The organism is Xanthomonas vasicola pv. musacearum NCPPB 4379 (assembly GCF_000277895.2).
Taxonomy (GTDB): domain Bacteria; phylum Pseudomonadota; class Gammaproteobacteria; order Xanthomonadales; family Xanthomonadaceae; genus Xanthomonas; species Xanthomonas vasicola.
Window position 1 is genome coordinate 3,872,253 of sequence record NZ_CP034655.1, and the last position, 461,373, is coordinate 4,333,625.

The following is a 461,373-nucleotide window of genomic DNA, read 5'->3' on the forward strand; positions in this document are numbered from 1 at the left end:
ACCAGCGCGGCCGCCAGCAGACCGCGCCAGGCATGCAATTCCTGCGTGGCCAGCGCCTGCCAGCGTGGCGCCAGCGCACCGCCGTCGCGTTCCACCTCGCCCCACAACGGCCAGGTCCGCCACAAACCGAGCAAGGCGGCGCTGACTGCCACGCTCAACGCCAGCGCGGCAGCCAGGCTACCGCTGTCGCGCAGGGCCGTCAGCGGCCAACTGATCAGTGCGGCCAGCGCCAGCAGGCCCACACCCCAGATCGCCAGCAACGGTGGCAGCGCCTGCGCGACGGCGCGCGGTTGGCTCGGCACTGCGCGCGTGCCACGTGCCCACGACACCGCCAGCGCCAAGGCCGGCTGCGCCAGCCACAGGCTCAGCGCCGCAACCACGCCGCCAACGCCACCGAGCAAGCACAGCGCCACGCCGGCCGCGCCGGCCAGCGCTGCGGCGCGCGTCCGTGCGCCCCGCACAGGCTCAGTCATAGTCGCACTCGCCTGCGAGCACGATGGTTCTGGGCAGTTGCAGATAGAACCCGTGCTTGCCCAGCGCCTCGCGCACCGTCGCCACATCGGCCTGCGCCAGGCGGCGTTCGGGCGTCAACGCCACATCCAGTACGAATGAAAACGGCGCCAGCTGCGCATGCACGTCGGCAGGAAGACCGGAGAAGTCGTCACGCGTGGCGAGATAGACGAAGGTGTCCTGCTTGCGTTGGCTTTTATAGACGTATGCGTGCATGCGCGCGTGGTCGCGCTCGAAAGAGAGGTGTGTCGCGTCGATTGTGTCGCAATTGCAGCGATGGCGAAAGCGCGGCCTGCGCGAAAATCCCAGCCGTGTCAGCGACATGACTGTCACATTCAGTTGCGCCATCCACGGGGCGGGCGCATGCCATCGATATACTGAGCGCACTTTTTGCCAGCCAGACCATCGTGAGCCAAGCGCAGCATTCGTCCCAGATGGCCCCGGTTGCCGTCACCGCGTTCACTTCCACCACCGCGCTCGGCGCCGGGCTTGCGGCCCAGGCCGCCGCCTTGAGCGCCCGCCGCAGCGGCCTGCGTCGCAACGATTTCGGCCCGCAACCGCTGCTGCCCTGCTGGGTCGGCCGCGTCGATGGCGTGGAAGAAGTGGTACTGCCCGATGCCGTGCAAGAGTGGGAGTGCCGCAACAACCGCCTGGCCTGGCTGGCCCTGCAGCAGGACGGCATGGCGCAGGCCGTGCAGGCGGCCGCGCAGCGCTACGGCGCCGAGCGGGTGGCGGTGATCATCGGGACCTCCACCTCCAGCATCGGCGCCAGCGAAGAGGCGTATACGCGGCTGGTCGACGACGCCGACGGTGCGCGTTTCCCCGAGGATCTGAATCGCCCGATCGTGCACACCCCGCATTCGCTGGGCGACTTCGTGCAGCACGCCACCGGCTTGCGTGGCCCGTGCGTGACCGTGGCCACGGCGTGTTCGTCCAGCGCCAAGGTGTTCGCCCAGGCGGCGCGGCTGATGGATGCCGGGGTGATCGACGCGGCACTGGTCGGCGGCGTGGACACCTTGTGCGGCAGCATGCTGTTCGGCTTCAACTCGCTGCAAGTGGTGGCGCCGGAGATGTGCCAGCCATTCGATGCGCGCCGGGTCGGCCTGAGCCTGGGCGAGGCCGGCGGCTTTGCGCTGCTCGAACGCCCGGCGGCCGCACCGGAGGCGGCGCTGTGGCTGTACGGCTATGGCGAATCCAGCGACGCACACCATATGTCGGCGCCGCATCCGCAAGGCCTGGGCGCGCAGCTGGCGATGCGCGGTGCGCTCGAACGCGGTGGCCTGGAGCCCGCTGCGGTGGGCTATCTGAATCTGCACGGCACTGCCACGCCGGCCAACGACAGCGTCGAAGCTGCTGCCGTAGCCGCAATCTTCCCCGGCACCTTGCACGCCAGTTCGACCAAGGCCTGGACCGGCCACACATTGGGCGCGGCCGGCATCGTCGAATCGGTGATCGCCCTGCTCGCGCTGCGCGACGACGTGCTGCCCGGCACGCTCAACAGCGAGGTGCCCGACCCGGCCTGCGGCCCGCAGATCCGCTTCGACAACGCGCATGCCCGGATCGACTACGCCATGAATAATTCTTTCGGCTTTGGCGGCAACAACTGTTCGCTGCTGTTCGGACGGGCCCGCTGATGCTGACCGCGACCATCGAAGGCATCGGCTTCTGGACCCAGGGGCTACCCAACTGGGAGGCCGCCAGCGCGTTCGCGCGCGGCGGTGAGCTGCAGGAAACCCCCGCCCGCCCGGCGCCGCAATTGCTGGCCGCCAACGAACGCCGCCGTGCGCCGGACACCGTCGCGGTGTCGCTGGAAGCCGCGCTGGCCGCGTGCAGCGCCGCTGGTCGCGACCCGGCCAGCCTGCCGTCGATCTTTACCTCCACGTATGGCGATCTGGCCATCTCCGATTACATGTGCACCACCCTGGCCAGCGACCCATTGGCGATCTCGCCGACCAAGTTCCACAACTCGGTGCATAACGCCGCGGCCGGCTACTGGACCATCGGCGCCGGCGCGATGACCCCGGCCACCGCGATCAGCGCCAGCCTGGGCAGCTTCGCGCAGGGCCTGCTGGAAGCGCTGGTCCAACGCGCTGCCGGTGCGGAGGCCGTGCTGCTGGCGAGCTACGACGCCCGCTCGGTTGGGCCGTTGGGCCGGGTCGCGCCCAGCCAGGGCCTGCTTGGTAGCGCGCTGGTGCTGGGCGCGCCCGGCCAGGCCGGCAAGCCGCAGCTGCATGCACAATTGGAAGACGGCACGCCCTCGCGCGGCGATGGCGCGCTGTCGCGCCACATTGCCAGCAATGCGATGGCGCCGATGCTGCCGCTGTTCGACCTGTTGGCCGGCAGTGGTGACAGCGTGGCGCTGTATGCCGCCCCGGGCCGGGTACTGCGCGTGGAGATCCAGCGATGAGCCGGCAGCCGCTAAGCCGCGACGACACCGCCATTCTGGTGCCGGCCTTGAACGAGGTGCTGCGCATCCGCGAAGTGGTCACCGACGCGCTGACCTATTGCTCGCACGTCATCGTGATCGACGATGGCTCCGACGATGGCACCGCCGAGTGCATCGCCGGCATGCCAGTGACGCTGATCCGTCACCCGCAGCGCATGGGCAAGGGCGCCGCACTGCGCAGTGGTTTTGCCGAAGCACAGCGGCTTGGCATGCGCGCGGTGATGACCATGGACGGCGACGGCCAGCACAAGGCGGCCGATTTCCCGCGTCTGCTCGCCGCGGCCAACCGCCACCCGGGCTGCGTGATCATCGGTGCGCGCATGCGCAAGCGCGCCACCCAGCCCACCATCCGCCGCATCGGCAACGACTTCGGCGACTGGGGCATTGCCTGGGCCTGCGGCTTCCGCCTGGTCGACAGCCAAAGCGGCCAGCGGCTATATCCGGCTTCGGTGTTCACCCTGCCGAATGTGCCCGGCGAAGGCTTCGTGTTCGAAGCGCAGCTGCTGATTTCCGCCGCACGCCAGGCCGGCGCGCGCGTGGTCGCAGTGCCGATCGAAACCCGCTATGCCGGCACCTCGCCGGGCACATTTCGCAAGAGCCATTTTCGGCTGGTGCGCGATCTGTGGAATATCACCTCGCACGTGGTCGCACAGGTCTGGGCGTACGGCCATGTGTGGCGCGAATACCGCCGCGTGCGCGCCAACCCGGTGATCGTTGACGATGCCGACGGCGAATTTGCTACTGTGCCCGAGGTCACCAAGAGCAACCAGTCCCCATGAATGTACCGCGCGCCGATGTCGTGATCACCGGGGGTGGCCTGGCCGGCCTGAGCTTGGCGTTGCAGTTGAAGCAACGCGACCCCGCACTGGCAATCACCGTGCTGGAACGGCGCGCCCACCCGGTGCGCGAAGCCGCGTTCAAGGTTGGCGAATCCACGGTTGAAATCGGCGCGCATTATTTTGCCGACGTGCTTGGTCTGCGCGAGCATCTGGAAACGGAGCAGATTCGCAAGTTCGGGTTCCGCTTTTTCTTCTCCGACCAGCGCAGCGATATCGACCGTTGTACCGAACTGGGCGTGAGCAAGATCCTGCCCACGCCGTCCTGGCAGATTGATCGCGGCCGTTTCGAAAATTTTCTCGGCGAACGCGCGCGTGCGCAGGGCATCGCCTTTGTCGACAGTTGCAGTGTCAAGGGCGTTGACCTGTCCGACAACGACACCGACCACGCAGTGCGCTTCGAACGCGATGGCACGCCCGGCACGCTGAGCGCACGCTGGGTGGTGGACGCCAGCGGCCGCGCCGGCCTGCTCAAGCGCAAGCTCGGCCTGGCGCAGGACAACGATCACAACGCCAATGCGGTGTGGTGGCGGGTGGAAGGCCTGATCGACCCCAATGTCTGGTCGCAGAACAGCAGCTGGCTGCAGCGCTGCACGCCGCCGGACCGCTGGCGTTCGACCAATCACATGTGCGGGCCGGGCTACTGGTTCTGGCTGATTCCGCTGTCTTCGGGTGCGCATTCGCTGGGCATCGTCTGCGATGCAGACATGCATCCGCTGGAAGGCATGAACTCCCACGAGAAGGCGATGACCTGGCTGCGTACGCATCAGCCGCAGGTGGCCGCCACGCTCGACCAGGCCGATTACCGGCTGCAGGACTTTCTGTTCCTGCGCAACTTCTCGTATGGCTGCAAGCAGGTGTTCTCGCCGCAGCGCTGGGCACTGACCGGCGAAGCGGGCGTGTTCCTGGATCCGTTCTATTCGCCTGGCAGCGACTTCATCGCGATCTCCAACACCTATATCTGCGAATTGATCGGCCGCGACCGCGCCGGCAAATCGCTCAGCCCGTACGTGGAGCTGTACGAGCAGCTGTATTTCTCGTTCTACGAAAACACCTTGACCCTGTATCAGGACCAGTACGCGCTGTTCGGCGATGAGCAGGTGATGCCGGTCAAGGTGATCTGGGATTACACCTACTACTGGTCATTGCTGGCACCGCTGTTCTGCAGCGGGCGCATCGCCAATCTCAGTTTGCTCTCGCGCATGAAGAACGACTTTCTGTTCGCGCGCGACATGAATCTGGCAATGCAGCGGGTGCTGCACGACTGGGGCGAGCACAATCGCGCCCAGGCCATGCCGCCAGCCGACGGCCGCCTGCTCGACCAGTACTTGATCGACTGGTTCAACGCCCTCAATGGCGCCTTGCGCGACACGCTCGACGACGAAGCCTTTGCCGCGCGCCTGCACAACAATATCGCCCGCATGGCGGTATTGGCGCGGGAGATCCTGCACAAGGCGCAACAACGCCATCCGCTTCTGTCCGATCATGGACTGGACGCCCTGACCGCCAACGCCGTCGGCGACCCGGTGCTCACCGCACCATGGTATGCCGACGCGGCCTGAGGCACCCACGGCGCGGTGACGCAGGCGCCGTATTACGCTCTTTAATGCCGCAGCCGCCTGCCGGGCGTAGCCCTCGATCGGCCACTGCGGGTAATCGGGCAACCTGAGCACTGATATGGCCGATAGCTCCGGCCACAATCCGTCAACGTCGGTTCGGCCCAGCTAGCCAACGCATCCCCGCCGACGTCAGCATCCGTTGTTTGCGTACCGACGAGCAGCGCGCTGCGATTCACGCCCGGTCGATCCTTCAGGATCGCTGGCCGTGGACAGCAACGCCGTCAACGCGCCCGGTTCGCGGCAAGCGCTTCGCTCCCAACGTCATCCTTTCGCAGCGTTCAGTCGGCCATCACGGTGTGGCAGCCCACCTGGCCTGACACTCCGTCACGCGCGCTGTCTGTCGCCCTCCACGGCGACAGCCCCCTCCTCAGCGCGCCGGGCACCGATCACGGTCGCCTTTCCCTCGCCTGGCGCGCCCGCAGAGTGATGCGTACAGGTATGCGCCGCAATCGCTTCCGACGCACCGTCGGATTGGAGAAAACGTGAAGAAGGCCTACCTGTTGACGTTGCCGGCCGCGCTGGCGTGCCTGGCCGTGCCGCTCTACCTGCCGGCGCAAGACACGTCCGGCAAGGGCGCGGCAGTTCCGGCGAAAATGTCGCAAAGCTGCGACGCGCTGGCGGCCAAGCTTGCCTATGCCGATACCACCTTCAGCACGGTCGCCACGGTCGACGCCGGCCGTTTGCACAGCGGCGCACGCGCGATCGGCGAACACTGCCAAATCGTCGGCAAAATGCACCAACGCACCAGTCCAGTGGATCAGCAGACCTATGCGATCAACTTCGAGATGCGCTTGCCCAAGGCCTGGAATGGGCGCTTCTTCTACCAGGCCAATGACGGCCTGGACGGCAGCGTGGTCACCGCGACTGGCGACATCGGGGGCGGGGGCGAGCAGAACAGCGCACTGGGCATGGGTTTTGCGGTGATCAGTTCCGACGCCGGCCATGAGGGCGATCAGAATCCCTTGTTCGGCCTGGATCCCCAGGCGCGCCTGGACTATGGCTATCGCGCGGTGCTGACGGCGATGGCCAAGCAGGTCATCGCCGTCGCGTACGGCAAGGGACCCGATACCAGCTACTTCGGCGGATGTTCCAATGGCGGCCGCCACGCGATGGTGGCCGCCGCGCGCGATGCCGCCAACTATGACGGCATTCTGGCCGGCGACCCCGGCTTTCATCTCCCCAAGGCCGCACTGGCCGCGATGGCGACGGCGCAGCAATTGGCCGCGCTCAGCGACGGCCACGATGTCGCCAGCGGCCTGACGGCCGCCGAACGGCGCCTGGTGGGCGATGCCATCCTCGCGCGGTGCGATGCCCTGGATGGTGCGAAGGACAGCATGGTGCAGGATGTGGCGGCCTGTCAGAGAAATTTCGATCTGGGCCGCGATGTACCGACCTGCGGCAGCGCCGGCCGTACCGGCAGTTGCCTGACCGCAGCGCAAAAACAAGCCGTCGGCGCCATCTATGCCGGCGCGCGTGACGGTGCCGACGGGGCGTTGTACGCCAGCTTTCCCTACGACCCGGGCGTGTCCAGCGGCGATTGGGCCAACTGGCGGCAGTCGGCATCGCTGACCCTGGTGTCGGCATCGGTGGCGTTCGAGTTCATGAGCCCGCCCGCCGATCGCAGCGCCGAGCAGGATCTGGCCGGCTATGCGCTTGGCTTCAATTTCGCCCGCGACGCGGCGAAGATCTTTGCGACCTCCGGTGTCTACACCACCTCCGCATGGGACTACATGACGCCGCCGCACGAGACCGATCTATCGGCGCTGAAAGCACGCGGCGGCAAGCTGCTGATCTACCACGGCACCGGCGATGCGATCTTTTCCTTCGACGATACCGCGGCCTGGTATACGCAGCTGACGATCGCCAATGATGGCAAGGCCAGCGATTTCGCCCGGCTGTTCCCGGTGCCAGGCATGAGTCATTGCGCCGGCGGGCCGGCAACCGATCAATTCGACGCGTTGACGCCTTTGATCGCGTGGGTGGAACACGGCCAGGCACCCGCAGCGATCACCGCCGCTGCGCGCAGCGAGAACGGCGAGGTGCCCAGCCAATGGGGCAAGGGACGCACGCGGCCATTGTGTCCGTATCCGCAGGTGGCGCGCTACGTCGGTGGCAATGTCGACAGCGCTGCCAGCTTCAGTTGCCGCTGAGCATGGGCGGCGTGGTGCTCAGCCCATGCCGCCATTGACGCCGATGACCTGGCCATTGATGTAGCCGGCTGCTTCCGAGCACAGGAAGGCGACCAGCGCGGCCACTTCATCGGGTTTGCCGACGCGGCCGGCCGGCACCAATTGCTTGATCACCTCCGGCGCGAAACTGTCGCCGACCATCTCGCTTTCGATCACGCCCGGCGCGACGACATTCACCGCAATGCCGCGGCTGGCCATTTCGCGCGATAGCGACTTGCTGGCACCGTGCAACGCCGCCTTGGCGGCGGCGTAATTGGTCTGGCCGCGATTACCTAAAACGGCAGCAACCGACGACACGCTGACGATACGGCCCCAACGCGTGCGCGCCATCGGCAGCAGCAACGGCTGGGTGACGTGGAAGAAACCGTGCAGCGACACATCGATGACGCGGTGCCACTGCTCCACATTCATGCCCGCCATCGGCGCATCATCATGGATGCCGGCGTTGTTGACCACGATCTGGATCGGGCCGGATTCCAGCAAGCTCTCCAGCGCCGCCGAACTTGCCTGCGCGTCAGCCACATCGAAGGCCGCTGCCTGTGCGCTACCGCCATCGGCCACGATCGCCGCAACCACCGCTTCCGCACGGGCCAGATTGCGATTGGCATGCACGATCACATGCCGGCCCTGCGCAGCCAGGTGACGGCAGATCGCACCACCAAGATCGCCGCTACCGCCGGTGACAAGTGCGCGGCGTTTTGGAATGGATGTGCTCATGGAAGTCCAGATGAAGCCGCGGAAACGGCGGCGGAAAGAGCCTCATCCTAACCACTTGCGGCAAGCGCAGGAATAGATCGCCGGCATTGAGCGCCCACATTCGGTAGGAGCGCGCTGGCGCGCGATGAGGCTTTAGCGGTAACGCTTCATCGCGCGCAAGCGCGCTCCTACAGGGCCTTCGCAGCGCCCAGCATCACCGCAGCACGCCCCTCGGCAAGCAATTGCTCGCCATGGGTCAGGCGAAAACTGTATTGCTGGCTGTCCTCGCCCTGCATCAGCAGCTGTGCTTCGCAGTCGATCGCCCCAGGCAGGGTTTCCAGATAGCGAACGTGCAACTCCACGCCACGCAGCGCCACCAGCATGCCCGTGCGTACCGGTTTGCCGGATGCGCGTACCGGCTTGCCGGATGCGCGTCCCAGCAAACCGCCATGCACGGCCATGGCCTGTGCGCCGTATTCGCATAGATGCAGCGCACGCAGGCGCCCGTTGGACCGTAACGGATGCGCATCGCTGCGATGCGCGTGGCTGCGCAGCACGATGCGCTGCTCATCCCACTCGATGACTTCTTCCCACAGGCACATGCTGCCCTGGTGCGGAATCAGCCTGGCAATCGCGTCACGTCCCTGCATGCGGCTCTCCTTTTGCGGTGTGTTCCAGCGCCGGTTCGCGCGATACCAGCAAGGCCAGAATGAAATTGAACAACACGCCCAGCGCCACCGTGCTACCGATGGCACGCAAGACCGGAATGCTGGACGCGGCCAACAACGCGAACACCAGCAGTGTCATCAGGCTGCAGACGATCAACGCATGCAGCGTGCGTAGCTGGTCGGCGTGATCGTCGCCGGCGTGATCGAAGAACAGCGCGTAATCCAGACCCAGGCCGGCGGCCAGAATCAACGCGATCAGATGGAACAGATTGAGCTCCACGCCGGTGCCGCGCAGGATCGCCAGAATCAGCACGGTGGTTAGCGCCATCGGCAGCAGCACGCGCGCGATACGGCGCGGGCTACGCAGTGCGATCGCCACGGTCACCGCCAGCAACAAGGCGGCCAATACCAGCGCGCCAAGCACCCGTCCACGGTAAGCGGCCACCAGCGATTCGGAGGCGTCTTTCAGATCCAGCAATTGCGCGCCGCTGCCTTGCACGGCCGCCGCCAGAATGGCCGGATCGCGCAAACCGGTCAACGACACGAGCGCGGTGCTGCGATCGCCACGGCTCAGCAGCAAGCCACCAACCGAGGTCGCCAGCGGTGAGCCGGTCAGATCCTTCGGCAGCAGCGGTGCTGCGCGCTTGGCGGCGTCCAGATCCTGCAGGAACGGCGCAAACGCATCGCTGCGGAACGGCGTGGTGGCGACGGCAGCCTCGGTCAACGCACGCGCCTGCGCGGCATCAGGCAACGCCGCCTGCCGCGCATGCTGGGTCTTGGCGCTGGGCAGGTAGCGTGCCGCCATGTCGTAACCGAGCAACGCACCATCGCGCACCAATGCATCCAGGCGCGGGCGCAATTGCTCGCTGGCCTGCAACGCCGCCTCATCGTTCGCTGCCGGCAGCGCCAGCACGTAACGCACATCTGGCGCGCCCAGTTCCTGACGCAGATGCATGTCCTGCGCCAATGCCTTGGGCGGCACCGGGGTCAGCTTCGACAGATCGTTCTGCCAGAACTGCCCCGGCGCAAACACGATCACGGCAATGCTGACCACGGCCATCACCGCCAGGCTGATGCATGGCCGCGGCAAGCGCGCGACGCCCCGCCACAGCACGGCCAGCAGGCGCGAATCGGCATAGTCGCGCGGGGCCGGATCGATCAAGGCCGGCAGCATCCAGCGTGTGGTGACCGCGGCAGTAGCAAGGCCAGCGATGGTGAACACCGCCAACTGCCGCAAGCCATCCACGCCGGAAAACAGGAAGGTCACATAAGCAATGCAGGTGGACACCACGCCGGTGGCCAACGTCGGCCACAGATGCCGCGCGTTTTCGCGTGGATCCAGACCGGGGCGCTGATGACTGAACAGGTGAATCGGATAATCCTGCACCACGCCGATCAGCGTAAACCCGAACGCCACAGTGATGCCATGCACGCCGTCGAACAGCAGTGCGACAGCGCCCAAACCGGCCAAACCGGCACTGGCCAACGGCAACACGCCGAGCACCGGAATCCTCCAGCTGCGGTAGGCCACCAGCAGCAACAGCACCAGGCCCACCGTATCCAGCGTGCCGATCCACTGCGCCTCGCCTTGGGTGCGCGCGGTGATTTCCACGGCGAATGCGCCCGGCCCGGTCAGCGTCAGGCGCGTGGACGTGCCCTTGCTGACCTTCGCGAACGCCGCTTGCACGGCGTCGTAAGCCAGCTGCTGGCCGGTGGGGTCGAAGCCGGCCGCGCGTGTCTGCACGATCAACAGCGCCGAAGTGCCGGCACGATCGAACCACACGTCATTGCGCGTCTGCGGCATCGCTGCCGGCTGCAGGGTTTCGGCCAGGTGCAGGACCTCCATCGTGGGGTCGCGCGGCAGCAACGGCTCGACCATGGCCGCCGCCGGCGAGCCCAGATCCTGCACACGCGCCTGCAACGCGGTTTCCAGCGTCGGCGCGTCGAGCGGGGTCTTGTCGAAGCTGTCGCTGAGCAGATAGCGATACGGCAGCAAGCGGTTGGGGATCGCCTCCAACCCGGCGTTGCCACCGTTGCCGACCAGTTCGAACAGCTCCGGCTGTGCAGCCAGCGCTTTCTGCAGTTGCTGCGACTGCTCGGCCAAGGTGACGGGGTCGCCATTGGACAACGCCATCAGCAGCAGCCGCGATCCTGGGCCTTCGCCAAGTTCTTCGATCAATAGTTTTTGCGCCGGCGTGCGCGGGGCGGGCATGAATTTGCGCAGATCGCCGGTGACCTTGAGCGTCTCGCTCAACCAAAATCCGGCAACCCCCAGCAATGCCAGCCACAGCAGCGCCAGGCCGATGCGGCGGTTTGCGTTCAACTTAAGCGACATGGTGTACGTGTCCTGCTGCAGCGGCCGAACGCTCGCCGGCCGCACGCGCGGCATCGGGCGTTATCGGCAACGTGCGCGTTTCAGCTGCGAAGGGTGTGATGTGTTTAGAAACGACCGGCGCAACCATCCCGCGCGCGGTCACGCGCCCGAACCGTGGCAAAGCGTGGTCAGCGCGGCGGCATCGGCGACGCCGGCCGCTTCGCGCGCCGCAGTGCCCAGCAGCGTGCGCTGCACGTCGCCCTTGGCCGGCACGCTTTCGATACAGCGCAGTTCGTCCTTGCGTCCGTACAGACGCAATTCGCGCACCTGCTTGGCCACGGCGGCATCCTTGGGCTGCAGCGTCAGCTGCCAGGCCTGCGGCTGGCCCTGCCCGCTGACGCTGTAGTGCTGCTCCAGCAGCGCGCGGTCGCCAGACAGCAACGCACCAAAGCCGGACTTCAAGCCGGCCAGTTCGGGCACGCGGCTCAACGAGAAACGGCGTGGCGATTTGCCTTCGCGTTCCAGCACGCCTTCGTCGCCGGTCAGCGTGGTGGTTTCGTGGTACGGCGCACTCACTTCGCGCACCAATGTCTGCGCATCCGGGCGCCGGTAGTGGCCCTCCACGCGCAACGGCGTCTTCAGCAAGGCAGAGCCCCGCAGTTCGACGAATTCGGTGCTGACCGGTGCAGGGCGGGCCAGGCGCTGTAGCACCTGCCCGACGTCAAGCGTCTCAGGCGGTGCGGCGCATAGCGGTGCGGCGCTGAACAGCAGTATCAGCATCCACGGCAGGGTGCGGCACATCGGCATGGTGGGTGTTCCAGAAATCGTAGAAGTTGAACCAGTTGTACGGCGCGTAGCAGGTGTAATGTTCCAGCCTGGCAGCGTAATCGCGCATGAGCACCGCAAGCACGGGGGCGCGCTGACGACGCGGCACGTCCAGGCCTTCGCTGAAGGTTTCGAACGCCAGCTCGTAATGATTGCCGCCGTGATACAGGCCGAACGCCAGCACCACCGGCACCTTGAGCGCAGCGGCGATCAACCACGGCGAGGTTGGGAACATGGCATTGCGGCCGAGGAACATCGCCGGCAGCGCCGGGTCGCCCTCGCGTGGACGGTCGATCAGCAGCGCCACCAGCGCACCGGCGTCGGTGGCTTCCTTGATCGCCATGACGATCGAGGTTGCATCCATGCCGGCGTCGATGATGTTGGCGGCCAGCTGCGGGTTGAGCGCACCCAGCAGGTCGGTCATGGCGCGGTTGTGCGCCTTGTCCAGCACCACCTTGACCTGCACGTCCGGACGCTCGGTGGCCAGCACGCGCAGCGCATCGAAGCTACCCAGGTGCGAGCCGAAAATGAGCACGCCGCGGCCGCGATCCATTTGCGTGCGCAGTTGATCCAGGCCGCTGATATCTACGCGGAAGCGCTGCATCTGCCCGCACAGCATGTAGACCCGGTCCAGGATGGTCGAAGCAAAGGTGTGGATGTGCCGCGCCACATCGCGCAGCGTGGCCGGGCGGCCCAGCACCCGCGCCAGATAGGCACGCGAGGCGGCGCGCTCGGGCGCACGCACCAGCAGGAAGTACAGCGTGATCGGATACAGCAGCGCGCGGCCCACTGCACGCCCGCCGTGCCGTGCGATGCCGCGGATCAGCCACAACGCAAAGCGCCCACCACCTTCCGGACGCTGTTTCCAATGCTTGCTCATGCCGCTGCCTCCGCCACCAGTTCGCCGCTGACAAGCAATGTACCGTCGCGCTGCACACGAAAGCGCCAGCGCGGGCCATCGCCTTCCAGCGTGACCGAGGCGGTCTGGCCGGGCAGCAACGGCTGCACGAACTTCACCTGCGGCAGGCGCGCGGCTGCACGCGGGCCATGCAGCGCTTCCACCGCCTGCAGCACGTGGTCGAGCACGACCACGCCAGGCACCACGGGACGGCCCGGGAAATGTCCGGGCAGGCAGGGATGATCATGCGGCACAACGAAATCCATAAGCGCAGAACTCAGATCCTGGGTTGAAGCATTGCAGCCACGGCCTTGTGTGCCTGCTCGGTCAATTGTTGGCGATCCGGCGCATCCGGCCCGGTCACCGCGATCGGCGTACCGATCCGCACGCGGATGATGCCCGGGCGCACCCTGAACAGGCCATCGACCGGCAACACCTTGCCGCAACCGTCCAGTGCCACCGGAACCACCTGCACGCCAGCATCGATAGCGGCCTGCAGTAGCCCGGCCTTGAATGGCAATAATGCGCCGTTGCGGCTGCGGGTGCCTTCGGGAAACAGACACAACTGTTTGCCCTCGCGCAACAGCGCGGCGGCCTGACGTCGCACCAGCGCCCCTGCCCTGCGGCTGTCGCGGTCCAGAAACAGCATGCCGGTGGCGCGCGCATACCAGTTCACGAACGGCACCTTGCGCATTTCTTCCTTGAGCAAAAAGCGCAGCGACACCGGCAGGGCGTAGAACAGCGCGCAAATATCGATGATCGACTGGTGGTTGCTCACGAACAGATAGTTCTTGGACCAATCCACCCGCTCGCGCCCTTCCACGATGACGGTGGCGCCCGCACCGCGGAACAGCACCGGCGACCACATCCAGCTGCCCATGCGCAGCAGTCGGTCGGCATCGCGTGTGATCGCCAGCAATACCAACGCGTAGACGATCCCGCCAGCGGTAAAGGCCAGCGCGAACACCAATTGCGACAGGTTGAACACAGCCCACGCCAGGCGCGGCGGCATCCTTGCCAACGGCATCTTTGTCTTGTCCCCGAAAATATGCACGTACGTCGCTACCCCTGACCACGCACTCAGCGCAGCAGATCGCGCCAGAAATCCGGCCCGAGCCGCGCCATCTGACGCAAGAAGTCTGGCAGATTACGATAGGGACGCTGTGGAAACCAGCGGCCGCGCAATAGATATTCCCCAATGAAGAAGCCGCCAATCACGCCATAAGCGAGCAGATTGGCGAACAACGAGGCGCGTGCATCGCTGATCGGCAGCGGCGAGGCATAGCCCAACTGCGCCAGCACGCCGCTGGGTTCGGCGCACAGGCCGAGCACCAGATTGGCCAGGGTCAGGCCGCACAGCAGCAGTGCCCAGGCCAGCGTGAGACGGCGCGTATAACGACCTTGTTCGGGCGTGATCGGCATGCCGGCCTGGCCGTACAGGCCTTCGACAATACGGGTGATCAGCGGCGTGCGGCCGTGGCGCAGGCTGCGCCCGAAAAACCAGGCAACCCAAGCGGTGAACATCACCGGCGGTGCCGCCAGCACCAACATCGCATACGGCGAATGCCACAGCGCGCCCAGTCCGGCAAGCAGCAGCAGTGCCAGCGCCCAGGCCCAGACCCGGCGCGCAACCATCGGTTCGATCAAGACCATCAGCACCAGCAAACCACCGGCGATGACAGCCAGCTCCGGGCGGTGACTGGCATTGGCCCAATGCGCCAACGGCGAATACGCCACCGCCAGCAGAACGCCTAGCCCTAGCACCCACGCGGGTGCGTCGGGGGATTGCGCAGTCGGCAGATCAGACGGTCTTGTTGGCTTGGACATGCGCCGACAATGCGCGCAGCGACGCGAAGATGCGACGGTTCTCGTCGCTGTCCGAACGCAGCTGGAAGCCGTAGCGCTTGCTGATCGCCAGCGCCAGTTCCAGCGCATCGATCGAGTCCAACCCCAGCCCGGTGTTGAACAACGGCGCCTCCGGATCGATGTCGGCGGGTTGGACGTCTTCCAGGTTCAGACTTTCGATCAGGAGTTCGGCCAGTTCACGTTCGGCAGCGGTTTGCGAGGACATCCAGGATTTCCACAGGTCAGGGTCGGACAACAAAAGTAAGAACAAGCAACAGCAGCGCGGGCGACCATCGGAATGCGCGGGCGTCGCGTCGGCCGTAGTGTACGTTGCCTTCGCTGCCAATCCGCGCATCTGCCGCGCGGTCTGGCCGGCGCCTGCACGTGCTGACGGCGTTCTTCACACATACATCGGCGGTCCGCAAGCTGTCCTGGCGGCCGAGCAGGCTATCATGACTGCATGACGCTCGCCCGCTACAGGTTCGTTCCAGGATGACTTCCAACGCTGTTCGCCACACCCCGACCGCCATGCCGGCAGCCGGGCCGGCTCCCGGACCGGAGTGTCCGGATGTACTGATCGTCGGCGGCGGCCCGGCTGGCTGCACTGCGGCCATCGCACTTGCCGAGCTCGGCTGGTCGGTCTCCCTGCTCGAAAAGGAGCAGCACCCGCGCTTTCATATCGGCGAATCGTTGCTGCCGATGAACATGCCGATTCTCCAACGCCTGGGTGTGCTTGAAGATGTGCGCGCCGTCGGCGTGCTCAAGCGTGGCGCGGATTTTCCGAACGACAGCGGCGGCTACAACACGTTTCGTTTTTCGCAAGCGCTCGATGCCAAGGCCGATTTCGCCTTCCAGGTGCCGCGTGCGCAATTCGACCAGGTGTTGTTCCAGCGCGCGCGTGCGGTCGGCGTGGATGCACGCGAACGGGTCCACGTGGAGCAGGTGACGTTCGACGGCGAACAGCCCGTGCTGCAGGCACGCACGGCAGACGGCGGCGTGCAGCAGTTCCGTCCGCGCTATCTGCTCGATGCCAGCGGCCGCGACACCTTTTTGGGCACCCGCCTCAAGCTCAAACGTGCCAATGCCAAGCATCAATCGGCCGCGTTGTTCAGCCACTTCCGCGGCGTGACACGGCGCCCGGGCGAAGATGCCGGCAACATCAGCATCTACCGGCATGCGCATGGCTGGATGTGGCTGATTCCGCTGCCGGACGACATCATGAGCGTGGGCGCAGTCTGCTACCCCGAGTACATGAAAACCCGCAAGGGCGATAGCGAAGGCTTTTTGATGCGCACCCTGGCGCTCAATCCGGAGCTCAACGCGCGCATGCTCGGCGCCGAGCGCGTGGCACCGGTGCATGCCACCGGCAATTACGCTTACGAATGCACGCGCATGGCCGGGCCAGGCTGGTTGATGCTGGGCGATGCCTACACCTTCGTCGACCCGATGTTTTCTTCCGGCGTGTTTCTGGCCATGCACGGCGCCGAACGCGGCGCAGCCATGGTGGATGCCGCACTGCGCGCGCCGCAATCGGAAGCAAAACTGCAGCGCGCTTTACAACGCGAACTGACGCGTGGCGTGGATGAATTCAAGTGGTTCATCTACCGCTTCACCTCGCCCACCATGCGTGCCTTGTTCGCGCAGCCGCAAAATACCTGGCAGGTGGAACAGGCGGTGGTGGCGATGCTGGCTGGCGATGTGTTCGACAGCCCCAAAGTCCGCATCCGCCTGCGTGCCTTCCGTGCTCTGTACGCACTCACCACTTTTTCGATGATGCCGCGCGCCTGGCAGTCGTGGCGCCACCGCCGGCGCCAGGCCAAGCTCGGCTTCGACGGCGACACATTACAACGCGACACGCAACAACGAGACGCTCAATGACCGCTTCCCAGGCCCAGACCACGCACGCCGTGCGCCATCCCCGCCTGCAGGTCGACTATGTCGACCAGACCGACCCCGCCGTGTTGCTGGCCGACCCGCAGGTGTTGGCCGTGTTCGGCTTCGGCGATGCGGCGCCGCGCCTGCACGACCCGCGCTATTTGCGCGTGCCGTTGCAGCCCTATCAGGCCAGCGTGCTGGAAGTGTGGCGCACCGCTGCGCCGGTGCGCAGCGGCCGCGAGGGCAATATCGCCTGGTCCAGCGACGGGCACCTGCAATTCGGCGTGATCGAGATCGACGAGCAGGATGTCGATATGGAAGAAGCGGCCGCCAGGGCGTATGCGGAAATCACTGCCTTCGTCAGTGGTAGCCAGACGCCGCGGTTGCTGCGTATCTGGAATTACCTGGACGCCATCACCCTAGGCAGCGGCGACCGCGAACGTTACCGGCAGTTCTGCGTGGGCCGTGCACGCGGACTGGGCGCATTCGACACCGCGCAATTGCCGGCCGCCACCGCAGTGGGCCGTTGCGATGCCGAGCGCATCATCCAGATCTACTGGCTAGCAGCCGCCAATGCCGGCACGCCGCTGGAAAATCCACGCCAGGTCAGCGCTTACAACTACCCGCGCCAGTACGGCCCGCAGTCGCCGAGTTTTGCGCGCGCCATGCTGCCGCCGGCCGGCAGCGACATGCCGTTGCTGCTGTCGGGCACCGCTGCCGTGGTGGGCCACGCCTCAATGCACACCGGCCAGTTGCTGGCGCAGCTGGAAGAAACCTTCGCCAACTTCGACGCCCTGCTCGGCGCCGCGCGTCAGCATGCGCCTGCGCTACCCGCGCAGTTCGGTGCTGGCACCCGCCTGAAAGTCTATGTGCGCGAACACGACGACCTGCCCAAGGTTGCGCAGGCACTGGACGCACGCTTCGGCGATGCGGTCCCGCGCCTGCTGCTGCACGCGGTGATTTGCCGCGATGAGCTGGCGGTGGAGATCGATGGGGTGCATGGGTGAACATACTTGCCGCAGAGGATATCTGCGGCAGTCGGTCGAGCAGCAATGACTGAGCAGGCGGTGCGGAGCATTCCTGCTCCATGCGCCTGCAACAGAGCATCGAAGGCGTTAGACAGTCGCTGCCGAATGCTGGGACACCACTACGTTTTAAGCTGACTTCTCCAACACCGAATGAGCTGGCACGTTGAGGCAGCGCTCGATGCGCTGCGTCAAACACGCCTGCTTGCGCGTTTCGCGCTATGTCTGCAGCCTTTCATCGCCCAGCTGACCGTCACGTCACTAGCGCCTGACTAACGCACGCACGCGCTTGGTCATGCTCAGCCGTTAAGCAATCCAAGCACCACATCGCGCGGCAGTTTGCCGGTTTCGTTGCGCGGCAATGCCGCGACTTTGCGCAGGCGGCGCGGCAGGAACACTGGGTCAAAGCTGACACGGAGTGCGGTCAGTACCTGGGCTTCGTCCAGGGTCGGGGCGACCACCAGCGCGGCGATGCGTCCGACCGCCTGGCCGGGGTCGGGCGCGAGTTGCACGATGGTGCCGTCGACCACGCCGGGAATGGCGAGCAGGCGCCGGGTGAGATCGGCCAGCGATGCGCGCTTTCCGGCGATTTCCAGCAGATCGGCCTGACGGCCGCGCACCTGGAAGCGGCCGTCGTCGGCCACGTCCATCATGTCGGCCAGCAGCACTGGTTTGGCCAGATGCGGCGCGTGCACCAGCGTGCCTGCAGCCTGCGTTTCCAGGCGCACGCCGGGCAAAGGCGTCCACGCCGCTTCCAGTGCCGTGCGGCGCACGGCAAACACGCAGGTTTCGGTGGAGCCGAACATCTCGCGCACTTCACCACCGAAACGCGCTTCGGCCGCCGCGGCGATTTCGGGCGCCAACGGCGCGGTGGCCGACACGATGCCGGCCAGCGGCGGCAATGCGACACCGGATTCGACCAACGCACGCAGATGCACTGGCGTGGTCACCAACACGCGCGGCGCGGGAATATCGGCCAGCGCACGTGCCACATCGTCCGGAAAGAATGGGCGCCCGGCGTGCACCGCCAGCGTGGTCACCATCGGCAGCAGCACTGACAACTCCATGCCATACATGTGCTGCGGCGGCACCGTGGCGACCACGTGCGGCACGGCGTCGGTGTGCGCCCACAGGCTTTCCAGCGCGACCAGATCCTGACGCGTGCTCGTCAGAAAGCTGCCCCATGTCTTGGGATTGGGTTGCGGGCTGCCGGTGCTACCGGAAGTGAAACCGATCGCCACCAGTGCATCGTCGGCCAGTTGCGGAATCGGGCCCTCGGCCTGTGGCAATTCGGCTGGCAGCTGCCAATACAGAGGCGGCGCAAGTTCCAAATCCAGATCGCCCAGGCAGTACGCATCGGCGTGCCGCGCCTGCACTTCGCCCACCACCGCCGGTGCGCGCGACGACGGCAGCAGCGAGACCTGCCCGCGCAGCGCACATGCGTAAAACGCCACCATGAACCGGTAGCGGTCTTCGCACAGATTCACCGCATGGCTGCCCTCGGGCAGCTGCTGCGCCAGACCGTGCACATGTGCGATGAAGGTGGCCAGATTAACCGACTGCCCCGCGCGCCAGGCCAGCGGCCGGTCGAGCGCACCAACAGCCATCGGATGGGAAATAGCGGGAGCAGGCTGGCTGGACATGAAAACCGACGGTCGCAAAAGCGCGCTAGCTTGGCCGCCACCTGCGCTGCTGGCAAGTCGGGAGGTTCCTGTCTGCGCTAAGAGCAGCCAACAAAACGACTGCGCAGCCGCCAGGCGGGCGCGGCCGGTGCTCGGAATCGGCATGTCCCACGCGTATACGGCGGTTCCTCCGCGCCGTCTGCGCTCGCCTGACGACTGCTCGCTACGTTTGTTAGCCGCTCTAAATCGTGTTGATCGATGTGGAGGCGTGGCAGGTAGGCGACTGGCGCCATTGGTTGCCTGCGCAGCGGGCACACCTTCGCGGCGCTGCGATGCATAGATTCGTTTTCACTGTGGGTAATTGGCGTGACACCTTGCTGGTCGTGCGTTTTCCGGCATTTAGAGAAGATCTTTCCTCTTTTGCGTCTGTGCGTTCGCAGCAGCACGCGGTGCGCTTAGCATCGTCAGCACCGTGGAGTTGAAGTGTTCATTCTCTCGCTGTCGCAGCGCGCCTCGCTGATTGTGCCGATTGCTCTCACCTGCAGGCACAGGCCTTAATCAGCGCAAGAGATGGTCGCGCTCGCTCATGTCAAGCACGTGGTTTCTGCAGCACCGCACGCAGCCACGCACGCATGACCTGTGGCCCAAGCCCGCTGCGGAGGCGAACTGCTAGGCTTGCGCGCTCCCTTTGCGTCCAGCCGTGTCCGATGCCTAGCTTGTTGCCGTTGACCCTTCTGCTGCTGGCCACCGCTGTGCATGCGCAGTCTGCCGCCCCGCTCACCATCGAACAGGCGATGGCCGACCCGGACTGGATCGGGCCGTCGGTGGACCAGGCCTGGTGGCAATGGGACGGCAAACAGGTGCAATACCTGCTCAAGCGCGATGGCAGCCCGGTGCGCGACACCTATCGCCAGAGCACCGGCGGCGGCACCGCCGAACGTGTGGCCGACACGGCGCGCGCAGGCCTGGATGCGGCAAACCCCAGTTACGACGCGACCCGCCAGCGCATGCTGTTCGCACGTAATGGCGACATCTTCCTGCGCGATCTGCGCACCGGTGCGCTGACCCAGCTGACCCGCAGCAACGAGATCGAATCGTATCCGCAGTTCGCCAGCGATGGCGGTGCGATCTGGCGCGCGGGCAACAACTGGTACCACTGGCGCGCCGATGGCGGCACCGCGCAGGTGGCCGTGGTCAAGGCCGAGCGCGACCCCAACGCCCCCCCCAAGGCCGATGTACTGCGCGAACAGCAACTGGCCACGCTGGCCACCTTGCGCCGCGACAAGGAGCAACGCGACGCGCTGCGCACGCAGGAAGACGCCTGGCGCCGTGCCGACACCACGCGTGCGGCAGCGCCGGTGTATCTGGGCGATGAGGTGGAGATCGTCGACAGCGCATTGTCGCCGGACGGCCGCCATTTGCTGGTGGTCACCCAGGCCAAGAACGCCGACGAGGGCCAGGCCGGCAAGATGCCCAAATACGTGACCGAATCCGGTTACGAAGAATTCCAGGAAGTACGCACCCGCGTCGGCCGCAATGCACCGGCGGCGCACGCGCTGTGGCTGGTGGATGTCACCTCGGGCACGGCTAAAACGCTGTCTTTCGACCCACTGCCGGGCATTGCCACCGACCCACTGGCCGCATTGCGCAAGGCCGCCAAGCGCGAAGCCCTCAAGGGCAACCGCGCGGTCCGTGTGGAAAGCGATGGCGACGGTAGCGGGCCGGCAGTGCACTGGAGCGATGACGGCCGCAACGTGGCGGTGGAAATTCGTGCGGTGGACAACAAGGACCGCTGGATCGCCAGCGTGGACCTGGACAAGGCCAGGCTGCAGCCGCGTCACCGCCTGAGCGATAGCGCCTGGATCAGCTGGGACTTCAATGATTTCGGCTGGCTGCCCGACAACCGCACGCTATGGCTGCTGTCGGAAGAATCCGGCTATTCGCAGCTGTACACCGTGGAAGGCAACGGCAAACCGCGCCAGCGCACCCGCGGTCAATGGGAAGTGTCGATGCCGGTGCCCAGCGCCGATGGCAGCGGCATGTTCTTCATGTGCAACCAGAAATGGCCAGGCGATTACGAGGTCTGCAAGCTCGACCTGCGCAGCGATCAGCTCACCGAAGTCACCGCATTGAACGGCGTGGAAGGCTTCAGCCTGTCGCCGAACGGGCAGCAGTTGCTGGTGCGCTATTCCGGTAGCTATCTGCCGACGCAACTGGCGGTGGTGCCGGCCACCGGTAGCCAGGCCACCGTGCTCACCGACACGCGCACGCCCGCATTCAAGGCGCAGCCGTGGATTGCGCCGCAGTACGTGCAAGTTCCGTCCAAACACGGTGCCGGCACGGTGTGGGGCAAGTATTACGGGCCGACCAATCCAGAGCCGGGCAAGCAATATCCGATCGTGATGTTCGTGCACGGCGCCGGGTATCTGCAGAATGTCTCCGAGCGCTACACGCCGTATTTCCGTGAGCAGATGTTCCACAACCTGCTGGTGCAGCAGGGCTATATCGTGCTGGATCTGGACTACCGCGCCTCCGAAGGCTACGGCCGCGATTGGCGCACCGCGATCTATCGCAACATGGGCCACCCGGAGCTGGAAGATTATCTGGACGGGCTGGACTGGCTGGTCGCCACCAAGCAGGGCGATCGCGCACGCGCCGGCATCTATGGCGGCTCGTACGGCGGCTTCATGACCTACATGGCGCTGTTCCGCAGCCCGGGCACCTTCAAGGCCGGTGCGGCGCTGCGTCCGGTCGGTGACTGGATGCAGTACAACCACGAATACACCTCCAACATCCTCAACACGCCCGAGCTGGATCCGGAGGCCTATAAGAGCTCTTCGCCGATCAACTACGCCGAGGGCTTGCGCGACCATCTGCTGATCGCGCACGGCATGATCGACGACAACGTGTTCTTCAAGGACTCGGTCGACATGACCCAGAAGTTGATGGAGCTACATAAGGACAACTGGCAGATAGCGCCGTACCCGTTGGAACGCCACGGCTTTACGCGTGCCGATTCGTGGCTGGACGAGTACAAGCGCATCCTCAAGCTGTTCAATGAGCAAGTGAAGCCTTGAACCTGGTGAAACTGTTCGTGTCCGTTCGTAGATGGAAGCGAACGACACGCGCAGTGCTCGGGCCTTGCGCGTGTCCATGGCCACGGCTGCGCGATCACGGACAGCGTAAGCAGCAGCACGGCACGCAAGCCAACGCACGCGCTTGGTTGCCCTGCACTCACCTGGTGCTACGCAAGTGGCTCTAAGCTTGGTGCAGGACCGGTAACGCGCCATCGCCACGCGTGAGGCGCTGCATCGGTCCGCCGCATGACCGGTGCGCCGCCGGCATGGCGGCGCTTCCACTCACCACTGGCGCAGGGAAGGAACGCGATGGGCCTGTGGGACCGTTTGTTTGGACGCAAGAACGCTGCGGCAAACACGCCGCGCACAGAACCGACGGCAGCACCTGTCGCTGCCGGAGACGAGCCGGAGGCGGCGGCTGAAATCGACCCCGCACTGCAAGCAGCGCTGACCGCGTTTCAGCGGGGCGACCATGTGGGTGCCTATAACGCTGCGCAGGCGCAGCTTCACCTTGGCGCAGACGCGCAGCGCCCGTGCGCGCTGTCGTTGAGTGCATTGGACCGCTATCGCGAGGCCTACCCCTACTGGCTGGCGCTGTACGCGCTGGAGCCCACCGCCCACAACGCACTACAGCTGGCGACCACCTCGGTGATGTGCAACGAGATCGACCGTGGTGAGCAATGGTTGCTGACGTTCGACGATCTCAACGCGCAGGAGCGATCGACCTCGCCCGCCACCGCACGCACCAGCTTCCTCACCGCACTCAACCGTGCCGGCCACGGCGCGCATGCGCTGCCGCACCTGGAATGGTTGCGCGAAGCCTATGCCGGCATGTCGATTACCGACAGCCACTTCCTGTACGTGCGCGGGCTACCGTTTCTTGAAGCCTTTCTGGAGCGCAGCACACCGCTGTTGCGCGAATGCCTGCCAGCCGATGCAGTGCCTGCGTGGTACGCGCAACTGCAACCTGCGCTAGATCCCCCCGGCCAGGCGATGGTGGCTGCCCACATCGCATCGCTGCAATGAGCACCATGCAACCAACATCGGCAAAGCAGCGTGGCGGCTTCGTGACCTCGTTGGCGTGGGTCTCGTTGTTACTGGGGGTGGCCAGCGTGCTGGCCAATCTGGTGCAGATCGCAATCATCGCGCTGACGCCGGGTGCAGCATCGTTGGGACTGCCCGAAGGCATCACCCTGCCCCACTCCTGGCAATGGCTAATCGATCATGCGATGTCGCTCTCTGTCGCCGGCATGGTGCTCTCGGCTGCCTTCTCCTGGTTGAGTTGGGCACTGCTACAGCGGCGCGAGTGGGCAAGAGTCGGCTTCGTTGCGGTGCTGATGGTGACCGGGCTGCTTAATTTCGGCGGGCTGGCGTTGATCGGGCCGTTGTTCGACGGCGTACAAACGCTGTTGCCTGCCGATGTGCTGCAAAGCCCGGAGTGGCCACAAATGCAGGCGCGCCTGCAGGCGACCCGCCAGGCAGCGTTGCTATTGACCGGCCTGGGCGCCTTGGCGATCGGCTGCGTGCATGCAGCGCTGGCATGGCGGCTATGCACTCCCGCAGTATGTGCGGAGTTTGCGTCGTCGCGCTCGGACTAAGCGTTCGCTTAGGTTTGATCTACTCGTCGGACGGCTTCGACAGCGTGCAGTTAGGTGTCCGAAGACCTCTGAACTATGACTGGATTAATTTTGCGGAGGCTGAAAGCTTAGCCCCGAGTTCGCGGCAACGGTCCTGTACTTGGATGTAGATGCGTTTCGAGTGAACAGTCGCGGATAAATTTGGCGGAGCTATTGGAAGACATAAAGCTTGATGAGATGCGTCGCACGCTGTTTGCTAACCGCTGTTAAAAGCACCTGACGCACGAGTCGGTGACGCGTATCTCAACGTATTGCGGTGAGCCGCCAGCTCGCTCGCGATGCCTGTGCGAGCGAGCGCCGTGGACGCCGACCTGCGGCGCCTTGCCGGCTTTTTCGAACCGTTCATCGCCCTGCTCAGCGCAGGCGGTCCACAAGGAACGCCGCGCGCTCATCGCTCAGGCGCGCGAACGAAGACAGGAACCGCATAGCGCGCGATCTGGTGCGCTAGGTTGAATGCTGGCTGCGCCGTGACCGGAGGGGTCCGCGTCCGACGCAGCGTTAGGTCGATCTTCCACGGCAAGCCCAGATCGGCCAGCGCCTCGCCAAGCCGCGCCAGACCAATAAAGTCGAGTGTGCTGGAGGTTACGCACAGATCAATATCGGAATTGGGCCGGTTCGTTCCGCGTGCGCGCGATCCGTACAGGCATACCTCTTCCACCGTGACGCATTGGGCGAAGACCACGCCCATGCACTGCCAGTGCGCAGCGGCCCCGCCGCCTGGCGCCGGGGCGTCAACGTCGCTCATCGCGAAACGCCTTGAGGCGTGCGGCGAGCGATTCGAGCAGCGGCAGATGGCGCTGGACGATGGCGTAGGCAAGCTCGCGTGCAATGACGCCATGGTGCGACTTCGCCGCCAGCGCTCTGCACGCACACATCTCCATCCACAGCTCTCCGTCGCCGACGACACCTCGCGCGAAGGCCTCGCGGAATGTGTCCCGCGGTCCATGCAAATCGATCAGACCCTGCCAGCGCAGGTACTCGTTGAGCGCATGCCATGCCATGTCATAGCAGATCTCGAACACCTTGATGAGGCCTTGGTCGGCGAGGTTGCCCGCCCCGAAGCTCGCTTCACCGATCTGAGTGCGCGCCCACACGAGCGTGCACGCGAACTTGTCGGCACGCTGCTCCCAGCGTGCGGGACAATCGACTGGATCGGCCGCATCGACCGGTTCGGGCAATGCGCTGAGATCGGTCATAGCAGTTCGCGAGCAAGGCGCGAGCGCCAACCGGCCACGGCGGCCGTGTCAGCCCGTTCTACTTCCGGTGGAAAGACGCGACGCTTGTGCGCGAAATAGACCTCGCGCAGGTCCCCTTCTTCCGAGGCGTTGTAAGTCAGGAAGAAGGCGCGGCGGTGGGACCGGCTTCTATTGGGGCTGGACTGGTGAGGCAGAAACGCGCTGAACACGACCGCGTCGCCGGGCAACAGGTAGAGCGCCTCCCACGAAATGGAGCATGCATCCACCAACTGACCGTGCGAATGGGGAAGCAGGGTGCGAACTCGCAATCGACCTGCAGCGCTCCATTTTTCGCCGTTGTTTCGTCCACCGCGACCATTACAGAGACCGCCTCTTGCGTCAGCAGGCGCCAAGCAGGCGCGTCCTGATGCGGCGCGTAGCCCCCGCCGCCCGCCGGCTTGAGGTTGAGCTTTTCCTTGAATAGCACATACGGCCGCCCGAAGGCGGCAAAGACCGCGTCATGCATCGCCGGGTTGTCAAAAACTGCTGGCGCCTCGGGGCAATGCTCAAGAAACGCCTCGACCCGATTGAGAAGACGCGTGCCCCAGCGTCCGCGCTCGAAATACTTCATCCAGCGACCGGCGATTTCCGGTGCGGCTTCGAGGAAATCGGCCAGCACTCGCAATCGGTCGAGGGCCGCGCCCGAAAATGCCGGTCGCAGCACGATATAGCCGTGGCGCTGGAACGCCGAGGCATACTGGATGTGCTTCTTAAGGAAATGCACGGGGTTGCTCGCGAAGGTCGCTCGCCCCGAACGCAGCCGGGTAGCGGACGAGGTAGTAGTCATGCGCGTCCAGCAGAGGGCGCGCCAACAGCTCGCGAACCCCCTGCGCGAAGTACAGCGCCATGCTGCAACACCCGACGATCCCGGCGGCCGTGGCTGCAGCCACGCAGGCGGACGTGTGCTGCAGCAGCCATCCGACGCCGCCGAGCCCGACCGGCACGGCCGCTTGGCTCAACCACTTGCCCCAACTTGAGAGCCGTGCCCGGAACGCCGCCGGTGTCGCCGCGCTCCGATACGCCGCGCACCGTACGTTATGCAGCCCGGTCCCCACGCCGCACACGAACGAACCGACCGCCAGCGTCCCCGCAGATGAACATACTGCGTAGAGGCCAATGCCCGCGCCGATGAGCGCAACGCTGCCGACAGCCGCTGACAAGGATGAAACCGAACCACGCCGACGCGGCGTCAGGCGGCTGCCTGCCCATAGTCCGATGGCCATGGCGGCGCTGAACGCGCCCACATACCACGCGGGCTGCCGTTGCTCATGGAGAACGAGAACGGGCACTGTCAGGGAGACAAACGGAATGACGCACCCGTTGATGACCGCGCCGATCACGTTCCAGTCCCGCTCTGCCGGAATGCGAATCGACAGCCGCACCCCCGCAGTCACACTGGTGAACCAGCCATCGCGCACCCCACCCGGCAACGCCGCCTCGGGGGCACGGATCGAGGCGGTCAACAGCAGCGTAACCACGAGCATCGCCGCGTTGACCGCGAGGGCCAGCGACAATGGGATCCAAGTCGCGCCGAATCCGGCGAGCAGCGGCGCCAGCAGAAAGACGAGGGCCTGTGAGGCGGTAATCGCCGCAAAAGCCTCCCCAAGGCGTTCGCACTGCACTAGCGACGGAATGATGCTGCCGGACACGGCCGTCATCAGGCTCACGCCCAACGCAAGCGAGCCGACAATGAGCTCGGTGACCAGCGGGCGGTAGTGCCCATCCCACGTCGCAGCCCAAAGCGCGATCACGCCTGCAAGCGACCAAAGGTCCGCGGCGAGGGCACAGGCCTTGCGCGACCAGCGATCAGCCAGCGACGCGAAGATGGGGAGGCTGACCAGCCCACACAACGAAAAAATAAGCGCCAACCGCGTAAAGTCGGCCTTGGACCCGGTGCGTGCCAGCAGCCACCACGACAGACTCAGGAAGCTGCAGCGACCGCCGAGGATGGCGAGGAACTGCCCGGTCCGAAAGCGGACGAAGTCAGGCGAAGGCAAGCGCGTGTGCCTCAGGGCGCAATAGGTCGTGCGGCGCCTGCCCAATGTGCCATAAGGTGGCCTCAGTGGCCTCGACGAACGCCGGCTGATGACAGGTCATCAGGACTGTCCCTACGCGGGATGCATCATGGATCAGCTCGACGAGCGCGTCGGCGGTTATTTGGTCGAGTCCGTTAAACGGTTCGTCCAGCACGAGCAGTGGGCGCTCGATCAGCAACGCAGCCAGATGCATGAATTTCTTGCGGGTGCCGAGCGACGCCTCGCCGAACGTTGTGCCGAGGTAGGGTTCGACGTTGAGGCGGTGGACGAGGTGTGTAAATCGCGCGCCGCCCACGGCCTCGCCCTGTCCGTGCGCGCGCGCTACCAGGCGTGCGTACTCTTCTCCCGTCACGAAGGGGTAAAACGTAGCCGCATCTGGGACGAAGGCCAAGTTGCGGCGCGCGTCGATGAAATTGCGTTTCAAATCGTGTCCGGCAATGGAGATCCGGCCGCGATACGGAATGATGCCGCACACGGCGCCCAACAAGGTCGATTTGCCTGCACCATTAGGGCCTGCGATGACGTGACAGCCGGTCGGAAACGCGTGTGTCAGCTCATCAAAGATCTTCGTCCGCCCGTACGAGATCGTCAGTTCAGTCAAGGACAGTGGAAGCATGGTCATCGCGCTCATACGGACGCCACCCAGGAGGTGGCAACTACGATAGAAATGGAGAACAGCAATCCGGCGGCGATCGTGTGCCTGGGCCACGCGCGGTAGGCGACGTACTGGAACGCGCTGAGCAGCATCGCACAGACCGCCACCAGCGCTCCATAGCGCAGCCCGCTGCGGGCCGCAACCAGGGACAACAGAACGCCGACGAACAGTAACGCCGGACCTTCCACCGCCACGATCGCCTGGAGCACCCGCACCGGACGCGCGATCGGCAGCGGCGCGAGAACACCCGCATAAGCCCGTTGGTGCCCCGTCAGCGTGCCGAAACCGAGCCCGAGAACACCCGTCGCGAGTGCCGCATAGGCGGCGGCTAATCCGACCGCGCGGGAAGGTGTCCCGTCGGACTGGGCAACCAGCAGGGCAACAAATACCCCAAGCGCGGCGACCAGTGCCAGCGTAAGGCGGTAGGCCCCATGCCTACCGCGGTACAGGCCAATCCAATACAGGGCCGTCAGAGTGGTGCGCCGCCATGCGGCGAGTCCGCCTGTCGCGCAGCGCTTGGCTTGACGTGGCCGAAAATCGCGGGGCAACGGCGGGCAGCTCCCGAGCCAGGCGACGGCGGCGATGATAACGGTCGCCGCAAGCATCCTTGCGCCAGGTCTTGCGTCCCCGCACGCAAGAACGGCCGCGCCGACGCTGATCGCCGCAACGGCGTAACGCGCACGCAGTATCGCCAACTGCACGGTGAGTGCGATCGCGCTTACCGCCAGCATGGCCACGCCGCGTTCGACCATATTCATGGGGTATGGCGCGGTCCCTGCAGCAACCGCGAGCAGCACAGTCCAAGGGGTCGACACCGACGCAAGAAACAGCGCGTCGCGGAGCAACACCTGGAGCCGCCGCAGGGGCAGGCTGTTCATGATCGCGGCCGCCGCTACAGAGCCCACGGCACCACGCTGGAGCGCCGCCCAGAGCGCCAGCACGAGGACATACCCGACCGCGCTGGCCCCGGCCGCGGAGTTCCGGGCGAAGACCTGCTGTAGAGGGGCCAGCACGACCGCCTTGAAGGCGGGCAAGCCCGGCAGCGCAAGCAAGGCGATCACCAGCAGGACCTGCTTGTACCGCGTCACGCGCTCCTTGAGCTCGACGCGATAGTGGCGCAGGGCCAACCCCAGCAGATCAAAGGTGGACAGCGAGCGGCTATGCGGGCGCATAGGCCGCCGCCGCTTGAACACGTCCCACCACCGCCTCGGCCCGGACGAACGCCCGGTCCAGAATGTCGCGTCCGCGCGCGTCGAACATCGCGCAGTTCGTACGCATGGCTTGGCCCAAGGCATGGATGATGCGGATCACCCGCACCGTCGAGCGATGGTAAACCGGACACGCCTCCAGCTGCCCGGTGGCCTCGCGGTAAAGCAGCATCTCGACGGCAACGATATAGCTGTGAAACGCCAGGTAGATCGGGAAGCAGGTGCCGCCCATCACGAAGGGCAAGCCGGTTTCGACCTGCACGTCCTTGCGATCCTGTGCCATGTGGGGGTCAAGAGTGTCATCGACGAAAAGCAGCATATGCACGAGCTGGTGGACAAGCAGCTCGTGGAAATCCAGTTCGTCGAAATCGTCCTTGAAGTTGAAGTTCGCGACGCCGATGGTGTCTTCGGTGGTGCCGTTGGTGTATTCGCTCAGTTGGTTGACGACGATCAACCGGACACAGAAGTCCGCCATTTGGCGCAGCCGAGGTGCCTTGTCGGAGAGCGTCTGCAATGCCCGGTCGAAGTAGCCGTTCGCCAGCCGCTCGCGCAGCAACGACGAGTTCTCAGCAAAGAAACGCTTCTTCTGCTCCGCGAACCGAGGCGCGTAAGGCTTCAGGCCTTCGAAATCGACGAGTCGCGGGCCCACCCAATCGATCGCTGCCTCTATGATCGAGTGGGCCTGCAAAAATTGGTTGAAGCCGGCGACAGCCGTCGTATCGTCTAATCGTTGAGCGTGCAGTGCCCCTGCGCGACGCAGTAGCAGGCTTGTGACAACTTCCTCCCCAAACAGGTAGTACATGGCGTCAAGCAGCGGCGACAGTCAGCGCTAGCGGCTTCCGCAACCCATGTCGGGCCAGGATGCCGCGGGCAATATCGAGCTCGGCCAGCGTGTCGCTGAACAAGCCGAAATTGGAGTCGCGCTCGATGATAACGGCCGCCGGCCGGATGTGCCGACACACCTGATCGAACAGCTCCCACACTTCGCGCCAAACATCCGTGGCATGCGTGTCGACCATCATGCCGAACTTGCGTGACCCGCCGGCTAGATGCACCTCGATGATGCGGTCGAGCGGCAGCTGCTCCAAATAGGTCATCGGATCGAAGTGGTGGTTCGACGCGTTAATGTAGAGGTTGTTCACATCAAGGAGCAGGCCACAGCCTGTCGCCTCGCACAGCATGCGCAGGAAATCCGCCTCGGGGATGCTCGAACCCGGGATTGGATAGTAAGAAGTGATGTTCTCGACGAGAAACGGCCGGTCGCTGAACGCCTGAACTGCCCGGATCTTCGCAACGGTGCGCTCAAGGGCCTCGTTCGACAACTGCATCGGCATCAGATGCCCGAGCTCGACCCCGTCCTCGGCAGTGAGCGAGAGGTGGTCGCTGAACCACTCGTGGGGCGTGGCGGAAAGTGCGTGAGCAAGGTTTGCGCAATAGGTCTCCGGCATCTCATTAGACGAGCCAAGCGAGAGATCGAGTCCGTGCAGCGAAACCGGCAGGCGTGACATTAGTATCTCAAGCACGGATCGTCGTTCTGGATGAACACTTTCTCGGTCGTGACCTCGAGAATGTCCAGCGACCCCGTATTGGCGAGTAGCTCCTCACGGAGCTGACTCTTGTAGTTCACACCGACCATTGTCGACATGGTTCAGCCCTCGTGCATGGCGTCGGGGATGCAAGGCGCAAGGACGCCTGCGGTTAGCAACGACGCAACTAGCGTCGACAAATGAGGGTGCCGGTTGAGGAGTTCGGCATGCGAGTAGCGGCCGTCAAACAACCCGAGCGACTTTTCCACGGCAGAACCCAACTTGAGAGTCCCGACGCCGCCGCGCTTCCAGTTCTTGAAAAATAGAATGCGCTCCGGACCTTTGACGATCGCATCCAGTACCGCATTGCGCGTCATGCCGGAGGTGACGGCTTTCACGAGACCCGCGACGTTTACCATGAACCCGACGATCTGCGAAGCCGGATGCAGTAGCAGTAAGCCTCGCTCAGGCGATTCGTGAAGTGTGTAGCGGCTGGCGGTGGCCGCGGCGGCTGCAACTCCGTTGCGGGTGACGTCATATTCGACCAGCGTGACATGCGGATCGTCCGCCGGCAGCGCCTTAATGACGAAACGCCCGAAAGCCACCGACTCGAGCAGCGGATTCTTGGGTGTCTGCGCCTTGGTCGCGATGGACGCGAGATAATCATCCCAATAGCACGACAGCTCGTACTCAGAGAATAATCGCGACGTTACCGTTAGAGCGTCGAGGATATTGTCCAGACGCCGCTTGCGCAACATGAGTACCGAGGCCCGGAATACGGCGCCATGCGACTCCAAGAACACGTTCAAAGCCGCGTGGGTATCAGGTGCCAGCACTACGCCGAATTCGGCGGGGCAGCCCCCGCGAAGTACGTGTAGCGCAGCGTGCGGGTTTACCACTAGCCGAGCCAGCGCAGCCTGGACGGTCATATGCGTTACCATCTTCATCGTTTGCGCCAGAGGCGGCCTACGACGCGCGCAGGCCGCCGAGTCCCGCCTGATTACGGGCAGGTCACAGTATTGCAGAGGCAATCCACCGGAGCGGTGGCTTCCTCGATCACTTCGATTTCGAAAGCGACGTCGTTCTGCTGGCTGTTCATTTCACGCTCCATGTTCTCGTTGATAAAAAACGTCACCTCTTCAACTTATGCAAAGCGGCGCTCCTTGTGCTTGCGTGTGCTAGAAAATAAAAGCACCTAGCAATTCCTTTTTAGCACGCACCTGCGTCAGCCGCAAGACAACTCCAGCGATGCCGCGAGCGGCATCGACAAAAAGTGGGCGGTTGAGAATCGAATCCTCACAGGCATCCAGCCACGCTTGCGCGCAGGTCAGGTAGGCGGAGGTGATCTCGTCGGCGAGTGCGTCGCCGCTGGCGCTTCGTTCACGGGCACAGCGCGCGGCACCCAACAGCGCGCCTAGTCCGTACTGCGATCCGAGCGTCGTTGCCGACACCAAGGATCGCAGTTGAGCGATCTCGTGCCAGAGTGTGGTCGAGTCCGATTCATCGCCCGCGTCGAGCAGTAGGCGCAGCCGAACCAATCGATCGTGGACGGTGTCCGCCTTGAGATCGCGGGCCCGGATCGTTTGTGACACATGTGCGAGCGCATGCCAGTTCCCAACCGCGCGCGCCGCACGCGCAGTGGCGAGAACCATCGCCCAAGGGCTGGCCCACATGACCGACGGCGCTGCGACATCGCGATCGATGAGCCGGGCGAGTTGCGGGGAGCAGACGAATGCGTGCAGACGCGCCTCGATGAGTTCTGCCAAGGCCGGTGCGGGATCAAGTTCGAACGCGGCGGTTAGACCGATCAGCGTGCCTGCAGGCATTGGCCCAATCGTACGGGCGTCCGGCGCGGCGCGCAGGCGTGCGAGCAGCTCATCCTGCAGGCGGCTCCGGCCAGTCCTCATCCCGCACCCCACGGCAAACGCCAGTACGCCGGCGCACCCGTCGAGTCCTTCGACAGGCAGCGACGCGGCGATTGCGACGGCGTCCGATTCCGTGGCACGCCGGAACCGCGCTAAGGTCCGCTGTGCGGATACGACCCCGCTTGCCTCGGCCGCTGCGTAGGCCGCCGCCATTCCGCTGCGTCCTGTGAATGCGCCCCAGTGCATGCGGGTCAGCACCAGCGCACCCCCGCGGCTTGAGGTGGCGGTGATCCAGTCCGGCGCGTCTTCACCCGACAGCCGCATGTCGATGCAAGCGATGGCGCGCGCCAGCAGAGTGCACGGCGCACCTGGCGAACGCATTTCAGGCGATGTGAATGCTACCGCCCTAGCATTGCGCGCGCCGGCGGCAAACGCCTGCTCGGCCAGGGTCAACTGCGCAGCGACCGTAGCCGACGATAGACCGGTATCGAGCAGGGTGCGCACGCGTTCGACGCCGCTGACGCTCGCTGGACCGCTCGGTGCGCGACTGCGATCTGGACGATGTGACCGCTGGCTCTCAATGGGGGTGACGACGTGGCGCGGTATGACACCGCGGCACAGGCAGTCGCGCTCGTCCGCCGGATCCACACCAGGCACGGGCTTCAGCGCCGTGGCGAGAAACCTGTCTTCCGCATCCCCCGACAACACTGCGCACGGCGCTGTTGATTCCTCGAGGCACTTGACGTACTCGCTCGTGTTGCGCAGTACGATCCTGGTCTCCAGGTCATTGAGCCGTACGGTATCCGCAAACGAGAGAAGACCGGACCCGACCGACTGCAGTCGTGCAAACGCCCGCCCCATGCCGCGCAGAAACGGCGCGCAATAGCCGTACGGATTAATAGATGCGCCCGCGATTCGAGGCACGTTCGTCGACTGTGGAACTGGGCGTCGCTCGCGGCGCAAAGTGAGCGCTCCGGTTGGCGTCTCGGCGATCTGCCACGTCTGGTAGTAGTGCGCGCCTTGCTGGCCGCCGGCGAAGCCGCTGACATCCATGCCACCAAACGCCCCCAGCGCGAAGCGCGTCATGGGAAGGATCGCAGTCGCCGTGATTGGCGGATACTGCGGCTCTTGCCCGTCCCGGTCCGCTGCCGGCGTAAACAGGCATTCGAGGTCGACGAATACCGGTGAGGCCCTGCGGGCGACCACGTTGCCAGCGTGGCAATCGCGGCCCTCGAGCACAAACACTAACGCGGTCAGCCAACCGAGCCGCTCGTAGTACGCCTCAACCTCTTCGGCGTTCGCGCAGTCGCTTGGGTCGCAGTACTCCATCCAGCCGTACGCGCCGCAATCCAGGAACCAGGGCGCGTGGACGGTCGGGTCGCCCGGCTGGGCTAGTGCGGCAGCCATGTCGTAGAAGGCCTTGTCCACGCCGATAGAGCGCGGCTTGTAGACGACGTCCCACGTCCGAGAGTGCGCCGCATCACTTAGCTGGACCCACCCCACCCAGCCTGACCGATGGCGGTCCCCGAGCGGGACGACTCGGGTGATGACCTGCGGACGCCCCCCGGCACAGCACCTGGCGGCAAGTTCGTCCATGTCGGAGGTTAATCGCAGGCATAATGCCCGCACCTCCACCAGCAACGCGTCGCGCATCGCGCCCATGCGTTCGCCGAGCCGTGAATAGCGACGCGCGCGGTGGCGACGACCAATGCACGTTGCGCGCTGGTCAAATGCGACACACGAGCGTCAAGTCCGAGGCGTCCATCGAGCTTAAGGTGGTTGAACGCCGCCGCCCATCCACGAGCCCACAGCCGATGGAGCGGCCGGGTGTGGACCTCATCGACAAGGGTCATGACCGCGCCGGCGCCCCAGCGCAGCGGCGCTCCGTCTAGGAGTACCGATACGCGCTCTTGTAGGCATTCAATCTCGGCGCCGAATGCCTGCTCGGCAATACCGGCAAGCGGATCTTCATATGACGCCGGGGCCGGCGGGGCATCCCCCGGCCAATCCGCTTCGGGAACCACAGACCGCCACGCGAGATCGACCACAGATGCGTCGGTCGGAAACGGCGCAGGCTCGACCTGGCTCGCGCGCCGCGGCCATTCGATCTCATCGAGTTGGCGCAGCGCTTGAGTCAGTGAAGCGGACGCGTCAGACCCGGGCTCGACCGTCTCAGTCGGCACAGGCAAAAGACGCACGATAGAGCCTGCGTGGCTGGTCCGCGGGAAACGCGGTCCGGCCGTGAACCCAACGAAAATTGTCGATGAAAAGAACGTCACCGGACTCAAGTCGGAGCCGTACTTGGTTTGCCGGGCGATGGCACCAGTCCAGCAGTTCGGCCAAGACATTGAGGACTTCGCTGTCGGCTTGGATTTCCATCGCGATGCTGGGAAGCGCGCAGCCAAGACGGGGCCCGTCGATCAAGAGCGGGCGCTGGATCAACCCCATAGCACCGACCAACGTCAGCGCATCGCGAGCGAAGCAGGCCGGCGGGAGAGTGAACCGACGCCCGTCGAGATAGGTGCCCAGCGGTGCGAGCGTCGTGATCCCGCCGTCGGCGGATGGCACATCGCAGTACAGGCTGATCACCGGCGGCGGTGTTGCACGGTGCGCATCGTCGGAATGCATCGGCTGCCCGATCGAGGAGCTCGCGTAGTACTTCCGGTTCGGGGTCACCGCGATCGTGCTATATCCCGCCCCGAGGGAGTCCGGAAGCGCAAGGCCCAGAATCGAGACCTGCTGCGCCAGCGACGCCTCGAAATCCACTCCGGGCGTCTTCGCGACGCATGCCCCGTCATGGACAAGCGCCTCACGGATATTGCGTCGGACGTCGAGCAGCGAACTGACGGGGCCGAACACCGGCACGCTCGTCACGCTCGGGCATGCTTCGACGTAAGCGGCGTCGTTCGCCAGCAACGCGTAGCGGGCGAAGAATTCGCGATGCAACGCAGACACGTCAGTCAAAGTGCTTGACGATGACATATTCGTCGATCATCCCTGTCTTCAGACGAACCGCGTTCTTTCGGACGCCTTCCACCGAAAAACCGGCGGAAAGCGCGACTACAAGCATGCGTACGTTGTTGCTCATGACGACCGCTTCCAGTCGTTTGATCACGCCTTGCTTGCCGACTTGTTCCGTAAAGAGATCGAGGATTGCGCGCCCCGTACCCCCCCGGTAGCCGGAATGCACGGCGCCACTTAAGACCATCACGTGGGCTTTTCGTTGCAGCGCCACTACGTCGCCTTTGACATAACCTACTACGTGCCCTGCCGCGTTCCACAAGAGCAGCAGCATCGCGCCCGATACCGCGTGGATTCGGCGTATGGCGTCCTCGCACCGCGCGACGCTGGCCGCGCGCTCGCCAGGCTCGAAGAGCATGAAGCCTGTCTCGTCATCCAGCGCTTGCAGAAACGCCAGCCAGGCGGCCGCGTCTTCAAGTCTCGACGCGCGTAGGGAAATCGCCTTTCGCGCCAGCACCTGAGCAGGCGCTGTGACTTGTACTTTTGCATCCATGCCAACCACGTTCTATCTCGCCGCCGATCAGACGTCGCAAGAGCCTAACCCGCCCAGTCACCTCTTTTCAACGTTCGCGTGCGTCCGAGGCATGCCCAATCCCTGTGCTCTCCTTCCCGCATTATGATGTGTAGTCACGGCATTATATGATATGGATCGGATCCACCTTGAATCGCTCGGTTCGGATGTCCATTGCTTGCGGATGAATTCGTACGGTGTCAGACCCTTCAGGACTTTGAGCCTGTGACCGTAGTTGTAGGCGTCGATGAAGTTGGCCAGCCATTCGAGGAAAAGAGTGCACCATCAAAGGCTGGGTTCAAACATCTGTCGAGTCTCGCCTTTGCTTGGATGCAGCCAAAGGCTGATCAGTCGAGGTCACGGTGCCCTCGCCGCTCGCGGTCTACGCGGAGCACTGCATCGCCCTGCGACAAACTAGCGCGTTTGGCCCGCTGCACTGAGCGCTATGCAACGCTAGAATCGCGCCATGAACGAATTCGACCATGTACGCGATTTTCTGACCGACCTGCAGGACCGGATCTGCGCTGCTGTGGAAGATGCCGACGGGAAGGCGCGGTTCGCCGAGGATCTTTGGAAGCGCGAGGAGGGCGGTGGTGGCCGTACCCGCATCCTGCGCGACGGCGCCGTATTCGAGCAGGCCGGCATCGGCTTTTCCGATGTGTCCGGCACACGCTTGCCACCGTCGGCCAGTGCGCACCGGCCCGAGCTTGCCGGTGCCACCTGGCGTGCGTGCGGTGTGTCGCTGGTGTTTCATCCGCATAATCCGTACATCCCGACCACGCACATGAATGTGCGCTACTTCCGCGCCGAGCACGATGGCGAGGTGGTGGCCGCCTGGTTTGGTGGCGGCTTCGACCTGACTCCGTTCTATCCCTTCGATGAAGACGTGCAGCACTGGCACCGCGTTGCGCAGGCGCTGTGCGAGCCGTTTGGCGAAGAACGCTATGCCGCGCACAAGCGTTGGTGCGACGAATATTTTTTCCTGCGTCACCGCAACGAGACGCGCGGCGTGGGCGGGCTGTTTTTCGACGACCTGGGCAAGGAGTTCGAACGCGATTTCGCCTATCAGCAAGCAGTGGGCAATGGCTTCCTGGATGCCTACATGCCAATCGTGCAGCGTCGCAAGGCCACACCCTACGGCGAGCGCGAACGCGAGTTTCAGCTGTACCGCCGCGGGCGCTATGTGGAGTTCAATCTGGTCTACGACCGCGGCACCCTGTTTGGATTGCAGAGCGGTGGGCGCGCCGAGAGCATCCTGATGAGTTTGCCGCCGCGGGTGCGCTGGGAGTATGGCTTTACGCCAGAGCCAGGCAGTGCCGAAGCGCGCCTGGCCGATTACCTGGTCCCACGCGACTGGCTGGGTTGATCCCAACGCCGCTGTAAGGCGTGGCGTCCTTGCGGACGTCCACGCAGTAAGCGATGGCAATAGCGGACACGTTGCAGCGCGCGTCGCGAGCAAATGCGCTGCCTGCTGACGACTTGATCAACCGTGTCTCACCAATGCGCCACGTCGCCTAGCGCCAGCGCGACGCACGCACGGATCGCACGACGCCACGGCGCACTGCTCCTTGGCAGAAGGCACGCGCCGACCAGTGCAAGCATCGGCGCCGAGTGCCCGTCAACCTCGCGCAAGCCTACCGTCACAGCACCGCAGCCGATGCATCGGCTGCCAGCACGCCCCAACCGCTGCTGAAGCCAATCAGGCAGCGCGCAGTTGATGCGCGTTGTGGAAAGGCGGCCGAAAGGTCGCTTGCCTACCGTGGCACCCATCCTGTGCCGCTGTCGGTGTCTGCATGTCCTCTTCCGCTGGAGTGTCCTGGAGCGTTCTGTGCGATTTCGATGGGACCATCGGAGTGCAGGACGTGATCGACAGCTTGCTGGAGCGCTTTGGCCTGCCAGGATGGGAGGTGCTGGAGGCGCGCTGGCAAGCGGGATTGATCGGCTCGGCCGAGTGCATGCGTGGTCAGGTCGCACTGTTGGACATGAGCGCGCTGCAGTTGCAGCAGCACCTGGACGGATTGCAGATCGACCCGGCGTTTGCGCGCTTTGCCGCAGCAGTCGCCGCACGCGGCTTGCCGCTGCAGATCGTCAGCGACGGTCTGGATCATCCGATCCAACTGCTGCTGGCGCGCCATGCGCTCGAGCATTTGCCGGTGGTCGCCAACCGCCTGTGCATTACTGAGCATCCGCGGCAATGGACGTTGCAATCGCCCTATCAAGCGCAGGGTTGCAACGCCGGCACCTGCAAATGCGCGCAAATCCACCGCGCGCGCGAACGACCGCAGCAGCGCGTGCTGCTGATCGGCGACGGCACCTCGGATTTTTGCGGCGCGAGCCGCGCCGACTACGTCTTTGCAAAACATCGCCTGATCGACCACTGCCGGCTACGCGGCATCGCGCATAGCCCCATCGGCGATTTCAACGATGCATTGGTACTGCTGCCCGCTCTGCTGGACGGCAGCCTTGTCGCTGGGCGGACCGTTTTCACCAACGCCGCCGTGCCGTGCATCTGAGCAACACCTTTCCTGCCATTTCCCGATCAACGGACCCTGCAATGAATCTGCTGCGTACTCCTGAACTGGCGCTCGACAACGACGCCCAACTGCTCGCCGACGAGGCGCGCTACAGCTCCTTCGGCGACACCGTGCACTACGTCGACCCGCCGAAGATCTTTCATCGCTGCGCCGGCAGCTACATGTTCGATGCCGCCGAGGTGCCCTATCTGGACCTGCAGATGTGGTACTCGGCGTGCAACTTCGGCTATGCCAACCAACGGTTGAACAACGCCCTCAAGCACCAGATCGACACGCTCCCGCAGGTGGCCAGCCAGTACCTGCACCCGACCCGCATCCAGTTGGCCAAGACCATTGCGCAGGACGTCAAGGGCAAGTTCGGGCTGGACGGCCGCGTGCATTTCAACGTGGGCGGCGCGCAGGCGATCGAGGATTCGCTGAAGCTGGTGCGCAATGCACGCAACGGCAAGAGCCTGATGTTCGCGTTCGAGGGCGGCTACCACGGCCGCACGCTCGGCGCCTCGTCCATCACCTCCAGCTACCGCTACCGCCGCCGTTTTGGCCACTTCGGCGAACGCGCGATGTTCATTCCGTTTCCGTACCCGTTCCGGCGTCCCAAGGGCATGACCCCGGAAGAATATTCGGACCATTGTGTGCATCAGTTCGCGCGCCTGTTCGAGACCGAATACAACGGCGTGTGGGACCCCAAAGTCGGTCAGGCCGAATACGCCGCGTTCTATGTCGAGCCGATTCAAGGCACCGGCGGCTACGTGATTCCGCCGCCGAACTTCTTCCGCGATCTGAAGAAGGTGCTGGATCAGTACGGCATCTTGATGGTGGTCGATGAAATCCAGATGGGGTTCTGGCGCACCGGCAAGCTGTGGTCGATCGAGCACTTCGGCGTGACCCCGGACGTCCTGGTCTTCGGCAAGGCGCTGACCAACGGCCTCAATCCGCTTTCGGGTTTGTGGGCACGCGAGGAACTGATCAATCCCACTGTCTTTCCGCCCGGCTCCACCCACTCGACCTTCAACTCCAATCCCTTGGGCACCTCGCTGGGACTGGAAGTGATCCGCATGGGCTATGAGATGGACTACGCGCGCACCGTGCCGTTGAAGGGCGCGCATTTTCTTGCCGGCCTGCGCGATCTGCAGCAACGCCATCCGGAGATCGGCGATGTGGACGGCCTGGGGTTGGCGCTGCGCGCAGAGATTTGCCAGGCCGATGGCTTCACGCCCAACAGGGCGCTGCTCGATCGCATGGTCGACATCGGCCTGGCCGGCGACTTGCGCCATCAGGGCAAACCGATTGGCTTGGTGCTCGACGTCGGCGGTTGGTACAAAAACGTCATCACGCTGGCACCTTCGCTGGACATCACCTATGAAGAGATCGACTTGGCGATCTCCTTGCTCGATCAACTGCTGAGCAAGGCCAAGGCCAGCTGAGGCGAAGAGATCCCTCACGGAGGCCGCATGCAGTACTGCACCCAACTCGAACCCGAGGCGCTCTTGCGCGGCTTCATTGCTCATCCGCCGCACGGCTTCCAGGCCGAGCGGTTGGAGAGCGGACTGCCGCTGTTCCGCACCCACTTGAATCTGCTCACCACTGCCGACCAGGCGTTGCGCAACAAGGTCGCTGCCTTGCCTGGGTATCGGTATTGGCAGCGCTGGCTGCAGTGGCAGGCCTGTTTCATCGGCTCCACCGTCACCGAATACACCCCGCTGCCGATGACCGCGAGCATCGATGCGTTGGCCGACGAGGTGCTGGCTCAGGCGCATAGAGCGCCGCTGCTGATCGTGAAGGATCTGCCGTACGAATCACCGCTATTGGACCTGCAAAGCAATCAGCGCGCTGCCGCGTTCGCGCAAGCCTTAGCCGAACGTGGTTTCGTGCTGATGCAAGGCATGTCGCTGGCGTGGGTGCCGATCGATTTCGACAGCGAGGACGACTATCTCGCACGGCTGTCCTCTGGCCGGCGACGCAACATCCGTCGCAAGCTGCGCTCGCGCCAGGTGCTACGCGTGGAGACGCTGCCAACCGGCGCAGACTGCTTCGACGATGCATCGGTGTGCGCGCAGTTCTATGCGCTGTACCGCAATGTCTACGCCCAGAGCCAGATGCACTTCGACCTACTGGAGGCGCATTTCCTTTCCACGCTGCTGCGCGATGCGGCCAGCGGCGGCTGCGTGTTCGCCTACTATCACCAGGATGCGCTGATCGGATGGAACCTCTGCTACGAACACGCCGGCATGTTGGTGGACAAGTTCATCGGCTTTGCCTACCCGCAGGCGCGCGCGCACAACCTCTATGCGGTCAGTTGGATGCACAATCTTGCATACGCCCGCCGTGCCGGCCTGAGTCATTACGTGGCCGGTTGGGATGATCCGGAGGTCAAACGCGAACTCGGCGCGCACCTAAGTCCGATGCGGCACGCGGTGTATCCGCGCAATGCATTGCTGCGGATGCTGGTACGCCGGCACGTGCATCGCTTCGAGAGCCCGGTCGAGGATATGCCGCAGATCGAGGCGCTGGGATGACCACACCTCTGGTGCTGGACCTGGACGGCTCGGCCAACACAACGCCTTATGCCCGCATCGTGCCGCTGCAGCATTGGCAAGAGCGTGTGCGCCTTGGCTGCAGGCACGCGACGCTGCGTCAGTTCGCGCAGGAACTGCAGCCGGCCCTGGCGATCTCGCATGGAACCGTGTTGCTGGGCAGCGGCGACTTCCATCATCTGAGCTGGCCGTTGATTCAACGGGTAGCCGAGCGCAGTAGCCAACCGCTGCAAGTGGTGGTGCTGGACAACCATCCGGACAACATGCGTTACCCCTTCGGCGTGCATTGCGGCTCCTGGGTGCACGAGGTCGCCGCGCTGCCGCAGGTTGCGCGCATGCATATGGTGGGCATGTGTTCGAGCGATGTCAGCAGCAAGCATTGCCTGGAGCATCATCTGTCGCCGTTGCGCCAGGGCAAGCTGCATTACTGGTGCCTGGGCGTGGACACACGCTGGGCGCGCCTGCTCGGCTGTGCGGATGCCGTGCATTGTTTCGAGGAAACCGATGCGCTCCTGGCGGCCTTCGCTGCGCGCGCGGATGCCGCATTGCCCGTCTATCTCTCCATCGACAAAGACGTCTTTGCAGAACACGTGGTGCGCACCAACTGGGATCAGGGACGTTTCAACGTGACCGCACTGCTCCGCTTCATGGATGCGCTCACTGGTCCACTGCTTGGCAGCGACATCACCGGCGAGATTTCGCACTATCGCTACCGCAGCCGCTTCAAACGTCTGCTGTCGGCGCTCGACGGGCAGCGCCCGCCGGATCCAGCACAACTGCAGTTCTGGCAGGCCGGCCAGAATGCATTCAACCGCCGCCTGCTCGCCCTGCTCGACGCCTATCCCCGGCTGGCCGCCTCCTCGGCGTCGCCGGTGCGATCCACGCAGCGATAGCGGAACCACGCCTACCTGGCGTGCATCGCACTGCGGGCATGCTGCGCTGAAGATCCACATGCGTGCGCGTGCACCGGCAGTGCTTGGTCGTCTGCGAATCACGTTGGTCTGGGCCGTCGCCTGTGACGTCGATTTTCGCGCCGTTCCCGTGGCGATACGCCGGTCGCCCTGCGCGCATGTCCGCGCTGCACGAGCACGCTCGGCTGCGGAGGTGCGCAGACCACGGCGCGGGTGGCGGTCAGTCGCCGTCGGCGGCAAGCCGTGCTTCAGCGCGCGCCAGGCAGGCCACACCGGCCAGGATCAGCGCCGCACCCAGCAGATGCACCGCCGTCAGCGGTTCGCCCAGCCACCACGCCGACAGCACCAGCACGCCGACCACGTCCAAGTGCGAGGCAGCAAACGCCGGCCCGATCGGCGCCCGCTCCAGCAGCGTCATCCAGATAAAGAACGCCCCGACATAACCGAGCACCGCGCCGTAGAGAAACGGCTGCGCGAACAAGCGCTGCAGCCAGGCAAGGCTGAAATCCAGCGGCAGGGCGCGCGCACCGGCCAGCTTGAAGCACAGGTGCGCCACGCTGTCCACGCACAGCAGCAGCGGAAAGCCGATCCAATACAGCCGCCTCATCCAGCGGCTCCCACGATGGCCACGCCCAGGCCGATCAGACTCATGCCGGCCACCCGCAGCGGGGTCAGGCGTTCGCCGTACAGCAGCCGCCCGGCCAGCATCAGCGCCAGGATATTGATCGACCCGAGCAGCACCCCTTGCGACAGCGGCACCAACGAGAGGAACGCGATCCAGCCCATGAACTCGACCACGTAGCAAGCCAGCCCGGTCCACAGCCAGGGCCGCGCGAAGCGGGCACGCCAGCGCGTCAGCAAATCGCCCGCGATGGGCTCGAAGGCGGCCTGCTTGAATGCCAATTGCCCCAGCGTGTCGACCGCCACCGTCACCGCCCACAGCGTCACCGCCACCGGCGTCATGAGGCATCCAACGCCGGCTGCTGCCATGCCGTGGCCGGCTGAGGCTGCAGGTCGCCGCTGGCGACACGCTCGAAGAAACGCGCGCTGGCAGTGGTCAACAAGCCGCGTTGTCGGTCCAAGGTCAGCATGTGGTAGCTGTCCTCCATCAGCAGAAACTCGGTCGCACCGGAGACGCCGTCCAGCACCATCCGCGCGTTACGCAGGCTTGCCACATCGTCTTCGGCGGCGTGCGCCACCAGGCAGGGCGCGATCACTTTCGGCAGCCGTCGCCGCACCCGCGCCGATAACGCGCGCAATTCGGCCAGCGAGTGCCAGGGGTTGCCGGGCAGGCCAGCGACGCTGCTGTCTCCGCCTTGCATCGCCGCCGCGATGCGCGCGCGCAGGCGCTCGTCGCGCAACCCATACGGCGATTCCTCCAGGAACATGCGGCGGCGGCCGATGCCGAACAGCTTGAACGCAGGCAGCAGGAACGACAGGTGCCGGGTCCAGGGAATATTCCAGCCGTCGTAGCGGAAGGTGACACCGTAGACGCCGACCCCCGCCACCAGCTCCGGCCGTTCGATCGCCAGCTCCAGCGCCAGCAATGCCCCCATCGATAACCCCGCTACGAACACCTGGTCCACCTGCTTGGCCAGCGCCTCGGCCGCGTGTTCGACACTGCCATACCAATCGCGCCAGCCGGTGGCCAGCAAGTCGTCCATGTCGCCGCAGTGGCCGGCCAGCTGCACGCCATGCACGGTGAACCCGGCGCGGTTCAAGCCAATCCCAAGGCGGCGCATTTCCGCCGGGGTGCCGGTCAACCCGTGGACCAGCAGCACACCGCAGCAGCCGCCACTGAGGAAGAATTCGTTGTTGGGACGGATCATCGACATGCCCTCTGGTGTAGAGCGCACGATCCCATTCGAGGTTTTCCTGAAGCTTTCGTTGCCACCATGCCGTGGCCGCGACATTCAGTGCGCACTCACTGCAGCCGCGGCGGGAACCGGATCTCCACGCGCAATCCGCCGTGCGCGCCCTGGCAGAACACCACCCGCGCGTTATGACGCTGCGCGACGCCCTGCACGATTGCCAGGCCCAGCCCGCAACCGTCGCCGCGCATGCCCGGCACACGAAAGAACCGCTCGCCCAGGCGGCCTAACAGTGCGTCCGGGACGCCGGGGCCGTCGTCCTCCACGCTCAACACCACCGCATCTGCCAGCGCGGCCAGGCCCACGGTGACACTGCAGCCGCGGCCGGCGTACCGAAGTGCATTGTCGATCAGGTTATCCAGCAGTTCCTGCAGCCCCAACGGATCGCCGAACACCACCAGGGCGGCGTCTTCGCTGTCGGCCTGATAGCCCAGGTCCACGTCGGCGGCCAGCGCATCGGGCACGCGCGCGGCCACCGCCTCTGGAATCAACCGGTACAACAGCACCGGCACCATGGCCTCATCGCGATGGTGCGGCGACTGCGCGCGACTCAGTGCCAGCAGCTGGCTGGCCGCACGCGCCGCGCGCGCGGTCAATTGCTGGATTTGCAACAGGGCCGCGCGGGTCTGCTCTGGATCGGCGCCCATCGCACGCTCGGCATGCAATTGCAGCCCCGCCAGCGGAGTCCGCAACTGATGCGCGGCATCGGCGATGAAACGCTCATGCAACTGCACGGTATGGCGCACGCGCACGAACAGCGCGTCCAGGGTCAGGGTGAGCGGCAGGATTTCCTGCGGAACGTCCGGCCCGGTGACCGGAGCCAATGCCTGTTCGCGCGCGGCCAGGCGCTCGGTCAACGGACGCAACACCCGCAACCCATGATTGACGCCCAGCCACACCAGTGCCATCACCGCGATGATCAGCACCGTTTGCACCGGCAAGGTCAGCCACAGCACAGTGCGCGCAGTGCGCTGGCGGTCGATCAACGACTCGGCAATGGTTACCGTCAGCACGTCGCCGGCATCGTAGGGCGATGGCATCGCCACCGACGCCGCGCGCAGCCTGCGCACGCCGTCGTCGACCCAATACAGCGCCGGCGGTTTGCCCAGCGCCGGCTGGCGCATGCCGTGCAGCCCGGTATCGCCGTAACGCCACCCCTGGCGACGGCTGAGCACCGCGAAATAGTTCGCCCCGTCCGGGTCGTAGCGCAGCAGGAACTGCGCCTGCGACGACAGGCTGCGCCGTTCGGGCGACTGCCGCAGCAGCGCGGTGAGCGCCTGCAGGTCGTCGGCCAGATTCTTGTCGTGCACGCGATTGGCATAGCCCAGCGCCATGCGATAGGTCACCGCCGCATCGATCGCCAGCAGCACCAGCATTGGCACCGCCAGGAACAGCAGCAGGCGTCGGCGCAGGCTGGGCCGCGCCAGGGTCCGCTTAGCCCTCATCGTCGCCGTCCTGGCACTCCTGCAGCAGATACCCCAATCCACGGATGGTGCGGATACCCACGCCGCTGCCGTGCAGCTTGCGGCGGAGTCGGTGCATTGCGATATCCAAGCCGTTGTCGCTGATGTCTTCGTCCCAGCCGCACAGCGCTTCCACCAACTGGGCGCGATTGGTCACGCGATCGGCGCGCGTGGCCAGTGCACCGAGCAGCCCATATTCGCGCGCGGTCAACTCCAGCGCCTGCGTATCGATCCAGGCGCGGCGTCCGGTCAGGTCCAGGCGCAGGCGCCCCAGGCGCAACTCAGGCGTTCCCTTGCTGATGGCGCGCCGCAGCACCGAGCGCACCCGCGCCTGGAACTCTTCCAACGCGAACGGCTTGACCAGGTAATCGTCCGCGCCCAGATCCAGCACACGCACGCGTTCATGCAGGGCTTCGCGCGCGCTGATGACCAGTACCGGCGTGGTGGCGCCGCGCTCGCGCAAGCGCTGCAACACGCGCACGCCATCCATGTTGCCCAGCAGGCCCAAGTCCAGCACCAGCAACTGGTAGTCGGTGCTGCGTAGCGCCGCATCGGCCTGGCTGCCATCGTCGACGTGATCCACCACGTGGCCTGCTGGTGCAGCGTCGCGACCACAGCGTCGGCGATCGATGGTTCGTCCTCGGCAATCAGCACCCGCATGTCGGCCGCCTTGCAGATGTAGCTGGCAACGAAGCGACAGGCAGGCGATCGACAAATGCACTCGGCGGCACGATCTTTGAATCTGAATTAGTAATGTGGGCACCATACCGTCATCGCGGCAGCACGTCGCATGGCAGCGTGGTCCCAATTGAGCGGGCATTTATGCTGCGCAGCGGCACTTGCACAGGGCGCTCGGCAACTGTTGAATTGCTTATGCGGTGCTTTTCGTAAGTCCATACGTTCTGTTGCGCCTGCTCACACCAACGCATACGCAACATCGCAGCTAACGCTGCAACGGTGGCGCACAATCGGTAAGACGCAAATAAAAAGCCCCGCAGACCAGGGGGAGGTCGGCGGGGCCAGGGAACGGAAACTTGGGGAGGAGTTTCCGCTCCGAGATCTGCTCCAGGGGATGGGAGAGATCTGCCGACAGGCGTTGCGCCCGTCGAGGGATATAACACCACTTTTTACCTTGATGGATCGTGAAGATAACTGTTAAAAAAATGTAGAATTTAGCGCTTATTCATTCCATTAAATCTGCTGACGGATTATGTCCGCACAAATGATTGCTGATCTGCGCATTCAGCATATCAGCGCGATTCTCTGCGTCAATGCGCCTCGTCCCAGTTATCGCCAATGCCCGAATCCACCACCAGCGGCACGCGTAATTCAGCCGCGGAGGCCATGCGCGTGGTGACCTCGCTCAGCAGTGTGTCGACGAAATCGGTATCGGCTTCAAACACCAGTTCGTCGTGCACCTGCAGGATCATCTTGGCGCGTTGCGCGTGGCCGGCGATCCATCCATCCACGCTGACCATGGCGCGCTTGATGATGTCGGCCGCAGTGCCCTGCATCGGCGCGTTGATGGCAGCGCGCTCGGCGCCAGCACGCTGGCCCTGGCTGCCGGCATTGATGAAATCCAGATACAGCCGGCGGCCGAACACGGTTTCCACGTAGCCCTTGTCGCGCGCTTGCTGGCGGGTGGTTTCCATGAAGTCGCGCACGCCCGGATAGCGGCTGAAGTACAGCGCGATGTAGTCCTGCGCTTCGCCACGGCCGATGCCAAGCTGGCGGGCCAGACCGAACGCGCTCATGCCGTACATCAGGCCGAAGTTGATCGCCTTGGCGGCGCGGCGCTCGTCACCGCTGACGGTGTCGATGGTGCGGCCGAACACTTCGGCAGCAGTGGCGCGGTGCACGTCGGCGCCGGACTCGAATGCGCCCACCAGGCCGGGGTCGCCGGACAGGTGCGCCATGATGCGTAGCTCGATCTGCGAGTAGTCGCAGGCGATCAACTTGCGTCCGGCCGGTGCGACGAAAGCGCGCCGAATACGGCGGCCGTCTTCGGTGCGGATCGGGATGTTCTGCAGATTCGGGTCCGACGAGGACAGCCGCCCGGTGGCGGCGCCGGCCTGGTGGTAGCTGGTGTGCACGCGCCCGGACTGCGGGTGGATCATCTCCGGCAGCTTGTCGGTGTAGGTGCTGCGCAGCTTGGTCAGGCCACGGTATTCCAGGATCACCCGCGGCAACTCGTGCTGGTCGGCGATGGCTTCCAGCGCTTCTTCGTTGGTCGAGGGCTGGCCCTTGGGCGTCTTGACAACGGCGGGGAGCTTGAGCTCGTCGAACAGCAGGGCCTGCAGTTGCTTGGGCGAATCCAGGTTGAAGGTGCGCCCGGCCAGCTCGGTGGCTTTCTGCTGGGCGGCGAGCATGCGCTTGGACAGGTCCGCGCTCTGGCGGCGCAGTTCGGCCGCGTCCACGCACACGCCGTTGGCTTCGATGCGGGCCAGCACGTCCACCAGCGGCATTTCGATCTCGCGGTAGACCCGCTCCAGGCCGGGTTCGGCGGCCAGCTTGGGGCCGAGCACGTGGTGCAGGCGCAGGGTGATGTCGGCGTCTTCGGCGGCGTAGCGGGTGGCGTCTTCCAGGCTGATCTGGGCGAACGGGATCTGCTTGGCGCCCTTGCCGCAGACGTCTTCGTACTTGACGGTGTCGTAGCCGAGATAGCGCTTGGCCAGGCTGTCCATGTCGTGGCGGGCGCTGCCGGAATTGAGCACGAAGCTTTCCAGCAAGGTGTCGTGGGCGTAGCCGGCCAGTTCCACGCCATGCCGGCGCATCACGTGCAGGTCGTACTTGCCGTGCTGGCCGAGTTTGCGCACCGCCGGGTCGGTGAGCAACGGGACCAATTGCGCCAGCGCTTGGGTGCGGTCGAGCTGAACCGGCGCGCCGGGGAAGTTATGCCCGAACGGCAGGTACGCCGCTTTGCCGGGCTCGGCGGCCACACTCAGGCCGATCAAATCCGCCTGCAGCGGGTCCAAGCTGTCGGTTTCGGTATCGAAGGCAAACTGGCCGGCGGCACGCAGCTGCACGATCCAGCTGTCGAGTTGCTCCTGGGTGAGGATGGTCTCGTACTCGCCCGGCGCCGACAGCGCTGGATCCAGATCCACCGCGGCGTTGACCGGGCCGGACACGAAGCCGGTACCGCGCGCGCGGCCCGGCTCGGTGCGCGCAGTGGCGGCGGCAGCGCCCAGCGCCACCGGCTCGGACAACAGCCCGGCCTGCGCCGACGTGCCGCCCATCTCACGCAGCGCCTGGGTGAACCCGTAGCGCGCGTACAGCACCGCCAGCGTTTCCGTATTGGGCTCGCGCAGGTCCAGCGCGCGCGGGCCGCTGGCCAGGGTTACGTCGGTCTTGATGGTGACCAGCTCGCGGTTGAGCGGCAGGCGTGGCAACGCAGCGCGCAGGTTGTCGCCGATCTTTCCCTTTATCTTGTCGGCGTTGGCGATGACGCCGTCCAGCGAATCGTATTCGGCCAGCCATTTGGCAGCGGTCTTGGGGCCGCACTTTTCCACGCCGGGCACGTTGTCGACGGTGTCGCCCATCAGCGCCAACAGGTCGACGATCTGATCGGGCCGCACGCCGAACTTGGCGATCACCGCCTCGTCCGAATCCATGCGGCTGCCACTCATGGTGTTGACCAGTTCGATACCCGGGCGCACCAGCTGCGCGAAGTCCTTGTCGCCGGTGGAGATGGTGACGCTCAACCCATCGGCGGCGGCTTGCAGTGCAAGCGTGCCGATTACATCGTCGGCTTCCACGCCGTCGATGCGCAGGATGTCGATGCCCAGCGCATGCACGATGTCGCACATCGGCTGCACCTGCGCGCGCAGGTCGTCGGGCATGGACGGCCGATTGGCCTTGTAGTCTGCATACAAGTCATCACGGAAGGTCTTGCCGGGCGCATCCACCACGAAGGCGATGTAGGCCGGGCGCTCCTTCAAGGTGGCGCGCAGCATGTTGACCACGCCAAACAAGGCGCCGGTGGGCTCGCCCTGCGCATTGGTCAGCGGCGGAAGCGCGTGGAACGCGCGATACAGGTAACTGGACCCGTCGATCAAGACTAATCTGCTCATGACCCAATTCTACGCTGCACGCTCACGGCACACCGCACCAGCGCATACTGGCCGTCGATCAACACGGATACCGACAATGAAGAGAGCACGTCTTTTGCTGCTGCCGTTGCTGCTGCTGGGCGGCTGTGCCACCAGTGGCGCCGACCGCGCCGGTGGCGAGATTCCGGCTGGTGCTGATGTCACCAGCAAGACCATGGGCAACGGCGACAAGGTCGACGAATACCGCGTCAACGGTCAGCTGGAAATGGTGCGGGTCACGCCAACGCGCGGAGCGCCCTACTTCCTGTACGACCGCGACCACGACGGGCATACCGATGCGGAGAAGGACAAGGTCAACAAGGTGTATTGGAAGCTGTATAGCTGGTGATTGGGTATTGGGTGTTCAGTCCCGGCATTAGGTGGATCGGGTTGACCTTGAACCGCTCGGGTTCGGATATCCACTGTTCGCAGATAAATTCGTACGGTGTCAGACCTTCCAACGCTGTGAGCCTGCGACCGAAGTTGTAGGCGTCGATGAACATGGTCAGATGCCGTTGCAGTTGCGCCTGGTCCTCGTAGTGAAAGCGTTTGACCGTTGCTTCCTTGATGGTTCGATTCATCCCGCTCCACCTGTCCGTTGGTCCAGGGATGCGTGACCTGGGTCAAACGATGGTCGACGCCGTGCTCCTCGCAGACGCGAGTGAAGATGTGCCTGAAGGCATGGCGGTCGGTTCGGCGATTGGTGAACTGGATGCCGTTGTCTGTCAGCACCGTGTGCAAGGTGTAGGGCATTGTCTGGATCACATTTCGCAGGAATTGCGCAGCCACCAATGTGTTGGCTGCCGCGTGCAGTTCGGTGAGCACAAACTTGGACGTCCTATCGATGGCCACGAATAAATACAGCTTGCCCTGGGCTGTTTGTACTTCTGCAATGTCGATATGAAAGTAGCAAATCGGATAGCTTTTAAGCCGCTTCTTCGCGGCCTTGTCGCCCGTGATGTCGGGTAGCCGCGAAATGCCATGGCGCTGCAGGCAACGGTGTAACGATGAGCGCGTCAGATGGAGAATGCTTGGCTGCAGTGCGTAGAGACAGTCGTCCAGCGGCAGCAAGGTGTGCTTGCGGAAAGCGACAATCGCCGCCTTTTCCGCAACGGACAACACGGTGGAGCACGGCTGCGTCGGCCCGGTTGGCACATCGGCAACCGAGGTCCGCTTCTTCCACTTCGCCACCGTCTTTTGATGGATGCCGTAACGCTTGGAAAGCGCTCTCAGGCGCTCTTGCGTGACCCGCCGAAAAGTCTGTGCCAGTGCTGCATGGTGGCACTTGGAGATTGATTCGCCCCGGACACGTCCAGCATCGTGCCTAACGAACGAGAAAAATAATCTGACGATCTGGCCCAGCGCTCCATCTGCAGCCGAGTGAGACAAGGGCGGCCGGGATTGCTAGTGAGCGAAGTGGTGACCAACGGTTCCAGCGTATCTCGATCACGCAAGAACGACCATCGGCACGCCGTCGCATCCAGACGCTCACCTGCGCACCGCAACGCGAGCCATCTCACACTCAACGCTTGGCCGCCTCGCAGAGCTTGCGATTGAACCAGGTGGACTTGGCGATGGGCAGGTACGCATCCCAGTCGCTGGGCGGCAGCATCGTGCTCTCCTTGTCCAGCTCCGCTTGAAACGACTCCTCGTCGTGGCTGTGACCCGCCATGGTCTCGTCCAACGCCGCCAGGCACTCTTGCGGGCGGTGCAGGCGCAGCAGCGTGAGCGCGCGGTCGTTGGCGAAACGGTCGCGATCGAGCCAGTTGAGAAACTCGCCGCACTCACGCGCAAACGCCTGCATGCCGGCAAGTGCTTCGGTATAGCGCTTGCCGCGATAGTCGCTTAGGTACGCCTCACGTCTCCGGCTGCTGGCCGCGGAGGTGCAGCCGGCCGGCAACTGCAGATAGTCGCCTTCGAAACTGGCGCGCATGCCGCAGTAATCGCGGCAGCTGTCTTGGGTCAGTGCGGCGATGCTGAAGCCACCTGCCACCGGCTTGAAAGATAGTTCGCACGGCGCGTCGCTGTCATCGCTCACTTCTGCCTTGTCGCCTTGCAGCGTGCCCTCCAACGAACAGGTGTGCCCGTTGGCGCCCACCGCGAGAATCTCGAAGTGGCGCACCCCACCCTTGTCGCTGACCTGCAGGCTGCCCCAGCCTTGCTTGGTGCCGTATTCGCCAGGTGTCGGACCGGCCGCTACCGCGCCGAACGCCGACAGCCACACCAACAACAGTATCCCGCTCCATCCATATCGCCGTGCCATTGCTTCGTCCTGTGTTCGACCAAGCGACAAGTGTGCGGCATCGCAGTGATGCCAGCGAGTCAGGTGTTGACCATCAACCCCAGCAGATCCAGCGCGCCATGCGCCAAGATCGCCGGCCACAGCCGCCCGCGTCGGGCCACCCACTAACCCCGGATCAGCCCAATCATCACGATACTGATGGTGCCGACCGGCCCCTGGTACAGGTGATACGACGTGCGGATCGCCACGCTTCCATTCACCGCAACTGTAGGGGCCATGGCGTGGCTCCAGGGCGTGGATGAGGTAACCGCACACGAACACTTCCTCGAAGATCGGATTGATCAGCGAGATCGCGGGCACGACCGTGATCGACGAAAGCCCCAATTGCCTGCGACAGGCCTGCCACGACTGCTCGCTCGACAGCCTTCTTGAAATCAGGGTTGCGACGCAGCGTGGCATCAGCGCGGGCGCTCATACCTGATTCAGGCTTACGCCCAAATGCCTGTCTTGGCTATTGCCAGATGCCACTTTCTGCCTGCTTGCACAGCTGCAGCTATGTGGGCGCCGTGGTCTGTTTGCGTGATCGAGTGCCGCCTTCGTGAAAGAGGCGCGATGGGTTGGCGGTGCTGTTTTCGGTTGCTCAGGGGACAGGCCCCGAAGAGTGGGCCGCAGGCATTACCCCATATGAGCAGCACCCCGTATTACAGCGCCATCGTTCCGCAAGCGTCCTCGGCCATACAGGCGCATGCGCCGCTGGTGATCGATCTACTGGCCTACATCGAGCAGCACATCGGCGAGGCGGAGCCGGGCAACCGAGTCATTGCAGCAAGGGTTCGCGTTGTCGCGCGCATCGCTGTACCGCTTGTTTCAGTCGCACGGCGGCGTGACCAGCTACATCCGCGAACAGCGGCTAAGCACCGCTAACCGCTATCTGCAGGCCTACCCCGACTGCAGCCTGACCTGGTTGCTGTACGAAATGGGCTTTGCATCCGAGCGGCAGTTTCAACGCGCATTTCAGCAACGCTTCGGCATGCCGCCGATGCAGTGGCGCCGCCAGTGCCGTGCCGCGCCGCACACACCGACGCCACGACGTGGCCACTACATGCCGATGTGGCGCTTCATGCGCGAACTGAGCCAGAACACGCAACGCGCAAAAGTCCCTGTGCGCGCCGGGATGTTGCCGCTGCACAACGCTTCGCTCGTGCATACCGAAGCGCTGCGTCGTCTCGGCCAGCCGCTGCGTGCACGCGCGATTGAGCTGGAGTATGCGGATAGTTGAGCGTGGTGTGCGCGTTGTACGTGTGCTGCACATAGATGCGTGCAGCAAGTTCCATGGCCTGCGGTCGCTGGCGATCAGGGCTTGGAGTGATTGAAAAATCACTGCATAACCGCCAAACCGAGCGTGGTTGCTACCCGGCATCTGTACGATCCAGCGCTGGTGCTGCTGCGCGCCATGAGCATCAGCTTGATGAGCGCGCGTCTTGAGCCACACGCGGCGCTGTAGCGATCAGCCAACAGCGCGCAATGCCGCGTTGTCACAGCGCCGCGAATCAGCGAATCACTAGGACCGGAATCGAGCTGTGGGTCAGCACTTCCACCGTCTGGCTGCCGAGCAGCATGCGCTGCATGCCGCGGTGGCCGTGCGAGGTCATGATGATCAGATCGCTGTTGCAGTCCTTGGCGGTCTGTACGATGCCCTCGGCAGCGAAGCGATCCAGCACATGCCGTGACGTGGCCTTGATGTTGGCGGCGGCGGCCAGTTCCAGCGCCGGGCGCAGGATTTTTTCAGCAGCCGCTTCGCGCCCGGTGCGATATTCGGGGCTGGCCTCGTAGCCCACGCTCCAGCCCATGGCATCGTACATGCCCATCGCCCACGGCTCGGACACGGTGACGATATCCACTTTCGCACCGGTCGCCTTGGCCAGCTCCAGGCCTTGAAACAAGCCGCGATGCGACAGCTCGGATGCATCGATGGCGATCAGGATTCGTTTGTACATGATGACCTCCCGGATAGACCGGCGGCCCCGCCGGCGAGGTGAGATTGACAGCACGCGGCAACGCAGACCTTGATACAAATCAATCTTGCACGTGACTGACTGTAGCGCTTGAAGCGGCAACCCTGTCTTGGTGAGCGACCGTCACACTGGTGCCAATAGCGCGTTCAAAATTGCACTGTTCGCGTGTGCGCTGCATTGCGCAGCGGCCGCGCCCACCTGGTAGCAGCACTGTCGTTTTGCTAGCTCCTCTTCTTCGTTGCTTCAGTCGGTGGGCGCCTCATCGGCAGTGTGCCTGGGTTCACGTACGCGCGCAGGGTTGCCTACTGCGGTCGCGCCGGCCGGCACATCGCGCGTAACCACCGCACCAGCACCGATCACCGCATCGTCGCCGATGCTGACGCCCGGCAGGATGATTGCCCCACCACCAATCCACACATTGCGCCCGACGCGGATCGGCCGCCCGAACTCCAGCCCGCTGGCACGTCCGGCCGCATCGCGCGGATGGTCGGCGGCATAAAACTGCACCGCGGGGCCCACCTGCGTGCCATCGCCGATGTACACCTCGCAGATATCCAGAATCACGCAATTGAAGTTGAGAAACGCGCCCGCGCCCAGACGAATGTTGTAGCCGTAATCGCAATGAAACGGCGGCCGGATTACCGCGCCCGCGCCCACCTCGGCTAGCCGCTCGACCAGCAACGCATGCCGCTGCGCGGATGGCTGCGCGCAGGTGGCGTTGTAGCGTGCCATCCACTCCGCAGCCGCCGCCTGATCGGCCTGCAGTTGTGCATCGGCAGCGTTGTAGAGTTCGCCTGCCAGCATTTTTTGTTTTTCCGTCTGCATGCCGTTGCGGGCCCTATGCAATGAACTGCTAACAGGGTGGCATGGATGTTGGGCGGTACGCATCGAGCGATGCACCAATAACCCCGATTGCCGCTCAACGCGGCTTACACAACGTCGCGGTCAGGCCATTAGTTGGAGCGACTAGCGCGGTCACCAGCGGGGTGGAAACGGCCAATGCGGATGTCGAGCCCGGGCCTCACCCGCAAGGCGGCTGTGTCGCCATTCCGTTGCTTGCCGCATACGTTGTAACGCCGCTCTGCCAGCATCCATACTCCTGATCCTGCCCTTCCGGCACGACCACGTTCAAGGATGACGTCATGACACGATTTCTAGCCGCCTGCGTTGCGTTCTTGCTGTGGGCATGCCTCAGCACACCTGCACACGCAACCACCTCACTTTCTTTTGAAGAGAGTGGCTACTCCATCCTTTTCGAAATCGGGCACGACACCCGACCAGTGATCGCCAGTCTCGTTTCAATGCACCTGGCGACAGCGAGGGCATCTGGGTGCGCAGCGACTTCCAGGTCAAGACGTTCGACACCAAGCGCAGAATCCTCCGCCTGATTTACACAGGGCATGATAAGCGTGTGCCGCCATTTACCCTGGTCGTGCTCGCCAACAAATCGACACTGACCTTGAACGGCAAGCGGATCAACTCCAGCTTCAGTTGGGAGATGTAAGCGCGCGAGGGCAGCAACGGCGGCGACGGGTCGTCCACCTGCCGTCTGCTTCGCGCGATCTCGCTCGGCGCGTGTAGTGCAGCAGCGGTCGGCCCCGCTCACTACACGCCCAGCGCAACCACACGACTGCTCCGCCTGCTAACGAAAACGCAATCGCAGGCGAATACAAACCCGACTACACAACAGTCAGATTGGCGTAAGCCATCACCAGCCACTTGGCGCCGACTTCATCGAACTGCACCTGCACGCGCGCATGCGCGCCAGCGCCTTCGTAGTCCACGACCACGCCGCCGCCGAACTTGGGATGTTCGACGTTGGCGCCAAGCTTGATCGGTACCGCTTCCACCACACCATGCACCGGCCCGCCGCGTGTCGCGCCCAGGGAGGCAGTACGCGAGACCTGCACCTTGGGGCGCACTTCATTCAGCAGATCGCGCGGGATTTCGCGCAGAAAGCGCGACGGCACGTTGTAGTTGTCCTGGCCGTGGATGCGGCGCGATTCGGCGTAGCACAGCACCAGCTTCTGCCGCGCGCGGGTGATGCCCACATACGCCAGGCGCCGCTCTTCTTCCAGCCGCCCGCTCTCTTCCAACGAGCGCGCGCTCGGGAACAAGCCATCTTCCAACCCGACCAGAAACACAATCGGAAATTCCAGGCCCTTGGCCGAATGCAGCGTCATCAGCTGCACGCCTTCTTCGCCGGCCTGTGCCTGGCCTTCGCCGGCTTCGAGTGAGGCGTAAGCGAGGAAGGCGACCAGCTCGGTCATGCCCTGGCTGTCTTCATCGTCCGGGCGGGTAAAGCGCGAGGCGACCGACACCAGTTCGTCCAGGTTCTCGGTGCGCGATTCCGAATCCAGCCCACCGCGGCTTTCCTTGGCCCAATGCTCGCGCAGGCCCGAGCGCATCAGCACGTGGTCGATGCGTTCGGCCAGTTCCATCTCGCCGGTTTCGGCATGCAGTTGGCCGACCAGGCTGAGGAAGGTCGCCAAGGCATTGCGTGCCCGTGCGGCCAGCGTGTTCTGCTGCGTGCACAGCATCGCCGCTTCCCACAACGACAACGCATTGGCACGCGCCAACCGGCGCACCTCATCCAGCGTGCGATCGCCGATGCCGCGCGTGGGCGTGTTGACCGCACGCTCGAAGGCTGCATCGTCGCTGCGGTTGGTGAGTAGGCGCAGGTACGCCAATGCATCCTTGATTTCGGCACGTTCGAAGAAGCGCATGCCGCCATACACGCGGTACGGCAGCTGCTCGGAAATCAGCGCTTCTTCCAGCGCTCGCGATTGCACGTTGCTGCGGTAGAGCACGGCCACTTCGCCATAACTGCCGCCGTCGCGCACCCACTGCCGCGCACCCTCAACCACATAACGCGCCTCGTCGACTTCGTTGTAGGCCGCATACAGATCGATCGGGTCGCCATCGCCGGAATCGGTCCACAGCTGCTTGCCGATGCGGTCCGGGTTGTGCGCAATCACGGCATTGGCAGCGCCCAGGATATTGGCACTGGAACGGTAGTTCTGCTCCAGCCGCACGGTCTGCGCGCCGGGGAAATCCTTCAGGAAACGCTGGACGTTTTCAACCTTGGCACCGCGCCAGCCATAGATGGCCTGGTCGTCGTCGCCCACCACGAACACGTTGCCCGATTCGCCGGCCAGCACGCGCACGAAAGCATACTGGATGGCGTTGGTGTCTTGAAACTCGTCCACCAAAATTTCGCGGAAGCGTGCGCGGTAATGCGCCAGCAATGCAGGCGTGTCGCGCAGCAGCTCGTGCGCGCGCAGCAGCAATTCGGCGAAATCCAGCAGACCGGAGCGGTCGCAGCGTTCCTGATAGGCCGCGTACACCTGCCGGCGGACCTCGGTCCAATCGTCGTTGGGCTCGGGCTGGATGTGCTGCGGACGCCGGCCTTCGTCTTTCTGTTCGTTGATCCACCAGCTCATCTGCTTGGGCGGATACTTGCTCTCGTCCAGCTCCAGCGACTGCACCACGCGCTTGACCAACCGCAGCTGGTCATCGCTGTCCATGACCTGGAAGCCTTCCGGCAGCCGCGCATCCTGCCAATGCAGACGCAACAGGCGATGCGCCAGTCCATGGAAGGTGCCGATCCACATCCCGCGACTGCCGTTGCGCAGCTGCAGGTCGGTGCGGTGGCGCATTTCACCGGCGGCCTTGTTGGTGAAGGTCACCGCGAAGATGCCGTGGTTGGGCACGCCCTGAACTTCATTGAGCCAGGCAATACGATGGATCAGCACGCGCGTCTTGCCGGAGCCGGCGCCAGCCAGCACGAGGTAATGCCCCGGCGGTGCGGAAACGGCCTCGCGCTGGGCGGGGTTTAAATGATCGAGCAAATGAGAGACATCCACCAGCGTATTTTACCGGTTGTAGCGTCGCCGCGGCTGAGACTGCGATGAAGCGGTTGGGATTGTGGTGATTGATTGCCCAAGCCAAGCCCCTCTCCCTTCGCAGCAAGAAGGCACAGCTTGCGCACCGACGGTGCGCGTGCCTTTGAGCGGCCGCGCGCTGGCGCGGGCTGGGGCACGGAGCGGGGCTTGGGGTGAGGGTACGGGGGCGAAGCAACGGGCGTGTCACCTTCAGGCGCGTGGCGACGCGTTTGTCATTGCAGTGACTGACGCCTCTCTGCAGCGCCGTCATCCGCCCCTGCGGGCACCTTCTCCCCCATCAAGGAGGACAATGCCCCGGCGGGAGAAGGGAACTATCTTCGGCTCAATCTCGGGGCCAGGCCTATCGATCAACCCCCAGCACTCCCAGCACATCCCGCGCAATCCCAGCAGCCTGCTCGCGCAACTCCGGCACTGCCAGGCTTTCCCACAACGTGCCGATGCGCAGGCTGCCGATCACCCGCAGTTGCGGATTTGCAAGCCCTTCGGCGCAGATCAGGCTGCCATTGGCGGCAGTATCTACGCCGATTCCATGCGGCCCGGCCACGGCAATGCCCTGCCCCAGTAGTTGCTGCAGCAGCGGGTTGCGCATCGCCTGCACCCGCATTTCCACGCCGGTGGCATTGACCAGCGTCTGCACATCCAGCTGCAACGCATGCCCGGCACCGGCGGCCCCGGCGCTCACGCGCACGCAAGCGCCCACCTCGAAGGCCACATCTAGCCGTGCGCGATGCACCTGCAGCTGCCCGCGCGCCTGCATCGCCTGTAGCTGCGCATGCACCGGTGCGGCGATGCGATGCCGATGCACGTCCCAATAGCGCACCACATGCCGCAAAAAGCGGCGCTGGTCGGCAACCGACAGTGTCTGCCACAGCGCCTGGCTCAACGGCCGGATGCGCTCCATCACGCTCTGCCACGGCAGGCCCTGCGCAGCAGCGGCACGCGCGTGCTGGCGTAATGTGCGTATGCGCGCCCGCAGTGACATTGCCAGCAGTGGTTGCGGGTCGAACGCCGCCACGCCGCCATGCGCCTGCGGCAACGGCAACAGCCCATGTCGCGACACCACATGCACGGCCGCGCGATGCGCCTGCGCCGCCAACGTCACCGCCGTGTCGGCCATGCTCAAGCCTGAGCCGACGATGCACACCGCCGCGTCCTGCGGCAACGCTGCAACCGCCTCGCTGTCCCAGGCTTCAACACGTTGCGCGCGCGACAATCCCGTGGCACCGCGCAGCGGCAGCGGCCGCAGCGCATTGCCTACGGCTAGCACCACGGCGGTGGCCTGCAACACTTGTCCATCGTCCAGCTGCAAGAGCGCGCCACAGGCAGTGCGTTGCAGGGTCTGCACGTGTGCGGTGTGCACGCGCAGCGATGCCAGGCTGTGCGCACGCGCAGCTTGCAAACGGTCGCGCAGATACGGTGCGTAATGCCGGCGCCCCACGAACTGCTGCGGTAACCGCGCATCGTCCAGCTCGGGGCAACAGGCGTTCGCGCGCAGGTAATCAACGAAGTCGTTCGGCAATTCCGCCAGCGCACTCATGCGCGCAGCCGGCACATTGAGCAGGTGTTCGGCCCGCGCGGTGGAATACGCCACGCCTTCGCCCAGCACCGCATGCGGCTCGATAATGACGACCTGCAACGGCGCCACGGCCTGACGCAGCAGCTGCAGCGCGACCAGCACACCGGACGCCCCACCACCGACGATGGCGATCACTGCATCGCCGGGATCACGCGGTTCATTCATGGCGGCATTGTAGGCGATGCATCGCATGACCCCCCGTCGTTGGGCGCAGGATTGTTATGCCGCAGTGGCGCAGGCGCGGCGTGTGTCACCGCGTCCCACACGGCCAGCAGCCGAAGCGCTTACGATCGGGCGCTCAGCATCGGCGCGCGCCGTGGGGGGCCTGCAATATGTCCATCGCTCTGGTCCGGCTCATCCTCTACGTGCACAATGTCGCGGCGGTCAAGGCGTTCTACCAAACGCACTTCGCGCTATCCGTCATCGAGCAGATCGCCAGGAGTGGGTGGTGCTCGCAGCCAGCGGCATCGAGCTGGCGCTGCACCGGGTTGGCGAGGCTTACCGACAGCAGCCGGATACGCGTGCACCCGGCAGCGCAGTGACCGCGGCAAACACCGCCACCAACTGGTGCTCGCCATCACCACTGATCTGCTCGCGCATCTCCAGCAGCTGCAGCGTGCCGGCGTACCTGTTGGCGAACTCAAACGCTATGCCGGCTTTGCTTAGCAGATGTACGACGGCTGCGATCCGAAGGGCAAGGTCTTCCAGGTCATGCGTCTGGATTAGGATCAGCGAACAGAATGCCGCGAACAGTGGTCATTTGCTTGTAGATGGCATGCAGAGCCTGCAGCGCCCACGTGGCGCATGAGGCACCGAAGACTAACCGCGCCCGTCCAGCACTAAGCGCAGCCGTTTTATTAGCCGCTCTACGCGGCAAGCGCCCTACATCAATGCATCGGCCAACCGCGCAATGCCCTCGCGGCTGCGCCGCCAGGCCGGGCGGCGGCGCCACGTGTCCAGCTCTAATTGCCGCGCATTGGCCAGATAGTCCTGTTCGATATCGCGCAGCCGCTGCACCACGCCGGTGTCGTAGCAGAGCATGCCGATCTCGGCGTTGAGCGCGAACGAGCGGATGTCCAGATTGATCGAGCCCACCAACGCAATGTCCTCGTCCATGCTCAGATGCTTGGCATGCAAAAAGTGCGGGCGATACAGCGCAATCTTCACCCCACACCGCAGCAGCTCTTCGAAATAGGCTTCCTGCGCCCATGCAGCCAACCGCTGGTTGTTGCTCTCCGACAAAATCAGCTGCACATCCACGCCCGAGACGCCGGCAATGCGCAACGCGCTCAGCAAGGCCTCGTCGGGCACGAAGTACGGCGTCACCAGCACCACCTTGCGCCGTGCCAGATGGATCACCGCATTGATCGCATCGCGCGCATTTTCGAACGGATACGCCGGCCCGCTGGGCAGCAACTGCGTGGCGATATTGGCCTCGCACACCGGTGCATCCGGCCACACGTCCAGGCGCTCGCCGGTTTCGGTGAACCAGTCGCTGGCGAATACCGCTTCCAGATGATTGACCACCGGCCCGCGCACGCGCGCCACCAATTCGCGATTGGGCACGCCATCGATGAAGCCGGCCTCGGCCAGATTCTGCGAGCCGACAAACGCCATCTGGTTGTCGATCACCGCAATCTTGCGATGGTTACGCAGATCCATGCGGCCGCTGCGACGCCAGCGCAGACCGCCGGGCAATACCGCCAGCACCTGCACGCCGCCGTCCTGCAGGCGCTTGCGGTAGCGGCGCAGGCCGCGCTTGGCCCCCACCGCATCCAGCAGCACACGACAGCGCACGCCGCGCGCACTGGCGCGTTCCAGCGCCGCCACCACCGCCTCGCCCACTGCATCGTCGAACATCAGGTAATACAGCAGATGCACGCGTTTTGCGGCTGCGTCGATCGCTGCGATCAGGGCCTGCAACGACTGCGCGTAGTCGTCTAGCAATTCCACCGCATTGCCCAGCGTCGGCATGAAATCGCCTTCGCGCTCGATCAGCGGCACCACTTCGGCACTGCTGGTGTCGGCCTGCGGGGTCCAGCGCAGGGCGTGCAATGGCAGTTGCTGCTCGCGAATCACCTGCGAGGCACTGGCTTGCCGCTCCACCCGCAGCCGCGACAACCACGGATGGCCGAACAGCAGATACAGCGGCAGACCGACCACCGGCACAAAGCCGATCAGCAACAGCCAGCTACGTGCCGCACCAGGCGTGGTACGGGCGGGAATCCATAGCAGGGCGGCCAGGCGGATCGTCCAGTCCAGCGCCAGCAGCCAAGTGCCTGTCACCCAATCGGGCAGCATCAGTGATCCTTTCTCATCAGTAACCCGATTCTGACCTGGCCACGCATAAACGCAACGGTGTCGATGTCGATGCCGGCGTGCAATAGCGAAACGGCCCACCCTGCGCATCGGCCGGCTGCACGCGTTCGGCGCAGACCTGTCGCAACGTCTGCACGAATGCCGACTGCGCGCGGGTGGGATACCAATCGCTACGTGTGGTCATACCGATCTGCCGGCGCAACTGCGGCCCGGCGCTGCCGATCTCGGCGAGCCGTCCGGCGCGCCGCTCGAACAAAAATTGATCGCGCGACATCAAGGTCAGCCAGTCGTCTTCCAGCAGCAAGCCGCGCACGGTCAGCTCAGCGCCGCATTCGATGCGCAGCGGCTGCGGCTTTAGCTGATGGTCGCGGAATAGCTGTTCCCAGCACGCGCGCACCGGCGTGCCGGCGATGGTGCATGTGTCGGGGCAGCTGCAACGACAATTTCCATTCCAGCGGTGCGCATTATCTCAATGCCGACACCACGGCCTTCATGCAATTTCTTGAAGGCGATTTGTTCACTGATTTTCCGGACCTGCGCTCATCATTCCGCACGGCGGCGGCGCGGTGCCGTATCACTGGGCCGCTTCCGCGGCCTGGCCGATATGCTGGGCAAACCTGCGCTATCCACCCGCGTGATGCGCAATGTGTTTTTCGATACCTGTGTGTATCACCAACCGGGTATCGACCTACTGTTCGAGGTGATCGACATCGACAACATCCTGTTCGGCTCGAGATGGTTGGCGCGCGTGCGCGGCATCGACCCGCAGACCGGCCACTACTTCGACGACACCAAACGCTACATCGATGCGTTGGCGATTTCCGATGCCGACAAGCGCAAGGTGTTCGACGGCAAAGCACGGCGGGCGTATCCGAGATTGGACGCGCAGTTGCGGTCGCGTGGGCTGTGATGGCACTTTCTTCTCCCTCCGGGACATTGTCCCCCTTCATGGGGGAGAAGGTTGCGCCAACGCCGGATGAGGGGCGCCGCATAAATTTGCGAGTCTCTGCGATGACGAACGCGTCGCCACGCGCCTGCAAAGGTGACACGCCCGTTGCTTCGCCCCGTACCTTACCCCAACCCCGGCTTCGCGCCCCGGCCCGCACCAGCGGCGCGGGTGCTCCAAGACACGCACCCCTTCGGTACGCAAGCCGTGCCTTGTCGTCCCGGCGGGAGAAGGGCTCGATGCACGCTTGCCGCATTGGTATGCGCATCAACGCAGCAGACAACGACACTGCTCATTGCACGCACATACGCCAACGCTCACGCAGCAACTGCATCCAACCCCACAAACGCAAACACCCGCTTTTCGGCGGGTGTTTGCTTGAAAGCAGATCCAGCGATCAGTCGATCACTTGATCTTGCCTTCCTTGTACATCACGTGCTTACGCACGACCGGGTCGTATTTCATCATTTCCATCTTCCCCGGAGTGTTTTTCTTGTTCTTATCCGTGGTGTAAAAGTGGCCGGTAGCGGCCGAGGAAATCATACGAATCTTGTCACGCTTGCCTTTTGCCATGACTGCTTACTCCTCAGACCTTTTCGCCGCGCGCGCGCAGCTCTTTCAGAACGGCATCAATCCCGTTCTTGTCGATGGTGCGCAATGCATGCGCGGAGACACGGAGCTTCACCCAGCGGTTTTCGCTGGCGACCCAGAAACGACGCTCATGCAGGTTGGGCAGGAAGCGACGACGGGTTCTGTTGTTTGCGTGGGAGACGTTGTTACCCGTCTGCACACGCTTGCCGGACACTTGGCATACGCGGGACATTACGCACCTCGATAAATGAATTGCCACCCATAGCCTGGGGAGCGGCGGCCCCGACAGCGCCAAGGCTGTCACGCAACGTTGGGAATCAAGAACTTACGCTGGAACAAGCCGGCAACCCCATTGCGCTGGGTGCCGCCATCCGGAGCGATCCGGGCACAGCGAGCCGCGCATTATGCACGGCTTTCCTATGTGCCGCAAGCACTTAGCGGCAGCGCGGGAGGGACGGGATCGGCAGCTCAACAGCTCGCTTTCAGCATCCTTGGAACGAACCTAGGGTTGCATCATCCATACATGAAACTTGCTGGGGCTGTCCGAGAACCTAGACCGCCGCGACGACGCCATCGACGAAAAGTTCATGCCCAGCGACAAAGCGTCAGCGAGACGCATGATTCTGGGGAACCTGTCGCTGCAACCCACACAACGCGCCTGAAGCGAACGTCGGCGCAACGCTGCTTCGCTGCGCAGCGCCAACTACAGGCCGAGCGCAGGACCGGCTGCAGTGCCGCGCCGATGCAGCCAGCGATACAGCACCGGCAGCACCAGCAGGGTGAGCAGGGTGGAGGAGACGATGCCGCCGATCACCACCGTGGCCAACGGGCGCTGCACTTCGGCGCCGGCACCGACGTTGAAGGCCATCGGCACAAAGCCCAGCGCGGCGACCAGTGCAGTCATCAGCACCGGTCGCAGGCGCGACAACGCGCCTTCGCGCAATGCCTGCTCCAGCGGCATGCCTTCTGCACGCAAGCTGCGCACGAAGGCGATCATCACCAGGCCGTTGAGCACTGCCACGCCAGACAAGGCGATAAAGCCCACGCCGGCGGAAATCGACAATGCCAGTCCGCGCAGCGCCAACGCCACCACGCCGCCGGTCAGTGCCAACGGCACGCCGCTGAACACCACCAGCGCATCGCGCAGCGAACCGAACGACCAGTACAGCAGCGCGAAGATCAGCAGCAAGGTGCCTGGCACCACCCAGGCAAGGCGCTGGCTGGCGGAGATCAGTTGCTCGAAGGTGCCGCCGTAGCCGATCCAGTAGCCGGTGGGCAGTTTGACCTGCGCCTGCATGCGCTGCTGCACCTCGGCGACAAAACCGCCCAGATCGCGATCACGCACATTGGCGGTGATCACGATGCGGCGTTTACCGTCTTCGCGATTGATCTGGTTGGGGCCCAGCACGGTATCGATCTTGGCGACCTCGCGCAGCGGCACGGTGGCTGGTTCGCCACTGCGCCAACCTGCTGCGCGGCTGGACTCGTCCAGATCCGCACGTTCGCCATCGCCACGTAGCGGGATCGGCAGATCGGCCAGCGCGGTGGGGTCTTGGCGCAGCGCCTCCGGCAAACGCACCACGATGTCGAAGCGCCGGTCGCCTTCGAACAATTGTCCAGCTTCCTGCCCGCCCACTGCCGCCGCCACGGTGTCCTGCACCACACCGGGATTGAGCCCGTAGCCGGCCAGCGCGGCACGATCGGGCACCACCGCCAGCATCGGCAGGCCGGTGGCCTGTTCCAGACTCACATCGGCCGCGCCCGGCACTGCGCTGGCGATTTCCTGCACGCGCTGCCCGAGCTTGACCAACGTGTCCAGATCGTCGCCATAGACCTTGATCGCCACATCCGCACGCACGCCAGAAATCAGCTCGTTCATGCGCATCTGGATTGGCTGGGTGAACTCGTAATTGTTCCCGGGCAACTGCTTCACCGCCTCCTCAATCTCGGCCAGCAATTGCGCTTTGGGCTTGCGCGGATCCGGCCACTGCGCGCGCGGATGCATGATCAGGAACGTATCGGCAACGGATGGTGGCATCGGGTCGGTGGCCACTTCGGCGGTGCCGAGTTTGCCGAACACATGCGCCACTTCCGGAAACTGCTTGATGCGTTTTTCCAGGGTGGATTGCATGGTGATGGCCTGTTCCAGGCTGGTGCCGGGAATGCGCAAGGCATGCAGTGCAATATCGCCTTCATCCAGGTTCGGAATGAAATCGCTGCCCAAGCGCGTGGCCAACACCGCGCACAGCGCCACCGTCGCGAAGGCCGCAATGCCGACCCAGCGGCCGTGACGCAGCGCGCCATCGAGCAACGGTGCATACACCCGACGTGCCCAGCGCATCGCACGGTTTTCGTGCTCGGCCACCTTGCCGCCAAGCAGCAATGCAATCGCTGCAGGCACGAAGGTGAGCGACAGCAGCATCGCGCCGGCCAGTGCCAGCACTACGGTGATCGCCATCGGGTGAAACATCTTGCCTTCGATGCCGGTCAGCGCAAACACCGGCAGATACACCGCGGTGATGATGCCCAGGCCGAACAGGCTGGGGCGAATCACCTCGGCAGTGGCTTCGGCAGTGAGCTCGAAACGCTCATCGCACTCGAGCACGCGCCCAAGCCGAAGTTGCGCGTCGCCGAAGCGGCGCAGGCAGTTCTCCACGATGATCACCGCGCCATCGACGATCAAACCGAAGTCCAGCGCACCCAGACTCATCAGATTGCCGGACACACCACCGCGCACCATGCCAGTGAGCGTGAACAACATCGCCAACGGAATCACCGCAGCCGTGATCAACGCTGCGCGCACATTGCCCAGCAACAGGAACAACACCACGATCACCAGCAACGCGCCTTCGATCAGGTTCTTGGCGACGGTGACGATGGTGCGGTCTACCAAGGCAGTGCGGTCGTACACCGGCACCGCCTGCACGCCTGCGGGCAGGCTGGCGTTAGCCACCTCCAACCGTTGCGCTGCGGCCTGCGCCACCGTGCGGCTATTGGCGCCGACCAGCATGAACACCGTGCCGAGCACCACTTCGTTGCCGTCCTGGGTGGCCGCACCGGTGCGCAGTTCGCGGCCCTCGCCCACTTGCGCCACATCGCGCACGCGGATCGGCACACCGGCGCGTCGATCCAGCACGATCGCGCCAATCTGCGCGATGTCATCCACCTGCCCCGGCACCCGCACCAGAAACTGCTGGCCGTTGCGTTCGATATAGCCGGCGCCGATGTTGCGGTTATTGGCTTCGACCGCTTGCGCGACGTCGTCCAGGGTAAATCCCAACGCGACCATGCGCGCGGGGTCGGGCGTGATATGGATCTGCCGCGCATAGCCGCCGATGGTGTTGACCTCGGTCACGCCCGGCACATTGCGCAGCTGCGGGCGCACCACCCAATCCTGCAAGGTACGCAGATCGGTCGCTGTCCACGCACTGCCGTCGGGTTTGCGCGCGTTCGGTTGGGCTTCCACCGTGTACATGAAGATCTCGCCCAGGCCGGTGGCAATCGGCCCCAGCTGCGGCTCCAGATCGACCGACAATTGCGACTTGACCTGCTGCAAGCGCTCAGCCACCTGTTGCCGCGCGAAATACAGATCGGTGCCGTCGGCGAAGACTGCAATCACCTGCGATAAACCGTAGCGCGACAGCGAGCGCGTGGATTCCAGGCCCGGCAAACCTGCCAGCACCGTCTCCAGCGGAAACGTCACCCGCTGCTCGGATTCCAGCGGCGAATAGCCCGGCGCCGCAGTGTTGACCTGCACCTGCACGTTGGTGATATCGGGCGTTGCATCGATCGGCAAGCGCGAAAAACTCCACACACCAATCGCAATCAGCACGCCCGTCAATGCCAGCATCAACCAGCGCTGGGCGATCGCAAACCGGATGATGTTGGTCCGCATGACAAACACCTCCGCGCACACCTGGCACCGCACTGCGCCGAGCATCGCACTGGTCGTACCACCGACAGACAGCGCCGCTGCCCCACAGGAACGCGCCGCACCACACCAAACAAACACTCACCCTCGCGCCAGCACCCTCGTGGTTTTAGTTCTCGTTGCTGTTGTTGCTGTTGTTGCTGTTGTTGCTGTTGCTGTTGTTGTTTGCTTTCGGGGCCCCATACCGCAGCGGCAAGGCTGGCAGATACAACCCGCAGGGCGGCGCGCATGGATGCGCGACGTTTTTGTAAGGGGCAGGGACGTCCCTTACAAAAATTTCTGCCGGCCTTGCGAACCCGCAGCGCCGCAGGCGCGGAGGGCGCGAGGACGGGGTGTGCTTTCTTTTGGTTACTTTTCTTTGCACAAGCAAAGAAAAGTGACTCGTGCCCGACAGGGCGCGAAAGCCTTGGATCTGCCGTGCATTTCCGTATCCGACATTCGCTCACACTCAAAGACGCAATGACGTCGACCCAAACGCGATCAATGATCATGCGAAGCCCCCGACTTCTCGATATCAGCCTTCACCAGGTAACTCTGCTCCACCACCACCGCATCGCCTGCCGCCAAGCCCGATAACACTTCCACCTGCTGCGCATCGCGCGCGCCCAGCTTCACCGGCCGCACTTCGTAGACATCGCCCACCTGCACAAACACCACATTCCAGTCGCGAAACTGCTGCAACGCACCAACCGGCACCACCATCGCCGCCGGCTGCTGCGCCACCGTTACCCGTGCCTTCACTGCGGAACCCGGCCGCCACAAGCCATCGCTATTGCGCAACACCGCGCGCGCGACGGTGCTCTGGCTCGCGGTGGCGGTGCCCGGCAATACGCGTTCCAGGGTGGTCTGCGCCACCACGCCATCGCTGATGCGCGTCACCGTCACCGGTGCGCCGGCGGTGATGTGCCCGGCGTCGGCACCGAAGATATGCAGATCCACCCACAAGGTGGACAGGTCGGCGATTTCGAACAGCGCCTGGCCTTCGCCTGCATTGCTGCCCAGGCTGGCGTTGCGCGCAAGCACGACGCCACTGATCGGCGCGCTCACCGAGTAGGTGGTCATGCTCAGATTGCTCTCCACCGTGGCCAGCACCTGGCCTGCGCGCACCTGCTCGCCCACATTGACGCGCAGGCTGCGCACCGGGCCGGGAAAACGCGCGGTGGCTTGTGCCTGCGCACCTTCTGCAGGCGTCAGTAAGCCTTGCACTTCGTGCTGGTCGGCGATGCTGCCAGCGCTGACGGCGGCGACACGAATGCCCGCGTCCTGCGCAATCTTGGCCGCGATGGTGGTGCGCCCCTCGTAGCTGGGATAGCTCCAATGATGTGTCTTGCCCTGCACGGTGGCGCGCACTTCCACATCGAACGAATGCGGCTCGCTGACCGTGGTTTCGGCCAGCAGACTGCCGTCGTCGCGCGGCCGCAATTGATGGACTTCACTCACGCCGCCGAGCCGCTTCAGTTGCACTTCCACGCTGCCGGCGGTGGCCGGCAACGGTTTGCCATCGCGGTACAGCCATGCCTGGTAGGTGGGTGGTGTGCCGTCTTCGGCGATGACCAGCTCCACGCTGTCGCCGTCCTGGTTGAGCAGTCGCCCGCCATGGATGCCGGTCTTGGCTTCGTCGCCGTGTGCATCGGCGCCTGCTCCGCCTTCGGCGGCGTGCCCGGCGTGGTCATCGTGCGATGCTTCACTGCTGCGGCCGCAGCCGCTGAGCAACAGCGCCAGCAACAGCGGCGCGATCATGAAACGTGTCATCGAAGGTGATCCTGGTTGGCGCCGACGCGTTGCGTCGGGCGAACGAATGGAAGTTGGATGCGCTGGAAGCGCGGCAGGAATGGGCATCGTTTCGAGAGTGCTGGGTGCCGACATCACTGCGGATGCAGCGATTGCAACGAGGTCCTCGCACGCCGCACGAAAACGCGACACTGAAGTAACGTTCATGGCGTCACCTGCGCGGCAGGATCGCGCACGAATGGCTGCCCGGTCAGGCGCTGGATTTCGATCAACGCGGTCTGCGCTTCCAATGCGGCAGCCAGTTGCTGCTGACGCGCATCGCTGCGTTGCGCCTGCAGCTGCGCCCAGTCCAGATAACTGGTGGCACCGGCGCGATAGGCGCGTTCGGCAGCGGCATCGGCGCGTGCGAGTACAGGCAGCACATCGCTGCGCATGCGCGTCACGTCCAGCTGTGCTGCGCGGTAGCGACCATGCGCATCGGCAAGCGTTGTGTAGAGCGTCAGCGCCTGCGATTGACGTTCGATCTCCAGCAATGACAGCTCCGCTTCGGCTGCGCGAATCTCCGGCTGCGCGCGTGTAGCGCTACCCAATGCCAGCGAGACGCTGCCGAGCAACGCAGTGGCCTCGTTGCCTTCGAGCCGACGTACGCCCACCTGCCAGTCGAGATCCGGGCGCGCCTGGCTGCGTGCCAAGTGCACCCGTGCCTCGCGCACGCGCTGCTCGCCGTTCAAGCGTGCCAGTTCCGGCGTGGCGTCGAGCAGTTGCGCCAACACCTCGAACTCGGGAATCGCCGGCAGCTGCAGCGGGTCGCCAGTGATCGCACCGAAGTCCGGCGTGCGATCGCCCCACAACACTGCCAATTGGCGGCGTGCGGCGAGCAGTTCCTGCTGGGCGCGGTCGCGTTCGAGTTCTGCGCGCGCCTGCAGGGCTTGGGCTGTCAGCAGCACCGATTCGGGCGATGCGCCGGCCTGCAACCGCTGGCGCGCGGCACTGACGGTGCGTTGGCGCTGGACCAGCGTTTCCAGCGCGACCGCGTGCCGCTGCGTGGCCATGCCGATGGCCAGGTAGCGCCGCGCGACTTCGGCCAGCACATCCAGCCGGGCCAGCGCGCGTTGCGGTGCCAGTGCATCGATACGCGCCTGCGCCAGGGTGCGGCGGGCGTCGAGCTTGCCGCCGCGTTCCAGCACGCCGGCCAGGGTGACGGTGAGTTCGGCCTGGTCCAGCGCGCGGGTGGGGCCGGTGCCGAACACGTTTTCCAGTTCGGCGCCAATGCGCAACGGCGGACGCAGTGCGTCGCGCTCGGCGTCGGCGGTGAGGACCGCGCGTTGGCCGTCGGCCAGGCGCAGGTCGGGGTGCTGACGGGCAACGCGCGTAATGGCGTCGTCCAGGGTCAGCACGGGTTTGGGCGGCAGGTCTTGCGCGTTGGCGCACGACGCAACCGCGAAGACGGCAAGCGCCGTCAGTCGCAACCACATGAGGGTGTCTCCGGAATCGGGATCGATGGACAGGCCGGCAGCTGCCGGCGGTGCGTCAGGCCGCGATCGGAGGGCGCAACCCGGTCTCGCTTAGATGCGAGCGGTAATCGGTGACCAGCACGGGCGGCTGCCCGTGTGCGCGTGCAGGCAACGGGCCCCAGGCCAGCGCCGACAGCATGGCCGGGCTGTGTCCGTGGCAATAGCCGCTGTGCATCAAGGCATGTAGCAGGCCGGCGCCATCGCGCTCGCCGGCATCGCCCTCTTCGGCGCCGTCATGGCCGTGCGGTGCGGTGTCGTCCAGATGCGCTTGGTCGTGCGCGAGCGCATGCACATCGCCCAGCGCGCAGGCGACCGGTGCGACCAGCACGCCCATGACCAGCACCGCCAACGCCATCAGGCGTAGCAACGGGTGCAGCAGGCGGGCGCGATGGAGCAGCATGGGCGCAGCGTATAGGGGCCGGGGTGGTTACACAATTTCATGGGGGTGTCGCGTGGTTGTGCACTCGGACGCTCAGGTCAGATGCCTGGTGACCGAGCGCGCGGTGCCCTCACCGCTCGCGGGACACGCCGTAGACCCATCCATGGGGGCTCGATGGCGGCATCCATGCCGCCAAGGGTTCCGCAATCGGCGAGGACACCGCACCAGAGAGTGGATCGGCGGTTTTACAAACGCGGCTGGTGATGCGAAGGCAGTGAGGCTTCGCGCTTGGGCTGCAAGCTGGTCGCGCCTGAGTCATATAGCCAGCAAACTGGACCTGGCGCCTGCACTGACACACCGACCAACTTGACTGGTCCTTGCCCGCTCACCGTCGCGGGACTCTTGGCGGCATGGATGCCGCCAAGGAGCTTACAAGGACGTACTTGCAGCGTGTCCCGCGATGGTGAGCGGGCAAGGGCCCTGCAGCAAACGCGAAGAACTCAAGCTTAAGCGCGCGGTGCCTCACCGCTCGCGGGACACCCCGTAAACCCGTCCATGGGGCTCGATGGCGGCATCCATGCCGCAAGCGGCCCCGCAATCGGCAAGGACACCTCAGCAGACAGTTGGCTGGCGGTTCTGGGAAAGCACGAAACCACGCCGGACAGCTTGCTCACTGCTTTGTTGAAATTCTGCGCGCCGATCGTTTCGACCGGTCATTGTCCACTCGGCATCACGGCGCCGCGCGACGGGCCGGTTTGGTATCTGTCGGGCGCGCCTTGCTTTCGGCGATGAAGGCACGCACCTGCTGCTCCAGCACCGGCAGGGTGACCGAGCCCTGGCGCAGCACCACATCGTGGAAGGCCTTGATGTCGAAGCGATCGCCCAGCTCCTTTTCAGCCTCGGCGCGCAGCTTGACGATGGTGATCTCGCCCAGCTTGTAGCTCAGCGCCTGGCCGGGCCAGGAGATGTAGCGGTCCACTTCGGTGGTGACTTCGTGCTCGCTGAGCGCGGTGCGGTCGCGCAGATAGGCCAGTGCCTGCTCGCGGCTCCAGCCGTCATGGTGCACCCCGGTGTCGATCACCAACCGGCAGGCGCGCCACATCTCGTAGGTGAGCCGGCCGAACGCTTCGTACGGGGTTTCGTAGATGCCCATCTCCTGGCCGAGCTTTTCGGTGTACAGCGCCCAGCCTTCACCGTAGGCGGAAATGTAGTTCTCGCGCCGGAACGCCGGTTGCTCGCCCTGCTCCAGCGCCAGCGACCCCTGCAGCGAATGACCGGGCGAGGACTCGTGCAAGGTCAGCGCCGGCAGGTTGTACAGCGGCCGCGACGGCAGGTTGTAGGTATTGACCCAGTAGGTGGTGGCGCCACCGCGGCCAGCGGTCCAGAACGGGGCGATATCGTCGGGCACCGGCTTGATGGTGAAGCGCCCGCGCGGCAGCGTGCCGATGAACTTGCCGACCTGACCGTCCACGCGCTTGGAAATCCATGCGGCGCGATCGAGCAACTCCTGCGGGGTCTTGGCGTAGAACTGCGGGTCGGTGCGCAGGAAGGTCAGGAACTGCGCGAAGCTGCCCTTGAAACCCACCTGCTGGATGATGGCGTTCATCTGGGTCTGGATGCGCGCCACTTCGTCCAGGCCGATCTGGTGGATCTGCTCGGGACTCAACTCCAGCGTGGTGTATTCGCGAATCTGCTGGCGATAGAACGCCTTGCCGTCGGGCAATGCTTCGGCGGCAAGCGTGGTGCGCGCCTTGGGCATGTAGTCGTTGCGGAAAAAGGTCAACAGCTTGCTGTACGCCGGAAGGACGGCAGTGCGCAACGCCGCCCTGGCCTGTTCGCGCAATTGCGCTTGCTCGGCGGCGGGAATCTGCGCAGGCAGCTGCTTGAACGGCGCGTAGAAAGTCGATTCGGTGGGGTCTTTGACATCAGCCACGGTGGCGATGGACACATCGCGCCCGTCGAGCACGGCGCGCGGCACGCTGAATCCGCGTGCCAGGCCGGCGCGCATGTTGACCGTCTGCTGGTCGAAGTAACGCGGTACATCGTTGAGGCGCGCGATGTAGGCGCGGTACTCGGCCGCGGTCTTCATCGGCCGCTGCGCCATGAAGCCCAGATTCGACCAGAACGAGGTATCCGAATTGAACGGCATTTCGTACAGGCGCAGACGCACTTCGGCCGCCAGGTTCTCCACCTGCGGGCGGTAGATGGCGAAGTTGATCTGGTTGGCCGGCGAGAGCTGCTTCGGGTCGATGCCGTCGAGCTGCTTGAGTACGCCGTCCCATATCGCCAGACGCGCCTGCTGCGCGGCCGCGCTGACATCGGGCAGATGCGTGTTGTCGCCGGTGGTGTCGCTGTCTTCGTCGGCCTGACCGGTCTCGGCCTGGCGCCAGGCCCATTCTTTTTCATAGATGGCGCGGAAGCGCGCGTCGGCGGGTGCTTCGGCAGTGAGCGTGGCCGCAGCAGGCGGCGTGGCGGCGTACGCCGAGGTGGCGGCGAAGCCTGCGCCCAGCAGGGCGAGCGAGAGTGCGGCGGCGAGCGGAGAGGTCACGTGCGGAAAGCCTGATCTGGAGCGAACGCCCGATCATGGCAGCACCCGGGCACGCTGCCATGGGCCGGAAGTCCCAACGCGGGCTGTTGCCCTGGTCTGGCAGGCGTGTCAACGGCTGGCCTGATATGGCAGGGGCGCGTCGGTTAATGCCCCCATCCGCCAAAGTCCCTTCCCCTGCAGCGGGAAGGGACTTGCTGGGCGTGTCGAAGGCAACAGGCCACCTCGCGTCGGGCGGAGGAACTGACAGTCCCTGACGAGAGCGGCGTTGAACTCCTCCTTCGCGAGAGCTTGCCCTCTCGGGGAGAGGGTTGGAGTGCGGGCCACTTGAGATCGGCCGAACGCGGCTTCGGCTCAGGCCTTGCGCACCACCACCAGATGCCGCTCACCCTCCAGGCCGGGCACCTGCAGCGGGTGTACCTCGCTCATCGTCCAGCCTTCGGGCAATGCGGCGATTTCTTCGTGCGGATAGACACCCTTCATCGCCAGCAGGCTGCCGCCCGGGCGCAGCAGGTGGCCGCCGACGGCGATGATGCCGGCCAGCGTGTCCAGCGCGCGCGCGGTGAGGTGGTCGTAGGCCGCCGGCTCGTCCAGCGCTTCGGCGCGCGATTCGGCCACGCGGGCGTTGCGCAGCTCCAGATGGCGCAAGGCTTCGCGCATGAAGCGCGCCTTCTTGCCGTTGCTTTCCACCAGCGTTACCTGCAGCTGCGGGCGGGTGATCGCCAAGGGGATGCCGGGCAAGCCGGGGCCGGTGCCCAGGTCGGCCAGAGTGCCGCTGGCGATGTAGGGCTGCATGGCCAGCGAATCGAGCAGATGGCGGGTAACCATCTCGCGCGGGTCGCGCACGGCGGTGAGGTTGTAGGTCTTGTTCCAGCGCACCAGCAGGGCCAGGTAGCGCAGCAGCGGCGCGGCGAAGGCCGCATCCAGGGATTGGGACTGCAGGCCGCGTTCGAGCGCGGCAGAGACATCGGGGGCAAGTGCGGCATCGTTCATGGCGCGATTATCGCAGCTGGGCTGGCGGGCATGCGCGTACCGATGAAGGCGGTGCGGCGAGGGATGGCGTGGCTGCCTAGGCCCCTAGTCCACCTGCCGCGCGACGCCCGCACTTCCAGTGACCGCAGCTGCATGAATAGATCGGCAGGTGGGCTGCACTAGCTGACGCAAAAACTGACATGACGCGACCGCAGCATGGTTGCGTCCGCTCCCCTGCCTTGTTGTCCATGCCTGTGATCGACCCGTCTACCGCCTCACCCCTGCCTGACTCCGCTGCCACGCTCGCTCCACCGGATCCCAGCCGCCGGCGCATCCTCATCGCTGGCGCCACTCTGGCTGCAGCCGGGCTGCTTAGCCCCTTCGCACGCGCCAGCGGCAGTACCGACCCTTTCACCCTGGGCGTGGCGGCAGGCGACCCGCTGGCCGACGGCTTTGTGAGCTGGACGCGGCTGGCCCCCCGCCCGCTGGACCCGGACGGACGCGGCGGCCTGCGCGCAGCGGTGCCGATGCGTTGGCAGGTGGCAGCGACCCAAACATGCGCACCATCGTGCGCCAGGACGAGACCGTTGCCAGCCCCGTCTGGGGCCGACCATCACCGACGGGGTGCAGGGCGGCGATGTGCTGGATGGCCGCGCGATGCTGTGGAGCCGCGCCAATCGCCCGGCGCGGTTGCGGGTGGAATGGGACACCCGCCCAAGCCTGCGTCAGGCGCGGCGCGTGGAAGGCACGATCGCATCGGCGGCGCACGACTTCACCGCACGTGCGGACCTGAGCGGCCTACCACGCAACCAGGACATCTTCTATCGCGTGCGTTTCGAAGATGCCGACAGCGGTGTGTTGAGCGCGCCCGTCCACGGCCACCTGCGCAGTGCACCGCAGGTGCGTGGCGATGTCCGCTTTGTCTGGAGCGGAGACACGGTCGGCCAGGGCTTCGGCATCAATCCGGATATCGGCGGCATGCGTATCTACAACGCGATGCGCGAACGCAATCCGGATTTCTTCCTCCACAGCGGCGACACCATCTATGCCGACAACCCGATCCCGGCCGAACTGACGGTGGAAGACGTGGAGATCGATGGACGCAGCGGCGTGCTTACGGTGACCCTGCGCGACCTGGATGGCGTGGCGCAGTTTCGTCAGCCGATTCTGCCGCACGGTGTGGCGTAATCACGCACGGCGGCCGGCTTACACGCCCGCCAATGGATAGAACGCCAACGCGGCGCGACACTCCGGTGCAGCCCACCATTCGTGCAACTGCCATTGCGCGGCCTGGCCAAGCTCCGGATCGCACCACTGCAGGTGCAGCGCACCATCGAGCGTGAGTGCATACGCAAGCCGATGCAGGCCGAATGACAGGCCATGCCCATACGCCTTGAGCAAGGCTTCCTTGGCGCACCACAGCCGGAAGAACAACGCGTGCTGTGCGTCCGGCGCCAGCGCGGTGAGCAAGGCGATTTCGTCGGGATGGAAGAAGCGTTGCGCGATCTCCAGCACACGCGGACGCGCGCGGATGCGCTCCAGATCCACACCCAGCCGCACGCCCTCGCCCAGCCCCACCAGCAGATACTCGCCGCTATGGCTCCAGCCGGTGTCGCAGTTAGGCAGCGCCGGCTGCAGCGAGGGACGCCCGCGTGCATCGCGCTGCAATGGCACCAGCGCCGGGTCGATGCCCAGCGCCGGGCCAAGTAACTGACGCGCCTGCGGCTCGCCGCGTTCGCCGTGCCGGTGCGGGCGCAGCCACAGCTGCACCGGACCAACCCGCCAACTTGCGTGCGCTGTCACGCGCTGTGCACCAAGCCAAACACTTGGCCATCGCGCTCGACAGCTGCTTCACGCGCGGCTGCGTTGAATGGCGTCCATGCACCACTTCCGGTGCACGCGAACAAGGAGATCAGCAACATCGGCATCATCATCTGGTTGATCGTCGGCGGCATCGTGGGTTGGCTTGCCAGCATCATCATGCGTCGCGATGCGCAGCAAGGCATCATCCTCAATGTGGTGGTCGGCATTGTGGGTGCGCTGATCGCTGGTTTCCTGTTTGGCGGCGGCATCAATCAGGCCATCACGCTGTGGACCTTCGTGTGGTCGCTGGTGGGTGCGGTGATCCTGCTGGCCATCGTCAATCTGGTAACCCGTGGCCGCCTGCGCTAACGCATTGCGTTAGACAGATGTCGCGTTGTTCAACGCCCGGGCTCGCCCGGGCGTTCTCGTTTTAGACATCCACCGCAGCCCGATCGGCCGGATGGTGCACGCCGTCTTCCACCGGCACGGCAATGTTCAAGGCATATGGATTGACGCCTTCAAGGCAGCCGACGTTGTAGCCGTATTCGTTGGGGTTGGAGCGGCGCCGGTGATGCGTGTAAATGCCGCACACACCGCAGAAATAATGCGCTGCCGTCTGCGTGTTGAACTGATACAGCCGCAGCACGTCTTCGCCCTGCAGCACATGCAGGCCATCGAGCGGAACCGACGCGACAATGGCGCCACGCCGGCGGCACATCGAACAGTCGCAACGGCGCGGATCCAGCAGGCCGTGCGGTAGATCCAGATCGATTTGCACTGCACCGCAGTGGCAACTCAGACGATGCACCGGTCCCAGCGTGACATCGCCTACCTTGTGCGTGCTGCGACGCAGATGCCGACCACTCATGCGCCCGCCTCCGCCAGCCGTACCCATGCCGGCGCGTGGTCACTGGGGCGCTCCCACGTGCGCGGTTCGCGGTCGATGCCCGACTCCACGGCGCGCGTGCGCAAGGCATCGGACACCAGCGTCAGGTCGATGCGCAGGCCGAGATTGCGGCGGAAACCGGCCTGGCGGTAATCCCACCAACTGAACTGCTCCGCTGCTTGGGGATGCAGCCGGAATGCATCGTGCAGACCCAGCGCCAGCAGTTTTTCCAGCGCGGCGCGCTCGTCGGTCGAGGTGAGGATGTGGTGCTCGTTCCACACCGTCGCATCGTGCACGTCACGCGCATCCGGGGCGATGTTGAAGTCGCCCAGCACCACCAGCTGTGGATACGTTTGCAGCTGCTGCGCGATCCAGTCATGCGCTGCAGCCAGCCAGCGCAACTTGTAGGCGTACTTGTCGGTGCCCACGTCCTGGCCGTTGACCACATACAGATTGATGATGCGCACGCCATCGACCGTGGCGGCGATGACGCGCTGCTGTACGTCGTCGAAGCCGGGGATGCCCGTCTGCACGTCCAGCGCCGGCGAGCGCGATAGGATGGCGACGCCGTTGTAGGTTTTCTGCCCGCAAAACACGCTGCGGTAGCCCAGCTCTGCCAGCGCTGCGTCCGGAAACTTATGATCTTCCAGCTTGGTTTCCTGGATCCCCACCACGTCCGGCGCGAATGCGGTGAGCCACTGTTGCAGGTGCGGCAGACGCACGTTGAGCGAGTTGACGTTCCAGGAGGCAATCTTCATGGCGCGGACCGAGGTTCAAACCACCAATGGTACCGCGCCATGTGCCGGGCCTCAGGGCGTGGGCCATGCGTTCTAGAGCAGGGGACATCCGCGCCCGCGATGCCGTTATGAATATGGGCCGGGCGCGTGCAGCCCGCCCAGGCGCGTGCCCTCCGTGGTTCGGGTAGCCGTGCGGCTTGGCGCGCCGGGTTGGCGCCTACTCGCAGGTGGCACCGATGAGGGGCAATTGGTGCCCGTGAGCGAAGCATAACGTTGTCATCTGCAAGTGACGGTGGCTATCAGTTCAATAACTTACTGTGAATTAATTAGCTCGGCCGAAGTGGGTAAGCTAGCGCTACCTCTATGACACAGCGAACCATGCCGTCATCAGTTGCCGTCGCGTTGCCGCCGCATTCGCCTGCGTTCCCGAGCCTGAGCCTTAACGAGCGCGACATGCTCGACCGCCTGCGTCTGGCCGGTGTGCTCACCCGTGCCGACTTTAGCCGCGGCAGCGGGCTGACTGTGCAGACCGCAGTGCGGCTGATCGAAGGTCTGCAGGCGCGCGGCATGGTGCAGATGGGTGAGGCGGTGGCGCGTAGCGGGCGAGGAAAGCCGGGCATGGCGGTGTCGCTGAATCCGGCCTACGGGCACACGCTGGGTATTTCCATCGCCACCGATGTGCTGACCCTAGCATTGGTGGATTTTTCCGGAGCAGTGCTCGCCGTCAGCGAGGTCGCGCTGACCGACACCACCTTGTACGGCGTGCTCACCCAGCTGCAGGCGGCCGATGCGGCGTTGCTGGCACGCGTAGACGATGCCGGCCCACGCCTGGGCATCGGCGTAGCGATGACCGGGTTCTTCACCGGCGAGGATGCTTTCATCAATCCGCCCGAACCGCTGCGCGCCCTGGGCCAGATCGCACTGTGCCCGTGGCTGGCCGAGGCGTTCGGGCAACCGGTATGGATGGATAACGACGGCAGCGTTGCCGCCGCTGGCGAGGCAATGCTGGGCGTGGGCCAACGCCATCGCGATTTCGCGTATCTGTATTTGAGTTACGGACTGGGCGGCGGCTTGGTCATCGACGGCCAAGTCATGCGGGGGGCACGCGGCAATGCCGGCGAATTTGCCGGCATGTTGCCTGCGCAGAAGCTGGAACGCGCCACCCTGGAATTGCTGCGTGAACTGCTGGCCGAAGACGGCGTGATCTTTGCCGATGTGCGCAGATTGCTGGCCGCTTACGATCCGGCCTGGCCGGCGATCGAGCGCTGGATCGTCCGCAGCGCGCCGGGGCTGTCGTTGATCATTTCGGCCATCACGGCCGTGTGCGACCCCGAAGCCATCGTGTTTGGCGGACGCCTGCCATGCGATCTGGCGCGACGTCTGATCGCGGCGGTGCAGATCGACAATCTGCCACGGCGCGGCCAATCCCGCCCGATGCCGGTGCTGCTTCCGGCCGAAGCGCCTGCCGATGCCTGCGCGATTGGCGCGGCGACCTTGCCATTGCAGGCGCGTTACTTCCGCTGAGGCGGATGCTGCCTACGCGGCTAGCGCCCTTGCTGCGATGAGAGATACGCGCTCTGGTTAGCGGCAGCATCGCTGTCATTTCGTCGTTGCCGCAGGTGGCGGCAGCAATCGTCGAATAGCTCCACCGCCAGCGTGCGCGCTTGTTGCTGCTGCTGTTGAGCAAGCGCGTCCAACACTTCGTCCTCGGCCTGCAGTGGCGCAGTCGCCTCCAGCGCTCGCCCCGGCGGCTGGCGTGCGGCAAGTCGCCACGCCGCCGCATAGACCGGGTCGGGCGCATGCAGCAGCGGCGATTCTTGCGCCAAGGTATCGATGGCATCGCGGTGACCTGCCAATGCCAGCGCTTCCAGTTCGCTCACGATGACAGCCACCTCGCGCTCTGCATCCGGCGACAAGGTTGGCTGCGTGCGCGTAGGCGCTGCCGCCACAGCGCGCTGCATCAGGTCGGCCGCGCGTTGCGCCAGCAGATAGCGCTGGGCATCCACATCGCCGCGCGCGGCGGCGGTACGGAGCATCGCCTCGATCTGCAACGGCGTGCCCGCCACGCATCCGGCACGACCAGACAACCCTGCGGCACTCACCGCACCGCGCGCAATCTGCGCAGCCTGTTCGTGCTGACGTTCGCGGCAGGCACGTTGCTGCATCGCGTTGTCGAACAAGCTGGGCGATGCGCTGTTGGATGCCTGGCGTGATCGGGGGGCAATCGATGGGGCGCTCGGCGTCATGGTGCGATCCTGCACGCGCGGCGCTTGGGGTGCATGCGACGCGTGCAGCGACCACGCACTAAACGCCAGCACCAGCACCGCCACGATCGCCACAACCATGCCCCGCCATGGCCAGGCTGATCGGTCGCCAAGCCCATGCGCCGTTTGCAGTGGGCTTGTCATCAGCTAACCCGCCTCAACGCAACGCCGCTTCCAGCGCGGCGTGATCGAAGCGCACCGGGTTGGCCTGACGCAGCTGTTCCAATGCGTCGGCGGCCGCCTGGTCGCGCAATTGCACCTCGATCTGTCCACGTGCGCTGTCCAGGGTTGCCGGTCGCCGCGCATCGACACGGATCAGGTGGTAACCCTCCGGGCCACGCACTGGGGCCGACACCTGCCCCACTGCCAGATCCTGCACCGGCGCGACAAACGCATCCGCCACATTGCGCAGGAAAATCGGCGACAGTTCGCCGCCTTCGGCCGCAGTACTGCCATCGTCGGATTCGCGCATCGCCAGTTCGGCAAACGGTGTACCGGACTCCAGCTGTTGCTTCAGGCGCTGCGCCCGGGCTAGCGCCTGAGCATCGGTCAGGGGCGTACCACGCCGCGCCTCACCCTGCGGCTTCAACGCCACGAACAAATGACTCAAGTGCACTTCATCGTAATCGTGTGGGTGCGCATCGAATTGCGCTTTTATCTGCGAAGCATCGATACGCGCGCTTTCGCGTGCACGCGTCTGCACGGCCTTGGCCAGGATCGCATCGGTCGCCTGACGGATCCGTGCGGCCACGACCGGGTCGTCCTGCAAATGCACGCGCCGGGCCTGCTCCACCAGCAACAGGCGATCGGCGAATTCGCGCACAAACTCCGGGTCGGCCGCACTGGCCGGATTGAAATCCTGTGGCAGGCCGGCCAGCGCAAGCGCGCGGTACTCCTGCGCATCGAGCGATTGTTTGCCGATCTGCAGCACCGGTGCCTGGTTGCTGCGGACATCGGATGCGGCAGTGGCGGCCTGCGCCACTGCCACGCAGAAGATCAGGCTCGCCGCTAGCGCGGCAGGCAACACACGTGTGGAAACCATACGACAACCTCCGTTAGACAAGAACCGACGGCGGTCAGCGCCGCCGTCGGGTTCGGCCCGTGGGCCAACCAGATGCATGCGTTATTCGTGCTTGCCGCGCGCACGCAGATAAGCGATGGCGCCCTTCGGGTCATCGGTGGTGATCAGGCGGAAGTCCTCGTCGCGCGTGATGAAATCCAGACTGCCGCGATTGTCAGCCGTGTCGCGGCCGCCCGAGTAGGAGAAATACAGATCCGACAAGGCGTAGCAGCACGCGCCGCTGTTTTGATAGAACTTGCCGGCATACGGACCGTCGGGAATGGCCTGAAACACACCGACGCGATAGCCGCGCTCACGAATGAAGTCGGCATCGCTTTGCAACAAGCCACCGAGCTGCTTGACGTTGATTTCCATCGTCTGCTGGCCGTCGTTCATCCACGCCGAGATCGTCTGGCGCACGTTGATCTTGCCGAGCATGTTTGTGGTGAAGACCGGAATACCGACCATGCCGCTCCCGTCGGCACGGTAGGCAGCGCGGCTGGTGTACAGCGTTGCATTGACCTTGGCGGCAACATAGGTGCCGGACGCAACACCGAACGCGTCTTCGGCTGCCCTGCGGACGGCGCGTACCGTGGCCGCATCCTTGATGTCGAACACCATCGGTACGCGCAGGTTGTGCTGCCTGTAATAGGTGAACACCTCATCGACCCGCGGCACGTGATAGGCGGAGATGGTTCTGCGGTCTGGACTCAGCAGAAAAAGTGAACCGACCTGCGACCAGGGCGTCACCAGGATGGATGGGTTCACGCCCTGATTGGTGATCGGGTCGTATTTAACGCCTGGATGCTGCTGCCACACCGTGGTGGTACGGCCAAGGTTGTAGTCGTGCAACAGGACCGGCACACCGTCGCTGGTGAGCTTGACGTCCAACTCCACGCCATCCATGCACTGGTCATTAGCAGCCTGCAACGCGCCGCGCGAATTCTCCGGCATATCGCGGATTCCAGAATAGCTTCCCCACAGGCCGCGATGCGCCAGCACCGTCGTTTTATTGGCGCTATTGAACAGGATGGCATCCATTTTATTTGCGGTGGAGTCGTTACAGGCCGCCATCGCCAACTGTGGCAGGGCTGCCAATAGCGCAAGCGTTCCAACGAGCCTGCATGCACGGGCCAGCGGATGGGTCTTACAAGAAGTCGTCATGTCTCTCGTCTCCAGAAGGAAGGAAGGTGCAGCACTGATGACGAGGACCGATGGGTCGACACCATCGATGCATTCGCCGGACCGCGCCCTCACTCCACCGACCAAGGCAGTGAGCGAGGGCGAGCCGGCCGTGATCGGCGGTCGACTCGGCGGGAAATTTACTTACTTTCGATGACTTAATTTCTTCGACGAGATGGCGGTTTGCTACCGGTGCGCAGAGATGGCGCACCGAGCGAACGAATGTCGACGATGTGGCAGGCAAGGCCGCAGGTTTCGCCTGCTCCGGCGCGATGACCGCGAAGACGAGGTGCAGATGCGGCACCGGGCGCGGCTTGCCCGCAGCAACTCAACGGTGCTCGGTCACCAACAGATTCCGGACACGCAGGCCAGCAGCGCCCTGGCACCGTCTCGCGATTGCCGGGCCGTTTCGCCAAACATGCGGCAGCGTTGTCAAAAACGCAGAACGCCGGCACTGGGCCGGCGCTTGCGATCACACCAACAATGACGCTGGTCGATCAGTGACCGGACGCACTGCTGGCACCCAGGCCGGTTTCGGCACGGATCTGCTGCGCCTTGAACGCTGCGCGTTCGTTGGCGGCCTGCGGGCTGCGATCCAGCACCGAGAACAACCAAATGCCGACAAAGCCAATCGTCATCGAGAACAACGCCGGCGAGGTGTACGGGAACGGCGCCGAGCCGGCCGCATTGCCCAGCGTGTCCACCCACACCGATGGCGACAGGATCGTCAGCACCAGCGACGAGATCAGGCCCAGGAAACCACCGGCCACTGCGCCACGGGTGGTGCAGTTCTTCCACAACAACGACAGGATCAGCACCGGGAAGTTGGCCGAGGCGGCGATGGCGAATGCCAGCGACACCATGAAGGCCACGTTCTGCTTCTCGAACACGATGCCCAGCAGCACCGCGATCACGCCCAGCACCAGGGTGGTGGCACGCGAGACCTTGAGCTCGGAGCCAGGTGCCGGGTTGCCCTTCTTGATCACCGTGGCATACAGGTCATGCGACACCGCCGAGGCGCCGGACAGGGTCAGGCCCGCAACCACCGCCAGGATGGTGGCGAAGGCCACCGCCGAGATGAAGCCCATGAACACGTTGCCGCCCACTGCATTGCCGACCAGCACCGCCGCCATGTTGGCCGCACCCTTGCCGCCGTGGATGGTGCCGGTGGCAACATCGGCGAACTGCGGGTTGGTCAACACCAGTGCGATGGCACCGAAGCCAATGATGAAGATCAGGATGTAGAAGTAGCCGATCCAGGTGGTCGCCCACAGCACCGACTTGCGTGCCTGCTTGGCATCGGGAACGGTGAAGAAGCGCATCAGGATGTGCGGCAGGCCGGCGGTGCCGAACATCAGCGCCATACCGAAGGAAATCGCCGAAATCGGGTCCTTCACGAAGCCACCCGGGCCCATGATCGCCAGACCTGCTTTTGCCGCGTCCTCCGGCGATGCACCGCCGTTGGCCGCAATGGCGGTCTTCACCCGCACGCCCTCGGCAAACAGCGCCTCGAAGCTGAAGTTGAAGTGCCACATGATGGCCACGGCCATGAAGGTCACGCCGGTCAGCAGCAGCACGGCCTTGATGATCTGCACCCAGGTGGTTGCAGTCATGCCGCCGAACAGCACGTAGATCATCATCAGCACGCCGACCAGGGTCACCGCCACCCAGTAGTCCAGGCCGAACAGCAACTTGATCAACGCACCGGCGCCGACCATCTGTGCGATCAGATAGAACAGCACTACCACCAGCGTGCCCGACGCCGCAAAGCTACGGATCGCGGTCGGCGCGAAGCGGTAACCGGCCACGTCGGCGAAGGTGTACTTGCCGAGGTTGCGCAGGCGTTCTGCCATCAGGAAGGTCAAGATGGGCCAGCCGACCAGAAAGCCGATCGCATAGATCAGACCGTCGTAGCCGTTGGCCATCACCGCAGCGGTAATACCCAGGAACGAAGCCGCCGACATGAAGTCGCCGGCGATCGCCAGGCCATTCTGGAAGCCGGTGATGCCACCGCCGGCGGTATAGAAGTCAGCGGCCGACTTGGTCTTGGCCGCCGCCCACTTGGTGATCCACAAGGTGCCCAGCACGAAGAAGCCGAACATGCCGATTGCCACCCAGTTGGTGGGTTGCTTGTCGACCTGGCCCATGTCACCGCCGGCTGCCAGTGCGATGCCGGCAGGCAGCAGACCGGCAAGTATCAGAAGAAGGCGCGAATACTTGCTCATTTGCGGGCTTCCTCCAGGATCTGCGCGGTCAGCTGGTCGTAAGTACTGTTGGCGCGACGCACGTAGATAGCGGTAATGACGATGGTGAACATCATCACCCCGATCGCGATCGGAATGCCGATCGAGGTCACGCCGGCACCGATCGGCTTGGCGAGGAATTCCTTGTCGAACGCGATCAGGCCGATGTAGCCGTAATAGGCTAGCAACATCAGCACGGTGAGTGTCCAGCCCAGCGTATTTCGCTGACGCTTGAGTGCGTGGTACTTCGGATTGGCGTCGATCTTGGCGATCAACGCTTCATTCGAGACGGTCATGGTCTGTCTCCTGGTAGAGCGCTGGTAAAACGAAGGATGCGACGCCCGCTCCACCGCAATGGAGCAGGCCGCCGGTGGCAGCAACTTAGAAGCTGTACTTGGTGGTGAACTGCAGCCGCGAGATGTCGCCGCTGTCGCCGTTTTCGGCTTCGCGCCGGCCGTACATCAGCTCGGCGCCCACATCCACCTTCGGCAATGGCGAATAAAACACGTTGGCGCGGATGCTCTGCTGCGACTTGCTGGCCAGCCCGCCGGTGTTGGCCAGCGAGTGGTCGTAATCCGCGCGCGAATACATGATGGTGCTACGCAGCTTGGCGGTGTAGTCGTGGCGCCAGGCTACCCAGCCGGCAACTGTGCTGACGGTCTGGATATTGCCGTCGATATCGATCTCCACATCCGAGCCGTTGCCCAGGCCCAGATAGCGCCCCAGGCCTTCGCCGTAGCTGAGTTGGTAACGCAGATCGTTATTGGAGTTGATGATCCAGCGGCCGCCGCCGGCGATGGCGCCGCCGAAATCGGTGTCGTTGGTCAACGTGCTGCGGGTGCGGTACTGACGCGCAATGGCCGACAAACCGAACGTGCCCCAGGTGCCCTTCCAGTTGTAGCGCGCGGTCAGGTCCGGCATCGCGCCGTGGTCCGAGGCCAGGATGGTGTTGCCACCCTGATACGGCGTGGTCAGCGTCTCGGGGTTTTCGGCCGACACGCTGAAGGCGCCGCGGGTGTAACGAATCTGGGTCTGACGGCTGAACAACGCACCGTCGGTCGGCCCGACGATATCGGCCGCTTCCGGAAGAATCGTGGGATCGATGAAGTTGGACCAGGTCTGACCGGCCAGCCAGTTGTTCCAGCTCATGTAAGCGTGCCGCAAGGTGCCGCCGTAGAGATTGTTGACCTGGTTGGCCAGCGCATTGCCGAAGAAATCGATTTCGATGAAGCCGGTGAGCTTGTCGCCGTTTTCTGTGACGGTATCCACGCCCAGGTTGAAGCGCGAGAACTTGGCATGGAAGTCGGTGTCGGTGCTGGAGGCTTGCCCGCCGACCGGTGTCTGGGTCGGGATGTACAGGTAACGCCCAACCGCACCTTCAGGCAATGCGCCGTCGCTGGTGCGGGTGGTCATGAAGTCGGCCTTGATGAAACCACCGTAACGGAACGTTGTCCCCGGCAACGCGTTCGGTGTGATGCTGGTCAGCTGGATCGGCTTCTTGCCGGCAGGCACCACCGGTGCAGGCGGCGTCTGTGCCTGCAAGGTGCGCACTTCGCTAACCTGGGTCTGCGTCTGAGCGATCTGGCCCTGCTGCTGTTGCTGCGCAGAAACCAACAACTGGACTTGACGCTCGAGCTCGGCGATGCGCGCTTCCAGTGCCTTTTCATTGGACGTCTGTGCGAACGCCACGCCCGGCAAAATGGTGGCAACAAACAAGGCGGCCGCCAACGGATGGCGCACCAGCGGTGCAATACGGTGTTTCATGAAACCCTCTCTCCAATGAAGGCCTCGCGCTTGATGGCGATGCTGTGCGGAGCGTGAGGCAGTCCGCGCTTCGCGGACTATTCGCCTTTGGTCGTAGCTGCAACGCAGCATTCTGCTAGATGACCGATGGTCGCACTGCAGCCCGCAATGGATGTGCCCTGGTGCACCTCCCGAGGGTTACGACCATGGTCTAAGGCGTCGTTGGCCGACGGGACAGAATGGATGCGGCACACTGATCGTCTACCGAGGGCAGCTGCAACGCCCTCTTCCGACAAGTTCATCGCAAGTGAGGGTGCCATGGCAGATGTTTATCCCGTCGATCCCGCGTTCGCCGCCGATGCGCGCGTGACGCGCGAGCAGTACGCCGCGCTGTATCGCGAATCGATCGAACACCCCGAGCAGTTCTGGGGCAAGGCCGCGCAGCGGTTGGAATGGTTCAAGCAACCCACCCAGGTCAAGGACGTCAGCTATGCGCTGGACGACTTCCATATCCGCTGGTTCGGCGATGGCGAGCTCAATGCCAGCGTCAACTGCCTGGACCGCCAGCTGGCCACGCGCGGCGACAAGACCGCGCTGCTGTTCGAACCCGACAGCCCGGGCGCGGCGTCGTACCCGGTCACCTATCGCGAGTTGTACGAGCGCGTCTGCAAGCTGGGCAATGCGCTGCGTAACCTGGGCGTCAAGAAGGGCGACCGGGTCACCATCTATCTGCCGATGATTGTCGATGCGGCCGTGGCCATGCTCGCCTGCGCGCGCATCGGTGCGGTGCACTCGGTGGTGTTCGGCGGCTTTGCTGCCAACTCGATCGCCGACCGCGTGATCGATTGCCAGAGCAAGCTGATTATCACCGCCGACGAAGGCCTGCGCGGCGGCAAGAAGATTCCGCTCAAGGCCAATGTCGATGCAGCGCTGAAGATTCCCGGCACCGACACGGTCGAAACCGTGCTGGTGGTGCGCCACACCGGTGGTGCGGTGGAGATACAGGCACCGCGCGACCGCTGGTTTCATGATGTGGTCGACGGCCAGCCGGCCGAGTGCGAACCCGAGCGAATGAACGCCGAAGACCCGCTTTTCATCCTCTACACGTCCGGCTCCACCGGCAAACCCAAGGGCGTGCTGCACACCACCGCCGGCTATCTGTTGTTTGCCAGCTACACCCATGAAGTGGTGTTCGACCTGCGCGAGGACGACATCTACTGGTGCACTGCGGATGTGGGTTGGGTTACCGGCCACAGCTACATCGTCTACGGCCCGCTTGCCAATGGCGCCACCGCGGTGATGTTCGAAGGCGTACCCAATTACCCGAACGTGTCGCGCTTTTGGGAAGTGATCGACAAGCATCAGGTCACCATTTTCTACACCGCGCCCACCGCCATTCGCGCGCTGATGCGCGATGGCGCGGAACCGGTCAAGAAGACCTCGCGCAAGAGCCTGCGCCTGCTCGGCAGCGTCGGCGAGCCGATCAATCCGGAAGCCTGGCGCTGGTATTACGAAGTGGTCGGCGACAGCCGCTGCCCGATCGTTGACACCTGGTGGCAGACCGAAACCGGCGGCATTCTAATTTCGCCGCTGGCTGGCGCGGTCGACCTCAAGCCGGGCTCGGCCACCCTGCCGTTCTTTGGCGTGCAGCCGGCGCTGGTGGATGCCGAAGGCAAGATTCTGCAAGGCGCCACCGAAGGCAATCTGGTGTTGCTGGATTCGTGGCCGGGCCAGATGCGTAGCGTGTATGGCGACCACCAGCGTTTCATCGACACCTATTTCCGCACCTATCCGGGTAGCTATTTCACCGGCGACGGTTGCCGGCGCGATGCTGACGGCTATTACTGGATCACCGGCCGCGTGGACGATGTGATCAACGTCTCCGGCCACCGTATCGGCACCGCCGAAGTGGAAAGCGCACTGGTCTCGCACCCCAAGGTTGCCGAAGCGGCCGTGGTCGGCTTCCCGCACGACGTCAAGGGCCAGGGCATCTATGCCTATGTCACCCTGATCGCCGGCGAGACTCCGAGCGACGAACTGCATAAGGAACTGGTGAGCTGGGTGCGCAAGGAGATCGGCCCGATCGCCTCGCCGGATCACCTGCAGTGGGCCCCCGGCCTGCCCAAGACCCGCTCGGGCAAGATCATGCGCCGCATCCTGCGCAAGATCGCCGAGAACGCCCCGGACCAGCTGGGCGATACCTCGACCCTGGCTGATCCGTCGGTGGTGGATTCGCTGGTCAATGAGCGTCTGGCGCGCTGACACGCTGGGAATGGGGAATCGGGGAATAGGGAATCGGTAGAGCGGTTCCCTGGTTGGCGGACGTTAGATTGGGTATGGGGATTCGCAGAAGCGGGTTCCCTATCTCCCCAGCCTTCGCCGGCAGCTGCTGTCCTTCAACGCTGCCCCACTCAATTCGCTCCTCTGTTCTTTTATTCTCGTTTGCTGTCTGTGCCGTTCGTTGTCCTTGCTGTCCTTGCTGCTTGCTTGCCACTGCTGGTGTTGCTGTTGCCTTTGCGATTCCCGATCCCCACTCCCGATTCCCGGCTCCAAAATGACCACCCTGCTGATCGCTGATGACCATCCCCTGTTCCGTGAAGCCTTGCGCGGGGCGGTGCAACGCGTGATGCCGGGCGTGCAGTTGTTCGAGGCAGACACGGTGGATGCGTTGTACACGCTGGCCGATGCACAGCCGGATGCCGATCTGTTGCTGATGGATCTCAACATGCCGGGCGCGCAGGGGTTCAGTGCGTTGGTGCATATGCGCTCGCTGCATCCGCAGTTGCCGGTAGTGGTGGTGTCCGCACGCGAAGAACCCACCGTGATGCGGCGGGCGATCGACCATGGCGCATTCGGATTCATTCCCAAATCTGCAGATTCGGACACCATCGGTCGCGCATTGGCCACCGTGCTCGATGGCGAGCGCTGGATCCCGGCCGAAGCGCAAAACCTGCCACCCACCGACAGCGAAGAACGCGAGGTCGGCCAGCGTCTGCGCGATCTCACTCCGCAACAATTCCGCGTGCTGCAAATGCTGGGCGCCGGGCGCCTTAACAAGCAGATCGCCTACGATCTTGGCGTATCCGAAGCCACCATCAAGGCGCACGTCACCGCGATCCTGCGCAAGCTAGGCGTCACCAATCGCACCCAGGCCGTGCTGATGGCCGGCAAGCTCGCCATCGATGCCGACGGCATCGTGCTGCCGCCGCCGGAAGACGATTGACGCATGCCGCGCCCGCCGCCGGCTAAGCGTGTCATCAAATAGGGGGCGCTCGCTGCACGCGACAGACGATTGCCGCGATGGGTGTGGTCAGTAAGGCCGCATCGCGCGCGAGCGCGCTCCTACGTACCGGCCATGCGCGGCTGCAGCAATGAAGTGAACCTGTAGGAGCGTCCTCGGGCGCGACAGGCGTTATCAGCAACTCACGCATTGCCGCTATGCCATGCGCCTAATTCCCCGTTCGCGCTTTTCTCTACCGTCATCGTCTGGCGAGCTGCATGTTGGAAAGCGCTGACCGCAGCGCAATGACACCGACCTGCGCATGCGTGTGCACGATGGCGCCTTTCCTGAGAGGCAGTACGCGCACAGGTCTGCACGTCTGCGAGGACCCTGCCGTGAAATCTGCTCTGCCGCGCGCACGAAAGCACGTTCAAATCGCGCATCGGTACTAAGTTGGACTGCTTGAACTGGAAGGTCAGTGGGTCGATCTTTTTTAGAGCAGCTAACAAAACTACTGCGCAGCCGCCAGGCGGGCGCGGCCGGTGCTCGGAATCCTCATGTACCACTCGTACACTCCGGTTCCTGTGCGCCGCCCGCACCCGCCTGACGACTGCTCGCTACGTTTTGTTAGCCGCTCTTAGTTCGCCGTCCAAACACAGACTCAGGATGTCGCTGGGCGCCTGCTTGCGGATGGTCAGCTGGAAGTCCTTGATCGGGCCGTTCCAGTTCTTGCCGGTGGTGAGCACATAACGCAGGTTGGCCCACCCCAGACCGTACTTGCCTTCGCGGCGCTGCATGCTGGCTTTGCTGGCCGGTTCGATGCAGGTGTCTTTTGCGTAGGACTCCAGCAAATAGCTGCTGGCTGCGGGACGCCGGTTGACAAACTGGGCGTGTAGGTGTGGCGGATCTGCACGCTTCCTTTGGCAGGAAATGGCTGCTGCCAGACGAAGTACTCGTTGAGCGCGAAGCGCGGTTGCCCATCGCCATCGACCCAGCGCGCGGGCAGCGGCTTGCGTCCCTTCGGCGGCGTGGATGATTCGGTGAAGGCACAGACATCGTCCGGGGTTCAGCCGGTGGCGGCGAACGTCTTGGAGATATCGCTGCCGTCGTCCAGCAGCACCACCAGCTTGCGCGTGGTGGCGACCGGTTTGCCGTCGGCCCAGAGTTTGAAATCGGTCAGCGCATTGTGGTCGGCCATGCCGAAATACATCGGCGGCATCGGGAAGGCCACCGGCACGCTCAGGTCGCGCTCGCTGTGATTGGTGAACACGTAATCCACCTGCATGCATTCTTCGCTGAGCAGCAGCGCTTCGCGGTCCATGCTGATGTCGGGCTGATACAGCAGGCAGATGGTGCCGTTGTCGTCGCCGAAACTGCTGTCATTGGCCTGTGCGGCATTGCAGGCAAGCAGTGCCAGCACCCACAGCCGAACGGAAAACGCCATCGCGCGCGTTACATGATTCTTTAAAGGCCGGCACGCACCCACGTGCCGTGCTGCACAGCATGCCACGAGCGGGCACGGCTGGATGCTGGCCAGCAATCAGCGCTGCGTGGGCAGCGAGTGTGGCAATCACTCTCTGGCTTCTCTTTGTGTTTCTGTCGTGCTGACTTGATACCGCTGCGTGCATCTGCCGTGGATCAGCCTGCAGACGCCGTTGGTTTGAGCCGCGCTTGCGTTCGGCACTTCAATCAATTCGTGGATGCACAGACGCGCCGATGCCGCATTGCACGCTTGGCGCTTTACTGGATTGCGCAAACACCGATCCCAACGCAATGCATCAGTGACAAGCCCAAGTGCGCGGGCGTGATCGCATCCACAGCTGTATGCCGCGCGACATCGCAGTTGTCGATATCACCATTGACCATGCGTTGATGCTGGGCAAGGCTCGGGCACCCAGGACGCTGTTGGAGCTGGCATGGCACGACGTTTCCCTTGGCTCTGGATGGGCCTGCTGGTGACATGTGCATTGATTGCGGTGCTGGCGTGGCAGAACCGGCAGCTGCGCGTGCAGCAGCAATGGCTGCAGACGCGCATCAGCACACCGTATGAAGGCATGTACGTGCCGCGTATCGAAGTGACCGATGGCGATGGTCAGCGCCATGTGCTCGGCGCGCCGCAAGGGCCAGCGCAGGTGTTGTTCTTTTTCACCACCACCTGCCCGTACTGCCAGCGCTCGGCCCCAACCGTGCTGCGTGCGGCGCGGCAGCTGCAAGCCAACCTGCCGGGCCGGCCGCAGCTGCTAGGCGTGTGCCATTGCGACGCTGCGCAGGCTGCGCGCTATGCACATGTGCACGGTTTCGATTTTCCGGTGGTCACGTTGACCGATCGTCGCGCGCTGATGCTGTTTCGCGCGCGCAACGTGCCGCTACTGATGGCCATCGATGCAGAGGGGCGCGTGCGCCATTCCCATCTTGGCGTTTTCGATACCACGGAGCGGGTGCAGGAACTCGTCGCCGCCTTGCGCCACACGGACGCGCCAGCGGCTTTTGCAACGGTGAAGGAGTAATGCATGAAGAAGCGTTGGCTAACCTTACGCAGTGCGTTGATGGCGGCGACTTTTCTGGCAAGCACTGGATTCGGTGCCTTCCAGGTGATGGCGGTCGATAACGCACAGCCGAAAGTCGAATCATGTAGCGCGTGGGCCTGCAAAGCCGAGTGTCCGGAATTCGGCGGCGATCTGGGCCAGGGCAACGTCTGCTACTGCTGCGGTTAACTGTGATCGAAAGAGCGACTGCGTAGCTGCCAAACAGAAACGCTCCGTGCGTGGAATCGGCCTGTCGCACGCGTACACCCGGTTCTTCGCACTGTCCGTATTCCGCGGGCACTACGCGACGTATCGATGGTCGCTGTAAGGCCTGACGGCGAGGTCCCCCCGGGCCTCGCCGTTTAACGCTATCGCTGCGTGGCGCGACGCGCACGCACGCAAATGCGTAATCGCGCAAGTCGCGCAATCCCGCGTTGTTTTGTCGGGCGTTGTACACGCCGACTGGCAGGCTCAAACCGCCAGCGAACACGTCGTGACGCAATCCGGATACCCCTATGCGGGTGCGGGTCGGAGCACGCATCCACTGCCGGCCTTCATCCAAGGAGCATTCGATTCCACCCATTGATGATGGTTGGTAAGGTGCACGCGGATGCGCCGATGCGTTTTGGCCACACGTGCCATGACGTCTTCTTCATCCACGCGACCGAGGTCGGTGCAGCCGGCGATCTCCAGATCAAGCGGTACGCTCCATAGCCCGCGGCTTGCGTCGGCCACGATTACGAAGATCGACACGCCGTTGTCCGGATTGGCCCGATCACGCCGGCTGCGGAATTCGACAGAGCGATGCGTGTCTGTACAAAGGTCGGCAAGCCGGCACCGCCACAATGCTGCACTGCAGCGTGATCTGTTCATTGATGATTGCCATATTCATATGCGAACAGCCGGGCACCTGCTGGCTGGTGGATGTTGTGATGCTTAACCCCTGCTTTCCAGATTCCCAATACGCGTGCTGCGCTTCCGCCCTGCTTGCGGAGCGGCGCGCGTGAGGGGCGTGGTACGGCAGCGTCTCGGCAGCACCAACGTGCAGCTATCGGCGCTGGGCTTCGGCGCCGCGCCGATCGGCAACCTGTACACGGAAGTGGATGAGGCAGACGCACTGGCCGCGGTTGCAGGCGCGTTCGAGGCTGGCATCCGTCATTTCGATACTGCGCCCTACTACGGCTATGGACTGAGCGAAGCGCGCCTGGGCCGTGGCTTGGCTGGCGTCGCGCGCGCGGACTACACGCTGTCGACCAAGGTCGGCCGCTGCGTCTACGACGACACCCAGGCCGTTGTCGGCCGCGATGGTTTTGCCGTGGCCGGGCGGCGCGCCGAGTTCGATTACAGCGCCGACGGCGTGCGGCGTGCGTTCGCTTCCAGCCTGGAGCGCCTGGGCACCGACTACATCGACGTACTGCTGCTGCACGACATCGGTGCGCTGACCCACGGCGACAACCACGCTAACGTGCTGCGCCAGGCCTTGGAGGAGGCCTTGCCGGCGATGGTGGAGCTGAAGGCGGCCGGCGCGTGCGGGGCGATCGGGCTGGGCGTCAACGAGCAGGACGTGGCACTGGAGGTGTTGCCGCGTTTTCCGCTCGACTGCGTGATGCTGGCCGGCCGTTACACGCTGCTGGAACAGCACGGCGCGCGCGCTGCTGGAGCAGGCGCAGCAACGCAACGTGGCGATCCTGTCGGCCGGCCCGTACAGCTCCGGCCTGCTCAGCGACGCACGCGGCCCCGGCGCCACCTACAACTACGCCCCGGTCGATGCCACCACGCTGCAGCATGCGCAGCGGCTGTACGCGGCCTGCGCGGCGTTCGGGGTGGATATCGGTACGGCGGCCTTGCAGTTCCCGCTGGCGCATCCGGCGGTGACCACGGTGGTGGCCGGCATGCGTACCGTGGCCGAAGTGCAATCGGCGGCCACGCGGCTTGCGGCCGCGATTCCAGCCGAGCTGTGGCAACGCCTGCGCGACGATGGCCTGCTCGATGCGGACCTGCCCACGCCATGAGCCGGGTCGACGCGCATCTGCATTTCTGGCACCTGGCCCGTGGCGATTACCATTGGCTGACGCCCGAGCTGGCGCCGCTGTACCGCGACTTCGGCCCGGACGATGCCGACGCTGTGCTGGACGCTGCCGATGTCGAGCACGTGGTGGTGGTGCAGGCTGCCGCCACCGAAGCCGAGACCTGTTACCTGTTCGAGCTGGCCCGGGATGACGCGCGCATTGCTGGCGTGGTCGGTTGGGCGGACTTCGCCGCGCCCGATGCGGCTGCACGTATCGGCGCGCTGGTGCGTGCCGGCGGCGGCCTGCTCAAGGGCCTGCGCCCGATGGTGCAGGACATCGCCGACGTGCACTGGCTGGCCACTCCCGCGCTTGATGCCGCCTTCGATGCACTGCTGGCGCACGACTTGGCCTTCGACGCCTTGATCCGTGCCGCGCACGTACCGGCACTGCAGACGCGCTTGAAGCGCCATCCGGGCTTGCGCGTGGTGGTCGATCACGGCGGCAAGCCGCAGATTGCCGCCGGCGAATTTGTTGCCTGGGCCGCCGGCATGGCCGTTCTGGCGCAGCATCCCGATGTGCATTGCAAACTCTCCGGCCTGCTGACCGAAGCCGCGCGCGGCGCTGGCGTGGACGCGCTGGAGCCATATGTTGCGCATCTGTTCGCCCGCTTCGGCCCGCAGCGTTTGCTGTGGGGCAGCGACTGGCCAGTGCTGACATTGCGCGCCGATTACGCGCACTGGTTCGCGCTCGCACAGCAACTCGTCACCCGGCACGCCGCCGAGCACGCGGCAGCCATCTTCGGCGACAACGCACGCACGTTCTATCGTCTGCCACGGCCGGCGGCCCCCACCCACGGAACCTCATCGGTATGACTGTCTCGATCCCCACCACTCCCAACACCCGTCTGCAGGGCAAGCGTTGCCTGATCACCGCCGCCGGTGCCGGCATCGGCCGCGAAAGCGCGCTGGCCTGCGCGCGTGCCGGCGCACAGGTGATCGCCACCGACATCGACGCCGCTGCATTGCAAGCGCTGGCTGCCGAATCGGATGCGATCACTACGCAACTGCTCGACGTCACCGACGCTGCCGCGATTGCCGCAGTGATCCAGGCACACGGCCCGTTCGACGTGTTGTTCAACTGCGCCGGCTTCGTGCATCAGGGCAGCATTCTCGATTGCGAGGAACCGGCCTGGCGCCGCTCGTTCTCGATCAATGTCGATGCGATGTACTACACCTGCAAAGCGGTGTTGCCGGGCATGCTCGCGCGCGGCCGCGGCAGCATCATCAACATGTCTTCGGTTGCCTCCAGCATCAAGGGCGTGCCAAACCGCTTCGTGTACGGCGTGACCAAGGCCGCGGTGATCGGCCTGAGCAAGGCGATCGCCGCCGACTACGTGGCGCAGGGCGTGCGTTGCAACGCAATCTGCCCGGGCACCATCAAGACGCCGTCGCTGGGCGAGCGCGTCAAAGCCTTGGGCGGCGACGAACAAGCGGTATGGAAGAGCTTCACTGATCGCCAGCCGATGGGCCGCCTGGGCGACCCGCGCGAGATTGCGCAGTTGGTGGTGTACCTGGCTTCGGACGAATCGTCGTTCACCACCGGCCAGACCCACATCATCGATGGCGGCTGGTCCAACTGAGCACGGCAACGACGCACGCGGCCGCCCGCCACACACGTGGGCGCGGCGATTGCGTGATGCGATCTGCAGCGCGCGTCCGCTTCGATGTGAGCACAGTGTCCTTACCTACCCGATGCACGCGCGCTAGGTTTGCTAGCCGCTCCACTTCTCCTCTGCAAAGGAAGACCGCATGAAACTCGTACGCATTGGCGCCGAAGGCCATGAACGCCCTGGCCTGATCGACAGCGAAGGCCGCATCCGCGACCTCAGCGGTGTGATCGACGATGTGACCGGCGAGCACATCACCAACGCCGGCCTGGAAAAACTACGCGCACTGGACCTGACCACGCTGCCGTTGATCGAAGGCGAGGTACGCTACGGCGCAGCAGTCGGCCGTATCGGCAAATTCATCTGCGTGGGGTTGAACTACGCCGACCACGCCGCCGAATCGGGCATGGAAGTGCCCAAGATGCCGATTCTTTTCATGAAGGCCACCACTGCGGTGTGCGGCCCCAACGACACGGTGATCATCCCGCGCGGCTCGGTGAAGAGCGACTGGGAAGTGGAGCTGGGTGTGGTGATCGGCGATGTGGCGCGCGATGTGTCGGTGGACGAAGCGCTCAACCATGTGGCCGGCTACGCGGTGATCAACGATTTGTCCGAGCGCGAATTCCAGCTCGAACACGGCGGCCAGTGGGTCAAGGGCAAGAGCGCCGACACCTTCGGCCCGATCGGCCCGTGGCTGGTGACGCGCGACGAGATCGCCGACCCGCAGAACCTGTCGATGTGGCTGGAGGTCAACGGCCATCGCTACCAGAACGGCAGCACGCGCACGATGGTGTTCGGCGTGGCCGAACTGGTCAGCCACATCAGCCGCTACATGACGTTGATGCCGGGCGATGTGATCAGCACCGGTACCCCGCCGGGCGTGGGCCTGGGCCAGAAGCCGCCGGTGTACCTGAAGCCGGGCGATGTGATGGAACTGGAGATCGAAGGCCTGGGCCGTCAGCGTCAGCCGGTGGTGGCGCATCCGCGGGATGGGGGGTGAGGCAAACCTCACTTCGAAGGGGTGGGTGCGGCGAAGGCCCATGCAGTGCGAAGTGACACATCGCACAGTGCGGCTTAAATCTGCTCATGAAACCTGAGTGCTGCGTACAGATTGATCTGCAACAAGATGACCCTTGTTGCACTGACAAACTGGCCTGCATGACGCCACGCGGCCTAAGCCCCTCTTCCACCGGGGCGCCAAGGCGCGGCGTGCGCGCCATTGGCGCGCGTGCCTTGAAGCGCCCGTGCTGCTGGCGCGGGCCGGGGCGCGGAGCGGGGGTTGGGGCGAAGGTACGTCGCCACGTAGTCGCGCAACTCGACGTCATGACATTTGTTGTTTTGGTCTGACGTGTAGCCGCCTGTGCTAATGCGTCACAAACATGTTGCTTCTACCGAATTTGCTCCCGCGCTGAATGTCCAAACGGTGTAACGCTTCGATCGCAATACACAGTTGATCGTGCAGTCGATTCATTGGGCTGAGTTGCAAACGCATGAGTCACTGCAGCGCCTCAACACATCGGGCGCTACGCGGCCGCACCCTCACCCCTTTCCCGGTGGGAGAGGGCTCAAGTGCAGTTCCCGGATTTATTCATCGCTTCAGATTTCGTCATCGCTTGATTCCGGTCATTTTTCTTTCATCCGTCTTATTTCCCACTTTCCATCGCCAGGACTTTCATGAGCACCATCGTCGCCCTCGATACCCACGACGTCCGCTTCCCCACCTCGCGCGAGCTGGATGGGTCGGATGCGATGAATCCCGATCCCGATTACTCGGCGGCTTATGTCGTGCTGCGCACCGATGCGGCCGATGACCTGGCCGGTTACGGCCTGGTGTTCACCATCGGCCGCGGCAACGACGTGCAGACAGCTGCGGTGGCGGCACTGGCCGAGCATGTGGTCGGCCTGCGCGTGGAAGACGTCATCGCCGACCTCGGCGCGTTCGCGCGCCGGCTCACCAACGATTCGCAGCTGCGCTGGCTCGGCCCGGAAAAGGGCGTGATGCATATGGCCATCGGCGCGGTGATCAACGCCGCGTGGGACCTGGCCGCGCGCGCCGCAAAAAAGCCGCTGTGGCGCTTCATTGCCGAACTCACGCCCGAGCAGTTGGTCGACACCATCGACTTCCGCTACCTCACCGACGCACTCACCCGCGACGAAGCGCTAACCATCCTGCGCGATGCGCAACCGCAGCGCGCGCAACGTATCGCGCAGCTGCTCGAACAGGGCTACCCGGCCTACACCACTTCGCCCGGCTGGCTCGGTTACTCGGACGAGAAGCTGGTGCGGCTGGCGAAAGAAGCGGTGGCCGATGGCTTCCGCACCATCAAGCTCAAAGTTGGCGCCAATGTGCAGGACGACATCCGCCGTTGCCGCCTGGCCCGCGAAGCCATCGGTCCGGAGATTGCGATGGCGGTCGATGCCAATCAGCGCTGGGACGTGGGCCCGGCAATCGACTGGATGCGCCAGCTGGCCGAATTCAATATCGCCTGGATCGAAGAACCCACCAGCCCGGACGATGTGCTTGGCCACGCCGCCATCCGCCAGGGCATCACCCCGGTGCCGGTCTCCACCGGCGAGCACACCCAGAACCGCGTGGTGTTCAAGCAGCTGCTGCAGGCCGGCGCAGTGGATCTGATCCAAATCGACGCTGCACGCGTGGGCGGGGTCAACGAGAACCTCGCCATCTTGTTGCTGGCCGCAAAGTTCAACATCCGCGTGTTCCCGCACGCTGGCGGTGTTGGTCTGTGCGAGTTGGTGCAGCACCTGGCCATGGCCGACTTCGTGGCCATCACCGGCAAGATGGAAGACCGCGCCATCGAATTCGTCGACCACCTGCATCAACACTTCATGGACCCGGTGCGCATCCAGCACGGCCGCTATCTGGCACCGGAAGTGCCAGGTTTCTCTGCAGAAATGCATGCATCCTCGATTGCGGAATTCAGCTACCCCGCTGGACGCTTCTGGGTCGAAGACCTGGCAGCAGCGAAGGCATAATCCGGCGTCCTACACAGCGCACATCACATCCATTGTAGGAGCGGCTTCAGCCGCGACGGGCGTTCTCGATTGCCTGATCGCGCCTGAAGCCTTTTTTCTCGGGAATACCAGCGACCTTGAGCAGCGAATCGTTTTAGAACGGCTAATAAAACCTAGCGAGCGATCGTCCGGTGGCTGTGCACGGCGCAAAGCAACCGCAGGCCGCGCGTGTTTCATGTCGATTCCGAACATTGGCCATGCCCGCACCGCGGCTGCGCAGATGTCTTGTTAGCGGCTCCTGGTTAAAGCACGCGCGCACATCGGACTCAGAGCCTATCAGCGGCGAGCACGAAGACGCGGCACGTGGCATGGGACCCGAACGCCCCTGATAAATGTCTGCCGACACTGCGCACCTGGAGCGCACAATACGTAACGCTCGAGTGCGCAATCCACGCATCCACAACCCCAGGCAGAACAACCGCCGCTAGCGCTGCGCTTCAATCGCCTTACTCAGCGCAAAAATCCGTCCCGCCTCACGCCACTTCTCTCCTGGCGCACTGCCGGGCAGCGGCTTTTGAAACCGCCACATCAGCTCTTCCCATGCCTGGATGCGCGGGTCGGCCGCATCGCGCGCCGCTTTTGCGGTTGGTTCGTAGTTCTCGCTGACGTCCATCAGCATCACCAGCCGATCGCCGCTGCGAAAGATCTCCAGTTCCAGGATGCCGGTCTGCTGCAACGAGGCCACCACTTCCGGCCACACCTCGGTGGGCTGATGCCAGCGCTCGTATTCGGCAATCAGCGCCGCATCGTCGTGTAGATCCAGCACATAACAAAGACGCGGCATGCTCAGGCTCCTGCAATCACGCGCGCTGTGCGGCGTGCGCGCAACGCGAACAACAAAATCACAGCAAAGCAGGCGCCTGGCACCACCATCGCCCAGTGGATACCGGCCATATCGGACACCGCGCCCATCACCGCAGTGAGCAACGCGCCGCCAATGATCGACATCACCAACAAGGACGAGCCCAGCTTGCGGGCATCGTCATGCATGCCGTCTAGCCCCAACGCAAAAATGGTCGGGAACATCACCGACATAAATACGCTCGCCGCCACCAGCGCATACAACCCGGTCCAACCAGGCAGCGCGATGGCCACCGCACACAGGATCAGATTGATCACCGCAAACGTTGCCAGCAGCTTCGCAGGTCCCAGATAGCGCAACAGCGCGGTGCCGATGAAGCGGCCGGCCATGAACAGCACCAGCGAAATGGTCAAGTAAGTGGCCGCGGTTTTTTCCGGCGTGCCGGGTACGGCATCTTGCAGGTAGCGAATCAGATAACTCCAGATGCCGACCTGCGCGCCCACGTAAAAGAACTGCGCCACTACCGAAAACACGAACAACCGGTTACGCAGCAACTCGCTGAAGCGTGCGCGCTTGGGTGCCACGCCAGCGTCCGCATCCGGTGCGCCGGTGGGGAAGCGCACCAGCGCAATCAGGATCGCCCACAGCACCACCACCGCACCGATGACCAGGTATGGCATCTGCACCGCCGACGATTCGGTGGCGAAGAACGCCTCGCGCGCGGCTGGCGCCATCGCTGCAAGCTCGGCCGGGGTGTGCTCCACGCCGGAGAAGATGAAGTGCTGGCCGACCAGCACGCCGGTGATCGACCCCAGCGGGTTGAACGCCTGCGCCAGGTTCAAGCGCCGCGCTGCGCCATCGGCAGGACCGAGCACGGTGACCAGCGGGTTGGCAGTTGTTTCCAGGAAGGCCAGGCCGCTGGCGATGACGAACAACGCCAGCAGGAACAGCCAGTACGTGTGTACCTGCGCAGCCGGATAGAACAGGAGCGCGCCGCAGGCGTACAGCAGCAGGCCCAGCACCACCGCCGCCTTGTAGCTGTAGCGGCGCATGAACATCGCCGCCGGCATCGCGAACACGAAATAGCCCATGTAGAAGGCGCTCTGCACCAACCCGGCCTGTAGATCGGTCAGTTCGAAGGCCTTCTTGAACTGCTTGATCAAGATGTCGTTGAGGTTGTTGGCCATGCCCCATAAAAAGAACAGGCTGACGATCAACAACAGGGGAACCATGGCGGTACGCGCCAGGTTGCCGCGCGGTGACGCGGCAATGTCACTGTGATGCATGCGACCGTTCCCCTCCCAAGGCTGTGGCGCTTGCGTTGCAATCGAGCGAGCGTACTGCGCAGGCCAGCGCCATGCAAATATAAAATCTTTGTTTATATTTGCACTGACCCGCCCCACCTGACCCCGCGCCGCGTTGCCTGTACCCTGGCGCGCCGCACCTTGCCTGGACCTGCAAACGGATGAGCACCGAACCCGCCAAGTACCGCGCGCCGGCCCTGGACAAGGGCCTGGACATCCTGGAGCTGCTCGCCCGCCAGGCGCAGCCGATGAGCATGGGCGCGATCTCGCAGGGCATCGGCCGCTCGCGCGGGGAGATCTTCCGCATGCTGCAGGTGTTGGAAGAGCGTGGCTACCTCACCCGCGACGGCGAAGGCGATTACGTATTGACCAACCGTCTGTTCATGCTCGGCATGCAGCAGCCGCATGTGCAGAGCATCAGCGAAGCCGCGTTGCCGGTGATGCGGCGGTTGTCCGATGCGATCTACCAGCCGTGCCACCTGGTGGCGCCGTCCGGCGACCAGATCGTGGTGATTGCGCAGATGGATGTGCCCAGCGATCTGGGCCTGGTGGTACGCCCGGGGCATCGTCGCCCGTTGACGCATTCCAGCTCCGGGCTGGTGCTGTTCGCCTTCCAGCAGCCGGAGGTGCAGGCGCGCTGGCTGGACATGCTCGATGCCAGCGACGTGCCGTTCGAGCGCGCGCAGTTCCTGGCCGCCGCCGCACAGGCACGCCGCGATGGTTACGCCATGCAGCCCAGCGAAGCGGTAGTGGGCGTGGTCGATCTGACCGCACCAATCCTGCAACGCGGCAGCGCCAGCTACACGCTCACCGTGCCCTTCATCGAACGGCGCCCTGCCCTGGTAAGCCCGCAAGCGGCATTGCAGGCCCTGTGTGCGGCGACTGCCGAGATTTCCGGCGGGCTGCACTAGCCGCACGCAACCCAGCACCGCGCACTACCGGTACAGGGCATCGACGCGGCGCAAAGCGACGCGATGGCGCACCAGCGTGCACGCGACAGCGCAGCGCCGGCATGGACGCTGACGATGGACTCGGCCGACCTGGCACTCCTGCGCATGCCGGACTGGGCGCTCTATGACAGCCCCTGGGATTGGCAGGCCTTTTTGGCCAGCAGCTGCACAGGCCTTGCCGAGCGTCAGGTGCCTGCGTTGGTGATCGATCTGCGTGGCAACGAGGGCGGGCTGGATGTGGCAAGCGTGCTGCTTGGATATCTGGCCGCAGGCGAGGTCGCGGTGTCGCCGCTGCGCAAATTGGTGCGCTATCGCCGCTTGCCCGATGCGTTGGCGCCGTATGTGACCACCTGGGACCGCTCCTTCCGCGACTGGGGCGCGCGCGCTGTCGCCTATGACACGCGTTTCTACACGCTCGATTCCCCGCACCCTGCAGCGCAGCGCTACCTGCCACTGCACACGCCCCACTTCAACGGCCGGGTATTGGCGTTGATCAGCGCCGAGAACAGCTCGGCTACCTTCGACGTTGCACAGCAACTGCAGCGCAACGGCCTGGCCACGCTGGTCGGCCAGCCCACCGGCGGCAACCTGCGCGGCATCAACGGCAGTGCGTTTTTCTTTTTGCATCTTCCAAATTCGCAGATCGAAGTGGATCTACCGTTGGTCGCACAGCTTCCAACCAGCCCACAGCCAGGTCCCGGCGTGTTACCCGACGTGCCGGTAGACATCACCACGCAGGATCTGCAACACGGACGCGATGTGGAAATGAAGACGGTACGCGCCTTGCTGCGCGGCGATGGGACACCGCCGTGGACCACCATAAAGCGCCCGAATAGCCAAGGCTATAAAGATCAGACCGACCTTCGCGTGCAGTGCAAACGCACCGAACGCGGCAATGCGTTGGTACACTGCGCGCCCCTTGGGGAGTAGCCTGCTTTCGTCCATCGAAAGCGCCTGTATCAACATACTCGGCCAGTGCGCCGTGGTGCAGGCAGCCAGTTTCGGTTTGGCGAGACCAGCGGCATGCGTGCACGACGACGGTTGGCGCGGGCGCATGCCGTTGTGACCGTGCCCAACCCGAGAGTGTCGATGTCTCCTTTTTCCATCGTGTTGATCGGTTTTGCAATGTCCACCGACGCGTTTGCCGCAGCGATCGGCAAGGGCGCGGCAATGCGCAAACCACAGTGGCGCGATGCGCTGCGTGCCGGTTTGATTTTCGGCTGTATCGAAGCCATCACCCCGGTGATCGGCTGGCTGCTGGGCCGGGCCGCATCCAGTTATGTGTCTGCCTACGATCACTGGATTGCCTTCGTGCTGCTGGGTGCATTGGGCACGCATATGATGATCGCCGGCCTGCGCAATGGGCCGGACGACGACGCCGGTGCAGACGCCGAGACGCCGAAACGGCATGGATTGCTGGGCTTGGCCACCACCGGTTTTGCCACCAGCATCGATGCGATGGCGGTTGGCGTCAGCCTGGCGTTTCTCGATGTGCACATCGGCGTGGTAGCTGTCGTGGTGGGTCTGTGCACCTTCAGCATGGTCACTGCAGGCGTGATGCTGGGCCGCGCGCTCGGCAATCTGATCGGCAAGCGCGCCGAAATCTTGGGTGGATTGATTCTGGTGATCGTCGGCAGCGTGATTCTGTACGAACACCTGGGCGGGGCCGCGTAAGCATCATCTATCGTAGGAGCGCGCTGGCACGCGATGAAGCATTATCGGTAACGCTTCATCGCGCGCCAGCGCGCTCCTGCAATACATGGCCTTGCTCTACACGCGAGGTAAGCATTGCCATCTTCATGGGTTGCCGCATGCATCCCTGCATGTCGCAGTAATGCCAGCACAGTGCCCGTCAGCGTTTCTTCGCATCGTGATGCGCACTCAAAAATGCACGTAGCGATGCCGGCTTCACCGGCTTGGTCAGCAAGCGATAGTCGCGTTCGCGCGCGAGCTGCTTGAGTTCGTCACGGCCGTCGGCGGTAAGCAAGGCTCCGGCGATCGGTGCGGGTGCAGCGGCTTGCACGGCGTCGAGCGTATCCAGACCATCCATGCGGTCGTGGAGGTGGTAATCCACCAGCATCAGGTCCGGCTGTTCGCGCGCACGTTCCAGTGCCTGGTCCACGGTGCTGGCGGTGATCACTTCCACCTGCCAGCGGCCGAGCAGCGCGCGCATGCCATCGAGAATTTCGCGGTCGTTATCCACGCACAGCACGCGCAGGCCGGCCAGCGAATCCCCACTGGGCGATGCACGTGCAGCCGTCATCGGCAAGGGCGGTGGCACCGGAGCCGGCGCCACACGCGGCAACAGGATCGAGAACATGCTGCCGCGGCCGACCTGGCTGCGCGCGCTCAGGTCGTGGTCGAGCAGGCGCGAGATGCGTTGGCAAATCGACAGACCCAACCCCAGGCCCTGCTCGCCCCAATCGAAGGGCTGCTGATAGCGGCGGAATTCTTCGAAGATCTGCCGCATGTGGTGTTCGGGAATGCCCGGGCCGGTGTCCCACACCTGCAGCTCCACCTGCGGCCCGCGCCCGCGCATGCCCAGTACGATGCGGCCCTGGCGCGTGTAGCGCAGCGCATTGGCCAGGAAGTTCTGCATCACCCGGCGCAACAAGCGGCGGTCGCTGCGCACCCAGATCGGGCGCACATGGACCTGTAACTGAAGACCACGGCTGGCCGCCACCGGCGCGTATTGCGCAGCCAATTCATGCATCAGTGCGCTGGCGTCGAAATCTTCGACCGTGGGGCGTAATCCGCCGGCATCCAGACGCGAGACATCAAGCAGGCCATCAAGCAGTTCTTCGGCCGCACGTAGCGAGGCATCGACGCGCTCGGCCAGATGCCGCTGTTCTTGGTTGTTCTGATGACTCTCGCGCAAGGCCGAGGCGAACAAGCGCGCGGCATTGAGCGGCTGCAATACGTCGTGACTGATGGCAGCGAGAAAGCGTGTCTTGGATTGCTGCGCCAACTCGGCCTCGCGCGAGCGATCGGCCACGCGTTGCTCGAGATTTTCATTGGCATCCAGCAACGCACGTTCGGCGCGCTTGTAGTCGGTGATGTCGTTGTAGCTGGTGACGTAGCCACCGCCCGGCAGCGCCTGGCCGCGCATTTCGATCACCTTGCCGTCGCTGCGGGTACGCTCGAACACATGCGGCGAGCCGGCGCGCATATGCCGGATGCGGCGGTCGATCTGGTCTTCGATATCGCCCTCGCCCAGTTCGCCACGCTCGGCGTTGTAGCGGATCAGATCGGCGACCGGGCGGCCCACATACAACATGCCATCGGGATACCCGAACAGCTGCTGATAGCGCCGATTCCAGGCGGTCAGGCGCATGTCCGGGTCGACCACGCTGACCGCCGCGCTGATGTTCTCCAGCGTGGTGGACAGGATCTCGCGATTGAAGCGCAGTTCCTGGCCGGCTTCATCCAACACCGCCACCACTTCGCCCAGATCCATACCCGAACCACGCAACAGGCTGGTCAGCACCAGGCGTGCGGAGGCGGCGCCAATGGACGCGGCCAGCAGGCGTTCGGTGAATTGCACCCAGGCACGGTCGGCCACCACGGTGGGCTGCAGGTCGCGTTCCAGTAGCGCCGCTTGGTCGGCGAAGGCGCGATGCGCATGCCGCTCACCCACCACGCGCTCGGCCAGTGCCTGCAGATCGGCCACGCGCACATGCCCCGGCCAGTCGCCGGCCACTGCCGGGCGCTGCGCATACGGGTCCAGGAATGGCGCTGCACGCAGCCGCTCGTCCACGCCGGGACGCCAGCGCGCGGAGACCAGCATCATCGCGCCGACGTTGACCAACAACGACCAGAACGTGCCATGCGCAAGCGGGTCCCAGCCGCGCATGCCGAACAACTGCTGCGGTTGCAGCCAGGCGATACCGAACGGCCCATCTACCAGCCACTCCGGCTGCAGCCAACCGGCGCGCGTGGCCGCCGGCAACAACAGCGTGTAGATCCAGGTCATGAAGCCTAGCACCATGCCGGTCTCCACGCCCTTGCGGCTGGCCCCGCGCCAATACAGCCCGCCGATCACACCCGGCGCGAACTGCGCCACCGCGGCAAATGCCATCAACCCGTACGCGGCCAAGCTAGTGTCATTAGCGACGCTGCGGTGATAGCCGTAGGCAATCAGTGCCAGCAGCAGGATGGCGACACGACGAATCCACAACACCCGCGAGGCCACCGCCGCCCGCGCATCGGCGCTGCCACGGCGGCGCAGCAGCACCGGCATCACCAGGTCGTTGCTGACCATGGTGGCCAACGCGATGCTGGCCACGATCACCATGCCGGTGGCGGCCGAAAATCCGCCAACGTAGGCGACCAGTGCCAGCACCGTGTTGCCCTGGCTGAGCGGCAGTGCGAGCACCACTGCATCGTCCACCACTGCACTGCCCTTGCCGAACAGTGCGATGCCGGCCGAGGCGATCGGCATCACCATCGCCGAGATGATCACCAGATACGCGCCGAAAAACCAACGTGCGCGGCGGATGTCGCCCACGTCGCTGCATTCGACCACCGCCACATGGAATTGGCGCGGCAGGCAGATCACCGCCAGAAAACTCAGCAGCGTCTGCGAAATGAAGCCCACCGACGGCGTGTGTTCGAACAGCGTGCGCGCCGAATCGGCGATATGCAGTTGGTGGTCGCTCAACCACAGCCACGCGAACAAGCCAACCGACACGATAGCGACCAGCTTGATCACCGACTCCAGTGCGATTGCCAGCATCATGCCGCGGTGGTGTTCGGTGGCGTCCACCTGGCGGGTACCGAACAAGGTGGCGAACAAGGCCATCAGCAATGCCACATACAACGCCGGGTCGGCGAAGATGCCGCGCCCGGCGCTGCTATGCCCGGTCAACACCTCCAGGCTCATGGCCACCGCTTTGTACTGCAGCGCCAGGTACGGCACGATGCCGACCAGCGCAATCACCGCCACCAATGCGGCCAGCCGGCGCGAACGGCCATAGCGCGAGGAAATGAAATCGGCGATGGAGACAGTGTTTTCGGCACGGGCGATCAGCGCCAGACGCTCGATGATGCGCCAGCCGAACAGCAGCAATAACAGCGGGCCCAGATAGATCGGCAGGTAGCCGATGCCGTTGCGCACCGCCGAGCCCACTGCGCCGTAGAAGGTCCACGACGAGCAATACACCGCCAACGCCAGGCTATAGACCGCCGGCCGCAACCATGGCCGCTCCGGGTACAGCGGACGGCGGTCGCCCCACCACGCCACTCCGAACAGCAGGGCTGCGTAGCCAACGGAAACCAGCAGCAGGATCCAGCTCGAGACCAACATGTCCTCCTACACGGCGCAGCGCCAGGCCTGGAGTTTACGCAGTCGCGCACGTTGGCGTTGCGTGCGCCGCATCCGGCGCCGCGCAGCGGTCAGGCACATGGTTGCGACGGCGTTCGTGTCTCGCCCTGCCAGGCCGCTCACGGCGTTGGACGAGCGCGCTGGGGTCGCTTCGCTGGTCATCAGTCATCGCAGACACGCAACACACACCCGCGCCCACCGGATTGCCGGCATGTCGTTGGGCGGTTTCTCCCTGCCGGTGGGGTGACCCGAAGCCGTTCACACGCGCCAAGACAGCCAACACGCGCAGTGCAATCACAGCCGTCGGTGCTGCACGATCATGGCCGCAGCACACCGCAGCTGCTGAGCGATAGACGCCGCGCAACTATTGCAGCCGCGTCTGCCAGGACGCTTGATGTTAGCGCTATCACGACATACTGTCTGTCCACGTTGAATCGGACGAGGTGCCGAGACGTTTCTTGCGACGTCGGTTTGCATGGCACGGTTTGATTGCCACGCAACGCTGTCGTCCGCGCCATCCGCGTGATGCCAGTCATCGCTGCATTCCAAGCATGACAGTCAGCAACCGCAGTGCGCTTCGGTCACACGCGATGGAGCGCGGAGCAGCGAGCAGGCGTAACACATGTCACCGCGGTAAATCGGCCGCGCCCTTCTCGCACAACCGCAGTCGATACGTGCATCGCACCACATCCATCAGAACTCAGCACCGCATGCGTAGAGAGCCCATGTCCGTTCCAGCAAGAACACAGACCTCGTCAATTGCGCCGCTGCGCGCGCGCTCCCTACTGATCATCGCGATCGGCCTGTTCGCCGCCGGCGGTGCGTGGGCCTGTAACTCGCCGGTGTCGGTGTGCGAACGCGACAGTGCCGGCGCAGTTGCGCTGATCCGCTCGGAGGTGCCGGCCACGGTCGTGGTCGATGCATCGGCCGACCTCGCCGTGCGCTCGGTCGCCGATAATTTCGCGGCCGACCTGCAACGCGTCGCCGGCCGCAACAGTGGCGTGACCACCGACTTGGCTACCGTCCGCGGAACGGCCGTGATCGTTGGCACACTCGGCCAGAGCCCGTTCATCGATGCACTCATTGCCGGCGGGAAAATCGACAGGGGCGCTTTACTGCAGCGCTGGGAGGCGTACACCCAGATCGTCGTCGATCACCCCACGCCACAGATTGATCGCGCGCTTGTCATCGTCGGTGCCGACCGCCGTGGCGCGGTATTCGGCACCTATGATGTTTCAGAAAAGATCGGCGTGTCGCCCTGGTACTGGTTTGCCGACGTGGCAACAGCGCATCGCTCCAACCTGTTCATCACCCGCGGCAGCGTGTCGGATGCGCCGAAGGTGCGCTACCGCGGCTTCTTCATCAATGACGAAGATCCCGCCTTGAAGGGCTGGGCAACCAAGAAATTCGGCGGCGTCAATGCGAAGATGTATGCGTATGTCTTCGAGCTGGGGCTTCGCATGAAGGCCAATTATCTGTGGCCGGCGATGTGGGGCAAGGCGTTCAATGTCGATGATCCCGACAACATGGTGCTGGCCGATCAGATGGGCATCGTCATGGGCACCTCCCATCACGAGCCGATGATGCGCGCGCAGAAGGAATGGCATCTCAAGAGCATCCCCAACAGCGGCGGTGCCTGGGACTACACCAGCAATGCCGCCAATCTGCGCGCCTTCTGGAAGGGCGGTATTGCGCGGATGATGTCCAAAGGCGATGGTCAACGCTACGACAGCCTGGTGACCATTGGCATGCGCGGCGATGGCGACGAACCGATGGCCGAAAGCACGGCAAGCCATTTGCTGGAACAGGTCGTCGCAGACCAGCGCGCCATCATTGCCGAGGTGACGCAGGCACCGGCCACGCAGACGCCGCAGGTGTGGGCGCTCTACAAGGAAGTGCAGGACTACTACGACCACGGCATGCAGGTTCCCGACGATGTCACCCTGCTGTTTTCCGACGATAACTGGGGCCAGATTCGCCGTCTTCCGATCACTGACCTGCAACGCGCCGGCGGTTATGGCGTGTACTACCATTTCGATTATGTCGGTGTGCCGCGTAACTACAAATGGATCAATACCAACCAGATCGAAAAGATCTGGCAGCAGATGAATCTGGCCTATCAGCGTGGCGCACGGCAGCTCTGGGTGGTCAACGTCGGCGATATCAAGCCGATGGAATACCCACTGAGCTTTTTTTTGAGGATGGCCTGGAATCCGGAGGCGATGACGCCCGGTGCACTTGCGGCGTATCCGCAACAATGGGCACAGGCATCGTTCGGCACTCCGCATGCCGCGGGCATTGGCGCGTTGATGACTCGCTACAGCACGCTGGTTGCGCGTAGAAAGCCGGAATTGATCGACCAGGATACGTTCGCCCTCGGCGAGGGTGCACCGGCCAGGCTCGACGGCGGCGAGTTCGGCGCGATCGTCGCCGAATGGCAGGCGCTTGAACAGCGCATGCTTGGCGTCAAAACGAGCTTGCCGGCCGACCAGCACGATGCCTACTACCAGCTGATCGAATACCCGATCGCCGCAGTGGCCAATCTCTACCAGCTCTATTACGCGGCCGCGTGGAACAAGCGCCTTGCCGCACGCAACGATGCGCGTGCGAACTACTTCGCCGATATGGTCGAGACCACCTTTCAACGCGATCAGGCACTGACGCAGCGCTACCACACCATCAACGGTGGCAAATGGGACGGCATGATGAATCAGGTCCACATGAGTTATGTGACCTGGAATGACCCTACTCAGCAGTCGATGCCATTGATCAGCCGTGTGGGCGGCGACACGCCGCCCGACCGGATCGCCCGCTCCATCGCGTTCGCACCGCCTGCCGCGCAAACGCCAGGAGTGATCGCGATCGAGGCACCCATGTTCTCGCGGGTCACCGCCAACAAGGGCCTGCAGTGGACCACGATCCCCGCACTGGGACGCACGCAAGGCGCCGTGGTCGCACTGCCGCAGGGCAAGCCCGCCACCGCGGCCGAGGACCGTGTCGCTGTGGAGTACGACGTGGTCGTCACCACGCCGGGCACGGCGACGCTCGGCCTGTATCTTGCGCCGACGCTGGATACGTCCAATCGCGGGCCGCTCCGGCTCGGCGTATCCATCGACCATGGTCCGGTGACCACCGTCAGTTCGGACCTGCAGCCGACCGGCGGGGCGCAGAAGCTGCCCGCTGAAAAAGCCTGGGCAACCGCGGTGCAGAACAACGTGGTGTTCCTGTCGGCACAGATGGGCGTGCTGGCAAAGGGGCGGCACACGATCAAGGTCGTCAGGATCGACGACAACATCGTCCTGCAGAAGCTCGTGCTGAGCACCGTGCCGGTGCCTGCGTCCTATCTGGGACCGGCGCCGACACACTGACGCGAGGCTGGCTGGAGAGCGTCCAGGATGCTCTCCAGCCTTTTCGGGGTGACTATCGGTAACGTCGGGATGGATCTTGGCGTCCGCCGAGAGAGCCTCATCTCATCCCGGCAACCGCACCTCGACCCGATACACCTGCCCACTCACGATGTTGCGAATGCGCTGCTCCGGACAGGCCTCGCCATCCACCATCACTTCCATCGCAGTGCGGCCCGCCTCGCGCATCAGCGTGACGTTAAAGTCCGCACCACGGAACTGGCGCGTCGCACGCGCGTGCGGCCAGTGCGATGGCAGCTGCGGGCGAATCGCCAGCGCGTCGCCCTCGCCGACCAGCCCGAACAACCCTTCCAGCACGCAGCGATACACCCACGCCACCGTGCCGGTGTTGAACAACTGACTTGAGCGCCCGGCCGTGCGCGGATACTGATGCCACGCGCCGCGGTAGTAGTTCGGTAGCGACACCGGCAGATGGCCGCGTTGCAGCACATCCTTGCGGGTCGGCCCTGGCAGCAGCGCGCGCAGGATCTCCCAGGCGCGGTCGGCCTCGCCAATCTGGTACAGGCTGTACAAATAGAATGCCGCCGCGTGGTTGTAGACCGCACCGTTTTCCGCCGCGCCCGGCCACTTCTGTGTCAGCCGGCCCACGTCGTCGCGCATATGCGTGTACGCCGGCGCTAGCATCACGGGGCCATACGGGGTGTGCAGCTGCTCGCGCACTGCCTCCAGCAGTGCCGTACGTTGCTCTGCATTAGCGGTGCCGGCCAGCAGCGCGAAACTCTGCGGATTGAGATAGATGCGCCCCTCTACATCGTCGGCGATGCCGAAGCGCACGCCATCGTCGGTGATGCCGCGCGCATACCAGTTGCCGTCCCACAACTCGCGGTTGGCATCGGCGTTGATCGCTGCAACCGCCTCGCCGAATGTCTGCGCCTGCGCGCTGCGGCCCTGCGCGGTGCAAATCTCCGACCACAGGCGCACTGCATACGCGGTGGCGACCGTGAGCCAGCCGGACACCCCCTTGCCGCGCCAGCCGACCATATTCATCGGGTCGCACCAGTCGCCCTGCGCGATAAAACTCAAACCACGTGCATCGCGCGCATCCAGCAGCCATTGCATCGCTGCATCCAGGCGCTCGGCCACGCTCAGGCGCTGCCCGTCGTGGGTTTCCACGATCGCGTCCAGGATGCTGGCATCGCCGGTTTCGGCCAGATACGCGCTCAGGAAGATCGGCAACCACACGCAGTGGTCGGTATGCGGCACCTGGTTGATGTATTTCAGCTCGGCGCCTTCTACCAGCAGAATGCCGTCCGGCATCGCGCCACTGGGTTCCTGCTGCGACAAGGCATGCAGCACCGCCGCGCGCGCGGTGGCCGGCTGCAGATAGGCCATGCCCATATGGTCCTGCAGATAGTTGCGCGTCTGCGGATCGGTGGTCAGGCGATTGACGTCGCCGTGGTAGAACACCTGGCGCGGCAACCAGTGGTTGACCAGATTGTCCAGCGCCGCATCGGGTGTTGCGATCTGCACGCAGCCACGGCCGGCCTGCAGATAGTCCGCATACTCTCGTGCCGCTTGTGCAAAGCCGGCTTCCGACAAATAGCGCGCGCGCAGCGCGGCAATTTCGGCATCGTCCTTGGCCGGCCCGAATGCGAAGCGATACACGCTGGCGGCATCGGCGTCCAGCATCAGACGGTATTGCAACGCGGCGGCTGGCGTTTCGTAATGCGCATCGTGGTTGCCCAGCTGCTCGGCCTGCACCGCCGATGGCGCGTGCAAACCACCCTCGCCTTCGAATGCCGTCTGCTGCGCGTCCCAGGCCACCGGCGTCTGCTCGTGCAGCAGGAAGGTGCAGTCTTTGAAATCGCGCTGGCGGAAGTAATCGTCCACCTTTTGATACGGCGCCACGCTACGGCAGACGATGCCGCCCAGGGCCGGCTCATAACCGCCGGATTGATGCATCCACGACATGTAGCCAACCGGGAAGTACGCATACAGGCTCAGCCTGCGCGCGCGCCCGGAGACGTTGTGCACACGGCATTCCCACAGCTCCACCGCATCGTCGGTGGGCAGGGATACGCACAACTGCACCACGATGTCGTCGTGCCGCACACGCCAGCGCACATCGTGCTTGCCGGCAGAAAATTCGAACGCCTGCGGCTGCGCGCGCACCGGTTCGTGCGGCACCGAGTACACCGCGCCGGTGTCTTCATCCTTGAGATAGAAGAAGCGCCCGGGATGATGCGCGTAATACGGCTGCTCCGGCATCATGAAGTTGCGCGCTTCCAGCATCGGCGCGTGCGCGTATTTCGAGGGTTCCGGCTGCATGAACTGGCCGGTGGCATAGCCGCGGCAGGTCAGCTGCAGCATCATGCGACGGTTCCACAAGAAGCCGCCGGCATTGGGCATGGCGGTCGGGCTATAGAGCGCGTAACGCGCACCATCGGCGCTGGGCGCCATCAAGCTGGACAGCGCATCGGACGTAGCAATGGGGGTTGCAGACACGGTCAAGAGTGCTCCGGTTCGTCGCGCTTGCGCGCGGCCAGTTCGTGCTGGATGCGGCTCAACAAGCCATCGTCCAGTGGATAAAAACGCATGGTCCACGCAGCCAATAATGCGACCGCACCAGGAATCACCGTCAGCAGTAGCACGATGCCGGTCAACGACCCGGTGGACTGCGCAGTGTTGGCGACATACCCCATTGCGGCCAGCACCCAGGCGATGCCGGCAGAGGCCAGCGCGCCGCCGAGCTTTTGCGAGAACGTCGCAGCCGCAAACGTCATCGCCGTGGCACGGCGGCCGGTGCGCCATTCTGTGTAGTCCGCGCTATCGGCATACATCGAAAACGCCAATGGCGACTTCGGACCCAGCGCCAGGCCGATCAGTATGTTCAAGGCGAACACGGCCCATACCGCATCGGCAGGCACAAAGAACATTGCACAGCTCAATAAGCCAACGAGCACCATCAGCCCGCACATCAGCTGGCGCTTGTCCCAGCGCCGCGTCAGCATCGGCGTGATTGCCGCACCCACGCCCAAAGCCACCGAATAGCTGCCTAAAAACAAGCCCACCAGATCCGGGCGTTGCACGTAGTACTTGAGGTAGTACACGCCAGCACCGCCGCGCATGGTGATCGTGATCATGATGATCAACGACAGGACGAACAGCACGCACCACGGCTTGTTCTGCAACAGATCGGCGATGTCACGCCGGATCGGTGTGCGTTGTTGCGGCGGCGGTTGCACGCGCTCGCGCGTGGTCAGCGCCACGGTGACGAACAACAGCATCGCCACCGCGCCGTACAGCAACATCGTGCGCTGCCATCCCAGTGCATCGTTGCCTGCGCCGAACCAGCGCACCAAGTCCATCGTGAAGTAATTGACCAAGGTGGTGCCTGCAAACGCACCGATGAAACGCAGGCTGATCAGGCCGGTGCGCTGCTGGCTGTCGGCGGTGATCACGCCCGACAACGCCGAGTACGGAATGCTCACCACCGTGTACGCCAGCATCATCATCAGGAAGGTGATCGTGGCCCACCACATGCGCCCGTGTTGATCCAGATCCGGCGTGGTGTAGGCGAGCACACCGGTGGCTGCCATCGGCAACGCGCCCCACAACAGATACGGGCGGAACTTGCCGAGCCGGCTACGCGTGCGGTCGGCCAGTGCGCCCATCGCCGGGTCGGCGATCGCATCGGCGATCTTGGTCAACAGGATCATCGTACCGACGGCAGCAGCAGGCAGGTGCATGGTGTCGGTGTAGAAAATCAGCAAGAACGCAGAGATGTTGGCCCAATACAGATTCAGACCCAGATCGCCGGCGCCATAGCCCAGCTTTTCGCGCCAGCGCAGGCGCGCCGATGCAGGAGACGTTACGGGCGATGACGTCATCGACACACCTTGAAATGCGTTGTACCCGGCCGAGCACGCCGTTACGCTGGGTGCTCGCGCACCTGGCGAGGAGCGCCGACGCTACACCACGCGTCGGCTGCCGCCAATGTGAAATCCACTCGAATGCCGAATCGATCCAGAGATATAACCCGCCGTGATGGACACCGCCACACACGCCACGCCCGCGTCCGCTTCGCCGCTTGCCATCGTGGTGATGGGCGTGTCGGGCAGCGGCAAGACCACCATTGCGCAGGCACTTGCAGCGCATTACGGCTTTCGTTTTCTGGATGCCGACGACTATCACAGCGTGGCAGCACGCGCGCAGATGGCGGCCGGCCAACCGCTCACCGACGCGATGCGTCTGCCATGGGTGGAGCTGCTATCGGCGACGCTGCGCGATTGCGTACAGGCCGGCGAATCGGTGGTGCTGGCCTTCTCCGGTTTGCGCAGCGCGCATCGCCAATTACTGCGCAATAGCGGGGTGCCGATGCGCTTCGTATTCCTGCACGCAGCCCCGCAGGTGATCGCCGCCCGCTTAAGCACCCGCGCTGGCCACTTCATGCCACCCACGTTGCTCGACAGCCAGCTCCAGACGCTGGAGCTGCCGCTGGACGAAGCGGACGTGGTGTCGGTGGACGTGGATGCCAGCGTTCCTGCCGTGGTGCAGGATGCGATCGCCCAACTGGCAGCAATCGATCCCGCTGCAGTGCAGCATGCTTCACGCGCGTCGGAGCGCTTGTAAGTCGGTGCAGATGACTTGCATGAAGCGTGAGGTGATTTCCGCTTAGTGCAGTTGCTTGCGTGCGCGTCGTGCGTCGTGCGTCGTGCGTCGTGCGTCGTGCGTCGTGCGTCGTGCGTCGTGCGTCGTGCGTCGTGCGTCGTGCGTCGTGCGTCGTGCGTCGTGCGTCGTGCGTCGTGCGTCGTGCGTCATGATGCTGCCGCTGCTGTGTCGCGATGGGCAATACGTCAGATCAATAACGCCTTTGCGCTTCATTACCGCAATGCGCGCAGACAGGCACACGCTGCAACGCCGCCTGGTGCGCTTGCTGTCGCGCTGGCTTCGTCGCAGCCAATGCGCGTGCAACCGCATTCCGCGCGCAGCGACTGCGCCGCCAGAAGCTCCTCCCTTCTCCCCTCGGGAGAAGGTGCCCCAAAGGGGCGGATGAGGGTACGGGCCACGCATGCGTGCACACGCCACACCATGAGCACCACGCCGCACCGCACCGCACCGCACAATCACCCGCAAGGTGCTGCGCGTATCAACTCGATGTCCACATCACGCACCAGACTCTTGTCGCGCCCTCTTCTATCGCACCCTCAATCGCAGCAAAAACCCACCACACAAGGTTGCGCGAAATTTCCTGGTTACTTCTTGCAAACCGCTGTCATCCGCACACATTCAACGAGGCCGCATCAATCATTTTTTCTATCGCGATCGCGCAAGATAGTGATGAACCATCACGATTGGTGCGAATAACGAACCGATTGAACGCAAATTTTTCAAGCTGGTCGTACCAGATGCAAACGGACCCGACCGATTTCTGAATGCAGCGCGGCGTAGGTGTTGCGCGGTCACGTTAGTCGTCCATCGTTCGGTCAGCAGATCCGGGGGGATCCAACGCTTCCTTCTATCTAGGACATGCCGTGATGACCAATCCAAACGCCGTTTGCGGTTCAGCAGTGTGACGCTCGTTCCTTGCCTGCTCTTCAGTGCAGTGGCTTTCGCCCAGTCTGGTGCCACCACCGCGCAAGAGCCGGTATCGTCCCTGGATACCCAGGCATTCGCACGCTCCGGCGAGGTCTGGCGCAGCTTCGGTCAAGACTTGCCCTTCGCCAGCCCCAGCAACTGGACCACCGCCGGTGGCGGCTACTTGAACTCGCGATTCGCACCAGGCGACTGGAAGATCAATCGCACCACCGCCAAGACCCTCAAGCCGGCGTGGACGCTGACCACCACCGGCGATATCTCGGCCACGCCCAGCGTCGAAGGCGGCACCCTGTATGTGCCTGACTGGGGCGGCACGCTGTATAGCGTGGACACGCAAACCGGCAAGCCGAACTGGCAAGCCAAGCTGTCCGATTACACCGGCAACGCCAACTCGGTGACACGCAATACGCCGGCCATCAGCGCCAAGAGCATCATCGTTGGCGACCAGGTCGCCGGCACCTTGCTGGCGCTGGACAAGAAGACCGGCAAGCTGCTGTGGAAGACCAAGGTAGAAGCCAACCCGCAGGCGCGCATCACCTCCTCGCCGGTCATCTACGGCAACCGCATCTACGTCGGCGTGTCGTCCGGAGACTGGGGCAACCTGGCGGTCAACCACAGCTTCAGCTTCCGCGGCAGTGTGGTGGCGGTGGATCTGAACACCGGCAAGAAGGTGTGGCAGTTCTACAACGTGCCCGAGGGCTACACCGGCGCGTCGGTGTGGGGCCAAGTGGCCATCGACCCGATCAGCCGTCGCCTGTATTTCGGCACCGGCAACAACTACAACATTCCGCAAGGGGTGGGTAACTGCATTTCCAACGCGCGCTCTTATCGCGGCAGCGAACTCACCGTGCAGGATGAGCTCAACTGCATGGCACCGGACAATTACGTCGACTCGGTGATTTCGTTGAATCTGGATACCGGCACGCTGGTCTGGGCCAACCGTGCACAGGGCTACGACGCGTGGAATCTGTCCTGCGTCATGGCGCCGACCAACAGTCTGTGCCCCAACACGCAGGCAACCAACCTGACCGGCCCGGATTACGACTTTGGCGGTGCTGGCGTGCAACTGTTTGCCGTGCCGCGCAACGGCAAGTTGCAGCAGTTGGTCCGTGCCGGTCAGAAGAGCGGCATCTACTGGGCCTTCGACGCCAAGACCGGCGCCAAGGTGTGGTCGACCCAGGTCGGCCCCGGCGGCACCACCGGCGGGGTGGAATGGGGTACCGCGTTCGACCCGTACAAGTCGCAGGTCTACGTGGCCATCAACAACAACTCCAACGCCACCTATACGTTGGGGCCGGCGAACGTCCAGACCCATAACGGCGGTTCGTGGGCCGCGCTGGACGCAGCAACCGGCAAGATCAAGTGGCAAGTCAAGGTGCCCGGCATCAACCCGGTGAATCCGACCGTGCCGGCGGGCGGCCAGGGCTCGCTGACGGTCTCGCCGAACCTGCTGTATGCCGGCTCGATGGCGGGCAATATGGTGGCACTGGACGCTGACACCGGCGCCACCGTGTGGAACTACAACGCCAGCGGCTCGGTGATCAGTTCTCCGGCCATCGCAAACGGCGCGCTGTACTGGGGCGCCGGCTACGGCCGCTTCAACTTCGGCACAGCCGGCCACCGGCAACCAGCTGACCAAGTTCGTGCCCGATAACGCGGCAGCCAAGTAAGCGGAATCTGCAGGGCGGTGTTACGCCGTCTTGGCAGTACCACGACACCGCCGCCTTTCGGGCGGCGGTGTCTTTTCAGCGTTCGTTGTTGGGCTATGCGTCGTTGCAGCGCTACACGAGCGAAGCGCCAATGCAGTGCCATGCCGTCTACAGCGATCAAGCTACATCTGCGCGTTAAATACAAATAGCGGCTACTAAAACTTCGGGCGGTCGTCAGTTGGGTGCGGACGGCGCGCAGCAACCGCAGCGCACAACTGGTGCACGCCGCACCGAGCAACGGCCGCACCCGCTTAGTGGTTGCGTGCTCGTGTTGTTCGCTGCTCCAAGCTCGCAGCTACAGCCGCGTGACCTGGCATAGGCGAATTTGCCCTGCTTCCAATCCATGCGCCTCGGCCGCACGTCGGCGCAGCGCGCACACCACACCGGCTGCATCCAGCTCGCCATCGGCTGGCACGTCCACGCTATGCGCCAGCTGTCCCCACAGCACCGGCCGACCGTCGCAATAGCCTTCGTAATCGGCGAAGTAATGCAGCTGGCGCCGCTCAGGTCCCGACGTGGACATCGCCCTGGATCTCCGTGCAGCCCAGATGTTCCAGCGCAATCTCCAGCCCTAGCAGATAGCTCTGCGCGCAGTAGCCACGCACCGTGGCGATGCAGTGCCCCAGACCATGCGGCAGGCAGCGTTCCGGGCGGTCCACGCTATCGTCATGCGTTTCGACATACGGATAAGGCAAATCGCTCAGCACGCGATGCAACCGCGCGCTGTCCACGCAACTGCCCGGATCGATCAGCGCGATCTCCATCCGCGCCTGACCGGCCACACGTAGCGCATCCAACAGTTCCTGCTCCGAGCCACAGGCACGCAATGCCACCGTCTTGCCCGCATCCCCGGCACAGGCCACCAATTGACGGATGACAGCGCGAGGCAACGGCTGCGGCCCGCGCACCAGCGGCATCGCCGCCTCCGGCCCACGCATGATCATGATCGACATGGCGTCCTCCTCAGGCAGCAACGCGCAACGGCGCGCGCATCAACGGCAGACACCGCGCGGCAATGCCGAGCGACATCGCATACGCACGCGGCGCATCGTGCGGCGTGATCACTACCGCCAACGGCGCATGCTGCGGATGCAGCCACGGCTCCAGCTCCTGATCGGCATCGGTATGCAGTTCGATATACGGCGTAGGCAACGCATCCACCGCTGCCCCCAAGGCCCGCGCGCAGCGACGTTCGGACAAGGGCAGATCGCCCGAATCCAGCAACACCAGCTCCACCTCGGCATCGCCACCGGCCGCATGCAGCTCGGCAATCAAGCTGTCCACATCGGCACACGCCAACGTGCGCAACGCACGCCCGGCACACTCAGGCAACTGCATCGGCAGCAACGGCGCCGGATCGGTCTGAGGACCTCGCAAAATCAGGATACACATCGTGTTCGGCTCAACGCACCACAGTGCGGGAGTGCCAAGGTAGATCCTGCATGCGTAAAGGCGCTATTCGCGCAATACGGATCAGGCATAAAAACGTTGTATCTGCAGGCCAAATTTATCCAACTCCTGGACCCGGCCTCACCGCAACGTGGAGACGCCGCTCGTATGTTCATCGGCGCTGCAAGGTTGATCGTCAGGCCGACCAGAGGTCATCGGATTTCAACAGCTTACATAGCGGCCTGGGCCGCCCCGTCATCGGTTCCCATGCGTTGGCCGGTGGACTTTATGCATCGCTCTCAATATGGGCCAACGTCAAACTCAATGCTTGTAAAAACTGTGATACGAAAGCAAACCGGTTATTACAAATCGCTTGATCAGCCAAAGCGAGTGAGACAATCGACAAGTTCAGGTCTACTACCCGAAGCAGCTCGTCGAGGCTGGCCTGTAACCTTCCACGGATAGCGCGGAAAAAGTCCTGCGGCCATGGGCTGGCCGAGATATCTAATTATATCGATAGAGCCGAAGTCATCCATTTAAAATCGTGCTGGCGCATACTGGGCGAAGTCGAACCGCCACGCTGAATCGGTTCAATTGGATCAGTAGCCGTCGCTTACTGGGACCAATCGGAAATATCATTGTCCGAGACTAATGCCAACTGCGCTGCTCACTTAGCTTTGTCGATCATCTTGGCGCAACTCGCGTCAGAGCTCCTCCAGGAAACCCGGCGCAGTCCGGAAGCCCACCCCGGGTCAACGCTTGTTTTGCTGCCTAATGACATTGCGCATATATTCGCTCCAGTCCGAACACAGGGCTTGAATTTCCTTATCCTGAGCAATGGACTCATAACGTCCTGCCATACGCAAAGCCGCTCTCGGGTGAGTTGATAGCACTGCCCCGGAGTCATTGCTCAACTCGATCAAGAGGCATGACTCCGCCCCTTCAGCAATTCTTTCGCTGCGTTCTGTATCCTTCGGTGTCTGCCCAAGAACTGAGAGGGTTGCGTGTGTGGATTCATGCATGGCCACCATCAGTGCCACCCAGAGGGAGTCTTCGGCATTGGATGGAGTACATGAAACCAAATAGTCCAGATGGAACGCTTTACCGAACTTGGCCGACAGTGCGTAACGTTGGACGGGCTTCACCGTTTTCACTAGCGTCAAAGTTGTTTCGCCCCGAGCAGGCCAGCCACCGATCCGAGCAAAGAGCTTGTCGAGGGCCCTTGTCGCATTTCCCTCAGCTACATTGGAGGGCGCACAGCCATCGGCTCCTCTCACATGAAGCCGGAATAATGATGGTGTGGCATAGTCGTATCTGAAGAAATCACGGGGCGCAGCAGACATGCTGTCTCCCAACGGGAGATATGTCCCTGATATTGACCACGTCACTCCTGGCCATCGCACGATTGCTGTATTGAAGGCGCTTTCGATCTCGTAGCCATCGCCTTCCAACTCAACAACTTTGTTGAAGGCCATCTTGGGAGCGCGCACCGCAACAGTACAGCCTGCCAGACATACCGCAATGATGATTGAAAATACGATGACAGCCAGCTTATTTATCGCCATTACCAGTCTCCAATAACGAAAGTTGCCGCCTGAGCGGCAACTTTCATTGGTCTCACATACTGGTACACGCCACCCTGGTCCTGAACCGTGACCAGCATTCAGCTGGTACTGTAATGCTGCTTGATGCACGCTTTTCTCCTTGATACATAACTGCTGAAGAAATAACGTGATCAGCCCCATCCACAGGGATGTTCCCATAATTTATCTTTGTATTCACCCCAACTGCAGATGGGTAGGAATTTAGCCACGACTGAACAGTTTCGGGATTCTGTAAAACGAGCTTTGTACCAGATTTTACCCATGGAAATGTAGACGATGCAAGAAGATTTCCAGCGTCATCTGAGAGCGTAATGGCAACATTTCCAATTGAATTCAAATTGAAATCCGTCCCGGCCGTTTCAATATAAATATCAGTAGCGCTGATAGCTGCACTTACCAAGCCCATATTTTTCAGGACAGATGATCTTCCGCCACCGCTAATTGTTATCTCACCCTCCGCGGGCTGCCCAACTTTCTTGCGAATAGTAGCCGACCATTGGCAACCTGTAAGCATAAGAATAACAGCCGCCGCATTGGCGACAAGAACGATTTTGCGCTTTTGCATTCTAAAATCCTTTTAATGACTAGTTTAGTTGACAATCACCAATTGGCTTACAATCTACAAACAGCTTTAGCCGAGACACGCAAAAATCATACAACCGTCTTTTATAATTCCAAAAAATAGACCATGACGCTTAGAACCCGTACACAAATAAAGAAATTCGCATTCTATTTCTTATGAAATGTGGAGTTGATCCTAATCCTTAGATTTATTGGAATTAAAGAACGAAGCCTCGCAACACTTGTTCTATAGATTGGTAAGTCCCTTGGCAACCCGCGCCCCTGTAACTCCTAGTTACCATGAAGCCAACAGACACGCAAGATTATTTTCAAAATCTGACGGAGTTTTTGGCTCGCCTGAACGCTGGAAACTATGCCCTTTAAACTATATTAGTTATTTAAAAATCACATTCTTCCCATAACGACCGTATTTCCAGTCCATTTAGTCTCGTCGTCTGTTAGCGATCGTCCAGAAGCATCAGCCAAATAGTTACCCCGAATCTTCGCAAGTCCAAACTTGGCGCGAAATTTAGTGAGTTCTTTGCATCCCTACGCCAATCCTCAGGAAGGACGAGACGCTACTTCTCCCGCCGCCAATTCACCGACCCCTTGGTCTCGACGGTGCTGGATTCGGCTTCAATATCGAAGCCGCGGCTGAGCAGGTATTTGAGCGTCAGGACCGAGCCGCCGCCGATCATCGACACGCCGTAGCCGACGTAAAGTTTGGGCGAGAGATATTTGCCGAAACCGACCACCGAGCCCAGCGTGCTGGATTGACTGACGCCGGCTTCGTCCAGGCCGAGCTTGGCGCCGATCTGCGAGGCGATCAGGCTGCTGCCTGCCGACAGTGCCGCCGAGGCGGCGCTGACCTGTTGGGTTTCGTCGCTACTGGCCGTGGACAGGCCGCGGCCGAGGACCAGGTACGACAGCGCTTCGGATTGCGACATCGCCGGTTCCGACCATACACCGGCGCGCGGCGATTCGGCGCGGCCGCTGACGTCGATGCCGGCGGTGACATCGCCGATCTTGCGTTCGGCGCGCAGGCTCACGCGCGGGTCGGACACAATATTGTTGTTCCAGGTCAGCTGGCCGCGACTGATGGTCAAATCCTGGCCATAGGCCTTGTAGCGGCCACGCACATCCAGCCCGCCGTTGGCGGTCATTTCGCGGCCCGGGCGTGCGCGAATCTGCATCTGCCCGCTCAGCCCGCCCTTGAGACCGAAGCCGGTCATGTTGACCTTGTCGCCGAGCACAATGGCCAGGTCCATATCCAGTGGCGATGCCGGGGTTTGTTCCGGATCTACAGGGTCCAGCACCACCACGTCTTCAGACACCGAGGTGCCGCGGTCCAGGCGTTCCAGGTCGATGTCCGCTTCGGGCACGGTGACCTTGCCACGCAGATGCATGGTGTTATCGGTAATGCCGAACTGCATATCTGGGTTGGCGATGATGCGCAGCTCGCTGGTGTTGTAGGCCAGCACGTTGTCGCCGCGGATATTGAGCAGCAGCGGCGTGCCGGTACCGAACCACGACAACCCGCCATCGACGGTGAGCGTGCCGGGACCGGACTTGGCCGACGCGGTGATCTTGGCCGAGCCATCCGGCAAGGCATCGAAGCGGCCCTTGCCTTCGCTCAGCGTCAAACCCATCGACGGATATTCGGCGGTAAAGTTACTCAAGGTGGCATCGCCGCCCAGCAGCGGTTTGTCGCGGGTACCGCGCAAGCTCACGTGGCCTTCGACCAGCCCCTTGGGCTGCACCACATCGGCAATCACCAATTCGAGCCAGTACAGCCGCGACATATTGAGATACAGCTCGCCGTTGAGCGGTGCGTACGCATCCCAGCCGGTGTTGAACTTGGCATCGACAAAGCCGGCACCCTGGAAGCCGATACCGAGCTTGCCCTGGATCTGCTGCGGGGTGAAATCGGCCTGCATGCTGAACTGGTCGTAGCGCAGCAACTCGCCGCGATTGGGATTACCGGCCACTGCCGCGTAGCGGGTTTCGCCCAGACGAATGCCGCCCTCGGGCGAGGCGATGCGCAGGCTGCCTTCCCAGGCGTTGCCGCGTGGTTTGAAGCTGCCGTCCAACGAGAGTTCGCCACGCAGATAAATTTGCCGGCCTTCCTGCTTGGGCAGCCACGGCTGCACCAGCGACAGCGGCAGTGCATCCCCGTGCACCACCATGCCCTCGCGCGGCCAGTTGGCGCTGGCGCAGAGTGCGCCACCGGTGGCTGCGCCCAGGCAGGTGTCCGACAAGGTGAAGGCCGCGCCGTCGGTGCTGAACTGCGCCGGCTGACGCAACGCCCAGGCATCGCCCTTGGAAGGCGCAATCCGCAAGGTGGCGACCTGGCCCTGCCAGCGCTCGCCGTTGCGCCGTACATCGCCCTGCAAGGCAACGCTGGCCATGCTGTTGCCGATGTCGGCATCCAGCCGCAAGGCTTCCACCGCGCCGCGCGCCTGCACGCGCACGCTGTCCAGCACCGCGCCGGCTTCGATGGCGGTGCCTTGCAACGCCAGTTGCCCATCGCTGCCGCGCCACGGCAGCCGGCCACGCAGGCTGATGCTCTGCGCGCCATAGGTGTTCCAGCGCAGGCCATTGCCGGTGATGTCGGCGGTGATGTCGGGTGCGTCGCGCTTGCCGCTGACCTGCAGTTGCCCACGTAGTACGCCGGTGGCGCCAGGCAGCACATCGTCCAGTTGCAACGGCTGCAGCTGCGCGGCGATATCGAGTTGGTCGCCCACCTTGCCCTTGGCGTTGATGCGGCTATTGCCCAGCGCCAGTTGCAGTTCGCCTTCGGCCTGTTCGCCGCGCAACGCGAATTTGCCATTGGCCGACAGCGCGCGTTGACGCAGCTGCCCGGTCAGGCTGGGGATGTCTGCGGTGGCTTCGAAGCCTGGCGAGACGCCGCCCGCAGGTGCCGGCAATTGGCGGCCCTTGGACGCGATCTTGCCGGACAGATTGCCGTTCCAGCCCGGCACGAAATAGCCCGGGTCGAACTTGGCCAACTGCGCGTTGACATCCCATTGCAGCTCCGGCGCCCAGGCCACTTCGCCGGTGAGATCCAGCGCGCCGCCCGGCGTTTTCGCCTGCACCTGCTTGAGTTGCGCACGTTGGTCATTGCCGCGGCTGTCGAACACCAGTTCGGCCTGCTGACCATCGCGCTCGACCGTGGCGCGGCCAATCGCGGCCCATGCCTTCAAGGTGCCGGCCACGCCCAAACGTGCGTCCTTCAACTCCACCGGCACCAGCGGCGCCTGGGGTGTGGCGGGGTCCGCCGCCGGAGTGAAACGTAGGCCGCTGGCATTGACCGCAAACCGGAAACTCGGATTCTGGGTATCGCGCAAATCGGCGGTGCCACGCAATTGCGTGCGGCCTTCGAAGGTGTCGATCACCAACGGTTCGACTGTGAGTACCTGGTCGGCCAGGGCGATATGCGACGGCTGCAGCGTGGCGTTCAACTCACCCTGCTTGACGCTGCCGTGCAGATCGGCGTTGCCGCCCTTGCCGGAGGCCTGCAGGTTCAGGGCGATCGGCGTGGCCGGCGGATTGGGTTGCCCCTGAGCTGCCGGAATCAGCAGCGAGGTATCCAGCGCCTCGGTCACGGCCTTGAACGCCCAGGTCGGATCATCGCGACCGGTAAACACCAGGCTGGCCTGCAGCGGTGCGGGCGCGCGGCCGGCAATGGCCACTTCCATCTTGTCCAGATCACCGCGTGCCACCAGCCCGAGGCTGGCCGGGGTCCGCCCGCGTGCGGCCGGTAGCACCGCAGTGGCGGTGAGGTCGGCGCGGTAGTCGGCGTTGGGCACGTAATCGCCGTGCAGGCGGAAGTCGCCCATGTCGGTGTCGATGACCAGATCGCGCATGCGCAGCTCGCCGGTGGCGACATCGATCCCGCCCTGCACCTTGTGTAGCACGATCATCGGCTGCTGCAGCTGAGTGACGCGCAGGTTCTGCACATCGATCTTGTCGGCCTGGATGGCCAGCGGCACGTTGATTTGCGGTAGCGACTCGGGCCAGCTGGGCAGGGTGAATGGTTCGTCGCTCTTGCCCAGATTCAAGGTGGCATTGCTGACCTGCACCGCGTCCAGCTGCAGCTTGCGCCCAAGCAGCGGGCGCAGATACGGCTCCAGATACACGCGCTCGGCAGTGAAGTGGATGTCCTGATAATGGAAATCCACATCGCGCAGGGTCAGCGGGCCAGCTACCGGGCCTTCGACCTTGCCGTAGGTAAAGGTGGCGCCCACCGGCAGGCGCGCAACCACCTGCGCCAGCAACACATCGCGGCCGGCCACGGTCTGCAGCAGCCAATAGATCGTGATCAAGGCCAGCAGCACCAGCCCGAGCACGGTCAGGCCTGAGCCCACCCAGAACCGGCGGCGGCGATAGAAGCGCGCGCGGGGCGGTGCGGCTGGCGGCGTGGGTGTGCTCACAGGTTGGCCCCGATATCGATATAGAGCTGAAACTGCGAGTCGGGGTCGTTCAAGCCATGCGCGATATCCACCCGCACCGGGCCCACCGGCGAGCGCCAACGCAGGCCGAAGCCGACACCCGTGTGCCAGTCTGGCCGGTCATCGAACGCGCTACCGCTGTCGACGAATACCGCGCCGCCCCAGGGGCCGCCCTTGAGGTAATGTTCGTATTCGGCACTGGCGGTGACCACGTTCTTGGCGCCGAGCGCGAATTCGTCGGGCTTGGGCGTACGCGGGCCGACTTCGCGAAACGCATAACCCCGAATGCTGTTCGCGCCACCAGCGAAGAAGCGCAGGCTTGGCGGCATCGCGACCAGATCGCTGGTCCAGGTGGTGCCGCCTTCGCCGCGCAGGATCAAACGGCTGTTGTCGCCAGCGCCCAGAAACCAGCGTAGCTGGCCGTATACCTGCCCGAAGTTGGTATCCGAGCCGGCACCCTCGGCACCGCCGCGAATGAACATCTGGCCCGACACGCCGCTGCGCGGAAACAGCCGGTCGTCGACGTTGATGTAGTTGGCCTGCAGCTGCGGATAGATCAGCGTGGAGGTTTCGTACACCGCGCCTTCGAAATCGTCGCCGCTGCTGAAACGCCACCGCTCGCGCAAGGCGTTGATCGAGGCAATCGCGCTCCAGCGCTCGTTGATCTGGCCGCTGCGGCTGCCGGTGAGTTTGACGTTGCGCAGGTCGATGTAATCGGTCTGCTCGTCATACAGCCGCGCCGAGGCGGTGTACCAGCCATCCAGCCAACGGAACGCCGGCACACGGTAGCTGGTGGTCAGGCTCTTGCGGTTCTGCGCGTAATCCAGCTGCGTGTCCATCTTGTGGCCGCGCGCGTTCACGTAACGCCGCTCCACGCCACCGCGCACACCGGCGCCGCTCTCGCTGCCGTAGCTCAAGCCGGAGGTGTACACGGTGCGCTTGGCGCGGGTGAGTTTGACGTCCACCGGCACGCGGCCCTGGTCGTCGGCCTCTTCGGGCTTGGGCTGGATATCGATGGTGCTGAAGTAATCCAGCTTGGTCAGCGACTCGCGCAATCGGTCCAGCTTGCCTTCGTGGTAGTAGCTGCCCTCCTCCCAGTACACCAGCGGATCGAACAGGCCGTCGCGGAAGTAGTCGTAGTCGAAGCGCACCTTGCCCATGTCGTAGCGGCGGCCGCTGTCCCAGTTCAGATCGATGTCGGCCGCATGCTCGGCACGCGTGATCGCCACGCGGCGCTTGGTGAAATCGGCATCGAAGTAGCCACGCTCGGCCAGACGCCGGGTGATGCGCACCTTGCTGGCTTCGTACTGCGGATGGCTGAAGACCTGGCCTTCGCGCGGTTCGAACTGCTTGAGATCCTGGCCCAGATAGCGGTCCTGCTCGGCCCAGCCGGTGATCGAAATATGCGAGGTGCGCACCCGCACCGGCTCGCCACGATCCACCGTGATCACCACGGTCACCTTGTCGCCGGCGCGTGGTGCGGCCAGCGTGATGGTCGGCGAGTAATAGCCAAACGGCTCCAGCGCCTCACGCGTCTGCCGCTCGGCTTGTGCCAGCAGATACTCCAGACGCGACTCGCCTTGCTCCTTGCCGACGGCCTCATAGAGAGACAAAGAGACCTGGATGTTCTCGATCATCTCGGCGTCGTCGCCGTTGTCCAACCCCTTGATTTCGATCTTGTCGATGGTTGCCCGAGCAACCGCTTGCAGCGGAACGAACAGGGTGCACAGCAAGGAAAGAGCAAACGCGACTTTAAGCATCTGCAAAGGATACCCAGCCTTGGCGTGAAGGGCTAAAAAATGTGAGCAGACGCGACTCTAAGCGCCGCGCAACCTCTTTTGAACCGAGATTAATTTAACTTTTTCTTCACACTCCCACTGCCGCTCTGTCTCGTCGAATTAGACAGGATTTGGTTAGGCCGGTTGCTCCGCTTGAGCTCGCTGTGTTATAGCTTGCGAGTCCTAAACAGAAGCACGTTCCGCTTTCTGCACTTAAACACCACGATCAATTCAATACTAAAATTATTTTAGTCATGCAATGAAGAAAAAGGTGCTTAAAAACGCCAGTTGTTCTTTGGGAGCGGCAGGCTTGCGCCGAGAATTGCGGGTGCAATGAAAGGATGCGAGGACAGACATGCGTGATACCTAGAAAAAAAACCGTACTGATCAATTCTCTCGACGGATTCCATGCAGCCGTCTTTGGGCAAGCACTGTCTAGGCGCGGCAGTCGCGTCATCCGGTGGAATGCCGAAGACTATCCCACAAAATCTTCGGTGAGTATCAGGTATGCAGAAAGGCATGCGGATGTAAAAATTAGCACAGGGGAGCATCGTTTTAATGAAGATGATATCGGTGTCGTCTGGAACAGGCGTCGGCGTGTCCCGGAAGTTTCGAAGGTCATCGACGTCAGGGATCGTCAGTATGGAGCGGCTCGACATTGTCAGTGGCGGATTTGATTTCATCATTGATGAGAATGATCAATGGATCCTCCTAGAGGTCAATGAGGCCGGGCAGTTCATGTTTATTGAGACATGGGGCCAGAGTATCCCGCTCACTGAGGCGTTCTGCCAGTTCATTGAGCGCGCAGATCCACAATTCGAGTATGAGCCAGTTTCCCAACCGCTTACTCTGAGAGAAGCCTACGAAGATGCTAAACGTTCGGGAGTGGAAACTGAGTTGGTTTTTCCCTAATTATTGGTACATTTATGAAGATAGCTCCTTGGCATTTTCTAGCATTAGCCACTATTTCGTGCGTGGCAAGTGCAGCAGATAAGAGTGTCTATATCGAATTTCTCTGGGACGCCCAGCCGCCTCATTCAATCGCATGCCAGCAGACCATCCAATTCTTGACCGATGGTAAGCACGATCATCAGGTATGCGTTGCAACCGATCTTGCCGATACCGACGTGCGTGGCTTGGTATTGACGGTGCTCGACGCATCCGGACGGGAAGTGTCGAGCCACACCTATCCCGATTACCGGGGCGTCAAGCATTGCTATAGCGCCGATCTAGGCAAGGACGGCACGCTTGGCCTATGGACGTTCCGAGCGGAAACAGGCGATGGGCGCGCTGGGGAAAGCACGATACAGGTCAATGCAAGGCTGGAGGACTCACCACTTTCCAAGGATCCTGGAACACCTTATGTCGTGGGGCGCCCTAACTATGATGCTTCGATTCCACCACCGGAATACCTTGGCCGCCTTGAGTGGGACATGAAAGTCAACGCGCAAGGCAAGGTGACCGAAGTCTCTGTCGTGACAGCAGAGGGGGTTGGCTTGAAACTCCGCGACCGCGCCATCGCCGCAGGCTACCTTTCCCTTTTCTTCCCGGACAGGCAGCGAGAGAGCAAGCCACTAGTCTGGAGACGCCAGCTTTCATTTGCACCTGACTAGGGCCTGTTAACACATGCGAAGCCCATCAACGGTGAGCACAAAGCTGAGGAATCCAAGGACCATGACGTCCAGCTTCTCAAAGCGCGTGAAAATCCGGCGGTAGCCCTTCAAGCCACGGAACAGCCTCTCCACTTCGTTGCGCCGCTTGTACATGTGTTGGTCGTGCTCCCAAGGATGGACCCGATTGGACTTGGGTGGGACGACCGGCACGAAACCAAGATCGAGCGCCAACTGGCGGGTTTCATTGCCTTCGTAAGCGCGATCCATCAGCAGATGAATCGGCCGCTTCACTTGCCCCAAATGTTCAAGCAATGCCCGGCCTGCTGGTGCGTCATGTGCGTTGCCAGGCGTCAATCCGAACGTGATGGCTGTTCGAGCATCTGCAGCAACCATATGAATCTTGGTGTTCCATCCGCCGCGGGATTTGCCAATCGCCTGTGGGCCTTTTTTTAATGCGCCAGTGCCATCCGGATGCACCTTGATGCTGGTGGAGTCCAGCGAGACCGCTTCGATTTTGATGCGCACGATCTGGCAGGTCTGCAATTGGGCGAACATCCGATCCAGCACACCGGACTTAGCCCAACGGTTCATGCGTGTGTACACCGTATGCCAGTTGCCAAAGCGCTTGGGCAGACCGCGCCATTTGCAGCCGTGCTCTGCGACGTAAAGGATGGCGTTGACCACCTGCAGATTGGTCATGCTGACATTGCCGCGCTGCGCAGGTAAGCAATGTTCGATGAGGGCAAATTGTGCTGGCGTGATCTCCATGTCCAATAGTTTAATCGCCCGAGCCATTAGTGTTAACAGGCCCCAAGCCAGAGAAGAGTGCCGACCATGCGCACCAGCGAGTATTGCAGAAGTGCCTGCCCGACTCACTGTCCGGCATGCACGCATTACGACAGCGCGCCTTGCTCGGCGCGAGTGAAGCGCTGTTGCACGGAGGCCGGCTGACCTTGATCGACATTGCACGCGCGTGGCCCGGCGCGACGCGGGTACGTGCACCGCTCGAGGCATGCGACCGTCTGCTGTGCAATTCCAGGTTGTACGCCGAGCGATCCGTGATCGAGCGGGATATGGCGCATTGGCCGCAACGGGAAATCGGCACAACCTGTCCAGCCTCGGCATGAAACAACCAGAAATCAGACGGGCTCGGCTTTACCAGGCAGGCTCTACTGCGTAAAGTCCGCGCACCGTTAACGTTTCGTTGGCGGTTATCGTTGCGGGACTTGCTCTCGCCGCGTTTTCTGCAAGTCGTCCCACTTAGGAGAGAGAAACCCCATGAAGCGCCACCTTCTGGTTAATGCCGTGTGTGCTGCTCTAGCGCTGCCGTCCCTCGCAATAGCGCAGAGCCAGGACGACGTGACACAGCTGGACAAGGTCACCGTGACCGGCTCGCTGATCCCCCGCTCCCAAATCGAAACCGCAACCCCGGTGTTTTCGATCACTGCCCAGGACATCCAGCGCCGCGGCTTCAAGGACGTCTACGACGTGCTGCGCTCGCAGCCGATGGCCACCGGCTCGGTACAGGACGGCCAGTTCACCGGCGGCTTCACTCCCGGCGCCAAGTCGCTGAGCCTGCTCGGGCTGGACCCGGGCTTCACCCTGGTGCTCATCGATGGCCGACCCATGGCCGACTACCCGCTGCTTTACAACGGGCAAAGCAATTTCGTTGATCTGGCGAGCGTGCCGGTGGGCATGGTCGAGCGTATCGACGTGGCGCCCGGCAACCAGTCCTCGATCTACGGTTCCAGCGCAATTGCCGGAGTAGTCAACATCATCCTAAAAAAGCGCATGGACGGCGTGCAAATGAACTACCGCATGGGCACCTACGCTGGTGGCGGCGGCAACAACCAGCGTTTTCAGCTCACCGGCGGCAACGAGATTGGTGGCGCCAACATCGTGTGGGGCCTGCAGCTCAACAACCAGGACCCGATCTACGGCTATCAGCGCCGTGATTTCGATTCCACCAACGACAATCCGGACCCGACCCTGCGTTACGGCTCCGGCATCGCGCTGCACAGCCTCCCAGGCCCCCCGGCCAGCTATGTCGATCCAGGCGCAGACAACTGCGCCGCGCTCGGCGCGCTGTTCAATCGATCGGTGCAATACGACAGCCGTGCCAACCGTGGCAACTTCTGCAGCAGCCGCACAGAGCCTGGCTACGCCAGCATCCTCAACAAGGAGCGCAGCGCCAGCGGTTACGCCAACCTGAGCTATGCATTCAACGACAATGCCGAACTGTATTCGACCCTGCTGCTCAACCGTACCAAGGTAGAAGTCAACGGTGGTTCGCGCTTCTGGCAGACCTCTTCTGACACGGGCGGTTTGTTCTACAACCAGGACAGCCAACAGTTGGAAGGCTATCAGCGCGTTTTTGCACCGGAAGAAACCGGTAATCTGGATTTCAACAATGATCGCCAGACCGCAGATTCCTACAACATCGCAATTGGCCTGAAGGGCGGCCTGGGCGCCAGCAACTGGACCTACGACGCCTATTACGCCCGTTCGGAATACCGCATCGAAAGCCGCCAACAATGGCCGTTGGCGGACCGCATCGAAGACTTCTTCCGCGAACAATTCCTCGGCGCACAGCAAGGCGAGTATTACGGCTACCCGGTCTATTCGCCCAACGATGCCAATTTCTATCGCGCATTGACGCCAGCGCAGTACCGCAGCTTCAACGATGAAATCCGCACCAAGTCCAGAACCTGGACCCAGAACGTCAACCTGCAGCTGACCAACACCGAGTTGTTCAACATGCCAGCCGGTGCGGTTGGCGTTGCCGGCGTCTTGCAGGCAGGCAATCAGTACTGGAGCAATCCGACCGACCCACGCGTCATCGCCGGCGATTTCTATCAGCTGACCGGTACCCAAGGCAGCGGCAAGCGCGACAACTGGGCGGCAGCGTTCGAAATGCGCGTGCCCATCCTCAGCACCTTGACCGCCAACCTGTCTGGCCGCTACGACGACTACAAGAACCAGGGCGGCGGTGGGGATTCCAAATTCACCTACAAGGCTGCGTTGGAATTCCGGCCGGTCGACTCGCTGTTGTTCCGCGGCAACTACGCCACTGCCTTTAAAGCGCCCGACATGGCCTTCAGCTTTGCCGGCGACAGCGGCTTCTTCCAGGGCGTCAACGATTACTACCGTTGCGCAGTGGAAGAGCCCGGTGTGCCGATCGCAGACTGCACCTATGCCGGCACCACGATTGCCGGACGTCGCGCCGGCAATCGGGAGCTGAAGTCGATCACGGCCAAGTCCTGGGGCGCCGGCGCGGTGTGGTCGCCGAGCGCGCGCTTCAGCGTCAATGCCGATTACTACAACATCAAGATCGACCAGAAGGTTAGCGATCTCAGCACCGACAATCTGCTGCAGACCGAATCGGCGTGCCGCCTGGGCAGCCTGGATATCAGTTCGCCCACGTGCGTGGATGCGCTGTCGCGCATCGATCGCACGGGCCCAGATGCACCGGTGCCCAATCGCCTAAGCAGCATTCGCATCAATCCGATCAATATTTCCAACGAGGAAATCTCCGGCGTGCTCACCAAGGCGACGTACAACCTGGCGACCGAGTCCTGGGGCCTGTTCGTGTTCGACGCGCAGTACAACCTCACCCTCAAACACGAAAGCCAGCAGTTCCCGCAGGATCCGGTACGTGATCTGCTCAACGAACCCTTCTTCTCCACCGAGTTCCGCAGCATCACCAATGCCTCGGTGTCCTGGCAGAAGGATGCGTGGACAACCACCTTGTTCGGCCAGCGCTACGGCCGCACACCGAACCTTCTGTCGCAGCAAAGTACCGACGGCTACGCGGTGGAAGGCGCACGCAAGGTCGGCGCGTGGACCACGTTCAATGCAACGCTGGACTATGCGGTCAGCGACGACATCTCGCTGACGGCAACGGTCAACAATGTTGCCAACACCCGGCCGCCGCGTGACCGCACCTACACCAGCTATCCGTACTACAACATCTTTAACTACACCGGCTACGGCCGCTCCTACATGCTGGAATTGAACTGGCGCTTTGGCGCGCACTAACTTCTTGCACAGTGCGTGACCCAGCGGCAGCCGAAATGGCTGCCGCTGGCGTTTTAGGGTTTGCGACGCAGCTGCGACAGCCGTTGCTCGCCTGCATGCCAGAGCATGTAGGTATGACGTTGCGCGAGCGGCTCGGCTAACCTCACTGCTGTCCACCGAGGCGACTGCATTGGTGCGCATCGGGTTTGAGGTAGATAAAGCGCGCTCACAGCGCGTTTGGTGCGCCGCCTTAGACCTCTTTGCCGCGGTTAATGCGCGCCAACATCGATCAGACCAGCCGCTGACAACGCCTGCCGCAACGGTTCCAGCTGGGACGCATAGCGCCGCCATTCCTCGACGTTGCGACTGTGCACCCCCTCGCGTACCTGCACGCTGCTCAGCGTTGCCGAGGCCGCCGCATTGCGGGTGATGTCAATTTGCCCAGGTTCGATGTCCAAGCCGCAACGTGCCATCAGCTGCTGCAACACCGTGGATGGATCACGCACCATCTGCGCGTAGTCCACATCGATTACCCGGCCCGGCAATGCCGCGCGCCATTGCGCCATCAAGCCGTGATACGCCTGATAGTGACGCGCCAGTGTGTGCAAGTCGTAGCTGTAGGCATACGAATCGCCAAACAGCGCGCGGTAATTGGAAAAGCACACTGCCATCGGTTCACGCACCAGATGCACGATCAACGCGCCCGGCAATGCGCGCGCAATCGCGCCGATGGCCACCGCATTGGCCGGCAATTTATCGATATACCAGCGCGCCGATCCGGCACGCCACTGGGTCTGTTCCAGATACCGCGCGCCAATCTGCGCGTAATCCAGCGTTGGGAATGCCTGCAGCAAGCCTGCGTCCAGCAGACTGCGGCCAGCCTGATCCGCACCCCAGCGCAACTGATGGCCGAAGTCGTTCAATTCGCCTGCCGACACGATCTGCGAATGATTGCCCAGCATTCGTTCCAGCACCGTGGTGCCAGAGCGCGGCAAGCCGAGCACGAAGATCGGCTGCGGACCTTGCACGGTGTCGGTGCCCTGCGCTGCGAACACGCCTTGCGCCGCCAACGCACCCAGCTGCGCATACAGCGCTGCTTCGGCGTTCGCATCGTGGCGCAGACGTGCATGCATTACCGCATTGCCGTACTGCAGCGCGTCCCAGGCGGCATCGGTGTCGCCAAGGTCTTCCAACTCTTTGTACAGCGCAAATGCCAGCCCGGCGCGATCTTCGCTCTCGGGTTTGGAACGCTGCAGCTGCTGACGCAATTGGTCGACATGGTTGCTGCTGACGCTCTGACGGCGCAGCCGCGCACGCGTGAGTGCCGCGCGGCCGTAGCCAGGCGACAGTAACAAGGCCTGCTCCAGCGCCTGCGCCGCGTCATCCAGGCGACCATTGAACTGCAGTTGCACCGCAAGAAAAAAACGGAAGTCCGGGCCATCGAATCCGCAGGCCTGTGCGCGCTGCATCATTGCCAAGGCATCGGCGTGTTCGCCCAAGGATTGATGCACATGTGCAAGCAGGGCCAAGGTCGCGCCGTCGCGGCACTGCGTCACCGATGGATGCCGCAGCAGCGCATGCAGTTCGCGATGTGCGCCCACGCGCAATAAGGCCTGAGCAACACGGCAACGCATCGCAACATCGTCGCCAACATCGCGTGCGGCCAGCTGCAGTTGCGTGACCGCTTCCCGCATACGGCCGTTGGCCAACACGGTGCCGGCCAGCAGCACGCGCGCAGACACATGCGTCGGTTCGACATCGAGCAGCGCCCGCAATGCAGACGCCGCCACGCCCAGGTCGCGACGTGCCAATGCGGCCTGGGCGGTCTGCCAGTGCAGCGCGCCCGCCGAACTGGCCATCAGCTGGACAAGTGCTCGATGGCGGCGACGCTGCCGAGGCGGTCGCCGAGCTTCTTCAACAGTGCGAGTCGGTTGGCGCGCAGCTGTGGGTCTTCGGCATTGACCATCACCGCGTCGAAGAAGGCATCCACCTGTGGGCGCAGGCGCGCCAGGCGTGCGAGCACGGCAACGTAGTCATGACGATGCAGCGCATCGCCGGTGTCGCCGATGGCCGCTTCCACCGCTTCGGCCAGCGCTTCTTCGGCCGGTTCGCGCAGCAGGCTGGTGTCGATGTCGCCGGGGATCTCGCCTTCCACCTTGCGCAGGATGTTGCGGATGCGCTTGTTGGCTGCGGCCAGCGCTTCGGCTTCGGGCAGCGTGGCGAAGCTGCCGATGGCATCGATGCGGCGGTCGAAGTCGTAGAGCGATCCGTGGGTCGCGCCCAGGGACGCTCCTACGCCATGCGCTGTAGGAGCGCCCTCGGGCGCGACCGAGAACAACGCAGCGACCGCATTGAAGTGGGTTGCCGGCACACCCTTGTCTGCGTAGTAGCCGCGCAGGCGGTCGAGGATGAAGTCGAAGACTTCAGAAGTGAGCTGTGCGTATTGCGCGGAGTCGATGGCAGCAATCGTTTCTTCGTCTTTCAGCGTCGCTTTTCTCACGAGGCGATCCCACGGTAGCAACTTGACTGCAATCACCAGCGTCGCTTTCACATCCAGATCAAACCCAGACTCAATCACCGTCCGCGCCAATCCCAACGCATTGCGCCGCAGCGCAAACGGATCCTTGTTGCCGGTCGGCTTCAACCCGGCCGCAAACCCACCGGCCAACGTATCCAACCGGTCGGCAATCGCCAGCACCTTGCCCAACGGCGACAGTGCGATGTCGTCGCCGGCAAAGCGCGGTTGGTACGCCTCGTCGATGGCCAGCGCAATCTCGCTGGGCTCACCGGCGGCCTTGGCGTAATGGCGGCCGGCAATGCCCTGCAATTCCGGGAATTCGTTGACCATGCGCGATTGCAGATCGTTCTTGGCCAACTGCGCAGCGCGACGCGCGTGTACCGGGTCGGCGCCCACCTGCGGCGCAATCGCTTCGGCCAGCGCCGCCACGCGCGCGACCTTGTCGGCCACCGTGCCCAGCTTGGCCTGATAGGTGACGCTGGCCAGGCCATCGCCCATCGCCTGCAGACCTTGCTTCAAATCTTCATCGAAGAAGAACTTGGCGTCGGCAAAGCGCGGACGGATCACGCGCTCGTAGCCCTTGGCGACTTCGGCCACGTCCTTGGATTGGATGTTAGCGATGCCGATGAACTGCTCGGTCAGCTTGCCGCCGTCGTCCAGCACCGGGAAGAATTTCTGGTTGATTTCCATGGTTTCGATCAGCGCTTCCTGCGGCACCGCCAGGAAATCGCGTTCGAAACTGCACAGCACGGCCGACGGCCATTCGACCAGGTTGACCACTTGCTCCAGATTGTCGTCGCTGATGCGCGCGCTACCACCGGCCTGTTTTGCCGCCGCTTCCACTTCTTCGATGATGCGGGTGCGGCGTGCATCGGGATCCACTAGTACATGTGCCGCACGCAAGGCTTCGACATAGTCGCCGGGCGCCGCCAACGACACCGTGCCTTCATGCATGAAGCGATGCCCGCGCGTGATGCGGTCGCCACGCACGCCCAGCAATTCGGCCGGAATCACCTCGGTACCGAACAGCAGCACCAGCCATTGCACCGGCCGTGCGAAGGCGTATTCGTGCGCGCCCCAGCGCATCGGCTTGGGGATCGGCATCGCGGCGATGGCCTCGCGCAGGATCTCCGGCAACAACTCGGCGGTGCGCGCGCCCGGCGTCACCGCGCGATGCACGAAACGCTCGCCCTTGGCGTCGCTGGTGCGTTCCAACGCCGTCCAGTCGATGCCGGCCTTGGCGGCGAAACCAGCCAGTGCCTTGGTCGGTTGGCCGGCGGCATCCAGCGCGATATTGAGATACGGCCCCAGCACTTCGGAGCGCTGCTCGGGTTGCTCGGTGGCCACGCCCGGCAGCAGCACCGCCAGGCGCCGCGGCGTGGACAACGGCTTGGCATCGCCGCGGGTGATGGCGACGCCGCGCTTTTCCAGGCCGCTCAGCACGCCTTCGAAAAACGCCTGCGCCAGACCCGGCAGCGCCTTGACCGGCAGCTCTTCGGTGCCCAGTTCGATCAGCAGGGGAAGTTGTTCGCTCATGTGACATGGACCTTTGCATGGTTCCCTTCTCCCACCGGGAGAAGGTGCCTCGAAGAGGCGGATGAGGGGACGGGCGAAGCTCTGTGGAGTTTGTGTGCATGAGGGCTGCGCCCCGTCCCCTCACCCCCCGCCCCTCTCCCGAGGGAGAGGGGCTTGTTGCTTCCTACTCCCCTTGGGACAAAGGTCCGAAGAGGCGGATGAGGGGACGGGCGAAGCCTTGCGGTGTTTGGGTAGGAGGGCTGCGCCCCGTACCCTCACCCCAACCCTCTCCCAACGGGAGAGGGGCTTGCAGTTACTTTTTCACCCCAGGAAACCCCAGCTTCTCGCGCTGCGCGTAATACGCCTGCGCCACGCCTTGGGCAAGCGCGCGCACGCGCAGGATGTAGCGCTGGCGTTCGGTCACGCTGATCGCACGGCGTGCATCCAGCAGGTTGAACGCGTGGCTGGCCTTGGTCACCTGCTCGTACGCGGGCAGCGGCAGGCCGACCTCGACCAGATGCCTGGCTTCGGCTTCGCAGGCGTCGAAGCGATGGAACAGCTCGGCCACGTTCGCGTGTTCGAAGTTGTACGTGCTCTGCTCCACCTCGTTCTGGTGATACACATCGCCGTAGGTCACTGCGGCGCCGTCCGGCCCGTAGGTCCACACCAGCTCATAGACGTTGTCGCAACTCTGCAAATACATGCACAGCCGTTCCAGCCCGTAGGTGATCTCGCCGAGCACCGGCTTGCATTCGAGCCCGCCGGCCTGCTGGAAGTAGGTGAACTGGGTGACCTCCATGCCGTTGAGCCACACTTCCCAGCCCAGGCCCCAGGCGCCCAGCGTGGGCGATTCCCAGTTGTCTTCGACAAAGCGCAGGTCGTGCACCAGCGGGTCGATGCCCAGCGCCTGCAACGAGCCCAGATACAGGTCCTGGATGTTGTCCGGGTTGGGCTTCATCGCCACCTGGTACTGGTAATAGCGCTGCAGGCGATTGGGGTTTTCGCCGTAGCGGCCATCGGTGGGGCGGCGCGAAGGCTGCACGTAGGCCGCATTCCACGGCTCCGGTCCCAACGCGCGCAGGAGGGTGGCCGGGTGGAACGTGCCCGCACCTACTTCCAGGTCCAGCGGCTGGATCAGCACGCAGCCTTGTTCGGCCCAGTACTGGTTGAGGGTCTGGATCAGGCCCTGGAAAGTGATTGGAACGCGCCGGGAATCGGACATGCAGCAAAGGCCGTGCGGAAGGGGTGCGCTAGTATACCGGCCGACCCGCGGCGCTTTGCCGCGGAGCACCGCTGCAGGGGAACACGCACATGGAACAGCGGCGCACCGCCGATCCGGACAACGCAGTGGCACTGTTGCCGCGCGGCCGGCTGATGTTCGACCCGGTGGCTGCCGCCCTGCTGGCCGACGGCATGGTGGTACCGCACGAACACGAGCGTGTGCAGTTCTCCGCCAGCGGTGCGCGCAGTGCCAGCGATGTGCATCCGCTGGTGCTGCTGGCCAATCTGAAATTGCATGCGGCGCAACCGCCGGCCGGCGAACTCGGACTGGAGCGGCTGACCGAATGGCTGGCCACGCGCACCGGGCTGCGCTATCTGCGCATCGACCCGACCCGCATCGATGTTGCCGCCGTCACCGGCGTTGTCTCGCACGCCTATGCACGCCGCCATCGCATCCTGCCGCTGGCGCTGGATGCCGAGCGCGTGCTGATCGCCACCAGCGAGCCGCTGGCGCTGGACTGGCTGGCCGACGTGCAGCATCTGAGCCGACGCCGCATCGAGCTGGCACTGATCAACCCGCTGGACTTGCATCGCTACACGATGGAGTTCTTCGGCGTCACCCAGTCCGTGCGTGGTGCGCGCAACGATGCACGCAGCACCGAATCCAATGTCGGCCTGCCAAGCTTCGAACAGCTGGTGGAACTGGGCCGCGCCGGCGACGTCAATGCCGACGACCACCACATCGTGCATATCGTCGACTGGCTGCTGCAGTACGCCTACGAACAGCGGGCAAGCGACATCCATCTGGAGCCGCGCCGCGAGGCCGGGCGCATGCGCTTTCGCATCGACGGGGTGCTGCACAAGGTGCTGGAAGTGCCTCCGTCGGTGATGACGGCGGTGGTCAGCCGCATCAAGGTGCTCGGGCGCATGGATCTGGCCGAACGCCGCCGCCCGCAGGATGGCCGCATCAAGACCCGCTCGCCAGGCGGGCGCGAGGTGGAAATGCGCCTGTCCACGATGCCCACCGCGTTCGGCGAGAAGTGCGTGATGCGTATTTTCGACCCGGATTCGGCGTTCAAGAGCATCGAGCAGCTCGGTTTCAGCCCCGAAGAAGCCGCCGGCTGGAGCGCGCTGGTCGAGCGCCCGCACGGCATCGTGCTGGTCACCGGCCCCACCGGCTCGGGCAAGACCACCACACTGTATTCCACGCTCAAACGCCTGGCCACGCCGGATGTGAACGTGTGCAGCGTAGAAGACCCGATCGAAATGATCGCGCCGGAATTCAACCAGATGCAGGTGCAGCAGAACATCGATCTGGATTTCGCCAGCGGCGTGCGCACACTGCTGCGGCAAGACCCGGACATCATCATGATCGGCGAAATCCGCGACCTGGAAACCGCGCAGATGGCGGTGCAGGCCTCGCTCACCGGGCATCTGGTGTTGTCCACGCTGCACACCAACGATGCCGCCTCGGCGATCACCCGCCTGCTCGATCTGGGCGTGCCGCATTACCTGGTGGCCTCCACGCTCAACGGCGTGCTGGCGCAGCGACTGGTGCGCACGCTGTGCGTGCATTGCAAACGCCCGCACACGCTCAGCGACGCCGACTGGGCGGCCATCCGCGAACCTGGCGAAGCCCTGCCGGAACCGCTCAACGTGCACGCCCCGGTCGGTTGCCTGGAATGCCGCCGCACCGGCTACCTGGGCCGGGTGGGCCTGTACGAACTGCTGCCGGTCACCCCGCGCCTGCGTACCCTGATCCGCCCAGACACCGAGCTGGCCGGCTTCAGCCAGGCTGCCCGCGGCGAAGGCCTGCGCACGCTGCGCCGCACCGGCCTGGAGAAGGTCGCCGCCGGGCTGACCACCATCGAAGAAGTGCTGTCGGTATTGCCGCCGCGGGAATAGACGAGTCCTACGTCCTGGCGACCACGCCGCGTGCGCGTGCGTGATCCGCAGGGGACCTTCGACGCCACGAGGCGTCGAGGGCCGGCAGGGGTCGGTTGAAAACGTCTGTGCTGACAACAGGACCGATCCCTGCCGATCGCCCGTGTTCGCCCAGGCACACGGTTGCTTGGCATGCGCAGCGACACCTCAGGTATGCACCCCGTTTTCGCACACGTCGCGGTCGATCGCCATGACGGCGATCGACCCATTGGCCCGCGACTGCGAGCCGCACGCGCTTGATGTCCGTACCAGTGGAACCCGGCACTCATGCCTTTTGCATGCCTTTTGGGTGTAGCCATCGCCTGGCTCACAGCGAGCCCTTCCTGTGAGCCTGTCGTTTCCCGACCTCTTGAGCGGTTGATCGGACCTCATGCGCGATCTCCCAGACGCTCGCTGTGGGCGGGCTTGCTCACCTTGGCGGTCATCTCGTGCATCGCCGTTCTATGCCGTGCGATCTCCTGGGTCAGTTTTGCCTGCCTCGCCGGGTCGGGCTGAGGTTTGTGCCGCTCCTTGTCCAGGCGTGTCTGCGCCAACTGCATCCGCTTGTACGACAGATGCGTTTGCGCCTTGGCGTTGAAGCTCTCGGCCGTGTGGAACTGCACTTCAAACGTATAGCCCTCGGCATCGGTGAAGCTGGCATTGATGCCCCGGTAGGTGCCGTCTCCTGAGGTAAAGTAATTCTTCAGCTTCACGCACGTCATCCCTTGTAGACGCAGTGCGTCCTGGGCCGCCAGCACCTTGGCCACAAAACCCTCGGACGGCAACTCAAGCGCATAGCGCAGCGCATCGCCCACGCTCTGCGTGGCCTGTTCTGCGCTCATGCCGGCGCGCAGATGGCGCCGGATCTTGTCCTTGATCGAGGCGACCGATTTCTGGAACGGGGCCTGTTGCACCTGCTCGATCCGGCCCTGCTTGGCGTCGTAGCGCACGTTGCCCCAGAGCCGCGCGCCCAAGCCTGCGGCCAGCGTGTTGAGCACCGGCGTCAGCGACGCTTGCTTGCCTGCAGCGGCGTTGAAGATGCTGTGTGCCTGCGATGCGTCCGCATTGACCGGGGTCTGTTCGGAGGCGAGCGCCGGCGGTGTGCTTGCCAACGCCGGCACGGTCTCTTCCTGCCAGTCGTCGATCTCCTCGCACCCTGGCGGCGAGGCCACACGCTTGAAGGCCTCCAGCGCAGGCGCCTGCAGCTTGCGCTGCTCGGCCCGCGAGGCGCCGCCAAGCGCCAGCGCATGGGTGTGCTTGTACAGATCGTGGAAGCGCTCCTTGAGCGCGAAGGTCTCCGGCGTATGGAACTGGATCTCCCACAGCGCACCGTCAGGGCTGCGCAGCGTGACATTGATGGCCTTGAAGGAGGGCGGGTAGTCGATGAATTGATTGGTCAGCCTGACCCGTGCATGGCCCTGATCGTCCAGTGCGGCGAGCACGGCGCGCAGGCCGGCGGTAAAGTCCCGCGGTTCCAGCACCATGCTGTAGCGCAGCGCATCGTTGACGTTGGCTGCCGCTTCTTCCAACGTCTGCTTCTTCAATGCCATCCGCTGCTTGAGCTTTTCCTGCAACGAGCTGTAGGACTTCAGTTGATGCTGTGTGCCGGCCAGCTGCCCGCCATGACGCGCGGCAATGCGCTGCAGCATGTCGGTGACCTGCGGCTCCATCTGGCGAGCGCGCCGCAGCAAGGCCTGCGCCTCCACCGCAATGTCCTGCGGCTGCACGGCGCGCAGCCGCTCGGCCGGCGGCGGCGGCCGGGCGATCCAGCCGGCCTGCTGAAGCGCCTCAAGCGCGTCTTCCATGACGCCAGCGGCCATCGACGGCATGCGCTGCAGCAGCAGCTTGGTCTGTTCGGGATCGAAGCGCCCGTCCTGCATGGCCCGGGCGGTCGCCCTGCTGTAGGGCACGCTGCGGACCCGCTCGGCAAAGGCCCGCTCGGACCGTTCGCAGGCCTCCACGATCTTGGCGAACAGCGCCGTGCCGGTGTCGGACTTCAGCGCATCGGTGCCGACCTTGATCGCGTTGGTGAACAGGTTGCGCATGGTCAGTTCCGGCTGGCCGGGGATGAGCCCGGGTTGCCCGTTCGGGAACTGCGCATGCGACAGCCGGCACACCGGGTAGTTGTCCAGGATGGCGTGGATGCGGGCGTCGACGCCGGACGCAGCCTCGTAGGCCTTGGCCAGGCCGGGAAACGCCTCAGCCAGGGCCTCGGGCAACGCCGGCGCGGCGCTGTCGGCGGCCGGGTCCGCCTCAAGCGCAAGCAGCTGCGCGTGCAGCAACGTGGCCGCTTGTCGCGCCTCGGGCAGGTGGGCGCGTTCGATCGCCTCGCGCGCCTGCACGCGCAGCGTGGCCAACACCTGGGGATCGCGGACCTGCTCGTCGAGCAGTTCGCGCAAACCGTTGCGCAACCCGCGCTCGATGCCATCGTAGGTGCCGAACATCATGTCGCGCGCCATCGCTTCGCGCAGGTCGTCCGGCTGCCCCATGAAACGCGACGCCAGCGTGGCCGCCGCCGAGGTGATGCGCTGACCGCGCTTGAGGGACATGATCTCCGACAGCCGCCCGGGCTGGTAGTGGCCGCTGACCGGGTCGATGGCCGGCGTGGCCGTCTTCGGCGGCTTGAAGGACTTTCGCCGACCGAGCCCGGCCTTGCGATCCATCACCCGCGAAATCAGTGCGGCCAGCTTGGGGTAGCCTGCGTAGACAAACGCATCGTCGCCGTCGGTGTCCATGTCGCGTTTGCGCAGCTCGTCAATCGGCAGTGCGCCCAGGCGCCCAGGCTCCACGATGTCCTTGAGCCGCAGGCTGCCGGTACTGAGGATCTCGCGCGGCAAGGCACCGCGGTCACGGCCGTTTGTCCAGCACGACAGCGTCTTCAGATCTTCCTTGGAGCAGGCAAGGTCGGTGTCGCTGAACCCGGCCGGCCACTGCTGCTCGGGCACCACCACCAGCATGCCCTTGCTGTGCAGCATCTGCGGATCGGCGCCGGAACGATCATCAAAACCGGTGTAGCTGTACTGGATGCCGAAGCACTGGGAGAGGAACGCGGCGGTGGCATCGCCCTTGGCCACGGTAGCGATGCGCTGCTCCGGCACAGGCAGCAGATTCTCCTTGTCGTAGGGGGGCTTGCCGAGCAGCAACGGGCCGCCGGCGGCGTCGAAGGCCTGGCTGCGCTGCTGCGGCAGATGCACCTTGTCGTCGGCCGAAGGCACCGCCCGCACCCGCTGCCCCCGGTAGCCGCCGCCGATGAGCGGCCTGTACAGCCACAGCGGGTCATCGCTTGTCGGCTCCAGGGTCTGCAGCCGGTCCTGCATCGCCGCGTGCGCCTCTTCCAGCGCTGCATCATCGCGCGGGTAATGCTGCAGCGCCTGCGGTGGCATCACCGAAGGCCCCTTGTCCTTGGCCACCAGCTCGCGCTGCTCCTCGGTGGCCTGGTTCGCCTGCACCGCGTGCCAGGCCTCGTAATGCTTGCGGAAGGCCGGAATGGCCAAGGCCACCTCCAGTTTCAGGAAGCCGCAGCCATCGTTGGGGCACAACGCCAGGGCAGTGCCATCCACGGCCAACGGCTTGAACGGATGCGCAGGGCCCTCGACGTCATCGAACACGCCCAGGCGCAGCGTGCCTTCCACGACATGGTCACTGGGCACCATCTCCAGCAGCGAGCGCTGCATGCGCGACCAGTCCTCGCGTTGCGGAGCGAGCTTGGCCGCCAGCTGCATCAGGCTGCTGCCCGGGGCGGTGTCGGCATAGCGGAATGCCGGCAACAGCGACGCCGACTCCTTGCGTTGGGACACCACCAGGCTGTGGCTACCGGATTTGCTGCGCGCCGCGCGGCTGCCGCCGAACATGTCAAAGCGCCAGGGCTCGCCGTTGTAGTTGAACGTGCGCGCCAGCATGAAGGTCGATAGCTCACCAGGCAGTTGCACTTCCACCAGCGGCAGCCCAGTCAGGCGCGCAAACAGCGAGTACGGCTTGTCCGATTCGGAACGGTTGGTCGACAGCTCCTTGCCCACCAGATCGACCACCACATGGGTCGTGCTGCCGTGGCCGGGCGCCGGCGCCACCAGCCGGCCGGGAACCGAGGACATGCTCAAGCGCCCACGGTCCAGGTCAAAGCGGGTCGGTGGATGGGCCTGGGTAATCGTCGGCGCTTCCTTGGCCATGCGCAGGTCCAGGGCGTCGAACACCTGCTCGCCGGCCTCGATCTGCGCGATCAGGTTCCAGCTCATCTCGCCCAGGTCCGCCTCGATCGCCTCGCGCGTGCGCTCCAGCGTCTGGTCCACCCACTTCACCAGTTCGTCGCGGCGCTGGCGCAGTTGCTTGCGCGACCCCTCAAGATGGCGCGCTTTCCATTGCCGGCTCACCACCGCGTAGGCCTTGAGCACCTGGTAGAAGGTCAGCGCCGGGCAGCGTGTTGCATGCTGTTCGATGCCGGCCGACGCGCGTGCGCCGTCCCCGCCCAGGTACAGGTCGATCTTGCGCGCGACGATGGGCTGCAACGTATTGAACACGCGCAATGCCTGGACCCCATGGCGGGGCCTGAGCTCCGGGCTGCGGATAAACGGCACCAGTCCCATGCAGAGGCTGCCGATCCCCTCAAGGCTGGTCTGGCGTAATCCATCGTCCCCGATCAGGGCCGACACCCGCTCTAGCGCCGGCTGTCCCAGCGGACGCATCTGGGGTTGCAGCCGCGCCGATGCAAGGGCCTTGAAGAGCACACCGATATCGGCGGCCGAAGCTGACGCAAACCGCTCGCGGTGCAGGTCCAGGTGCCCGGCCATCGCCTGCAGCTTGGCGACACCCAGGGTCCGGAACTGCCCATCCTCCTCTTCGTCCTCTTCGTCCAGGTGCAACAGCCGAGACATCGCGTTGGCCACCATCGCGATCCCACGCATCTGGAACTGCCGCCAGGGTAGCTCGGCCGAGCCTGCACGCTCGGCGAGCAGCACAAATGCCGATTGGCACACCGGCCTGGCGAGGCATTTGCTCAGCGCGTTGAGCGCGATGGCCACGCCTTGCGCGTCCAGGGCCTTGCGCAAGCCGGGCGCGTCGGCCAGCGTCGCAGCCAACAGGTCGATGACTGTCTCGCAGGCCTGCGTGCCGGGCCATTTGCTGAGGGCGTTGAGCGCTTGGGTCACGTTGATAGGGTCGAAGGCATGACGCAAGCCGGCATCGTTGGTCAGCCGCTCGGCCAGCGCGCTGGCGGCGGCCGCGCAGACCGGGGTGTCGGGCCATTTGCTCAGGGCGTTGAGTGCGTTGCCAAGGCCCTGCGCTTCCAGATCCCTGCGCAACCCGGGATCGTTGGCTAGCCGCTCTGCCAACGCGCTGGCGGCGACCGCACAAACAGGCATATCGGGCCACTTGCTCAGGGCGTTAAGCGCAGTAACCACGCCTTGAGGGTCGAGGTCCTTACGCAACTGGGGATCGTCGGCCAGCCGCTTGGCCAGCGCACTGACGACGGCTGCACAGATCTGGCTGTTGGGCCATTTGCTCAGCGCGTTGAGCGTATTGGCCACGCCTTGCGTGTCCAGGTCCTTGCGCAACTCAGGTTCGTCGGCCAGGCGCTCAGCCAACGTGCCGACGGCGGCCGCACAGAGCTTGTTGTCGGGCCATTTGCACAGCGCGTTGAGCGCTTGGGTCAAGTGGACAGGGTCGAGGGTCTTGCACAGCTGGGGATCGTCGGCCAGGCGCCCGGCCAGCTTGCTGGCGGCGGCCGCACAGATATCCATGCGGGGCCACTTGCTCACGGCGTTGAGCGCGGTGGCCACGCCCTGCGGTTCCAGGGCCTTGAGTAACCGGGGGTCGTCTGCCAGCCGTGCGGCAAGCGCGCTGACAGCGGCGGCACAGACCCTGCTGGCAGGCCATTTACTTAGGGCATTGAGCGCATTGGCCACACCTTGCAGATCCAGGGCCTCAACTAATGCAGGCTCCTCGACCAGCCGTGCTGCCAGCGCGCTTGCAGCGGCCGCACAGACCGCGTCGTCGGGCCATTTGCTCAGGGCGTTGAGCGCGGTGGACACTTGCTGCGCGTCGAAGGCCTTGCGCAACCTGGGATCGGCGGCCACCCGTGCGGCCAGTGCGCTGGCAGCGGCCGCACAGACCGGCGTGCCGGGCCATTTGCTCAGGGCATTGAGCGCATTGGCCACGTCCAATGGATTGAGATCCTTGCGTAACCCGGGATCGGCGGCCAGCCGCTCGGCCAGCGCACCGGCGGCGGCGGCACAGACCGGGGTGTCAGGCCATTTGCTCAAGGCATTCAACGCGTTGGCCACGTCCAGTGCATTGAAGGCCTTGCGTAACTGGCGATCGCCGACCAGGCGCCCTGCCAACATGCGGGCAGCTTCCGCACAGACCTCGGTGCCCGGCCATTTACTCAAGGCGTTCAAGACGTTGGTCACGTCGACCGGGCCAAATTCCTTGCGCAGGTCGGGCTCGTCGACCAGCCGCTCGGCCAGCGCGTTGGCGGCTTCCGCACAGACCTCTGCGTGGGGCCATTTGCTCAGGGCATTGAGCGCATTCGCCACACCTTGCGGGTCCAGCAACTTGCGCAATCCGGGGTCGTGGACCAGACGTGCCGCTAGCGCACTGGCGGCGGCCGCGCAGACCGGTATATCAGGCAATTTGCTCAGGGCGTTGAGCACATTGGCCACGCCTTGCGGATTGAGGTCCTTGCGCAACCCGGGATCGTCAACCAGCCGCTCGGCCAGCGCGCTGGCTGCCTCCGCACAGACCGCGTCGTCGGGCCATTTGCTCAGGGCATTCAGCGTGTTCGCCACGTTCTGCGCATCCATGGCGTAGCGCAGGCGCTTGTCGCTGGCGACAAGCGCAGCGAGCCGATGCGCCGTGACCTGGCAGTCCGGATTATCGGACCACTTACTGAAGGTGTTGAGTGCTAGGCTGATGCCCTGCGCTTGCAGCGACTGTCGGGCGTGGTCGTCACGTCGCAGATAACGTGCCAAACGCGCCACCGCGCGTTCACACCGGCCGCTGTCGAGATTCTTTGAGAAGGCGTTCAGGAGAAGAACTACCGGGTAGCCCCTCAGCCCCACCAGATCATCGGCCTGCGTGACCTGTCCAGCGATCCACGCGATGGCCTCCATGCATGCGGGCAGGTTCTGGTGCTTGCTTAGCTTGTTACTCACATGCGCCAGCTGCTTCAGCGATGCACCTTCGAACCATGCGGTCTTGGAGAGGTACTGCGCCGCAAGCTCGGTGCAACGATCCAGATCGCGGGGCGTCACCCCTGCTCCTCTGGCGCGCCGGGCAGTGACAATCAGCTGAAGATATTTGTCCAGCCGATGCGCGTTAAGTTGCGCGGCGACACCTTCTTCCAGGAAGGGCAACGCCATCCTGCCACGCATGCGATGCGCCAGCTCGTTGTCGTATGCCATCGACACGCACAGGCCAGCATTGTGGTTCCGAGCGATTCCGTGGGACTCATCGAGCTGTTGCTGCTGGTGCTGTCGCTGCGCCTGTAGCCGCTTGTGTTCCGCCCACTCCAGCTGATGTTCGGCCGTGCGCAGGTCGTCGGTCGTCAGCCCCATACCATGCAGTGGCCGCTTTGACTGCCGAGATGGCGCTTGCTCTTCACGTGGTCGCTTTCTTGCGGACCGCTCGGACGGTTGTTCGCGCGGTCGAAGAGATGCCCTTGCCTCCACACCATGCTGCAAGGGTCGTTGTGGCCGAAGATGCGCTGGCGACGCGTCGACGTCAGCGGTCATCGTGTCCAGCTGCCGCTCGGTTTTGATGCGCTCGTTTTTTACGGCAGAGGGCTGCCAGCGCCGAAAGCGCCTGTCCCATGCCCCTTCGCTGGCATCGATTTCCTCTTTTTTCAAGGCGCTTGCGCGAAAGGGCTTGCTGTCTCGCGTCGACGCCCCCGGGGCATCCGACTCTCTCCTCGGCCGTTTTGTCGGCGGCCGTCCAAGCCGTTGATGCGCGCCGCTGGTGCTGGCTGCTGCCTGATCCTCCGTTAGCCTGGGCTTTTCCTCATGAGCGTAAGGCGGATTTTTGCGGAACGCGTTTGAATTGGTGGCATGAGTTTTCATGCCCGAAATTTAGTCAATCTGCCCGCGAGCGACTTGTTCAATACGAAGCGCCGAAGACGTGTGCGACGCCCGCCGCGGGCTGGGCGGATGACCCACCACGCGTCGCAGCAATTGGATATCTTGGATGTAGCACCTGCAGGCTGTGTCCTCGGCTGCCGTCAGGCGCCGTGCTCGAGTGGCACACCGCTTAGGCGACGCAGCAATCATGCCGGCGGCTGACAAATTTCCTACTGGCCGCTGGCCGACCATGCCAGATTGCCAGCCGCGTCGTAGGCCATGACGGTCGACCCGCTCTCGGGCTCCATCACTTTGCACAGCTGCTGGTTCGCATCGTAGACGCAGCGACGGGCCGCCAGGCAAACGCCATGCTCCACCGGTGGCGGCGCCACCACCTGCACGACCTGGTTGCTGGATTCATTACCGAAATCACCGGCACCATCGCGCATTCGCCAACGCAGGTTGTAGCCGCCCGCACCTAGGGGCGCGCGGAGGCTGAAGTTGAAGTCCACACTTCCACCAGGCGGAACATCGGATGGCAGGCCCACTTCGCCTGGCGACCATCCTCGCGTATCGCCAACCAACACAGCCCGATAGCCCTGCCCCTGGCGCCAGGTGACATTTCCCGTGTTCGTGAACCGCACGGACCCGGTGACAGAACGTCCGGTTGGGAGCTGCGCAGGCATGTTCTGAGAGACGAAAGCAGCATTACGCTGCATGGCAGGAATCGAGAGTGCACCCGACCCATCAATGAGGGAGTTGTCCCGCCCGACCGGAGAAATGCCATGGATATAGAACGGCTTGCCGCCTTGGCTTCGAATCAGGTCTTCGGTAATTGGAATTGAGAAGCGGTAGTTACTCCCCGACGATGAGCAAGCGCTGGCAACGCCAGGTTCGCTGGCAAGGTTTGCGCTAGCGATAGCAGCAAGCGTTCCAGTCCCATAAGCCCCGCCCGCATACATATGGACGTCAATCGATCGGCGTAGTCCTGCAGAATACGCCCAGCCGACAATCGCCTTGTTGTCCTGAATACCCTCGATCCGCCCTTCGATCACCGATGCAGACACGGCCACTGCGCCCGGCCCGGAAATGGTGTCGTTTGAGGCTCCTACCGGAGAGAGGCCATGGATATAAATGGCCTTACCGCCGTTTGCCGACGCTTGGCCACCCTCGCCGCCATGACCTCGGTGGGCTCCGTCTGCCGCGACCGCACCATTAGGTCTCCAAACATCACGGCATCGGCAGGATTGTCCAGTTGCGCCTGAGCGATGCGCGTGCCGTCCGGCAGCGTCACATCTTTCAGCGTGAGCTCGTTGATGTCCCCACTGCGGACCTTCCTGAGCAGCTCATCCAGATCCACGGTCGTCCCTTTCCGCATCGCATGGCATCGAATGCCATCGATAGTGCCATCCCCATCGTGGCCGCCGCCAGCCTGGCGTGGTCACCGCGACGGTTTCCCAGCGATCGGACAAGGTAACGCGAGCCAATCGAGGCTCGAAGATCGGTGGGAACAAAGAAGCGCGCATACAGGCCGGCCGAGCGCGACATCATCAGAGGCTTGGGCAAGATTGATACCTCGATTGATACCTCAAGGGGCATCGCTCGGAATCATCAATCGGCCGAAATATCCAGCCAAGTCAGGCACTTAGAGACTTGGCGGAAGCTCTGGAGCGGGCGATGGGAATCGAACCCACGTCAGTAGCTTGGGAAGCTACAGCTCTACCATTGAGCTACGCCCGCATGGCGCTGGCAGAGTTTATGCGGGTGCGGGTGTCTGGCGCAATGCGCGCAAATAGAACGAGGGCCGGTTGCCCGGCCCACGTGTCTTGCTTGCTAACTGTGGCTTACCGCGCGCTTCAGAAGTTGCCGCTGAAGTTCACGAACAAGGTGGCATCGCGTGCGCTGCGCTGGGCCGTGGTGGTGCTCAGACCAACGTTGCTCTGTAGGCCCCACAGGCCGGTGTGTGCGCCCAGCACGACGGTTGCGTAGTTGCGATCGAAGTTCTGGCCCGGAACGGTGTACATGCCGACCTCCGGCATCGACTGCAGCCAGGCGCTGGCTTCGCCGCCTTCTTTGAACTCGTGGTCGTAGGTCGCCTGCAGGTACGGCTTGACCGCCGCGCCGTCCAGACGCACCTGGAAGCCAACGCGGCCGACCAGCGAGTCGATGTCCTGGTTGGCGTAGCCCAGCGCGGTGGAACTTTCGTTGCTTTCGGTGTAGCCGTCGAGCTTGATCTTCTGCCAGGTCAGGCCGGCCACCGGGCCGTACTTGACGTTGCCTTCGCCCAGCGAATAACCGGCATTAAGCGCGGCGGTGAGGTTGCTGCCGTCCGGCGAGCCGCTATGCACGCGGGTGGCTGGCCCGAGCTGCACTTCACGGTCCACGTCGTAGCTCAGCCAGCTGTAGCTGACCTGGGCGTTGACCCACACCGGGCCGGTGTACCAACCGAAGAAACCGCCCAGGGTGCTGTCGTCCTGCTTGAAGCTGCCGTTGCGGTTGCCGAAGTCGGCATCCATGCGGCCGAAACCGGCAAAGCCACCGAACACCATGTCGCCCGCGGTCCAATCCACACCGAACAGGCCGGCCGGTGCCATGCCGTCATACAGATCGGCGTGGTCGTAACGCTGCATGTCGCCACGCACGCTCCCCCACCAACGCATGCCATCGGCGTCCGGCTTGCCGTCCAGATGCCAGGCCACCTGGTCGGCGCGCGCGCGGCCGACGGCCTGCGCGGAATGGGTCAGCACCTGCTGCAAACGCGGCGCTTCCAGGAGCGAGATGGCGTATTCGCCCAGGATCTGGTGCACCGCCGTGCTCGGGTGGATGCTGTCGGCGAACACATAGGTGTTCTGCGCATTGGCGGCGACCAGGCTGGTCGGGTTACAGGCCGGCAGCGGCACGGCCGGGTTGCAGGCGGTGCTGGTGACATTGCTGAAACCGTAGGTGCCCGGGTTGGCGACGATTTCCTGCAGCATGTGGAAGGTGTCGACCGGGATCACGCGCAGGCCGGCCGACTGCAGACCGTTGAACAAAGCGGTGTTGTAGGCGGTAGCCGCGCCGGTGCCCTGCGCCATGCCCACAGCGCCGCCAGCGCGGAAGCGCGGGGTGAGGCCGACGTCCGGAATGGTCGGCACCATGACATAACGCGCGCCGGCGTTCTGCAAGGCAGCCACGGCGCCCACCTGGGCGGTCACCGCGCTGCCGATGATGGCCTGCGCCTGTGCCGGAGCGAGGGACGCGGCAAGCAAGTCATTGGCGCCGCCCCACACGGTGTAGAGCGCATTGGGGTTGGCGCGGCCGCCGTTGGCGGTGAGATAGGTGTTGATCTGGCTGGTCACCGACGGCGCAGCGCCAAGTGCACTGACCGAGCTGGCCTGGATGCGCGCGCCGCCGGCAGCGTAGTTATCGCCGGTCTGGCCATTGCCGTTGGGCGCGGCACTGGTGCCGAAATGGTCGCCAACATATTCGGCCCACACCCAACCCGGGTTGGTGGTGAACTTGCCGGTGACTGCGCGCGAGGCGGCCGGCAGCAGAGGGTTGTAGTAGCCGCTGTCGGTGAGGCTGTCACCAAAGAACACGGTCTGGTCGAAGGCCGATTCGGCCATGGCCGGAGTGGCCGCGATAGCGATGGCCATGGCCATGGCCATCAGGGAGCGGATCGGGCGAAGTGTTGAAGCCATCGGAATGCCTGCTTGAAGTGAGTGGGACCGGACCGGCGTGCATACGTACGCTGGCGAATGGCACATGGTTTCACCCTCGCCGCCCGCGCTCACGCTGCATTGCCGCATAACGCAAACGCGCGCCGGAGCGGCACGCGATGCAACAATGATGCCATGAACATTCAACTCAACGGCACTCCACGCTCGCTTCCCGATAACTTGCTGCTGGCCACCCTGCTGGAGCAGGAAGGCTTAGCACAGCGCCGCGTTGCGGTAGAGGTCAATGGCGAAATCGTGTCACGTGGACGGCACGCAGAACACGCCTTGCGCGAGGGCGACGTGGTGGAAATCGTGCACGCACTGGGCGGCGGTTGATGCGCCGCGCAGGCGGCGCAGCTGCGCCCGATCGGTGATAATTGCCGCATGACGAACCCCGCCCCCTCTGATGCGCTGGTTATCGCCGGCAAACGCTACCGTTCGCGCCTGCTCACTGGCACCGGCAAGTTCAAGGATCTGGACGAAACCCGGCTGGCCACCGAAGCCGCCGCGGCCGACATCGTGACCGTTGCCATTCGCCGAGTGAACATCGGCCAGGACCCCAACGCGCCCAGCCTGCTGGATGTGCTGCCGCCGGATCGCTACACGCTGCTGCCCAACACCGCCGGCTGCTACACCGCCGAGGACGCAGTGCGCACCTGCCGGTTGGCGCGCGAACTGCTGGACGGCCACAACCTCACCAAGTTGGAAGTGCTCGGCGACGAGAAGACGCTGTACCCGGATGTGGTGCAGACGCTCAAGGCCGCCGAACAACTGGTCGCCGACGGATTCGAAGTGATGGTCTACACCTCCGACGATCCGATCCTGGCCAAGCGCCTCGAGGAAATCGGCTGCGTGGCGGTGATGCCGCTGGCCGCGCCGATCGGTTCGGGGTTGGGCATCCAGAACAAGTACAACCTGCTGGAAATCATCGAAAACGCCAAGGTGCCGATCATTGTCGATGCCGGCGTGGGCACCGCCTCGGATGCGGCGATTGCGATGGAACTGGGCTGCGATGGCGTGCTGATGAATACCGCCATTGCCGGTGCGCGCAACCCGATCCTGATGGCCAGCGCGATGCGCAAGGCGATCGAGGCCGGACGGGAAGCGTTTCTGGCCGGGCGGATTCCCCGCAAGCGTTATGCATCGGCATCGAGCCCAGTGGATGGCGTGATTGGATGATGGGGTGGTCTGCGTTGACATGGCGGCCGAGGCGCAATGATTGGCAGTGCCGCGTGCGAGATATGACCGCTGCCGGATCCCGCGTTGCTGCGAGCGCCCCCTCACGCCGTACCCTCACCCCAACCCCCGCTCCGCGCCCCGGCCCGCGCCTGCGTCGCAGGCGCTCCCAGGCACGCGCGCCCATGGCGCGCAAACTGTGCCTCCTCGCCCCGGTGGGCGAGAGGCTTTGTTATCTGATGTGACCGGCTTTCATGACTGACCCTTTCACCAGCGACGGCGCCAAGATGCCGCCCAAGCCCTTCACCATCGAAGAAGGCCGCCGGCAGGTGCGCAGCTTCGTGCTGCGCCAGGGCCGCTTCACGCCGGCGCAGCAACGCGCATTCGATGAGCTGTGGCCGCGTTTCGGGCTGGATTACCTCGGTACGCCGCGTGATCTGGCTGCCACCTTCGGGCGCGATGCGCACAAGGTGCTGGAGATCGGCTTCGGTAATGGTGCGGCGTTGCGCTTTGCCGCGCAGCAGGACACGAGCCGCGATTACATCGGCATCGAGGTGCATGCGCCCGGTGTGGGCCGCCTGCTCAACGCGCTGGATGAGGACGGCAGCACGCATGTGCGCCTGTATCACCACGATGCGGTGGAAGTGCTGGAACACGAGATCGCCGATGGTGTGCTGGACGAAGTACGCATCTATTTCCCCGATCCGTGGCACAAGAAGCGGCATAACAAGCGCCGCCTGATCCAGCCGGCGTTTGCGCAGTTGCTGGTGCGCAAGCTGCGCAACGGCGGCCGCCTGCATGCCGCCACCGATTGGGCCGATTACGCCGAACAGATGTGGGACGTGCTCGATGCCACCCCGGGCCTGGTCAATCGCGCAGGCCCGCGCGGCCACGTCGAACGCCCGGCCTGGCGCCCGCAAACCCACTTCGAAACGCGCGGCCAGAAGCTCGGCCACGGCGTGTGGGATCTGGTGTATGACCGGGATTCGGGAATCGGGATTGGGGATTCGTAACAGCGGCATGCCCGGCAACCAGATGCTTCAGCGCTTTTAACCAATCCCACTCACGAATCACGAATCCCGGCACCCAATGGACACCGCGCTGACGCTGACCAACGATATGAAGCTCGTCCTCGGGCTGGTCGGTTTCACGATGGCGATGTTCCTGTTCGAGCGCATTCGCGCCGACGTGGTGGCATTGATCGTGCTGGTGGTACTGGGTGTCACCGGGTTGGTAGCGCCGGAAGAATTGTTCGGTGGTTTTTCCGGTAATGCGGTGATGAGCATCATCGCCACCACCATTCTGGGCGCGGGCCTGGAACGCACCGGTGCGTTGAACCGGCTGGCGACCTGGTTGTTGCGGCGTTCGCACGGCAGCGAACAGCGCCTGATGATGATGACGCTGGCCATCTCCGGCTTGAACTCGTCATTCATGCAGAACCCGTCAGTGATGGCCTTGTACCTGCCGGTCGCCTCGCGCCTGGCCGCACGCACCGGACTCACCTTGCAGCGCATGTTGTTGCCGATCGCCGCCGCCATCGTGATGGGCGGCGCGCTCACCATGGTCGGCAATTCACCGCTGATCCTGCTCAACGACCTGCTGGTGTCGGCCAACAACAACCTGCCCTCGGGCATGGCCAGCATCGAGCCGTTGACGATGTTCGCGCCACTGCCGATCGGCGTGGCCTTGTTGATCGCCGCGTTGCTGTACTTCCGGTTCTACGGCGACCGCAAACTGATCGAAGAAGAACAGCTGATCAACGAAGGTGTCACGCCCTCGCGCACCGAAAGCTATTTCGCCAAAACCTACGGCATCGACGGCGATGTGTTCGAGCTGATCGTCACTGCCGAAAGCCCGCTGGTGGGCATGACCCTGGGCGAAGCCGAAGCCTTGCACGATGCGCCGTTGCTGCTTGCGCTCAAGACCGGCAACGACACCCGCCTGGCACCGCCGGCTGATATGCGCATCTGGGTCGGCAGCGTGCTCGGTGCGATGGGGCCGCGCCAGGAAGTGGCCGACTTTGCGCAAAACCAATTCCTGCGCATGTCCTCGCGGCTGCGCAACCTGGGCGACTTGTTCAACCCCAGCCTGGCCGGCATTTCCGAGGCGGTGATCCCGCCCAATTCGCGGCTGATCGGCAAGAGCGCCGCCGAATTGCGCCTGCGCAAGCAGGCCGGCATCAGCCTGCTGGCGATCAACCGCGACAAGCAGGTCATCCGCGAGGACGTGCGCAGCGTGCCGTTGCGCGCCGGCGACATGCTGGTCTTCCACAGCATCTGGCAGGACCTGGCGCAGGCTGCGGAAAGCCGCGATTTCGTGCCGGTGACCGACTTTCCCAAAGGCGAACAGCGCCCGCACAAGTTCAAGATCGCGATGGCGATCTTCGCCTTCACCATCCTGATTGCATTGACCTCGCGCCTGCCGGTGGCGCTGACGCTGATGACCGGCGTGGCCTGCATGCTGGTCAGCGGCGTGTTGCGCATGGACGAGGCCTACGCATCGATCAACTGGAAAACCATCTTCATGATGGCCGGCCTGATTCCGCTGGGCTGGGCGATGGACAGCAGTGGTACTGCTGCCTGGGTCGCCGGCCACACCATCGATCGCCTGCCCGAAGGCATCCCGGTGTGGGCGCTGGAAATCAGCCTGGCGTTGCTGACCACTGCGTTCTCGCTGGTGATCAGCCATGTCGGCGCGACCATCGTGATGGTGCCGATTGCGGTCAATCTGGCGCTGGCGGCCAACGGCAACCCGACCGCGTTTGCCCTGATCGTGGCGTTGTCGGCGTCCAATAATTTAATGACCGCGTCCAACCCGGTGATCTCGATGGTGGCCGGACCGGCCAACTACCAACCGCGCGAACTGTGGCGCGTGGGCGCGCCGTTGTCGCTGATCTACATCGTGGTGATGGTGTCGATGATCAACCTGATGTTCTGGTGGGCGGCGCGCTAATCCGGCGTCGCACTTTTAGAGCGGCTAACCACACCGCATCAGCAATCGTTCTTGGCGCTTACCCCAGCAGCACCTGCTCGTCCTCAACCCGTACCGGCACCGCACACAGCGATTGACCGCGGCACGGGCCGCTGACGCATTCGCCAGCGTTCAATTCGAATGCCGCACCGTGCGCGGCGCAGACCAACTGCCCTTCCTTGGTCTTGAGGAACTGGCCCGGCGCCCAGTCCAACCGGCGGCCAGCATGCGGGCAGATGTTCAACCAAGCGCGGACCTGCGTGCCTTCGCGATACAGCACCAGCGATTCGGCGCCGCTATCCAAGCGTGCTTCGACTTCCAAAAACCCGGCATCGGGAATCTGCGTCAACGTGGCAAGCGTGGTGGGCGATGGCGACGACATGCAAGGGACCGGCAACGAGGAACCTGGATTGTGGCATGCAGTCTTGGGCAGCATTGATGAGCCTGAGTCGGCGGCTGAGCATTGAGAGAAGACGACAGCAACAGCGGACAACCGGCTACAACTGGACCTGCTGGCGCCTTTCCACGCGTGCCGCCTGTGATCGTCGCCGCAAATCGCGGTGTCAATTAACGAAGTTTTCACTCAATGACATGAAACCGCAACGATACTGCGCGCTTGTTTCCTGACCGGCAGCCCACCGCCATGCCCGCTCGTATCTTCCAATTCGGCAACCTCCACCACCTGTTTGCGCCGCGCAAGCCGCGTCACCCGTTGGTACGCGTTGCCGCCGGCCTGGCTGGTCTGGTCATCCTTGCGGTGCTGATTTTTTTTAGCGTGTTCGTTGGCGCGGCAATGATCCTGGGCGGCATCGCCTGGAAGTTGTTGAGCAGGTCGAGCCGCCGCACGCCACAGCAGACGCGTGTGGTCGACGCCGAATACCACGTGGTGCGCAAGCCCGCATTGCCCTTGTCGCACTGACATCTTCGCTGACGGCATCGCTGCGCAGCCGGCCGGTCTGCGCAGTTGCTCTCCGGATGGGCGCGTGCCCGTATCGATGACGATTCTTTCCGGCAAGCCACACTGATGTTCTGAGCGCTTGGATTTCTGAGCGCTTGCCGCGCTTTAGCATTCCCACGTTGCTGGGCGATGCGTTGATTGGTCAGGCGCGCACCTGACGCTGCATCGAGCACCAGTGCACCACACGGCGCGACTCTCCTTAATCAACGCCGCAGCAGCGCGCATCGCGCTTGATCGAACGCCAGCAGCGCGACGCTCGTGCTGTTTTGGATTCGTCAGTGTCTCGTTGTACGCGCCACAACTTGAGCTAGTGTTGCTGCCGGCCGCTTTGTAGCGTCTGCCATCGCGGCCGTGTCATGCAATGTGCGCACGCGCAACGGTTCCGTCGTACACAAGCAAAACGCTAGACTCATGCGTCTGTGTTCTTGAGGATGCGCGCATGACCCATGATGTGATTCCCGCCGCTGATGTTCCGCGCATTCCCGTAGTGGGCGGTGGCAGTTTTCCGGTGCACCGCATCTACTGCGTGGGGCGCAATTTTGCCGACCATGCGCGCGAGATGGGCGCCTCCGCACCAGCCTCCAAAGCAGAGCGCGGCCAGCCCACCTTTTTCATGAAGCCTGCCGATGCCATCGTGGTCGGCCACGGCGACCAGATTCCCTACCCGCCCGGCACCAAGGAGTTGCACCACGAAGTGGAGCTGGTGGTGGCACTGGGCAGCGATGCGCCGGCCGGCGAGTTGCCGGTGGAACAGGCCGAACGCCTGATATACGGCTACGGTGTGGGGCTGGATCTGACCCGCCGCGATCTGCAGGCCGCGGCCAAGGCCAAGGGTCTGCCGTGGGATATCGCCAAGGGCTTCGATCACTCCGCACCGATCAGCGAGCTGGTGCATGCCGGCGAAGTCGGCGCGCTAGAGGCCTTGAATCTTTCGCTGGAGGTCAATGGGCAGGTGCGTCAGCAGTCGTTGCTGGATCAGATGATCTGGAACGTGCCGGAGATCCTGCACGAGCTGTCCAAGCTCTATGCATTGCGCGCAGGCGATCTGATTTTCATGGGCACGCCGGCCAGCGTGGGCCCGCTGCTGCCGGGCGACCGGTTCAGTGCGCGCCTGGAAAACGTCGCCGAACGCCACGGCATCATCGCGGGCTGACATCGGGCCCGCTACGATCGGGCTGCGGCAGTTGGTCCGCGACCGCAGTTGGAGTGCAGTATGGGAATGGTCAGCGAATTCAAGCAATTCGCAATGCGCGGCAATGTCATCGACCTGGCGGTCGGTGTGGTCATCGGTGCGGCGTTCGGCAAGATCGTCACCGCGCTGGTGGAGAAAATCATCATGCCGCCGATTGGCTGGGCCATCGGCAACGTGGATTTTTCGCGCCTGGCGTGGGTGCTCAAGCCGGCCAGCGTCGATGCCACCGGCAAGGAAATTCCGGCGGTTGCGATTGGCTACGGCGATTTCATCAACACCGTCGTGCAGTTCGTGATCATCGCCTTCGCGATCTTTCTGGTTGTCAAGTTGATCAACCGCGTGACCCATCGCAAGCCGGATGCCCCGAAGGCCCCGAGCGAGGAAGTGCTGTTGCTGCGCGAGATTCGCGACTCACTCAAGAACGACACGCTTAAATCGCCGGGCGCGCTGTAAGCAGGCACAACCAATTGAGGCATGCTGGCGCGCACTTCGCGCAGAAGGATGACCTTTCGCACGCAGACGGGGGACTTCGCGCTGATAAGCTCGGCGTCCTCTCATCGTTGGAGCCGCCCTGCATGCGTCGCCTCGCTGTTGCCATCTCTGCCCTACTCGCCTGCTCCTCCGCATTCGCCGCACAGACCAGCATCCCCGACAGCGCATTGCGCACCGCCGCGCAGCTACGCGAGCAAGCGCTGGCCGACAGCACCGGCTTTGCGGTGGTCCAATCATTGACCACCGAAGTGGGCCCGCGCATTGCCGGTGGCGAAGCGGGCTTGCGTGCGGTGGCCTGGGCCAAGGCGAAATTCACTGCGCTGGGCTTCGACAAGGTGTGGACCGAGCCGGTGACCTTTCCGAAATGGGAACGTCGCAGCGAACGCGCTGCCGTGCTCGGTGCGCATGCGCAGCCGCTGACCATCACCGCACTGGGCGGCAGCCCGGGCGGCACCGTCGAAGGCGAGGTAGTGCGCTTCGAGAATTTGGCTGCGTTGCAGGCCGCGCCGGCCGGCTCGCTGGCCGGCAAGATCGCGTTTGTCGATTATCAGATGGTCAAGGCGCGCGACGGCAAGGATTACGGCAACGGCGGCGCGGTGCGCAGCAAGGGCCCGTCGGAAGCGATCCGCAAAGGCGCCATTGGCTTTGTCATGCGCTCGGCCGGCACCGACTCGCACCGCGTGCCGCACACTGGCATCACCCGCTTCGATGAAGGCCTGACGCCGGTGCAGGCTGCAGCGCTGTCGGTGCCCGATGCCAATCAACTCGCGCGACTCACCGCACTGGGCAGCACGCGCGTGCGGCTGGCGCTGGATTGCGGCTGGGACGGCACGGCCACCTCGTACAACGTGATTGGCGAAATTACCGGGCGCAGCAGGCCCAAGGAAGTGGTTGTCATCGGTGGTCATCTGGATTCGTGGGATCTGGGCACCGGCGCGATCGACGACGGCGCCGGCGTGGCGATCACCATGGCCGCCGGCCACCTGATCGGCCAACTCAAGCAGGCCCCCAAGCGCACCATTCGCGTGGTGGCCTTCGCCAACGAGGAGCAGGGTCTGTACGGCGGCAAGGCGTATGCGGCAGCGCACGGCAAGGATGCCAAGGACATGGCGCTGCATCAGATCGGCGCGGAAAGTGACTTCGGCGCCGGGCGCATCTACGCATTCAACACCGGCGCGGCTGCGCCAGACGACTCGCGTGCAGCAACCAAGCAGATTGCCGAGGTGCTTGCACCGCTGGGCATCGCGTATGAACCGAGCAAGGGCGGCCCTGGTCCGGATGTCGGGCCGATTTCTGCCAAGGGTGGTGCCTGGGGATGGCTGGCGCAGGATGGCACCGACTACTTCGACCTGCACAACACCGCCGACGACACGCTGGACAAGATCGACCCGAAGGCGCTCGCGCAGAACGTGGCCGCTTACACCGTGTTCGCATATCTGGCCGCAGAAGCCGATGGCGACTTCGGCAGCCGCGCGAAGAGCGTGCAACCACCGAACGAGTAAGCGACGCGCAATGTCTGGCGCGTGCGTCGGGTGCTGGGTGTAGGCAGTGCCTTGCTGATCTGCAAGCGCCAGATGCATGCAAGAATCGCAGCAGGCCGGGCGATGGTGATTGCGTAGATCGGCTTGTTCGTCCAGCAAGTGGCAGTTGCTTTGAAGCAGCTGCCACTCGCAATGCGTCACGCCAGGTGGGCACGCATCACGTGCTCGGCAGCGGCGCATACATGTTCTGCGCAGCGGTGACGCATCGCCGCCGCTGGCACTGCACAACGCGCTTGATTGGTTGCTTTTGGTTGTCGCCTTAAACCTCGAATCTGTAGCGCGCATTCGCTTCTACCCAGGATGAGCACACACAATGGTGGCCAAGCGGCAAGGCAGTGCGAACAATGCGGCGACGTTGTTGGATGTCGCCAAACACGCCGGCGTCTCGCCGATGACCGCTTCGCGCGTAATCAACCGCCACCCGCATGTGGGCGAAGCGATGCGCGTGCGTGTGGAGGCGTCGGTGCAGGCATTGGGCTACCGGCCCAATCTCGCCGGCCGCTCGTTACGCACCAGCGGGTTGCTGCGTATCGGCGTGTTGTATAGCAACCCCAGCGCGGCCTATCTCAATCAATTCATGCTCGGCTTGCTCGAGCAGAGCAGCCTCACTGGTAGCCAGGTCATGGTGGAAAAGTGCGGCGCCATCCGCAGCCAGCGAGCGGCCACCGAGCGCCTGCTCGCTGCCGGCGTCGATGGCGTCATCCTGCCGCCGCCGTTATGCGATTCGCGCCAGACCATTGCCGAACTCGATGCACGCGGCATCCCGGTGGTGGCGGTGGCCAGCGGCGCACCCATGGCGCAAATCAGCTCGGTGCGGATCGACGACTACCAGGCTGCCCGCGCCATCGTCGACCACCTGATCGAACTCGGGCATCGTCGCATCGCGTTGATCAAGGGCGACCCCAAACACACCCCGAGCGCACTACGCGCCAACGGCTATCTCGACAGCTTGCAGGCTGCCGGTTTACCTGTCGCAGATGCATTGATCGCCGAAGGGTTGTTCACCTACCACTCCGGGCTGCTCGCCGCGCGCAGCCTGTTGGCGCAGCCGCAACCCGCAACTGCGATCTTTTGCAGCAACGACGACATGGCCGCCGCAGCGGTGGCGGTTGCGCATGGCTTGGGCTTGGGCTTGCGCGTGCCCGAAGATGTCTCCATCGCCGGCTTCGACGATACGCCGGTGGCCACGACCATCTGGCCCGAACTCACCACCGTGCATCAACCGGTCACCGCGATGGGCCGCGCCGCCGTCTCGTTGCTGGCCGATGCGATTCGTCAACGCCGCAAGGGCGACACCGCCCCCGGCGTGCATCAGGTGATGAAGTACACGCTGGTCAAGCGTGGCTCAACGGCGGGGCCGCCTAAGGTGTAGCGCGACACCGTGAAGTCCCAACACAACTGATTCGCTAGTGGCGCACGACATCGACCTGGGCAACGCCCAGCAGGCCGGTCAACGGAACCATTGCCTTGCGTTGTTTGGGATCAGCGGCCAAGCCCTGACTGCGCAGGGCATCCAGCAAGCGCTCGGCCAGTGGCATCACCATATGGCGCCCCCAACAGCGCTCGGACGCATGCCCGAATGGCAAATAGCCCGGGTGATTGTCCGGATCGAGATGATCCCAGCGTTCTGGCCGAAACGCTTCCGGAGCCTCCCACAGCGCGGGATCGCGATGACTCAGCAATGGCAGCACCAGCACATCGTCGCCACTGCCGATGCGGCTATCAAGCGCAGGATATCCGGCGATGCGTTACGCAGGATGTTCCATGACGGCGGCAGCAAGCGCAGCGATTCGTAGACGATATGACGGCTGGGCACTGCTGGATCGAAGGGCGATCCCAGCCATAGCGCATTCGCCACCAGTGTCGAAATACTGAGACACACCGGCGCCGCCGTGCGCCGATACAAGCCCATTGCGTAGCGGCGCTCATCGTAGCTGCCGGCTGCTGCGGTCAACGTGGCCAGGGCCGAGGCGTTGTACTGCAGTTTGAACGGCATTGCCGCGCCGGCGGCGATGACAGCCCAAGTCAACTTCGGCGTCAACTGAAGCATGCGATCCATCAACAGGCGCAATCGCAGCGGATCGCCAGCCAACAACAGATCGCGCAGATACACATGACCCACGTGCGGCCATGGCCCGCATAAATCCAGGTCAGCCGACACAGGACGCTTCAACGCTTCGCGCACATCGCGCCCGAGAGCCTGCATCAGTTTGGAAGCGTCAGTGCGCGGGATCGAGCGCCCATGCAGCGGCTTGAAGGTGGGTCGCTCCGCTTCGGTCGCCGCACGCGCATCAAGCAATCGGTGCGTCAACTCGGCACCAGCAACGCCCACCGTATCTGCATCCAGCCGGAAAACCTCCTTGCCGACGTGCTCGCCCAACAGCGCCTGCAAGCGCGGTGCGAACACCGTCGCCCTGGCAAACCCATCAGCGCTGGAAGCAAGCATGTGCCCTCCTGCTCGGTGATGCCCGCGTCCGGCAGTGCCACACCTCGCGCGGGCGAGGTCGTACTAACTCACATTACGAAGAACGCTACGAAAACACGGTGCGGCTGCCATTGCCATGGCACAGCCGCAACGCGCTTCGAGCCATTTAAAAATATTCGGTCCAAGAGGCGGACTTGAGACTCTTGCGAGAGGCCAGCATGTGCTTGATCGAAAAAAGTATCTTCATGAGCGAAATCCTTATGTAAGGAGGGATTGCCCTTTCGGGGGACTTTATCAAATACACAATCAGCGGATACTTGCGTGCGAGCGATAATGGTTGAGCCCGCAACACGAATGCTACGCATGGCTGACCGACCATGCAACGGCAGAAACTTGCGTGTGTGCACACATTCATCGACGGCCCATGCTTGCACGAGCTCCGCATCGCCTTGGAAATCAAAATTTCGCCTGAGTAGCCCTAACCCTCAGCCAGACTTTTGCTCGAGCCCTGCAAACAGCGTGGTTTTCCTGATGTTTTCCATGCTGTGCGCTTTCGGCATCGCTGACGCGAGGAGCCGGTCCGACGTTTCCAGCCAGGACGTCATCGTGACCTTCTATCGCGCTGGTTTCGCGATAAGTGCGCAGGTGCTGCAGCTGAAGGTCAGGGCGAATCAGGAAATGCGCAAACCCATTGTTGAACATAGCGCCCGGACGATGGCACTCCATCGACGATAAGCAAAGAAGGCACGCAACGGCATCTCAACTGCCAGCACGAGTGGACAGGCGTCGGCGCCACACGCAAAAAAAACCGCATCGCTTCCCGACGATGCGGCCGAATGGGAGGGTGTTGGGCGTTACCGCTGAACGGACTGCAGCGCCGTATCAAACGGCGACGGGAAGAATGCACAATGACCGCTTGGATAGGCATGACAGAACAGCATATGCATCACGGCGCGGGGGTTGCGCCGTGTCGCACATCGATGCATTTCATTCAGCGCATCACATCAGAAGCGCAAACGCAGACCTGCGTAGTAGCGGCGCTCGAAGATGTTCTGGTCGAAGTAGTGATTGGTCCACTGCGCGTACCGGCGCTCGCTTTCACCGGTCAGGTTGGTGGCCTGGGCGTACAAGGTCAGGTGTTCGTTGACGTCATAGCTCAACGACGCATCCAGATAGCCGACGTCATCATTCCAGATCGCCAGCTCATCGCCCCATGCGGAACTATTGACCTGACTGAAACGCTTGCTGCGCCAGTTGTAGGCCACCCGCGCCTGCAGCTTGTCCTTCTGATACCACAGCACCGCGTTGGCCTGATGCTTGGAGTTGTCGCCGATCGGCAGCGTGTTGCCCTCGATGTCGGCGTTGTCGGTATCGGCATCGGAGAAGGTGTAGTTGATGTTGGTGCCGAAGCCGCTCCACCAGCCCGGCAGGAAATCGAAGGCCTGCTGGTAGCCGATTTCGAAACCCTTGATCTTGCCGCCACCACCATTGACGATGCGCTCGACCGGACCGCCCGCGCGCACGACGCCATCCGCATCGGGCAATGGCTCGATGTTGGTGACGGTGGTGGGGAACGACTTCACATCGATAAGGAACGCACCGACGCTGATCAACGAGGCATCGGCGAAATACCATTCCCACGAGGCGTTGTAGTTGGTGGCGCGATACGGATCCAGATCCGGATTGCCCGAGCGGCCGTTGAGAAACAGCACCGCATCCGATGGCAGCGACGGGTTACGTGGCGGCGTGCCGTTGACCGCATAGAAGCTCACCAGACCGCGTCCCAGATCCGGCAGATCCTGACGCGCAACCGCCTTGTTGTAGGCAAAGCGCAGCTTCTGCGCGTCGGTGATGTCCAGCGACAGATTGGCGCTGGGCAGCACATCGGTGTACTGACGATTGAGGCGGCTGGTGCCGATCGCCGGACTGACGCCATTCCATTCGACATTGCCGATGTAAACGTTGCCGCTGCTCAAGTACTGGTCGATTGCCAGCTTGGTCTGCACGATGCGTGCACCAATGTTGGCCGTCCACGGCACGCGCGTGCCGGTGCCGCCTTCCAGGTGGGCCATGAAATAGGCCGAGCTGGTTTTTTCGGTGACCTGATACGAATCGGCCGCCTGCTGATACGCCACGTTGCCCGGATACAAGCTGTTGAGATAGGCGATAGGGTCTTTCATTGCCTGCGGGTTGATCGCCGGCAGACCCTGGCTCCCCAGGCCAGTCACCTTGAGCGGATCGAAGTCGTTGAAATACGCCCAATAACCGGGAATCGAATTGAACGGCAGCAAGCGCGCTTCGGACACGCCACTGCAGGTATCCACAATCAGCGGATCCTTGTAGTAGTACAACGAACGGTTCGGGTCGGCGCAGCTGGACGACACCGGCGACAGATAACGATAGGTGTCCAGCTTGAAATCGCGCTCGCCATAGCGAATGCCGAACTGGAAGCCACGCACCACGCCCTCATCGAATTCGAAGGTGCCGTCGGCGCGCAATGCGTCCATCTTGGCCTCGATCTTGTTGCCCTGCGCCCAGGTGGACATCAGCTGCCAGTTGTCTGGATTGGACACATCGGTAGCGAGGTTCACCGCCGGATAGGTGCCGCGGAGATCCACCGATGCATCCACGGTGGGCAGGCCGTTGACGTTGGCCCACTGGGTCACGCCGCCGGCACGTGGGATCTGGTCGCCGCGCGTCACCGCCGCGTCGGCACGCGCCTCGTCGTAGGTGCGCTGCGCATCGCCATGCACCCAACGGAACGAAGCGCGGAACGGGCCACCGTCGTCGTAACGCAATTCCAGGCTGGTATTGAGCGCATCCGAATCGGCCACCCAAGCCATCGAATGCGCCTGAAAGCGGTTGTAACGGAAGTTGCCGTACTCCAGCACGCCATTGGAATCGACCACCGATCCGGGCTGCAACTGATTGGTCGCCCAACCGGTGTGCAGCTGCGCGGCAACCGAGGTGTCGTGGTCTTCGAGCTTGGTGTAGGCCGCGTCCGCCAACACCGTCCACGAAGCGTTGATGTTGAACTGGAAGGAGCCGTTGACGCCGGTGCGCTGGCGATCAGTGCTGCGGTTATCCAGTTCGGTGGCAACCCAATTGTAGAAATAGTCGCGTGGCAGATTACTCGGGTCGGTATTGCTGCCGATACGTCCATTGCCGTTGAAATCGAAACCGACGTCCTGTTCAGTGGATTTTTGTGCGCCGTTGGAATAGACGCTGGGATGCTTGTTTTCCAGTGTGGCGTCCGAATACGACACCGCCAGCAATGCACCCCAACGCTCGGTGCGGAAGCTGGCCAGCCCCGAATACAACGCGTTGGCCTTCTGCACCCGATCGCCGTACGAGCCTTCGGCCTGACCGCTGAAGGTCCAGCCTTCCGGCAGATCGAACGGTCTCCGCGTCTTCAACGAGACGGTGCCGCTGATGCCGCCATCCAGATCGGCGGCGGTGGGCGATTTGATGACGTCCACGCCAACGTCGGTGGAATATCCACGAAGTCCGGCTGTGCGCGGCCGATGTTCGGCTGACCATACTGATCGCCGCCACCTGCACTCAGATACAACTCACCATTCATGGTGGTCTGCACCTGCGGCATGCCGCGGATATTGAGCTGCGAACCTTCGCCGGCCGAGCGCCGGATCTGCACGCCAGGCACGCGCTGCAGCGAATCGGTGATGGTGACGTCGGGCAATTTGCCGATGTCTTCGGCAGAGATCGAATCGATGATCTGCGCGGCGCTGCGCTTGTTTTCGATGGCCTCGGCCTGCGCACCGCGCACGCCCTTGACCATCACCTTGTCCAGTTCGGTGACGCCTGGAGTGGTGGCAGTGTCTTGTGCGCTCGCACCGCCGGCAAGCAGGGTGAGCGCAGTCGCGAGTGCGGCGGCCAAATGGGGTATGGCGGGTGTTCGAATGCAGCTTGTTCATGGTCCCCTCCCAGGGATGACAAATCCACGACCGTTTCGACTGGCATTATCGGCACGGCAATGCGGTATTGGCTGACGCACCAGGCGGTGCGTCAGTGCGAGTACCGTGCACGGCACGGCGCGGCAACACGCAGACGTTGCTACGGAGGCCCGCTGGCGACGCCTGTCGATGGTTCGGCATTCCAGCCACGTAATTGCAGTGTGGCGTTGCGCAAGATGGCCGCGGACGGACCGCGAATTTCCACCACGCGCTCTTCGCCTGGCACCAGGCTCAGATAGTTGTCGCTGTAGTACGCCGGCAGGATGCGGTGGCCTTGCGCGTCCACCAGGGTCAGCTTGGTATTGAGCGCCACCTGCTGCGACCGATTGCGCACAGTGGCGCGCAGCACGGCCTCGTTGCCCTCCTGCAGCTGCGTGGTGAGCTGCAGCGGCACCGTCGCGAGTGCGCCCAGTCCACGCATCGCCGCTGCATCGCGCGCCACCCAATAGAAGTTGCGTGATCGCACTACCGCATCGCGGTCGAGTAACTGCAAACGCACAAAGCCCAACCCGTTGGTATCCTTCAGCAACGGCGCCAACTGCAGCACGGGCGCCGACACTGCCACCGCTGCGGCATCCAGCGCTTGTTCGCGCTGTTGCAGCAGCGTGCCGTCATTGGCATACACCTGCGCACGCACGCGCAGCCCGCGTACCGGCTCGGCGGCGTTGTTGACCACCACCACCTCATGCCCCGGCAGGTTCATCTGCACATGCAGCGTCTCGGCCGCATTGCGCACGCCGTAATAAGCGGCGTGGGTGTCGTAGTCGTGGCTGTAGATCTGCCACATGTTGCTCGGCCACGCCGGGTGGCTCATCCAGAGCAGGCGCCCGCTGTTCTTGCTCCACAACTGCGCGTTGAAGCCTTCGAAGATGGCGCGATGGGTTTCGTAATTGAGCAGCTGTGCCTTGCGCTCGAAATCGTCCAGGCTGGTCGGTGTACCCAGCTTGTCGGTAAGCGTGCGCATGAAGCTGTTGGTGTCGCCGTTACCGGACTGGTGCCAGTCGTGATACGCCCACGCATCGCTGATCGGCCATTGGTCGCCAACTGCCGGCACCGACGCCTTAAACGACTCCAGCGTGGAAAACGATGGCGTGCCCACTTCCACCGAGAAACCCTGCGCCAATGTGTTGAAGTACGCCACCGGCTCGCGGTAGTTGTACGGCCCACTGCCCTGCAGATTGATCTCGTTGGAACTGCCGGTGTACCAGCGTGTGCCGTCGAGTTCGGCGACCAGCGTGTCCAGGCCTTCGTTGAGAATGGGCGCTGGCACGCCTTCGTTGCGGCCAAACCACAATACGATGGAGGGATGATTGCGGAAGCGTTTGATCACTTCAGCGGCATTGTCCAGGAACAGTGCCGCGTCGGCCGGCTCCATGTTGTAGTTCTGCGTGGACTGCCAGAAATCATTGAGCACCAACATGCCGTATTCGTCGGCCAGCTCGAAGAAGCTTGCTTCGGTGTTCTGCCCGACCCAATTGCGCACCACATTGAAATGCGCATCGCGCTGCAGGCGGAAGTACGGCTCCAACCGCTCACGCGACACGCGCTTGCGCCAATCGTCCATGCCCCAGTTACCGCCCTTCACCGCAATACGTACGCCGTTGATGCGGATGACCAGTTGCGGAGCCAGCGTGGAATCGTCCAGCTGTTGCACTGCCGGCGAGGTCAGCGCAGCGGGATACAGCGATTGCGCATGACCACCGGGAACCGGCCGAATCGCTGCATGGCGCACATCGACGATGCGTTCACCACGCTGGCGGGCCTGGTTGAGATCGACCAGCACGCGGCGCAGTGCGCCATCGTCGTCGAACAACGACAGTTCGTAGGTCACCTCGCGAATGCCAAAGCGCAGCTGCTGCGCGTCCGAACGCGCGCCCGCCACATCGACACCAATCTGCAGCGTGTACAGCGCAGGCTCGCCGTAGCCGTTCGGCCACCACAGCCGTGGATTGGCGATGCGCAGCTGCGGCGTATCGGCCGCGGTGAACTTCAGCGCGCTGCCGCCGGCCGGCACTGTCACCTGGCGCTGGATCGTCACATCGCCGAAGGCCAACTGTACAGTGCCGTGCACCGCAGCGGCCGTGTCGTTGCGCAGCGGCACATTGATTTCGAGCTCGGCAGTTTGATGATCCGGCGCCAGCCGCGCGGTCAACACCTGGGTATCGCCGAGTGCGAGCGGGCCACTGGCATGCAGTTGCACGTCTTGCCACAGACCGGCGTTGCGGTCGCGCACGGCTGGAATCCAATCCCAACCCTCGCTGGCGATAAAGGTCGGCCCATCCAGGGCCTGCATACCACCGTTTTCGCCCACGCCTGCACTCATCGATTGCTCGTGCGCAATGCCAGGATGTGGCGGCGGCGACACCCGCACCGCGATCGTGTTACGACCGGGCTTGAGTTGTTTGCTGACATCGAAACGACCGCGTGCGAACGCACCGCGCGTGCGGCCAATCTCCACACCGTTGAACCAGATTTCGCCGGCATAGTTGATACCGTTGAACAGCAATTCCAGACGCTTGCCTTGCGCGGCGGCAGGAACGTCGAAACTGCTGCGGTACCACCAATCCTGCCGACTCAGCGCTTCGGGGATGGCCATATTGTTGAGGCCGATATCCGGATCCGGATACACCCCACGGTCGACCAGTGTGGTGAGCACGGTACCGGGTACGGTGGCCGCACGCCATGCGGCCTTGCCGGCGGCGTAGTCGCTACGCGACAGCGTGGCGCCGTTCGCTTGCCCAAGCTCGGGTGCAGCAGCCAGTTGCCATGCACCCACACGCCAGGATGTGGCGTCCAGCGCTTGCAGCGCAGGCGCATGCGGTACCTGCTGCGCAACCGGCGCCGAGAACGCAGCGGCGCTGCGCGGCAGCGTTGCAGCCGGCTGTGGCTCGAGCTGGCCGGCCATCTGTTTGACCTGTAAGCGCCAACTTGGCGATGCATCTTCGAAGCGTTGCAGTGCCGGATCCGGCGCATGTACGGCGAGCCGTGCAATGGCATCGGCATCCAGCGCACCAGCCTGCGCAGTAAAGCCTGCGATATCGCCGCCGAAGTGTTGCGTATACGCCGCTGGTTGTGGGCGTGGGCCGAACACCAGCATCGGCGCAACGGCCGCCTGTTGCACGCGACCACTGGCAACCTTGCGGCCGTTGGCGTACAGCGTCAGACGTGTGCCCCGTGCCACTGCCGCCACTTGCGTCCAGGTCTGCGCCGGCAAAGGGTGTGTACTACGCAGCACGTTGTCGGCGCCCTGCGTAAAGCCGAGTTTGCCGCCATCAATCGTGAAGTAGCGGCCGGCGCCTTGCGGATCGCCGACGCCGACAATCAATGCAGGGCCTGTGATCGAACGTGATGGGCGCACCCATCCGGAGACGCTCCAGTCCGCATTGGCAGACAACAACGGCGTCCCGGTGGCGAGCTGCTTGTTCAGCGCAACGCCGCCCGCAAGCACACGCACGTCGTACGGACCAGGCGGTCATTGGCAGGCGCAGCCTCCACTGCAGTCCAGCCCATGCAGCCACACAACAACCACAGCGCTCCACGTCGGAACGCGTTGCGAACCATCAGCATTAGAGGCCTCTCCCAAGCTCTACTGCCACACAACGGTGCACATCGCTTCGACGCAATCGGCAAACCGTCTTGCGGACGTTTTGCGTCATGTCCTTAGTGATGCCGCCCGTGGCTGCCGCCCCTGTTTCAGCGGCCATGGTGCGAGGTAACGTTACCCCAGCTAGATATCGACAACAACCTTTCTGCGTTAGGGTTAGCAATCCCAGGAGGAGGGAATCATGCGAAACCTGATCCAGTCCGCATTCGCTGCGGCATGCGCGTTGTTGTGTTTGATCGCTGCACCCGCTGTCGCACAGCACTTACGCGTGCAATCACCCGATGCACGCACGCAAGTGGAATTCACGTTACGCGCCGGTGGCGTACCCAGCTATCGCGTGCTGTATCGCAACACGCTCGTGCTCGACGATGCACCGCTCGGGCTGGATCTGGGCCGCGGTAACAAGCTCGGCCAGGACATGACGCTACAACGCAGTACGACCGAGCTGCACGACAGCCGCTTTACCTTGACGGTTGGAAAGACGCGACAGGTACGCGACCACTATCGAGAACTGCGCGTGCAGCTGATCGATGCGAAACAGCGCAAGCTCAACATCGAATTGCGTGCGTATGACGACGGTGTCGCGCTGCGTTACGTGCTTCCGGATGCAGGGCAGGTTCGCATTCGCGATGAACTCACCAGCTTCGCGTTCCCGCAGGATTACCGCTGCTGGAACTTGAATCTGGGTCGCTTCGGAACCAGTCACGAGGGCGAATACGATGCGATCGCCGCATCCAAATTGCGCGCGCACACTCTGCTTGAGTTACCGCTGGTGTGCCAGACCGATGTCAATGGCACCACGCTTGCGATCGGCGAAGCGAATCTGCGCGATTACGCCGGCTTGTATCTCACCGGCCGGCCCGATGGCAGGCTGGGCGTAGCGGCAAAACTGTCGCCGCGCCTGGACGACCCCACGGTGGCGGTCAGCATTGATGCCCAGGGCCGCGATTTTGCGACGCCATGGCGCGTGATCATGCTGGCCGACAACCCGGCGAGCCTGATCGAATCCAACCTGATTTCTGCACTCAATCCGCCGCCCGCCTTCGATGCGGGTTGGGTACGCGCGGGCAAATCGGCGTGGGATTGGTGGTCGGGCAGCCTGGCCAGCGGCGTGGCAAACCCGGGCATGAATACCGCCACCATCCAGCGCTACATCGACCACGCGCAGGAGTTGAAGCTGCAATACATGCTGATCGACGATGGTTGGTGTTACGGCAGTACCGGCGATGGTCAGTACAACGCCGATGCGGATATTCTCCGTCCGGTCGAGCACCTCGATCTGCCCGGTCTGGTGAACTACGCGCGCAAGCGCGACGTCGGGCTGTGGCTGTGGGCGCACTGGCGCGCGCTCGATGCGCACATGGACGAAGCGCTCACCTGGTACCAGCAACTCGGTATCAAGGGCATCAAAGTCGATTTCATGGACCGCGACGATCAGCAGATGGTGGACTTCTACCATCGCCTGCTGAGCAAGGCTGCCGAGCACAAGTTACTGGTAGATCTGCACGGTGCGTATCACCCGACCGGGCTGACCCGCACCTATCCGAACTACCTCACTCAAGAGGGTGTACTCGGTGCCGAGTACAACAAGTGGAGCGCGCGCATCACCGCTACGCACAATCTCACGCTGCCGTTTACGCGCATGTTGCTCGGGCCGATGGATTACACGCCCGGCGGCTTCCGCAATGTCCGCCCGGCTGACTTCAAGCCACAGCACTTCGGGCCGCAGGTGATGACCACGCGTGCGCAGCAGCTGGCGATGTACGTGGTCTACGAAAGTCCGTTTGCGGTGGTTGCCGACAGTCCCGAGCAATACGAAAACGTGCCTGCGGCGCAGTTCCTGCGCGACGTGCCTGCAAGCTGGGACGAGACGCGCGCATTGGACGGCGCCATCGGCGAACACATTGCAATAGCGCGGCGTAGCGGCAAAGACTGGTATGTGGGTGCGATGACCAACGAGCAGGCGCGCACGATGGAGGTGCCGTTGTCGTTCCTGGGCCGGGGCAACTGGACGGCCACTATTTATGCCGATGGCCAAGCACCAACACAGGTACGCATCGACACCCGTACGCTCAGCCAGCAGGACACGCTGCGGCTGACATTGGCGGCTAGCGGCGGTGTCGCAATCAGGCTGCAGGCAGAGGAGAGGTAGCCGGCCGGCAATGAGGTGATCGCCGCCACGGTTGCGCAATGTGTCGTTCCGTGGGCGTCATTGCATTGCATGCAATGACGCTTAGGCGTAGCCCATCGCACTTGTTACATGCCTTCGGTCACGCAACGCGACGCCGCGCGTGCAGACGCGCTAGCGGGCACTACCATGCACACGCTTCATCGCCGGCACACCATCGCGCATAGCGCGATCGCCGTGTCGATTGCACTGTGCTGCATGTTACGCCGCGTGCACGCAGTCTCTCCATGGCGCAAAGGAGACCTCGATGCCCCTTCATTCGTCTCGGCCACAACGTGCCCGCTGCTTGCTGCCCCTGCTGATCGCCTGCGCCCTCGCGTCGCCAAGCATGGCGGCCAACCTGCTGGCGCCCTCCATTTCGGCCAACCGCGATCAGCAGATCGACACGTGGATGCCGCCGTTGCTGCGCACCGCCGCCACCACGCAGGTGGTCGATGGGCAAGAGGCGGCGCAACGCAGTGCGCGCGCGCTATCGTTGGCATTTCCGCAAGTCACTGCCGACTTCCAGCAGTTCTGGCAAACCCAGACGCGCAGCGACTACGGCCATCGCGCGGCGACGGCCAAGGTCGCCGACCCGACCGCGTTCGCCGAGATGCAACGCTATCTGTTCAATCGTTATAACGGGGTGTCGGTACTTGCCACGCTGCATCAAGGTCCGCAGGTATTCGACTGCATTGCACAGGCACAACAGCCAGGCATGCGCGATGGGCGGCAGGCGGCGACACCGCCGCAGCTTGCTGCGCGTGGCCCGCAGGCAGCGGCGACCGATGCACAGCGTTGCCCGCAAGGCACCGTTCCGCTGCAACGCATCGGCATCGCCGACCTCGCCCGGCACGCGAACCTGCAAGCCTTCCTGCAATCGGATAGCCTGACGCTGGCGGCCAGCCGCACCAGCGTCAGCCCGGCTGCCGTGTCCGACGGTCACTACTATTCCACGGTGTACTTCGACACCGGCAATGCCGCGGTCACCGGCGCCGGTGCCGACATCAACCTCTGGGCGCCGGCCTTGCGCAGTAGCGATGAGCAACAGACCATCAGTCAAGTGTGGATCGTCGGTCAGAGCGACACCCAGCAAACACAGACCTTGGAAGTGGGTTGGGAAGCGTAGCCAGCCGCAGGCTGGGGCAATCTTCCGATCGTATTCATCTACTCCACCCAGGACGGCTATGCCCATACCGGCTGCCACAATCTGGATTGCGCCGATTTCGTACAGACCAGTAACCTGCAAATCCTAGGGAGTCGTCCCAGTGCAGGCTACAGTGTTGCAAGAGGCAAGCAGACGCTGATGGGCGTGGAGTTTCAGCGCAATACCGACGGCAATTGGTGGTTACGCATCGACGGCGAATGGATCGGCTACTACAAGGCCACCCTGTACTCGGGCGAGCTCGGCGAAGGACATGCCGGATATGTGACCGCCGGCGGCGAAGTTTCGACCAGGAGTGGCATTCCCAGCCCACGCATGGGTAGTGGTCAGATCGCGACCGCCGGCTATGGACAAGCAGCATTCCAGGCCAACCACTTCTATCGCGATGCCAACATGACCACTTATCCGGTGCGGGCGCTATCGAACATGAGTGTGGTCCAGCCGGCCTGCTACACGATGGCGCTGGTTGGCTACGGCTATCCGTATGCGCTGGGAACCGGCGTCACTCGCGCCAGCCCAGCGCCGGAGATGCGCACCGGAGGTTTCTATTTTGGCGGACCTGGCTGTCCGCGCTAAATCGCTTGCGCGCGCACTGCCCAGTGCGCGTGCTTACGGCAGATCGAGATGCGCACACGCGCCCGGGCGAACGTCCTTGATCTGATGCACGCCACGCGCATCGAACTGTAGCCCTGCATGCGTCGGTGCAAACGCCGGCCAGGCAGGCAGTCCCTTGGTATTCGGATTGCCATGCCGCACGAACGCGGCCCAATAGCGCTGTAGGCTCACCGGCGGCTGGCCGATCGGCAGGTTCTTGAACAGGAACGGCAACTCCGCGCTATGCGTCACCTGCCCACCGGACACGGCGGTATCGAACATGTAATGCCAGACCGGTACGCCCAGCGCAGCCTGGCGTTGCGCCATGGTCACCGCCGGGCAGCGGAAGGTGAGATCGGTGGACAACTGCATGGACGCATTGCCTTGCCGCGCGGCGCGCTGCGCGATGTCGGCGCGATGCGTTTGCAGGATGGCATCGGCTTGGTCGGGATAGTCGCGGCGCACCCGCTTCTGGGCGCCCTCCTCGCCGCCATAGCGCAGTTCCTGCACCACATATCCGATCAAGAGCGGCACCTTTGCCTGCGCGCCGGCAGCCAGCAGTTCGGCCGGCGCACGTGGCAGCGCGCGTCCATCGACCACCGCCTGCAGCCAGATGTAGCCGTCGTCATCCAGCGCCGGCACATCCACGCCTTGCGCGGCCTTGAGTAGTTGCTCGGCCGGCAATGCGCGCAGCTGCGCCAGGCGCGTGGCCGGATCGTCGATACCTGCACGCTTAGCGATGCTGACACCCAGTGCACGGTTATCTTCCAGGCTGCGCGCCGGCAGGCCGAAGCCGGCGGTGCCGCTCTGTTCGATCGCCGCCGAAAACAGGCCGCGCGCGAGCGGGCTGAGCATCAAAAGACCTACATCCTGGCCCCCAGCCGATTGCCCAGCGATGGTCACCCGCGCGGGGTCGCCACCGAACTGCGCGATGTTGTCGTGCACCCATCGCAGCGCAGCGATCTGGTCGAGCAAGGCAACATTACCGGCGGCTTCGTTGTCGCCATCACTCAGCTCCGGCAACGACAGGAAGCCCAGCACGCCCAGCCGGTATTGCAGCGTCACTACCAGCATGTCCTGCGCCACCAGGTTGGTGGGCAGATGCCCATCGGCGCCGCCGGCCACATTGGCACCACCGTGGATCCACACGAACACCGGCAGCGGCTTGGCCGGATGCAGCTTGGGCGTCTGCACTTCGACGTACAGGCAATCCTCGGTACCGCGCTTGGCCATGGCGTTGTTCCACCCCAGTGCCGGCTGCACGCATGGCGTAGCGGCCTGGGTGGCATCACGCACCTGCGTCCATGGCGCAATGGGCTGCGGCGGGCGCCAACGCAGCGCGCCCAGCGGCGGCGCGGCAAAGGGAATTGCCCGGAACACTGCGCTACCGTCGTCCTGCCATTGGCCGCGCACCGCGCCATGATCGGTGCGCACCTCGGGAGGTGCGGCAGGCGTTACAGCAAACGCGCTCGCGCTGAACACATAACTGCTCGCAAGCAGCAACGCAGAAAGATGCAACATCAGTGTTCTCCGGTGAGCACGCGTGCGTGCCAGGCGGCCTGGAAGACTGCAGTGGCCGAGGCGACGTTGAGACTTTCCACCTTGCCGCTGCCGCGGATCGACAGCTGCAGATCGCAGTCGCGCGCAAATGCGCGGTCCATGCCTTCGCTCTCTGCGCCCATCACGTACACCAGGCGCTGCGGCAACGCGGCGGCGAACACATCCTGGCCGCCATCCACCAGCGTGGCAGCAATGGCGAAACCAGCCTGACGCAATTGCGCCATCGCGGTTGCGGTGTCGGGCAGTTGCACCAGCGGCACCGCCTCGGCACCGCCTTCGGCCACCCGTGCCGCTGCGCCGGACAAGCCGAGCGTGGAGGCGGCCGGCAGCAACAGACCCGCAACGCCGAAGTGCGCTGACGAGCGCAACATCGCGCCGAAGTTATGCGGGTTGCCCACCCCATCCAGCCATAGCGCCAGCACCGGGCCCTGCGGCAAGGCGGCCAGCCACTCCTGCAACGATTGCGGGGTGACGCGCAGCACCTCGGCCACGATGCCTTCATGGTGCGCACTGGCAGCGAGCTTGCCCAGATCGGCCTCTTCCACCACGCGATAGCCGATGCGTTGAGTCACGCACCAGGCCAGCAGCGCCTTGAACTGTGGAATGCGCGCCTCACTCAGATAGAGCTTGCGCAGCGCCTCCGGGCGCGCCTTGAACACGGCCTGCACAGCATTGATGCCGTACAGCCGCACCTCGCGCGCGTTGCTGCTCGCCGCAGCGGCGGGCGGTGGCGCAATGGCGGGGGTGCGCTGCGCCGGCGCGCGGGGCCCTGCGCTACGTGGCGCAGGCGTGCGCGGCGCAACGCGGCCCCACGGGTTGTGCGAGGCACCGGAGCCGCCGTCGCGTGGCGGCCGTCCGCCGCGTCCATCATGCTGTGTCATCGTCGTATCCAATCATTCGTATTGCTTGCAGTGCGGAACGGCTGTTTCCGGCCGTTTCGCAGTGTGTGTTGGTCATGCTGCAGCACCGGCAAGGCCGCTGCCGCAGGCGCAGTGCCGACGATGGTAAGCCACTGGCGCGATGGGCCGTATACGGCGCGGCCGGGCTGAGGCAGGTTGAAGGTCTTGCGGCCTGCGGGCGACGAGGTTGAGGCGATGGACGGCTAGCAGGATCAGTGGGCCGCCTGTGGTGAATATTCATCACGTAAGGATCGCAATCACGCGCCTGCAATGAGCGAGCGAAGGCACGCAAACGGGCATTCAAGCCGCAGCAGCAGGCGGGTTCACCCGTGCAAACACACGTAGATCGTGCAGCCCATCCGGCTTCACCAGCGCGCAGCGGCTCACACCTTCTTCGACAAAGCCATTGCATAGCAACACTTTGGCCGATGCAGGGTTGGTATCGAGCACGGTGGCCTGCACACGATAGAGCGGTAGCGTCTGCATCGCCCAGGCGACATACGTGTCCACGATGCGCGTCATCCAGCCGCGGCCCCAATACGCGCGACCAATCCAATAGCCCAGCTCGGCCGAGAAGCGTCGCTCGCCCTGCCCTGTGCGCACTGCAATCGTGCCGCGGGCCTGGCCACCGATCTCGATGGCCAGCACCGGATGCTGCAGATCAACCACGCGCCCGGCCAGGAATGCCTCGCCGTCGGCACGTGTGTATGGATGAGGAAATCGCTCGCTCAATCCGCGCGGCACCAGCGGGTCGTTGGCATGCCGCAACAAAGCCTCCAGGTCGTCCTGGCGCCAGCGGCGCAGCACGAAGCCTTCTCCGTGCAGCATCAGCGATTCGTCCATTGCGTGGCCCTGGCATGCGCAGTATCGACTGCGCCGATACTGCGCACACCGGGCGCACGCTGCAACTCAACGCTTGACGGTTTGCGCCTGCTTCAGCGCGGCACACAGGCGGATGGTTTCGCCAGTCTGGGCCAGGCCACGGTCCGCGCCACTGAGCTTGGCCAGGCGCGGCTTGAAGAACGCATCCAGGCGATCGGCTTCTTCAATGCTGCAGCCACCGGCCGCGCCCAGCGCCGGCAAGCCGCCACCGTCGAACGAGCCGCTGCGTTGCACGATGCGGTCGAAGTTGGCGGTGAACCAGGTCCACATCGAATCGTGAGAGCTCTTGTAACTGTGTCCGCGCATCAGCAGGCTTTTCATTTCGCCTACCTTGATCGCATCGGTCAATGCGAAATCACGCACCTGCTTCAGCAGCGCCGGATCCTGCACCGCACCCAGTGCGGCGATCATGGCGTTGCGTTGGGCTGGGTCGGCGTGCGTGCGCAGTGCATCGATGAGCGTCTGCACTGCCGGTGCGCCGCGCTCCTGCGCGGTCACCGCCAACACGGTGCCGAGCAGGTCCGGGTTGGCGGCGGAGAAATCCAGTGCGCCGTTGCCGCCGGCCAGTACCGCATCGCCTTGTGCGAGCAGTGCCTTGCGTACCTCTGCGTTCTGCAGACGCAATGCGAACAGGCCGACCAGCGACGCACGCAATGCGGTGTCGTCGACCGACTCGCCGCTGCGCCGCGTGTAGCCCAATGCACGTAGACGCGGCAGGTACGCCTGTTCGGCAGGCTTGCGCAATGCGCCGCGCTGCGCCTCGGTCGTTGCCTGGTAACGCCAGATCCACACGAAGCGATCCACCAGCGCGGTAGAGACATCGGCCGATTTCGATGGCGCCAGCTGCGTAATCGCCGCCAGCACGGCCGCGTTGTCGGCATCGCCGTGGCGGTACGCCGCATTGATCGCATCGGCATAGGCGAGCTGTTCGTTGTCGTCCAGCTGGCCGACCTGCTTACCCAGCGCCGCCAACTGCTTTTTGGGCAGCGAGAAGCGGTAATAGCCGGCGCCACGCGCATTCGGGAACACCCAGGTGTTCTTGCCGGCGGCTTCCAGCACGATGCTGCCGCTGCCGTCTTCGAGCAACTGGCAGGCGGTACCCACTTGGTTCTTAGCCTTGCCGTACTTCACGCACACCGGCATGCCCCATTGCTGCGCGGTGGAGCCGGTGGACCCCAGCGGCAGATAGCGCTGCTGCTGCAGTTTGACCACGGTCTTGCCGCGCTCGCGGGCAACCTCGGTCTGCAGATACGGCACACCCGGTTGATTGAGGAAGCTGCGGAATGCGGCCTTGAAATCGTCGCCCTTGCCGGCCGCTTCGGCGATCGCATCGACCAGATCGTCTGGCCGTGGCATTACCGAACTTGTGCTTGGCGATACACGCACGCATGCCCTCGCGGAACACGTCTTCGCCGACGAAAGCTTCAAACATCGCCAGCACCGCAGCACCCTTTTGGTAGGTGATGCCGTCGAACACGGTTTCGATATCGCCATTGCCGGTGATCGGCTGGCGAATCTTGCGCGCGCTCACCAGGCTGTCGTTCTCCATCGCGCGCTGCGCGCCGCTGATACGGTCCAGATTGGCGTTGTAATCCGGGTGCAGCTGCATGGTGATCTTCTGCTGCATCCAGGTGGCGAACGCTTCGTTGAGCCACAGGTCGTCCCACCATTCCATAGTCACCGCATCGCCGGTCCACTGATGCGCCAGTTCGTGCGCATTGACGTTGAAGGAGCGCTGCACGTTCTCTGCCGGCGAATCCTTGTCCAGCAACAGCAGCCAATCGCGAAAGGTCACAAATCCTGGGTTTTCCATCGCGCCGGCGCTGAAGTCCGGTGCGGCGACCAGATCGAGTTTGTCGAATGGATAGCCGAAGGCGTAGTAATCCTCCAGTGCGGCGATGATGGCCGGAGTCTGGTCCAGCGCGGGGGTAATGCGCGGGCCCTGGCCCTTGGCGGCGATGCCGCGCAACGGCGTGGCGTTGGGGCGCTGCGGCGTGGCCGGCATCGGCGCCACGTCCACCACGTCCCACGGGCCGGCGGCGTAGGCAACCAGATACGTCGGCAGCGGCACGGTCGGGGCGAAGGTGACCGTCTTCCAGCCCTTTCCGGCCGGCTTGGTCGAGGTGGCGATGGTATTGGCCAGGGCCTGGTCGCCGCTGGGCACGGTCAGGCTGATGTCGAACGGCGTCTTGAAGGCGGGCTCATCGAAGCCCGGGAACGCACAACGCGCACTGATCGGCTCCATCTGCGTCATCGCATATGCCTTGCCCTGGTATTTCACCTGGTACAGGCCCTGCAGTTGCTGGTTGAGCGGCGCGCTGTAGGTGATCTCCACGGTGAGCGTCTGCGGCGTGAGCGTGCGGCCAAAATCCAACCGCGCCAGGCCGGTCTGCGCATCGGCTTCCACGTAGCGTGCGGTCAACGGCTTGCCTTTGCCCTTGCCCTTAGCCGGCGTGATGGTGACCTTGCTGACCTGCAATTCCTTGCCGTGTATCCAGAGATGGTCGGACGCCTGCTTGAGCTGCACGCGGATGGTGATGCGGCCACTGAATTGGGTTTGTTCCGGATCGATCTTGAGCGCGAGGCTGTAGCGCTCCGGTACTGCCCAGGTCGGTAGGCGACCATTGGGAACTGGTTCGCCGGACGACTGCGCCAGCGCATTGCCGCAGCACAACGTGAGCAGGGAAGGAACAAACAGGCAGGCAAAACGACGCATCGGCAACTCCGGTTATAACAATCTTCGAAGTGCACCATATTTCATCCATGACTGTCATGGGCCATTGGTTGGCAACCAGGCCAAACCAACGCTGCGCCGCGCAGGCAACTCCAGCCACCACACACGCCCGTCTTGGCTTGACGCCGTTACGGCCCTTGCAGCGACGGTCTCCCGTGGATCGCCTTACCAGACGTATTGCATTGCTCTGCATGCACCGCGCATCGAGGAGATTGCGCAGCGCAATGCACTGCCGGACGCTCAGTTGCGCGTGCGCACATGCTGGCGATGGGCATCGACGGCCTTGCACCGTTCCCGCATCGGCGAACACCGGCAGCAGCTAAGCAGCCGGCCTCCTCCTTCAGGCATGCCCACCCACCGAAGGCGCTTGCGCTTCCAAGCTTTCCAGCTGACGCGCCACCGCTTCCGGCGACTTGGTGTATGGGGCGATCAGGCTGTAAAACGCTGGCACCACGTATAGCGACAACAACGTCGACAGCGACACGCCGAAAATCACCACCACGCCAATGGTGGCGCGGCTGGCCGAGCCGGGCCCACCCGCCACCACCAGCGGAATCGCACCAACCACTGTTGCAATCGAGGTCATCAGGATCGGGCGCAAACGCACCGATGCCGATTCCACGATGGCCGCATGCACGCTGCGACCTTCATCGCGCAACTGGTTGGCGAACTCCACAATCAGAATGCCGTTCTTGGCGGCCAAGCCTACCAGCATCACGATGCCGATCTGACTAAACAGGTTGAGTGTGCCGCCGGTCAGCCACAGGCCCACCAGCGCCCCCAGCACCGCCAACGGCACCGTGAGCATGATCACCAACGGATGCGCAAAACTTTCGAACTGCGCGGCCAGCACCAGATACACCACCAGCAGCGCCATGCCGAAGGTCAACAACACCGCACTGCCGGATTGCTGGTACTCGCGCGATTCGCCCTTCCAGTCGACCTGCGCATATTCGGGCAATTCTTCCTGCGCCGCCTGCTGCGCCCAGGCGATGGCATCGCCGAGCGGATAGCCCGGCGCCAGGCCCGCGGTGATCGTGATTGCACGCAGGCGATTGAAGCGATTCAAGGTGCCGGCTTCGGCCACTTCGCTCAAGGTCACCAGGTTGGAAAGCGGAATCAGCTCACCACGGTTGGAACGCACGCGGATCGCGGTGAGATCTTCCGGCGCCATGCGACCTTCGCGCCCGGCTTGCAGCATGACGTCGTATTCCTCGCCGTTGTCGACGAAGGTGGTGACGCGGCGCGAGCCCATCAGTGCTTCCAGTGCGCCGCCAATCGCAGTCACCGGCACCCCCAGATCGGCCGCGCGCAGGCGGTCGATATTGACGCGCATTTGCGGGCGGGTTTCCTTGTAATCCGAGTCGGGGCCGACCAGGCCGGGGTTGGCTTCCATGCGCTGCAGGATGCGATCGCGCCACTGCGCGATTTCTGCGTAATCCGGCCCGCCCAGCACCAGCTGGAACGGTTGCCCGCGGCTACGCACCAGCCCGCCGCTCACCTGTGTGCGTGCGCGTACGCCGCTGAGCACATTGAGTTTCTGCTGCACCTCATCGGCCACTTCGGTGGTGGGGCGGTTGCGTTTTTGCCAGTCCTGCAAGAACACGCTGACGCGGCCGGTATGCATCTCCTCGCTGCTGCCAAAGCCGCCAGGCACGCGCGGGTTGGCACGCACGATGGGTTTGTCCGGGCCCACGTAGGGGCGCAGGATGGCTTCCACCTGATGCATTTGCCCCACCGTGTAATCGAAACCGGCACCTTCCGGGCCATCGATCATGATCTGGAAATTGCCGCGGTCTTCAGCCGGTGCCAGTTCGGAAGGAATGCGGCCCATCAGCCATGCGCTGGCGCCCAGCGCCAACAGCATCAGCAGCGCAAAGATCCAGGTGCGGTGCACATGCCGCTCCAGCGAGCGCCCGTAAGCACCGGACACCGCCTGCATGCGCCCATCGAACCATTGGTGGAAGCGATTGGGCTTGGCCTGCCGGTGCGAGCGCAACAACTTGGACGACATCATCGGCGTCAGCGTCAGTGCCACGAAGGCCGAAATCGCCACCGCCGCCGCCAATGCCACTGCCAACTCGCGGAACAGCCGCCCGGTATTGCCTTCCAGAAAACCGACCGGCAGAAACACCGCCACCAGCACCGCGGTGGTCGCAATCACCGCAAACGCCACCTGCCCGGTGCCGCGCTTGGCGGCCACCAGCGGCGGCTCGCCCAGATCGATGCGGCGCTGGATGTTTTCCACCACCACGATAGCATCGTCCACCACCAAGCCAATACACAGCACCAACGCCAGCAAGGTGAGCAGGTTGATCGAAAAATCGAACGCGTACAGCGCGATAAAGGAGGCAATCAGACACACCGGCACCGTCACTGCAGGAATCAGTGCGGCGCGTGCACTGCCCAAGAATACCCAGATCACCACCAGCACCAGCACCACCGCTTCCACCAACGTGTGATACACGCGCTCCACCGCTGCATCGATGAAGGTGGTGGTGTCGAAGGCGACGAAGATATTGGTGCCCTGCGGCAGCGACTTCTGCACTTCTTCGGCCTGCGCGCGTGCTTCGCGTGCCACATCCAGCGCGTTGGCAGTGGAGTTACGCACGATGCCCAGGCCCACGTTGGGCACGCCGTTGCTCTGGAAATACGCACGCCGCTCGGCCGAGGTCAGCTCGACCCTGGCCACATCGCCCAGCCGTACCACATAACCGCCCTCGCCCTTGTTCAATGGCAGCTTGGCGAAGTCTTCGGGCTTGAGATAACTGCGCTCCACGCGCAAGGTGAAATCGCGCTGCGCCGATTCGATGCTGCCGGCGGGCAGCTCCACGTTTTCGTTCTGCAGCGCCGCTTCCACATCGGCGACGGTGAGTTGGCGTGCGGCCAGCTGGTCGCGGTCCAGCCAGATGCGCATGGCATAGCGCTGACGCCCGCCGATCCGCACCTGCGCCACGCCATCCAGGCTGGAAAAACGATCCACCACATAGCGTTCGGCATAGTCGGACAGCTGCAGCGTGTCCATCGTGCTGGAGCTCATGTTGAGCCACAGGATGGGGTCGGCATCGGCTTCGACCTTGGAAATCTCGGGCGGGCGCGCCTGGTCTGGCATGCGGTCGGACACGCGACTGACCGCGTCGCGCACGTCGTTGGCGGCCGCTTCCACATCGCGCGATTGCACGAATTCGATACTGATATCGGAGGAGCCATTGCGGCTGCGCGCCTCAATGGTGGAGATGCCCTCGATACCGGCGAGTGCGTCTTCCAGCACTTGGGTGATGCGGCTTTCCACCACCGCCGCCGAAGCGCCGGTGTATTCCACATCCACCGAGACGATGGGCGGGTCGATCGCCGGCAACTCGCGCAGGGTGAGGCGGGTGAACGACATCACCCCCAGCACGATCAGCAGCAAACTCATCACCACCGCCATCACCGGGCGGGTGATCGACAGATCTGAGAGTTTCATTGCGCTGCCGCCTGCGGGCGGGCCGCTGCGGGCGGGGCCTGATTCACCACCTTCAAGCCCGCACGCAGCTTGCCGGTGCCATCCACCACCATGCGCTCACCGGCCTTGACGCCTTCAAGAATTTCCACCTTGCCGTCGCGGCGCTCACCCAGGCGCACATCGGCGCGCTCTACGCTGCTGTCGGGCTTGACACGGAACACATACGATTCGCGCCCCACCTGCACCACCGCAATTTCCGGGATCACCACCGCCTGGCGCGCCGGCTGGAACAGCCGCACATCCAGCAGCATGCCCGGACGCAGCCGGCGATCGTCGTTGGGGAAATCCGCGCGCACCGTCACCGAGCGCGTGGTCTCGTCGATGCGCGAATCGATGGTCACCACTTCACCCTCGAACTGCGCGCCCGGATACGCCGCCGCGCTGCCGCTCACCGCATTGCCGAGTTGCACCAGGCCGAACTGCGATTCCGGCACCTGGAAATCCACGTACATGCGCGCCACATCGTCCAGCGTGGCGATCACCGTGCTGGAGGTGATCAGCGAACCAGGACTGATCTGGCGAATACCGAGCACACCGGAGAACGGCGCGCGCACCTCGCGGTCGGTAATTTCCGCGCGCATCTGCTGCACCCGTGCCTGCGCGGCATCGCGCAACGCACGCTGGGTATCCACGGTGGATTTGGCCACCAGTTGCTGGCCAACCAGGCTCAACTGGCGGCGATACAATTGGTCGGTTTCTTCAAAGGTGGCCTGTGCGGCCGTCAATGCGGCCCGTTGCGAATTGCCGCGCAGACGCAGCAGCAATTGCCCGGCCTTGACCTCGTCGCCGCTGTCGAAATACACCTGCTCCACCACATCGCTGACCGCTGCGGTGAGCGCCACCGATTCGCGCGCACGCACCGTGGCGATCGACTGCACCGTCGAGTTCCAGGGTTGGGTGGCCACCGCCTGCACAGAGACCGGAATGGGTTTGGCGGCTGCTGGCGTGCTGGCCTGACGGCTACAACCGGACAGGACAGCGGCCAACAAGAGCGCGGCGCAAACGCGCGCGCTGGGCAGAACAAGCATCAGAACATCCTGGCGGGGTACGTCGAAAGTTTACCGACCTAGCCGCCATGAATTGACAGAAAGGACGCGCTTTGCACCATGACCAAAGACCCTTGCTGTCCTTGGCACGATGCGCTGGTCAGCGCGACCATGGCCGTGCTGCCTGCATGGGTTCATACACCGCCGTTCTGCCATTCACCAGGTTCGTCTGACGACTGCCCACCCTGTCGTTGGGGCCACCCTTCAGCGTTCCAGACCCAGAAACTCGAGCACGTGGCGCGCCAGCACCTCTACATTCTCACCATCGGCGTGAAGATGGATCTCCGGCGTCTCTGGCGCCTCATACGGCGAGTCGATCCCGGTGAAATTGGGAATCTGCCCGGCACGCGCCTTGCGGTACAGCCCCTTCACATCGCGCGCCTCGGCAACTGCCAGCGGCACATCTACAAACACTTCGACAAACTCGCCCTGATCGAAGCGCTCGCGCGCCAGTTGCCGCTCGGCACGGAACGGCGAGATGAAGCTCACCAGCACGATCAGGCCGGCATCGGCCATCAAGCGTGCCACTTCGGCCACGCGGCGGATGTTTTCCACGCGGTCTTCGTCGGTGAAACCCAGATCGCGGTTGAGCCCGTGGCGCACGTTATCGCCGTCCAGGATGAAGGTGTGATAGCCCAGCGAGTGCAGACGTTTGTCGACCAGGTTGGCCACAGTGGACTTGCCTGCACCCGACAGGCCGGTAAACCACAGCACGCGCGGCGCCTGGCCCTTGATGCGCGCACGTGCGCTGCGATCCACATCCAGATGCTGCCAATGCACGTTGCCGGCACGGCGCAACGCGAATTCCAGCGTGCCGGCAGCCACCGTGGCATTGCTCTGCCGGTCGATCAGGATGAAACCGCCGAGCACGCGGTTGCGCGCATACGGCGAGAACGCGATGGGCTCGTCCAGCGCCAGATTGCAGTAGCCCACTTCGTTGAGCTCCAGCCGTTTGGCGGCCAGCCGCTCCTGCGTGTTCACATCGACCTTGTGCTTGATCTCGCTGATGCTTGCGGTGACCGTGCGGGTGCCGATCTTGAGCCAGTACGGGCGCCCGGGCAGCAGTGCGGCATCGTCCATCCACAGCAGATGCGCAGCGAACTGGTCGGCCACTTCCGGCGGGTCATCGATGGCGGCGATGATGTCGCCACGGCTGATATCGATCTCGTCGCGCAGGGTCAGCGTCACCGCCTGCCCGGCGCGTGCGCTGCTCACCTCGCCGTTGGCATCGAGCACGCTTGCCACCTGCGTGCGGCGCCCGGACGGCACCACCAAGACCGCATCGCCCACACGCACTTGGCCGGCGGCAATCGTGCCTGCATAGCCACGGAACTGCGCGTTGGGGCGGTTGACCCACTGCACTGGCAAACGCAGGCCGCTGCCGGCTTCCGGCGGCTCCAGCTGCACGGTGTCCAGATGCTGCAGCAGATGCGGGCCGCTGTACCACGGCATCCGCGTCGAAGCGCTGGACAGATTTTCGCCAGCCAGCGCAGACAGCGGAATGCACTGCACATCGGTAATGCCTAGCTGCGCGGCAAGCGTCTTGTAGGCATCTGCGATCGCAGCGAACACCTGCGCGTCGTAGTCCACCAGGTCCATCTTGTTGACTGCCAGCACCACATGGCGGATGCCCAGCAACGACACGATGTAGCTGTGCCGGTGCGTCTGCGCTAGCAAGCCCTTGCGTGCATCCACCAGCACCACCGCCACATCGGCCGTGGATGCGCCGGTGGCCATATTGCGCGTGTACTGCTCGTGCCCGGGGCAATCGGCCACGATGAATTTGCGTTGGTCGGTATCGAAATAGCGGTACGCCACATCAATGGTAATTCCCTGCTCGCGCTCGGCCGCCAGCCCGTCCATCAACAACGCGTAATCGATGCCCTCGCCCTGCGTTCCATGCCGCCGGCTATCGCTTTCCAGCACCGCCAGCTGATCGTCGAACAAGCGCTTGCTGTCGTACAGCAACCGCCCGATCAGCGTGCTCTTGCCATCGTCCACGCTGCCGCAGGTGATAAAGCGCAGTAAGGGCTTGGATTCGTGCTGCTGGAGATAGGCACCGATGGTGCCGGGAATCGGGAGTCGGGAATCGGGAATCGCAAAGGCGTTCTCTTCGATCGTGACGCTTGCCGGCAACCGCTGTTGCGATTCCCCATTCTCCATTCCCCATTCACTGCCCATCAAAAATACCCCTCAAGCTTTTTCTGTTCCATCGATGCGCCCGGTGCGTGATCGATCATGCGGCCCTGGCGCTCGGAACTGGTGCTGACCAACATTTCGGCGATGACCGCTTCCAGCGTGTCGGCGCTGGACTCGATCGCGCCGGTGAGCGGGTAGCAGCCTAGCGTGCGGAAGCGCACCGAGCGCAGTTGCGGGGTTTCACCCGGATGCAGCGGCAGGCGTGCGTCGTCGACCATGATCCAGGCACCGTCGCGTTCCACTACCGGGCGTGGGGCGGCGAAGTAGAGCGGCACCACTGGAATTTTTTCGCGATAGATGTACAGCCAGATATCCAGCTCGGTCCAGTTGGAGAGCGGAAACACGCGCACGCTTTCGCCGGGCTTGGTGCGTGCGTTGTACAGATTCCACAGCTCCGGGCGCTGGTTTTTCGGGTCCCAGCGATGGCGCGCATTGCGGAACGAGAACACGCGCTCCTTGGCACGCGATTTCTCTTCGTCGCGGCGCGCCCCGCCAATCGCCGCATCGAAGCCGCCCTGCTCCAGCGCCTGTTTCAGGCCCTGGGTTTTCATGATGTCGGTATGCACGGCGGCGCCGTGGCTAATCGGTCCAACGTCCTGGGCGATGCCATCGGGGTTGATGTGCACGCGCAGGTCCACGCTGGTCTCGGCCGCGCGGCGGTCGCGGAAGGCGATCATTTCACGGAACTTCCAGCGTGTGTCGATGTGCAGCAACGGGATCGGCGGCCGCGACGGCGCGAACGCTTTGAGCAGCAGATGCAACAGCACCGAGCTGTCCTTGCCCACCGAATACAGCATCACCGGGGTTCGGAACTCGGCAGCGACTTCGCGCAGGATGTGGATGCTTTCGGCTTCGAGCCGGTCGAGATGGGACAGCGGCGGCAGGGTCATCGGGATGTCGGGTGCATCGGCGGGCAGACCAGCCGATGGTAGGGCAAGGCGCTGCAGTGTGTGCCGCCCTGATGACTGCACGAAATAAGCGCCCGGCATAACGCGATAACGGCTGCTCCTTTCTGGTGGGCGCAACGCTTCCCTAACATCGTCTCTCTCATCAAAGCCCCCGGATCCGAATGACCGCCGCCAGTTCCGCGCTACCGCCCAGCCCCTTGCCCGACGAGCGCAAGGCGCTGCTGGATCGGTTGGTCGACGGCCTGGACAGCGCAGCGCTGTGGTGGCTGTCCGGCTACGCCGCCGGGTTGGCGCAGGGCCATCCGCCGCGCTCGCTGGCAGTGTTGCCCGGTGGACAAGCCCACGCAATCGCCCAGGAAGGCCAACGGCTGACCGTGCTGTACGGCAGCCAGACCGGCAACGCACGCCGCGAGGCCGAGCAGCTGGCCGCCGATGCCGAAGCCGCAGGCCTGAGCGTGCGCCTGCTGCGCGCCGACGCCTACTCCACCCGTGAGCTGGCTAGCGAGCGGCTGTTGTACGTGGTGATCAGCACCCAGGGCGAAGGCGACCCGCCGGACGATGCGATCGGCCTGGTCGAATTCCTCGCCAGCCGTCGCGCGCCCAGGCTGCCGGAGCTCAAGTACGCGGTGCTGGGCCTGGGCGATTCCAGTTACGCCGATTTCTGCGGCATCGCGCGGCGTATCGACGAGCGCCTGGCCGAACTCGGCGGCAGCCGCGTACAGCCGCGCGGCGAAGCCGACCTGGACATCGACAGCGTTGCTGCGCCGTGGCGCACGCAGGCGCTCAAGCACGCTCGCGAGCAGCTCAAGAGCGGCCTGCACTCTGCCACGGTCACGCCGCTGCGCAGCAGCCCCATCGCGCCGGCGTGGTCGCATCAGCAGCCGTTCGCTGCGGAGCTACTGTCCACTCAGATCATCAGTGGACGCGACTTCAAGGGGCCCGGCTTTCGCGTGTATGCCACGCCCGGCAAGCGCGTGCGGCATCTGGAATTTTCGCTGGAAGGCAGCGGCCTGAGCTACGAGCCGGGCGACGCGCTGGGCATCCGCCATCGCAATCCGCCCGCGCTAGTGGATGCCGTGCTGCAGACGTTGCAGTTGGACGGCGATGCCGCCGTCACCGTCGGCGAGGAGACGCTGGCGTTGAATGCATGGCTCGCCACCCAGCGCGAATTGACCAAGCTCTCGCGGCCGTTTCTCACCGCTCACGCCGAGCGCGCAGGCACACAGGAACTGCAAGCGCTGCTCGCCCCCACCCAGACTGCCGGCCTGGCGGCGCTGCTCGCCGATCATCAAGTGATCGACGTGCTGCGCCGCTGGCCGGCGGATTGGGACCACGCCGGCCTGCTCGCCGCGCTGCGTCCGCTCACCCCGCGGCTGTATTCCATTGCCTCCAGCCGCAAGCGCGTCGGCGATGAAGTGCATCTGACCGTGGACGAAGTCACCTACCAGGCGCATGGGCACGCGCATCTGGGGTCGGCCAGCGGTTTTCTGGCAGCGCTTGCCGAAGGCGACACCGCCCCGGTCTACATCGAACCGAACGAGCGCTTTCGCGTGCCGGCCGATTCCGATCGCGACATCCTGATGATCGGCCCGGGCACCGGCGTGGCACCGTTCCGCGGCTTCGTGCAGGAGCGCGCGGAAACCGGCGCCAAGGGCCGCAACTGGCTGTTCTTCGGCGCCCAGCATTTCAATACCGATTTCCTGTATCAGGCCGAGTGGCAGCTGGCCCTGCAACGCGGCGAGTTGCACGCGCTGGAAGTGGCGTTCTCGCGCGACCAGGCCGAAAAGCTCTACGTGCAACATCGCCTGCGCGCGCGTGGCGCCGAGGTCCATGCCTGGTTGCAAGGCGGCGCGCATGTGTATGTGTGCGGCTCCACCAGCATGGGCAAGGACGTGCACGCCGCCCTGCTCGATATCGTCGCCACCCACGGTGCGCTGGATGCCGAAGCCGCCGCGGCCTATCTCACCCAGCTGCAGGTGGAGGGACGTTATGCGCGTGATGTTTATTAGTGCCGGGAATCGGGATTGGGGAATCGGGAATCGGAACAGCCCGCAACTGACCTTTCCTGGCACACGAAGCCGCTTTTTTCGATTCCCCATTCCCAACTCCCGATTCCCATGACTCACTCCGTCGAAGACATCAAATCCGAAAGCCGCCGCCTGCGTGGGTCGCTGGAACAGAGCCTGGCCGATGCGGTGACCGGCGCGTTGCGTGAGGACGATCAGACCCTGATCAAGTACCACGGCAGCTACCAGCAAGACGACCGCGATATTCGCGATGAGCGGCGGCGGCAGAAGCTCGAGCCGGCGTATCAGTTCATGATCCGCACGCGCACGCCGGGCGGGGTGATTACGCCCACGCAATGGCTGGCGCTGGATGGCATCGCCACGCGCTATGCCAATCACTCGCTGCGCATCACCACGCGCCAGGCGTTCCAATTTCATGGTGTGATCAAGCGTGAATTGAAGGCCACCATGCAGGCCATCAATGCCACCTTGATCGATACGCTGGCGGCCTGCGGTGACGTGAATCGCAACGTGCAGGTGGCCGCCAATCCACTGCTGTCGCAGGCACATGCCGCGCTGTATGCGGATGCCGCGCGGGTCTCCGAGCATTTGCTGCCCAATACCCGGGCGTACTACGAAATCTGGCTGGACGAAGAGCGCGTGTCCGGCTCCGGCAGCGAGGACGAGCCGATCTACGGCGACCGCTATCTGCCACGTAAATTCAAGATCGGTTTCGCCGCGCCGCCGCTCAACGATGTGGACGTCTTCGCCAACGATCTGGGCTTTATCGCGATCCTGCGCGAGGGGCAGTTGCTGGGCTACAACGTCAGCATCGGCGGTGGCATGGGCGCCTCGCACGGCGATGCCGAAACCTGGCCGCGCGTGGCCAACGTGATTGGCTTTGTCACCCGCGATCAGCTGCTCGATGTCGCCACAGCGGTGGTCACCACCCAGCGTGACCTCGGCAACCGTGCGGTGCGCAAGCGTGCGCGCTTCAAGTACACCATCGACGATCATGGTCTGGACACCATCGTGACCGAGATCGCGCGCCGCGCCGGCTTTGCGCTGCAACCCGCAAAGCCGTTCGCGTTTGAACACAACGGCGACCGCTATGGCTGGGTCCAAGGCGAAGACGGGCTATGGCACCTGACCCTTTCGCTGCCGGCCGGCCGCATTGCCGATACCGACACCGCGGCGCATCTGAGTGGGTTGCGTGCGATCGCACAACTGAACGTCGGCGAGTTCCGCATGACGCCCAACCAGAATCTGGTGATCGCCGGCGTGCTCGCCAGCGAGCGCGCACGCGTCGATGCGCTGGTTGCGCAGTACGCGCTGGATGCCGGCAACCAGGCCGCCACCGCTCTGGCGCGCGGCGCGATGGCCTGCGTGGCATTGCCCACCTGCGGCCTGGCGATGGCCGAGGCCGAGCGCTATCTGCCCGACTTCAGCGCGGCACTGCAGCCCGTGCTGCAGCAGCACGGGCTGGCCGACACGCCCATCGTGCTGCGTTTATCCGGCTGCCCGAATGGCTGCTCGCGCCCGTATCTGGCCGAGATCGCGCTGGTAGGCAAGGCGCCCGGGCGCTACAACCTGATGCTAGGTGGCGACCGCCGCGGCCAGCGGCTCAATACGCTGTACCGCGAAAACATCACCGAGCCAGAGATCCTGGCCACACTGGAACCGCTGTTGGCGCGCTACGCCGCCGAACGCGACCAGGCCAATGACGAAGGCTTCGGCGATTTCCTGCACCGCGCCGGCCTGATCGCATTGCCGCCCTACCCCACGCACCGTCACCTCGACCTGGAATTGCTCGCATGACCGCGCTGCCTGCCGCATCGATCACCTCTTCCGCGCTGGACAATCTGGAGGCGCTCAACGCGCAGCTGGAAGGACTGCGTGCCGACGAACGCGTGGCCTGGGCGCTGCAGTACGGCCCGCAGGAAGCCGCGCTATCGTCCAGCTTCGGCGCGCAATCGGCAGTGACGCTGCATCTGCTCAGCCAGCAACGACCGGATATCCCGGTGATCCTGATCGACACCGGCTACCTGTTTCCGGAAACCTACCGCTTCGCCGATGCCCTGACCGAGCGACTCAAGCTCAATCTCAGGGTGTATCGCCCGCTGGTCAGCCGCGCCTGGATGGAAGCACGCCACGGACGCTTGTGGGAGCAAGGCATGGTCGGCATCGATCAATACAACAACCTGCGCAAGGTCGAACCGATGCGTCGCGCCTTGGACGAACTCAACGTGGGCACCTGGTTCACTGGCCTGCGCCGCAGCCAGTCCGGCGGCCGCGCGCAGACGCCCATCGTGCAGAAGCGCGGCGAACGCTACAAGATCAGCCCGATCGCCGACTGGACCGATCGCGACGTGTGGCAATACCTGCAAGCGCACGATCTGCCGTATCACCCGCTGTGGGAACAAGGCTACGTGTCCATCGGCGATTTCCACACCACGCGTCGCTGGGAACCCGGCATGCGCGAAGAAGACACACGCTTCTTTGGCCTGAAGCGCGAGTGCGGCATCCACGAGGATATCTAGCTGCGGCAGCCCACTGCAATGTGGCTTGTACTGAGGCACATCGCGGCGTCTGTTTGGGCATGCTGCGCCTCATAACGATGGCAACGGGCTGCGATCAGCGCCTGTACATCGGCGCGCACCATCACCCTGCTACCGCCTCCGCTTGCACACGCTGCATCCAGTAGCGATCGAACAGCCATATCAGCACCAGCGACGCTCCAACCAGCGGGAAGATCAGCCCGCACAGCACCAGCAGCACCATCAGCCCGCGTAGCGTGCGTGGATCAGCGGGCAACGGCGGCACGCCCAGCCCTCCGCTTGGGCGACGCTTCCACCACATCACAGCCGCACTGACGCACAACAGCACAATCGCAATGCAGGCGAACAATAGGATCAACTGGTTTGCAGTGCCGTATTGCTGCCCAAGGTGCACATTGATACCCCATTCCATCAGCTTGGCCAGCGGCCCGTAGTCGCGGTAGCGCATGTCAAGCAGCACCGCACCGCTGTATTGATCCAGATGAATCACGCGCTGCCGCTGCAGATCGGCCGGATACACCGACGCGGTATAGACGCCGGTCGTACCACGCGGCGGCGCCACGCTATATCCCGGTAGGATGCCGCGCGCATCGAAGCGCGCAATCGCCGCGTCCAGGCCGATCGCTCCACGTCCCGGCCCAACGAAGCCGCCGGCATCGCCATGGGCGGCATGCGCGCTCTCTGCCGAGTGCGCGTGTTGGGTTGACTGCTCTGCGTGGGCTACGTGCTCTGCGTGTTCCGACTCGGCTAAGTGCTCTGCGTTTTCTTCGTGGTCTACATGCCCTGCATGTGCCGAAAGCGCCATGTGCTCGGAGTGCTCGTTGCCGACCTGCAGCGCACTCGCGTGCTCGCAATGCAACGGCTCATCCAAGCCGCCAGCCCCTCGTACAGGCACCACTGACTCCGGCAAGCGCGCCTGCCGCAACGACCACGCCGGCTCACCGCTATCGGCTAAGCGCTGCTGCGACATCGGCTGCTGCACACGCAACCCGGCGGGATAGCCAAAATCATGCCCATTGGCCCAGCGATTGACCTGTGCACCCCAGAGCCATGACCACGGCATACCGGTCAGCGCAAGCAATAGCAGGATCGCGCCAACCCCGGCACCGGTCACCGCATGCAGGTCGCGCCAGAACAGCCGCTGCTTCGGCTTGCCACGCACACTGATCACGCCGCCACGTCGCCCGCGCGGCCACCACAGATACACACCGGTAAGCACCAGCACGATCGCCCAACCGCCCGCCATTTCGATCAGGCCAGGCGCATACGGCCCGACCAACGCCAGGCTGTGCAGCCGGCGGATCGTCCAGCTCAGCGTACCGTGCTCCGGCAAGGCACCCAACACCCGTGCACGGTATGGATCGACATAGACCACCTGCCGCACACCATGTGCATCCACCAGCCCGATCTCGGCACTGGCATCCACCTGTTTGGGCGTGGTGTAGACAAATAATCTACCGGCGTAGCGCTGTTGTGCAGCGGCAACCAACTGCTGTGCGGGCACGCGCGCATGGCCTACCGGCACCACCTTCAAATCGTGGTGCACGCTGCGATCGATCGCGTCCTGATACAAAAACGCCGCCCCGGTCACCGCCAGCCAGATGATGAAAGGCAGCACCAGCAGTCCGGCATAGAAATGCCAGCGCCACACCGCGCGATAGAAGCGCCAGCGGTTACCTTGGCGTGCCTGGTCTACGCCACTGTGGTCAGTCATTGCATGCATCAGAAACTCCAATCCCACGACAGCGACAACGCGCGTCCATCGCCAGGCGAATAGCCCGAGCTGCCGCTGTCGTACCAGGCGTACACATACGCACGATCGGTGACATTGCGCAGCTGCAGGCTCAGCGCGTTGCGCGCATCCACATTCCAGCGCGCGCCCAGATTGAGCAAGGCATAGCCGCCGGTGCGGCCAAGCGTGTTGGTGCGCTCCAGGTAGTAGTCGCCTTGCGCATTGCCCCAGGCGCTCAACTGCACCGCCGAACTGACCTGCCACTCCAGCCCGGCGGTCGCCAACCAGTGCGGCACGTTTTCGATCTCCTTGCCGCGCGTGGCCGGGGCACTCGGATCGGGCGTGGCGATCGTGGCCTTCTGTCGCGAATACGACACCCAAGCACGCCAGTGCTCAGCCGGCTGCAGGTTGAGCTGCGCATCCCAACCGCGCCGCAGCGTGCGGCCGACATTGGCCACATCGCCAATGCCCACCACGCCATTCACACCAAAAACGGTCGCCACCTCACCGGATGCGCGTTGCTCCCAATAGGCCAGGCGCCCGTCCAACAGAGTCGACGGTGCGAACTTGAGGCCGGTCTCCCAGCCGTCATTGATCGACGGCCCCAGGTTGCCGGGCTGGCGACGGTAGGCACCATCGCCGCTACCGATCTGGAAGGTGCGTCCCCAGTTCGCATACACGCTGCTCTGCTCACCCACGCGGTAGCTCGCACTGAATTTGGGTTGCTTGATGGTGCCGTAGTCATAGGTCGGCGCAACGGTGCCGGCCAGCACATCGTGCAGTTGCCCATCGACGCGATCGATGCGATACCCCGGCACCAGCTGCAAGCGCGCAAACGGCGTCAGCACCGCCTGCACATACGCGCCACGTGTGCGCAGGTCGTAATCCCAATCGCGCAACTGCGCGCTGCGAACGCGGGCCACGGTGCGATACCGCTGCGACTGATTTTCCTGCCACTGCGCATCTATCCCTGCTTCGAGATTGGCATTCAGCGCGCCCCAATTCGGCTGCCAGTTACTCCGCAGCAGCAGCCCGCGATGGGTCTCATCGGTATCGCGCTCCTGCTGCAGCCCCGCCTGGGAAAACCGCACCCAGCGCTGATTGCGGTAGTCGTTCTGGTAGGCCTTGGCACTCCATTGCGCCTGTTCACCGAGCTCGCCGTCCGCATGCAGCGCAGTCTGGCGCAGACGACGCTCGCTGCGATCGTTCTGCGCATAGTCCGGCGAGCTTCGCGGCGCCGCCCGTGCGGTAGCGGCGTCCAGATAGCCGGCTTCCAATGCATGGTTGTCGTAATACCGCGTGGTGAGCCCGGCGCGGAATGCACCATCCGGGTCAGTGTAAAACCACTTGCCCGCCACGCTGCGTTTGCGCGCATCGGCATGATCGCGATAGCCGTCCGAGTCGCGCCAGGCCAGCACATAGTTCTGGCTCCACGCGCCCTGTTCGAAACCTTTGCTGAGTTGCACCTCGCGCCCATCGAAGCTGCCGGCCGTCACGCTCAAGCGGCCATCGTTGCCGCCAGTGCGGGTCAGCACGTCCACGCTGCCGGCAATGGCGTTCAAACCATAGCGCGCGTCGTTGGTGCCACGCACGATCTCGATCGCGCTGATGTCTTGCGGAAATACCGCATCCAGATACGGCATGGCGCCGGCATTGTCGTTGCTGGGAATGCCGTCTATCAGCAATTTCACCGCATTGATGCGTCCCTCGCCGTTGAAACCGCGGAACGAAAAACGCCCTGCATCCGTGCCCATGCGGAACTGGGTCACCTGCACTCCGGGCGCGCGCATCAGCAGTTCCCAGCTGTAATCCACATGTTGATCGTGCAGCAGCTCGCCGCCGATCACATCCACCGAGCTCAACACGCGCGCCGTGCTCGGGCTGCGCTGCGCGTGTTCGCTGACCAGCACCTTGCCCAGCGTCAGTGCCGCGTCCTGCGCCTGCACATTGCATGCAGGCCCCCACACCAAGGCCAACGACGGCGCATACCACATCGTTTTCAACAACCGTAGACGCATTACCAACCCTTCGCCGTGGGAGCACGGCCGCACAGCCGTGCGCTGCCACCACTGTGGCGCGCATCGGCATCACTCGAATAAGATGCGAGTCGTCCGCGATACCCTGCAGCGCGCGATACCTCACGCGCGCACAGGGCATGACTGCATGGACGCCCGCGCAGGGGCAACCTTACGCGGGCAGCGGTGGTCCACGTGCGCCGAGCGCGGCCCACCGAAAGACCGGGCCTGCGCTTGCCTGGGTGTACGCTGGCGCAGGCGTCGGCCGCAGCTGCAGCAGGCACAGCAATGCCACGATGAGCAATAGGAGCAAGCGTGCGGCCAACACGCAGTAGTCGCAGGCCTCGCCATGTGTCGCTGCCTCGTGGCTGCCGGCGTGCTGCGTCGCCGTCGCGGCATCGGAGTGCGCATGCGTCGCAATCCCTGGCGGCCGGGTTCGATGACCGGCATGCAGCGAGCTCTCTGCCGACAATGCCGGGGCGCTCATGCACATCGGCTCAGCCGACTGCGCCTGGCTCCAGCGGCTGATCAGCGGAGCCACCAGCATCAGTACCACCGCCAGACAGGCAAGCAGAGGCAATAACCGATGGTGGCGGAACGAGCGATGCATGCCTGCGAGTGTAAGCCGCCATGTCTCCCGGGGCGATGGTTGCGGCCGATGCGCGACCGGATGTCGCACCTGATTGGGGCTGTTGCACCCGCTGGCCCGTCGCGGGCACACGCAGGCGACCAGAGCATGGCAACACTGCGGAGAGCAGACCTGGATGCCAGCCGTCCCCAGACTCTCTGCCATCACACCAGCCTCACCCGCAACCCACCATCCAGGTCGGCAGCCACACTTTTTTCTCACCTCCGTGACGCCAGGCACATGACGTGCCTTGGCATGCCCTATGCTTGCGGCTTACCACTCTTTACTTGCGCGCATGAGTACCGTCCTGTCCGATATCGCGGCCGAACCGCTTCCTTGCGCACCCAAGCCCCCCAGCGAAACGCTGCGCCTCCAGGCGCTGCGCAGCTACGGCATTCTCGACACTCCGCGCGAAGCGGCGTTCGAAGACATCACCCGGCTCGCCTCGATCATCTGCCAGACGCCAATCGCGCTGATCAGCCTGGTGGATGCAGATCGCCAGTGGTTCAAGAGCGAACTCGGGATGGGCGAGCGCGAGACGCCGTTGTTCAAATCGATGTGCGCGTACGCGCTGCTCGACAATGACGTGCTGGTGGTGCCAGACACGCGCGAAGACATCCGCTTTGCGCGCAACCCGCTGGTCACCGGCGAGGCGCCGCTACACTTTTATGCGGGTGCCTTGTTGAAGACGCCCGACGGTCTGCCGCTGGGAACCGTCTGCGTGCTGGACCGGAAACCGCGTCAGCTCACCGATGAGCAGGTGGAAGCCCTGCGCGCACTGGCACGCCAGACCATGGCGCAGTTGGAATTGCGCCGCGCGCTGGCAATCGCCGAGGAATCCGATCGCTACCGCAGCCGCCTGATGGCCATCGCCGGTCATGATCTGAAGACTCCGCTGCGCACTGCCGCTTACGCCATCGACAAGATGCGCCGGCATGCCAACGTCGATTCCATCCCGCCCCTGGTGACCGCGCGCGATGCGATCAGCCTGGTCGGCCGTAGCCTGGACGAATTGGCCACGCTGGCGGCCTCGAGCAAGGCTGCCATGCCGGACCTGCAATCGCTGCAGCTGGAAGACGTGCTGCATTCGGTGCTCGGCGTGTGGCGGCAGCAGGCCATCGACAAGTGCCTGGCACTGCGCCATGTACCTACCTCGCTCCGCGTGCGCAGCCATCCCACCTTGTTGACCACCTTGATCGGCAACCTGGTCGGCAATGCCATCAAGTACACCGAACGCGGTCGCGTGCTGGTCGGCACCCGCCGCCGCCCCGGTTTTGCAGTGGTGGAAATCATCGACAGCGGCATTGGCTTGAATCTGGAGCACCCCGAGCAGGTCTTCCAGGCGTTCCGCCAAGCCGACCCGCGCAGCGACGGCTTGGGCATCGGTCTATGGATCGTGCACCGCACTGCCGAGACATTGGGATGCGAAGTAGACGTGCGTCCGCGCCCGCAAGGCGGCACCTGTTTTTCGGTGCGGATTCCGTTAGCTTAAGGTCTGTAGCGCGCAAATTGTTCGGCAATCTGCGGCTAAGCCTGGGATCTTACGTTTAGGGCGCTGGTGTGTAGCCGGACTAAACAAGGCTGCCAGTGAAATTCCGCCCAGCCGACATTGCAGCAGCGCACACCATATGCAATGTCGCATGCGGGCGGCGCTGCGGAGACCGGGCAAACTTGCCGTAGCGACAGACGAATCCAGCGCTAGTGCTCATCGCGGACCACCGCATCGCACACGGCCCGTCCTCGCGCTGTGCCATCTCCAAGAGAGTGTCCCCGGACGGAACACAATCCCCCAAAAAAAGCGGACCCGGGCTCTCGACCCGGATCCGCCACCAAGCACGCCAGGTCTCTCCCCAGGGACCCAGGTGCGCCAGCCGCTCTGTGCACAGCCTCGTGCAACAGTGATGCGACAGCGCTAGCAACCCTTCGACGACACCGCGAAACACCCCGGCAATGCAATCAACTGCATCGCAGGCTCTGCGCCGTCCACCCCTAGACGTTCAAGAGTGTCGTGTCATGGTTGCTATAAGGGTTTTCGACAAGACAGCGCGCAACTTGATGCGCTACGCCGACGCCGACTGCGTAGCCCTGACACTGGTAGGGGAAATCACTGACAGCACGCATCGCAGATATGCCGAGCACAAGCGTATCGCATTGATTGCGCTGGATTTTTTTTCGTCGCCATTACGCTGCAGCGTAGCAGGCGTGAAGAGCGAACCCAACCGGAGACGCCAGATAGCGTCGCTGCAACCACCAATCCGCTGGTTTCCGGGAAAGCCGCGTCTCATTGCATCAACATCATCAGCACGTAAAAAACTGCCTCAACCGCGATAGAGCAGGAAACAAACCGGCGTAACAGCAGCAGCATGCGGCCAATGCGCCCGAACCGCATCTACCACGCGTCCACTCCAGCTCCCGTGCGCCGTCCACACCGCCGGACGACTGCCCGCGCCGGCCCGTTGGCCGCTAGCAACTTCAGAACCCGGACGCATCTGCATCCTGGCGTGCAAACCACTCCGCCGAATGCACATCCTCGGCGGCAACTTCCAACGCCTTGCGCAGTATTTCCAGCGGGATCTGCACGCGCGTGTCGCCCACCTGCAGCGCCACCCATAACGCTTCGTCGCGTGGGTCGGCCAGCACCGTCAGAACCTCGTGCTCTCGGCCCTCGATCGTGGCCGAGAGCTGCAGCGACATGCCGCCGTCCGGCTCGGACGACCAGAGCCTGCTGAGGGGAGGACGCAGTGGGTCGGTCATTGTGGGCAGCTCAGCTGGTGATGGTCTGAGTCAGCGATTCCCAGGTCGGCGGCAATGGCCAGTTCGGCGCCTGATTGCCGTCCAGCACGCGCCGCAGGTCGCGCTTGTCGATCTGCGGCGCGAGCACATGCACCAGGTCCAGTGCGTAGTCGCGCAACACGCGATCACGCGGCAGCACCGCCCAGGCGATGCACTCGGCAATCGGCGCGGGCGCCGGCCAGGCGAGCAGATCCTCGTCGAATGCATTGACCGCCATCTCCGCGACCAAACCCACGCCAAGCCCAGCGCGCACATACGTCTTGATCAGGTCCGCGTCCAGCGCGGTCAACGCGATGCTCGGCTCCAGCCCCACCTGCGCAAACGCCCGCTGCAGCGACGACCCCGGCCGCGTGGAGGATTCGTAGCTGATCAGCGGGTGCTCGGACAGCGCCTGCATGTCCGGCGCCATGCGCGGGTTGTCCAGCGCATGCCCGCGCGGCACCACCACCAGCCGCCTCCAGCGGTACAGCGGCACCGCAATCCCGGCACTCGGCTCGCTGCCGGCGGTGCTGACCACGGCAATATCCGCATCACCCTGGCTGAGCAGATCCAGCGCCGCGCTTTCGGCGGCCTGCTGCAGATGCACGCTCACCTGTGGGTAGGCGTTCTTGATCTGCGCCACTGCCGGTGGCAGCACGAAACGCGCTTGGGTATGCGTGGTTGTCAGGGTCAGCTGGCCCTGGCTCTCGCGGCGCTGGTTGGCCGCATAGGTGCGGATATTGTTGGCCTCCGACAGCACCGCGCGCGCGCGCTCGATCACTTCCACACCGGCCGGCGTTACCGCATCCAGGCTGCGCCCCTTGCGCACGAATAATAGAAAGCCCAATTCGTCCTCCAGCTGCTTAAGCTGCTTGGACAGGCCGGGCTGGGTTGCGTGCACGCGCGCGGCGGCCAGCGTGATGTTCAGCTCGGCATCGGCAATGGCCACCAGATAGCGAAGTTGGGTCAGCGTCATGGCTTATATCCAAAAAAGCGCGAGGCGCTACAAGGGCTTCGACTGTAGAGGAGTTCTGCGGGCCAGCTTATAACCGAACGCTATTTTTGGGATGTATGAAGTCATTTCCGACGGCTATAAGCCAGCGTTACGGTCTTGCCCTCCCTCATCGATGCTGCCGCTCCGTGACTTCTGCGTTCCCGCTGCTTGCCGACCTGCGTGGCCGTGCCGTCCTGGTGGTCGGCGGCGGTGCCGATGCCGAACGCGCCACCGCCCAGCTGCTGCAGGCCGGTGCGCTGCCGCTGGTGGGCGCGCCCGAGCTCACCGCGCAGTTGCGGCGCTGGGCGCAAGCGGGGCAACTGCGCTGGCTGCAAGGGCGCTTCGATCCGGCATGGTTGGCGCTGCCCGATCAACCGGTATGGCTCGCCATCGCCGCCAGCGAATCGGCAACGCTCAACGACGCCCTGCGGCATGCGGCGAGCGCGCACCGGTTGCTGACCCACGATGCAACATCTGCCGCTTCCGCAACGATGCCTGCACGCTCCCCCACGCCGCGCAGTGCAATCGGCACGCTGGCGCCTGGCAGCGTGAGCCTGGTCGGCGCCGGCCCCGGCGATCCCGGCCTGCTCACCCGGCATGCGCTGCGTGCACTGCGTCAGGCCGAGGTGGTGCTGTACGACCGCCTGGTCAGCCCGCACATCCTGCGCCTGGCACGACACGGCGCGCGTCTCGTCGAAGTAGGCAAGTCGGCGCAAGGCCATAGCACCCGGCAGGAGCAGATTCACACGCTGATGCTGGAACACGCCCGCGCCGGTCGCCGCGTGGTGCGGCTGAAGGGCGGCGATTCGTTCGTGTTCGGTCGTGGCGGTGAAGAGCTGGAATTCCTGCGCGAGCACGGCATCGGCTTCCAAGTGATTCCCGGCATCACCGCCGCCATCGCCTGCGCCGCCTATGCCGGCATCCCGCTCACCCATCGCGACCATGCGCAATCGCTGCGGCTGATCACCGCGCACTGCAAGGATTCGCTGGACACACTGGACTGGCACGCGCTCGGCCAGGATCGCCAGACGCTTGCTTTTTACATGGGCGTGGCCGGCCTGGATGCCATCCAGCAGCGGCTGCTGCAGGCCGGGCGCGCAGCATCCACCCCATTTGCGCTGGTGGAAAACGGCTCACGCCCGCAGCAACGCGTGATCACCGGCACGCTTGCCAACCTGGCCAGCACCGCCCGGCAGCACGCCGTGGCCGCACCGGCATTGCTGATCCTGGGCGAGGTCGCGGCGCTGGCGCAGACACTGCATTGGTTCGGCAGCGCGCCGCTGAGCGCACAGCCACTGCCGCACTCACCTCTCGCAACGCCCAACACGCCCACACTCGCCCACGCAGCCTGATCCCGACGGAGACCCCATGGCCCTGTACGACAACATCCTCGACACCATCGGCCGCACCCCGGTGGTCAAGCTCCAACGCCTCGCCCCGGACAATGTGAGCTTGTACGTCAAGGTGGAATCGTTCAATCCCGGCGGCTCGGTCAAGGACCGGCTGGCGCTGGCGATCATCCTGGACGCCGAACAGCGCGGCCTGCTCAAGCCCGGCGACACCATCGTCGAAGCCACCTCCGGCAACACCGGCGTGGCCTTGGCCATGGTGGCCGCAGCGCGCGGATACAAGTTCGTCGCCACCATGGTGGAAACCTTCTCCATCGAACGCCGCAAGCTGATGCGCGCCTATGGCGCCAAGGTCATCCTGACCCCGGCTGCCGAGCGCGGCAGCGGCATGGTGCGCAAAGCCAAGGAACTGGCCGAACAGCACGGCTGGTTCCTGGCCAGCCAGTTCGCCAATCCGGCCAACCCGGCCTACCACCGCAACACCACCGCCGCCGAGATCCTGCGCGACTTCGCCGGCCACCGGCTGGACCATTTCGTCACCGGCTGGGGCACCGGCGGCACCCTGACCGGCGTGGGCGAGGTACTGCGTATTGCCCGCCCGGAAGTACGCATTACCGCTTCCGAGCCAGCGGGCGCCGCCCTGCTGCAGGGCCAGGACTGGAAGCCGCACAAGATCCAGGGCTGGACCCCCGACTTCGTGCCCGAAGTGCTCAACCGCGACGTCGCGCATGAAGTGCTGAGCGTGGAAGACACCGACGCGATTAGCGTCGCACGCCGCCTGGCCGCCGAGGAAGGCATCTTTACCGGCATCTCCGGCGGCGCCACCGTCGCCACCGCGCTGCGCGTGGCCGAAGGCGCCGAGCCCGGCGCCGTGATCCTGGCGATGCTGCCCGACACTGGCGAACGCTACTTCTCCACGCCTCTGTTTGCCGACATCAACGAAGGCTCCGACGACGACTGGCTGGCCGGGCTGCCCTGATCCATCGCAATGGATGACGAGGGATGAAGCCGCGCGATGCGCGGCTTTTTTTCGGCCGAGATGTGCAGGGATTGCGCGCCCGACGCGATGCGTGGTGGCAGGCAAATTGGCGGTCTTGGATTCGTCCGTCCTTCCGGCTATCGGCTATTGGCTATCGGCTATTGGCTATTGGCTATTGGCTATTGGCTTCGCAGTGTGACGGTGCAGTCGCCGAGCCGTACCGGCGCTGCGTGCAAGCATCTCCCCTGCTTTTCAGACTCCAGAACGCCTGCACCCCCGCCGATGTCAAGGAAGCGTTAAGATCACGACCGTACTGCAGGGAGAGATGTGTGAACAACCGCCCGTATGGACATAGCGACACCCGCGCCTCGCGGGCGCCGTGGCTGGTGAAGATGACCTCCCCGGTCCACTTTGCGCTGGCTCTGGGTCTGGGCGCGTGGTTGCAGGACGCGCTGGAGCTGCCGCTGCCCGCTCCCACGCCGCTCGCAATCATCGAACTGGCTGGCGGCGTCATCGCCTGTCTTGGTCTGGCATTGGCAGTGAGTTGTTTCATTCTGTTCGCACGTCGTCGCACCACCATCATGCCGAGTGGTCATCCCTCGCGTCTGGTGCTGGACGGCACGTATCGCTTCACCCGCAACCCGATGTATCTGGCGCTGGTACTGAGCTATGTCGGCCTCTGCCTGCAGCTTGGGCTGCTATGGGCCGTCGCGCTGGTGCCGCTGCCGTGGCTTGCCCTGCAGCTCTATGTCATCCCGTTTGAAGAGGCGCGTCTGCGCGCCGAATTCGGCCGCCACTACAACGACTATTGCGCGCGCGTCCGCCGCTGGTTGTAACGCGTGACATGCACAACATGTGCGCGGCAATTGATGCAGCCCAGCGCTATGAAAAGGCGATGGATGGCGTTGAACGGCGCACATTCCAACCCGCGCGACAGTCGCAGCAGATGAGATGAATGGCCGCTAGCGTGCGGATTCCGCAGCGTGCTTCCCATCACATGCTCATCATGCAAATCCAATAATTATCGGGCTATGAGAATCGAAGTCTGGCAAGGCGACATTACCGAACTCGACGTTGACGTCATCGTCAACGCTGCAAACGAATCACTGCTGGGCGGTGGCGGAGTCGATGGCGCCATCCACCGTGCCGCCGGTCCGCGTCTGCTGGAAGCCTGCGAAGCATTGCCGCAAGTGCGTCCCGGCGTGCGTTGCCCCACCGGCGAAATCCGCATCACCGACGGTTTCAATCTAAAGGCGCGGCATGTGTTCCATACCGTCGGCCCGGTGTGGCGCGACGGCAAGCACAACGAGCCGGAACAGCTGGCCAACTGCTACTGGCAATCGCTGAAACTGGCCGAGCAGATGATGCTGCACTCGATCGCGTTCCCAGCGATCAGCTGTGGCATTTATGGCTACCCCCTACATCAGGCAGCCCGCATCGCCGTGACCGAAACGCGCGATTGGCAGCGCTCGCACAAAGTGCCCAAACACATCGTGCTGGTGGCTTACAACGAGGCGACCTACAAGGCGTATCAGCAAGCGCTGGCGACGCAGGAAAGTGCGGCGGCCTGAGCTTGGCTGGAGGCCGACGGGATGTCGCATCAACAGATAAATTGAAGCACTTTGATTGAAGCAAAGGCGCCGCAAGGCGCCTTAGTGTTTAAGCGCTGCATCTCCATGCACTTACGGATGCCACAAACAAAAACGCCGGCATCACTGCCGGCGTTTTTGTCTTCTCGATGCAGCGGCCTTGCGGCCGTCATCAATTGATCAACCCTTCCACTTACCCAGCGCGGCCAGGCCGTTTTCCTTGGCGCGCTCATAAATGACCTGCTGCGCCTTGGCGAAGTTGCCGGTCATGTCCTTGGCCCACAGCTTCAGTGCGGCCTGCTGCATGGCGCGGCCGTAGGAGAAGCTCAGCGGCCACGGCAGGTTGCCAAGCTGGTGCATTTCGTTGAGGTGGGCGGTGGACTGCTCGTCGGTCTGGCCGCCGGACAGGAACACGATGCCCGGCAGGATCGCCGGCACAGTCGACTTCAGGCACATCACGGTGGACTCGGCCACCTCTTCGATGCTGGCCTGCTCTTCGCAGCTCTTGCCGGAGATGACCATCGACGCCTTCAGGATGGTGCCTTCGAGCACGACGTTCTGCTCATACAGTGCGCCGAACAGCGAACGCAGCGTGGCTTCGGTGACCTCGTAGCAGGTTTCAATATCGTGGCTGCCGTCCATGATCACTTCCGGCTCGACCATCGGCACCAGGCCCTGCTCCTGACACAGCGCGGCGTAACGCGCCAGCGCGTGCGAGTTGGCCTCGATGCAGGTGCCGGACGGGATGTCTTCGCCGATGTTGATCACTGCACGCCACTTGGCGAAGCGCGCGCCCAGCGTGTAGTACTCCTCAAGACGTGCACGCAGGCCGTCCAGGCCTTCGGTGACCAGTTCGCCCGGCATGCCGGCCAGCGGCTGCGCGCCCTTGTCGACCTTGATGCCCGGGATGATGCCGTGGGCGGTCATGTAATCGGCGAACGGCACGCCGTCCTTGGTCTTCTGACGGATGGTCTCATCAAACAAGATGGCGCCGGAGATGTAGTCGCTCAGCTTGGGCGTGGTCAGCAACAGTTCGCGGTAGGCGCGACGGTTTTCTTCGATGTTCTCGATGCCGACGCTGGCAAAACGCTTGGCGATCGTGCTGGTCGATTCGTCGATGGCGATGATGCCCTTACCCGGGGCGACCATGGCCTGGGCGGTTTCGGCAAGCTGTTCGATGCTCATGTGGTTCCTGTGGCAGCTGCTGGGGAGAACGAAAGTATAGCGACGAAAGTCGTAGACATTCCTTCACGGAATGTCTGCAACCGATTACACGTGATGTGCGTGACAGGATGTGTGGTGCTGCTCGTATCACTTGAATCGGGAATCGGGAATCGGGAATCGGGAATCGGGAATCGGGAATCGTAAGAGCTGAGCATGGCGCGTGGCTTGTTGCATGCGGTGCTGTGATGTATCGAGGCAGTGATGTGCAACAGCGCGGTTGACACCGAGCCATGCCTGAGTTGGTAGCGCTCGTGGTGTTGGCCGCTTTGACACTTGGTCTGTGCCGTAGAACTGCGAGCGTGGCATGTGGCAATGTGGCATGCGGCACATCGCGAACAGGCTTGAGCTTGTGCACACATAGCCCGCCATATGGACGCCTTGCGGCAGCACGTGGCGATGTTGCGCGGACTGAGTATTCATCGGATCCGGCGGTTGGCCAACACTCCAGCCGCGGCTGAGCCCTTGCCCCCGCGCGCCCCATTGCCACACAGCACAACGGCGACCCCGGGGCCGCCGCTGCGTGAACCTTCTCTTCCGACTCAGCTCATGCGCCGGATGCGGTCACCAGGCATTACAGCTCGCCCAGGCCGGTAGCGCGGCCGTCTTCGCCCACTTCCAGCAGACGCAGGGTGTTGGTAGCGCCATGCGTTTCCATGTGCTCGCCGCTGGTAAATACCACGCGATCGCCTGGGCCCATGCGCTCGTTCTCTACCAACAGACGGATAGCCGCACGTGCGGCTTCGCGCGGGGTCAGGCCGCGGCTGTCGAAGTTGATCGGGAACACGCCGCGCATCATGGCCATCTGGCGACGCGCGCCATCGTGACGGGTGAAGGCGTAGATCGGCATGTTGGAGCGGAAGCGCGACAGGAAGCGCGGGGTGCCGCCGGATTCGGTCAACGCCACCACGCCACCCAGGCCGATGTGCTCGGACAGGAACATGGTCGCCATCGCGATGGCCTGGTCGGCGCGCTGCAGATTACGCTGCGCCGCTTCGAAGTCGGTATCGAATTCAAACTGGTGCTCGGCACCCAGGCAGATACGCGCCATCGCTTCCACCGCACGCACCGGGTAGGCACCGGCAGCGGTTTCGGCCGAGAGCATCACCGCATCGGTGCCGTCGATGACCGCATTGGCCACGTCCAGCACTTCGGCGCGGGTCGGGATCGGGCTTTCCACCATCGACTGCAGCATCTGCGTGGCGGTGATCACCACCTTGTTCTGCGCCAGCGATTCGCGAATGATCTTCTTCTGCAGGCCCGGCAATTCGGCGTCGCCGATTTCCACGCCCAGGTCGCCACGCGCCACCATCACCACGTCGGAAGCTTCGACGATCTCGACCAGGTTTTCGATCGCTTCGGTGCGCTCGATCTTGGACACCAGCTGCGCGTCGCAGCCGTGCTGCTGGGCGATCTGGCGCGCGTCGTGCATGTCCTGCGCATTGCGACAGAACGACACCGCAATAAAGTCCACGCCGATCTTGGCAACGATGCCGATCAGCTCTTTGTCGCGCTCGGTCAGCGCGCCCAGCGACAAGCCGCCGCCCTGCTTGTTGAGGCCCTTGCGGTCGGACAACACCCCATCGTTGAGCACGGTGGTGACGATGCGCGCGCCCTGCACGTCGGTGACCTGCAGCTGCACCAGGCCATCGTCGAGCAGCAGCACGTCGCCAGCGGTCACATCCTGCGGCAGGCCCAGGTAGCTGACGCCGACCTGGTACTGGTCGCCGGCCGGCGCATTGGCATCGGCCACCAGGTCGAAGCGCTCGCCCATGGTCAGCTTGATCTTGCCTTCGGCAAAACGCTCGATACGAATCTTCGGGCCCGGCAAGTCGGCCAGGATGCCGACTTCGGCGCCGACGCGGGCCGCAGCGGCACGCACTTCGGCAGCACGCTTGGCCTGCCCGGACGGGTCGCCATGGCTGAAGTTGAGGCGCACCACGTTGACGCCCGCCTTGAACAGCGTATCCAGCACACCGGGCGCATCCGTTGCCGGTCCGAGGGTGGCGAGGATTTTGGTGCGGCGTTGACGTTCTTTCATGATGGCCTCCCTGTAAAAGCCGCGAAACTTAACACACACGTCACGCACCAAGGATGGCATTGCGGCATAGCCTTCCTCCGTTTCCGGCATGTCTTACAGACAGTGCGGGACAGTACGTACGCCTACGCCTGCATTGCCATGAGCAACGCGGGCGGTCGCCACCCTAACCCGGCAGCGGTGAAGAGTATTCTGCGCGCTGCGAACCGCCGTTGCAGGCGCGTCGACCAAGCGAACGCAACGGCTGACGCACATTGTTCGTCACTGAAGCAACGCCGCCAGTTCAGCCGGCGTGCGTGCCAGCGCACCGGCACCGGCGTCCCGCAATTCGTCCTCGTTGCCGAAGCCCCACAACACGCCGATGCTATGGATGCCATGGTGATTGGCGCCATCGATATCCATGCGCCGGTCGCCGATCATCACGCAGCCAGTTTTCTCGATCTGCAAACGGCGCAACGCTTCGGCAATGAGGTCTGGCTTGAAGCGACGTTCGCCGTCTTCGCTGGCACCAATCACTTCTTCGAAGCACACGCCGAACGGCAAATGCTCGACGATGCGCCGCGCATAGCGTTCGTTCTTGGACGTGACCACCGCAAGACGGTGACCGGCGCGCTGCAGGCCGGTGACCACCTCGCCAATGCCGTCGAACACACTGAGCTCGGTCCAGCCCATCGCGTCGTAGCGCGCGCGGTAGAGCCCGAGCGCACGCTGCACCAACTCCGGATCATTCGGAAAACACTCGGTGAAGCTGTCACGCAAGGGCGGGCCGATCCAGGCGCGCAAGGTCTGCGCGGAGGGACGCGGCTGCCCGAGTTCGTCGAAGGCATGCACGATGCTGGCGACGATGCCAGGTTCCGAATCGACCAGCGTGCCGTCCAGATCGAAAAACAGCGTGGCTGCGCTCACTGACCGCGGGCCTCCAGTGCGGCAACCGCCGGCAAGGTCTTGCCTTCCAGAAACTCCAGAAACGCACCGCCGCCGGTGGAAATGTAGGTGACGTCCTTGGCGATGTCGTACTTGTCCACTGCGGCCAAGGTGTCGCCACCGCCGGCGATCGAGAACGCCTTGGAGCTGGCGATCGCGCGTGCCAACGTTTCGGTGCCGTGACTGAAGGACTCGAATTCGAACACGCCGACTGGCCCGTTCCACACCACCGTGCCGGCGCTGGCGATCAGCTCGGCGTAGCGCTGCGCGGTTTGCGGGCCGATATCCAGGATCAGGTCATCGGCATCGACCGCATCGAGCGACTTCACGCTGGCTTCGGCGTCGGGCAGGAACTGCTTGGCAACGACCACGTCGGTGGGCAGCGGAATTTCTGCGCCACGGGTCTTGGCATCGGCCACGATCTGGTTGGCGGTCGGGATCAAGTCTGGCTCGTTCAACGACTTGCCCACGTCGTGACCGGCTGCGGCGATGAAGGTATTGGCGATGCCGCCGCCGACGATCAGCTGGTCGACCTTGTTGACCAGGTTGGACAGCAACTCCAGCTTGGTGGAGACCTTGCTGCCGGCCACGATCGCCAGCAGTGGCTTGGCCGGGTTGTCCAGCGCCTTGGCCAGGGCGTCGAGTTCGGCCATCAACAGCGGGCCACCCGCTGCGACCGGCGCGAAGCGGATCACGCCATGCGTGGACGCCTGCGCGCGGTGCGCGGTGCCGAAGGCATCCATCACGAACACGTCGCACAACGCGGCGTACTTGCGCGCCAGCGTCTCGTCGTCCTTGCCCTCGCCGACATTCATGCGGCAATTTTCCAGCAGCACCACTTGGCCCGGCGCGACTTCCACGCCGTCGACCCAGTCGCGCACCAGCGGCACGTCCACGCCCAGCAACGCAGCCAGGCGCGTGGCCACCGGCGCCAGCGAATCTTCTTCGGTCCAGCTACCTTCCTTGGGGCGACCCAGGTGCGAGGTCACCATGACGGCCGCGCCCTTTTCCAGCGCCAGATTGATGGTGGGCACCGAGGCGGTAATGCGCTGCTCGGAGGTGATCTGGCCGTTGTCGATCGGCACGTTGAGATCCTGGCGGATCAACACGCGCTTGCCGGAGAGATCGAGGTCGGTCATGCGGACAATGGACATGGGCTCAGCTCGTTCGGTCTAGGAGGGGGATAAGAATTGGTCATGCAGAAGCACGCAGCAGACGTGCTGGGGCAGCATGTGGGCGCTGTGCCGTAGCGGGCAGATGGTTGCGATGGCCCATGGCTGTGAATCGCCATTGCGATGTCGTTGGCCCGTCTTGCGGATCGCGTGCCGCGCGCATTGCTCACCACGCGTGACGCCGCCAACGCGGTTGGCAACGCGGGGGACGCTTGGTCGAACACGACGGGCAATACGGCTGCCTGGGTCACGGGGGACGTCTATTGTCCGACCTTCGCGCCGCAGCGGCAAACCGCCGTGCGACGCCGGTGCGCTCAGCCGTTGCGATTGGCCGATGAACTACGCAGCAGACTCACCGCGAAAGCACCAACCAACAAGGCGCCACCGACCAACAGGCCCCACAGCAGCCAGCGCTTCCAGTCACGCGGTGTGACGGCCGGCTGCAGCGCGGCCTCACCCGCCAGCGGCTGTGCCTGCGCAGCAACATTGGCCTGCGCCGGTTGCCACTGCGCGCCGCGGTCGCGCCGCAGTGCCTGCAGCATCGAGGCCAGCGGTGCATCGGTGCGTTGCGCACGCGCACTGCCAGCGACCAGCGCATACGGCGGCTGCCCCTGGGCCAGAAACATCAGCCGCTCGGGTTGATACCCCACACGTAATCTAGGCACCGCAGTGCTACGCCCTTGCGCAGCAACCAACCGCCATTGGCGATCGCGCACCGGGGCAGACAGCACCTGCGGTGGCGACGCGGCCGCAGCGCCCTTGCCCAGCCGATATGCCAACCACGGGCCAGCACGCTGCAACCATGGCGCATCGTCGGCATCGCGGCTTGCCACGATCCATTCGACCGCCTCGGCCTGACTGCCACCGACATCGAGCTGAGTGATCGGAAAGCGTCCCGGCAATGCGTACACCACCGCTGCATCTTTCGCGGTGCCTGGCAGTTCCAGCCACTGCGGCAGTGCGGATGCGGTGATGCCCTCCATCTCTGCCTCGACCACGCGCAACGCCGGCAACTGGCCCGACACCGGCACCAGGCGCAGATAACGCGCGCCGCCGTCGAGTGCGATGCGGCGCTGCTGCAATCGCTGGGTCTGGTTGTCTAGCGCCATGACCGTGGCGTCTGAGGCGAGCACGCGCCAGTCGCGCAGATCGTCGCTGCCTTCCACGCGTAACTGCGCCTGCACGGGCATGTTGCCATCCCAATCCAGCAGTAGCGCGCGCGGGCGATCGTGCAATGCGCTGGCATCGATCAACCAACTCCCACCGTTTCGTGCCGCGGCAGCTGCACCGGTCGCAAAGCGGCCTTCCAGCCTGCGCACTGCGCCGCTGGCATCGCGCTCGGCAATCAGTTGCAGATCGCCATTGGCCGGCGCCGCACCGGCCGGCAGTGCAAACAGGGGCAGGCGCTGCCGGCGCGCCGCAGCCGCCGGTGCTGCATCCGCCGGCAACCAGGCGGTGGGCAGCTCTTGGCCACGCGCATCAATCACCGTGACATCACGCAGTGCCGCGTCGTGCGCGGTGCGATACACCGCTTCGTTCAAGCTCAACTGATAAATGCCGGCATCCGAGCCTGTCACCTGCAGCGGCCACTGCTGGCGGTAGTCCTGCCGCACATCGGCGGCCTGCGCCAGCATCGGCACCATCACCAACAGCGCCCATCGCATCGATTTCACGCCTGATCCTTTTCGACGCCGTCGTCTTCGACAGCATGTTCTTCAGCAGCAGCCAGCGGACGCGGTGGTGCCGGCGCCAGATAGCCCACCACGGTGCACAACAGCCCATAGGCCATGAACGAGCCGATGCCCAGCAAGTTGCCCAGATGCTGGCGGTCGACCAACACCAACTTCGCCAACACCAGGCCCATCAGCAACGCGCCACCCAGCCACAACCCACGCTGCCCGCGGCGCGAGCCGATCACCCAACCCAGCACGCCCAGCACGCTCCACACGATGGTGAGGCTGGTCTGCGACAAGGTGGCGCTAATCAAGGCGGAATCCCACGGCACGCCGCCCCAGTGATGCACGCTGTGCAAGGTGCTGCCGGTGATCAACGCCCAACCCAGCACACCCAGCGCGGTCACGCGCCAGCGCTGCAGTAGTGCCGGCGCGGGTGGCGACCAGGCCCAGCGCGCGAGCAATGCGAGCACCGCAAGCTGCGCCAGCTCGGCCGGATTGAACAGCGGCAGCCACGGCAATGGCGCCGCGCTTACCGGGTCCAGCAACACGAGCAGCCAGCCGAGCCCCAACACCGCGAACACGCAACTCAGCAAGGCGTTGCGTGCTGGATCGAAGCTCGCAGCCTGCGGCCATGCCAGCCACGGCCAACGCAACAATCCCAGCGTCGCCACAATCAGCCACGGCGCCGCCAGCAAAGCGCAACGCCAGCCGTTCGCCAGCAAGAACGCATCGGCCAACCAGGCGGCACCCAATGACACCACCAGCGGCCACAGCAACCACCAGATGAACTGTGCGGCCATCGCGCCAGCGCCCTGCTGCCTGCGCAGGCACCACAGCGCACGCGTACCTGCCAGCGCAAAAACGCCCCAGGCCAGCGCGCCCCAATGCGCGAACGGCTGGGTATGCGCTTCGACCTGCCACAGCGCCAACGGCGCCGCCAGCGCCAGACCCGACATCACCGTCCATACCAGTGCCGTTGTGGGACGACGGCGATGCACGTCGGCCGCCAGCCACAGGCTAAGTGCGACAAAGCCCAGCAGCAGATCGGGTTCGCTGCGCAGATCGGCAAAGCGCAGCACCTCGTGCACGCCGCACAGCGCCCACCAGCCCAGCCCCCACAGATACGCCACCAGCGCGCGCCCTGGATGCTCTGCATCGCGCAGGAACCAGGCACTAGCCCAACCGGCAAGTGCGATCAGCAAGGTGCTCATGCAGGTCGCATTGGCCACCGCTACCGCGTCGTAGCGCCAGGCATCCACGCCGAAGGCGACACCGACCGCCGCGAGTACCTGCAGCGCCACGCCGCTGACCTGCGGGATCCGCCGTTGCTGGCGTAAACCCAGCCACAACAAGCCGACACCCTCCAGCGCAAACACGCTTGCAGTGGCACGTGCCGACAGTGCTAGCGGGATCGCCAGGGTAGCGAAGCCGACCGCCAGCATCGCGTGCGCCTGGCCCAGCAAACGCGTGCAGGTACGGCGCAACAACCAGCTCGCCAGGCCTGCGTACAACGCGGCCACTGCGACCGCGCACAACGCCAACGGCAGTCGATCGCCCTCAAGCAGGCGTGCCTGCAGCGCGAAAGCGACCAGCGGCGTGCCGAACAACAGGCTTCCATCAATGACCTTGCCTGCGCTGCCATCGCCGCGGCGCGCGTGCAGCACCGGAATGGCCACGTACATGGCGAAGAACAGCAATAGGAATGGCTCGGTGGTGGCGAATTTTGCCGGGGTGTATTGCAGCGCTCCCCACAAAGTGCCGATGCCGAAGGTGAACGCAAACCCCAGCAGGTTCAGCGCGCGCCACGGACGTAGCCACGCAATCGCCACGATGCCGGCGTTGAGCACGGCGTAATACGTAAACAGCCCGACATGATTGCCGCTGCCGGTAGACAGCCAGATCGGTGCAAGGAAGCCGGCCAGCACCCCCAGCACCGCCAACGTGCGCGAATCCTGCAACACGGCCAGCACGCACATGCCCGCGATCAGCACCACGCTGATGCCCAGCGCCGGTCCAGCATCCAGCAATCCGTACAACTTGAAGGCCGCAAACACCGTCAACAACAAGCCGCCGATGGCGCCGCCCTGCAATGCCAACGCAAAGCCTGGCCGCTGCGCGCGTTGCTTCCAACCAAACACCAGGCCGACCAATGCGAGAACGCTGATGCCGGCCAAGCGCAGTTCGATCGGCATGCGCATCCAGCCCTGGTCGCTGGCGTAATTCAACAGCGACGCTACGCCGGCCAACAACACCAACATGCCCACCTTGACCGGCACATTGCCTTCGGTGAACCAGCGCTTCAATGCGGTCGCCGCGCGCGCGACGGGGCCTGGCTGGGCCGGGGCATAAGCCGGTTGCGGTGGCTGCGGCTGTGTGGTCTGCCGTTGCGCTGCTTGAGGTTGCCCTGACTCAGAGTGTGCTGCTTGAGATTGCGCCGACTGAGCGTGCGGTGCCTGAGATTGCCCGGGCTGAGAGTCTTGGCCGGGAACTTGCAACATCGCGTTTACATCGCGCGCCGTTGCAGCTGCAGTGGTCTGCGCAGGCAACGGTGGTGGCACCGCGGACCCATCGGCCGCGTTCTGCTCCGCAGCAGCAGCCATATGCCAGCCATCGCCGCGTTGAGCTGCGGACACATGCGCAGCGTTGTCCGCACTGGAACCTAGCCCCGCGTCGAGATCGGGCACCTGGGGCCGCTCCCAAGCCCTGCCCGGCGCGTACGCTGGTGCTTGCGCTGGCGCATCCGCGCGCTCCGCAGTACCCGTCTGCCACTGCGCAAGCCGCTGCTCCAGCACTACAACCCGCCGCCGCAGCCCGGCAATCCACACCAGCGCCACCACCACGCCCACCGGCACAGCAAGCAGCACCAGGACCGCCAACACGATTATCGTTTCCAACGCACCAACCCCGAGCCGGCGTCCAGCCGAATGCGCGAACCATACAGCGTCAGGCCACGACTGGGCAGCCGACCTCTCGATCAGGCGATTGGTTGAAGAGCCGACTAGCAGCAGCCGCACGCGTGATTCCGTGCGCGCCTTATACGAGAAAACGCCCGGAGAACCGGGCGTTTTTGACGAGTTATTCGCGGTAGCCGCTGTCGTTCTTGTTATGGATGATCCAGATCAAGTTGCCGCCGGTATCCATCGACTTGCCAGCAAACACCAAACGACCCTGGCCTTTGTAAGCCATTTCATGACGGTAGCGGTCGCCACCGTAAAAGAACGGGATGAAGGCCTTGCCGGTGACATACGACCCTTGGTCAGTCGGCTGTCCGATCAAATCAGTCACCTGCTTCATCGGCATGCCGATCTTGAGCTGGGTGAACTTGCTGTCCGGCGCCGGCTTGCCGGTGATCTCGCCTTCGTAATCGTTGACGCCCTTGACCATCTCGCCGTAGCCCGCCTCAACATCGGACGACTTGATCACCTCGCCATCGGCATTCATCCAGGCCGGCGTACCGGTCTGCTTTTTTGCAGCCCAACTGTTAGACGGCATGGAACACGCAACAACCACACTCAGCGCCAAAGCGCCTGCCAGAAACTTATTCATCACTCTTCTCTCGATCCATGGAGTTCCCCGATCCTTCGTACACGACACGGGAACGGACGCCGTGCACGCAAATTAGCGCACGTGAGTCCAGCAAAGTCCACTTCTGAGCGACCGAGGAAGACGTCGCAGTGCAAGAAACACAAAATTGATAGCAAAAAAAAGCCCCGGCATGCCGGGGCCTCTTTCATCACTGAGCCAAAAACTTACTTGGCGACAACGCGCACCATTTCCAGGCACTTGTTGGAGTAGCCCCACTCGTTGTCGTACCAGGACACCAGCTTGACGAAGGTGGAATCCAGCGCGATGCCGGCGTCGGCGTCGAACACCGAGGTGCAGGTTTCGCCGCGGAAATCGGTGGCCACCACTTTGTCTTCGGTGTAACCCAGCACGCCCTTCAGTGCGCCTTCGCTCTGTGCCTTCACTTCGGCGCAGATTTCGGCGTAGGTGGCCGGCTTTTCCAGTTCAACGGTGAGGTCGACCACCGAGACGTCCGAGGTCGGCACGCGGAAGCTCATGCCGGTGAGCTTCTTGTTGAGCTCGGGGATCACCACGCCCACGGCCTTGGCAGCGCCGGTGGAGGACGGAATGATGTTCTCCAGGATGCCGCGGCCGCCGCGCCAATCCTTGTTGGACGGGCCATCGACGGTCTTCTGCGTTGCAGTGGCCGCATGCACGGTGGTCATCAGGCCGCGCTTGATGCCCCACTTGTCGTTGATCACCTTTGCCAACGGCGCCAGACAGTTGGTGGTGCACGATGCATTGGAGATGATCGCTTCGCCCTTGTAGGTCTTGTCGTTGACGCCGTAGACGAACATCGGGGTGTCGTCCTTGGACGGTGCCGACAGGATCACCTTCTTGGCGCCGGCGTCGATGTGCTTCTGTGCGGTTTCCTTGGTCAGGAACAGGCCGGTGGACTCGATCACCACATCGGCGCCGACGGCATCCCACTTGAGGTTGGCCGGGTCACGTTCCTGGGTCAGGCGGATCTTCTTGCCGTTGACGATCAGCGTGTTGCCGTCAACCGAGACGTCGGCCTTGAAGCGGCCATGCACCGAGTCGTACTGCAGCATGTAGGCCAGGTAGTCGGGCTCGAGCAGGTCATTGATGGCCACGATCTCGATGTCATTGGCGAAGTTCTGCACCGCAGAGCGCAGCACGTTGCGGCCGATGCGACCGAATCCGTTGATGCCAACCTTGATTGCCATGTTCACAAGCTCCTGCGGCCGCGACAGCGCGGCGGATGGAAAGGGGACGCCATTCTAGCAGCGTCACCTATCTGCGGCCGTGTTGTTGCGGGCCGGGATTGGGGATTGAGAGCGGCTAGCGGTTCGCCAGTGAAGGAACTCTACGCGTCGCTTCGCGAAGACTGGCCTGCCACTGCGCTCGGCCATCAGTAAGCGCGCGTGACCGGCCAATCCGCGCGCCAGCATCCATGACCGATCGTTTCCAGATGACCTCATGTCAATCGCATGAAGCGCCATTTCATCCAGCACGATGAAACCAGCCATATCCCATGCATTTCATTTACTTAAATCTACATCCAATACGCCGAAAAGCATATTCAACGCTATGCCGAAAAGCAGAATTTCGGCACCCCGTGGATTTCGATACCGGCCCTGCCTGCTGAGGCACCCCCATCGATCACACGGAGATTCCCATGCGTCGCACACTTTTCTCTCTGGTTCTGGCTCTGGCTGCCACCCCGGCGCTGGCTGCTGGCGTGATGCATTACACCGACAAGGCCAAGTTGCCAGCCGGCGGCGAAGAGCGCGAAGTCGCTGCGCTGTTCGCCACCTGGAACGCGGCGCTGGCCACCGGCAACCCGCACAAGGTGGCCGATCTGTACGCCCCGGACAGCGTATTGCTGCCGACCGTCTCCAACGAAGTGCGTGCCTCGCGCGAGCAGATCGAAAATTACTTCGAACTGTTCCTGACCAAGAAGCCGCAGGGCGTGGTCAATTACCGCACCGTGCGCCTGCTCGATGACGACAGCGCCGTGGATGCCGGCGTGTACACCTTCACGCTGACCGACAAGGACGGCAGGAAGAGCGACGTGCAGGCCCGCTACACCTCCGTGTACGAAAAGCGCGACGGCAAGTGGCTGATCATCAATCACCACAGCTCGGCGATGCCGGAAGTGGATGCAGCCAAGGTCGCCAAAGCCAAGTAAGTGCTGCATCGCACCGGTCATCGAGTCGCTGTCGGCGCCAGCACACACAGCCGTCTGCGTCACTCCCCCGCCGACAGCTGTGCCACGCGCATCGCGTAATGCCATCAGCGCGATGCGCTGCTGCGACCGCCATCACGCGCGTAACGCTGCCCACCGTCCGGGTTGTTACTGCAGCCACCGCAGGCCCGCGCGCCTGAGCACGCAGCCCAATTGATCAGGATCAAGGCGGCGGCGCCAAGCCCCAAGACTTACGACATCCATTGCACACCATGAGAGCTCCGCGCATGCGCCCTACCCTTCTGCTCGCCGGCCTCGCCGCTTCTTTGTCAGCGCCCCCGCACTGGCGCAATCCAAAGGCGACTGGACCGTTGCCGTCGGTGCCCACCAGGTCGCCCCCAAGTCCGATAACGGCAGCCTGGTCGGCGGCACGCTCGATGTGGAAGTGGGCAAGGACATCAAGCCCACGTTTACCGCGGAATATTTCATCGCCGACAACCTGGGCGTCGAAGTGCTGGCGGCGCTGCCGTTTGAGCACGACATTGCGATCCGCGGTCTGGGCCGGGTGGGCAACACCAAGCATCTGCCGCCGGTGATCTCACTGCAGTACCACTTCAACGCCCAAGGCACGCTCTCGCCGTTCGTTGGCGCCGGTATCAACTACACCCGCTTGTTCGGCACCGACACCCGCGGCGCGCTGGCCGGCAGCAAGCTGGAGCTGGACGATTCCTGGGGCCTGGCACTGCATGCAGGCGTTGACTACAAGCTCAGCGACCGCGGTGCGCTGCGCGTCAACCTGCGCTGGATCGATATCGATACCCAGGCGCGCCTGGACGGCAACCGTATTGGCACGGTCAATATCGAGCCGCTGGTCTACGGCGTGGCCTACGTGCACCGGTTCTGATCCCCACGGCGTGGGCGGCGCATCTCTGGCACACTTGCCGTACAGGGACGTGCATCCACCGCCGGAGTTGCGGACAGGTCGGTCACGTCGCCCGTCTGTCCGACCTACCGGGGATTCCATGAACACGCTGACTCGCACCGCCCTCGCCATCGTACTGGCCGCCTCGGCCGCACCCGCCCTTGCACAGTCGGCCGGTCATTGGACGACCGGTTACGGTGCCGGCTATGTCTCGCCCAAGTCCAATAGCGGCACCTTCGGCGGCATCCAGGCCGAGATCAAGGGCGCGCCGGCGCTGTCGTTCACCTACGAATACTTCCTGCGCAACAACCTGGGGATCGAAGTGCATGCCGCAGTGGCGGGCAAGCACGACCTCCAAGTGCAGGGTGTGGGCAAGGTGGGTAGCTATTGGTCGGTGCCGCCGAGCGTGCTGTTGCAGTACCACATCAACGGCTATGGCACGGTCTCACCCTTCGTGGGCGTGGGCATCAACTACACCACCTTCCTGGGCAAAGATACCGAGCCGACATTTGGTAATGGCGATCTGCGCTTCAGCGATTCGGTCGGTGCCACCGCGCATGTCGGCGTGGACTTCATCTTCAACGAGCGCAGCGGCCTGCGCGTGGATGCGCGCTGGACCGATTCGCGCAGCAACGTTGACTTCAACGGTGCGCGGCTGGGCAAGGCGCGCATCGATCCACTGACCTATGGCGTGTCGTACCTGGTGTATTACTAAGAGCAGCCAACAACACGACTGCGCGACTGCCAGACGGCGCTGCCGGTGCTCGGTGCAGCATGCAAGTCGCACATTGCGGGTCTGAGCGTGCCATCCATATCCACCCGACGGACCGCGCGCTACGTGTTGCTCGCCGATTTACGCAGTGGCGGCGCCATGCTGAGGCGTGGCTGTCGCATGGCCGGGACGCCATCAAACCGTCCCGGACCGATGCGTACAATCGCGGGATGAAAACTTTCTCCCTCCCAGCATTCGTTGTTGCGACGGCGATGGCCGCCGCGATCCACCCCACCACCGCCTTGGCCTGGGGCCCGCAAGGCCACCGTCTGGTGGCGCGCATCGCCGAAACCGAACTGAGCCCACAGGCACGCGCGCGAGTGGCGCAGTTGCTGGCCGGCGAGCCCGACCCGACGCTGCACGGCGTGGCCTCCTGGGCAGATGCGTTGCGCGAACACGACCCCGGCCTGGGCAAGCGCTCCGGGCCATGGCACTACGTCAATCTGGGCGAACACGACTGCGCATATTCGCCGTCACGCGACTGCCCGGACGGCAATTGCGTGATCGCCGCGCTCGACCAGCAAACCGCCCTGCTTGCAGATCGCACACAGCCGCTGGACGTGCGCCGCCAGGCCTTGAAGTTCGTGGTGCATTTTGTCGGCGACATCCATCAGCCGATGCACGCCGGCTATGCGCATGACAAGGGCGGCAACGATTTCCAGCTGCAGATCGACGGCAAGGGCAGCAACCTACATTCGCTGTGGGACAGCGGCATGCTCAACAGCCATCTGAGCGACGATGCCTACCTGCAACGCTTGCTCGCATTACCGGCAGCTGCCGCAGTGTCTCCAGTACTGCCACCGCCGGCTGCGGCATGGGCGCAGGCCTCGTGCAAGATCGCCATCACGCCGGGTGTGTACCCGAGCGCGCACGGGTTGCCTCCCACGTACATCGCCACCTACCGCCCGGTCGCTGAAACGCAGCTGCGCATCGCCGGAGACCGGCTCGCTGCCATCCTCAACGCGGCGCTGGCCAACCCCTGACGTGGAGACGACGATGCAGCCCCAGGTGCTTACGTTCTTTCATGCCGACAGCAACACCTTCACCTATGTGGTCGCCGATGCGTCCACCGGTGCGGCGGCGGTCATTGACCCAGCCCTGGACTACGTGGCCGATACCGGCGTCATTGAAACGCACACGGCGCAAGCCATTCTCGCTGCCATCGCGCAACACGGATGGCAGCTGCAGTGGCTGTTGGAAACCCATGCGCATGCCGATCACCTGTCTGCTGCGCAATGGCTGAAACAGCACTGGCCGCAGGCGCGTGTTGGCATCGGCGAAGGCATTCGCCAGGTGCAGCGGACCCTCGCACCGCAGTACGCGTTGCCGGAAGACTTTCGTGCCGATGGCTCACAGTTCGATCATCTGTTTGCCGATGACGAGCGCTTCCTGCTTGGGGATATCGAAGCACGCGTCATCGCGGTGCCCGGGCACACCAGCGACAGCATTGCCTATCTGATCGGGGATGCGCTGTTTCCTGGCGATTCGTTGTTCATGCCCGATGCGGGCACGGCGCGTTGCGATTTCCCCGGCGGCGATGCGCGCAAGTTGTTTGCGTCGATCCAGCGCCTGTATGCACTGCCGGAAAATACCCGTGTATTCGTCTGCCACGACTACGGCCCGGGCGGGCGGGCGGTGGCGCATCAGACCAGCATTGGCGAACAGCGGCGCAGCAATATCCATGTGCGCGACGGTGTGGATGTCGAAGTGTTTGTGGCGCAGCGGCAGGCGCGCGATGCCAGCTTGCCTGCGCCCAAGCTGATCCGGCCTGCCTTGCAGACCAATCTTCAGGCGGGGCGCTGCACGGGAGTGGTTCCGTCGCGCTAGCGCATGCCCGCCACGCGGGCCACATCGCGCAGCCGTTATGATCGGGGTCTACCTGATGAGGACGTCCTATGCGGATAATCGGTTTTTGGCAGCGCGCGTTGTGCGTGCTGATGCTGGCGCTACCGATGCTGGCGAGTGCGCAGACCGCATCGGTCACGGTGTTTGCGGCTGCCAGCCTGAAAGAATCGATGGACGACGCCGCGGCCGCATACGAGAAAGCGACCGGCACGCCGGTGCGGGTGTCGTATGCAGCGAGCTCTGCGTTGGCACGCCAGATCGAACAAGGCGCACCGGCGGACGTGTTCTTCTCGGCCGACCTGGAGTGGATGGATTATCTGCAGCAGCGTGGCCTGGTGCTGCCGGCGCAGCGGCATAACCTGCTCGGCAACACGCTGGTATTGGTCGCAACGGCGAACAGCAAGCTGCGCGTGGACCCGCGCACGCCTGGCGCCATTGCCAAGGCGCTTGGCGAGAACGGGCGCCTGGCCGTTGGCCAGACCGCCAGTGTGCCAGCCGGCAAATATGCCGCCGCTGCGTTGCGCAAGCTCGGCCAATGGGACAGCGTCAGCAACCGTCTTGCCGAATCGGAAAGCGTGCGCGCGGCACTGATGCTGGTCTCGCGTGGCGAAGCGCCGCTGGGCATCGTGTATGGCTCAGACGCACGTGCCGATGCCAAGGTGCGCGTGATCGCCACCTTTCCTGACGACAGCCACGACGCCATCGTGTATCCGGTTGCTGCATTGAAAAACAGCCGCAACCCCGCCACTGCCGCATTCGTGAGCTGGCTGGGAAGCAAGCCGGCCAAGGCGATCTTCGCGCGCCGTGGTTTTTCGTTGAAGGACTGAGGCACGCCGCTTGTCGATGTTCACCCCGGAAGAGCTGACCGCGATCGGCTTGAGTCTCAAGGTCGCGATCGTGGCGGCGCTCGCCAGCCTGCCGCCGGGCATTGCCTGCGGCTGGCTGCTGGCAAGGCGTCGCTTCCCGGGTAAGGCCTTGCTGGACGCGCTACTGCATCTGCCACTGGTGATGCCGCCGGTGGTCACCGGCTATGCGCTGCTGGTGGTGCTGGGCACGCAGGGGCCGGTGGGCAGTTGGTTGCTGGAACATTTCGGCATCCAGTTCGCGTTCCGTTGGACCGGCGCGGCGCTGGCCTGCGCGGTGATGGGATTCCCGCTGATGGTGCGCGCAATTCGCCTCTCCATCGAAGCAACCGATCACCGGCTGGAAGCGGCCGCCGCCACGCTGGGCGCAGGGCCGTGGCGGGTATTTTTCAGCATCACCTTGCCGCTGGCATGGCCAGGCCTGGTCGCCGGCGTGGTGCTCGCGTTCGCCAAGGCGCTGGGCGAATTCGGCGCCACTATCACCTTCGTCTCGAATATCCCTGGTGAAACGCAGACCTTGTCGTCGGCCATTTATGGGCTGATGCAGGTGCCGGGCATGGAATTGGGCATCTGGCGGCTGGCGGGCGTGGCGCTGGCGATTTCGCTGGCCGCGTTGCTGTTGTCCGAGTGGCTGGTGCGTCGGCCGCATCCGCGCGAGGAAGACTGATGCTGGATATCGATCTGCAGCTACAACGCGGCACATTCGAACGCCACATCCGCATCCAAGATGATGCGCGCGTGGTAGCGCTGGTGGGTCCGTCCGGCGCGGGAAAGACCACGGTGCTCAACGCGATTGCCGGATTGATGCGCCCGCATGCTGGGCATATTCGTATCGATGGGCGTTGCCTGTACGACGCTGGGCAAGGCATCGACCTGCCCACGCACAAGCGTCGGATCGGTTACGTGTTTCAGGATGCGCGGCTGTTCCCGCATCTGGATGTGCGCAGCAATCTGCGCTATGGCCGGCATGCGCGCGGCACGGCGCCGTTCGGCTTCGACGATGTGGTGGCTTTGCTCGGCATTGCGTCGCTGTTGCAACGCCGGCCGCACAACCTCTCTGGTGGCGAGGCGCAGCGCGTGGCGATTGGCCGCGCATTGTTGGCGCAACCGGCGATCCTGCTATTCGACGAACCGCTATCGGCACTGGATCAGGCGCGCCGCGAAGAATTGATCCCGTATCTGCAGCGCGTGCACGACGAGATTCGCCTGCCGATGCTCTACGTCAGCCACAACCCCGATGAAGTACAGCGTATTGCTGATAGCGTGCATGTGCTGGATTGAAGGTGGACTGCACGTTGATACGGAGTTTGCGTGTAACGTGTTCTCAGATGGATATCGATGCCAGCCTGGACGATCTTTGTCCGTCTTCATTAGTCACTCAGTTCACTGCGTGCCATTGCGTTGCCGTGCGATAGGCGTGAGCTGGCCTAATCAAGCCGCGCTCTTCGATCACGACCCGGATTCCGGAGACCTTCCCGCATTGATGGCGGTCAGCCATAGCGCGCGGGTATTGGTAGGCAGGCAGCACACGACCGGCTCGGCTACCCTGCGCGGATGACCGAATCTCTCACTGACCTGAGCGCCGCCGTGGAGCGGATCCTGCAACGTATCGACGGCCCGCTGCGCGTCGGCGCACCGCTGGGCATCGGCAAGCCGCACCGGCTGTTGAACGCCCTATACGCGCAGATCCAGGACACGCCGTCGCGGCCACTGGCAATTTACACGGCGTTATCGCTCAACCCGCCCAAGCCGGGTACCGGACTCGAAGCGCGCTTCGCCGCAGCGTTCATCGCGCGTCATTTTGGTGACGATTTCCCTCGCCTTGCCTATGTCGACGCCATGCTGCGCGATGCCCTGCCCGCGCATGTGCAGGTGGAAGAGTTCTACATGCAATCGGGCGGGCTCTTGCATTCCACCCAGGCCCAGGCCGACTACACGAGCCTCAACTACACGCATGCCGCTGCAGCGGTGGCGCAACGCGCGCCCAACCTGATCGTGCAGAAAGTGGCGCGCGAACCGGGCAGCACGCGGCTGTCGTTGTCGTGCAACAACGACATCACCCAGGACACGCTGGACGCGGTGCAGGCACTCGGCTTGCCGCGCCCGATGCTGGTGGCGGAAGTCGATCCGCTGTTGCCGTGGATGGGAGGCACCGCAGCGGTAGATGCCGCATTCTTCGATCTGATCATCGATTTGCCAGGCCCGTTCCCACAGCTGTTCGGCTTGCCGCGGCAAGCGGTGAGCAGCGTCGACTACGCCATCGGCTTGTATGCCAGTGCCCTGGTGCGCGATGGCGGCACCTTGCAGATTGGCATCGGCACGCTGGCCGATGCACTAAGCCATGCACTGGTGCTGCGGCATACCGATAACGCGACCTATCGCCGTGTGCTGCATGCGCTGGATCCGGCACTGGAACACCACCCGGCCGTGCAGGCCAGCGGCGGCCTGGAGCCGTTTGCCGTCGGCTTGTACGGTTGCAGCGAGATGCTCAACGAAGGCTTCAAGCAATTGGTGGACAGCGGCGTGATCCGTCGCAAGGTGCACGACGATCTGCCGCTGATGCAGCGCATTGCCGATGGCAGCGCCGACGTAGCCGACCACGCACGTCTTGCCGCCGAAGGCGAGTTCCTGCATGGCGCGTTCTATCTCGGCTCGCCCGCGTTCTATCAATGGCTGCGCGATCTGGATGCCCCGACACGCGCGGCGATCGGCATGCGCCGCATCAGCGAGATCAATCAGCTCTACGGCGGCAACGAGACGTTAAACCGCTTGAAACGCAAGGATGCACGCTTCTTCAACTCCTGCATGATGGCGACCGCGCTGGGCGCGGCAGTCTCCGACGGGCTGGAAGATGGCCGCATCGTGTCCGGGGTCGGCGGGCAGTACAACTTCGTGGCGATGGCGCATGCACTGCCGCAGGCACATAGCGCCTTGATGCTGCGCGCCACCCGCGAGGCTGGCGCACACACCGCCAGCAACCTGCGCTGGAACTACGGTCACACCACCATTCCACGCCATCTGCGCGACCTCTACATCACCGAATACGGCATCGCCGATCTACGCCACAAGACCGACCAGGACTGCGTGCTGGAAATGGCCGCCATCTGCGATGCCCGCTTCCAGGGTGAATTGCTTGCCCAGGCGGAACGGTCGCGCAAGTTGCGCACAGCGCCGGCACTGCCGGTACGCGCGCAGCGCAACACACCATGGGCACTGGAACAGGCACTGGCGCCATTTCGACACGACGGCAGCCTGCCCGATTACCCGCTCGGCAGCGACTTCACGAAGATCGAACAACGTCTGCTGCCCGCATTGGACTGGCTCAAGGGCGCAACTGCCAGCACTGGCGGAAAGATCGCCACGGTGGCCCGCGCACTGCTCACGCGCCAAGCGCCCGGTGCCGTTGATGTTGCCTGCCTGCAACGCATGACACTGGATGCGCCAAACAGCCTTGGTAATCGCCTGCAGGCGCGGCTGCTGATCTATGCCTTGCGACAGACCGCCGCGTCATGAAGAAACAGTGCCGCGATTTGCCACCGGCTCGAACGCACCGCGGCAAGCACTGACGCATCACGGACACACAGCGGAAAGATATGCGTCAAACTGGGCCGTGATGATGGCGACCTCGTCGCTTTCCGGCTGTGCTGCATGCATCTTTTTCGCGTATTTACTGCTGTCACGTCAGGGTTCGATCGTAAAACGAATTTGGTGCGCGCAAAGCGAAGCAAGACGCAGCGCACCGCCATCTTCGCCGCGCTGTTGCTGAGCAGTCTTGTCGCGCAAGCCGCACCGCGCCTGACCGACCTGCAGTACATCGGCAGCCACAACAGCTACCACGCCGGCTTTGCGCCCAGCGAAGCGGCGTTATTGAAGCAACTGGACCCGACACTGTTTGCCGCGCTGGATTACCGCCATCCCGCCTTGACGCAGCAACTTAACGATGGCGTGCGCCAACTTGAACTGGACGTCTTCGCCGATGCACAGGGCGGGCGCTACGCACATCCGGCCATCGTTGCGCAGATCGCCAAGGCAGGGCTGCCGGCCGCACCGGCGAGCGCGCCCACGGGGCTGATGGACAAGCCCGGCTTCAAGGTCATGCATGTGCAGGATCTAGACCAGCGCAGCAACTGCCAACCGTTGATCGCCTGCCTGCAGGAAATCCGCACCTGGTCGAAGCAGCACCCGAACCATGTGCCGGTCTTCATCCTGCTCGAAACCAAGCAGTCGCCGATCCAGTTGGCGTTCCCCACCGTGCAACCCGAACCGTTCGATGCGAAGGCGATGGATGCGCTGGATGCCGAATTGCGCTCGGTGTTTCAACCCGGTGACTACATCAGCCCAGATCAGGTGCGTGGTGGCGCGCGTACGCTCAATGCTGGCGTGCTCGCGCATGGCTGGCCATCGTTAGCACAGGCGCGCGGCAAGGTGGTATTCCTGCTCGACCAACGTGTTGCCGGCGCCAGCTACCTGCCCGGCCATCCGTCGCTGCGCGGCCGCGTGTGTTTCACCAATGCGGTACCGGGCGAGGACGATGCAGCCTTCGTGGAGCTCAACGATGGCCCTGCCGATGACATCAAGAAGCTGGTCAAGGCCGGCTATCTGGTGCGCACGCGTACCGATGCAGACTTGAAGGAAGCGCAGCACAACGACACGTCCCGGCGCGACGCCATGCTGGCCACCGGCGCGCAATTGCTCAGCACCGACTTCCCGATCAACGAGCCGGCCGATAACGGCTACGTGGTGCGCTTCGATGGCGATGCGGTGGCGCGTTGCAATCCGCAGCGCCCAAGCGCGCATTGCGACGGCATCGACCTGCGCCACTGAGCGCAGCAATGCGCGCGCAAGCGCAAGCCATCCCCACGTAGCAGACCTATCGCAATGGAAGGCGTCGGCAATCTATCACCGCACCCGCTTATCGGGCGCGGACTTCCCTCTCCCATCACGCGAGCCCCCAGCATGCAGTTCCCCAGCACCTTCCATCGTTTGAGCTGCGCCATTGCCGTGGTGCTCTCCGCACCCGCGCTTGCGTGCGCTGCCGAGATGACCACTACCACGTTGGACTCGGTCAACGTGCAAGCCACCCACGCCGCAGCACCGGGATCGCTCAACGAACAGCGCTTATCCAATTCCGTCAACAGCGTGATGAGCAAGCAGGAAATTGATGCGATTCCATCCGGCGGCATTGCCGATGTGGTGGCGCATATGCCGGGGCTGTCGTCCTATAGCGACATGCATCTTGGGCAGGCCACTACCGGCGAGAATGCCTACGTCAGCATTCGCGGCATGGACGCCAGCTACAACGCGTACACCCTCAACGGGTTTGGCATGCCGGAAACCGACTCGTCGACACGCGCCATTTCGTTGAACATGCTGGCACCGTTCGGCATCCAGTCGGTGCAGGTCTCCAAATCGCCCACGCCTGACATGCCCGGCGATTCGATCGGCGGCGCGATCGATATGCGCACCCCCAATGCGTTCGATTTCGGTCAGGACGTCTATGCCAAGAGCACCGCGCAAGGTCAGTTCAACGCATTGGCCCACCACCTGGGTGGCAAGGACAGCGGCGGCACCTTCCAGCAAGAGCTAGCCTGGAAATTCGGGCAAGGCGATGCCTTCGGCATCTACGCATCGGCCTATTACGGCAAGAACAACAACATGGCGCAGGCACCGGCGCCCAACAGCAAATATGTGCCGGCAGACCCTACGCTTGCCAACGCCACCGACCTGCGCGATGTCGGCCCGTTGATCAGCACCCGCTACAAGTACAGCCTCTACACCAGCCAGATTGAACGCTATGGCGGCAACCTGTCGCTGGATTGGCAAGGCGACACCAGCGCGCTGTATGCGCGTGCCATCTACGGCAGTTACGGCGTCACGGGCACGCAGGACCAGTCCAGTGCACGCCTGGAAACCTATCGCAACCAGCCCACCGCGGTACGCGGTGGGTACTTCAATACGCACGATATCGACGAGACGCTGGCCACCTTGCAACTGGGAGGCCAGACCACGCTCGATCGCTTGCACTTCGATTACGGCACCTCGTTCGGGCGTGGCACGCGCAGCCGGCCGGATTACGTGTCCGCCAGCCTGTATGGATTTACGCCGGGCAGTTTTGCCTTCGACCTCAGCGACCCGACCTACCCAAGCATCGGCCCAAGTTCACCGGCGTTGAAGGACTTTTTCTACAACCTGGATTCGTCGCTGTTGTGGAAGGTGCAAGGCCACGATGCTGGCAGCCATGACAACCGCTTCAACGCGCATACCGATATCGCGTATCAAGTCGATGGCGCTGTGCTGGATAACGTCAAGCTCGGCCTGTCGGCCGATCACTCAGAGCGCGGCGCCTACGACCATCCGTTTTTCCACAAGGATGGCAATTTCGTCACCAACGGTCCGTACTTTGGCGGGCCCAATTACGCATTCCCCACTGCCGGCGGTGCGCCGCTGAGCGCGATCCCCGGCCGCATCACTTACAACGCATTCGATGGCCACTACGCGGGGCCGTTCAAACTGCTGGACCGCAGCTGGATGCGCGCGCAGGCGCTGCCGTACAAATATGTTGACGATCCGAACGGCGCAGGCAATTACACCGCCAACGACTACAACGCCAACACCACCTCCAGCACCGAGGCAATTTATTCGGGCTACGCGATGGCCGCGCTGCACATTGGCGCGGTGAGCGTGCTGCCCGGCGTGCGTTACGAATTGACGCGGTACTCGGCCGATTCCTGGCAATCCAGCGGCGATGGCAGCACCGGCAGTTTCGTCGGCACCGGCAGCACCTATGGCAAGGTCTTGCCGGGCATCAGCATCAACTATCGCCCGGACGATCTCACCGTGTATCGCGCGGCGGTGCGGCGCAGTTTCAGCCGCCCGGCGTTTGGGCTGATTTCCGGCGAGACGGTGTATTCGATCGACGACACCCAAAAAGTGGTCGGCATTTCCAAACCCAATCCCAACCTGCAGGCGAGCACCGCCGACAATGCCGACCTGTCTGCCGAGTTCTACGACCACAGCGGCGGCGTGCTCAGCGCATCGACGTACTACAAGCGCATCAACGGTTTCATTTACACCTCGCAATCGGCCACCAGCAACGACAGCACCCTGGGCGGCCTGGTGCCAACCGGCACCACGTTCGAAAACGGCGTGCCGGTGACCATGCCGCAGAATGGCGGCACCGCAAAGCTCTATGGGCTGGAGTTGGCAGCGAGCAAACGGCTGCAACAATTGCCCGGGCTGTGGAGCAATCTGGGCGTCACCGCCAACCTCACGCTGCAACACAGCGAAGCCGATAGCAAACGCAGTGATCAGCCGGAAAAGACCTGGCTACCGCGTGCGCCGGAGCGCATCTACAACCTGGACCTGTTCTACGACGACACCCATCTGCGCACCGACCTGAGCTACAACTACACCGGCCTGCAACTGCTGGGGCTCACCACCGACCGGCTCAATTACTACCTGCAGCCGGTGAAGTCGTTGGATTTCAACGCGACCTATCACTTGCCGCACCACATCGATGTCGGCGTGGCGGCAAAGAATCTGCTCAATGCTGCCACCTTCTACGAAACGCAGGGTAAGTCCAAACGCTACATGGCCTACGATCCCGGCGCCGACGGTGCCTATGTGCAAACCGGGCGGACCTACATGCTGACCTTGGGCTACACCTACTGATCGGGAGCGGCAGGCACGCTGCAGTGGTGATCTTGCGTATGCAAGACGCCGCTGCGGCTGTTACGTGCGCGCGATGTAGCGGATGGAGCACTGGCATTGCCTGGTGCGCAACTGCATCGCGACCTCATCGTTATGCCGCGACATTGGTATCCCGGTCCTCGACCAAAGAAGTCGACCGCTGTCGTGCACAGCATGCATGGCCACTCGCAGGGCAGACGCATCGCACCGCTTTCCCCAGTCAGGGCCGGTGCAGCGATTTCACGCAGAAAACGCAGGCGGCTGCGGCAAGGTGCGCGCATGCCTCTTTCGGACCTGCACATGCCACCACGCTCCTACGTTCGCGTCTGCTTGTTTGCCCTTGCACTGGGCACCTCCTTGTCGGCGCTGGCGCAAGCGCAGCAGCCCGCGCCTGCCGCTGCCCCGGCACCCGCCGCCGCTCCAGCGGGCAAGGCCGTGCCCACCGGGGCGCGTTCGGATCTGCACGCGCAAGTGTTGTTGGATCGCGCACATTTTTCGCCGGGCCAGATCGACGGCGAGCGCGGCTCCAATCAAAAACGCGCGGTGTCCGGCTTCCAGGCCGCACACAACATCAAGGTCAGCGGCGAGTTGGATGACGCCACTTGGCAGGCCTTGCAGGCCGACACCACGCCGGCCCTGGTGCAGTACACGCTCACCGACGCCGATGTCGCTGGCCCGTTCCAACCCATTCCCAAAGGACCGGCCGAACAGGCCAAGCTCACCGCACTGGGTTACGCCTCGGTCGATGAAGCACTGGGCGAACGTTTCCATGCAGACCCCGCACTGCTGCGCCAACTCAATCCTGGCGTGGATCTGAGCAAAGCCGGCAGCGTGATCCAGGTGCCGAACATTGATGGTGTGCCGCCGTTAGCCAAACCGGCAAAGCTGGTGGTGGATAAATCCGATTCGACGCTGCGGCTATTCGATGCCGACGGCAAGGTGTATGCGCAATTCCCGGTGTCGTCCGGTAGCAAGCATGACCCGCTGCCGATCGGCCGCTGGAAGATCCTCGGCGTCGCACGCGACCCGGTGTTCAAGTACAACCCCAAACTGTTCTGGGACGCGAAAAAGGGCGATCAAAAGGCCACGTTGCCAGCGGGTCCGAACAGCCCGGTCGGCCGTGTCTGGATCGATCTGTCCAAGCCGCATTACGGTTTGCATGGCACGCCCGAACCCGGCCATGTCGGCAAGACCCAATCGCACGGCTGCGTGCGTCTGACCAACTGGGACGTGGTCAATCTCGCCAGTGTGGTGGGCCCGTCGATGCCGGTGGTGATGCAGGAGTAAGCATGAAATTGCTGATGACATTGTTGGTGGGTGTCGTGCTGGGTGCAGCCGGCTATTGGTGGCTGGAACGCACGGCGCCGGGAGCAAAGGTGGAGTCGCGGTCAAGCACTGCACCAGTGGCGGCAGACAACACTGCAGCGGGTGCCGCAGCGATGGCAGCGCCTGCTCCAGCACCTGCGGCGACACCGTCGGTTGCCACAGCGTCAGCAACCCACGCGGCACCAACCAACACGCCGGTGGCGTCAACGCCAACGGCAACTGCTGATACCGCGACCCCGGGCAGCAGCCTGCTGATTCCAGTGCAAGGCATCAGCGCCAACCAGCTGCAAGACACCTTCACCGATGCGCGCAGCCAAGGCCGTGTGCACGATGCCATCGACATCCTTGCGCCAACCGGCACACCGGTTGTGGCAGTTGCCGACGGCACGGTCGAAAAACTCTTCACCAGCGACCGCGGTGGCCTGACCGTGTACCAGTTCGAGCCCGGCGGCACGTATTGCTACTACTACGCGCACCTGGAGCGCTATGCCGACGGTTTGGCAGAGAAACAATCGATCAAGCGCGGCCAGGTCATCGGCTACGTCGGCAGCACCGGCAACGCGAATCCCGCCGCCCCGCATCTGCACTTCGAGATCCATCGGCTGGGGCCGGAAAAAGAATGGTGGAAGGGAGAGGCGTTGAATCCCTATCCGGCGTTGCACGGCGATCAGGCCTTGCACTAAGAAAGGCGATCCGAATGAATACGACCAAGGGCCTGCGCGCGTTGTGCAGACCTTTCGTCGTTAGCAGTTCCTGATTTTCTGAAAGCAGCAGTCCATCGATCTATTCATACACAGCGCTTCATTACCCTGCAATCAGTGGATGCGGCCCATAGCGTCACGCATCTGGATCAGCGCTCGTCGCAGCGACCCAACCACGTGACCCGCTACAGCTAAATCAACATCCCACCCGAGACTTCGATGCGTTGTGCATTGACCCAACCAGTGCCTGGTGCAAGCAACGCGGCCACCACCGGCCCGATATCGTCCGGTAGCCCGGGGCGGCCCAACGCAGTGACCGAGGACACCATCGCATTGACCTGCGCGTTATCGCGCACGGTGCCGCCGTTGAAATCGGTCTCGATCGCACCGGGCGCCAGCGTGTTGGCACGAATACCGCGTGCGCCCAGCTCTTTGGCCAGATAGCGAGTGAACACCTCCACCCCGCCCTTCATCATCGCGTAAGCCGATGAACCCGGCAGCGCAAAACGCGCCAGCCCGCTGGATACGTTGAGAATGCGCCCGCCATCGGCAATCAGCGGCAACAACGCCTGCGTCAAAAAATACGGGCCCTTGAGATGGATGGCGACCAAGGCATCGAACTGTGCCGGCGTGGTGTCGGCAAAGGCCGCGTGCAGGCCGGTGCCGGCGTTGTTGACCAGCGCATCGAACTGGCTGCGTCCCCAACCCGCCAGCACTTGCTTCAGCTGCGTGGCGAAGGCGGCGAAAGCGTCGGCATCGGCAACATCGAGCTGCAAGGCATGCGCGCGCCGACCACGCTTGTGAATCTCTGCAACCACAGCAGCGGCCTCATCGGCCTGGCTGCGGTAGGTGAGCACTATGTCGCTGCCGTTGACAGCGAGCGCAAGCGCCGCGTTGCGACCCAGGCCGCGGCTGCCGCCCGTTATCACGGTGATGGGTGTGGTGATGGTCGTCGACATGCGCGTACTCGGTGATTAGGGAGTAGCTAGGCTATTGCGTTTGCCGTGCCGCATAAATCCGCTCACCCTGATTGCACCGTTCAAGATCAACGACCAATCGATGGACACCATGGAGTCGTTGCGCGCTTTCCTGCGCGTGGCCGAGCTGGGCAGTTTCACCCGCGCTGCCGAAACCCTGGGGCTGCCGAAGGCCAGCGTCTCGACCGCCGTGCAACGGCTCGAAGCCTCGCTCGGCACCCAGCTCCTGCACCGCACCACCCGGCGTGTGCAGCTCACCGGCGACGGCACCGCGTTCTATCAGCGCAGCCGCGACCTGCTCGATGACATGGACGAATTGCAGAGCATGTTCCAGCGCGAGCGTAGCCAGTTGCGTGGGCGCTTGCGCGTGGATATGTCGGCTGGCATCGCGCGCCACTTCGTCATACCGGCCTTGCCTGCCTTTCTGGCGCAGCACCCGCAGTTGCAAGTGGAAATCAGCGGCACCGATCGACGCGTGGATGTGGTGCGCGAGGGTTTCGATTGCGTGCTGCGCGTTGGCACGCTGGAAGACACCAATCTGGTCGCGCGCCCGCTCGGTGCTTTTCGCATCGTCAGCTGCGCCAGCGCGCAGTACCTCGCCCGCCGCGGCACACCGCACTGCCTGGACGACCTGGCCCAGCACGATCTTGTGCACTACGTGCCCACGCTGGGCCAGCGCTCGCCCGGCTTCGAGTACTACGACGGGCAGGCCTATCAACTGCTGCCGATGCGCGGCCCGGTAACGGTGAATAACGGCGATGGCTATCTTGCTGCCGCGTTGGCGGGGCTGGGCATCATCCAGGCGCCGGCCAGCCCGCTACGTGCGCATCTGCATAGCGGCGCACTGGTCGAAATCCTGCCCAATTTGGCCGTAGAACCGATGCCGGTCACGTTGCTCTACGCACAGCGCCGCCATCTGCCGCAACGCGTACGCGCCTTTATGGACTGGGTGGCCGATGTGATGGCGCCGCATCTGCGGCCGCTATCGCAATAAGCGGCACGCGCATCAGCGCAGCCTGCTGCGCGGCCACTGGAGTCATGCACAGCAAATGCCGGCATCGCGGTTTCTTGTAGCGCACGCGTAGCGTCGTTGACGGCCAGAGCATCGCGCAGGTGTTGTTCAATGACACAGCACACGTTTCAGAGCAACACACCTGGATATCCGTGCGCTGCAGTGATCGTGCGATGAACGTAACTGACACGTCTGTTACGCCATATCTGCAAGCCGCTCTGAGTCAGGCACACATACAAAAGGCACAGACATCTTCGCAAGATGTCTGTGCCATTTATCAATCACCTCAAGCGTCACCAACGCCCGATGTGGTTCTTAATCAGAACGTGTAGTTGAAGGTCAGCATGCCGTTACGCGATGCGCCCCATGCGCCGTAGCCACCGTTGAACTGCGCGTAGTAGCGCTTGTCGAGCAGATTATCGACGTTGAGCTGTACCGAAAACTGCGGCGACAGGCGGTAGCGCGCGAATGCGCTGACCAGTGCGTAGGCACTCTGCTGGAAGGTGCCATATACCTAGTCCACATAGTACGAACGGTTTTGCCAGTTGACGCCACCGCCCACGGTCAGATCGCTCCACGCGCCCTGCGGAGCGTAGCTACTGAACAGCTTGATGGTGGTGCGCGGCAGCTGCGTGTTGATCGATGTGCCGCTGTCGTCGCGCACGGTGTAATGGGACGCACCGAAGGTAGCATTCCAGCCCTGGGTCAGACGCCCGGACAGTTCGAAATCGAAGCCTTCGCTGACCACGCCATTGGCTGCTACGTAAGCAAAATCGCTGCTACCCGGAACCAAAGTCGTCGTAGCCACACCCAAGTTGTCCTGCTCGATGCGGAATACTGCCAGCGAGGCGTTGAGCTGATCATCGAACCACGCTGCCTTGACGCCGGCTTCGTAGCCCTTGCCGCTCAACGGTTCCAGATAGCCGCCATTGGCATCGCGCAGGGTCTGCGGGTTGAAGATCTCGGTGTAACTAACGTAGGTCGACCACACATCGTCGATGTCGTAGACCAGACCGGCGTATGGGGTGACTTCCTTCTGGTTGTCGGAGAACGGCAGCAATCCCTGGGCCGCGTCGAAGTTGCAACCATCGATCTGCCAATCGGTATAGCGCGCGCCCACCAGCAGCGTCAGCGGATCGGCCAGCGAGAAACGTGCAGCCACATAGGCGGCCTTCTGCTTGATGGTGCCTTCGCTCTGTACCGCGCGCGGGCTCCAGTTGGGCTCCGGGTACGCGCCATTCCAGCCAAGGTAGCTGTCCAGCGGCGCCGGGGAATCGAAGGTGCCGTTATTGACGTACTCGCGGCGGTTGTAGCTGGCGCCGGCCACCAATTGATGCTCACGGCCGAACAACTGGAACGGGCCTTCCGCATACACATCGGCGCCATCGGCCTTGCGCTCGGTCTGGTAGTTGCCCGAATACGGCACCACGCCGCCACCGGTGGCGCGATCGAAACCGAAGATCGTGTAGTACGGATAGAACAGGTGGTTCGTCGCTTCGGTCTCTTCGTGGCTCACATTGGCCTTGAGGGTCCAGCCGTTGTCGAAGCTCTGCTGCAGGCTGGCGAAGGTGCGCTGCAGACGCGTGTCCCAGAACGTCCAGTCGGCCGCCGGATTGAACGAGCGCTTGTAGTCGGTGCGCGTGCCGTCGCTGTAGAACAGCGGGAAGCCGCCCCAGGTGACATCGTTCGATTCCTTCTTCTGATACTCGTAGCCCACGCTCAACAGCGTGCTATCGGTAAGGTCGGCATCGATGATCGCCGAGCCGATCTTCTTGCGCAGGCTGTAGCGGTCCATGTCGGATTCGCCGTCCTGATACACGCCCACCACGCGTGCGCGCACGGTGCCTTCGGGACTCAACGGCACGGTGACATCGGCTACGCTGCGGGTCTTGTTGAAGTCGCCGCCACCCACCGACACGGTGCCGGTGAAATCGCGGCTGACCGCATGCTTGCGCACCAGATTGATCGAAGCCGACGGGTTACCAGAACCGGTCAACAGACCGGTCGCACCGCGTACCACTTCCACGCGGTCGTACAGCGCCAGGTCCAGCGCCGAATCGCCGTAACTCCACGCCTGCTCCATGTACACGGGCATGCCATCGAACTGGTAGTTGTCGATGTAGAAACCGCGCGCATAGAAATCCACCCGTTCGCTGTCGTTCTGCGACGCGGAGATCCCGGTGACGTTGTTGAGCACGTCGGTGATGCTCTGCAGGTTCTGGTCGCCCATGCGGTCGCGGGTGATCACGGTAACCGACTGCGGAATCTCGCGCAGCGCCAGGTTCATGCGCGTCCCGGCAGAGGTTTTTTCCACCGTGTAGCCCTTGGCCTGCTCACCCTGCACGGTCATCCGGTCCAGCGTGGTGACCTCGGCATCGGCGGCGGCGGGCGCTTCGGCCAGGGCCTGGCCGGCGGCCAGCGTGCACAGCGCAGCGAACAGTGCGCATGGCAGGGCGTGGCGGCGGGCGCCCGCAGAAACAAGACGCATTTCGGTACTACGGTTCATCGGGTGACTCCAACGCAGACGGATCGGGCCGCACGCACCGCACAGGCATAGCGCCGGCAACAAGGGGGAGAACGGGGTGCCTTAGCACCGGCAACGCGGTATTTTAATGGGAATGATTCACATTTTAAATAGATAGATTGAAAGTTCGTTCCGCAACTGCCCCCATTCGAGGCAATCCTTGCAGTCGAACTCGCATAGACGCGACGCCCGGAACCGGAAGCCGCAGAACAGGTGGCTGACGCAATGACGGAACGCCATGCAACGGGGATCACATGGAGAAATGCTGGATAGCTGTCGCTTTAGTGCTGTTTTGCGTACCGGGAGTGAGCGCTGCAGCGTCAGGAAAAACCTCGTTGAATGACGCTTGTCGTGTCCCCGGCAACGCCGTGCACGAGGCAGGTCTTGTCCAGATTGGAGGCATCCAGCAATGGGTCACGATCGAAGGCCAGGACTGCCGCAATCCCGTGGTTCCCGTGGTGCTGATCGTCCATGGCGGGCCAGGCAACCCCAACACGCCGTTCGCGCATCGCCTGTTCAGCAGCTGGACGCGCGACTTCACCATCGTGCAATGGGACCAGCGCGGCTCCGGCAAGACCTAGACCGCAAGCAAGCCTGCCGGGGGGCGAGACGCTGACCATGCAGAGGCTGACCCAGGACGGTAGCGAGGTTGCCCGCTATGCCACGCAACGGCTGTGCAAATCCAAACTCATCCTGATGGGTGGATCGTGGCTCGGCACTGGCGGTCACTATCACCAAGGCCAGTCCCGAGCTGTTCCACGCCTATGTCGGCACGGCTCAACTGGTCAATTACCAGGACGACATGGCGGCAAGCTAGGTCAAAACGCTAAGCCTGGGCCGCGCAGCCGGCGATGCAGATGCGATCGGCAAACTGGAGGAGATCGGCGCACCGCCATGGACCAGCCCGCGCAATTTCGGAATTCTGCGGCGTGTGACGCGTAAGTACGAAGCCCTGAGCACCGAGCCGGCACCGGAAGACTGGTTCACCTTCGCAGCGGAATACGACACCCCCGACTACCGCGCAGCCTATGAGGCCGGGGAACACTATTCCTTCCTGCAGTTCGTCGGGCTGGCAGGCGATGGTATGGGCCCGCAGATCAACCTGCGCACACTCGGTCCGCAGTTCGCCATGCCGGTCTACCTGATCCAGGGCGAACAGGATCTGGTCACCCCGGCCCAGATCAGCAAGGCGTATTTCGATGGTCTGTCTGCCCCGAGCAGGGAATTCCTGCTGCTGCCCCGCACCGGACACGATCCCAACTCGCCGATGATGGAGGCACAAGTGAAGGTGCTAGGCAGGATCCGCGCATCGGCGCTGGCCAACGAAGCGCACTGAAGCACGCCACGCTTCCGTTGAACGATGACGCATCGCGCATCGCGCATCGCGCATCGCGCATCGTGCATCGTGCATCGTGCATCGTGCATCGTGCATCGTGCATCGTGCATCGTGCATCGCTCACGAGGCTCAACAAAAAAGCCGGCTTTCGCCGGCTTTTTCTTCAACGCAACACGCGAGGCCTTACAGCGCCTTGGCCGCCGCAACCACATGCTCTGCGGTGATCTTGAAGTACGCATACAGCCGATCGGCCGGCGCCGAGGCACCGAAGGTGTCGATGCCGACGACGTCGCCATCAAGACCCACGTACTTGCGCCAGAAGCCGGTCACGCCCGCTTCCACCGCCACACGCTTGCGCACCGCGTTCGGCAACACCGATTCGCGATAGGCCGCATCCTGACGGTCGAACACATCGGTCGACGGCATCGACACCACACGCGTCTTCAGGCCAGCCGCATCCAGGGTCTGCTTGGCTTCCACCGCCAGGCCAACTTCCGAACCGGTGGCGATCAGGATCACATCCGGCATGCCGCCTTCGGCATCGGCCAGCACGTAGCCACCGCGTTCGATCAACTTGATCTGTTCGGCGCTGCGCGGCTGATGCTGCAGGTTCTGGCGGCTGAAGATCAGGCAGCTTGGGCCGTCCTTGCGGGTGATGGCCGCCTTCCAGCTCACTGCCGATTCCACCGCGTCGCCCGGGCGCCACACATCGTTGTTGGGGATGTAGCGCAGCGAGGCCAGGTGCTCTACCGGCTGATGGGTCGGGCCGTCTTCGCCCAGGCCGATCGAGTCATGCGTGTACACGTGAATCGCATGCGCCGGGTTCAATGCGCTCATGCGCACGCCATTGCGCGCGTAATCGCTGAACACCAGGAAGGTGGCGTCGAACGGAATGAAACCGCCATGCAGCGCGAGACCATTTGCAATGGCGGTCATGCCGAACTCGCGCACGCCGTAATACACGTAGTTGGCGTCAGGGTCGTCGGTGGCCACCGACTTGCTGGCCTTCCACAAGGTGAGGTTGGAATGCGCCAGATCCGCCGAACCGCCGATCAACTCGGGGAGCAGCGGGGCGAACGCTTCGATCGCCAGCTGCGAGGCCTTGCGCGAGGCAATCGTCTGGCCGTCTTCCTGCGCTTTAGCGATGTAGGCATCGGCCTTGGCGATAAAGTCGGCCGGCAGCTCGCCATGCGAGCGGCGGGTCAGTTCGTCGGCTTCACTGGCGTGCTGCTTGCTGTACTTGTCGAACAGCTGTTCCCACTCGGCCTGACGCAAGGTGCCGGTACCGCCTGCACGCCAGCCGGCGTAGATCTCTTCGGGAATTTCGAACGGGCCGTACGGCCATTCCAGCGCCTTGCGTGCGCCTTCCAGTTCTTCCTTGCCCAGCGGTGCGCCGTGTGAGGATTCCTTGCCGGCCTTGGTCGGTGCACCGAAACCGATCTTGGTACGGCAGCAGATCAGCGTGGGCTTGTCGGTGTTCTCCAGCGCGGTCTCGATGGCGGCCTTGATCTTCTCGGCGTCATGCCCGTCCACATCGCGGATCACATGCCAGCCATACGCCTCGAAACGCGCCGGGGTGTCGTCGCTGAACCAGCCGGCGGTGTTGCCGTCGATGGAGATCTGGTTGTTGTCCCAGAACGCGACCAGCTTGCCCAGGCCCCAGGTACCGGCCAGCGACGCGGCTTCGTGCGAAATGCCTTCCATCAGGCAGCCGTCGCCCATGAACACCCAGGTGCGGTGATCGACGATTTCCAGCTCCGGGCGGTTGTAGCGCTGCGCCAGCAATTTCTCGGCCAGCGCAAAGCCCACCGCGTTCGCAAACCCCTGCCCGAGCGGACCGGTGGTCGTCTCCACGCCGGGGGTTTCGCTGCGCTCCGGGTGACCGGCGGTCTTGCTGTGCAACTGACGGAATTGCTTGAGCTGCTCGATCGGCAGGTCGTAACCGGACAGGTGCAGCAGCGCGTACTGCAACATCGAACCGTGACCGTTGGACAGTACGAAACGGTCGCGGTTGAACCACTGCGGGTTGTTGGGGTTGTGCCGGAAGAAATCATTCCACAGCACTTCGGCGATATCGGCCATGCCCATTGGCATGCCGGGATGACCGGACTTGGCGGCTTCGACCGCATCTGCGGCAAGGAAACGGATGGCGTTGGCCAGCTGGCGGCGGGTGGGCTGGGTCATGGGCGTCTATGGAAGCGGAGGGAACACCGCTGGAAGCGGAGCCGCTTATTCTCCCACACAGTGCGTTAGGGGAATCGGGAGTCAGGAATGGAGAATCGGATGCAGTGTTGCCGGTTGGTCGGTGCGATCACCCGCGCGCCCAGCCACCGCAGCGATGCGGCAAGCCTTACCGTCACACCCAACGCCCGCAACAGCCTGCTTTAACGATTCCCTATTCCCTATTCCTCGCCCTTGGCCACCAAGGTCGTCAGTGCCAGATCCCCGGTCACGTTCAACGCCGTGCGGCACATATCCAGGAAGTGATTGACGCCCAGGATCATGCCGATGCCGACCGGGTTCACGCCGACCATCGCGCAGATCAGCGCCACCACCGGCAGCGAGCCGGACGGCACGCCGGCGGTGCCGATCCCGCCCAGGATGCAGACCAGCATCACCATAAATTGCTGGCCCAGGCTCAGATCCACATTGAAGAACTGCGCCAGGAAGATCACCGTCACGCCTTCGAACAACGCAGTGCCGTTCTGGTTGGCGGTCGCGCCCACGGTCAGCACGAAACGCGACACGCGCGGCGGCAGACCCATCTCGTCGGCCACACGCAAGGCAGTCGGCAGGGTGGCATTGCTGGAGGCGGTCGAGAACGCCATCACCGTCGCTTCCTGGGTCTGCCGGAAAAAGCCCAACGGAGAGCGCCCGGCGAACTTCACCGCCATCCCGTAACTGACCACCATTTGCAGGCCGAGCGCCAGCACCACCACGCCCACGTAAGCGCCCAGGCGGATCAGCAGGTCGAAGCCGAACAACGCGGCCAGGTTGAACATGAAGCAGGCCACCGCATACGGCGCCAGCCGGATCACCAGCCCGATCAAGGTCATCGAAATTTCGAAGATGCCTTCTATACCGCGCCGCAGCGTGGCGACCTTTTCATCGGCAGTCAGCACCATGCCTACGCCGAACATCACCGCAAAAAACATCAGCGACAGGATCGCGCCATTGCTGGACGCTGCCGCAATCACGTTGCTGGGCACGATCGACAGCAGCATGTCCATGCCCTGCGGCTGAGTGCCGGAGCTTGAGATGATCTCGCGGGTGCGTTCGGCGTTTTCCTGGATCAGCTGGTTGGCCAGTTGCGGGTCCACGCCCGCGCCGGGCTTGAGCACATTGACCAGCACCAATCCCAGCAGCACCGCCACACCGGACAGCACCACCGTGTAGCCCAGTGTGCGCCACCCCACCCGTCCGAGCGCGCGGATGTCGCCCATCTCAGAGATGCCCATGACCAGCGCCGAAAACAGCAGGGGCACGATCAGCATGAAGATCAGATTGAGGAAGATCTGCGAAAACGGCGTGGTGACGTACTTGGTCACCAGACGCACCCAATCGGCATCGCTGCCGGCCAGGTAATACACAGCCAGACCCAACAACAGGCCAACGGCGAAGCCAATTCCCATTTTCCAATGCAAGGGCAGGCCCGGGCGGCGCGCGGCTGAGGATGCTGTCATCTGGTCAGGCCTTGGTGGACACAAAGACCGAGCTTAACAAACGCCATCAATGCGGCCAGCTACCCGGGGTGCCCCTGCGCACCTGCTGCGGGTAGCTTCACGATGTCGGGTGAGGCCAGCGTTTCCCCGATGGCTGTAGACCTTGCTGCTTAGGCACAAAGAGCAAGAGCCGGCATTTCGAGTCGTCGCGACGGCTAAGTGTCATCAGATGCTTTTCGTCGAGCCCCTTGTGTCGATTGCGCGATGCCCGCACCGCTCGCGGGGCACGCCGTAAACCCCTCCATGGTGGCTCGATGGCGGCATCCGTGCCGCCAACGGTTCCGCAATCGGCAAGGACACCGCTCCCAGACAGTTGGTCGGTAGTCGGGCGAAAGACTTGATGTTGCCTGGCGGACGATGGGCAGCGGATCAGACGTACCGTGATCCGAACAACGGCTTAGCCAAGCCCGCTTACAACCACGCACAACGACCAACTTGAGTGGTCCTTGCCGCCCACCATCGCGGGCCCCTTGGCGGCATGGATGCCGCCAAGGGGCTTACAAGCACGTACTTGCAGCGTGTCCCGCGATGGTGCTCGGGCAAGGACCCTGCAGCAAAGCCGCAGCGCCAACGCTCTCGCTCACCGCCGCATAGTTGGCAGATCACACATATCCAAAATCAACGTGTTATCAGCGCTGCAAGGCAGTGTCGCCGCTCAGAGCGTGCAAAGGCGCCCCATGAAACGTGACGAGCGACTGTTACGTGAGTGGGGAGGGCAACCGAAGAATCGAAATACCGTTAATTTCAAACCATTACTGGCGCTGAGGCACTTGTGCAGGACTGCGCAGAAGGTTGTCAGTCGTTCAAAGCCGCCCTCGATGCAACGCGGTCAATCAAGGCGCAGAGGGATACAACGGCGCCAGCACCTCCGGCTCGGCCGCGCTCGCATGCCGCCAACGCGGCCCCTTGGCGAACGCCTCGCGCAAGGCGGCGCGCGCGCCGGTCACATCGCCGTCGCCGCCCCAGCGCGCGCGTTGCATACGCGCAACAGCTGCCCGCTGCGCCGGATCTGCCAATGCCGCCAACACTGCGTCGATATCGGCAACGCCGGCCATGCCGCAGAGCACCGCCGCCACATCGTCCATGCCGCCGGTATCGAGCGCGCGGCGCAACTCGGCCACGCCGTGGGTCGCGCGTCTGCCCGCAGCGGGCACCGCGCTACCATTACCGTCATTGCCGCTTGATCTACCGCTCGGAGCACCACGCCAACGCAGCAATGCCCACACCAGCGTGACGACCCACAAAAACGCAAACCCGATCGCCGCAGCGATCCAGCCCCATGGCGGTCGCGCAGGCGATGGTGCTTGCAGAGCGAGCGGCCGATCCGTCGTCGGCGCCGATTGATCGGGCGCCGGGTTCGCAGCCGATGACGGCGCAGGTGTCGCAAACGCACCGCTGCCTGCCGCGACATCCAGCGTCAGATCGGGCAGTGACGCAGTCTTGGCTGCACCTGCGGCCACATCCCACCACGCCACCTGCAACCCAGGGACCACCAACGGACCGGCGCGGTTGGGCACGATCGAATAGCGTCGGGTCAATCGCAGCTGCGGCGAGCCGTCCACGAAGCGTTCTTCAAACTGCGGCGGCTCGGCGAAGACCTGCGCGTCGGGCACGCTGGGTGTCGGCAGTTCGGGAAACTGCGCCTGGGTGGCGCCGCGGGCACTGGCTTCCACGACAAATTGCGCGGCCTCACCGGCGGTCGCCCGCTGTGGCGTGGTCGTGTAGCGCAACTGCAGGCTGCCCAACGGCAGCCACGGCTGCGGCGCGTTGGCCGGTTGCGCGCGTACCTGCAACGGAATGCTGGCACTACGCGCACTTAGCTCACCGTTGCCGCGCCCGAAGTAGTCGTCGAAAAACCCACCCACCGACCGCCCGTTGAAACGGGCCGGGGGCAGCAGCAGGCGGCCGCTACGCTCGGGCACCAGCAGATAGCGTCGCTCCACCACGTTGTACTGGCGTCCATTGAGCACCTTGACCGAACTGACGTCATCGCCGACGCGCTGCATCGATGCACCATCGGGCGCCTCAAGATCCAGTTCGCCCGATGCAAGTTGGCTGGCGAAGTACAACCGCACCACCACGCCCACGCTTTGCTGCACGTAGGGCTGCGGGTCGTCTACCCGGGTTTCGACAAAGGCTTCTTCATTGCCCTGAGCTGCACTCGGCGCGCCAGCAGCGCTGCCGGAACTGCTGGCGGCGTCGTTCGCCGAGCCAACCACCTGCAAGCGCAGCGGCTCGGTGCGCTCGTTGCCCACGCGGATCGCCGGCACGATCAGTTCGCCACTCTTGCGCGGGGTCAGCACTACACCGAACAAGGCACGCACCGTCACCGAACTATTGGTCACCTGCATCTGCTGATTGGCGCTCTTGGCACCCAGCGAAAAATCGCTGCGCAGTGGTGTGTAATCCGGGTCGACGCCGCGTTGATCGGTTTCGATATTCAACATCACGACGTCGCCGGCATTGGCGCTGTCGCGATCCAGCCACGCGCGTGTAACAGCCCCCGCCGGCGCGCACGCCAACACTGCTACGCTGGCCAGCATGCCGATTGCCGCGCGACGCAAATGGTGTCTGCCGATCATCGTCCGTCCCGTTGCCTGCGTTCGTATTCGAGCCTGAATTTGGTACGCAGCAGGCTGCCCGGATCGTCCGGCACCCGCCGCAGCCACGCGTCCACCGCCTGACGTTGCTCGCGTTGTTCCGGCGTCTCGCCGGCGACTGCGGCCTCCTGCTTGCCGCTGGTACCCGCCTGCTTGTCGCCCGCCTGCGCCATGGCCTGCTGCATCTTGCGACGCTGCGCCTCGTCGGCCTGCTGCTGCGCCTTGGCATCGGCAGACTGCGGCGGCGTGTCCTGCTTGCGTTGCTCGCCCTGCCCGTTCTTGGACTGCGCATCTTGCGACTTGCCGTCCTTCGGCGGCGGCGCATCAGAGGGCTTGTTTTTGCCGTCCTGCTGGTTCTGCCCATCCTGGCCGGATTGCTTGTCTTGTTGATTCTGGCCCGACTGCTGTTGCTCCTTCCCGTCCTGACCAGATTGTTTCTGATCCTTGGATTGGCCTTTGCCATCCTTGCTGTTCTGCTGACGCTTGCGCGCCGCATCGACCGCCGCGCGGTTGGCGATGGCATCCTGCTGATTCGGATGTTGCTTGAGCGCGCGGTCGTAGGCTGCGATTGCCGCGTCGTACTGGCCTTGTCGCGCCAGCGCATTGCCCAGGTTGTACAGCCCCTCATCGGTTGGCACCGCTTCGAACGCCTTCTGCGCCGTCGCAAAATCGCCTTTGCGATACGCCTGCACACCGGCATCAAGACGCTGTTGTTGCACCTGATCGGCACGCTGCCACAAGCTGCCATTGGCCGCGTGCGCAGGCTGCGCCAGCGGCAGCACGCAGACCATCGCCAACACTGCCACCACCGCGCGGCGGCGAAACGCCAGCAAGGCCAGCAGCATCACCGGCAGCACCAGCCAATAGCCTTCGTCGAGCCAGATATTGCCACCGTCGGACTCGGCGGTTTCATCTGCCAATGGCTGCTGTGACGGATCGAGCACGCCCAAGGCACGCAAATCCGCATCGTCCGGTGCGATGCGTGCATACCGTCCACCGCCCTGCCCGGCCAGGTCGCGCAGACTGCCTTCGTCGAGCTTGGCCTGCGCAATCTCGCCGCTGGCCATGCGATACGCCGCGCCACGCTCGCCGCCAACGCCAAGCGCAGAAACGGTGAAGCCGCGCGACCGCGCCGTGCGCGCGGCACTTTCGGCGGAACCATCCGCGCTATCGCTGACCAGCAGAATTTCGCCTTGCTTGAAGCCCGCTTGCTGCAACAACTGAGCGGCCGCATCGATGCCCCGGTCCGCACGCTTGCCGTCGACCGGCATCACCGACGGCGACAACGCATCCAGAAACAAGGCTACATTGGCACTGTCTTCGGTCAGCGGCGCAACCGTAAAGCTCTCGCCTGCATAGACCAGCAACGCCACCTCGCCACCGGCGCGCTTACGCAGCAGCGTCGCCAGTTTCGCGCGCGCCTGCAGCAGGCGCGATGGCGGCAGGTCGGTTGCGTTGGTACTGGACGATAGATCCAGCACCACCACCAGCGGCATGCTGGATTGATACACCGGGCGCTCGGTCTGGCGCCAACTCGGTCCGCTCATCGCCACCACGGCCAGCGTATACGTCAATGCGGCCAGCACGAATCCCAGCCACCCGCGCCGGCCGCCGGACACCAATAATTTCGACAGCAGATGCGCATCCACGCTTTGCCGCCAGACATCCGCATTGCGGCGACGCCAGTGCCACAGCGCTCCCGCCGGCACGATCGCCAGCAGCGCCCACAACAGCAGCGGACGCATTAGATGTAACGCCTGCAGCGACCCGGCCAGCTCGGTCAGCGCATTCATCGCCACCTCCGCGGCAGCACATACGCCAGCAGCGCAATGACGATGGCTGCGCCTAATGGCCAGTAGTAACGCTCGACGCGCGGCTGCACCGAAGGCCCAAGCCCCTTGACCGGTTCCAGCCGATCCAGCTCGGCATAGATGCCGGCGAGTTCTTCAGTGTCGCGGGCGCGGAAGAAACGTCCTCCGGTCTGCTGGGCAATCTTGCGCAGCCCTTCTTCATCGATATCGTCGTTGCCGCCGGCCGGAATTGGAACGCCGAACAAGGAATAGCCGCCACTGCCACCGAACGCGATGGTGTGTACGCGCACGCCTTCGGCCTTAGCGAGTTCCGCGGCTTTCAACGGATTAAGCACGCCAGCGGTATTGACGCCATCGGTGAGCAACACCACCACGCGCTGGCCCTGCTTCTGTTCGCGCAGGCGCTTGACCGACAACGCGATCGCATCGCCAATCGCGGTTTCGCGCCCGGCCAAGCCCACCACGCTATCGCGCAATTGATCGCGTACGGAAGTCAGATCTGCAGTCAACGGTGTCAGCGCATACGCGCGTTGGCCGAACACCAGCAAGCCAACGCGGTCGCCGTCGCGCCGATCCAGGAAGTCCGACAGCACCGCCTTGGCGGCAGTGAGGCGGTCCACCACCTTGCCGCCGAGCACCATGTCCGGCTCGCTCATGCTCCCCGACAGATCCACCGCCAACATCATCTGGCGCGCCTCGCGCGGCGGCTGAATCACCTCGCCCAGCTGCTGCGGACGCGCCAGTGCGGCGCACAACAGCAACCACCCCAGCCATGCCAGCCAACGCGGCATCCGCAACGACGGCGCACTTTTCGCCTGCGCCACCGCCTGCAACTGCTCCGCATACGGCACGCGCAGCGCAGCCGCATCGGCGCGACGTTGCGGCCACAACCACATCAGCAACGGCAGGGGCATCAACCACCACGCCCACGGCCAGGCACAGTGCGCCAGCGCATCCTGCCACTGCGACCACTGCAGCCAGTTCATCGCCGTCCCCGCATCAGCGCCACGAAGCGCTGCCGCGCCAGCGCTTCGATCGCAGGCAGATCGCTCACCACGGGCGCACGCTGGAAGCCGCCTTCCAACACGGCGCGACCAGGGCCTTGCGAAAACCCGTGGTCCTTGCTTTTGCGACCATCCAGAAACTGCAGCCACGCATCGCCCTGCAAGCGATCGGCGTGCGGATCGACGCTGCGCCCCGCACGCCGCAACAGCATCGATATCGCCGCCAGACGCTGCGCCGGCGTAGTGGCGCGCTGTAATTCGGCATCGAAAGCAGCCAACCAGCGACTCTGCCGCTGACGACCGCGCCACCACCACACCCAGGCGCCGCCTATTACCAGCACGATGACCGCAATCACCAACCACCAGCCAGGCGCCAGCGGCCACCACGATGGCGACGGCGGCAGATGGACATCACGCAGCGGCAGCGATTGCGGCGACATCGTCAGCGACTCCGCACGGCGGAGCTGCCGCTCAACCAGGCATCGCTGGCATCGTCCGTGGACAGTCGATGCAAGCGCACGCCGCGTGCCTGCAAGAGCGCGCTCAAATGCTCCAGTGGCGCGACGAATTCAGCATGCCAGCGTGCTCGCCCGGCCTGAGTAGACAGATCGATTGCAATGCGCTCGCCACGCACGTCGAAGGTCAGCGCCCGCGCCGGTGGCGCCAATTCCAGCGGATCCACCAACACGATCACCACCACCTCGTGATGCAAGGCCAGCCCCGACCAACGCGTGGCAGAAATGGCGCCGGCACTGCGCGCATCGGCCAGCACGGTCAGGCGCGCGCCAGGGCGCAACAGACGCGCAGCGTGGTCCAGCGCCACATCCAGCCCCGCATCACCGGACGGCGGCTGCGCATACCAACGCGCCAGTGCATCCAGCACCGGCAATACGCCACGCTGCCCGGAACGCGGCGCGATCGGTGCCTCGTTGGCGGTGCCGCGCAATGCGGCGATCCGGTCACCCTGTCGCTGCGCCAGCCATGCCGCCACCGCGCCGGCGCGCGCAGCCTGCACCGACTTGTAACGCACGCGCGTACCGAAGAAGAGCGCAGGCGAGGTATCAGCCACGATCAGGCTCAAGCGCTCGCGCTCGGCCTGAAATAACTTGGTGTGCGCCCGCCCGGTTCGCGCGGTGACGCGCCAATCGATATGCCGCGCGTCATCGCCAGCCACGTACTCACGCGACTCGGCGTACTCCATGCCGCGCCCGCGCGTGGCGGCAGGCACTGGTCCCACCAGCCCATGTCGGCCGCGTCCCGGCTGACCGCGATGAACTGCAGTGCCGCGCAGCGCAATCAATTCCGCAAGCGTCGGGCGCAGCCCATCGCCAGCGACAGGCGACGGAGCATTTGCAGGTAACGAGAACGGCATCGAAGACATCGGCGTCTGGCGAGAGGGCGGCATACCTCAGCGACGCTACCCGATCAGGGCAGCGGAATCTTTTCGAGTAATGCGGCAACCAGGCGTTCGCCATCCCAGCCTTCGGCCGTAGCCTCGTAGCTGGGCAGCACGCGGTGCCGTAGTACGTCGGGGGCAATCGCGCGGATATCGTCCGGCGTGACGTAGTCGCGCCCAGCCAGCCACGCACGCGCACGCGCGCACCGCTCCAGCGCAATCGAACCACGCGGGCTGGCGCCCCAGGCAATCCGCCGCGCTAGTGCAGGGTCATAACGCTGCGCATCGCGCGAGGCCAGCACGATTTCGATCAGATAGCGCTCCAGCTGTGGCGCCAGATGCACGTCCAGCACCACACGGCGCGCGGCGAAGACATCTTCCAACGGAATCTTCTCGGGCACGGTCTCGTGCTTTTCCAGCGTATCGCGGGCCGCCTCGCGTGCGAGCCGCAGGATTTCCGCCTCGGCGTCGGCCTGCGGATAGCCGATGCGCACATGCATCAGGAAGCGATCCAACTGCGCCTCGGGCAACGGGAACGTGCCCTCCTGCTCGATCGGGTTCTGCGTCGCCATCACCAGGAACAGCTGCGGCAGCGCATAGGTGTGCCGGCCGACCGTGACCTGGCGCTCACCCATCGCCTCCAGCAACGCGGACTGCACCTTGGCCGGTGCACGGTTGATTTCGTCGGCCAGCAGAATTGGGTGGAAGATCGGCCCGGGCATGAACTCGAACCGGCTGTCCTGTGGGCGCCAGATCTCGGTACCGGTCAGATCGGCTGGCAGCAGGTCAGGAGTGAACTGCACCCGCGCAAAATCCGCCTCCAGCCGCGAGGCCAGCGCACGGATCGCGGTGGTCTTGGCCAAGCCCGGCGCACCCTCGACCAGCAGATGGCCGTCGGCGAGCAAGGCGATCAGCAGCCGTTCGACCAGCGCTGACTGACCAACGATACGCTGCGCCAGCGACTCGCGCAGCAAGGTGAATTGACGATGCAGCCGGTCCTCGGCGGGCGCGGCAACGGCTTCGGGGGGTAGCAGCGGCGGTGCGTTCATAGACCCAGTGTGACCGATTCGAACGCGATTGGTTCACTTGCCGATAGCCAAAATTCAGTAATTGCGAACCTCTGCCCTGCGTTACGAACACCACAGGCCTGAGCACCCCGCATCCATGCAGGCAAATATCGTAGGCACTTCTTGATTTGCCTACTCAGGCAGCTCAGCCAGCTGTCCCCAATAAACGATCAGACACAGCTCGCGTGAAACGGAACGACTATGCAACACTGGCGCAGGCGATCGCCCAATCACCGGCCGGCTGCCGTCGAACGTCGATTACCAACCAACTCACAGTGCGGCGATACGGTGAGACAACGGCACCATAAATAAAGGCCGCTTACGCGGCCTTTTCTTGATTCGCTCCGATTACGGGGTTGCGCTAGCGACCCGCAAAACCTTCGGTGTCACGAAGACCAAAAGCTCGGCCTTTTCCTTGCTGCGCCCGCGCTTTTTGAACAGATTGCCGAGGAAGGGGATATCACCCAGGAACGGAACCTTGGCAATACTTTCCCGATCGGTGAATTCATACACACCACCGATGACCACCGTTTCGCCATCGCCAACTAATACCGCGGTATTGACTTCACGGCGATTAATTTCTGGAACCGTGCCATAGAGCGGCAAGTCGATGAAACGTGCGACCTCGTCCTTCTTGACATTCATGTTCAAGAAAACCCGATTGTCATTGGTAATAGTCGGCGTCACCTTCAATTCCAACAAGACTTCTTTGAACTGCACATTCGCCTGAGACTGGCCCCCCGCGCCACCGCCACTGATCGTGACGTAACCAATTTCCCGCCCCTGCTTAATGACACCTTCCCGCTGATTTGAGGTCACGATTCGCGGGTTGGAAACCACCTCACCCCTTCCCTCTTCCTGCATCGCAGACAGCTCCATGTCCAGAGCAAAATTCCGCCCAAGCAAGGTGTATGCGATTGCGCCGGCCGTATTAGTCGTAAACGTACCAGCGGGAAGATTGAAGTTCAGGCCACCAGGAACATTGTGAATGCCACTGTTCAAGATCGAGACATTATTGGTAGTGCTACCGCTGATTACGCCGGTATTTCCACCGTATTGCTGACGACCAGCAATACCAAACCGCGCGCCCAGGTCGCGAGCGAACGTGTCCGTGGCGATCACAATCCGGCTTTCAATCAGGACCTGATCGACTGGGCGGTCAATATGCGAGATCAGCTCGCGCATCTGCGCGACCTTCTTCGGAATATCGCTGATCATCAAGGTGTTTGTGCGCTCATCAGCGACCAAACGGCCCCGCGGCGACAGGAAGCCATTGTCCTGCCCAGCGCCGCCTTGTCCACCTTGCCCACCGCCACCGCCACCACCAATTCCCTTGGCTTCGGTCAACGCTTTATAAATGGCGGTCGCGTTGTGATAATTGATCTGCACATAATCGGTGATCAAGTCCTCACGGTTCTCGATCGCGATGCGGGCGTCTTCCTTGTCCTGCTCGAACTTTGCCAACTCCGGCTGCGGGGCAACCCACACCACGCCACCGTCGCGGCGCTTGTCCAGGCCCTTGGCGCGCAGCACGATGTCCAGCGCCTGGTCCCACGGCACGTTCATCAAGCGCAGCGTGACGTTGCCCTGCACGGTGTCGGAGGCGACGATGTTGAGGTTGGACTCCTCGGCGATCAGCTGCAGCACGGTGCGCACCGGCACGTCCTGGAAATTGAACGTCACCGGGCGACCGCTGTAGCCACGCGCGGCGATCTGCGCGGCAGCCTGCGTCACTGCGGCCGGGCTCACACCGCCAACGGCCGGCTGGCCCTTGCGCGGGGTGATTTCCACCACGTATTCGTTGCCGGTCTGGTAGGCCAGCGAATCGAAGGCGCCCTTGGTCGACAGCACCAGCTGCGAACCGGAGCCCGACGGTTTGACGTCTACGCGCTGCACCGGCGTTGCGAAGTCGGTGACGTTGAGCGGGCGTTGCAGCTCGGCCGGCAACCTGGCGTTGCTGATGTCCACCAGCACGTTGTCGCCCTGCGTCCGTAGGTCCGGGCTGGCGCCCTGGCCGTCGAACTGCAGGATCAGACGGCCAGTGCCGTCTTCGCCGCGTTTGAAATCGATTTTGGACACCGCCAGGCTCGCCGGAGCGACCTTGGCCGGATCCTGCGCAGCCTGCGTCAGCGCCGCCGCGGCGAATGTGCTGCCGCTTGCCAGTGCGAGCGCGAACCCCCAGCAGGCCTGGAAGATCGCGTAGCGTCGTACCGGACGCAGCCGCTGGGCATTGGAAAACGTCATCGTGCTATCCCCTATCACTTTATTGATCATCCAATGCGAGTGCGGCCGGCCGTTCAAGCCATCCACCCGCACCGTCCGGCACAAGTTCAATCAGTTCGATGCGGTCTTCGTAGACCCCGGTTACCCGGCCATCGCTCTGTCCCAGATACACACCCGGCCGCACCCGGTAGGTCACCTTGTCAGGCGCCATCACCAACGCGATCAGGCCCGACCCGCCGCCAATGGTCCCCACCATGTCAAGGGCGTCGAGCGGATAGGCTTCCAACGGTTCCTTGCGCCGGTTCGGATCCGGACGCGTGCCGTTGCCACCTTCCGCGCTGACCCAGGCATCGCTGAACGGGTCACGCATCGCTTGCGCTGAATATTCGAACGTCTCGAACTGCTGCATCACTGGCAATGGTTCCAGCGGCGGCGCAGGACGCGCGCGCACCTCGGCAACCCAGGCTTCCAGATTCGGCGCGTCGCCCGGTGTGCTGGTCACACCGCGCGTGCACGCCGGCACTACTGCAATTAGCGCCACGCAGGAGAGGATCTTGAGCAGTTTCATGGTCATTGGCCGCCCTTCTTCGCAGCATTGGCCGCAGCCTTCTCCTGCTCGGCCATTTCCTCATCGTCCAGATAACGATAGGTCTTGACCGTGCCGGACAGCTCCAGCGCGCCGCGCGGGCCGATGCCGGCCTTGGGATCCTTGGGCTTGAGGTTGATGTCGTGCATGGTCAGGATCACCACGCGCGGCAGCGAGGCCACACCGCTGACGAAGGCACCGAACTGGTGGTAGCTGCCCACCATGCGCAGAGCGATCGGCTTTTCGGCGTAGAACTCCTTCGGCGATTCCGGACCCGGCTGGAACAACTCGTTGGACAGGCCGCTGGACAACGCGGTCTGCGAGATGTCGATGATCAGATCCGGCATTTCGGTCTTGCTGGGCAGCTGACGCAGCATCTGCTGCAGCACCTGTTCCATCTGCGCGAGCTGCTGCTTGAGCGGCTCCAGATTCACCGCGCGGCCCTGCTGGGTCTCGAACTCGGTGCGCAGCTGGGATTCGGTACCTTCCAGGCCTTGGAGTTCATCGCGCTTGCTGCTGATCAACAGAAACCAGGCCAGCACCATGATGAACAGGCCAACCACTACGCAGAACACGATGCGTGCCTGCTGCGGCCAACCGCCGATGTTGTTGAAATCCAGATCGCTGAGCTTGAATGATTTCTTACTCATGACGCCGCCCCCTCCTGCGGCCGATTGGCTGACGCCGGTGCTGCCTGCGTCGGTGCAGGAGCAGCTGCCGGCGGCGTTGCGGGCGCAGGTGCCGCTGCCGGAGCAGCAGGCGCCGCACCGGCAGGTGCTGCACCTGGTGCTGCGGTGCCCGGCGCGGCCGGATCCACTGCGCCCGGCGCGATGCCGTTCTTGTCAGCCTCGTTCGGATTGGCCAGCTTGACCTTGAGCGTGAACACGTACGGCAGCGTCTTGGTATCCATCGACGACGCGGCAGGTTGCCCGGCCTTGTCCTGACTCTTGGCCTCGATGATCGACAGGTCCGGATTGGTCATCCAGCCCGAGCTTTCCAGGTTGCGCATGTATGCACTGACGCGCGCGTTGGATTGCGAGCGACCTTCCAGCGTGAGGATGTCGCCATCCTGCTTGACGTTGGTCAGCGCCACGCCATCGGGAATGGTGCGCACCAGCGAATCGAACAGGTGCACCATCTGCGAGCGGTTGGCCTGCAGTTCCTCGATCACCTTCTTGCGGGCAAGCAGGCGGTCTTTCTTCTTATCGAGTTCCTTGATCTCTTCGTTCTGCGCCTTGACCTTCTCGATCTCGGTGGTCAGAAACGCATTACGCTCGGTCTGGCCGCTGATTTGCGCGTCGTAATAGAACCAGATCAGCGCCGACAACAGCACGCCGCCCAACGCGGCGAAGCCGAGCATCGAATAGAACTCGCGCTCGCGCGCCTTCCGCCGCTCTGCGCGCCAGGGCAATAGATTGATTCTTGCCATCAGTCAAAGCTCCTCAGGGCCAGGCCGGTAGCGATCATCAATGCAGGCGCATCCAGCGCCAGCGCATGGGCCTGAACCTTCGGCCCCAGCGTCATCTGGGCAAGCGGGTTAGCCACCACGGTGGTGACACCCAATTGTTCTTCCACCATCTCCGGCAGGCGCGCCAGCGCGGCGCAACCGCCGGCCAGCACGATGCAGTCGACGCGGTTGAACTCACTGCCCGCATAGAAGAACTGCAGCAAACGGCTGATCTGCTGCACCGTGGCTTCCTTGAACGGCTCCAGCACCTCGACCTCGTAGCTTTCCGGCAAACCGCCCTGACGCTTGGCCAGACCGGCTTCTTCGTAGGTCAGTCCGTAACGGCGCATCACTTCATCGGTGAGCTGCTTGCCGCCGAACACCTGTTCGCGGCTATACAGACTGCGACCGGAGCGCAGCACGCTCAGCGTGGTCATGGTGGCGCCGATATCCACCAGCGCCACCACTGCGTCGGCAGCCACCGGCAATTCGCTGGCGACCAGGGCGAACGCGTTTTCGACCGCGAAGGCCTCCACATCCATCACCTTGGCGGTCAAACCGCCGAGTTCCAGCGCCGACTGGCGAAGTTCTACATTCTCCGAACGCGACGCGGCCAGCAGCACCTGGACCATGTCCGGGCTGTTCGGCATCGGGCCCAGCACCTCAAAGTCGAGATTCACTTCCTCGATCGGGTACGGAATGTAATTGGTGGCTTCCAGTTCGACCTGGGCCTCCATGTCGCTATCGTCCAGATCGGCCGGCATCGGGATCAACTTGGTAATCACCGCCGACCCAGCCACAGCAGCTGCTGCGTTCTTGGCTTTGCTGCCGGAACGATTCATGGCGCGGCGAATGGCTTCGCCCACCGCCTCTACTTCGACGATGTTCTTTTCCACCACCGCATTCGGCGGCAATGGTTCCACAGCGTAGTGTTCCACGCGAAAACGGTTCCCGCTGCGCGATAGCTGCAAGAGCTTCACGGCAGTAGAACTAATGTCGACACCAATGAGTGGCGACTGACTCTTGGGTAAAAGCCCCACGGTAACTCCCCTGCCGACGGGCACTTGGACGCATGTCTGCGCCCTCGTATTAATAATCAAATTTTAACAGTTGACAAGCCCTTCACGCGCTAGGCAATGACCCGGCGACATGACCCCAGTGCTGTCGTCTGCGATCCCCAGAGTTTGGCCCCAGCCAAACTCGGCGTCATCTATACTCTGTGACCAAGAAATCTGCAATCGGAATCTCTCTTACATGCCCCGTATTCGCCGTTGGCTGGGCTGGATCCTGGCCACGATCGTCGTGCTCGCACTGCTTGGCGCTATTGCTGCCGGCGGCCTGTATTACGCCATTTCCTCGAAGTTGCCGGATGTGCAGTCGCTCAAGCAGGTAGAACTTCAAGAGCCGATGTACGTCTATTCCAGCGACGGCCGCCTGATGGCCGTCTATGGCGAGACCCGGCGCTACCCCATCCAGATGAAGGACGTGCCGCTGCGCTTGAAGCAGGCCTTCCTGGCAACCGAGGACGCGCGCTTCTACCAGCACGGCGGCGTGGACTACAAGGGCATTGCCCGCGCGGTGTGGCTGCTGACCACCACCGATGCCAAGCGCGTACCGGGTGGGTCGACCATCACCCAGCAGGTGGCGCGGCAGTTCTTTCTGAGTTCCGAGTACAGCTACACCCGCAAGCTGGCGGAGATCCTGCTGGCGCGCAAGATCGAGAGTGAGCTGAGCAAGGACGAGATTTTCGAGCTGTATCTCAACAAGAGCTTCTTCGGGAACCGCGCCTACGGCGTCGGTGCCGCGGCCGAGTACTACTACGGCAAGAGGATGAGCGAATTGAGCCTGGACGAGATGGCCTCGCTGGCCGGCATCCCCAAGTTCCCGTCCAGCGGCAACCCGATCAGCAACCCTGAGCGTGCGCAGGAACGTCGCGACTATTACGTCCTGCAGCGCATGGCCGACCTGGGCTTTGTCAGTCAGGCCGAAGCCGACGCCGCCAAGGCGGTGCCGATGCATGCCAAGCCGCACGAGCCGCCAGTGGAGGTGTACGCCCCTTACGTGGCCGAGCTGGTGCGTCAGGAAATGATCTCCAAGTACGGTGGCGATGTGCTCAACAAGGGCTACCATGTCACCACGACCATCGATTCGACCTTGCAGACCGGGGCGGACGTGGCGATCGCCGACGGCTTGCGCGTTTACGATCATCGCCATGGCTGGCACGGCGTAGAGCAGCACTTCGACGTGGCCGCCGATGCGGACGCTCCGGCATTGGCCAAACACCTGGTGGGCGCATTCACCCAGGGCGGCCTGCGTGCGGTGATCGTGGCACGCACCAATGACGATGGCGGGGTCACGGTCGTGCAGAGCGACAAGACCGAACTGACCCTGCCGGCCAGCGCCAGCCTCTGGACCGGCAAGACACCAGCCAAACTATTGACCCGCGGCGACCTGACCCGCATCCGCACCGGCGAAAAGGAAGGCGATTGGATCATCGACCAGCTGCCACGCGGGCAGGCGGCCTTGGTTTCGCTGGATGCCAACAGCGGTGCGCTGCGTGCACTGGTCGGCGGCTTCAGCTTTGCCGGCAACAAGTTCAACCGCGCCACCCAGGCGCGCCGCCAGCCGGGGTCGAGCTTCAAGCCGTTCGTGTATGCAGCCGCCTTCGAGAAGGGCTTCAACCCGGCCTCGATCGTTCTGGATGCACCGGTAGTATTCCGCGACCGGCGTGGCAAGACCTGGTCGCCACAGAACGATGGCGGCGGCTTCCGTGGCCCTATGCGCCTGCGCGAGGCGCTGGTGCAATCGCGCAACTTGGTGTCGGTGCGCTTACTGGACGCGATCGGCGTCGATTTTGCGCGCAAATACATCAGCCAGTTCGGTTTTCAAGAGGCCGAGTTGCCACCGAATCTGTCGATGTCGCTGGGTACCGCCTCGCTGACGCCGCTGTCGATGGCGCGCGGCTACGCCGTGTTCGCCAACGGCGGCTCGCGCGTGGACACCTGGATCGTGGATGAGGTCAAGGACCGCGACGGCAACATCGTCTTCAAGGAAGTGCCCGCCGTGGCCTGCCGCACCTGCGCCCTACAGGGCGGCAATGCAGCGCCTGTGAGCCAGGTCGTGGATGGCTTCAACTTTGGCGCGCAGGCACCGGAGACGCCGCCTGCCGCAGCAGCCACTACCACCCCGGCGCCAGCAGAAACTGCCCCGGCCGCGATTGCCGAAACCAAGATTGCGCCACGCGTCATCGACGAACGCACCGCCTACCAGCTGGTGTCGATGATGCGTGACGTGGTCCAGCGCGGCACCGGTACCGCGGCTAAGGTACTCGGCCGCGAAGACGTGGGCGGCAAGACCGGCTCCACCAACGATCACCGTGACGCCTGGTTCTCCGGTTTCGGCGGCCCTTATGCCACCACCGTGTGGGTGGGCCGCGACGACTTCCGTTCGCTCGGCTATCGCGAGTACGGCGGCAAAGCAGCGCTGCCGATCTGGATCGACTATATGCGCGTGGCGCTCAAGGACAAGCCGATTGCGGCCAACGACCCGCCCGACGGCATGACTCAGGCCACCATCAATGGTGCGGTCGAATGGGTGAAGAACGAAGACCTGGACCGCTTGCAGGATTACGACTACGGCCTGCAGGAACAGCAGGACGAAAAGGCGTTCGATATTTTCTGACGGCTGGGGATCGGGGATCGAGAATCGGAATTGGGGAATCGTGACGGCGCGGCTGTTCGGTTCCCCAGTTTTTTGATCGCCGATAAAGCCGCGCCGACATGGTAGCGAGCCGTACCGGATCGCTGGTTTTTTAGTTCCGCCGGTTGGCAACAGCTTTATGACGCCAGTGCAGCTGATGCAGCACTGGATCGCTTGCGTATGCCTGCACAGGGGGCAACCTCGATTACCGCTACGTGATCGCATCTTTGCAATGACATGACGCATTCGCCATGTCTTCATGCAGCTGTTGTAGAGTCGAGCTCAGGTTCATTAGGGGAGCCCGGTCATGCGTCACGCACGCGAGCACGCCGATACACGAACCCGGGAACGTCGCCATCGGCTGGCGCACGAAGCCGCACGCCTGATGGCCGAGGGCGGCATCCGCGACTTTCATCAAGCCAAGCTCAAGGCCGCCAGCCGACTGGGCATTCACGACGACGCCTCACTGCCACGCAATCGCGAAATCGAAGATGCGTTACGCGAACACCAGCGCCTGTTCGCCGGGCCTGCGCACGGCGTGCGTCTGCGCCAACGTCGCGAGGCCGCGCTGCGTGCGCTGGAGTTTCTTAGCGCCTTCAAGCCGCGACTGACCGGCCCGGTGCTGGACGGCACCGCCGACGCCAACGCGCCGGTGCAATTGCAGCTGCACAGCGACGATGCCGATGCTGTGCAGCGGTTTCTGGAAGAACACCGCATCCCGGCTGAATCGCGCACGCGCCGATTGCGTTTGGATCGCGAGCGCAACGGCGACTTTCCGGTGTGGCTGTTCAGCGCCGAAGACCTCACCTTCGACCTCACCGTGCTGCCCTACGACGCGCTGCGGCAGGCACCGCTATCGCAGCTGGACGAGAAGCCGATGCCGCGTGCGTCGGCCGCGCAGGTGCGCCAGTTACTGACCGACAACGACAGCCCCGACAGCTCGCCACTGCTGCGCTGAATGGCGATCATTGCGGCGCCGAGCATGCAAGCGTGGGCGAGTTCCAGAGATTTTTAGCCGGCATGGCGATGCCGCCACGGATTGTTCGTTTGATTTGGGCGCAGGCACGCCGCGGCCACCTTCGCGCTAAGCAACACCGCCGACAGCCGCAGCCGCATCGCGGAGCAGCCAACCCACCGTGGCAAACAGTCGTCAGATGGGCACGAATGGCGCACAAGAACCGAAGTGTAGGAGTAGGGATTCGCCGATTCGAGCATCGGACGCGCCCGCCTGGCGACTGCGCAGTGGTTTTTTCAGCTGATCTTTCGCTTGAAGATCGACCACACCTTCAGTCACCCCAAATACAAACGCCCCGCAATGCGGGGCGTTCGTTCAAACATCTGCCAGCTGGCGCTTAGCGCTGTCCGGCGTCTTTGTAATCGCGCTTGTCGTAGCCGGTGTAGATCTGGCGCGGACGGCCGATCTTCATTTCCGGGTCGACCTGCTGTTCCAGCCAATGCGACACCCAGCCTGCGGTGCGTGCGATGGCAAACATCACGGTGAACATTTCCACCGGGATATTCAACGCCTTGTAGATCAGGCCAGAGTAGAAATCGACATTCGGGTACAGCTTGCGCTGCACGAAGTAGTCGTCCTTCAACGCGGCTTCTTCCAGCTTCAACGCCACTTCCAGCAACGGGTCGTTGACGCCCAGCTCGCCCAGCACCTTGTGGGTCATCTCGCGGATGATCTTGGCGCGCGGGTCGAAGTTCTTGTAGACGCGGTGACCGAAGCCCATCAGACGGAACGAGGAGTTCTTGTCCTTGGCCTTGGCGACGGCGGATTCGACATTGTCGGCGGTGCCGATCTCTTCCAGCATCTTCAGCACGGCTTCGTTGGCGCCGCCATGTGCCGGGCCCCACAGCGCGGTGATACCGGCAGCGACCGACGCATACGGGTTGGCACCGGTCGAGCCGACCAGACGCACGGTCGAGGTCGAGGCGTTCTGTTCGTGATCGGCATGCAGGATGAACAGCAGATCCAGCGCCTTGGCAACGACCGGGTTGATCTCCAGCGGCTCGCTCGGCACTTCGAACATCATGTGCAGGAAGCGATCGACGTAGTTCAGGTTGTTACGCGGGTAGCGGATCGGCCAGCCGATCGAATAGCGGTACGCCGCAGCAGCCAGGGTCGGCACCTTGGCGATCAGACGGATGGCTGCCTGACGGCGCTGTTCCGGATCGTTGAGGTCCAGGGTGTCGTGATAGAACGCCGATAGCGAAGCGACCGAGCCGGCCAGCATGGCCATCGGGTGCGCGTCGTGACGGAAACCACCGAGGAAGTTCTTCAGCGACTCGTGCATCATCGTGTGATGCGTCACTTCGTGGTCGAACTTCTTGAATTCGTCCGCCGTCGGCAGTTCGCCGTTCATCAGCAGGTACGAGACCTCAAGGAAGCTGGACTTTTCGGCCAACTGTTCGATCGGGTAGCCGCGATACAGCAACACGCCATTGTCGCCATCGATGTAGGTGATGGCCGACTTGCAGCTGGCGGTGGCGGTGAAGCCCGAGTCGTAAGTGAACAGACCGGTTTCTTTGGTCAACTTCGAAATATCGACGCAATCATTGCCAAGCGTGGGCTTGAGAACCGGCAGAACGACCGACTTGTCGCCGGCGTTGAGCGTGACCTGATCAAGATCGGACACTGTGTACGCTCCTTCAGTGGAAGGCGCCTGATCCCACATGGGCAGGCACGTGATGGAAGTCCAAGGCATCGCCTCGGATCAGACCATTATCGCACAGCAGCATTTTGGCCGTCGCTTGGACAGAAGTCGTAGATGCGTAGCGTCGGGCATACACGCGAAGGATCAAACGCCCCAAAAAACAACGGCCGCGCAATGCGCGGCCGTTGCCGGTACAGCCCGTCCTGCAAGTTCAGCGCGCGTAGCGCTTCTGAAACTTGTCGATCCGGCCGCCGGTGTCGATCGCTTTCTGCTTACCGGTGTAGAACGAGTGCGATGCCGAAGAGATATCCAGCTTGATCAACGGATATTCATTGCCGTCTTCCCACTTCACGGTCTCTTTCGAGCTCATGGTGGAACGGGTCAGAATCTTGAAATCGGACGTCACGTCGTGGAAGACGACGTCTTTGTAGTTGGGATGAACGTTATCTTTCATAGACTTGGCGCCGGGCTGCCTGGATAAGCCGAGCATTATAGCTCCGCCAGGACAGCCGGCGCAAGATCGCCTCAGTCCGCCGCCAAGGCCGCCCCCACCAGGCCGTAAAACTGCTGGATGTCGTAGGCCAGCAGCAGATTGGCATTGTCGGGCGCCCCGCCCTGCCGGTTCCAGTCCACCAGGGTCATGCCGCGGGTATGCGTGCCGGATAGTTCGATGTGTACCGGGCGCTGTTCCAGTTGCTGCGCGCCCTCCGGGTGCAGCGCAAAGGCCATCGCCAGCGCATCGGCGGCATACCAATACTCGCCGCGGCTGTCCTCAGACCACAGACGGGTCTTGCGCGAGATTTCTTCGTAGAAGCGGGCGCGGGCGGAATCGGCCACCAGCCACTGCTCCACGTCCCGGTGCAGCAGACCATGCGCGATGGTGGCTTCCCAATCGGCGACGTCGAACTGCGGAAATCCGCGGAACACGATATGCGCCGCTTCCGGGTCGAAGCCAATGTTGAATTCGGCTGCTGCGGTGATATTGCCGTGGCCGGTCAACGCCCCGCCCATGACAACAAAGCGCGCCACCCGCTGCGGCAGGGTCGGATCAAGCGTCAGTGCCAACGCGAGGTTGGTCAGCGGACCAAGTGCGACCAGCAACAGCTTGCCGGCATGTTCGTGCGACAGACGCAGGATGGCGAGTGCGGCATGTTCGGCCTCGGCAGTGCGCTTGGCCGGTGGCAGACCGACATCGCCGAAGCCGTCGAGGCCATGCACGTGCGCCGCATCCACCGACGGGTGCAGCAACGGCTGCGGGCAGCCGGCATAGACCGGCACATCGGCGCGACCGGCGATCTCGCAGACCTTCAGGGCATTGCGCACGGTGTGCTCCAGACCCACGTTACCGGCAGCGATAGTCAGGCCGACCACTTCATGGCGGGTGTCGTTGAAGGCCATCAGCAGCGCCAGCGCGTCGTCCACGCCCGGGTCGGTGTCGATCAGCAGCGGTATCTTTTGTGTCATGGGATTCGGGATTGGGCATTCGGGATTCGTTGCCGCATCTTCGCAAGGATCGGTCGATCACGCGAACGCCTAGGATGCGCAGGAAGCAGCGGCCTTTGCTTTTACAAATCCCGATTCCCTAATCCCGATTCCCGGCAGCTCAAGCGGCCGCATACCGCACCGCGCCGCCGATCCAGCGCGCGACCACACGGTCGGCAATGTCCGGCGCTTCGGCCAGCAGCCGCTCGGCCAGCACCTGCACGCGCGGCAGCAGCCCGGCGTCGCGGGCCAGATCGGCAATGCGGAAACTGGCCAGACCGGTTTGCCGCGTGCCCAGCAATTCGCCGGGACCACGCAGTTCCAGATCCTTTTCCGCGATTACGAAACCGTCGTTGGTCTGGCGCATGGTTTCCAGACGTTGCCGCGCCATCATCGACAACGGTGCCTGATACAGCAGCACGCAACTGGAAGCGGCCGCACCGCGCCCGACCCGGCCGCGCAACTGATGCAACTGCGCCAAGCCAAGCCGCTCGGCGTTTTCGATGATCATCAGCGACGCGTTCGGCACGTCCACGCCGACTTCGATCACGGTGGTGGCGACCAGCAGATCGCTGCGGCCTTGCTTGAAGTCCAACATGGCCTTCTGTTTTTCGGCCGGCTTCATACGACCGTGCACCAGCGCCACACGCACGCCCGGCAATTGCGCAGACAAGGCTTCGAAGGTGACTTCCGCAGCCTGCGCCTCGATGCGTGGCGGCCCGCTGTGCTGTCCGTGCGCGCCCTTCTCGGGCTCTTCGCTTTCTTCGATCAGCGTGCACACCCAATACGCCTGACGCCCTTCCGCGCAGGCGACGCGGATACGCTCGACCAACTCAGGGCGGCGTTCCGCACTCAACACGATCGTCTGCACCGGCGTACGACCGGGCGGCAATTCGTCGATCGCCGAGACATCCAGGTCCGCATAGGTCGACATCGCCAACGTGCGCGGGATGGGCGTAGCCGTCATCACCAGTTGATGAGGCACGCTGCCGGCCGCCGCGCCCTTGTCGCGCAGCGCAAGCCGCTGATGCACGCCGAAGCGGTGTTGCTCATCGATGATGGCCAAGGCCAGATCGTGGAAGACCACCGCCTCCTGCATCAACGCATGCGTGCCGACCACCACTTGTGCCTGGCCGGAGGCGACGTCGGCCATCGCCGCAGCGCGCGCTTTACCGGTGACCTTGCCAGCCAGCCAGACGATGCGTATGCCCAAGGGCTCCAGCCACCCGCGCAGATTGTTGAGGTGCTGCTCGGCAAGCAATTCGGTGGGCGCAGCGAGTGCGACCTGCTTGCCCTGCTCCACCGCCAGCATCGCCGCCAGTGCAGCGACCACGGTCTTGCCGCTACCGACATCGCCTTGCACCAGCCGCAGCATCGGCGAGGGTTGCGCAAGATCGCGGGCGATCTGCTCGAATACCCGCTGCTGCGCGCCAGTGAGCTGGAACGGAAGCGCCTTGCGCAATTGCTGCACCAACGTGCCGTTGCCGGGAAGCGTGGGCGCGTGGAAGCGCTGCAATGCGATGCGTTGGCGGCGCAGGCTGAGTTGATGGGCGAGGAGTTCTTCAATCGCCAGGCGCTGCTGGGCCGGATGCCCGCCGGCAAGCAGTTGCTGCGGATCCGTGCCGACCGGCGGGCGATGCATGGTCAGCAGGGCCGCGCGTAACGATGGCAGTTGCTCGTCCTGCAGCCAGTGCGGCGGCAGCAATTCCAGCGCGGCCTCTGGCGGCAGCCGCTCCAGCGCCTGGCCGATGAGCTTGCGCAACGTGGCCGGGCCGACGCCTTCGAGCACCGGATAGACCGGATCCAGACTGTCGCCCAACCCGGCATCTTCATCCGGCGCGAGCACACGATAACTGGGGTGCACGATCTCCCAGCCGTTCTGGCCGGGCTTGGGTGTGCCGAACACGCGCACACGCGTGCCGACCGCGAACTGCGCCACCTGTGCGGCGCGAAAATGGAAGAAGCGCAGCACCAGCGTGCCGTGTGATGCGTCCGACACTGCCACGCGCAGCACCGGCCGAAAGCGGAAGCCACGTTCTACCGCATCCACACGTCCTTCGATCTGTGCCGGCACACCGCTTTGCAGCTGCGCGATGGTGGTCAGCCGCGTGCGGTCTTCGTAACGCAGCGGCAGATGCAACCACAGATCCTGCACGCTCAGGATGCCGCGCGCAGCAAATTTGTCGGCCACTTTCGGGCCGACACCGGGCAGGCTGGACAGCGGAGCCTGGCCGGCGACGGCCAGACTCGGCGTGACGACGCGCGCGCGCGGCACGGCGGATCAGTCGCGCAGGATCACGCGAGCACCATCATTCAAGCACCATCACCGCATCGACTTCAAAACCGGCGCTCTTGGGCAGACCGGACACTTCGATGGTGGAGCGCGCGGGGAACGGGGCCTGGAAATATTCCTGCATCACCGCATTGACGGCGGCGAACTGACCGAGGTCGGTGAGATACAGACCCAGACGCACGATCTTGTCGAGCGAGCCGCCGGCCGCTTCGGCCACTGCCTTGAGGTTGTCGAACGCGCGCCGCGCCTGCGCGCCGATGTCGCCCGGCACGATCTCGCCGGTGGCCGGATCCAGCGGGATCTGGCCGGAGAAATACACCGTGTTGCCGGCACGCACGGCCTGCGAATACGGGCCGATGGCGGCAGGTGCCTGGTCGGTATGGATGATCTGGGACATGGAAGCTCCACTGCAAAGGGTTGCAGCAGTTTAGGCCTTTGTGCGGATTTGCTCGACTGTTGCACGAGCGCGCCAGGCGCTACTGGCGCCCGACGCTCTGCACCACATGCAAACGCCGCAGCCGGCGCATCACTTCGGCCAGGTGGCGGCGGTCGCGCACCTGGATATTGAAACGCAGCACCGCCGCATTGAAGTCGCGGTCCAGATAGTCCACGCGTTCGATGTTGGACTGGCTCTGCGCGATGGCTGCGGCCAACTGCGCCAGTACGCCGGTACGGTTTTCGACTTCGACCACCAGCGCGGTGTCGTAGTCGCCGGTCACGCTGGAATCCCAGTCGATCGGCACCCAGCGCTCGGGCGATTTGCGCAGCTCGGCCAGGTTCGGGCAATCCAGGCGATGCACCACAATGCCCTTGCCGGCGGTGTGGTAGCCCATGATTTCGTCGCCGGGAATTGGCTGACAACAGTTGGCGAAGCTGATCACGCCACGTTCGCTGCCGTCGATCAGGATCTTTTCATGCGAATGCTTGGACAGGCCAACACCACGCAATTCCGCGTAAGCCATCAGCGCCTGTGCAGCCTGATTCGGCATCCAGTTACCAAGCGCCACGTCGGCCAACAGGGCCTCCAAACGCGGATAGCGGTGCTCGTTGAGAAAAGCGTCCAGGCGGCCCTTGGGCAGCCGCTCCAACGAAGAGTCCATTGCTTCCAGCGCGCGGTCCAGCATGCGGTGGCCAAGCTGCACGGCATCTTCGTGCTCGAGCTGCTTGAGCTGGTGACGGATCGCGGTGCGCGCCTTGCTGCTGACCACGAATTCCAGCCACTGGGGCTTGGGCGTGGCCGAGCGCGCGGTGATGATTTCCACTGCCTGGCCGCTGATCAGCTTGGTACGCAACGGCACCAGCTTTTTGTCCACGCGCGAGGCCACGGCGCGGTTGCCCACATCGGTATGCACCGCGTAGGCGAAATCCAGCGCGGTGGAATTGCGCGGCAACGCCAGGATCTTGCCCTTGGGCGTAAACAGATAGACCTCGTCCGGGAACAGGTCGACCTTGACGTTGTCGAGAAATTCCAGCGACGAGCCGGCGGCGCGCTGCGAATCGATCAGCTCCACGATCCAGTCGTGCGCGCGGCTCTGCGCGCTGTTGGGCGAGGCCGAACCGACCTTGTAGGTCCAGTGCGCAGCCACGCCACGCTCGGCGATCAGATCCATTTCTTCGGTGCGGATCTGCACCTCGATCGGCGAGCCGTACGGGCCGAACAACACGGTGTGCAACGACTGGTAGCCGTTGGCCTTGGGGATCGCGATGAAATCGCGGAAGCGCCCGTCCAGCGGCTTGAAGCTGGCATGCACCGCGCCGAGTGCGTGATAACAATCGGCCACCGTGCGCACCACCAAGCGGAAGCCGAACACGTCCATCACCTGGTCGAAGGATTTGTTCTCTTCGTGCATCTTGGAATAGATGCTCCAGGGCGTCTTGATGCGGCTGACCAGCCGATGCTCCAGCCCTTCCTTGGCCAGCCGCTGCGACAGCTGCACTTCCACCTGCGCCATCGATTCGCGCCGCACTACCGGCTGGCTGCGAATGTGTTTTTCGATGATGGCGTGGCGCCACGGATACAACGCGCGGAAGCCCAGATTCTGCAGCTCGGACTTGATCAGGCTCATGCCCAAGCGCTGTGCGATGGGTGCGTAGATCTCCAGCGTCTCGCGGGCGATGCGGCCGCGCGCTTCGGTGCTCTGCGCGCCGAGCGTGCGCATGTTATGCAGGCGGTCGGCCAGTTTGATCATGATCACGCGCAGATCGCGCGACATCGCCAGCAGCATCTTGCGGAAACTTTCCGCTGCCGCTTCCTGGCGGTCGCGGAACTTGAGCTTGTCCAGCTTGGTGACGCCATCGACCAACTCGGCCACCGCCTCGCCGAACTCGGACGCCAGTTCTTCACGCGTCAGCGGCGTGTCTTCGATGGTGTCGTGCAGGATCGCCGCGATCAGCGATTCCATGTCCAGGCCCAGCTCGGCCAGTACGCCGGCTACCGCGACCGGATGGGTGATATACGGCTCGCCCGACTTGCGGGTCTGGCCGGCATGCGCGGTGGCACCGACTTCCCAGGCACGCCGCAGGATCGGCAGCTGCTCCTTGGGTAGGTAGCTGGCTGCGCGTTCGAGGTGCAGGACGTAGTCGGGGATGGCCTGGTCGGAAGACGGAGACGTCACGACGGTCGCCTGGGCAGTGGGGCCTGGGTTCATGCCGGAAGACTATGCCAGCAACGCAGTGACGGCAAACGTTTGCACACGCTGGCGTACTGACGGGGCCTGAAACGAAAACAGCCCGCATCGCAGCGGGCTGTTGGGATCGATTACAGCGATGCTGGGACTCAATCGTCGTTCTTGGACATGTCTTCGTCGGCGACCACTTCAGCGGCGGCCCATTCCAGTGCTTCGCGCTCGGCACGCTCGCGTTCGGCCTTCTCGACTTCGTCGATCAGCGCGTTGTCGATCCGGCGTGCGGCGATCTCGCGCAGCGCCATCACGGTGGGCTTGTCGCTGGCATCGGCATTTTCGATCAGCGGCTGCACGCCGTTGGCGAGCTGACGGGCACGCTTGGAGGCCATCATGACCAGCTCAAAACGGTTGTTCACGACTTCCAGGCAATCTTCTACGGTAATGCGGGCCATGCGGGCTCCCGGCGACCAGCAACGGCCGCGCATCGAATGAGGGAAAGGGGGCGGAGTGTACGCCCGGGCCAGCGCCACGGCAACCAACCCCTATTCAGTTTCCTTGGGAATCAGCGGTTTGGGCCACTAGAGAGAAGATACCGAAACGTGGCGAGCAGTCGTCAGGCGGGCGTGGAAGGCGCGCAGGACGCGTAGCGTGCACGTGGTTCACGCCGCACCCATCACCGGCTACGCCCGCCTGAGGGTGAGCACAGTCGTATTATTCGCTGCGCTTAGTCCAGCAGCGCCTGGATCAACCCGGCATGCCGCTGCTGCTGCGCCTGCCGACGCAGTCGGCTGGCGGTGAAGATGACGCACATCTCCGACACCGCGGTGTCGAAGGTCTCGTTGATGATCACGTAATCGAACTCTTCGAAATGCAGCATTTCCTCGCGAGCGGCGGCTAAGCGCTGCGCCATCACTTCCTCGCTGTCCTGCCCGCGCTTGCGCATGCGCTCGTCCAGCGCCTGGCGCGAGGGCGGCAAGATGAACACGCTGACCGCGTCGGGCACTTTCTGGCGCACCTGACGCGCGCCCTGCCAGTCGATCTCCAGCAACACGTCGTGACCGGCAGCCAGCTGCGGTTCGACCGACTGCCGCGCAGTGCCCTTCCAGTCGCCATGCACCAGCGCGTATTCGAAGAAATCGCCCGCTTCGATCATGCCCTGGAACTCGTCGGAGGAGACGAAATGGTAGTGCTCGGCATGCCGTTCGCCCGGCCGCGGCGCGCGCGAGGTGAACGAGATCGACAGGGCGATCTTCGGGTCGCGCGCCAGGGTGGCGTTGACGATGCTGCTCTTGCCAGCGCCCGAGGGGGCCGCAACGATATAGAGAGTGCCGCGCATAGGATCAGGATTCGGGATTGGGGGGTCGGAAGCCGCGAAGCAACTGCGGACCGGTACCACCGGGGTCGACATGCTACCGGGATTGAACGCGGTCCGCAGAGGCGCGGGATTTGCGGTCCACCAATCCCGAATCCCCAATCATGAATCTCCGCTACTCAATGTTCTGCACCTGCTCGCGGATCTGGTCGATCAGCACCTTCAGGTCCACCGCGGCATTGGAAGTGCGGCTGTCCACCGACTTGGAGCCCAGCGTATTGGCTTCGCGGTTGAACTCCTGCAAAAGGAAGTCCAGACGGCGACCAACCGGCTCGCGCTGCTTGAGCACGCGGCGGATCTCGGCAATGTGGCTGGACAGGCGGTCGAGCTCCTCGTCTACATCCAGCTTCTGCAGCCACAGCACTAATTCCTGTTCAGTACGGCCCGGGTCCACCGGATGCGGCAGATCCGCCAGCCGCGCGGCCAGCTTGGCGCGCTGACCTTCGCGAATCGCCGGAATCAAGACGCGCACGTCGGCGGCGATACGTTCGATGGCATCCACCCGCTCGCTGATCGCCTCGGCCAGCTTGGCGCCTTCGCGCTCGCGTGCGGCAACAAAGCTGTCTACCAGCTCGTCGAGCAACGCCAGCGCCTGCGCCTGCAGCGCGGCGGCGTCCACGTCCTGCACCTGCAGCACGCCCGGCAGCTGCAGCAGATCGGTAAAGCCCACCTGCAATTTTGGAAACACGCCATCCAGCCGCGTGGCCAGCGCGCCAAGTTCCTGCAGCAGCGATTCGTTGACCGCCAGCGTCTGTGCGTTTTCGGGCGCGCGCAGACGCAGGGTCAGATCCAGCTTGCCGCGGCTACTTTTTGCTGCCACACGCTCGCGCAGCAGGGGTTCCAGCGCACGCAATTCCTCGGGCAGACGCACACCCACTTCCAGAAAGCGGTGGTTGACCGAGCGCAGCTCGCAACCGAGCGTGCCCCAGGGTGTGATGCGTTCGCCGCCAGCAAACGCAGTCATGCTTCGAATCATCGTCAATCCCGTGCCGTCAAAGCGCGAATGGTACCCTAGCCGTCCTTGCCAGCTGCCTGCACGCTGCGCACTGACACCAGACCTACCTCCCGACTTCCGGACTCATCGCATGACCTTTTCCCGTCCCAGCGGCCGCACGGCCGACCAGCTGCGCCCGGTGCGCATCGAACGCGCCTTCACCCGCCATGCCGAAGGCTCGGTGCTGGTCAGCTTCGGCGACACCCGCGTGCTGTGCACCGCCAGCGTGGAAAACCGCGTACCGAACTTCCTGCGCGGCAAGGGCGAAGGCTGGGTGACCGCCGAATACGGCATGTTGCCGCGCTCCACCCACACCCGTTCCGACCGCGAAGCTGCGCGTGGCAAGCAGGGCGGCCGCACGTTGGAAATCCAGCGCTTGATCGGCCGCGCACTGCGCGCCTGCGTGGACCGCAATGCGCTGGGCGAACGCACCATCACCCTGGACTGCGACGTGCTGCAGGCCGATGGCGGCACCCGCACTGCAGCCATCACCGGCGCTTACGTTGCGTTGGCCGATGCGGTGAACCTGCTGCTCAAGCGCGGCGACATCAAGAAGCATCCGCTGATCGGCGCCGTGGCTGCGGTCTCGGTGGGCATCTATCGCGGCGAGCCGGTGCTGGACCTGGATTACCCGGAAGACAGCGACTGCGATACCGACATGAATGTGGTAATGAACGATGGTGGCGGCTTCATCGAGCTGCAGGGCACCGCCGAAGGTCATGCCTTCCGTCGCGATGAACTCAACGCACTGCTCGCACTGGCCGAAAAGGGCATGGACGCGTTGTTCGCACTGCAACGCGCTGCGCTGGCCGGATGAGCCGCCGTATCGCCCTGACCACCTTGCTGGTTGCCGATTACGATGCGGCCATTGCCTGGTACACCGGCGCACTGGGTTTCGATGTGCTGCAAGATCGCCGGCTCGATGACGGCAAGCGCTGGGTAGTGATCGGCCCGGGCGGCGCGCAGGACGCCGGCTTGCTGCTCGCGCAGCCGGCCGACGCCGCGCAGCGCGCGCGCATCGGCGACCAGACCGGAGGGCGGGTGGATCATTTTCTCTACACCGACGACGTCTGGCGCGACCATGCGGCCATGCAGGCATTCGGCGTGGAATTTCTGGAAGCCCCACGCGAAGAGTCGTACGGCACGGTCGTAGTGTTTCGCGATCTGTACGGCACCAAGTGGGATCTGCTGGAGCCCAAGCAATGAAACAACTGGTCCTGGCCAGCGGCAACGCCGGCAAGCTGGAAGAACTGCGCGCCCTGCTCGCCGACCTGCCGCTGCGCATCGTCGCGCAAGGCGAGCTCGGCGTGGACGATGTTCCGGAAACCGGCCTGACCTTTGTCGAGAACGCGCTGATCAAGGCGCGTCATGCCAGCGCAGTGACCGGTTTGCCGGCGCTGGCCGATGATTCGGGTTTGATCGTGGATGCATTGGATGGCGCACCCGGTCTGTACAGCGCGCGCTATGCCGGCAGCCCAACCAACGCGCTGGCCAACAATGCCAAGTTGCTCGATGCGATGCGCGATGTGCCGGCTGGTCGCCGCAGCGCGCGGTTTTATTCGGTGATCGTGTTACTGCGGCATCCGGAAGATCCGCAACCGCTGATCGCTGAAGGCAGCTGGGAAGGCGTGATCACCACCGAACCGCGCGGCGACGGCGGCTTCGGCTACAACCCGGTGTTTCTGGATCCGGTGTACGGCCTGACCGCCGCGGAAATGGACAGCGCATTGAAGAATCGCCTGAGCCATCGTGCGTTGGCGCTGGCCACGCTGCAGCACAAGCTGCATGCGTTGTCGCTGTAAAGCACGCCTAGCGCAATGCCCCAACTGATTCCGCCACCGCTGTCGCTCTATGTGCACCTGCCCTGGTGCGTGCGCAAATGCCCCTACTGCGATTTCAACTCGCATGCGGCCAAGGGTGCATTGCCGTTCGAGGACTATGTGGACGCACTGACCCGCGACCTGGATGCGGATCTGCCGTTGGTGTGGGGTCGCGTGGTGCATTCGGTGTTCTTCGGCGGCGGCACGCCCAGCCTGTTTCCGCCTGAAGCGATCGACCGCTTTCTGCAAGCTGCCGCGGCGCGGCTGCGTTTTGCGCCGAATCTTGAAATCACGTTGGAAACCAATCCGGGTACCGCCGAGCACGGCCGCTTCGAGCACTACCGCGCTGCGGGCGTGAACCGCCTGAGCTTCGGTGTGCAGACCTTCGACGACGTGGCACTGCAACGGCTCGGGCGCATTCACGACAGTGCCGAAGCCGAGCGCGCGATCAAACTGGCGCAAGACGCCGGCTACGATAATTTCAATATCGACCTGATGTACGCACTGCCCGAGCAGACGCTGACGCAGGCCGAGCACGATTTGGAACGCGCCTTCGCTCTGCAGCCCACGCACCTGTCGCATTACCAGCTTACGCTCGAGCCGAACACGGTGTTCTTCGCGCGGCCACCCAAAGGCATTCCCGACGACGATGCCGCCTGGGATATCCAGGAACACTGTCAACGCCTGCTGGCCGACGCCGGCTATGCGCAGTACGAAGTGAGCGCGTACGCAAAACCGGGGCGGCAGTGCGCGCACAACCTCAACTACTGGCGCTTTGGCGATTACTTAGGCATCGGTGCGGGTGCGCACGGCAAGATCAGCTCCGGTGCCGAAGAGCACGTGCTGCGGCGCTGGAAGCACAAGCATCCGCAGACTTATCTGGCCAGTGCAGGCACTGCCGCATCCATCGGCGGCGATGAAATTGTGCCCCGCGAACGGCTGCCATTCGAATACATGCTCAACCTGCTGCGTTTGCACGAAGGCTTCCGGCTGAGCGATTTCGAGGCATCGACGGGCCTTGCCGCTTCCGTCATCGCGGTGCCGCTGGCGCGCGCGCTGGCACAGGGCTGGATGACCCGGCAGGGTGAGCGCGTGGTGCCGACCGAGTTGGGACGTCGCTTTACCAATGATGTGGTCGAGTTGTTCCTGGGCTAAAGGCGCGGCAACATCGCTGGTTAATCGACTGCATGCATGTGGCGCATGCTCGCACCTCCAGTGCATGGCATTGCGCAAACCAGATGCGCTAGGCAGGCCAATGCCGCGCAGTCAGCGGAAAGACATGCTACATAGCTCACGCTTCGAACCGAGCCCGCCTCCCCGGATGTCCACGCCCGTGTCTTCCCTGCACCCCGCACTCAGCGGCCCGATTGCCGATGCGCCAGTGTCCGCGCGCGGCCGGCGCTTGCTCGGCCTGCTGCACGCGCATTGCGTGCAGGCGCTGAGCGGACCACTGCGGCTGACCGTCGTCGAGCTGGAACGCGAGCTGTTGCATCAGGCCGAGCACGCGCGCAACAGCCAGATCCAGGCTGAAACCTACGCACAGACGCGCGGCCTGCGCGACCACATCGACCGCTTTCCGCAGGCGTTTCTGCAGGAACTGGCGAAGGCGCTGGCCGGCCTGCGCGAACGCCCGGTGCTGGCGCCATTGGCCGATGTCGCAGCGCAACCGCAGATGCTGACCCTGGTTGAAAACACCGATATCGATCGCGACATCGTGCTGAGCGAAATCGCACGTCGCGAAACATCGCGGCGCGCCGATGCTCTGCTCTTGCTGGCGCAGCGCCTGGCGGTGATCGGTACGTTGCCCGAATTCGAGCTGGAAGAATTACCGTTTGGCCCGTACGCGTTATGCCGAATCCTCCGTCAGTGCGGGGAAACGCTGGGGCTGAGCCTGGAGGGACAGCTGACGCTGTACAAGGTGTTCGAGCGCCAGGTGATGGACCGCCTGGGCGATCTGTTCGAAAGCGCCAACAGTACGCTGGACCAGGAAGGCATCCTGCCGGGACTGATCTATCACCCGTATCTGGTCAAGCCCACGCAGGTGCAGACACGGCGGACGCTGCCGGCATCGGCACAGGGCGCGAAAGACGCTGCGGCAACCAACAGTCATGCTGCAGCCACCGGCATACCGCGGCCTGCCACTGGCTGGGCGGGCCAAGGCGCGCCGACGGCCTGGCAGAGTGCCTTGCTGGATCACGCTGCTGCGCCACCAGCGCTTGCAATGGCTGCACCCGCGCAGGCGGTGCCGCCGGCGCTCAACGATGCAGTGCAGGCGCTGGGCGGATTGATGGCATCGGCACGGCAATCGCAGGCAGCTGTGCACGCAGGTCACGCAGGTGCAGGCGTGCCAGCCAACAACGCGATGGCGCCCTCCGCCACGTCGCTCGCAGCAGCGGCCCAGCCATCGCAGCAAGGCGCCGCCGCTGCCGTGCCCAAGGCTGCGCTCGGCGATGCGCTCGCCAGCCTGCAGGGTGCGCTGGCCACGCAGGCCGTAGCGACGCCGCAAGCGTCGGGGATCGATGCAGTGCAGCGCCAGGTGCTGGAGTTGCTGCGCAGTGAGCACGGCCCGAATGCCGTGCTGGCGCCGCAGGACAACGATACCTTCGACCTGCTCGGCCTGCTCTACGCGCAGATGCAGCGCGAGGTGCGCGAGCAGACGCCAGCGCAGGCATTGCTGGCCAAGTTGCAGGTGCCGGTAGCGCGCGCGGCATTGGCCGATTCGCATTTTTTCGTGCGCGACCAGCACCCGGTGCGCGAACTGCTCAACACCGTGGCCGAATCCGGTGCCGTGTGGCTGAGCGAGGACGATATCGACCCGCAACTGCTGCACAAGCTGGGTAGCGCGGTCGACAAAATCGTCAACCACTATCAGGGCGACGAGGCGGTTTTCGCCGCAGCCAACGACGACATCCAGACGCATCTGCGCGCACTCGCGCGCAAGGCCGAGGTAACCGAGCGACGTCATGTGGATGCTGCGCGCGGCAAAGAGCGTCTGGAATCGGCCAAGCAGCTGGCCGAAGCACGCATCGAGCAACTCTGCGAACAAAGCGCGCCACCGCGCTTCGTGCAATCGCTACTGCGCCAGGCTTGGTCGGATGTGCTTACGCTGACCTTGCTGCGTCAGGGCGAGCAGTCGCCCGAATGGGACGAGCGCCAGGCGCTGACCGCACGCATTGCCGAGGTCACCTGCCGCAGCAAGGGCCAGCCCACCGACATCGCACTCGGCACCGATGTTGAAACCGCGCTGCTGCAGGTGGGGTATCACCACGATGAAGCGGCGGCGATCGCGCGCCGCTTGTCCACGCCCGGGGGCGAGGACGAAGTGACCTCGCGCACCGAGCTTGCGGCCAAACTCAAGACGCGTACCCGGCTCGGCGACCAGGGCGACAGCGCTCCGCGCAAGCCGGCGGCCACGCCGCGCACGCCGGCCGAAGAGGAATGCTACGCACAGCTGCGCAGCTTGCCGTTCGGCACCTGGTTCGAATTCGTGGTCAACCAGCAACACGATCTGCGCCGGCAACGCCTGTCCTGGTACAGCCCGATGACCGGCAACGCCCTGTTCGTGAATCAACGCGGGCAGAAGGTTGGCGAGCACTCGCTGGATAGCCTGGCGCGGCTGATGGCCGGTGGGCAGGCACGTCTGCTGGTGGAAGAAAAATCGCGTCTGATCGATCGCGCCTGGCATGCCACCGTGCGCACGCTGCGCAGCCTGGCCGGCCAGTCGCCTGTTACCGAGGCACAGCCATGATCCAGGACACCCGCCGCGCACCGCGCCGGCAGCCGACCGACCTGCTGCCGGTCATCGACACGATGACCGAAGCGCAGATCGGCCGGGTCGGCAACCTGTCCGAAACCGGCATGCTGTTGTTGGGGTCGGTCCCGCTACACGACGACGCCTTGTATCAGTTGCGCTTCACGCTGCCCGAACGGGTTGGCCGCGCTACCGAGATCGATGTTGGCGTGCATTTGCTGTGGTCCGAAGCTGCGCATGCGCCCGGGCAATCCTGGGCCGGGGTGCGCTTTCTGACCATGTCCGAACCGCACCGGCAGCGCCTGCGCGCCTGGATCGCCGAAGAGCATATGGCTGGCTAAGTGCCGCTGCCACCACGACTGTGCAGCCATCAAGAGGCGCCGCTGGTGTTCGGTACGCTAATTACCACGCGTCAGCCGCGGTTCCTGTGTGCCGTCCACGCCCAGCTGAGACGATCACGCAATACGTTTTGTCGGCCACTTCAAGACACAGCGCCGTTGCACGGATTGCGGCAAAATTGCGCATTGCCTTTGCATTGCCGATCGAGCCCCGCATGACACAGCCCTCCTTGAGCAGCCTGTACTCCGACCACCTGCGCACGCTCACCGCGCGCGCCGACGAAGCGCTGCAGCGCGGCGGCTTCGAGCATCTGGTGGTTCCCAGCGGCAGCACGCATTACCAACTGTTCGACGACCGCGATTACCCCTACGCGGTCAACCCGCAATTCAAGGCCTGGGTGCCGCTGACACGGGTGCCCAACAGTTGGCTGGTCTACACGCCGGGCAAGCGCCCGACGGTGATCTTCTATCAGCCGTTCGACTACTGGCACGTGGTGCCCGATGCCCCCAGCGGCTGGTGGGTGGAACACTGCGACCTCCACATCATCCGCACGCCGGACGAAGCGTTGGCACTGCTGCCCAAACAGCCCGAGCGCTGCGCGATTCTTGGCGAGGCACAAAGCACGCTCGGTGCATACGTGCCGAACAACCCACAGCCGGTGCTCGATTACCTGGAATACCAGCGCGCGTTCAAGACCCCGTACGAGCTGGCATTGCTGCGCATTGCCCAGCAACTGGCGGTGCGCGGCCATCGTGCAGCGGAAGCCGCGTTCCGTGCCGGCCAGAGCGAATTCGGTATCCATATGGCGTATTGCGCGGCGGTGGGCCAGGACGCCAATGAGTTGCCGTACGGCAACATCATTGCGCTCAACGAACACGGCGCAGTGCTGCACTACACCGAACTGGGCCAACAGCCGCCGCAACCGCTGCGCAGCTTCCTGATCGACGCCGGCGCCTCGGCATACGGCTACGCCAGCGACATCACCCGCACCTATGCCGCCGACCCCGGCAGCGACTTTCAGGCATTGATCACTGCGATGGATGCTGCGCAATTGCGCATGGGCCAGAACGTGCGTGCCGGCGTGGACTACAAGCAGTTGCACATTGATGCGCATCTGGCATTGATGGGCATCCTCAAGGAATTCGGCGTTCTCACCGTCTCGCCGGAAGCCGCAGTGGTCACCGGCGTCAGCGCTGCGTTCTTCCCGCACGGCCTTGGTCACTTGATCGGCCTGCAGGTGCACGATGTAGCCGGTTTTTCCGCCAGCGACCGCGGCGGCCGCATCGAGCGCCCGGCCGGCCACCCGTATCTGCGCCTGACCCGCATGCTGGAGCCCGGCATGGTGGTCACGATCGAGCCCGGCGTGTACTTCATCGACATGTTGCTGGACGAAGTGAAGAAGAACGGCCACGCCGCCAGCGTCAACTGGCAGCGCGTGCAAGAATTCAGGCCCTACGGCGGCATCCGCATCGAAGACGAGGTGGTGTGCACTGACGGCAGCGCTGAAAATCTGACCCGCCCGGTCTTCGCCGCCGCATGAGTAGCAATCGCGCCTGAAAACTTCATGGCGCCCAGTGCCTGGCCGGAACGGTTAAACCCGGCATCGACATGCAGCGCGCCTACACTGGGAGCAGCCGCGCCTTCCATCACCCGGTAACGCACCGCGACGTTTCAGCACCACCACACACGGAACATTGCCATGAACGATCCACGCCAGACCTCGCACCCAGACCACCCGATGTATCAGCAGATCGAACGCGGCGTGCATGCGATCGATGCGGCGCATGGCCGCACGCCCGACCAAACCAGCGCCCGCCTCACCGCAGCCTTGTTGCCGCTGGCCAAGGAAGGCGGGCTGTCGCGCGTGGATCACGTGCTGATGAGCGAAGCGAACAATCGCGGCGTGCACGGCGGCGAAAACGTATTCGTCGTGCAAGGCGACCCGGCCAACCCGGCACATCTGCGCGCGCACATGAAAACCGAACAAGCGCTCGCCACACCGGAAGAACAGTCGTTCGAGCGCGCGCGGCAACTCGCCGGGCCGAGCGAGCCAGTGCAGCAGCCAGAACGCACGCAGACGCAGCAGCTCAGTTAATAGAACGGCTTACAACAAGTGGCCTGGCGCGTCATCTCGACGATGCGCCAGGCAGAAAATAGCTTGAGCGACAGAGCGCGGCTTAAGCGACGACGCCATCCGCTGGGGAAAGCGCCCGCATTCGGCGCAACACCGGCGGCGCAGGCGTGCTTGCAGCGCGTTGCACAAATTTGCGTCACGCCCGCTCTAAGTTGGTCTTGCAGCGCTACGCGCGCGCTGCGTCGCGATCGGCCATCTCTTTTTCAATCTCGTCGGCACTGCGCGCCAACGCATCGGTGAGCACGCGGTGCCCGTCGGCCGTGATCAGCACATTGTCTTCAGTGCGAATGCCGATGCCGCGCCACTTGGCCTCTACCGAGGTGTCGTCGGCAGACACGTACAGGCCCGGTTCGATGGTGAACACCATGCCGGGTTCGAGCAGGCGCGAGTCGCCGCCCAGCCGGTAGTCGCCCACATCGTGCACATCCAGGCCCAACCAATGGCCGGTCTTGTGTCGATAAAAGCGCTTGTACTGCCCATCAACGATGTTGCGCTCCAGCTTGCCCTTGAGCAGACCCAGTTGCAGCAGCCCTTCAGTCAAGGTTTCCACTGCCGCCAGATGCCCGGCTTCGTAGGCCACGCCGGGACGCGCCTGCGCGAGCGCGGCCGCCTGCGCAGCACCGACCAGATCGTGCAACGCACGCTGCGCCGACGTGAAACGCCCGTTGATCGGAAAGGTGCGGGTGATGTCGGCCGCATAGCCGCGGTATTCGGCACCGGCATCGAGCAGCACCAGCTCGCCATCGCGGCTGCGCGCGTTGTTGGCGCGGTAATGCAGTACACAGGCATTGCTGCCAGTGCCGACGATGCTGCCGTACGCAGGCCACGCATCGGCAGCGCGGAATTCGCGCTCGACCTCGGCCTGCAATTCGTACTCATGCACACCCGGCCGCGCCAGCCGCATTGCTGCGCGATGCGCACGCACACTGATATCTGCAGCCTGCTGCATCAGCGCGATTTCGTCGCGCGACTTGAACAGGCGCTGCTCGTGCAGCAAATGGCCCAGCTCTAAAAATTCATGCGGCGGCTGCGCACCATGGCGCACCTGCTCGCGCACCCGCTTGAGCCAGCCGATCAACTTGAGATCGAAATCGACATTGCGCCCGAAGTGGTAGTACACGCGGCTACGCCCTTCCAACAGGCCATGCAAGATCTCGTCGACATCGTCGATGGGGTACGCGTCGTCCATGCCGTAGCGCTCCACCGCGCCTTCCTGACCTTCGCGCGGGCCATCCCAGGCTTCGCGCTCGGCGTCGCGCTCGCGACAGAACAAAATCGCTTCGCCATGCTTGCGGCCGGGCACCAGCACCAGTACTGCTTCCGGCTCCGGAAACCCGCTCAGATACCAGAAATCCGAATCCTGCCGGTACGGATAGTGCGTGTCGTGACTGCGCACGCGCTCGGGCGCGGCCGGCAGAATCAGAATCGCCTGCTCGCCAGCCATCTGCATCAGCTGCTTGCGCCGGCGCGCGTATTCGGCCGTGCCGATCCCGGTGAGCTTCTTCATGGCGGGCCGATCAGTTCAGACGTTGCCGGAAACGCGGCCCCATCACGCAGTCGCCATGCAGCAACAGCACTGCCACGCGCACGAATTCTTCCATCTCGGCCAGTGCAGTGTCGTCTTCATCGGCCGCGTCGAAGTCGTCGCTGGACGCCTGCGCCAGACGCGCCAGGTCCTGCAACGCTTCCTCGCCTTCTTCGCTCAGTGCCGGGCGCTGCTGCGCAGCCAGACCAAATCCACCCAGGAAGGCGCGGCACCAGTCGAACAAGGCATCTGTACGCGCCGGCAACGGGGCGCCGTCTTCGACAAGCAGTAGCTCGAAGGCGAAATCGCGGTCTTCCAGTTGCGCCACGGTGGCCTGCCGCAGCTGATCCAGCGCCCCGCCCTGCTTGGGTGCGCCCTGGCCGGTGTCGGCCAGAATGCGTGCCAGCCAGTCGACGCTGTCGGCACCGCCGCCGGAGAGCCACCCGCACAGCCCGCCATGCAACTCCGCCGCAGAGGACGCCAGCGCCAGCTGACGGCTTTCGTTTTGCACAGCGGTTACGTCGGGCAGATCCATCGGGTCATCCAGGCTGAAGAGCGATAAGGTGCCGACGCAGGGCCGGCGATATGACTTCCCAGTGTATCAAGGCAACCCGCATGGGCCGCAGTCTGCGTTCCATGCAGCGTTCCACGCGTATGAGGCTGGCCTGTCTAGATTTTACCCGGAGCCTTGCAACGCTTGGGCTCACGCTAACGGCCAGGGCATACGAGGACGCTTGACCGCCGCGCGCACGCGCCCCTATCGTGAGCGCATGGACAACGCTGCCGCCCTCGCTCAGATCCGCGCCCTCGCTGCCCGCGTAGAGGCCTTGGTGGAGCGTACCCAACGGCTCACCGACGAGAACCGCAGCCTGCGTCATCAACAAGAGCAGTTGATCGGCGAGCGTTCGCAACTGTTGACCAAGAACGAGCAGGCGCGCTCGCGTGTGGAAGCGATGATCGCCCGCTTGAAGTCACTGGAGCAGCACACGTGAGCAACAACGAACCGGTCAGCGTGCGTATTCTGGATCGTGAATACACGGTGGGCGTGACTGCGGACGAACGCGAAAGTCTGACCGCCGCGGCGCGTCTGCTGGATTTACGCATGCGCGAGATCCGCGGCAGCAATCGCATGGCGGCGGTGGACCGTGTGGCCGTGCTGGCTGCGCTCAATCTGGCGCATGAGTTGCAGCAACTGCGCGAACAGCAGGCGCTCTACGACCGCGAATTGGCGAATACGCTGGACACCTTGAATCGCCGGCTCGACAGCATTGCCGACACGCCGCGCTAAGTGGAATTCGCACTGCGATCGCAAATATGAATCCTCAAGCCCGTCGGCCGACGAATGGGCTAGCCATCGCGGCGCAGAGGTCTATAATTCGCCTGCGTTCTCTGCTGTAAACGACAGCGTGCAAAACATTCGCCTTGTCCCTTAATTACGACCACGGGGGCGCGACGAAGCTGGGTGTGCAAGTCCGCCTTGTAGCGGGAAGCCCGATGGCCTCACAACGTCCCCACTTGAACCCCGGGTTCAAGGTCGTTTCGCCCGCATCGTCATGGCGGAGAATGCAAATCTGAAACGGCGCCTTCGGGCGTCGTTTCTTTTTGTGTGCCCGAAATTTGAGCGCCTGCGATGGCGATGACTGCGTCGGCGATGCAGACGTGTTGTTTACATGTCCTCTGTTCTGGCGCGGCTCCAACGCGCGTGCGCGACGGCAGTGTGCACTGCGCTGTGCCCTCGCCACGCTTTCCAGCCCCGCATGGCGGTGGTGCAAGCGCCGTGTGTTTGCAAGCAGCGCATGCAACTGGAAGTTGTGTCTCCAGGGCAGCACTGCACGCGCCGCTAGGCACACGCACGTGCGCCATCGACAATGCAGCACCGATTGTGCCGCGAGACACCGATGACCGAGGACCGAGATGCGTTGCGTCAGCAATTACGCGCACACCGACGCAGCCTGCCGGCAATGCAACGCTTGGCCGCAGCCGATGCGTTGGCGGAGCGTTTGCTGGCGCTGCCGTTCGCACCGCGCAGCGGCGCCGTGGCGGGGTACTGGGCGATGGATGGCGAAATTGCGCTGCATCGCTGGCAACTGACCCTACCAAGCGAAGTGCGCTATTGCCTGCCGGTGCTGGATGGGCGCGTGCTGCGCTTTGCGCCGTGGCGACCGGGCCAGCCGCTGGTGAGCAACCGCTACGGCATTCCCGAGCCGGAGGTGGACCGCGCCGACACGCTGGCACCAGAAGAGATGGCGCTGGTGATCACCCCCTTGACCGGTTTCGATGCAGCGTGCCGCCGGCTGGGTATGGGAGGCGGCTGGTATGATCGCAGCTTCGCGTTCCGGCATCGCCAGGCGCCGCCGCCCTGGCTGGTCGGCGTCGGCTTCGCTGCGCAGCAGGTGTCCGCCCTGCCCACCGAAACGTGGGATGTGGCGGTCGACGCTATCTGCACCGAACACGCCACCTTCCTGAAAGACGACGCCGTTTCCGAATGACTGCCCGCAAGCGCTACTGGTTGATGAAGTCCGAGCCGGACACGTTCTCCATCGATGATCTGGAACGCGTCGGCACCGAACCGTGGAACGGTGTGCGCAACTACCAGGCGCGCAACTTCATGCGCGATGGCATGCACGTTGGCGAAAGCGTGTTTTTCTACCATTCCAACTGCAAGGTGCCTGGCATCGTCGGTATCGCCAAGGTGGCCAGCGCGGCGTATCCGGATGACACCCAGTTCGATCCGAAATCCGATTACCACGACCCCAAGTCCAGCCGCGAAGATCCGCGCTGGATGCTGGTGGACGTGGCATTCGAGCGCAAACTCACACGCACGATTTCGCTGGATGAAATCAAGCAACAGGCCGATGCACTGGGCGAAGGCTTCCCGCTGATCGCGCGCGGCAACCGCCTGTCGATCCTGCCGGTGACCGCCGCGCAGTGGAAGCTGTTGCTGGCGATGGAATAGCCGGGAACAGGGAGTCGGGATGTGAGATTTGCATATCCCGACTCAGCCCAGCCGCTCTTGCAATTCCCGATTCCCCAATCCCGAGCCTCAACAATGTCCGAAGCAAAACGCCTGGCCGCCGAGAAAGCGATCGATTACGTGGAAGACGGCATGATCGTCGGAGTCGGCACCGGCTCGACGGTGGCCTACTTCATCGACGCACTGGGCCGCATCGGCCATCGCATCAAGGGTGCAGTGTCCAGCTCCGAACAAAGCACCGCGCGCCTGCGCCAGCACGGCATCGAGGTGCTGGACCTCAACCACACCGGCAATCTGTCGCTGTATGTGGACGGTGCCGACGAGTGCGACCCGAACCGCTGCCTGATCAAGGGCGGCGGCGCCGCGCTGACACGCGAGAAGATCATCGCCGAGGCCAGCGAGCGCTTCATCTGCATCGTCGACCCGAGCAAGCAGGTGCCGGTGCTGGGCAAGTTCCCGCTGCCGGTGGAAGTGATTCCGATGGCACGCAGCCTGGTGGCCCGGCAGATCCTGGCGCTCACCGGTGGTCAGCCGGTGTGGCGCGATGGCGTGGTGACCGACAACGGCAATGTGGTGCTGGACGTGCACAACCTGCAGATCACCGACCCGGTAGCACTGGAGCGCAGCTTGAACCAGATTCCTGGCGTGGTGTGCGTGGGTCTGTTCGCGCGGCGCCCGGCCGATGTGGTGATCATCGGCGGTGAACCGCCGCGGGTGATCTGAACATCGCGCGCTTGCACGCGTACGCGCAATTTAGGCCCGCATTGCGAAGCGATTCGGGCCGGACCCATCGCGTTCGCAATGCCCTAACACCGCACCGCAGCAGCTTGACGCACGTGGCCGCTTGCCAGATGGTGCGGCATCCCCGCCCGCTGGTATGCCTTATGCGTTGTCGTTCTCTTGCCCTTGCGTTCTTGATCCTGCTCGGCGGCTGCGCCAGTAGCGGCGACAGCTGGGTGGAACTCGCGGGCACGCGCTACAAGGTAGAGCTGGCGCAGAACAACGCTGATCGCGCCAAGGGCCTGATGTTCCGCGATGCCATGGACGAAGACCGCGGCATGCTGTTCATCCACGACCGCCAGGAGCCGATGGCGTACTGGATGAAGAACACCAAGATCGCGCTGGATATCCTGTATTTCAATGAGAAGCGCCAGCTTGTCTCGCAGCAGCGCGATGTGCCGCCGTGTTCGGCCGGCGACGCCTGCCCGCCCTACCCCAGCAAGCAGCCGGCGCGCTATGTGCTGGAGCTCAACGCCGGCCAGGCCGCCAAACTCGGCCTGAGGGACGGTGCGACGCTGACCTTCAGCCCGGACATCCCGACGCTGAAATAAACGCTGCATCCAGGTCATTGGACATCCGGCGAGCGCTTGGCATGCCTCCCGACAATACCGGCGCGATACCTGCCGAACCAGTAACCGCGCCCGTTGACGGAGCGCTCAACGGCATTCCGCCGGCACGCGGCACGCGTCACTGTCAGGAAGTGCCGGACTTGAACCCTGCGCCGCTTGCCGACACTCTTGCAGCATGGTCGACATGCTCCCACTTCCCCATTGGACCGCGCTCGCCAACCTGGACGACGATGCGGTGCCGTTAATGTCCACCGCGCTGCTGATCGCGCGCGACGAGTATCCGCAGCTGAATGCCGAGCTCTACGACACGCTGGTGCAGAGCCACGTCGAGCATCTGCGCCGCGAGGTCGACGCGATTGATCTGTGGCCGCTGAAGATGGCGGCGGTCAATCGCTACCTGTTCGACGAGTTGGGCTACTCGGGCAATCACGACGAGTACTACGACCCGCGCAACAGCTACCTCAACCAGGTGTTCGAGCGCCGGCTGGGCAACCCGATTTCGCTGGCGATGGTGCAAATCGAAGTCGCCCGCCGGCTGGGCATCCCGTTGGCGGGGGTGTCGTTTCCCGGCCATTTCCTGGTGCGTCTGCCGGTAGATGACGGCGTCCTGGTGATGGACCCGTTCAACGGCGGCCGTCCGCTGGGCGTGGATGAGCTGCGCGAACGTGCCCGCCCGCATCTGGGCGGCGAAATTCCCGACGACCGCGCGCTGGCGCAGATTCTCGACCCCGCCCCGCACCGCTCGATCTTGATCCGCATCCTGCGCAACCTGCACGGCGTCTATGCCGATGCCGAGCACTGGGACCGCGCTGCCCGCAGCGCCGACCGCATCCTGAAGCTGGTGCCCGACCAACCCGAGGCCCTGCGCGACCGCGGCATGGCCTATCTGCATCTGGGCCACCGCAACGGCGCACGCCACGATCTCTCGCGCTACCTGGTACTCAACCCGGGCGCACAGGACGCGGCTAATTTGCACGAGCACCTGGTGGAATTGAACAGCCAGCGCTCACGGGCGCATTGATCGGGCGTAAGCAACCGCTCGCCACCGTCAAGCTGCCCTAGTGGGGCGCTGTTCTTTGGTTCTCAGGAAAGCAGGCATTAGTCTGCCCCCAATCCGGTTCCCACTCGACGCCGCCACCGTAGTGCCAATCGTTGCAGCCGGACTCATTCCAGCAGCGCCATTGCAGTGGTCAGTGTCTGATGACGCCCCTCCAACGGCAGCTCAGTCGACCTCCACCATCTCGAAATCGTCCTTGGTCACGCCGCAATCGGGGCAGGTCCAGGTGTCGGGCACGTCCTGCCAGCGGGTACCCGGGGCAATGCCTTCTTCGGGGATGCCGTCGGCCTCGTGGTAGAGAAACCCGCAGACGACGCACATCCAGGTGCGGTAGGTGGTCGTGGATGTCTCGCTCATCGGATAATCGCGGTCATGCAACGGTGGGGCTACATTGTCCCATCCCATCCACCGCTTTCGGAAGCGCTGACATGCCCAACCGTCTTAACGTTCGCGGTGTGTACCTGATCACCCCGGACGAGCCCAACACGCAGCGCTTGCTCCTGCGCACGGCGCCATTGCTGGCGTCGATCACCTGGCTGCAATACCGCAACAAGCAAGCGGACGCGGCGCTGCGGCTGCGTCAGGCCAGCGCCTTGCACGAATTGTGCGCGGCACACGGTGTGCCATTGATCATCAACGACGATGCGCAGTTGGCGGCGCAGGTCTGTGCGCAAGGCGTGCATCTGGGCGAAGACGATGGTGATGTAGCGGCGGCACGCGCGCTGCTGGGCAAGCAGGCCATCATCGGGGTGTCGTGCTACGACGAGATCGAGCGCGCGCGCGCGGCAGCCGCAGCGGGCGCCAGCTATGTGGCCTTCGGTGCGTTTTTCCCGACCACCACCAAACAGACGACACGGCGTGCCACGCCTGCGTTACTGCAGCGGGCCGCCGAACTGCACCTGCCGCGCGTGGCGATCGGTGGCATTGCGCCCGCGCAGGTGCCTGCGCTGGTGACTGCGGGTGCCGATTTGATTGCCGTAGTCAGTGGCGTGTACGCGGCACCGGATCCGGTTGCTGCAGTGCAGGCGTATCGCGCGGGGTTTGGTTCTTAAGGCGGCAAGCGTTTTGGCTTGCAGGCTCGAGCTTCCGTCCAAGGCTTGTAATGCGCTGCAAGCTAGTGCGTCCTTAGTTCGCTGCATCTCTTGATTAAAAAAGGCCGGATTGCGTCGAGCGCGCGGCGCCCTCGCCGTTCACGGGACACGCCGTGAATCCGTTCATGGAGGCTCGCCATGCCGCCAACGGTCCCGCAATCGGCGAGGACACCGCACCAGATAGTTGGCTGGCAGCTAACGAAAAGCGGCTCACTGCTACGAACAGCTTGCCGCATTTGTCGATTGGGTGACTGCTGCGGATCGATTGACCATGACATCCGATAGGCATTGCGACAGAAATCGAATGAGCTGACACGTGCTTCGTTTAATGGGTTGCGCAATGCACTGCTTGTGCCACGCCCACCGACCATCTCCACTGGCCCTTGCCCGCTCACCGTCGCGGGACCCTTGGCGGCATGGATGCCGCCAAGGAGCTTACAAGGACGTACTTGCAGCGTGTCCCGAGATGGTGGGCGGGCAAGGGCCTTGCAATAAACGCAAAGACTTTAGGGCGCGATGTCCTCACCGCTCGCAGGCTACGCTTGAATCCATCCCTGCGTGCTTGATGTCAGCATCCTTGCCGCCAACGGTCCTGCAATCGGCAAGGACACCGCACCAGACAGTTGGTCAATCGTCTTGGGAAAGCGTGCGTGATGTGAAGTGCGCTCAGTCAAGTCGTGGCCCAGGCGGCGTGTTCTCGCGCATCAGAATGATGTCCATTTGAGCGCCGTCTCCAAAACAAAAACAGCGACGCGTGCCATCACGCGTCGCTGCCGAGACTGCAGTTATCGAATGACGCGATTAGAAGTCGTAGCTCAACGTCACCCGACCCGAGCGTGGCGCCTGATAGGCGACGACCTGATCCCATAGCGGGTTGGTGGTGTTGTCGGGCAGCTGCGAGAACGGGTAGATGTTGCTCGCGGTCTGCTCGTTGGTGATGTTGAACACGTCCAAGCGCAACGCCAGCTTGCCGTCGGCAAACGCCGGCTTGTAGGTCACGCCCATATCCAGCTGCGCGATCCAGCCCAAGCGTCCCTGCGAACCCGGAGGCGATGCCACACCGGTGCCGGTTTCCGGGTTGTAGCAGTAGTGGTACGGGCCGCCGGTGATGGCGCTGCCGCCGTAGCCGGCCGGATCACGGCCGCTGTATTCGGTCCCGTAGTAGTTACCCAGGCAGTTATGCGGAGCGCCGGAAATCAGGCTGAAATTGGCCGATGCGCCCCATTGCGGGGTGAACTGATAGAACCCGAACAGCTTGAGCTGATGGCGATGATCGTTGGATTGATCGCCGTTGAAGTGTTCCATCAACGCAGGGTGGTCCCAGCTCTGTGTGGTCGAGACCGATGCCTGGCCCTGATAGCTGCCGAGTGCGCCGCCGGTGCGCCACAGATCCGAGCGCACCTGGCCTTCGGTGGTGCCGTAGCTATGCGACCAGACGTAGTTGACCTTGGCGTACCACTTGCCGTCGAACGGACGCTCAAGATTGAATTCCACCGCCGAATAATTGCGCTTGAACTTCGGGAAACCGGCCGCTTCGCGGCTCACCGACACTTCGTGGAACTGGCCATCGGTACCGATCACCCCCCAGGTATTGGTCTGGCCCGGATTGATCAACGAAGCGCCCGCCACCTTGGAAAAATCGATGGTCACGCCTTGCGCCGCCGCCGCGTCGATCAACGCGGTATTGGAGACATCGTAGTTCTGGTCGTCGATACCGGCATTGAGGCGGCGATGCGTGCCGCGCACGCCCAGCACCCAGCCGCTATCGAGTTGCTTGGTAAAACCGAGGATGAGTTCGTCCTGATTTTCGCCTTCGATATCCTTGACCACCGCCGTACGCACATCGGCAATGCGGCCGAAGCGCGAGTTGGCCGACACCGCCGAACCCAACTGCTGCGCCAAAATTGGCGCGCCATCGGCATTGATGCCGCTGTAGGTGAAGTAGGTATCGGTGGTGGTCGCCGGGGTGAACAGGCTCACCGCGGACAGCGGCAGACCAAGGTAGTAACGACCAAGGTTACCGAACACCTTCAGGCTGGAATCGCCATTGACGTCCCAGCTAAAGCCCAAGCGCGGCGCCCAGGCATTATCGATTTCGATATAGGGATCGCCGAACGGGGTGTAGTTGGTGAACTCGTCCTTGCGCAGGCCCAGGCTCAGCAGCAGATTGTCGGTGACCTGCCACTTGTCTTCGATGTAGTAGGCGCGTTGCTTGGCCTCGTACGAATACAGGCTGGTATTGATGTTGCGCACCACGTAGTAGCCACTGGATCCATTGACCGGATCCACCAAACCCGGGCTCGGCGCACCGACGCCGCCGGCTTCGTTGGCCGATTGACTGACCAGCCCACCGGTGGCCAGCCCATAGGGATCATTGGTCTGGCCGTAGGTCCAGGCATAGCCGGGACCAGAGAGGATCGAGCCGACATCGATACCTTCGGACTTCTGGTTATCGATACCGAAGTTGAGCGTGTGGTGACCAAGGCGCCATTCCAAGTTCAAGCGCTGGTTGTCTTTTTTTGTATTCGCGGTCCGGCGAGCTGACCGAGCTGACCAACTGGTTGCCGATGCGCGGTGTGCCGCCGGTGTAGGCAGGATTCTGCAATGCGGCACTGTTGATCACCGGACCGCCGGCCGCGTCGTAGTTGAACGGCGTCAGTTCGTCCGGCGTTCTCATCTTGCCGTAGAGCGCGGTCACGGTGAGGTTATCGCCCAGATAGCCGGTGTACTTGCCGGTGAACAGCGTCGGCCCGGTTTTCCAGGTGGATTCATCGGTGAAATACGCACCGCGCTCACGCGCAAGATAGTCGTAGCGATAGATAGAGCCGTTGGTTTCGGCGACGTCGCTGGCACCGGTCACCTCGATCAGGTGATTGTCGGTGATGTTCCAATCCACCTTGGCGTACCAGCGCTTCTGTTTGTAGTCGTAATCGGTGAGGCCGCCGGTACGGCCGTTGTCGGTGTCGCGGTTGGTGCCCACGCGGATGCCGTCAGAGTTCACCTGCTCGGCGGCCAGGAAGAAGAACAGCTTGTCCTGGATGATCGGTCCGCCGACATAGGCGCTGTAGGTGGTCTGGTTGGCTTCGGCCTCGCTGGCCGGCTGATACAGGCCATTGGCCGCACGCGCGTAGCGGTAAGCGGCATTGTTGATGGTGCTGCCCTGGCTGTCCGGGCGCCAATAGATGTCGCGCTGATTGGCCTTGAGGCCGTTCGGCTCCCAGATCACTGCAGCGCCGAACTTCCACTCATTGGTGCCGCGCTTGCCGATCTGGTTGATCACGCCGCCGTTGGCGCGGCCGTACTGCGCGCCGTAGCCGCCGGTAAAGATTTCCTGCTGGTCGATGGCGCCGTACGGCAGGGTCAGGCCGCCCAGGTTGTTGCTGATGGTGGTGGTGTTGAAGCCGTTGAGGTAGTACGCGTTTTCGCTGGCGGCCGAGCCGCCGAAGCTGGGGAGCGAGCCGCCGAGCGGGCCATTGTCGAAGCCGCCGCTGTTGACCACCACCCCCGGTGCCAGCAGCGCGATCGCTTCGGCGGTGCGGCCCAGCGGCAGTTGCTGCAACTGTTCGGCGGTGACCACGGTGCGCGTATCCACGCTGCTGACGTCGATGGTGGTGAGGCTGGCGGCGCTGACGGTGACGCTGTCCAGCGTCTGCACGCCGCTCCCCGCGGCTGCGCTGGCAGCGAAGGACACGTCTGTGTTGGCCCCGACGGTGATGGCGACGTTCTCGCGCGTCTCCACCACTGCGCCATCGCGCTTGACCGTCACCTTGTAGGTGCCCAGCGGCAGATTGCCGGCGGTGTAGCGGCCGCGTGCGTCCACCGCCACCTCGCGGCTGAAGCCGCTGTTGTTTTCCACCAGCACGCTCGTGCCACTGCCCTGCCCCACGCTGCCGACGATGCTGCCGGTGGTGGACTGCGCGTGGACGCTGCCCATGGCCATGACCAATGCCAATGCCAAGGCACGCTTCTGGATACTACGGTTCATGCTCTCTCCCCAGGTCTTGAACTGTCGGCAAGGCGACAAACGAACGGTGCCAATGGCTACCGAAATCACACTTTCTGAACATCTGCAGCGCGATGCCAATGACTGCGCGCCATCAGCTCATTCCAAACTGTCGATCACGTGGCGTTCGATCATAGGCAGCCAAGTTCCCCCATCCGCCCACTTCGACGGGTAGGCGGGTGTCCGACGGGTAGGCGCGCAGGGCCGCAGGCCTGACAATGGCGCACGCGATGCCCGCCGCCGGGCGTCGATGCCCCCAATCGGTATTCCTCAAGGATTTGCGCATGAACCATTCCCGCTCCCACGCCCTGTTCGCCCAGGCGCAGACCTTGCTACCCGGCGGCGTCAACTCGCCGGTGCGGGCGTTCAAGTCGGTCGGCGGCGAGCCGTTCTTCGTGGCGCGCGCCGATGGCCCGTATCTGTTCGATGTCGACGACAACCGCTACATCGACTACGTGGGCTCGTGGGGGCCGATGATTGCCGGGCACAACCACCCGGCCGTGCGCGAAGCGGTCGAGCGGGCGATCGGCAACGGGCTGTCGTTCGGTGCGCCGTGCGCAGCCGAAGTAACGATGGCGCAGACCATTACCCGGCTGGTGCCCTCCTGCGAGATGGTGCGCATGGTCAACTCCGGCACCGAAGCCACGCTGTCGGCGGTACGCCTGGCGCGTGGCGCCACCGGGCGCAATCGCATCATCAAGTTCGAAGGCTGCTATCACGGCCACGGCGATTCGTTTCTGGTCAAGGCCGGCAGCGGCATGCTGACCCTGGGCGTGCCGACCTCGCCCGGCGTACCCGCCGGGCTGAGCGAGTTGACCGCCACGCTGAGCTTCAACGACTTCGAGGGCGCCACCGCGCTGTTCGACGAGATCGGTGCGGAGGTGGCGGCGGTGATCATCGAGCCGGTGGTCGGCAACGCCAACTGCATTCCGCCGCAGGCCGGCTATCTGCAGCATCTGCGCACGCTGTGCACGCGGCACGGCGCGCTGCTGATCTTCGACGAAGTGATGACCGGCTTCCGCGTCGCGCTCGGTGGTGCGCAGGCACATTACGGCGTGGCCCCGGACCTGACCACCTTCGGCAAGATCATCGGCGGCGGCATGCCGGTGGGCGCTTACGGCGGCCGCCGCGACTTGATGGAGCAGGTTGCTCCGGCCGGGCCGATCTACCAGGCCGGCACCTTGTCGGGCAACCCGGTGGCGATGGCCGCCGGCCTGGCGATGCTGGAGCTGGTGCAGGAGCCGGGCTTCCACACGCGCCTGAGCGAGGCCACCAGCCTGCTGTGCGAAGGCCTGGAAGATGCCGCACGCGCGGCCGGCATTGCCGTCACCACCAATCAGGTCGGCGGCATGTTCGGGCTGTTCTTCACCGACGACATCGTGGAAAGCTACGCACAGGCCACCGCATGCGATATCACCAGCTTCAACCGCTTCTTCCACGCGATGCTGCAGCGGGGCGTGTACCTGCCGCCCTCGGCGTACGAAGCCGGCTTCATGTCCAGTGCGCACGACGAGGCGGTGATCGAAGCCACGCTGGCGGCAGCGCGCGAGGCGTTTGCGGAAGTGGCGCGCTGAATTGCGACTTGGGAATCGGTGAGCAGTGGGCGCGGGGCGTTGCGGGTCTGCGGTGCGGTGCGGTGCGGCGTGAGCGTGCCGTGCTTGGCGTGCTCGGGATGTTGGCGAGGTACGCGTTGCCGGATTTGCTGGTGACGCTCACTCTGCGGGTAGCGCGTTTCGTTCGCGGCAGCAGCAGCAACTGCAAGGCAGTGCACCTCGCAACAAGTCCGTGACCGCATGCCTCTGACGCCGTGTGGTGATGTCTGTGAATGCGCACCACCCGAGCCAAGCGACCTTTAGCGCCTCTTGGCCGCACGCACAAGCCGGCGCATCCGTTACGCTGAACCCGTCAACGGGGCGCAACACGCTTTGCTTTTGTCGCGTGGCTGTCATACCTTTCCGACAGGTGCTCAGGGACGGGCATGGGTGGGGACCCTCGAAGCAGCCGCTGCACCGTCGCCGCCGCATCCGGTGATTACGCTGCATTGCCGCTGGTTCACTCCGATCTGCAGCGTGTCGAGCCGGCATGCTGCCGACGCTTGATACGGCCGCCTTCGCCTCATGCTCAAGCCTGTTGCGCTGCTCACTCCGCGCCCGTCACCGTCGCGCGACCCCGTCATTCCCGATTGGCTGCTTGCCGGCAAGCTGGAGCCGCCGTTGCTGCGCGCCGATGCCGTGGTGCGTGGCGCGTTGTTGGCTGCCTTGGATGAAGCGCAAGCACGCCCACTGACGCTATTGCTCGCTCCACCCGGGTTCGGCAAGACCACGCTGCTGGCGCAGTGGCATGCGCAACTGAGTGCGCGCGAGCCGGGCGCGGTGGCGTGGCTGTCGCTGGACGAAGAAGACGCCGATGCAGCGCGTTTTCTTGGCCATCTGGCGCTGGCGTTGCAGAGCGCAGGTGCCGACCACGCGCTGTGCGCCGCAGTCCTGCATAACCGCGATCAAGACCCGCGCGAAGCAGCGGCGCTGTTGATTCGCGCGCTACGCACCGCGCCGCACCGCATCAGCGTGATTCTCGACAACTACGACCGGCTCGGCAGCAGCCTCGTCGATGCATGGGTGCTGCGCTTGATCGAGCACAGCGGTGGGCGTCTGCACCTCTTGCTCGCTACCCGCCGCGTGCCCAACCTGCCGTTGGCACGGTTGGATCTGCAAGCCCAGCTCAGCCGCATCGGTAGCGAGCAACTGGCGCTTGACGATCTTGAAGCACAGGCATTGCTCGGCCCGCATGTGCCGGCACCGGTAGTGGACGAGCTGCGCCGCTACACCGAAGGCTGGCCGGTGGCGCTGCAGCTCGCACGGCTGTGGTTGGAAGGCGATGCACAACGTCAACAGGAAGTCGCGGCACGTTTCTCCGGGCGCAGCGCGCAGATTGCGGCATATCTAGCCGAACAGGTGGTCAACGATCTGGATGCGGACACCCGCGACCTGCTGCTGCGCACCAGCCCGCTGGAACGCATCAACGCCGCGCTCGCCGATGCCGTACGCCAACGCGACGACAGCGGCCGGCTGCTGGCGCGGCTGGAACATTTTCATGGTCTGCTGGTGCCGCTGGATGGCGAACGCGAATGGTTCCGCTATCACCCGCTGTTTGCCGATTTCCTACAGCAACTGCTCGACCGCGAACATCCCGGACAAGGCGTGCAGCTGCATAAACGCGCAGCGCGCTGGTTCGGCGAACATCAGCATTTGGCCGAAGCGGTGCGGCATGCCTCGCGCGGCGACTGCGGCGATCTTGCCGCCAGCTACATCGCACGCGCCGGCACCTGGCAGCTGCTGTTGACCCACGGCACGCATGAAGTGCGCGCGCTACTGCGCCATTTCGACCACCGCACCATCCGCGGCACGCCTGCGTTGAATCTCACCCAGGCGCACCTGCACGTAAAGCTTGGCGAGTTCAGCCACGCGCGGTTGTTGCTGGAACGCTTCCGTGATTTCCCCGCTGCACTACGCGAGCCGCTGCAGCGCGATTACACCGTGATGGTCGCGCTGCTGCGCGACCGTCTGGACGAAATCTGCGGCAACCCGCATGGCCTGGCCCAGATTGCTGCGCAGGCCGGCGCACTGGATGAAGACGACCATCTCGGCCGCGGCATGCTGCTCTGCATCTGCGCCACTACCGCGATTGCGCAAGGCGCGTTTGCAGTTGCAGAGCGCTACGCACTCAACGCGCGCGACGCCATGCAGCGCGGCGGCAGCGACCTGGGCGCCAGCCAGGCGGTGTTGTCGCTGGGCCAGAGCCTGTTCTATCGCGGCCGGCTCAGCGATGCGGAAGCCTGCTACCAGCAGGCCTTGAGTTGGTGCGCGCGTACGCCGCAACTGGATCGCGTGCTGGAAGCCGCCGCGCAATGCCTGCTCGCGCAATTGCATTACGAACGCGGCCACCACGACGACGCAGCCGACTTGTTGCATCCAGCACTGGAATTGCTGGAGCAACACGATGGCGGCATGGACGTACTGGCCGCCGGATACGGCACCGCGTTGGGGTTGGAACGCCTGCGCGACCACAGCGGACGCAGTGCATTGCTGTTGCTGGAGCACATCGAGCAGATTGCGCACGGGCGGAAGCTTGCGCGCTTGTCGGAACTGGCTGCCGCGTGGCGGTTGATGCTGTTGCTGGAACATCCGGGCAACGCCACCATCGATGTGCTGATCGCGCGCACCGGCGGCGAATCCGGCCTGGCGCATACGTTGCGCTCGCCACACCGCTGGCACGATCGCGCGGCGATGGGGTTCGCGCTAGCCCGCTGGCATCGTCTGGCCGGACGCAGCAGCGCGGCGCTCATCATCCTTGGGCAGATCGAACAGGCCTGCCTGGCCGACGACAATGCCTGGCATCTGGCACGTACCCGTGCGCGTATTGCGCTGGTACTACAGCAACGCGGCGAATTGCTTGCTGCCCTGCCGCATATATACAGCGCGCTGGAGCATGTTGCGCTGACGCAAAGCTGGCAGGCCATCGTGGAACTGGGCTTGCCGGCCAAGGCGATGCTGCGTTCGCTACGCCAGCATGACCCGCACACCGTTGGCGGCACCACGCGTGCATTGACCATCCAGGCCTTACTGGAACGCCTCAGCGGCGACGACGACCCCACCTGCGACATTTTCAGCGAGCGCGAACTGGAAGTGCTGGCGCAACTGGCGCGCGGCTATTCCAACAAGCAGATCGCACGCTGCCTGCATCTGTCGGAAAACACGGTCAAATTTCATCTGAAAAACCTGTACCGCAAGCTCGACGCACGCAGCCGCGAAAACGCCCTGGCGCAGGCATTGGAGCGCGGGTTATTGCGTGGAAGCGCGCCGCATGCAGATCAGGGCGCGCTTCCGGATTGATCAGCAATTGCGTGCATCGCTACGTTCAGCGCAACGCTGCACGTGTGGCGGCCAGGCCTGACAGCGCTGGCCGCCAGGCACGCATCACCCGAAACTCAGCGTGCCCTTCATCATCGCCCAGTGGCCGGGGAACGAGCAGAAGAAGGTGTAGTCGCCGCCCTTGCTCAGCTTGCTGGTCGGAAAGCTCACCGTGGTGCTGTCGCCGCCACCGATAACCTTGGTGTGCGCAATCACGCGCGCGTCGGCCTTGGGCAGATAACTGTCGGCGATGGTCGAGCGGACCCCCGCGTTGGCCACTGCCTGGAAATCGGCGGACTTGGTCAATACCCAGTTATGTCCCATCACCGTGGCGTCCATCTTGCCGGAATGCTTGAGCGTGAGCTCCACCAGTGTGCAATCGGGTGCAAGCTTGATCCCGCTCTGATCGAACTTCATCTGATCGTTGCCGGTGATGGTCACCGCGCACGTCCGTGCCCATGCCGAAGGTGCCATCAGCGCCAGCGCACATACGGCAATTGTGGAAAACAGCTTCAAGAGAACACTCCTGCGTTAGAAAATTGCAGCACATCGCACGCGGCACGCCGCTGCAACAGTGAGGTGGTGAGACGTGCTGACAGTGCCAGAGTAACGCGTTGTCGCAATCAACAGCGCATACGCGCAAGCCCAGTGCAGTGCAGTGCGCTCGCGTATCGAACAAGATGCGAAGAGCCGTCTTGATTGCAAGCGAACCTTCCGCAGCACGCCTGCCTCACGCGTAACGGAAAAATGCATCCATCGGCTCTGCCGCGGCAGAGGCAATGGCAGGCACCGGCAGCGGGCCACGTTTACCGGCGACCACCTGCACGAATGCCTGCTTGAAGCGTGCCATCTCCGCCTCGGTGCCCACGGTGATGCGCGACCAGGTTGGCCACACCGGCCAGCTGCGGCCGATGAACACACCGTGGGTGGCCATATCGTCCTTGAAGCCAGCCGCCGGCCGCTTCACATCGACCATAAAGCAGTTGCTCTCCGACGTGGTGCAGGCATAGCCGTGCTTGCCGATAAACTCCATCACGTCCTGACGGATTGCCGCCGTGCGCGCACGCCGCTGCGGTACCAGCTCAGGATCGCGCAGGCTAGCCAGCCCTGCGGCGGCGGCGGTGACCGGCAAGCTGTTGACGCTGTAGAACTTCAACTTGGCCAACAGGTCCGGGCGCGCCGCCGCATACCCCAGGCGGATGCCGGCCATGCCATAGAGCTTGGAGAAGGTGCGCAACACCACCACGTCTTCACCCGCAGCGACCATGTCGACCATGCTGCGCGTGCTTTGTGCGAAGTGGATATACGCCTCATCCACCACCAACACGCTGCCTTTGGGCTTGTGCGCCAACGCGTAGTCCAGATCTTTGCGTGCGGTGACCGAGCCGGTGGGGTTGTTGGGGTTGCAGATGTAGATCACGCCCGCGTTGGCATCGGCCGCGCACATGGCCTGCACATCATGCGAAAAATCTTTGCGCAACGGCACTTTGACCAAGCGTGCGCCATTGCGGGTTGCGGCACGCCAGCCGGATTCGTAGGTGGGGTCGGCGGTGACCAACGCGGCGCTGGGCGAAGTGAAGGCCAGCATCGTGTAGTCGAGCGGCTCGGTGGACCCGGCATGATCGACCGGCAGCTTGAGCTCGGCAGCCAGCGTAGTCATCAATTCCATCTGTACCTCGCGCAGGTAACGCCCGCCTTGCGGTGCGATCTGCGCGATGGCTTTCACTGCGGCAGCAGACGGTCCATCCGGAAACTCATTGGAGTCGATCATCACCGGTGCCAATGCCGCTGCCGGTGCCGGCGCGATGGCAGCGGAGCGCTCTGCAGCGCTGGCCAATAACGGCAAGCTGCCTGCACAGGCGGCGCCGGCAAACAACGCACAGTCGCGTACAAACGTGCGGCGCGAAAGAGCAGTTTTCATGACAATCTCCAGCAAATAAAGACGCGAACTCAGGGACGCACAGCGACAACTTCGATCTCGACCCGGTACAGCGGGTTACCCAATGCAGCAATCTGGAACGCCGAGCGCGCAGGCAGATTGGGCTGTTCCTTGGTGCCGAAGAACTGGCGATACCCTTCCATGAAACCGTTGAAATCCATCTTGCCGCCCATGGCCGGGTCGCCGACCAGAAACACCTGCATCTTCACCACATCGCCCATACCCAACCCAAGCGTGGCCAACTGCTGTTTGATCTGATTCAACACGCTCACCGTTTGTGCCTTGGTGTCGCCATAGGCAGCAGCAGAGTCTTTCGGCGCGCTGGTATCGATCACCGCCGGCACCTTGCCGCTGACATACACCGTAGCCTTGCCGGCGGGAATTTCCACCGCGGCGGCAATGGGGAAATCGCTATTGGGAATCTTGTGGCGGATCACCTCGGCGGCGTGCGCAGCGCCGAAACTGGAAGACCACAGCACGGCAACGGTAAGAAAGGTGGTCATGGGACGGAGCATGGCAATTCCTTGTGTGAGAAAAGATCAGTGGCGTAGCGATTTGACGTCTTCGATGGTCACGTGCTCGGCATAGTCGTTACCGAAATGAGTCCGCACGTAGCTCACCACTTCGGCCACCTGACGGTCGTCGAGCATGTCGCCGAAACCCGGCATGCCGGCGTGGCCGTCGAGCACCATCATGGTCACGTACGGGCCGGCAGCCAGTTTGGGATTGTCGGCAAGTGCAGGATAGTCGCCGGCGCCTTGCGCGCCGCGCCCGGCCGACATATGGCAGCCCTGGCAGATCGCCTGGTAAACATCCTGTCCAGACGCTTTGGCGAAGCCTTGCTGAGGAAATAATTGCGTGGCATCGGAACTTTGTGCGTGCGCATCGCGCACAGTGGGCGGCAGCATCAAGGCGAGGATGGCAAGCGCAACGGTGGCACCGCACATTCTTGGCAAAAGGCTCATGCGCGCGTTCCTCCGGCAATGACCTTGCGGTGCAGGCGGCCGACGACATCGTGCGCAGACAAAATTGCGCCCTCCTGCCAGGCCGGGATGTAGGACACATGCTCACCAGCCAACGCCAGCCGTCCATCGATCTGGCACAGCGGAGTGTAGTGCTCAGCGCGCGCCTGCTCGCTCCACATGCCATAGCAACCATGCGTAAACGGAACGCGGTGCCAGCCGACTGCGATGCCGTTTTCGAATTCGCGTGGATACTGCGGGTGCAGCTGCGTGCCGTATTCCACCGCCTTGCGCACACGCTGCTCGGGCGCCATCGCGGTGAACTGGTACGCGTCCAGCCCCCACATATAGGCGCCGAGCAGCACTCCCTTGCCGGGGCTGTGGTAGTTGGTGCTGGGGTAACTGATCAAGGTGATCGGCAGGTCGGTATAGCTGATGCCGCCATAGATCGCTTCGTCTTCTTCCCAGAAACGGCGCTTGAATTGCAGGCCCACTTTCACCGATGCCGCATACGGCACCTTGCCGATCGCGGTGGTCATCGCATCACTGGCAGTGACCGGAATACGGCTGAGCACCGACAGTGGAATCGTGCAGATGCACCAGTCCGCAGTGGCGATGCGTTCTTCGCCGCCACGCACCGCATCCTGCCAGGACACACGCACGCCGCTGCCGTCCTGATCGATCTTGGTGACCTTAGCGTTATAGGTGATCGCATCGCCAAGTTGGCGTGCGAACGCCTTGCCGATCTGGTCCATGCCGCCCACCGGCTGGAACATGGTGGTCTGCATTTCGTACTTATTGCCTACTGCCAGCGTGGTCCACAGGCGTGAGCGCAGCACATCCTGCACGCTGAAGGGATCGGAGAATTCCGGCTTGCCCGACAACCCGCCACCAGGGTAACGCGCAAAGCCGCGCCGCTCGCTGCTGTCCTTGCCTTTGACGTAACCGAACTTCTGGTCGAGCGCCCCCCAGGTGCGCAAGGATTCCAGCAGCAGCTCCTGATCTTCGCGGCTGACCGTCTTGTCCAAGGCGTGTTGCTGCGTGCACTTGGCCAGCAACTCGGACACATGGCCCTTGTAATCGGCATCGATGGCGCGAAAGCGCTGCGGTTTGCCGCCGAAGCCTTTTTCGCTATGCAGTAGCGCGTTGTAATTGACCTGATTGAAGGCTTCCAGCGCCACGCCGAATTGCTTGCAGTAACTCAGCACCGCCTTGTGATGGTGCGGAATGCGCCACGGCCCGGAGTTGAGATACAAACCGTCGTCGAACTGGCAATGCTGTGTGGCGCCGCCCAACTCGGTATAGCGGTCACCGCCGCGCAGGGTCCAGTTGCGTCCGCCAGGGCGGTCGTTGTATTCGAGCAACTGCACGCGGTAACCGGCCTTGCGCAACTCGAAGGCCGCGCTCATGCCGGCGAGCCCGGCGCCGAGGATCAAGACCGAGGCCCCCTTGGGGTCGCCATCCAACTGCAGTGGGCCTTTGAAATTGGATTCGGCTGCCATGCCCAGGCTGCTCATCGCCTGATACATCATCGCGCCACCGGCGGTCATGCCGATGCGCGCCAGCAACTGCCGACGCGTCATCGCTCCCGAGTGATTGCCTTGCATCAACGCACTTCCCCTGCATGTCATGGACGAGCGCATGCGGCCGGCAATCCTAGCGGCCGCGGCTGCACCTCAGAATTTGCAGGCCAGGCTGGCGAACAACTGGCGCGGTGCGATCAACTGATACGAACCCGAGCTTTCGTTGGGAAACACTGCACCAATTGCATCGTCCTTGTCGAACAGGTTGTAGACCGACAACTGCAGCCGGCCACCGGCGAGAAACCCACTGCTGTCGCCCTGGTAACCGACGCTGCCGTTGACGATGAAGGTGGCATCCACCTGGTCGGTATTGCGCGTGTCGCCGTAGCGCTTGCCGGTGTATTTGGTATCCAGATTGGCGAAGAAATGCTCGCCTTCCCAACCGCCGTTGACGCTGAACATCACCTTCGGCGCATCCGGTACGTCGTTGCCTTTCACCTGTACCAGGCTGCCGCTGACCGGGCCGAAGTAGTTGTCCTGGAATTCGGAGTTGTTCCAGGTCAGCGATGCACCCAGCCGCCAGCCCGGCGCCGGTTTCCACATGCCGGAGATTTCCGCGCCGTAGGTCTGTACGTCGCCGACGTTGGCGTAGACGGTGGGCGCAACCACCAGCGGGTCCGGATCAATCAGCGCGATGATGCGGTTTTCGTAATCGATCTTGTAGGCGGCGACATAGCCGCTCCACTGTGTGGATTCGGCGCGGATGCCGATATCGATATTGGTGGATTCTTCCGGCGCGATATCCGGGTTGAATGCCCCTGATGTCAAGGCCAGCCGCGGCGCCGAGCTGAAGTTCTCCGCGTAGTTCGCGAACACCTGCACACCCTCGGCAAGCTGGAAGCTGGCACCGACCTGCGGCTGGAACCAATCGCTGTTCTTGATGGTGACATCGCGGCGCACACCGACATTAAAGTCATCGAGATTGGCGGTGCCGTTGTAGTCGCGTTTGACATCCAGCCCCTTAGCGCCGAACTCCATGGTGAGGCGATCATCGAGCAGGCGTAGCGTGTCCTTGATGTAGAGTTGCTTCACTTCGGTGGAGAAGTGGTTGTCGTAGTAGATGACGATCGGCAGCGAGCCTTTGAGCAAAGCGCCGGTGGCCGGGTCCAGGTTGTACAGCGGGCGCACCTGATCGAAGTCGTAGTTTTCGTACCATGCACCGGCTTCGAGTTTGTTGTGCTCGGTCTCCCACGACACCGCCGCGGTTAGGCCGTAGCGATCGCCCCCTATGACTTCTTCGCGCCGCGTCATCGCACCGACGTGGGTGACATTACCGTTGGCATCGACAATTTGCGGGTCGTTGATGGCGATGTCGGTGCGCCCTGGCGTGCCGGCGATCGCATCGTTGTACAAGCCGGTCGCCGTGCTCGGCGGAGCGCCGCCGACGCCGTACCCGTGCTTGTTTTCGTAGTAGCCGGTGAAAGTGAAGCCGATCGCATCGTTGAAGAGAAAATCGCCGTGCAGGCTGAGCAAGGAATCGCGCCGCCCGTTCTGCCATTGGCTGTAATGCTTGGCATCCACTTCCGGGTTGCCGGTGATGCGCTCATGCAGATCCGATGACACCGAACCGTCGGAGTTATACGACTGTACGTCGTAGTCCTTGCGGTTGTTGTAGATCCAGCCCAGCGTCAGGCTGCCCGCATCCCAGGCCTGGCGAATCTTGGCTTCGAAGTGATCGCTCTTTTGCGTGGCCGGCTCCATGTCCCACACACCGCCTTGCGTACGTGAGGCGGAGAGATACGCGCTGGGTCCGCCTTCCCACCAATTCGGCGTATCCAGGCGCACGAAGGTGCGCACCAGATCATCCGAACCGATGGTCTGGGTGAGATTGCCGCTCCAGCTGTCGCCGCCCTTCGGTGGCAGGCTGGTGTAACGGATCGCACCGCCGAGTGCGTGGTACGAGGGCTGGGTGACATCGCCCGAACCGGCCGACACGGTGACGTCGAGCAGGTTCTCGCTGGAGACGTAACGGGTGATCGGCCCGCCTTCGCGAGTGTCGAAGGTTTCGATCGGAATGCCGTCCAAGGTGACGCCGATCTGGTTGGCGGAAAACCCGCGGATGGTCATTGAATTGCCGAACTCGTACAGCCCGAACGGATCGGTGGTCTGCACGTTCACACCGGGTAGGCTGGCCAACAGCTGCTGCGGCGCCACCCCGGGCACCTGCGCCTGAATCTCGTCAACCGAGATGGACGCGGTGGTGCGCGTCGACCCGGTGCCCACCACGCTGACGGCGTCCAGCGTGCGCGCTTCCTGTGCCAGAGCGGGCACACTCTGTGCACCGGCCAGCAACAAAGTCATCGACGCCAGCGTGTGGCGCGAGCGGGCAGTGGTGAGGATGGTGGCGACCGAGGCCGCCACTTGATCGGTATTCAAGCACTTTCGCATGCAATCAACCCCTGGAGATGTGTGGCGTACTGAGTAACCGGGCGCTCCCCCGAGACCGGCTGATGCCGCGGATGCGGCATGCGGTGACCATAACCAGGGCAGTTGCTCCGCAACGACAGTGCGGAGGGTGGGATCGATGCAGGTGGGTAGGTCGCCACCGAATTCAAAACTCTGAATAGGGACTTCTGCCGCCTACCTGTGCAGTGTTGGCATTGCAGGTCGCGCGCTTGCCATGCAGCGCGGAATCGACAAGGCTGCAGACTCACCACACGAGTACGCAGATGTCGCCTACACCCACGTCGCTGCTATTGCTCGATTTCGACGGCGTGCTCGCGCACTACGCGCGGCCACGGCGCATGGCCGCCCTTGCGACAGCGGCTGGCTGCTCACCGCAGCGCGTGCATGAGGTGTTGTTCGCGCAGGGCCTGGAGCGCGCCTACGATGCCGGTGCGATCGACACGCACGCATATCTGGCGCAGTTGAGCGAAGAGTTGAGGCACCCGATCGATCGCGCTACCTGGATCACGGCACGCGTCGCCGCGTGCCGCGCCGATCCTTCGGTTGTGGCACAGGTGTTGGCGGTGTCGGCAACCACCGCTGTGGCGGTACTCACCAACAACGGCCCGCTGATGCTCGACGCGATCGAGCGGGTCGTGCCGTCGTTGTTTCCGCTATTGCAGGACCGCGTGCTGTGCAGCGGCGCGCTCGGCGGCCGCAAACCCGATGTGCAGGTGTATCAGCGCGCGCTGGCACAACTCGGGCAACGCGCCGAGCACACGCTGTTTGTCGACGACTTGTTCGTCAACGTGCGCGGCGCACGCGCGGCCGGCCTGCACGCCGACACCGTGCGCGATGCCCGCGCGTTGCGGCGGGTGCTCAAACGCTACGGACTTGCATAAGACAAAACCCCTCCCCCCCCCCGGGAGAGGGGTTGGGGTGAGGGTACGGAGAAAGATTGCACGCCACCGGCGTGCGTGCCTTGGAGCGCCCGCGTCGCAAGCGCGGGCCGGAGCGTGGAACGGTGGCTGGGGTGAGGGTACGGCGGAAGACAGCCATTCCACCCAGGCAGTCAAAAGACCACGCACCCTGCGTGAGATGCACGCTGCACACCACGCATCTCCAACACGCTTCTAACCGGCGCAGTGCCGGCGAGAAGACGCGCAAGCACAGCCCACCATCACGGCAGCGCGACGTACTCGGCAAGCGCCAGACGCAAACGCGCCAGACCATCCGCCAGCTCGACGTCGGTCAGATTGAGTGCCGGCACGAAGCGCAGCACATCCGGGCCGGCCTGCAGCAGCAGCAAGCCATGTTTGGCTGCCAGGTCGAGGATCGCCCCGGCCTGCCCCGCGTGCGTCGGCGCCAGCACCGCGCCCAGCATCAGGCCACGTCCACGAATCTGCGCAAACAGACCGAAGTCGGCATTGAGCGCTTCCAGACCCGCGCGCAACGCCGCCGACTGCCGCTCCACGTTGTCGGCTATCTGCGGCGAGGCCAGCTTGCGCAGCGCCACGCGCGCCACCGCCGCAGCCAATGGATTGCCGCCGAAGGTGGTGCCATGCGCGCCGAACTGCATGGTCTCGGCCACCTTGGGCCCGGCCAGCATCGCGCCGATCGGGAAACCGCCACCCAGCGCCTTGGCCAGGGTCACGATGTCCGGCGTCACCTGTTCCTGCCAATGCGCGAACAGCGTGCCGGTGCGGCCCATGCCGCACTGAATTTCGTCCAGTAGCAACAGCGCATCGTGCTGATCGCATAGCGCGCGCACACGGCTCAGGAAGCCCGGCGCGGCCGGCATCACCCCGCCCTCGCCCTGGATCGGCTCGACCATCACCGCCGCCACATCGCCGCTGGCCATCGCCGCTTCCAGCGCTGCAACGTCGTTGAAATCCACATAGCGAAAACCGCCCGGCAGCGGCTCGTAGCCTTCCTGATACTTGGGCTGCGCGGTGGCGGTGACCGATGCCAGCGTACGGCCATGGAAACTGCCGCGGAAGGTGACGATGACGCGCTTGTCGGCCGGCCGGCACTGGCTGCTGGCCCACTTGCGCACCAGTTTGATCGCCGCCTCGTTGGCCTCGGTGCCGGAATTGCACAGGAACACCTTGTGCGCAAAACGCGAGGCAGTCACCAGCTCCTCGGCCAGTTTCAGCGGCGGTGCGCTGAAGAACACGTTACTGGTATGCCACAGCTTGCCGGCCTGCTCGGTGAGCGCAGCCACCAGATCGGGATCGTTATGGCCGAGTCCGCTGACCGCGATGCCCGACGACAGATCCAGATACTCGCGTCCCGCATCGTCCCACACGCGGCTGCCCTGACCACGCTCCAGCACCACCTGGCGCGGGCGATACACCGGCAGGTAGTAGTGCGCGAGGGACAGGGGCGAATCGGCAGCGGTGCTCATAAGGATGGGTCGCAGAAGCGGAGGGAGAACCGGCATTCTCGCGCATTCGCCGGCCTGCGGCACAATGCGCGCATGCGCCCTTTCTCCGATCCGCAACTCACTGCAGCCACCGACGATGGCTGGCGCCGACAGTGGTTCGACATCATCTACCGCCACGACACCCGTCCCTCGCGCAATTTCGACCTGATGCTAGTGGTGGCGATCCTGGCGAGCGTGATGGTGATCATGATCGCCAGCGTGCCGCGCATCCATTCGCATGCGGCGGACTGGCTGGTGCCGCTGGAATGGGCGTTCACGGTGATCTTCACCATTGAATACGCGCTGCGTCTGGCGGTGGTGCGGCGCCCGCTGCATTACGCGCTCAGCGTGTGGGGCGTGATCGATCTGCTGTCGATCCTGCCCAGCTATCTCTCCTTCTTCGTGCCCGGCGCGCAGACGCTGCTGGTGGTGCGCGTGCTGCGCATCCTGCGGTTGTTCCGCATTCTCAAACTCACCCGCTACATCGAAGAGAGCGGGCAACTGCTGGACGCGCTCTGGCGTAGCCGGCGCAAGGTGTTGGTGTTCCTGTTCAGCGTACTCACCATCACCGTGATCGCCGGCGCCACGATGTACATCATCGAAGGCCCGCAGCACGGCTTCACCAGCATCCCGACCAGCATGTACTGGGCCATCGTCACCATGGCCACGGTGGGCTTCGGCGATCTGGTGCCGCAGACCACGCTGGGCCGCTTCGTGACCTCGGCCTTGATCCTGATCGGCTACAGCATCATCGCCGTGCCCACCGGCATCTACACCGCCGAGCTGGCCAGCTCATTGCGCGAAGGCCGCCACACCGGCAAACGCGATGTACGCTACTGCGCCCGCTGCGGGTTGGAAGGCCACGCAGCGGACGCACGCTATTGCAGGCAATGCGCCGAGCCGCTGCCGAAGGTGTCCAATGGCTGATGCGGTGCTGTGGACCACGATGAGGTAAAGATTAGGCCGCAGTTGCCAGGCGGCCATCGCCCTTGCGCGCCACGGCATGTAGCAGACCTACATGCCGGTACCGAGTCCGCCGTCCCTGCCCAACTGCATACTGCGTGGGAGTTCGATTGCAAAGCAGATGGGCTGTGGTTCGGCTGCAATCGTGTTGATCGCTGATGGGCAGCCAGCGCTCGCAGCGCGAAGAGGTCACCAACGCAATCAGCAGTTGAGCTCACTCGCATCATTCCCCAGCGATACGTGCACAGCATCACTGCAACATGCGGTTGCTCATGTCGATCAGGTCGTTGTAGCTGGCAAGCACGGCCTGACGGGTACCATCCGGCGGCATCGAGCCGCTTTCCAGCTGCATCTGCTCACTCTTGCTCAGCGGGGTCTTGCTGCGGATGCGCTCGATAAGACGTCCTGAGTCACGCGCAAGCTTGTCTGCAGCACGTTCCATGTGACCCCACATCGCATCGCCCTGGCCGGCCTTGGCCTTCTGCGCGTCTTCCAGAATGCGCTGGTAGTTGGCCAATTGCGCTTGCGCCGCGGCAAGATCCGGCGTGTCGCTGTCGAGCACCTTCACCAGCTGCTTGCCCTCGCCGATGATCTTCAGGTGATACCACGCTGCGCTGTGGCCCTCTGCTTTTTCGATCGCATCAATCTGCGCCTTGCGCCGCGTGTCTTCGTTGTGTTCCAACGCCGCGTTCATCGCTTCGCCGGCCTCGAAGAACGCGGCATAGGCTTGCATCAGCGGTGCGTGCAGTGCGCGCATGCCCTTGCCTTCGTCGCGCAGATAATCCTCACGGCCGTAGTAGCGCACCGTCCCCCAATACGCTTATTGAGCGTGGTGAAGCGTTCCTGATACGTCTTGGCAACCGGGTCGAGCTCGGCGTTGACCGGTTGCTGCGCCAACGCGGCGGTCATCGGCGCACCGCACGCCTCGACCCGATGCGACAGCACCGTGCCTGGTGCACGAATCCCGCGCTCCTTGCCGGTGGGCCCGGCTTGCGGGTCCTGCATCCAGCCGATATAGGTCTGGTAACTCTCATGGATCGGCTGTTCGACACCATTGAAACAGGCAACGTAGGCATTGATCTTGTCGGCGCCCTCCACCGCGGCGGCGGGTGCGCTTTTCTGGCAGCCGGCAAGCAGCGCGGCAAGAACGATTGCCGCAGCCAGCGGCGCAGAACGAAGGCGATGAGTCATGTGGCTTTCCATGGGAAGTGTCTAAGGCATGGCCTGCGGATCAGCGCAAGTGCGATCATCGAGGGTGAGAACAGAGGCTCACCTTGCGCATTGGTCGTCGTGGTCATGCTGGCGCGTGTCCTCACGGGCCAGCCTGCGGCTGATTGGCCGCAAGACGTTGAGAGTCACGTCGAAACATCCTTGTTGGAAGCGTTTTCAGGCGCGCACGGTAGCAGAGCGGGCTGTGAACTCTCCGTGCGTGCCACAGCATGCCTGCGACGACGACTTTCAGCGTCGCAATGCGCACAGACGCATGCGGCACTCATGCTGTCGCGCGGATGCACGTGCGGTACATGCACCCGCGCGTAAAGCAACTGCGCTGCGAGCATCCAGCCGCCAGGTTGTTGTCGTCAGTCCAGAAACAGATCCGGCAACAACGCACGCGACGGATCCACTGCATAACCGCTTAAGTCGGTGATGCCGGCCTGGGCCAGCACCTCGTCGTCGATCAGGAATTGCCCGTGAAACCCGGCCGCTTGCCGCGTCAGCACCGCATGCGCGGCATCGGCCATGATCTCCGGGCGACGGCAGGCCGCGGCGTCCACGCCAGGCAGCATGTTGATCGCATCGGTGGCGATCACCGTGCGCGGCCACAACGCATTGATCGCCACGCCGTGCGGGCCGAACTCTGCTGCCAGCCCCAGGGTGACCAGGCTCATGCCCATCTTGGCCAGCGTGTAGCCGGTGTGCGCGCCCCACCATGCAGGATTCAGCGACGGCGGCGGCGCCAGACTGAGGATATGCGGATTAGCCGCCTGCAGCAGATGCGGCAGGCACGCCTGCGCGCACAGAAAACTGCCGCGCGCGTTGACCTGTTGCATCAGATCGAAGCGCTTCATCGGCGTGTCCAGCGCACCGCGCAACCAGATCGCACTAGCGTTGTTGACCAGGATATCGATCCCGCCGAACGCATCGACCGTCGCCGCCACCGCCGCACGCACCTGATCTTCTTCGCGGATATCGCACTTAAGCGCCAGCGCCTGCCCACCGGCCGCAATTACCGCCGCAGCTGCGCTATGGATGGTTCCTGGCAATTTGGGATTGGCCACCGCCGACTTGGCCGCAATCGCCACATTCGCCCCATCGCGTGCCGCCCGCAACGCAATCGCCAAGCCAATCCCGCGCGAGGCACCGGTGATGAACAGGGTTTTGCCTGATAACGTCATGGGATTAGGGAATCGAGAATCGGGAATGGTAAAAGCTTAACGCCTTGAACATCCCGCAACCGACGAACAAACAGCTCTCCCGGTGCGCTCTAACGATTCCCCACTCCCGATTCCCGATTCCCGGCCGTTCAGGGCTTCGGCCCCTGCCCTTCGTTGTCTTCCCAGTGCAGCACGCGGCGGGTAACGAAGCGGTAGACCGGTTTGCCGGTGGCGAACCAGAGCTCGCGTACCCAGGAAGTGCGTTTGAGCACGCGGCGTTCCACCGGAGTAAGTGCGGCCGGGCAGTACATGCGCTTGTGCTTGAGCAGGTGGCGCAGATCCTCGCGGGCAAGCAGACGCATCCAGCGCGCGCGTGGGTTGCCACGCACGGCCAGCTGGAAGTCGATCACCGCCGGGCTGCCGTCGTCCTGCACCAGCCAGTTGGCTTCCTTGGCCAGATCGTTGTGCGCCACGCCACGACGATGCAGCTGCTGCAACAGCCTGCGCGCACTACGGAAATAGGCCAGATCGCCGCGCGGCGGACGCTGATACATCGCCGCGCCAGCCAGGTAGCTGCGGTCCAGATGGCGCCCGTCCCAGTGCAGCAACCGCGGCGTGCGCGGCAAGCCATCCAGCTGGCGCAAGGCCAGCGCCTCGCGCCGCGCCAGCCACCAGGCCACGCCACGCAACAGCAATGGCGCCACGCTCAGGTCGCGACGCACGAACACGTGCTCGCCATCGCGGATCAACAAAATGCGTCCGAACGTATCGGACTTCAGCGGCAGATTGCCAGTGGGGTCGTGACTCATGCCCCATTGTAGGCGGCTGGTTTGTCTCCCCGCGCGTCTCTGTGGCGTGCGCGCGGGCGGCATCTGCGTGGTCGCAACATGAGGTGAAGCCCATCCCTCCATGTGAGGACGGTGCAATCAACCACTGCTGCGCACCTTTATAATTCAGCGATGAACTCATGGATCGACGCCACGCTGGAGTGGATCGGACACCACCCCACCTTGGCTGGCGCGGTGATCTTTGCCATCGCATTCTGTGATGCGGTGATTGTGTTGGGCGCCATCGTGCCCGCGCTGCCATTGCTATTTGCCATCGGCGTGCTGATCGGGCTCGGGCAGATCAACGGGCCCTACGCAGTGGCGTGCGCCACGCTGGGCGCCTTCGTCGGCGACACGCTGAGCTTCTGGGTCGGCCACCGTTGGGGCCACCAGTTGCACACCTATTGGCCATTCCGGCGTTATCCGCAATTGCTGGAACGCGGCGAGCTGCTGTTCCGGCGCAACGCCTTCAAGAGCATCTTGATTGCCCGCTATGTGGGCGCGGTGCGGCCGTTCGTGCCAGCAATCGCCGGCATGTCGCACATGCCGTTCAAGCGCTATCTGTTCGCCAGCGGGCTGGCCTGCATCTCGTGGGCGCTGTTGTTCCTGGTGCCCGGCTGGGTGCTGGGCACTGCCTACGATGCAGTCGCGGCGGTGGCCGGGCGGCTGTTCGTGGTGGTCGCGTTACTCGCGGCCGTGATCGGGCTCGCCTGGGCGGTGGTGCTGTATGCGTATCGTTGGTCCGCCGGCCACTTGGATGCCTTGCTGGCACGCCTGCTGGAGTGGTCGCATCGGCATCCGGTATTGGGAAATTGGTCGGTCGGCGTATTCGATCCGCGCCGTCGCGAATCGGTGCCACTGGCGATGATGGCCCTGATGCTGTTGCTGCTCGGCTGGGGCTGGTTCGTGCTGCTGATGGTGGTGCTGGCGCATGGCGAGCCGCTGCGGGTGGACCTGGCCGTGCACGACCTGATGCTGGCGCTGCGTAACCCGCTGGCCGACTACCCGATGGTGGCGCTGGCCTCGCTGGGCGACTGGCAAGTGCTGTTGCCGGCCATTGCCGCCGCGATGGGCTACCTGGCCTGGCGCCGTCGCTGGATGGCCGTGGCGCATTGGGTCATCGCGCTGGCCTTCGGCCTTGCGCTGACCCAACTGCTTGGCGCCACCGTGCAGGTGGTCCGCCCGCCTGCGGCCAGCAGCGGCTTTGGGTTTCCATCGGTCGCGGTCACCATGGCCACAATTGGTTTTGGCTTTTTCGCGCTGCTGATCGCGCGCGAGTTGCCCGGCCGCCGCCGCGTGTGGCCATATCTGGTCAGCGGTGCCATCGTGTCGTTGATCGGTTTCGCACGCCTGTATCTGGGCGCACATTGGCTCAGCGACGTCGTTGGCGGCATGCTGTTCGGCATCTTCTGGCTGCTGGTGCTGGGCATTGCCTACCGCCGCCGCGCCACGCGCGCGTTCTGGGTCAAGCCAGTATCGTGGATCTTCTACGGCGTGTTCGTGAGCTGCGCGATCTTCTTTGCGCCACGCAATCTCGACACCAAGCTGGCGAAGTTCGAACCGCCGCCGCAGTTGCTGATGGAGTTGCCGGCAAACGAGTGGTGGGAAAGGCAATGGCGCCTGCTGCCGGCACGCCGCAACGAATTCGACGACGATCAGCGTTGGCCGCTGGACGTGCAGTTGGCCGGTCCGCTTGCCCCGTTGCAGCACCAACTCGAAGCGCGCGGTTGGCAGGTCCAGCCGCAAGCAGGCTGGGAACAGGCGCTGCATCTGCTTGATGTCAGCGGCCGCCCGGACGAAGTGCCGATTCTGCCGGCCACGCTGGACACCCAGGTCGAAGCGCTGTTGATGGTGCGCCATGCCGCGCCCGGCCATGTGCATGTGCTGCGCCTGTGGCCCGCCGCCGCGCGTCTGCAACCGGATGCACAACCCCTGTGGGTGGGCAGCACCCAGACCTTGCGCTACAGCCGCCCCTTCAGCCTGATCGGCTTGTGGTACCCGTTGCGCGGCGTCGATCCTGCATTGAGCGCATTGCGCGACGCACTCGGCCCACTGCCGCATCGCATGGAACAGCGTCGTCGCTCGCAGGTGCCGGTGATCCTGATCGACACCACCTCGGGTAGTGCAGTGCGTGGCGAGAACAAAGACAACACTGCACCGCAGGCGGGAACCACTGCGCCCGGTGCTGCTGCATCGGACCCGTCACAGCGGCGTCGTTGATCGATCTGGCAATAACCGCGACCGGTCTGAAATCGCGCGGTTTTTTATAGGTCCGGGCTGCCAGCAACGCTATTTACACCCTATATCGATGGCGATCGTATGCTGGTGTCTGGATGCAGCTGAAACTTCAGAACAAAAGCCTCGTGCATCGAGTGCGCGATACCCTCACCGCTTGCGGGACACGCCGTAAACCCGTCCATGGGGGCTCGATGGCGGCATCCATGCGGCCAACGGTCCCACAAGCGACGAGGACATCGCAAGTACGTTGGTCGGCGGCTTTATAAAAGCGGCTCGTGGTGCGAAGGCGGTGTGCGGCTTAGTGCTTGGGCGTTGCCAACTGCCAACTCCCAACGCTTACTGACATCGCCAGCGCACATCGCCTGTCGCCTGCACTGACACACCGACCATCTCGACTGGTCTTGCCCGCTCACCGTCGCAGGACCCTTGGCGGCATGGAGGCCGCCACGGAGCTTCCAGGGACGTACTTGCAGCGTGTCCCGCGATGGTGGGCGGGCAACGGCCCTGCAGCAACGCCGCGGATCATTGGCTCCGCAACTGTCAGCGCCGTTCAATCGCCTTTCAAAGCGATTGGGGCACTGGGAATCAGCGCCGTTCGGATATGCAAACGCCGCGTTGAATCAGCGCGCGATACCTCACCACAACACACCACCCACTGGCTGCATCGGCTCCGGCGCTTGCTCACCAATGGCTTGCAAGGCATCGATTTCCACCGTACGGCACATCGTGTCCAGGGGCAGGTCGTGGATGGTGTTGGCGAATGGGTCAACCAGCTCATCGCCGATTTTGAACACCGCCAGAAACATCAAGCCGGCCACGGTTGAACCGACCGGGGTGGCGTACTGCAGCGTCTCTACCAACCCGATCGGCAACAGCACGCAGAAAAGCCGCGTAAACACGTTTGGATAGAAGCGGTATTGGTACGGCAGCGGGGTATTTTTCAGGCGCTCCATGCCGCCCTGCGCGTTAGCGATATCCACCAGGATGCGCTCTACGCTGGCCTGCTGGATGCTGTCGATCCAGCCATCGCGCCGCGCCTGCTCCACACTGCGACCGGTGATGTCGAGCAAGCCGTTGGCTACATTGGTGCGGGTGATCACTGCGGTTACTTCATCGGCATCCAGACGCGACTCCAACGCCGTCGCGACCGGCAACCGGCGCAACTGGCAGCGCAACGCGTTGACGTAAGCGATCTGACGCAGCGCAATCGCACGCCCCAGCGCCGCAGCTTCCGGCGCAGACAAAATGCTCACGCTCAAACGCACCAAGTTACGTGATGCATTGATCATCTGGCCCCACAGCACGCGCCCTTCCCACCAACGCTGATAGGTGGAATTGGCTCGAAAACCCAGGAATAACGCCAACGCCGAGCCGAAGATGGTCAGCGGCAGCGCTGGCGCGCGGAACGGCAGCACGTAGTAGATGATCGTGATCAAGACATCCCATACGAACAAGACCGCCAGGGTCCGCCAGACCTGGTTGAATATATCCGCTAGACGCGGTTTCACATCGATGATCAAGGCTCACTCCAGTGGATCGATAGCGAGTGCGGCCATTACGCGCATCCAGTGCGTGGATGCCATCGACAGCGTACTCAAGCGCAGGAGTGTGCCGTTGCAGCGGTGCAAGCGCAATGATGAAGCGCGCCTGCGCCATTGCGTCAGCGCATCACGGCATCCACGCAAGCACTTGATCCAACCGCTGATGCGGATCGTCCTGCTGCAACAACAACAGACGCTGCTGTTCGGTGAGCGGCAACAGCTCGGCCAACCGCCAGCCCACCCAGGCGGCTTGATCCAGCAAGCCCGGCCCCACCGAGGCGAATTCGCCACCCACCTGTTCGAGCATGCGCTCGAGCAGGGTGGCCAGCAGGCTGTGTTCGGGGCGCAATTCGTCGTCGCTGTCGGGCTCGCACCAACGCACCTCGCCAACCACCAAGCCGTTGTGGCGTATGCGCGAGCGCTGCACATGGAAGCGACGCGTGCCGCGCGAGCGCAGCACCAGCACACCGTCGGCGCCGACATCGAAATCTTCGATACGCACTTCGGTACCAAAGGCAGCCGGCGTTGCCGGCGCACCGACTTCGGTGCCGTCCAGGATCAGGCAGACACCGAAGCTCGTGCCATTGCGGCCACTCTCGCGCACCAGATCCAGATAGCGGCGCTCGAACACACGCAACCCCATTGCCGCGCCCGGCAGTAACACGTTGTGCAACGGAAACAACGGCAACGCGCTGGTCTCGGCGGCAGGCATGAGAGGCACCATCAGGACAGCTGCGCCAGGAAACGTCGCGGCGCACCGTCGAAGCCACCATTGGACATAAACACCACATGGTCGCCCGGCTGCGCGATCTCGCCCAGCGTCTGCAACAAAGCGTCCACGTCGTGCGCCACATGTGCATCACCGCGCACCTGCGCAATGATCGGTGCGGCGTCCCAAGCCAGTTCAGGCCGATGCAGAAACACCACTGCGTCAGCATCGTGCAGCGATGGCGCCAACGCCTGCGCATGCGCGCCCAGCCGCATTGAATTGCTGCGCGGCTCCATCGCCACCACCACACGCGCTGCACCGACCTTCGCACGCAAGCCCTGCAACGTGGTGGCGATGGCGGTGGGATGGTGCGCAAAGTCGTCGTACACGGTAACCCCGTGCGCGTTGCCGATGACTTCCAGCCGCCGCTTGACGCTCTGAAAGCGCGCCAACGCCGGCATCACCATGGCCGGATCTACGCCAACCGCATGTACCGCCGCAAGCGCCGCCAACCCATTCAATACGTTATGCCGCCCGACCAACGGCCATTGCACCTGACCGATTTCCACGCCACGGTGCAGCACCGCAAACGCGCTGCCATCGGCCGCGATCAAACGCGCGCTCCAGTCCAGCGATGCATCGAACCCGAAGCGCTCCACTGGCGTCCAGCAGCCCATCGCCAGCACCTCGGCCAGGTGCGCGTCTTCGCCATTGACGATCAGTCGCCCGCGTGCCGGCACTGTGCGCACCAGATGATGGAACTGGCGCTGGATCGCCGCCACGTCGGGAAAGATGTCGGCATGGTCGTATTCCAGGTTGTTGAGGATCGCCACCAGTGGGCGGTAATGCACGAACTTGCTGCGCTTGTCGAAAAAGGCGGTGTCGTACTCGTCGGCTTCCACCACGAATTCGCACCCCTGGCCCAGCCGTGCCGACACGCCGAAGTCTTCGGCCACGCCACCGATCAAAAACCCCGGCGCACGCCCGGCGGCCTCCAACAGATAGCTCAGGATGGTGGTGGTGGTGGTCTTGCCGTGGGTGCCGGCGACTGCCAGCGTGTCGCGGCCAGGCAGCACCTGCTCGGCCAGCCATTGCGCGCCGGAGGTGTAGCGGCGCCCGGCATCCAGCACTGCTTCCACTGCCGGATTGCCGCGCGACAAGGCATTGCCGACGACGACATCGATCGCGTCCGGCGAAATATTGGAAGGCGCATAGCCCTGCGCCAGCGCAATGCCCAGCGTTTCCAGCTGTGTGGACATCGGCGGATAGATGGCTTGGTCGCTGCCTTCCACCTGCCAGCCCAGCTCACGCGCCAGGGCGGCCACACCGCCCATGAAAGTTCCGGCGATGCCGAGAATGTGGAGTTTGGTCATGCCGCTCATTGTCGCTGATCGCCGGAGTTGCGGGACATTCCGATCCAACGCGAGCTCAGGTGTCGGGAAATTCCTACCGTACTGTCGGAAATTTCCCGATATGCGAACTGCGTCACATCCATCACCATGCTGAACGCCAGTCGCAGCATCCCTTTGGTCCTACTCCCCAAGAGGCCAAATCCCCAGGGAGCTCATGCTGTCGGGGCTCTGAGCAAGCCTACTACTGGCGTTATTCTGCCCCGGGCGTCTTGTACGTCCGGGGTTTTCTTTTGGGCGATCCCACGCACGCGGCTCAGCCTGCGCGCGGCATTCAACGCGCTCGCCCCTTCGCAACAGCAGTGCGGCCAACTGCCGCGACTGCGAAGGACCGGGACTTGCGCCCGGTCCCTGCCGACTCAGCGGCCAAGCGCCTTGCGGATGCGCTCCAGCACTTCATCCAGTGAACCCACGCCGTCCACGCGCGCCAACTTGCCGCGCTGCTCGTAGAAGCCGATCACCGGTGCGGTGGAATCGGTATAGACCTGCAGACGCTTGCGCACCGATTCCGGATTGTCGTCTTCGCGGCCTTCGGCCTTGGCGCGACCGGCGATGCGCTCGACCAGCAATTCGCTGGCTACATCCAGCTGCACCACCGCATCCAGCGGCTGACCGATCTCGCTGAGCAAGGCATCCAGCGCATTGGCCTGCGCCACGTTGCGCGGGTAGCCGTCCAGGATGAAGCCATTGGCCACATCGGCCTGGCCGAGGCGCGCCTCGAGCATGCCGAGCAGGATGTCGTCGGACACCAGGTCGCCGCGTGCCATCACTTCCTTGGCTTTCAAACCCAGCGGCGAACCGGCGGCCACTTCGGCGCGTAACAGGTCGCCCGTGGAAATATGCGGGATCTCAAACGTGTCTTTGAGACGTGTCGCCTGGGTGCCCTTGCCCGAACCAGGCGGTCCCAACAGAACCAATCGCATCAGTGGACTCCACTTTCGAATAAAAACGCGGTGCGGTTGGCGGCGTTAGACTCACTTCTTCGCCAGCGCTGACCGTATGGTCGTGCAGCTTACCGCATCCGGGGAATGTCCCGGCACTGTCCCCTGCGCCATGTTCCATGTGAGGAGCCCGTCCCCTTATGACTACTGGAAACTTGTTGTATGCCCAATCCGGCGGCGTCACTGCTGTCATCAACGCCACCGCAGCTGGTGTCATCGCCGAAGCGCGCGCCCGCAAGATCAAGGTGCTGGCTGCACGCAACGGCATCCTGGGCGCCTTGCGCGAGGAATTGATCGACACCTCCAAAGAATCCGCTGCGGCCATTGCCGCATTGGCGCAGACGCCCGGCGGCGCATTCGGCTCGTGCCGCTACAAGCTCAAATCGCTGGAAGAGGACAGCGCCAAGTACGAGCGCCTGCTCGATGTGCTGCGCGCACACGATGTGCGCTGGTTCCTCTACAACGGCGGCAACGATTCGGCCGACACCGCGTGGAAGGTCTCGCAACTCGCAAAGGCGTATGGCTACCCGCTGCACTGCATCGGCGTGCCCAAGACCATCGATAACGATTTGGCCGTAACCGACACGTGTCCCGGCTTCGGCTCGGCGGCCAAGTACACCGCAGTCTCGGTGCGCGAGGCCGCGCTGGATGTTGCCGCCATGGCCGACACCTCCACCAAGGTCTTCATCTATGAAGCGATGGGCCGCCACGCCGGCTGGCTTGCCGCCGCGGCAGGGCTGGCCGGGCAAGGCCCGGACGACGCACCGCAGATCATTTTGCTGCCCGAACGTGCCTACGACCAAGCCGCGTTTCTGGCCAAGGTGAAGCAGGTAGTGGAAAAAGTCGGCTGGTGCGTGGTGGTCGCCAGCGAAGGCATCCAGGACGCACACGGCAAGTTCGTCGCCGATGCCGGCGGCGCGGCCGACTCGTTCGGCCACGCGCAACTCGGCGGCGTGGCGTCGTTCCTGGCCGCACAGGTCAAACAGGCACTCGGCTACAAGGTGCACTGGACCTTGCCCGATTACCTGCAACGCTCCGCGCGCCACCTCGCGTCCAAGACCGACTGGGAACAGGCGCAAGCCGTCGGCAAAGCCGCCGTGCAGTACGCACTTAAGGGCATGAACGCAGTGATTCCGGTGATCGAACGCGTCAGCGACGCACCGTACCGCTGGAAGATCGTGCCCGCGCCCCTGCACAAGGTGGCCAACCACGAAAAGAAGATGCCGCCCAGCTTCCTGCGCAAGGACGGCTTCGGCATCACCGAACGCGCCCGCCGCTATTTCGCCCCATTGGTCAAGGGCGAAGCCCCGCTGGCCTACGGCAGCGATGGCTTACCGAAATATGTGACGCTGAAGAATGTGGCAGTGGCGAAGAAATTGCCGGCTTGGGCGGGGTAGTTTCGAAGCATTGCGGAGGCGTACCGGACTACGTCGGCACAGTTCGCGGCGAACCCATTGGCTCACGCCCTCGCATTGCGTCCAAAGGAGAAAGGTCACACTAGACTGGCGTCGTAGATCACCACGACCAGATCATGAAGATGCTTTGGCTGCGCGACTGCCGCTTTACTGCCACACACTGCATGCCAATAGAGGGAACCCCGGCGTGGCCGGGGGTCGTTGTTATGGGGGCAGAGAAACAGATGACCGACTTACTGACAGGCTTTACCTTCCACCGTCATCTGTGTAGCGAACATCGGCACCTGCGGGATCTTTCCGGCAGCAGCTTGTTGTTTGGCGTCTTCCAGATAGATACGTGATTGGCCCTGGCCATCTAGCTGCGGTTTCGCGTCCACCGGCTTGCGCCACACGCGCACGACCGCTTGCTGCGACGGGCACGCTGCGCTTGGTACACGGATCACATCGTTGAAGATCCACCCCGAAGCAACGCTCGGCGCAGCCTTGGCGAAATCTACGAAGCGTGCGCGCGGCTGACAGGTGGGACTGCTGCGTACCACCGACAATGTGTACGGCTGTGCAGCATTGCCGGTGAACACACCTTCCAGACGCGCACAGGCTTCCGGGATCTGACGCAAGGTGTGCACCGCACCAATCGCTTGTGCAGTGCCTGGCGGACGCTGCTTGAGTTCGGGCGTCGGATCTGCCGCAAACGCTTGGCTGGTCAGCAACAGCGTTGCAAGCATCGCGGCATATTTTTGCGCAGCATGGTGAGACATGGAGACTCCTGGTCGACCGGATCACGTTGGCCGCAGGCTGTCATGCCGCAACTGAACGACGCGCCAAAGCCGCAGCGCTGGTAGCCATGCACGCTGCGGCGCATACTCGGTCGCGATCCGGCCACCTGAACATTCGCGACGCGCATTACGGCCCATGGCCGTCGAGTCCGTATTCGTCAGTTCACTCGTTGTGTGCATCGCCCTTGGTTCGTCCCGACCGGACGACATCCATTCTTTGGGAGGGGTCATGCTGGAACACTACGGGTTGTGGCTTGCACTGGGTTGTGCGGTCTTGGCAATCGTCTATGGAATTGTGTCGGCGCGCTGGGTGATCGCGCAGCCGAGCGGCAATGCACGCATGCAGGAGATCGCCGCCGCGATCCAGGAAGGTGCGCGTGCCTACCTCAATCGGCAATACCTCACCATTTCAATTGCTGGCGCGGTGCTGTTCGTGTTGGTAGGGCTGTTTTTGAGTTGGTATACCGCGATCGGGTTTGCGCTTGGCGCGGTGTTATCGGGATTGGCCGGCTATATCGGCATGAACGTGTCGGTGCGCGCCAATGTCCGTACCGCCGAAGCAGCGCGGCATGGTATCGGCAAGGCGATGGATGTGGCGTTCCGTGGCGGCGCAATCACCGGCATGCTGGTGGTCGGCCTCGGGCTGCTTGGGGTGGCCGGCTATTTTGCGACGCTGCAAGCGCTCGGCCTACCGCTGGAGCAAAACCTGCATGCCTTGGTCGGGTTGGCGTTCGGGTCGTCGTTGATCTCGATCTTCGCGCGCCTGGGTGGCGGTATTTTCACCAAAGGCGCGGATGTGGGCGCCGATCTGGTTGGTAAGGTTGAAGCAGGCATTCCCGAGGACGACCCGCGCAACCCGGCAGTGATTGCCGATAACGTTGGCGACAATGTCGGCGACTGCGCAGGGATGGCAGCAGATCTGTTCGAAACCTACGCAGTGACCGTGATCGCCACGATGCTACTTGGCAGCCTGACACTGGCCGAAACCGGGCCGCATGCGGTGCTGTATCCGTTAGTGTTGGGCGGCGTGTCGATCATTGCATCGATCGTGGGTGCGGTCTTCGTCAAAGTCAAAGCCGGCGGCTCGATCATGGGCGCGCTGTATAAAGGCGTGATCGTGTCGGGCGTGCTTGCGGCGCTGGCTTACTGGCCCATCACCCAATCGCTGATGCGCGACAACATTCACGGTGCAACGGCGTTGTATGTGTGCGCACTGATTGGCCTGGTGCTCACCGGCCTGATCGTGTGGATCACCGAGTACTACACCGGCACGCAATACACACCGGTGCAGCACGTTGCATCGGCGAGTACCACCGGCCATGGCACCAACATCATCGCCGGGCTCGGCATTTCGATGAAGTCCACTGCACTACCGGTGATCGCGGTGTGTGCGGCAATCTGGGGGGCGTTTCACTTCGGCGGCTTGTACGGCATAGCGACCGCCGCAACGGCGATGTTGTCGATGGCCGGCATGATCGTTGCGCTGGACGCATATGGGCCGATCACCGACAACGCCGGTGGCATCGCTGAAATGGCCGAGCTGCCGCCGGAAGTCCGCAACATCACCGACCCGCTGGATGCAGTGGGCAACACCACCAAGGCAGTGACCAAGGGCTATGCGATCGGCTCGGCAGCATTGGCCGCGCTGGTGCTGTTTGCCGACTACACGCATAACCTGCAGGCGGCCAATCCCGGCCAGGTGTTCGCCTTCGATCTGTCCGACCACACGGTGATCATCGGGCTGCTGATCGGCGGACTGATTCCCTACTTATTCGGTGCGATGGCGATGGAAGCGGTCGGCCGCGCGGCCGGCGCGGTGGTGGAAGAAGTGCGCCGCCAGTTCCGCGAGCTCCCCGGCATCATGGCCGGAACGGCCAAGCCGCAGTACGACCGCGCCGTCGACATGCTGACCCGCTCGGCGATCCGCGAAATGATCGTGCCTTCGTTGTTGCCGGTGGTGGTCCCCATCGTGGTCGGGCTGCTGCTTGGGCCACGTGCGCTGGGTGGCTTGTTGATCGGCACGATTGTCACTGGTTTGTTCCTGGCCATTTCGATGACCACCGGCGGCGGTGCATGGGACAACGCCAAAAAATACATCGAAGACGGCCACTTCGGCGGCAAAGGTAGCGAGACGCACAAGGCCGCGATCACGGGCGATACCGTCGGCGACCCGTACAAGGACACCGCGGGGCCGGCGATCAATCCGTTGATCAAGATCATCAATATCGTCGCCTTGTTGCTCGTGCCGCTGCTGTAGCGGTGCGGTGGCCGCAGGTCGGGTGACCCGCGGCCATGCTGACGGGAAGCAGTAGACCGACCACGTGAATTGCAAACCGCAATCGGCATTGCGTTGAAGACAGCACTCCGGCGTAGGGAAGACGTCGTTTAAGAAGCCGCTGGGCCAACTCGCCCGTCAACGGCACTGCCCGGCTCGCGATCCACGTGACGCTCTCGCCTGCCATGGCGAGCCATCTTCGATAGGAAGATGGCGTCGCTCACCCGAAGGTATCCGCCAGCCCTGGCACGGCTTTCGGCTTCGGCCATCGATCATAGGCAGCCAATCAAGCCGTCATAGATCGGCGGTGCGCCGCCAGGCAGTGGCTCGAACAGCGGGTTAGTGACTGCAAGCGTGCGATACATCTCATCCAGGCGTGTGCCAGCCTTCAGCGGCGCCGTGCAGCGCCAGACACGACTGTCGGAGCGCAGGTAACCGCTGCGGGGGTCGACGCTGACCTCGCTGGCGCCGAAGGTCCAGATGCAGCTACGCACCACCCCGGTGACGCGATGCACCGAACAGCGGAAGCGCAGCGGCTGGTAGTCGCTGAATTCGCCGGCGCAAAAGGTGTCGCCGCAAATATTGTCGAAACCCCGATCCAGCCGCTGCTCCAGATCGAAGAATGCCTCCCAGCCCTCGCCATTCGCGGGCCAATCCACCGCATCCACGAAGGTGGGCGGAGGCGTGGCCGCAGCAGCAACCTGGGCGGTGAGGGACAGCAGCAAAACAAGGAGCAAACGCGCGAGCCTGGACATGGCACTTCCTATGCAGTGGATGAGCCTGCAGCGTGCGCCGCCGATCGGGCCGGAACGATCGGGGAGCCACCCACGATGAACGAGGGCTACGCCGCACACGATGGTCAGAACATTGCCCATTCAGTGTCGCTGCAGCGCAACAGCCGAACGCGTAGAATCGCGCTCCACACACACTACTGACGCCTCGGAGCTACCCGCATGGGCCTTGAACTGGTCACCTCTGGCAAGAATCTGCCGGAAGAAATCAACGTCGTCATCGAGATCCCCAAGGATTCCGAGCCGGTCAAGTACGAAGTGGACAAGGCCAGCGGGGCGATCTTCGTCGACCGCATCCTGTCGACCCCGATGCGTTATCCCTGCAACTATGGCTACGTGCCTAACACCCTGTGCGGCGATGGCGACCCGGCCGACGTGCTGGTGGTGCTGCCGTTGCCGCTGGTGCCGGGCTCGGTGGTGCGCTGCCGCCCGGTCGGGGTGCTGCGCATGAGCGACGAAGCTGGCAGCGACGAAAAGATCCTGGCCGTGCCGGTTGAGAAGATCTTCTCCGGCTACGCGCATATCGAAGACATCAACCAGGTGTCCAGCCACTGGATGGAGCGCATCGGCCACTTCTTTGAGCATTACAAGGACTTGGAGAAGGGCAAGTGGGTCAAGCTGGACGGTTGGGGCGGCGCAGCTGAGGCCAAGCGCATCCTGGTGGAGTCGGTGGAACGCTACAATTCCGACGCACCATGATCCGTTGATCGTGATGCCACCCGCACATGCGGGGTCACCGGGATCACGCTTTTTGCGTGATCCCGGTGACCGCAGTCGGCAAATTGGGTACATTGCCGACTGCGTTTGGCCGGTGTCTGCCACCGGTGACTTCTGGGGAAGTGTCTTGCGTATTCTGTTTGTTGGGGACGAAGCCAGTCTTCCGTCCCACCTTGTCGCTTACGTTGCCGATCTGGGCGACCAGTGGCAGGCGCAGCAGGTGGCCGATGGTAATTCGGCGATTGAAGCTGCCGCACTGTCGCCATTCGACGCCGTCATTGTTGCGCCCGTATTGCCGGACCTGACTGCTGCCACTTTGCTGGGGCAGATCCGCACGCTGCGCCCGGACACCATTCGTATTGCGCTGATCGATGCGCAGGACGGCCAGCGCACGCCGCCGGCCCGCATCATCGGCGTGGCACACCGCTTCCTGCCGATGCCGCTGGCACCGGAAGTACTGCTCGAAGCGGTCACCAGCCTGGAAGAGCTGCGCGACCTGCTCAGCAATCCGCGCCTGCGCGCGGCGATTGGGCGCATCGAGAAACTGCCTTCGCCACCGCACCTGTATCTGAGCCTGATGCATGCGCTGGAAGAAGACGAAGGCGCCGACGCGGCCGATATCGCCAAGCTGATCGCCGGCGACCCGGCGATTGCGGCGAAAGTGCTGCAACTGTGCAATTCGGCGTTCTTTTCCGGCGGCCGCAGCATTACCGATCTGCGCACCGCGGTAACCCGCCTGGGTGTGGCAACGCTGCGCGATCTGGTGCTGGCCAGCGAAGTCTTTTCGGTCCAGACACTCACCCCGGCAGAGCGCAGCGCAATGCAGCGCCGCGCCCTGCTCTCCTCGCGCCTGGCCGCCAAGGTGTTGCCGCCAACCAGCGCAGAACTCGGCTCGACCGCCGCATTGCTGGCCGATATTGGCCTGTTGCTGCCCGGCGTGCGCGACGAGCGCGAACCGCCAGCCGAAGGCGGCGACGAGCGATTGGGTCACACGGAGGCCGGTGCGTATCTGCTTGGCCTGTGGGGTTTGCCCATGCCGATCATCGAAGCGGTGGCCTTCCATCGCCATCCGCAGCGTTCCAGCTTGCGTAGCTTCTGGGTCACCGGCGCAGTGCATGTGGCCATGGCACTGGCCAGCGGCGAAAGCGTGGACGAAGAGTATCTGACCAAGGTCGGCGTCATTACCCGCCTGCCGAGCTGGCGCGAACAGGCCGACACGTTGCTGGGGCTTGCCGAGGCGTAAGCGGCATCGTTGGGTAGCAGCGATTGAAGTGACCAAAGGCGCGATGACATCGCGCCTTTTTTCTTTGGCGTTTAGTCGCTGTGCGTTGCACTCGGGATTGGCGCCAGCAGGATGCATGACGGACGCTGTAGGGTGTGGACCTGCAGCGCCGGGATCGGGCGATCGGCAAGCTACTGAGATACGGCCTCTGAAATAACCGCTGTCCAGATCGGTACCCATATTGCTCTGATCGACCATAGAGCGTCGCACTCGAATTGTCTGCAATCGCACGTTCGCGTGTAGCGCCGTGGGCCTTGAGCCTTCGACCGAATTTCGGAGGCAGGTCGTGTCATTCCGGCAGCGTTCCGATGGCCTATGTACCACCAAGCAATCGCCGCGCCTCAGGCACGCAGCACACTCGGCACGGCCAATAACAAACACAAAAAAGCGGGCCTTTCGGCCCGCTTTTTCTACTTACTTACACCACTTCGGTGATCAGAAGCGCTGGTTGTATTGCACGAACAGGAAGCGGTCGTAGTCGAGCATCGGATCGATCGCAGCGGTGCTGCTGTTGGTGATCGAATAGGTGATCGGCGGCTGCTTGTTCCAGATGTTGCGGGCACCAACCGTCACGCTGCCATCCCACGGAGCCTGCCAAGTGACAGAGACGTCCTGATAGGAAATCGAGCCCTTCTTGTTGGAACCGGTGCCACCGCCCCAACCCGGGTTCGGCGTCTGGTAGGTCGGGTCGTTGCACTCGATACCTGCCGATGCATCCCAGCAGTAATCGCGGAAGCCGCCGTAGTAACGCAGATCCCAGTTAGCCGACAGCGAACCCAGCGACCAGTCCAGACCCAAGGTGGCACGCACGCGCGGGAAGTTCCAGTAGCCAGCGGCGTTCGACCACTCCGCACCCGACTGTGCCTGCGACTTGTAGGTCGCCAGGTAGTTGGTGTCCAGGTTGACCGCGAACTTGCCGTAGGCGGTTTCCGGCATGCGGTAACGCACGCCGAAGTTGTAGCCTTCGGTTTCCAGACGACCCAGGTTGACGTTGCCGCGGCTCAGCGTGGTGACTTGGCCAGTGACCGAATCACGCGCAAAGTTGGCGCAATAGTTTTCCAGGTTGTTGAGGTAGCAGTTGTTCAACACATCATTGGCCGACAGCGCGGTGATGATGTTGGAGATCGAAATGCGGTACCAATCCAGCGAGAAGTCCAGGCCCTGCACCCAATGCGGGCTATACACCATGCCCACGGTACGGGTGATGCTGTATTCCGGCTCCAGCTCTGCATTGCCGACGCCCGAATTGAACGGTGCGTTGCCCTGCACGTCGCGACGCGTCACCGGGTTGCCTGCGCTGTCGGTCTGACGGAAGCCAGCCGGCACCTGCCCAGCACAACGCGCTGCTACACCGGCGTTGCCCAACGAACCGAAGGTTGCATCGCACGGGTCGGTGAAAGTGTCGAACGTCTGCGAACCACCACCGAAGGTGTCCGACAGCGTCGGTGCACGGAAACCGGTGCCGTAGGTACCACGCACCAGCAGGTCGTCGATCGGCTTCCAGGTGAAGCTGAACTTGCTGTTGGTGGTGTCGCCGAAGCGGCTGTAGTTGCTGTAACGCGCGGCAACGTCGAACGACAGTTCCTTGGCACCCGGCAGGTCCTTCAGCACCGGAATCAACAACTCCAGGTAGGCTTCGTTGGTCTGGTAGCGACCTTCGGTTGCCTGTGCAGCCAGGTCGGTGGTGTAACCAGCGCTGGACAGTTGATCCGGGTAGTCGTAACCGCTGACCTGGCGGTGTTCGACACCTGCTGCAAAGCCAAGCTCACCGGCCGGCAAATCGAACAGGCCGCCGGTCAGGTTGGCGGTCCACTGCTTGCTCAGGCTCTGCTGCGTGGCCTGACCCAGCGCGTTGATGTACTGCAACGCGTTCGGGGTCGACGCCGACGGGCCGCCCAGGATGTTGAACGGGGTGCACTGGCCCAGCGCATTGCTGGTGCCCAACGGCAGCGGGCTAGCCGCGGTACCGCACTGCACTTGACCCTGTGCATTGAGGAACGAGGGACCCAGCGCCTTCTGCAGTGCCAGCAAGTTGATGTTGCCGCGCGAAACCTGCGTCACATCGTACTTGTTGTAGTTGAAGCCCACGTCCCAGTTCCAGCCGTGGCTGCCGACGTCGAACACGCCTTCCAGCGCTGCGTCGAAGTGCAGGGTCTTGACGTTGCTTTCGGTGGTACGCGGCAGTTCAACCGTACGGCGGAACCAGCTGTTGATGTCCTGGCCGACCGGGTTGTAGTAGCTGCTGCCACTGATGGCCACCGGGAATTGCGGCTGCGATGCAGCCTGCAGCGGGTAACCGGCGATCTGACGGTTCGAATCGCGCTCGGAGTACATCGCGGTCGACTTGAAGGTCAGGCTGTCGGTGAGGTTGTAGCTGCCGGTCGTGAAGATCGACTTATTCTTGCTGGACTGCTGCAACATCATCTGGTCGATGGAATTGAAGTAGTCGTCGGTGGTGATGTCGTTGTGGTAGTTGGCCAGATTGCGCGAATCCGCACCCACGCCCTTACCGTCGAACGAACCGGTGTGGTTGAGGATGTAAGTTTCGTCGTTCGAGTTAAAACGACCCCACGGACCGGTTGCGCTCAAACCATCTTCGATGTGGTTCGGACCAGCGGAGTAACGGGTCAGCGTACGGTCCTTGGCCCACACCGGATCTTCATTGGTGTAGTTGACACCGAATACCAGCGACGCGCGGTCGGTGGTGGTGCCGGCGGTGAAGGAGTACTGCTCCTTGGAGCCGTCGCCACGGCCATTCTGGCCGAAGTATGCCGAGGCTTCCGCACCGTCGTAGTTCTTGCGCAGGATGATGTTGACCACACCGGCCACGGCGTCGGAGCCGTAGATGGCCGAGGCGCCGTCCTTCAACACTTCGATGCGCTCGATCAGCGAGCTCGGGATGGTGGACATGTCAGTCAGGCCATTCAGGCTGCTGGTCCAACGCTTGCCGTTCACCAGCACCAGGGTGCGGTTTTCGTTCAAGTTATACAGGTTGACGTACTGGCCGCCCTGCTCCGGGTCGGAGGTCAGCACGGCAGCCTTGCTATAGGTCTGGGTGCCGGCGATCGACAGGTTCTGGAGGATGTCACCAACGCTGACCAGGCCCGACTTCTGAATGTCCTGCTGGGTCACTGTGAACACCGGCTGGGCGGTTTCAACGTCGACCGAGCGGATGCGCGAGCCTGTAATTTCAATGCGATCCAGCGTCGTGGTCGACGGGGCGGACTGCTCTTGTGCGTTGGCGGCGAAAGCCGGCGTCAACGCGATCGCAATACCGGCGGGCAACAGGCCCAGCCGCACTGCGGAGGTGCGAAGGTTCATCAATCTCTCCAGGGTTCGTTAGTGGCGCGTTAACGCCGCTGTGCAAATTACGATTGCGTGAACGCCGTCGCTTTGCGCGTCACGCTACGTGGCTTTGCCGAATCTGGCGGATTTGCCATTTGGTCGCGGTAGTGCGATGCGGAGACACCGAAGCGCGCACGAAACGCACGCGCGAAACTGCAGCAATTGTCGAAGCCGCTTGCAGCTGCAACCTCGCCGATCATCATTGAGGTATCGCGCAACAAATCGGAGGCACGTTCCAGGCGCAAGCGTGCCGATAGCGCCTGCGGACTTTCTTCGTACAAGCTTTGAAATGTCTTGGAAACGTACCAACTGGAGAAGTTGGTCAGCTGCGCGAGTTCGCTGATACGCACCACGCGGTCGCTATTGCCTTCCAGATAAAGCCGAGCACGCTGCATGCGGCCGAACACCTGACGCCGACGGCTACGCGAGCGGCCAGGGCAACGCTGCTCTTGTTCGGTGAAGTCGCGCTGCATCGCCGCCAGATGCAGCAGCAACGGGCGGGCGGGGGCGCTACCGCTCTGTGCCGCGGCGTTACGCCACAGCCGCAGTGCAATGCGCAGATCGCTGCGCGACAACTGGGCGCGGCCCGGATACAACGTGGCGTCGGTCAGCTCGGTGAGTGATTGCAGACTATCGCTGTCCAGGCTGACGCCCACACACAGCGCGCTGCGGTCTGCCTGCACGGTGGGATGGGAGTCTTTGTCGAAGGCGATCCAGTCGCCAGCACGCAAGCGGAACCGTCCCTCCTTGGATTCCACCCACGCGCGTCCACGCAGCTGCACCCACAACGTGAACGTTGCTGCGTTGGTGCGGATGCTGCCGAGCCGAGAGACCGCCAGACAGGTGGTCGATGTGGACTCGCTGGCACTATCCAGCGCGAGCGCAAGCCCACGATCTGCGGTGATGACCTGTTGCATGTTGGCAGCCCCCTTTACAAAAGAGGGCGTAGTGTTTTGCCGAATGCGGCGTCAGTCAGGAAGTTCTGACGAAACTGTGCCGAAATTGCCACGAAGCCTTTCCGAAGAACTTACGAGGCGATTTTTCTCAATACCGACAACAGGTTAGCCAAGACACCGATGGACGCAACGGAACGCTGCGGCAGCGGCATGTAGGCAAGGGAACTGCCATCTTCTTCTGCCAGCGCCACATACAGTGCACCGTCGTGCGGGTCCAGACTAAAACCGTTGATCGTGGAGAACTTTGCCGCGTCCAGACACTGGCCGCGACCGCTGCGCAACTCGCCGTCATAGGTGGCGCAGGTATCAGTCGAAGACAGGTAATGCAGCTGGCCATTCATTCCCGGCGCCCAACTGCGATAGCGCCAGCGCGATGGCTGCTGCGGATCGACGGCTTGCAAGCTATTTGCGGCAAGCGATGGCGCGATCTGCCAGACGCCACCGCCGCTAAGACGCGTCAGCAGCACGTGTCCGCTGACGCGGTCCAGTCGTAACTGCGACACGTCCTGCAGCGTTGCCAGCGCACGCCACGGGCTGCTGCGCCGGTCGTAGAGCGTTGCGAAGGTATGCCCGTCGTCTGCGGCGGCAAGTACCAGCAAGTGCGCGGGATTGGGAAGATGGATCGCCTGCAATGGGCGCGGTTGCGGCACCGCCAGTCGCACGACCTTGCCGGTACTTGGGGTCACTTCGAATAGTGCAGCATGTCCGTTCGCATCGCTGCCGCTAACCAGCACACGTTGCGAATCGGCCGACCAGTCCGCGGCCTGACGCGAATCCGGGCGCAGCCCTTCGATCAGGCGCACCGAGCTGGACTTGCTGACATCGCCCCACCACAGCCCGTACGTACCGGAGCGATTGGAGGCAAAGATCAGCTGGTGTCCATCCGGCGCGATCATTGGCTGATCGTCGCGCCCGCTGGAAGGAAACAAGCGGCGCCGAATGTAGCCACCATTCATGCTGTCGTGAATGACTTGATACATGCCGAATTGCGGTTTGCGTTGCACGAACACCAGATGGCCGTGCGCCACATCCGGTGCCTGCGCATCGTCTACGCCCAGGTCGTGCAGGCTGCTGTCAATCAGATCGAGCCGATACAGCCGCGCCTCGCTGTCCACGCGACGCCCGAAGATCAGCCCGCTGCCGTCGGGCAACCAGCTCCAGCCACGGATATCGGCGTTGTCATGGGTGAGCCGTTCGGCAGCACCGCCTTGAGCCGGAATCCGCCACAGATCGCCAAGCTGCGGATTACGCACAAACACGATCCAATGCCCGTCGGGCGAGTAACGCGGCGCGTAGTCGAAATCACTGGCCTGCGCAGAATAATCCAGCGTCTGCCACTGCCCGGTTTCCAAATCCAGGCGACGCAGGCGTGCCGCGCCATGCGTGCCGGTCATGCTGCCAAACACCAGTGCGCGCCCATCCGGCGACCAGCTGAAGCTCAGCATGTCCGCACCGTCGCAACGCGCTACTTCGCGTGCCGCAGCCGGCCCGGTGGCGGCGGCAATCATGACCCGGCAAACCCCATCGCGCGCCTGCCGGGAAAACGCGATCTCACGCCCATCCGGCGACCACGCCGGCAAGCGATCGGAGCTGCCTGGCGCCGGCGTTTCCAGTACGCGGGGATAGGCGTTGTCGGTAGTTTTGACCAGGATCGAAGTGCCGGCGCGATCGCCGGTCAGCGAGGCATACGCCACCATCGCACCATCCGGCGACAGGCTCGGGGTGAGATCGAATCCACCGCCTGCGGTAATTACTTGATACGGCCGTTTGGGGCTGCCCAAGACGGCAGGCGCTTGCGCAGCCTCAGGTGCCGGACCCCGATGCCACATGGTCTGTACTGCAAGGCCCAGCACGACCAGCAACGCCACACCGGCAACTGCCAGCGCCATCCAACGCCGCTGCCGTGACGCGGCCGGCCGCGCAGCGACTGGTTCTACAGGCTGCGTGGGCGTGGCGTAGGAGTGAATATGTTGCGCAGCGCCGGACTGCTCGGACACCGATAAGGATGCGGATACAGCCCCATCGTCCGCTTGCGCCGGCTGCGGCGAGTGCACACCAGGTGCCTCATGCGGCAGAGTCGTCGATACCGCTGCATGCGCTTCCCACACAACCGCCGCCATCAAGCGATACCCGGTCTTGGCGATGGTCTCGATATGCTCCGAACGCTGCCCGCCGTGGCTGGCAAACGCCTTGCGCAGCTGCGTGACCGCTTGGGTCACCACATCGTTGGTCGGCAAGGTATCGGGCCAGACCTCGGCAAGCAGTTGCTCACGCGTGACCACCTGGCCCGGCTGTCGCGCCAGGGTCAGCAATACCGACAGGGATTTGGGCGCCAGACGCAGCGGTCGCTTTGCACCCGGCGCGTGTACCTCGCGCGAGGCAACGTCGACCACGCACTGACCGACACGCAGCCGGTCCGATGGCATTGCAATAAAGGGAGGAACACTCATCGGCAAAAAACACGCATTGGCATGCAAAGGACTACAAGAGCGCATCGCACAACGCGCGAAACGCCAAATTCGGCAAAGGACCACGACTGACTGTGTCATGCATCCATTTGGTGCAAATTTTACGCTATGCCTCGTTGCTTCCTATGACAGGCGGCAGCGTCAGGCTCTCTCTCTCTCTCGCCGACGAATTCAAATAATTACGACGTATCCTTCGCGCCTTTGGCGCGATTTTTTTATCTGCGATTCAGCTAAACCGGCTGAAACCCTTATCCGTTGTAATCGCTTGCAATCCAACCGCACCGCGGCACTTGCGCACCGCGATGCGATCTGGCAATACCAAACTGAATTTTTCCTAAGCGGGCGCTGCATGGCGTTTATGAAACGCCTCGATGTAACGCATCACGTGGGGCGATACACCTGCGCACCCTGCGCCAAGAACTGCGCCGACTTTTCCTGCATTCCTGTCGATAACGCTTGCGCCTCGCCCATGCCGTGCTCGGCCGCGTAATCGCGTACGTCCTGAGTAATCTTCATCGAGCAGAAATGTGGCCCGCACATCGAACAGAAGTGCGCCAGCTTGTGCGCGCCCTTGGGCAGCGTTTCGTCGTGGAACTCCTTGGCCTTTTCCGGATCCAGGCCGAGATGGAATTGGTCATCCCAACGGAACTCAAAACGCGCCTTGCTCAGGGCGTTGTCGCGCACCTGCGCGCCCGGATGCCCCTTGGCGAGGTCGGCCGCATGCGCAGCGATCTTGTAGGCCATGATGCCATCGCGCACGTCCTGTCGATTGGGCAGACCCAGGTGCTCTTTCGGAGTGACGTAGCAGAGCATTGCTGTGCCGAACCAGCCGATCATCGCCGCCCCGATCGCGCTGGTGATGTGGTCGTAGCCCGGCGCGATGTCGGTGGTCAGCGGCCCAAGGGTATAAAACGGCGCCTCGCCACATTCGCGCAGCTGCTTGTCCATGTTCTCTTTGATCAATTGCATCGGCACATGGCCGGGGCCTTCGATCATCGTTTGCACATCGTGTTTCCACGCCAGTTTGGTCAATTCGCCCAGCGTTTCCAGTTCGCCAAATTGCGCCGCGTCGTTGGCATCGGCAATGCAGCCCGGGCGTAAGCCATCGCCCAACGAAAACGCCACGTCATAAGCCTTCATGATCTGGCAGATGTCTTCAAAGTGCGTATAGAGAAAATTCTCCTTGTGATGCGCCAGACACCACTTGGCCATGATCGAACCGCCACGCGACACGATGCCGGTGACGCGTTTTGCGGTGAGCGGCACGTAGCGCAGCAGTACGCCGGCGTGGATGGTGAAGTAGTCCACGCCTTGTTCGGCCTGTTCGATCAAGGTGTCGCGGAAAATTTCCCAGGTCAGCGCTTCGGCACGCCCATCGACTTTTTCCAAGGCCTGATAGATCGGCACCGTGCCGATCGGCACCGGCGAGTTGCGGATGATCCACTCGCGCGTTTCATGGATGTGCTTGCCGGTGGACAGATCCATTACCGTATCGCCGCCCCAACGAATCGACCACACCAGCTTTTCGACTTCTTCGGCAATGCCCGAAGACACGGCGCTGTTGCCGATATTGGCGTTGATCTTGGTGAGGAAATTGCGGCCGATGATCATCGGCTCGCTTTCGGGGTGATTGATATTGTTGGGCAGGATCGCGCGCCCGCGCGCGATTTCGTCGCGCACAAACTCCGGTGTGATGCGTTGCTGGATCGAGGCGCCGAATGCTTCACCCGGATGCTGTTTGCGCAAGCTCGCATCGGCCACCGCCTCCAGACGCTGATTTTCCCGGATCGCCACGTACTCCATTTCCGGCGTGATGATGCCGCGGCGCGCGTAATGCATCTGGGTGACGTTGGCGCCCTCGCGCGCGACCCGCGGCAAGCGCCGTGCCGGAAAGCGCACGCCATCCAGGCGCGCATCGTGCTCGCGGCCACGCCCGAAGCTGGAACTCAACCCTTCCAGCGCTACGGTGTCGCCACGTTCGGCAATCCACTGCGCGCGCAGCGGCGCCAGACCAGCGGCCAGATCGATGGCCGCCCGGGGATCGGTGTAGGGCCCGGAGGTGTCGTAGACGCTGAGCGGCGGATTCTCTTCGCCACCGAACAAGGTGGGCGTACGCGTCAACGCGATCTCGCGCATCGGTACCTGCAGATCCGCGCGCGAGCCTTGCGCGAAGATCTTGCGTGAACCGGGAATCGGCTGAGTCACAGCCTCGGACAACGACTGGGCTTGTTGCTGCAAAACGGTGGGCGCGGCGTTCATGGCATTCGTCCTAATGGCTGGCGCTGCGAAGGAGTCGCAGTGCGGACGAAGCGGCGGCGCTCGATACCGATGACCCGTGCACGCACGAACCATCGCATCTGACGAAGCTTCCCTACGCCGGTATCAGCCGGATCAGGTTCCAAGGGACTATCTCAACCGCAGCGCGCTGCGGTACCCCCACTTCGGCGGCGATTAAACCACATCGCGGGTTGCACGGCGAAAACAATGTCACGGGCTATCCACAACGCATACCGTAACGCAGCGAGCGTACATAGCTGCTGTTGAGCGCAGCAAGGTTGTCGCGCATGACCGCGACATATGTCCGCGCAGGTCATCCCACGCCGTGGTAGCACACGCCCAGCCTCGCCCAGGCATTGGGTGACGCGCGCATGCATTGCGCGCGTCGTAACGCAACAAGGTGCCGATTAACGAAAAACGGCGGCGGAACCCGCTCGTTAAATTTCCGCTAGGCCTACGTGTTGCCGATGCCACCGCACGCACGCAAGTGTGCCATTCAACGGGGATCGCGCTGTCGCTCCTCCTCTACCGGGGAACCGCCATACATATGACTATGACAACGCTCCAACGTGCGCTTCAAGTTCGATGGACTCTATAACCGCCGCCAGTCGTCGCAGCAGTTGGCCGGCTTTCCGCTGGCCTCGGTCAACACCGGCATCCTGTTAAGCGGCGACAGCTACTACAACCCCTACAACAGCGCCTACGGTGGCGATGGGCGCGATGTCGGCTGGTCGCATCGATTGACCGCATTCGCGCGCACCTACCAGCAGGACGTCAAGACCTCGCACGTGTACACCGGGCTGGAAGGCGACTTCCAGTTTGCGGACAGGCAGTTCAGTTGGGATGTCGGCTTTGCGCACAATCAGACCGACCAAACCGAAACCCAGTACGGCGATGTCAACCTGCTCAACCTCAGCAACGCGCTCGGTGCATCGGGCATCGTCAATGGCACCTTGTGTGCCTGGACAGTGGCGGTGCCGTCATTGCCGGCTGCGTGCCGTTTAATCCGTTGTCGCCGGCCGGTGGCGTGACCGGAGGAAATGCTGGACTACATCCTGTTCACCGCACACAACACGTATCAATACAAGAACAGCAGTTTCACCGCCAACCTCACCGGCGATCTGTTCGAGCTGCCCGCCGGCTGGATCAGTTTTGCCGCCGGTGTCGAACACCGCGAGGAAAGCGGATTCTCCTCACCGGATGCCTTGATCTCGGCCGGCTACACCTCTGGCAATTCGTTCACGCCCACCTCTGGCTCGTACACGCTCAACGACTATTACACCGAAGTGGCCATTCCACTGCTGAAAGATGTGCCCGGTGCGCAGTTGCTGGAATTGAGCGCAGCAGTGCGTTATTCGGACTACAACACCTTCGGCAGCACCACCAACAGCAAGTTCGGCTTCAAGTGTAGGCCGGTCGCCGACCTATTGATTCCCGGCAATTACGCCACCGGTTTCCGCGCACCATCGATCGAAGATCTGTATCTGGGCGCATCGGACAGCTTCGATACCTATTCCGATCCTTGCTCGACCAATAGCACCTCCTACACCAGCGCGATAACACGCAAGCGAGCGACTGGCACATGGCAGGGCGATGGCGACATGCGCGGACATTTCCACGGCACATCACACCGCTACCCTGCAGTCACTACAACAAGAAACCTGCTCTCTCTCCCTGCCGCCGATCTTCGGCGGCTTTTTTTGAGTGCGCGGGTACACCCTACGGCGTCACTCCAGCGTATAGCCCACCCGCAGCCCGCCCCAGTGCTTGCGGCCGACGAAGATCGGCGCGGAGAGGTCGAACATGATTTGTCCGGTATCGCGACGATAGACCTGCAAGCGGTACGGGTCGGTGTGTGCGCCCACACTGCGGCCGACGCGGTCGGTGAACTTGCGCTTGGTGCGGTTGCCGACCAGATCGCGCTTGGCATCGCCAGTCAGTGGTTGGGTGAAGCGCAGATTGTGGGTGGGCACATAGCCATCGGGATTGGCACAGATGGCGAACACGATCCACGGGTGCGCATCCAGGAGCGGCTCTTGCAACGCCGGCAATACTTGATCGCAGACCGCATCGAAATCGGTGCTGAACTTGGGCGGCTCCACGCCGGCAATTGGCGTGTAGGTACGCGCGAACAACGCCGCTTCGTCGATTTGCCCGCGCGCGATCACTTGCGCCAGTGCTGTGCCGATCTTGCCGGCAGTGGCGACAGCCAGTTCCTTGACCTGCGCGTGCCTGGGCACTTGCAGCTGATCCGGCGGCAGCCGGAACAAGCCAACGCAATCGCGCAGAGTTTCGGTACCGCGTTCCAGCGCTTCGCTGCGTTCGGCCACATGCGCGGCGTGCTGCAGATTGCTGCGGCCCAATGCAACCACACCGTCCACCGCACGCTCAATTCCGCGAATCTCACCGTCCTGGGCCTGGATGCGCCCGGCCACCGTGGTCATCGCGCTGCTGGCCTGCCCGAGGACGCGGGTGATGCCATCGAGCACTGCTTCGGTGTCACGTGCAGAAGCCGCACCCTCGCCGACTGCGGCGCTGGTTTCAGCCAGAATCGCGCGGACGTCGCGTGCCGCCGCGGCGGCGCGTTCGGCCAGACGCCGGATCTCGGTGGCGACCACTGCAAAGCCACGGCCGGCATCGCCGGCATGCGCGGCTTCGATGCTGGCATTGATCGACAGGATATTGGTCTGGAACGCCACCGAATCGATGACTTCGATGACTTCGCCTGCACGTGACGCCCGGCGCTCCACTTCGTGCATGGCCTGACCGAGCGCATGCGCCGCGGCCACGCCTTGCCGTGCGCTGTCATCGGCACTGGCGGCCAGCGCAATGACCTGCGCCAACTCGGTGTTAACGTCCTGCAGGCTCGACGACAGCCGCACCACCGCGGTGCGCGCGCCATCCAGCGCCTCGTTTTGCGCCTGCGACTGGCGCACCATCTCATCGTTTTCGGCCACCAGCGGCGGCACTTCGGCGGCGATCTGCACCGACAAGGCCACCGCCTGGCGGATGGCCTCGGCCAGATTGCCGAACCCGGCCTGCAGCCGGCGACCCATCTCGGTTTCCGCCAGCCCCGGCGGCAACAGCAGGTCGAGTTCGCAGCTGGCCAGCGCTTGCGCGGTGCGCTCGAGCACCGTGCGGTCTTCGTGTTCGGCCTGCAGGCGCGCTACCAGCGGCTGCAGCAGGGGCGAGATCGGCACCGGCCGGCTGCCGTCGGCCAGACGGGTAGCTTCACGCAGCAGGATCGCGGTTTCCACATGCGGCAGCGACAGCATCCAGCCCCCGTGCTCACGGTCGCGCACATAGCGCACGCGCCGCGCCGGGTCGTCGCCCGGGGCAGCCCAGACGCCCTCTTCGCCAACCAGATCGGCGGCGCTTAATCCCCACAATACCGAGGCCGGCGCGCGCTGCAGTTCGGCCGCCGTCTTGCCCAGCACATCCAGTCCGGCGCGGTTGCAGGCCACCAGGCAGGCTTCGGCAGACAGCCGCAACAAAGCGACCGGCGCATCCGGGAGCATGGCCGGCTGGGTCTGCGACGACGGGTCCGGCTGTTGCATCGAGTTCATGAGGGCTCCTGCTACATCCCTTGATTAGCGGCGCGCGGCGGCCGGAGTTGAGCGACAACCTCGGCCGTAACGCGCGCTCAGTATCCGGCCGCCTGGCCGTCCTTGCGGCTTTCCGAAGCACCGTAGTACACACCGCTGACCGGGCCGCGGGCGATCGCCTGATACCCGCCATACGGGCCATCGGCAAAGATCACCCGGTGGCCTTTGCGCATCAGCGCGCGGATAGTGTCGTAGGAGAAGCCGGTTTCCAGATTGACCTCGCCGCCATCGCTCATCGCAGTGGCCTGGCCGGTGGGCTCGGTGGAACCTTCATGCTGGATGCGCGGTGCGTCGCCGGCTTCCTGCAGGTTCATATGGAAGTCCACCAGGTTCATCACGATCTGCACGTGCCCCTGTGGCTGCATCGCACCGCCCATCACGCCGAAGCTCAGCCACGGCTTGCCGTCCTTGGTGACGAAGGCCGGGATGATGGTCTGGAAGGGCCGCTTGCCCGGCGCGTAGCCGTTGGGGTGATCCTTCTTCAGCACAAACATTTCGCCGCGGTCCTGCAGGATGAAGCCCAGCCCCGGCGGCGCCATGCCGCTGCCCATGCCGCGGTAGTTGGACTGGATCAGCGAGACCATCATGCCGTCGGCATCGGCCACGGTCATATAGATGGTGTCGCCCTCTTCCAGTTGCTTGGGCGTGCCCGGCTGCACTTCCTTGAGCGCCTTATCCATCGAGATCAGCGCACGGCGCTGATTGGCTTACTCCTTGGAAATCAATTTTGCCAACGGTGCCGGTTGAAATGCAGGGTCGGCGTAAAACCGCGCACGGTCAGCGAAGGCGAGCTTCTTGGCTTCGGTAAACAAGTGCACATGCTCGGCCGAGCCGAACGGAATCTTGGAGAAATCGTAGGCCTCCAGAATATTGAGCATCTGCAACGCCGCGATGCCCTGGCTGTTGGGCGGTAGCTCCCATACGTCATAGCCGCGGTAATTGGTGGACACCGGCTCGACCCACTCGCCGGTATGGCTGGCCAGATCCTCATAGCTGAGGTAGCCGCCATTGGCCTTGAAGTACGCACCGATGGTGCGCGCGATGTCGCCCTTGTAGAACGCATCGCGGCCGCCATCGGCGATCTGCTGCAGCGTGTTGGCCAGGTTGGGGTTCTTCCACAGCTCACCCTTGCGCGGGGCATGGCCGTCAATGGTGAATTGTTCATTGAAACCCGGGTACTGCGACAGGCGCGGCACCGAGCGGTCCCAGTAATAGGCGATGGTTTCGGCCACCGGATGGCCTTCGCGGGCGTAGCGGATTGCCGGCGCCAGGTTCTGCGCCATCGGCTTGCGCCCGAAGCGCTCGTGCAGCGCAAACCAGCCATCTACCGCGCCGGGCACCGACACCGGCAGCGGGCCGGTCGGCGGAATGTCCTTCAAGCCACGGCGCTGGAACTCGGCCAGCGTCAGCGACTTGGGCGAGCGGCCCGAGCCGTTGTAACCATAGAGCGTGTGGGTCTTGGGGTCCCAGACGATCGCGAACAGGTCTCCGCCCACGCCATTGCCGGTTGGCTCCATCAGGCCCAGCGCCGCGTTGGCTGCAATCGCCGCATCCACCGCCGAGCCGCCGTCCTTCATCACATCCAATGCGATCTGGGTCGCAAGCGGTTGCGAGGTGGCGGCCATGGCATGCGGCGCGATGACCTCCGAGCGGGTAGCAAACGGCTGCCCGGTGACGCGGTCGGCAGCGCAGAGGGGCGGCGCAAGCAGCGCCAGAGCAGACACCAACAACACAGGTACGCGACGCATCACTGATGGCCCCCATGAAACCAAAGTAATGAACTGCCAACCATACCAGCGGGGCTGTGCCCTGCCGTTCAATCGACACTTAGCAACGCACCCGATGCCGCGCAGATGGTGACCGTCGTCAGCGCTTCTTGTGCTGCATCGATCCGGTTTCAACGGTAACCATGCAGCTGCCACGGGGCTTTGCACGCGACTTTGCAAATTGATGCGGATGTTTCATGCGCAAGGGTTGACACCCTAGTTGCTGCGATGGTTATCTCAGACACATGACGCACCGCCACACCACCTCGAACGCTCTGATGGCCGCGCCCTCCGGCGCGCTGGCTGCGTCGCTTCTCGTGCTCGTACTTATTACCTCGCCAACCGGTGCGGGACGAGACTTCGTGTAGGCAACACACACAAGGCTTCGATCAGACCCCGCACCGGCAACGGCGCGGGGTTTCGCGTTTCAGGGACCACCAAAAGTTTCGAATGACATGAACGACATCACTGCCACTTCCGCCAAACGACCCAGCACTGCCCAGTCAGACGCTGATGTTTGTGGTTGCCCGCGCAGTGCCATCGCTCATCCCCGCTTTGCTCAGCCGGCCAGTGTCTGCACTGCCGGCTGATCCGTTTATCCACTGCCAATCTCAACTGCCAACCCCGTAAGGACAACCCATGAGCAACGACACCCAACCGAAAATCGCGATTATCGGCTACGGCAGCCAGGGCCGCGCGCATGCGCTGAACCTGCGCGATTCCGGCTTCGACGTCACTGTCGGCCTGCGCCCCGGTGGCCCGACCGAATCCAAGGCGCAGGCCGATGGCTTCACCGTCGTGGCGCCGTCCGAGGCGGTCAAGAGCGCGGATCTTGTCGCCATCCTGACCCCGGACATGGTGCAGAAGAAGCTCTATGAAGACGTCATCGCCCCGAACATGAAGCAGGGCGCCTGCCTGCTGTTCGCGCATGGCTTGAACGTACATTTCGACATGATCCGGCCGCGCGCCGATCTGGACGTGGTGCTGGTTGCGCCCAAGGGCCCGGGCGCGCTGGTGCGGCGCGAGTATGAAATCGGCCGCGGCGTGCCGTGCATCTATGCGGTGTACCAGGACACCAGCGGCAAGGCCGAACACCTCGCACTGGCCTATGCCGGCGGCCTGGGTGGCGCGCGCGCCAACATCATCAAGACCACCTTCAAGGAAGAAACCGAAACCGATCTGTTCGGCGAGCAGGCGGTGCTGTGCGGCGGCGCCTCGTCGCTGGTGCAGGCTGGTTTTGAAGTGCTGGTGGAAGCCGGCTATCAGCCGGAAATCGCATACTACGAAGTGCTGCACGAATTGAAGTTGATTGTGGACCTGTTTTACGAAGGCGGCATTACCCGCATGCTTGAGTTCGTTTCCGAAACCGCGCAATACGGCGATTATGTCAGCGGGCCACGTGTGATCGATGCCAGCACCAAGGCGCGCATGAAGGACGTGCTGACCGATATCCAGAACGGCACCTTCACCAAGAACTGGGTGGCCGAATACGAAGCCGGGCTGCCGAGCTACAACAAGTTCAAACAGGCCGATCTGGAACACCCGATCGAGGAAGTGGGCAAGAAGCTGCGCGCCAAGATGGTGTGGCTCAACGGCGAACAGCAAGCCGCCGCTGCACCGGCGAATCAACAGGCGGCATAACGCCGCCGCCTCCCCCACCGCTTAAACCGAAGGTCCGCAACGCATGAACACCTCCGCACACAGCACGCCCCGTAACGGCGCGCGCTGGCTGACGCAGGCCCTGGAAGCCGAAGGCGTGGAAACGCTGTTCGGCTATCCGGGCGGCACCATCATGCCGTTCTACGACGCCCTGGTGGATTCCAGGCTCAAGCACATCCTGGTTCGTCACGAACAGGGCGCCGCACTCGCTGCCAACGGCTATGCACGTGCCAGCGGCCGGGTCGGCGTGTGCGTGGCCACCTCCGGCCCGGGCGCATCCAATCTGGTCACCGGCATCGCCGACGCGATGCTCGATTCGGTGCCGATGGTGTGCCTGACCGGCCAGGTCGCCACCCCGTTACTGGGCACCGACGCGTTCCAGGAACTGGACGTATTCGGCATGACCATGCCGATCGTCAAGCACAGCTTTCTGGTGCGGCGGGTGGAGGATCTTCCGGAGATGGTGCGCGAGGCGTTTCGCATTGCGCGCGAAGGACGTCCCGGGCCAGTGTTGATCGATCTGCCCAAGGACGTGCAGGTGGCCGATGCCTCGCATCTGCCCGCGCATGTGCCGGCAGCGGTGTTGCCGCCGCCGGTGCCGGCGGACGCGAAATTGGCCGAAGCACTGGCAGCGATCGCCAGTGCCGAACGCCCGGTGGTGTACGGCGGTGGCGGGATCGCGTTGGCCGGTGCAGTGGAGCCATTCCGGCGCTTTGTCGAAGCCACCGGCATCCCGACCGCGTTGACCTTGCGCGGCCTGGGTGCGTTGTCGCATGCACATCCGGATTACCTGGGCATGCTGGGCATGCACGGCACCCGTGCGGCCAATATGGCGATCCAGGAATGCGATCTACTGGTCGTCGTCGGTGCGCGTTTCGACGACCGTGCAACCGGCAAGCTGAGCGAGTTTGCCCCGTTTGCGCGCGTCATCCATCTGGATGCCGACGCGTATGAAATTTCCAAGCTGCGCACCGCCGATATCGCGGTGCCCGGCGACGTGGCAGTGAGTTTGAAAGCCTTGAGTGCGGCACGCGCCAACTGCCAGGCTTGGCGCACGCGCTGCTTTGCCAACCGTGAAAAATTCGGCGCGCGTTACGACGCGCCCGGTACCGATATCTACGCACCGGCGCTGTTGAAGCGCCTGAGCGAAGTAGCCCCAGCCGACACCATCATTGCTTGCGATGTAGGTCAGCATCAGATGTGGGTGGCCCAGCATTGCCGCTTCAACGACCCGCGCAATCACCTCACCAGCGGCGCGCTCGGCACCATGGGCTTCGGCCTGCCGGCGGCCATGGGCGCGCAGTTTGCCTGCCCCGATCGCACCGTGGTGCTGGTCTCCGGCGATGGCAGTTTCATGATGAACGTGCAGGAGCTGGTGACGATTGCGCGCTGTAAGCTGCCGGTAAAGATCGTGCTGCTGGATAACAGTTCGCTGGGCATGGTGCGGCAGTGGCAGGAACTGTTCTTTGCCGAGCGTTACAGCGAAATTGATCTGTCCGACAACCCGGATTTTGCGGCGTTGGCGCAGGTATTCGGCATCCCGGCCAAGCGCATCATCGCGCGCGGCGATGTGGATGCGGCGCTAACCGAGTTGTTGGCGCAGCCCGGTCCCGGCCTGCTGCATGTCGCCATCGACGCACGCGCCAACGTGTGGCCGCTGGTGCCGCCCAACAACGCCAACAGCACCATGCTGGACAGCAACCCCGCACACGCGGCCAAGGAGACATCGCATGCGTTACCGGCTTGATCTGGTGCTGAAGCCGGCAGAAGGCGCGCTGGTGCGGGTGATCGGCATGACCGAGCGCCGCGGCTTCCGCCCGTGCGCGATTCAGGGCGTAGCAGCACCGGACGATGCCGGGCGCTGGCATCTGCAACTGGATGTGGACTGCAGCCGTCCGGCGGAAACGCTGCGCCTGCAGTTGGAAAAAGTGTACGACTGCGAATCGGTGGTGATCACTGCACTGGAGTCGGTCGAGGCTGCGGCATGAGCATGCAGACCTCGCGCGACGATCAAACTGCCGTTCGGAGGTGTCTTCTTCCGGATCGGCCGCGCGCGTGCCGCAATGCCTGATTCCGGCCGCCCTTCCGCTTCGGCACAGGAGCCAGAGGTAAGCGACGTAGCCGTCAGCGTGGCCGACGTGCTGGCGGCACAGGCACGCCTGCGCAAGTACCTGTCGCCCACGCCGCTGCATTACGCCGAACGCTTCGGCGTGTGGTTGAAGCTTGAAAACCTGCAGCGCACCGGCTCTTACAAGGTGCGCGGCGCATTGAATGCATTGCTGGCCGGGCTGGAGCGGGGCGATGAGCGCCCGGTGATCTGCGCCTCGGCAGGCAATCATGCGCAAGGCGTGGCGTGGTCGGCGTATCGGCTGGGTGTGCAGGCCATCACGGTGATGCCCTACGGCGCGCCGCGGACAAAGATTGCCGGTGTCGCGCATTGGGGCGCCACTGTGCGCCAGCATGGCAGCAGCTATGACGAGGCATTCGCGTTTGCGCGCGAGCTGGCCGACCAGAATGGCTATCGCTTCCTGTCGGCCTTCGACGACCCGGATGTGATTGCCGGCCAGGGTACGGTTGGCATCGAACTGGCGGCGCATGCGCCGGACGTGGTGATCGTGCCGATCGGCGGCGGTGGGCTGGCGTCCGGCGTGGCGCTGGCATTGAAGTCGCAGGGCGTGCGTGTGGTCGGGGCGCAGGTGGAAGGCGTCGATTCGATGGCGCGCGCCGTACGCGGCGATCTGCGCGAAATCACCCCGGTTGCAACGCTGGCAGACGGTGTGAAGGTCAAGGTCCCCGGCTTCCTTACGCGTCGTCTGTGCTCGAGCCTGCTCGATGATGTGGTGATCGTGCGCGAGGCCGAATTACGCGAAACGTTAGTGCGTCTGGCGCTGGAAGAGCACGTCATCGCCGAAGGCGCCGGCGCGCTGGCGTTGGCCGCCGGCAGACGCGTTTCCGGGAAACGCAAATGTGCGGTGGTCTCTGGCGGTAATATCGACGCAACCGTGTTGGCCACACTCTTGTCCGAGGTGCGGCCGCGTCCGCCACGCAAGCCGCGTCGTCGCAATACCGAGCGACGTCGCAACGAAAGTAGCGCCAAGCCACTATCCGATACACCCGTTCTTTCCCGCCCATCCGCAGTCGCTTCAACGCCTGTCACCGCCATCGCCGCAGAGGAGTCTTCCTGGTGAACACGACCGTATCCAACCAGACCCCGCATATCCGAATTTTCGACACCACCCTACGCGACGGCGAGCAATCCCCCGGCTGCAGCATGACGCCCCAGCAGAAGCTGGTCATGGCGCGCGCGCTGGATGAGCTCGGCGTGGATATCATCGAAACCGGGTTTCCTGCCAGCTCGCATTCCGACCGCGAAGCGGTGGCGATGATGGGCCGCGAACTGCGCCGTCCCACCCTGGCGGTGTTGTCGCGCTGCCTGCAGACCGATATCGAAATCTCGGCCAAGGCATTGGAAGCAGCCGCAAACCCCCGCCTGCATGTGTTTTTGTCCACCAGCCCGCTGCACCGCGAGCACAAGCTGCGCATGAACCGCGAGCAGGTGCTGGAATCGGTGCACCGGCACGTGACGCTGGCGCGCGGCTACATCGACGACGTGGAATTTTCTGCCGAAGATGCAACCCGCACCGAAGGAGATTTCCTGGCCGAGGTCACCCGCGTGGCGATCGCCGCCGGCGCCACCACCATCAATCTGCCCGACACAGTGGGCTTCACCACGCCCGAAGAGATCCGCGGCATGTTCTCGTGGTTGATCGCCAGCGTGGAAGGTGCCGACAAGGTCATCTTCAGCGCGCATTGCCACAACGATCTGGGTCTGGCGGTGGCCAACTCGCTGGCCGCCATCGAAGGCGGTGCGCGTCAGGTGGAATGCACCATCAACGGAATCGGCGAGCGCGCGGGCAATTGCGCGCTGGAAGAAATCACCATGGCGCTGAAAGTGCGTGGCGCCTTCTACAACATCGATTCGGCGATCAATACCCCGCGCATCGTGTCCACCTCGCAGTTGCTGCAGCGCTTGGTCGGCATGCCGGTACAGCGCAACAAGGCTGTGGTGGGCGGCAACGCGTTTGCGCACGAGTCGGGCATCCATCAGCACGGCATGCTGCGCCATCGCGGTACCTACGAAATCATGCGCCCGGAAGACGTGGGCTGGGAATCGTCGCAGATGGTGCTGGGCCGCCACAGCGGCCGCGCTGCGGTTGAACAACGATTGCGCGCGCTGGGGTATCTGCTGGAAGAAGATGAGGTCAAGCTGGTCTTCGAACAGTTCAAGGCATTGTGCGAGAAGCAGCGTGTGGTCACCGACGCCGATCTGCAGGCATTGATGCAAGATGCCACCGTGCAGGAAGGCTACCGTCTGGCATCGATGACCATCAGCGATGTCGGCAGCCGCGCCAATGCGCTGGTGGAGTTGTCCGATCCGGAAGGCAATCGCGTGGCCGAAACCGCGCAGGGCAACGGGCCGGTGGATGCGCTGTTCGGTGCATTGGCCTCGGCCACCGGCGTGAAACTGGAGCTGGACAGCTATCAGGTGCACAGCGTGGGCATCGGCGCAGACGCGCGCGGCGAAGCCAGCCTGAGCGTGCGCCACGACGGCGTGGAATACGAAGGCACCGGCACCAGCAAGGACATCATCGAAGCCAGCGCGCTGGCATGGCTGGATGTGGCCAACCGCCTGTTGCGGCAACGCGAGCGTGGCGTGGTCGCCAGCAAGACGGCTGCGGTGGCGTAACGCCGCGCAGTCGCTGGACGATGCAAACCTGACGGCCAGCAGAGTGATCTGCTGGCTGTTTTGGTTTTGATGTTCGAACTGTTTCACGCATGCGTCGGTTTGCTGCTGACGCTTGCGTGCATGCCAACGTGGCAAAGCTTCAGTTTGCTCCGGGTGCTTGCACGCGTACCGGCGTGGGACACGCCGCAAGTACGTCCATGTAGGCTCTGGCACGGCATCCATGCCGCTCAAGGTCCCACGCCAGCAACGCGTGCAAGCACCGCTGATTACCACGGCAACTGATGGGCGAGCAGTGATGCTCTTGATCCGCTGACGACTGGTGCGCTGCCGGGCTTTACTGCGTTCTGGCTTAGCAAGCTTGAGACAGACACTGCAGCTAACCGAACAGGGCACGCATGAGAGCGACGCCAATTGGGGCTGAGCTCCTAGTCTATGCCGTGCATCGGCATAGACAGGCACATGCGCCCCACAGCCGCGAGTACCGCACCTCATCGTGTGTTGGTTGCACGCGCCAAACGCCGCTACGACTAAGAAGCTGTGGCGGCGCTGCTGACTAGCGTTAGGCTGCCTCGCTCAGCTCTGCGCTTGAACGCATTGCTTTCAAATCGGCGGCCGCACTGATGAGCGTGGTGCCGTATCCGGGGCCGGGACCGTTGGCGGCATGGACGCCGCCAACGAGCCTCCAGGGATGGATCCACGGCGTGTCCGGCTCCGGATACGACACCGCGCCTCGACCAACCTGGCAAGCAATCACTACCGGCGCGGAATTGTTTAAGCGCAGGTAGTCCTACTCACACGCTGGTCGTTTCAAACAACACAATGCCTAGCTCAACCAAGACAAAAAAAGCGGCTATCGTCGCCAAACGATAGCCGCCAGCAGTGCAATCATCGCAACGACACACGCAGAACCTACAGCGCAGCCACCACCGCATCGCCCATCGCCACGGTGCCGACCTTGGTAGTGCCTTCGGACCAGATGTCGGCAGTGCGCAGGCCTTGGTCGAGCACATTGCCGACTGCGCGTTCAATTGCATCCGCTGCACCGGCTTGCGCGAAGGTGTAGCGCAGCATCATCGCCACCGACAGGATCGTCGCCAGCGGATTGGCAATGCCCTTACCGGCGATGTCCGGCGCCGAGCCATGGCAGGGCTCGTACATGCCCTTGCTGTTGGCATCCAGCGAGGCGGAAGGCAGCATGCCGATCGAGCCGGTGAGCATGGATGCCTGGTCGGACAGAATGTCGCCGAACATGTTGTCGGTCACGATCACGTCGAACTGCTTGGGCGCGCGCACCAACTGCATCGCCGCGTTGTCCACGTACATATGCGACAGCGCAATATCGGGGTAGTCCTTGGCCACTTCTTCGACCACTGCACGCCACAGTTGGCTCGATGCCAGCACGTTGGCCTTGTCGACCGAACACAACTTCTTGCCACGCAAACGCGCCATCTCGAAGCCCGCCTTGGCGATGCGACGGATCTCGCTCTCGCTATACGGCAAGGTGTCGTACGCCTGACGCTCGCCGTTGTCCAAGGTGCGCGTGCCACGTGGCTGACCGAAGTAAATGCCGCCAGTGAGCTCACGCAGGATCAGCAGATCCAGCCCGGAGACGACTTCCGGCTTCAACGTGGACGCATCGGCCAGCTGCGGATACAGCAGCGCCGGGCGCAGGTTGGCGAACAAACCCAACTGCGAGCGAATCTTGAGCAAGCCACGTTCCGGCCGCAGCGCCGGGTCGATGGTGTCCCACTGCGGGCCACCCACTGCGCCCAACAACACCGCATCGGCAGCACGCGCACGCTCCAGCGTTTCATCGGCCAACGGGCTGCCGTATTTGTCGTAGGCCGCACCGCCCAGCTCGTCATACACCAGCTCGAAACCCAGGCCGTGCTGCGCATCAATGCGCTTTAGCACCTTAACCGCTTCGGCCATGATCTCCGGCCCGATCCCGTCGCCGGGAAGAATCAGAATCTGCTTGCTCATGCCATCCTCGTGAGTGACGCCGTAGCGCCATTGAAATCAACGTACTGCCCAAAGCACCAGCACATCGGTACTGAAAGATCCATCGGCATCGATCTGGAAATGGTCGCGCACCGCATCTACCGCCGCGTCCTGCAATGCGCGGATTGCTTCACGCATGACCTGCGGGGTGCGCATGCGCTCCACCCAGCTTGCGTAGTTCAAATGCAGGCGCTGGCACTGATGCCGCTGCACCTGCAGGCCAGCATCGCCCACCATCTGCAACCATTGCGCAACGCTGTAGTCGCGCACGTGGCTGGTGTCGCGCAGCAACTCGATTGCCTGCAGGTGTGTGTCCAGCAACGGCAGCCCTGGCGCCACCACATCGATAAACGCTGCGATACCGCCCGGACGCAGCACGCGCCGCACTTCGCGCAGTGCTTGCCCCAGGTCGCTCCAATGGTGCGCCGAATAGCGGCTGACCACTGCATCCATGCTGCCCGCCTCGAACGGAAGGCGCTCGGCGACACCTTGCAGCGTTGATATCTGTGTCAGCCCTCGTTCGGCGGCAGTCGCCGCCACGACCTTGAGCATGTCTGCTGAGAGATCGTAGGCAACCACCTCGGCCATCAATGGCGCCAGCTGGAAACTCAGATGCCCGGCACCGCAGCCCAGATCGAGCAATCGCCCATTGCGATGACCCGCCAGACCAGCACGGAGCTCAGCGAACTCGGCGCCCTGTGCATGCACGTCGCTGTGCAGATAGGCGTGCGCCTGCGGCCCGAACTGCGCGGCGACGTGTTCGCTCAGCGCCGACGGATCAGTGGTTCTGGCGACCGAATTCACTGCAGTGCGCCAAACAACCACGGTTGGCGTGCGCGATGGCCTTGCTCGAAATGACTGATCGCATCGGCGTCCTGCAAGGTGAGGCCGATATCGTCCAGCCCGTTGAGCAGGCAGTGTTTGCGGAAGGCATCGATGTCGAAGCTGTACTCCACGCCATCGGGGCGACACACACGTTGCGCAGCCAGATCCACGGTGAGTTGGTAGCCCTCGGTGGCCAGGCATTGTTCGAACAATGCATCCACTTCCGTTTCGGCCAGCACGATCGGCAGCAGACCGTTCTTGAAACTGTTGTTGTAAAAGATATCGGCAAAGCTCGGCGCGATCACCGCACGAAACCCGTATTCGTCCAGCGCCCACGGCGCATGCTCGCGTGAAGAACCGCAGCCGAAGTTCTCGCGTGCAAGCATCACGCTGGCACCCTGATAACGCGGGAAATTCAACACGAATTCCGGATTCAAGGGGCGCGTGCTGTTGTCGCGGCCGGGCTCGCCGATATCCAGATAACGCCACTCGTCGAACAGGTTTGGCCCGAAGCCGGTGCGCTTGATCGACTTGAGAAATTGCTTGGGAATGATCTGGTCGGTATCGACGTTGGCGCGATCCAGCGGCGCGACCAGTCCGGTGTGTTGGGTAAAAGGAGTCATTGGAGTGCCGGGAATGGGGAATGGGGGTTGGAATAGGCAGAGCAGGAAGCGGGACCTGGCGATTCCCTATTCCCGATTCTCGATTCCCTGCAGGCCACGCACATCGACAAAATGCCCACTCACCGCTGCTGCCGCGGCCATCGCCGGGCTAACCAGGTGCGTGCGACCACCGGCGCCCTGGCGGCCTTCGAAGTTGCGATTGGAGGTGGAAGCGCAATGCTCACCGCTACCCAGCTTGTCCGGGTTCATGGCAAGACACATCGAGCAGCCCGGCTCACGCCACTCGAAACCGGCATCCAGAAACACCTTGTCCAGGCCTTCGGCTTCGGCTTGCGCCTTGACCAAGCCAGAGCCCGGCACCACCAGTGCCTGCTTGATGGTGGACGCGACCTTGCGGCCCTTGGCCACTGCGGCGGCGGCACGCAGGTCTTCGATGCGCGAGTTGGTGCACGAGCCGATGAACACGCGATCCAGGCGGATGTCGGTGATCGGCTGGTTGGCCTTCAAGCCCATGTATTTCAGCGCGCGTTCGATCGAATCGCGCTTGGTCGGATCCTGCTCGGTCGCCGGATCGGGCACGTGCTGATCGACAGCCAGCACCATTTCCGGCGAAGTGCCCCAGCTGACCTGCGGCTTGATGTCTTCGGCACGCAGGTCCACCACGGTGTCGAAGTGCGCGTCCGGGTCGGAGACCAGCGTGGTCCACAACGCCACCGCTGCATCCCAGTCGGCGCCCTTGGGGGCGAAGGGGCGACCTTTGACGTAGGCAATCGTCTTGTCATCCACCGCCACCATGCCCACGCGCGCACCGGCCTCGATGGACATGTTGCAGATGGTCATGCGGCCTTCCATCGACAGCGCGCGAATGGCGCTGCCGGCAAATTCCAGGGCATGCCCGTTGCCGCCGGCGGTGCCGATCTTGCCAATCACCGCCAGCACGATGTCCTTGGCGGTCACCCCGAACGGCAGCGTGCCTTCCACGCGGACTTGCATGTTCTTCATTTTTTTGGCGATCAGGCACTGCGTGGCCAGCACATGCTCGACCTCGGAGGTGCCGATGCCATGCGCCAACGCGCCGAACGCCCCATGCGTGGAGGTGTGCGAATCGCCGCAAACCACGGTCATGCCCGGCAAGGTGGCGCCCTGCTCCGGGCCGACCACATGCACGATGCCCTGGCGCGCGTCGTTCATCTTGAACTCGAGGATGCCGAAGTCGTCGCAGTTCTCGTCCAGGGTCTGCACCTGCAGGCGCGACACCTCATCAGAAATCGACTCCAGCCCGCCCTGGCGCTCTGCACGTGTGGTCGGCACGTTGTGATCGGGCGTGGCGATATTGGCGTCGATGCGCCACGGCTTGCGCCCGGCCAGGCGCAGGCCTTCGAAGGCTTGCGGCGAGGTCACTTCGTGCAGGATGTGGCGGTCGATATAGATCAGCGACGAACCATCGTCACGGCGTGTGACCTCGTGCAGTTCCCACAGCTTGTCGTACAGGGTCTTGGCAGTCATCGCGGCAATCCGAGTGGCGGATGGTGGGTGCGCCCACCTGGCTGAGGTCGATGCTAGGAGCTTGCCTTGGATTACGCAAATTCATATTCTTTATTCAAGAAATTAATTTCAGGAATACCTATGGACCTGGCGAGCCTCAATGCGTTCGTGGCGATCGCCGAGAGCGGCAGCTTCTCCGCAGCCGGTGAGGCCTTGCACCTGACCCAGCCGGCAGTGAGCAAACGCATCGCGCTGCTTGAGGCACAACTGTCGGCGCGGCTGTTCGACCGCCTGGGCCGCCAAGTGGTGCTCACCGAAGCCGGCCAGGCGCTGTTGCCGCGCGCGCAACGCATCCTGGCCGAGCTGCAGGACACCCGCCGCGTGCTTGAGCATCTAGGCGCGGCGGTTGGCGGTCGTTTGAGCCTGGCTACCAGCCACCATGTGGGCTTGCACCGTCTGCCTGCGTTGTTGCGCGGTTTCGCAACACAACATCCGCAGGCGGCACTGGACATCCAGTTCCTGGATTCGGAATTGGCGTACGCCGCGGTGCTGCGTGGCGAGGTGGAACTGGCAGTGACCACGCTGGCGCCCGACACGCGCGCGCCGCTGCGTGCGCAGCCGATCTGGCACGATCGCCTGCAGTTCGTGGTTGCGCCTGATCACCCGTTGGCAGCGCTGCGCGCGGTGTCGCTGGACGATGTGGTTGCGCACCCGGCGGTCTTACCGGATCCGGGCACGTTCACTCATCGCATCGTCGCCAATCTATTCGCCGAACGCGGCCTGGCACCGAGTTTGCGCATGACCACCAATTATCTGGAAACGATCAAGATGCTGGTGTCGGTGGGCTTGGCGTGGAGCGTGTTGCCCGAGCGCATGATCGACCATCAGATCGTGGCGTTGCCGCTGGCCGATGTGGCGCTATCGCGCGAGCTGGGTTGCGTCACGCATGGCGGGCGCACCTTGTCGCGCGCGGCGCAGGCGTTTGTCGCATTGTTGCGTGCGCAGGCGGATCAAGCGCGGGTTTAGTGCAGCTAACAAAACGACTGCGCTCACCGCCAGGCGGGCGTGGCCGGTGCTCGGAATTGGCATGTACCACGCGTACACTGCGGTTCTGAGCGCGCTGTCCGCGGCCACCTGACAGCTGCTCGCTACGTGTTGTTAGCCGCTCTTAGTGCACAGGCGGACTGCATGTTGCAGAGATTCAAGCAGCCGCGGTGGTCAGCGCCTGTTCGATTCACCGGTCAACATTTGTCTGCCGTTGCCGGCAACGCCGGCACGCTGATCGGCTTGCAAGGTTGGCCCGATCAAGTCGATCAAAAAAGACGCCATGTCGGTCCGGACCGACATGGCACGCGCCAGTGCAACGCATTTCGCGAACTGCTGAAGACCAATGCGCTTGGCAGGCGAAACAACGATTTGCTGCGGATGTCGTTTTCATCACGCATCACCCGGCTCATGCAAGAACACGTGCAATGCATCGAGACTGCGGCTTGCACTCCGTGCAATACCTTACGGCCCGATCAAGCGATCCCGCCCCTGCCGCTTGGCGTCATACAGCCGACGATCGGCCAACGCCAGCAGTTCGCGTCGGCTCGGCGCTTCGTCGCTCATCGCCATGCCCATGCTGGCGGTACAACGCACGGGCGTGCCTTGCGCATCGACCTGGATATCGGCCAGTCGCTGCCGCACGCGCTCGAACAGTGCGCGCGCCTGCGCCGCATCCAGCCCTATGGCCGCAAGCAGGAATTCTTCGCCACCGTGCCGCGCGGCGAAGCAGTGCGCCTGATCCTGCTCGCTCAACACCTGGCCGATGGCGAACAGCACTGCATCGCCAACCTCGTGCCCGTAGTCGTCGTTGATACGCTTGAAGTGATCGATATCCATCAGCGCTAGCGCCAGTGCGGCGCCACCTGCATGCGCCTCATCGAACCATTGCTGCAGCACACGCTCGGCTTCGCGTCGGTTCGGCAGCGCCGTCAGCACGTCGTGGCTGGCGCGGTAGGTATTCCAGCTGGCGCATCAACGCTTCGCGTTCCTGGCTGGCCTGCTGCAGCGCCAGGTTCTTGTCGCGCAGTTCGCGCGTGCGGCGATCGATGACGGTATTGAGCTGGCGCTGACGCCGGCGATAACTGGCAGTCCGCCACAGATAAAACCCGTAGATCACACTGGCCAGGCCGAGGATCCCCAGACCGATCACTTCGCCCCGGCGCCACCACGGCGGCGCGAGTGCGATGACCAGGCTGGCTTCGCCCAACAAATCGCTTTGCCGCCAATCCACCGGCAGTGACATCGCCTGCACACGGAAGCGGAAGCGGCCCGGCGGCAGATTGGTGTAGACCGCTTCGCTGGCATTGTCTGCATCCACCCAATCCGGGTCGAAGCCTTCCAGTCGGTAGCGATACCGCACCTTGTCCGGGCCACGGAAATTCAGCCCCGCATAGCCAATCGCGATACGCCGGGTCTCGGCACCGAACCGATGCGGGCCGCTCAATGGCTGCACCATGCCATCGACCAGCAGGCGCTCGAACACGATCGGCACCCGATGGCCTTGCAAGGTGCCCACCCGCGTCGGGTCGATCACACCCAGGCCTGCAGCGGTGGGAAACAGCAACTGCCCGGACTGGGTCAGCCAGCCGGCCGGTGCACTGCTACCGTTACCCTGGTTGCTCGGCATACCGTCGCTGCGGTCGACCACTTCCACGCTCAATTGTTCGCGCGTGCCCGCATCGATCTGGTCGAAGTTCTTGCGCGCGATGCGGAACACGCCGTGGTTGCTCGACAACCAGAAATAGCCGCGACCGTCGTCGATCACCCGGAACACCTTGTCGCGCGGCAGCCCGACCCGGTGGTCGTAGACGCGAAAACTCTCACCGCGCAAACGTAGCAGCCCGCGATCGCTGGCAATCCACACATCGCCAGCGGCATCGCGCAGGAATTCGAACGCGTTCTGCCCGGGGAAATCCCGATCGCCCAGCCAGGCGCGCGTGCTGCCGTCCGGCGATAGCGCGGTCATGCCACGATCGGTGCCGATCCACACGATGCCCTGCGCGTCACGGTACAAGCCCTGCACGGCGCCGTCCGGCACACCGTCGGCGGCGGTGTAGCGGCGTGCCTTGCCGTTGCGCCAGCGCACCAGCCCGGCAGTGGTGCCTATCCACAGATTGTCGCCATCTGGCAGCACCGCGCGTACCGACGTCGACGGCAGGCCATCGGCCGCGCCGATGCGCACCAACATGTGGCCTTGCGCATCCAGACGCACCACGCCCTGGCTGTAGGTGCCGGCCCAGGCGCCGCCATCGCCGGCATCGGCCAGCGCCAGCACCGATTGCTCAAGCACGGGCCCACCTTCGCTGGGCGACAGCGATACGCGGCTGATGGAGTCGTCGCGCCAGCGATCCAGCCCCACCGCGCTGCCCACTCACACGGTGCCGTTGCCGGTTTGGAGCACACAGCGCACGTAGTCCGAACTCAGGCCTTCGGCGTGGGTGATGCCGTGTGCAGCACCCTCGGCAACCCGGAACAGCCCGTGCGTGCTGCCGACCCAGATCAGGCCTTCGGCGTCTTCCAGCAGGGCCGGGCTGGCGACGCCGGAAATGGCGATCTGCTCGTCCGGGTCATCCTGCCCACTGCGCACCACCAGCATGCCCGACGACAGGCTCATCCATAGATGCCCGCGCCGGTCCAGCAATAGCGAATCCACGCGCTGTCCCTGACGGAACCGCTGCAGGCCGCCGCCACGGCTCCACCACCACACGCATCGTCGCCGGCCACCAACAGGCCGCCCTGACGGTCGCTGGCCAGCCGCCGCACCGGCACATCGCGCATCCCGTGCGCCCTGCCCCAGGCTGCAGCCTGGCCGCCATCGCGTGGCAGGCGATACAGACCGACCTCGGTACCAACCCAGAGGTCGCCGCTCTCGTCTGCGAACAACGCCGTGATGCGCGCACGCGGCAACCCGGCCTGGCGGCCGACATCGACCACCCGCCCGTCGCCCTCAATGCGGTACAGCGTCTGCGGCGTGCCCACCCACAGCGCGCCATCGGTCCGCCGCAGCAAGGCGCTCACCGCCAGATGCCGCGCCGAGGCGTCGCCCAGCTGCTGCCAGTGGCCGTCCTGATAGTGGTAGACGCCGTCGAACGCGGTGCCGAAGAGCATGCCGCCAGCGCTGTCGCGCACCACCACGAACACCCCACCCAGCTCGACACCGAGCGTGTTCTGGCGGTCATACACGGTGAAGTCGCGCCCATTGAAGCGCGCCACGCCTTCCCAGGTGCCCAGCCAGATCAGGCCGTCTTCGCCCTGCGCCACGGCGTGCACCAGGTTGTGCGGCAGGCCATCGTCCATGTTCCAGCGCGTGACCGTGTGGTATGCCGTATATGTTTGAGCGCCTGCGCGCCGGCCGGCCAGGCGCCAAGCACTAGGCAGCACGCCAGCAGCCATCGCAAAGCGCGCCCGATCCGCGGCACATACGTGCTGCGAACGCAGCTTGTATGCGCCTGCGTACCGACCTTGTCCACGCTCTCCGTCCCCTCGTCCGTGTTCGCTGGAGATACCTGCGGTATGCACTGGCAGGCTTCCGGCAAATTTATCACCGGGGTTTTTGCGCCGCCTTCGGTGGATCCCTGACAGCTGCCGGGAGTGCCATGACACCGAGAGCCAGACAGACGGAATCGTTAACGTAACGCGTGGGCGCCGAGTATAAATATAGAACCCGATGGTCTAGTATTGGCGCATGTCCAGCTCGCCCACACCCACCTCCAAGGCCAAGAGTAACGGCCCCGGCCGTCCTAAGGATCTTGGGAAGCGTGCCGCCATCCTGGATGCCGCCCGCACCATGTTCATGGAACAGGGCTATGCAGGGGTCAGCATGGATGGGATCGCCGCGCAGGCCGGCGTCTCCAAACTGACCGTCTACAGCCACTTCGGCGACAAGGAGAGCCTGTTTTCTGAAGCGATCCGTGCGCAGTGCCAGCATATGATGCCGGACGACCTGTTCGACCACGCCCCCAAGGGCGCCCTGCGCGACCAGCTCACCGAGATCGCCCATGCGTTCTTCGCCATGGTCAGCACCGAGTCGGCCATCTCCACCCACCGCATGATGATGGCGCCCGGGACCGGCGACGTGCATATCCGCGAGATGTTCTGGGATGCAGGCCCCAAGCGCACCCAGCGGGCGCTGGCGGATTTCCTGTCTGCGCGGGTGGCCGACGGCCAGTTGGAGATCCCGGACGTTGCGCGCGCCGCGTTGCAATTCTTCTGCCTACTCAAGGGCGAGCTCTACGCCTTGATGATGTGCGGCCTGCACGGCCAGCCCACCCGCGCCGAGGTGGATGAGCACATCGACGCCAGCGTGGACTTCTTTTTGAGGGCATATGCGCCGCGCTGAGGGCCCCGGCCTTTGGTGGCGATGACTTCCGGCACTGCGCCGAATGGCAGCGCACGGCGATGCTAGATGCGCCATGCGCCTCGCGCACCGGTAAAATGTTCGCCCCACCGCGTTGGATAACCGCACCATGACGATCGATTTCACCCAGGCCCGCGAAAAGATGGTCGAGCAGCAGATCCGGCCGTGGGACGTGCTGGATCTGCGCGTACTCGACGTGCTGGCGCGCATGCCACGCGAAGCGTTCGTGCCGGAGGCCTACAAGACGCTGGCCTATGTCGACGTGGAAATTCCGCTGTCGGCCGGTCACAAGATGATGAAGCCGGTTGTCGAAGGCCGCATGTTGCAAGCGCTGGATCTGCAGCCGGGCGAAGACGTGCTGGAAGTGGGCACCGGCAGCGGCTTTGCCACCGCCTGCCTGGCCGCGCTCGCGCGTGAAGTCCTCAGCCTGGAGATCGACCCGGCGCTGGCCGCCGCCGCGCGCGCCAATCTGGATCGCACCGGCATGGGCAGCAATGTCCGTATCGAAACCGCCGACGTGTTCGGCTGGCAGAGCGAGCGTCGCTTCGATGCCATCTGCGTGACCGGCGCGGTCGATACGCTGCCCGTGCAGTGGCTGCAGTGGTTGCGCCCGAACGGCCGGCTGTTTGTCGTGCGCGGCCACGACCCGGTGATGGAAGCGATCCTGTTGCGTGGCGACGTCAACGCCCCGCGCATCGAATCGTTGTTCGAAACCGACCTCGCCTATCTCCAGGGCGCCGCACCCACGCCCCGATTCCAATTCTGATTCCCAAGGAAGCTTCCCCGATGATCCGCCGATCCCTCGTTCTGGCCCTGGCCGCCGCCCTGTCTCCCATGGCTGCGCACGCCACCGACCTGCTGCAGGTCTACGAAATGGCCCGCAACGGCGATCCGCAGCTGGCCGTGGCCGAGTCCACGCGCCTGGTCAATCGGGAAGGTCAGGTGCAGGCGCGTGCGGCGTTGTTGCCGCAGCTGGATGGCAGCGCCGCCTACACCCAGTCGCATCGTGAACTGGAGGGCATCGATGGCCGCTCCACGACCAAGCAGCGCCAGTACGCGATTCAGGGCAGCCAGACCATCTTCAACTGGGCGCAGTTTTCCAACCTCCGTGCGCAGCGCGAAGTCGCCAAGGCGGCGGATTTCACCCTGGCATCGGCCAACAACGACCTGATCACCCGTACCTCGGCGGCGTATTTCCAGGTACTGGTCGGGATCGAGTCGCTGGCGGCAGCCGAAACCAACGAGGCGGCAGCCAAGAAGCAGTTCGACTATGCCGACAAGCGTCTGGAAGTGGGTCTGGCACCGATCACCGACGTGCACGAAGCCCGCGCCCAGTACGACCAGGCACGCGCCGACACCATCAATGCCCGCAATACGCTCAAGGACTACTACCAGGCCCTGACCGAGCTCACCGGCCAGCCTGTGGTCGGCTTGCGCGCATTGCCGGAAGAGTTTCGCCCGGAAGTGCCGGCCGCCTACAGCAATGTGGATCAGCTGGTCGCCACCGCGATCGCCGATAACCCCGCATTGAAGGCGCAGCAGTTGCAGGTCAGCGCTGCCGAGGCACAGGTCAGTGCCGCGCGTGCCGGCCATCTGCCGACGCTCAATCTTTCCGGCAGCTTGGGGAGAACCAATAGCTGGGGCGGTGGCACCGATGTCGATACAGCTGCAGGTAACTTCACGACCAACAATCGCAATATCGATACCGACTCCATCGGCATCACGCTCTCGATACCGATCTTTGCAGGCGGGGCGACCCAGTTGGCGGTGCGTCAGGCACTGTCGCAGCGCGACATCCAGCAGGACACCTACGAGCAGCAGAAGCGCGCGCTCGATCGCAACACCCGCAATGCCTACCAGACCGTGGTTGCCGGCATCAGCGAAGTGGAAGCCCGCCGTCTGGCCGTGGTGTCGGCGCAAGCCGCCTACGACGCCTCGCAGGTGGGTCTGGAAGTCGGCACGCGCACCGTGCTGGACGTCGTGCAGAACCAGCGCACGCTGTTCCAGGCGCAGCTGAACTACGCGCAGTCGCGTTACAACTTCCTGCAGAACCGTCTGCTGCTGGGCCAGGCGATCGGCAAGCTCGACATCACCGACTTGCAGGATGTGAATCGCCTGCTGTCGCAGGATGCAGAGTCCAAACTGCAGGGCAGCGGTTCGTTGCAGTAAACGATCTGAGATGTAAAGCAAAAAGGCGGGCTCAGGCCCGCTTTTTTGTGCGCGATTGTCAGCCACTTCAGCAGTGATATCCCGGCTGGCATGGACGGCTTGGACACTATGGATGTATCGGTTGCACGGCGGGTGATCGGTGACCGGCTGCAGCCCTTGCCCGCCCACCATCGCGGGACACGCTGCACGTACGTCCATGTCAGCTTCTACGTAGCATTCACGGCGCGTAAGGCCCCGCGACGGTGAGCAGGAGGGAATAGTCCAGATGGTCAGTGCGCATCGCTGTTAATAAAAAACAGCGAGCCAACGGACGGAGACAGTGTCCTAGCCGCTTACCGGAACCTACGACAACATGGATACCGCCACCGAGCGCATGCAGTGCTTCAGCATTTACCCCGAGAGCGGCGATGAGATCTTTCGTGGCCCAGCGCGGCTTGTGACTCGCACAAATAATGTAATGAGTTCATAGCTACATCTTCAAGGCGCCACAACATCACCAACCACCGGCGGCAGATCCGGGGCGATCTGTATCAATGTGCGGGCCACTGCGCCCTTGCCGTTGGCGACCAGTGCCAGGCCTGCGGTGGTCATCGCCTCGCGTTGATCGGGGTCGGCAAGCAAACGCGCCAACGCCTGGTACACGCAATCGGCATCCTCACAGATGGTGACCGCATCGGCTTCGCGCATGCGCCGCGAAATCTCCGAGAAGTTATGCAGATGCGGGCCGGTGATCGCCGGTGTCCCAACGGCTGCCGGCTCGAGCAGATTGTGCCCGCCGATCGGCTGCAGACTGCCGCCGACGAAGGCCACCTGCGCGCACGCATAGAAGCTCATCAACTCGCCCAGGGTATCGATGACGAACACCTTGTCGCTTGCCTGTGGCCATTGCTGCGCCTTGCGCGTGGCAACGCGCCAGCCGCGCTCGCGCGCCAGCGCCTCGACCTTGGGAAAGCGCTCGGGATGGCGCGGCGCCCACAACAACAGCAACTCTGGAAATTGCGGCAGCAAACGTGCGTGGATGTCGGCAACAGCAGCCTCTTCGCCTTCGTGCGTGCTGGCGGCGATCCACACTGGGCGCGTGGCCGGCACGTGGGTGCGGAACTGCGCGACCAGCGCCTGCAATTGCGCGGGCGCGGCGATATCGAATTTGAGATTGCCCAGCGCGATCACCTGATCCGGGCGGGCGCCCAGCGTGATGAACCGTTCGGCATCGTCCTGCGACTGCGCCGCCACGCAGGTGACCGTTTGCAGCGCGCGACTGATCAACGGCGCCAGCAGCCGATAGCCACGCAGCGAACGCGCCGACAACCGCGCGTTGAGGATATACACCGGGATCTGGCGATCGCGACAACCGAACAACATGTTCGGCCATAGCTCGGTTTCCAGGATCAATGCCAGACGCGGGCGGAAGTGTTCGAGAAACCGCCCCACGCTGCCCGGCACGTCGTACGGCAGATACACATGGTCCACCGCATCGCCCCATACCGCGCGCACCCGCTCAGAGCCGGTCGGGGTGATGGTGGTGATGACCCAGCGGATATCCGGGCGCTGCGCACGTAGCGCATTGACCAGCGGCGCGGCCGCATTGACCTCACCCACCGACACCGCATGCACCCACACGCGTGGACGCCCGCACGCGTGCGTGTAGGACGCATAGCGCTCGTTCCACCGATTGAAGTATTCGCGCACACGAAAGCCGCGCCACACCAGGTGGTACACCGTGACCGGCAACAACAGGTAGAGCAGCGCCGAGTACAGCCCGCGCAGCAGCCATTCGATGGGGTCTTTCCGCATCGGTGCAGGATACGGGAGCGTCCGTGCGTGCGCATGTGCACGCTGCCCGCGTGGCGCAATCCCTTAGAATTGGCGCATGTCCGAGTCAGCCAACGTCGCCGTCCGCCCCTCCCTGCGCAACCCCAAGCACTGGCCGATGTATTTGGGCCTGGCAGTGATGGTCGCGGCCGGGCGCCTGCCCTGGACCCTGCAGCGTGCAATAGGCCGCGGCGTGGGCTGGGTTGCGATGCGCTTGGCAGGCACGCGTCGACGTGCGGCCGAGGTCAATCTCAAACTGTGTTTCCCCGAGCAGGACGATGCGTGGCGAGCGCGGCTATTGCGCGACAGCTTCGACGCACTCGGGGTGGGCTTGTTCGAGTTCGCGCGTGCCTGGTGGGGCAGCATCGATGCCATTCGCCCGGGCGTGCAGATCGAAGGCCTGGAGCATCTGCGGCAGCTGCAGGAGCAGGAGCAGAAACGCGGCGTACTGCTGGTGTCGGGCCATTTCATGACGCTGGAAATGTGTGGGCGCCTGCTCTGCGACCACGTGCCGCTGGCCGGCATGTACCGCAGGCATCGCAACCCGGTGTTCGAATGGGCGGTCAAGCGTGGGCGCTTGCGCTATGCCACGCACATGTTCGCCAACGAAGACCTGCGCGCCACCATCAAGCATCTCAAGCGCGGCGGTTTTCTGTGGTATGCGCCGGATCAAGACATGCGTGGCAAGGACACCGTGTTCGTGCCGTTCTTCGGGCATCCGGCCTCCACCATTACCGCCACGCATCAGCTGGCGCGGCTGACCGGCTGCGCGGTAGTGCCGTACTTCCATCGCCGCGAAGGTGGCCGTTACATCCTCAAGATCGCGCCGCCACTTGCCGACATTCCGTCCGACGATGTGATCGCCGATACCACGCAGGTCAATGCCGCGATCGAAGACATGGTGCGCGAGGCGCCGGACCAATATTTATGGATCCATCGGCGCTTCAAGCGCCAGCCGGGCGGACGTAGCGCGTTCTATAACTGATGCCGTTCGGCGGCTGCTGCCATGGGCATCTGGAAATCAGGGTTTCTGGCGCGCGGATCGACGACATGCCGCTGAAGATCGGCTAACAACACGTAGCAAGCGGTCGTTAGGTCGCTGTGGACAGGGCACAAGAACGGCAGGACACGTGTGGTACATGGTGGTTCCTAGCGCGGGCTGCGCCTGTCTGGTAACTGCGCCGTCGCTTCTTTGCTGCTCCAAACACGCACCGCGTTACTGCTGCGGCATCCGATCCGCATCGTCGTTGAGCAAGGCACCGGCATACAGCCCGGCCAGCATCAGGCTCAGCCCGCCCCAGAAGCTGGAATAGAACGCCAGATGGGTATTGAACGGAAAGACTGTGGCCACCAGCGCGATCATTGCCGGCCGCGCCTGCTCGCGCGCCACCATGCTTGAGTAGCGCCACGCGCGCCACGCCTGCGCCGCGCCGGCCAGCCACAGCAGCAAGCCGATCACGCCGGTTTCGGCCAGGATTTCGAGCACGATCTGATGCGCATGAAAGGCCGGCCCGCCGCCCCATGCGGGCGCTTGGCCAGGTGCCGGATTGCACGCCGGATAGGCCTGCCGGAACCCGCGGGCGCCCACGCCGTTGAGCGGATGCTCGCGGATCATGCATAGCGCCGCGCCCCAGATCTGGGCGCGGCCGGACAAGGCCTGGTCCACGCCTTGTCCGCCATTGCCGAACGCCAGCGTGGTGCGCTGGATACGCTCGCGCGCCTGTGGCGCCACCGCCACCACCGCAATGGCCAGCAGTGCGCCGGCTACCGCCACAGCCAGCAAGCGACGCCCGCCCAGCAGCTGCCAACCGGACAGCAGCATGATCACGCCATAGGTGATCCACGACGCGCGCGAACCTGCCAACACCAACACGATGCCGACCGCCGCCGCAGCGCCCGCCCAGGCCCAGGCATGACGCCGCCCCACCCCCAGCAACAGGAACGGCGACAGGCTGGCCAGGGTCTGGCCGAATTTCAGATTGCAGGGGCCCAACACGCCGCTCAACCGATCCACCAGCGCCAGCTCCTGGGCGGTGCACAGGCCATGGCCGCTGATCAGCTGCTTGATCTGATCGATGCCGAAGAACAACGGGCTGGTGCCGAACGCGGCCTGCAGCAGCGCGTCCAGCGTCCACACTGCACCAATGACCGCCAGCCCGGTAAAGGTGCGACGCCGACGTTGCGCATTGGCCACGGCGATGGCGCATAACCACATGAACGGCAGGTAGCGCAGATCGGTGGCCGACTTGCGCAGCGCGCGGCCGGCATCCACCGCATCGAACGCCGACAGCATCTGCGGCAACCAGTACGCCAGGAACAACACGCTGGACAGCGCCCAGGCCGCGCCGCTGAGCAGACGCGTGCCGCCGCGAAAGCGCGCATGCAACAGGCGGTACGCCGCGAACAACGCACCCAGCGACAACACCGTTTCGGCCAGGCCGGGCGTAGGCCACAGCGCCACGAACACGATCACCCACAGCGGCGCCCAGCGGCCGGCATCGGGCGTCAACCCGGGCGCCCTCGGCAGGGCCTCAGTGGCGGAGTTCGTCATAGACCTTCAGTGTGGCCGCTTGCATGGCCTGCAACGTGTAGGGAATGACGGCCGGCGCAGCCGGGGGCTGCTGGAGCAGCGCCAGCGCATGCGCGCATAGAGCCTGGGCATCGAAGGCGGCAACCGCGCCACTGGGTTGCAATTCGGCCAGCAATTCGCCGACGCCGCCGTGCGCCCAGCCCAGCACCGGGCGGCCGACTGACAGCGCCTCCACCACGGTGCGGCCGAAGGCTTCCGGCTTGCGCGAGAGTTGCAGCACCAGGTTGCTGGCGGCATACGCCTCGGCAATGCGGTCAGTGGGCTCGGTAAAGGCGACTGCGTCGGCAACGCCTAGCCTTGCGGCGTCGGCTTCCAGCTCACGCACATAGGCCTCACGCCCCGGTTCGCGCGCGCCGGGCAACCACAAGAACGCAGGCATACCGGCCGCACGGACATCGGCGAGCAGCTGCAGCCCATCGGTGTGCCCCTTCAGGCGCGTGCCGCGGCCCGGCAGCAACAGCAGCGCTGCCTCGGCAGGCAGCCCAGGCAGCAGGGTCTGCGCCCACGCGCGCGCGCGGCGGTCCGGCTGCAGCCGGCGCGGGAACTGTGCGATATCGACCCCGCGCGGAATAGTGCGCAGGCGCTTGGGATCGGTCTGCGGGTAGTGCGCGCGCACGTAATCGCGCACTGTCTGCGACACGCAAATCACCCGCTCGCCGTAGGTCATCACCGCGCTGTAGCGGCTGGGCGAATTGAGTCCGTGCACGGTGGTGACGAAGCGCGGCCGCGTTGCTTCCGGCATGCCGCGCAGTGCGTACCACCCCAGCCAGGCCGGCAGCCGCGAACGCGCATGCACGATGTCGGCCCCAAGTTCGGCGAACAAGCGGCGCAAACCAACCAGATGCCGCAGTGTCAGCAGCGACTTGCGGCCGATCTCCAGGGTGAGATGCTCGCCACCCACATCCAGCAACGGCTGCACCAGGCGCCCGCCGGCCGACACAACGACGGCGCGATGACCGGCGCGCACAAGCGCCGCGGCGATTTCCAGCGTGGAGCGCTCCACGCCGCCGGACTGCAGCGCCGGCAGCAGTTGCACCACGGTCAGGCGGTGCATCCGGCCAGGATCAGTCGGCGAGAACGAACAGCGCGCCGCAATACGGGCACTTGGCTTCGCCGTTGGGCTCGTCTTCGATCGGCAGGTAGACGCGCGGATGCGAGTTCCACAGCGCCATCTGCGGCGTCGGGCAGCTCAGCGGCAGATCGCCGCGGTGCACGGTGTAACGCGTTTGCGCATTGGCGGGCGCGGTGGCGGTCTGGCTCATGGCGGTGCTGTCGGAAGGCAAAGGCAGAGCGCGGATTCTAGCAGCCTGCGCGGTGATCGGCCCATCGACCGGATAGCCCCGGGCCGCGCGGGCGGTAGTTGCAAGAGTTTGCCAATCCAATCGCCGAGGCCGCTGTGGATGCTGCGATATGCAGCGCACGCCAATCGACAGCGCTGCAGCGCAACGACACCGTACCGAGTATGCCGCCTATCATCGGGAGTCAGCGCTTTGCCAACCGGCGACGTGAACCGCACTGGCGCACCATCGGCCCAGCGCACGCACTGCTGCCCCCAAGGAGACACCCGTCCCGTGATCTTGCCTGTCGCCCTGCTGCATCCGCGTCGTTTGCCGCGCACCATCGCTGCTGCCCTGCTCTGTACCGCCGCGCTGCCGGCCCTGGCAGCGACGCATTTCGCAAGCGCATTCGAGGATGGTGACCCGTTGCCGGTACATGTGACGGACACTGCCGTGCAAGTTGCCATCGGCACCGGCCCGGCAGCGCCGTACGCCGCCAAGCCGAACGCCGGTTACAGCGGAGTGCAGGCGTTGCGTTACGCGAGCAACAGTGCGGGTGGGCGGCGTACGTTGTTCACCACCGATCTACTGATCGAGACGCAGACCACGCTGTCGTGGATGGCCTTGCCGGAAAGCGTCGGCAACGACCATGTGGCATCCACGTATGTCTCGTTGGATCTGTTGTTGGATGACGGCACGCGCATGTCTGCCAGCGCGGCGCGCGATCAGCACGGCGTTGCGCTAGGTGCACAAGCGCAAGGCGATTCGAAGACCCTGTACCCGCAGCAGTGGGCGCGCAAGCAGGTGCGGCTGGGAGATGTGCCCGGGTTGCGTGGGCGTCGCGTGCGTGCCATCGAGCTGGACGTGGCGCCGCCGGCAGGCGCCAGCGCGGCCGGCTGGATCGACGATGTCGCCATTGCAGAGGTGCCGCTGGCAGCGCCAGGGCGGCCCTCGGATTGGGTGCTGACCACGCGTGGCACGCAATCCAATGGCATGTTTTCGCGCGGCAATAATTTTCCTGCGACGGCCGTGCCGCACGGCTTCAACTTCTGGACGCCGGTGACCGATGCGGGGACGCTGACCTGGCTGTATCGCTGGAACGAACACAATGGTGCTGACAATCGCCCACGCCTGCAGGCGCTGTCGCTCAGCCATCAGCCTAGCCCGTGGATGGGCGACCGGCAGACGTTTCAGGTGATGCCCTCGCTCACGGCCGGCGTGCCGGAAGCCGATCGCAGCAAGCGTGCGCTGGGGTTTTCGCATGACGACGAAGTTGCACGTCCTTATCGCTACGCCGTGCAGCTGGACAACGGCATCCATGCCGAGATCGCACCGACCGATCACGCGGCGCTGTTTCGTTTTCGCTTCCCGGCGCGCGGCGATGCCAATCTGCTGTTCGACAACGTGGATGCGCGCGGCGGGCTAACGCTGGATGCGGCCACCCAGACACTGTCCGGTTACACCGATGTGCGCAGCGGTCTGTCGACGGGCGCGACGCGCATGTATGTCTATGCCAGCTTCGATAGGCCCTGGCACAGCAGCGGCCTGCTCGACACTGGCCGCCCGACCGGCTGGATCAAGTTCGATGCCGGCAACGCGCGACAGGTGCAGATGCGTATCGCCACCTCGCTGATTTCGGTGGATCAGGCCAAGCACAATCTGGAACTGGAGATTGCCGCAGACACGAGTTTCGAGCAGATCGCCGCGCGCGCGGAGGACGCCTGGGATGCATTACTGGGGCGCTTCAAAGTGCCCGATGCCACTGGCGATCAGAAGACCACGCTGTATTCCAGCCTGTACCGGCTGTACCTGTACCCGAACTCGGCACATGAAAACGTGGGCACTGCGGGTGCGCCAGATTGGCGCTATGCCAGCCAGAACAGCTGGTCTGACGACAATATCGACGGCAGCGCGGTGCGCAGTTTCGCACCAATCCGCGATGGCCGGGTGTATGTCAACAACGGGCTGTGGGATACCTTTCGCACAGCATGGCCGGCTTACGCACTCTTCGCGCCCGATGATGCCAGCGCCTTGGTGCAGGGGTTCGTGGAGCAGTCGCGGGCGGGCGGCTGGATCGCGCGCTGGTCATCGCCCGGCTATGCAGACCTGATGGTGGGCACCAGTTCCGATGTGGCGTTTGCCGATGCATGGCGAAAAGGCGTGCGAGGCTTCGACCCCACCGAGGCCTACATCGCTGCACTGAAAAACGCCACGGTGGTTGCGCCGGACCGGCATGTCGGACGTAAGGGCATGGCGCGCTCGACCTTCCGCGGTTACACCGATACCGACACGCACGAAGGCATGTCGTGGTCGATGGAAGGTGCGCTCAACGACTTCGGCATCGCCAACATGGCCGCGGCGTTGTCCAGCCAGGCCACCACGGCGGCAGCGCGCGAGCGCTATGCGACCGAGGCACTGTATTTTCGCCATCGCGCAGCCGGGTATGCGGCGCTGTTCGATCCGGCAATCGGCTTCTTCCAGGGGCGCAAGCCCAATGGTGCGTGGCGCGTGGATGCGGCGCAGTACGATCCGCGCGTGTGGGGTAACGATTACACCGAATCCAGCGGCTGGACGTTTGCGTTCACTGCGCCGCACGATGGCGAAGGTCTTGCTGCACTGTATGGCGGACGCGCGGCATTGGCCGCAAAACTGGACACGTTTTTCGCCACGCCCGAGACTGCCGAAGCGCGGTTTGCAGGCTCGTATGGCAACACCATTCACGAGATGACCGAAGCGCGCGATGTGCGCATGGGCATGTACGCGCATAGCAATCAGACTGCGCACCATATTCCGTGGATGTATTTGTATGCCGGGCAACCGTGGAAAACACAGCGCATTACCCGCGAAATTTTGGCGCGCTTGTATCTAGGCAGCGAAATCGGCCAGGGCTATGCCGGCGACGAAGACAATGGCGAGATGTCGGCGTGGTATCTATTCGCTGCGCTGGGGCTGTATCCGCTACGCATGGGCGCGCCGGAGTACGTGATCGGCTCGCCACTGTTCAAGCAAGCGCGCGTGCGCCTGCCTGGCGGCGGCATGCTGACCGTCAATGCGCCACAGAATTCGCCGCAGAATGTGTATGTGCAATCGCTCAAACTCAACGGCAAACCGTGGCGCAAGACCTGGTTGCCGCATGCGGCGATTGCTAAGGGTGCGACGCTGGACTTCGAGATGGGGCCGACGCCCTCACGCTGGGGCAGCGGGCCGGACGATGTGCCGCCGTCGCTGACCGCGCAGGGAAAGCGCCCTGCCCCGTTGGGCGATCTGCTGGGTGCAGATGCACGCGTTTCGCTGGACGATGGTCGCGAGGCAACGGCATTGCATGACGACGATGCGGGAACGGTGGTAGCGGTGTTGCGTGCGTCCACCATCACCTTGAGTGGACTCGAGCACGGCACGCCGAGGCTGTATACCTTGACCAGCGGCACTGCGGCAATTGGGGCCAGTGCATGGACGCTGGAAGCGCGTAGTGCGGGCGGTGCGTGGAAGATCGTCGATCAACGCAGCGACGAGCGGTTTCAATGGCCGCTGCAGACGCGTCCGTTCCGGATTACGACGCCTGGTGCGTATGCGGAATATCGGCTGCGGCTGAAGATGCCGGCGCGTGCGGAACTTGCGGAAATCGAGTTGCTGGGTGATTTACCGCAGACGCGGTGACGTCCGGCAAGTTTGGCGCGATTGGTTTTTTGCGGACAGCTAATCGGCCAGCGCGTCTGCTTACGTTGAATCAGTGTTATCGGTGTCGACGTTTTCGCTAGTCGGCGCAGATTCAATTCTAAGGCCGGACCAAAACCTTACTCCAGCGCCATTTCGCGCTCCGGCTCGCGCACGCAGCGGAGCGATCTAAGGCATGCGCGCCAGCGGCGCGCAAACCGCGCCTCTTCACCCCAAGGGGAGACAGGCTTTGAGCATTGCCACGCGGCAGTCAGTGCCCCGTGGCGATCTGTGTTGCGATGGCGAGCAAACAGGTCAAAGGCACGTCGCTGGTCGCTGCTTCCCAGCGACCAGAAATCTCATTCGCCAGCTTTATCGGCCGCCGCTTTTTCCGCATCGCGCTGCCGGCGGATCTGCGCATCCACCGCGCCAATCGCGGTCATATTCATCACCCGGCGCGAGGTGGCGCTGGTGGTGAGGATATGCACCGGCTTGGAGATGCCCATCAGGATCGGGCCGATCGCCACGCCGTCGGTGAACACGCGCACCAGGCTGTAGGCCCGGTACGTGGCAGGCCGCCACTTACGTACGCTGCGCCTGCTTATCCATGATGACACGCCTGCCGTACCCGTCGTCGGCATACCATTGCCTGCCGACCACCGAACGCAGTTGGTTTCCCAGTGTGAAGCTGTACGCCTGGCCGTTCTTGTTGGTCAGGTTACCTTGCGCGTCGTACCCCATACCCACCACGCTCGCGCCGGTCGTCGTCTCCGTCAGGTTGGTCAGGCGGTTGGCGCTGTCGTAGTAGTAGTCGTAACTCGTCGTTCCCGTCGCGTGCGTGCGCAGGTTGTCCTGTCCGTCGTAGCTGTAACGGTGCGCGCCGGCGCCGCCGAAGCTGGGCGATGCCGCCACTTTCAGCCGGTTGCGTGCGTCGTACTCCAACGTCCGGCTGTACGTATCGCCTTGGGTCTGATCCAAAATCGCGGTGACGTTGTCGTTGGGATCATAGCTGTATTGATATTGTTGTACCCCCGAATCGGACACCTTCAAACTCCCAAAGCTTTGTAGGCATAAAGGGCAATGGCTTCTGCAATACGATCAGCCCTCACGTCGCAACCTCAGCACCTGCTGGACCGACGATCCCGGACGCGCCATCGCCACTACGTTGCCGATGCTCTAGTCACAAGCCGACTTCAGCCCTGCCTAAGAATCGGTTCCTCGAAGTCGATTCGGCCAGCGTCCGCTTCCACTTGAAGATACGTTTGAACATCTCCCAAGCTGACGCTGAAGGGAATGTCCACCGCCATGAGATTGTGTTCACGTAAATACTCCGCGGAGCATCCCAGAGCCACAAGACGTTCACTGACAGCATCGACGCAATCCCGATCAAAGAACACAACCCTCACCAGAGAATTTTTTGACCGGTGCACCAAACTATCGAACCAGCGATTTCCATCTTCTTCACGCACTCGCACCGTATCCCCGATTGTCGCAATGCGGACAAAAAATGGAACGTTGTCGATCACGTATTCATTGGGCTGTGCACTAGGCTCAGCCCACAAAGATTCCACCGCAATAGGAGGATAACCATCCTCATCCTGCTCCAATTGAAAATGGACCCTAATCGGAACAGTCACAGCTTGTCTCCCTTCTGCAAATTGCATTCGCGGCAAAGCACCTGTCCGTTATCAGGCGATCCATTCCCGCCCTTGGACTGCGGGATTACGTGGTCGCCATGGGTTTCGTTCTTCGGCGGAGTCACACCAGCACGACTTTGCTGAGCGGGCACTGTTGCCTGACCACAATTCGAGCATTTCGTTTGTCCGCCGCTCTTTGCTGCGTTATCAGCTTTGACTTCGGCTTTACCTGCACGAGTGAACGGCTTACCGGCCCTCTCACCGCCAGCAGCCCCCTTTACTGCATCACCAACCTTATCGGCAGCTTTAGAGCGGCTAACAAAACGTAGCGAGCAGCCGTCAGGTGGGCGCGGACGGCGCGCAGGAACCGCAGTGTACGAGTGGTACATGAGGATTCCGAGCACAGGCCGCGCCCGCCTGGCGGTTGCGCAGTAGTTTTGTTAGCTGCTCTTAGCCGCATCTGCTGCGTGGGAGCCCGCTCTAACAGCAGTTCCTAATCCCGTCGCGAATGGCACCACCTTCTGCCGCAGGTTGCCCTGCGCGTCGTAGCTCAGCCCCACGATGGTCGCGCCGGCATCGTCCACCACATTGGTCAGCCGTTGATTGGCGTCGTACCAGTAGTTGTGCTGGCGCACCCCAGCCAGCTTGGCCGAGGTCATATTGTCCAGCGCGTCGTAGGTGTAACGGTAGGTCTGGCCGCCACCGAAGGTCGCCGAGGTCGCGGAGGTCAACCGATCCAGTCCGTCGTAGCTCATGCTGCGGCTGTAGCCGTCGCCCTGTTGCTGGTCGACGATGGCGGTCACGTTGCCGATACGATAATGAGATCCTTTGGCTCCTCACAGGGAGAGAGTGCCGCTCGCTTTTTGGTGTCTTTCCAGCCGGCGAAAGACCTTGATCTGCTTGCCAAGATCCGGATCATCCCGCAGCTCCAGCAGTTTCATCTTCGCCTTCGGCGATTTGGAGCGGATCAAGGCGATCAGCAAGGGAGCGCGATCCAGCCCAAGACTCTTGTCGCCCAACAACCGGATCACATCGTCCAGTACCGTATCGTCCGCTGCGCCGCTTAAGGCAAGCGCTGCCACGTAACGGATTTCCGGCGCAAGGCTGAGGGTGTTCTTCTCGAAGATCTCCACGAGTTGACCCCAGTATTTGCGTGCATGGGGCGTTGCCAATTCTCGGAGCATTCCTTCTCGCACATCATCCGAATAAGAATACCCCAAGTGTTCAAGTAGCACAGGGACGGCCTCTGGATAAGACTCGCCATCCTTGCCGAGCTCGCCGATTGAATTTACATCAACGCCAGCCTGCCTTAATGCAGCAACCACAGGAGCACATTGTTCTGCATATTCCTCTATCGCTTTCTGATGAGCCACTTCTTTAGCGCGACTCAGCGCCAAATACTCTTCGTCCTTATTCAGTTCAGCCATCAACTCTGCAGCTGTTTTTCTGTCTTTCATGGAATATCCCTCAAAGTTATTTCCTTAGACTTGACTGCAGCCTCAAGCGGCCCCGAAAGTTTTGCGCCCGGCCTCACGTAAAGATGAAAATCAAACCCCTTGAGCTTGGCGTAATCAACATAGTCTCTTAGCTGCCTAGTATAGTCCAGGGACTGCGTGTTCTTAACTTCGCTGATTGTCTTGAGATCTTTATTCAAGCCGTCAGCTATTCGAAGCCTTCCATTTACGACAAAAAATCCTTTTCCACCAATATTGTATGTGGCCCGTACGGCATCCTCGCCCATCCTACCAAGCCTGACCGCCATCAAGCCGCCGCCCGCCAGCTTGAAGCCAGCCCCTTCGGGCATATCGAGCAACGGGTACCAGACATCGTGCGCAATCGCACCGAAATCGGTCAGGCTTCCGTCACCGGTGAGCCAGTTCCGATCGGTGAAGGCAGAGACGAATCCGTTGTTCGATGAGGTAGCCGCCGAGCCAGCACTGGCAGATCGTTTCTCCCCAGCAGCGCCGCCCTGGGTCGTGGAGCCCGAGTATCCGCCGCTTGCGCAGATGTTCGAGCCAGTGGGCTTTTCGCAGCGCCCATCCGGATCGGTAAACCGATAGGGATTGTTGGCCGCATACCAATAACGATTGACGTTGGCACCGCTGGTGGTGTCAACGGGCATCGGATCGACCGACAGGAACCGTGGAATCTGCGGGTCATAGTAGCGCTGCTGCATGTAAATCAGCCCGGTGTCGCCATCCATCGCATGGCCGGTGTAGCCGATGCCATCCACCGTCTTGCCGATGGCCGCACCATAGGGCGCGTACTGGGTGCGCTCGACGACCTGCCCGGCCGCGTTGGTCGTCGCCACCGGGCTGCCCAGCGCGTCGGTGTGCTGGTAGGTCACCGTTTCCGTGCCGCCCGCCGCAGGGCGCGCCCGCGTCGCCACGACGCTGCCCGCCAGATAGAGGTAATCGGTGTCGATGCTCTTGCTGGCATCCCGGGTATGGAGCAACGCGCCCGCCTGGCTATACAGCTGGTAGGTGCAAGGCCCCGAGCCACAGGCGATGACACGCCTGCCGTACCCGTCGTCGGCATACCATTGCCTGCCGACCACTGAACGCAGCTGGTTGCCCAGTGTGAAGCTGTACGCCTGGCCGTTCTTGTTGGTCAGTCCGTCGTAGCTGTAACGGTGCGCGCCGGTGCCGCCGAAGCTGGGCGAACGGTTGCGCTGGCGATTACGGCAATGAGATCCTTTGGCTCCTCACAGGGAGAGAGTGCCGCTCGCTTTTTGGTGTCTTTCCAGCCGGCGAAAGATCTTGATCTGCTTGCCAAGATCCGGATCGTCGCGCAACTCCAGCAGTTTCATCTTCGCCTTCGGCGATTTGGAGCGGATCAAGGCGATCAGCAAGGGAGCGCGATCCAGCCCGAGACTCTTGTCGCCCAACAACCGGATCACCTCGTCCAGCACTGTATCGTCTGCAGCCCCGCTTAAGGCAAGCGCTGCCACGTAACGGATTTCCGGCGCAAGGCTGAGGGTGTTCTTCTCGAAGATCTCTACGAGTTGACCCCAGTATTTGCGTGCATGGGGCGTTGCCAGCCTCCGTAGGATTACCTCCCGCACTCGATTTGGGTAATCAAATGACACATGTTCGAGCAGTACAGGAACGGCCCTCGGATCATATTCACCGTTTCCGCCCAACTCCTCAATGGAATTGACGTTAACACCTGCCCTTCTTAAGGCGGCGACGACAGGAGCGGAATTTTTTACATATTCCTCTATCGCTTTCTGATGAGCCAGTTCTTTAGCGCGACTCAGCGCCAAATACTCTTCGTCCTTATTCAGTTCAGCCATCAACTCTGCAGCTGTTTTTCTGTCTTTCATGGAATATTCTTCAAAATTATTTCCTTAGACTTGACTGCAGCCTCAAGCGGCCCTGAAAGTTTTGCGCCCGGCCTCACGTAGAGATAAAAATCAAGGCCATTCGCTTTAGAAAAACTGACATAGTCTCGTAGCTGCCTGGTGTAGCTCAAGGATTGTGTATTTTTGACCTCACTAATTGTCCCGAGCGTCCAATTTATACCATCAGGCATCCTTAGCCTTCCATTTAAGACGAAAAATTCCTTACCTCCAATGTCATACGCAGCACGCACCGCATCCTCGCCCATCCTACCAAGCCTGACCGCCATCAAGCCGCCGCCCGCCAGCTTGACGCCAGCCCCTTCGGGCATATCGAGCAACGGGTACCAGACATCATGCGCGATCGCACCGAAATCGGTCAGGCTTCCGTCACCGGTGAGCCAGTTCCGATCGGTGAAGGCAGAGACGAATCCGTTGTTCGATGAGGTAGCCGCCAAGCCAGCACTGGCAGATCGTTTCTCCCCAGCAGCGCCGCCCTGGGTCGTGGAGCCCGAGTATCCGCCGCTTGCGCAGATGTTCGAGCCAGTGGGCTTTTCGCAGCGCCCATCCGGATCGGTAAACCGATAGGGATTGTTGGCCGCATACCAATAACGATTGACGTTGGCACCGCTGGTGGTGTCAACGGGCATCGGATCGACCGACAGGAACCGTGGAATCTGCGGGTCATAGTAGCGCTGCTGCATGTAAATCAGCCCGGTGTCGCCATCCATCGCATGGCCGGTGTAGCCGATGCCATCCACCGTCTTGCCGATGGCCGCACCATAGGGCGCGTACTGGGTGCGCTCGACGACCTGCCCGGCCGCGTTGGTCGTCGCCACCGGGCTGCCCAGCGCGTCGGTGTGCTGGTAGGTCACCGTTTCCGTGCCGCCCGCCGCAGGGCGCGCCCGCGTCGCCACGACGCTGCCCGCCAGATAGAGGTAATCGGTGTCGATGCTCTTGCTGGCATCCCGGGTATGGAGCAACGCGCCCGCCTGGCTATACAGCTGGTAGGTGCAAGGCCCCGAGCCACAGGCGATGACACGCCTGCCGTACCCGTCGTCGGCATACCATTGCCTGCCGACCACTGAACGCAGCTGGTTGCCCAGTGTGAAGCTGTACGCCTGGCCGTTCTTGTTGGTCAGGTTACCTTGCGCGTCGTACCCCATACCCACCACGCTCGCGCCGGTCGTCGTCTCCGTCAGGTTGGTCAGGCGGTTGGCGCTGTCGTAGTAGTAGTCGTAACTCGTCGTTCCCGTCGCGTGCGTGCGCAGGTTGTCCTGTCCGTCGTAGCTGTAACGGTGCGCGCCGGCGCCGCCGAAGCTGGGCGATGCCGCCACTTTCAGCCGGTTGCGTGCGTCGTACTCCAACGTCCGGCTGTACGTATCGCCTTGGGTCTGATCCAAAATCGCGGTGACGTTGTCGTTGGGATCATAGCTGTATTGATATTGTTGTACCCCCGAATCGGACACCACTGCTGGCAGCTGGCGCACGTTCATGGACATGCTGTGGACGACACCGTTGCCGTAAGTGAACTGAGCAACCGCCCCGTTGGGGTGGTACCTGATACCGTAGGCAAAGCTGCCAACCTGGGTCGGCTGACCAAGCGCGTTGGGCGCATAGTCCACCAGCAGCCTGCTTGGATACAGCAGGCGCGCCAACGCGCCATTGGCGTCGTAAGCGTAGCCGACCATGAGGCTGGTCCATCCGTCGGTTCGTTCGCCGGTCAGCAAACGCCGTTTGTTGTAGCCATAGGTGTTGACCACCACCTTGCCGCCACCATCGGTCGTGTTGGTCTCGATCCGCGCTGGCAAGCCATCGGGGGTATATTTCCAGCGTTGATCTCCATTCTTGTCGGGGAAAGAGAGCCAGGACAATCGATTGCGTACATCGTAGTTGCGCAGGACCACACGCCCCGATGCCAATGCCTCCTCACGGTTGCAATTGTGCAGGTCAGGAAGCGAGAGGCCCCCGGCCGTCCAACCGATATTCCCAGCAGTATCGTAATCAACCACCGTGGCACCGGTCTCCGGCTCGATGGTCTTGCACAGGCGCTCATATTCGTCGTACACGTAGCGACGCGCGACCGATGCGGGGGCGGGAACCTTGAAGGTGCCGGAATTGGCGAGCAGATTGTTTCCCCCGCCAACTGGCGAGATGCCATGGATATAGATCGCCTGATTGGCATAGCGCTGGCGTGCTGCGGCATCCAGCGGAATCGAGAAGCGATAGGCACTACCCTGGGCGCGACATGCGCTGGCAATTGCTGCGTCGCTGGATTGATTGGCGGTCACGGCAGTGAAGAACGTGCCGCTGCCCGCCGGGCCGCCGAGGTAGACATGCACGTCCACTGGCGTATTACGGCCGGTCGAGCACGCCCAGCCGCCGATGCTGTACGGGCCACCTTGCGTGGCCGCAACCCCGTCGATGTTGCCGGTAATGACCGACTGCTCGACGGTGACCGTGAGTGGCGCCGATGTGGTTTGCTTGCCGTTGTTGTCGGTCGCGCGCGCGGTGATGCTGTGGTCTCCTGCTGGCGCCTCTGTCCATGACATGTTGTAGGGCGAGATGGTGCTGCTGCCGATGGCATTGCCATCGGCGAAATAGTCGACCTGTACCACGTTGCCATCGCTATCGGAGGCGTTGGCTGCCAGACCCACAATGGCTGGTGCAAAGAAGGGCCCGCCGATTGCATCGTACAGGTTGATGCTGGGCGGCTTATTACCCGCAGCAACGACGCTGACTGCACGCGTCGGCGTGGTCGCCGACCCGCCATGATCGCTGGTCGCGCGCGCGGAAAAGTTGTATGTACCCGGTTGCAATCCATTGACGACGAACGAGATGCTCTCCTTGTAGCCGACTTGCGCTATCGCGGCACCACCTTGATAGAGCGTGATGGAGGAGACGTTGACTCCATCGTCGATGGTGCCGGCGGAGGCGCTGACCACCACGCTAGCCGGCGCAGTCAGCACAGTGTTGGCCGCGGGGGTCTCCAGTTGCACCCAGACGTATGGGTTGACTTTCTGCGCATACGCGACCGAGGACAGCAGCGTCCAGCCGCATAACATAAGTAAACGACGCAACATTCGGCTCGCCTTCGATGTTAGCCAATGCGTGCCGTCAGGCTCGTCAGAGCCCAGCGGCGCCAAGTTCCCTTCGATCGCACTTCGGTTAGCGGTCCGGCCCGGAGCGCAGCAGCTCCAATGGCTTGCCGAAGATGTCACGGGTGATCGCGGTCGAAACGCCTTCCGGCTCGTCGATCATCACCGGCAGCGCGTCGCTGGGCTGATCGAAGACCTGGAAGCGTTCGGTAGTCGTGTTGCCACGCGGATCGGTGGTCTGGCGCTGAAAGCCGGCCAGATACGCCATGGTGGTGGCGAGCACGCCACCTTCGGCGTCGCGTTCCACCCGCGTGGCACGCCCCAGCATGTCGTACTGAGTGCGTGTTCCCGGTACGGATTGGGTGTAGTCGGTAATCCCCCGTTGCGGGTAGGACTGAAAGACCAAACGCCCGGCGCGGTCATAACGCTTGATCACCTGCATCGACGTCGCGGCTCGATTTGCTTGATCGAACGTTTCTTCCACTACCGGACGCCACAGCGCGTCCAGATAGTGGATGACCTGCTTGTTCCCTTGTGTCGTGGTAACGCGCCAGTGTCCGGATGCAAGCCCCAATTCCGAACTTGCGGCGATTCGGAAATCCGATATGAGGGAATTCCATGCGATTTCATCGCCAGCTGGATAGCTCAGCCGCGTCAGGCGCCCCATCGCATCGTAACCGTAAGTGGACGCGTAGCCGTTGGCATCGGTCGTGGACTCGATCCAGCCCATGTCGTTGATCGCGGCGGACACGACGTTACCATCCGCATAACGGATCGACTCAGGAATCCCGCGTTTCCATGAGGACACGGTGGTCGTATTGCCCCCCGCATCGGCGACGCTCGCCACCAAGCCATTTGCAGAATAGGACAGCGTCTGTTGCAGCTTGCCGAACGCATACTGCCGGACTGGCAGCGCGGTGGTGTCGTCGTAGTCGGTGCTGACAACGACTTTTCCGGTTTCCGAATTGACCTGACGCAGGATCTGCCCCATCGTCCAGAGCGCGGGCCGATCGTAATACGTCAACACGTCTTGACGGCTGAAACCCAGACTGCTCCATCGCGTCGTCGTCAGCGGCCGTGCCATCGCATCAAACGCGCTCACGCTGCGATTGAACGTAACGCCGTCAAGCGACACACTCTTTGCGCTTTCCGGACGCAAGTACTCCGAGGAGAATCCGTCGCCTCTTTCCTGCTGGGTGTTTCCGATCCTGGTGGCGAACTGCTGACCCTCGAAAGGCCATAGGTAGGTGAAGGTATCGACTTGCTCAATGGAGGTGGGTCCCGACCCTTTCTCCACCTTTAGCAGTTTGCCTTCGTTGTAGCGATAGCTGTTGCCAAAGGTGTAGCGCACCCAGATTCCTTCCGGCTCGCTGACTTGGGTTATTTGGCTACCTGAACAGCTCTCCGACTTGCAGATCACTGCGGCACAGGCGCCGCTGGTGCAAGTAGGACCGGTGCCGGGGGCGAACGAGGCCGTTCCGCCGTACGCATAATTCCATTCCGCCGCATCGATACCCGGGCCGGATAGACGTTTCTGGGTGAGGGCAAAGCCGTCGTAGGTCATCGCATAACGCGCGATGTCGTCGTTGGGATCGTTGTTTCGTGCTGTGTAGTTATTGCACACACGTGGCACATTCGAACGCCCCCGGGCGACGACGCTGACGGTGAACTCACCGATTGCACCGGAAGGATGGGTAATGGTCCCTTTTGCGCTGGGCGGACTCACGACAAATCCCGGATATCCGCAGGTGCGGACGATATCCCCAGGCGAGACCGCCTGCTCATAAAAAATGACCGCCGACGCCAATCCTGCCAGATCGAACGACCAGTGGCTGCCATCAGGCAAGTCGACCGCGCTCAGATGTCCTGCGTTGGCCGACGGATAGCTGTAATGGTATGTCCATGACCGGGTGCCGTTGCGGATCTGCGAGATATGTCCACGGTCGTTGTAACTCAATACGATGGCACGACCATCGCTGCTGGAAACGGAGGCCAGCGTTGCAGGCGCATTGGCGGCATTGGTATACGTGTAGTTGATCCAGTTGCCGAAGCGGTCTTCGACCCTGGTGGCGTAAAGCACCGCCTGGCGCCTCCCCAGCGTTTTCACGCTGCCATCGGGATCGGGACGCTCCAAGACCGGCTCCATATACTGCGCCTGCCAGTCGAACCAATACTTCACACCATCTGGGGTGATCGCCAGGAAGCCCTCGCCAGAGGCATTTTTCTGCTGGGGGATACACGAAAAATAGGTGAAATCCGGCGCCAGCCAGGTGTAGGGACCGCCGCTGCCAGGCTTGGGCAGATTGCCATTGCTAGCGACGAGCATATCTTGGCGCCCGCGTCCGGGAATGATGACTTGGTTGCCGTGCCAATACTCGCTGGCGAGGAACAAACCGCCACTGCCAGAAGACCCGACCATTGGCGGTTGGCCATTGCCATTGTGGGTGCAGGCACTCGCCCAGCCCGTCGTGCTGGCAAAGACCCCGGAAAGGCGCGGAACCTCCAGATCCCAGTCTGCGAACGGAAGGTCGTTGATCGCATAGCCCTGACGGTTGCCGACCGTCAAACTACGGACGACATTCAAATTCAGCGCATTGCCCGGCACCTCGATATCAACCGAGGAAAAACTCAGCGCTCCGCTATAAAGATCCACCTGATCGCCGAACAGCGTCGGCCCAAGCACGGTCATGGCCTGACGGTTGTGTATCAGCTTGTCGTACTCTTCCCAAGGCGCCTTGCTATTCGACTGAGCGCCGGCCAATCCTGAGAAGAAAATCCCCCACATCATTACAAGCCGTTTCCAGCTGAAAGGCATTCGGGTCTCCATTGGCATCCCTGTCTGGACCGGATCATCCAGGCACGCCGCCACAGGCGTCAAGAAATAATTTAAATTATATTTCGTAATATAAAAAATGGAATTTCATCGTAACTAACCTTGCCCGCCATCGCTCTCTCCGATCTTCCAAAGGAGGTCCTGATTATCCCTGACCCTCAGCCATCAGTCGCAGGATCTGCGCCGCGCTGTGTGGATGCTGCTGTCATCTGAAGCCAACGAGGTGACGTGATGAGCATCAATGCGGTGCAGTTCCAGGCTGGATTGTCGATGCCTGAGTTCTTCGCGTCCTACGGCACCGAGGCCAAGTGCTATCGCGCGCTCTACACGTGGCGTTGGCCGCAGGGCTTTCGTTGCCCTGTGTGTGCCGGGCGCGTGCGCTCGCGTTTCAAGCGGGGTGCTGCGATCTACTACCAATGCAGCGCGTGCCGGCATCAGACCAGCCTGATGGCAGGCACGATGTTCGAAGGCACCAAACTGCCGCTGCGCACCTGGATGCTGGCCTTGCACCTGTTGACCTCGACCAAAACCAACATGGCCGCACTGGCGCTGATGCGTCATCTGGGGGTTAACGACAAGACGGCCTGGCGGATGAAGCACAAGATCATGCAGGTCATGGCCGAGCGCGAAGCCACGCGGAAATTGGCAGGTTTTGTGCAGATCGACGATGCTTATCTCGGCGGCGAGCGTAACGGTGGCAAGGCCGGAGGCGGATCAGAGAACAAACAAGCGTTCCTGATTGCGGTGCAGACCGATGCCACCTTCACCGCGCCGCGCTTTGTGGTGATTGAGCCGGTGCGCAGCTTCGATCACACCTCGCTGCAGGACTGGATTGCCCGTCGCTTGGGGCCCGAATGCGAGGTCTACACCGATGGGCTGGCCTGCTTCCGCCGGCGAGAAGACGCCGGCCACGCGCACACCACGCTGGACACTGGCGGTGGTCGTGCCGCGACCGAAACGGCCGGTGCACGTTGGCTCAACGTGGTGCTGGGCAATCTCAAACGCGCCATCAGTGGCGTGTATCACGCCATCGCGCAAAGCAAATACGCAAGGCGTTACCTGGGAGAAGCCGCCTACCATTTCAATCGTCGATGCTGCTTGCGCGAGATGCTGCCACGACTTGCGACGGCCATGATGCAATCCACACCATGCCCAGAGCCGGTTTTATGTGCAGCGAGCAATTTTCATGGCTGAGAGTCAGGGCTAATCAGGTGTCAATAAGTGCATCCGCTGGGCGCTTTGATGTCTTGCTGGCCGCTGCAGACGCGCCCATTCCTCATCGCCACGCCCGGTGTCTATCGCAAATATCGCCTGCGCTTGCAGACGCCGACGCGCACGCAGTTAGCCGAGATCGAGCTACTGGGTCCCAGGCCCGAGAAACCCTGAGCGCGGCGAACGCTCGCTGCCGACATGTCCCGCTGGGCAATGCCGCCCAGCGGACGGGCCATCGACGGAAGACAACAGGCTCAAATGGCCGAACACCTAGCGCCGATGAATCCGCCGCCCTCCCGCTGAGCGAGAGGGCACAGCATCCGATGGCGCTACCGTGCCGCCACGCCCCTCAGTCGTTGCTCTTGTCTGCCCCGCCCTTCTCGGCTTCCAGCAACTTGCGGATCTGTGCGTCCACCGCAGCAATCGCGGTCATATTCATCACCCGGCGCGAGGTGGCGCTGGTAGTGAGGATATGCACCGGTTTGGAGATGCCCATCAGGATCGGGCCGATCGCCACGCCGTCGGTGAACACGCGCACCAGGTTGTAGGCGATGTTGGCCGCTTCCAGGTTCGGCAGTACGAACAGGTTGGCGCGGCCCTTCAAGGTGCTGTTGGGCATGATCTGCTTGCGCAGCGCTTCATCCCACGCGGTGTCGCCCTGCATTTCGCCGTCGATGTTGAGCTCGGGCTTGCGCTTGAGCAAGGCTTCGCGCACCTGGCGCATCTTCAGCGCATCGCGCGAGTCGTGGCTGCCGAAGTTGGAATGCGACAGCAGTGCGATGTTCGGTTCGATGCCGAACAGCTTGAGGCGATACGCCGCCTGCAACGTGGCTTCCACCACTTGTTCAACAGTCGGGTCTTCCTGCACATGGGTATCCAGGAAGAAGAACACGCCGAGCTGGTTGATCACACCGGTCATCGCCGAGGTGGAGCTCACGCGTGGTTCCAACGGAATCACGCTGCGCGCATAGCCCAGCTTCTTGTGAAAGCGGCCGACCACGCCGGACAGCATCGCGTCGGCTTCGCCGCGCGCGACCATGACGGCCGCGATCAGGGTCGGACGCGAGCGCATCAGTTCCTTGGCCGCGGTGACAGTCACGCCGCGACGCTCGGTGAGCGCGTGGTAGTACTGCCAGTAATCGTTGAAGCGCGGGTCGTCGAGGATGTTGGTGATTTCGAAGTCCACGCCGGCGGTCAGGCGCAGGCCCATGCGTTCGATACGTGTTTCGATGACGTCCGGGCGGCCAATCAGGATCGGGAACGCCAGGCCTTCGTCGACCACGTTCTGTACCGCGCGCAGCACCACTTCTTCTTCGCCTTCGGCATACACCACGCGCTGCTTGTCGGCGCGGGCGCGGTCGTAGACCGGCTTCATCATCAGGCTGGTGCGGTAGACGAACTGGCCGAGCTTGTCGCGGTACGCTTCCATGTCGGTGATCGGGCGCGTGGCCACGCCCGAATCCATCGCCGCCTGTGCAACGGCAGACGACAGTTCCACCAGCAGGCGCGGGTCGAGCGGGCGCGGAATCAGATATTCGGGGCCGAAGCTCGGGGTCTCGCCACCGTAGGCTGCGCCGAGATCCGAAGCCTCGCGCCGCGCCATCGCCGCGATCGCCTTGACGCAGGCGATCTTCATCTCTTCGTTGATGCCGGTGGCGCCAACGTCCAGCGCGCCGCGGAACAGGTAAGGGAAGCACAGCACGTTGTTGATCTGGTTCGGGTAGTCCGAGCGACCGGTACCGATGATGCAATCCGGGCGCACCGCCTTGGCTGCTTCCGGGGTGATTTCCGGATTGGGATTGGCGAGTGCAAAGATCACCGGCTGGCGCGCCATGGTGGCGACCATTTCCGGCTTGAGGATGCCGGCCGCCGACAGGCCCAGGAAGATATCCGCGCCTTCGACGATTTCAGCCAGGGTGCGCTTATCGGTATCGCGTGCGTAACGTTGTTTGTCCGGGTCCAGATCGGTGCGGCCGGTGTGGATCACGCCGTCGCGGTCCAGCGCCAGGATGTTCTCCGGCTTCAGGCCCAGCGACACCAGCATGTTGACGCAGGAAATGCCCGCCGCGCCCATGCCGGTGGTGGCCAGCTTCACGTCTTCGATCTTCTTGCCGGTGACCACCAGGGCGTTGAGCACGGCGGCGCCGACGATGATCGCGGTGCCGTGCTGGTCGTCATGGAACACCGGGATGTTCATGCGCTCGCGCAGCTTGCGCTCGACGATGAAGCACTCCGGTGCCTTGATGTCTTCCAGATTGATGCCGCCGAAAGTGGGCTCCAGGCTGGCGATGATGTCGACCAGCTTGTCCGGGTCGTTCTCGTTGATTTCGATATCGAACACATCGATACCGGCGAACTTCTGGAACAGCACGCCCTTGCCTTCCATCACCGGCTTTGAGGCCAGCGGGCCGATGTTGCCCAGGCCCAGCACCGCGGTGCCGTTGGTGATGACCGCCACCAAATTGCCGCGTGCGGTGAGCTCGCTGGCCTGGGTGGGTTCTTCGACGATCGCCTCGCAGGCGAAGGCCACGCCCGGCGAATACGCCAGCGACAGATCGCGCTGGGTCAGCATCGGCTTGGTCGCGGTGACCTTGATCTTACCCGCCGGCTGCTGGCGGTGATAGTCGAGGGCGGCCTGTTTGAAGTCGTCGGTGGACATCGGCTGTGTGTGTCTCGTAGGCGCAGGAGAACTGGATTCTACCCTCCTGCCTGAACAAGGGCCTGTCGCGCAGCTGTCAGCGCGGCAGGGAGATCGCATGCTGCGGCGTGGCGTGCGCGGCGGCCGGGGTCTGGCTCAAAGCGAAAACGGCCCTGCATCCCGCCGGCAATACCGACGGAAGACAGGGCCGTAGGAAGCATCAACGCAGGCTGGCAGGCGCCACGCCGGGTTGGCCGACCGGGGCCAGCAACGGCGGCTCGCCGCCGTCCAGGACCAGCTTGAGGCGGTCGCGGTCCAAAGCGTTTTCCCAGCGCGAGACCACCACGGTGGCCACTGCATTGCCGATGAAATTGGTCAACGAGCGGCATTCGCTCATGAAGCGATCCACGCCCAGAATCAACGCCATGCCGGCCACCGGCACCTCAGGCACCACCGCCAGCGTGGCGGCCAGGGTGATGAAGCCGGCACCGGTGACGCCGGCCGCTCCCTTGGAGCTGAGCATGGCCACAGCCAGCAGCGCGATCTGGTGGCCCAGGGTCAGCTCGGTATTGGTCGCCTGGGCGATGAACAGCGCCGCCAGCGTCATATAGATGTTGGTGCCGTCCAGATTGAACGAGTACCCGGTCGGCACTACCAGGCCCACCACCGACTTCTCGCAACCGGCCTTTTCCATCTTCTCCATCAGCGATGGCAACGCCGACTCCGACGAGGACGTGCCCAGCACCAGCAGCAGTTCCGCCTTTAGATAGCGAATCAGCTTGAGCACCGAAAACCCGCACAACCGGCACACCACGCCCAGGATCACCAGCACGAACAACAAGGAGGTCAGGTAAAACGACCCCACCAGCCAGGCCAGATTGACCAGCGACTCCACGCCGTACTTGCCGATGGTGAAGGCGATCGCGCCGAAGGCGCCGATCGGCGCAGCACGCATCAGGATGTGCACCAGCTTGAACACCGGGGCGATCAGCGCTTCCAGCAGGTTCAGCACCGGCTTGCCGCGCTCGCCCACCAACGCCAGCGACACACCGAACAGCACCGCCACAAACAGCACCTGCAGGATGTTCGGCCCGGTCAGCTTGCCGTTGACCACCTGGTCGCCGGTGAACGCGCCGATCAGCGAGTTGGGGATGATGTCCATCAGGAAGCCGACCAGGGTCAGGTCGTGCGACTTCTCGACATAGCTCTTCACCGCGCTCTGATCCAGATCGGCCGGGTTGATGTTCATGCCGGCGCCGGGCTGCACCACATGGGCAACGATCAGACCGACCACCAAGGCCAAGGTGGAGAAGAACAGGAAGTAGGCCATCGCCTTGCCAAACACCCGGCCCACTGTCTTGAGGTGGGTCATGCTGGCGATGCCGTTGACGATGGTCAGGAAGATCACCGGGGCGATGATCATCTTCACCAGCTTGATGAAGGCGTCGCCCAGCGGCTTGAGGCTTTCGGCGAAGGCGGGCTCGAAATGGCCCAACAGGGCACCCAGGACGATCGCCACCACCACCTGAAAATACAGCTGGCGATAGAAGGGGACGGACGCCGGCAGGGGGCCGGCAGGTTTGCTGATGTGCATGACACCACTCCGAGGGACGAGAGGGGGTGCCTGAGCAGGTACCCGTTGCACGCATTCTGGCCGTACGTCACAGCCCTGGCCGATAGCCCATTGGTACTACCTCATGTCCAGCAGCTAAACGTCGGCTTACACTTCAGCCGCGCCGCCGCCGGCCGTTAATTCCGTTTAACGCAGACACCGTTTCTGTGCTGCCGTCGTCCGGACCCTGCGCGCTTGCTGAAGACATCATTGCAAACGCCATGGCAGGACGCCCGGCCCCTCTCACTGCCGAAGACCATACTTATGCGCCTCAATCTGCTTGTCCTGACGTTGGCTGCTGCCATCGTCCCCGCCGCTGCCAATGCAGCAACCTCGATCGAAAACTGGCCGACCAAGTACACCTTCGGTGATGGCACCGAGCTGGGTCTGACGGGCAACTACGCCTACGACGACAACAACTTCTCCGGCGACGACCGTCTGGAAGACCGCACCGATTTCCGCCGCAAGGAATTCGGCGCCACCATCAAGAAGAAGGGCGTCTACGACGCCATGGTGTACTACGACTTCGAGTCCAAGCTGTGGCTGGACGTGTTCTACCGGTTCGAGACCAAGGCCCTGTTCGGCCAGGATTACGGCCGCGTGCGCCTGGGCTACATGAAGGTGCCGGTGGGTCTGGAAGCGGTGCAGAGCTCGCGTGCGGGCAGCTTCATGGAACTGGGCCTGCCGATCCAGGCGGTGTTCCAGGGTCGCCGTACCGGCGCAGAATGGACGCTGGAACGTCAGCAGTACCTGCTGCAGGCCGGCGCTTACGGCGGTAAGGATCTGCAGGGTGACAACCCGGGCACCACCCAGGCCGTGCACGTGGCATGGACCCCGTTCAAGGCCGAAGGCGACGTGCTGCACCTGGGCATCGCCGGCTCGATCGAAAACCCGCGCGGCTACAGCGACGGCCGCGGCGTGTCGTTCAGCCCACGTGTGCGCCTGCGTGCGCGCCCGGAAGCCGGCCTGACCGACATCCGTCTGATCGACACTGGCACCATCCTCGACGTGGACCATGTGATCCGCACCGGCGTGGAAGCGGTCTGGATCCATGGCCCGTTCTCGCTGCAGAGCGAAGCGCTGCGTGCCGAAGTGGCGCGCAACGAGGACCAGCCGCACTTCATCGCCCAGGGCCAGTACATCTACGGCACCTGGACGCTGACCGGCGAGTCGCGCAGCTATGCCGGCGGCGTGCCAGGCAACATCAAGCCGACGCATGACTACGGCGCAGTCGAGCTGACCGCCCGCTACAGCCGCCTGAACCTGGAAGACAACAATGTGCACGGTGGCCGTCAGCACGACACCACCATCGGCGCCAACTGGTACCTCACCAGCCACTTCAAATTCCAGGCCAACTACAGCTGGGTGGATTCCTCGCGCAGGGGCGTGCATGAAACCCCGCATGTGATGGAACTGCGTGCACAGGTGCAGTTCTAAGCAGCGCTGAGGCACTGCAGCGCGCCAGCGATTTGGTCCGGCGCCAACTGCAGCGACCGCAACAGGCGTTCGACACGGCCGCATCCTTCAGGGGTGCGGCCGTTGTCATTTTGGGCGTTTGCCCTACGTGCGATGGGAGCCACCAATCAAACGTCGCGAGCAGCCGTCAGGCGGGGGTGGACCGCGCTGGAACTGCAGTGCCGGAGTGGCACCTGCCGCACCAAGCACCGGCCGGCCCATCGGCGATGAGCACAGTTGTTTTGTTAGCCGCTCTCAGGTGATGGCTGCGCGCTCCGCCGGCAGACCGCCATACTTGCGGCCATGTACGCATCGCAACGCCGCCGTCTGCTGCTCTCCCTGTCCATCGTGCTGGGCGGCATGGTGGTGGCCATGGTTGCGGCCGGCCACTTCGTCGAACAAAGCGCGCTACACGATGAAAGTGCCACCGTGCGCCGCCAGCTGCGTCTGTACGCGCAGGCGCTGCAGCAGCGCATCGACCGCTATCGCACGCTGCCGCAGATTCTGGCGGTGGACCCGGAGCTACGCGCCGCCGTGTCCGGCCCACTGTCGCCGGCACAGGTGGATGCGCTCAATCGCAAGCTCGAACGCGCCAACAACGTCACCCAATCGTCCACGCTCACGCTGATCAACCGCGATGGCGTGGCACTGGCGGCCAGCAACTGGCGGGCGCCACGCAGCAACGTCGGCGTGGATTATGCCTTCCGTCCGTATTACCAGCAGGCGCTGGCCACCGGCAGCGGCAGCTTCTACGGCATCGGCATGACCACCAGCGAGCCAGGCTATTTTCTGTCGCAGGCCATTGTGGACGGCGCCGGCCAGGTGCAGGGCGTGGTGGTGATCAAGATTGCGCTGGCCGCGCTGGAACGCGAATGGCTGCAGACCCCGGATATCGTGCTGGCGTCGGACGCACACGATGTGGTGTTTCTGGCCAGCCGGCCGGAATGGCGCTACCGCGTGCTGGCCCCGCTCAGCGACCGCGATCGCCGCGAACTGCAGAGCACCCGCCAGTACGCCGATCAGGAGCTGCTGCCGCTGCGGCGCCGGCTGATCGAGCAGACCGGCTACGGCGGTGTGCTGGCCGACATCCGCGACCCGCCGCTCGGCGCGCAGGTGCTGTGGCAGACCCTGGAAGTGCCCGAAAGCGGCTGGCGCCTGCATCTGCTGCACGACACCCGCGCCAGTGCAGCTGCCGGCCGCGCCGCGGCAATCGCTGCCGCCGGCGCATGGCTGGCACTGGCCTTGTTGTGGTTGTTCGTGCAGCAACGGCGGCGGCTGTCGGCGTTGCGCCAGCGTAGCCGGCACGAACTGGAAACCTTGTTGCAGCAGCACGCCGAAGAACTGCGCACCGCGCAGGACGGCGTGGTCACCGCCGCCCAGCAGGCCAATGCCGGCTTGAGCCGCAGCCTGGAACATCTGCCGCAAGGCGTGGTGGTGATCGACGAGGCGCTCAATCTGGTGGCGTGGAATTCGCGCTATGTGGAGCTGTTCCGTTTCCCGCCGGAACTACTCAAGATCGGCCGCCCGATCGAAGACCTGTTCCGCTTCAATGCACGCCGCGGCTTGCTGGGGCCGGGCCCGATCGAAGCAGCAATCGAGCGGCGTCTGAATCACTTGCGCAGCGGAAAACCGCATATGCGCGAAAGCGAAAAAGAAGACGGCACCGTGCTGGAAATCCGCGGCAACCCGCTGCCCGATGGCGGTTTTGTCACCAGTTATGCCGACATCACCAGCTACAAGAACGCCGCACGCGAACTGCGCTCGCTGGCCGATGCGCTGGAACACCGCGTGGCCGAGCGCACCCGCGATCTGGCGGCAGCCAAGCGCGAGGCCGAAAGCGCCAACCGCTACAAGACCCGCTTCGTCGCCTCGGCGGTGCACGACCTGCTGCAGCCACTCAATGCAGCACGCATGTTCGTCTCGGTCTTGCGTGGGCAAGTGCATGAGGCCGGCAGCGCGCGCGTGGTCGACAGCATCGACGGCGCGCTGGCGGCACAGGACGCCATCCTCAACAGTTTGCTCGACATCTCGCGCCTGGAAGCCGGCAGCCTGAAGACCCAGGTGCGCGACTTTGCACTGGCCCCCTTGCTGGACACCTTGGCGCGCGAGTTCGGCATCCTGGCCGAAGACCGCGGGTTGGTGCTGGAATCGGTGCCTACCTCGGCAGTGGTGTTGAGCGATGAAAACCTGCTGCGCCGCATCCTGCAGAACTTTCTCTCCAACGCCATCCGCTACACACCGCGCGGACGCGTGCTGATCGGCTGCCGTCGCCGCGGCGGCTGGCTGCGCATCGAAGTGCACGACCAGGGTCCCGGCATTCCCGATGCCTTGCAGCACGAGATCTTCGAAGAATTCCGCCGCCTGGACGATGGCGTGGCCAACGACCGCGGCGCAGGTCTGGGCCTGGCCATTGTCGAGCGTATCGGCCGTCTGCTCGGCCATCGCATCGGGCTGCGTTCCACGCTTGGCAGTGGCAGCGTGTTTTCAGTGACTGTGCCGCTGGGCGAACGTGCCGCAATCGCGCGGCAGTTGCCAGCGCCTGCCAGCACGGCCGAACACGGCAACGACCCCATCCTGCATGGCTGCCGCGTGTGGTGCGTGGACGATGAGCCACTGGTGTGCGAGGCCACCCGCACGCTGCTGGAACGCTGGGAATGCCGCGTGGATTTTGCCGGCGGCCCGGAGGAGGCAGTGAACGCTGCCAATGCCGACGAGGTACCGGAATTGCTGCTGCTAGATGTGCGCATGGGCACGCACTACGGCCCCATGCTGCTGCCCCAGTTGGTGGAACGCTGGCAACGCGAACCGCGCGTGATCCTGGTCACCGCAGAAGCCGACCCCGCCCTGCGCGAGCGTGCGCTGGACCTGGGCTGGGGCTTCCTGTCCAAACCGGTCCGCCCCCCCGCCCTGCGTGCGCTGGTGACGCAGATGCTGATGCGGCGCGGATAGGCGCAGCGGCCAGCGCTACCTGCCTGGCCGCACTGACACGACACCGGCAGCGCATGCACTGATCCAGGTTGATCGGCGTATCGTCAAAACGAGGGAGCGCTTGCGGCAGTAGCGCAGACCGATCAGCCGCTACGCCGGTCAAGGAACTCGAGCGGTAGCCAGCACGCGCGCCGTGCCTGCGGTAGCCAGGCGACTGAGCGCTAGCACGGCTTCAGCGCGACTGATGTTCAACCCACATCAGTTGATGAGAAAGCAGCAATTATCAACATCGACCATCTCGACCAGAATCGGGTGCCTCAGATGTCATCCGTTCGTGCATACCTATCGTGGAGGGCGATTGATGCAGACTTCCCGCATTGAGGCAAAAAAGCAGTCGAAACTTGGGATGGTGCTGAGGGTGACCTCGGGCAACTTTCTTGAGCAGTTCGACTTTTTCCTATTCGGTTTCTACGCAACGCAGATCGCCGCGACCTTCTTCCCGGCGAGCAACGAATTCGCGTCGCTGATGATGACCTTCGCCGTGTTTGGCGCGGGCTTTCTGATGCGGCCGCTGGGTGCGGTGATCCTGGGTGCCTACATCGACGATGTCGGGCGCCGCAAAGGCCTGATCGTCACCTTGGCGATCATGGCCAGCGGTACCGTGCTGATCGTGCTGGTGCCAGGCTACGCCAGCATCGGCTTGTGGGCCCCGGCCCTGGTGCTGCTCGGGCGCTTGCTGCAGGGCTTTTCGGCCGGCGCGGAAATGGGCGGTGTGTCAGTGTATCTGGCCGAGATGGCGACGCCGGGCCGGCGCGGCTTCTATGCCAGTTGGCAATCGGCCAGCCAGCAGCTTGCCATCGTCGCGGCGGCCGCGATCGGGTTTGCGCTCAACCAGCTGATGGCGCCGCAGGATCTGGCGCAATGGGGCTGGCGGATTCCGTTCGGCATCGGTTGCGTCATCATCCCTTTCATCTTCTTGCTGCGGCGAAGCCTGGAAGAGACTGCCGAATTTGCGCAGCGCCGGCAGCCGGTCACGATGAAGCAGGTGATGCGCGGGCTGGCGAACAATGCCGGCATCGTGATCGCCGGCGGCTTGATGGTCGCGCTGACGACGACCGCGTTCTATCTGATCACCGTCTACGCACCCACCTTCGGCAAGACCGTGCTCAAACTCAGCACCGGCGATGCGTTGATCGTGACGCTGCTGGTGGGCGTCTCCAATTTCATCTGGCTGCCGATCGGCGGCGCGCTCAGCGACCGCTTCGGCCGTAAACCGCTGCTGGTGACCATGGCGGTGGTGTGCATCGCGACGGCCTATCCGGTGCTCGCGTTGCTTGCGGCCGCGCCGAGCTTTACGCATATGTTGCAGGCGCTGCTGTGGCTGTCCTTCATCTATGGCCTCTACAACGGCGCCATGATCCCGGCGCTCACCGAACGGATGCCGGCGCATGTGCGGGTTGCGGGATTCTCGCTCGCCTACAGCCTGGCAACCGCGGTGTTTGGCGGTTTTACGCCGGTGATCTCCACCTGGCTGATCCATGTCACCGGCGACAAGGCGGCGCCCGGCTATTGGCTGGTCTTCGCGTCGGCGTGCGCGCTGGGGGCCACGCTGTTTCTGTATCGCCGCCAAGGCAATCCAGCGACGGCGACCGGCCTGGATGCTGCGGCAGGAGCGACGAAATGATGCGGAGCAGGTGGAAAAAATGGTTGGCTGCGATCGTTGCAACGGTTCTGCTGTCCACAGCGGCGGGCGCACAGGAGTTGACCGTGATGACCTCCGGCGGTTTCACGGCCGCCTTCGATCGCCTGGCGCCGCAATACACCAAGCAGACCGGGGTGAAGGTCACCACGCTGCTCGGTCCTTCGATGGGCGAAACGCCACAAGCCATTCCCAACCGGCTTGCACGCGGTGAGCATGCCGATGTGGTGATCATGGTCGGCAGCGCGCTGCAGAAGCTGATCGACACAGGCGTGGTCGACCCGGCATCGCGGGTGGAACTGGCCGATTCCAGGATCGGCATGGTGGTGCGCAGCGGTGCACCCAAACCCAAGATCGACAGCGTCGAGCACTTCAAACAGACGCTGCTGCATGCCGATTCGGTGGCCTATTCCGACAGCGCCAGCGGCGTCTACATCGAAACCACGCTATTCAAAAAGTTGCAGATCGAAGGCCCGATGATGGCCAAGAGCAAGAAGATTCCGCGCACCCCGGTGGGCACGGTGGTGGCCGATGGCAGCTATCAGCTCGGCTTTCAGCAGGTGGCCGAGCTGCTTCCGGTGGCAGGCGTGGAGTTTGTCGGCAAGATCCCCGAACCGCTGCAGTCGATCACGCGCTATGCGGCAGGCGTTCCGGTCAACGCGGAGCATCCCGAGGCGGCCAAGCGCCTGCTTGCGTACCTGCAGTCGGGCGATGCGCAGGCGGTGGCGCGCGCGACCGGCCTGGACCCGGTGTCACCCTGAACGTGCGGGCATCCGTCGCACCAGTTCCGCCAGTTCCAGCGCGGTCGGTGTCAGCGTGCGGCCGCGACGTTTCAGCAGTCCCACGTTGCGCGACACCTCCGGTTCGACCAGCGGCACCGCCGCCAGCACCGGATGCGGGCCGGACGGCATGGCAATCGACGGCACGGCGGCAATACCGACGCCGGCCTCCACCAACCCCAGCAACGTGGTGACATGCCGGGTCTCGCAGATGCTCGGCTTGTCCGGCGTGAATGCAGCCAGCGCCCGATCCAGCACCAGCCGGTTGCCCGATGTCTTGTCCAGCGTGATGTAGTCGTAACCGTAGGCCTCCTGCCAGCTGACCTGTGCGCGCCCGGACAGCGGATGGTCCTGGCGGCAGGCAATCACATAGCGCTCCTGCAACAACGGTTCGAACTCCACCTCCGGCGCCAGGTTGCCGCTGAAGCTGACCCCGAAATCCGCTTCGCCGGAGGCCACTGCCGCACTGACATGACTGGCGCTGCCGTCGAACAGCCGGATTCGGATCTTGGGAAACAACTGATGCAGCCCGTGGATCGCCTGCGGCATGAAGTAGTACGCCGCAGACGGCACGCAGGCCACGGTCACCGTGCCCATCCTGCTGGACCCTGCATCGCCGATGCTCATCAGCGCCATGTCCAGATCGTCGAGCATGCGCTCGACCTGCGGCATGAACGCCTGGCCGACGGTGGTGAGCGTGACCTTGCGCGTGGTGCGCTCGAACAGTTTGACGTTCAACGCCGACTCGAGCTTGTCGATCCTGCGGCTGAGTGCCGGTTGCGTGATGCGGATGCGTTCGGCAGCGCGGCGAAAGCTGCCGTTCTCGGCAACCGCACGGAATGCCTGCAGATCGTTGAGGTCGAATTTGATGGTCACGGTGCCGCGGCTTCAGTGTTCGATGGCGGTCGCCATAGCATAGACGCTTGCCTGCGGTGCTGCGTCTGACGCCAAGAGAGCCGCCGCATTCGGCCGCAGTGCATGCATCGGCATGGGAACAGCCATGACTGGCCGCGGCCATTCGGACGATCAGGCAAGGATGCCGGATAACCAGGCTCACGCTCGCCCCCCGCGCCGCGGCACAGTGGCTGGCAACACGCACCACGTCGCTACCGGGAGACATCACGCATGCATCAGCCACGCTCACTGGACCACTACCGCCTGCTCGGCCGCTCCGGCCTGCGCGTTTCGCCCCTGTCGCTGGGCACCATGACCTTCGGCGAAGCCTGGGGTTGGGGCGCAGATGCAGGCGAAGCCAAACGCATCTTCGACGCCTATGCCGACCGCGGCGGCAACTTCATCGACACGGCGGTGAACTACACCAACGGCGGCTCGGAACGCATTCTCGGCGAGTTGATCAAGGACCGACGCGAACGCTTCGTGCTGGCCACCAAATTCACCATGGCGCGCGATGCGGACAACATCAATTCCGGCGGCAATCATCGCCTGAACCTGATCCGCTCGGTCGAAGCCAGCCTGCGCCAACTTGCCACCGACCGGATCGATCTGCTGTACCTGCACGCCTGGGACTTCACCACCGCACCGGACGAAGTGATGCGCGGGCTGGAGCATCTGGTGCAATCGGGCAAGGTGCTCTATCTGGGCATCTGCAATACGCCGGCCTGGCGCGTGGCGCAATTGCAGACCCTGGCCGACCTGCGCGGCTGGTCGCCGTTGGTGGCGCTGCAGATCGAGTACAGCCTGGTCGAACGCAGCGTCGAACACGAGCTGCTGCCGATGGCGCGCGAACTCGGCCTGGGCGTGTTGCCGTGGTCGCCGCTGGGCGGTGGCATCCTCACCGGCAAATACAGCCGCGCCGATCTGACCGACGACAATGCGGCAGAGGTGTCGAGCAGCCGCAAGGGCGTGATCGCCTCGACCGGGCATCTCAATGCACGCGCGCTGGAGATCGCCGATGTGGTCGGTGCGGTCGCCGATGAACTGGGCGCATCGCGCTCGCAGGTGGCGCTGGCCTGGACCTTGCGCAACCCGGCCGTCGTGTCGCCGGTGATGGGCGCACGCACCTTGCAGCAGGCCGAAGACAACTTCGGCGCGTTGGAGATCGTGCTCAGCGACGACCAACTCGCGCGCCTGGATGCCGCCAGCGCAGTGGCGCCGATTTTCCCGGAACGCTTCATCGGCAGGCCGATGGCGCAGCAGTTGATCTACGGCACCCACCACGTGCAGCTGCGCAGCTGATCACCACGGAGCACGCATGACCAGACTTTCAACCATCGCAGCGACAGCGCTGCTTGTCGCCGCAGCGTTCGCAGGCAACACCGGTGCCACATCACAAGACACGGCATCCACAGACACCTGTGCAGAGCAACCGGTGCCCGCCTGCAACAAGCGCATCGTCGAAGCGGCCTTTGCGCAATGGCAGGCCGGTGGCAGCGGCATCTTCGAGACCCTGCTGTCGCCCGAGGTGGTGTGGACCATCGAAGGCTCCGGCCCGAGCGCCGGCACCTTGCGTGGTCGCGATATATTGGTCGACACCGCGGTGCGCCCGCTGAGCGAGCGCCTGGCCTCGCCACTGCGGCCGGTGCAGCACCGCATCTGGGCCGATGGCGATCACGTCATCGTGCAGTGGGAAGGCGTGGCAACGCTGCGCGATGGCGGCAGCTATCGCAATCGCTACGCATGGATCATGCGGATGCGCGACGGCAAGGCGGTCGAGGTCAATGCGTTCCTGGACCTGCCCGCCTACGACGCCGTGCTGCAGCGCGGTCGCAGCCAAATGCAACGCAGGGCCAGCCCATGAGCGAGATGCCGATGAAAGCCGCCATCGCGGTCGCACTTGGCGCGGGCTCGGCGCTCGCTTGTCCGCTCGCGGCGGCTGCGCAGCGCTCCAGCGCCCCCACCACCGTATCGACACAGCAACCAGGACATCCCATGCAAGCGCATCCCTATCTCGGCATGTGGGTCACCGGCGACGGACGGATCCGGCAGGAACTACTGCCCAATGGCCGCTACGACGAAGCGCGCGGCACACGCCAGAGCGCCTACCAGGGCCGTTACAAAATCACCGGCAAGTACATTGAGTACTGGGACGACACCGGATTTACCGCCGATGGTCGCTTCGTCAGTTGCATCATGGCGGCATGGTGTTTTATCGGCAGCCGTCTGCTTAAGCGACTAAGCAGCGACTGCGCAGGCGCCACGATGCTCGGCACGGCATTTACCCGCGCCTCCATCGCAATTCTGAGCACGCCCATCCATGCTCGCCTGACGACTACGCGCTACGTTTGGTAGTCGCTCTTAATGAGCAGGCGCAACACCGGCATGCGTTATGTCTGCGCGAGGTGTGTCATGCGTGCTGCACACGGCAATGCGCAGCAACCGGCAGCTCAACGCTGGATCAACCCTCGCCTTCCGGCTCCAGCGCCTTGACCAGCACCGCAGCCTGGGTGCGACTGTAGCAGTCGAGCTTTTTCAGGATCGCAGTGACGTGCACCTTGACGGTGTTCTCGGCCAGGCCCAGTTCGTGCGCGATCTGCTTGTTGAGCAGGCCATCGGCCAGGCTCAACAACACACGGAACTGCTGCGGCGTGAGCTGAGCGAGTTTTGAGGCCAGTTGCGCATCCGCCTCGGAGCGCTCGGCGGTCATTGGCGGGAACCAGGTACCGCCCTCCAGCACACTCGCCACCGCAGTGCCGATCGATTCGGCCGGGGTGGATTTGGGAATGAAACCGGCCGCGCCGAACTGCTGCGCACGCCGGATCACGCGCGGATGATCGTTGGAGGAGATCACCACCACCGGGATGTCCGGGTGCTCGCCACGCACATGCAGCAGCGCCGAAAAACCGCATGCGCCCGGCATGGCCAGATCCAGCAGCACCAACTCGGCCTGCGGGTGCGAACGCAGCATCGCGCTCAAGGTGGCGGCGCTGGAAGCTTCCACCACATTGGCGTGCGGCAGAGTCTGCTGCAGCACGTGGATCACGGCAGCGCGGAACAGCGGGTGGTCGTCGGCGACGAGAATGGTGAGATCGGCCATGCGCCAAGTCTGGCACATGGCCGCCGCCGCAGCCTTGCCCTAGTGCGGCGGCTGCGTGCTTGCACGCCAGGCATCCAGAAACTGGCGGCGTTTGAGTTTGTCCAGATACACCAGCAAACCGGGGCCGAGCGGGATCGGGCGGAACGGTGGCTGCGCCGAACCACCGCGGCCACCGGCGGCCGGCAGGATCGGCATCAGCCGCGCCTCGCGCGACAGCACCTGCTGGCCACTCGGTGAGAGCAGATAGTCGAGAAATCTGCGTGCTTCCAGCGCGTGCGGCGCGGTCTTGGGGATCACCGCGGTGCGTAGCGCCACCAGCGTGTAGTCCTGCGGCTGCACAATGCCCAGCGGTGCGCCGGCATCAATGCGCGCCTGCGCGTAGGAGCCGAGCACGTTGTAGGCCAGCAACAATTCGCCACGGCTGACGCGGTCGAGCAAGGTGCCGGTGCGCTCTTCCAACGCCACCCGGTTGGCGCCCAGCGCAGCCAGCAACGCACCGGCGATGCTGCCCACCTGCCCATCCTGCGTGGCGAACAGATACCCCACGCCGCTGCGTTCGACATCATAGGTGCCCACCTTGCCGCGCAGCGGCGCATCGGGGGCACGCAGCAACGCCAGCAATTGTCGGCGCGTGCGCGGCGGCATCCAGCTTGCGCGTGTTGTAGACGATGGCCACCGGCTCGTAACTGATGCCGAACACTTCATGCCGCCATTGCGCCCACGCCGGCAATGCTTCGGTCTGTGCGGACCGATGCGCCAGCGCGTGGCCATCGTTCACCAGCTTGGTCTGCAGATCCATGCTGGCGCTGATCAGCATGTCTGCCTTGACCGCATTCCGGGCAGGGTGCACGTAGTGATCGTAGATATCCCAGGCAATCACGTCTTCGTAGATCACCTCGGTGCCCGGATTCAGCCGTTGGTAGTCCTGGATGACGGCGCCGAACACTTCCAGATCGGTGGAGCCCTGCACGCGCAACTGCACTTGCACGGGGCCCTGCGCAGGAAAGCGGCGCACCTCGCCGGGCTCCGCGCAAGCGCTGCCATGGATCAGCAGCACTACCAGCATCCACATCAGCCGCATCACGCAGTTCCTCCGGGAAAATGCAGCGAGGCGATCAAGCCGCCGCCGATGCGGTTGGCCAGATCGATACGCCCGCCATGCGCTTCCACCACGCGCTTGACGATAGCCAGCCCCAGCCCCGCGCCGCCGGCAGGCGCATCCGGGCCACGCACGAAACGCTCGAACACACGCTCGGCTTCGGCAGCCGGAATGCCGGGGCCGTGGTCGGCAATAGTCAGCACATGATGGTTGCCGTCGCTGGTGAGCGCCACTTGCAGCGGTGCACCGCCGCCGTATTTGCAGGCATTGTCGATCAGGTTTTTCAGCGCCTCGCGCAGCAGCAAGGCATCGCCACGCAGCAGCGCCGGCTGCGGGTCGATCGCCAGTTGCACGCGCGGTGCGCCCTCGTTGCGCGGCAGCGCTTCGTACAAGGCCTGGTGCAACACTTCGGCCAGGTCCACGGTGGCAAAGCGCTGAAGATTGGAGCGATGGATCACGCTGGCGTCGCTGAGCAACTGGTTGAGCAGCCGGCTCATGTGGTTGGCGTTACGCTCGATCGCCACCAGGCTGCGTTGCATCTCGCACGGGTCGTCATCGTCCATCGCCAGCTGCGCCTGCGCACGCAAGGCCGCCAGCGGTGTACGCATCTGGTGCGCGGCCTCGGCCATGAACGCGCGCAGGGTTTCATTGCTGGACGATAACCTTGCCATGAAACGGTTGAGCGCAGCCACCATCAACTGCATCTCCTGCGGTGCTGGGACGTTGAGTGGTTTGAGGTCGGAGGGTTCGCGCCGCGACAGATCGTGTTCGATGCGCTGCAATGGCCGCAACGCGCGGTAGACCCCCAGCCACACCAGCCCTAGCGCCAACAGCGACAGCACGCCGATCGCGACCAGGGCGTTGAGCACCACGTCGCGCGCGACGTCATCGCGTGCGCGACGGGTCTGGCCAACCTGCACGCGCACCTCGCCCTGCTCCGATGCCGACGCCACCCGATGCATCACCACCGCAAAGCGCACCGGCTCGCCACTGTATTGCGCATCAAACAATAGCGGTCGCTCGTCGCGGGGCGAGCGCGGCGGCAGCGGCAGCGTGTCTTCGCCGGTAATGGTGCGGCCCTGCGCATCGAACACGCGATAGAACACGCGGTCTTCCGGCGCCATGCCGAGCAGATCCAGCGAGGCGTATGGCAAGTCCACCTGCCAATCGCCGCCGACCAACGCCACGCTGTCGATGATCGACAAGGCCGAGGACACCAGCAGATGATCGTAGGAGCGATTGGCCGCGCGTTCACCGTAATGGCGCGCGGCAAAGAACAGCACCACCGCGCCCAGCAGCGACAGGCTGCCCAGATACAGCAGCAAGGTGCGCCGGATCGACGGTGCCACCGTCAGCGACTCAGCCATCGATGCCTGGCTCCACCGGCGCATGCGGGTCGGCTTCTTCGAGTTTGTAGCCGGCGCCGCGCACGGTGACGATACGCAACGGCGCTGCGGCCAACTTGCGTCGCAGACGGCCGACATACAACTCGATCGCATTGGGGCCGGCATCGTCGTCAAAGCCGAACAAGCCGTTGCCGATCTCGTCCTTGCCAACCACCTGCCCGAGCCGGCCGATCAGAATTTCGAACAGGCGATATTCGCGATTGGGTAGCTCGATCGGCACGCCGTCAAGCGTCAACGTGTGCGCGGCGTTGTCGAACACGAAGCCGCCAATCTGCACCACCTCGCTGGCCTGGCCGCGATTGCGCCGCAGCAACACGCGGCAACGCGCCTCGAACTCGCGAAAGTCGAACGGCTTGCCCAGGTAGTCGTCCGCACCGACATCCAGCGCTTGCACGCGGTCTTCGATGCCATCGCGCGCGGTCAGCATCAACACCGGCGTGGTGTCGCCCCGCTCGCGCATGCCAGCCAGCACCCGCAACCCATCGAGCTTGGGCAGGCCGATATCCAACACTACCAGATCGAAACTCTGATACCGCAACACACTGGCCGCCGCCAACCCATCGGCCTGCCAATCCACCGCATGCCCGCTACGGCGCATGCGTCGCACGATGGCATCGGCGAGATCGGCATTGTCTTCGACTAGCAGAAGGCGCATTGGGATGGGAATCGTGAATGGGGAATGGGGAATCGGAACGGCGGTGGGCCGCGGCCGGAAGGTAACAGGCCTCACGAACAAAAGCTTCTCCGCCTCGGCAATTCCGCTGTTGCGATCCCGCTGTTGCGATTCCCGCGTACTGACAGGTCCATGACAGCTTCCCGGGAATAGGCTGCTGCCAACGCGCCGCGGCGGTTGTGCGGTGCATCGCTAACGTGATTCACACATGTACCTGGGAGGGTCTGTGAGCAACGACATTTTGCGTCTGCGTGCCTTCGGCGCCTGCGCGGCGATCTGCCTGGCACCAACGGCCTATGCAGCCGATGAAGCCGGCCCGATCACTGCCGAAATAGGCGGGCGTGTGCATTGGGACTTCACCGTGTTCGGCAACGACGACCGCGGCGCGCGCGAGCCCAACGACACCCAGTTCCGCCGCGTATGGCTGGATGTGTCCGGCAAGTTCTACGGGTTCAATTACAAGGCCGAGGCAGATTTCGCCGGCCTGCAGTACGAAGCCGGTAGCCGCGGCATCCTGGCGCGCGATGTGTATATCGCCAAGAAATTTTCGGCCGGCACGCTGACTGTTGGCCAGTTCAAACAGTACTTCTCGCTGGACGATCGCACTGGCTCCAACTACGGGCCGTTTCTGGAACGCGGCTACGCCTCGACCACGCTGGCGCCGATCTACCGCAAGGCCATTTCGTGGCAGACCAATCGCCCGGATGCGACCTGGTCCACGTCTGCCTACAGCCTGGAAAGCATCGACAATTCGTCGACCAAGGGCGGTGCGCTCGGTACGCGTCTGACCTACGCCCCCGAAATGGGCGAGGCGCGCTTGCGTCACCTAGGCATCTCGTTGGCGCATGAGCGCTATTCGCATCCCGGCAGTGGTGGCGCGGCATCGCTGCTGATCCGCCCGCGTCCGGAAAACGATCTAGCCAACAATAGCCGCATCACCCTGGCGCGCTTTGCCGATGGCCGCGACACCGATTTCGACAAATGGTCGCTGGAATATGCCGAAGTGCTCGGCCCATGGTCGTGGCAGAGTGAATTCAGTGGCGGCCTGCTCGACGATGGCGCGCAGCACGCCAAGGTGCTGGCCAGCTACGGGTTGGTCAGCTGGTTCGTCACCGGCGAATCGCGTGGTTACGACCGCAAGACCGGCCGCTTCAGCCGCATCGCCACGCCCAACCGCCCCTCCGGTGCGTTCGAGCTGGCATTGCGCTACGACTACATGCGCGGCGACCAGCATCTGGATGGGCAAACGGACTTCATCAATGCCAGCACGCAATCGTGGACGCTGGGCGGCAACTGGTATTTCAAGCCGAACCTGCGCGTGATGCTCAACCTGATCGACAGCCACAATCGCAACCGCATCTCCGACGCAGTGGTCGATCACACGCAGGCGGTGACCGGCCGCTTTCAATACGACTTCTGATGCGCAGCTGCGCTGCACCTGCCGCTAGCGAGATTGATGCACGCACATCGGTTGTGCGCATGGTGCGACACACCGCCTCTTCGCCATTCACCGGCGTAGCGCACCGCTTCAGCGACATCGCACGCATGCAGCAGCTATCGCAACCGCATACCTGCCTCGTCACCGCTGCACACCTTGCGTAGCGATGAGCTCCACCCTCCCCCTGCTGTACGTCTCAAAGGATTTGCCCGCATGCTGACCGCGCTCGGTTTCGGAATGGTGATCACTTTCATGTACCTGATCATGAGCAAGCGGCTGTCGCCGCTGGTGGCTCTGATCACGGTGCCGATCGTGTTCGCGTTGCTGGGCGGCTTCGGCACCGGCATCAACGAGATGATGCTCGAAGGCATCAAGAAGATCGCGCCCACCGGCGTGATGCTGATGTTCGCCATCCTCTATTTCGGGGTGATGATCGATGCCGGGCTGTTCGATCCGTTGGTCGGCCGCATCCTGCGCCTGGTCAAGGGCGACCCGCTGAAGATCGTGATGGGCACCGCGGTCCTGGCGATGCTGATCTCGCTCGACGGCGACGGCTCCACCACCTACATGATCACCGTCTCTGCGATGTTGCCGCTGTACCAGCGCCTGGGCATGAACGCGCTCAACCTCACCTGCGTCACCATCCTGGCCAGCGGCGTCATGAACCTGACCCCGTGGGGCGGCCCCACCGCGCGTGCGGCCACCGCATTGCATGTGGATCCGGCCGACGTGTTCGTGCCGCTGGTGCCGGCCATGCTACTGGCGATCGCCGGCATCCTGGCGCTGGCGTGGTACCTGGGTATGCGCGAACGGCGCCGCCTCGGCGTGGTGCGCCTGCCGGTCGACGGCAACTGGCTGGAGACCAGCATCCCCGAAGACAACGACGCCTTGCCGCGCGTGGAAGACACCGAGGACATGAAGCGGCCCAAGCTGCTGTGGGTGAACCTGCTGCTGACGCTGGCCTTGATGGGCGCACTGGTAGTGGGCGTGCTGCCGATGCCAGTGTTGTTCATGATCGGCTTCGCGCTGGCACTGATGATCAACTACCCGAATCTGGCCGAGCAGCGCCGCCGCCTGGTCAACCACGCCGGCAATGTGCTTTCGGTGGTGTCGCTGATTTTCGCTGCAGGCATCTTCACCGGCATCTTGTCCAACACCGGCATGGTCGACGCGATGTCGCGCAGTTTTCTGGCCGTCATTCCCGACAGCTGGGGCCCGTATCTGGCAGTGATCACGGCGATTGTCAGCATGCCATTTACGTTTTTCATGTCCAACGACGCGTTCTATTTTGGCGTTCTGCCGATCCTGTCCGAAGCCGCCGGCCATTACGGCATTACGCCGGTGGAAATGGCCCGCGCCTCGCTCGCCGGCCAGCCGGTGCACTTGCTCAGCCCCTTGGTGCCATCGACCTATCTGCTGGTCGGTATGGCCAAGGTCGATTTCGCCGACCACCAACGCTTCACGCTGAAGTGGGCGGTGCTGATTTCGCTGGTGATGCTGGGCGGCGGGCTGTTGTTTGGTCTCTTCCCTTTGGCGCGCTAGCCGCGCGACGGGATTCTGCATTCGGGATTGGTGATTCGCAAAAGCGAACGCTAATGACCGCTTTGCGCCCCCCCACCCCCAATCCCAAATCCCAACTCCAAAGGAGTTCCACCCAATGACTCTCCGCATCGCATACGTCACCAGTGGCATGGGCAGTGTCGGTACCGCGATTTGCCAGAAGCTGGCGCGCAGCGGGCATACCGTGGTTGCCGGTTGCGGGCCCAATTCGCCGCGCAAGGCGGCATGGTTGCGCGAGCAGCGCGAACTGGGCTTCGATTTCGTGGCCTCCGAAGGCAATGCTGCCGATTGGGAGTCCACCGTGGCCGCGTTCGCCAAGGTCAAGGCCGAAGTGGGCGAGATCGATGTGCTGGTGAACAACGCCGGCGGCAGCCGCGACACCTTGTTTCGGCAGATGACACGCGACGACTGGAATGCGGTGATCGCCAGCAACCTGCATTCCTTGTTCAACATCACCAAGCAGGTGGTCGATGGCATGACGTCGCGTGGCTGGGGGCGCATCGTCAACATCGGCTCGGTCAGCGCGCACAAGGGCCAGGTCGGGCAGATCAATTTCGCCACTGCCAAGGCGGCGATGCACGGCTTCAGTCGCGCGTTGGCGCAAGAGGTCGCCTCGCGCGGGGTCACCGTCAACACCATCTCGCCGGGCTATATCGCCAGCGCCTCGATCAGCAGCTTTCCACCGGATGTGCTCGATCGCCTGGCCACCTCGGTGCCGGTGCGCCGGCTCGGTAAGCCCATCGAAGTTGCCGGCTTATGTGCGTGGCTTGCTTCTGATGAGGCTGCCTATGTCACCGGTGCCGATTACGCGGTCAATGGCGGGCTCTACATGGGCTGAAGTACCAGCACGGCTGCGCACTTTCTGACATGAGACGTCATGGGCTATGCATGCCACGTCACGCCAGCATCAAAGCGCCGGGCTTGCGCAGCCGGCGCGACCGTCGCACGGCGGCAAGCATCACGCCACATACCCCCCCGCAGCTGCGCGATGGCTTAGCGCATCTGCGCACAAGCGGCCGCCACCGCGCGAACAACCCGCCTCTAGTGCGAACTGATTACACTCTGGCTTTTCCGCAGCGCGCTGCCATGGCCAAACCTTCAGAACGCACCACGCTCACTGCCCGTCCGCAGATGGCCGATATCGCGCGCATGGCCGGTGTTTCCGAATCCACCGTGTCGCGTGCACTGGCCGGCAGCCCGGTCGTGGCAGAACGCACGCGTGCCTACATCAAGCAGATTGCCGCCGATGCCGGCTACCAGGTCGACCCAGTGGCACGCAGCCTGCGCGCCAAACGCTCCAACACGGTAAGCGTGGCGGTCCCGATGATGCATGCGCTGGATCAGCCGCTTTCGGACCCGTTCTTGATGACTATGCTGGCATTGCTGGCCGAAGAACTCACCGGTCGTGGCTACAGCATGCTGCTCTCCAAACTGGACCGGCATCAGGACGGCTGGGTAGAACAACTTGCGCGCGGCAGCCGCTCCGATGGCGTCATCGTGCTGGGGCAAAGTTCCGAACATGCCGCGCTGGATGCAGCCGCACGCGATGGCCTGCCGATGGCGGTATGGGGCAGCCGGATCGATGGGCAGTCATACATCAGCGTGGGCAGTGACAATTTTCAGGGCGGCGTGCTCGCCACCGAACATCTCATCGCCAGCAGCCGCCAGCGCATTGCCTTCCTGGGTGATGACCAATTGCCGGAAGTGGCGCCGCGGTTTGCCGGCTATCGTCACGCGCTGGAACGGCACGGGCTGGCATTCGACACGCGACTGCATGCACGCAGCCATTTCGTCAGCGAAGATGCTTACCGCCTCACCCGCGCGATGCTCAAGAAGGCCGACCCGCCCGATGGCTTGTTCGCTGCCTCGGACGTGATCGCAGTGGGCGCGATCCGCGCCCTGGTCGAGGCCGGACACCGCGTACCGCAGGACATCTCGCTGGTGGGCTTCGACGATATCCCGCTGGCTGCGCACAGCCAGCCGCCATTGACCACCGTGCAGCAAGATCTAGGACTGGCCGCGCGACTCTTGGTGGACCGCCTGCTCGCACTGATTGCCGGCGAGCCAGTGCAATCGGTGGAGATGCCGGTGAAGCTGGTGGTGCGCGAGTCGGCGTGAGGCTGGAATTGGGAATTGAGAATCGTGCGTGATGGCGAGCTGAGCGCAACCGCTCGCAGCTAAGCGTTGTCGCTGAAGTACTCGACGGCACCCTGGTTTGCAGCAACGTAGGCGTGGTGACTAAGAGCAGCTAACAAAACGTAGCGAGAAGTCGTCAGGTGGGTGCGGACGGCGCACAGGAACCGGAGTGTACGAGTGGTACATGAGGATTCCGAGCACCGGCCGCGCCCGCCTGGCGGCTGCGCAGTAGTTTTGTTAGCCGCTCTAAGCCACCACTGCCTTCGGCCTACGCAAGCGCACGCACAGCATCGCCACTGCCGCTGCCAGCATCAGTGCGCCAGCCAGGCGGATCACGTTGCGCGGGTCGCCGTGCAGCAGGAGGTCGTAATACATCGGCAAGGTGACGATCTGGATCAACATCGGCAGCACGATGAACAAGTTGAACAAGCCCATGTACACGCCAGTGCGCTCGGGCGGGATGCTGTCGGCCAGCATCAGGTAGGGGTTGCCCATCATGCTGGCCCAGGCCAAGCCAATGCCGATCATCGGCAGCAACATCAGCCAGCGGTTCTCGATGCCCGGCAGCAGCCACATGCCGATGCCGGCGGCGACCAGACACGCCGCATGCGTGTATTTGGGGCCGAAGCGACGCACCACCGGCACCATCGCAAATGCCGCCAAGAACGCGACGAAATTGTAGAAACCGCCGATCTGCCCGTTGACCAGACCGGCCTTGCGGAAACCATGCGAAGTGGCATCGGTGGTGCCGAACAACGTGGTCGACAGCGACAGCACGATGTACTGCCAGTAGGAAAAGATCCCGTACCACTGGAACAGCATCACAGGTGCCAACTGGCGCATGGTCGGCGGCATGTCGCGCAGCGCACGACCGATCTCGCGCACCACGGCGCCCAGACCGGCACCGCTGTGACGCATGCGTGCGATCTCGGCGGGCAGGATCACCGGCTCGCGCACACTGCGCGCAGTGAGCAGAATCGACGCTGCAGAAAAACCCGCGCCGATCACGAACGCGGCGATGGTGACGTAAGGAATATGATGCGCGTTGGCGGCATCCTGGTTCATGCCCATCCACACCAGCAATGGCGGTGTGAGGTAGGCCAGCGTCTGCGCCAGGCCGGTGAACGCGCTTTGCGTGAGATAGCCCAGCGGCCGCTGCGGCGGTGCCAGCACATCGCTCACCAGCGCACGGTAAGGCTCCATGGCCACGTTGTTGGCCGCATCCAGCACCCACAGCAGGCACACCGCCATCCACAGCGCGGTACTGAACGGCATCGCCAGCAGGCACAGGCTGCATACCAGCGCGCCCAGCACCATGTACGGCATGCGCCGGCCCCAACGCGTCACCGAGCGGTCGCTCCAGACCCCCACGAACGGCTGCAGCACCAAGCCGGTAATGGGCCCGGCCAGCCACAGGTACGGCAGGTTGGCGTGATCGGCGCCCAGGTAGTTGTAGATCGGGCTCATGTTGCTCTGCTGCAGCCCGAAGCTGTACTGCACGCCGAAAAATCCGGCGTTCAGCGCCAGGATGCGCACGAAAGAAAGCGGAGGAACGGTCGACGACATGCAGAGCCCTGGGCATCGATGCGGCTCCCAGTGGCCGCATCGCACTGTACCCTGCCGTCATTGCAATCGATTGTAACGCTGCACCGCAGCACACCGCAGTACTCCTCTCGTCGCTGGCCCATTCGCGCGACGTGCATGCTGCAATGCAAGATTGCAATCGATTGTATTGCCGCGTATTACTGCGCTCCCACTGCAGGCCATACGTCCCCTCCCCGGGAGGGGACGATGCAGGCGTCGGTACACCACCATCCGTGAGAGAGAGAATCGCAATGTCCACCTTGCACACCCTGCGCCTGCATGCCCTGGCCTGTGCGGTCGTTTCCTGCCTGTGTGCGCCTGCCGCGCTGGCCCAGGACACCGCCGCCGCTGCGCCGGCCACGCCGCCGGCTGCCGACAGCGCCGCGGTCAACCTGGATTCGGTGTTCGTCACCGGCACCTCCACCGCCACGACCAAACTGAAATCCAGCGTCTCGGTCAGCACCGTCGGCGCCGAGGCGATCGAACAATCGGCGCCGCGCAGTACCGCAGAAATCTTCCGCAATATTCCCGGCATTCGCTCCGAATCCAGCGGTGGCGAAGGCAATGCAAACATTGCCGTGCGCGGCTTGCCGGTGGCCTCCGGTGGCGCCAAGTTCCTGCAGTTGCAGGAAGACGGCCTGCCAGTGATGGAGTTCGGCGATATCGCCTTCGGCAACTCCGACATCTTCCTGCGTTCGGATTTCACCCTGGACCGCATCGAAGCCATCCGCGGCGGCTCAGCGTCTACCTTCACCAGCAATGCGCCCGGCGGCATCATCAACTTCATCAGCAAGACCGGCGACACCGCAGGCGGCAGCGTCGGCGTCAGCCGCGGCCTGGACTACGACAACACCCGCATCGATTTCGATTACGGCGCCCCGTTCGCCGAGCAGTGGCAGTTCAATATCGGCGGCTTCTTTCGCCAGGGCGACGGCATTCGCGACGCCGGCTACGGCACCGACCAAGGCGGCCAGCTCAAGGCCAACCTCACCCGCCTGTTCGAAAACGGCTACGTGCGCCTATACGGCAAATACCTCAACGATCGCGCCGCCGCCTACCTGCCGGCGCCAACCTCGGTGCGCGGCAGCGACGGCTCGCCCGACCTGGGCCGCCTGCCCGGCTTCGATCCCGGCCGCGACACCTTGTACAGCCCGAATTTCCGCAGTGACATCGGCCTGGACGGCAACAACGGGCCACGCAGCACCAACCTCAGCGATGGCATGCATCCCATCTCGCGCACGCTGGGCGCCGAAGCCTGGTTCGACCTTGGCAACGGCTGGAACCTGAGCGAGAAATTCCGCATCGCCGACAACAGTGGCCGCTTCGTCAGCCCCTTCCCGGTCGAAGCCAGCGACGCTGCAACGTTGGCAGCCGCCATTGGCGGCAGCGGTGCGCAGCTGATCCAGGCCACCGGCCCGCAGGTTGGTCAGGCCTACTCCGGATTGGCCGTGCGCACACACTTGTTCAACGTGGCGATCAATGACCTGGGCAACGTGGTCAACGACCTGAGCGTCTCGCGCGAATTCGGTGGCGATGGCCGCACGTTGAATCTGCGCATGGGCTATTACACATCGCGCCAAACCATCGATATGGACTGGACCTGGGATTCGTACGTGCAGAGCCTGGGCCGCGAGTCGCGCTTGCTCAATGTCGTCGATGCCAACGGCACTTCGCTGTCGCGTGGCGGCCTGTACGCCTACGGCACCCCGTTCTGGGGCGACTGCTGCGTCACCCGCAGCTACGACGTGCGTTACGACGTCAACGCGCCCTATGTTGCGCTCACCTTCGACAGCGGTAAGTTCAGCGTCGATGGCAGCCTGCGTTACGACATGGGCGATGCGCGCGGCAGCTATAACGGCACCGCCATCGCGCAGAATCTGGACGTCAACGGCGATGGTGTGATCCAACCGGTGGAACAGCGCGTGGCCACCGTCGACACCGCTAACTCGCGCCCGGTGAACTATGACTGGAACTATTTGTCGTACTCGTTGGGCGGCAACTACTTGATCACCGATGACCTGGGCGCCTTTGCACGCATCAGCCGCGGTGCACGCGCCAACGCAGACCGGTTGCTGTTCGGCGTGGTCCGCGACGACGGCTCGGTGTCTGCCGAGGAAGGCGTCAACGTGGTGCGCCAGGCCGAAGCCGGCCTGAAGTGGCGCCGCGACGGGCTGAGCCTGTTTGCCACCGCGTTCTCTGCACGCACCCAGGAACAAAACTTCGAAATCACCAGCCAGCGTTTCTTCAACCGCAGCTACGAAGCGCACGGCGTGGAGCTGGAAGCCAGCTATCGCTACGAAGGTTTCACCGTCAACGGCGGCCTGACCTGGACCGATGCAGAAATCTCCCGCGACCAGATCACCCCGGAAAACACCGGCAATGTGCCGCGTCGGCAGGCCGATGTGGTGTGGCAGCTCACACCCAGCTACCGCGGCGATCACTACCAATTTGGCGTCAACCTGATCGGCACTACCGATGCCTACACGCAGGATTCCAATCAGCTGAAGATGCCCGGCTACACGCAGGTGAACCTGTTCGGCGACTACCGCGTGACCGATGCGCTCACCGTAGCCCTCAACGTCAACAACCTGTTCAACACCTTTGGCCTGACCGAAGCAGAAGAAGCAACCATTCCGGCCAATGGCATCATCCGCGCGCGTTCGATTGCCGGCCGCACCACCAGCATCAGCCTGCGTTACGACTTTTAAGGACCCCGCGCCAGGTCCTGCCCGGCGGCTTCTAATGAGCACCCCCCCCATCGATTCCACTGAACTACGCGCGGCCTTTGCCGCGCCGCTGGATCCGCAACGCGCCGCCATTGTGATGTCGCGCTACGACCAGCACGCACCGCGTCTGCTGGATGCCTTGCAGACGCTGTACGGCCAGCGTGCCGACTATGCGACGTGGTTGACGCAGTGGCTGGGCGCACTGGGCAACATTGCCCGGCAACGCCCGCACGCGCTGCACACGCTCGACAGCACACGGCAGGCCGGCTGGTTCGGTGCGCAGCACATGCTTGGCTACAGCGCTTACGCAGACCGCTTTGCCGGCACGCTGCAAGGCGTGGCCGAGCGCGTGCCGTACCTGCAGGAACTGGGCGTGCGTTATCTGCATCTGCTGCCATTCCTGCGCGCACGTGCCGGTGACAACGACGGCGGTTTTGCGGTCAGCGATTACGGCCAAGTGGAACCCAGTCTGGGCACCAACGACGATCTGGTCGCACTCACCACCCGCCTGCGCGAGGCTGACATCAGCCTGTGCGCGGACTTCGTCCTCAACCACACCGCCGACGATCATGCCTGGGCACTGGCCGCGCGCGCCGGCGATGCACGCTATCTGGATTACTACCAGCACTTTGCCGACCGCACACTGCCCGACCAGTACGAAAGCACCTTACGGCAGGTGTTTCCGCACACTGCGCCCGGCAACTTCACCTGGGTGGACGACACCGCACAGTGGATGTGGACCACGTTCTATCCGTATCAATGGGATTTGAACTGGAGCAACCCCGCTGTATTTGGCGAGATGGCGCTGGCGATGTTGCGGCTGGCCAATCTGGGCGTGGAAGCATTTCGCCTGGATTCCACCGCGTATCTATGGAAGCGCACCGGCACTGATTGCATGAACCAGCCCGAGGCGCACACCTTGCTGGTGGCGTTGCGCGCGGTCACCGATATCGTCACGCCATCAGTGGTGATGAAGGCCGAAGCCATCGTGCCGATGACGCAACTGCCGCCGTACTTCGGCAGCGGCGCAGACCAGGGCCACGAATGCCATCTGGCGTACCACAGCACCTTGATGGCGGCGGGCTGGTCGGCACTGGCATTGCAACGCGGCGATATCCTGCACAACGTCATTGCCCACAGCCCGCCGTTGCCGCGTGGTTGTGCGTGGCTGAGCTATGTGCGTTGCCACGACGATATCGGCTGGAATGTGCTGCAGCACGAAGCTTCGGGCAGTGCGTCGCAAACGCCGTTTTCGCTACGCGATGTGGCACGTTTTTATGCCAACGACGTGCCGGGCAGTTACGCGCGCGGCGAGAGTTTCCAGAGCAGCGGCGACGGTGTGCATGGCACCAACGGCATGGCTGCCGCACTGTCCGGTATCCAGGCCGCGCGGGAATCAGGCGATGCTGCAGCGCTGGCGATTGCGGTGAATCGGCTGGTGCTGCTGTATGCCATTGCATTTGCCATGCCAGGTGTGCCGCTGATCTACATGGGCGACGAATTGGCGATGCTCAATGACACCGGCTATCGCGACGATCCGCATCGCCAGCACGAAGGCCGTTGGTTGCATCGGCCGGCGATGGATTGGCAGCTTGCTGCGCAACGGCACGCTGCAGAGAGCCTGAGCGGCACGGTCTACCACCGTTTGCGTGGACTGATCCAGCAGCGTGCCAAGTTAGGCGCATTAGCAGCAGATCAGGCACTGGGCAGCATCGCGTTGAGCGATCCGCGCTTGTTCGTGTTGACGCGAGGCGACAGCTTTATCGCAGTGCATAACTTCAGCGATCAACGGCTTGAAGTGGAGCTTGCGACGATCGGTGATGGCTGGAAGCTGTTGGCGATTAACGATGATGTGGAGTCCGCCGCATCGAGTGATAGCGTATCGCTTGTGATGCCGGCTTACGGCGTGCGTTGGTTGCAGCGCGGGGCCTAAGGCGTGCGCACGGTGATGGGCTGCGCAGTAATTTGCAGCGTTTCGGGCAAATCGTACCCGCACCCCAAACCCCGCGATGCACCACGGCACGCGCGCCAGTAGTGGCGCGCGTGCCGGGCTTGGCTCCCTACCGGGAGAAGCGCTTTCGTAGGATCAGTAAGCCTGCAAAATCAGCGCTTCGCCAATTCGAGCAAGGTTTCTGCGGTCTTCTCCGACGACGCCGGATTCTGGCCGGTGACCAGGGTGCCGTCGGTGATCACATGCACGCCCCAATCCGCGCCCTTTTCGTACTTGCCGCCGAGTTCGGTCAGCACGTCTTCGACTAGGAAGGGCACGATCTTGGTCAGACCCACACCCTCTTCTTCGCTGTTGGTGAAACCAGTGACGCGGCGGCCGTTGACCAGCGCCTTGCCGTCGCTGCCCTTGACCCGACGCAGCGCGCCCGGTGCATGGCAAACCAGGCCGTGCGGCTTGTTGGCCTTGGCGAATGCTTCGATCAGCGCGATGGAATCCGCATCTTCGGCCAGATCCCACAGGGGGCCGTGGCCGCCCGGGTAGAACAGCACATCGAAATCGCCGGCCTTGACGTCGGCCAGGCGCTGCGTGCTTGCCAGCGCCTTCTGCGCCTCAGAATCCTGCTTGAAGCGCTTGGTCGCGTCGGTCTGTGCGTCGGGCTCGTCGCTCTTCGGGTCCAGCGGCGGCTGGCCACCCTTGGGCGAGACCAGGGTGATGTCAGCGCACGCATCCTTGAACACGTAATACGGCGCGGCGAATTCTTCCAGCCAGAATCCGGTCTTCTTGCCGGTGTCGCCGAGCTGGTCGTGGGAAGTCAGCACCATCAAAACCTTCATCGCATTGCCTCGTGTCATGGCCCGATTGGGCAAGGCAGCGAGTGTGCAGTCCAGCTCGTTGCAGCCTCGTGTAAGGGCGCGCGGCGTGCAGTGAATTTGTTCACAAATGTAGCGTGCGTCGCAATTCGGTACAGCTGCGGGCCGCGGCCTGCCTTACACATTCATTGCCGGCGGCTGCAGCTGATCAATGCGGATGCGGTTGGCGAACAACGAGAACGCCAGCATGCCAGCCAGCCCGCTGACGCGGCTCACCCACGGCGGCAACCAGCGTGGGGGGACCAGCACGCCGCTGTCGAACAACGGCGCAAAGCGCGCCACATCGCCAAGCGCCATCTTGCCGGCGAACAGATAACGGCAGAGCTGCAGCTGGTCACGCTGCAATGAGTGGCGGAAGAAAGTGTGCACCGCCACCAGGCCGCGCAGATACACCGCGTCCTTGGTGAATGCTCCGCCGCCGGTGGTCGGCACGCCGCGGAACACGCGCTGCGCCGACGAAAAACTTTCTGCAGCGCTCTGCCCACCTGCGGTGAAATAGCGAAATACCTCGATGAAATCCGCACCCGAGCGTGCCATCGCAATCGCTTCGATGCGAAGACTAATACGCTTCATGCGTTCGATATCGATACTGCCGGTGATTTGCTCGGCAAACGTGGCCAAGCCTTCCTGCGTCGCGGTAGTGCGCGGCGAGGAAATCCCTAAGCTGGGCAGACGCACCTGCGCGCGCCCGTTGAGTGCAGTGAGCGAATGCACCAGCGCTTCGTGATGGAACAGCTGCGCCCGGTAGTAATCGCTGAATGTCGCACCGGTACGCAAGCGGATCCGGTGCGCGCCGGCAGCTGCCTTGGCGAGCAAATCCGGATCGAGCACGACGGTGATCACGCGCCCTTCGAAAAACGCATCCAGATCGTTCTGCAACTGCATGCCCAATTCCGTCGCCGACACCGGCACCTGCTCTTCCGGCGCCATCAGCTCGCGATCCAGTTCCTGCGCAATCTGGATGAAATGCCGCGCCGCTTCGCGCGTGGTCGGGCCATTGCCGGGCATGGGGTCGTCGGGCACGCCGAACAACTGCGCCGAGTAATCGCTGACCGCGCGGGTGCCCAACGATTCCAGCAAGCCGGCCGCAAGGCTCCAGCTGTGCGCCGAATCGATCAGATACGCGCCGATGGGATGATGCGGGTCGGCGTCCTTGGCAATGGCGGCCAGCTCGCGCCGGGTGTCGCCGAAATCCAGTGCTGGGTAGTCGACCTGCGGCAATTCCGGCTGCCCGCGCGCCACGCTGTGCAAAAAAGGTTCCTGCAGCGAGCACGGCCAACTGGCCAGAGCCAGCAGGCGCACACCGCGTACGGCCTTGACCAGGCGCGCATCCAGCGCCGCGTGATGGACGATGTCCGGCGGCCCCTTGCGCGATGGCATCAGCGCCGTCCGGGGCGATCGCCGCTGGCCGGCCGCTTGCCCGATCCGCTGCCGCGATTGTTCTGCGCAACGCGGGTGGCGAGCTTTTCGGCAGCGCTAGCCACTTCCACCCGCAGCTTCATGTAATTGGCAACGCGCTCCGGGTCCAGCGTGTCCGCCTCGATTGCCGCCTGCACCGCGCAGCCCGGCTCGGCGATATGCGCGCAATCATTGAAGCGGCACTGCGCCGCCAAGGCTTCCACGTCCGAAAAACCGCCTTCGGCCAGATCTTCTTCGCCGGTTGGCTTGAGCTCGCGCATGCCGGGTGTATCGATCAGGCACGCGCCGGACGGCAACGGAATCAACGCGCGATGCGTAGTGGTGTGGCGGCCGCGCGAATCGTTTGCGCGCACCGCATTGGTCTTCATCTTCTGTGTGCCGAGCAAGGTATTGGTCAAGGTCGATTTGCCCGCACCGGACGAGCCCACCAGCACCGCCGTGCGACCATCGCCCAGCCACGGCCGCAATGCGGCCACGCTCTCCGGATCCTTGGCATTGACCGCGCGCAACGGAATGTTTTGCGCCTCCAGTTCCCCCAGCACCGCCAACGCGTCTTCGGCGTATTCGGTCTGATCAGCCTTGGTCAGCACCACCACCGGCTGCGCACCGCCACCACCGACCAGCAACAGATAGCGCTCGATACGGCGCGGATTGAAGTCCGCATCCAGCCCGCACACGATGAACACCGTATCGATATTGGCCGCGATCACCTGCTGGTGATAATGCTCGCCGGCCGCCCCGCGTTTGATCGAGGTACGCCGCGGCAGCAACGCCACGATGCGCTTGCCCTCCATCAACACCCAATCGCCCACCGCCGCCCGCTCATGGCTGGGGAAACGCGGCCGCTGCCATTCCGGCAACGACTCGGCCTTCAGGCTGGCCTCCGGCGTATCGGCCACCACATAGCCGGTGCGGTGCTGCTCCACCACCCGCGCCGGCAACGCCAGCGGATGCGCGGCAAACACGGTCTGCCAGGCAGCCTCTTCAGGCGGCCCAGGCCAGGGCCAGCCGATGGATTGGAGGGTGGGGTAATCGGGGGATGTGTCGCTCATGGGGCGATTCTAGCTGGCCGGCCGCAACGGCTCGTGCAGTCGGGTCTGCCGGGCGGCTCACGCGCCACTTGACATCGTTACCGATGCAAGCATGTCCGCTTGTCATATTTCCGATACCATGCCAAGTCTCACGCCTACAACCGGCCCGTCGCATGTCCACTGCCCCGCAAAAGCCGCTCGCCATCCGCGAGCGTCTGTCCGAAGTCCGCTACGAAATCCGGGGCGAACTGGCGCGGCGAGCGCGGGAGTTGGAGGCGCAGGGCCGCAAGCTGATCAAGCTCAATATCGGCAACCCGGGTGCGTTTGGGTTCCGTGCGCCGGAGCATCTGCAGCGCGCGATTGCCGACGACATGGGTCGCACCGACCCGTACACCCATCAGCAAGGCCTGCCGGAGGCGCGCGAAGCGGTCGCCAAGGCGTATGCGCGGCGCCAGCATCCCGACGCGCATCCGGACCGCATCTTCATCGGTAACGGTGTCAGCGAGCTGATCGATCTGTCGCTGCGTGCGCTACTCAACCCCGGCGACGAAGTGCTGGTGCCCTCGCCCGACTATCCGCTGTGGTCGGCCGCGACCATTCTCAATGACGGCCGCCCGGTGTATTACCGCTGCGCCCCGGAAAACGGCTTCCAGCCGGACCCGGTGGAGATCGAGACGTTGGTGTCCTCGCGCACCCGCGCCATCGTGCTGATCAATCCGAACAACCCCAGCGGCGCCAGTTATTCGCGCGAGCTGCTGGAGCGCATCGTGGCGATTGCCACCAAGCACAACCTGCTGCTGATGGTCGATGAGATCTACGACCAGGTGCTGTACGACGGCGCGGCGTTCGTGCCAGTCGCGCCGCTGGCCGGCGCGCACCCGTGCATCACCTTCAGCGGGCTGAGCAAGGTGCACCGCGCCTGCGGTTGGCGCGTGGGCTGGGCGCTGCTGTCGGGCGACCAGGCGCGCATCAACGACCTGCGCAACGCGATGGACCTGCTCGGCGCGCTGCGCCTGTGCGCCAACGTCCCGGGCCAGTACGCCATTGATGCGGCGGTGAACGGGCCGGACACCATCTCGGCGCTATGCGCGCCTGGCGGGCGCCTGTATGAAACCCGCCGCGCAGTGATTGACGCCTGCGCGGCCAGCGAGCATTTGTCGCTGGTGGTGCCGGCCGGTGCGCTGTACGCATTCCCGGCAGTGGTGGGTGCGGCGGCGCGCAACTTCGACGATCACGAGTTCGCACTTGATTTGATGAATGAAGAAGGCGTGCTGGTGGTCCCTGGCTCCAGTTTCAACGTGCCGTATCGCCATCATTTCCGCGTGACCTTGATGCCGGAAGCCAGTGTGATGCGCGATGTGTTTGCGCGCATCGACCGTGCCTTGGCGCGCCGCGCCGAGGCCGTCACCAAGGTGGTTCCACTCAAGCCACGCAGCGTGGCCTGATGGCTGCGCTTGGCACGCCGCTGCGCTACCTTGCGCTCGGCGATTCGTACACCATCGGCGAAGGCGTTGCGCCTGCCCAGCGTTGGCCATTGCAACTGGTCGACGGCTTACGCGCTTACGGTTGGAACGTGGCGCCGCCGCAGATCATCGCCACCGCCGGCTGGACCACCGACGAATTGCAGGCCGGTATCGACACTGCCGCACCCCAAGCCCCGTTCGCGCTGGTGAGCCTGTTGATCGGCGCCAACAACCAATATCGCGGGCGCTCGCTGGATGAGTACTGCCAGCAATTCGATGCGCTGTTGCTGCGTGCAATTGCATTTGCAGGGGGCCATGCCGCACGCGTGTTCGTGCTGTCGATTCCGGATTGGGGGCTGACCCCGTTTGCGCGTGCGCGAGGCCGCGATGCCGCGCTGATCGGCGCGCAGATCGATGCCTTCAACGCAATCGCCGCGGATCGCTGCAGCGCGCATGGCGTGCGCTTTGTTGACATCACCGCCACCAGCCGCGATGGCGGTGATTCCGTAGACATGTTGGTGGACGACGGCGTGCATCCCTCCGGCGCGATGTATGCACGTTGGACAGCACTGGCATTGCCGGCGGCGCGTGATGCGCTCGGGGCGGTTGGATCTGTGGATACGATCGCCTGAGAGTAGCTAACAGACGACTGCGAAGCTGTCAGGCGGGCGTGTCCGCTGCCCGGAATCGGCATTCACTAAGCGTGTCCGCTGCGGTTCTTGCGCGGCGCACATCCATCTGATCACTGCTCGCTACGTTTTGTTAGGGCCTGTTAACACTAATGGCTCGGGCGATTAAACTATTGGACATGGAGATCACGCCAGCACAATTTGCCCTCATCGAACATTGCTTACCTGCGCAGCGCGGCAATGTCAGCATGACCAATCTGCAGGTGGTCAACGCCATCCTTTACGTCGCAGAGCACGGCTGCAAATGGCGCGGTCTGCCCAAGCGCTTTGGCAACTGGCATACGGTGTACACACGCATGAACCGTTGGGCTAAGTCCGGTGTGCTGGATCGGATGTTCGCCCAATTGCAGACCTGCCAGATCGTGCGCATCAAAATCGAAGCGGTCTCGCTGGACTCCACCAGCATCAAGGTGCATCCGGATGGCACTGGCGCATTAAAAAAAACGGCCCACAGGCGATTGGCAAATCCCGCGGCGGATGGAACACCAAGATTCATATGGTTGCCGCAGATGCTCGAACAGCCATCACGTTCGGATTGACGCCTGGCAACGCACATGACGCACCAGCAGGCCGGGCATTGCTTGAACATTTGGGGCAAGTGAAGCGGCCGATTCATCTGCTAATGGATCGCGCTTACGAAGGCAATGAAACCCGCCAGCTGGCGCTCGATCTTGGTTTCGTGCCGGTCGTCCCACCCAAGTCCAATCGGGTCCATCCTTGGGAGCACGACCAACACATGTACAAGCGGCGCAACGAAGTGGAGAGGCTGTTCCGTCGCTTGAAGGGCTACCGCCGGATTTTCACGCGCTTTGAGAAGCTGGACGTCATGTTCCTTGGATTCCTCAGCTTTGTGCTCACCGTTGATGGGCTTCGGATGTGTTAACAGGCCCTAGCTCCCTGAGTCGCAGCGTTGTTCGGCGCCCATCTGTGCGATGTCTTCGCGCATGCGGCTCCGAACCTGGTCTGCAGCGTGAGATGCTGCACGCGCTATGTGCCAGTCGTCTTGTGCGTCACTGCGCAGACGCACGCACCGCAGCCTCTCATCAACACGCGCAATGTGGCCACTCGGCAACAGTGCATCCGCAGCCGCGCATCGCAAGGTGCCATCCGGCCCTACCGCAATCAGCCCGACAGGCCCTAAGCTAGCCGCGCAGCACGCCTGATTGCCAAGGAACGACATTGCACACCACTGCCACCCAACCGATGAGCCGCGCGCAGGCGCTGAAAATTGCAAGCGCGTTTTTGCCGCCGCATCCGCTGGGTAACCGCTACGACTACTACTACACGCAAGCCAAACTGCGCACCGACCCGCTGTACCCCGGCGTGCTGGCCGAGCTGCGCAATACCACTGCGCCGGTGCTGGATCTGGGTTGCGGGCTGGGCCTGCTTGCGCATGCACTGCGCGCCGATGCTCAGGCGTTGGCGTATCACGGTGTGGATGTGGATGCGTCCAAGATCCGCCGCGCGCAGCACATTGCGCAGCGATCGAATCTGGGCAACACCAAGTTCGACGTGGTCGATCTGAGCGTGGCGTGGCCGCAGCATCAGGGCAGCGTCACCATTCTGGATGTGCTGCAGTATCTGCAGTCGGACATGCAGGCCAGCCTGCTACGTAGCGTGGCGCAGATGCTCACACCCGGCGCGAAGCTGGTGATTCGCAGCGCACTGGGCGATGCCAGCAGCCGCGGTCGCACCAGCCGCATCACAGACGTGTTGGCGCATCTGAGTGGCTGGATGCAGCGCATGCCGCGCAGCTATCCCACCCGCGACAGTCTGCAAGCGCATCTGGAGGCGGCCGGTCTGCGCGCCACGTTTGCACCGTTGTACGGCAACACGCCATTCAACAATTGGCTGATCGTGGCTGATCATGGCTGAGCCGCGCTAAGCACTGCGCTACGAGCGACGCGCTACCCTTCGTTAGCAATCGTCGACCAGACATGGAGCGCGAAGAAATTGGCGTGTACAGGCGGTACATGCCGTCACCAACACTGACCACCTTGCAGTGAGCGCGGTCGTTTTCGTGGTTATTCTGAATCCGGCCGTCGCCCCACCAACCCACGTGCCTGCATCGCCTCCAGCACGCCGCGCAGGATGGTGAGGTTGTGGCCATGCGCAGCGCCTTCGTGCAGCAACACGATGGCGCCGGGCCGCAGGTCGCGCACGATACGGGCGATGGTGGTGTCCGGCTCGCACCGCACGCCGTCGAAACCGCGCACGCTCCAGGCCACGCGCGTCAGGCCGTGCGCACGCAGCGGCGAAGCGACGAACGGATTGGTCATACCCACTACCGAGCGGTACAGCCGTGGCGCCTGGCCGGTAATGCAGGCCAGCACGCGCTGCGCCTGGCCGATTTCCTGCGCCATGCGGCGCGGCCCCAGCGCCCAGAACCAAGCCTGCGGATGCGTGTGGCTGTGATTGCCGATGCCATGCCCGCGGCGCACCATCTCGCGCACCAGCTCGGGCCGCTGCTCGGCACGTGCGCCGACCACGAAAAACGTGGCCTTGGCGTCGTACGCATCCAACAGGTCGAGGATGGCCGGGGTGTCGTCGGACGGGCCGTCATCGATCGTCAGCCAGACATGCGGCATGCGACCGGGTAACCGCGCGAGCACCGGCGCATACAGCCGCGCGCGCGGCAGGAACACCGGCACCACGAACAGCGCATGCGACAGCAGCAGCGCAAACAGCCCCCAGGCCCAGCCCAGGTGCCACCATAGCACCGCCACCGCTGCCTGCGCGAGGGCCAACAGGCCTACCCAGCGGTGCGGGTGCGAAGGGGTGCGATACAGCGTTTCCGGCGTGGTCATGCCGCATGATGCCATGCGGCGTAGAATGAACGCCCTCTACGCCCCCACCGAAGTGCCGCCATGTCCCTCGATCCCGCCCTGCGTTCCCGTATCGATACGCTGCTGCAATCCAGCCGCGTGGTGCTCTTCATGAAAGGCCAGCCCGGCATGCCGCAATGCGGTTTTTCTGCCAAGGCAGTCGGCGTGCTGGACGGTCTGGGCATCGACTATGCCCACGTCAACGTGCTGGCCGACCAGGAAATCCGCGAGGGCATCAAGGCCTATGGCGACTGGCCGACCATTCCGCAGCTGTACGTGGACGGCGAGCTGATCGGCGGCAGCGACATCATCCTGCAGATGGCCGATAGCGGCGAGCTGAGCAGCATGCTCGGCCTGCAGGCGCCCGACCGCAGCCCGCCCAAGATCACAATTACCCCGGCCGCAGTCGAGATGCTCAAGGGTGCGCTGGCCGACGCGCCGGATGCCTCGTTGACGCTGTCCATTGATGCCAACTTCCAGCCCAATTTCCAACTGGCACCGACCAATCCGAACGCCATTGCCGCTGAATCCAACGGTCTGCGCGTGCAGTTCGACCTGGCCAGCGCGCGCCGCGCCGAAGGCATCACCATCGATTGGGTGGACGATATCCGCGGCCGTGGCTTGGCCATCGACAACCCCAATGCGCCCAAGCCGGTGCAGGAGCTGTCGGTGCGCGATGCCGACGACCGCCTCAAGGCCGGCAGCATCACCCTGGTGGACGTGCGCCCGGCCGACGAGCGTGCGCTGGCTGCCGTGGCTGCGCCGTTTCGCACCCTGGATGCGCACGAGCGTGCCGCGATCGAACAACTGCCCAAGGATACCCCGCTGGCGTTCCTGTGCCACCGCGGCGGCCGCAGCCTGCAGGCGGCCGAACATTTCCGCAGCCTGGGCTTTACCAACGTCTACAACGTCACCGGCGGCATCGATGCGTGGTCGGACGAAGTGGACAACGGTGTGGCGAAATACTGAGCAACACCGAGCGGCGGCCGCACATGTAGAGTGCAGCGCTCGCGTCACCCGTGTGCCCACGGCTTGCACAGATGTAAGCTTCCCTGGCACACCGCATACCGAAACGGGCGCTCCTTGGAGCGTCCGTTTTTTTTTCCATGGATCAACCTGCACAAGGACACAGCTGCAATGCACACCCGCCTGCTCTCTCTCGCCCTGGCCGCGCTGTTGCCGCTGGCCGCACACGCTGCAGAACCGTCGCGCGCCGTAGTGCTGCTGCAGACCTATGACAACCAGCCAAACGACGATCCGTTGGAATACATCCCGGTCTGGCTCGGCAAAGGCGTGGCAGAGGAATCGACCCTGCCCAAGGCGCTGCTGAGCCAGCCGCTGCAGGTCTTCAACGCAGGCGTTTCCACCGGCAACGTGCGGCTTGCGGCGCTGACGGTGGACGACAACAGCATGTGTGGCGGCACCGCCAAGCTGCGCATCAAGGGCAACCCCACGCTGTCCAATTCGCCATTACTGTCGACGGTGGATATAAACCCCGGCAAGCGCTTCGCCGGCCGGGCAGCAACTACCAGCGAACAGACCGAGTTGTTTGCTCAGGTGAGCAATACCGCCCAGCTACGCCAGAGCGTCAAACCGGGCGCACTGACGCAGGCACTGGCGGCGTTCAATGCCGACCACGCACAGGATCTGGCGGCGCTGCAGATCATCACCGGCGCGCAGCAACCGCAGCGGCGCGTGGCCGTGCTGACCTCCAACCACCCGATCAAGACCGGCAACGCAGAGAACCCGACCGGCGTGCTGGTCGTGCTTGCGATCTTCGAACATGACGGCGGCCGCTGGCAGTTCCGCAAGGGCCACGCTGCGAGTGGCTGCGACGATTGCGAAGACCTGCCGCTGCGCACGCATCTGTTGCAGTTCGGCGATATCGACGGCAATGGCACGCTCGATTTCGTGCTGTCGGAAAGCGGCTATGAAAGTTACGGGTTCTCTCTGCTGCTCGGCGAGGGCGCAACATGGCGTTCGCAAGCATTGCCGGGCGGCTGCTGATCGGTTTTAGGTACATGCGCGATCGCTGTTGCGGCATCGCGCGTGGCACACCTCCCCCTTCTGCAATGCATGCGCGTGTTCGACGATAACGCAGCCGTTGCAGACGCTGCACGACAGACCTCAACCGCCGTCATGCAACTCACCGATGCCGGTCTTCAACCAGCAAACCCGCCTTCATCCAGAATCTGCTGTTCTTCTGCCCTGGTCTCACGTCCCAGCACCGCATTACGGTGTGGAAACCGGCCAAAGCGCTGAATGATGCGCTGATGCTCCAGCGCCGAGTTAGTACTCTCGGTATCGCCCAGTGCAGTGATCAGCTGCACCGCACGCGCCTGCTCATCGACGTCTTCGGCATGCCCGAATGGCAGATAGAAAAACAAGCGTAATTGCGCCGACACCTGTTGATCGAAGCCGCTGGCGAGCGCTTGCTTTGCATGCCGCAACGCCAGGCCGTCAGTGGCATAGGCATGCGCGCTGCCGCGAAAGGCATTGCGCGGAAATTGATCAAGCAGGATCAGCAAGGCCAGCGCATCTTCAGCGCGCGCCATCCACTGCGTGTATTCGCCACGCGCCGCGGCAAAATGCTGCTCGCTGAAATGCTGGCGAACATTGGCATCGAACGCGTCGTTGTGCGTGAACCAGCGAGCCGAGCCGGCAAGTTCCCAGAAAGCCAGCACCACATCGGCCTGCTTGTTGCGCTCTGTTTTGGCAATCATCGGCATTCCCCTGACGAATTCTGCGTAGCATGCACTGGCGCGTGTGATGAGGCCGCCGCTCACGACGTTCCGCACTTGGCAAGCACGCCGCCGACGGCTAGGTTTGCCGCTGACGTCTTCGTTTCACCGGGGAATCCATGCGTTCCATTCTGTTCGCCGCGCTGGGCGCGGCGGTGCTGTGCGGGCCTGCGTCTGCGGCGTCGACCACATCGCGCTTCGTGCAAGACCCCTACCCCAGCACCTACCGCGCGCTTGCGTCCGGTCCGGTGCTGATCCAGCACGCCACCGTACTCACCGGCACCGGCGAGCGCTTGGACGATGCCTACGTGCTGCTGCGCGACGGCAAGGTGGCTGCGGTCGGCAAGGCGCTCGAGGCGCCCGCGGATGTGCGTCGCATCGACGGCACCGGCAAGTGGGTGACTCCCGGCATCATCGACGTGCACTCACATCTGGGTGTGTACCCCAGCCCGGGCGTCAGCGCGTACAGCGATGGCAACGAGATGACCGCACCGGTCACGCCCAACGTGTGGGCAGAGCATTCGATCTGGCCGCAGGACCCCGGCTTCGGCACCGCGTTGGCCGGTGGCATCACCTCGCTGCAGATCCTGCCAGGCTCGGCCAATCTGATTGGCGGGCGCGGCGTCACGCTCAAGAACGTGGCATCCACTACCTACCAAGGCATGAAATTCCCGGGCGCACCGTGGGGCCTGAAAATGGCCTGCGGCGAAAATCCCAAACGGGTTTATGGCGAGAAAGGTGGCCCCGGCACTCGGATGGGCAACCTGGCCGGCTACCGCGCTGCGTTTATCGATGCAGCCGAGTACTTGCAGAAGAACGCACCGAAAAAGAAGGCCGCCAAGAAGCGTCATTGGTGGAGCAGCGGCCGCGACAACGACAGCAGCGGCGATGCCCGCGGCAAGCGCGATCTCAAGCTCGATACCTTGGCCGGCGCCATCAACGGCGATATCCGCGTGCATATCCACTGCTACCGCGCCGATGAAATGGCGACCATGCTGGATCTGTCCAAGGAATTCGGCTTCCACATCGCCGCCTTCCATCACGGCGTGGAGGCCTACAAGCTGGCCGACCGCCTGGCGCAGGAAAACATCTGCGGCGCACTGTGGGCCGATTGGTGGGGCTTCAAGATGGAAGCCTTCGACGGCATCCAGGAAAACATCGCACTGGTTGATCGCCCGGCCAACAGCTGCGCCATCGTGCATTCGGACTCGGAAGAAGGCATCCAGCGGCTCAACCAGGAAGCTGCCAAGGTGATCGCCAACGCGCGCCGCAGCGGCATGGAAATCCCGCCCGAACGTGCCATCCGCTGGCTCACCAGCAATGCCGCCAAGGCGCTCGGCATCGAACAGCAGACTGGCGCGTTGGAGCCGGGCAAGATGGGCGATGTGGTGGTGTGGAACGGCAACCCTTTCAGCTCGTATGCGCTGGCCGAGCAGGTGTATATCGACGGCGCGCAGGTTTACGACCGGCATCACCGCGCACTGCAGCCGGTGTCGGATTTCATGCTCGGCCAGGAGGTGGCACGATGAGCCGCGAAACTGCTGTGCGCCCGCATTTGCGCGCGATCGTGGCGTTGATTACCGCCGCGCTGGCGTTGCCCGCGTTCGGCCAGCAGGTGTTGATTCGCGGCGCCACCGTGCACACCGCCACCGCGCAGGGCACACTGCAGAACACCGACGTGCTGGTGCAGGGCGGCGTGATCCGCGCCATCGGCCGCAACTTGGCGGCGCCTAGCGATGGCCGTGTGGTCGAGGCAAAAGGCCGCCCGCTGACGCCGGCCTTGTTCGGCGGCATCACCGAGATCGGCATCGAAGAAGTGTCCGGCGAAGAGACCACGGTAGACAGCGGCGTCAAACTGGCCCACCAACCGATGCGCCCGGAATTCGACGTCACCCTGGCCTACAACCCCGAATCGGTATTGGTGCCGGTGGCGCGTGTGGAAGGCATTGGTTTTACCGCGTTGGGTGCAACCACCAGCGGTGCGTTTATCGCTGGCCAGGGCGGCATCGTACGGCTGGATGGCAGCCCGGATCCGCTAGGCCCGCATGCGCTGTTCCTCCGCATCGGCGCGGCGGCATCCGATCTCACCGGCAGCTCGCGTGCGGCGCAGTGGATGCTGCTCGATCAACTGGTCGCCGAGGCGCGTGGACGCATCCCGGCAGACTCACCGCACGCATTGCTGACCCCGGTCGGCCGCGGCGTCCTTGCGAAGTATCTGGCCGGCCAGGGCCGCATCGTGGTGCAGGTGGAACGCGCCGCCGACATCCGCCAGTTATTGCGCTGGGCGCAGCGTGAGAAGGTGCGCATCGCAATTGCCGGTGGCGCCGAAGCCTAGAAGCTCGCGCCACAACTGGCGCAGGCCAAGGTGCCAGTGCTGGTGGATGCATTGGCGGATCTGCCATCCACTTTCGACCAGATTGGCGCAACGCTGGAAAACGCCGCACGTCTGCGCGCCGCCGGTGTGGAGGTCAGCTTTACCCAGAACGGCGATGCCTCGCACAACGCACGCAAGCTGCGCCAGCTGGCAGGCAACGCGGTCGCCAACGGCTTGCCGTGGGAAGCTGGCCTGGCCGGTCTGACCCGCGTGCCAGCGGACATCTTCGGCGTGGGCGATCGCATCGGCAGCATTGCGGTGGGCAAGCAGGCCGATCTAGTGCTGTGGGAAGGCGACCCGCTGGATGTTGCCCACTACGCCGAACAGGTCTGGCTGGGCGGTCGCGACATGCCGATGCGCTCGCGCCAGAGCGAGCTGCGCGACCGCTACATGCAGCAAGCCGGCCCGCTGCCGCGTGCCTATCTGAAGTAAGGGCCTGCGGCGTGCCCTGTGTACGCTGGGCTCGTCAGAATCGCGCTTCATCATTGATATGCCGGCGCCCAGTGCGTGCAGGCACACTGCTTCACGGCTCCGCTGCCGTTTCAGCGGAAAGCGCTCGCCAAGGATTGCTCATGCGCCTGCCACATACCCTGCTGTCGTCGCTATTCGCGGTATCGCTACCGTTGCTGCCGCTATCGGCCCGTGCCCAATCGGGATGGATCAACCAGCAGGGCGAGGCGATTGCGGATTCGCCCAGCCGCAAGATGGTCCAGGGACTCGGCGCCAGCCTGCTGCTGACCTCGGATGCCGACCGGGCGGCAAAGTGGAACACGCCCAGCGACACCACGCCGCACTTCAGCGAAGTGGATCATGTCAGCGCCGGTGATTCGCTGTTCCCGCTGATGTTTATCTCCAATCCTGGCCTGGATGCGCAGCAGCGCGCCGATGTGGTATGCAGCATCCGGGTGATCGAACCCACCGAACATGCCGAGCAAAACGCAGTTGATGCACCGTGCCTACAAGGATCAATCAGCGGTAATCCGCGCAATGTTTTCCTCGCACACGTCGGTATGACCGCACGGGCCGAGGCGAGCGCGCCGCCGGGCCGTTGGCAGGTGCAGGTTACGTTCACCGACCGCCACCGTAGCATCAGCATCCCGCCCAGCACCACCTATACGCAGGGCCGCCAACGCAGGCGTGCAAAAGCGCGATGAGCCGTCTTTCGATGCGTGTCCGCACGCTCTACCTGCTGCTGGCGTTCGCCGTGTTGGCCATCGAAGTGGCGATCGGCGCCGGCAAACTTGGCGGTCTGTGGGTGCGCGGCAGCCTGGGCGATGTGCTGGCGGTGATCCTGGTCTACTGCGGGCTGCGTGGATTGCTGGCGCTGTCACCACGCTGGGCCTGCGTGCTGGCCGTGGCTACCGGGTGCTTGATCGAGGGCCTGCAGGCGATCCACCTGGCCGACCGCCTGGGGCTGCGCCCTGGCAGCGCGGGCTACGTTGCGCTCGGCAATACCGCCACCCTGTACGATCTGTCGATGTACTTGATCGGCGGTAGCCTGGCGTACACAAGCGATGTGATGTCATGGTGTGCTACCACGTCTTGCCGGCGGCGTTCGCTGCAGTGATGTAGCCCATCAGGCCTATCGCATGTTTTCGGTTTCATTCCTGGCACCGCTCGGCAGCCGCGGCGTCTCGCCCTGGCAGATGCCACGTGCCCACATCGCCACTGCACGCCCGTGAGCTCGCTCTTCCAAGGTGGCGGCTTACGTTCGATTGATCGCGACGTATTGCGTCAGGCACCCGCCAATCTTCAGCGCGGAATGGAGGCGGTGGGCGGGCGTCTGATTCTCACCGCCGATGCGCTGCTGTTTCAGCCACATGCGTTCAATGTGCAGACCCAGTCGCTGAGCGTACCGCTGCAGCAGATCGTGGCGATGCAGCCCTGCTGGACGCGCCTATTCGGCCTGCTGCCGGTCGCGCCCACATCGTTGGCGGTGCGGTTGGGCGACGGAAACGAATATCGCTTCGTGATCGGCAAGCACACGCAATGGATGGCTGACATCGCCTCGGTGCGGGATGCGTTGCGCTGAGCGGTGTCATGAAACCGGCGCGTCACAGGAACAATCAGCAAAGCGACCGTCACCACCGCCACTCGGGAGCGGCTGGTGCTCGGTGCGGCAGTACCGCGCGTGCACTTCGGTTGCCGCGCACTATGCACTCCTATCTGGCAATGGCTCCCTATGTTTTTGGTGGCCTCTCCAACTGCGTGTACGACTTGTCCCAGTTGCAGTTGCGCAACGTACAATCGGTCAGCGATGCCCGCATTGGGCCAACCCCTCCAACCTTGATTGCTGGAATTTCGAACAGTGCGCACGTTCTCTGTCTCCGACGCTCGCCTAGCATCGCGCACATGCATCGCAACGATGTCCTGCTTCCGCACGGTACCCACCATGCCGCGTAATCGCCTGCACACCTTTGCCTGCGCGCTATTGCTCTATGCCGGCGTCAGCGCACCTGCGCTGGCCGAATTCGGATTCACCCGCAGCGGCGACCGCGTGATTGTCGACAGCGGCGCCGAGCTGGTGTTTTCGGTCAATGCATATAATGGCGATATCGTGTCGATGCGCTACCGCGACAACGAACTGCAGACAACCGAATCGAAGGGCTCGCACATCGCATCGGGGCTCGGCAATGCCAGCGTGGACGCACGCGTCGTCGGTGGAACGGTTGTAGTGTCGGCAAAGGCCGGCGATCTGATCCAGTACTACATCGTGCGCAAGGGCCGCAACGCGATCTACATGGCCACCTATGCGCCAACTTTGCTGCCGATAGGCGAATTGCGCTTCGTCGCCCGCTTGAATGTATCCAAGTTACCGAATGCGCAGCAGGAACCAGATTCCAACGTCGGCACAGCGATCGAAGGCAAGGATGTCTTTCTGCTGCCGGATGGGCGCACCAGTTCCAAATTCTATTCCGCACGTCGAATGATGGATGACCAGGTGCATGGCGTCAGCGGCTCCGGCGTTGCCGTGTTTATGCTGATGGGCAACCGCGAGCACAGCGCGGGCGGGCCATTCTTCAAGGACATCGCCACGCAAAAGACCAGCGTGACGCATGAGCTCTACAACTACATGTATTCCGACCACACCCAGACCGAAGCGTTTCGTGGCGGCCTGCATGGCGTGTACGGTCTGTTGTTCACCGATGGCGGCGTGCCGTCCAATGCGCAGCTCAATACCGATTTCGTCGATGCCACGTTAGGCCTGAGCGGCTATCTGCCAGCGAGCGGGCGCGGTGGAGTAAGTGGGCGCGTGAGCGGCGTGCTGCCCGGCCAGCCTGCCGTCATCGGCTTGCGTAACGCGCAGGCGCAATACTGGGCTACCGCTAATGGCAGCGGCGATTATCAGGTTGCCGGTGTGCGCCCAGGGCGCTATCGCATGACGCTCTACCAAAACGAACTGGAAGTGACGCAGTGTGATATCGAGATCTTCGCCAATGCCACCGCACAAGCCACACTGCGGGCGGTCGCCTTGCCCGGCACATTGAAATGGCAGATCGGCATTCCTGATGGCACACCGGCGGGGTTTCTGCACGCGGACTTGTTACCGCATGCGCACCCTTCCGATGCGCGGATGCGCTGGTCTCCGGCGACCTACACCGTCGGGTCGAGCAGCCTAAGCAGCTTCCCGGCGGTGCAGTGGCGCGGCATCAATACCCCTAGCCGGATCGACTTCAGCCTGGCCGCCACCGAGGTACGCGGCTATCGCCTGCGCATCTTCGTGCCCTTGGCACAGGTCAGCGCACGCCCACAAATCAGCGTGAATGCCCACTGGAACGGCCCGGTGCCTGCTGCCCCCACGCAACCAAAGACACGCGGTATCACGCGCGGCACGACGCGCGGCAACAACACCCTGTACGAAGTGGACATTCCCGCATCTGCCTTGCAGGCCGGCAGCAACCGCATCGAGATCAGCATTGCCTCCGGCTCCCCGGACAACGGCTACCTCAGCCCGGCAATCGTGTTCGACAGCATCCAGCTGGTCGCGTTGTGACAGCGACCGGCAACACGACCGTGCATTAGCCAGGCAATGTGCTGCTGATGCGCTGCATCGGTATGCAGTGCTTGACCATTGCCAAGTTCTCCGCGCCAGCATCGCACCACAGCGACGCTTGTTGGCAACTCCAAATCACCACGCGCCATGCACCTCGCTTGATGACGCGCGCTGCATGGCACTTGGCCGAATCAAGAAAAAAATGCTATTCGCATGTCATGCCCGCGGTGCAGGCCCGCACATTAGCTTGCACCCGGCACCCGGCACCCGACGCGCGCCAACTGCGCACCATTGCAGCTGACGACGCGACAATCGCCGCACTCACTTGGCCGCGATCGATCCGGTCAACGACACCGTGCCCATCCCACCGGTGATTTCGAAGCCGGCCTCCACCACCTGCAGATACAAACTGCTGTTGTAGCGGCCATCGCTGCCGCGCAACGCCTGCAAGTTGGTCAAAAACGCTTTGACATCCACCTTGACATTGCCCTTGGCCGGCAGCGCATTGCTGTTGCCCGCGCTGCCATGCGGAATGAAGGTGTACACGTAATAGCCGGCAGCCGAGTTATTGCCCTCCCACAAATCGTAGGTGACGCCGCCGGAGGTAATGGCGTTGGCGGTCGTCAGGGTGCCAAGCGGATACGAATTGTTGGCGCCCCAGATCATCACTTCCAGTTGCGGGTTGCCCTTGCTGGCGTCCGTGCGAAAGAACAGGTCGTAGGCGAAATCGCCGGTCTGCCCGCTGCCCTTGGTGGTGAATGCCAACGTCCCACGTAAGCTGCCGATCTTGGACACCTGATGCGGAAAGTAGCTATCGGGAGCTGGATTCATCGTGTAGTGCCAACCGCGGCAGATCGCCGGGTACCCATACAGGTTACCGCTAGGCAGGTTGTAGGAAATGGTCAGGCTCGGCGTGCTACCGCTGCCGAAGGTGGCCTGGATGTTGTTGTTGGCGTCGTTGAAATTGTTGTTGAACGCGTACTGCGTGCCATAGACCTTGGTCTGGCCGGTGTAGGCACTGGCGCTGGTCGCGACCAGCAGCAAGCCCAGCGCGGCGGCGCGCGGCAACCGACCACAACGGGCGAACAGCGGCGAGTGAGAACGGCTATGCATGTGCATGGATGTACTCCGAAAATGGATGGACCAAGCACGCCCACCGCAGCGGCATGACGCCGAACAGTGGACGAACGAACCTCTCGCATCCGGCACGACGACGGCTTTGCGTCACCTACCGAATGTCTGCGCACTGACGGGGCGCAGACATGTCATCCATGCAGACCGGTCACCGTGGCCTCATCCGATGTGCGATGCCACGCTACAGGCGACGCACATCTTGCCACTTCGTTGTCGTGGGCGCAGTGAGCTGCGCAGAGATTAGCTATCGAGAAGAAGATGTCGTAAGCGAAATCGCCGGCCAGATTGGTGCCGCCTGCGCTGTAGTTGAATTTGAACGGCAACGCGCTGATCGACGAGATCTGCTTGGGAAACAGCGTGTCGCTGGTCGGATTCCAGTCGTAATGCCAGCCGCGCACGATCGCCGGGTAGCCATACAAGTTGTAGTCGGCGAAGTTGAAGGTGACGGTCAGCTCGGGCGTACTGCCGGTGCCGAACGTGCCCTGGATGATGTTGTTGGGATCGTTGAAATTGTTCACCCACGCATAGTGGTTGCCGAAGATCTTGTCCGGGCCGGCAAGCGCCATGGGGACGAGTGCTGCCAGACCGAAGGCCAGCGCTACGGTCCACCAGCTTGCTGCGCGCCGCCGCGTGGTCGGCGCCCGGGCGTCGGTGTGAGGAAGGGAGCTGGGTGGGCGGTTGTGCATGTTGACGCTCCGTATGATCCAGCACGGCGGCACTGTGCGGCGCCGTCGAGATCTGTCGTGCGGCGATCGGGCTTAAATCCTAGCAGTGGCGTCGCGAGGGGAGCTAGCGATTCCGGCAGCCCTAGCCCACCAAGTGCGATAACGGGCGCTACCTTGCACTCGGAGCGTGCGCTGGCTATCAGTTAGCGACCAGGACAGCGCGCGGCGGCACGTGTCGCGTCAGGACAAGGGCGCACCAAGGTGGCCAACGGTGCACAGCCACATGCGCATCGGCCACATCTTGGCATGCCGACGCGGTGCCAGTTGTCCGTGAAATGCCTATCCCGGCGCAGTGGTGTAGTGACGCCTAAACCTACGTGCGCCGACCCCGCGGCCATCCACGCGATACACGCCACGAACCAACCTCCATGTCAGGTCTACGCACAGGAGCGTTTGGATAGCGTTCGCACTACAGACAACGCAACAGGCGGAGGGGTGACGGTGCGTATCGGGATCGTAGTGGACAGTGCGTGCGACCTGCCGCAGGACTTCATCCAACGTAATAATGTCATTGTGCTGCCGATCAGCGTGCGCATCGGCGAGGCCGTGCTGGCCGATCACCGCGACGAAGAAGCCACGCTGAGCTTTCTGCAGGCGCATGTGGCCGAGCGTGGACACGAAGCGGAAACCACACCGTTTTCGGTCAACCAGATCCGCGATCTGTTTCTGCAAACAACTGGTCATCGACTACGACCATGTATTTTGTTTGACCATTTCCAAACTGCGCAGCCAGATCTTCGACAACGCGATGCAGACCAGCTTCGCGATCCTCAACGAGTCCAAGCCGATCCGACAGGCCGCCGGCCACACCTCGCCGTTTGCGTTACGGGTGATCGACACGCTCAACCTGTTCGCCGGCCAGGGCATCACCGCCGTAGAAGCAGTGTTCCTGCGCGACCAGGGCCAGAGCGTGGCAACCATCCGCACCCGCCTGGAACATTTGGCCGAGCACACCTACGGCTACATGATTCCACGCGATCTCTACTACCTGCGCGCACGCGCGCGCACCAAGGGCGATCGTAGCGCCGGCCTGATCTGCGCTGCGCTGGGGAGCGCGCTGGACATCTAACCGGTGCAACGCGCCTACCGCGGCGTCACCGAGCCGGTGGCCAAGCTCAAAGGCTTCGAGCCCTCAGCGGAGACGTTGTTCGGCTTCACCGTGCGCAAGATCCGCGAGGGGTTGATGACCCCAACGGTGTGCGTGGGCTACGGCGGCGAACTCGCCGAACGGCACGCCCTGCCCGGCTACGCCGCACTGCAAAGCGCCTGCCAAACCCGCGGCGTGGAATTGTTCGAAAGCGTGATGAGCCTGACCGGCATGGTCAACGTCGGCAGAGGCGCGCTGGCAGTCGCATTTGCCGCCGAACCACACACGTTTCGGCCTGAGGCGTGGGCTAGCGGTTGATCCTCACCACCGCCTGGAACTCAGCTTATTACGAGCTGAAACCTCGCGCACTGGCCGTCTCCAGGGGTCATCGCCCGCCTACCGTCGCGCAAGAACGGACAAGGACGTACTTGCAGCGGGTTTCGCGATGTGGGTCGGCGAGGAGTCTGCAACAAAGCCCCCCAGGCCAGCAGCTCGCCAACTGGGTGTTGTACCCCGGCGGCAGGTAGCACGCTACCGAGTCGTAACGACACTCACCGGCTGAAGATCGAAACTGGGTAGCTCAACACCAGCCTACCTAACACCGTTGGTAGTCGCGCAACCATTGAGCGTCCACTCAAGCACCAGCATCCAGTCGTTTAGACAACGCCGAGAGGGTTCCTTCGCGGCTATACCATGCCCGCCTGTCGACGGAGTGCTCACCTACGCTGCACTAACGTGCCTGCGTCATCCATCTGAGGTTTGCATATGCCTGTCAGCTATTCGATCAGCCTGCCCGATCCCAAGCTCGCTCGCGGTAGCGCGCCCTCGGTGAGCTTTACCGCCAATGGCGCCGAGGCGTTCGCCGCGCAGTTGCAGGCAGCGCTGCGCGATGCGGCCTGGTTCGATCGTTGGCGTCAGCTGCAGCCCGACCCGGACGAGGTGGATCCCAGCCTGGGCATCACAGACCCGGCAGCGACGGTGACTGGCAAACAGCACGACCTGCGCATCGACCTGGTTGCCACCACCAGCATTCCCGGTGACCTCTTCAAACAGCGCATGCAGGCGCTAGCCGGCTCGCACTGGGAAATGCGCGACGTCCGTTAAGCCGAAGATTCTGAAACCCGGGCATCCCAGTGCGCGCGATTGACGCCGTTGAGCAGCAGCCACAGGCACAGGGCTGTTTCGCCAACGAGCACTGACAACAGGATGCCCAGGGTAATCGTTGCAGCAAGTTCCGGCGCCGACAGTTCGGCAAATGCGGCGATGCGATAGCTGATGCACGCCAACAACATCAGCATCAGCATACCCAACGCGCGCGGCAGGTAAGTGGAGCGATAGATCAACTGCCGCTGACCAGGCAAGCGGCGCAAAAAAAGATCAGCGCGCTATTGCACGCAATGCCGTGGACCAGCAAGGCGATCGATGCCAGTGCGAACATGCCTCCACGTCACGCAGCTATCATTCGCCCTGCGCACCCATCCCACATACACAATCGCCCCGCGCTCACCCACGCAACGCCGCAGCATGATATGCAATGTGCTCGCCGATAAAGCTTGAGATGAAGTAATAGCTGTGGTCGTAACCGGGCTGCAGCCGCACTGTCACCGGGTAGCCCGCGGTCTTGGCGGCATCTTCAAATAGCGCTGTTTTCAGCTGGTTTTGAAGAAATTCGTCGGCATCGCCTTGATCGATCAACAGCGGCAGACGCTCCTGAGCTTCAGCGATCAAGGCCGTAGCATCGTAGGCTTTCCACGTGGCGCGATCGTCGCCCAGATACTGGCCAAATGCTTTCTCTCCCCATGGCACCTGGCTGGGTGCCACGATCGGCGAAAACGCCGACACGCTGCGATAGCGCCCCGGGTTTTTCAATGCAATGGTCAAGGCGCCATGACCGCCCATCGAGTGGCCGCTGATCGCACGCACGCCAGTGGTGGCGAAGTTTGCTTCGATCAACGCCGGTAATTCGTTCACCACGTAGTCGTACATGCGGTAATGCGCTGCCCACGGTGCTTGCGTGGCATTGACGTAAAAGCCAGCACCCTTGCCGATATCGTAGCCGTCCGCATCCGCAACATCGTCGCCACGCGGGCTGGTGTCCGGCGCCACCAGGATCACGCCATGCTCGGCGGCGTAGCGTTGCGCGCCGGCCTTGCTGATGAAATTTTGTTCGGTGCAGGTCAAACCGCTCAGCCAGTACAGCACCGGCAACGGGCCGTCGGCGGCTTGCGGCGGCAGGTACACGCCCACCTGCATGCTGCAGTTCAAGGTCTGCGACTGATGCCGATAGACATCCTGCCAACCGCCAAAACAGGCACGGTGTTCGATACGTTCCATGAAGATTCCTTACGAAGAGAAAACCCTGCAGCCGGCTCGCCGGCTTCAGGGTTGGACCATCAATGCAACAGATCGTTCTTGCGCGCTACATGTGCAGACAGGGCACCCATCAACACCGGCGACAGGCAGTCGTACGGCGACAACCCAAGTTCGCTCAGGCGCGCACGCACCCCATCCATCTGCTCCGGCTGCGTGCCGGTTTCGGTGATGGATGACACGAACGCTGCAAAACCGGGCGCCGACCAGCCCTGTTGCTTCGACAAACCGGGGTGCACGAAATCCAGACCATAGAACGCATGGTCCTTGTTCTCGATCCGGCCATACAGATGCACGCCGCAACCGGTGCACGCGTGACGCTGAATCGTCGCGCCTTCATCGACGATCTCCAGCTTCTCTTCGTGCGCCGTCACTTTGACGCTATCTCGCGGCACCACGGCCACCACAGAGAACTTCGCGCCGTCGGGCTTCCAGCATTCACTGCAACCGCAGGCGTGGTTGTGCGCGGTCTGCGCAGACAGGTCCACGGTCGCCTTGTTACTGGCGCAGTGGCATTCAAGCGTGCCGCCTTGAAAACCTTCTGCGCCGCCTCGCGCAACACCGCCATATACGGAAGGATGAATCGACACATTCGTCATTACGCCCCTCCCCGGAGTCTCGGGTACTACGTGCGCGGAAGCGGCCGCGCGCCGATCCTGGCCGTACGGTCAGAAATGGATCACGGTGCGGATCGACTTGCCTTCGTGCATTAGGTGGAAGGCTTCGTTGATCTCTTCCAACGGCATGGTGTGGGTGATGAACGGATCCAGGTCGATCTCGCCCTTCATCGATTGCTCCACCATGCCCGGCAATTGAGTACGTCCCTTGACACCACCGAAGGCCGAGCCGCGCCACACGCGCCCAGTCACCAGTTGGAACGGACGTGTGCTGATTTCCTGGCCCGCGCCGGCCACGCCGATAATGACGCTCTCGCCCCAGCCCTTGTGGCAGCACTCCAGCGCCGAACGCATCACGTTGACGTTGCCGATGCACTCGAAGCTGAAGTCCACGCCGCCATCGGTCAACTCGACGATGACCTCCTGGATCGGCTTGTCGTAGTCCTTCGGATTGATGCAATCGGTGGCGCCCATGCTGCGCGCCAGGTCGAACTTGCCCGGGTTGGTGTCGATGGCCAGGATGCGCCCGGCCTTGGCCTGCACCGCGCCCTGAATCACTGCAAGGCCGATGCCGCCCAGGCCGAACACCGCCACGCTCTCGCCCGGCTTGACCTTGGCGGTGTTGTGCACCGCGCCGATACCGGTGGTGACGCCGCAGCCAAGCAGGCAGACCTTCTCCAGCGGCGCCTCCGGGTTGACCACGGCCAGCGAAATCTCCGGCACGACGGTGTATTCGCTGAACGTGCTGCAGCCCATGTAGTGATAGATCGGCTCACCGCTGTACGAAAAGCGCGTGGTGCCGTCGGGCATCAGACCCTTGCCCTGGGTGGCACGCACGGCCTGGCACAGGTTGGTCTTGCCGGACAGACAGAATTTGCACTGGCGGCATTCGGCCGTGTACAGCGGGATCACGTGATCGCCCACCTTGACGCTGGTCACGCCTTCGCCGACCTGTTCGACGATACCGCCGCCTTCGTGCCCGAGCACCGACGGGAAAATGCCTTCCGGGTCATCGCCGGACAGCGTGAAAGCATCGGTATGGCACACGCCAGTGTGCGTGATGCGGACCAGCACTTCGCCGGCTTTCGGCGGTGCGACGTCGATTTCGACGATTTCCAGCGGCTTACCGGGTCCGAATGCAACTGCTGCGCGGGATTTCATTAGATGACGCTCCTGACGATGAGGTTCAAGGAAGGGCACGGCAAGCACCGACCCGGTGGGAGTTCTATTTGAGGTAGGACCGGACCAAGCCGAGCAGTTCCTGTACCCGCTCGGCGCGTTGCGCGTCGGATGCGGCTGCATGCCCAAAATCTTCGCGGATGTGCGCTTCAAGCACCTGGGACATCAGCCCGTTCACGGCACCCCGGATCGCAGCGATCTGCTGCAAGACAGGCGCGCAGTCTGCGCCCGCCTGCAGCGCCCGCTCAACCGCGTCGCATTGCCCGCGCAGACGGCGCACGCGTGCTAACGCTCGCTTTTTCTCGTGCGGCGAATGCGGCATGGCGGCTCCGGCAAAATACTGGGGAGCAGTATATGGACTGCTTCGGAAAAAGCTATGACGGGCCGCTTGCTGGCCGTCATCGTGGCGAGCGCGATCACCGCCGTTCTTTGGTGGACGGGGCGCTGCGGTCACTGCGCGCTGACGGAACAAGATCAGCGAGGCGACTGTTAGCCCCAGTGCGGCACGCGCATTGCGCAGATGTGCCCGGTGAGTCGCACCCTGCATGCACGTGGGGTGCGTACCGAACTCTGTGGCTACGGACCATTGCCGCAGCGTCTGACTCTTCAACAGTCCTACGGCTGCCGGCCGCTGACGTCGCATATCCGCATCAGCGCGGCGGTGGCGGTGGCGGTGGCGGTGGCGGTGGCGGTGGTGCTACGCCGTTGTGTACAAGGCAGCCGTCGAAGGCTGACCGGTCCAACCGCTCCGGTGCAGCGCGGTGCGCGACGTCGGCGGGGTTGGGACCAAACCATGTTCTGGCGCACAAGCCTCTAATGCATCGATTGTTCTTGCACTCGATGGCGGTGGCGGTGGCGGTGGCGGTGGCGGTGGCGGTGGCGGCTCACGATGCGCGTATGGACGAGGCGCATCATGCGTAGCACGACAAAAGTTCGCACAACCTCCCAGGCTGAGCGCTGCGAGGACTGCAGTGATAACGGCAACGTGTGGCCGTGTGTGGGCTATCGTAAATTTCCCTGGCTAGATGACGCATCTGCGCACGGCATGCAGATGGCGGACGCGGGCTGTGCCGCGCTCGTCAGGGAAGATGTGCAGCTGACTGTGCTATGCATTTGCCGCCGCGCCCCGCGTGCCGGCGTCTATTTGCGCTTGCCGGCATCCGCAGGGCGATGCACCGTGCGAACAACACCGTCTTCGGCTTACGCGCTGGAAGATGCAGCAGGTCTGGCAGTGATGACGGTGACGCCGTCAGTTTTCGACAGCAGCCGGCGCCACTATAGCCACAGGATCCACTGCATGCTCCGGCAGCGACGCCAGGACTGCATTGCGAAAGCGCGCGGCAAATGCCGCGTCGTTGGCCTGGTAAAACGCGCGTGCGTTGACCGACAACTGATCCAGCTGCGCCTGCGGCAATGCCAGGGCGGTTTCTACTGCCTGCGCAATGCCCGCCGCGTCTGCGTAGTAATACGATGCCAGACGGCGCTGACGCACCTCGGCCACCGGAATCAATACACCATGTTCTGGCCTGATCAGCTCGTTCATCGGCTCGCCGTCGGTGGCCAGTGTCACCGCGCCAACGCTCAGCGCTTCCATCAAGTAATGGCCAAACCCCTCGGCCTCGGAGGGGCACAGATGGAACAGATGCGCGTTTTGCATGCGGCGCAGTTCGACATCGTCCAGGTATCCCACGCGGTGGTCGATATTCGGCGCCACTACCGGCTTGCCGGCGGTGCGCGGGTTCTGCACCACCGTCAGCAGCGGCCACTCCGGATGCCGCTGCCAGGTCTCCAGCAGCACGCGCGTCCCCTTGGCGGTACTGCGCCCGGCCAGGTGGAAGAAAGCGCGCTGACGAAACACGCGCGCGTCGTACCGATCCGGGCTGGTGAAGCCGATAAAGCGTGTGGCACACCCCAAGCTGCGGAAGATCCGCTCGGCATGGTGGGTCTTGCACAACACCGCATCGAAGCGCGGCAGCAATGGCAGCCACTTGGGCAGCAGCCATTCCGGATTAGGCACCAGCAGGTTGATCTGCCCTAGCAGCAGGCAGCGCTTGTACACGCGTTCGGAAAAGATCTGTAGCGGCACCCGCCCGAATAGCACGCGGCTGGCCCAAAGGCGCGCCTCGCGACCGGTGTCGTGCAGGCGCTGGCTGGTGAATCCTACTTCCTGCACCGGCACCCCGCCGGCGCGCAGTGTTTCGGCCATCAGCACCATGTCGCGGGTCAGGCCAACGCCATTGTCGCGACTGATCACCCGCATCATCGGAAACGCCTTGTCATGCGCGCACGCGCCAGTACAGCGGCATAGTGTCGATGCCATAGATTCCTGCGCGATGTCCAGTTCTGTCATGGTGCGTTACACGTGTGCCAATGGTTGACAAATTCGATCATTATGATGCGTGCTTCCAGCCTTGCAATTGCCAGCACCATGTCTACGGCAGCCACCACCTTGCGCGGGCCAACCTCCGCGCCACAGACGATGACCCCCATGGACCTGCAACAACCCTGCGTTCTCGTGGTAGACGACGACCCGGACCTGCGCAAGCTGATCGGCGAATTTCTGAGCGCGCACGGCTACCAGGTGGATATGGCTGAAAACGTGGCAGAGATGCGCACCGCCATGGCGCAGCGCCGCCCGGACCTCATCGTACTCGACGTGATGATGCCGGGAGAAGATGGGCTGAGCGCTGCGCGTGCCCTGGCCAGCGAGCGCGGTTCACCTGCGGTCATCATGCTCAGCGCCCTGGGCAACGACACCGACCGCATCATCGGCCTGGAAGTCGGCGCCGACGATTACCTGGCCAAGCCCTGCAATCCACGCGAATTGCTGGCCCGTGTGCGCGCCCTGTTGCGGCGCAGCCAGGCCAGCAACGAGCAGGCCGATCAGCGCGGCAATGTCTACGAATTCGCCGGCTGGCGGCTGGATGTGGTGCGCCGCGACCTGCGCGACCCCACCGGCATCTTCATCAATCTGTCCGATGGCGAGTTCGCGTTGCTGCGTACCTTCGTCGAACACCCGCAGCGCGTGCTCAGCCGCGACCAGCTGCTGGACTACGCCCGCGGCCGCGACACCGACGTCTACGACCGCGCCATCGACAGCCAGATCAGCCGCCTGCGTCGCAAGATCAATGAGCGCGTCCATACCGAGTTGATTCGCACCGTACGCAACGAAGGTTACATGCTGCTGCCGGGCGTCTCGCGCTTGTGAGCAAACCGGCACGTCGCGGGCTGTCGATCTTTGCCCGGACTTTTGTGTTGTTGGCGGTGGCCCTGCTCACCGCCCAGGCGGTGGGCATCGCCCTGCTGGTGATGCGCACCCCCGTCTATGAGCCGCCGGTGCATCCGCCGGAAGTGGTGGCTCTGCTCTCCACCCGCATGCCGGCCGGCACCCAGACCCTGAAAGTGCATGAAGCGGCGCAGGCGCCCATGCCGCCGATAGGCCAGGTGCGCGACCCGTTCGCCGAAGTGCTACTTGCCCATTGGCTGGATGTGCCCGAAGCGCAGGTGCGGTTCTATCGCTACGCCAACGATCGCGAAGCACCGCAGCCGGACATGCTCCCGGCGAAGCGGTGGTCCACCCAGGAGCACCCAGCCGATGCCGGTGGTGTTGCTGACGAACGCCCTGGTGCGCAACCACTGCCCCCCTTTCCGGACGACTGGCCGCGCGACGGCCAGCCCGGTGCACTGTCCGGCACCGGGCTACGTCCGGATGAAATGCCCGGCGCATGGGAAAGCGAGCGGCTGACCCCCGGCGTCCCGCTACTGGACGGCTTCACCGCCGCCCTGCAACAGCCCGACGGCAGGTGGCGCACGGTGGAATCGCCACGTCGAGGCCTCTCGGGCGAGTTCGAGACCCATGTCGTGCTGCTGTTTCTGGCCGGCCTGCTGGCCAACGTGCCGTTGGCATGGTGGTTTTCGCGGGCACTGTCGGCACCGATCAAGCGCTTTGCCGAAGCCGCCGACCGCCTGGGCCGTAATCCCGATGCCGCCGCGCTGCAACGTAGCGGCCCGCCGGAAATTGTGCGCGCAGCCGATTCGTTTAACGCGATGCAGGCGCGCCTGAACCGCCTGATCAACGAACGCACGCATATGGTCGCGGCGATCGCGCACGACCTGCGCACGCCGCTGGCGCGGCTGTCGTTCCGTCTGGACGGCCTGCAGCCAACGCTGCGCGAAAAGGCGCTGGCCGATATCGACGAAATGAAGGCGATGATTTCCGCAGCGCTGGACTTCATCCAGAACGATCGGCATCGCGGCGAACGCGCGCGGCTGGATCTGCGCTTGCTGGTGGAGAGCGTGGTTGACAACGCCACCGATATTGGCGCCGATGCCGAGCTGCTGCCTGGCCCGGAAATCACCCTGGACGGCGACCCGCTGGCATTGCGCCGTGCAGTCATGAACCTGCTCGAAAACGCCTTGAAATACGGCAAGCGCGCCCGCCTGCAACTGCATCGCGAGGGCGAAGACGGCGTGTTGTGGATCGACGACGATGGTCCCGGCATCGATCCCACCCAACGCGAACAGCTGTTGCTGCCGTTTGTGCGTGGCGAGTCCTCGCGCAATCGCGACACCGGCGGCATCGGGCTGGGCTTGTCGGTGGCGCACAGCATCGTGCTGGCACACGGCGGCGAAATCGAGCTGAACAACCGTCCCGAAAGCGGCCTGCGGGTGTGCGTGACACTGCCTTGCCAGCCGAGCACATGAATTTAGACGTAAGACACACACGAGACTGATCTGACTAGCGCCGTTGTCGACTGCCGTGTCCTGCCGCGCTTTCCCGCTGCAACGCCGCCTTCATCCTGGCCAGTCCATCGGAATTGGGCCAGCCCGCGAACGTCTCGAGGATGGTGCTGCCACGCACCAAATAGAACGTCGGCGTAGCGATGCTGTGCAGGAGAGCCCAGTCGCTGCGCTGATACATCAGGTGCATCGGCAGCATGGGCTGGCGGCGATTCCATTGTGCGATGCCGTCGATGGGCGGGCTGGCGCCCGGTGCGACCAGCAGCACGAGCCGCTCGCGTAGCCAGCGGTCGTCCTCGCTGCTCACGATCTCGTTGAGCCCGTTCGCCGCGAAATGGCAATCCGGATGGACCACCGCGAGTATGGCCAGACGGTCATCGTGTAGCGCGAACACACGCACAACAGCCTGGGTCGGCGAGACGATGTCTATCACGCGTCGCGACGATCCCAACGGTCGCTCAAATGCAAGCGTGGGCAGCGGTGCGAGAGGCCGCGTCGGCAACGCAGCCAGTATCCGGTTCGCCGCGTCGAACCGGCTGATCGAGGCCAACGCATCGGCATAGGAAATGATGTGCCAGCGGGTTACCCGCCCCTGTCGCTGCACGCGCGCATAGAGACATCCCAGTTTGTGCACATGCCGGGGGTCGAACGAATATCCCTCGGCGAGCACCGTCGCCCGGAACAGATCGTCCTCGTCAAAAGGCAGCTTGGCGGCAGCGCAGGGATCGGCGGTGCCGACCATGCGTTCGTACAGAGAAACGACCGCCTCTGAGCGCTGGGCGCCAGGCAGGCGTTCAACGTTCAGGTCGGCGAGTGCATCGTAGAGCGAACGGTCGTGCGCTTGCGCGCAGGCCAACGGCGCTGCCACGGCAAGCAGGGCAGCGCCGATGAAACGAGCCACTGGGTGCAGCAATGGCATCAGCACCCGCTCATGCAAATCTTACCTACGCTTTCCTCGCAAGTATGATTGCCTATGCACGCGTACATCTTTATGATCATCTTCGCCTTGGCGCCTGTCAGGAGTGAAGGTTGACGCTGGATAGGCCCGACTCACGGCCCTGTCTTCTTCGGAATCGACGCGAATCTTTCGCATGCTGGAGACCTTGCTTTCCAACCCAAACAGCGACAGTAGCCGATACGCCTGACTAGCCGAAAGCTCTGCTTCTATATCGCTGTATCTAAACGATGTCACACCGGATGCGTTGAAACGCAAGGATTCGACAAACCTTTTCCTTGCAGCGGGGGAAAGCAAATTAATCGGACTGGAGGCATCGGCTTTGACCAGGTATTGCGCGAGACCTTCGGCAGAATGAATCTGAGCCGTTCTCAACCGTAATGCTTTCTGTGCATCCTGATTGGTAGCCAACTCTGCAGCAACTTGCTCAGCGGCCGTGTTACTCGACACTTCTTCAGCTCGCCCGGACGCATTGACCGACAAACCGGACACCAGGCAGAAAACAGCAACGCAATGCGTCATTCCAAAAAGTACTTTCTTTACTACTGGAAATTTTCGAAGCAAGCCTAAAGTGGAGGTTTCAGCAACGCTCTAATCAAAAAATCTTGTGTACTGCCACACTCAGATCATCCTGGTCGATGGATGATCGCCACCTCCTCGCTCTTGCCTACCGTTGCTTTTTTCTATATCGATACCGACTCAACGTCAACACCTGCTCGGCGCGACGCAAAGCAGAAAAAAGAGAAGGGCAACACAGACTCAGAACTCCCCCATCGCTCCCTTGTCGACCACCATCCATCACTGAGAATTGACATCCATCGTTGGCAATCTCACCGAATTCTCACATCGCGCCGCTCGGAGAGAGCCTCCAAGGAGATCGCAATGAAAACGGAATCGAAAAGGCTGGCAGCATTGCTGGCAGCGGTGACCTGGGTGTCGGCAGGATTTCTTGATTGCGCGATGGCACGTCCGACCGACGCAGCACCAGCGGAAGCGGCAAAGCACGTCGATGCACAAGACACTTCGCGGTTGCCAACGGCTCCCATTCGTTCCACCGAGCAACTTGATCGTTACCTGGCGAACGCGGATGCGTCCAGCCCGCTCGCGTTGCTTTCGCCGGCTTCGCGGAAGCGCTTCATTCAATCGCTGCGTTTCAACGCAAGCGGCGTAACGACGTTCACTTACACCGATATCGAAGCGGAACTTTCAGCCAGCCAGGCCTGCCGTCTGCTGACCCTGTTCGGCATCCAACACACTCTCGCCTCGATGCGCAAGATCCGCATCGAAACCCAGGAAGACGAAAAGGCGATGCAGTCCTGTGCGGCGACCCGCCTTCAACCGCTCACCGCGAACAGACCCCAGCACTGACATCCGGTGACGCTGGCACTCGCATCGCCCGCCACGGCATCTGGCTCGGCGACGAGCACATCTCAGTAAGCGAACTCGCGGAACACGCGGTCGATATCGCCGTTCCATGCGCCGTGATACAGCGCCAGCTTGCGTTCGGCCGCCGTGACGCCGCTTTCGGCGATCTCGGCGATCACATCCAGAAAACCGGTTTCGTCCTGCCCATCGCGGTTCAGGCGTGCACGGCGACGCAGGCCTTCGCGGGCGATGTTGACCGCTTCCACTGCCAGATCGCGCGCCGTGCCGTTGCGGAACGGCAAGCCCAACGCGTGCTTGGGCACGCCGTCGCGCAGCGCATGCCGCTCGGTCGGGCTGAAATCCTTGACCAGGTCCCAGGCCGCATCCAGTGCGGTCTGGTCGTACAACAGGCCCACCCAGAACGCCGACAACGCGCACAGGCGATCCCACGGGCCTGCATCGGCACCGCGCATTTCCAGATACTTCTTCAACCGCACTTCCGGAAACGCGGTGGTCATGTGGTCAGACCAGTCGCGCAGCGTCGGCAACGCGCCCGGCAGCGCCGGCAGCTTGCCCTGCATGAAATCGCGGAAGCTCTGCCCGCTGGCGTCGTGGTACACGCCATCGCGGTAGGAAAAATACATCGGCACATCGAGCAGATAATCGACGTAGCGCTCGTAACTGAAGCCGTCTTCGAACACGAAATCCAGCATGCCGGTGCGATCGGCATCGGTATCGGTCCAGATGTGCGAGCGGTAGCTCAGGTAGCCGTTCGGCTTGCCTTCGGTGAACGGCGAATCGGCGAACAACGCGGTAGCGATCGGCTGCAACGCCAGCGACACGCGAAACTTCTTCACCATGTCCGCTTCGGTGGCGTAATCCAGGTTGACCTGCACCGTGCAGGTGCGCGTCATCATGTCCAGGCCAAGCGAGCCGACCTTGGGCATGTAGTTCTTCATGATCTGGTAACGGCCCTTGGGCATCCACGGCATCTCATCGCGACGCCACTTGGGCTGGAAGCCCATGCCCAGAAACCCCAGCTGCAACTCGCCGGCGACCTGCGCCACTTCGTCCAGATGGGTGCCGGTTTCCACGCAGGTGTGATGCAGGGTTTCCACCGCAGCGCCGGAGAGCTCCAGCTGCCCGGCTGGTTCCAGCGTTACCGACGCGCCGTCGCGCAGCAGCGCGATGGTGTTGCCGTTTTCCTGCACCGGCTCCCAGCCAAAACGGGTCAGCCCGGTCAGCAAGGCCTCGATGCCGCGTGCGCCTTCAAAAGTGGGCGCGCGCAGGTCATCCAACTGGAAGCCGAACTTCTCGTGCTCGGTGCCGATCCGCCAGTCCGCACTCGGCTTCTCGCCAGAGGCCAGCACCTGGACCAGCTCCGCGCGTTCGGTGATAGGCGTTTCGGCAACGTGGCTGGGACTCGACAAGGGCAGGCTCGCAAACGAAAGGGGTGGGACGATGTGGGGATACTCCCCAGCCACCGCAAGGCCCGCACTATACCCGCCCGACGCGAAAGGATTGGCGACACCCACGGGGCATGACATTTCCACCAATGCATGCCCGGCATCGATCGCGGCGATGGCGTGATCCGGGTCAACCTGAGCGGGCTACGCGTTCCGCAGCGCCAGCATCCGCTTGCACAGCGCGATCATCACCGCAAGCATTGTCATGCTCGCCCTACCCAATGGTCAGGCCGCGCATCGCTCCGCATGCGAGCCACCGATCACTGCTGGTGGAAATGACAACGGCAGACCGAAGTCTGCCACCATGACGACGCGCTGGGCATCCACCCGCGTCAGACAATCGTGTGGCACGGCATCATTCCGCCGCGGTGGTTTCCACATCCAGGCCCAGCCAACCACCGACGATGCCGCGCAGTTCGTCCACACCCTGGCGCGATTCGCCGGAGTAGGTCTGCACGGTCACGCTGTCGCCGAAGCGCGAGGTCACTTCCTTCTTGACCTTCTGCAAGGTCTGCATCTGCTGGCCACGCCCGAGCTTGTCGGCCTTGGTCAGCAACCCGTGTGCGGGCAGGCCGCGTTCGGCCGCATAACCGAGCATCTGCAGGTCGTAATCCTTCAGAGGGTGGCGGATATCCATCACCACCACCAATCCGCGCAAGGCTTCGCGGGTGCGGAAATAGCGGTCGATGAAAGCCTGCCAGTGCGCCTGCAGGTCCTGCGGCACCTTGGCGTAGCCGTAGCCGGGCAGGTCCACCAGGTAGCGCTCGGGCTGGATCTGGAAGAACACCAGCTGCTGGGTGCGGCCGGGTGTCTTGGACACGCGCGCTAGCGAGTTCTGGCGGGTCAGCGCATTGAGCGCGCTGGATTTTCCGGCATTGGAGCGGCCGGCGAAGGCCACCTCGAAGCCGCCATCGTTGGGCAATTGCCGAGCGTTATGGGCGGACAGGTGGTAACGGGCTTGTTCGATAAGGAGCGACATCCCCCTAGGATCGCACGTTCGGGGCCTGGCAGTTTTGCTGCACTGTGCGTTGACCCTGGCGCAAAGGCGTGTCGATAATCGAAGCACGCCTGCCACTGCCAGTACCCAACGCGCGCGGGCCGGGTCCATACGGAGCTTTAGCTGATGCGCCATGCTCGTGTGCTAGTCCTCGCCGCTCTTGCCGTACCGGTCATTGCGGCCGTGGCGTTTGCGCAATCGGCGGTCACGCCGATCCCCGATCCGCCGCCGGTGCGCGTTGCGCCGCTGGAGGTAGACCTGGCCAAGACCACCTGGGGCAATGCCAAGGCCGGCCAGACCAAAGCCGCCGCGTGTGCGGCCTGCCACGGCCCGGACGGCAATCCGGCGGTGGCGATGTACCCGCGCATTGCCGGGCAAACCGAGCGCTACGTTGCGCATCAGGTGGCATTGATTGCCAGCGGCGAGCGCAATACCGGCATGTCGGCGGTGATGGTGCAGTTCGTCAAGGACCTCACCGCGCAGGACATGCGCGACCTGGGCGCTTATTTCGCGACCCAGAAAGCCTCCGCTGGTGTCGCCGACGACGCGGCGATTGCCGAGGGCCCCTACCAGGGCATGAAGTTCTACGAGGTCGGCGAGAAGCTCTACCGCGGTGGCGATATCGCGCGCGGCGTGCCGGCCTGCATGGCCTGCCATGGGCCGGCCGGCGGCGGCAATCCGGGCCCGGCCTATCCGCGTCTGGGCGGCCAGCACGCCGAGTACGTGGCGCGGCGCCTGAAGGAATACCAGGCCGGCACCACCCAGGAGCGCAATCCGGCGCTGTTCAATATCATGGCGCAGGTGGCGCATCCGCTGACCGAGCAGGAGATCCAGGCGCTGGCCAGCTATCTGCAGGGCCTGCATGATCGTGCCGACGATGCTGCAGCGGCGCAGCCGCCTGCCGGAGCACCCGCACGCTCGTAAGCTGACACCTGCCGTTGCCACACCGCTTCACGACGCCGGTCCCGTGACCGGCGTTGTCATTTCCCGCCCTTCCCCTTGCCCCCCACGGAGCCCGCATGAAATTGCTTTCCCGTCTGCCCCTGCTGGTGTTGTTCCTGTTGCCGCTGGTGGCCTGTGCCGCCGATAAAAAAGCCGCGCCGCTCGAAGGTGAGGACTACACCCTGATCGACGGCGGCCAGCCGTACGCGCCGCTGGCCGGCAAGGTCGAAGTGACCGAAGTCTTCGGCTACACCTGCCCGCACTGCGCGCATTTCGAGCCGGTACTGGAAGCCTGGGTGGCCAAGCAACCGTCGTATGTGCGCTTCACCCCGGTGCCGGCCGCCTTTGGCGGCTTCTGGGACGCGTTTGCGCGTGCCTACTTCGCCGCCGACATGCTGGGCGTGGCCAAGCGCAGCCACCGCGCCATGTTCGACGCCATCCATGAAAAGCAGACCGTGCCCACCCAGAACGTGGCGCCGGAAGAACTGGCCGCGTTCTACGCCAATTACGGCATCCCGCAGCAGCGCTTCATCGAGACCTACAAAAGTGAGGCGGTGGATGCCAAGCTCAAGGCCGCACGCGAGTTCGCGCTGCGCAGCAAGATTCCCGGGACGCCGGCGATCATCGTCAACGGCCGCTACCTGATCGGCGCGCGCAATTACCCGGACATGCTGCGCATTGCCGACTATTTGATCGCCCGCGAGCACGCGGCGCCAGCCAGGCGCTGAACCGCATAACCGCCAGCGACGGCCGCGCGTGGCATCATGCGCCCCGCGGCCGTCCGGCCCTTTTCTCGCCCCACGCTGGAGATCCAATCCGATGAAGACCCGCTTCGCCCTGACGCTGATGGCGCTGTTGCCGATCCTGGTCGCCTGCAAGGCGCAGGACGGCTCGTCCGACACCGCACCTGCCGCCACCACCCCAGCTGCCGAAACGGCGCCCACGCCTGCTGCCGCTGCCCCGGCCGCAGATCCCGCCGCCCCGCCTGCAGTCGGCGAAAGCGCCACCACTCCGCCGTCTGCCGCGCCCAGCGCTGCGCCGCGCGCGCCGAATGGCCCGGAGCCGGTCGCCGGCACAGATTATCTGGACATCGACGGTGGCCAGCCGTATCAGCAAGCCGCCGGCAAGATCGAAGTGGCCGAAGTCTTCGGCTATGTCTGCCCCGCCTGCAATGCGTTCCAGCCGCTGATCGGGCCGTGGAAGGCCGGCCTGCCCTCGGACGTGCATTTCGTCTATGTGCCGGCCATGTTCGGCGGCCCGTGGGATGACTACGGCCGTGCCTTCTATGCCGCCGAAACACTGGGCGTGCAGGAAAAGACCCACGAAGCGCTGTACAAGGCCATCCATGTCGACCAGACCCTCAAGGGCGAGCGCGGCAAGGATTCGGTGCAGGACATCGCTGCGTTCTACGCCAAGTACGGCGTGGACCAGAAGACCTTCATCGACACCATGAGCAGCTTCGGCGTCTCGGCCAAGACCAACCGCGCCAAGCAGTTCGCCACCCGCAGCAAGATCACCGGCACGCCGTCGCTGATCATCAACGGCAAGTACCTGGTCAAGGGCCAGAGCTTCCCGGACATGCTGCGCATTGCCGATCACCTGATCGCGCGCGAACGTGCCACGCTGGCCAAGTGAGTCGAGCGAACGCAACGTCGTGAACGCTTCGGAATCGCGCACCCTGCGGGTGCTGACCGCCAATATCCAGGCCGGCTCCAGCACCCGCCGTTACAGCGACTATGTGACGCGCAGCTGGTCGCACGCATTGCCGCTGGGCAGCAAGCGCACCAGCCTGGACAGCATCGCCAAGCTGGTCGGCGAACGCGACATCGTCGGCTTGCAGGAGGCCGACCCCGGCAGCTTGCGCTCGGGCTTCACCAACCAGACCCACTATCTGGCCGAGCGCGCCGGCTTCGATTACTGGAGCCATCAACCCAACCGCCGCATGGGCGGGGTGGCCTCCAGTGCGAATGGTTTGCTGAGCAAGCTGGAACCGGTGGAAGTGCAGGATCACGCCCTGCCCGGCCGCATCGGCGGACGCGGCATCCTGCTAGCCAAATTCGGCGAAGGCCGCGATGGTTTGGCCGTGGCGGTGGCGCATCTGTCGCTGGGCGCGAACTCGCGCATGGCGCAGTTGGCCTTCATCGCCGAACTGTTGTCCGACCATCCCAACGCGATGTTGATGGGCGATTTCAATTGCATGGCCGATCGACCGGAAATGCAGTCGCTCTATCGCCATACTCGTCTGCAACCGCCGAGCTGCGAAGTACACACCTTTCCCAGCTGGCGTCCGGACCGGGCGATCGACCACATTCTGGTCAGCGACAGTCTGGTGATCGAACATACCGAGGCAATTCCTGCTGCGTTTTCAGATCATCTGGCGGTGGGCATGGATATCCGCGTGCCACGGCAATTGCTGCGTTAAATAACCAGAAAAGTGACAATGGGTTCGTATTGGCGAACTCGACCGCTGACACCCCTCGCACCGCCTGTGCGATCACGCAGGCGGCTTTTCGTTGGGAGCACAGCACGTGATACGCATCGTATGAGTGCGTCGCCATGAGTGCGACAGCGCCAAACACGTTGCCGGTACGCACACTGCCCGGTGTTCGTGCTGGCAGCCACGGTCGTGTGCACGTTTGCCTTGCTGGTGTCGCTGTTTCCGCTCGAATCAGGAGGTGTCCTGCTCGATGCGCAGATCTGGGCGTCGCGCAATGTTGGCTGGTACTGCCTGCTGGCGATGACGTTGTATCTTGTGTTTGTACTCGCCACGGCCTTGTCCAGCTTCGGCAACATCAAGCTCGGCGCCGATCACGACGAACCGGAATTCAGCTACCTCTCCTAGGCCGGCATGCTGTTCGCGGCCGGCATCAGCATCACGCTGTTGTTCTTCTGCGTCTCCGAACCACTGACGCATTATCTGCAGCCGCCGCAGGGCGGTACCGGCAGTGGCGAGGCATCCGCGCGTCAGGCGATGCAGGTGCTGTTCCTGCATTGGGGCCTGCATGGCTGGGGCGTGTTCGCGCTGGCTGCCATGGCCTTGGCGTATTTCGCCTTACGCCATAACTTGCCGCTTGCGTTGCGCTCGGCGTTGTATCCACTGATCGGCAAACGCATCAACGGGCCGATCGGCTATACCGTGGATGCGGAGCCGCGCGGTAATCACGATCACCGTGGCGATCAGCTTCGTGTTCTTTGTGACGTCTGCCGATTCAGGCACGGTGGTGTTGTCAACCCTCTCCTCGCACGGCGGCGAACCGCACGACGATGGTCCGCGCCGGCTGCGTATGTTCTGGGGGGGTGCTCACTGCCGTGGTCACTGCAGGTTTGTTGCTGGCCGGCAGCCTGGACGCGCTGAAATCGGCGGTGGTGCTGGCCTCGCTACCATTCTCCGCAGTGCTGCTGATGGCCTGGGGCCTGTTGCGCGCACTCAGCGAAGAATCGCAGCGCAAACGCGCGCAGCTCTAAAGCCCCAGTCCGTTGATCGGGCAATCGCGCCACCACGGCGGCTGGCGTCCGCGCGTGGGCCAGGCGATGCATTTCCCGGCGCGCGATGAGGTGTATCGCTTCATGCACGACCAGGTGCGTCCGGCCATTGAGGCGGTCACCACGCAGTTGCACGAGGAAGGCTGGAAGGTCAGCAGCCGCATCGACGACGGCGACATGGAAATCAGCGTTGATCACGGCGAACAGCAGGGTTTCCGCTATCAAATCGTGATGCGCGGCTATCTCACCCCGTCGTTTGCCGCGCAGCGCTTGCGCAACCAGCGCTACTACCGCGCCGAGGTGTACCTGTACGAAGGCAGCCAGGACTACGAGCTGGTCGGCTACAGCCGCGAACAGATAATCAACGACATCATCGATCAATACGAGCATCACCTGCAGTTTCTGCACCTCACCCGCTGAGGTGCGTCGCTGCGGCGACCGTCCCACAAGAGGTTTGTCATGCCACGTTTCCCCGACCAGCTGCTGTACATCGGCGGCCGTTATGTTCCCGCCCGCGGCGGCCACACCTTCGAAGTGGTCAACCCCGCCACCGGCGAAGTGCTGGCCAACGTGCACAACGCGGGTGCCGACGACCTGGATGCGGCCGCCGATAGCGCAAAGGCCGGCCAGCAGCAGTGGGCTGCGCTCACCACGGTAGAGTGTTCGCGCACTTTGTTGCGCGCAGTGGCCTTGCTGCGCGAGCGCAACGATGCGTTAGCCGGGCTGGAAACACTTAATACCGGTAAGCCATTGAGCGAAACACGCAGCGTCGATATCGTCACCGGTGCTGACGTGCTGGAGTACTACGCCGGCGTTGCGCAGGCGCTGCAGGGCGTGCAGGTGCCGCTGCGCGAAGGCAGCTTCTTCTACACCCGCCACGAACCACTGGGCGTTGTAGGCGCGATCGGTGCGTGGAATTACCCCATCCAGATTGCGCTATGGAAGGCGGCACCGGTGCTGGCCGCCGGTAACGCGATGATCTTCAAGCCCAGCGAAGTCACCCCGCTTACTGCGCTGACGTTGGCAGAAATGTTCACCGAGGCCGGCTTGCCCGATGGCGTGTTTAGCGTATTGCCTGGCGATGGCGCCAGCGTGGGCAGCGCGCTGACCGAACATCCGCAGATCGAAAAGATCAGCTTTACGGGCGGCACCGCCACCGGCCGCAAAGTGATGGCCAGCGCATCGAGTTCGTCGCTGAAAAACGTGGCCATGGAGCTGGGCGGCAAGTCGCCGCTGATTGTCTGCGCCGATGCCGACCTGGACCTGGCCGCGGACATCGCCATGATGGCCAACTTCTACAGCTCCAGGCAGGTGTGCCCCAACGGTACTCGCGTGTTCGTGCCGCGTGCCTTGCGCAACGCATTCGAAGCGCGCCTGCTGGCACACGTGCAGCGCATCCACATCGGCGACCCGCTCGATGAGCGCACCACCTTCGGCCCGCTGGTCAGCGCCGCGCATATGCAGCGCGTGCTGGACCATATCGAACAGGGCAAGGCCGAAGGCACGCGTCTGCTGTGCGGCGGCGAGCGGCTGCGCGATGGTGCGTTGGCACAGGGCTATTGCGTAGCGCCGACCATCTTCAGCGACTGCACCGACGTGATGACCATCGTGCGCGAAGAAATCTTCGGGCCGGTCTTGAGTCTGCTCACCTACGACGATGAAGACGAAGCAATCACCCGCGCCAATGCCACCACCTATGGGCTGGCTGCGGGCGTGGTTACCCCGGATCTGGCACGCGCGCATCGGCTGATCCATCGGCTGGAGGCCGGCATCTGCTGGATCAATACCTGGGGCGAGTCGCCGGCACCGATGCCGGTGGGTGGCTACAAGCAATCGGGCGTGGGCCGCGAGAACGGTCTGGCGACCTTGCAAGCCTACACGCGCACCAAATCGATCCAGTGGAACTGGAACGTTACGCGTCGGTGTTCTGACGGCGGCCAGCTGGCGCAGGCAAGCGCCGGAGGTGCACCACGACCGCGGCGAGCGCATGCACGCCGCTCGCACTTTCCGGACCGCTCCCTTTCGATCTGCCATGCGCCTTGATTGCCATCGCACCCTCACCGCATCAGGAGAACACCATGCAACACGAATACGACTACATCATCATCGGCAACCTCAACGCCACCACCATCATGATTGCCGAAAAAATCGCCGACCGCATGCGCGGCCGCGCCCCGTTGCCGCGTAGCACCGCCGATTACTACATCGCTGGCGATGCACCGGTGCGCGGGTGATGTCTCCAATTGATCGAGGCCACGCTTCCCTCGCCAATGAGGGCAGCGTGTTTATCGATGTTGAGGGAACCAGAAACCTGCTGCCGAACTCCATCGCCACTAGGCTGCGCGTCCGCCGTCAAACAGCACAGCACTGCATGCCCTTGCGGACCGCGCTGAATGTTGAAGAGTCCTCAAGGCTGATAGCGGCATACGACAAAGGGCGCGGCGATTACACCGGCTTCGCTCAACTGCGCTTGGTAGCGCGATACAAGTCAAGCCGATCGCACAGATGCAGGCCGGCAGTCGCGTCGGCACCCGCTAAAGCTCATCCACAACAATCATCGTCGGCAGCCAACCAACCTCGCATCGCAGCAACAACCAGTCGCATCCTCAACGACGACTACGTTCGCTCAGGAGAATCCTTCGAAAAACAATTCGATCGCCATCACCAACGCATCTTCGCGCCCGGTGCTGGAGGGGTAGTAGCGTGGGCGCCGGCCAATTTCGTTAAAGCCTTCGGAGTGATACAGCGCAATCGCGGATGGATTGGACGGGCGTACTTCCAGAAACGCGCGCCGCGCGCCGCGATCGCAGGCGCCCTTGATCAACGCGCGCAGCAACACGCGGCCGTGGCCTTGCGATTGCGCTTCTGGTGCGATGCAGACGTTGAGCACGTGTGCCTCGTCGGCGGCGATGCTGATCACGCCATAGCCGATGACCCGGCCGCCCTGCTCCATCACCCAGCCGGGATAGCCGGCCTGCAGACAGTCGCGAAAGATGTTGCGCGTCCACGGAAACGGATAGGCGCGGAGCTCGATCTCCATCACCGCATCCAGGTCGCTCTCGCGCATTGCGCGCAGCGAGGTGGGTTGCGGCGCGTTCAATGCGCTCACGCCGGGTCCCGGCGCCGCCGCAGCGCGCGCAGCTGCGGCCACAGCGCGCGCTTGGCGGCCGGATTGCCGCGCAGTTCTGCCAGCGGCCAGGACGCCATCAAGGCCTGAGTCGCGGGATCGCCCGGATTGCAACCGGACGCGCGCAACAAGGCCATCTGCAGACGATCCGGCATGCCGGCGCGGCTACGCCGTTGCGGCGCCGCTGCCGGCGTGGTGCTAGGCGCACGTGGCGCTTCGGCAGATGCAGAAGCTGCGCTGCGCCGCGCGACGGGCGCATTGACAAGTGCAGACTGCGGAGCACGCTCCACGCGCGCAGGTGCGGCCATCTCTACGCGCTCGGCAACTTCGACAGCTGCAGGTAACGCATCGACCGCATCGCGATCCAGATACACCGTGTGCCCCAACGCCTGCAGATACGACACCTGCAGATCGGACCATATCGGCTCGGACGCCGCGTCGCTCACGAAAACGCGCTCATGGCAGCTCGGGCGCGCGCCGCCACCGTCGCCACAGCCACATCAGCGGGCCGGACAAGGCATACAGCACGCCGATCACCAGAAACGAGCGCGGCAAGTCGATCACCAGCAGCGCGATGACCACTGTGGCGATCGCCAATGCCAGGAACGGCACGCGGTCGGCACGCGGACCACGCGCACCGCCCTTGAAGCTCCAGAAGCGGATCCGGCTGACCATCAGCAACGCCGACACCACCGTGATCGCCAGCGCTACATAGCGCAGCTGCTCGCCATCGAACCCCAGGCTGTCGTCTGCGAACGCCCAGACGAACGACATCATCAGCCCAGCCGCCGCGGGGCTGGCCAGGCCAATGAACCAGCGTTTGTCGACCACGCCCACCTGGGTGTTGAAGCGCGCCAGCCGCAGCGCCGCGCAGGCCGCGTAGAGAAAGGCAGCGGACCAACCGACCCGGCCCATCACATTGCTGTCGTATTTCAGCGCCGACAGCGACCAGTGGTACATCACCAGCGCCGGGGCCATGCCGAAGCTGACCAGATCGGCCAGCGAGTCGTACTGCACGCCGAATTCGCTGCTGGTATTGGTCAGGCGCGCAACCCGGCCATCCAGCCCATCCATCACCGCAGCCACGAACACCGCCATGGCGGCCTGGACGAACTGCCCATTGGCGGCGGCGATGATGGCGTAAAAACCGGAAAACAGCCCGGCGGTGGTAAACAGGTTCGGCAGCAGGTAAATCGTGCGCGAGCGCGGGGGCGGTCTCATCTCATCCATCCGCCAAGTGTAGGGCCTGAGGTCCGTCCGGCGGTAGCGCGCCTGCTGGTTCAGCACCCTGCGCGCCCAATCACTTGCCAGCGCCGGCCGTGGATGCTGCAATCGCGGCGGGAATCATCCAAGGGAAGCCACATGCAATTGTCGTCCGGGCTTTGCGCCCTGTTGATGCTGGTCAGTGCCGCCGCCGGCGCGACCGATCTTTATAAGTGGAAGGACGCCAAGGGCGTGGCCCACTACACCGAGACCCCGCCACCGACCGGCCAGCGCTATGAAGCGCGCCGAATCGATGCGCGTAGCGGCACCGCCGCAACTTCCACGGCAGACGCCGCCACGCCCGAATCGCCCGACTGCGCCAGCGCACGCCGAAATTTGGAGCTGCTTAACAGCAAAGGCGAGGTCACGATGGGTGCCGGCGTTGACGGCAAGCCAGCCGCGCCGCTGGATGCGGAGGCCCGCATCGCCCAGCGAAACCTATCCGAGGCTGCCGTTAAGGCCTATTGCAAGCCTACCGCCCCAGGTAACCCAGCCACCTGAGCCACGCTCTCCGCCACTCAGCGATCGCCGCCGCAGCGCGGCGGCGGCGGCGGCGGCGGCGGCGGCGGCGCGAAGTAGTCCGGCAATGACCGGCAGGGCGCGAGACTGGCAAACTATGGGCTTTCCGCCCAAGCGAAGCCCGATGCGTCTTTCCCAGTTCCACCTGCACACCACCAAGGAAACCCCGGCCGACGCCGAGCTGGTCAGCCACCGTCTGATGCTGCGCGCGGGCATGATCCGCAAGCTGGCCTCCGGGCTGTACACCTGGTCGCCGCTGGGCCTGCGCGTACTGCGCAAGGTCGAAGCCATCGTGCGTGAAGAGATGAACCGTGCTGGCGCAGTGGAAGTGCTGTTCCCCACCATCCAGCCGCGCGAGCTGTGGGATGCCACCGGCCGTTGGGAAAAGTTCGGCGGCCAGTTGCTCAAGATCAAGGACCGCAAGGAGCAGGAGTTCTGCTACAGCCCTACCGCCGAAGAGGCCGCCGCTGAATTCGCGCGCCAGGAAATCAACAGCTACAAGCAGCTGCCGCTGAATTTCTATCAGATCCAGACCAAATTCCGCGATGAGATCCGCCCGCGCTTCGGCGTGATGCGTGCGCGCGAATTCCTGATGAAGGACGCCTACTCGTTCCATCTCACCGATGAGGACATGGCGCGCGAATACGACAACATGCGCGCCGCCTACACCCGCATCTTCACCCGCCTGGGACTGGATTTCCGCGCCGTGCAGGCCGATTCGGGCGCCATCGGCGGCGATGCGTCACAGGAATTCCACGTCATCGCCGACTCCGGCGAAGACTCGCTGGCGTTCTCCACTGCTTCCGATTACGCCGCCAATGTGGAAACCGCCAGCGCCGCCCTGCCTGCTCCGCGCGCCGACGCAAGCCAAGCGATGCAGCAGGTGGCAACGCCTACGCAGAAGACCTGCGAGGACGTCGCCCAGTTGCTCGGTATCGCGCTACAGCGCACGGTCAAGTCGGTGGCGGTGATGACCGAAGCCGGCTTTGTGCTGGTGCTGGTGCGTGGCGACCATGCGGTCAACGAGATCAAGCTGGCCAAGGTGCCCGGGCTGGCCGGCTACCGCCTGGCCAACGAAACCGAAATCCGCGAGCACCTCGGCTGCGAGCCGGGCTTCCTGGGACCGGTGAACACCGCGCGCCCGGTGCGCGTGGTGGCCGACCGCGATGTTGCGGCACTGGCCGATTTCGTAGTCGGTGCGAATGCGTCCGGCGCGCATCTGGTCGGCGTCAACTGGGGCCGCGACCTGCCCGAACCGGAGACCGTGGCCGATGTACGCAACGTGGTCGAAGGCGAGCGCGCGGCCGATGGCGGCGAACTGCGCCTGGCCCGCGGCATCGAGGTGGGCCATGTGTTCCAGCTTGGCAGCCAATACGCGCAGGCGCTGCAAGCCACCGTCATCGACGAAGGCGGCAAGGCGGCGGTGATGAAAATGGGCTGCTATGGCATCGGCATTTCGCGCATCGTGGCGGCGGCGATCGAACAGAACCATGACGAGGCCGGCATCATCTGGCCCGCGCCGATGGCGCCGTGGCAGGTGGTGGTCTGCGTGATCAATCCCAAGCAGGACGCCAACGTTGTGGCCGCGGCCCAGGCCTTGCTGGACGAATTGATCGCCGCCGGCCTGGATGCCGCCCTGGACGACCGCGGACTGCGCCCGGGCGCGATGTTCGCCGATATGGAACTGCTTGGCATTCCGCATCGGGTGGTGGTCTCGGAACGCGGATTGGCGGCCGGCACATTTGAATATCGCGCCCGTACCGCCGATGCCGCAGAAAACCTGGATAGAGCCGGGTTATTCTCCCGCCTGGGGCATTGATCAAACCCCCGGCATCGGCTTGAAACGGATGAACACAAAGCGTCGAATTATTTCGGCGCATTTGTCACACCGGTTTTCTCACATTATGATGGCCACCGCTGCCACGGACCGGCATTCTTTCTCTCTCATCTTCTGGAGTAGTGATGTCGATCGATCTTAGTGGCCTGTCGGCCAAGCAGTTGGCTGCCCTGATTAAAAATGCAAAGAAGCAGCAGACCGTGGTTGCCAAGCGCGCGCCGATCGCCAAGGTCCGCACGCAGCTGACCCGCGCCGCAAAAGCCCAGGGTTATTCCATCGAGGAATTGTTTGGCGCCTCCGCTACTGCTGGCCCGGGCCGTCCGGCCGGTGCCGCCAAGCCGGGCCCGCGTGCCGGCCGCAAGCTGGGTAAGGTGCCGCCGAAGTATCGCAACCCCGCCAACACCCAGGAAACCTGGACTGGCCGTGGCAAGCAGCCGCGCTGGCTGGCCGAACTGACCGCCGCCGGCAAGAAAGTCGAAGACTTTCTGATCAGCAAGGTCGGCGCTGCCAAGAAGGCAGCAAAGAAGGCGTCGCCGCGTAAAGCAGTCACCAAGCGCGCCACCAAGAAGTCCAAGGCCGCTTGATTCACACCAATAAAAACGCCGGCATTGCCGGCGTTTTTATTGCGCGGCATTTCCGCCGCTCATAAATTCTTGCGCGCCGGAATGAGTAGATTGCCGAACAGCAATCCGGCCATCAATGCCATCACGATATTGGTCACCGCCAATAGTGCGGCTTGTCCTACGCTGACATCCTGTTGCTGCACCAGGGTCAAAAAGCCACGCAAACTGACGCTTCCTGGAACCAGCATGATGATGCCGGGCAAACGGATCAGCGCACCGGGTTTGTGCACCACGCGCCCGAATAGATTTCCCGCAGCGGTCAATGTCATCGCCGAGGCGAATACCCCGGCAGGGCCGCCCCAGGCATGCCCCGCATAACGCGCAATGACATAACCCAACATCGCCGCCGCCATGATCCATAAATAATCGCGTCGATTGGCTTTGAACAACACCGCAAATGCATAAGCGGCCACCACTAACGACGCCCATTCCACCCAACCGGCCTGCGGCCGCAACGCGGCCACCTGGGGATGTAAGCCAACCAGCTGCGTCAGCGTCACCGCGATGACCGCACCCACCGTCAGCTTGAGCACCGTAGTGACAGCACCGGCCAGGCGCGCCGTGCCGGAGACCCAGTGCTGGCTAGCCAGCTCGTTGAAGGCATTGGTCAATGACATCCCTGGCAGCAGCACCACCAGCGAGGCAATGATCACCGTATTGAGGTTCAACGGCCCCAACAACGAGGCCACCAGCGCCGCCACCACCCCGGCCAGCAGGCCGGCCAACGCTTCGCCGGCTTCCTTGGTGGCAGCGCGTTTGTCGGTGTACTGGGTGAGCAGGCCGATCGACATGCCGATCGCCCCCACCGTGGCGATATCCAGCCATGGCAGCTTCCACAGCCCGGCCACGCCCGCTGCGGCCAGCCCGAAGGCCAGTACCTGCATGGTCTTGCCGCGCCGGTCCACTTCGCGGTCCAGCCGGCGCAATGCGGTGTGGCCCTGCGCGATGCTCATGCGCCCGTTGGCCACGCTGTCGGCCACGTAGTCGGCCACGCTGAGCTTGTACAGATCGTTCTCGCCCGGAGCCAGCCGAATCACCCGGGTGATGTCACTGGAGCCGATCGCCTTGGTCGGGTCGCTGAAGCTTATGATGATGCCGGTGGGGTTGGACCAGGGCTCGCAATCCAGACCCAGCTTCTGCGACAGCCCGACCACCGCCGCCTCCAGCCGCTGCGCGGTGGTTCCATAAGAATGTAGGCGCCCGGCAATTTCGGACACGAAGGCGACGCGCTGGGCGTAGGTGGCGCTGGCGGACGGGAGGACAACGGTGGCAGCGGGCATGCGTGGCGGGTCGGATCGGAGAAACGCCGTCTCCGGCGAGGCCGTCAGTGTATGCCGCAGCGCGCGTGGCCGGCGTTCTCATTGATGGCCGCAGGCACACCACTGCTGCAGCGCCCCCATCCGTCGCTCACACCGGCCCTGTATGCTGGCGCCACGGACAGGCCACCCATGATCAAACCGCAACCTCCACGCATCGAACAAGACTCGCAGGATCAGGCACAGCTCCGCCTCGCTGGCAGTTGGGTCCTGGCGACCGCCCTGCCCCAGGCAGAATTGCTGCAGACCGTGCCCGACGGGGTGCGCCGCATCGACGCGCGCGGCATCCAGCAGTTGGATTCGGCCGGCGTGCTGCAGTTGCTGCGCTTTGCCAGCCGCATGGGCCTGAAGGAAGACGCGATCGATTTCCGCGATGAGCACCAGGCGCTGGTGTGCACCATCGAGGAACTCAACGACGAGCGCCCCAAGCCCAAACGCGATTACGGCTTTGTCGCTGCGCTCGACCGCCTGGGCCGGGCCACCCACCGCGTCGGTCAGGACATCCTGGAGTTGAACAGTTTTCTGGGCGAAAACCTGGTCAAGATCATGCGGCTGATCCACGAGCCGCGCCGCTTCCGGCTGACCTCCACCGTGCACCACATGGAGCAGGTGGGCCTGGATGCGGTGCCGCTGGTGGTGCTGCTGTCGTATCTGGTCGGCGCGGTGATCGCGTTCCTGGGTTCGACCATCTTGCGCGACTTCGGCGCGGAAATTTATGTGGTGGAGCTGGTCAGCATTGCCTTCCTGCGCGAATTTGCGGTGCTGCTGACGGCAATTGTGCTGGCCGGCCGAACCGCCAGCGCCTTTACCGCGCAGATCGGTGCGATGAAATCGCGCGAGGAAGTGGACGCGATTCGCACCCTGGGCCTGGACCCGATCGACCTGCTGGTGATCCCTCGCCTGCTTGCGCTGATCTTTACCCTGCCCCTACTGACCTTCATCGCGATGATCGCCGGCCTGGCCGGTGGTGTCACCGTGGGCGCGTTCGATCTGGATATTCCGCCGCAGATGTATCTGGCGCGCATGCACGACACCATCCAGCTGCGGCACTTCCTGGTCGGGCTATCGAAGGCGCCGTTGTTTGCGCTGGTGATCGGCCTGATCGGCTGTCTGGAAGGATTGAAGGTCACTGGCACCGCGCAATCGGTGGGCGAACGCACCACCTCGTCGGTGGTTCAGACGATTTCCTTGGTCATCATCCTCGACGCGATTGCGGCGTTGTGGTTCATGAAGATGGGGTGGTGATGGAGCCGGGATTCGACATTCGGGATTTGGGATTGGCGCACAGCCGCAGTGCGGCGCTTGCATTGGTGTTCGAGAGGAAGGTGCCGTGACCAATCCCGAATCCCCACGCCCCACTCCCGGCCCAGAGACTGACGCCGACAACGACCAGTTGGCGATTTCCGTGCGCGGTCTCACCAACCGCTTCGGTAGCCAGACCGTGCACGAAGACCTCGATCTGGACGTGCGCCGCGGCGAGATTCTCGGCGTGGTCGGCGGTTCGGGCACCGGCAAATCAGTGTTGATGCGCAGCATCCTGGGCCTGCGTGAGCCAGATGCCGGTAGCATCCATGTGCTGGGCGCGGATGCGCGCTCGGGCCGGTTCGCCGACCGCCAGCACATCACCCGCAATACCGGCGTGCTGTTTCAGGATGGCGCATTGTTTTCGTCGATGACCGTGGGCGAAAACGTCCAGGTGCCGTTGAAGGAACACCACGGCGAGTTCCCGGAACGCTGGTATTTCGAACTGGCGCTGCTGAAGATCAAGCTGGCCGGCCTGCCCGCCGATGCGCTGGACAAGCTGCCGGCGCAATTGTCCGGCGGCATGCGCAAGCGCGCCGGGTTGGCGCGTGCGCTGGCGCTGGACCCGCCGCTGCTGTTTCTGGACGAACCCACCGCCGGGCTGGACCCGATCGGCGCGGCCGCCTTCGACCGTTTGATCCGCACCTTGCAACAAGCCCTGGGCCTGACCGTGTTCCTGATCACCCACGACCTGGATACCCTGTACGCCATCTGCGACCGCATCGCCGTGCTGGCCGATCGCAAGGTGATCGCCAACGCGCCGCTGTCAGAGGTCGAGCAGATCGATCACCCCTGGATCCAGGAATATTTCCACGGTCCGCGCGCCCGCGCCGCGCGCGCGGCCAAGACCGACTCCACCGAGACCGCCTGAGCATGGAAACCAAAGCCAATTACGTCCTGATCGGCGCCTTCACCATTGTGGCCGGCCTGGCCCTGCTGTTGTTCGGGCTGTGGGCCGCCAAGTACTCCTCCGACCGTACCTGGCAGCAATACCGGGTGGTGTTCCGCGAGGCGGTGACGGGCCTGTCGGTCGGTAGCCCGGTGCAGTACAACGGCATCGCGGTGGGCTCGATCACCGAACTGACCCTGGCACCGAACGACCCGCGCCAAGTGGTCGCACACGTACGGGTCAACTCCACCACGCCGATCAAGAGCGACACCCGCGCCAAGCTGGCCATCACCAGCCTGACCGGCCCGTCGATCATTCAGCTCTCCGGCGGCACGCCCGAAGCGCCGGCGCTGACCGCCATCGACAAGAGCGACGCGCCGATCATCCAGACCACCCCGTCGGCGCTGCAGAACATCACCGACACCGCCAACCGCATTGTCGAGCGCATGGACCAGATGCTCTCGGACAAGAACGTGGCCAGCATTTCGGCCACCTTGCAGAACCTGGAAAAGATCAGCGGCGGCATTGCCGATCGCGATGACGGCATGCAGGCGCTGATCGTCAGCGCACGCGATGCCGCGCGTAATCTGGACACCACCCTGACCACCACCAACGGCACCATCAAGCGGCTGGATCAGAACCTGGTGCAGCAGCTGCCGGGCATTCTGGAAAAACTCGATGCCACCCTGGTCAAGCTGGACTCGGCCGCCGGCAACGCCGACAACATCCTTGGCGAGAACCGCGCGGCCATCAATAGTTTTGCAAACGACGGGCTGGGCCAGCTCGGCCCGACACTGACCGAGTTGCGCGGGCTGATCCGCGATCTGCGCCGGGTCAGCGACAAACTGGACAACAACCCTGCGCGCTACCTGCTCGGCCGCGACGCACCCAAGGAGTTCGAACCGAAATGACTGCCATGCGCCTGTTGCGTCCCATGCTGTGCGTCTCGTTGCTGGCGCTGGGTGGCTGCTCGGTCCTGACCGGCGGCGACCAGAAGCCGGCTACGATCTATTCGCCCACCGTGCGAGTGACGCCGAACCCGGCGTGGCCGCAGGTGACCTGGCAGCTGGTGGTGGCCAAGCCCAGCGCCGCACGCATCATCGACAGCCCGCGCATCAATGTGCGGCCAACCCCTGGCGAGCTGCAGGTATATCAAGGCGCAGGGTGGGCGCAGCCAGCCACCGACATGCTGGAAGACAGCGTGGTGCGCGCGTTCGAGGACTCCGGCAAGATCGCCGCGGTGGCGCATATCGGTACCGGCATCCGCTCGGACTACAAACTGGCGATCGACCTGCGCCGTTTCGAATCCGATTACGCCGGCCAGTCGCTGCCTTCGGCCACGATCGAGCTCAACGCCAAACTGCTGCATTCGGCCGATCAGCGCGTAGTCGCCTCGCGCACCTTCCTGGTCGCACGCCCATCCACCGGCACCGATACTGCGGCAGTCGCCGTCGCGTTCGAGCAGGCACTAAACCAGGTCACCACCGAGTTGGTCGGCTGGACATTGACTACCGGACAGCAGGACAGCCAGAACTTGCCGCGTTCGTTGTAAGCGAAAACGACAGACTTAAAGCGGCTGACAGACGACTTCACGCCGGTCTGCTGCAGAGCGGCTGATCGGTGCCGTGGCTGCAGGGCCCTTGCCCGCCCACCATCGCGGGACACGCTGCAAGTACCTCACTGTGGGCTCCTTGGCGGCATCCATGCCGCCAGGGGTCCGGTGACGGTAGGCGGGCAAGGACCAGTTGAGATGGTCGGTGCGCACAGCTTTCAAAAACGCAGCCAGCGGCTGCGCGACGCGGTTTCCTCGCTGTTCAAAACAGCAGCCAGTGGACTGCCTGGGCGCGGCGCCCTCGCTCTTCAATAAATCACCAATGAACTTTCTGGTGCGGTGTCCTCACCGCTTGCGGGCTCGATGGCGGCATGGATGCCGCCATCGAGTTCCAAGGGTGAGCTCACGGCGTGTTCCGCAAGCGGTGAGGACACCGCGCATGCGAACCACTCATCGTTTTTGACCTGGGCTGCTGATTGCGCCCACGCAAGCCGCGGCGCCGACAAAACGACTGCACTCACCAACACGCAAGCGCGCGCTACGTGTCGCTAGCTGCTTATCGCTGGGGCACGCGCACCGCGATCTGACGAAAGGTCAGGTTGATGCGCTCGCCGACCGGCTTCGCGGTGCGCGGCAACGCGTGTTTGTAGTGCCGCTGGGTATCGCCGCCCATCAACAACAGATCGCCGCGGCCCAGCTCCAGCGCCTGCTTCACCGCAGCATCGTCGCGATGCTTGAATGCGAAACGTCGCGTCGCGCCCAAGCTCAGTGAAGCAATCAACGGCTGCGCGCCCAACTCCGGCTCGTCATCGCTATGCCAGCCCATTGCATCGCTGCCACTACGGTAGCGATTGACCAACACGCTGTTGAACTGGTAACTGGTCTCGTCCTCCAGCCGCGTACGCACTGGCTGCAGCACGGCCAGCCACGGCTGTGGCGAGAAGCGTATGCCCGAGTAGCGATAGCTCGCCTCCGGTTCGCCAATCCAGCTGCTCAGGCGCGGCGAATCCACCATGCGTCCGAACAACCGGATGCGGTGTACCTCCCATTGCGCCTGCGCCAGCAGCGCCTGCATCAGCGCATCGGCCTGCACGGGCGGCAGCCAACCCCGCCACCAGTGGATCTCCGCTTCCGGCAATGTCACCCGAATCTTCATGCCGGAAACGCTAGCACGCAGCGCCGCATGGCGCGGATGAATCGACCCGATTTGCCGCCGTCACATGCAATCCCGGAAAATGCGCATCAGCCATCGAGCCAACGGGAGCGGAGCAATGTCGGAAGCGGGAGTGGGCGCACACGCGTCAGAGGCGGTCGAGCGTGACGTCATGGAATACGACGTCGTCACCGTCGGTGCCGGTCCGGCCGGGCTGTCGTTTGCGATCCGGCTCAAGCAGCTCGATCCGAACATCAGCGTCTGCGTGATCGAAAAATCCAGCACCATCGGCGCGCATATCCTGTCTGGTGCAGTGATCGAGCCCGGCCCGTTGGATGCGCTGCTGCCAGGCTGGCGTAACAACCCGCCGCCGATCTGCGTGGCGGCCACCGACGACGAATTCTGGTTCCTCGGCAAGGACAGCGCACGCAAGTTCCCGGTGGTTCCGCCGGGCATGCGTAACCACGGCAACTTCATTGTCAGCCTGGGCGCGATGTGCGCCTGGCTGGCGCCGCAGGCCGAAGCGCTGGGCGTGGAGATCTACCCTGGCTTCGCCGCCGCCGAAACGCTGCACGACGACAGCGGCCAGGTGGTGGGCGTGCGCATCGGCGACATGGGCATTGCAAAAGACGGCTCACACAAGCCCGGCTACACCGCCGGCATCGACATCCGCGCCAAGGTCACCGTGCTTGCCGAAGGCGCGCGTGGTCACCTGACCAAGCAGCTGCTCAAGCGCTTCGACCTCACCGCCGACAGCGACCCGCAAGGCTATTCAATCGGCATCAAGGAGTTGTGGCAGGTGCCCGAAGGCCGCGTCACGCCGGGCAAGATCGTGCACACCATCGGCTGGCCAGCCGACAACCGCACCTACGGCGGCAGCTTTGTGTATCACCTGGAAAATAACCAGATTGCGCTCGGTTACGTGAGCGGGCTGGACTACAGCGACCCGGCCTATCAGCCTTGGGAAGCCTTCCAGCAATGGAAGAACCACCCCATGATCAAGCCGTTGCTGGAAGGCGGCAGCATCTTGTCTGCCGGTGCCCGCGCACTGGTCAGCGGCGGCTGGCAATCGCTGCCGAAAGTGGACATGCCCGGCGCCTTGCTGATCGGCGACACCGCCGGTCTGCTCAACGTTCCCAAGATCAAGGGCACCCACCAGGCGATCCGCAGCGGCATGCTGGCCGCCGAACACCTGGTGCAATCGCAGCTGGCGCCGCAGGGCTTCGATGCCAAGCTGCGCGCCTCCGAGGTCATGGCCGAGCTGAAGCAAGTCCGCAACATCAAGCCCGGTTTCAAAAAGGGCCTGTGGTTCGGCCTGCTCAATGCGGCGTGGGAAACCGCGCTCAAAGGCGCCTCGCCGTGGACGCTGAAGAACAAGCCCGACTGGTCGGCGCTGCACAAGCTCGGCGAGTACGAACAACCCAAGCGCGACTACGTCACCCGCGACCTCGCACCGCGCGATCGCCTGCAAGCGGTGTATTTCGCCGCCACCGAGCACGATGAAGACCAACCGGTGCATCTGAAGGTGCTGGATACCGACGTGTGCGCCACCCGCTGCGTAGCGGAATACGACAACCCCTGCACGCGCTTTTGCCCGGCCAACGTCTACGAAATGGTCGCAGACGCCGCCAGCCCCTCGGGCAAGCGTCTGCAGATCAACGCCGCCAACTGCGTGCACTGCAAGACCTGCGACATCAAAGACCCCTATGAAATCATCACCTGGGTCACACCGGAGGGTGGTTCGGGCCCGAACTACCAGAACCTGTGAACAACGAATGGCGCACCGCGTGACTGGCAGCCTCACCAAATTCATGGCTGCGGCACGCCGCTCGATAGAACTCCATGGAGGTGGTTTGTCTGGTGCCACCGCGGTTGCGATGCGCGCGTTCAAGGTGATCCGTGCCCTGGGAATACGTGGCTTTCTAGAGCGAGTTCGATTGGCTGGACGCAAGCAGCCGGCAGCTCATCGCCTGGCGGACCAAGCACCATTTGGCAGGCCAGTGCCTTCGGCGCAGTTGCAGGTAAAGGTGGGCGTGATGGTCCACGTCTTCTATCCGGACCTGATCGACGAATTCGCACAGTCGCTCCAGCAGATGCCGGTCGGCTATGACCTGCTCGTCTCTGTGATGGACAACGCGGCCGAAGCCCAGGCGCGTGATCGCTTTTCAAAGCTGCAGCAGATCGAGAAGCTAGATATCCGCATCGTGCCCAATCGCGGCCGTGACATCGCGCCGCTGCTGGTAACGTTCCGCGAGCAGATTCTGGCCTTGGACGTTGTCGGCCATCTGCACACAAAGAAATCGCTATACACCGGCAGCGAGCAAGGTCAGTGGCGCCGCTATTTGGTGTCCTCCCTGATGGGCAGCGCGGAGCGCATCGCCTGGCAACTTGGCATGTTTCAGGCCGAGCCGCGCCTTGGCATGCTCTACCCTGAGAGTTACGAACGCGTTCCTCTTTGGGCACATACCTGGCTTAGTAATTTTGAGGTGTGTCGCACGCTGGCCCAGCGGCTCGGATTCGACATCAATGCGTCGGAATATATCGACTTTCCAGCGGGTTCGATGTTTTGGGCGAAAGTGGACGCGCTGCGGCCTTTGTACGCGCTGAATCTGGAGCTCAAGGACTTCCCGGAAGAGCACGGACAGATCGATGGCACCCTGCACCACGCGATGGAGCGCATGTTTGTCGCTGTCGTGCGCCATCAGCATTATCGAATCGGTATATTGCCGCAAGACGGTACGCTGTCACTCAGCGGAGAAGGTGAACGCAACTGGCAGGCTTCGTTTGAAGCGCCGATCGCCACGCGATTGACACTGTCCTCTCTTCAGGCTCGACTGGTTTCGCTAGATATCTTCGACACGTTGGTAGTGAGGCCGTTCCTGTTTGCTGCCGGCGCCCGCGCTTATCTTGCCCACTTGGTCGCTCGTCAGTTCGGGGTCGTAAATCTTCTTGAACTCCGCGAACTTGCCGAGTCAAAAGCACGACATCAATCTGGCGGCGATGTCGACCTTTCAACTATCTACACAACACTGTCTGGCTTGCCCGATGCGAAGGGACTTCCAATTGATGCACTTCAGGCATTGGAAGTGGCCCTAGAAGCCAGCTTGCTACGACCGCGGCAAGGTGTGATCGCAGCAGCCACCGGCTTGCAACAACGTGGCATCCGCCTCGTTGCGCTTTCGGATATGTATCTAGGCAGCACGTTGCTGAAGCAGGTGCTTCCTACCGAAGTCGCCGCGCTGCCAGCCGCCTGGTATGTCTCCTGCGAGACGGGTTGGCGCAAGGATGCCGACAGTGCCTGGAGGGAGCTGCCGAACATCGAGAAAATAAGCCCTTCACAATGGCTACATGTCGGCGACAATGAACACGGAGACATTCAGCGTCCACAGATGCACCATCTGTTGACACCGGTGCATGTAATCCGACCATCCGCGTTATTGGATATAGTTCCTGGGTTGCGCCCGCTTAGACCGTCGTCAGCTGCAGCAACGCGGTGGCAAGATCAGTTGTGGCTCGGCTTACTGGCCAATCGGTTCGCCGATCTTGCCGACCGGCAACCAGAGACCTTGACGCCAATGCCGATTCTTTCCCCAGCATGTCTTGGCTATGTGGTTCTCGGCCCTTTGATCTTCGATTATCTCGCTTGGCTGATCCGCACGGCAAAGCAAAGCAATATCAAAACGATTTTATTTTTGAGTCGAGAAGGCCACCTTCTGGAGCAAGGCTTTCAGCTAGTAAGGCAAGCTTGTCCTTCATTGCCGCAGCTGCGCGGCAAGTATCTGCTCGCATCGCGACGGGGAACCGGAACACCTTCATTGCACGCACCGGATGATCTTGCATTGGTGCTAGACAGCACCTACACCGGAACGCTGAGCGACTTGATACAGGCGCGCCTGGGAGATGCTGCAGCAGATATTTTGGAACGTCGCCTAGGGCGCTCGGCGATGCAGCGCGATGTTTACCTGCCGGAGATGCACGCCGAGCTTGTGGAACTCATTGCCCCAGTCATCAATGACTTACTGGCGCTTGCCGAAACTGAAAGGACGGCTTACCTGCAGTACTGGAGAGCCACCGTGGGTGACTGCGCCGCCATGGTGG

The 461,373-nt window shown here is 63.7% G+C and carries 341 protein-coding genes, 1 tRNA gene, 7 other RNA genes, 36 pseudogenes and 2 riboswitches (2 of these 387 running past the window's edge); of the genes and pseudogenes, 174 read left to right on the forward strand and 211 right to left on the reverse strand.

The window, feature by feature from the left end:
* Both KWO_RS17940 and KWO_RS17945 read right to left on the reverse strand, forming a co-directional pair.
* Positions 1-473, reverse strand: the start of a protein-coding gene (locus KWO_RS17940; RefSeq protein WP_017113694.1) for an ankyrin repeat domain-containing protein. 2,848 nt of this gene lie to the left of the window's left edge; only the first 473 of its 3,321 coding nucleotides appear in the window; it begins with the start codon at positions 471-473; the stop codon falls past the left edge of the window.
* Positions 466-726: a YcgL domain-containing protein gene (locus KWO_RS17945; RefSeq protein ID WP_010369792.1), complete on the reverse strand. Its 261-nt coding sequence runs from the start codon at positions 724-726 to the stop codon at positions 466-468. Before KWO_RS17945 ends, KWO_RS17940 begins: the two co-directional genes overlap by 8 nt.
* 218 nt (positions 727-944) lie before the next feature.
* On the opposite strand from KWO_RS17945, the gene KWO_RS17950 reads away from it, so the two are divergent.
* The 5 genes from KWO_RS17950 (at position 945) to KWO_RS17970 (ending at position 7,561) form a co-directional block, all read left to right on the forward strand.
* Positions 945-2,144 carry a beta-ketoacyl-[acyl-carrier-protein] synthase family protein gene (locus tag KWO_RS17950; RefSeq protein WP_017112517.1) on the forward strand — a complete coding sequence of 400 codons (1,200 nt, stop codon included), beginning with the start codon at positions 945-947 and terminating at the stop codon, positions 2,142-2,144.
* Positions 2,144-2,917: a beta-ketoacyl synthase chain length factor gene (locus KWO_RS17955; protein ID WP_017112518.1), complete on the forward strand. Its 774-nt coding sequence runs from the start codon at positions 2,144-2,146 to the stop codon at positions 2,915-2,917. The genes KWO_RS17950 and KWO_RS17955 overlap by 1 nt, the downstream gene beginning before the upstream one ends.
* A complete protein-coding gene (locus KWO_RS17960) occupies positions 2,914-3,735 on the forward strand; it encodes a glycosyltransferase family 2 protein (protein ID WP_010381448.1) in 822 nt (273 codons plus the stop codon). Before KWO_RS17955 ends, KWO_RS17960 begins: the two co-directional genes overlap by 4 nt.
* Complete coding sequence (locus tag KWO_RS17965) at positions 3,732-5,354, forward strand: NAD(P)/FAD-dependent oxidoreductase (RefSeq protein WP_010381447.1); 1,623 nt, start codon at positions 3,732-3,734, stop codon at positions 5,352-5,354. The genes KWO_RS17960 and KWO_RS17965 overlap by 4 nt, the downstream gene beginning before the upstream one ends.
* 539 nt (positions 5,355-5,893) lie before the next feature.
* Positions 5,894-7,561: a tannase/feruloyl esterase family alpha/beta hydrolase gene (locus tag KWO_RS17970; protein ID WP_017112519.1), complete on the forward strand. Its 1,668-nt coding sequence runs from the start codon at positions 5,894-5,896 to the stop codon at positions 7,559-7,561.
* 18 nt (positions 7,562-7,579) lie between these two features.
* Here the strand turns inward: KWO_RS17970 and fabG are convergent, their stop codons facing one another.
* The 9 genes from fabG to xanC form a co-directional block, all read right to left on the reverse strand.
* Entirely contained in the window at positions 7,580-8,317 is a 738-nt protein-coding gene (fabG, locus tag KWO_RS17975) for a 3-oxoacyl-ACP reductase FabG (RefSeq protein ID WP_010381444.1), read from the reverse strand.
* A 167-nt stretch (positions 8,318-8,484) separates the two neighbouring features.
* Positions 8,485-8,946, reverse strand: a complete 462-nt coding sequence (locus KWO_RS17980; RefSeq protein ID WP_010381443.1) for a hotdog family protein — start codon at positions 8,944-8,946, stop codon at positions 8,485-8,487.
* On the reverse strand, positions 8,933-11,299 hold the full coding sequence (locus KWO_RS17985) for an MMPL family transporter (RefSeq protein ID WP_026112144.1): 2,367 nt from the start codon (positions 11,297-11,299) through the stop codon (positions 8,933-8,935). Before KWO_RS17985 ends, KWO_RS17980 begins: the two co-directional genes overlap by 14 nt.
* A gap of 138 nt (positions 11,300-11,437) precedes the next feature.
* Positions 11,438-12,085 (reverse strand): LolA-related protein, encoded by a 648-nt coding sequence (locus tag KWO_RS17990; protein ID WP_010381441.1) that lies wholly within the window; start codon positions 12,083-12,085, stop codon positions 11,438-11,440.
* On the reverse strand, positions 12,009-12,983 hold the full coding sequence (locus KWO_RS17995; protein WP_010369755.1) for a lysophospholipid acyltransferase family protein: 975 nt from the start codon (positions 12,981-12,983) through the stop codon (positions 12,009-12,011). Before KWO_RS17995 ends, KWO_RS17990 begins: the two co-directional genes overlap by 77 nt.
* Positions 12,980-13,267, reverse strand: coding sequence for an ApeI family dehydratase (locus KWO_RS18000; protein WP_010369753.1), 288 nt, complete (start codon positions 13,265-13,267; stop codon positions 12,980-12,982). Before KWO_RS18000 ends, KWO_RS17995 begins: the two co-directional genes overlap by 4 nt.
* A gap of 11 nt (positions 13,268-13,278) precedes the next feature.
* Complete coding sequence (locus KWO_RS18005) at positions 13,279-14,028, reverse strand: lysophospholipid acyltransferase family protein (RefSeq protein ID WP_010381440.1); 750 nt, start codon at positions 14,026-14,028, stop codon at positions 13,279-13,281.
* Between the two features lie 53 nt (positions 14,029-14,081).
* On the reverse strand, positions 14,082-14,765 hold the full coding sequence (locus KWO_RS18010) for a COG4648 family protein (RefSeq protein WP_017112522.1): 684 nt from the start codon (positions 14,763-14,765) through the stop codon (positions 14,082-14,084).
* Positions 14,766-14,802: 37 nt separating this feature from the next.
* The gene (gene xanC, locus KWO_RS18015) at positions 14,803-15,072 is read right to left on the reverse strand and encodes a xanthomonadin biosynthesis acyl carrier protein XanC (protein WP_010369747.1); all 270 of its coding nucleotides are present in this window, start codon (positions 15,070-15,072) and stop codon (positions 14,803-14,805) included.
* Positions 15,073-15,374: 302 nt separating this feature from the next.
* On the opposite strand from xanC, the gene KWO_RS18020 reads away from it, so the two are divergent.
* Together KWO_RS18020 and KWO_RS18025 are read left to right on the forward strand one after the other, a co-directional pair.
* Positions 15,375-16,724 (forward strand): NAD(P)/FAD-dependent oxidoreductase, encoded by a 1,350-nt coding sequence (locus KWO_RS18020; protein ID WP_017112523.1) that lies wholly within the window; start codon positions 15,375-15,377, stop codon positions 16,722-16,724.
* The gene (locus KWO_RS18025; protein ID WP_017112524.1) at positions 16,721-17,728 is read left to right on the forward strand and encodes a chorismate transformation FkbO/Hyg5 family protein; all 1,008 of its coding nucleotides are present in this window, start codon (positions 16,721-16,723) and stop codon (positions 17,726-17,728) included. The genes KWO_RS18020 and KWO_RS18025 overlap by 4 nt, the downstream gene beginning before the upstream one ends.
* A gap of 317 nt (positions 17,729-18,045) precedes the next feature.
* Here KWO_RS18025 and KWO_RS18030 read toward each other — a convergent pair whose 3' ends face one another.
* The gene (locus KWO_RS18030; protein ID WP_017112525.1) at positions 18,046-19,389 is read right to left on the reverse strand and encodes an AMP-binding protein; all 1,344 of its coding nucleotides are present in this window, start codon (positions 19,387-19,389) and stop codon (positions 18,046-18,048) included.
* Between the two features lie 142 nt (positions 19,390-19,531).
* Between KWO_RS18030 and KWO_RS18035 the strand changes: the two genes are divergently transcribed.
* The 4 genes from KWO_RS18035 to KWO_RS18050 all read left to right on the forward strand — a co-directional run bounded on the left by KWO_RS18035 (position 19,532) and on the right by KWO_RS18050 (position 24,043).
* Positions 19,532-19,606: non-coding RNA, sX9 sRNA (locus KWO_RS18035), on the forward strand.
* Between the two features lie 478 nt (positions 19,607-20,084).
* Positions 20,085-22,445, forward strand: coding sequence for a S9 family peptidase (locus tag KWO_RS18040; protein ID WP_026113249.1), 2,361 nt, complete (start codon positions 20,085-20,087; stop codon positions 22,443-22,445).
* A gap of 309 nt (positions 22,446-22,754) precedes the next feature.
* Positions 22,755-23,471, forward strand: a complete 717-nt coding sequence (locus KWO_RS18045; protein WP_010381432.1) for an SH3 domain-containing protein — start codon at positions 22,755-22,757, stop codon at positions 23,469-23,471.
* Positions 23,468-24,043: a hypothetical protein gene (locus KWO_RS18050; protein WP_010381431.1), complete on the forward strand. Its 576-nt coding sequence runs from the start codon at positions 23,468-23,470 to the stop codon at positions 24,041-24,043. Before KWO_RS18045 ends, KWO_RS18050 begins: the two co-directional genes overlap by 4 nt.
* A gap of 427 nt (positions 24,044-24,470) precedes the next feature.
* Here KWO_RS18050 and KWO_RS18055 read toward each other — a convergent pair whose 3' ends face one another.
* The 16 genes and pseudogenes from KWO_RS18055 to KWO_RS18125 form a co-directional block, all read right to left on the reverse strand.
* Positions 24,471-24,827: a nucleotidyltransferase family protein gene (locus KWO_RS18055; RefSeq protein ID WP_010369721.1), complete on the reverse strand. Its 357-nt coding sequence runs from the start codon at positions 24,825-24,827 to the stop codon at positions 24,471-24,473.
* The gene (locus KWO_RS18060; RefSeq protein WP_010381430.1) at positions 24,814-25,278 is read right to left on the reverse strand and encodes a nucleotidyltransferase substrate binding protein; all 465 of its coding nucleotides are present in this window, start codon (positions 25,276-25,278) and stop codon (positions 24,814-24,816) included. The genes KWO_RS18055 and KWO_RS18060 overlap by 14 nt, the downstream gene beginning before the upstream one ends.
* Positions 25,275-25,487 carry a hypothetical protein gene (locus tag KWO_RS23605; protein ID WP_369333298.1) on the reverse strand — a complete coding sequence of 71 codons (213 nt, stop codon included), beginning with the start codon at positions 25,485-25,487 and terminating at the stop codon, positions 25,275-25,277. Before KWO_RS23605 ends, KWO_RS18060 begins: the two co-directional genes overlap by 4 nt.
* Positions 25,415-26,041 carry a phytanoyl-CoA dioxygenase family protein gene (locus tag KWO_RS18070; protein WP_026112143.1) on the reverse strand — a complete coding sequence of 209 codons (627 nt, stop codon included), beginning with the start codon at positions 26,039-26,041 and terminating at the stop codon, positions 25,415-25,417. The genes KWO_RS23605 and KWO_RS18070 overlap by 73 nt, the downstream gene beginning before the upstream one ends.
* The gene (locus KWO_RS18075) at positions 26,028-27,314 is read right to left on the reverse strand and encodes an MFS transporter (protein ID WP_010381429.1); all 1,287 of its coding nucleotides are present in this window, start codon (positions 27,312-27,314) and stop codon (positions 26,028-26,030) included. Before KWO_RS18075 ends, KWO_RS18070 begins: the two co-directional genes overlap by 14 nt.
* On the reverse strand, positions 27,301-27,984 hold the full coding sequence (locus KWO_RS18080; protein WP_010369713.1) for an ATP-binding cassette domain-containing protein: 684 nt from the start codon (positions 27,982-27,984) through the stop codon (positions 27,301-27,303). Before KWO_RS18080 ends, KWO_RS18075 begins: the two co-directional genes overlap by 14 nt.
* Positions 27,981-29,180, reverse strand: coding sequence for a hypothetical protein (locus KWO_RS18085; RefSeq protein WP_010369710.1), 1,200 nt, complete (start codon positions 29,178-29,180; stop codon positions 27,981-27,983). The genes KWO_RS18080 and KWO_RS18085 overlap by 4 nt, the downstream gene beginning before the upstream one ends.
* Positions 29,167-30,018 (reverse strand): hypothetical protein, encoded by an 852-nt coding sequence (locus KWO_RS18090; protein ID WP_010381428.1) that lies wholly within the window; start codon positions 30,016-30,018, stop codon positions 29,167-29,169. The genes KWO_RS18085 and KWO_RS18090 overlap by 14 nt, the downstream gene beginning before the upstream one ends.
* 4 nt (positions 30,019-30,022) lie before the next feature.
* On the reverse strand, positions 30,023-30,724 hold the full coding sequence (locus KWO_RS18095; RefSeq protein ID WP_010381427.1) for an MbnB/TglH/ChrH family RiPP precursor modification enzyme: 702 nt from the start codon (positions 30,722-30,724) through the stop codon (positions 30,023-30,025).
* A 140-nt stretch (positions 30,725-30,864) separates the two neighbouring features.
* On the reverse strand, positions 30,865-31,689 hold the full coding sequence (locus KWO_RS18100; RefSeq protein WP_010369701.1) for a hypothetical protein: 825 nt from the start codon (positions 31,687-31,689) through the stop codon (positions 30,865-30,867).
* 53 nt (positions 31,690-31,742) lie between these two features.
* Positions 31,743-31,877, reverse strand: coding sequence for a hypothetical protein (locus KWO_RS23310; RefSeq protein ID WP_017112526.1), 135 nt, complete (start codon positions 31,875-31,877; stop codon positions 31,743-31,745).
* Between the two features lie 43 nt (positions 31,878-31,920).
* Positions 31,921-34,269 carry a DUF4135 domain-containing protein gene (locus tag KWO_RS18105; protein ID WP_017112527.1) on the reverse strand — a complete coding sequence of 783 codons (2,349 nt, stop codon included), beginning with the start codon at positions 34,267-34,269 and terminating at the stop codon, positions 31,921-31,923.
* Positions 34,212-34,805, reverse strand: coding sequence for a hypothetical protein (locus KWO_RS22660; RefSeq protein ID WP_162471422.1), 594 nt, complete (start codon positions 34,803-34,805; stop codon positions 34,212-34,214). The genes KWO_RS18105 and KWO_RS22660 overlap by 58 nt, the downstream gene beginning before the upstream one ends.
* The gene (locus KWO_RS18115; protein ID WP_010381423.1) at positions 34,780-35,571 is read right to left on the reverse strand and encodes a TauD/TfdA dioxygenase family protein; all 792 of its coding nucleotides are present in this window, start codon (positions 35,569-35,571) and stop codon (positions 34,780-34,782) included. Before KWO_RS18115 ends, KWO_RS22660 begins: the two co-directional genes overlap by 26 nt.
* The gene (locus tag KWO_RS18120) at positions 35,564-36,085 is read right to left on the reverse strand and encodes a GNAT family N-acetyltransferase (RefSeq protein ID WP_017112529.1); all 522 of its coding nucleotides are present in this window, start codon (positions 36,083-36,085) and stop codon (positions 35,564-35,566) included. Before KWO_RS18120 ends, KWO_RS18115 begins: the two co-directional genes overlap by 8 nt.
* 178 nt (positions 36,086-36,263) lie before the next feature.
* Positions 36,264-36,400: pseudogene (locus tag KWO_RS18125) on the reverse strand (IS481 family transposase); the annotation flags it as partial.
* 205 nt (positions 36,401-36,605) lie between these two features.
* On the opposite strand from KWO_RS18125, the gene hemF reads away from it, so the two are divergent.
* The 5 genes from hemF to KWO_RS18155 all read left to right on the forward strand — a co-directional run bounded on the left by hemF (position 36,606) and on the right by KWO_RS18155 (position 42,100).
* On the forward strand, positions 36,606-37,505 hold the full coding sequence (gene hemF, locus KWO_RS18130) for an oxygen-dependent coproporphyrinogen oxidase (RefSeq protein ID WP_010381422.1): 900 nt from the start codon (positions 36,606-36,608) through the stop codon (positions 37,503-37,505).
* Between the two features lie 445 nt (positions 37,506-37,950).
* Positions 37,951-38,652, forward strand: a complete 702-nt coding sequence (locus KWO_RS18140) for an MtnX-like HAD-IB family phosphatase (RefSeq protein ID WP_010381421.1) — start codon at positions 37,951-37,953, stop codon at positions 38,650-38,652.
* 41 nt (positions 38,653-38,693) lie between these two features.
* The gene (locus tag KWO_RS18145) at positions 38,694-40,097 is read left to right on the forward strand and encodes an aspartate aminotransferase family protein (protein ID WP_010369672.1); all 1,404 of its coding nucleotides are present in this window, start codon (positions 38,694-38,696) and stop codon (positions 40,095-40,097) included.
* Between the two features lie 27 nt (positions 40,098-40,124).
* On the forward strand, positions 40,125-41,189 hold the full coding sequence (locus KWO_RS18150) for a GNAT family N-acetyltransferase (protein WP_010369667.1): 1,065 nt from the start codon (positions 40,125-40,127) through the stop codon (positions 41,187-41,189).
* Positions 41,186-42,100, forward strand: a complete 915-nt coding sequence (locus KWO_RS18155) for an arginase family protein (RefSeq protein ID WP_010381420.1) — start codon at positions 41,186-41,188, stop codon at positions 42,098-42,100. Before KWO_RS18150 ends, KWO_RS18155 begins: the two co-directional genes overlap by 4 nt.
* A gap of 238 nt (positions 42,101-42,338) precedes the next feature.
* Here the strand turns inward: KWO_RS18155 and KWO_RS18160 are convergent, their stop codons facing one another.
* The 6 genes and pseudogenes from KWO_RS18160 to polA form a co-directional block, all read right to left on the reverse strand.
* Positions 42,339-42,725 (reverse strand): DMT family transporter, encoded by a 387-nt coding sequence (locus KWO_RS18160; protein ID WP_010381419.1) that lies wholly within the window; start codon positions 42,723-42,725, stop codon positions 42,339-42,341.
* Positions 42,722-43,081 (reverse strand): membrane protein, encoded by a 360-nt coding sequence (locus KWO_RS18165; protein WP_010369658.1) that lies wholly within the window; start codon positions 43,079-43,081, stop codon positions 42,722-42,724. Before KWO_RS18165 ends, KWO_RS18160 begins: the two co-directional genes overlap by 4 nt.
* A complete protein-coding gene (locus tag KWO_RS18170; RefSeq protein WP_010369655.1) occupies positions 43,078-43,953 on the reverse strand; it encodes an alpha/beta hydrolase in 876 nt (291 codons plus the stop codon). Before KWO_RS18170 ends, KWO_RS18165 begins: the two co-directional genes overlap by 4 nt.
* An 89-nt stretch (positions 43,954-44,042) precedes the next feature.
* On the reverse strand, positions 44,043-45,434 hold the full coding sequence (locus tag KWO_RS18175) for a sensor histidine kinase (RefSeq protein WP_010369652.1): 1,392 nt from the start codon (positions 45,432-45,434) through the stop codon (positions 44,043-44,045).
* Positions 45,424-46,112: pseudogene (locus KWO_RS18180) on the reverse strand (response regulator). Before KWO_RS18180 ends, KWO_RS18175 begins: the two are co-directional and overlap by 11 nt.
* Positions 46,113-46,720: 608 nt before the next feature.
* Positions 46,721-49,522: a DNA polymerase I gene (gene polA / locus KWO_RS18185; protein ID WP_010369643.1), complete on the reverse strand. Its 2,802-nt coding sequence runs from the start codon at positions 49,520-49,522 to the stop codon at positions 46,721-46,723.
* Between the two features lie 76 nt (positions 49,523-49,598).
* Here polA and KWO_RS18190 point away from each other — a divergent pair, with 76 nt between their 5' ends.
* Positions 49,599-49,889 (forward strand): DUF2782 domain-containing protein, encoded by a 291-nt coding sequence (locus KWO_RS18190; RefSeq protein ID WP_017112533.1) that lies wholly within the window; start codon positions 49,599-49,601, stop codon positions 49,887-49,889.
* Here KWO_RS18190 and KWO_RS18195 read toward each other — a convergent pair.
* Positions 49,855-50,833 (reverse strand): annotated as a pseudogene (locus tag KWO_RS18195) (IS481 family transposase). The gene KWO_RS18190 and the pseudogene KWO_RS18195 overlap by 35 nt on opposite strands.
* Positions 50,834-51,062: 229 nt before the next feature.
* The gene (locus KWO_RS18200; protein WP_026112420.1) at positions 51,063-51,803 is read right to left on the reverse strand and encodes a hypothetical protein; all 741 of its coding nucleotides are present in this window, start codon (positions 51,801-51,803) and stop codon (positions 51,063-51,065) included.
* Between the two features lie 316 nt (positions 51,804-52,119).
* Between KWO_RS18200 and KWO_RS22665 the strand changes: the two genes are divergently transcribed.
* Positions 52,120-52,263 (forward strand): hypothetical protein, encoded by a 144-nt coding sequence (locus KWO_RS22665; RefSeq protein ID WP_010381415.1) that lies wholly within the window; start codon positions 52,120-52,122, stop codon positions 52,261-52,263.
* 136 nt (positions 52,264-52,399) lie between these two features.
* Positions 52,400-53,061 (forward strand): annotated as a pseudogene (tagK, locus tag KWO_RS18210) (transcriptional regulator TagK).
* Between the two features lie 271 nt (positions 53,062-53,332).
* Here tagK and KWO_RS18215 read toward each other — a convergent pair.
* Together KWO_RS18215 and KWO_RS18220 are read right to left on the reverse strand one after the other, a co-directional pair.
* A complete protein-coding gene (locus KWO_RS18215; RefSeq protein ID WP_010381410.1) occupies positions 53,333-53,779 on the reverse strand; it encodes a universal stress protein in 447 nt (148 codons plus the stop codon).
* A gap of 261 nt (positions 53,780-54,040) precedes the next feature.
* Positions 54,041-54,622: a sugar O-acetyltransferase gene (locus KWO_RS18220; protein WP_017113148.1), complete on the reverse strand. Its 582-nt coding sequence runs from the start codon at positions 54,620-54,622 to the stop codon at positions 54,041-54,043.
* Between the two features lie 499 nt (positions 54,623-55,121).
* Here KWO_RS18220 and KWO_RS18225 point away from each other — a divergent pair, with 499 nt between their 5' ends.
* Complete coding sequence (locus tag KWO_RS18225; protein ID WP_050560778.1) at positions 55,122-55,301, forward strand: hypothetical protein; 180 nt, start codon at positions 55,122-55,124, stop codon at positions 55,299-55,301.
* A gap of 175 nt (positions 55,302-55,476) precedes the next feature.
* Here the strand turns inward: KWO_RS18225 and uvrD are convergent, their stop codons facing one another.
* Positions 55,477-57,663, reverse strand: coding sequence for a DNA helicase II (gene uvrD, locus KWO_RS18230; protein WP_010381402.1), 2,187 nt, complete (start codon positions 57,661-57,663; stop codon positions 55,477-55,479).
* A 379-nt stretch (positions 57,664-58,042) separates the two neighbouring features.
* Positions 58,043-59,443 (reverse strand): FAD/NAD(P)-binding protein, encoded by a 1,401-nt coding sequence (locus tag KWO_RS18235; protein ID WP_010381401.1) that lies wholly within the window; start codon positions 59,441-59,443, stop codon positions 58,043-58,045.
* Positions 59,444-59,610: 167 nt separating this feature from the next.
* Here KWO_RS18235 and KWO_RS23140 point away from each other — a divergent pair.
* Positions 59,611-59,944, forward strand: a pseudogene (locus KWO_RS23140) (VOC family protein).
* A gap of 216 nt (positions 59,945-60,160) precedes the next feature.
* Here KWO_RS23140 and cls read toward each other — a convergent pair.
* Both cls and KWO_RS18250 read right to left on the reverse strand, forming a co-directional pair.
* On the reverse strand, positions 60,161-61,579 hold the full coding sequence (cls, locus tag KWO_RS18245; RefSeq protein WP_010381383.1) for a cardiolipin synthase: 1,419 nt from the start codon (positions 61,577-61,579) through the stop codon (positions 60,161-60,163).
* A 16-nt stretch (positions 61,580-61,595) separates the two neighbouring features.
* A pseudogene (locus KWO_RS18250) lies at positions 61,596-62,009 on the reverse strand (LysR substrate-binding domain-containing protein); the annotation flags it as partial.
* Here KWO_RS18250 and KWO_RS23145 point away from each other — a divergent pair.
* Positions 61,999-62,507: pseudogene (locus KWO_RS23145) on the forward strand (amidohydrolase family protein); the annotation flags it as partial. The pseudogenes KWO_RS18250 and KWO_RS23145 overlap by 11 nt on opposite strands.
* A 441-nt stretch (positions 62,508-62,948) precedes the next feature.
* On the opposite strand, the gene rpmG reads toward KWO_RS23145, so the two are convergent.
* The 8 genes from rpmG to rsmG all read right to left on the reverse strand — a co-directional run bounded on the left by rpmG (position 62,949) and on the right by rsmG (position 74,227).
* The gene (rpmG, locus tag KWO_RS18265) at positions 62,949-63,116 is read right to left on the reverse strand and encodes a 50S ribosomal protein L33 (protein ID WP_002809462.1); all 168 of its coding nucleotides are present in this window, start codon (positions 63,114-63,116) and stop codon (positions 62,949-62,951) included.
* A gap of 13 nt (positions 63,117-63,129) precedes the next feature.
* Positions 63,130-63,366 carry a 50S ribosomal protein L28 gene (gene rpmB, locus KWO_RS18270; RefSeq protein ID WP_002809459.1) on the reverse strand — a complete coding sequence of 79 codons (237 nt, stop codon included), beginning with the start codon at positions 63,364-63,366 and terminating at the stop codon, positions 63,130-63,132.
* 471 nt (positions 63,367-63,837) lie between these two features.
* Positions 63,838-67,029 carry an efflux RND transporter permease subunit gene (locus KWO_RS18275; RefSeq protein ID WP_033006802.1) on the reverse strand — a complete coding sequence of 1,064 codons (3,192 nt, stop codon included), beginning with the start codon at positions 67,027-67,029 and terminating at the stop codon, positions 63,838-63,840.
* 516 nt (positions 67,030-67,545) lie between these two features.
* Positions 67,546-68,817 carry an efflux RND transporter periplasmic adaptor subunit gene (locus tag KWO_RS18280; protein WP_010381369.1) on the reverse strand — a complete coding sequence of 424 codons (1,272 nt, stop codon included), beginning with the start codon at positions 68,815-68,817 and terminating at the stop codon, positions 67,546-67,548.
* A gap of 182 nt (positions 68,818-68,999) precedes the next feature.
* Positions 69,000-70,271, reverse strand: coding sequence for a TolC family protein (locus KWO_RS18285; RefSeq protein ID WP_010381366.1), 1,272 nt, complete (start codon positions 70,269-70,271; stop codon positions 69,000-69,002).
* A gap of 55 nt (positions 70,272-70,326) precedes the next feature.
* Positions 70,327-70,710, reverse strand: a complete 384-nt coding sequence (locus tag KWO_RS18290; protein WP_010381365.1) for a hypothetical protein — start codon at positions 70,708-70,710, stop codon at positions 70,327-70,329.
* A gap of 709 nt (positions 70,711-71,419) precedes the next feature.
* Complete coding sequence (locus KWO_RS18300) at positions 71,420-73,237, reverse strand: DUF885 domain-containing protein (protein WP_010381363.1); 1,818 nt, start codon at positions 73,235-73,237, stop codon at positions 71,420-71,422.
* A 351-nt stretch (positions 73,238-73,588) separates the two neighbouring features.
* The gene (gene rsmG, locus KWO_RS18305) at positions 73,589-74,227 is read right to left on the reverse strand and encodes a 16S rRNA (guanine(527)-N(7))-methyltransferase RsmG (protein WP_010374347.1); all 639 of its coding nucleotides are present in this window, start codon (positions 74,225-74,227) and stop codon (positions 73,589-73,591) included.
* A 227-nt stretch (positions 74,228-74,454) separates the two neighbouring features.
* On the opposite strand from rsmG, the pseudogene KWO_RS23315 reads away from it, so the two are divergent.
* Positions 74,455-74,813, forward strand: a pseudogene (locus tag KWO_RS23315) (PhoD-like phosphatase N-terminal domain-containing protein); the annotation flags it as partial.
* Positions 74,814-74,863: 50 nt separating this feature from the next.
* On the forward strand, positions 74,864-75,394 hold the full coding sequence (locus KWO_RS18315; protein WP_174856780.1) for a PhoD-like phosphatase N-terminal domain-containing protein: 531 nt from the start codon (positions 74,864-74,866) through the stop codon (positions 75,392-75,394).
* Between the two features lie 18 nt (positions 75,395-75,412).
* Here KWO_RS18315 and KWO_RS18320 read toward each other — a convergent pair whose 3' ends face one another.
* Positions 75,413-76,009, reverse strand: coding sequence for a 4'-phosphopantetheinyl transferase family protein (locus KWO_RS18320; RefSeq protein ID WP_026113251.1), 597 nt, complete (start codon positions 76,007-76,009; stop codon positions 75,413-75,415).
* Between the two features lie 117 nt (positions 76,010-76,126).
* Between KWO_RS18320 and KWO_RS18325 the strand changes: the two genes are divergently transcribed.
* Complete coding sequence (locus KWO_RS18325; protein ID WP_005914591.1) at positions 76,127-76,378, forward strand: GlsB/YeaQ/YmgE family stress response membrane protein; 252 nt, start codon at positions 76,127-76,129, stop codon at positions 76,376-76,378.
* A 61-nt stretch (positions 76,379-76,439) separates the two neighbouring features.
* Here KWO_RS18325 and KWO_RS18330 read toward each other — a convergent pair whose 3' ends face one another.
* Both KWO_RS18330 and xth read right to left on the reverse strand, forming a co-directional pair.
* Complete coding sequence (locus KWO_RS18330) at positions 76,440-76,877, reverse strand: GFA family protein (protein ID WP_010374352.1); 438 nt, start codon at positions 76,875-76,877, stop codon at positions 76,440-76,442.
* Positions 76,874-77,653 (reverse strand): exodeoxyribonuclease III, encoded by a 780-nt coding sequence (gene xth / locus KWO_RS18335; RefSeq protein WP_010374354.1) that lies wholly within the window; start codon positions 77,651-77,653, stop codon positions 76,874-76,876. Before xth ends, KWO_RS18330 begins: the two co-directional genes overlap by 4 nt.
* Before the next feature lie 357 nt (positions 77,654-78,010).
* Here xth and KWO_RS18340 point away from each other — a divergent pair, with 357 nt between their 5' ends.
* The gene (locus tag KWO_RS18340; protein WP_017113142.1) at positions 78,011-79,156 is read left to right on the forward strand and encodes an ROK family protein; all 1,146 of its coding nucleotides are present in this window, start codon (positions 78,011-78,013) and stop codon (positions 79,154-79,156) included.
* Positions 79,157-79,176: 20 nt separating this feature from the next.
* Here KWO_RS18340 and KWO_RS18345 read toward each other — a convergent pair whose 3' ends face one another.
* The 6 genes from KWO_RS18345 to KWO_RS18370 form a co-directional block, all read right to left on the reverse strand.
* On the reverse strand, positions 79,177-79,878 hold the full coding sequence (locus tag KWO_RS18345) for a hypothetical protein (protein WP_026113252.1): 702 nt from the start codon (positions 79,876-79,878) through the stop codon (positions 79,177-79,179).
* 175 nt (positions 79,879-80,053) lie between these two features.
* Positions 80,054-80,938 (reverse strand): peptidylprolyl isomerase, encoded by an 885-nt coding sequence (locus KWO_RS18350; protein ID WP_010374360.1) that lies wholly within the window; start codon positions 80,936-80,938, stop codon positions 80,054-80,056.
* Positions 80,939-81,019: 81 nt separating this feature from the next.
* A complete protein-coding gene (locus tag KWO_RS18355; RefSeq protein ID WP_017118524.1) occupies positions 81,020-82,030 on the reverse strand; it encodes a glycerophosphodiester phosphodiesterase family protein in 1,011 nt (336 codons plus the stop codon).
* A gap of 605 nt (positions 82,031-82,635) precedes the next feature.
* Positions 82,636-84,363 (reverse strand): cation acetate symporter, encoded by a 1,728-nt coding sequence (locus tag KWO_RS18360; protein ID WP_010374365.1) that lies wholly within the window; start codon positions 84,361-84,363, stop codon positions 82,636-82,638.
* Entirely contained in the window at positions 84,360-84,677 is a 318-nt protein-coding gene (locus KWO_RS18365; RefSeq protein WP_010374366.1) for a DUF485 domain-containing protein, read from the reverse strand. The genes KWO_RS18360 and KWO_RS18365 overlap by 4 nt, the downstream gene beginning before the upstream one ends.
* Positions 84,678-84,762: 85 nt before the next feature.
* On the reverse strand, positions 84,763-86,145 hold the full coding sequence (locus KWO_RS18370) for a DcaP family trimeric outer membrane transporter (protein WP_010381346.1): 1,383 nt from the start codon (positions 86,143-86,145) through the stop codon (positions 84,763-84,765).
* A 297-nt stretch (positions 86,146-86,442) separates the two neighbouring features.
* On the opposite strand from KWO_RS18370, the gene acs reads away from it, so the two are divergent.
* From acs to KWO_RS18385, 3 genes are all read left to right on the forward strand, one after another.
* A complete protein-coding gene (gene acs / locus KWO_RS18375; RefSeq protein WP_010381345.1) occupies positions 86,443-88,386 on the forward strand; it encodes an acetate--CoA ligase in 1,944 nt (647 codons plus the stop codon).
* A 292-nt stretch (positions 88,387-88,678) separates the two neighbouring features.
* Positions 88,679-89,347 carry a response regulator transcription factor gene (locus KWO_RS18380; RefSeq protein WP_010374372.1) on the forward strand — a complete coding sequence of 223 codons (669 nt, stop codon included), beginning with the start codon at positions 88,679-88,681 and terminating at the stop codon, positions 89,345-89,347.
* Between the two features lie 554 nt (positions 89,348-89,901).
* Positions 89,902-89,977: non-coding RNA, sX9 sRNA (locus KWO_RS18385), on the forward strand.
* Positions 89,978-90,030: 53 nt separating this feature from the next.
* On the opposite strand, the pseudogene KWO_RS23155 reads toward KWO_RS18385, so the two are convergent.
* Positions 90,031-90,788: pseudogene (locus KWO_RS23155) on the reverse strand (DUF4424 family protein); the annotation flags it as partial.
* A 499-nt stretch (positions 90,789-91,287) separates the two neighbouring features.
* Between KWO_RS23155 and KWO_RS18400 the strand changes: the two are divergent.
* Both KWO_RS18400 and KWO_RS18405 read left to right on the forward strand, forming a co-directional pair.
* A complete protein-coding gene (locus KWO_RS18400) occupies positions 91,288-91,851 on the forward strand; it encodes a peroxiredoxin family protein (protein ID WP_017115910.1) in 564 nt (187 codons plus the stop codon).
* A 3-nt stretch (positions 91,852-91,854) separates the two neighbouring features.
* Positions 91,855-92,058: a hypothetical protein gene (locus tag KWO_RS18405; protein ID WP_010374380.1), complete on the forward strand. Its 204-nt coding sequence runs from the start codon at positions 91,855-91,857 to the stop codon at positions 92,056-92,058.
* Between the two features lie 324 nt (positions 92,059-92,382).
* On the opposite strand, the gene KWO_RS22670 is transcribed toward KWO_RS18405, so the two are convergent.
* Positions 92,383-92,622 (reverse strand): hypothetical protein, encoded by a 240-nt coding sequence (locus KWO_RS22670; protein ID WP_164722150.1) that lies wholly within the window; start codon positions 92,620-92,622, stop codon positions 92,383-92,385.
* 250 nt (positions 92,623-92,872) lie between these two features.
* On the opposite strand from KWO_RS22670, the pseudogene KWO_RS18415 reads away from it, so the two are divergent.
* The 5 genes and pseudogenes from KWO_RS18415 to KWO_RS18435 all read left to right on the forward strand — a co-directional run bounded on the left by KWO_RS18415 (position 92,873) and on the right by KWO_RS18435 (position 98,538).
* Positions 92,873-93,881, forward strand: a pseudogene (locus KWO_RS18415) (aldo/keto reductase).
* On the forward strand, positions 93,878-94,750 hold the full coding sequence (locus tag KWO_RS18420) for an amidohydrolase family protein (protein ID WP_010381340.1): 873 nt from the start codon (positions 93,878-93,880) through the stop codon (positions 94,748-94,750). Before KWO_RS18415 ends, KWO_RS18420 begins: the two are co-directional and overlap by 4 nt.
* Positions 94,747-95,517 carry an SDR family oxidoreductase gene (locus KWO_RS18425; RefSeq protein WP_010374387.1) on the forward strand — a complete coding sequence of 257 codons (771 nt, stop codon included), beginning with the start codon at positions 94,747-94,749 and terminating at the stop codon, positions 95,515-95,517. The genes KWO_RS18420 and KWO_RS18425 overlap by 4 nt, the downstream gene beginning before the upstream one ends.
* 169 nt (positions 95,518-95,686) lie before the next feature.
* Entirely contained in the window at positions 95,687-96,544 is an 858-nt protein-coding gene (locus tag KWO_RS18430; protein ID WP_010374389.1) for a fumarylacetoacetate hydrolase family protein, read from the forward strand.
* A gap of 674 nt (positions 96,545-97,218) precedes the next feature.
* A complete protein-coding gene (locus tag KWO_RS18435; RefSeq protein ID WP_010381337.1) occupies positions 97,219-98,538 on the forward strand; it encodes an L-fuconate dehydratase in 1,320 nt (439 codons plus the stop codon).
* Between the two features lie 463 nt (positions 98,539-99,001).
* Here the strand turns inward: KWO_RS18435 and KWO_RS18440 are convergent, their stop codons facing one another.
* Positions 99,002-99,361, reverse strand: coding sequence for an L-fucose mutarotase (locus KWO_RS18440; protein WP_010381335.1), 360 nt, complete (start codon positions 99,359-99,361; stop codon positions 99,002-99,004).
* A gap of 2 nt (positions 99,362-99,363) precedes the next feature.
* Entirely contained in the window at positions 99,364-100,665 is a 1,302-nt protein-coding gene (fucP, locus tag KWO_RS18445; RefSeq protein WP_010381333.1) for an L-fucose:H+ symporter permease, read from the reverse strand.
* 179 nt (positions 100,666-100,844) lie between these two features.
* Between fucP and KWO_RS18450 the strand changes: the two genes are divergently transcribed.
* The 3 genes and pseudogenes from KWO_RS18450 (at position 100,845) to KWO_RS18460 (ending at position 103,307) form a co-directional block, all read left to right on the forward strand.
* Positions 100,845-101,594 (forward strand): IclR family transcriptional regulator, encoded by a 750-nt coding sequence (locus tag KWO_RS18450; protein ID WP_010374400.1) that lies wholly within the window; start codon positions 100,845-100,847, stop codon positions 101,592-101,594.
* A pseudogene (locus tag KWO_RS18455) lies at positions 101,595-102,443 on the forward strand (S41 family peptidase); the annotation flags it as partial.
* Between the two features lie 105 nt (positions 102,444-102,548).
* Positions 102,549-102,710: riboswitch (yybP-ykoY riboswitch) on the forward strand.
* A gap of 12 nt (positions 102,711-102,722) precedes the next feature.
* On the forward strand, positions 102,723-103,307 hold the full coding sequence (locus KWO_RS18460) for a manganese efflux pump MntP (RefSeq protein WP_010374404.1): 585 nt from the start codon (positions 102,723-102,725) through the stop codon (positions 103,305-103,307).
* A 178-nt stretch (positions 103,308-103,485) separates the two neighbouring features.
* Here the strand turns inward: KWO_RS18460 and KWO_RS18465 are convergent, their stop codons facing one another.
* Positions 103,486-106,938, reverse strand: coding sequence for a hybrid sensor histidine kinase/response regulator (locus tag KWO_RS18465; protein WP_017113682.1), 3,453 nt, complete (start codon positions 106,936-106,938; stop codon positions 103,486-103,488).
* Positions 106,939-107,681: 743 nt separating this feature from the next.
* Here KWO_RS18465 and KWO_RS18470 point away from each other — a divergent pair.
* Positions 107,682-110,324, forward strand: a complete 2,643-nt coding sequence (locus tag KWO_RS18470; protein WP_010381325.1) for a glycosyl hydrolase 115 family protein — start codon at positions 107,682-107,684, stop codon at positions 110,322-110,324.
* A 102-nt stretch (positions 110,325-110,426) separates the two neighbouring features.
* Here KWO_RS18470 and KWO_RS18475 read toward each other — a convergent pair whose 3' ends face one another.
* Together KWO_RS18475 and KWO_RS18480 are read right to left on the reverse strand one after the other, a co-directional pair.
* Positions 110,427-112,826: a GH36-type glycosyl hydrolase domain-containing protein gene (locus tag KWO_RS18475; RefSeq protein ID WP_026113253.1), complete on the reverse strand. Its 2,400-nt coding sequence runs from the start codon at positions 112,824-112,826 to the stop codon at positions 110,427-110,429.
* Positions 112,827-112,828: 2 nt separating this feature from the next.
* Entirely contained in the window at positions 112,829-114,211 is a 1,383-nt protein-coding gene (locus KWO_RS18480) for an MFS transporter (protein ID WP_010374413.1), read from the reverse strand.
* 157 nt (positions 114,212-114,368) lie between these two features.
* Here KWO_RS18480 and KWO_RS18485 point away from each other — a divergent pair, with 157 nt between their 5' ends.
* Complete coding sequence (locus tag KWO_RS18485) at positions 114,369-114,953, forward strand: gluconokinase (protein WP_010381320.1); 585 nt, start codon at positions 114,369-114,371, stop codon at positions 114,951-114,953.
* An 871-nt stretch (positions 114,954-115,824) separates the two neighbouring features.
* Positions 115,825-117,589: pseudogene (locus KWO_RS18495) on the forward strand (outer membrane protein assembly factor BamB family protein).
* A 334-nt stretch (positions 117,590-117,923) separates the two neighbouring features.
* Here KWO_RS18495 and KWO_RS18500 read toward each other — a convergent pair.
* The 7 genes from KWO_RS18500 to KWO_RS18530 all read right to left on the reverse strand — a co-directional run bounded on the left by KWO_RS18500 (position 117,924) and on the right by KWO_RS18530 (position 127,393).
* A complete protein-coding gene (locus KWO_RS18500; RefSeq protein ID WP_010374420.1) occupies positions 117,924-118,151 on the reverse strand; it encodes a hypothetical protein in 228 nt (75 codons plus the stop codon).
* Positions 118,132-118,581: a 3-dehydroquinate dehydratase gene (locus KWO_RS18505; protein ID WP_010381317.1), complete on the reverse strand. Its 450-nt coding sequence runs from the start codon at positions 118,579-118,581 to the stop codon at positions 118,132-118,134. The genes KWO_RS18500 and KWO_RS18505 overlap by 20 nt, the downstream gene beginning before the upstream one ends.
* 10 nt (positions 118,582-118,591) lie before the next feature.
* Positions 118,592-119,020, reverse strand: coding sequence for a hypothetical protein (locus KWO_RS18510; RefSeq protein WP_010381316.1), 429 nt, complete (start codon positions 119,018-119,020; stop codon positions 118,592-118,594).
* 749 nt (positions 119,021-119,769) lie between these two features.
* Positions 119,770-120,582, reverse strand: coding sequence for a hypothetical protein (locus KWO_RS18515; RefSeq protein WP_010381314.1), 813 nt, complete (start codon positions 120,580-120,582; stop codon positions 119,770-119,772).
* Positions 120,583-120,634: 52 nt separating this feature from the next.
* Positions 120,635-121,186: a hypothetical protein gene (locus tag KWO_RS18520; protein ID WP_124943921.1), complete on the reverse strand. Its 552-nt coding sequence runs from the start codon at positions 121,184-121,186 to the stop codon at positions 120,635-120,637.
* A gap of 574 nt (positions 121,187-121,760) precedes the next feature.
* Positions 121,761-125,615, reverse strand: coding sequence for a translocation/assembly module TamB domain-containing protein (locus KWO_RS18525; protein ID WP_017113135.1), 3,855 nt, complete (start codon positions 125,613-125,615; stop codon positions 121,761-121,763).
* Positions 125,612-127,393: an autotransporter assembly complex protein TamA gene (locus tag KWO_RS18530; RefSeq protein ID WP_017113839.1), complete on the reverse strand. Its 1,782-nt coding sequence runs from the start codon at positions 127,391-127,393 to the stop codon at positions 125,612-125,614. The genes KWO_RS18525 and KWO_RS18530 overlap by 4 nt, the downstream gene beginning before the upstream one ends.
* Positions 127,394-127,752: 359 nt before the next feature.
* On the opposite strand from KWO_RS18530, the gene KWO_RS23470 reads away from it, so the two are divergent.
* The 3 genes from KWO_RS23470 to KWO_RS23160 are packed head-to-tail and all read left to right on the forward strand — an operon-like array spanning position 127,753 to position 129,024.
* Positions 127,753-128,088 carry an MvdC/MvdD family ATP grasp protein gene (locus KWO_RS23470; RefSeq protein ID WP_338141567.1) on the forward strand — a complete coding sequence of 112 codons (336 nt, stop codon included), beginning with the start codon at positions 127,753-127,755 and terminating at the stop codon, positions 128,086-128,088.
* Positions 128,054-128,323 (forward strand): hypothetical protein, encoded by a 270-nt coding sequence (locus KWO_RS18535; protein WP_010381307.1) that lies wholly within the window; start codon positions 128,054-128,056, stop codon positions 128,321-128,323. The genes KWO_RS23470 and KWO_RS18535 overlap by 35 nt, the downstream gene beginning before the upstream one ends.
* A 14-nt stretch (positions 128,324-128,337) precedes the next feature.
* Entirely contained in the window at positions 128,338-129,024 is a 687-nt protein-coding gene (locus KWO_RS23160; protein WP_017114395.1) for a hypothetical protein, read from the forward strand.
* A gap of 6 nt (positions 129,025-129,030) precedes the next feature.
* Here KWO_RS23160 and KWO_RS18545 read toward each other — a convergent pair whose 3' ends face one another.
* Positions 129,031-129,792 carry an IS5 family transposase gene (locus tag KWO_RS18545; protein WP_113622387.1) on the reverse strand — a complete coding sequence of 254 codons (762 nt, stop codon included), beginning with the start codon at positions 129,790-129,792 and terminating at the stop codon, positions 129,031-129,033.
* Positions 129,793-129,908: 116 nt separating this feature from the next.
* Between KWO_RS18545 and KWO_RS18550 the strand changes: the two are divergent.
* Together KWO_RS18550 and KWO_RS18555 are read left to right on the forward strand one after the other, a co-directional pair.
* Positions 129,909-130,109, forward strand: a pseudogene (locus KWO_RS18550) (IS4 family transposase); the annotation flags it as partial.
* Positions 130,110-130,362: 253 nt separating this feature from the next.
* Positions 130,363-133,062 (forward strand): TonB-dependent receptor plug domain-containing protein, encoded by a 2,700-nt coding sequence (locus KWO_RS18555; protein ID WP_026113158.1) that lies wholly within the window; start codon positions 130,363-130,365, stop codon positions 133,060-133,062.
* Between the two features lie 248 nt (positions 133,063-133,310).
* Here KWO_RS18555 and KWO_RS18560 read toward each other — a convergent pair whose 3' ends face one another.
* The 3 genes from KWO_RS18560 to glyQ form a co-directional block, all read right to left on the reverse strand.
* Complete coding sequence (locus KWO_RS18560) at positions 133,311-134,900, reverse strand: tetratricopeptide repeat-containing sulfotransferase family protein (protein ID WP_010378036.1); 1,590 nt, start codon at positions 134,898-134,900, stop codon at positions 133,311-133,313.
* A complete protein-coding gene (gene glyS / locus KWO_RS18565) occupies positions 134,900-137,095 on the reverse strand; it encodes a glycine--tRNA ligase subunit beta (protein ID WP_010378034.1) in 2,196 nt (731 codons plus the stop codon). The genes KWO_RS18560 and glyS overlap by 1 nt, the downstream gene beginning before the upstream one ends.
* A gap of 292 nt (positions 137,096-137,387) precedes the next feature.
* Positions 137,388-138,296 (reverse strand): glycine--tRNA ligase subunit alpha, encoded by a 909-nt coding sequence (glyQ, locus tag KWO_RS18570; protein WP_010378033.1) that lies wholly within the window; start codon positions 138,294-138,296, stop codon positions 137,388-137,390.
* An 89-nt stretch (positions 138,297-138,385) separates the two neighbouring features.
* Here glyQ and KWO_RS18575 point away from each other — a divergent pair, with 89 nt between their 5' ends.
* Positions 138,386-140,200 (forward strand): GspE/PulE family protein, encoded by a 1,815-nt coding sequence (locus KWO_RS18575; RefSeq protein WP_010378031.1) that lies wholly within the window; start codon positions 138,386-138,388, stop codon positions 140,198-140,200.
* Positions 140,201-140,607: 407 nt separating this feature from the next.
* On the opposite strand, the gene xopAD is transcribed toward KWO_RS18575, so the two are convergent.
* The 5 genes and pseudogenes from xopAD to KWO_RS18600 form a co-directional block, all read right to left on the reverse strand.
* Positions 140,608-148,266: a XopAD/skwp family type III secretion system effector gene (xopAD, locus tag KWO_RS18580; RefSeq protein WP_029216803.1), complete on the reverse strand. Its 7,659-nt coding sequence runs from the start codon at positions 148,264-148,266 to the stop codon at positions 140,608-140,610.
* Positions 148,267-148,493: 227 nt separating this feature from the next.
* Positions 148,494-149,330 carry an NBR1-Ig-like domain-containing protein gene (locus KWO_RS22680; protein WP_227254365.1) on the reverse strand — a complete coding sequence of 279 codons (837 nt, stop codon included), beginning with the start codon at positions 149,328-149,330 and terminating at the stop codon, positions 148,494-148,496.
* Positions 149,331-149,413: 83 nt separating this feature from the next.
* Positions 149,414-149,862, reverse strand: a pseudogene (locus KWO_RS23165) (integrase); the annotation flags it as partial.
* 67 nt (positions 149,863-149,929) lie between these two features.
* Positions 149,930-150,003 (reverse strand) — tRNA-Gly (locus KWO_RS18595).
* A 116-nt stretch (positions 150,004-150,119) separates the two neighbouring features.
* On the reverse strand, positions 150,120-151,904 hold the full coding sequence (locus KWO_RS18600) for an autotransporter domain-containing esterase (RefSeq protein WP_017117867.1): 1,785 nt from the start codon (positions 151,902-151,904) through the stop codon (positions 150,120-150,122).
* 192 nt (positions 151,905-152,096) lie between these two features.
* Here KWO_RS18600 and thiS point away from each other — a divergent pair, with 192 nt between their 5' ends.
* From thiS to KWO_RS18620, 4 genes are all read left to right on the forward strand, one after another.
* Positions 152,097-152,297: a sulfur carrier protein ThiS gene (gene thiS / locus KWO_RS18605; RefSeq protein WP_010378015.1), complete on the forward strand. Its 201-nt coding sequence runs from the start codon at positions 152,097-152,099 to the stop codon at positions 152,295-152,297.
* Positions 152,298-152,345: 48 nt separating this feature from the next.
* Positions 152,346-153,140: a thiazole synthase gene (locus tag KWO_RS18610; RefSeq protein ID WP_010378013.1), complete on the forward strand. Its 795-nt coding sequence runs from the start codon at positions 152,346-152,348 to the stop codon at positions 153,138-153,140.
* Positions 153,141-153,391: 251 nt separating this feature from the next.
* The gene (trmB, locus tag KWO_RS18615; protein ID WP_010378010.1) at positions 153,392-154,150 is read left to right on the forward strand and encodes a tRNA (guanosine(46)-N7)-methyltransferase TrmB; all 759 of its coding nucleotides are present in this window, start codon (positions 153,392-153,394) and stop codon (positions 154,148-154,150) included.
* Positions 154,151-154,226: 76 nt separating this feature from the next.
* Positions 154,227-156,089, forward strand: a complete 1,863-nt coding sequence (locus tag KWO_RS18620; protein WP_010370994.1) for an SLC13 family permease — start codon at positions 154,227-154,229, stop codon at positions 156,087-156,089.
* A gap of 58 nt (positions 156,090-156,147) precedes the next feature.
* Here the strand turns inward: KWO_RS18620 and KWO_RS18625 are convergent, their stop codons facing one another.
* The gene (locus KWO_RS18625) at positions 156,148-156,489 is read right to left on the reverse strand and encodes a Rieske (2Fe-2S) protein (RefSeq protein WP_010378008.1); all 342 of its coding nucleotides are present in this window, start codon (positions 156,487-156,489) and stop codon (positions 156,148-156,150) included.
* Positions 156,490-156,750: 261 nt separating this feature from the next.
* On the opposite strand from KWO_RS18625, the gene KWO_RS18630 reads away from it, so the two are divergent.
* From KWO_RS18630 to KWO_RS18650, 5 genes are all read left to right on the forward strand, one after another.
* Positions 156,751-157,026, forward strand: a complete 276-nt coding sequence (locus KWO_RS18630) for a hypothetical protein (RefSeq protein ID WP_010378006.1) — start codon at positions 156,751-156,753, stop codon at positions 157,024-157,026.
* Between the two features lie 478 nt (positions 157,027-157,504).
* Entirely contained in the window at positions 157,505-158,218 is a 714-nt protein-coding gene (locus tag KWO_RS18635) for a fumarylacetoacetate hydrolase family protein (protein ID WP_010378004.1), read from the forward strand.
* Between the two features lie 60 nt (positions 158,219-158,278).
* On the forward strand, positions 158,279-158,710 hold the full coding sequence (gene mscL / locus KWO_RS18640; protein ID WP_010370977.1) for a large-conductance mechanosensitive channel protein MscL: 432 nt from the start codon (positions 158,279-158,281) through the stop codon (positions 158,708-158,710).
* A gap of 122 nt (positions 158,711-158,832) precedes the next feature.
* The gene (locus KWO_RS18645; protein ID WP_017112628.1) at positions 158,833-160,251 is read left to right on the forward strand and encodes a M20/M25/M40 family metallo-hydrolase; all 1,419 of its coding nucleotides are present in this window, start codon (positions 158,833-158,835) and stop codon (positions 160,249-160,251) included.
* A gap of 352 nt (positions 160,252-160,603) precedes the next feature.
* A complete protein-coding gene (locus KWO_RS18650; protein WP_010377998.1) occupies positions 160,604-161,662 on the forward strand; it encodes a LacI family DNA-binding transcriptional regulator in 1,059 nt (352 codons plus the stop codon).
* A 229-nt stretch (positions 161,663-161,891) separates the two neighbouring features.
* Here the strand turns inward: KWO_RS18650 and KWO_RS23170 are convergent.
* The 3 genes and pseudogenes from KWO_RS23170 to KWO_RS23610 form a co-directional block, all read right to left on the reverse strand.
* Positions 161,892-161,972, reverse strand: a pseudogene (locus tag KWO_RS23170) (hypothetical protein); the annotation flags it as partial.
* A pseudogene (locus tag KWO_RS18655) lies at positions 161,946-162,736 on the reverse strand (cytochrome P450); the annotation flags it as partial. The pseudogenes KWO_RS23170 and KWO_RS18655, both read right to left, overlap by 27 nt.
* 145 nt (positions 162,737-162,881) lie before the next feature.
* The gene (locus tag KWO_RS23610; protein ID WP_425478882.1) at positions 162,882-162,971 is read right to left on the reverse strand and encodes a tryptorubin family RiPP precursor; all 90 of its coding nucleotides are present in this window, start codon (positions 162,969-162,971) and stop codon (positions 162,882-162,884) included.
* A gap of 275 nt (positions 162,972-163,246) precedes the next feature.
* On the opposite strand from KWO_RS23610, the gene KWO_RS18665 reads away from it, so the two are divergent.
* Positions 163,247-163,450, forward strand: coding sequence for a hypothetical protein (locus KWO_RS18665; RefSeq protein WP_017112627.1), 204 nt, complete (start codon positions 163,247-163,249; stop codon positions 163,448-163,450).
* Positions 163,451-163,719: 269 nt separating this feature from the next.
* On the opposite strand, the pseudogene KWO_RS18670 reads toward KWO_RS18665, so the two are convergent.
* Both KWO_RS18670 and KWO_RS18675 read right to left on the reverse strand, forming a co-directional pair.
* Positions 163,720-166,650 (reverse strand): annotated as a pseudogene (locus KWO_RS18670) (TonB-dependent receptor).
* A gap of 139 nt (positions 166,651-166,789) precedes the next feature.
* Positions 166,790-170,256, reverse strand: a pseudogene (locus KWO_RS18675) (glycosyl hydrolase 2 galactose-binding domain-containing protein).
* A 218-nt stretch (positions 170,257-170,474) separates the two neighbouring features.
* Here KWO_RS18675 and KWO_RS18680 point away from each other — a divergent pair.
* The 3 genes from KWO_RS18680 to KWO_RS23180 all read left to right on the forward strand — a co-directional run bounded on the left by KWO_RS18680 (position 170,475) and on the right by KWO_RS23180 (position 174,201).
* The gene (locus tag KWO_RS18680) at positions 170,475-172,445 is read left to right on the forward strand and encodes a glycoside hydrolase family 97 protein (RefSeq protein WP_010377986.1); all 1,971 of its coding nucleotides are present in this window, start codon (positions 170,475-170,477) and stop codon (positions 172,443-172,445) included.
* 364 nt (positions 172,446-172,809) lie between these two features.
* The gene (locus tag KWO_RS23175) at positions 172,810-173,589 is read left to right on the forward strand and encodes a hypothetical protein (protein WP_017112625.1); all 780 of its coding nucleotides are present in this window, start codon (positions 172,810-172,812) and stop codon (positions 173,587-173,589) included.
* Positions 173,590-173,670: 81 nt separating this feature from the next.
* The gene (locus tag KWO_RS23180; protein ID WP_235047218.1) at positions 173,671-174,201 is read left to right on the forward strand and encodes a neprosin family prolyl endopeptidase; all 531 of its coding nucleotides are present in this window, start codon (positions 173,671-173,673) and stop codon (positions 174,199-174,201) included.
* Between the two features lie 33 nt (positions 174,202-174,234).
* On the opposite strand, the gene KWO_RS18695 is transcribed toward KWO_RS23180, so the two are convergent.
* From KWO_RS18695 to cysD, 8 genes and pseudogenes are all read right to left on the reverse strand, one after another.
* Positions 174,235-175,740 (reverse strand): carboxylesterase/lipase family protein, encoded by a 1,506-nt coding sequence (locus KWO_RS18695; protein WP_010377983.1) that lies wholly within the window; start codon positions 175,738-175,740, stop codon positions 174,235-174,237.
* Positions 175,740-176,660, reverse strand: a complete 921-nt coding sequence (locus KWO_RS18700) for a TrmH family RNA methyltransferase (protein ID WP_017113670.1) — start codon at positions 176,658-176,660, stop codon at positions 175,740-175,742. Before KWO_RS18700 ends, KWO_RS18695 begins: the two co-directional genes overlap by 1 nt.
* Before the next feature lie 318 nt (positions 176,661-176,978).
* Positions 176,979-177,521, reverse strand: a complete 543-nt coding sequence (locus KWO_RS18705; protein WP_010377976.1) for a GNAT family N-acetyltransferase — start codon at positions 177,519-177,521, stop codon at positions 176,979-176,981.
* 66 nt (positions 177,522-177,587) lie between these two features.
* Positions 177,588-180,276, reverse strand: a pseudogene (locus KWO_RS18710) (M1 family metallopeptidase).
* Positions 180,277-180,634: 358 nt separating this feature from the next.
* On the reverse strand, positions 180,635-183,760 hold the full coding sequence (locus KWO_RS18715) for an efflux RND transporter permease subunit (RefSeq protein ID WP_010377974.1): 3,126 nt from the start codon (positions 183,758-183,760) through the stop codon (positions 180,635-180,637).
* Complete coding sequence (locus tag KWO_RS18720) at positions 183,757-184,827, reverse strand: efflux RND transporter periplasmic adaptor subunit (protein ID WP_010377972.1); 1,071 nt, start codon at positions 184,825-184,827, stop codon at positions 183,757-183,759. Before KWO_RS18720 ends, KWO_RS18715 begins: the two co-directional genes overlap by 4 nt.
* Before the next feature lie 222 nt (positions 184,828-185,049).
* A complete protein-coding gene (gene cysN / locus KWO_RS18725; RefSeq protein ID WP_026113155.1) occupies positions 185,050-186,963 on the reverse strand; it encodes a sulfate adenylyltransferase subunit CysN in 1,914 nt (637 codons plus the stop codon).
* Between the two features lie 62 nt (positions 186,964-187,025).
* Entirely contained in the window at positions 187,026-187,934 is a 909-nt protein-coding gene (cysD, locus tag KWO_RS18730) for a sulfate adenylyltransferase subunit CysD (RefSeq protein WP_010370926.1), read from the reverse strand.
* A 179-nt stretch (positions 187,935-188,113) separates the two neighbouring features.
* Between cysD and KWO_RS18735 the strand changes: the two genes are divergently transcribed.
* The 3 genes from KWO_RS18735 (at position 188,114) to KWO_RS18745 (ending at position 192,498) form a co-directional block, all read left to right on the forward strand.
* A complete protein-coding gene (locus KWO_RS18735) occupies positions 188,114-189,961 on the forward strand; it encodes an assimilatory sulfite reductase (NADPH) flavoprotein subunit (RefSeq protein WP_010377964.1) in 1,848 nt (615 codons plus the stop codon).
* A 108-nt stretch (positions 189,962-190,069) separates the two neighbouring features.
* Positions 190,070-191,776: an assimilatory sulfite reductase (NADPH) hemoprotein subunit gene (gene cysI / locus KWO_RS18740; protein ID WP_010377962.1), complete on the forward strand. Its 1,707-nt coding sequence runs from the start codon at positions 190,070-190,072 to the stop codon at positions 191,774-191,776.
* Positions 191,773-192,498 carry a phosphoadenylyl-sulfate reductase gene (locus tag KWO_RS18745; protein ID WP_010377960.1) on the forward strand — a complete coding sequence of 242 codons (726 nt, stop codon included), beginning with the start codon at positions 191,773-191,775 and terminating at the stop codon, positions 192,496-192,498. The genes cysI and KWO_RS18745 overlap by 4 nt, the downstream gene beginning before the upstream one ends.
* Before the next feature lie 121 nt (positions 192,499-192,619).
* Here KWO_RS18745 and KWO_RS18750 read toward each other — a convergent pair whose 3' ends face one another.
* The 3 genes from KWO_RS18750 to KWO_RS18760 all read right to left on the reverse strand — a co-directional run bounded on the left by KWO_RS18750 (position 192,620) and on the right by KWO_RS18760 (position 196,873).
* Complete coding sequence (locus tag KWO_RS18750; RefSeq protein WP_010377957.1) at positions 192,620-194,239, reverse strand: PepSY-associated TM helix domain-containing protein; 1,620 nt, start codon at positions 194,237-194,239, stop codon at positions 192,620-192,622.
* Positions 194,239-196,242 (reverse strand): TonB-dependent receptor, encoded by a 2,004-nt coding sequence (locus KWO_RS18755; protein WP_010377956.1) that lies wholly within the window; start codon positions 196,240-196,242, stop codon positions 194,239-194,241. Before KWO_RS18755 ends, KWO_RS18750 begins: the two co-directional genes overlap by 1 nt.
* A 193-nt stretch (positions 196,243-196,435) precedes the next feature.
* Positions 196,436-196,873, reverse strand: a complete 438-nt coding sequence (locus KWO_RS18760) for a DUF2946 family protein (RefSeq protein WP_010377955.1) — start codon at positions 196,871-196,873, stop codon at positions 196,436-196,438.
* Positions 196,874-197,186: 313 nt separating this feature from the next.
* On the opposite strand from KWO_RS18760, the gene KWO_RS18765 reads away from it, so the two are divergent.
* Positions 197,187-198,383 (forward strand): sensor histidine kinase, encoded by a 1,197-nt coding sequence (locus tag KWO_RS18765; RefSeq protein WP_010377954.1) that lies wholly within the window; start codon positions 197,187-197,189, stop codon positions 198,381-198,383.
* A 980-nt stretch (positions 198,384-199,363) separates the two neighbouring features.
* Here KWO_RS18765 and KWO_RS18775 read toward each other — a convergent pair.
* Entirely contained in the window at positions 199,364-199,645 is a 282-nt protein-coding gene (locus KWO_RS18775; RefSeq protein WP_010370895.1) for a hypothetical protein, read from the reverse strand.
* 10 nt (positions 199,646-199,655) lie between these two features.
* Entirely contained in the window at positions 199,656-200,639 is a 984-nt protein-coding gene (locus tag KWO_RS18780; protein ID WP_010377952.1) for a LysR family transcriptional regulator, read from the reverse strand.
* A gap of 164 nt (positions 200,640-200,803) precedes the next feature.
* Here KWO_RS18780 and cobA point away from each other — a divergent pair, with 164 nt between their 5' ends.
* From cobA to KWO_RS18800, 4 genes are all read left to right on the forward strand, one after another.
* Positions 200,804-202,009 carry a uroporphyrinogen-III C-methyltransferase gene (cobA, locus tag KWO_RS18785; RefSeq protein ID WP_010377950.1) on the forward strand — a complete coding sequence of 402 codons (1,206 nt, stop codon included), beginning with the start codon at positions 200,804-200,806 and terminating at the stop codon, positions 202,007-202,009.
* Between the two features lie 16 nt (positions 202,010-202,025).
* On the forward strand, positions 202,026-202,985 hold the full coding sequence (gene cysK / locus KWO_RS18790) for a cysteine synthase A (protein WP_017112990.1): 960 nt from the start codon (positions 202,026-202,028) through the stop codon (positions 202,983-202,985).
* A 329-nt stretch (positions 202,986-203,314) separates the two neighbouring features.
* Positions 203,315-203,821: a methyltransferase family protein gene (locus KWO_RS18795; protein ID WP_010377945.1), complete on the forward strand. Its 507-nt coding sequence runs from the start codon at positions 203,315-203,317 to the stop codon at positions 203,819-203,821.
* Between the two features lie 195 nt (positions 203,822-204,016).
* On the forward strand, positions 204,017-204,556 hold the full coding sequence (locus KWO_RS18800; RefSeq protein ID WP_010377942.1) for an O-acetyl-ADP-ribose deacetylase: 540 nt from the start codon (positions 204,017-204,019) through the stop codon (positions 204,554-204,556).
* Between the two features lie 198 nt (positions 204,557-204,754).
* Here KWO_RS18800 and KWO_RS18805 read toward each other — a convergent pair whose 3' ends face one another.
* The 8 genes from KWO_RS18805 to gap form a co-directional block, all read right to left on the reverse strand.
* A complete protein-coding gene (locus tag KWO_RS18805; RefSeq protein WP_010370873.1) occupies positions 204,755-205,759 on the reverse strand; it encodes a class I fructose-bisphosphate aldolase in 1,005 nt (334 codons plus the stop codon).
* A gap of 610 nt (positions 205,760-206,369) precedes the next feature.
* Positions 206,370-207,836, reverse strand: coding sequence for a pyruvate kinase (pyk, locus tag KWO_RS18815; RefSeq protein WP_010370866.1), 1,467 nt, complete (start codon positions 207,834-207,836; stop codon positions 206,370-206,372).
* Between the two features lie 258 nt (positions 207,837-208,094).
* Complete coding sequence (locus KWO_RS18820) at positions 208,095-208,739, reverse strand: HAD family hydrolase (protein WP_010377939.1); 645 nt, start codon at positions 208,737-208,739, stop codon at positions 208,095-208,097.
* Positions 208,736-209,911 carry a phosphoglycerate kinase gene (locus KWO_RS18825; RefSeq protein ID WP_010370862.1) on the reverse strand — a complete coding sequence of 392 codons (1,176 nt, stop codon included), beginning with the start codon at positions 209,909-209,911 and terminating at the stop codon, positions 208,736-208,738. The genes KWO_RS18820 and KWO_RS18825 overlap by 4 nt, the downstream gene beginning before the upstream one ends.
* Before the next feature lie 332 nt (positions 209,912-210,243).
* Positions 210,244-211,602: a DUF3999 domain-containing protein gene (locus tag KWO_RS18835; RefSeq protein WP_017113671.1), complete on the reverse strand. Its 1,359-nt coding sequence runs from the start codon at positions 211,600-211,602 to the stop codon at positions 210,244-210,246.
* On the reverse strand, positions 211,599-214,499 hold the full coding sequence (locus KWO_RS18840; protein ID WP_017113672.1) for a DUF2339 domain-containing protein: 2,901 nt from the start codon (positions 214,497-214,499) through the stop codon (positions 211,599-211,601). Before KWO_RS18840 ends, KWO_RS18835 begins: the two co-directional genes overlap by 4 nt.
* 181 nt (positions 214,500-214,680) lie before the next feature.
* Positions 214,681-215,097 carry a hypothetical protein gene (locus KWO_RS18845; protein WP_026112664.1) on the reverse strand — a complete coding sequence of 139 codons (417 nt, stop codon included), beginning with the start codon at positions 215,095-215,097 and terminating at the stop codon, positions 214,681-214,683.
* Positions 215,098-215,354: 257 nt separating this feature from the next.
* Positions 215,355-216,356, reverse strand: a complete 1,002-nt coding sequence (gene gap, locus KWO_RS18850; protein ID WP_003490161.1) for a type I glyceraldehyde-3-phosphate dehydrogenase — start codon at positions 216,354-216,356, stop codon at positions 215,355-215,357.
* Between the two features lie 452 nt (positions 216,357-216,808).
* Between gap and KWO_RS18860 the strand changes: the two genes are divergently transcribed.
* From KWO_RS18860 to KWO_RS18920, 13 genes and pseudogenes are all read left to right on the forward strand, one after another.
* A complete protein-coding gene (locus tag KWO_RS18860) occupies positions 216,809-217,321 on the forward strand; it encodes an SgcJ/EcaC family oxidoreductase (protein ID WP_017113875.1) in 513 nt (170 codons plus the stop codon).
* A gap of 284 nt (positions 217,322-217,605) precedes the next feature.
* Positions 217,606-218,222 (forward strand): annotated as a pseudogene (locus KWO_RS18865) (OmpW/AlkL family protein).
* A 118-nt stretch (positions 218,223-218,340) separates the two neighbouring features.
* A complete protein-coding gene (locus tag KWO_RS18870; RefSeq protein WP_010381580.1) occupies positions 218,341-218,955 on the forward strand; it encodes an OmpW/AlkL family protein in 615 nt (204 codons plus the stop codon).
* 269 nt (positions 218,956-219,224) lie between these two features.
* Complete coding sequence (locus tag KWO_RS18875; protein WP_010381577.1) at positions 219,225-219,995, forward strand: S1/P1 nuclease; 771 nt, start codon at positions 219,225-219,227, stop codon at positions 219,993-219,995.
* Between the two features lie 13 nt (positions 219,996-220,008).
* On the forward strand, positions 220,009-220,839 hold the full coding sequence (locus tag KWO_RS18880; RefSeq protein WP_010381575.1) for an MBL fold metallo-hydrolase: 831 nt from the start codon (positions 220,009-220,011) through the stop codon (positions 220,837-220,839).
* A gap of 68 nt (positions 220,840-220,907) precedes the next feature.
* On the forward strand, positions 220,908-221,684 hold the full coding sequence (modA, locus tag KWO_RS18885) for a molybdate ABC transporter substrate-binding protein (protein ID WP_010381573.1): 777 nt from the start codon (positions 220,908-220,910) through the stop codon (positions 221,682-221,684).
* A gap of 16 nt (positions 221,685-221,700) precedes the next feature.
* Entirely contained in the window at positions 221,701-222,387 is a 687-nt protein-coding gene (gene modB / locus KWO_RS18890; protein ID WP_017116572.1) for a molybdate ABC transporter permease subunit, read from the forward strand.
* On the forward strand, positions 222,387-223,001 hold the full coding sequence (modC, locus tag KWO_RS18895) for a molybdenum ABC transporter ATP-binding protein (RefSeq protein ID WP_010381571.1): 615 nt from the start codon (positions 222,387-222,389) through the stop codon (positions 222,999-223,001). Before modB ends, modC begins: the two co-directional genes overlap by 1 nt.
* A 273-nt stretch (positions 223,002-223,274) precedes the next feature.
* On the forward strand, positions 223,275-225,233 hold the full coding sequence (locus KWO_RS18900) for an acetyl-CoA hydrolase/transferase C-terminal domain-containing protein (RefSeq protein WP_010381568.1): 1,959 nt from the start codon (positions 223,275-223,277) through the stop codon (positions 225,231-225,233).
* A gap of 135 nt (positions 225,234-225,368) precedes the next feature.
* Positions 225,369-226,544 (forward strand): phosphatidylinositol-specific phospholipase C1-like protein, encoded by a 1,176-nt coding sequence (locus tag KWO_RS18905; protein WP_026113178.1) that lies wholly within the window; start codon positions 225,369-225,371, stop codon positions 226,542-226,544.
* A 132-nt stretch (positions 226,545-226,676) separates the two neighbouring features.
* Complete coding sequence (locus KWO_RS18910; protein WP_010377055.1) at positions 226,677-229,391, forward strand: TonB-dependent receptor; 2,715 nt, start codon at positions 226,677-226,679, stop codon at positions 229,389-229,391.
* Positions 229,392-229,766: 375 nt separating this feature from the next.
* Positions 229,767-230,696 carry a L,D-transpeptidase family protein gene (locus tag KWO_RS18915; protein WP_026112663.1) on the forward strand — a complete coding sequence of 310 codons (930 nt, stop codon included), beginning with the start codon at positions 229,767-229,769 and terminating at the stop codon, positions 230,694-230,696.
* Positions 230,697-230,698: 2 nt separating this feature from the next.
* Positions 230,699-231,418 (forward strand): M23 family metallopeptidase, encoded by a 720-nt coding sequence (locus tag KWO_RS18920; RefSeq protein WP_010377060.1) that lies wholly within the window; start codon positions 230,699-230,701, stop codon positions 231,416-231,418.
* A 209-nt stretch (positions 231,419-231,627) separates the two neighbouring features.
* Here the strand turns inward: KWO_RS18920 and KWO_RS18925 are convergent, their stop codons facing one another.
* On the reverse strand, positions 231,628-232,395 hold the full coding sequence (locus tag KWO_RS18925; protein WP_010377063.1) for an SDR family NAD(P)-dependent oxidoreductase: 768 nt from the start codon (positions 232,393-232,395) through the stop codon (positions 231,628-231,630).
* 34 nt (positions 232,396-232,429) lie between these two features.
* On the opposite strand from KWO_RS18925, the gene KWO_RS18930 reads away from it, so the two are divergent.
* Positions 232,430-233,407, forward strand: coding sequence for a LysR family transcriptional regulator (locus KWO_RS18930; protein ID WP_010377065.1), 978 nt, complete (start codon positions 232,430-232,432; stop codon positions 233,405-233,407).
* A 337-nt stretch (positions 233,408-233,744) separates the two neighbouring features.
* Here KWO_RS18930 and fhuE read toward each other — a convergent pair.
* Positions 233,745-235,931, reverse strand: a pseudogene (gene fhuE / locus KWO_RS18935) (ferric-rhodotorulic acid/ferric-coprogen receptor FhuE).
* A gap of 353 nt (positions 235,932-236,284) precedes the next feature.
* Between fhuE and KWO_RS23420 the strand changes: the two are divergent.
* A pseudogene (locus KWO_RS23420) lies at positions 236,285-237,285 on the forward strand (alpha/beta fold hydrolase).
* A 183-nt stretch (positions 237,286-237,468) separates the two neighbouring features.
* On the opposite strand, the gene tkt reads toward KWO_RS23420, so the two are convergent.
* From tkt to KWO_RS19010, 13 genes are all read right to left on the reverse strand, one after another.
* Positions 237,469-239,469, reverse strand: coding sequence for a transketolase (tkt, locus tag KWO_RS18945; RefSeq protein WP_010364568.1), 2,001 nt, complete (start codon positions 239,467-239,469; stop codon positions 237,469-237,471).
* A gap of 218 nt (positions 239,470-239,687) precedes the next feature.
* Positions 239,688-240,968, reverse strand: coding sequence for a dicarboxylate/amino acid:cation symporter (locus tag KWO_RS18950; RefSeq protein ID WP_010364566.1), 1,281 nt, complete (start codon positions 240,966-240,968; stop codon positions 239,688-239,690).
* Positions 240,969-241,840: 872 nt separating this feature from the next.
* On the reverse strand, positions 241,841-243,589 hold the full coding sequence (locus KWO_RS18960) for a BatD family protein (RefSeq protein ID WP_017112982.1): 1,749 nt from the start codon (positions 243,587-243,589) through the stop codon (positions 241,841-241,843).
* Entirely contained in the window at positions 243,586-245,400 is a 1,815-nt protein-coding gene (locus tag KWO_RS18965) for a VWA domain-containing protein (protein WP_010364562.1), read from the reverse strand. Before KWO_RS18965 ends, KWO_RS18960 begins: the two co-directional genes overlap by 4 nt.
* Positions 245,397-246,404 (reverse strand): vWA domain-containing protein, encoded by a 1,008-nt coding sequence (locus KWO_RS18970; RefSeq protein ID WP_010364560.1) that lies wholly within the window; start codon positions 246,402-246,404, stop codon positions 245,397-245,399. Before KWO_RS18970 ends, KWO_RS18965 begins: the two co-directional genes overlap by 4 nt.
* Positions 246,401-246,862: a DUF4381 domain-containing protein gene (locus tag KWO_RS18975; RefSeq protein ID WP_010377079.1), complete on the reverse strand. Its 462-nt coding sequence runs from the start codon at positions 246,860-246,862 to the stop codon at positions 246,401-246,403. The genes KWO_RS18970 and KWO_RS18975 overlap by 4 nt, the downstream gene beginning before the upstream one ends.
* 2 nt (positions 246,863-246,864) lie before the next feature.
* Entirely contained in the window at positions 246,865-247,827 is a 963-nt protein-coding gene (locus KWO_RS18980; RefSeq protein ID WP_017112981.1) for a DUF58 domain-containing protein, read from the reverse strand.
* A 20-nt stretch (positions 247,828-247,847) separates the two neighbouring features.
* Positions 247,848-248,867, reverse strand: coding sequence for an AAA family ATPase (locus KWO_RS18985; protein WP_010377082.1), 1,020 nt, complete (start codon positions 248,865-248,867; stop codon positions 247,848-247,850).
* Between the two features lie 366 nt (positions 248,868-249,233).
* Complete coding sequence (locus KWO_RS18990) at positions 249,234-251,129, reverse strand: type IV pilus secretin PilQ (protein WP_010377085.1); 1,896 nt, start codon at positions 251,127-251,129, stop codon at positions 249,234-249,236.
* A 19-nt stretch (positions 251,130-251,148) separates the two neighbouring features.
* On the reverse strand, positions 251,149-251,682 hold the full coding sequence (locus KWO_RS18995; protein WP_010364547.1) for a pilus assembly protein PilP: 534 nt from the start codon (positions 251,680-251,682) through the stop codon (positions 251,149-251,151).
* Positions 251,679-252,344, reverse strand: a complete 666-nt coding sequence (locus KWO_RS19000; RefSeq protein WP_010364546.1) for a type IV pilus inner membrane component PilO — start codon at positions 252,342-252,344, stop codon at positions 251,679-251,681. Before KWO_RS19000 ends, KWO_RS18995 begins: the two co-directional genes overlap by 4 nt.
* Positions 252,341-253,123, reverse strand: a complete 783-nt coding sequence (locus KWO_RS19005) for a PilN domain-containing protein (RefSeq protein ID WP_010377088.1) — start codon at positions 253,121-253,123, stop codon at positions 252,341-252,343. Before KWO_RS19005 ends, KWO_RS19000 begins: the two co-directional genes overlap by 4 nt.
* On the reverse strand, positions 253,123-254,181 hold the full coding sequence (locus KWO_RS19010; protein ID WP_010364541.1) for a pilus assembly protein PilM: 1,059 nt from the start codon (positions 254,179-254,181) through the stop codon (positions 253,123-253,125). Before KWO_RS19010 ends, KWO_RS19005 begins: the two co-directional genes overlap by 1 nt.
* A gap of 214 nt (positions 254,182-254,395) precedes the next feature.
* Between KWO_RS19010 and KWO_RS19015 the strand changes: the two genes are divergently transcribed.
* Together KWO_RS19015 and KWO_RS19020 are read left to right on the forward strand one after the other, a co-directional pair.
* Complete coding sequence (locus KWO_RS19015; RefSeq protein ID WP_010377093.1) at positions 254,396-256,822, forward strand: penicillin-binding protein 1A; 2,427 nt, start codon at positions 254,396-254,398, stop codon at positions 256,820-256,822.
* Between the two features lie 325 nt (positions 256,823-257,147).
* A complete protein-coding gene (locus tag KWO_RS19020; RefSeq protein ID WP_010377095.1) occupies positions 257,148-257,798 on the forward strand; it encodes a hypothetical protein in 651 nt (216 codons plus the stop codon).
* Positions 257,799-258,192: 394 nt separating this feature from the next.
* Here KWO_RS19020 and KWO_RS19025 read toward each other — a convergent pair whose 3' ends face one another.
* The 9 genes from KWO_RS19025 to KWO_RS19065 form a co-directional block, all read right to left on the reverse strand.
* The gene (locus KWO_RS19025) at positions 258,193-259,482 is read right to left on the reverse strand and encodes a citrate synthase (RefSeq protein WP_010377097.1); all 1,290 of its coding nucleotides are present in this window, start codon (positions 259,480-259,482) and stop codon (positions 258,193-258,195) included.
* A gap of 229 nt (positions 259,483-259,711) precedes the next feature.
* On the reverse strand, positions 259,712-259,954 hold the full coding sequence (locus tag KWO_RS19030; RefSeq protein WP_010377098.1) for a type B 50S ribosomal protein L31: 243 nt from the start codon (positions 259,952-259,954) through the stop codon (positions 259,712-259,714).
* A gap of 71 nt (positions 259,955-260,025) precedes the next feature.
* Positions 260,026-260,964, reverse strand: a complete 939-nt coding sequence (locus tag KWO_RS19035) for a nucleoside hydrolase (protein ID WP_010377099.1) — start codon at positions 260,962-260,964, stop codon at positions 260,026-260,028.
* A gap of 139 nt (positions 260,965-261,103) precedes the next feature.
* Positions 261,104-263,257: an ATP-dependent DNA helicase RecG gene (recG, locus tag KWO_RS19040; RefSeq protein WP_010377101.1), complete on the reverse strand. Its 2,154-nt coding sequence runs from the start codon at positions 263,255-263,257 to the stop codon at positions 261,104-261,106.
* Between the two features lie 34 nt (positions 263,258-263,291).
* Entirely contained in the window at positions 263,292-263,672 is a 381-nt protein-coding gene (locus tag KWO_RS19045; protein WP_010377103.1) for a RidA family protein, read from the reverse strand.
* Positions 263,673-263,751: 79 nt separating this feature from the next.
* Positions 263,752-265,923 (reverse strand): RelA/SpoT family protein, encoded by a 2,172-nt coding sequence (locus KWO_RS19050; protein WP_010364523.1) that lies wholly within the window; start codon positions 265,921-265,923, stop codon positions 263,752-263,754.
* A 128-nt stretch (positions 265,924-266,051) separates the two neighbouring features.
* Positions 266,052-266,351 carry a DNA-directed RNA polymerase subunit omega gene (gene rpoZ, locus KWO_RS19055; RefSeq protein ID WP_002812428.1) on the reverse strand — a complete coding sequence of 100 codons (300 nt, stop codon included), beginning with the start codon at positions 266,349-266,351 and terminating at the stop codon, positions 266,052-266,054.
* 272 nt (positions 266,352-266,623) lie between these two features.
* Complete coding sequence (gmk, locus tag KWO_RS19060; RefSeq protein ID WP_010377105.1) at positions 266,624-267,235, reverse strand: guanylate kinase; 612 nt, start codon at positions 267,233-267,235, stop codon at positions 266,624-266,626.
* Positions 267,236-267,386: 151 nt separating this feature from the next.
* Positions 267,387-268,247, reverse strand: a complete 861-nt coding sequence (locus KWO_RS19065; RefSeq protein ID WP_010364509.1) for a YicC/YloC family endoribonuclease — start codon at positions 268,245-268,247, stop codon at positions 267,387-267,389.
* Between the two features lie 109 nt (positions 268,248-268,356).
* Between KWO_RS19065 and rph the strand changes: the two genes are divergently transcribed.
* From rph to KWO_RS19105, 8 genes are all read left to right on the forward strand, one after another.
* On the forward strand, positions 268,357-269,082 hold the full coding sequence (rph, locus tag KWO_RS19070; protein ID WP_010377106.1) for a ribonuclease PH: 726 nt from the start codon (positions 268,357-268,359) through the stop codon (positions 269,080-269,082).
* On the forward strand, positions 269,079-269,471 hold the full coding sequence (locus tag KWO_RS19075; RefSeq protein ID WP_010377108.1) for a VOC family protein: 393 nt from the start codon (positions 269,079-269,081) through the stop codon (positions 269,469-269,471). Before rph ends, KWO_RS19075 begins: the two co-directional genes overlap by 4 nt.
* Positions 269,468-270,067 (forward strand): RdgB/HAM1 family non-canonical purine NTP pyrophosphatase, encoded by a 600-nt coding sequence (gene rdgB, locus KWO_RS19080; protein ID WP_010364503.1) that lies wholly within the window; start codon positions 269,468-269,470, stop codon positions 270,065-270,067. Before KWO_RS19075 ends, rdgB begins: the two co-directional genes overlap by 4 nt.
* 15 nt (positions 270,068-270,082) lie before the next feature.
* A complete protein-coding gene (gene hemW, locus KWO_RS19085; RefSeq protein ID WP_010377110.1) occupies positions 270,083-271,240 on the forward strand; it encodes a radical SAM family heme chaperone HemW in 1,158 nt (385 codons plus the stop codon).
* Between the two features lie 166 nt (positions 271,241-271,406).
* On the forward strand, positions 271,407-273,833 hold the full coding sequence (locus KWO_RS19090; protein WP_010377113.1) for a DUF1631 domain-containing protein: 2,427 nt from the start codon (positions 271,407-271,409) through the stop codon (positions 273,831-273,833).
* Positions 273,830-274,177 carry a PilZ domain-containing protein gene (locus KWO_RS19095; RefSeq protein ID WP_010364497.1) on the forward strand — a complete coding sequence of 116 codons (348 nt, stop codon included), beginning with the start codon at positions 273,830-273,832 and terminating at the stop codon, positions 274,175-274,177. Before KWO_RS19090 ends, KWO_RS19095 begins: the two co-directional genes overlap by 4 nt.
* Before the next feature lie 212 nt (positions 274,178-274,389).
* On the forward strand, positions 274,390-275,715 hold the full coding sequence (gene pepQ, locus KWO_RS19100; protein ID WP_010377115.1) for a Xaa-Pro dipeptidase: 1,326 nt from the start codon (positions 274,390-274,392) through the stop codon (positions 275,713-275,715).
* A 159-nt stretch (positions 275,716-275,874) separates the two neighbouring features.
* Positions 275,875-276,270, forward strand: a complete 396-nt coding sequence (locus tag KWO_RS19105; RefSeq protein WP_010364490.1) for an XVIPCD domain-containing protein — start codon at positions 275,875-275,877, stop codon at positions 276,268-276,270.
* Between the two features lie 205 nt (positions 276,271-276,475).
* Here KWO_RS19105 and KWO_RS19110 read toward each other — a convergent pair whose 3' ends face one another.
* Positions 276,476-277,816: an aminopeptidase P N-terminal domain-containing protein gene (locus KWO_RS19110; protein WP_010377117.1), complete on the reverse strand. Its 1,341-nt coding sequence runs from the start codon at positions 277,814-277,816 to the stop codon at positions 276,476-276,478.
* Positions 277,817-277,826: 10 nt separating this feature from the next.
* Positions 277,827-278,369: a YecA/YgfB family protein gene (locus KWO_RS19115; protein WP_010377119.1), complete on the reverse strand. Its 543-nt coding sequence runs from the start codon at positions 278,367-278,369 to the stop codon at positions 277,827-277,829.
* Positions 278,370-278,604: 235 nt separating this feature from the next.
* Between KWO_RS19115 and KWO_RS19120 the strand changes: the two genes are divergently transcribed.
* The 8 genes from KWO_RS19120 to KWO_RS19155 all read left to right on the forward strand — a co-directional run bounded on the left by KWO_RS19120 (position 278,605) and on the right by KWO_RS19155 (position 283,178).
* Positions 278,605-278,826: a TIGR02449 family protein gene (locus KWO_RS19120; RefSeq protein WP_003486122.1), complete on the forward strand. Its 222-nt coding sequence runs from the start codon at positions 278,605-278,607 to the stop codon at positions 278,824-278,826.
* Positions 278,823-279,122 carry a cell division protein ZapA gene (locus tag KWO_RS19125; RefSeq protein ID WP_010364474.1) on the forward strand — a complete coding sequence of 100 codons (300 nt, stop codon included), beginning with the start codon at positions 278,823-278,825 and terminating at the stop codon, positions 279,120-279,122. Before KWO_RS19120 ends, KWO_RS19125 begins: the two co-directional genes overlap by 4 nt.
* Positions 279,123-279,217: 95 nt before the next feature.
* A non-coding RNA gene (ssrS, locus tag KWO_RS19130) (6S RNA) lies at positions 279,218-279,401 on the forward strand.
* 331 nt (positions 279,402-279,732) lie between these two features.
* A complete protein-coding gene (locus KWO_RS19135; RefSeq protein ID WP_010364471.1) occupies positions 279,733-280,323 on the forward strand; it encodes a 5-formyltetrahydrofolate cyclo-ligase in 591 nt (196 codons plus the stop codon).
* Positions 280,320-280,790 (forward strand): EVE domain-containing protein, encoded by a 471-nt coding sequence (locus KWO_RS19140; protein ID WP_010377122.1) that lies wholly within the window; start codon positions 280,320-280,322, stop codon positions 280,788-280,790. Before KWO_RS19135 ends, KWO_RS19140 begins: the two co-directional genes overlap by 4 nt.
* 93 nt (positions 280,791-280,883) lie before the next feature.
* On the forward strand, positions 280,884-281,531 hold the full coding sequence (rpiA, locus tag KWO_RS19145) for a ribose-5-phosphate isomerase RpiA (RefSeq protein ID WP_017112975.1): 648 nt from the start codon (positions 280,884-280,886) through the stop codon (positions 281,529-281,531).
* Between the two features lie 161 nt (positions 281,532-281,692).
* Positions 281,693-282,139 (forward strand): DUF192 domain-containing protein, encoded by a 447-nt coding sequence (locus KWO_RS19150; RefSeq protein WP_017112974.1) that lies wholly within the window; start codon positions 281,693-281,695, stop codon positions 282,137-282,139.
* A gap of 193 nt (positions 282,140-282,332) precedes the next feature.
* Entirely contained in the window at positions 282,333-283,178 is an 846-nt protein-coding gene (locus KWO_RS19155; RefSeq protein WP_010377128.1) for a SirB1 family protein, read from the forward strand.
* 201 nt (positions 283,179-283,379) lie between these two features.
* Here the strand turns inward: KWO_RS19155 and KWO_RS19160 are convergent, their stop codons facing one another.
* On the reverse strand, positions 283,380-283,619 hold the full coding sequence (locus KWO_RS19160; RefSeq protein WP_017112973.1) for a rubredoxin: 240 nt from the start codon (positions 283,617-283,619) through the stop codon (positions 283,380-283,382).
* Positions 283,620-283,642: 23 nt separating this feature from the next.
* Between KWO_RS19160 and thiE the strand changes: the two genes are divergently transcribed.
* Complete coding sequence (gene thiE / locus KWO_RS19165) at positions 283,643-284,266, forward strand: thiamine phosphate synthase (protein ID WP_010377129.1); 624 nt, start codon at positions 283,643-283,645, stop codon at positions 284,264-284,266.
* 840 nt (positions 284,267-285,106) lie between these two features.
* On the opposite strand, the pseudogene KWO_RS22690 reads toward thiE, so the two are convergent.
* Positions 285,107-288,290 (reverse strand): annotated as a pseudogene (locus KWO_RS22690) (TonB-dependent receptor domain-containing protein).
* Between the two features lie 302 nt (positions 288,291-288,592).
* On the opposite strand from KWO_RS22690, the gene hemL reads away from it, so the two are divergent.
* Both hemL and KWO_RS19185 read left to right on the forward strand, forming a co-directional pair.
* Entirely contained in the window at positions 288,593-289,882 is a 1,290-nt protein-coding gene (gene hemL / locus KWO_RS19180; RefSeq protein ID WP_017112971.1) for a glutamate-1-semialdehyde 2,1-aminomutase, read from the forward strand.
* Between the two features lie 543 nt (positions 289,883-290,425).
* The gene (locus tag KWO_RS19185; protein ID WP_010377139.1) at positions 290,426-293,197 is read left to right on the forward strand and encodes a winged helix-turn-helix domain-containing protein; all 2,772 of its coding nucleotides are present in this window, start codon (positions 290,426-290,428) and stop codon (positions 293,195-293,197) included.
* Positions 293,198-293,281: 84 nt separating this feature from the next.
* Here the strand turns inward: KWO_RS19185 and azu are convergent, their stop codons facing one another.
* The 6 genes from azu to KWO_RS19215 all read right to left on the reverse strand — a co-directional run bounded on the left by azu (position 293,282) and on the right by KWO_RS19215 (position 300,075).
* Positions 293,282-293,731 (reverse strand): azurin, encoded by a 450-nt coding sequence (azu, locus tag KWO_RS19190; RefSeq protein WP_010364446.1) that lies wholly within the window; start codon positions 293,729-293,731, stop codon positions 293,282-293,284.
* Positions 293,732-293,945: 214 nt separating this feature from the next.
* Entirely contained in the window at positions 293,946-295,136 is a 1,191-nt protein-coding gene (locus tag KWO_RS19195) for a pyridoxal phosphate-dependent aminotransferase (protein ID WP_010377141.1), read from the reverse strand.
* 29 nt (positions 295,137-295,165) lie between these two features.
* Positions 295,166-295,669 (reverse strand): RidA family protein, encoded by a 504-nt coding sequence (locus KWO_RS19200; RefSeq protein ID WP_026113179.1) that lies wholly within the window; start codon positions 295,667-295,669, stop codon positions 295,166-295,168.
* Between the two features lie 24 nt (positions 295,670-295,693).
* The gene (locus KWO_RS19205) at positions 295,694-296,119 is read right to left on the reverse strand and encodes a c-type cytochrome (protein ID WP_017112969.1); all 426 of its coding nucleotides are present in this window, start codon (positions 296,117-296,119) and stop codon (positions 295,694-295,696) included.
* Complete coding sequence (locus KWO_RS19210; RefSeq protein WP_017112968.1) at positions 296,116-297,723, reverse strand: flavin monoamine oxidase family protein; 1,608 nt, start codon at positions 297,721-297,723, stop codon at positions 296,116-296,118. The genes KWO_RS19205 and KWO_RS19210 overlap by 4 nt, the downstream gene beginning before the upstream one ends.
* Positions 297,724-297,792: 69 nt before the next feature.
* Positions 297,793-300,075 carry a TonB-dependent receptor gene (locus KWO_RS19215; RefSeq protein WP_026113180.1) on the reverse strand — a complete coding sequence of 761 codons (2,283 nt, stop codon included), beginning with the start codon at positions 300,073-300,075 and terminating at the stop codon, positions 297,793-297,795.
* Positions 300,076-300,368: 293 nt separating this feature from the next.
* On the opposite strand from KWO_RS19215, the gene KWO_RS19220 reads away from it, so the two are divergent.
* Positions 300,369-300,986, forward strand: a complete 618-nt coding sequence (locus KWO_RS19220; protein WP_017112966.1) for an HAD-IA family hydrolase — start codon at positions 300,369-300,371, stop codon at positions 300,984-300,986.
* 278 nt (positions 300,987-301,264) lie between these two features.
* Here the strand turns inward: KWO_RS19220 and KWO_RS19225 are convergent, their stop codons facing one another.
* A complete protein-coding gene (locus KWO_RS19225; RefSeq protein ID WP_026113181.1) occupies positions 301,265-302,491 on the reverse strand; it encodes an acetylornithine transaminase in 1,227 nt (408 codons plus the stop codon).
* A 72-nt stretch (positions 302,492-302,563) separates the two neighbouring features.
* Between KWO_RS19225 and KWO_RS19230 the strand changes: the two genes are divergently transcribed.
* The gene (locus KWO_RS19230) at positions 302,564-303,436 is read left to right on the forward strand and encodes an ion transporter (RefSeq protein WP_010364433.1); all 873 of its coding nucleotides are present in this window, start codon (positions 302,564-302,566) and stop codon (positions 303,434-303,436) included.
* 286 nt (positions 303,437-303,722) lie between these two features.
* Here the strand turns inward: KWO_RS19230 and KWO_RS19235 are convergent.
* From KWO_RS19235 to KWO_RS19245, 3 genes and pseudogenes are all read right to left on the reverse strand, one after another.
* Positions 303,723-304,675, reverse strand: a pseudogene (locus KWO_RS19235) (YiiG family protein).
* 377 nt (positions 304,676-305,052) lie between these two features.
* On the reverse strand, positions 305,053-305,868 hold the full coding sequence (locus KWO_RS19240; protein WP_010377160.1) for an SDR family oxidoreductase: 816 nt from the start codon (positions 305,866-305,868) through the stop codon (positions 305,053-305,055).
* A gap of 128 nt (positions 305,869-305,996) precedes the next feature.
* Positions 305,997-306,656 carry a serine/threonine-protein kinase gene (locus KWO_RS19245; RefSeq protein ID WP_010364430.1) on the reverse strand — a complete coding sequence of 220 codons (660 nt, stop codon included), beginning with the start codon at positions 306,654-306,656 and terminating at the stop codon, positions 305,997-305,999.
* Between the two features lie 150 nt (positions 306,657-306,806).
* On the opposite strand from KWO_RS19245, the gene KWO_RS19250 reads away from it, so the two are divergent.
* Entirely contained in the window at positions 306,807-308,894 is a 2,088-nt protein-coding gene (locus KWO_RS19250; RefSeq protein WP_017112964.1) for a bifunctional DedA family/phosphatase PAP2 family protein, read from the forward strand.
* Positions 308,895-309,547: 653 nt separating this feature from the next.
* Here the strand turns inward: KWO_RS19250 and KWO_RS19255 are convergent.
* The 4 genes from KWO_RS19255 to KWO_RS19270 form a co-directional block, all read right to left on the reverse strand.
* Complete coding sequence (locus KWO_RS19255; protein ID WP_010364428.1) at positions 309,548-310,432, reverse strand: bestrophin family protein; 885 nt, start codon at positions 310,430-310,432, stop codon at positions 309,548-309,550.
* A 148-nt stretch (positions 310,433-310,580) separates the two neighbouring features.
* Positions 310,581-311,177, reverse strand: a complete 597-nt coding sequence (locus tag KWO_RS19260; protein ID WP_017119549.1) for an LON peptidase substrate-binding domain-containing protein — start codon at positions 311,175-311,177, stop codon at positions 310,581-310,583.
* A complete protein-coding gene (mpl, locus tag KWO_RS19265; protein ID WP_017112963.1) occupies positions 311,177-312,544 on the reverse strand; it encodes a UDP-N-acetylmuramate:L-alanyl-gamma-D-glutamyl-meso-diaminopimelate ligase in 1,368 nt (455 codons plus the stop codon). The genes KWO_RS19260 and mpl overlap by 1 nt, the downstream gene beginning before the upstream one ends.
* 386 nt (positions 312,545-312,930) lie before the next feature.
* A complete protein-coding gene (locus KWO_RS19270) occupies positions 312,931-313,494 on the reverse strand; it encodes an adenylate kinase (protein WP_010364422.1) in 564 nt (187 codons plus the stop codon).
* A 158-nt stretch (positions 313,495-313,652) separates the two neighbouring features.
* Here KWO_RS19270 and KWO_RS19275 point away from each other — a divergent pair, with 158 nt between their 5' ends.
* Positions 313,653-314,909, forward strand: a complete 1,257-nt coding sequence (locus KWO_RS19275) for a 6-phosphofructokinase (protein WP_010364418.1) — start codon at positions 313,653-313,655, stop codon at positions 314,907-314,909.
* Between the two features lie 251 nt (positions 314,910-315,160).
* Here KWO_RS19275 and KWO_RS19280 read toward each other — a convergent pair whose 3' ends face one another.
* Positions 315,161-315,685: a hypothetical protein gene (locus tag KWO_RS19280; protein WP_010377166.1), complete on the reverse strand. Its 525-nt coding sequence runs from the start codon at positions 315,683-315,685 to the stop codon at positions 315,161-315,163.
* 247 nt (positions 315,686-315,932) lie between these two features.
* Between KWO_RS19280 and KWO_RS19285 the strand changes: the two genes are divergently transcribed.
* On the forward strand, positions 315,933-317,960 hold the full coding sequence (locus KWO_RS19285; RefSeq protein WP_010377170.1) for a sodium-translocating pyrophosphatase: 2,028 nt from the start codon (positions 315,933-315,935) through the stop codon (positions 317,958-317,960).
* Positions 317,961-318,250: 290 nt separating this feature from the next.
* On the opposite strand, the gene KWO_RS19290 is transcribed toward KWO_RS19285, so the two are convergent.
* Positions 318,251-318,733, reverse strand: coding sequence for a hypothetical protein (locus KWO_RS19290; RefSeq protein WP_010364412.1), 483 nt, complete (start codon positions 318,731-318,733; stop codon positions 318,251-318,253).
* A gap of 198 nt (positions 318,734-318,931) precedes the next feature.
* Between KWO_RS19290 and ppa the strand changes: the two genes are divergently transcribed.
* Positions 318,932-319,468, forward strand: coding sequence for an inorganic diphosphatase (gene ppa / locus KWO_RS19295; RefSeq protein WP_010364408.1), 537 nt, complete (start codon positions 318,932-318,934; stop codon positions 319,466-319,468).
* Positions 319,469-319,580: 112 nt separating this feature from the next.
* The gene (locus KWO_RS19300) at positions 319,581-320,729 is read left to right on the forward strand and encodes an HDOD domain-containing protein (protein WP_026112542.1); all 1,149 of its coding nucleotides are present in this window, start codon (positions 319,581-319,583) and stop codon (positions 320,727-320,729) included.
* A 474-nt stretch (positions 320,730-321,203) separates the two neighbouring features.
* Here the strand turns inward: KWO_RS19300 and KWO_RS19305 are convergent, their stop codons facing one another.
* From KWO_RS19305 to thiC, 4 genes are all read right to left on the reverse strand, one after another.
* Positions 321,204-324,089: a TonB-dependent receptor plug domain-containing protein gene (locus KWO_RS19305; protein WP_010377176.1), complete on the reverse strand. Its 2,886-nt coding sequence runs from the start codon at positions 324,087-324,089 to the stop codon at positions 321,204-321,206.
* A 47-nt stretch (positions 324,090-324,136) separates the two neighbouring features.
* Positions 324,137-325,030: a helix-turn-helix domain-containing protein gene (locus tag KWO_RS19310; RefSeq protein WP_010377179.1), complete on the reverse strand. Its 894-nt coding sequence runs from the start codon at positions 325,028-325,030 to the stop codon at positions 324,137-324,139.
* 110 nt (positions 325,031-325,140) lie between these two features.
* Positions 325,141-327,495: a winged helix-turn-helix domain-containing protein gene (locus tag KWO_RS19315; protein ID WP_010377181.1), complete on the reverse strand. Its 2,355-nt coding sequence runs from the start codon at positions 327,493-327,495 to the stop codon at positions 325,141-325,143.
* Positions 327,496-327,918: 423 nt separating this feature from the next.
* A complete protein-coding gene (gene thiC, locus KWO_RS19320) occupies positions 327,919-329,796 on the reverse strand; it encodes a phosphomethylpyrimidine synthase ThiC (RefSeq protein WP_010377185.1) in 1,878 nt (625 codons plus the stop codon).
* Positions 329,797-329,887: 91 nt separating this feature from the next.
* A riboswitch (TPP riboswitch) is annotated at positions 329,888-329,985 on the reverse strand.
* 395 nt (positions 329,986-330,380) lie between these two features.
* Between thiC and KWO_RS19330 the strand changes: the two are divergent.
* Positions 330,381-331,373, forward strand: a pseudogene (locus KWO_RS19330) (TonB-dependent receptor domain-containing protein); the annotation flags it as partial.
* A gap of 168 nt (positions 331,374-331,541) precedes the next feature.
* On the opposite strand, the gene KWO_RS19335 reads toward KWO_RS19330, so the two are convergent.
* Complete coding sequence (locus KWO_RS19335; RefSeq protein WP_017112960.1) at positions 331,542-333,380, reverse strand: methyl-accepting chemotaxis protein; 1,839 nt, start codon at positions 333,378-333,380, stop codon at positions 331,542-331,544.
* 77 nt (positions 333,381-333,457) lie between these two features.
* Positions 333,458-335,167 (reverse strand): annotated as a pseudogene (gene ggt, locus KWO_RS19340) (gamma-glutamyltransferase).
* A 657-nt stretch (positions 335,168-335,824) separates the two neighbouring features.
* Between ggt and ilvC the strand changes: the two are divergent.
* The 5 genes from ilvC to KWO_RS19365 all read left to right on the forward strand — a co-directional run bounded on the left by ilvC (position 335,825) and on the right by KWO_RS19365 (position 341,591).
* Complete coding sequence (ilvC, locus tag KWO_RS19345; RefSeq protein ID WP_010376783.1) at positions 335,825-336,826, forward strand: ketol-acid reductoisomerase; 1,002 nt, start codon at positions 335,825-335,827, stop codon at positions 336,824-336,826.
* 43 nt (positions 336,827-336,869) lie between these two features.
* Entirely contained in the window at positions 336,870-338,591 is a 1,722-nt protein-coding gene (gene ilvG / locus KWO_RS19350) for an acetolactate synthase 2 catalytic subunit (protein WP_010364393.1), read from the forward strand.
* Positions 338,575-338,832 (forward strand): ACT domain-containing protein, encoded by a 258-nt coding sequence (locus tag KWO_RS19355; RefSeq protein ID WP_010376782.1) that lies wholly within the window; start codon positions 338,575-338,577, stop codon positions 338,830-338,832. The genes ilvG and KWO_RS19355 overlap by 17 nt, the downstream gene beginning before the upstream one ends.
* Before the next feature lie 75 nt (positions 338,833-338,907).
* Positions 338,908-340,032, forward strand: a complete 1,125-nt coding sequence (locus KWO_RS19360; protein ID WP_010364390.1) for a threonine dehydratase — start codon at positions 338,908-338,910, stop codon at positions 340,030-340,032.
* On the forward strand, positions 340,029-341,591 hold the full coding sequence (locus KWO_RS19365) for a 2-isopropylmalate synthase (RefSeq protein WP_010376778.1): 1,563 nt from the start codon (positions 340,029-340,031) through the stop codon (positions 341,589-341,591). Before KWO_RS19360 ends, KWO_RS19365 begins: the two co-directional genes overlap by 4 nt.
* Before the next feature lie 909 nt (positions 341,592-342,500).
* On the opposite strand, the gene leuB is transcribed toward KWO_RS19365, so the two are convergent.
* From leuB to leuC, 4 genes are all read right to left on the reverse strand, one after another.
* On the reverse strand, positions 342,501-343,574 hold the full coding sequence (leuB, locus tag KWO_RS19370) for a 3-isopropylmalate dehydrogenase (protein WP_010376776.1): 1,074 nt from the start codon (positions 343,572-343,574) through the stop codon (positions 342,501-342,503).
* A gap of 36 nt (positions 343,575-343,610) precedes the next feature.
* Positions 343,611-344,396 (reverse strand): class I SAM-dependent methyltransferase, encoded by a 786-nt coding sequence (locus KWO_RS19375; protein ID WP_010376774.1) that lies wholly within the window; start codon positions 344,394-344,396, stop codon positions 343,611-343,613.
* Positions 344,393-345,040 carry a 3-isopropylmalate dehydratase small subunit gene (gene leuD / locus KWO_RS19380; protein ID WP_010376771.1) on the reverse strand — a complete coding sequence of 216 codons (648 nt, stop codon included), beginning with the start codon at positions 345,038-345,040 and terminating at the stop codon, positions 344,393-344,395. The genes KWO_RS19375 and leuD overlap by 4 nt, the downstream gene beginning before the upstream one ends.
* A gap of 66 nt (positions 345,041-345,106) precedes the next feature.
* Entirely contained in the window at positions 345,107-346,546 is a 1,440-nt protein-coding gene (gene leuC / locus KWO_RS19385) for a 3-isopropylmalate dehydratase large subunit (RefSeq protein ID WP_010364379.1), read from the reverse strand.
* A 120-nt stretch (positions 346,547-346,666) separates the two neighbouring features.
* Between leuC and KWO_RS19390 the strand changes: the two genes are divergently transcribed.
* Positions 346,667-347,551 (forward strand): LysR family transcriptional regulator, encoded by an 885-nt coding sequence (locus tag KWO_RS19390; RefSeq protein WP_010364377.1) that lies wholly within the window; start codon positions 346,667-346,669, stop codon positions 347,549-347,551.
* A 61-nt stretch (positions 347,552-347,612) separates the two neighbouring features.
* A non-coding RNA gene (locus KWO_RS19395) (sX9 sRNA) lies at positions 347,613-347,689 on the forward strand.
* 345 nt (positions 347,690-348,034) lie between these two features.
* Here KWO_RS19395 and KWO_RS19400 read toward each other — a convergent pair.
* Positions 348,035-351,042 (reverse strand): annotated as a pseudogene (locus KWO_RS19400) (two-component regulator propeller domain-containing protein).
* Between the two features lie 215 nt (positions 351,043-351,257).
* Between KWO_RS19400 and KWO_RS19410 the strand changes: the two are divergent.
* The 3 genes from KWO_RS19410 (at position 351,258) to KWO_RS19420 (ending at position 354,098) form a co-directional block, all read left to right on the forward strand.
* A complete protein-coding gene (locus KWO_RS19410) occupies positions 351,258-351,911 on the forward strand; it encodes a TetR/AcrR family transcriptional regulator (RefSeq protein ID WP_010376762.1) in 654 nt (217 codons plus the stop codon).
* Between the two features lie 127 nt (positions 351,912-352,038).
* Positions 352,039-352,695: a protein-L-isoaspartate O-methyltransferase family protein gene (locus tag KWO_RS19415; protein WP_010376761.1), complete on the forward strand. Its 657-nt coding sequence runs from the start codon at positions 352,039-352,041 to the stop codon at positions 352,693-352,695.
* A gap of 20 nt (positions 352,696-352,715) precedes the next feature.
* The gene (locus KWO_RS19420; RefSeq protein WP_010376759.1) at positions 352,716-354,098 is read left to right on the forward strand and encodes a TolC family outer membrane protein; all 1,383 of its coding nucleotides are present in this window, start codon (positions 352,716-352,718) and stop codon (positions 354,096-354,098) included.
* A 477-nt stretch (positions 354,099-354,575) separates the two neighbouring features.
* Here the strand turns inward: KWO_RS19420 and waaA are convergent, their stop codons facing one another.
* The gene (gene waaA / locus KWO_RS19425; RefSeq protein WP_010364364.1) at positions 354,576-355,892 is read right to left on the reverse strand and encodes a lipid IV(A) 3-deoxy-D-manno-octulosonic acid transferase; all 1,317 of its coding nucleotides are present in this window, start codon (positions 355,890-355,892) and stop codon (positions 354,576-354,578) included.
* A 76-nt stretch (positions 355,893-355,968) separates the two neighbouring features.
* Between waaA and KWO_RS19430 the strand changes: the two genes are divergently transcribed.
* On the forward strand, positions 355,969-356,895 hold the full coding sequence (locus tag KWO_RS19430; protein WP_010376757.1) for an LpxL/LpxP family Kdo(2)-lipid IV(A) lauroyl/palmitoleoyl acyltransferase: 927 nt from the start codon (positions 355,969-355,971) through the stop codon (positions 356,893-356,895).
* An 80-nt stretch (positions 356,896-356,975) separates the two neighbouring features.
* On the opposite strand, the gene KWO_RS19435 is transcribed toward KWO_RS19430, so the two are convergent.
* The 4 genes from KWO_RS19435 to KWO_RS19450 form a co-directional block, all read right to left on the reverse strand.
* A non-coding RNA gene (locus KWO_RS19435) (sX9 sRNA) lies at positions 356,976-357,051 on the reverse strand.
* 75 nt (positions 357,052-357,126) lie between these two features.
* A complete protein-coding gene (locus KWO_RS19440) occupies positions 357,127-358,461 on the reverse strand; it encodes an O-antigen ligase family protein (protein ID WP_017112958.1) in 1,335 nt (444 codons plus the stop codon).
* Complete coding sequence (locus tag KWO_RS19445; RefSeq protein WP_010376752.1) at positions 358,442-359,554, reverse strand: glycosyltransferase; 1,113 nt, start codon at positions 359,552-359,554, stop codon at positions 358,442-358,444. The genes KWO_RS19440 and KWO_RS19445 overlap by 20 nt, the downstream gene beginning before the upstream one ends.
* Positions 359,555-359,564: 10 nt before the next feature.
* Positions 359,565-359,762 carry a zinc-finger domain-containing protein gene (locus KWO_RS19450; RefSeq protein ID WP_010364353.1) on the reverse strand — a complete coding sequence of 66 codons (198 nt, stop codon included), beginning with the start codon at positions 359,760-359,762 and terminating at the stop codon, positions 359,565-359,567.
* 309 nt (positions 359,763-360,071) lie between these two features.
* Here KWO_RS19450 and KWO_RS19455 point away from each other — a divergent pair, with 309 nt between their 5' ends.
* Complete coding sequence (locus KWO_RS19455) at positions 360,072-363,434, forward strand: GH92 family glycosyl hydrolase (RefSeq protein WP_010376749.1); 3,363 nt, start codon at positions 360,072-360,074, stop codon at positions 363,432-363,434.
* Between the two features lie 356 nt (positions 363,435-363,790).
* On the opposite strand, the pseudogene KWO_RS19460 reads toward KWO_RS19455, so the two are convergent.
* The 11 genes and pseudogenes from KWO_RS19460 to KWO_RS19510 all read right to left on the reverse strand — a co-directional run.
* Positions 363,791-363,991: pseudogene (locus KWO_RS19460) on the reverse strand (phosphate acyltransferase); the annotation flags it as partial.
* A 22-nt stretch (positions 363,992-364,013) separates the two neighbouring features.
* Positions 364,014-364,475, reverse strand: a complete 462-nt coding sequence (locus KWO_RS19465) for a hypothetical protein (RefSeq protein ID WP_227479739.1) — start codon at positions 364,473-364,475, stop codon at positions 364,014-364,016.
* A gap of 149 nt (positions 364,476-364,624) precedes the next feature.
* Entirely contained in the window at positions 364,625-365,068 is a 444-nt protein-coding gene (locus KWO_RS19470; RefSeq protein ID WP_026113183.1) for a DUF4265 domain-containing protein, read from the reverse strand.
* Positions 365,065-365,220, reverse strand: a complete 156-nt coding sequence (locus tag KWO_RS23615; protein ID WP_082320264.1) for an HNH endonuclease — start codon at positions 365,218-365,220, stop codon at positions 365,065-365,067. The genes KWO_RS19470 and KWO_RS23615 overlap by 4 nt, the downstream gene beginning before the upstream one ends.
* Before the next feature lie 161 nt (positions 365,221-365,381).
* Positions 365,382-365,457: non-coding RNA, sX9 sRNA (locus tag KWO_RS19480), on the reverse strand.
* A gap of 51 nt (positions 365,458-365,508) precedes the next feature.
* Positions 365,509-365,871, reverse strand: coding sequence for an RHS repeat domain-containing protein (locus KWO_RS19485; RefSeq protein WP_017112571.1), 363 nt, complete (start codon positions 365,869-365,871; stop codon positions 365,509-365,511).
* A 33-nt stretch (positions 365,872-365,904) separates the two neighbouring features.
* Positions 365,905-366,525 (reverse strand): hypothetical protein, encoded by a 621-nt coding sequence (locus KWO_RS19490; RefSeq protein ID WP_017112572.1) that lies wholly within the window; start codon positions 366,523-366,525, stop codon positions 365,905-365,907.
* The gene (locus tag KWO_RS19495; protein WP_017114981.1) at positions 366,522-367,625 is read right to left on the reverse strand and encodes an RHS repeat-associated core domain-containing protein; all 1,104 of its coding nucleotides are present in this window, start codon (positions 367,623-367,625) and stop codon (positions 366,522-366,524) included. Before KWO_RS19495 ends, KWO_RS19490 begins: the two co-directional genes overlap by 4 nt.
* 147 nt (positions 367,626-367,772) lie before the next feature.
* Positions 367,773-368,393, reverse strand: coding sequence for a hypothetical protein (locus KWO_RS19500; protein WP_017114564.1), 621 nt, complete (start codon positions 368,391-368,393; stop codon positions 367,773-367,775).
* Positions 368,390-371,491, reverse strand: a complete 3,102-nt coding sequence (locus KWO_RS23195; RefSeq protein ID WP_220474984.1) for an RHS repeat-associated core domain-containing protein — start codon at positions 371,489-371,491, stop codon at positions 368,390-368,392. The genes KWO_RS19500 and KWO_RS23195 overlap by 4 nt, the downstream gene beginning before the upstream one ends.
* A gap of 85 nt (positions 371,492-371,576) precedes the next feature.
* Positions 371,577-374,321, reverse strand: coding sequence for an RHS repeat domain-containing protein (locus KWO_RS19510; protein WP_159102196.1), 2,745 nt, complete (start codon positions 374,319-374,321; stop codon positions 371,577-371,579).
* Positions 374,322-374,570: 249 nt separating this feature from the next.
* Between KWO_RS19510 and KWO_RS19515 the strand changes: the two genes are divergently transcribed.
* Together KWO_RS19515 and KWO_RS19520 are read left to right on the forward strand one after the other, a co-directional pair.
* Complete coding sequence (locus tag KWO_RS19515; RefSeq protein WP_010376721.1) at positions 374,571-375,533, forward strand: IS1595 family transposase; 963 nt, start codon at positions 374,571-374,573, stop codon at positions 375,531-375,533.
* A 48-nt stretch (positions 375,534-375,581) separates the two neighbouring features.
* A complete protein-coding gene (locus KWO_RS19520) occupies positions 375,582-375,725 on the forward strand; it encodes a hypothetical protein (RefSeq protein ID WP_026112223.1) in 144 nt (47 codons plus the stop codon).
* A 175-nt stretch (positions 375,726-375,900) separates the two neighbouring features.
* Here the strand turns inward: KWO_RS19520 and KWO_RS19525 are convergent, their stop codons facing one another.
* Both KWO_RS19525 and KWO_RS19530 read right to left on the reverse strand, forming a co-directional pair.
* Positions 375,901-378,210, reverse strand: coding sequence for an NADP-dependent malic enzyme (locus KWO_RS19525; RefSeq protein WP_017112956.1), 2,310 nt, complete (start codon positions 378,208-378,210; stop codon positions 375,901-375,903).
* Between the two features lie 199 nt (positions 378,211-378,409).
* Positions 378,410-379,783: a dicarboxylate/amino acid:cation symporter gene (locus KWO_RS19530; RefSeq protein ID WP_010376715.1), complete on the reverse strand. Its 1,374-nt coding sequence runs from the start codon at positions 379,781-379,783 to the stop codon at positions 378,410-378,412.
* A gap of 282 nt (positions 379,784-380,065) precedes the next feature.
* On the opposite strand from KWO_RS19530, the gene KWO_RS19535 reads away from it, so the two are divergent.
* From KWO_RS19535 to KWO_RS19550, 4 genes are all read left to right on the forward strand, one after another.
* A complete protein-coding gene (locus KWO_RS19535; RefSeq protein ID WP_010376711.1) occupies positions 380,066-381,238 on the forward strand; it encodes an OprO/OprP family phosphate-selective porin in 1,173 nt (390 codons plus the stop codon).
* 321 nt (positions 381,239-381,559) lie between these two features.
* Positions 381,560-384,205: a hybrid sensor histidine kinase/response regulator gene (locus tag KWO_RS19540; protein ID WP_010376709.1), complete on the forward strand. Its 2,646-nt coding sequence runs from the start codon at positions 381,560-381,562 to the stop codon at positions 384,203-384,205.
* Between the two features lie 313 nt (positions 384,206-384,518).
* On the forward strand, positions 384,519-385,868 hold the full coding sequence (tcuC, locus tag KWO_RS19545; protein WP_026113184.1) for an MFS transporter: 1,350 nt from the start codon (positions 384,519-384,521) through the stop codon (positions 385,866-385,868).
* Complete coding sequence (locus KWO_RS19550; RefSeq protein WP_010376702.1) at positions 385,865-386,644, forward strand: substrate-binding domain-containing protein; 780 nt, start codon at positions 385,865-385,867, stop codon at positions 386,642-386,644. Before tcuC ends, KWO_RS19550 begins: the two co-directional genes overlap by 4 nt.
* Here KWO_RS19550 and KWO_RS19555 read toward each other — a convergent pair.
* Positions 386,636-387,538, reverse strand: a complete 903-nt coding sequence (locus KWO_RS19555; RefSeq protein WP_005912048.1) for a LysR family transcriptional regulator — start codon at positions 387,536-387,538, stop codon at positions 386,636-386,638. The two genes, KWO_RS19550 and KWO_RS19555, sit on opposite strands and share 9 nt — an antisense overlap.
* Positions 387,539-387,787: 249 nt before the next feature.
* Here KWO_RS19555 and KWO_RS19560 point away from each other — a divergent pair, with 249 nt between their 5' ends.
* The 3 genes and pseudogenes from KWO_RS19560 to KWO_RS19570 all read left to right on the forward strand — a co-directional run bounded on the left by KWO_RS19560 (position 387,788) and on the right by KWO_RS19570 (position 389,790).
* Complete coding sequence (locus KWO_RS19560; protein WP_010376698.1) at positions 387,788-388,858, forward strand: aldo/keto reductase; 1,071 nt, start codon at positions 387,788-387,790, stop codon at positions 388,856-388,858.
* Between the two features lie 16 nt (positions 388,859-388,874).
* Complete coding sequence (locus KWO_RS19565) at positions 388,875-389,420, forward strand: nuclear transport factor 2 family protein (protein WP_010365495.1); 546 nt, start codon at positions 388,875-388,877, stop codon at positions 389,418-389,420.
* Between the two features lie 11 nt (positions 389,421-389,431).
* A pseudogene (locus tag KWO_RS19570) lies at positions 389,432-389,790 on the forward strand (Atu4866 domain-containing protein).
* Between the two features lie 227 nt (positions 389,791-390,017).
* On the opposite strand, the gene KWO_RS19575 reads toward KWO_RS19570, so the two are convergent.
* The 4 genes and pseudogenes from KWO_RS19575 to KWO_RS19590 all read right to left on the reverse strand — a co-directional run bounded on the left by KWO_RS19575 (position 390,018) and on the right by KWO_RS19590 (position 393,816).
* Positions 390,018-390,656 carry a response regulator transcription factor gene (locus KWO_RS19575; RefSeq protein ID WP_010376693.1) on the reverse strand — a complete coding sequence of 213 codons (639 nt, stop codon included), beginning with the start codon at positions 390,654-390,656 and terminating at the stop codon, positions 390,018-390,020.
* Between the two features lie 39 nt (positions 390,657-390,695).
* Positions 390,696-391,737: pseudogene (locus KWO_RS19580) on the reverse strand (ABC transporter substrate-binding protein).
* Positions 391,737-393,122, reverse strand: a complete 1,386-nt coding sequence (locus KWO_RS19585; protein ID WP_010365499.1) for a sensor histidine kinase — start codon at positions 393,120-393,122, stop codon at positions 391,737-391,739. Before KWO_RS19585 ends, KWO_RS19580 begins: the two are co-directional and overlap by 1 nt.
* On the reverse strand, positions 393,115-393,816 hold the full coding sequence (locus KWO_RS19590; protein WP_010365500.1) for a response regulator transcription factor: 702 nt from the start codon (positions 393,814-393,816) through the stop codon (positions 393,115-393,117). The genes KWO_RS19585 and KWO_RS19590 overlap by 8 nt, the downstream gene beginning before the upstream one ends.
* Positions 393,817-394,060: 244 nt before the next feature.
* Between KWO_RS19590 and KWO_RS19595 the strand changes: the two genes are divergently transcribed.
* The 4 genes from KWO_RS19595 (at position 394,061) to KWO_RS19620 (ending at position 398,950) form a co-directional block, all read left to right on the forward strand.
* Positions 394,061-395,254, forward strand: a complete 1,194-nt coding sequence (locus KWO_RS19595; RefSeq protein WP_010376692.1) for an OprO/OprP family phosphate-selective porin — start codon at positions 394,061-394,063, stop codon at positions 395,252-395,254.
* Positions 395,255-395,485: 231 nt separating this feature from the next.
* Positions 395,486-396,814 carry a CitMHS family transporter gene (locus tag KWO_RS19610; RefSeq protein ID WP_017112953.1) on the forward strand — a complete coding sequence of 443 codons (1,329 nt, stop codon included), beginning with the start codon at positions 395,486-395,488 and terminating at the stop codon, positions 396,812-396,814.
* Between the two features lie 115 nt (positions 396,815-396,929).
* Complete coding sequence (phbB, locus tag KWO_RS19615; RefSeq protein ID WP_010365504.1) at positions 396,930-397,670, forward strand: acetoacetyl-CoA reductase; 741 nt, start codon at positions 396,930-396,932, stop codon at positions 397,668-397,670.
* Positions 397,671-397,918: 248 nt separating this feature from the next.
* Positions 397,919-398,950 (forward strand): LacI family DNA-binding transcriptional regulator, encoded by a 1,032-nt coding sequence (locus tag KWO_RS19620; RefSeq protein WP_010365505.1) that lies wholly within the window; start codon positions 397,919-397,921, stop codon positions 398,948-398,950.
* Between the two features lie 128 nt (positions 398,951-399,078).
* Here KWO_RS19620 and KWO_RS19625 read toward each other — a convergent pair.
* Positions 399,079-399,154: non-coding RNA, sX9 sRNA (locus KWO_RS19625), on the reverse strand.
* A 60-nt stretch (positions 399,155-399,214) separates the two neighbouring features.
* The gene (locus tag KWO_RS19630) at positions 399,215-400,534 is read right to left on the reverse strand and encodes an MFS transporter (protein ID WP_017112951.1); all 1,320 of its coding nucleotides are present in this window, start codon (positions 400,532-400,534) and stop codon (positions 399,215-399,217) included.
* Between the two features lie 269 nt (positions 400,535-400,803).
* On the opposite strand from KWO_RS19630, the gene KWO_RS19635 reads away from it, so the two are divergent.
* Together KWO_RS19635 and KWO_RS19640 are read left to right on the forward strand one after the other, a co-directional pair.
* On the forward strand, positions 400,804-403,260 hold the full coding sequence (locus tag KWO_RS19635) for a TonB-dependent receptor domain-containing protein (RefSeq protein ID WP_010365509.1): 2,457 nt from the start codon (positions 400,804-400,806) through the stop codon (positions 403,258-403,260).
* A 34-nt stretch (positions 403,261-403,294) separates the two neighbouring features.
* A complete protein-coding gene (locus KWO_RS19640) occupies positions 403,295-405,211 on the forward strand; it encodes an alpha-amylase family protein (RefSeq protein ID WP_010376678.1) in 1,917 nt (638 codons plus the stop codon).
* A gap of 170 nt (positions 405,212-405,381) precedes the next feature.
* Here the strand turns inward: KWO_RS19640 and KWO_RS19645 are convergent, their stop codons facing one another.
* The 3 genes from KWO_RS19645 to rsgA all read right to left on the reverse strand — a co-directional run bounded on the left by KWO_RS19645 (position 405,382) and on the right by rsgA (position 408,569).
* On the reverse strand, positions 405,382-406,062 hold the full coding sequence (locus KWO_RS19645) for a type 1 glutamine amidotransferase domain-containing protein (RefSeq protein ID WP_010376673.1): 681 nt from the start codon (positions 406,060-406,062) through the stop codon (positions 405,382-405,384).
* A 153-nt stretch (positions 406,063-406,215) separates the two neighbouring features.
* Positions 406,216-407,478: a flavohemoglobin expression-modulating QEGLA motif protein gene (locus KWO_RS19650; RefSeq protein WP_010376672.1), complete on the reverse strand. Its 1,263-nt coding sequence runs from the start codon at positions 407,476-407,478 to the stop codon at positions 406,216-406,218.
* A complete protein-coding gene (gene rsgA / locus KWO_RS19655) occupies positions 407,478-408,569 on the reverse strand; it encodes a ribosome small subunit-dependent GTPase A (RefSeq protein ID WP_010365516.1) in 1,092 nt (363 codons plus the stop codon). Before rsgA ends, KWO_RS19650 begins: the two co-directional genes overlap by 1 nt.
* Before the next feature lie 152 nt (positions 408,570-408,721).
* Between rsgA and KWO_RS19660 the strand changes: the two genes are divergently transcribed.
* The 4 genes from KWO_RS19660 (at position 408,722) to KWO_RS19675 (ending at position 412,575) form a co-directional block, all read left to right on the forward strand.
* Entirely contained in the window at positions 408,722-409,993 is a 1,272-nt protein-coding gene (locus tag KWO_RS19660) for a pyridoxal phosphate-dependent aminotransferase (protein ID WP_010376671.1), read from the forward strand.
* Positions 409,993-410,643 carry an SGNH/GDSL hydrolase family protein gene (locus tag KWO_RS19665; protein WP_010376670.1) on the forward strand — a complete coding sequence of 217 codons (651 nt, stop codon included), beginning with the start codon at positions 409,993-409,995 and terminating at the stop codon, positions 410,641-410,643. Before KWO_RS19660 ends, KWO_RS19665 begins: the two co-directional genes overlap by 1 nt.
* Before the next feature lie 176 nt (positions 410,644-410,819).
* Positions 410,820-411,583 (forward strand): IS5 family transposase gene (locus tag KWO_RS19670; RefSeq protein ID WP_106888033.1). Its coding sequence is split into 2 segments (ribosomal slippage): positions 410,820-411,135 and positions 411,135-411,583, totalling 765 coding nucleotides; the frame shifts between segments, so codons are not numbered across the junction.
* Positions 411,584-411,903: 320 nt separating this feature from the next.
* Positions 411,904-412,575 carry a class I SAM-dependent methyltransferase gene (locus KWO_RS19675; RefSeq protein ID WP_010365525.1) on the forward strand — a complete coding sequence of 224 codons (672 nt, stop codon included), beginning with the start codon at positions 411,904-411,906 and terminating at the stop codon, positions 412,573-412,575.
* A 149-nt stretch (positions 412,576-412,724) separates the two neighbouring features.
* Here KWO_RS19675 and KWO_RS19680 read toward each other — a convergent pair whose 3' ends face one another.
* Positions 412,725-413,522, reverse strand: a complete 798-nt coding sequence (locus KWO_RS19680; protein WP_026112673.1) for a polysaccharide deacetylase family protein — start codon at positions 413,520-413,522, stop codon at positions 412,725-412,727.
* A 45-nt stretch (positions 413,523-413,567) separates the two neighbouring features.
* Between KWO_RS19680 and grxD the strand changes: the two genes are divergently transcribed.
* Positions 413,568-414,494: a Grx4 family monothiol glutaredoxin gene (gene grxD / locus KWO_RS19685; RefSeq protein WP_010377856.1), complete on the forward strand. Its 927-nt coding sequence runs from the start codon at positions 413,568-413,570 to the stop codon at positions 414,492-414,494.
* A gap of 168 nt (positions 414,495-414,662) precedes the next feature.
* On the forward strand, positions 414,663-415,532 hold the full coding sequence (locus KWO_RS19690) for a hypothetical protein (protein WP_017114589.1): 870 nt from the start codon (positions 414,663-414,665) through the stop codon (positions 415,530-415,532).
* Between the two features lie 155 nt (positions 415,533-415,687).
* Here the strand turns inward: KWO_RS19690 and KWO_RS19695 are convergent, their stop codons facing one another.
* Positions 415,688-416,254, reverse strand: a complete 567-nt coding sequence (locus tag KWO_RS19695) for a DUF924 family protein (RefSeq protein ID WP_010377852.1) — start codon at positions 416,252-416,254, stop codon at positions 415,688-415,690.
* A 131-nt stretch (positions 416,255-416,385) separates the two neighbouring features.
* Here KWO_RS19695 and KWO_RS19700 point away from each other — a divergent pair, with 131 nt between their 5' ends.
* From KWO_RS19700 to KWO_RS19725, 6 genes and pseudogenes are all read left to right on the forward strand, one after another.
* On the forward strand, positions 416,386-417,795 hold the full coding sequence (locus KWO_RS19700) for an amidohydrolase (protein ID WP_010365538.1): 1,410 nt from the start codon (positions 416,386-416,388) through the stop codon (positions 417,793-417,795).
* Positions 417,792-419,072 (forward strand): annotated as a pseudogene (locus KWO_RS19705) (amidohydrolase family protein). The gene KWO_RS19700 and the pseudogene KWO_RS19705 overlap by 4 nt, the downstream one beginning before the upstream one ends.
* Positions 419,073-419,212: 140 nt before the next feature.
* Positions 419,213-419,794, forward strand: a complete 582-nt coding sequence (locus KWO_RS19710) for a hypothetical protein (RefSeq protein WP_010377849.1) — start codon at positions 419,213-419,215, stop codon at positions 419,792-419,794.
* A complete protein-coding gene (locus KWO_RS19715; RefSeq protein WP_010377847.1) occupies positions 419,791-420,207 on the forward strand; it encodes a ribosomal maturation YjgA family protein in 417 nt (138 codons plus the stop codon). The genes KWO_RS19710 and KWO_RS19715 overlap by 4 nt, the downstream gene beginning before the upstream one ends.
* Before the next feature lie 111 nt (positions 420,208-420,318).
* Positions 420,319-420,672, forward strand: a complete 354-nt coding sequence (locus tag KWO_RS19720; RefSeq protein WP_010377844.1) for a hypothetical protein — start codon at positions 420,319-420,321, stop codon at positions 420,670-420,672.
* A 360-nt stretch (positions 420,673-421,032) separates the two neighbouring features.
* Positions 421,033-422,634 carry a rhamnogalacturonan lyase B N-terminal domain-containing protein gene (locus KWO_RS19725; RefSeq protein WP_017112259.1) on the forward strand — a complete coding sequence of 534 codons (1,602 nt, stop codon included), beginning with the start codon at positions 421,033-421,035 and terminating at the stop codon, positions 422,632-422,634.
* Between the two features lie 321 nt (positions 422,635-422,955).
* Here KWO_RS19725 and KWO_RS19730 read toward each other — a convergent pair whose 3' ends face one another.
* Positions 422,956-423,747, reverse strand: coding sequence for a GH12 family glycosyl hydrolase domain-containing protein (locus tag KWO_RS19730; protein WP_010377841.1), 792 nt, complete (start codon positions 423,745-423,747; stop codon positions 422,956-422,958).
* Positions 423,748-424,019: 272 nt separating this feature from the next.
* A pseudogene (locus tag KWO_RS19735) lies at positions 424,020-424,454 on the reverse strand (cellulase S); the annotation flags it as partial.
* 480 nt (positions 424,455-424,934) lie between these two features.
* On the opposite strand from KWO_RS19735, the pseudogene KWO_RS19740 reads away from it, so the two are divergent.
* Positions 424,935-425,898 (forward strand): annotated as a pseudogene (locus KWO_RS19740) (DegV family protein).
* A 447-nt stretch (positions 425,899-426,345) separates the two neighbouring features.
* On the forward strand, positions 426,346-426,684 hold the full coding sequence (locus KWO_RS19745; RefSeq protein WP_017112262.1) for a hypothetical protein: 339 nt from the start codon (positions 426,346-426,348) through the stop codon (positions 426,682-426,684).
* Here the strand turns inward: KWO_RS19745 and KWO_RS23200 are convergent.
* The 5 genes from KWO_RS23200 to KWO_RS19770 all read right to left on the reverse strand — a co-directional run bounded on the left by KWO_RS23200 (position 426,681) and on the right by KWO_RS19770 (position 430,068).
* On the reverse strand, positions 426,681-426,884 hold the full coding sequence (locus KWO_RS23200) for a hypothetical protein (protein ID WP_236610303.1): 204 nt from the start codon (positions 426,882-426,884) through the stop codon (positions 426,681-426,683). The two genes, KWO_RS19745 and KWO_RS23200, sit on opposite strands and share 4 nt — an antisense overlap.
* Positions 426,885-427,083: 199 nt before the next feature.
* Complete coding sequence (fghA, locus tag KWO_RS19755; RefSeq protein WP_010377839.1) at positions 427,084-427,914, reverse strand: S-formylglutathione hydrolase; 831 nt, start codon at positions 427,912-427,914, stop codon at positions 427,084-427,086.
* A gap of 59 nt (positions 427,915-427,973) precedes the next feature.
* Positions 427,974-428,549, reverse strand: a complete 576-nt coding sequence (gfa, locus tag KWO_RS19760; RefSeq protein ID WP_010377837.1) for an S-(hydroxymethyl)glutathione synthase — start codon at positions 428,547-428,549, stop codon at positions 427,974-427,976.
* Positions 428,550-428,618: 69 nt separating this feature from the next.
* Complete coding sequence (locus tag KWO_RS19765; RefSeq protein ID WP_010377836.1) at positions 428,619-429,728, reverse strand: S-(hydroxymethyl)glutathione dehydrogenase/class III alcohol dehydrogenase; 1,110 nt, start codon at positions 429,726-429,728, stop codon at positions 428,619-428,621.
* A gap of 64 nt (positions 429,729-429,792) precedes the next feature.
* Positions 429,793-430,068: a metal/formaldehyde-sensitive transcriptional repressor gene (locus KWO_RS19770; RefSeq protein WP_010365571.1), complete on the reverse strand. Its 276-nt coding sequence runs from the start codon at positions 430,066-430,068 to the stop codon at positions 429,793-429,795.
* A 207-nt stretch (positions 430,069-430,275) separates the two neighbouring features.
* On the opposite strand from KWO_RS19770, the gene KWO_RS22695 reads away from it, so the two are divergent.
* Positions 430,276-430,563, forward strand: a complete 288-nt coding sequence (locus tag KWO_RS22695) for a hypothetical protein (protein WP_155294907.1) — start codon at positions 430,276-430,278, stop codon at positions 430,561-430,563.
* Positions 430,564-430,995: 432 nt separating this feature from the next.
* On the opposite strand, the gene KWO_RS19775 is transcribed toward KWO_RS22695, so the two are convergent.
* Positions 430,996-432,096 carry a glycosyltransferase gene (locus KWO_RS19775; protein ID WP_017112264.1) on the reverse strand — a complete coding sequence of 367 codons (1,101 nt, stop codon included), beginning with the start codon at positions 432,094-432,096 and terminating at the stop codon, positions 430,996-430,998.
* A 138-nt stretch (positions 432,097-432,234) separates the two neighbouring features.
* Between KWO_RS19775 and KWO_RS19780 the strand changes: the two genes are divergently transcribed.
* Entirely contained in the window at positions 432,235-432,954 is a 720-nt protein-coding gene (locus KWO_RS19780) for a response regulator (protein ID WP_010365575.1), read from the forward strand.
* Positions 432,951-434,450 carry an ATP-binding protein gene (locus tag KWO_RS19785; RefSeq protein WP_010377830.1) on the forward strand — a complete coding sequence of 500 codons (1,500 nt, stop codon included), beginning with the start codon at positions 432,951-432,953 and terminating at the stop codon, positions 434,448-434,450. Before KWO_RS19780 ends, KWO_RS19785 begins: the two co-directional genes overlap by 4 nt.
* Positions 434,451-434,484: 34 nt before the next feature.
* On the opposite strand, the gene KWO_RS19790 is transcribed toward KWO_RS19785, so the two are convergent.
* Positions 434,485-435,405 carry a hypothetical protein gene (locus KWO_RS19790; RefSeq protein WP_017112266.1) on the reverse strand — a complete coding sequence of 307 codons (921 nt, stop codon included), beginning with the start codon at positions 435,403-435,405 and terminating at the stop codon, positions 434,485-434,487.
* A gap of 21 nt (positions 435,406-435,426) precedes the next feature.
* Positions 435,427-436,005: a hypothetical protein gene (locus KWO_RS19795; protein WP_227479733.1), complete on the reverse strand. Its 579-nt coding sequence runs from the start codon at positions 436,003-436,005 to the stop codon at positions 435,427-435,429.
* 78 nt (positions 436,006-436,083) lie between these two features.
* Between KWO_RS19795 and KWO_RS19800 the strand changes: the two genes are divergently transcribed.
* A complete protein-coding gene (locus KWO_RS19800; RefSeq protein ID WP_227479734.1) occupies positions 436,084-436,809 on the forward strand; it encodes a hypothetical protein in 726 nt (241 codons plus the stop codon).
* A 62-nt stretch (positions 436,810-436,871) separates the two neighbouring features.
* Here the strand turns inward: KWO_RS19800 and KWO_RS19805 are convergent, their stop codons facing one another.
* Together KWO_RS19805 and yihA are read right to left on the reverse strand one after the other, a co-directional pair.
* On the reverse strand, positions 436,872-438,236 hold the full coding sequence (locus KWO_RS19805) for a glutamate--cysteine ligase (protein ID WP_010377823.1): 1,365 nt from the start codon (positions 438,234-438,236) through the stop codon (positions 436,872-436,874).
* A gap of 391 nt (positions 438,237-438,627) precedes the next feature.
* Positions 438,628-439,251 carry a ribosome biogenesis GTP-binding protein YihA/YsxC gene (yihA, locus tag KWO_RS19810; RefSeq protein ID WP_017112268.1) on the reverse strand — a complete coding sequence of 208 codons (624 nt, stop codon included), beginning with the start codon at positions 439,249-439,251 and terminating at the stop codon, positions 438,628-438,630.
* 144 nt (positions 439,252-439,395) lie between these two features.
* Here yihA and KWO_RS19815 point away from each other — a divergent pair, with 144 nt between their 5' ends.
* The 7 genes and pseudogenes from KWO_RS19815 to KWO_RS19845 form a co-directional block, all read left to right on the forward strand.
* Positions 439,396-440,193 (forward strand): c-type cytochrome, encoded by a 798-nt coding sequence (locus tag KWO_RS19815; protein WP_010377820.1) that lies wholly within the window; start codon positions 439,396-439,398, stop codon positions 440,191-440,193.
* Positions 440,194-440,288: 95 nt separating this feature from the next.
* The gene (locus tag KWO_RS19820) at positions 440,289-440,939 is read left to right on the forward strand and encodes a thiol:disulfide interchange protein DsbA/DsbL (RefSeq protein ID WP_010365583.1); all 651 of its coding nucleotides are present in this window, start codon (positions 440,289-440,291) and stop codon (positions 440,937-440,939) included.
* Positions 440,940-441,030: 91 nt separating this feature from the next.
* The gene (locus KWO_RS19825) at positions 441,031-441,846 is read left to right on the forward strand and encodes a thiol:disulfide interchange protein DsbA/DsbL (RefSeq protein ID WP_010377816.1); all 816 of its coding nucleotides are present in this window, start codon (positions 441,031-441,033) and stop codon (positions 441,844-441,846) included.
* 49 nt (positions 441,847-441,895) lie between these two features.
* Positions 441,896-442,633, forward strand: a complete 738-nt coding sequence (locus KWO_RS19830; RefSeq protein WP_010377815.1) for an endonuclease/exonuclease/phosphatase family protein — start codon at positions 441,896-441,898, stop codon at positions 442,631-442,633.
* Positions 442,634-442,867: 234 nt separating this feature from the next.
* Positions 442,868-444,114: pseudogene (locus tag KWO_RS19835) on the forward strand (BCCT family transporter); the annotation flags it as partial.
* A 39-nt stretch (positions 444,115-444,153) separates the two neighbouring features.
* Positions 444,154-445,625 (forward strand): annotated as a pseudogene (betB, locus tag KWO_RS19840) (betaine-aldehyde dehydrogenase).
* Between the two features lie 168 nt (positions 445,626-445,793).
* A pseudogene (locus KWO_RS19845) lies at positions 445,794-445,928 on the forward strand (choline dehydrogenase); the annotation flags it as partial.
* 392 nt (positions 445,929-446,320) lie between these two features.
* On the opposite strand, the gene rimI reads toward KWO_RS19845, so the two are convergent.
* The 3 genes from rimI to pssA are packed head-to-tail and all read right to left on the reverse strand — an operon-like array spanning position 446,321 to position 448,051.
* Positions 446,321-446,803 (reverse strand): ribosomal protein S18-alanine N-acetyltransferase, encoded by a 483-nt coding sequence (rimI, locus tag KWO_RS19850; protein WP_019768432.1) that lies wholly within the window; start codon positions 446,801-446,803, stop codon positions 446,321-446,323.
* Positions 446,800-447,267, reverse strand: a complete 468-nt coding sequence (locus KWO_RS19855; protein WP_010365589.1) for an alanine acetyltransferase — start codon at positions 447,265-447,267, stop codon at positions 446,800-446,802. The genes rimI and KWO_RS19855 overlap by 4 nt, the downstream gene beginning before the upstream one ends.
* A gap of 10 nt (positions 447,268-447,277) precedes the next feature.
* Entirely contained in the window at positions 447,278-448,051 is a 774-nt protein-coding gene (gene pssA / locus KWO_RS19860; RefSeq protein WP_010365590.1) for a CDP-diacylglycerol--serine O-phosphatidyltransferase, read from the reverse strand.
* 132 nt (positions 448,052-448,183) lie between these two features.
* Here pssA and KWO_RS19865 point away from each other — a divergent pair, with 132 nt between their 5' ends.
* The 3 genes from KWO_RS19865 (at position 448,184) to KWO_RS19875 (ending at position 451,024) form a co-directional block, all read left to right on the forward strand.
* A complete protein-coding gene (locus KWO_RS19865; RefSeq protein ID WP_010377807.1) occupies positions 448,184-448,585 on the forward strand; it encodes a DUF4124 domain-containing protein in 402 nt (133 codons plus the stop codon).
* A gap of 142 nt (positions 448,586-448,727) precedes the next feature.
* On the forward strand, positions 448,728-450,422 hold the full coding sequence (locus KWO_RS19870) for a proline--tRNA ligase (RefSeq protein WP_010365592.1): 1,695 nt from the start codon (positions 448,728-448,730) through the stop codon (positions 450,420-450,422).
* 143 nt (positions 450,423-450,565) lie between these two features.
* Positions 450,566-451,024: an H-NS histone family protein gene (locus tag KWO_RS19875; protein WP_010365593.1), complete on the forward strand. Its 459-nt coding sequence runs from the start codon at positions 450,566-450,568 to the stop codon at positions 451,022-451,024.
* A gap of 59 nt (positions 451,025-451,083) precedes the next feature.
* Here KWO_RS19875 and KWO_RS19880 read toward each other — a convergent pair whose 3' ends face one another.
* Positions 451,084-452,343, reverse strand: coding sequence for a threonine/serine exporter family protein (locus KWO_RS19880; RefSeq protein ID WP_010377805.1), 1,260 nt, complete (start codon positions 452,341-452,343; stop codon positions 451,084-451,086).
* A gap of 51 nt (positions 452,344-452,394) precedes the next feature.
* Between KWO_RS19880 and KWO_RS19885 the strand changes: the two genes are divergently transcribed.
* The 4 genes from KWO_RS19885 (at position 452,395) to KWO_RS19900 (ending at position 456,122) form a co-directional block, all read left to right on the forward strand.
* Positions 452,395-453,624: an MlaE family ABC transporter permease gene (locus KWO_RS19885; protein ID WP_017112320.1), complete on the forward strand. Its 1,230-nt coding sequence runs from the start codon at positions 452,395-452,397 to the stop codon at positions 453,622-453,624.
* 85 nt (positions 453,625-453,709) lie between these two features.
* Positions 453,710-454,552 (forward strand): ABC transporter ATP-binding protein, encoded by an 843-nt coding sequence (locus tag KWO_RS19890; RefSeq protein WP_010365601.1) that lies wholly within the window; start codon positions 453,710-453,712, stop codon positions 454,550-454,552.
* Between the two features lie 2 nt (positions 454,553-454,554).
* On the forward strand, positions 454,555-455,481 hold the full coding sequence (locus KWO_RS19895) for an MlaD family protein (protein ID WP_010365603.1): 927 nt from the start codon (positions 454,555-454,557) through the stop codon (positions 455,479-455,481).
* A complete protein-coding gene (locus KWO_RS19900) occupies positions 455,478-456,122 on the forward strand; it encodes an ABC-type transport auxiliary lipoprotein family protein (RefSeq protein WP_010365606.1) in 645 nt (214 codons plus the stop codon). Before KWO_RS19895 ends, KWO_RS19900 begins: the two co-directional genes overlap by 4 nt.
* A gap of 556 nt (positions 456,123-456,678) precedes the next feature.
* On the opposite strand, the gene KWO_RS19910 is transcribed toward KWO_RS19900, so the two are convergent.
* A complete protein-coding gene (locus KWO_RS19910; protein ID WP_010377795.1) occupies positions 456,679-457,278 on the reverse strand; it encodes an alpha-ketoglutarate-dependent dioxygenase AlkB family protein in 600 nt (199 codons plus the stop codon).
* Positions 457,279-457,393: 115 nt separating this feature from the next.
* Here KWO_RS19910 and KWO_RS19915 point away from each other — a divergent pair, with 115 nt between their 5' ends.
* Together KWO_RS19915 and KWO_RS19920 are read left to right on the forward strand one after the other, a co-directional pair.
* Positions 457,394-459,043, forward strand: a complete 1,650-nt coding sequence (locus tag KWO_RS19915) for an electron transfer flavoprotein-ubiquinone oxidoreductase (RefSeq protein WP_010377793.1) — start codon at positions 457,394-457,396, stop codon at positions 459,041-459,043.
* 109 nt (positions 459,044-459,152) lie between these two features.
* On the forward strand, positions 459,153-461,373 hold the 5' portion of the coding sequence (locus KWO_RS19920; protein WP_017113712.1) for a rhamnan synthesis F family protein. It continues 515 nt past the right edge of the window; 2,221 of the gene's 2,736 nt are visible here — the first part of the coding sequence; it begins with the start codon at positions 459,153-459,155; its stop codon lies off the right edge, out of view.

Excerpts from the sequence above, each read along its gene's own strand:
- KWO_RS19410 (WP_010376762.1), top strand. The coding sequence starts at position 351,258 with ATGTCCAGCTCGCCCACACCCACCTCCAAGGCCAAGAGTAACGGCCCC.
- KWO_RS18285 (WP_010381366.1), bottom strand. The coding sequence starts at position 70,271 with ATGTGGTTGCGACTGACGGCGCTTGCCGTCTTCGCGGTTGCGTCGTGC.
- KWO_RS18650 (WP_010377998.1), top strand. The coding sequence starts at position 160,604 with ATGGTGGCCAAGCGGCAAGGCAGTGCGAACAATGCGGCGACGTTGTTG.
- KWO_RS23470 (WP_338141567.1), top strand. The coding sequence starts at position 127,753 with ATGCGAGGACAGACATGCGTGATACCTAGAAAAAAAACCGTACTGATC.
- KWO_RS18090 (WP_010381428.1), bottom strand. The coding sequence starts at position 30,018 with ATGTACTACCTGTTTGGGGAGGAAGTTGTCACAAGCCTGCTACTGCGT.
- KWO_RS19210 (WP_017112968.1), bottom strand. The coding sequence starts at position 297,723 with ATGCAAGGCAATCACTCGGGAGCGATGACGCGTCGGCAGTTGCTGGCG.
- KWO_RS19445 (WP_010376752.1), bottom strand. The coding sequence starts at position 359,554 with ATGCACCGCCTGACCGTGGTGCAACTGCTGCCGGCGCTGCAGTCCGGC.
- KWO_RS18055 (WP_010369721.1), bottom strand. The coding sequence starts at position 24,827 with ATGAGCGACGTTGACGCCCCGGCGCCAGGCGGCGGGGCCGCTGCGCAC.
- KWO_RS19525 (WP_017112956.1), bottom strand. The coding sequence starts at position 378,210 with ATGTCCACCGACGACTTCAAACAGGCCGCCCTCGACTATCACCGCCAG.
- KWO_RS23195 (WP_220474984.1), bottom strand. The coding sequence starts at position 371,491 with ATGTTGCGTCGTTTACTTATGTTATGCGGCTGGACGCTGCTGTCCTCG.
- KWO_RS19780 (WP_010365575.1), top strand. The coding sequence starts at position 432,235 with ATGGACCTGCAACAACCCTGCGTTCTCGTGGTAGACGACGACCCGGAC.
- KWO_RS18635 (WP_010378004.1), top strand. The coding sequence starts at position 157,505 with ATGACCCATGATGTGATTCCCGCCGCTGATGTTCCGCGCATTCCCGTA.
- tkt (WP_010364568.1), bottom strand. The coding sequence starts at position 239,469 with ATGACCCAGCCCACCCGCCGCCAGCTGGCCAACGCCATCCGTTTCCTT.
- KWO_RS19635 (WP_010365509.1), top strand. The coding sequence starts at position 400,804 with ATGTCCACCTTGCACACCCTGCGCCTGCATGCCCTGGCCTGTGCGGTC.
- KWO_RS19260 (WP_017119549.1), bottom strand. The coding sequence starts at position 311,177 with ATGGTGCCTCTCATGCCTGCCGCCGAGACCAGCGCGTTGCCGTTGTTT.
- KWO_RS17985 (WP_026112144.1), bottom strand. The coding sequence starts at position 11,299 with ATGTCGCTTAAGTTGAACGCAAACCGCCGCATCGGCCTGGCGCTGCTG.
- KWO_RS18755 (WP_010377956.1), bottom strand. The coding sequence starts at position 196,242 with ATGTGGTATGCGCCGTCGTTGGCCTTGGTGTGGGGGCCTGCATGCAAT.
- KWO_RS18095 (WP_010381427.1), bottom strand. The coding sequence starts at position 30,724 with ATGTCACGCCTGCCGGTTTCGCTGCACGGACTCGATCTCTCGCTTGGC.
- KWO_RS19690 (WP_017114589.1), top strand. The coding sequence starts at position 414,663 with ATGCACACCCGCCTGCTCTCTCTCGCCCTGGCCGCGCTGTTGCCGCTG.
- KWO_RS18000 (WP_010369753.1), bottom strand. The coding sequence starts at position 13,267 with ATGGATTTCGTTGTGCCGCATGATCATCCCTGCCTGCCCGGACATTTC.
- KWO_RS17965 (WP_010381447.1), top strand. The coding sequence starts at position 3,732 with ATGAATGTACCGCGCGCCGATGTCGTGATCACCGGGGGTGGCCTGGCC.
- KWO_RS19520 (WP_026112223.1), top strand. The coding sequence starts at position 375,582 with ATGTCTTGCTGGCCGCTGCAGACGCGCCCATTCCTCATCGCCACGCCC.
- KWO_RS18290 (WP_010381365.1), bottom strand. The coding sequence starts at position 70,710 with ATGCTGCTCCATCGCGCCCGCCTGCTGCACCCGTTGCTACGCCTGATG.
- KWO_RS19790 (WP_017112266.1), bottom strand. The coding sequence starts at position 435,405 with ATGCCATTGCTGCACCCAGTGGCTCGTTTCATCGGCGCTGCCCTGCTT.
- KWO_RS18775 (WP_010370895.1), bottom strand. The coding sequence starts at position 199,645 with ATGACCGACCCACTGCGTCCTCCCCTCAGCAGGCTCTGGTCGTCCGAG.
- modA (WP_010381573.1), top strand. The coding sequence starts at position 220,908 with ATGCGGATAATCGGTTTTTGGCAGCGCGCGTTGTGCGTGCTGATGCTG.
- KWO_RS19360 (WP_010364390.1), top strand. The coding sequence starts at position 338,908 with ATGCCTGATTCCGGCCGCCCTTCCGCTTCGGCACAGGAGCCAGAGGTA.
- modC (WP_010381571.1), top strand. The coding sequence starts at position 222,387 with ATGCTGGATATCGATCTGCAGCTACAACGCGGCACATTCGAACGCCAC.
- KWO_RS19285 (WP_010377170.1), top strand. The coding sequence starts at position 315,933 with ATGCTGGAACACTACGGGTTGTGGCTTGCACTGGGTTGTGCGGTCTTG.
- KWO_RS19665 (WP_010376670.1), top strand. The coding sequence starts at position 409,993 with ATGGCTGCGCTTGGCACGCCGCTGCGCTACCTTGCGCTCGGCGATTCG.
- KWO_RS18700 (WP_017113670.1), bottom strand. The coding sequence starts at position 176,660 with ATGACACAGCATGATGGACGCGGCGGACGGCCGCCACGCGACGGCGGC.
- KWO_RS18800 (WP_010377942.1), top strand. The coding sequence starts at position 204,017 with ATGAGAATCGAAGTCTGGCAAGGCGACATTACCGAACTCGACGTTGAC.
- KWO_RS19870 (WP_010365592.1), top strand. The coding sequence starts at position 448,728 with ATGCGTCTTTCCCAGTTCCACCTGCACACCACCAAGGAAACCCCGGCC.
- KWO_RS18750 (WP_010377957.1), bottom strand. The coding sequence starts at position 194,239 with ATGCATGCAATGACTGACCACAGTGGCGTAGACCAGGCACGCCAAGGT.
- KWO_RS19110 (WP_010377117.1), bottom strand. The coding sequence starts at position 277,816 with ATGAAGAAGCTCACCGGGATCGGCACGGCCGAATACGCGCGCCGGCGC.
- KWO_RS19900 (WP_010365606.1), top strand. The coding sequence starts at position 455,478 with ATGACTGCCATGCGCCTGTTGCGTCCCATGCTGTGCGTCTCGTTGCTG.
- KWO_RS18905 (WP_026113178.1), top strand. The coding sequence starts at position 225,369 with ATGCATCTTTTTCGCGTATTTACTGCTGTCACGTCAGGGTTCGATCGT.
- rpmB (WP_002809459.1), bottom strand. The coding sequence starts at position 63,366 with ATGTCCCGCGTATGCCAAGTGTCCGGCAAGCGTGTGCAGACGGGTAAC.
- KWO_RS19195 (WP_010377141.1), bottom strand. The coding sequence starts at position 295,136 with ATGAAAACTGCTCTTTCGCGCCGCACGTTTGTACGCGACTGTGCGTTG.
- KWO_RS18200 (WP_026112420.1), bottom strand. The coding sequence starts at position 51,803 with ATGGCACGGCGATATGGATGGAGCGGGATACTGTTGTTGGTGTGGCTG.
- fghA (WP_010377839.1), bottom strand. The coding sequence starts at position 427,914 with ATGGAACGTATCGAACACCGTGCCTGTTTTGGCGGTTGGCAGGATGTC.
- KWO_RS19280 (WP_010377166.1), bottom strand. The coding sequence starts at position 315,685 with ATGTCTCACCATGCTGCGCAAAAATATGCCGCGATGCTTGCAACGCTG.
- KWO_RS19230 (WP_010364433.1), top strand. The coding sequence starts at position 302,564 with ATGCGCCCTTTCTCCGATCCGCAACTCACTGCAGCCACCGACGATGGC.
- phbB (WP_010365504.1), top strand. The coding sequence starts at position 396,930 with ATGACTCTCCGCATCGCATACGTCACCAGTGGCATGGGCAGTGTCGGT.
- KWO_RS18050 (WP_010381431.1), top strand. The coding sequence starts at position 23,468 with ATGAGCACCATGCAACCAACATCGGCAAAGCAGCGTGGCGGCTTCGTG.
- KWO_RS19575 (WP_010376693.1), bottom strand. The coding sequence starts at position 390,656 with ATGGCCGATCTCACCATTCTCGTCGCCGACGACCACCCGCTGTTCCGC.
- thiC (WP_010377185.1), bottom strand. The coding sequence starts at position 329,796 with ATGAACGCCGCGCCCACCGTTTTGCAGCAACAAGCCCAGTCGTTGTCC.
- KWO_RS19045 (WP_010377103.1), bottom strand. The coding sequence starts at position 263,672 with ATGTCCCAGATCATCCATACCGACCAGGCACCTGCCGCCATCGGCCCG.
- leuB (WP_010376776.1), bottom strand. The coding sequence starts at position 343,574 with ATGAGCAAGCAGATTCTGATTCTTCCCGGCGACGGGATCGGGCCGGAG.
- KWO_RS19290 (WP_010364412.1), bottom strand. The coding sequence starts at position 318,733 with ATGTCCAGGCTCGCGCGTTTGCTCCTTGTTTTGCTGCTGTCCCTCACC.
- gap (WP_003490161.1), bottom strand. The coding sequence starts at position 216,356 with ATGGCAATCAAGGTTGGCATCAACGGATTCGGTCGCATCGGCCGCAAC.
- KWO_RS19220 (WP_017112966.1), top strand. The coding sequence starts at position 300,369 with ATGTCGCCTACACCCACGTCGCTGCTATTGCTCGATTTCGACGGCGTG.
- KWO_RS19335 (WP_017112960.1), bottom strand. The coding sequence starts at position 333,380 with ATGAACTCGATGCAACAGCCGGACCCGTCGTCGCAGACCCAGCCGGCC.
- KWO_RS19710 (WP_010377849.1), top strand. The coding sequence starts at position 419,213 with ATGCGCCTGCCACATACCCTGCTGTCGTCGCTATTCGCGGTATCGCTA.
- KWO_RS19095 (WP_010364497.1), top strand. The coding sequence starts at position 273,830 with ATGATCCAGGACACCCGCCGCGCACCGCGCCGGCAGCCGACCGACCTG.
- KWO_RS19775 (WP_017112264.1), bottom strand. The coding sequence starts at position 432,096 with ATGACAGAACTGGACATCGCGCAGGAATCTATGGCATCGACACTATGC.
- KWO_RS19800 (WP_227479734.1), top strand. The coding sequence starts at position 436,084 with ATGATCGCCACCTCCTCGCTCTTGCCTACCGTTGCTTTTTTCTATATC.
- trmB (WP_010378010.1), top strand. The coding sequence starts at position 153,392 with ATGACTGACCCTTTCACCAGCGACGGCGCCAAGATGCCGCCCAAGCCC.
- polA (WP_010369643.1), bottom strand. The coding sequence starts at position 49,522 with ATGAGCAGATTAGTCTTGATCGACGGGTCCAGTTACCTGTATCGCGCG.
- KWO_RS19640 (WP_010376678.1), top strand. The coding sequence starts at position 403,295 with ATGAGCACCCCCCCCATCGATTCCACTGAACTACGCGCGGCCTTTGCC.
- KWO_RS18280 (WP_010381369.1), bottom strand. The coding sequence starts at position 68,817 with ATGACACGTTTCATGATCGCGCCGCTGTTGCTGGCGCTGTTGCTCAGC.
- leuD (WP_010376771.1), bottom strand. The coding sequence starts at position 345,040 with ATGACTCCTTTTACCCAACACACCGGACTGGTCGCGCCGCTGGATCGC.
- KWO_RS19590 (WP_010365500.1), bottom strand. The coding sequence starts at position 393,816 with ATGCGCCTTCTGCTAGTCGAAGACAATGCCGATCTCGCCGATGCCATC.
- KWO_RS23200 (WP_236610303.1), bottom strand. The coding sequence starts at position 426,884 with ATGCTGATGCTGATGTTGTTGGCGTGCATCAGCTATCGCATCGCCGCA.
- xanC (WP_010369747.1), bottom strand. The coding sequence starts at position 15,072 with ATGTCCTCGCAAACCGCTGCCGAACGTGAACTGGCCGAACTCCTGATC.
- KWO_RS18150 (WP_010369667.1), top strand. The coding sequence starts at position 40,125 with ATGCAGTACTGCACCCAACTCGAACCCGAGGCGCTCTTGCGCGGCTTC.
- KWO_RS19650 (WP_010376672.1), bottom strand. The coding sequence starts at position 407,478 with ATGCCATCGCGCAAGGGGCCGCCGGACATCGTCCATCACGCGGCGCTG.
- KWO_RS19490 (WP_017112572.1), bottom strand. The coding sequence starts at position 366,525 with ATGAAAGACAGAAAAACAGCTGCAGAGTTGATGGCTGAACTGAATAAG.
- KWO_RS19245 (WP_010364430.1), bottom strand. The coding sequence starts at position 306,656 with ATGAGTCACGACCCCACTGGCAATCTGCCGCTGAAGTCCGATACGTTC.
- KWO_RS18405 (WP_010374380.1), top strand. The coding sequence starts at position 91,855 with ATGAAGAAGCGTTGGCTAACCTTACGCAGTGCGTTGATGGCGGCGACT.
- KWO_RS18030 (WP_017112525.1), bottom strand. The coding sequence starts at position 19,389 with ATGTCCAGCCAGCCTGCTCCCGCTATTTCCCATCCGATGGCTGTTGGT.
- KWO_RS19310 (WP_010377179.1), bottom strand. The coding sequence starts at position 325,030 with ATGCAACAGGTCATCACCGCAGATCGTGGGCTTGCGCTCGCGCTGGAT.
- KWO_RS18470 (WP_010381325.1), top strand. The coding sequence starts at position 107,682 with ATGTCCGTTCCAGCAAGAACACAGACCTCGTCAATTGCGCCGCTGCGC.
- KWO_RS19560 (WP_010376698.1), top strand. The coding sequence starts at position 387,788 with ATGCATCAGCCACGCTCACTGGACCACTACCGCCTGCTCGGCCGCTCC.
- cysK (WP_017112990.1), top strand. The coding sequence starts at position 202,026 with ATGGCCCTGTACGACAACATCCTCGACACCATCGGCCGCACCCCGGTG.
- pssA (WP_010365590.1), bottom strand. The coding sequence starts at position 448,051 with ATGGATGAGATGAGACCGCCCCCGCGCTCGCGCACGATTTACCTGCTG.
- waaA (WP_010364364.1), bottom strand. The coding sequence starts at position 355,892 with ATGCGGAAAGACCCCATCGAATGGCTGCTGCGCGGGCTGTACTCGGCG.
- KWO_RS19105 (WP_010364490.1), top strand. The coding sequence starts at position 275,875 with ATGAACGATCCACGCCAGACCTCGCACCCAGACCACCCGATGTATCAG.
- pyk (WP_010370866.1), bottom strand. The coding sequence starts at position 207,836 with ATGAAAGAACGTCAACGCCGCACCAAAATCCTCGCCACCCTCGGACCG.
- KWO_RS18735 (WP_010377964.1), top strand. The coding sequence starts at position 188,114 with ATGACCGCCGCCAGTTCCGCGCTACCGCCCAGCCCCTTGCCCGACGAG.
- KWO_RS19120 (WP_003486122.1), top strand. The coding sequence starts at position 278,605 with ATGGACAACGCTGCCGCCCTCGCTCAGATCCGCGCCCTCGCTGCCCGC.
- KWO_RS19415 (WP_010376761.1), top strand. The coding sequence starts at position 352,039 with ATGACGATCGATTTCACCCAGGCCCGCGAAAAGATGGTCGAGCAGCAG.
- KWO_RS18995 (WP_010364547.1), bottom strand. The coding sequence starts at position 251,682 with ATGACCATGAAACTGCTCAAGATCCTCTCCTGCGTGGCGCTAATTGCA.
- KWO_RS18535 (WP_010381307.1), top strand. The coding sequence starts at position 128,054 with ATGGAGCGGCTCGACATTGTCAGTGGCGGATTTGATTTCATCATTGAT.
- KWO_RS19770 (WP_010365571.1), bottom strand. The coding sequence starts at position 430,068 with ATGCCGCATTCGCCGCACGAGAAAAAGCGAGCGTTAGCACGCGTGCGC.
- KWO_RS19875 (WP_010365593.1), top strand. The coding sequence starts at position 450,566 with ATGTCGATCGATCTTAGTGGCCTGTCGGCCAAGCAGTTGGCTGCCCTG.
- yihA (WP_017112268.1), bottom strand. The coding sequence starts at position 439,251 with ATGTCGCTCCTTATCGAACAAGCCCGTTACCACCTGTCCGCCCATAAC.
- KWO_RS19700 (WP_010365538.1), top strand. The coding sequence starts at position 416,386 with ATGCGTTCCATTCTGTTCGCCGCGCTGGGCGCGGCGGTGCTGTGCGGG.
- KWO_RS18155 (WP_010381420.1), top strand. The coding sequence starts at position 41,186 with ATGACCACACCTCTGGTGCTGGACCTGGACGGCTCGGCCAACACAACG.
- KWO_RS18365 (WP_010374366.1), bottom strand. The coding sequence starts at position 84,677 with ATGACCGTCTCGAATGAAGCGTTGATCGCCAAGATCGACGCCAATCCG.
- xth (WP_010374354.1), bottom strand. The coding sequence starts at position 77,653 with ATGAAGATTGCCTCCTGGAACGTCAACTCGCTCAACGTGCGTCTGCCG.
- KWO_RS19765 (WP_010377836.1), bottom strand. The coding sequence starts at position 429,728 with ATGAAATCCCGCGCAGCAGTTGCATTCGGACCCGGTAAGCCGCTGGAA.
- KWO_RS19745 (WP_017112262.1), top strand. The coding sequence starts at position 426,346 with ATGCCTGTCAGCTATTCGATCAGCCTGCCCGATCCCAAGCTCGCTCGC.
- KWO_RS18545 (WP_113622387.1), bottom strand. The coding sequence starts at position 129,792 with ATGGAGATCACGCCAGCACAATTTGCCCTCATCGAACATTGCTTACCT.
- KWO_RS18880 (WP_010381575.1), top strand. The coding sequence starts at position 220,009 with ATGCAGCCCCAGGTGCTTACGTTCTTTCATGCCGACAGCAACACCTTC.
- KWO_RS18425 (WP_010374387.1), top strand. The coding sequence starts at position 94,747 with ATGACTGTCTCGATCCCCACCACTCCCAACACCCGTCTGCAGGGCAAG.
- KWO_RS19530 (WP_010376715.1), bottom strand. The coding sequence starts at position 379,783 with ATGCACATCAGCAAACCTGCCGGCCCCCTGCCGGCGTCCGTCCCCTTC.
- KWO_RS18845 (WP_026112664.1), bottom strand. The coding sequence starts at position 215,097 with ATGCCGTCTAACAGTTGGGCTGCAAAAAAGCAGACCGGTACGCCGGCC.
- KWO_RS18400 (WP_017115910.1), top strand. The coding sequence starts at position 91,288 with ATGGGCCTGCTGGTGACATGTGCATTGATTGCGGTGCTGGCGTGGCAG.
- KWO_RS23160 (WP_017114395.1), top strand. The coding sequence starts at position 128,338 with ATGAAGATAGCTCCTTGGCATTTTCTAGCATTAGCCACTATTTCGTGC.
- KWO_RS18275 (WP_033006802.1), bottom strand. The coding sequence starts at position 67,029 with ATGCGGACCAACATCATCCGGTTTGCGATCGCCCAGCGCTGGTTGATG.
- KWO_RS19515 (WP_010376721.1), top strand. The coding sequence starts at position 374,571 with ATGAGCATCAATGCGGTGCAGTTCCAGGCTGGATTGTCGATGCCTGAG.
- KWO_RS18215 (WP_010381410.1), bottom strand. The coding sequence starts at position 53,779 with ATGTACAAACGAATCCTGATCGCCATCGATGCATCCGAGCTGTCGCAT.
- KWO_RS18145 (WP_010369672.1), top strand. The coding sequence starts at position 38,694 with ATGAATCTGCTGCGTACTCCTGAACTGGCGCTCGACAACGACGCCCAA.
- KWO_RS19645 (WP_010376673.1), bottom strand. The coding sequence starts at position 406,062 with ATGAAGGTTTTGATGGTGCTGACTTCCCACGACCAGCTCGGCGACACC.
- KWO_RS18460 (WP_010374404.1), top strand. The coding sequence starts at position 102,723 with ATGTCTCCTTTTTCCATCGTGTTGATCGGTTTTGCAATGTCCACCGAC.
- KWO_RS18085 (WP_010369710.1), bottom strand. The coding sequence starts at position 29,180 with ATGCGCCCGCATAGCCGCTCGCTGTCCACCTTTGATCTGCTGGGGTTG.
- KWO_RS19420 (WP_010376759.1), top strand. The coding sequence starts at position 352,716 with ATGATCCGCCGATCCCTCGTTCTGGCCCTGGCCGCCGCCCTGTCTCCC.
- ilvG (WP_010364393.1), top strand. The coding sequence starts at position 336,870 with ATGAACACCTCCGCACACAGCACGCCCCGTAACGGCGCGCGCTGGCTG.
- KWO_RS18190 (WP_017112533.1), top strand. The coding sequence starts at position 49,599 with ATGAAGAGAGCACGTCTTTTGCTGCTGCCGTTGCTGCTGCTGGGCGGC.
- KWO_RS19610 (WP_017112953.1), top strand. The coding sequence starts at position 395,486 with ATGCTGACCGCGCTCGGTTTCGGAATGGTGATCACTTTCATGTACCTG.
- hemF (WP_010381422.1), top strand. The coding sequence starts at position 36,606 with ATGAACGAATTCGACCATGTACGCGATTTTCTGACCGACCTGCAGGAC.
- thiE (WP_010377129.1), top strand. The coding sequence starts at position 283,643 with ATGCCCAACCGTCTTAACGTTCGCGGTGTGTACCTGATCACCCCGGAC.
- KWO_RS18980 (WP_017112981.1), bottom strand. The coding sequence starts at position 247,827 with ATGCCGCCCTCTCGCCAGACGCCGATGTCTTCGATGCCGTTCTCGTTA.
- KWO_RS19200 (WP_026113179.1), bottom strand. The coding sequence starts at position 295,669 with ATGCTCCGTCCCATGACCACCTTTCTTACCGTTGCCGTGCTGTGGTCT.
- KWO_RS19510 (WP_159102196.1), bottom strand. The coding sequence starts at position 374,321 with ATGCCTTTCAGCTGGAAACGGCTTGTAATGATGTGGGGGATTTTCTTC.
- KWO_RS18020 (WP_017112523.1), top strand. The coding sequence starts at position 15,375 with ATGCCGGCAGCCGGGCCGGCTCCCGGACCGGAGTGTCCGGATGTACTG.
- glyS (WP_010378034.1), bottom strand. The coding sequence starts at position 137,095 with ATGAGCGAACAACTTCCCCTGCTGATCGAACTGGGCACCGAAGAGCTG.
- KWO_RS18500 (WP_010374420.1), bottom strand. The coding sequence starts at position 118,151 with ATGTCCACGTCGGGACCTGAGCGGCGCCAGCTGCATTACTTCGCCGAT.
- KWO_RS18235 (WP_010381401.1), bottom strand. The coding sequence starts at position 59,443 with ATGAATGAACCGCGTGATCCCGGCGATGCAGTGATCGCCATCGTCGGT.
- KWO_RS18430 (WP_010374389.1), top strand. The coding sequence starts at position 95,687 with ATGAAACTCGTACGCATTGGCGCCGAAGGCCATGAACGCCCTGGCCTG.
- KWO_RS18560 (WP_010378036.1), bottom strand. The coding sequence starts at position 134,900 with ATGGCCAGTTCGGCGGGCGCGCTGCACTGGCAGACCGCCCAGGCCGCA.
- KWO_RS19225 (WP_026113181.1), bottom strand. The coding sequence starts at position 302,491 with ATGAGCACCGCTGCCGATTCGCCCCTGTCCCTCGCGCACTACTACCTG.
- KWO_RS18630 (WP_010378006.1), top strand. The coding sequence starts at position 156,751 with ATGCCCGCTCGTATCTTCCAATTCGGCAACCTCCACCACCTGTTTGCG.
- KWO_RS18465 (WP_017113682.1), bottom strand. The coding sequence starts at position 106,938 with ATGTTGGTCTCGAGCTGGATCCTGCTGCTGGTTTCCGTTGGCTACGCA.
- KWO_RS19140 (WP_010377122.1), top strand. The coding sequence starts at position 280,320 with ATGACTGCCCGCAAGCGCTACTGGTTGATGAAGTCCGAGCCGGACACG.
- fabG (WP_010381444.1), bottom strand. The coding sequence starts at position 8,317 with ATGAGCACATCCATTCCAAAACGCCGCGCACTTGTCACCGGCGGTAGC.
- KWO_RS19675 (WP_010365525.1), top strand. The coding sequence starts at position 411,904 with ATGAGCCGCGCGCAGGCGCTGAAAATTGCAAGCGCGTTTTTGCCGCCG.
- KWO_RS19630 (WP_017112951.1), bottom strand. The coding sequence starts at position 400,534 with ATGTCGTCGACCGTTCCTCCGCTTTCTTTCGTGCGCATCCTGGCGCTG.
- KWO_RS18025 (WP_017112524.1), top strand. The coding sequence starts at position 16,721 with ATGACCGCTTCCCAGGCCCAGACCACGCACGCCGTGCGCCATCCCCGC.
- KWO_RS19030 (WP_010377098.1), bottom strand. The coding sequence starts at position 259,954 with ATGAAAGATAACGTTCATCCCAACTACAAAGACGTCGTCTTCCACGAC.
- mscL (WP_010370977.1), top strand. The coding sequence starts at position 158,279 with ATGGGAATGGTCAGCGAATTCAAGCAATTCGCAATGCGCGGCAATGTC.
- KWO_RS18965 (WP_010364562.1), bottom strand. The coding sequence starts at position 245,400 with ATGAATGCGCTGACCGAGCTGGCCGGGTCGCTGCAGGCGTTACATCTA.
- KWO_RS18345 (WP_026113252.1), bottom strand. The coding sequence starts at position 79,878 with ATGACGCCGAGCGCCCCATCGATTGCCCCCCGATCACGCCAGGCATCC.
- KWO_RS18925 (WP_010377063.1), bottom strand. The coding sequence starts at position 232,395 with ATGTCGACGACCATCACCACACCCATCACCGTGATAACGGGCGGCAGC.
- KWO_RS19050 (WP_010364523.1), bottom strand. The coding sequence starts at position 265,923 with ATGAACCCAGGCCCCACTGCCCAGGCGACCGTCGTGACGTCTCCGTCT.
- KWO_RS19315 (WP_010377181.1), bottom strand. The coding sequence starts at position 327,495 with ATGCCATCGGACCGGCTGCGTGTCGGTCAGTGCGTGGTCGACGTTGCC.
- KWO_RS18720 (WP_010377972.1), bottom strand. The coding sequence starts at position 184,827 with ATGCTTGTTCTGCCCAGCGCGCGCGTTTGCGCCGCGCTCTTGTTGGCC.
- KWO_RS19185 (WP_010377139.1), top strand. The coding sequence starts at position 290,426 with ATGCTCAAGCCTGTTGCGCTGCTCACTCCGCGCCCGTCACCGTCGCGC.
- KWO_RS19585 (WP_010365499.1), bottom strand. The coding sequence starts at position 393,122 with ATGGCTGAGTCGCTGACGGTGGCACCGTCGATCCGGCGCACCTTGCTG.
- KWO_RS19680 (WP_026112673.1), bottom strand. The coding sequence starts at position 413,522 with ATGGCATCATGCGGCATGACCACGCCGGAAACGCTGTATCGCACCCCT.
- KWO_RS18380 (WP_010374372.1), top strand. The coding sequence starts at position 88,679 with ATGACCACCCTGCTGATCGCTGATGACCATCCCCTGTTCCGTGAAGCC.
- KWO_RS18960 (WP_017112982.1), bottom strand. The coding sequence starts at position 243,589 with ATGATCGGCAGACACCATTTGCGTCGCGCGGCAATCGGCATGCTGGCC.
- KWO_RS19005 (WP_010377088.1), bottom strand. The coding sequence starts at position 253,123 with ATGGCAAGAATCAATCTATTGCCCTGGCGCGCAGAGCGGCGGAAGGCG.
- KWO_RS19270 (WP_010364422.1), bottom strand. The coding sequence starts at position 313,494 with ATGCGATTGGTTCTGTTGGGACCGCCTGGTTCGGGCAAGGGCACCCAG.
- xopAD (WP_029216803.1), bottom strand. The coding sequence starts at position 148,266 with ATGAAAACTCATGCCACCAATTCAAACGCGTTCCGCAAAAATCCGCCT.
- KWO_RS18875 (WP_010381577.1), top strand. The coding sequence starts at position 219,225 with ATGGCCGCCGCGATCCACCCCACCACCGCCTTGGCCTGGGGCCCGCAA.
- ppa (WP_010364408.1), top strand. The coding sequence starts at position 318,932 with ATGGGCCTTGAACTGGTCACCTCTGGCAAGAATCTGCCGGAAGAAATC.
- fucP (WP_010381333.1), bottom strand. The coding sequence starts at position 100,665 with ATGCATCACAGTGACATTGCCGCGTCACCGCGCGGCAACCTGGCGCGT.
- cysD (WP_010370926.1), bottom strand. The coding sequence starts at position 187,934 with ATGACCCTGCCGCCGCTGTCCCATCTCGACCGGCTCGAAGCCGAAAGC.
- KWO_RS19305 (WP_010377176.1), bottom strand. The coding sequence starts at position 324,089 with ATGAACCTTCGCACCTCCGCAGTGCGGCTGGGCCTGTTGCCCGCCGGT.
- KWO_RS19825 (WP_010377816.1), top strand. The coding sequence starts at position 441,031 with ATGAAGACCCGCTTCGCCCTGACGCTGATGGCGCTGTTGCCGATCCTG.
- KWO_RS18780 (WP_010377952.1), bottom strand. The coding sequence starts at position 200,639 with ATGACGCTGACCCAACTTCGCTATCTGGTGGCCATTGCCGATGCCGAG.
- KWO_RS18175 (WP_010369652.1), bottom strand. The coding sequence starts at position 45,434 with ATGAGGGCTAAGCGGACCCTGGCGCGGCCCAGCCTGCGCCGACGCCTG.
- KWO_RS18045 (WP_010381432.1), top strand. The coding sequence starts at position 22,755 with ATGGGCCTGTGGGACCGTTTGTTTGGACGCAAGAACGCTGCGGCAAAC.
- hemL (WP_017112971.1), top strand. The coding sequence starts at position 288,593 with ATGAACCATTCCCGCTCCCACGCCCTGTTCGCCCAGGCGCAGACCTTG.
- KWO_RS18165 (WP_010369658.1), bottom strand. The coding sequence starts at position 43,081 with ATGACGCCGGTGGCGGTGACGCTGTGGGCGGTGACGGTGGCGGTCGAC.
- modB (WP_017116572.1), top strand. The coding sequence starts at position 221,701 with ATGTTCACCCCGGAAGAGCTGACCGCGATCGGCTTGAGTCTCAAGGTC.
- KWO_RS18950 (WP_010364566.1), bottom strand. The coding sequence starts at position 240,968 with ATGACAGCATCCTCAGCCGCGCGCCGCCCGGGCCTGCCCTTGCATTGG.
- KWO_RS17990 (WP_010381441.1), bottom strand. The coding sequence starts at position 12,085 with ATGCCGATGTGCCGCACCCTGCCGTGGATGCTGATACTGCTGTTCAGC.
- KWO_RS19620 (WP_010365505.1), top strand. The coding sequence starts at position 397,919 with ATGGCCAAACCTTCAGAACGCACCACGCTCACTGCCCGTCCGCAGATG.
- KWO_RS18990 (WP_010377085.1), bottom strand. The coding sequence starts at position 251,129 with ATGACGTTTTCCAATGCCCAGCGGCTGCGTCCGGTACGACGCTACGCG.
- KWO_RS17960 (WP_010381448.1), top strand. The coding sequence starts at position 2,914 with ATGAGCCGGCAGCCGCTAAGCCGCGACGACACCGCCATTCTGGTGCCG.
- KWO_RS19885 (WP_017112320.1), top strand. The coding sequence starts at position 452,395 with ATGCCGCAGCGCGCGTGGCCGGCGTTCTCATTGATGGCCGCAGGCACA.
- KWO_RS18970 (WP_010364560.1), bottom strand. The coding sequence starts at position 246,404 with ATGAACTGGCTGCAGTGGTCGCAGTGGCAGGATGCGCTGGCGCACTGT.
- KWO_RS18805 (WP_010370873.1), bottom strand. The coding sequence starts at position 205,759 with ATGAGCATCGAACAGCTTGCCGAAACCGCCCAGGCCATGGTCGCCCCG.
- KWO_RS18825 (WP_010370862.1), bottom strand. The coding sequence starts at position 209,911 with ATGTCCATTGTCCGCATGACCGACCTCGATCTCTCCGGCAAGCGCGTG.
- KWO_RS18170 (WP_010369655.1), bottom strand. The coding sequence starts at position 43,953 with ATGTCGATGATCCGTCCCAACAACGAATTCTTCCTCAGTGGCGGCTGC.
- KWO_RS18610 (WP_010378013.1), top strand. The coding sequence starts at position 152,346 with ATGACGAACCCCGCCCCCTCTGATGCGCTGGTTATCGCCGGCAAACGC.
- KWO_RS19550 (WP_010376702.1), top strand. The coding sequence starts at position 385,865 with ATGATGCGGAGCAGGTGGAAAAAATGGTTGGCTGCGATCGTTGCAACG.
- KWO_RS19540 (WP_010376709.1), top strand. The coding sequence starts at position 381,560 with ATGTACGCATCGCAACGCCGCCGTCTGCTGCTCTCCCTGTCCATCGTG.
- KWO_RS18350 (WP_010374360.1), bottom strand. The coding sequence starts at position 80,938 with ATGGTTTCCACACGTGTGTTGCCTGCCGCGCTAGCGGCGAGCCTGATC.
- rpiA (WP_017112975.1), top strand. The coding sequence starts at position 280,884 with ATGTCCGAAGCAAAACGCCTGGCCGCCGAGAAAGCGATCGATTACGTG.
- KWO_RS19910 (WP_010377795.1), bottom strand. The coding sequence starts at position 457,278 with ATGAAGATTCGGGTGACATTGCCGGAAGCGGAGATCCACTGGTGGCGG.
- KWO_RS19390 (WP_010364377.1), top strand. The coding sequence starts at position 346,667 with ATGGACCTGGCGAGCCTCAATGCGTTCGTGGCGATCGCCGAGAGCGGC.
- rsmG (WP_010374347.1), bottom strand. The coding sequence starts at position 74,227 with ATGAACGATGCCGCACTTGCCCCCGATGTCTCTGCCGCGCTCGAACGC.
- pepQ (WP_010377115.1), top strand. The coding sequence starts at position 274,390 with ATGACACAGCCCTCCTTGAGCAGCCTGTACTCCGACCACCTGCGCACG.
- KWO_RS19715 (WP_010377847.1), top strand. The coding sequence starts at position 419,791 with ATGAGCCGTCTTTCGATGCGTGTCCGCACGCTCTACCTGCTGCTGGCG.
- KWO_RS18080 (WP_010369713.1), bottom strand. The coding sequence starts at position 27,984 with ATGAGCGCGATGACCATGCTTCCACTGTCCTTGACTGAACTGACGATC.
- gmk (WP_010377105.1), bottom strand. The coding sequence starts at position 267,235 with ATGCGCGGCACTCTCTATATCGTTGCGGCCCCCTCGGGCGCTGGCAAG.
- KWO_RS18105 (WP_017112527.1), bottom strand. The coding sequence starts at position 34,269 with ATGGGCGCGATGCGCGACGCGTTGCTGGTGGAGGTGCGGGCATTATGC.
- hemW (WP_010377110.1), top strand. The coding sequence starts at position 270,083 with ATGCCCCAACTGATTCCGCCACCGCTGTCGCTCTATGTGCACCTGCCC.
- KWO_RS19000 (WP_010364546.1), bottom strand. The coding sequence starts at position 252,344 with ATGAGTAAGAAATCATTCAAGCTCAGCGATCTGGATTTCAACAACATC.
- KWO_RS18760 (WP_010377955.1), bottom strand. The coding sequence starts at position 196,873 with ATGCATCGCTCGTTCCGCCACCATCGGTTATTGCCTCTGCTTGCCTGT.
- KWO_RS18485 (WP_010381320.1), top strand. The coding sequence starts at position 114,369 with ATGGACACCGCCACACACGCCACGCCCGCGTCCGCTTCGCCGCTTGCC.
- KWO_RS18645 (WP_017112628.1), top strand. The coding sequence starts at position 158,833 with ATGCGTCGCCTCGCTGTTGCCATCTCTGCCCTACTCGCCTGCTCCTCC.
- KWO_RS19660 (WP_010376671.1), top strand. The coding sequence starts at position 408,722 with ATGTCCACTGCCCCGCAAAAGCCGCTCGCCATCCGCGAGCGTCTGTCC.
- KWO_RS18355 (WP_017118524.1), bottom strand. The coding sequence starts at position 82,030 with ATGGCGGCCTGTAACGACTCCACCGCAAATAAAATGGATGCCATCCTG.
- KWO_RS18575 (WP_010378031.1), top strand. The coding sequence starts at position 138,386 with ATGGAACAGCGGCGCACCGCCGATCCGGACAACGCAGTGGCACTGTTG.
- cysI (WP_010377962.1), top strand. The coding sequence starts at position 190,070 with ATGACTCACTCCGTCGAAGACATCAAATCCGAAAGCCGCCGCCTGCGT.
- KWO_RS18420 (WP_010381340.1), top strand. The coding sequence starts at position 93,878 with ATGAGCCGGGTCGACGCGCATCTGCATTTCTGGCACCTGGCCCGTGGC.
- KWO_RS19440 (WP_017112958.1), bottom strand. The coding sequence starts at position 358,461 with ATGACGAACTCCGCCACTGAGGCCCTGCCGAGGGCGCCCGGGTTGACG.
- KWO_RS19500 (WP_017114564.1), bottom strand. The coding sequence starts at position 368,393 with ATGAAAGACAGAAAAACAGCTGCAGAGTTGATGGCTGAACTGAATAAG.
- KWO_RS18680 (WP_010377986.1), top strand. The coding sequence starts at position 170,475 with ATGCGAAACCTGATCCAGTCCGCATTCGCTGCGGCATGCGCGTTGTTG.
- grxD (WP_010377856.1), top strand. The coding sequence starts at position 413,568 with ATGTCCCTCGATCCCGCCCTGCGTTCCCGTATCGATACGCTGCTGCAA.
- KWO_RS19015 (WP_010377093.1), top strand. The coding sequence starts at position 254,396 with ATGCCCCGTATTCGCCGTTGGCTGGGCTGGATCCTGGCCACGATCGTC.
- cls (WP_010381383.1), bottom strand. The coding sequence starts at position 61,579 with ATGCTGCCCGATTGGGTGACAGGCACTTGGCTGCTGGCGCTGGACTGG.
- KWO_RS18910 (WP_010377055.1), top strand. The coding sequence starts at position 226,677 with ATGCAGTTCCCCAGCACCTTCCATCGTTTGAGCTGCGCCATTGCCGTG.
- KWO_RS19250 (WP_017112964.1), top strand. The coding sequence starts at position 306,807 with ATGAACTCATGGATCGACGCCACGCTGGAGTGGATCGGACACCACCCC.
- KWO_RS19355 (WP_010376782.1), top strand. The coding sequence starts at position 338,575 with ATGCGTTACCGGCTTGATCTGGTGCTGAAGCCGGCAGAAGGCGCGCTG.
- KWO_RS19205 (WP_017112969.1), bottom strand. The coding sequence starts at position 296,119 with ATGAGCCTTTTGCCAAGAATGTGCGGTGCCACCGTTGCGCTTGCCATC.
- KWO_RS18505 (WP_010381317.1), bottom strand. The coding sequence starts at position 118,581 with ATGTCGATCATGATCATGCGTGGGCCGGAGGCGGCGATGCCGCTGGTG.
- KWO_RS18005 (WP_010381440.1), bottom strand. The coding sequence starts at position 14,028 with ATGCCGTTGGCAAGGATGCCGCCGCGCCTGGCGTGGGCTGTGTTCAAC.
- KWO_RS19815 (WP_010377820.1), top strand. The coding sequence starts at position 439,396 with ATGCGCCATGCTCGTGTGCTAGTCCTCGCCGCTCTTGCCGTACCGGTC.
- KWO_RS19535 (WP_010376711.1), top strand. The coding sequence starts at position 380,066 with ATGCGCCTCAATCTGCTTGTCCTGACGTTGGCTGCTGCCATCGTCCCC.
- KWO_RS18975 (WP_010377079.1), bottom strand. The coding sequence starts at position 246,862 with ATGTCGCCGCAATCGCTGCCGCTGCGTGATGTCCATCTGCCGCCGTCG.
- rph (WP_010377106.1), top strand. The coding sequence starts at position 268,357 with ATGACCTTTTCCCGTCCCAGCGGCCGCACGGCCGACCAGCTGCGCCCG.
- KWO_RS18600 (WP_017117867.1), bottom strand. The coding sequence starts at position 151,904 with ATGGCCATGGCCATCGCTATCGCGGCCACTCCGGCCATGGCCGAATCG.
- KWO_RS19135 (WP_010364471.1), top strand. The coding sequence starts at position 279,733 with ATGACCGAGGACCGAGATGCGTTGCGTCAGCAATTACGCGCACACCGA.
- KWO_RS18450 (WP_010374400.1), top strand. The coding sequence starts at position 100,845 with ATGAGCACCGAACCCGCCAAGTACCGCGCGCCGGCCCTGGACAAGGGC.
- KWO_RS17980 (WP_010381443.1), bottom strand. The coding sequence starts at position 8,946 with ATGCAGGGACGTGACGCGATTGCCAGGCTGATTCCGCACCAGGGCAGC.
- KWO_RS19160 (WP_017112973.1), bottom strand. The coding sequence starts at position 283,619 with ATGGGATGGGACAATGTAGCCCCACCGTTGCATGACCGCGATTATCCG.
- KWO_RS19240 (WP_010377160.1), bottom strand. The coding sequence starts at position 305,868 with ATGACGTTATCAGGCAAAACCCTGTTCATCACCGGTGCCTCGCGCGGG.
- leuC (WP_010364379.1), bottom strand. The coding sequence starts at position 346,546 with ATGACTGCCAAGACCCTGTACGACAAGCTGTGGGAACTGCACGAGGTC.
- KWO_RS18440 (WP_010381335.1), bottom strand. The coding sequence starts at position 99,361 with ATGCCGCGTCTTTGTTATGTGCTGGATCTACACGACGATGCGGCGCTG.
- KWO_RS19275 (WP_010364418.1), top strand. The coding sequence starts at position 313,653 with ATGACTACTGGAAACTTGTTGTATGCCCAATCCGGCGGCGTCACTGCT.
- KWO_RS18530 (WP_017113839.1), bottom strand. The coding sequence starts at position 127,393 with ATGCTTAAAGTCGCGTTTGCTCTTTCCTTGCTGTGCACCCTGTTCGTT.
- KWO_RS19450 (WP_010364353.1), bottom strand. The coding sequence starts at position 359,762 with ATGAGCCAGACCGCCACCGCGCCCGCCAATGCGCAAACGCGTTACACC.
- KWO_RS18340 (WP_017113142.1), top strand. The coding sequence starts at position 78,011 with ATGCCGTCATCAGTTGCCGTCGCGTTGCCGCCGCATTCGCCTGCGTTC.
- KWO_RS18900 (WP_010381568.1), top strand. The coding sequence starts at position 223,275 with ATGACCGAATCTCTCACTGACCTGAGCGCCGCCGTGGAGCGGATCCTG.
- KWO_RS18625 (WP_010378008.1), bottom strand. The coding sequence starts at position 156,489 with ATGTCGTCGCCATCGCCCACCACGCTTGCCACGTTGACGCAGATTCCC.
- KWO_RS18100 (WP_010369701.1), bottom strand. The coding sequence starts at position 31,689 with ATGAAGATGGTAACGCATATGACCGTCCAGGCTGCGCTGGCTCGGCTA.
- rpoZ (WP_002812428.1), bottom strand. The coding sequence starts at position 266,351 with ATGGCCCGCATTACCGTAGAAGATTGCCTGGAAGTCGTGAACAACCGT.
- KWO_RS18060 (WP_010381430.1), bottom strand. The coding sequence starts at position 25,278 with ATGACCGATCTCAGCGCATTGCCCGAACCGGTCGATGCGGCCGATCCA.
- glyQ (WP_010378033.1), bottom strand. The coding sequence starts at position 138,296 with ATGTCCGATTCCCGGCGCGTTCCAATCACTTTCCAGGGCCTGATCCAG.
- KWO_RS18705 (WP_010377976.1), bottom strand. The coding sequence starts at position 177,521 with ATGGACGAATCGCTGATGCTGCACGGAGAAGGCTTCGTGCTGCGCCGC.
- KWO_RS18515 (WP_010381314.1), bottom strand. The coding sequence starts at position 120,582 with ATGGCGATAAATAAGCTGGCTGTCATCGTATTTTCAATCATCATTGCG.
- mpl (WP_017112963.1), bottom strand. The coding sequence starts at position 312,544 with ATGAGCGGCATGACCAAACTCCACATTCTCGGCATCGCCGGAACTTTC.
- KWO_RS18695 (WP_010377983.1), bottom strand. The coding sequence starts at position 175,740 with ATGTTGCATCTTTCTGCGTTGCTGCTTGCGAGCAGTTATGTGTTCAGC.
- KWO_RS18920 (WP_010377060.1), top strand. The coding sequence starts at position 230,699 with ATGAAATTGCTGATGACATTGTTGGTGGGTGTCGTGCTGGGTGCAGCC.
- KWO_RS19065 (WP_010364509.1), bottom strand. The coding sequence starts at position 268,247 with ATGATTCGAAGCATGACTGCGTTTGCTGGCGGCGAACGCATCACACCC.
- KWO_RS19895 (WP_010365603.1), top strand. The coding sequence starts at position 454,555 with ATGGAAACCAAAGCCAATTACGTCCTGATCGGCGCCTTCACCATTGTG.
- KWO_RS18160 (WP_010381419.1), bottom strand. The coding sequence starts at position 42,725 with ATGAGGCGGCTGTATTGGATCGGCTTTCCGCTGCTGCTGTGCGTGGAC.
- KWO_RS18510 (WP_010381316.1), bottom strand. The coding sequence starts at position 119,020 with ATGTGTATCCTGATTTTGCGAGGTCCTCAGACCGATCCGGCGCCGTTG.
- KWO_RS19865 (WP_010377807.1), top strand. The coding sequence starts at position 448,184 with ATGCAATTGTCGTCCGGGCTTTGCGCCCTGTTGATGCTGGTCAGTGCC.
- thiS (WP_010378015.1), top strand. The coding sequence starts at position 152,097 with ATGAACATTCAACTCAACGGCACTCCACGCTCGCTTCCCGATAACTTG.
- KWO_RS18480 (WP_010374413.1), bottom strand. The coding sequence starts at position 114,211 with ATGACGTCATCGCCCGTAACGTCTCCTGCATCGGCGCGCCTGCGCTGG.
- KWO_RS19090 (WP_010377113.1), top strand. The coding sequence starts at position 271,407 with ATGTCCACGCCCGTGTCTTCCCTGCACCCCGCACTCAGCGGCCCGATT.
- rdgB (WP_010364503.1), top strand. The coding sequence starts at position 269,468 with ATGAAACAACTGGTCCTGGCCAGCGGCAACGCCGGCAAGCTGGAAGAA.
- rpmG (WP_002809462.1), bottom strand. The coding sequence starts at position 63,116 with ATGGCAAAAGGCAAGCGTGACAAGATTCGTATGATTTCCTCGGCCGCT.
- KWO_RS18870 (WP_010381580.1), top strand. The coding sequence starts at position 218,341 with ATGAACACGCTGACTCGCACCGCCCTCGCCATCGTACTGGCCGCCTCG.
- KWO_RS18745 (WP_010377960.1), top strand. The coding sequence starts at position 191,773 with ATGACCGCGCTGCCTGCCGCATCGATCACCTCTTCCGCGCTGGACAAT.
- KWO_RS17950 (WP_017112517.1), top strand. The coding sequence starts at position 945 with ATGGCCCCGGTTGCCGTCACCGCGTTCACTTCCACCACCGCGCTCGGC.
- KWO_RS18520 (WP_124943921.1), bottom strand. The coding sequence starts at position 121,186 with ATGCAAAAGCGCAAAATCGTTCTTGTCGCCAATGCGGCGGCTGTTATT.
- KWO_RS19880 (WP_010377805.1), bottom strand. The coding sequence starts at position 452,343 with ATGCCCGCTGCCACCGTTGTCCTCCCGTCCGCCAGCGCCACCTACGCC.
- KWO_RS18620 (WP_010370994.1), top strand. The coding sequence starts at position 154,227 with ATGGACACCGCGCTGACGCTGACCAACGATATGAAGCTCGTCCTCGGG.
- KWO_RS19115 (WP_010377119.1), bottom strand. The coding sequence starts at position 278,369 with ATGGATCTGCCCGACGTAACCGCTGTGCAAAACGAAAGCCGTCAGCTG.
- gfa (WP_010377837.1), bottom strand. The coding sequence starts at position 428,549 with ATGACGAATGTGTCGATTCATCCTTCCGTATATGGCGGTGTTGCGCGA.
- KWO_RS19035 (WP_010377099.1), bottom strand. The coding sequence starts at position 260,964 with ATGACACAAAAGATACCGCTGCTGATCGACACCGACCCGGGCGTGGAC.
- KWO_RS18370 (WP_010381346.1), bottom strand. The coding sequence starts at position 86,145 with ATGAAACACCGTATTGCACCGCTGGTGCGCCATCCGTTGGCGGCCGCC.
- KWO_RS17955 (WP_017112518.1), top strand. The coding sequence starts at position 2,144 with ATGCTGACCGCGACCATCGAAGGCATCGGCTTCTGGACCCAGGGGCTA.
- KWO_RS19695 (WP_010377852.1), bottom strand. The coding sequence starts at position 416,254 with ATGCCGATGATTGCCAAAACAGAGCGCAACAAGCAGGCCGATGTGGTG.
- KWO_RS19020 (WP_010377095.1), top strand. The coding sequence starts at position 257,148 with ATGCGTCACGCACGCGAGCACGCCGATACACGAACCCGGGAACGTCGC.
- KWO_RS18435 (WP_010381337.1), top strand. The coding sequence starts at position 97,219 with ATGAGCACCATCGTCGCCCTCGATACCCACGACGTCCGCTTCCCCACC.
- KWO_RS18220 (WP_017113148.1), bottom strand. The coding sequence starts at position 54,622 with ATGCAGACGGAAAAACAAAAAATGCTGGCAGGCGAACTCTACAACGCT.
- KWO_RS18315 (WP_174856780.1), top strand. The coding sequence starts at position 74,864 with ATGCTGTGGAGCCGCGCCAATCGCCCGGCGCGGTTGCGGGTGGAATGG.
- rsgA (WP_010365516.1), bottom strand. The coding sequence starts at position 408,569 with ATGAGCGACACATCCCCCGATTACCCCACCCTCCAATCCATCGGCTGG.
- KWO_RS19430 (WP_010376757.1), top strand. The coding sequence starts at position 355,969 with ATGTCCGAGTCAGCCAACGTCGCCGTCCGCCCCTCCCTGCGCAACCCC.
- KWO_RS19075 (WP_010377108.1), top strand. The coding sequence starts at position 269,079 with ATGAGCCGCCGTATCGCCCTGACCACCTTGCTGGTTGCCGATTACGAT.
- KWO_RS19150 (WP_017112974.1), top strand. The coding sequence starts at position 281,693 with ATGCGTTGTCGTTCTCTTGCCCTTGCGTTCTTGATCCTGCTCGGCGGC.
- KWO_RS19915 (WP_010377793.1), top strand. The coding sequence starts at position 457,394 with ATGTCGGAAGCGGGAGTGGGCGCACACGCGTCAGAGGCGGTCGAGCGT.
- KWO_RS19730 (WP_010377841.1), bottom strand. The coding sequence starts at position 423,747 with ATGCATAGCCGTTCTCACTCGCCGCTGTTCGCCCGTTGTGGTCGGTTG.
- KWO_RS17945 (WP_010369792.1), bottom strand. The coding sequence starts at position 726 with ATGCACGCATACGTCTATAAAAGCCAACGCAAGCAGGACACCTTCGTC.
- KWO_RS18985 (WP_010377082.1), bottom strand. The coding sequence starts at position 248,867 with ATGAACGCACCGCCGCTGCTACCCCCCGAAGCCGTTGCCGCGCCCGCC.
- KWO_RS18360 (WP_010374365.1), bottom strand. The coding sequence starts at position 84,363 with ATGAGCAAGTATTCGCGCCTTCTTCTGATACTTGCCGGTCTGCTGCCT.
- KWO_RS23175 (WP_017112625.1), top strand. The coding sequence starts at position 172,810 with ATGGCGGCCAACCTGCTGGCGCCCTCCATTTCGGCCAACCGCGATCAG.
- KWO_RS19565 (WP_010365495.1), top strand. The coding sequence starts at position 388,875 with ATGACCAGACTTTCAACCATCGCAGCGACAGCGCTGCTTGTCGCCGCA.
- KWO_RS18715 (WP_010377974.1), bottom strand. The coding sequence starts at position 183,760 with ATGAAACTCTCAGATCTGTCGATCACCCGCCCGGTGATGGCGGTGGTG.
- KWO_RS19725 (WP_017112259.1), top strand. The coding sequence starts at position 421,033 with ATGCCGCGTAATCGCCTGCACACCTTTGCCTGCGCGCTATTGCTCTAT.
- KWO_RS18765 (WP_010377954.1), top strand. The coding sequence starts at position 197,187 with ATGAGTACCGTCCTGTCCGATATCGCGGCCGAACCGCTTCCTTGCGCA.
- KWO_RS19820 (WP_010365583.1), top strand. The coding sequence starts at position 440,289 with ATGAAATTGCTTTCCCGTCTGCCCCTGCTGGTGTTGTTCCTGTTGCCG.
- KWO_RS19155 (WP_010377128.1), top strand. The coding sequence starts at position 282,333 with ATGGTCGACATGCTCCCACTTCCCCATTGGACCGCGCTCGCCAACCTG.
- KWO_RS18665 (WP_017112627.1), top strand. The coding sequence starts at position 163,247 with ATGTTTTCCATGCTGTGCGCTTTCGGCATCGCTGACGCGAGGAGCCGG.
- KWO_RS17995 (WP_010369755.1), bottom strand. The coding sequence starts at position 12,983 with ATGAGCAAGCATTGGAAACAGCGTCCGGAAGGTGGTGGGCGCTTTGCG.
- acs (WP_010381345.1), top strand. The coding sequence starts at position 86,443 with ATGGCAGATGTTTATCCCGTCGATCCCGCGTTCGCCGCCGATGCGCGC.
- KWO_RS18860 (WP_017113875.1), top strand. The coding sequence starts at position 216,809 with ATGCGTCGCACACTTTTCTCTCTGGTTCTGGCTCTGGCTGCCACCCCG.
- KWO_RS18330 (WP_010374352.1), bottom strand. The coding sequence starts at position 76,877 with ATGAGTGGTCGGCATCTGCGTCGCAGCACGCACAAGGTAGGCGATGTC.
- ilvC (WP_010376783.1), top strand. The coding sequence starts at position 335,825 with ATGAGCAACGACACCCAACCGAAAATCGCGATTATCGGCTACGGCAGC.